Genomic DNA, 461,373 nt, shown 5'->3' with positions numbered 1-461,373 from the left:
TATCCGCGACATGATCGAAGGCGCGGGTTACCCGCGTGCAAGCATCGTTGGCCGCGTCGCCGAGGGTGCGCCAGGTGTTGTCGTGGCTTGAGCCCGTGGTGGCGGAAGAGCATGGGAGTCGAACCCACCCGAAACAGTCTGGCTGCCTCACCCGGATTTGAAGTCCGGACGCCCCACCGGGGACGATGCTCTTCCAGGGAAACGTGCTAACCCGACGGTGATGCGTACAGGTCGAGGTAGTCGGTGCGCATACTGCGCAGCGTGCCGCGGTTGAGCATAACACCCTGCCTGTCGAAGAATTCGAGGATCTGGATCGCCACCTTGCGCCCGTTATCGAGCCGGTCGCGAAACTGCGCGGCGGTGAAGCGGCCGTCGGGCGCCTGCGCCGCGATATCCGCTGCGATCTGCACCATCTCGTTCACCGCGTCGCGCAGGAAGAAGTGGTCGTGGGCGACTTCATCCGCGAGGCCACGTCGCGCGGCGGACTTCAGCCACTGCCGAGTCTCCTTTTCGGGCTGGCCTAGCTGCTGTGCGATGTCGCGTACCCGAGGCGGACGGAAGCGTTCGTCGCCAGCGAGTAGTGGCTTGATGCGTTGCCATGCGGCCTCTTCCTGGGGGCTCACCTTCGCTACGTGCTCTTTCAGGCGAACAAACGAGCCGTCACGCACGATGCGTGCGCTGACATCGGCGCGCATGAGTGCTTGCGCAAAAGCTGCCGCGGGCAGGCGCGGCTGGACCGCTCGCCGCAGTGTTTCGCGCGGCATGCCGTGCAGGTCGGGGTGCTCCGCATGGAAGGTGGCAAGGCGCTCGGCCATGGCCTCGATGCCACGCTGCCACTGTGTGGCGTTGAGGGCGATTAGCGTGCCGCCCGCGTCGAAGATGACAGGTGCCAGTGCTTCGACCACTCGTCCCAGGGCGATGTCGGCGAGTACGCGGTCACGCGCGAAACCTGCGACGTCGCGGGCATAAGGCGGGGTTTCGAGCAGGCGGGCGAGGCTCGTCTGTGCTGATCGTTCGGACCACGCGGCGCGCTCAGCTTCTCGTGCTGGGGTGCGCCGCTGCCTGGCCGGCGCCCTGAGGTCGAGGAAGCTTCCTCCGCCCATGGTTCGCTGTGCGGTCGTATCGCGTAGCACGAACCGATCCAGTGACGCCGCTGCGATCGGTCGGTCGAGGACCAGCTGGACGTGCGCCGTCCCGCCGGGATGCAGCGAATCACCTTCCAGTAGCACGACGCGGACACCGACGTCGGCCGCCGCATGGTGCAGGCGAGCAGGAAACCACGAGCGGATGGCGCGTGGTTCACTGGGCAAGAGCCGCAGTTGCGCGTCGATGCGGTCCGTGGGCGCGTGCAGGAAGGGGTCGACGACCATGTCGCCGCGGTGGATCGCCTCCTTGCTTATGCCGGCCCCGGCGAGGTTTAGCGCGACGCGTTCGCCCGCGCAGCCGTCGCTGGCTTCCTGGTTTTGCGCATGCACCGAGCGCACGCGTGCGGTCAAACCGCGCGGGCTGATGACCACGGTGTCTTTCACCTGCACCGCGCCGGATAGCACGGTGCCCGTCACCACGACGCCGACGCCGGGCAGGGTAAAGACGCGGTCGACGGCAAGCCGGAAGCGCGCATCGTCGGGGTGGGGAAGCCGATCCCACGCTTCGGCGGCGAGCCGCGCGCGCAGGGAGTCGATACCCTCACCCGTAATGGTCGACACGGGGATGATCTCCACACCTTCGAGCGAGGTGTTGCTCAGCGCGGTGCGTATTTCTCCTTCCACCTCGGCACGCCGCGCCGTGCTGGCGATATCCGCCTTGGTGAGTGCGACGACGCCGCGCCGTATGCCGAGCAGGTCGAGGATGGCAATGTGCTCCGTCGTTTGCGGCATGACCCCGTCATCGGCGGCGACGACGAGCAGCGCCATGTCGATCCCGCTTGCGCCGGCGACCATCGTGCGGATGAATTTCTCGTGGCCCGGTACGTCAATGAAGCCGAGCGTGGGCCCGTCCGGCAGCGGCAGATAGGCGAAGCCGAGGTCGATGGTGATCCCGCGGGCCTTCTCTTCCTTCAGCCGATCACCCGCGACGCCGGTCAGGGCATGGACCAGTGAGGTCTTGCCGTGGTCGATGTGTCCGGCCGTGCCGACGATCATGCGTGTGCGGAGAGGTTTGCTACGAACAGTGCTTCATCCGCCTCGTCGAGGCAGCGGAGATCGAGTTGCAGTGCACCCTCGGTGATGCGCCCGATCACCGGCCGCGGCAGCGCTCGCCACGCAGTGGCCAGGTCGTCCAGTGCGCGCTGGCTGCCCGTGGAGCGGATGAGCAGGCAGGCACTCGGCAGCGTATCGAGCGGGAGAGCGCCCGAACCGACCTGGCTTGCGCATTCGCCGGTGTCGACGCGGAACGCGTCGCCAAGCCGCAGCGCGACATCATCGCGAAGGCGTGCCGCCTGCGCCGCGATGGCGTCGCGTGACCTGGCAAGGTAACGCAGCGTCGGCAAACGCGCGGCCAACCGGTCCGGGTCGCGATAGAGCTGCAGGGTGGCCTCGATGGCGGCAAGGCGGATCTTGTCGACACGCAACGCGCGTTTGAGTGGGTTGCGGTTGATTGCGGCGATCAGCTCGCGGCTCCCGACGATGAAGCCCGCCTGCGGGCCGCCCAGGAGTTTGTCGCCTGAGAACGTCACCAGGTGCGCACCCTCCGTTACGGCCTCGCGCACGGTGGCTTCGCGGGCGAGTCCGTATGCGCTGAGATCGACGAGGCTGCCGGAGCCCAGGTCGTTGAGCAGGGGGATGCCTGCCGCGCTGGCGAGCGTCGCGAGATCACGTGCACCCACCTCCGCGGTGAAGCCCTGGATCCGGTAGTTCGACGTATGCACCTTGAGGATGAGGCCGGTCCGTTCGTCGATGGCCTTCTGGTAATCGGCCGCGTGGGTTCGGTTGGTCGTGCCCACCTCCACCATGTGGGCACCGGCGCGGGTCATGATGTCGGGCATGCGGAACGCGCCGCCGATCTCGATCAGTTCGCCCCGCGAGACGATGGCGCCGCGGCCCAGGGCAAAGGTGTTCAGGCAAAGCAGTACGGCAGCCGCGTTGTTGTTCACGACCGTGGCGTCTTCGGCGCCGGTGAGTTCGCAGAGCAACGCGCGAAGATGATCGTCGCGCTCGCCACGGCCGCCGTCGTCGAGATCGAACTCCAGCGCGACGGGGTGGCGCATGGCCTCCGTGGCCGCCGCGACCGCGGCTTCTGCGAGCAGCGCGCGGCCGAGGTTGGTGTGCAGGACGGTCCCGGTGAGGTTGAACACCGGGCGCAAGGCAGGCTGGTGTGTTTCGAGCAGTCGCTGCGCCGTGCGGAGCACGCTCGCCGCATCGGTGGCGCTGGCGGTTCCGGCACGCAGCGCATCACGTGCCTGATCAAGGGCCTCGCGAATGGCCTGGGTGGTGGCGATACGGCCGTGGGCTTCCAGCAGGGGCGCGGCATCGGCCAGGCCCAGCACGGTGGCGACGGCAGGCAGGTGGCGCAGGGCGCCGAGGTCGGATCCAGCGATATCCATGCGGCCGAGCGTAGCCCCAACTGGCAGCGCCGATCTAGTCGATATCGGCGGTATCGCCCACCAGCAGGAAGGGATTGGGGGCATGCCTGGCGAAGCCGGCTTCCGCGACGAGCAGGTCGAGGCCCAGGGAGGCGAGATCGTCCGCTACCGGGTCGACCTGCATGTCCGTCACCTGGTACAGCAGCTTGCTGTAGGTATGGCATTCGCCGCAGGTCTCGGCCTTGACCAGCCCCTTGTCACCATCGATCGCCTGTACCTGAAGCTTGCGGGTGCCACCGCAGGTGATGCACGAGGCGCGCACATGATTCCACGCCGTCGAGCAGAGCGAGCAGACCAGGAAACGCGTACCGGGGGTGATACCGCTGGCCGTGATCAGCCCGGCCACGCTCGGCGAACCGCAGCACGGGCACAGGGCGCGCTCCTCCAGCAGGCGCAGATCGGCGGCGACAAGACGGGATGCGCTCACCGTGAAGTACACCTGCAACGCCGCGGCGATATAGACCGCGGCCGCCGTATCGGCCGCGGCCAGCGCGCCGCGGAGGAACTGGTCGGCCAGCCGCTCGAGGCCTGGGTCATCCATCTCGCGCAACTGTTCGATCGCCGCCATGGCGGGCGGAGGAAGGTCGCTGGACTCGATCTCCGCCATGAGCAGGCGCAGGCCTTCGTGCCACGCGGGCGCTCGCGGGTGGCCATCGGCTGCCAGCGGCGGCAGGCGCGCCTCGACGGCGCGCGCAACGATCTCGGCGCCCGGCGTTCCGGAGGGTGCCAGGGTGGTGGCGACCGCGTGCTGGGCGCGGGAAATAGCCGCGAGGAAGCGCAGCCACGCTTCCAGCGGATGCCCGTCGGTTAGTTTCTCCATCCGCGCGGCCGTGGCGGCGAAGCGCCGCATGCGGTCGGGCAGGAGGATGGGGTCGGGCGCCTTGACGCCCGCATGCGAGGGCCCACTCCATTTGGCGTCGGGCGGTAGTCCGGCTTGCTTCACGAATGTTTCCCGGGGGCATCGCCACGGCGGCGGTAGCCGATGAGATGGTGGAACCACTTGCGGTGATGGTGCCATGCCCAGCCAGGCGTGACATAGCCCTGGGTCATGCTGCGCACCGAGCCGCTGATCCAGATGGCCGCGTACACATGAACCACGAACACCAGCACGGCAGCGAAGGCGCACAGGCTATGGACCAGGATGGCGACGCGTTGCACTTCGATCGGTGTGGATTTGCCGAAGTACACCTCCCATACCAGCATGCCGCTGAAGAACAGCACGGGGATCAGGAAGGTCATCGACCAGAACACCAGCTTCTGGCCCGAGTTGTTGCGGCCGATCGGAGGGACGTGTTCATCGTCGTTCATCGCCACGTGCACGATGGCTTTCGACCATGCCACGTCATCGCGGTTGGGCAGGTTCTCCCGCCAGAACTGGATGATCATGCCGATCCAGCTGACCACGAGGCAAACCCCGAACCATGGGTGTGCCGCACGGGCCCACTGGCCACCGCCAAACAGCCCGGAGAGCCAGAACAGAATCGGGTGGAACATGGAAAGGCCGGACAACAGCAGCAGGATGAAAAGGCCCGCGTTGATCCAGTGGTTGATGCGGTTGAAGGTGGAGTAGCGCGTGATCGCATTCGCGGGGCGGGTCATGGCACCTGCTCCTCTTCGGTCTCACGGATCTCACGTTCGGCTTCGGCCTCATCCTCAGCCGTGGTCTCGTTCGGGCCGATGGTGATCCAGTGGAAGAACGCGCCAATCGCCGCGAAAGCGACCGCCGCGACCGCGAGCGGCTTGTACAGCCCCTTCCACGCCTGGACCAGGTAACTGATGTGCGGCTTGTCGGGCAGGCCGGAGTAAAGCGACGGCTTATCCGCATGGTGCAGCACGTACATCACGTGGGTGCCACCGACTTCGGGCGGGTCGTACAACCCGGCGTTCGCGAAGCCACGCTCCTTCAGGTCGACGATGCGGTCGGCGGCCTGGGCCTGCATGTCGGTTTTTGCGCCGAACATGATGGCCCCGGTGGGACAGGCTTTCACGCAGGCGGGTTCAAGGCCGACCGTGACGCGATCCGAGCACAGCGTGCACTTGTACGATTTGTGGTCGGTCTTGCTGATGCGTGGGATGTTGAAGGGGCAACCCTTCACGCAGTAGCCGCAGCCGATGCACTTGTCGCTGATGAAATCGACGATGCCGTTGGCGTACTGCACGATCGCACCGGGAGCCGGGCAGGCCTTCAGGCAACCCGGATCCTCACAGTGCATGCAGCCATCCTTGCGGATGAGCCACTCCAGGTTGCCCTGTTCGTTCTCGTACTCGTTGAACTTCATCAGCGTCCATACGCTGGGCCCCAGGTCGTTGGGGTTCTCGTAGGAGCCTTCGAAGAAGCCGATTTCCGGGCGCAGGTTGTTCCATTCCATGCACGCCGACTGGCAGGCCTTGCAGCCGATGCAGCGGCTCACATCGATCAGCTTGGCCACCTGGTCTTCGTGGTTGCGTGCGGCCGGCGGCGTCATGGTGGACGCAGAGCGACGGACGTAGTCTTGTGCTTGCAGATCGGACATGTCGTTCGCCTCAGGCCGCGGGTGCCGACGTCGTTTCGACGTTGACCAGGAACGCCTTGAACTCAGGCGTCTGCGTGTTCGCATCACCGACCGATGGCGTCAGCGTGTTGGCGCCGTAACCCTTGCGCGCCTGGCCGGTAAAGCCCCAATGGATCGGGCACCCGATGACGTGGGTCGGCTTGCCATCGACCATGAGCGGTTTGATGCGCTTGGTGACATACGCCTTGCACACGACTTCGCCGCGCTTGGACGAGACCTTGACCCAGCCGCCCTGGGCGATCCCTTTCTCCTTGGCCAGTGCTTCGCCGATCTCGACGAATTCCTCGGGCTGGAGGATCGCGTTGATCAGGGCGTGCTTGGTCCAGAAGTGGAAGTGCTCGGTGAGGCGGTAGGTGGTGGCGACATAAGGGAAATCGCCGGGCTTTCCGAAGTTGGCGCGGTCGTGGTCGAACACGCGAGCCACCGGATTCGCTCGCACCTTCGGGTGCAGCACGTTTTCCACCGGCGATTCCATCGGCTCGTAGTGTTCGGGGAAGGGCCCTTCGGCCATCAGGTTGCGTGCGAACAGACGAGCCTGTCCTTCGGCGGTCATGATGAACGGGCCATCGTTGGCCGAGGGCTTTTGCGTCACGACGTAGTCGGGTACATCGATGCCCACCCATTTGCTGCCATTCCACTCGACGACCGGCTTCTCCGGGTTCCACGCCTTGCCGTCGGGATCGGCGCTGGCGCGGTTGTAAAGGATGCGCCGGTTAGCCGGCCATGCCCACGCCCAGTTCGGCGCGATGCCTTGCTCACGCGGGTCGGTGGCATCGCGACGAGCCATCTGGTTGCCCTTTTCGGTGAAGCAGCCGGCGAAGATCCAGCAACCGGACGCGGTGCTGCCATCGTCGTGAAGCTGGCCGAAGCCATCGAGCAGGGTGCCCGCCTTGGAGGTGATGTTGGTGACCGGATCGGTGACGTCGCTCAGGAACTTGCCATTCATCTCCTTGGCCAGCTCTTCCGGATCCGGCTCCCACGGATCGAGGTATTTCCAGGTCATGTTCATGAGCGCGTCCGGGAAGGCGCCGCCTTCCTTCTTGTAGAGCGCGCGCAAACGCTGGAACAGGCCCGACATGATCCACAGGTCGGACTTGGCGATGCCCGGCGGATCGGCCGCCTTCCAGTGCCATTGTAGCCAGCGAGCCGAGTTGACCAGCGAGCCGTTTTCCTCGGCAAAGCAGGTGACCGGCAGCTGGAACACCTCGGTCTGGATCTCTTTGGATTTGGCTGGGTTCTGCGGGCCGAAATCCTGCCAGAAGCGCGAAGTTTCGGTGTCCAGCGGGTCCATCGTGACCAGGAACTTGAGCTTGCTTAGGCCCGCGCGGATCTTGCCGCGGTCCGGGAACGCCTGCAGGGGGTTGAAGCCCTGGCAGATGTAGCCGGTCATCTGCCCGTTGTTCATCATCTCGAACGCCTTGATGACGTCGTACAGGGGCAGGTCGAGCTTGGGCAACAGATCGTAAGCCCAGTTGTTTTCCGCAGTGGCCGCATCGCCGAACAGCGCCTTCATCAGGCTGACCGTCATCTTGCGGGTGTTCTGGTAATAACTGGTCTGGCCCGGACGCAGCGGTTTGAATTGCCGCGTCTTCATGTATTCGTCGAAGCTGGTTTCCTTGTCGGTCGGCAGGTTGAGGTAGCCCGGCATCTGGTTCGACAGCAGGCCGACGTCGGTAAGGCCCTGGATGTTCGAATGCCCACGCAGCGCGTTCATGCCGCCGCCGGCTACGCCGATGTTGCCCAGCAATAGCTGCACCATGGCCATGGCACGGATGTTCTGCGCGCCCACGGTGTGCTGGGTCCAGCCGAGCGCGAACAGGCTGGTCATGGCCTTGTCGGGCGCGGACGTGGCGGCGATCAGCTCGCAGATGTGCAGGAACTTGTCCTGCGGCGTGCCGCAGATGCGCGAGACCATCTCGGGCGTGTAGCGGGAAACGTGCTGTTTCAGCAGGTTGATGACGCAACGTGGATCCTGCCAGGTGTCGTCGGCCTTCGCGAAGCCATCCTCGCCGATCTCGTAGTCCCAGCTGGCCTTGTCATAGCTGTGCGTCTGGTCGTTGAATCCGCTGAACAGGCCATCGGCAAAGGTGAACTCGTCCTTCACCAGCAGGCTGGCGTTGGTGTAGTTCCTGACGTACGAGTGCTGGATCTTGTCGTTCGTGAGCAGGTAATGCATCAGCCCGCTGAGGAACGCGATATCGGTGCCCGGACGGATGGGCGCGTAGTAGTCGGCAACGGAAGCCGTGCGCGTAAAGCGCGGGTCGACGACGATGAGCTTCGCACCGTTTTCGATCTTGGCTTCAATCACCCATTTGAAACCACACGGATGCGCCTCGGCGGCATTGCCACCCATGACGATCACGACGTTGGCGTTCTTGATGTCCTGCCAGGTGTTCGTCATCGCACCGCGACCGAATGATGGGGCCAGACTGGCCACCGTCGGTCCGTGTCAGACGCGCGCCTGGTTGTCGAACACCACCATGCCGAGCGAGCGGGCTACCTTCCACGTGAGGTAGGCGGTTTCACTGGAAGCAGCCGAGGCGGCGAGCATGCCCGTGCTGGTCCAGCGGTTCACCGTGGTGCCGGCCGCGTTGGCCGCGATGAAGTGTTTGTCGCGGTCGTCCTTCATCAACCGCGCGATGCGGTCGAGCGCGAAATCCCAGGAGACTTCCTTGAATTCCGTACCGCCGGGCTCTCGGTAACGAGGCGCCTTGAGCCGGGTGGGGGCATGGACGATATCGAGCAGGGCCGAGCCCTTTGGGCACAGGGTGCCGCGGTTCACCGGATGGTCCGGATCGCCCTCGATATGGATGATGTTCGATTTGGCGTTCTTCGCCTTGTCGCCCATGCTGTAGATGAGGATGCCGCACGCCACCGAACAATACGTGCAGGTGTTACGCGTTTCGGTGGCGTGGGTGAGTTTGAAGGGGCGGACGGCGGCGGCTTGTGCCACCCCCGATGCCCCGAAACCGATCATGCCGAGGCTGGACGCGGCCAACCCCATGCCTGTCAGCTTGATGAACTCGCGGCGGGTAAGTGCCATCGCAAGAACTCCGTTGGAAACCTGGCTGGACTACCGCTCCCCGATGAGGGTGGCGGGCACTGGCTTGTGTTCCTTCAGGGATGGCGCGGGGGCGCCGCCCATCCTCGGTTGAAGTTACCACGATCCTACCGGGGCCGTTTGGGGCTTTCGTGCACAAAACGCGCCTGCTGTAGTGGTAATTATTCGTTAAGGCTGGCTTTGGCTCGCTGCTCAGCTGTGAAGGATGCCGAAGGTGCCGGCTACAAGACCGACAAGCAGAGCGGAGCCCATGAAGAACGCAAAAAGCCAGTTGGGCATGTCGCGGTGGGGTGCAGAAGGATGGGTGTGGGGTGCTTGCATGGAGCCTCCTAGTAGAGCCAGCCGAAATGGACGCCTGAGTAGCAGAAAGCGCTCATCGCCGCGAAAGCGGAAGAGCACAGGAGCAATTTGTAATGGGTAAGCACGGCTCGTGTCTTGAGACGAACGGACAACATGTCGGTTGGGAATATCAAACCGCATAGTGGAACGATCGCGTTCAAGACCAGCATGAGCGCAGCGAGAGATGTCGCGAAGCCTGAGCTCTCGTGGTTAAACCGTTGTAGCGCCTCATCTCTCTCGTAAAGGGCCGCGGCTGCGAACAGCAGCGCGGCCCAGGAAAGCTGGCCATCCTTGATGAGTCGCATCGGCGATAGATCCCGCTTGTGTCTGGCATCGGCCAGCCCATGGACAAGACTGACCAGCACCAACGGCGCAGCCAGTGGCAGTGCGATATTTCCGAGAATCCAACCTAGTCCGCCATCCGCCACGTACGACTCTCCACACCATCAGCACGCGTCGATGGTGGCAGGTCGGTGTGCTTCATAAAGGCTTGGGACGCGAAGAGCGCCTAAGTCCTACACGTCTTGTTGGGCTCGCCCTAGCCGGCGAAACAAGGGGCGAGCCTTGTTCCCGATGGGACGCTAGACCGTCACCACGACCCGGCCGATGTGCTCGTTTTTCTCGAGGTACCGGTGCGCTTCGACGATGTCGGCGAAAGCAAAGCTCTTTGCGATGCGCGGTTTCAGCGCCCCGCTGGCCAGGCCCTCGCTGATGAAACGCACGGCCGCGGCTTGGCGCACGGGGTCGGTCGTGGTGCCGAACAGGTTGTAGCCACGGATTACCGGCTCGCGCGGAATCACATCGAGCAGCGGCAAGGGCGTGACACCTTCGGCAAGCGCGCCGTAGACGAACACCGTGCCGCCGTGCGCCATGGCGGCCAGCAAGGTCGGGAACTGGGCGCCACCGACGGCTTCGAAGGCGAAGTCGGCGCCCTTGCCCTGGGTGAGTCGCATGACCTCGGCAACGAGATCCTGCTCGGCCGTGGCGATCACGTGCCGGGCGCCCGCGGCGAGCAGGGCATCGCGTTTGCCGCTGGTACGGGTGAGCGCGATTGGCACGCCGCCGAGCATGTTCACCATCTCGATGGCGCCGAGGCCCACGGAGCTGGATGCCGCGGAAACCAGGACCACTTCGCCGGGCTGCAGGCGCTGGCGTTCCGCGAAGGCACCGAACGGCGTGATGTACGGATTCCAGATGGCGGTGGCTTCTTCGAAGGTCAGGCCCTCCGGGATGGCGACCACCGCATGCGCGGGTGCAAGCACGAGCTCGCCGTACATGCCGTAGTCGTTGAGTGAGAACGCGGGGACGGTGCTGACCCGGTCGCCCACGCGGACGTGACTGACATGGGCACCGACCGCCTCGACGATGCCGGCGCTCTCGTAGCCGAGTCGGGCAGGGAAGCGCACCGGTTCCACGTAAGCGTCGCTGCGCCACATGGATTCCGCGCGGTTAAGGCCGATCGCCTTGACCTGGATGCGGACTTCGCCCGGGCCGGGTGCCGGCACGGCGATATCGCGGAACTGCAACACCTCAGGCCCACCGGCCTGTTCGAACAAAACGACAACGGACATGGAAAGCGCTCTCCGGGTTGGCCGCGAACGGCGGCGATGCCAAAGAGGTGTGCGCAGGACGGGCAAAGAAAAGCGCACTGGTGGTCCGAACTGTGTGGAACGCGGCGACGGTTCTGAACCGCGCTCGCTGACGCCATCCCATGCGCGACACCGGGCTTCCGGATAACCCAAGGTTCCCTGCCATGACGACCCACGACCACACGACACTCTTTTCACCCACCCGGCTCGGCGCGCTGCAACTCGCCCACCGCGTGGTCCATGCGCCCACGACCCGCCTTCGCGCTGACGCGGATCATTCGCCGAGCGCGATGATGGTGGATTACTACGCCCAGCGTGCATCGCAGGGTGGCCTGATCATCACCGAATCCAGCCACCCGTCGTACGACAGCCGCGGCTACGAAGGCGCACCGGGTATTTACACCGAGGCGCACGTGCAAGGCTGGCGCAAGGTCGCCGACGCTGTGCATGCGCGGGGTGGCTCGCTGGTGATGCAGGTGGGGCACGACGGCCGCCAGTCGCATGCCGACCTTGCCGATGGCAACCCGCCGGTGGCGCCTTCGGTGGTGCCGTTCGAAGGGCAGGCACTGACCAGGCAGGGCTGGGTGCCGGTGTCGCCGCACCGTGCCTTGCGTACGGAAGAAATCCCGCTGCTGGTCGAATCCTTCCGCCGTGCGGCGCTGCGGGCGCGCGAGGCCGGGATCGACGGCCTGGAACTGCATGCCGCCAACGGGTACCTCGTGGATGAGTTCCTGCAGGACGGCACCAACCGGCGCACCGATGCCTATGGCGGCTCACTCGAGAACCGCGTGCGCCTGCCGCTTGCCCTGGTCGAGGCTTTCGCCTCCGTGTTCGGTGCCGATCGCGTCGGTGTGCGCGTTTCGCCGAGCGGTACGTGGGGTGCGATTTCCGACAGCGACCCGCAGGCCACGTTCGGTTACTTCGCTGAGCGTCTGAACGCCTATGGGTTGGCCTACCTGCACGTGATCGAGCCGCGCGTCAGTGGCGTCGAAGACATCGCGCCGGGACAGGCGCCGGTGGCGGCCTCGTTCCTGCGGCGAGCATTCAACGGCCCGATTATCGCGGCCGGTGGCTTCGACCGCACCGGGGCCGAGGCCATCGTGCGCAAGGGTGACGCCGACGCGGTCGCGTTCGGCCGCTACTTCACGTCCAACCCCGACCTGCCTGAGCGGCTACGCCACGACTACCCGCTGACACCGTATGTGCGCGACGCCTTCTGGGGCGGCAACGAACGTCACTACACCGATTTCCCCGCCTACGCGGCGGCCTGATTCCCTCCCTGACTCATCACGACATAGGTCCACTTCATGAACAACGTACTCTTCAAACCCGTCCGTCTTGGCCCTTACACCCTCGAACACCGCATCGCCATGGCGCCACTCACGCGTATGCGCTCGGAGCAGCCTGGCAGCCAGCCCGGTGAGCTCATGGCCACGTACTACGACCAGCGCGCATCGCAAGGCGGCTTTATCGTCTCCGAGGCGACTGTCGTCGCGCCCACTGGAGACGGTTACCTCGGCAGCCCGGGTATCTATGCCGACGCCCAGATACCCGGCTGGAAGCGCGTGGTCGATGCCGTGCACGCGAAGGGCGGGGTGATCTTCCTCCAGCTCTACCACGCGGGCCGGCAGTCCCACGTGGACATGCAGCCGGATGGTTCACTGCCCGTGGCGCCGTCGGTCGTCGACGGCTACGAGGGAGTGGCCTATACGAAGAACGGCTGGGTACCTGCCTCGCCGCATCGCGCACTGGCCGAGGCGGAAGTCGTCGGCATGGTGGAGCAGTTCCGCCTGGCGGCCGAACGCGGCAAGCAGGCCGGATTCGATGGCGTGGAGATCCACGGGGCCAATGGGTACCTGATCGACCAGTTCCTGCAGGATGGTTCCAACCAGCGCAGCGACCGCTACGGCGGCTCGATCGAAAACCGCGCGCGCTTCCTGCTCGAGATCACCCGCGCCGCGATATCGGTGTGGGGCAAAGAGCGCGTGGGCGTGCGGCTCGGTCCCAGCGGCAGCTTTGGTGGCATGCATGATTCCGATCCGGAAGCGCTGTTTACCTACGTCGCCGCCGAGCTGGACGCGCTGGGCATTGCTTATCTCCACCTGATCGAACCGCGTGTGCTCGGTAACGCGGAGGATGCGTCGAAGGATCAGAACCCGCTCGCCGCTCGCATGCTGCGCAAGGTATTCCATGGCACCCTGGTGGCGGCTGGCGGCTTCAAGCCGGAAACGGCGGCGAGCCTGGTGGAAGAGGGCACGGCGGATCTGGTCGCATTCGGCCGCTATTTCATCTCCAACCCCGACCTGCCTGCGCGCATCGCGCAGGGCTGGCCGCTGGCCGACTACGATCGCGATACGTTCTACGGTGGCACGGCGGTAGGCTATACCGACTACCCTGCATATGCCGCCGCCACGGCCTGACAAGGCGCATGACCATGGACAGCCTCAGTTCCTTCACCACCTTCGTCCACGCGGCGGAAACGCGCAGTTTCACCGACGCGGGCCGGCGGATGGGGCTGTCCGCCTCTGCCGTGGGAAAGACCATTGTCCGGCTCGAGGCGCACCTTGGCGTGCGCCTGTTCCACCGTACGACGCGCAGCGTATCGCTCACGCCCGAGGGCGAGCGCCTGCTGGAGAGCTGCCGCCGGATCCTCGCCGAGGTGGATGCGGTAGAGAGTGAGCTGGCGGGCCAGCATGCCGCGCCGAAAGGCAAGCTGCGGGTCACGCTACCGCAACTGGGCAGGTTGTTCGCACCGGCGATGGCAAGCTTCCTCCAGCGCTATCCCGACATCGAACTGGATCTCGACTTCAGCGACCGCCTGGTCGATATCGTCGACGAAGGATTCGACCTAGCGGTACGCACCGGTGAAGGGGTGGATTCGCGGTTGATGTCGAAGCGGATTGGCGTGTACCACCTGGTGCTTGTGGCGTCGCCGGCGTATCTCGCGCGCGCTGGTACGCCCATCGTTCCGGCGGACCTGCGAGCCCATGCCTTGCTTCACCACCGGTACCCTACGACGGGCAAGCTCGAGCCGTGGCCTATCCGCCGGGCGACAGGAGAGCAGGAGCTGGCGCTCCCGGTCGCAGCGGCAGCGAGCACCCTGGCCCCCTTGCTGGAGATGGCCGAAGCCGACGCGGGGATCACCTGCCTCCCGGACTTTATCGTGCAGCACAGCGTGCGTGACCACCGGCTCGTGCGCGTCCTGGACGAGCACATCGAGCATGCGAACGTTTTCCGTGCCGTCTGGCCGTCCAGCCGGCACATGCCGCCCCGGCTGCGTGCCTTCATCGATCACCTGGCCGCGTCGCTGTTCCCCGTTTCGGCGGGCAGCTAAGCATCCCCCTATCCAACGGCCCCTCGGGCCGCATACCATCGGGCGGACCGGTATCCGGCCAAGGGGGCCGCACCCGGCAAGGGGAGCCAGCATGGATCGTTGCCACGGCGCCGGAAGGCGCGTCAGGGATACCGCGTGCGCCGTGTGCGCCAGGTGCTTCGCATGAGCCGCCACGCGAAACGCGTGAGCGAGCGTTGGACCGACGCCCTCAGTCGTGTCGGCTGGGATGATTTCGAAAGACGGGTGGGGGCGTACTACGCCAGCCAGGGCTACCGGGTGGAACACACCGGCACAGGGCGCGGTACCGGCCAGACCGATGGCGGCATCGACCTCAAGCTCTACAAGGACGACGCGTTCCTCGTCGTGCAGTGCAAACACTGGAATGTCCTGCAGGTGCCGCACAATCCGGTGCACGAGCTGATCGGGGTCATGCATACCGCCGGTGCGACGGGGGCCATCCTCGTTACCTCCGGTGAGTTCACCCGGGCGGCGATCGAATCCGCATCACGATTTCCGGGCATCACGCTGATCGATGGTGCGAGCGTCCGTTTGATGATCGGCCCCATCGATGAGGTTGCCCTGCAGACCACCGGCCTGGTGACCGTGCCTCTTTCCGCGGGAGGCCTGCCGCCCATGCCTGCGCGCGCCAGCGGTGTGAAGCGAAAGGATGCGGCGATGTTCGCCGCGGCCATCGCCGCGACGGTTGCCAGCCTTTTTATTTATCAATACCTGATTCGCAAGGCGACCCTGGCGCCGCACGCCGCCCCGTCCCATGCCACAACGGCCGCCGAATCGCGGCCTTTCGCGCACTATGCAACGAGAGAGGCTGCCACGCCGCAAGCGGCGACCGTGCCTGGTAGTCGTGCGGTCACGCAGGACCACCTCCCCCGGACACCGGAGGAGATCAAGGCGTGGGAGCGGCAGAACGCCGAGGCGATGAAGATCCTGGAGAAGACCACGCCGGCACTGCAATCGCCTTAACTGAAAAGCGCTTCCCGTAGTACGGGCCTGCCGGGAAGCATGATGAAGTAAGCAACCAGAGGGGTAGGGGAAGTGAAAGTACGTTTTGTCTTCGCAGGCCTGTTGGCCGTCGCAGCGTCGGTGGCCCATGCGCAGGGTACGGCCGGCAGCATCTTTGGGCACGGGCCGGCCGGCGCGTCTGTCACCGCCACGAGCAGCACCGGCTCGCAGCGTCACGCCGAGATCAATGGCAGGGGCCGTTACACCCTGACGCCGTTGCCGATGGGCGAGTACACCGTCGTGCTTGAGCGGGAGGGGCAGACGCTCGATACGCGCAAGAACATCAAGATCACCGTCGGGCGTGGTGCGCAGGTGGATTTTGCTTGCCCTGAGGATAAGTGCGAGGCGGGCGGCTAATGCCGATCGCGAGCAAGCTCGCTCCTACAACAGCGCATAGGCTCTTGTAGGAGCGAGCTTGCTCGCGATGCACTTGCCTCAGTTACCGCATACCACCCGAAGCGAGAATCAGCTCACCCGTCACCCAGCCCGCATCATCCGACGCGAGGAAGGTCACGATCGGCGCGATATCGCCGACCTGGCCGATGCGGCCGAGCGGGGTCTGGCCTTCAGCCCAGCCCTGGAAGTCGGAGCCGATGAAGCCGGCGGTGTGGGTGCCTTCGGTCTCGACCATGCCGGGGTTAACCGAGTTCACGCGGATGCCGCGCGGGCCAAGCTCGCGCGAGAACACGCCGGTGATCGCGTCGAGCGCACCCTTGGTGCCGGTGTAGATCGCGCTTTCAGCCGGCAGCAGGCGGGTAACCGCCGAACCGATATTGATGATGCTGCCACCCTTGCCGAGATGCGGCGAGGCGGCGCGCGTCACCAGCAGCGGGCCGAGCACATTGGTGTCGAACATGCGGCGGTACACTGCCTCGGTGTTGTTCTCGACCGGTGCGAACTCGTAGACGCCCGAGTTGTTCACCACGATATCCAGGCGGCCAAAGTTCTCGATCGCGGCAGAGACCAGCTTGCCGGCATCGGCTTCCTTGCTCACATCGGCGCCCACGGCCACGGCCTTGCCGCCGGCCGCCTTGATCTCGGCGACGACCTTCTCTGCGCCTTCCTTGCTGGACGCATAGTTCACGACGACGCTGGCGCCTTCCGCTGCCAGCGACTTCGCGATACCCGCGCCAATACCCTTCGATGCGCCGGTAACGATGGCGACCTTGTCTTTCAGCTTGCTCATGGCGTTTCCCTTGATGGTACGGCCGGCTCGACATGAGCCGCCTGCCGCTATCTCTGGGGCCGGCCACGAGGCGCTGTGATACCTCGCGCGGAAAATCAGCTTTGACTGATCGTCACGGATGAGCACTTTCAAGCACTCATAGGTAGCTTCGGGTTCAAGAATTCCTTATGCGGTGTGCCACCCGGACTTACCGCTATGTAGAAACGGTGGCGCGGGGAAAGCGAGACGGCCGTCACGCTTCGCATGGTGCTCCGGCGGGCACGATGAACCTGCCTGGCGTCCCCCCGGAATCCCCCATCGCCAGGCCTGGCGCCGTCCGGTCCATCAGCCGGAACGGCGCTTTTTTTCGCCCGGATGAAACTATTTTTTTGCCTGCCCCCTTGATTCCTGTCCGGGCGCTCATAAACGTACGAGCATAATTCAACTACTGAAGGGTGCTCCCGTGTCCGCTGTCATCGATTCGCCCGCCGTTCCGGCCCGGCGTGCCAAACCGCTCAAACTCGCCGCCGGCGTGGTCGTCCTTGCCGGGGTGCTGGCCTATGGCGCGCACTGGTGGACCACGGGCCGCTTTATCCAGGACACCGACGATGCCTACGTGGGTGGCGATGTCACGGTGATCGGCTCCAAGGTGGCGGGGTATATCCAGACCGTCGCGGTGACCGACAACCAGGCGGTGCACAAGGGCGACCTGCTGGTGCGGATCGATGACCGCGACTACCGCGCTGCCGCCGCCAAGGCAGATGCGGCCGTGGCCGCGCAGGAGGCGGCGTTGCGCAACCTCGATGCGGTAGCGGCCCTGCAGCAAAGCGTGATCCACCAGGCTGAGGCCGCCAAGGCGGCGGCAGATGCGGAGGTCAACCGGGCCCACCTCGACGATGCCCGTTACGGCGATCTCGTCAGCCGGGCTGCCGTGTCCGTGGAAGCGGCTCAGCGTGCGCGTGCCGCGGCGCAGACCGCGACCGCCGATGGTCAGAAGGCTGGCGCCGCGGTCGAAGCCGCGCGCCGCCAGCTCGATGTGATCGACACCCAGAAGCGCCAGGCCGAAGCGGCTCTGGCTCAGGCACGCGCCCAGGCGGATAGCGCCCGGCTCGACCTCTCCTACACCGAAGTCCGGGCGCCCGTGGATGGCACGATCGGTAATCGCCGTGCGCGGGTCGGTGCCTTCGTTTCCGCCGGTAGCCCCATGCTGGCGGTGGTGCCTGCGCATGGCTTGTGGGTGGACGCCAACTTCAAGGAAGACCAGCTTGCCGGGATGAAGGTGGGGCAGGCCGTCGAGGTGCGCGCGGATATCCTGCCCGGCCAGCCGTTCCATGGGCACATCGCATCGCTCGCCCCGGCGACGGGCGCGCAGTTCAGCGTGCTGCCGCCTGAAAACGCCACGGGCAACTTCACCAAGATCGTGCAGCGCGTGCCCGTGCGCGTCACGCTGGATGGCAAGGATGGCGATCTTGGCGTGCTGCGTCCGGGCCTCTCGGTCACCGCCACGATTGATACCAAAGCGCCATGAGCCCCGTTGCCCACCTTACCCCGGGCCAGAAGATCTTTGCCTTCGCCAGCATGTGCGTGGGCATGTTCATCGCGCTGCTCGATATCCAGATCGTCTCGGCATCGCTGCGCGATATTGGCGGCGGCCTGTCGGCGGGTGCCGACGATACGGCCTGGGTGCAGACCAGCTACCTGATCGCCGAGATCGTCGTGATCCCGCTATCGGGCTGGCTCTCGCGCGTGTTCTCGACGCGCTGGCTGTTCGCGGTATCTGCCGCCGGGTTCACGCTCACCAGCCTGTTGTGCGGCATCGCCTGGGATATCCAGAGCATGATCGTGTTCCGCGCCGCGCAGGGCTTCATCGGCGGCTCCATGATCCCGATGGTGTTCACCACGGCGTTCGTCTTCTTCGAAGGGAAGCAGCGCGTCATCGCGGCGGCCACGATCGGCGCGCTCGCGTCGCTGGCGCCGACCCTCGGGCCGACGCTTGGCGGGTGGATCACCGATAACTATTCATGGCACTGGCTGTTCTTCATCAACCTGGTGCCGGGCATCTTCGTGACCGTGGCTGTGCCTGCACTGGTCAAGATCGATGAGCCCGATCTGGGGCTGCTGAAGCTGGGTGACTGGGCCGGCATCGTGCTGATCGCCGTGTTCCTGGGTTGCCTGGAGTACACGCTCGAAGAGGGGCCGCGCTGGAACTGGATGGAAGACAGTGTCATCCGGACCACGGCGTGGACCACGATGATCGCCGGCGTGTTGTTCATCTGGCGGGAGCTCACCGCCGAGCACCCGGTGGTGGACCTGCGCGCGCTGAAGGACCGCAACTTCGCGCTCGGCTCGTTCTTCTCCTTCGTTACCGGTATCGGCCTGTTCGCGACGATTTACCTGACGCCGCTTTTCCTGGGGCGCGTGGAAGGCTATAGCGCTTTCCAGATTGGCAAGGCGGTGTTCTCCACCGGCGTGTTCCAGATCCTGACGATCCCGGTCTACACCTTCCTGGCCAATCGCGTGGACCTGCGCTGGCTGATGATGGTGGGCATGGCGCTATTCGCCATCTCCATGTTCGAGTTCACCCCGATCACGCACGACTGGAGCGGCACGGAGCTGTTGTTGCCGCAGGCCCTGCGCGGCGCCGCGCAGCAGCTCGCAGTCCCGCCGGTGGTGACGCTGACCCTGGGCGGTTTGCCGCCGGCGCGCCTTCGCCATGCCTCGGGCTTGTTCAACACCATGCGCAACCTGGGTGGCGCGATCGGTATTGCTGCGTGCGCCACGATCCTCAACGACCGCACCAACCTGCATTTCCAGCGCCTGGCCGAGCACCTGACTCCCGCGAACGAAGCCATGAACAGCCTGTTGTCGGGCATGGACGGCGCGGCACAGGCCTCGGGCGCGGCGTTGCGCCAGCTATGGCAACTCACCTATCGCGAAGCCCAGACCATGACTTACAGCGATGCCTTCTTTTCCATCATGTTGTGCTTTGTGCTCGCCACCGCCATGGTGCCGTTGATGCGCAAGGTACAGCCCCCGAAAGGTCCTTCCGCCGATGCGCATTAAACTGCTCCCCCTGATGTTCACCACGCTACTTGCCGGCTGCACGGTGGGCCCCGATTACGTGAAGCCCAGCCTGCCGGCGGCATCGACATGGCACCAGCAGGACGCGCTGGATCACCGCGTGGCCGAAGCGCCCGCGCCGGGCCTGGAAGCCTGGTGGCATGGCTTTGACGACCCGGAGCTCAGCACCATCATCGGCCGGGTGCTCGAACAGAACCTTGACCTCGCCGCGTCGGCCGCGCGCGTGCAGCAGGCGAGTGCCGCTGCCCAGCATGCCCATGCTGATCGTCTTCCGGAGGGTAGCCTCGATGCGAATGCGGCCCGGCTGCGCCAGTCGGAACGCAGCCCGCTTGGCAAGCTCGCCAGCGCGACGCCGAACTACGACCGTAACCAGACCTATGAAGATGCTGGCGTCGGCGCGAGCTGGGAGCTCGATCTTGCCGGCGGCCTGCGTCGCGGTGACGAGGCTGCCAATGCGGCATGGCAGGCGGCGGAGGCCACGCACGCGGGCGTGCGGATCACCCTGGCCGCCGAGGCGGCGGATGCCTATTTCCGTGTGCGCGGCGCGCAGGCCCGTATCGCGATTGCCAATGAGCAGATCCAGAACGAGCAGGGTCTGGTCGATCTGGTACGCCTTCGCTTCCTGCATGGCCTTGGGACCGAGCGGGAAGTCGCCCAGTCAGAAGCGCTGCTCCTGCAGGCGCAGGGGACGGTGCCACCGCTACAGGCCGAGCTGGATACCCAGCTCAACCGCCTCGATGTCCTGATGGGCGCGGCGCCCGGCACCTACGCGCGAGAGATCGCCTCGGCGCCGGCAGGCTTCCATATCCCGAGCGTGGCTGGCGCGGGTGGCCCCGCGTCACTCCTGCGCCGCCGCCCTGACGTGATCGCTGCCGAACGCACGCTGGCGGCGAGCAACGCGCGCATCGGCGTGGCGCTGGCGCAGTACTATCCGCAGGTCTCGTTGTCCGGGCTGCTCGGCTTCGCCTCGCTCGATAGCGGCAAGCTGTTCACCGGTTCGGCGTTGCAGTCGCAAGGGGCGCTGGGCCTGCACTGGCGTCTTTTCGACTTCGGCCGCGTCGATGCCGAGGTAAAGCAGGCGCGCGGAGCGAATGCCGAGGCGCTGGCGACGTATCGTGGCTCGATGCTGAAGGCGACCGAGGACGTAGAGAATGCGATCGTGGCGCTCACCCAGCTCGAGGCGCAGCATGCGGTGCTTGAGAACGAAGTGGCCGCGCACACGCGCGCACGTGACGCGGCACAGGATGCTTACAAGGGCGGTGCCGTAAGCTTGCTGGAAGTGCTGGACGAAGACCGCCAGCTACTGGCCTCGCGTGACCTGCTGGCGCGCGTACGCGCTGACGATGCGCGTGCTGCGGTCAGTGCGTTCCGGGCGCTCGGTGGCGGTTGGGATGTGCCAGCCGACAAGGTGGCGGATGTATCGAGGTGAATCATGCGGTATGCGAAAGACCACAAAGAAAAGACCCGCCAGCGCATCATCGAGGTCGCGGCGCAGAATTTCCGCGAGCGCGGGTTTGAAGGCGAGGGCATCGCCTCGGTGATGCAGGGCGCCGGCTTGACCAACGGCGCCTTCTTCAACCACTTCAGTTCCAAGGAAGACCTGGCGCGCGAGGTCGTGGCGTATGCCATGGCCGAGCGCCTGGATTTCCTCAACGAGCGTATCGCCACGGGTGGAAGCACGCAGGCGTACATCGAGTCGTACCTCTCGACCCGCCATCGCGACAATCCCCAGGCGGGTTGCCCCATCGCGACGCTGGTGGCGGATGTGGCCCGGCGCTCCGAGCCGGTCAGGGAGGCGTTCGCCGAAGGCATGGACCGCCTGGTCAGCCGCCTTGCCGAGCAATGGCCGGGGCTGCCCGCGAGCGAGGCGCGGGGTAAGGCGATCGCGCTCTACGCCCTGATCAACGGTGCGCTGCAAATGGCCCGTGCGACCAAGGACAACGCGATGTCCGAAGAAATCCTTGCCTCCGGCAAACAAGCCGCACTATCGCTTTTGTAGGACCTCAAAGCACAGCCACCTTATTCTTCCCACTAGCCTTGGCCTCATAAAGCGCATCATCCGCCCGGCGGACCAGCGCGATCGCATCCACGCCGTGCTGCGGCGCGGTCGAGATGCCGATACTCACCGTCACGTGCAGCGGCAGGCCATTCCAGAAGAACGGCTGGCTGGCCGCGTCCACGAAGTCTTCGGCGCGCACCATCGCCTCGCGCAGCGAGATGGGCGGCGCGAGAAGGGCGACGAACTCATCGCCACCGAGCCGGCACACCGTGTCGGCCTTGCGCGTCCGGCGTATCAGCCGCTCGGCGAACTGGCGGAGCAGTTCGTCACCGGCGGCATGGCCATGGATGTCGTTAACTGCCTTGAACCCATCCAGATCCATGTAAAGGACGGCGAGGCTGTCGCCGGCCTTGAGGTGGGCGAGGGCAGCCTTCAGGCGCTCTTCGAATACCATGCGGTTGGGCAGGCCGGTCAGCGTGTCTGACTCGGCGAGATGGCGCATGCGGTCGGCGACAGCGCGGGCGACGGACACATCGCGCAAGACCAGCACGCCGCCGACGACGTGCCCGTCGCGATCGCGGATTGGCGCGGCGACGTCTTCGATATCCAGGCGCGTACCGTCCGCCAGCAGGAGCTGGCGTGGCTGCAGCATATCGACGGTGCGCTCTTCGGTGATCGCCCGCATCAGCGAGCTCTCGCTGGGCTGGTCGTGGCGGTCACGCAACTGCACTACCGACTCGATAGCCATCCCGCGGGCGCGCATGGCCGGCCGGAGCAGCAGGGACTCCGCACGCTGGTTGAGGAAGGTAATGGTGCCGGTGGTATCGGTGGTGAGCACCGCATCGCCAATCGAATCCAGGGTGACCTGGGCCAGTTCCTTCGCGGCGAACAGGCTCTCTTCCAGCCTTTTGCGTTCGCTGACGTCGGTGACCATCACATAGAAACCACGGAACACCCCGCCATCGTCGAACTCGGGCGTGTACGTCACGTCGCCCGTGAAGTACTTGCCATGCAGCTTCATCTGGTCCATCTCGAAGCGCACCGTCTGGCCGTTGCGTACGCGTGCGAGCCGCGGCACAAGACGCTGGTAGTTCGCCTCGCCAACGAACTCGCGCAGGGTCTGGCCGACGCGCGGCGCCGCTTCGCCGAACCACTGGCGGTAGGTGTCGTTCGCGAAGCGGTAGGTCTCCGTATCGTCAAGGCGGCCGATCAGGGCGGGAATGGAATCCGTCAGGCGGCGCAGGCGCTTGCGCGACTGGTCGAGCTCCTCCTGCAGCATGCGGGCGCCAGTGATGTCCTGCAGCACGGCGACGAAGCCGTTGGTGGCGCCCGCCGCCTTGACCGGCGTCGCGTGGGCATGCGCCCAGATGGTGAGGCCATCCGTGCCGCGGAAGCGAAAGACCTGCTCGAAGCGCTCGCCGGTGGTGACGAGCCGGCGCCAGGCGTCGATGACGCGCTCCTGGTCGGTGTCTTCAATGTTCTCGCGCATGAAGCGGGCGACGTCTGGACCGGTCCGGGCGCCGACCCACGCGTTTGCCTGGGCGTTCTGCCATTGCGGTACGCCCATGGCGTCGACGTGGAAGACGGCCAGCGGTGCGGCATCAGTGAAGGCCTGGAGTTCGCCGCGCCCGCGCTCCGTGGCGTCGAGGGCATCGCGCCAGCCGTCCAGCAGGCTGCGCACCATGCGCCGGGAGCGACGGAAGGTGACGACGGACCAGGCGACCAGGGCAATGAGGATAGCGCCGGCGATCGAAAGGACCAGGCCCTGCCGGAATTGCCCGCGCTGAAGGCGCGAGCGCTCGTACATGGCCAGCGCCTGCACGTCGCGGGCCACCGCGTCGTTGCGCGACTGGTAGTCGGCACCCATCAGCTCTTCGATGCGCCGCGCCCGCTCGTTGGCGGCCGAGCGGGCCAGCAATGGGGCGGCGGTGTCCACACGCTCCTGCAGGCTGCGTTGCAGGGTAGTCACCAGCGTGCGTTCATGGGCGTCGGTGCCGAGGCTGTCCTGCAGCGTGGCGACATGCTCATGAGCAGCGGCGATCGCCTGGTGCCAGCCCGCGGCCGCATTGGGGTCGTCGCGTAGCACCCACGCGCCGACGGCCACGCGCATGTCATGGACATCCTGGGCGATGGACTGGGTCGCGATCAGCACCTCGTAGCGCTTGCCGACCACGCGCTGGGTCGCCAGCAGGCCCAGGCCGGTGCCCACGCCCGCGAGCGTCAGGAGGACCACCAGGGCCACGCTGGCCTTGCTACTGCGATCGACGAGACGGGTGAGCCGTGCGTGGCGCTCGTGGGGCATGGACGTGCTGGTGGCCGTGTTGGGGCGAATCTAGCAAACCCCGAAGGGCTGTGCTTCGCTTTTTTGGCGGATATGTGACACGACGCCCGGTGACGGTTCAGCGCCGTGCCTTCGCGCCGGGGTCAGGACGCAATTCGACCCACGTGGGCGCGTGGTCGCTGGCTTTGGGCAGGTCGCGAACCCAGCGGTCCACGCCCGCGTTCTTCAGCCGTCTTGCCAGATCCGCGGACAGCAACAGGTGGTCGATGCGCAGGCCGCGGTTGCGCGGCCAGTGCTGGCGGAAGTAGTCCCAGAACGTATACATGTGGGCGTCCGGGTGCATGGCCCGCAGCGCATCCGTCCAACCCTGGGCAAGGAGCCGGGCATAGGCATCGCGGGATTCTGGCTGCAGGAGGGCGTCGCGCCGCCAGTTTTTTGGGTCGTAGATATCGTGGTCGGTGGGGACGACGTTGTAGTCGCCGGCCAGGACTATCGGGTAGCCCGTTTCGAACAGGGGTTTCGCATACGCAATAAGCCGTTCAAACCACGCGAGCTTGTAGTCGAACTTGGGTCCCGGGCGCGGGTTGCCGTTGGGCAGGTAGATGCAGCCTACGAGGACGCCGTGCGCCAGCGCTTCGATGTAGCGGCTATGCACGTCGCGGTCATCGCCCGGCAGGCTGCGCCGGCTTTCGATCGGGTCTTCCCCGCGGGAAAGGATGGCGACGCCATTCCAGGAGGCTTGCCCGGACCATACGGCTCCGTATCCGGCGTCGTGGATCGCTTGCAGGGGAAAAGCGCGATCCTGGGCCTTGAGTTCCTGCAGGCAGGCGACATCCGGTTGCTCACGCTCGAGCCACTCCAGCAGGTGCGGCAAGCGGGCGGTGATCCCGTTGACGTTGAAGGTGGCGATCTTCATGCCTGTACTCTCTGGCCGCGCATGTCGATGGCCGGTGAGGATGGATGAATCCATGCCGAATGACGGCGAGGCGGGGATGTAACGAAATGGACGGGAAAGCGTTGGCTGGTTTTATTCTCACTCCATGCCTTCCCAGATCCCTATGCGCCTCTCGCCCGTCCTGTCCCTCCTCACCATGGCCGCCGCCCTGACGGTTTCCGCTTGCGCCCCGCAGCCGAAGCTCGCGCGCAACGAAACCCTGGTGGTCGTGGACCACGAGCCCCCGCAGCACCCGACCGAAGATGAGCCCGCAGAGCGAGTCGGTTGGGTCTGGGCTCGCGGCTACTGGAAATGGGACGGGCATGACTACGAGCCGGTGCGCGGCCATTGGGAGCGTGTCCGTGAGGGCTATCACTACGTCCACCCGTTCTGGGAGAACCGCAAGGGGCGCTGGGTATTCCACGCCGGCCTCTGGGTGAAGGACTGATCGCCGTGATGACCGCATAACGGCATTTGCCAAGACGCCCCCCGGCGGCCTCAAGATAGTGGGCGCTTTCTGCCCCCATGAGGCCTGCCATGCTGCTTCGCCGCTCGATTCCCGCATCGTTCTTTGGCATGGTCCTGGGCCTCGTCGGCCTGGGCGGCAACTGGCGTAACGCCGCTCGCCTGTGGGGCGTGCCGCCCGCGATCGGTGAGACGATCATGGCCGTGGCGTTCGTGGTGTGGGCTGTGTTGATCCTGAGCTACGCCGTGAAGTGGCTAGGCCATCGCGATGCGGCGCTCGAGGAGGCGAAGCATCCGGTGCAGTGCTGCTTCATCGGGTTGGTGCCTTCCACCACGGCATTGATGGGTGTCGTCCTGGCGCCCCACGCGCATGCACTCGCTGTGGTCGCACTCATCGTGGGCGGCGCGGGCCATGTGCTTTTCAGCATCTGGCGCGTCGGTGACATGCTGCAGGGTGGCCGCGAAGTGACCACGGTGACTCCGGTGATCTATCTGCCATCGGTCGCGGGTAATTTCATAACAGCCATTACCGCGGGTACGCTTGGCTACCCGTCGTGGGGCGTGTTGTTCTTCGGCGCCGGCGTATTCGCGTGGCTCGCGCTCGAATCGGTCATCGTGAACCGCCTGTTCCATGCACAAGCGTTGCCGGTGGCGTTGCGGCCCACGCTCGGTATCCAGCTTGCGCCGCCCGTTGTCGCGGTGGCGGCGTGGCTTGCCAACACGGAAGGTGCGCCGGAATTACTGGTGCAGGCGGCGTGGGGTTACGGCCTCGTGCAGTTGTTCCTGATGATTCGCTTATTGCCGTGGATCATGCAGCAGCCGTTCGCACCGAGCTACTGGGCGTTTACGTTCGGCCTTACCGCCTTATCCGGGACGGCGATCGGCATGACTTCGCGCGGCGTTACCGGCGCCATCGCGGAGCTTGCGCCAGTGTTGTTCGTTATCACGAACGTCGCCCTCGCGATCATCATTATCGGCACTGTCATACGGGCGGCGCAGGATAAGTTGCTACCGCCCGCCGTGGTCGCGCAGAGCGCGCCAGTGCAGGCTACCAAATGACAGAAATGCGCATATCGCGAATATGCCGAACGGATTAAAGACATGCTCCGATATGCCGCTACGCTGACTCCGGCATCGCCCATATCCCCCAGATGCCGGCTTTATGCGCCGCGCCGAATGCGAGTTCGCCGCGGCGTTTTTTTTCGCTGCGCGCTAGCGTCTGCAAGCGTGCTTCTTTTCGGTACGCAGGTGCGCGCCGAGGGCGGCAGCTATAACGTCGACGACGCGTCCGTCGCAGGCGATGGCAAGTGCCAGCTGGAGTCCTGGCTGCGCGAGTGGTCGCACGGGAGCAACGGTCTCTATACGGTGCCCGCCTGTGGTGTCGGCCCCGTCGAGTTCGGTGTCACGCTCAATACGGGACACGGCATCTACGGTCCGGGTGTGAATCCCGCGATCAAATGGCAATTGCGTAACGGTGACGACAAAGGCGTGGGCGTCGCCGTGGCGACGGCAGCGACCTGGCTGCATGGTCGCCGGGATGACGTGCAGGCGTATGTCGCGACGACCTTCGGCCTCGACGATGCGCGCCGGTTTATGGTTGCGCTGAACGCTGGCGCGGATCGTGTGCGCGGCGAATCCACGCACAGCCTGCTGGGCTTCGGGCTCGACTTCGCGTTGACCACCCGCTGGACGCTGCTTGTCGAACGCATGTGGACGCGCAAGACGATCACCGACCAGGGCGGTGTGCGCCTGGCCTTCGGCGAGTCGAGTCTTGATCTTGTCGCGGGCAGTGAGCGAAGCCGGCATCCATCGCATTGGATCAACCTCGGGTGGAACGCAGCGTTCTGATCCGGCGTGCCATTGCTGCGCCGCAGCGGAAAAATCGATCTAAATCCGCTTGTTGACGGGGATTTTAGGGTGCGTTATATCTCTCTCCAGCCGGCGCGTTACCGATAACGTGCCGTGCTTTCCGCGATGCATGCATGGGGCATGCAGGCGGTGCACCTCGCGATCGGCAACGGGACATCATGCGTCACCGCACTCCCAATCCAGCGAATCCGGGTTGCGCCTTAGCGGAGCCGTCGTTCCCGTTCGTGCAGGCCGACGGCCAGCCGATCCTCTCCCGCGCCAAGCTCAGCGCCCTGCGTTCGCGGGGCAAGTCGCTTGCCGGCTATTCGCCGCCGCGCCACACCCGCTGATCCGTTCGCCTGATCGGCCCATCCTTTTGCCATAGGGCTTCGCAGCCCTCGTAGGAGCGTGCTTGCACGCGATCCATGCCTTGCGGCGAATCCATCGCGCGCAAGCGCACTCCTACAGGTTCTCGAAAGGTCGCTGGTCAGCATGTTCCGCATCGCGTGGCGGAGGGCTACGTGTTGTCTGCTAACGACACTTTCGGGGTGGGGTGACCTGTGCGTACCAATCATGTTCTGACGAAGAAAACGCTTGTTCTTGCCGTGTGTACGGCGTTCGGCCTGATGGGGTCGAACGCCTTTGCACAGCAGGCGCCGGCGCCGGCCGATCCACCGGCCAAGAGCGAGAAGGACAAGGCGGAGAAAGACAAGGCCGTGCAGATGAAGGCGCTGAGCGTCGTGGCCAATCGCTATGAAGCCACGAGCATCCGCATGGACTCGGTGAACACCGTGGACGTGCTGTCCGCCAAGGATCTGCAGAATACCGCCGTGCATAACGTGGCCGAGGCGCTCGGCCTGATGTCCGGCGTGAACGTCACCACGACCGGTACCGGCTACTTCGGCGGCATCGACGGCGCGGCGCGCGGCGAGGGCATGTTCGCCTCAGTCCGTGGCCTGCCGTCGGAGTACAACGTGAACCTGGTGAACGGCAGCAACGTCGCCCAGGGCATGCCGTACAGCCGCAGTGTGCAGCTCAGCCTGCTGCCGCCTTCGGGTTTGCAGACCATCGTGCTCAACAAGACTTCCACGGCGGACATGGATGGCGACGCCATCGGCGGCACCATCGATTTCCGCACACCCAGTGCCTTCGATTTCAAGAAGGATTTCAGCGGAAGCGTGACGGCCAGCGGCCGCGTGGAAAGCCGCGCCCGCGATTACGGCGGCAGTGGCCTCGGTAGTGGCCTGGCCGGTGAACTGCAGAAGAAATTCGGTGAAGAGAAACAGTTCGGCTTCTATATCAGCGGTTACTACGACTACCGCAACATCGCCAATAGCGAGATCGGCGCGGCGGAAAGCGCCTCGAACGACGGCTCATGGGCGTTCCTGCACGCGAATGCCGATGGTAGCAGCGCCGCTGGTTACGATCCGCAGCACAACCTCACCAGCATCGGCACCAACGTTGGCATCGCCTCGGGCTTCGAGCGCCGCTACGGCGGCAACATGTCGTTCGACTGGAACGTGGATCCGACCCTGCATGCTTACGCCAAGGCATCGTACGCCTATGCGCTGACTGAGCAGAACACCACGTATAACCAGCTGTTGCCCCAGGATGTCACCTACGTACCGAGCGCCACGCCCGGTGTGTACACGCCGAATATCGGCCGCATCGCCAACCGCTTCTGGTTCGAAACCAACCCCGAGCGCGCTGACCTGGCCACGATCCAGCTGGGTGCAGACAAGACGGCTGGCGGCTGGACGATTTCGCCCAATGTTTTCTGGAGCATCGGCCGCAACGACCGCCCGGAACACGTGGAAATCGATGGCCGCGAGGACAAGTATTCGCAGGATAACTTCGCCTACAACCAGAGCTCGCTCCTGAGCTACGGCGGCAGCCACTTCCCGTATCCGGTGCTTACCCCGGCGCTGCTGAACTCGGTTAACAACATCCAGAACATGTACGCCAATGATTATGGCGAGGTCACCAAGATCCGCTCCGGGCAGAAGCGCGGTGGCGCCAAGCTCGACCTGCGCTATGACTTCGAAGACGGCCCGGTGCAGAACGTGAAGTTCGGCGTGAAGTACAGCGACAGCTCGCGCGAATTCACCAATCGTGACTGGTCCACGGCGGGCATCAACGATGGCACCACGACGCTCGGTGATCTCGGCATCTTCAAGGGCGATTACAGCCAGATCTTCCCGGGCAAGTACCCGTGGGTGACACCTGACGTGAGCCGCGCTGCGGTGGCGGCGCTCATCGCCGGCCACGTGCAGCCGTCCGATCTGGATACGTGTAGCCAGCTCGATTACAACAACTTCAACTGCGACACGATGCGCGGCACCGAAGCGGTATCCGCCGCTTATGCCATGGCCACGATCCAGGAAGGCCCGCTGGAGATCATCCCCGGTGTGCGCTTTGAGCACACCTCCATCCACAACACCTTCTGGACCACGCCGCAGGATCCGGACGGCAACGAGCTGCCGGGTTACTTCTCGAACAACCACACCGTCTATAACGAGCCGCTGGGTAGCCTGTTCATCAACTATCGCCCCGGTGGCAATGTCGTATTCCGCGGCTCGATCTGGCAGAGCTATACCCGCCCGGCGTTCGTGCAGTTGGGTGGCGGCGAGCAGATCAGCGTTTCGAACGGCGTCACCACGATCACCCGTGGCAACCCGAACCTCGATCCGATCAAGGCCACCAACGTGGACCTCGGCGCGGAGTGGACCACCGACCAGGGCGGCTTCTTCTCGCTCACCAGTTACTACAAGAAACTGAAGGATTACATCTACGACAGCGGTGGTGGCCAGGCGAACCCGAACACCTCGGGTGTGGGCACGGTGTTGACCAAGACCCCGACGAACGGCGGCGATGGCAGCGTCTACGGTATCGAGGCGACGGTGCGGCAGAAGTTCGAGAACCTTCCGGGTGCGTGGAACGGCCTCGGTTTCAGCGTCAACGCCACCAAACAGAACTCGCGGGTGGACCTGGGCCGCGACGGCTTCGAGAACGAGCGCCTGCAGCAGGCGCCGCGGACGATGGCCAACGCCGAGCTGTTCTACGAAAAGTACGGCTTCTCGCTCAACCTCAGCTACCACTACACCGGCTCGTACATCTCCACCTACGACTTCCTGAACCAGGGGGCGCCGTGGGATGACCTGTGGCTGCGGCCGATCCGTCGCGTGGACCTGCATGCCGGTTACCAGATGGATAACGGCCTGCAGTTCGATCTACAGATCAGCAACCTGACCAAGCAGTACCAGTACTGGTCGCACATCGGCCGGTATAGCCTGGTGAACTCGGACATCGTCGATGCCGGGCGCACCGCGCTGGTCACCGTGAAGTACTCGTTCTAACCATGCGGCGCCGGGACTTCCTCGCCGTCTCGCTGCTCGCGCCCCTGGCGATATCCGGGGGCGCGTGGGCCGGTCCGCTCGTGGAAGCGGTACCGGATGGCAGGCCGCACCGTCTCGCCTTCGGCCCGCGCCGTTTCGAGCTGGACGGCAAGCCGTTCCAGATCCGCAGCGGCGAGATGCACCCGGCGCGCATTCCCAGGGAGTACTGGCAGCACCGTATCCGCATGGCGAGGGCGATGGGCCTGAACACCATCGCCATCTATGTGATGTGGAACCACCAGGAGCGCGAGCCCGGCGTGTTCGACTGGCGCACGGGTAACCGGGACATCGCTGCCTTTGTCCGGTTGTGCCAGGCGGAGGGGTTGTGGGTTTACCTGCGGCCCGGTCCGTACGTCTGTGCGGAATGGACCAATGGCGGTATTCCGGCCTATCTGCTGCGTGACCCGGACACGCACTTGCGGACGAAGGACGACCCGGTGTTCATGGCCGCGACACTGCGCTACATCGGCCAGCTCGCTGCGCAGGTGAAGCCGTTGATGGCCGTCAACGGTGGTCCGATCCTGATGGTCCAGGTCGAAAACGAGTACTCGATGTTCGGCGATGACGTGGACTACCTCCGCGCGCTCGCCGATATGTGGCGAGTGCACGGTGTGGCGGGCCCGTTCTCGATCTCCGAGGGCTGGAAAGACCTGGTGCGCCGCAAGGCGTACCTGCCGGGTGCGGCGCTGGGCCTGGATGGCCCCGAGGTCGCGGAATTGAACCGCGGGCATGAGTTCGCTGGCGAGGCGCCCGTGTGGGTCGGTGAGGGGTATCCGGGCTGGCTGACACACTGGGGTGAGATGACGTTCGCAAGCAAGGATTTCGTAGCGCCGCTGCGCGACATCATGCGTGCCGGCTATTCGTTCAACCTGTACGTCGTGCACGGCGGCACCAACTTCGGCCTTACGGCTGGCGCGAATGCGGAAGACGATGGCTCACAGTTCCAGCCGGATATCACCAGTTACGACTACGCGGCGCCGATCGACGAGCGAGGGCGGCCCTCACCGTCCTATGCGGCGATCCGCGCCGTGATCTCTCGCGAGGCGGGCGTGACGCCGCCTCCCATGCCAGCGCCGATAGATGCTGGCCGGTTCGCCACGTTCACCCCGGTCGCCATCGCTTCGCTCTGGGATGCCCTCGGTACCGCTCGGCACCTGCAGCAGCCTGGGCCGAACGAAGTGCTGTTCGGTCAGGACCAGGGCCTCGTCGTCTATCGAAAGCGCGTGGATAGCGAAGGCACGCTGTCGCTGGAGGGTGTGCGTGACTACGCCGTGGTCTACGCCGATGGCCATGAAGTGGGCCATGTTTCGCGGCTGGTACACCCGTCGTTGTCGTCAAAGCCTGAGGTGGCCATTCCGGCAGGCGGCGTGGTCGATGTGCTGGTGGATACCTTTGGCCATATTAACTTTGGCCCGCGGCTGGGGGACCACAAGGGGCTCGTTGGCCCCGTGATGTTCAACGGCGCACCGGTAGACGAGGTGGAGGCCTGGCCGTTGCCGCTCGATGGCGGGTGGCCGGATCACCTGTTGCCGCTGCGGGAGCCACCGACGCGTGGCGGCGTGTTCTTCGAAGGCATGCTCCATCTCGACACGCCAGGCGATGTCTATCTCGACATGTCCGCGTGGAACAAGGGCTATCTTTGGGTCAACGGGCATTGCCTTGGCCGGTACTGGCATATCGGGCCGCAGGAGCGTTTGTATTGCCCGGGCGTATGGTTGAAGCCGGGCGCGAACGTGGTGCGCGTGCTCGACCTGCACCGCACCAGCGGTGCACCCATCACTTGTGCGGAGCGGATGCATGACGGCATGGCGTGAGGGCACGACCCGCGTGGCAACGAATACCGCGCCACCGCGCGCGATCGGTTTCTGGGGCGGTCTCTCGGCCAATGTGCTGAACATGATCGGGATCGGGCCGTTCGTGACCATCCCCCTGGCTCTGTCAGCGCTGGCGGGGCCTGCGGTGTTGCTGGGCTGGATCGCCGGCGCGCTGCTCTGCCTGTGCGACGGCCTGGTCTGGGCGGAACTCGGCTCGACCATTCCGGAATCGGGTGGCCCCTACCATTACCTGCGCGAAGCCTATGGGCGTGAACGGGCAGGGCGGCTGTTCGGATTTCTCTACCTGTGGCAGACGTTGCTTACCGCACCGCTATCGATCGGTTCGGCTGCCGTGGGTTTCGCGCAATACGCAGGCTATCTCGTGCCGGCGCTCGGTGACGGTGGGCGCGTGCTCGTTGCTGCGCTGTTGTGCCTGCTGAACACGGCGATCCTCTATCGCAAGGTGGGCGACATCCAGAAGCTGTCGCTGGTGGTGACGGTTGCCGTCGTGGCGGCGGCGGTGTGGATCGTCTTCACCGGCATCAGCCACTTCGACATGGCGACGGCACGGCACTTCCTCGACGCGCCGATGGCCTCGGGGAAGGGTTTCTGGCTGGGCCTGGGCGCTGTCTCGCTGATCGCGGTGTACGACTACGGCGGCTACAACAACGTGTGCATGCTGGGCGGCGAGGTGAAGCAGCCGCGGCGCACGATCCCGATGGCGGTACTTATCTCGATCCCCGTGGTCGCGGTGCTCTACCTTGGCCTCAACGTCAGCATCCTCGGCGTCTTGCCGTGGGAAACGGCCGCGAAATCCACTGCCGTGGTCGCGGACATGATGCAGGCCGTGCATGGTGCGTGGGGCGGTACGGTCGCCGTGGTGCTGATCCTGGTTGCCAGTTGGGGATCGGCCCTCGTGGTCTTGCTCGGCTATTCGCGCGTGCCGTACGCGGCGGCGTCGGAAGGGCAGTTCTTCAAGCCGTTCGCGCGGCTGCACCCACGCGATGGATTCCCGACCGTGTCGCTGCTGTTCGTCGGTGTCACCTCCGCGCTCGCCTGCTTCCTCTCGCTGGAAAAGCTGATCAGCATGCTGATGGTGGTGCAGATCCTGTTCCAGTACATCGCGCAGTGTTTTGCTGTTGTGGCCTTGCGCCGCCGTGGCCGCACGGCCGACGTGTTCCGTATGCCGCTTTACCCGTTGCCGATCGCGATCAGCGTGGCCGGCTGGCTGTACCTCGTCGCCACCAGTGGCGTTTCCACCATGCTCACCGCCGTCACCGCGATCACGGTGGGTGGCATCCTTTTCCTTTGGCAAGCCCGGAGAACCCGTACGTGGCCGTTCCCCACCTGAAGCCCTGGGATGTCGTGGTCGTCGGAGAAATCTTCGCCGACCACGTCTTCACCGGCTTTCCCCATTGGCCCCGGCCAGGCGAAGAAGTGATCGCCGAAGGCTACGTGCGCGAGCTCGGCGGCGGCAGCGTGAATACCGCCTGTGGCCTGTCGCGGCTAGGCCGTCGCGTGCGCCTCGTTGGCCTGATCGGCGATGCCGACTTTGACTGGTTTGAGCAGCGCCTTGGCGAGTTTGGCGTCGGCATGGGGGGTATCCGCCTGGAGCACGATGGCACCGGCATCACGGTGAGCGTGTCGATGCGCGATGACCGCACGTTCTTCACCTACCCGGGCGCCAATCGCGGGCTGCCCGAGCTGCTTACCGTGCCTGCCGTGGTCTCCGACCTGGCGGCCGCGCGGCATGTGCATTTCGCCATGCCGCTGTCGCGCGACCTGGCGATGAGCCTCCTGCCAGCGTTGCGTGCCGCGGGCTGTACCACATCGCTCGACGTGGGCCACACGCCCACCTGGCTCACCGACGCGGCAAACATCGCGACCTGCCGCGAGGTGGATCTGTTCCTGCCGAACACCGCCGAAGCTGAACTTGCCTGTGGTGATGCGTCCGCTGAAGCGTACGTGGCGTGGGCGGCGTGCCATGGCCTTTCGCGCGCCGTGCTGAAGCGTGGCGCACAAGGTGCGCTGGCGGCGTCGGGCGGCGTGCTCAGCAGCGTGTCGCCGCCGGTGGTCGAGGCCATCGACACGACGGGCGCTGGCGATGCTTTCAATGCCGGGCTGATTGATGCCTGGCTCGATGACGAACCCCTGGGCCCCGCGCTCGAGCGCGCCTGCATCTGCGGTGCGCTGTGCAGCACGGCCCCCGGCGCCCTCGCGGCGCTTCCTGATTCCCCCCACTTGAGGACCCTTCGTGAACGGACGTACCGATCGTAAGATCGCGCTGGTAGGTGGAGGCGGCGTGCGCTCGCCTCTGGTCGTGTTTGGCGTGAACGAGGCCGCCGAGGCACTCGGTGCCGCTGAAATGGTGTTGTATGACCCGGATCCCGCGCGCCTGCGTGTGATGGTGGACCTGGGCAATGCGATCGTGAAGCGCTCGGGTGGGCATCTTCGCCTGCGTGGCGCCAGTTCCATCGAGGACACCATCGAGGGCGCCGACTTCGTCCTCAACAGCATTCGCATTGGCGGCATCACCGGCCGCGCGGCGGATGAGCGCGTGGCGATCGAGCATGGGTATCCCGGGCAGGAAACGACAGGCCCCGCGGGCATCGCGATGGGCTTGCGGACCATTCCGTTCGCCATCGAGCAGGCTCGCCTCGTCGAACGCCTGGCGCCCGAGGCGTGGCTGGTGAATTTCACCAACCCGGCGGGCCTCATCACCCAGGCCGTGAACGACCACAGCAAGGCGCGCATCGTCGGTATCTGCGATACGCCCACGGAGCTGTTCCACAACATCGCCCGTGCGCTGGGTGAGCCGTTTGAAGACGTGGAATGCGACTACGTCGGCCTGAACCACCTGGGCTGGGTCCGTGGCGTGCGTGTGCGTGGCGAGGAAAAGATCGACACGCTGATCGAGAACGATGAGTTGTTGCGCAGCCTCTACCTCGCGCCGCTCTTCGATACGGCCATGATCCGCACGCTACGGCTCATCCCCACCGAATACCTGTTCTTCTACTACGAGCGGCAGCGCGCGCTTTCGAACCAGCGCCGCCAGGGCGGCAGCCGTGGCGCGGAGATCGCGAAGCTCAACGATGAGTTGTTCGCGACGCTGAGCGCGCGACTGGCCGCCGGGCAGGGTGACGAGGCGGTCGACATTTACGCCGCCTACCTCAACCAGCGTTCCGGCTCGTACATGAAGCTCGAGGCCGAAGGTGGTTCAGCGTTTGACGCCGGCGTGAGCCTCGACATCGATCCGTTCCGCGTGGCCACCGGTTACCACCGCATTGCCATCGATGTGATGAGCGCGCTGACCGGGGCGAAGCCCGCACCGATCGTCGTGAATACGCGTAACCGCGGCGCGGTGCCGGACCTGCCCGAAGCCGACGTGGTGGAGACGCTGTGCGATATCTCGCTCGACCGGATCGAGCCGCGGAAGCTGGCCGCCTTGCCTGATGCGGTAGCCGGTCTGGTGCGGTCGGTGAAGGCCTACGAGCGGGCGGCGATCGCCTCGGTACTGGATGATTCACGGCTTGGTGCGCGCAAGGCCATGCTGATCCACCCGGCGATCGGCGAGTGGTCGCCGACGGCGAACCTGCTGGAGGCGCTGATGGGCTACCCCAGCGACGACGGCGACTGCCTCTGCCACCGATAAGCCCAACTGTAGGAGCGCGCTTGCGCGCGATGTGCTTGCCTCAGCGTTGCCGCCTGCCGGCGGATCGCGCGCAAGCGCGCTCCTACAAGAGCATTTACATGCTTGTGGCGGTGAGTTTGCCGATCTCGGCAAACCACTTCGTTGCTTCGTCCATGCTCGCCGGGGAATCGGCGAGGAAGACGACGACGATGCGCTTCTGGCCGTTCGGCGCCGTGATGATGCCCATATCGTTCAGCGCGGCGCGGCGGCCATTTTCGGCGCCGCTGGTGCCGGTCTTGTCGGCCAGCTGGTAACCGGCGGGCAGGCCAGCGCGTACCCGGTTGGGGATCACCTGTGCGGTCATCAGGCCGAGTAGCTTCTGGGTGGAGGCGGGCGACAGCAGCTCACCAGCCTGCAGTTTGCGCAGGAAGCTGGCGGCGCCATCGAGCGTGCTGCTATCCACCTGGCTGGCGAGCACGGCGGCGCTGCCCTTGGCCTCGAACATCCGGCTCAGCTCGCCTTCGCCCATGTCGATGCGCATGCCGTGGACGCCCTTGCTTTCGAGGAAGCGCGTGGCCGTGGCGCCGCCGCCGAGCACGCGGAGCAGGGCGTCGACGGCGGTGTTGTCGCTCTGGGTGACCGAGGCGTGCAACAACTCGTCGATGGTGACGTCGCGCGCGCCCTTCTTGACCGCTTCGCCCAGCGACGGCACCGCGGAACCACCGACCACATCCGCTGGTGTGAGGTGCACCTTGCGATCGAGGCTCAACGTACCGGCATCCACCTGGCTGAGGACGGCGGCGGCGATCGGTGCCTTGAACGCACTCATCAGCAGGTAGTGGCGGTCAGGGTTGACGCTGACCGACTCGCCGCTGGCGGGGTCCATGACCAGGATGCCGAGCGTGCCTGGGCGCGCCTTGTCGGCGATTTTTTGCAGGGACGCCTGAAGCGTTGCATCTGGTGGCGCCGCGAGCGCGGCCGAGGTCGCGAGGGCGAGGGCGGTGCCGCAGAGCAGCTGCTTCAGCATGGGGAGGTCCTGTTCAAGAGGTGCGGGCAAGGTAACGCCGGGTCTGGACGCCAGGCTGTCGCAAAACGGGCAATTCGCTGACAGGCGGGTCATCACATCCGTTTTACGGGGTAGTCGGCACCGTTTGAAGGTTATGCCCCGGCCATCCGCCGGGAGCGCGCCAGTTTTGCAGGGGTATCCGTTTGAACCAGAAGCAGTTAGCACGCGACCGGACGATCTGGGCCGCGGTGTTCGTCATCCTCGCCGCCACCCTCGGCATCGATGCGGTTACGCCGCTGGGCTACTCCGTCTGGGTGTTCTACTTCTTCGCCGTCGCGCTCACGGTCTTCCAGTCGCGCCGCGAGATCCCCTTCATCGTCGCCCTGGTGGCTACCGTCCTGGTGGCGATCGGCTACGAGCTCTCGCCGCCGTCGCTGGCCGAGGGGCATTCGGTCATTAACCGCTGCATGGGTGCGGGCTCGCTTTGGGTGATTGCGGCCGTGGTCGCCCAGACCCTGCGGGGGCGGATCGCCGCGGAGCGGACCCTTTGGCTGCAGGAAGGCCAGAATGCGGTGGCCCACGCCTTGCGCGGGGAGCAGAGCCCGGAAGAGATCGGCGTGCACGCCGTCCGTGCGCTGTGCCGCCGCCTTGAGGCACAGGTGGGCGCGCTCTACCGCGCCGATGGGCGCCAGCTGATCCTGTGCGATGGCGTTGGGTTGCCGCCCGAGCATCCGGCGGTGCTGCCGCGGGTCGGCGGCCTGCTCGGTGATGCCCTGGCCGAGGGGGAGCCGCGCCTCTTCAACGCGCTGGCGGATACGCACCTGGCCGTGGCCACGACGCTTGGGCAGACCGCGCCGACGGAGGTGTTCCTGATGCCGGTCACGGCCGACGGGTATCCCGTGGGCGTCATTGAAATCGGGCGCGTCGGTGGCCGCGACCTGCACGGCGCCGACCTTGATCTCCTGCGCCGTTGCGCCGAGAGCATTGGTGTCGCGCTGCGCACCTCGGCCATGCGCCAACGCCAGAACGAGCTCCTCGAAGAGACCCAGCGCCAGAGCGAAGAGCTGCAGACCCAGCAGGAAGAGCTGCGCGTCGCGAACGAAGAGCTGGAAGAACAGAGCCGCAGCCTGCAGCAATCGCACGCCTCGCTGGAGGCGCAACAGGCCGAGCTCGAACAGACCAACGTGCAGCTCGAAGAGCGCACCCATGAACTGGAGCGGCAGCGGCAGACACTGGTGATGGCGCAGGCCGACCTGGCGCGCAACGCTCGCTCGCTGGAGGCCACCAGCCGGTACAAGTCGGAATTCCTGGCGAACATGTCGCACGAGTTGCGTACCCCGCTGAACAGCTCGCTGATCCTCGCCAAGCTGCTGATGGACAATAAGGACGGAACGCTCACCGATGAGCAGGTGCGTTACGCGGGTGCCATCCATGCCTCGAACAACGACCTGTTGACCCTGATCAACGACATCCTTGACCTGTCCCGCATCGAAGCCGGCCATGTGGAGATCGCTGCCGAGCCGTTGGCGGTCGATGCCGTGCTGGAGCGCGTGCGCGAAACCTTCGAACCACTGACCGGCGAGAAGGGCCTTGGGCTGCGCATCGAGCTGGCGCCGGGCGCGCCAACCCGGCTGATCGGCGATGAGCAGCGCCTTCGACAGGTCGTGAAGAACCTGGTCGCCAACGCGGTGAAGTTCACCGAGGCGGGCGAGGTCGCGTTGCGTGTCGAGGCTGCGCCGGGTGAGCGGATTCGCTTCACGGTGTCCGATACCGGTATCGGCATCGATCCGGCCCAGCTCGGCGTGATCTTCGAAGCCTTCCGCCAGGCCGACGGCAGTACCAGCCGCAAGTTCGGCGGCTCTGGCCTGGGCCTGTCCATTTCGCGCGATCTCGCGCAGCGCATGGGCGGCGACATCAGTGTTGCGAGTGCTCTGGGGCAGGGCAGTACCTTTACGCTCGAGCTGCCCATCGACGGCTCGGCGTATATCAACAGCGCGCCTGCGGCAGCACCGCCGACTTCACATCCCGCAGCGGCCTACGCGCCCAAGGTCTACGCACCTCGCCCCGTGGCGCAGCCGCCCGCACCCATGCAGGCCGTGTCAGTCATCCCCACGGTGGCCGATGACCGGGCCTCGCCGCAGCGTCCGGGACGCCTGATCCTGGTGGTGGAAGACGATCCCGTCTTCGCCCGCGCGCTCGTGGAACTTGCCCACGAACTGGATTTCGATTGCGTCGTGGCCGGCACCGCCGATGAGGCGCTTGCCCTGGCGGCGTCGCATGGACCGAGCGGCGTGCTGCTCGATATCGGTTTGCCCGACGTGTCCGGCCTCAGCGTGCTCGAACGCCTGAAACGCGATCCCTCGACGCGGCATATCCCCGTGCACGTGGTCTCGGCGACGGAGCAGGCGCATCTCGCCATGGAACTCGGTGCCGTCGGTCACCTGATGAAGCCTGCGACGCGCGAGCGCCTGGTCGATGCGATCGCGCAGCTCGAAGACCGCTACGCCCGCACCATGCGTCACCTGCTGATTGTCGAGGACGACGCCGATCTACGTAACAACCTGACCCTGTTGCTCGCGCGCGAGCAACTCGAGATCGTAGCGGTGGGCAGTATCCGCGAGGCCCTCGAGCGGCTGCAGACGGCGACGTTCGATTGCCTGGTAATGGACCTGGTGCTGCCGGACGGCAGTGGCTACGACCTGCTCGAGCACATGGCGGCGAGCGAAGCGTTCGCCTTCCCGCCGGTCATCGTCTACACCGGCCGCTCGCTCACCCGCGAGGAAGAGCAGCGCCTGCGTCGCTATTCGCGCAGCATCATTATCAAGGGCGCGCGTTCGCCGGAGCGCCTGCTTGATGAAGTGACCCTGTTCCTGCACAGCGTGGAGGCCTCGCTACCCACCGACCAACAGCGCTTGCTGCGCGAGGCACGGAAGCGCGACGCCATGCTGGACGGGCGTACCGTGCTGCTGGCCGAAGACGACGTCCGCAACATCTTCGCCCTCACCAGCGTGCTGGAGCCGCTGGGCGTGCGCCTGGAAATCGCCCGCAATGGCCGCGAGGCCGTGGAACGGCTGGCCCACGCCGACGTGGACCTGGTGCTCATGGACATCATGATGCCGGAGATGGATGGCCTGGAAGCCATGCGCCGCATCCGCGCGGATAGCCGCTTCGCGGAACTGCCGATCATCGCGCTGACCGCTAAGGCCATGTCGGATGATCGCGAACGTTGCCTGGCGGCCGGTGCCAACGATTACATCGCCAAGCCCATCGATATCGACAAGCTCGTATCGCTGTGCCGCGTGTGGTGCTCGAGGCACTGATGTCGGCCGAAACCGAACTGTTCGACCTGGAGCTCAAGGTACTGCTTGAAGCGGTATACCTGCGCTACCACTACGACTTTCGCCACTACGCGGTGAGCTCATTGCGCCGGCGCATGCGCCATGCGATGGGCCGCTACGGCATGGAGCGGCTGAGTGACCTGCAGCACCGCGTGATCCACGATCCGGCGTTCTTTGCCGAAGCCATGCAGTACTTCACGGTGCAGGTCTCGGAGATGTTCCGCGACCCGGGCTATTTCGCGGCGTTGCGCGAACATGCGATCCCTGTCCTGAAGACGTACCCGAGCATCAAGGTGTGGATCGCCGGGTGCAGCACGGGTGAAGAAGTGTGGTCCATGGCGATCCTGCTGGAGGAGGAAGGCCTGCTCGATCGCGCGGTGATCTACGCGACCGATATCAACCCGGCCGCGCTCGAGGCGGCGGAGAGCGGTGTGTTCCCGCTCGATCGCATGGCCTTGTTCAGCCGGAACTACCAGGCAGCCGGTGGCCGCCGGTCGCTCTCGGAGTACTTCACCACCGGTTATGGCGGTGCCGTCTTCGATCGCCGGCTGAAGAAGCAGGTGGTGTTTGCCGACCACAGCCTGGCCACCGACGCGGTGTTCTCCGAAGTGCACCTCGTCTCGTGCCGCAACGTGCTCATCTATTTCAATCGCGAGCTTCAGGACCGGGCGGTTGGCCTGTTCCATGACTCGCTCGTGCGCCGGGGTTTCCTTGGGCTGGGTGCGAAGGAGTCCCTGCAGTTCGGCGCGCATGCGGCGGATTTCGAGGCGTGCGCACCGCATGAGCGCCTGTACCGGAGGACAGCGTCGTGACCCTGCCTTTCCCGCAGGCGGTGGTGATTGGTGCGTCGGCAGGCGGCGTGCAAGCCCTGCGCGATGTGCTGGGTTGCTTCCCTGCGACGTTCCCGGCACCCGTCCTGGTCGTGCAACACATTCCGCGTGACCGACCCAGCGGCATCCCGGCACTGCTTGATGGATCGTGCGCATTGCCTGTGGCCGAGGCCCAGGACAAGGAGCCGCTCTGCGGCGGCGTGGTGTTGTTCGCGCCGCCGGATTACCACCTGTTGGTCGAAGACCGGACCACGGTATCGCTCTCCCGCGATGAGCCCGTGTTGTATTCCCGCCCGGCCATCGATCCGTTGTTCGAATCGGCCGCGGAAGTGTTCGGCGAAGGCCTGCTCGCCATCCTGCTCACGGGTGCGAGCAGTGATGGCAGTGCTGGCGTGGCTGCCGTGCGTCGCGAAGGCGGCATCGTGTGGATCCAGGATCCCGACGAAGCCGTTGCCCCTATCATGCCCGCCTCGGCCATCGCCCACGCGGGCGCCGATGCCATTGTTACCCTCGGCGACCTGTGCCGCCGGCTTGGAACCCTAGCCCCATGACCCTGTCGATGACCTTGCTCGACGAACCGGCCGCCACGCGCGAGCTGGCCAACGTCCTTATCGTGGATGACGTGCCGCAGAACCTCGTGGCCATGGAGGCACTGCTCGCGCGCGACGATATCCGCATCCTGAAGGCGGCCTCGGGGCCTGAAGCCCTTGAGCTGCTCCTGGTCCACGATGTGGCGCTCGCGCTGCTCGATGTCCAGATGCCGGATATGGATGGCTTCGTGCTGGCGGAGCTGATGCGTGGCTCGCAGCGCACGCGTGATGTACCCATCATCTTCCTCACGGCCTCGCCCAATGACCCGGCACGATCGTTCAAGGGCTATGAAACCGGCGCGGTGGATTTCCTGCACAAGCCGATCGACCCCCGGATCATCCTCGGCAAGGTCGATGTGTTCGTGCAGCTGTACCAGCAGCGACAGCAGCTGAAGGCGCAGAACGCACGCCTTGAGCGCGCGTTGCAGCTCAACGAGGCGATGATCGCGGTGCTTACGCATGATCTGCGCACGCCGCTTTCGGCCATTACCCTGTGCGCCGACCGGATCATGGTGGAAGTGGGCGATGGCCCGCTCGCCCGCACCGCGCACCATGTGGAAACGAGCGCGCGGCGCATGGCGCGGATGATCGACCAGCTGCTCGACTTCTCGCGGATCCGCTCCGGCGTGGTCCGCCTCGAGCTGGCGAACCATGACCTGGGGGCGCTTGCGGAGACCGTGGCGGAAGAGACGCGCCAGGCCAACCCGACCCGCGCGATCGAAGTCACCACGCGCGGCGATACCCTGGGCTATTTCGACTCCACACGCATGGCGCAGGTGCTGTCGAACCTGCTGGGTAACGCGGTGCAGTACGCGTTGGGCAGTACGCCGATCGTGCTGAGCGTGGACGGCAGCGATACCGCGACCGTGCAGCTGAGCGTCCGCAATGCCGGCGTGCTGCCGGCGAACCTCGTGCAGCGGATCTTCGAGCCGTTCAAGGGCAGTTTCCACCAGAGCCGTGGCCTGGGCCTGGGTTTGTACATCGTCGACCAGTTCGTGCGTGCGCACGGTGGCTCGGTGGTGGCGCAGAACGTCGAAGAGGGCGTGGAGTTCAAGGTGACCGTGCCGCGCCACGCGGTGCGCTGATCGCTCAGCGCAGGAAGCCGCGGGTCAGGGCGATCGATAGCGCGTGTGCGCGGTTGGTCGCGTGTAGCTTACCCATCGCGTTGGAAAGGTATTCCTTCACGGTATCGGCGGACAGGCCGAGCCGCTGGGCGATCTGCTTGTTCTCCAGGCCGTCGGCGACGCCGCGTAGCACGTCGATCTCGCGCTCGCTCAGCACGGACCCACCGTGGTGTTCGGCGAGTTGCTGGGCCACCTCGGGGGAGACCCGGCGCTGCCCAGCGGCGACCGCGCGGACGGTCGACACGAGGTCGTCGACGAGCGAGGTCTTGAGCAGGTAGCCCAGCGCACCGGCATCCAGCGCGCGCCGCGCGGCAGCATCGCCGGGGTAGGTCGTGAGGACGAGCACCCGTGCCTCCGGGTCGATCGCGCGGACCGCCGCGGTGACGCGGTCTCCATCCATGTCCGGCAGCATCAGGTCGGTCACGACCAGGTCGGGCCGGTGCTGGCGGAAGGCTTCGACTGCCTCGTGGCCGGTGCCTGCTTCGGCGACCACCTGCAGGCCGGCCTCGCTCGCGAGCATGGCGACGACACCGGCGCGGAACAGGGGGTGGTCGTCGACGACCAGGAGGCGGAGCGGTGGGGCGTTCATCGGCGGTCGGGCAGGGACTTGGCGTTGTCGATTCCTATCGCGGTTTGAAGAGGGCGGCGCGGATAGGCTAGATGGGATTGTTGCGCAGCGTCAAAATGGTACCTCGTTTGTAGCCAGTCATCCTTTCAGCCAGTGACCCCCATGGCAGGTTTATCCCGGGCCTTGCTGGCTCTGCTGTTGTTGTTCGTTGTGGTGCACCCGGGCTGGGCTGCGCCAGGCGAGGTCACGCCGATCACCCGCTGGCAGCACACGGTGTTCACCGCGAAGGATGGGGCGCCCGCGGAGATCCGCGCGATGGCGCAGGATCGCGATGGCTTTCTCTGGCTCGGCGGCGTCACCGGCCTCTATCGCTTTGATGGCGTCAGCTTCGATGGCAGCCTCTCGGGCAAACTGCCCCATCGCGAGATCATGACGATGGTCGGGACGCCGGATGGCTCCCTCTGGATCGGCGACCGGCGTGGCTACGTGACCCGGATCAAGGACGGCGCGATCACCAGTTACGACGTCGAGCCTGCGCGCGCCACGGTGATGTACCTGACCCAGCTCGACGATGGGTCACTGTGGGCGGTGAGTACGCGAGGGGCTTACCAGTTCGAGGATGGACGCTGGCAGCGGCTTGCACTCGGTGCGCCGCCCAACCAGCGGTTCATCCAGGGGGTTCGCGGCAAGGATGGCGCGTTATGGATCATCGGTCGTGACGCGGCGTGGCGCGTTGCGCCGTCGACGCATGTCGTGACGGCTGCCACGATCGACGAAGCCTATGACGGACGACTCGGCCGCCTGCATTCGCAGTGGCGCGATCCCGAAAGCATCATGTCCGATACGCACGTCGACAGCGAGGGCGCGCTATGGGTTGGCACGTCTGTCGGGTTACAGCGCGCGTCATGGCCCGTCCCGGGCGGCAAACCCGTAGTGGAGAACTACGGCATGCGCGATGGGCTGGGCGGAGCGCAAGCGGTCTCGGTGTTCCCGGATCGCGAAGGCAATATGTGGGTTGCCACCACGTCGAGTGTCGATCAGTTCCGCCTGGGCACGTTCCGCCGCGTGGCGATGCCGGGCGAAACGGTCTTTCCAGCCATTGCCGTGGATGGCAAGGGCGTCCTCTGGGAAGGCCGCATGGACGGCACGGTGGCATCGCATGGCGTCACGCTGAAAACGTGGCCCGTCGATCTGATCCATGTCACGTCGGCGGCGACGGCGCTGGATGGTTCGATCCTGATGGGCGGGCAGGATGGCATCGTCCATCTGGATGGTGAGCGTGCGGTGTCGGTGCCGATCCATCCGGAAGGTCGCACCGGGATGCTTCGCTACCTGGGCGTGGCCCAGGCGCGGGATGGGTCGATCTGGGGACTCTCGGATTCGGCGTTCCGCTACGCCGATGGCGAGACACGCCAGTTCGCCGCGGCGGCAGGCTTGCCCGATCGGCCGGATTACGCGTTGTCGATCGCACGGCGTACCGATCATGGCCTCTGGATCGGCTACAGCGGCAACAAGCTCGCATGGCTCGAAGATGATGGCAGCGACGTGCACGTACTGGATGCGCGCGACGGGATTGCCGTCGGCCAGGTGTTCGCATTGTGGCCGCATGCCGGCGGCACCTGGATCGCAGGGCAGGAAGGCGTCCAGTTCGTCATGCCGGGGCGCCCTGTACAGACGCTCCGCGTGCGCGGCGACGAGCCGCTGCGCGATGCCACGGGCATTGTGGAGCAGGGCGATGGCTCGCTGTGGGTCAAGACGGTTCGTGGCCTCTATCGGGTGGCGCCCGATGCACTGGTGGCCTGGCGAAAGGCACCGGCGACGCGGGTGGCCTTCGAGCGTTTCGATGAGCGCGACGGCTTGCCAGGCATCAGCGACGAGCGTCCGGCCCCTTCGATCGTGCCGGGGGCGGGGAGCACCCTGTGGATCGCTGGCGATACCGGCCTGGCCTCCGTGGATACGGCGAGACTCGTGCGCAACCGCATCGCGCCGGTCGCCGTGGTGTCGAAAATCAACGGTGAGGCGCCTGGTGCGTCAGAGGTGCTTCCGGCAGGCACGCGGCGGCTGGATATCGAATACTCGGCACCGGTGCTGGGCGTTCCCGGCCGGGCGCAATTCATGCATCGGCTCGATGGCGTCGATACCGAATGGCAGGATGCCGGTAACGTCCGCCACGTGACCTATACGAACCTGGGTCCTGGCGAGTACCGCTTCTTCGTCAAGGCAGCGAACGAGGATGGGGTGTGGTCGGCCACGGCGGCATCACAGGTGATCCGGATCACGCCGTATGCGTGGCAGACCACCTGGTTCCACGGCCTCGTGGTACTGGCTGTTCTCGGACTCCTGTACCTCGCTTACCTGTGGCGGTTGCGCAGCCTTGGCATCCTCATCTGCGCGCGCCTGCTTGAGCGTGAGCGGATTGCCCGCGAATTGCACGACACGTTGCTACAAAGCCTGCAAGGCGTCTTGCTGCGGGTGAAGGTGGCGGCCGATGCGGTGGATGATGCCGACGCGCGTGCCAAACTGGAAAACGCGATGCGTGCGACGCAGGACGCCCTGGTGGAAGGGCGGCGCAAGATCGTCGGGCTGCGGGGCGCGCGCGGCGATGCGAGCACCTTGCCGGAGCGCCTCAAGGCGTGGGTCGCACATATCGATGGTGCGGACGGCGTTCGTGTCGATGTTGACGTAAGTGGCATGGCACGTTCGCTGAACCCCGCAGCCGATGATGATATCGAAGCCATCGTGTTCGAGCTGGTCGGCAATGCCGTGCGCCACGCCGAAGCGACGACGGTGAGCGTGCAGATGCACTTCGGGCGCCGCTGGTTCGAAGTGGTGGTGCGCGATGATGGCAAGGGCATCGATGCGCCGCGCGAGGCCGCGAGCCGGCCCTCGTTCGGCCTGGTGGGCATGCGCGAGCGCGCCGAGAAACTCGCCAGCCGGCTGCGCATCCGCCCACTCTCGCCGCGTGGGACGCAGGCGGTGTTGCGGGTTCCCGGCCCCGTCGCTTACTGGTTGCCTGAGCGCACGGTGGCGCGGCTGCGTGCGAGGCCATGGTTTCGCTAATCCGGTGCCGCGTGTGCAAGCCGCCGCACGCTCCGATCCCCACTATGCTTACCTGATTCCAGCGGAACGTTTCCATGACTACGCGTACCGGCCCCGCCAGCGGGCTCACTCGCGCCACGCTGTTCGCGATGGCGCTTGCCACCGGCCTTGCCGTGGCCAATATCTATTACAACCAGCCCATGCTCGGGGTGATGTCGGCGTCGCTGGGTGATCCGCGGGTGGCTGGCTGGATTCCGACCCTGACCCAGCTGGGTTACGCGGCCGGCCTGCTGTTCCTGTTGCCCCTCGGCGACATGCTGGAACGGCGCCGGCTCATCGTCGTGCAGTTCGTGCTGCTGGCCGTGGCGCTGGTGCTGACGGCGCTTGCTCCGGGACTGGGTGTGCTGGCCGTCGCATCGGTACTGGTTGGCGCGGGCGCGACCGTGGCGCAGCAGATCGTCCCGTTCGCCGCGATCCTGGCCGAACCGGCACGTCGTGGCGCCGCGATCGGTACGGTGATGAGCGGCTTGTTTACCGGCATCCTGTTGAGCCGCACGCTCGCGGGCATCGTTTCGAGCGTGGCTGGCTGGCGTGCCATGTTCTGGCTATCCGTTCCCGTGGCCCTGTTGGGCGCGTGGCTGATGGCGCGGCGCTTGCCCGAGCACCATCCGGCACACCCGCTGCGGTACGGGCAGGTGCTCGCCTCGCTCATCCATCTGTGGCGTGATGAGCCGGTGCTGCGCAAGGCCGCCTTCACGCAGGCCTTGCTGTTCGCGTCGTTCTCCGCCTTCTGGACGACGCTGGCCATGCGCCTTGCCGAGCCGCCGCTCAACCTGGGTGCGGCGTCGGCCGGCTTGTTCGGTATCGTCGGTGCCGTGGGCGTGGCGATGGCACCGATCGCCGGTCGCGTCGCCGATCGACGTGGCCCGGCACCGGTAATCGCATTGGGTGCGGCCGCGGCCCTGGCTTCGTGGTTGCTGTTTGGTCTGGTGCCGGGGCTGGTCGGCCTGATCCTTGGCGTGATCGTGCTCGACTTCGGTGTGCAGATCGCGCTCGTTTCGAACCAGCACCTGATCTACGGCCTGCATCCTGAGTACAAGAGCCGGCTCAACACCTTGTTCATGACCACCATGTTCGTGGGTGGCGCGCTCGGCTCGCTGCTGGGGGCGACGGCCTGGCATCACGCGGGGTGGTTCGGCGTATGCGTGTTGGGTGGCGTGTTGCCGGTCGGCGCCTTGCTTCTGAGCCTGCTGGGGAAGCGGGCAGGCAAGGGCGCGACGGTGTCATCGGAAGCCTAGTTTTCGCAGCATCCCCCCATCTAGGGGGTCACGTGGGGGAAGGGCGTCTATAGCATCCGGTACGTCTTCAGGCAGTGTAGAAGGCCCCACCGATGCAAGCAGAAACGACCGCGCCCGCGTTACGGGCCGATGCGGGGCGTGGCTCCGTCGGCCTCGTGCAGGCCTTGCTCTCGCAAGCCCTGCGCCAGCTGGACGACCTGAAAGGCGTCGATCGCGCCGCGTGCGCACGCTACATCGCCGAGGCGTTGCGCATCCACCGCGATGGCGCCCCTACGCCAGCGCGCGAGACGAGTGGTCTTGCCGCGTGGCAGGTACGCGTCGTTAACGACGTGGCACTCGCTCATCTCGACGCGCCGCTCGCGATCGTCGACCTCGCCGCAGCGTGCCGCCTTTCGCGCGGGTACTTCACCCGGGCGTTCAAAGTCACCTTTGGCGAAAGCCCGCACCGCTGGCGGCACCACCGCCGGCTTGAGCACGCGTGCCACCGCTTAAGCCATTCTGATGAAGCGATCGCCGATATCGCCATGGCCTGCGGTTTCAACGACCAGGCTCATTTCACCCGCGCGTTCAAGCGCGCGTATGACACCACGCCCCACGCGTGGCGCGTGAATCAGTTGATCTGAAGCGGTTGGCGCATAGGGCGCGGACAAAAGTTCAAGGCACGCTGAGCCGCTTTGCCTATCGTGGCTCCATCGCAACGCACGTCCCGCGACCCCACCCCAGAGGCTTTATTTCATGTCGTTTACCGAACTGCTCACGCCGGCGAGCTGCGCGCTCACGCTTATCGATTTCCAGCCCGCGATGTTCCAGGGCGTGCAGAGCCATGACCGTAAGAGCATCGTCGATAACGTTCAGATCCTTGCGCGTGCCGCGAAGCTCTTCAACGTGCCGACTGTTCTGACCACGGTGGCGAAGGACAGCTTCTCCGGCCCGTTCATGCCGGAAGTGACCGAGGGTATCTTCCCCGGCCAGCCGCTGATCGATCGCACGTCGATCAACTCGTGGCTCAATGAAGACTTCCGCAAGGCCATCGCAGCCACCGGTCGCAAGCGCATCGTGATCGCGGGCCTGTGGACCGGCGCCTGCGTGAACTTCCCGACGCTCGACCTGCTGCGCGAAGGCTACGAGGTGCTGGTGGTGACCGACGCGTGCGGCGACACCAGCGTGGAAGCGCATGAGCGCGCGGTGCAGCGCATGGTCCAGGCGGGCGCGGTGCCGATCACCTCGCTGCAGTTCGTGTTCGAGCTGCAGCAGGACTGGGCGCGCTCGGGTACCTACGAGGGGGTGATGGATATCCTGCGCGACCTCACGCCGTACGGCATCCAGGTGCGCTTCTCCAAGTGGGCGCTCGGCGAACATGCGTCTGAAGCGGGTTAAGGCCATGGCGCCGTACATCGTTTCGCTGGTGTTCGGGCTGGGCGTAGGCGTGGCGTACGGCATGTTTGGCGTGCGCTCGCCGGCGCCGCCGATGATCGCGCTGATCGGCCTGCTCGGCATGCTGGCCGGTGAAGCCGCGGTGGCCTGGGTCAAGGGCCACCCGGATGCGTGGGCCAGCCTGTGGCACGCGAAGAGCTTCGCGATCACCGAGCGCGACACCAAACCGTCAAACGACGACCCCGCCTGACTTTCGCTGGAACCCTGCCCATGGCGCATGCACCCGCCCCGGACCTCATCCTGCACCGAGGCCTGTTCACCACGCTCGACCGCCGCCGCCCGACGGTGAGTGCGGTCGCCATCCGTGAAGGCCGTTTCGTTGTGTTGGGAGACGACCGCGAGATCCTCGCGCTCGCCGGGCCGGCGACGCGCGTCATCGACGTGGGTGGTCGGCGCGTGTTGCCGGGTTTGATCGACAACCACCTGCACCTGATCCGTGGTGGCCTGAACTACAACATGGAACTGCGTTGGGATGGCGTGCCCAGCCTGGCGGACGCCATGCGCATGCTGCGCCGGCAGGTGGAGATCACGCCGCCGCCGCAGTGGGTGCGCGTGGTCGGTGGGTTTACCGAACACCAGTTCGCCGAGAAGCGCCTGCCGACGATCGAAGAGCTCAACGCGGCCGCGCCGGATACGCCGGTGTTTATCCTGCACCTGTACGATCGCGCCTTGTTGAACGGCGCGGCCATGCGCGTGTGCGGGTACACGCGGGATACGCCGAACCCGCCGGGCGGCGAGATCCTGCGCGATGCGAGTGGCAACCCCACCGGCATGCTCCTGGCCAAGCCCAACGCCACGATTCTCTATGCCACGCTCGCCAAGGGCCCGACGCTGCCGTTCGAGTACCAGGTGAACTCAACCCGGCACTTCATGCGCGAGCTCAACCGGCTTGGCGTCACCGGATGCATTGATGCCGGCGGCGGGTCGCAGAACTGGCCGGATGACTATGCGGTGGTGCGCCAGCTGGCCGAGGATAACCAGCTCACGCTGCGTATCGCGTACAACCTGTTCACCCAGAAGCCGAAGAAGGAAAAGGACGATTTCGTGGCCTGGACCCGCTCGGTGACGTACCAGCAGGGTGATGACTATTTCCGCCACAACGGCGCCGGTGAGATGCTGGTGTTCTCCGCGGCTGATTTCGAGGACTTCCGTCAGCCGCGCCCGGACGTGGGGCCCGAGATGGAAGGTGATCTGGAAGAAGTGGTACGCGTGCTCGCGCGCAACCGCTGGCCGTGGCGCATGCATGCCACCTACGACGAAACCATCAGCCGCGCGCTGGATGTCTTCGAGAAGGTGAACCAGGACATCCCGCTCGAGGGCATCCACTGGTTCTTCGACCATGCGGAAACGGTCTCCGACCGATCCATCGAGCGCATCGCGGCACTGGGCGGCGGTATCGCCGTGCAGCACCGCATGGCGTACCAGGGCGAGTATTTCGTGGAGCGCTACGGCATCGGTGCCGCGGCCGCCACGCCGCCTGTGCGCAAGATCATGGAAGCGGGCGTCAAGGTGTCGGCGGGTACCGATGCAACGCGCGTGGCTTCCTATAACCCCTGGGTATCGCTGTCGTGGCTGACGAACGGACGCACGGTGGGCGGTTTGCGGCTTTACCCGGAACGTAACTGCCTCGACCGCGAAGAGGCGCTGCGGATGTGGACCGAAAACGTCACCTGGTTCTCGAACGAGGAAGGCAAGAAGGGGCGCATCGCCGAAGGCCAGCTCGCTGACCTCGTGATCCCGGATCGCGATTACTTCGCTTGCGCGGGTGACGAGATCGCACATACGACCTCGCTGCTCACCATGGTCGGTGGCCGGGTGGTATACGCGAGCGGGCCGTTCTCAGCGCACGACGAAGGTGGCGTGCCGCCCGCGATGCCGGATTGGTCGCCCGTGCGTGATTACGGCGGTTACGCCGCGTGGGCTGCGCACAAGCAGCGCGAAGATGCCGCGGCGCGCGTCGGCCAGCCGGCGTGCGGCTGCGCAAGCGCGTGCACGGTGCACGGCCACGATCACGCCCGTTCGCACGCGGCCAACGTGCCCGTCGGTGACTTCAAGAGTTTCTGGGGCGCGCTGGGTTGCGCGTGCTGGGCCGTATGAGCGCTGCCGCGTCCCGTGGGATCGGTTGGGTGCCGTGGCTCGGCCTGCTCGCGCTGTGCTCGGCTTACCTGCAAGGCCCGTTCTGCAAGCTGCTCAACTGGCAGAGCGCCCTGGGCGAGATGCGCCACTTCGACCTTTCGCCGCCGGGCTTCTTTGCCGTCGCGGTGATCGTCCTCGAGCTCACCTGTTCAGCGGCGATCCTCAGTGGCCGCTTCCGCTGGCTGGGTGCCTTTGCCCTCGCGGCGTTCACCTTCGTCGCCAGCTTCCTGGCGAACGCGTGGTGGATGGCACCGGCAGGACCGGCGCAGGATATGTTGATGAACGGCTTCTTCGAGCACCTGGGGCTCGCGGGCGCGTTCGTGTACGTGGGATGGCTTGACCTGAGGGGGCCTGCGCATGGCGGCTGAAAGCGGAAGCCTGGGCGATAGCCTGCGGCCGTTGAAACACGCGACGTTCGCAGTGTTGTGGGTGGCGACCGTGCTGGGTAATACCGGCACGTTCATGCGCGACATCGCCAGTTCGTGGATGGTGACGGAGCTGGGCGGTGGTCCTGCGGCGGTCTCGATGATCCAGGCGGCGGGTGCGTTGCCGATCTTCCTGCTCGCCATTCCGGCCGGCGTGCTCTCCGACATCCTGGATCGCCGTCGCTTCCTGCTGGCGGTGCAGGTGTTCCTGGCATTGGTGAGCGCGACGCTGGCTTTCCTTGCTGCCACCCACGCGCTGAGCATTCCGGCGCTGATCGCACTGACCTTCGCCGGTGGCATCGGCGCGGCGTTGATCGGCCCCACGTGGCAATCGATCGTACCCGAACTGGTCGAACGCACGGAGCTGAAGGATGCCGTCGCGCTGAACTCGCTTGGCGTGAATATCTCGCGCGCCATCGGCCCTGCGGCGGGTGGCCTCATTCTCGCCGGCCTCGGCGCGGCGGTCACGTATAGCACCGATGTGTGCAGCTACTTTCTCGTCATCGCGGCGCTGGTCTGGTGGAAGCGCAAGGGCGGCGGCGAAACGGCGTTGCCGGAGAACTTCCTGGGCGCGTTCCGTGCGGGCCTGCGGTATACGCGGGCGAGCAGCGAACTTCACGTCGTGTTGCTGCGTGCGGCAGTCTTTTTCGCCTTCGCCAGTGCGGTATGGGCGTTGCTGCCCCTGGTCGCACGCGGCACGTTGCAGGGCGGGGCAGGGTTCTACGGCGTGCTGATGGGTGCCGTGGGCGCGGGCGCGATCGCCGGTGCACTGGTGCTACCGCGCCTGCGTGCGCGTTGTGGCGCCGATGCGCTGCTGCTCGGCGCGTCGCTGCTCTCGGCACTGGTCATGGTCGTGTTGGCCCTCGTCCCGGTGAAGCTGGTGGCCTTCGTCGCGCTGCTGGTGCTGGGCGGCGCCTGGATCATGTCGTTGACCACGTTCAACGGCGTCGCCCAGGGCATCCTGCCGAACTGGGTGCGAGGCCGTGCGTTGGCGGTGTACCTCACCGTGTTCAATGGGGCGATGGCCGCCGGCAGCATCGGCTGGGGTGCGCTGGCCGAAGCTACGGGCGTGAAGATCGCGCTGCTCGCGAGCGCCATAGGCCTCGTGATCGCAGCCCTGGTGATGCATCGCGTGCGCCTGCCCAAGGCCGAGGCCGACCTTACCTCGGCGCACCAGTGGGCCGAGCCGCTCACGGTGGAGCCGGTGGCGAACGATCGTGGCCCCGTGCTGATCCTCGTCGAATACGACGTGGCACGCGAGGCGCAGCCCGCGTTCCTTGCGGTGCTGGAACGTTTCTCCATGGAACGCCGGCGCGATGGTGCCTACGCGTGGGGCGTCACGCAGGATTCCGCCAACCCTGAGCACGTGGTGGAATGGTTCATGGTGGAATCGTGGGCGGAACACCTGCGCCAGCACGAGCGTCTCTCGCATGCCGGCGCGGACCTGCAAAGCGAAGCCACGTCGTTCCACCGCGGCGATGCACCGCCGCGGGTGACTCATCTTATTGGCCTCCCTTCTTCCTGATCCCACGGACCTTTCCATGCACAAGCAGATCTTCTTCGCTTCCCTCGTGCTGGCTTTCGCGCCAGCCGCCTTCGCGGCCACGCAGGATTTCTCGGTCGGCCCGCAGTACGACACCACCCACGTCTACGTGGCGCCGCAGGACGTCGATGCCTTCGTGACCAGCTTCGCCACCACGTTCGGCGGCCAGTCGACCAAGCAGGTGGTCGTCACCGTGACGCCGACGCCGTCGAGCACCTCGTCGCAGCTGGTGCAGACGCCGGCCGGCACGATCTCGGTGTTCGGCTTCCGCACGCCCGTGCCGTACCCGTTTGGCCTGGAGCGCACGGGTTACCTCGTGACCGACCTGGACAACGCGGTGAAGGCTGCCAATGCGGCAGGTGCTGCGACCCAGGTGGCGCCGTTCAACGATCCGATCGGCCGTGATGCCGTTGTCACGTGGCCTGGCGGCGTGAACATGCAGCTGTACTGGCACACGAAGAAGCCGGACTACAAGCCGCTCGAGTATGTGCCGGAGAACCGCATCTACCTGCCGGCGCAGAGTGCCGATGCCTTCGTGAAAGCGTGGGTGAGCTTTGCCCACGGCAAGGTGGTGTCCGATGACCGCGCGGCGCCGGGTGTGGAAATCGGCCGGAAGGACGGCACGTACCGGCGCATCCGGATCACCTCGGGTTATGGCAACGCCACGGTGCTCGTCACCGATGGCCACCTGGATTGGCCGTACGGCACCGAGCTGACCGGCTATGCCGTGGGTGACCTCGATGCCACGCTGGGTCGGGCACGCAGCACCGGCGCCAAGGTGGTGGTGGATGCGCACGCCGAGGGCGAGCGCCGTTCGGCCGTGGTGCAGTTCCCCGGCGGCTACGTGGCGGAAGTCCACAGCGCGGCGAAATGAGTCGCCGCCGTGTGGCGTTCGCGCTGAGCCTGGCCCTCGCGGCACCTGTCATCGCGCAGGATGTCGCGGAGGAGAAGGCTTCCACCAATGAAGGTGTGCAGAAGACGCCAGGTCGCCCCGTCGTGTTGCCGAACCGCTGGCAGGAGGACTGGGGCGTGCTGGCGAACGGCGCGGTCCCGCGTAAGGCGGGTGATGCGCTGAAGTACCTGCCGATAGGGCCCGGCGGGGACCACTACCTCACCTTTGGCGCCACGCTACGCGACCGCGTGGAAAGCAATAACGCCTCCGCGTTCGGCATCGGCCGTAGCGACGATACCTACCTGCTGCAGCGCCTGCAGGTCCATGCGGGGTTGCGCCTGGGCGAGCCCTGGCTTGCCTTCGTGCAGCTCGAGGACGCGCGGCCTTTTGCGAAATCCAGCTGGGGCCCGACCGACCGCAACCATGCGGACGTACGCCTGGCGTTTCTTGCCTGGCAAGGCGAGGCCTGGGGCGGCACGGTGAAAGTGCGTGCGGGCCGCCAGGATTTCGCGCTCGATCTCCAGCGCTTTGTGTCGTTGCGCGATGGGCCCAACGTGCGCCAGTCGTTCGATGCGCTTTGGGCGAACTTCGAGCGTGGGCCGTGGCGCATCATCGGCTTCGTCAGCCACCCCGTGCAGTACCGGGATGATCGCGCCTTCGACGACATCTCGAACGCGAGCGAGCGCTTCCACATGCTTCGTGTCGAGCGCCACGTGCTGGGCATCAACGAACTCTCTTACTACCACGCGTGGTACGACAGTGATGGCGCCAGCTTCCTCGATGCGCGCGGCAACGAGCGGCGCCGCGTCGATGATGTGCGCTTCGCAGGCGCGAAGGATTCATTGGACTGGGATCTGGAGGCCATGCGCCAGGGCGGCCGCGTAGGCGAAGACAGTATCCACGCGTGGGCGGCGGGCACGCGTGTGGGCTGGACCCTGCAGGGCGTGGGTTGGACGCCGCGGCTTGGCCTGCAGGCTGATACCGCGTCGGGCGATCACCGCGCGGGTGATGGCCGCCTGGGCACGTTCAATCCGTTGTTCCCGAACGGGTACTACTTTTCCCTGGCGGGCTATACGGGCTACAGCAACCTGGTGCACATCAAGCCGAGCGTGACGCTGAAGCCGTCGCCCTCGGTGACCCTGCTGGGCGCGGTCGGCCTGCAATGGCGGCGCACCACCAGCGATGCCATCTACGTGCAACCGGTGAATGCGCTACCCGGTACGGCAGGCACCGGCGGCAAGTGGACCGGCATGTACGGCCAGCTCCGGCTGGACTGGAAGTGGCGGCCGGGGATCGCCTTCGCGATCGAGGCCGATCACTACAAGGTTGGCCGCACGATCCGTGACGCCGGCGGCAGCGATGGCAACTACGGCAGCGTCCAGGTGACGTTGGCCTGGTGACCCCTGGGGTCAGGCTTGTACCGGCATGCCCTGGATCAGGCGTTTGGCGAGGCGGGGCTGGCGGAACTGGTCGATCCACCAGGCGAGGGCGCGGCCTTCGCTATCGCCGCGCCATGCGACGTACAAGGTGTTCGGTTCGCGCGGGTCGGCCATGCGCTTTTCGACCAGCTCGCCGCTGTCGAGCAGGGCCTTCGCTCGCGCCTTGGGTACCCAGCCTACGCCGAGCCCTTCGCGCTGAGCGAGGATCTTCGCGCGCATGGACGGTACGGCTAGCGTCGGCTGGCCGCCAACGGTGCCGTAACCCCGCGATGCGCCGCGGGACGAATCCGCCACGACGATGGCGCGATGCTTCGTCACCGTGTCGGCCTCCAGCGGCTCTTTGGCCTTGGCCAGCGGGTGGCGGGGCGAGACGGCGAAGACCCACTCCATCACGCCCAGTTCGTGCCAGCGCAGCTTGGGGATCGCCGGCGGCTCGTTGGTGGCGCCGACGACGAGGTTGGCCCGCCCATCGCGCAAGGCCTCCCAGGTGCCGCCAAGCACTTCATGGGTCAGGCGCAGGCGTACGCCGGAATCGAGGGCATCGAAGGCCTTGATCGACGGGAAGAGCAGCTCCGGCTCGAGCAGCTCGTCGGTGACGATCCAGAGGCGGTCTTCCCAGCCTCCCGCGACCTGCTTCACCCGTTGGGTGAGGCGCGAGACATCCTGCATGAGCCGCGCGGCTTCGTCGGCCAGCAGCTGGCCGGCTGGCGTGAGTTGCAGACGGTAACGCCGCCGGTCGAAGAGCAGGGCATCGAAGCGGTCTTCGAGCTGCCGGGCGGCATGCGAGAGTGTGGACGGGGCCTTGCCCAGCCGGGCAGCCGCGCGGGAGAGGCTACCGGTTTCACGGATCGCCTCGAGGAGCGCCAGTTCGTCTTCCGACAACATGTTCGACCCCATCGAACGTTTGCGACGGCGAGATGGTACGCCAATCCGCGGCGTGGCGAGCAATCTATCGTCCATCCCAACCCAACCGGAGCCACACCATGAACCGTTTCACTGGCAAGAACGTCCTCGTCACCGGCGGCACCAGCGGCATCGGTCTCGCCGTCGCCCAGGCTTATGCGGCGGAAGGCGCGCGGGTCGTCGTGACCGGTCGCGATGCCAAGGCGCTTGCCGAGGTGACGCCGACGCTTGGCGCAGGCGCGGTGGCGCTTAAGAATGATGCCTCGCAGATCGGTGATGCGAAGGCCCTGGCCACGGCACTGGCGGAGCGGGGCATCAAGCTCGATGCCGTCTTCATCAACGCGGGCGTGGCGAAGTTCGCAGCGTTCGACCAGGTGGATGAATCGCTGTGGGACCTGACCTTCAACACCAACGTCAAGGGCGCCTACTTCCAGCTCCAGGCCCTGCTGCCGTACCTCAACAAGGGTGCATCCATCGTCCTCAACGGTTCGATCAACGCGCACATCGGCATGCCCAATTCATCCGTCTATGCGGCCAGCAAGGCGGCGCTGATCACCCTGGCCCGCACGCTCTCGGCCGAGCTTCTTCCCAACGGCGTGCGCGTGAACGTGGTGAGCCCCGGCCCGGTGCAGACCCCGCTCTACGGCAAGCTCGGCATGGACGCGGCACAGCTTGAAGCCACCGCGGCGCAGATCCAGGCCCAGGTGCCGCTCGGCCGTTTCGGCCGCCCGGACGAGGTCGCCGCCACCGTGCTACACCTTTCTTCGCCGGAATCGGGCTTTATCGTGGGTACCGAGATCGTGATCGACGGCGGCATGAGCCAGCTCTGAAGCCGGTCCGCAGCCGCCTGGTTAACTGGCGGCTGAGCGTGGTGAGCCCGGGCTACCCGGGCTTCACCTGCTGGTGACGCCTCTTCCAAGCACGATCACGGCGTACCCACGGAGTGCCATGTCATGTCCGATCGTCCTTGCCAGCGCTGTGCCCTCGCACCGGGATTCACCGTGTGCCGTCGTTGCCTGGTGGCGGTGTTGAAAGGCGACACCTCGCCGGCGGCGCGGTGGGTTGCTTTTGCATGGGCCGTCGCGATGGCCTTCGCATCCGCAGGCCTGATGGTGTTGCTTGAGGCGCACGGGTTGCTTGCGTGGACGCTGGCGGTGGCGGCGATCGGCGGTGGTGCCTTGCTTGGCGCTGTGCTCACCGAGCAGCGCGGTATCCATCCGCTTGCACCGATGGAGATCATCGAGCCACATAACGACGAACAGCGCGACGCTACGTAGTTATACGTAAGACAGTTCTAACCGCCTTCCTTAACCTCGGCGCCGCACCCCGAGCCAGCACCCTGGCTTTCACGCCAGCGGTACTGCGCCATGGACACCATCCAATTGAATCGACGCGCGAACCTTCGCACGGTGCTCGACGAGCTAGCCAACGAAGGCATCACCGGTGCGGTGACGCGTGCGTCCATCCTTGGGGTGGATGATCGCGAGTTGCTCGCGATGCTGCGCGGGAAATACATCAGCAACGAATCCGCGCGTGAGATCGAGTGGGCGATGCAGCGCCGCGAAGGGTGGATGGACGAAGACCACCGCCGCGAATCCCTGGATACCTGAAGGATGCCGGCTAGGCCGGCATCCTTGGTATCGGCCGCTTAGTGGCCCAGGTTGGAAAGGAACCGCTTCGTGTACTGCAGCTGCGTCGTCGAGGGCAACGAGTTGCAGATCGGCGATGCCGTGCCCTGCGAGCAGGGGGTATCGCGATCCAGTGACCAGAAGTGCACGCCGGCCAGCTTGTTGGTCGCCGCATAGTTGGTCACGGTATCGATATCCGCCGTGGTGAATACCTCGCTGGACACATCGTTGACACCGATCATCGGCGTGATTTCGATCTGGCTGAGCGGAATGCCATAGGTGTGCTGGAGGTTGGTTACCGCCTGCACGGCCGACTGGCCCATGTCACATGCGCCATTCTTCACCACGCATACGCCGGCACCGGCGGCGCCGTAATCCATGGTCATCAGGTTGATCGTGTAGTTCTTCAACTGCGAGGCCTTCACGGCCTTCACCACGGCATCGCCGGTGCTGTTGAGGCCACCGAAGCTGCCATCGGAAGCGGCGAGCGTCGCCAGGGTGAACGAGAAGCGCAGGTTCGGGTAGATGCTCTGCGCATACACGGCCTGGCTCACCAGCGAGCTGAGCTGCTGCGGTGTCTGGCCGCTCTCGATATCGAAATCGATGCCGACGAGGTGCGAGCTGTTGTAGCGGCTGATGAACTGCGCCATGCCGGTCGCACTGCCGCAGGTGAAGACACCGGCCTGGCCGCCGGTGGAGACGACGTAGTTCACGCCGGCCGCGTTGAGTCGCGAAATATTCGCATCGGCGAAGGCCTGCGCCGGTACGCCACCCCAGTTTTCCGTGCCGCATTCGCCACTGGCGAAAGCCAGCGTGATCGCACCGAGATTCGGTACCTGGGTCGACACAAGGCTGCCGGAACCCACCACAGGGAGTCGCGTGCCGGTGACGGCCGTCGACATGATGTTCGTGTTCCAGTCGAGATTGATCGTGACGTCCTTGTACGGGCTGAAGAACAGATCGCCCGCGCCCGGCGGCGGGTTGCTCGGCGGGGGATCCGACGGCGGCGGGTCGGAGGGCGGTGTGCTGCCGCCATCGCACGCACCCTGCGAGGTCCAGGGCTGGCCGGAGCCGGCAGCACCGCTGTTGGTGGCGGGGTCGTTGCCCTGGGTCCACCAGTTAGCGACGTAGTTGACGCCATTTTCGCTGGCGACATTGCCGCCCGTGTACACCGCGCTCGCGCTCCACGCGGCGGCGCACGCCGTGGCCGCATGCGCAGCCTTCATGGGGACGAAAGAGGATAGGGCGAGGGCGATGGCGACGCCGAGCGTGCCAGTACAGCTTCCAAGCGCAAGACGAGACCGAACACCTGCATTCACGTGCATAGCGACTCTCCGTTCGAGTGGTGTTGCCGGATGATTTGGTTTTCCCCCTGTCGCCGGCGCCTGCCTTTGTCTGCCCCCGTGGCGTTGGCGCACGGTGTTCGCGGACGGCCCGACTTGTCCGGTTTAGTCCCGGATGACAACGTTGTCTATTCGGGAATTCGCGAAATGTGACGGGGTGCGCGAAGCATCCGACGAGCGGTTTTGTCGCGGTGCGACAGTATTTGCGCGGAGTAAGCGTTTACCTGCGCTGGCAGGTTAGCGGTGGCGGCGTGGTGCGTCGCGCCAGACCGGATGGCTTGGGAATGACAACGTAATCACCTGTAGGAGCGCGCTTGCGCGCGATGGGGCTGGCCGCAAGCACCCATCGCGCGCAAGCGCGCTCCTACAACGGGCCGGAAATGTTTAGCCGAGGTCTTTGATGCGGATGCTGCGGAACCAGATCTGGATGGGCGGCTTGCCCTTGTCTTCGCCACCCTGCAGCGAAATATGGCCGCGGGTGAACTTAGCGAAGTCCGGCATCTTCGCGAACTTGGTCTTTGCCACGAGCGCCTTCCACTCCGGCGTCCACAACTGCGTATCGACCGTCTTGTGGCCGTTCTGGAAGAACTGCATGTGGCCGTGGTCGACGATGATCTCGATCTGGTTCCACTGGCCGTTCTCGTGGACGTTTTCGATATCCGAGGAGATCAGGTCGAACAGGTCGCCCGAGCGCTCGTAGAGGGTGTAGCTATCGGGCTTGGTGCAGACCAGGTCGGCAATCTGCATCTCGGGGCCAGTCTCCCAGGTGTACTTGTACTTGGGTGCCTCGCTCACGTTGAACATGATCCCGGCATCGGCGCACGCGGTCATCTTCCACTCGAGCTTGAGGTCGAAGTTTTCGTACTCGGCGTCCGTGACCAGGTCGGCGAAATCGGCGTCGGGCGCCTTCAGGTCGCGATCGAGGTGAATAGCGCCGTCGGCGACGCTCCAGTCCTTGCCCGTGCCTTTTTGCTGGAACGAGTGCCAGCCGTGGAAACTCTTGCCATCGAACAGCAGCTTGAAGCCCTGGCCGCGTTCGGCATCGCTCAGGGTGTTGGGCGAATCGGCCGCGTGGACGGGCAGGGCGACGAGGCAAGCGAGTGCGAGGGCTTTCAGGGCAACACGAAGCATGGGGACGACTCCGGCACGGGAAACACCCGAGCATACAGACGTCCAGCCGGCCGTACCCGTGCCCGAAGACCTAGGCGCCGGCGTCATGCTGGCCGAGCGGGCCGGCTTATAGCTTTCGATATTTCTTGAGCTCGGTGGCGATCTGGGCCACGAGGGGCGCGGTGATCGCCGGCTTGCGCAAGAGATGCAGCTGGGCACGGAGCGCGCGCAGATCCTGCTTCGCACCCAGGGCATCGGAAAGTTTCGACATGGCCTGCGTGGCGGCTTTGTCGTGCTTTGCGCGATGGTGGGCGGTCTTGTGCGTGGCGCGCAGCACGCGCTTCCAGTACTGCAGTTGCATGCGTAACCGTCGTGCGCGGCGGCGCCAGCAGTGAAGGTTGGCGGGCGTGGCCGCCTTGCGCACGCGCTTTTCCGCCGTGACGACGCGGCGCTGCTGTTTATCGAGCGCAGCTTCGATCACCCCGCGTTTCAACGCGCGCCACGGTAGCCGTTCAATCAGGTCGCCGAGGTCGCGCACCGCGCGGCGGCGTTTCAGGAATCGGGGATCCTTGTGCAGCGCCTCGACCAGCCGGCCATCACGCCGGTGCTCAAGGGTGGTGATCGCATCGCCCCAGGCGGCCGACGGCCGTGGCCCCGCAAGGTGGTGGGCCAGCGTGGCGGCGACATGCGCGTCGCGTAGCGGCGACAGTCCCGTGGCCAGCTTGCCGATGCGAGCCTCGATCTCAGCCAGGGAGCCGCCGAAGGTATCGGCGCCCAGGCGGAGCAGGCTCTTTAGCCGGCGCAAGCCCTTGCGCGCCGCATGGATGCCGGCGTGCCGGTCCTTCGTATTGGCCAGTGCGCGCGCGATGCCCCGGCATTCGCGCGAGGCGAACAGGGCCAGGGCCATAGGGATGGTGGGTGTCGTCTTTGGCGGCATCGGCATGTGTATAGCATGTGACGGCCGGAATGGCCGTATTCGGCGATCCTGACACCAGACGGTCATACGGCCTTGCTAGTTGTGGGCGGGTCATGACCGGAGGCACGCGATGAACAGCACCGTCCTGAGCTCCCAGCCCGTCAGCTCCCCGCAAACCCGCCTGATCAGCCTCCTGGGGTTCGGCGGCCTGCTCCTTGCCGCCCTGATCTACGTAGGCTCCCAACTGGGCCACGACCTGACGGTCGCGCCGGCCAGCCCCACCTTCGAATATGTATTGCTGGGCATCGCCTTGCTGATCGCCCTCGGTTTCGAGTTCGTCAACGGGTTCCACGACACGGCCAACGCCGTGGCGACGGTGATCTATACGCGTTCACTGCCAGCTACGTTCGCGGTGGTGTGGTCCGGAAGCTGGAACTTCATCGGTGTGCTGATCTCGAGCGGCGCGGTGGCCTACGCCGTGCTCCAGTTGCTGCCGATCGGTCTGGTGCTGAACGTAGGCAACGGGACCGGCTTCGCCATGGTGTTTTCGCTGCTTCTGGCCGCGATCATCTGGAACCTCGGCACGTGGTGGCTCGGCCTGCCGTCCTCCAGTTCGCACACACTGATCGGTTCGATCATCGGCGTGGGCGTCATGAACCAGATGATGAATGCCGGTGATGCCAACGCTGCGGTGGACTGGAGCCAGGCGCTCAGCGTCGGCAAGTCGCTGCTGTTCTCGCCGCTGATCGGGTTCGCGCTGGCGTACCTCTTGCTGCTCGCGCTGAAGACCTTCGTCAAGGTGCCCGAGCTTTACGACGAGCCGCATGGCGACAAGCCGCCGCCGTTCTGGGTGCGCTGCCTGCTGATCCTCACCTGCACCGGCGTGTCCTTCGCCCACGGTTCCAACGACGGGCAGAAGGGCATGGGCCTGATCATGCTGATCCTGATCGGCACGGTGCCGAGTGCCTACGCCCTGAACAAGGCGGTGACCACCAGCGAGACGCAGACCTTCGTGTCCGTGGCCCATCACGCCAGCGAGACCCTGGCGCGCTACGCCACCGGGGTGACGGTGGTCGACGATGCGCGCCACGAGATCGAAACCTATATCCAGACCCGCCATGCCACGCCGATGACGTTCGCTGCGCTTAACCAGCTCACGACCACGGTGGCCAACCAGGTGGCGCAGCGCCCCTCGCTGGCGGATCTGCCGCAGCACGAGGTGAACAACGTCCGTAACAACATGTACCTGAGCTCGGAGGCGCTGCGCCTGATGGCGAAGGACCAGCAGCCGAAGTTCGCGCCGGAAGACCAGGCGGTGCTCGACAACTATCACGGCTTGCTGGACAAGGCGACGAAGTTCATCCCCACCTGGGTGAAGGTCGCCGTCGCGATCGCCCTGGGCCTGGGTACAATGGTGGGCTGGCGGCGGATCGTACGCACCGTCGGTGAGCGTATCGGCAAGCAACACCTTACCTATGCGCAGGGTGCGTCGGCCGAGGTCGTCGCCATGCTCACCATTGGCGCGGCGGATCGCTTCGGCCTGCCGGTGAGCACGACGCATGTGCTGTCGTCCGGCGTCGCCGGCACGATGACGGCCAGCGGATCGGGCCTGCAATGGGGCACGGTGCGCAACATGTTGTTGGCCTGGGTGCTGACGTTGCCGGTATCGATCGCGCTGGCCGCCGTGCTGTTCTGGCTATTGCGCCACGTGTTTTAGCGGGAGCCGGGGCGCGGGCGCCAGAAGCGCTCGCGCTGGTGTTCCTCGTGGAAGTGCGTATCCAGCGGCCGCACGAGGTCGCTTCGCGAGACGATGCCCACCAGTTTGCGTGAGCGCGGCCCATCCACCACCGGCATGCGTTCGAGCTGGTGGACCGCCATGCGGGCGGCGACCTGCTGGCAGGTGTCCGTGCCAAGGGCGACCTCCACTGTCTCGCCAACCATCGCTTCGCCGACGGTGCGCAGGCGGCCGGCATCCATCCAGCGTTGCAGCGAGGCGCGATCGACCATGCCTGTGACACTGCCTTCCGATACCACGGGGAAGGCCCGGTGTGTCTGGCCCGCGCCAAAGAAGGCGTCGAGCACGGTGACCAAGGGCGTCGATGCATCGACGGCTTGCACCTGGGCCGTCATCACTTCGCGCACCGCGTGCCGCTCCAGCGGATCCACGCCGTACTCGCGGAAGATGTGATATCCGCGGCGGGCGATCTTCTCCGTCATGATCGAGCGCCGCATGGTGACGGTGACGAAGGCATGCGCGGTCAGCGTCGCGGCGAGCAGCGGGAGCATGGCGTGGCTGTCGTGGGTGAGCTCGAAGCCGAAGACGATGGCCGTCAGCGGTGCGCCCAGCGTGCCACCCAGGGTGGCCGTCATGCACACGAGCGGCCATAGCATGGGATCCGCGCCAGGCAGGATCCGGCTCAGCACGACGCCCAGGCCCGCACCCAGCATCAGCAACGGGGCGAGCACGCCGCCCGAGGTGCCGGAACCCAGCGCCACGACCCACATGATGGCCTTGACCACCAGCAGCCCCACGGCCACCTGCATCAGGACATTCTGGTGCAGCAGGTCGTCGATGACGTCATAGCCAACGCCCAGTGCGCGCGGCTCGATATATCCGCCAACGCCGATAACGATGCCTGCCAGCGCGGGCCACCACATCCAGTGCAGCGGCAGCTTGGCGAACAGGTCTTCGACCTTGTACAGCGCCATCGAGAGGGCCGAAGCCAACATCCCGGAGAGCAGGCCAGCGACCACGCACGAGAACAGCGCGACCATCTGCGGCTGCCCGGTTTCCAGCGGGAAAATCGCGCCCGTGCCGAACCACACGGCGCGGCCGAAGCCGGCCACGGCGCAGGCGACGGCGACCGGGATGAAGCTGCGCGGGCGCCATTCGAACAGCAGCAGTTCGACGGCCAGGAGCACGGCGGCGAGTGGCGTGCCGAACACGGCGGTCATGCCGGCGGTGGCACCGGCGACGAGAAGGGTTTTCCGCTCCGCAGCGGTCAGGCTGAGGGTCTGCGCGAGCAGGGAGCCGAGGGCGCCGCCCGTCATGATGATCGGGCCTTCCGCGCCGAACGGGCCACCGCTGCCGATCGCGATGCCCGAAGCCAGGGGCTTCAGCACGGCCACCTTCGGCGACATGCGGCTCTTGCCGAACAGGATGGCCTCGATCGCTTCCGGGATGCCGTGGCCGCGGATCTTCTCCGTGCCAAACCGCGCGATCAACCCGATCACCAGGCCGCCCACGATGGGTACGGCGATCACCCACAGGCCCAGGGTGTTCGTCGCGGGCGAACGATCCGCGAACGAAAACTGGCCGAAGAAAAACAGGTTGGTGAACAGGTGGATCAGGTGGATGAGAACAAACGCGGCCAGCGTCGAGAGGATGCCGACAGGCACCGCGAGGCCAGCCATGAGCGGCATGCGCGGGTTCGCGAAGAAGTCGCGGCGGGAGGTGTCGTGGCTCATGTGTCGTCGTGGGGGAGGTTAGGGATAACGAAGGTGCCCTGCAGCGATCGCAGTTCGGCACGGTGCATGGCGGCCAGCTTGATCAGCATGGCCTCGCCTTCGCCGGTGAGGCGTACCTCAACGACGCGGCGGTCTTCGGCTGAGGGTGAGCGCGCGACGAGGCCAAGTTCTTCGCAGCGCGTGACCAGGGCGACAACGCCGTGGTGCTGCGCCTGCAAGCGCTCGGCAAGTTCCCCTACAGAAGCCCATTCGCGGCCGGGGTAGCCTTTGATGTGCAGCAGCAGGAGGTATTGCAGCGGGGTCAGCCCCGCATCTTTCGCCGCATTTTCCGAGAACCGCTCGAAGCGGCGAATCTGGTGGCGAAAGTCCGAGAGTTGCTCGAAGTCGGCCTTCGTCAGGCCGGAGGGTTTCCGTGGTGGTGTCATGCACGAGTGAGGTATCGGGTGGATCAGATAAATATATCACAACATGATGTATGTGGCTTTGACGCTGTGCTGGAAGCGGCTAGACTTGTACAGCAAATTGCACAAGTCGAGGCCGATATGCGCGCTATCAACTATTCCGAGGTCCGGAACAACCTCGCGACCGTCCTTGATACGGTTGTGGACGATGCCGAAGTGGCGGTGATCACGCGCCGCGGCGACGCCGACGGCAGCCGGGCGGTCTACCTCGTTCCTGCGCGGCTGTGGGAAAGCATGGAGGAAACCGCCTACCTTCTCTCCGGCGCGAACCGCGGCCACATCCTCGAAAGCCTGCGCCAGGCGCGGGCGGGCGAAGTGTTCGAGCGGCCGTTGATTGAAGACGAGTGAGCCCGCATGGCACGGAAGCTCACATTTACGTCAAAAGGCTGGGCCGACTACGCGTCCTGGGCAGACGATCGCAAGATGCTCGCCCGCGTGAACCTGCTAATCAGGGAGTGCCTGCGCACGCCCACTGAGGGCCTGGCCAAACCAAAGCCGATGCGCGGCGATCTTGCCGGCGCCTGGTCGCGGCGCATCGATGAGAGGCACCGCCTGGTCTATCTGTTCACCGACCACGAACTCGAAGTGATCGCGTGCCGCCTGCATACGACGGAGTAGCGGTCTTCGCTACTCCGGGCGAACGAAGAACAGCAGGTCGTTCTCGACCGTGGTGCTGTAGCGATCGAGCGGCAGGTCGTTCGGCATCACGTCGAACGGATCTTCGATCTGGTCGCCGAGCGCATCCAGGCCGAAGAACGTGTACGCCAGGATCGCCACGACCACCGGCGTGAACCAGCCCATGACGCCCACGAGGCAGAACGGCAGGAAGAAGCAGTAGACGTGTACCGAGCGGTGCAGCAACAGGATGTACGAGAACGGGATGGGCGTGCCGCTGATCCGTTCGCAACCGGCGAGGACATGCGAAAGCTGGCTGAGCTTCAGGTCGATCTGCGCAAGAAGGATAGGGTCCGTGCGTTCGGTGCGTGCGGCGTCAGCCAGGTCGATGCCAAGCCGGTGCACGAGGTAGGCGGGCCGGTTTGGCGCCGCCAGGGTTTCTTCGGCGAGGCGCGGCGATAGCCAGCGGCTGACATCCGCGGTGGGGTCGGTGCCGCGCAGGTGGTGGCGCAAGGCGTGGGCAAACGCGATCAGCATGCCCATGAGCGTGGCGCGCTCGGTCGCGTCGGCGCCAGGCAGGAAGGCGCGCACCTGGCGCGCGATATCGCGTGCGATGGTGATCAGCTCGCCCCAGAGTACCCGCGCCTCCCACCAGCGCTGGTAGGCCACCTGGTTACGGAAGCCAAGGAAGATCGCGAGGGTGAGGCCAAGCAGCGTTAGCGGCGTCGCGTTCAGCCCGGTACCGAACCAGCCGTAGCGCAGGTCGAGCACGGCCACGATGAGCGAAAGGAATACGGTGTAAAGCACCCGCCGCCAGATGACCGGCATGATGGTGCCGCGGTAAGCGAACAGGAGGGAACGAAGGCCTGGGGTGCGGGTGTTCGATGACATGACCGCTATCGTACGCCTTCAGGCTTCCGGCTCGTCGGCCTTCTTCCGGCGTCGTTTTGGCGCAGGCTGCGCCAGCAGTGCCTGCAGATACGCCACGCCTTCTTCCTCAGGGAACCAGGCCACCACGTCGGCGACGGTCAGCTGGTACTGAAGGCGCAGGGCTTCGAAAGCGGTACGGGCCTCGGCGAGGGGATCGACACGCACGGTTTTCGGCCGGCCGGGCTTGCGCTTCTCAGCGGCGGGTGGCGGCGCGACATCCTTGCGATCGGCTTGCTGGCGTTCGAGAGCGGCGAGTTCGTCCTGGAACTGTCTGAAATCGTATTTACCGGACGAATTCATGCACTTCAGTCTGTTACGGCGTGGGGCTCCATTGTGGCATGGCCGGATGTCGGAAATTTGAGAATCCAGGACATCGTGGGGAGCTCAGCGTCTCAACTGACGATTCACGCGGCCCGGAATGTCGCTACCAGCACGTCGCGATGCGAGGCCTTCGCCGGATCGAGTGGTGACACGGGCGTGACGCCGTGGAACACCCTCGGATCGTGGATGAGTGCCGTATCCAGCGGCCGGGTAAGCGTGAACTCACCCAGCGACCTGCCATCCGGTGAGTGGATGGTGGTGGTGCCGCTGGCGATGTTCTCCCGGTCGATGAGCAGCACCATCACGTAATCCACGCCGTCGCGATGGCTGCCTTCGGGCGTCGGCTCACCGGCGGCCCCCGCCGTGGCTTCAATGCGGAACTGGTGGGTTTCGATGTGCCAGTGCGCGACCTCTGGGGAAAGACCGCCAAAGAAGTCGCGGCAGAAGTCCAGGATGGCCAGCATGCTCGGCCCGGTGGCGATCTCGGGCAGCACCGGCTCGAACCAGCGTTCGATGTCGCCTTGCAAGGTGTTGTACGCCAGCGTCTGGTAGTGCGCCTGGTGCGTGCGGACCTCAATCGGCCCGAAGCGCTCCGCGGCGTACGTGGCGTGGCGGCGCCGACGGAAGCGGCCGGTGGCGGCCAGGTAGGTGTCGGGCTCGAGCGCGTTCCAGCTCGCGGTGAAGGCATCCCAGTCGGCCAGCCGTGAGGTATGGCTAACCAGGTCTCGCATGGTGTCGCCGTGCACGAAGGCGAAGCCCTCGTCCCGCACCTGGTCGTGGAGGGTGATTTCGGTCGCTTCGAGGGGGGCGTTCATTGGCGAAGTATACGCCCGGCCGTGGGGACCGGGCTGCGACAAAACGCAACAAGCGCATGCCTACAGGGGTTTCATGACCTGCGGCTTATCCAGTGCCGCCAGCAAGGGCGCGTCGCGGCCATAGATATCGTTCTTGAAGCCGAGGCGGCCTTCGTCGTCGATATCGACGGTCCAGTAGGCCAGCAGGATCGGGACGGACGTTGGCAGGGTGACGTTCTGTGTCTTGCCGGTGGCGATACGGGCGTCGATGGCGTCGCGGTTCCATTTTTCGTCGTCGTTGAACAGCAGTTGCACCAGGTCGAGCGGGTGCTCCACCCGGATGCAGCCCGAGCTGGTATCGCGCTTGGCCTTCGAAAACAGCTCCTGGTGCGGTGTGTCGTGCAGATAGACAGCAAACGAGTTGGGGAAACGAATCACCACCTGGCCGAGCGAATTGCCCGCACCGGCATCCTGGCGCAAGGTAATGCCGCGCGGGTTCGACCAGTTCACGCCTGTCGCCGGGATGGTGTTGCCGGCGCTATCGAGCACGCGGATCCGGTTATTGGCGAGGTAGGCAGGATTGGCCCGGATCTTCGGCAGCACGTCGTTCTTCAGGATGGTGGGTGGGATCGTCCAGGTGGGATTGAAGGTGATGTAGGTGATATCCGAGCGGAAGATCGGCGTGCTGCGGTAGGGCTTGCCCACCTGGACACGGGATTTCCAAACCGGGTTGCCGTCGCGGTAATAGGCGACCTTGAATCCGGCCACGTCCACGACCACGAAGGTGCCGGGCAGGGCGTGCAGAAGCCAGCGTGCCCGCTCCAGGTTCGCGCGGACCTGGCCGATGCGTTGGGCCACGGGCACGTTCAACGCTGCGAGCGTATCGGTGCCTACCGCGCCGTCCACGTCGAGGTAGTGATCCTGTTGGAAGCGTTTCACCGCTTCGGTGACCGCGGTGTCGTAGTGCTGGCCGTGGTTGAGGGCCGCGTCCAGGTAGCCACCTGCGACCAGGCGGGCGCGCAGTGCGGTGACGCGCGGATCCTGCATGCCGGGCTTGAGCGACGGGCCATCCGGCACGCCGGGCCATTCCCCGTTCGACGCGGTGGCGCGCAGTTGCGCAAGACCGTCGCGCAGCTTGCCGTAGAGCGGATTCTGCGGGCGTGCCTGGGCAAAGGCCTGGCCCACCGAGTGCTGATCGATCGAGGTCTCGAGCATGGCCAGGCCCTGCTGCGGATCGATGGCCAGGGGGTCGATGTTCCATACCGGGTCGAGCCGGGTGGGGTCGACCTTGCCTCGTGCGAGCTGGACCAGGGCCGTCATGTAGGCCCGGGTCGCCATGAGGTCAAAATCGGCATGTTGCTCCGGGGTGGCATCCTTGAACCCGGGCGCCTGCCAGATGTTGCGCAGGGCATCCAGCCCGTAATCCTGCGGCAACAGGCCGTCGGCCTCGACCGAGCCCAGCCCGGTGAACAATTGATCGACGTTATCGGCCTCAGCCCACGCGGGCGAGAAATGGCGTTGGGTATAGAAGTCGGAGAGCGCCTGGCCAATGGCAGCCTCGCGCCGTGTGAGTGGCCCGCCCTGGATGGGCGCCATGGCCGCGATACGTGCGTAGATGGCCTGGGCGGCCGGGTCGTCCGGCGGCGGGGGCTGCGGCGCGATGACGCCCGTCGATGATCCGGGAGCTGGCGCCACGATCGGTGGCGGGCTGGCGGCTGATGCGGCCGCCGGCGGGCTCTGGGCGTTGCCGCACAAGGGCAGGGCCAGGGCCAGGAGAGCCAGGGAGGAGACCCTGCGGAGCCGCATTTCCATAGTCATTATCTATAGCTTCCTGTTTTTAGTGCGGTGATTCCTTCACCCTTTCACATATATGAAGGGCAAAGATGTGACGGCGTTGTGGTGAATAAATGATCACCACGTTAGGATCGGCCGATCTGTAGTCCCTCGGCTGGCCTGATGATCCGATCGATCCGTACGCTCATGGCGTCCGCACCGCTTCTCGGTGTAGTCGCTTTCCTACCGCTCCAGGCACATGCCGCTGATTCGCTCGGCGCCGCCCTCGCCAAACTGGCACCCTCCGCTGATCCCAAGGTGATTGGACTTGCCGTCCAGGCCTCTGAGTGCGCGGAAAGCCAGGGCGGCACGCCCTCGAACCGCCTCGCGGTCATCGATTACTCGAAGCCTTCGTCGCAGCCCCGGCTCTGGGTGTTCGATACGGTGAACCGGAAGCTGCTTTTCCAGGAGCTGGTGGCGCACGGCAAGAACAGCGGCGATGCCGATAGCACGAAGTTCTCCAATGCGCCGAATAGCCTGGCCTCGAGCATCGGGTTGTTCCGCACCTCCGATACCTACATCGGCAAGAACGGCTACTCGCTGCGCATGACCGGCCTGGAGCCGGGCGTGAACAACAATGCGCTGGCGCGGGCGATCGTGATCCACGGCGCCGCTTACGTGAACGAAGCGATGGCCCACGCGGCGGGTCGCATCGGGCGTAGCTGGGGTTGCCCGGCCGTGAGCACGGCGGTGGCGCACAAGCTGATCGACGCGCTCAAGGGTGGCCAGATGGTGTTCTCGTACTACCCGGACAAGAAGTGGCTGGGCTCGTCGAACTACCTCAAGTGCAGCAGCAACCAGCTTGCGCGGGCCGAGGCCGTGGCCGCCGTGCAGGCGGGGACCTGATCAGCACGCGCTCTCTCGGTTAGAATCCCGGTGACCTTACCGTGGAATCCAGCATGAAACACGTTCTTGCGATCGCCGGCTGCATCCTCCTGGCCGGCTGCGCCACCAGCGGCATGAAAGACACCCTGCCCAAGCTCAGCAGCAAGACGGGCAAGAGCGTGCCGGCCTACGTCCAGTGCGTCGTGCCGAAGTGGCAGGCCCTGGCGAAGGATGCGAAGGGCGACGCGAAGGACGACAAGGGCGTGGTCACGGCCAGCGACGACGGCAAGCACGAGCGCCTCGAAGTCACCGCTAACGGTGCGGGCGCGCAGGTCGTGATGTACGAAATCCAGAAGTACAAGAAGGGTGCCGAGTACGACGGCCACTTCCGCGAAGAAGCGATTTCCTGCCTGTAATGTAATGCGGGAGCGGCTGGCGTTCGCCACGGCCACCGATTCTGTAGGAGCGCGCTTGCGCGCGATGGATCTTGCCGCAAGCCCCATCGCGCGCAAGCGCGCTCCTACAAGAGATCCAGCGTTTGATCCGGCAACGGCTCGACCAGGCTTGGGTCGTCGTTTTTCGGCGAGCCTACGGCCTTGGGTACCGGGTAATACACCAGCTCGGGTTCGTTCGCGGCATCGAGCAGCGGTAGCGCCACATCGCCTGGCGCGAACAGCCAGTCTTCCCATGCCTCCGGCGCCAGGATCACTGGCTGGCGATCGTGGATGTCGCTGCCCACCTTGCCGGGCTCGCCCGTGATGATGGTGTAGCTGCGCATCGGCTCGCCGTCTTCGCCGCGCCACACTTCCCATAACCCCGCGAAGAGTAGCAGCCCGCCGTCGGCCGGGCGGATGAAGTACGGCTGCTTGTTGCCTTTTTCCCCCTGCCATTCGAAGTAGCCCGAAGCGGGCACGAGGCAACGGCGCTTTTTCACGGCGGCGCGAAACGCCGGCTTTTCCGCCAGGCCCTCGCGACGGGCGTTGATCAACCGGGTGCCGATCGATGTGTCTTTGGCCCACGAGGGCACGAGGCCCCAGCGACACAGGCCCACGTCGGCGTGCTGGTCGTCGCGCGCGGTGATCACCAGGGCGCGCTGCGTCGGCGCAATATTGAAGCGATCCTCACGCTGGTTGATCTCACTCGACAGGTCGAGTTCCATGCGTTCGAGCACGTCGCGGGCTTCCCGCGAGAGGCTGGCCGGGCCGTAGGTGGCATAGCGTCCGCACATGCATCCAGCATACCCCGGCCCCTTGCCACGGGGTGCACGCGAGCCGCACACTCGCCGCGTCCTTGGGGGAGGAATGCATGGCCCGATTGCTGATGATCGGCTTACGCCTGGAGGCGGGGTCCGATGACGCCGAGCTGGTGAGGCTCGTGCGCGAAGCGCTGCACGTCGCGCGGCGCCGTGGCTATCTGAGTGCGTTGCCGCCGCGCCTGGCACGGACCGAGGCGGGCACGTTGTTGCTGCTCGCCGAGCTGGTTTCCGTGCGCACCGTCGATGCCATCGATGAAGATCCCGACCTGCAGGATCTGGTGATGCAGATCTCGGCCATTTCCGAGTCGTTCCCTTTGAACTCTCTGGTCGAATTCAACGCGAACCGCGTGACGTTCGAGACCCTGGACGACTAAGGCCCCTGGCGCGGCGGCTGCGGATGCCGTGGCCGAAGCTGGCGGGCATCGTCGATCGCGCTTAGCAGCTGGCCGCGGTCAAAGGGCTTTTCGAGGAACACCGCGCTGAGCGGGAAAGGCTCCAGGTCCTCGGGGAGACGGCTTGAGACGACAACGATGGCCGTCTTGGGCCGCTCGCGCAGCACGGCCTGGAGCAAGGCGGTGCCTCGCCGCTCGCCCGGCGTATCCGCGTGGATCACCAGTAACGAGAGTTCGGGCATGTTCTGGTAGGCCCGTTTGGCGTCGCGGTAGGTCACGGTGGCGCGCGCGGCATAGCCCGCGTCATCCAGGACCATGGCGACGGTTTCGGCCACCATGCTGGCGCGGTCGAAAACGAGGGCGTCGGGGCGGTTGCTCATAGGGTGCAGTCTAGTCCCGGCGGGGCTTGGTAGGGCAAGTTATTCGGCGGCCTTTTCCGGCGGCCAGCTGGCGTTGATCGCCTTGACCTGGGCCATCATGGCGCGGACTTCCTCGTCCCGGTCAGCGATCCGTTTCTCTTCCGCCGTGCGCTGTGCCGCGTAGTCATGGTTGGTGCCCTCGACGGCGTCGTTGACGAGGCGGCAGGTTTCCTCGAGGTGGGCGGCACGGGTGTGGAAACCCAGGCGGTCGGCCAGGATCTCCATGCGCAGCCCTGGGTGGCTCTGTTCAAGTGCCCGGGCCCTGACGACGAAGAATTGTTGCCACTCGCGCTCCGGGGCTCCGCTGAGAATAGCCTCAACCCTCGGAATGTCGGGTCGGTCGAACTGGCCAATGTCGTCGACGGCTTCGAACGATTCGATCTCGATCCAGTCGCGGCTGGCCATGGCGGGGCTTCCTAGGGGGTGGTTGGGGGCGGCATTGTTCGGTCCGCCGCGTGCAGGCGGCGTCACGGCACTTCACTCGCGATGCACATCTGCGAAAGAATGCTCGGCAGGTCCCCCAAGGAGTTCCATGCCATGCGTTACCTCGCCATTGCCGGCCTCGTCCTGCTTACCGGCTGCGCCACCCAGAATGAGCGCCACGTCGGTATCCACGATGTGCTGTCCAGCACCACCTTTGCTTACCAGGATCCCTCCGATGGTGATGCCACCCTGACCCTGGTGCGCGACCAGGGACTGTGGGGCGCCGGCTGCTCGACAGCGGTCTATGTCGATGACAAGGCGGTCGCCGATATGGAAATCGGCCAGCAGCTCGTGCTGCACGTGCCGTCGGGTGCCCGCAAGCTCAGCATCCTGCCGCACGGCGCCTGCAGCAGCGATCGTATCGATGCCGATGCCACCGTGGGGCAGGGCGAAGCGAAGAGCTTCTCCATTCCGGCCAGCGGCGAAGGCCTGGCTGCCGCTACGCCCGCTGCACCCAAGGCCTGAGCTGTCACATAGTGCTTGTCATGGGCGGCGCGATGGCGCAAGAATCCCCTATCGCATCGCATCGCATCGCGTCGCCCCACGGGAGTTCCGTCACATGCACCGGCGCATCGTTGGCCAGTATTGCGTCGAGGTACGCACCCTTCGCAATGCCACGGGGCTGTGGAAGTCGGCCTATATCGTCGAGCTGGCGCATGCCGGCCCGCGTGATTTCGTCATGATCACCCTTCTGGAAGAGTTCCTTGACGAGCGCGCCGCCGTCGATGCGGCCATGGAAAAGGGCTGCAAGCACGCCGGTTGGCTCGCCAGTGCCCGTAATGCCTATTCGGGCTGACGTGACCCCCGCGCCGACCTGCCCGTAACGCGCCCGCGACGAATCCAACCCTACGGTCGCCCCATGGAGGGCAATGGGTCCTCCCATGGCCGGAGTGCCCCTGGTGCGGATCATCCTTTACCTGCCGTATAACGCCGCACCCCGCGGGCAATGGATCGTGCGCCGCAATGCCGACCTCGCCGGGCAGTTCGCGACCCGCGAGGATGCGTTCCGGCATGCCCGTCAGCTCCTGGCTGCGATCCGGGCTCAACCGGGTCATCACGCCGACCTCAAGATCGAGGATGAGAATGGCAACTGGCGCTACAGTGAGACACTGAACGAGGCCGTGACGGGCGCCTGAGGCGGCTGTCGCAGGATCTGAGACCGGGCCGCGGGATAAACGGGCACCGTTCCCGTGCCCGACCCGCCATGGCCGCCTACCTCCAAGCCAAACGTACCGACGAGGCCGATGCGGTCCTCGCCAACCTTCATGACGGGCGCACGCTCGCCCACCGCTTGTCGGCCAAGTACGCCGACCGGGTTGCCACGGCCTTCACGGTGTTCGGTAAGGAGGGCCAGTTTGTGCCGCTTCCGGCCGATCTGCCGCCAGCGCTGGCCTCGGCCTTGTCCTCGCGTGGCATTGAGCGGCTGTACTCCCATCAGCAGGCCGCGTGGGACGGTGCCCGTTCGGGGCGGCACGTGCTGGTCGCCACGCCCACTGCCTCCGGCAAGACCCTTTGCTACACGCTACCGGTGGTGTCGTCCGTCCTGGAGGCCGGCGCCAAGGCGCTCTACCTGTTCCCGACCAAGGCGCTGGCGCAGGACCAGGTAGCGGAGCTGCTCGAGCTCAACCGCGCGGGCGACCTGGGCGTCAAGGCGTTCACCTTCGATGGCGATACGCCGGGCGATGCCCGCCAGGCTATTCGCCTGCATGGCGATGTCGTGGTCAGCAACCCCGACATGCTGCACCAGGCCATCCTGCCGCATCACACCAAGTGGGCCCAGTTCTTCGAGAACCTGCGCTACGTCGTGATCGATGAGATCCACACCTACCGTGGCGTGTTCGGTTCGCATCTGGCCAACGTGCTGCGCCGGCTGAAGCGGATCTGCGCGTTCTACGGCGTGAAGCCGCAGTTCGTGCTGTGCTCGGCCACCATCGGTAACGCGACGGAACATGCCGAGGCCTTGATCGAGGATGAAGTGCTGACCGTAGCGGAGAGCGGCGCGCCGAGCGGTGACAAGCACGTGCTGCTATGGAATCCGCCGGTGGTGAATCCTGACCTGGGCCTGCGCGCTTCGGCGCGCTCACAAACCAACCTGATCGCTCGCGTGGCGATCAAGGCGAAGATGAAAACCCTGGTATTCGCGCAATCGCGGCTCATGGTCGAAGTGCTCACGAAGTACCTGAAGGATGTGTTCGATCACGATACGCGCAAGGCGCCGCGCATCCGTGCTTACCGCGGCGGTTACCTGCCTACCGAGCGTCGCGAGGTGGAGCGTGAGATGCGCGCGGGGAATGTGGATGGGATCGTTTCGACGTCGGCGCTCGAACTGGGCGTGGATATCGGCAGCCTGGATGCCGTGGTGTTGAACGGCTACCCGGGCTCCATCGCCGCGACGTGGCAGCGTTTTGGCCGCGCCGGGCGTCGTCAACAGCCGTCACTCGGCGTGCTCGTCGCCACCAGCGCGCCACTGGACCAGTACCTGATGCGTCACCCGGCCTTCCTTACCGAAGCAAGCCCTGAGCACGCGAGGATCCAGCCGGACCAGCCATTGATCCTGCTCGACCACATTCGCTGCGCCGCTTTCGAGCTGCCATTCGTCGGTGCCGATCCGTTCGGGCCGAACGATGCCGAGCCGTATCTCCAGGTGCTGCAGGAAGCGGAGGTGCTGCACCGTGAAGGCGATCGCTGGGAATGGATCGCCGATAGCTACCCCGCGAACGCCGTGAGCCTTCGTTCCGTGGCCGATGGCAACTTCGTCGTCGTGGACCGGACCGAGGGGCGCCAGACGATCATCGCCGAGGTGGACTATTCCGCGGCGGCACTGACCTTGTATGAAGGCGCCATCCATATGATCCAGAGCGTGCCGTACCAGGTCGAACGGCTCGACTGGGAAGGACGCAAGGCGTACTGCACGCGCACGCATGTCGATTACTACACGGATGCCATCGATTACACCAAGCTCAAGGAGCTCGAATGTTTCGATGGAGCGAATGCGGGGCAGGGCACGTCGCGGCATGGCGAGGTGCACGTCGTGCGGCGCGTGTCCGGGTACAAGAAAATCCGTTACTACACACACGAAAACATTGGTTATGGGCCGGTGAACCTGCCTGACCAGGAGCTGCATTCCACGGCTGTATGGTGGCAGTTGCCGCAAGGCCTGCTCGATGAGGTGTTCCGGTCGCGGCAGCACGCGCTCGATGGCTTCCTGGGCGCGGCTTACGCGCTGCACACCGCAGCGATCGTGGCGGTGATGGCCGAGCCGCGCGATCTGCAGAAGGCGGTGGGTTCGGGCGATGGCGGCTGGTCCGCGCAGGTCGATGCGGGTGGCCGGGGCCAGATCCGCGCGCCCGATGGATCACTGGCGCTGCCGGATGCGTTCGAGCGCTTCCTGCCCACGGTGTATCTCTACGACAACTTCCCGGGTGGTGTGGGTCTGAGCGAGCCGCTGTTCCGGCGCGCGCCGGAACTGGTGAAACATGCGCTCGCAACCGTGCAAGGGTGCGAATGCAAGGCCGGCTGCCCCGCGTGTGTCGGCCCGGTGCTCGCAGCCGACGAGCATCGCGACCAGACCCCCAAGGCGCTCGCCGCCCAGGTACTGACGCTGCTCGGCGCGGCGCCGTGAGCGACCTCGCCAGCAAACTGGCCCGGCTACGCCAGCAAGCCGGTGGCGCCACGCCCTCCGAACGCTCGTCACCCGCCCCTGTAGGAGCGCGCTTGCGCGCGATCCCCGGTGGCGATACCACTGCAATTCCCGCACCGCCTCGCGAGCACCCATCGCGCGCAAGCGCGCTCCTGCAGGGCTCGGTGGATCTGGCGGCGTTGCGGCGGATGGCGGGCGTGCGCGATCGCCTTGGTCTCGTGCGTCCGGTAGCGTCGCGCCCCGTGACGCGCGAAGTGCCAGGCGATGAAATCGCACCGGGGCTGCGTTATCTCGAGTACCACACGGACTGGCCGCAACCGCCCGACGAATTCGATCTGCGCTTCGCGCGCCTTACCAGCGCGCGCCGTGAACACCTGTTGCACTTCGATACGGAAACCACGGGCCTGGCCGGCGGCACCGGTACCCGCGCCTTCATGATCGGCGCCGCGGACTGGTTCGCTGGCCGCCTTCGCGTACGCCAGCTCTACATGACCAGCATGGCCGCCGAGACCGCGATGCTCAGCGAGTTCGCGCGCTGGATCCATGCCGAGACGGTGCTCGTGAGCTACAACGGCAAGTCCTACGACGCACCGCTGCTCTCCACACGTTACCGCCTGGCACGTTTGCCGAATCCGCTGATTGGGCTCACCCACGTCGATCTCCTGCATCCCATGCGCCGCCGTTACCGGCAGGTGTGGGAGAACTGCAAGATGCAGACGGCCGAACGCAAGCTGTTGCGAATCGTCCGAGAGGATGACTTGCCGGGCTCGGAAGCGCCGCGCGCATGGCTTACCTATCTGCGCGGTGGTTCATCCACGGATCTCGTTCGCGTGGCTGAACACAACCTGCAGGACGTGCGCAGCCTGACCGGTCTGCTGGTGGAGGCACATGGCTGGGCCGCGCTGGACGCGCAAGCGCTTTCGCTGGCTGGTGACGAAAAATAGACGCTGGGCCGCGCAGGCTGCGGGGTGCCTTCAAGGCCAGGAGACAAGGTCATGAACGAACCGACCAAACCGTGCGATCACGCAGGGTGTGGCTGCAAGGTTCCGATTTCACGCGACTACTGCAGCGAGGCCTGCCGCATGGCGGCGGAAGAACAGAATGTGGGCGGCACCTGCGAGTGCGGCCACGCCGCGTGCCAGCAGCGGCATTGAAGTGCGGAGGTGGATCGTATGATGACGAACGACGGCAAACAGGAGACACCGGGTTACAAAGAAGATAACCCGAAGCCACACAGCGGCAAGGCACGCATCCCGGGTGAGGGCCACCCGAAGGAACACCAGAACATGCCGAAGGAAAAGCCGGGCAAGCAGGGCAGCTAGCATCGAATGTAGGAGCGCACTTGCGCGCGATAAGTGGTGAGGGAACCCCTATCGCGCGCAAGCGCGCTCCTACAAGTGCCTGGGCGGTTCGTGTCGCGCGGGGCAGCCCACCGACAGACGCCTCGGCGATTTACGCCGCGCGGAGTAGCCCGCCGATGCCGGCAACGGCCGTCTCGACCGCCTGGGCCTTGTGCTCGTCGCCCATGGCGACGCCTTCGGCGCGGACGAACTCGATATCGGTCACGCCGAGGAAGCCCAGCACCGCACGCAGGTACGGCTCCTGGAAGTCCATGCCAGCCGCGGGGCCGGCGCTGTAGATGCCGCCACGGGACGAGGCGACGATCACGCGCTTGCCGCCTGCGAGGCCTTCGGGGCCGTTCGCGGTGTAGTGGAAGGTCTTGCCGGCCACGGCGATGCGGTCGATCCAGGCCTTCAGCGAGCTGGTGATGCTGAAGTTGTACATCGGGGCGCCGATGACCACGACGTCAGCCGCCAGGAACTCTTCCAGCACCTTCGCCGCTTCGGCGGCATTCGGGTCGTTCTCACCGGCCGGCAGGCCCCAGTGGGCGAGCGGGGCGGCGTGGAGGTCACGGTAGGTGACTTCGGTGCCCGGGTGGTGGTTCACGAACTCCGAAACGATGGCCTGGGTCAGGCCGCGGGAGACAGAGTGGGCGCCCAGGGCGCTGGCATCGATGTGCAGGAGTTTCATGGGAGAGTCCTCGGTTCGTCGGTCCCGCCGGCAGCGGGAATGGACAAAAGGTACGCTTCGGACAATCAATTGATTAGTCGGCTTGGGGTAGACTGATTGTTCTGAATGGGAAACGACCGAGGAACGCCCTGATGGAAGGCGCCCTGCAAGACCTGAACGACCTCTATTTCTTCGCCTCCGTGGTCGAAAACGGCGGCTTCTCGGCAGCTGGCCGCGCCCTTGGCATCCCCAAGTCCCGGCTTTCCAAGCGTATCGCGCAGCTGGAAGACCGCCTGGGCGTGCGCCTGCTCCAGCGGACCACCCGCCGTTTTGTGGTCACCGAGATCGGCGAGCGCTTCTATCAGCACTGTCGCGCCGTCCTCGAAGAAGCCAAGGCCGCGCAGGACGCCGTGGACGAACTGCGCACGGAGCCGCGCGGCATTGTCCGGATCAGTTGCCCCATTTCCATCGCCCAGAACATCCTGGGGCCGATGCTCCCGGCGTTCATGCTCGAGCATCCCAAGGTGCAGGTGCGCCTGACCGCCACCAATCGCCGCGTCGACCTGATTGGCGAGGGCTATGACGTCGCCGTCCGCGTCCGCGAGAAGCTGGATACGGATGCGACCCTGGTCCTGCGCAGCATCGGCTACGCGCGTAGCCTGCTCGTGGCGAGCCCGAAGTTCCTGGATAGCTACGGCCGCCCCAAGAACCTCGATGAGCTGGCTCAACTCCCGGCGCTCAGCATGTATGAGCACGAGGGTGCCCAGGTGTGGGAGCTGGTCGATGCCAGCGGCAAGAAGGCCGCCGTTGAGGTGAAGCCGCGTCTCGTCAGTGGCGATTTCACCGTGCTGATCTCGGCGGCCGTGCAGTGCTGCGGCGTGGCGCTGCTGCCGGAAGATTACTGTGCGCCCATGCTGGCCAACGGCCACCTCGAGTGGGTGCTGCCGGAATACACAACGGCCCAGGGCACGCTGCATTTCGTGTACCCGAGCCGTCGTGGCCTGTTGCCGGCGGTGCGCAGCTTCGTGGATTTCCTGGCTGAGCGCCTGCCCAAGGCGCAGGCCGAGTTCCACAAGGATTGCCAGAAGGTGGCGGCGGCCGAGGGGGTGGAAGGCTCCCTCGTCATGCGCCGCATGCTAGGATCGGAAAATGCGGCCGCGTTTGGCCGTCCAAACGAATAAGGGCGTTCGATGCAGATCGAAACCAAGCTTCCGAAGGTCGGTACCACGATCTTCAGCGTCATGAGCCAGCTTGCGCTGGAGCACAAGGCCGTGAACCTCGGCCAGGGCTTCCCGGACTTCGAGCCGCCGGAACCGCTGCGCGAGGCCATCACGCGCGCCATGGCCGAAGGCAAGAACCAGTACGCACCCGGCGTGGGCATCGCCAAGCTTCGCGAGCAGATCGCGCTGAAGACCGAGCGCCTGTATGGCCACCGTGTCAGCCCCGATACCGAAGTGACGGTGACCTCCGGTGCCACCGAGGCGCTGTTCTCGGCGATCGCCGCGGTGGTCCGCGCGGGCGATGAAGTGATCGTGTTCGACCCGTGCTACGACAGCTACGAACCGGCCATCGAGCTGCAGGGCGCCACCGCCGTGCACATCCCGCTCGAGGTGCCGTCGTTCGGCATCAACTGGCAGCGCGTGCGCGAGGCGATCACGTCGAAGACCCGCATGATCCTGATCAACTCGCCGCACAATCCTTCGGGTGCCGTGCTCTCGCGGGCCGACCTGGACGAACTCGCGGCGATCATCCGCAACACGCCCATCGTGGTGCTTTCCGATGAGGTGTACGAGCATATCGTGTTCGACGGCGCGGACCACCAGAGCGTGCTGCGCCACGAAGAGCTCGCCGCGCGCAGCATCGTCGTGTCGTCGTTCGGCAAGACGTACCACTGCACTGGCTGGAAGGTCGGTTACGCCGTGGCACCCAAGGCGCTGACGGCCGAGTTCCGCAAGGTGCACCAGTACCTCACGTTCTGCACGTTCAACCCGGCGCAGTGGGCCTTCGCGGAGTTCCTTGAATCGAGCCCTGAGCATTACCTCGAACTGCCGGCGTTCTACCAGGCCAAGCGCGACCGCTTCCGCGAACTCCTGGCACCGTCGCGGCTGAAGCTGCTCGATGTGCCGGGTGGTTATTTCCAGTTGGTCGACTACAGCGCCATCCGCGATGTGGATGACATCAACTTCAGCGAATGGCTGGTGCGCGAGGGTGGCGTCGCGGCGATCCCGCTCAGCCCGTTCTACGAGACGGCGCCGGATACGCGCCTGGTCCGCCTGTGCTTCGCCAAGAACGATGCCACGATGGAAGCCGCCGCGGAGCTCCTGTGCAAACTCTGACCGTCTCCCTCGTCCAGGGCGCCACGCGCTGGCACGATGCGCCGGCGAACCGTGAGTATTACGGCCACCTCGTGCGCACGGCGCCGGCCAGCGATCTGTTCGTACTGCCGGAGACGTTCCTCTCCGGCTTCACCAACGACACGCTCGCCAATGCCGAGACGATGGATGGCGAGAGCGTGGCGTGGCTACGCGCGCTGGCGATCGAGGTTAATGCCACGATCACAGGCAGCCTGGTGATCCGCGAGGGCGAGACGGTCTACAATCGCCTGATGTGGGTATCGCCGAACGGCGAGCTGGTGACGTACGACAAGCGCCACCTGTTCCGTATGGCGGGTGAGCACACCCGTTATGGCGGCGGCAACGAGCGGCTGGTCGTTGAACTGAAGGGTTGGCGGATCCTGCCGCAGGTCTGCTACGACCTGCGTTTCCCGGTGTGGCTGCGTAATGGCCGTAACGAATCCGCCGCCGGCGGCATGGATTACGACCTGGCGTTGTTCGTGGCGAACTGGCCGTCGCCGCGACGCGGGCCGTGGCGCACGTTGTTGCGTGCGCGTGCCATCGAGAACCTGGCATACGTGATCGGCGTGAACCGCGTCGGCGTGGATGGCAATAACCACCCGTACAGCGGCGATAGCGCCGTGATCGATCCGGTCGGCGAGCCGCTGGTCGAGCTGGGCCCCGTGGAGCAGGTGGTCACGCTGAAGATCGACCCCGCGCCGCTGCTCGCCCACCGCGAACGCTTCCCGGCGTGGATGGATGCGGACAGCTTCACCCTCCACGACGCCTGACTGTAGGAGCGCGCTTGCGCGCGATCAGCCGAAAGAGCGGTGACGCGGTAATACCCGTGCCGTGATGCCAGCGCCTATCGCGCGCAAGCGCGCTCTTACAAGAGCTTTTAGCTCTTTGGGGCGGGTTTGAAGGGGGTGCCGGGGGCGATTTTCGCGGTCTTCTGCCAGGCCTTCAGCTTGTCTGCGATACCGGCGCCGACGTCGATTTGCGGTTCGGACGGCGTGACTGAGTCCTTTTTCTCCCACCCTGCGATTTCCACCTTTGCCTTGTCGAAGGCTTCGATGAAATCCGGCGTGGCGTTCAGCGCGTCGGCGAGCCAGGCGTGGCCGAAATAGGTGATATCCGAATCGGTGCCGCAGCCGAACGACGTGCGATCGGTGCGTGCCGAGGCCATCACGAGCGTACCGTCGCCGCGTAGTTTCGGCAGGTAGCCGCCGGAATAGCAGGCGTTAACGACGACCACCTTCCAGCGGAACGCATGCTTGGCCAGAATCTGGGCCAGGCCATCGGGGTCCAGCTGGTCGAGCGGAATCGGGTCCATGTCGACCAGCAGGCTGTGGTCGCTACCGCCGTGCGTGGCGATGTACACGAAGAGGATGTCCTCTTTCGGGTTCATCACCTTAGCCATGCCATCAACCGCGCTTTCGAGGTTGCTCCAGCTGGCCAACGGGCGGGTCGCCAGCGTGGCGGGGTTGTTCTCGAGCACCAGCGTGTGGTTCGGGCTGCCGAAGCGCGTGGCCATCAGCGTGTCGAGGTATTCGGCTTCGTTACGGAAGACGTCCTCGGAGCCGTCGGCACCGAAGGCCACGGCATAGACGTTCGCCTTTCCCGGGGTGCGTTTGGCGAGCTTGCCGAGGGCCGTACGCATGGCCTCCGGCTGGGCGCTGAAGACCTGTTCGGGCGAGGGCGCGCTCTCCGGCCAGTCGCTCGCGTCCAGTTGCAGGCCCTGGTCGGCGTCGGCATCCGTGTCGGCATCGGCCGTGGTGGATGCAGCCGCCGGTGCCGACGCGGCTGCCGCAGGGGGCGTGCCGGCCTTGCCTACGGCGGTGCTGGTTGCAGCGGTGCTGGCCACGGCGGGTGCCGGGGCAGGTGGCGCCACGCCGGTGACGACGGGTGTGGGGCCGAAGTTGAGGATGGCGGCCGTCAGCGCTGCGCCGGCAATGAAGCCGGCGAGCGTGTAGATCGCCGTGCGGCGCTGGGGATCAAGGCTGGATGGCATTGAAATCCGCCACGGCCGGGTGGCCGGCATCGGTCATGGGCAGCGGCGGGCGAACGAGATGGGTGGTGTGCATGCCGGCGTCGCGCGCGGCATCCAGCTCTTCGCGGATATCCGAGAGGAACAGCACCTGTGACGGCGCCAGGCCGATGGCCTCGGCGATGCGGCGGTAGGATTCGACCTCGCGCTTGTGGCCCGTCTGGGTATCGAAATAGCCCGAGAACAGCGGCGTCAGGTCGCCGCTTTCGCTGAAGCCGAACATGAGCTTCTGCGCCGGCACCGAGCCGGAGGAGTACACGTAGAGCTTGAGCCCCTGGTCGTGCCAGGCCTTCAGGCGGCCGGCCACTTCGGGGTACATGTGCGAGACATAGGCCTGCGCCTCGTAGCCTTCGCGCCAGATCATGCCCTGCAGGGCCTTGAGCGGCGTGGCCTTGCGGTCTTCGTCGATCCAGCGGATCAGCAGGTCGATGATCTCGGTGCGCGAGGCCTCGACGATACCCGCTTCCTTCGCGGCCTCGTGCAGCCAGTGCTGCACCTCGGGCTCGTCGGCATGGGTCTCCACGAACGCGGGCAGGTGCTGCCGGGCGTAGGGGAAGAGCACATCCTTCACGAAATCAATCGAGCTGGTGGTGCCCTCGATGTCGGTGAGGACGGCGCGGATATCGGACATGGGGGCATTGCCTGCGGATCGGGGAGATCCGCAGGATAGCCGAGCCCGCGCGGCTTTACGACGCGAGGGCGGCCGACGGGTGCGGGTCCATGCGCGGGAAACGCTCCGCGATGTCCTCGCCGGTGAAGCTGGCGACCCAGCCTTCCACGTTGGTAAACAGGCGGATAGCCACGAAGTACGGCGAAACGCTCATGTCGAACCAGTGGCGGGTGCCATCGGGCACGCCGATAAGGTCGCCCTTTTCGCATAGCACTTCGTACACCTTGCCATCCTTGTGCAGGGTGAACTGGCCGGCGCCGGCGACGAAGAAGCGCACCTCGTCCTCGCTATGCGTGTGCTCGTTCAGGAACTTCGAGCGAAACGCGGCGCGGTCGGGGTGGTCGGGCTTCAGGCTGATGACGTCCACGGCCTGGTAGCCATTTTCCTTCATCAGGCGATCGATATCGCTCTTGTAAGCCGCGATGACCTCATCCTGGCTCGCGCCGGGCTGGATCGGCTGGTTGGCCTCCCACTGCTCGAAGCGGACGCCGATGGCGTTCAGCTCCGCGGCGATCGCGGGATGGTCGGTCAGGACCTTGAGTGGGGAGTGGTCGGTTTCGTCGTAGATGCGCAGACGGCTCATGGGGAAAGCCTCCGAAGGTCGAGTTCGCAGCCCAGCAGGAATTCCAGTGCCTCGAGATGGCGGCGGGTTTCCGCCATGTCGCGGCCCCAGGTGTAGATGCCGTGGCCATTGATCAGGTAAGCATGCAGCGGCTTGCCGCTATCGATCCAGGCATCGACCTGGGCTTCCAGCTCCGGCATGTGCTGCGTGTTGGGAAAGACGGGAATATCGAGCACGCTTTCATGCGTTGTGTAGCCGGTGATGGCCTTTTGCAACTCCCACCCCTCGAGGCGGATGCGGCCTTCCGCGGCGAACAGGCGCGAGGCCACGCTCTGCGTGCGCGAATGGGTGTGCAGCACCACATTGGCTTCCGGGTAGCGCTTGTACACCTGGGTGTGCAGCCCGGTTTCGGCCGAAGGGCGCGAATCGCTGCCCACGGCCTTGCCGTCCATGTCGATGACCATGATGTCATCCCGCCCCAGCCGGCCCTTGTCGCGGCCCGAGATGGTGATGGCCGCCAGGTCGTTGTCCAGGCGCATGGAGAAGTTGCTGCTGGTTGCGGGCGTCCAGCCGAAGGCCGCGAGTTCGCGGGCCGCGTCGGCAATGGCATCGGCGCGCGAGGCGAGCAGGGCCGGGTCGAGATGGTCGAGGGTCTTGGTCATGGGTTTGGACGTCTAAATCAGGTGGCGACTATAGCATGCGGGTCTTTACAGCCCGGATCGCAGGCGCCGGGCGAAAATGCGAACCATTCCAGTTTCCGCTTTTGCGTAGGATGCAAGGCATCTTCCGCAAGAGGCTGTTCCATGGCGCAGAACGACAACACCAACATCGAGGGCCGCCGCCGTTTCCTCAAGGCTGCCGCCGGCTCCGTCGCCGCCGCGACCGTGCTGGGCACGTTGCCCCGCCTGGGCCAGGCCCAGGACCTGCCGCACCTCGCACCCTCGGACCCGACCGCATCGGCGCTGAAGTACGTGGAAGATGGCAGCAAGGCCGTGGGCAAGAAGACGGCGAGCGACGCCTGTTTCAACTGCAACTTCTACCAGGGCAAGGCCGGCGCCGCGTGGGGCCCGTGCCAGCTGTTCCCGGGTAAGGCCGTGGCCGCGAAGGGCTGGTGCGTCTCGCATGCGGTCATGATCTGATCCGCGAATGCCCCAGGCATCAGGGCAGGGGCAGCGCATCTGGATAAGAAATACCCGGATAAAACCAGTCAGGTATTTATCCCGGGCAAAAGAAAGGCCAGCCGGAAGGCTGGCCTTTTTTCATGCGTGGCGACCAAGTGATCGCGCAAAATGCAGCCCAAGCGCGCCAGGCCGAGGAGCTGACCCGCCTGACGCGCTGGGCGGCAATCCGGGGCCCACTGCCAAGTGATTTACCCACGGAACCGGGATCATACTCCCCTCCGGGCGCGACCGGCCAATGGCAGTTAAATGACAAGCATTTTTTTGCAGATTCCGTCGCAAAACAACGATTTAACGACAATTGTTAAAGCGTTGTTGCAGGAGCGCGCTCGCGCGCGACAAGCCTCAATTCCGACGACGATTCTGGCTGTGCCGATAGCTGTAAGCGAAGTAGACGATGATGCCAAGCGCCGTCCACACACCGAGCAACACCCAGTTGCGCAAGCCAAGCGAATACAACAAACCGATGCAGCTCAACACGCCGAGCGTGCATGTCACCGGCGCGAACGGCACGCGGAACGTACGCGGCGCGTCGGCAGCGGTGCGTCGCAGGATCAGCACGCCGATGCACACCGCGCAGAACGCGACGAGCGTGCCCATCGAGGTGAGATCGCCGAGCAGGTTCAGCGGGAACACCGCAGCGAGCGCAGCGATGCCGACGCCGGTGATGACGGTGTTGAGATGCGGCGTGCGGTACTTCGGATGGATAGTCGTGAACACTTTCGGCAGCAAGCCGTCGCGGCCCATGATCATGAAGATGCGCGGCTGCGCGATGATCATCACGAGGACGACTGACGACAGGCCAATGAGTGCGCCGACTTCCACCAGGCCGCGCAGCCAGTTGAGTTCCGGATGCTGGCGAATCGCGGTGACGACCGGCTCGGCGGTACCCAGCTGATCGAACGGGACAAGACCGGTCAGCACGGCGGCCATGGCGATGTAGAGCACGGTGCAGATGCCGAGCGACGCAAGGGTGCCGATCGGCATGTCGCGCTGCGGGTTCTTCGATTCCTGCGCCGCCGTGGAGGTGGCTTCAAAGCCGATGTAGGCGAAGAAGACCAGTGAGGCGCCGCGTAGCACGCCGGACCAGCCGTACTTGTCGCCGCCCTGGTTGGCGGGGATGAACGGATGCCAGTTGGCGGTATCGATATGGCTCGCACCGACGATGATCACCACGACGATCAGCGCAACCTTGAGCAGCACCATGGCCATGTTCAGGCCGGTGGATTCCTTGATGCCCACGTAGCACAGCCAGGTGAGCGCCAGGGTGATTCCGACGGCGGGCAGGTTGAACAGCGCGCCCGTCGCGACAAGGTGGCCATCGACGAAATCAAGCGGTGCATTGGTGAGCGCCGGCGGGATGTGGATGCCGACATGGTCGAGCAGGCTGACGAAGTAGCCCGTCCAGCTCACGGCGACGGCGGATGCCGAGACGCCGTATTCGAGAATGAGGTTCCAGCCGATGAACCAGGCGGCGCCTTCGCCGAGCGTGGCATAGGCATAGGAGTACGCGCTGCCCGACACCGGGACCAGCGAGGCGAACTCGGCGTAGCACAGCGCAGTGAACACGCTGCAGATGGCCGCCAGGATGAACGACAGGATGATGGCGGGGCCGGCATGTTCTGCCGCCGCCACGCCGGTGATGACGAAGATGCCGCCGCCGATCACTGCGCCGATGCCGAGTGCCGTCAGGCCCCACGGTCCCAGCGTTCGGCGCAGGGCCGGGCCATGGGCGTCGTCGGCTTCGGGTGCGGGGGCTTTCGTGGCGAGTAACTGCTTGAGCATGGAGGGCTCGGACTCAATGTGACGGGAATGAGGATAGCGGTAAAACAGGGAAGGCCGGCGATGGATCGCCGGCCTTCCCGGATGCGCGTTACCTGATCAGGGGTTCGACTTGCGCAGCTTGCTGTGCGCGTAGCCGTAACCGAAGTAGATCAGCTGGCCGATGATGATCCAGCCGACCATCAGGCGCCAATGCTCTTCGAACGCCTGCCAGAACAGGTAGATGCATGCGATGGCGCCGAGGATCGAGATCGGCCACACCATCGGCACGCGGAAGCTGCGCTTCAGGTCCGGGCGGGTGTAGCGCAGGATCAGGATGCCGATGCACACGGTGGCAAAGGCCAGCAGGGTGCCCATCGAGACGAGCTCGCCCAGCACGCTCACCGGGAACAGGCCGGCCATGGCGGCGGCAGCGACGCCGACGATGATGGTGCCGACGTGCGGCGTGCGGAACTTCGGATGCAGCTTGGCCATGGTCGGCGGGAGCAGGCCGTCGCGCGCCATCGAGAAGAAGATGCGCGGCAGGCCCATCAGCATGACCAGGATCACCGAGGACAGGCCGGTGATGGCACCGAAGACCACGATCGCCTTCAGCCACGAGAGCTGCGGGTACAGGCCCAGTGCGGTGGCAACCGGCTCCGGCGTGTTCAGGATGCGGAACGGAGCGATGCCGGTGAGCACCAGGGCCACGGCGATGTAGAGAATCGTGCAGACCGCCAGCGAGCCGAGGATGCCGATGGGCATGTCGCGCTGCGGATTCTTCGCTTCGCCGGCCGCCGTGGAAACCGCATCGAAGCCGACGTACGAGAAGAACACGATCGTCGCGGCGCGGAAGATACCGCTCCAGCCGAACACGCCTTCGCCTTCGTTCGGCGGGATGAACGGGTGCCAGTTGGCCGGGTTGATCATGCGGATGGCGAACGCCAGGAACAGCAGGATCACGGTGACCTTGATCGCCACGATGATCGAGTTCACGAACGCCGACTGGGTGATGCCGACGTAGCACAGGCCCGACAGCGCGGCGATGATGATGACCGCCGGCAGGTTGATCAGGGCGCCCGTGGCCTGGATGTGGCCTTCGACGAACTGGAACGGGGCCGACGAGAGCGCGGCGGGCAGGGTGATATCGCTGCCAACGAGGCCACCGATGAGGCCAAGTAGTTCGTTGAAGTAACCGGACCAGCCCGCGGCGACGGTCGCGGCGGCGAACAGGTACTCGAGGACGAGGTTCCAGCCGACGAACCAGGCGACGTATTCGCCGAGCGTGGCGTAGGAATAGGAGTAGGCGCTACCCGAGACCGGAAGCATCGCCGCGAATTCGGCGTAGCAAAGGCCCGCGAGTGCGCACGCAAAGCCGGCGATCAGGAAGCTGATGACCAGGGCGGGGCCCGCGTGCATCGCGGCGGCCTGGCCGGTGATGACGAAAATACCGGCACCGATCACGGCGCCAATGCCGAGGAGGATCAGGTGTTTGGCGGTCAGGACGCGCTTGAGGCCTGCATCGCCATGCGCGCCAGTATCGATGTGTTCACCAGCATCGACGTGCGGCGCGGCCTCAATGGGATGCGTCGCAAAAAGGTTTTTCAACATATGTCTCCCCTACTGCCGGAAGTGCTCTTTATTATTGGGACCGCCGTGGCAGCCAGGATCGAATGCCGCTCCCCGGTGAGTCGGCACGGCACCATAGCCCAGCGGGGCACGGCCGTACAAGCTGCATTGCGAGGCCTGCCAAGGCCTTGCACGGAGGGATGCGGATGTCACCATGACTAACGGCGGTTGTGATGGTGCGATGGCGGTGCGTCAGAGCACCATGTTCAACGCGGCCTGCGGTGCCACGTAGCTCGGCGTGTTGCGCCCGGCGACGCTGAACTGCACGCCTGCGATAAGGCCCAGATTGGCGTTGAAGTGGTATTCCACGGCGGGCGCAAGGCTCAGGTCGTGGCTGGGGCCGTGCTTCCATGCGGGGCGCGCCGCGTCTTTCATGCGCAACGTGCCGCTCCGGTTGAATACCAGTTCGTTCACCAGCACCCAGCGCGGATCGAGGGCGTACTCCGTGGCCAACGAAGCGTTCCATGCCTGGCCGTGGCGCACCTGGCCGCGAAAGCCGTGTTCGGTACCGTACACGCTGGTGTCGTGGATGCGGATGCTGCGCGGGTTGGGGCTCCACGCCATTTGGCCCCGCCAGCGCACGGCCTGGCCATCGGGCAACCACTGCAGCTTCTGCAGGCCGTAGGACAGCGTGGTGCGCGCACTGCCGTTGCCCATGCCGTTGAGCGGGTTGGCGCCCAGATGGTGATAGGCACCCGTCGGCAGGCGCTGTGCTACCGCGATGGACGAGACCCAGCCAGTGCCGTCCTCACCGGGCCCCGTCAGCCGCTGCTGCAGGCGCACGGCGGCATCGCCCATGCGAAGGCCGTCGGAATGAGCGCGGTGGGTCGAGGTGCGGGCCGCAGCGAGGGTGAGCTGGATGGCTGTCGTCTCGCCCAGGCCGTAGATCACGGGGAGCGCCATCTGCCACTGGCGGCTGTGGTGGCGCAGCGTGTGCCGGGTGCCGCCGTTGCCGTACGTCCCACGGACATTGGTGTAAACGAGATACGGCTCGATGTTGAGTACGCCCACGGGCAGTGCGTTGACCGCGGGCGTCACCAGTGGCCCTGTGAAGTTGACCGGTGCGCGTGAGCCCTCGCTCGCCAGGGCAGCGGCAGGGACGAGGGCGAGCAGGGGGATGGTGCGGAAAACTCGAATTGACATGCGCGGCTCCATGCATGAGGGCAGCCGTAGGGCTGCGGTGACATCGGTGCGCTCCATGCGCACACCTTCATGCTAGAGAGCGGCGCTAGCCGCAGGTATCGGATTTGTCCGAAAATGGCGTGCGAATTTGCCTACAGATCTGCTCGGACTTTTCTGATGAACCCTGCCTACCGCCCGCTTGCCGCCGCCTTTGATGAGTACGCGGCGCGCTATCCCGATGAAGCCGATGCGGCGCATTTCCGCGCCTGGCTCGCCGATGAGGCCATGCCCTTTCACCGCGAGACCCTGGCTGGGCATTTCACAGGGTCGGCGTGGCTGGTGAGCGCGGATGGCCAACGCGTGTTGCTGATGCACCACCGTAAGCTGCAGCGCTGGTTGCAGCCGGGTGGGCACGCCGATGGCGAGGCGGACCTTGCGAACGTGGCGCTGCGTGAGGCCGAGGAGGAGACGGGTCTCACGGATCTGGCGGTGCAGCCGCAGCTCTTCGATATCGACCGGCACAGCATCCCCGCGCGTGGACAGGAACCGGAACACTGGCATTACGATGCGCGTTACGTGGTGCAGACGCGCGGCTCCGAGGTTTTCGCGGCGAACGAGGAATCGCTGGGCCTGGCATGGCGCGAGATCGCCGCCATCGCCGAGGACGAAGCCGCAGACATTTCCCTCCGCCGCATGGCGCAGAAATGGCTGGCGAGAACCGCAGACCTGTAGGAGCGTTACGGCTGGTTGTAGCGGGCCGGGGCCGGGTGCAGGGTGCCGCAGTTTGGGCAGGTGCGAGCCTGCTCGTCGCGGTAAAACGTATCGAACACCGGCGGGAAATCCTTCTCGATACTCTGCAGTGTGAAGTAGTGCTCGTAGAGCTTCGTGTTACAGCGCTCGCAGAACCACAGGAGGCCATCCTGCTCGCCGTTGAGGCGCCGGCGCTCGATCACCAGGCCTACTGAGTCCGGCATGCGCTGCGGCGAGTGGGGCACCTTCGGCGGCAGGTAAAACACCTGGCCGGCGCGGATCGGGATGTCCTTCGCGACGCCCTCGTCCTGGACCTTCAGGACCATCTCGCCCTCGAGCTGGTAGAAGAACTCCGGGCCTTCGTCGTAGTGGTAATCGGTGCGGGCATTGGGTCCGCCGACGATCATGACGATGAAATCGCCATCGACGATGCACTTGTTGCCCACCGGGGGCTTGAGCAGGTCGCGGTGTTCGTCGATCCAGCGTTGCAGGTCGATCGGAGGCGTAAGGCTCATGCTCGGGGCTTCGTGGATGGGTCCGCGGATGATACTCCCGCCTGGGGACTTCCCGTCGGGTGCGGCGTGTCGTACAACGGCGGTCCGTTCCGTAAGGATTCCCCTACATGGCGTCGTGGTATCACGCCCGGCAAGCCGCGCCAACGCCGCGTTCCGCGCCCCAGGGCAAGCGGGAGGCGGCGGTGGTCATCGTCGGCGGCGGTTTCGCGGGGCTGAACACCGCGCTGGGGCTCGCCGCGCGTGGCGTACGCGACATCGTGCTGATCGAGGCGCAGACCATTGGCTTCGGTGCGTCGGGGCGCAATGGTGGCTTTGTCTTCGCGGGGTACTCGCTCGGCGAGCGTGCGCTGCTGGACCGGCTGGGTGATGTCCATGCGCGCGACCTCTACGCGCGCACGGTCGCCGCCGTTAATTTGATCCGACAGAGGATTGTCACGCTCGACATCGCGTGTGACATGGTCGATGCGGGCGTCGTCTGGGCCAACTGGTTTCGCGACGCGCGTATCCTGCGCAGCCGCCAGGCCTTGCTCGCGGAGCAGTATGGCTCGGACTGGCAGTGGATCCCGGCCGACGCCATGCACGAGTTCGTGCACAGCCGCCGGTACCACGATGGCCTGTATGAGCGGAATGCGCTGCACATCGATCCGCTGGCCTATGCCCGTGGCCTCGCCGTGGCCGCCGAAGCCGCTGGAGTCACCGTTCACGAAGGCTCTCGCGTACGCATGCTCGAACGGCGCGGGCCGCGCTGGGTGTTGCGCGTGGGTGATGCCGAGATCGAAGCGCCAAACGTCGTGCTGGCCTGTGGTGGCTATCTCGCAGGGCTCGACCGGGCCATCGATCGTGCGGTGCTGCCCATAGCTACGTACGTGATGGTGACGGAGCCGCTGGGTCCCCGGCTGGCCGAGTGCCTGCGAACCCAGGCCGCCATCTACGACACGCGTTTCGCATTCGATTACTACCGGCCGCTGCAGGATACGCGCCTGCTGTGGGGTGGCCGGATCTCGGTGCGCGATCGACACCCGCGCGCGGTACAGAAGCTGCTGACGCGCGATCTGGAGCGCGTCTTTCCCTCGCTGAAGGGAGTGAAGGTCGAGCACGCGTGGTCGGGGCTGATGAGCTACGCCCGGCATGAGATGCCCCAGGTGGGCACGCATGGCAATGGCCTCTGGTATGCCCAGGCGTTCGGCGGACACGGCCTCGCGCCCACCTGCGCGGCGGGTGAGACACTGGCCGATGCGATTGCTTCGGGGGAAAAATCAGTGCCTGCCTACGCGGATTTCGGTCTTGAACCCGTGCACCGGCCCTTTGGTTACCTGGCGGCGCAGGGTACCTATTGGAAACTGGAGCTGGCGGACTGGTTCAAATCGCGTCTGGAAGGCTGAGTAGCGCGGCTTTTGTGGGTGCGTGCTTGCGCGCTACATTTTTCGACTCAACGCCTTAGATCCTGTTGCTTTCCTGCGAAAGATGTCGCCCACAGGGTGGGCTCCTACGGGGGGTGGGGTTTGTCTAGCCAGACGGCGATGCCTTGGGCGTTGAGCTTGATGTCGATGCGGAGCAGGCGGGTGATTTCTTCGGTGGTTAACGTGACGCCGTGTTTCTTTGCCCGGCCTACGTACAGGTCGGTGAAGTCGGCGGCGATGCGCGCTTCCCGGTCCGGATCGCCTGCGTGGCGTTTCGCGATGGCGACCATCGCTTCGATCTGTTCGTGCAGGTCGGCCGCCAGGCGTTTCACCTGCTCAACGCGCCCATAGTGGGTGAGGTACATCGCTTCAGGCTCGTAACGCAGCATGCGTTCGAGCGAGGCGTGGGCCTCATCCGGGTCGAACTGCACCGGTGACGTCGTCGGGATGATGAAGGGGCCGTTGGCGGTATCGAACTCGCGATACGACAAGCCGAAGATATCGCCGGTGAAGAACGCATTCGCGCGCTCGTCGTGGATGGCGATGTGGTGTTTCGCGTGGCCTGGCGTATCGAGGCAAAGCAGGGCGCGGCCTGCCAGGTCCACCACGAATCCATCGCTGGCCTCGATGACCCGATCTTTCGGTACCCGCGCGATGGTGCCGTAGTCGCGCCGCACCGCTTCTTCGCCGTACACGCCCGTGGCGCCGGCGATCAGCATGCCAGGGTCGATCATGTGCCGCGCACCGCGTGGGTGCACCGCAAGCATGGCGTTGGGCAGGTGCTTCATGAGTTCGCCCGCGCCGCCGGCGTGGTCGAGGTGCACATGGGTGAGGATCACCCAGTCGATATCGCCGGGCCGCAGGTCGGCGGCCGTGATGGCATCGAGCAGTCGCGGCAACGAGTGCGTGGTGCCGCTATCGATAAAGGCGCCGCGGCCGCGCTCCACCACGAGGTAGGCAGCGTCGAACGAGGGGCGGCCGAAGCCGGTGTCGATGGTGTGGATGCCGTGCATCCGGTAAGCCTAAACCTACCGGGGCCGGCAATGCATCCGTAGGAGCCCACCCTGTGGGCGACGCCGTTCGCGATGGAGCAACAGGGCTTGCTGCCTCGGGGCGAAAGATGTCGCGCACAGGGTGCGCTCCTACCACGGCCGTGTGTTACAGGGCTTCGAAGATACCTGCGGCGCCCATGCCGGTGCCGATGCACATGGTGACCATGCCGTACTTCTGCTTGCGGCGGCGGAGGCCGTGGATCAGCGTGGCGGCGCGGACGGCACCCGTGGCGCCCAGCGGGTGGCCGAGGGCGATGGCGCCGCCCAGCGGGTTCACCTTCGAGGGATCCAGGCCGAGGTCACGGATAACCGCAAGGGCCTGGGCCGCGAACGCTTCGTTGAGCTCGATCCAGTCCAGCTGGTCCTGGGTGATGCCGGTCTGCTTCAGCGCCTTCGGGATCGCTTCCTTCGGGCCGATGCCCATGATGTCCGGAGCGACACCGGCCACCGAGAAGCCCACGAAGCGAGCCAGCGGGGTCAGGCCGTAATCCTTGATCGCCTTTTCCGAAGCGAGCAGCAGGGCGCCAGCGCCGTCGGACATCTGCGAGGAGTTGCCTGCGGTAACCGAGCCACCGAACTGGCCGTTACGGAACACCGGGCGCAGCTTGCCGAGCACCTCGAGCGACGTATCGGCGCGCGGGCCTTCGTCGATCGAGATGATCCGGCGGTCTTCCTTCACCGTGCGGTTCTTCAGATCCGGGTAGCGGTCATCGAGCTGGAACGGGGTGATCTCGTCCTTGAACTCGCCGTTCTGGATGGCGGCCAGGGCCTTCTGGTGCGAAGCGAGGGCAAACGCGTCCTGGTCCTCGCGGCTGACCTTCCAGCGCTCGGCCACCTTCTCGGCGGTGATGCCCATGCCGAACGCGATCGCGCGGTTTTCGTCGTTCTCGAAGATCGCCGGGTTCATCGCGACCTTATGGCCCATCATCGGCACCATGCTCATCGATTCGGTACCACCGGCCAGCATCAGGTCGGCTTCGCCCAGGCGGATGCGGTCGGCGGCCATGGCGATGGCCTGCACGCCCGACGAGCAGAAACGGTTGATGGTGACACCCGGCACCTGCTCGGGCAGGCCAGCCAGCAGCACGCCGATGCGTGCCACGTTCATGCCTTGCTCGGCTTCCGGCATGGCGCAGCCGATGATCGCGTCGGCGATCAGGGCCGGGTCGATACCCGGTGCCTGCTCCATCACGCCACGGATGACGTGGGCGAGCAGGTCGTCGGGACGGGTGTTGCGGAACACGCCGCGCGGCGCCTTGCCTACCGGGGTGCGGGTGGCGGCGACGATGTAAGCGTCTTGCACTTGCTTGCTCATGGAATGCATTCCTCAGTTACGCAGCGGCTTGCCCGTCGTCATCGTGTGGGCGATGCGGGCCTGGGTCTTTTCGGTCTGGGCCAGCTCGACGAAGTGCTTGCGCTCGAGGGCGAGCAGCCACTCTTCATCCACGGCCGCGCCGCGCTCGATCGGGCCGCCCGAGAGCGTGTCCGCGATGCGGCTGGCGATGTTGATGTCGTGCGGCGAGGCGAAGTAACCCTCGGCGAGGTTCGCCAGCGAGGCCTTGAAGGTGGCCGTGCTGGTATCGCCCGCCGCCGGGATGGCGCGTGCCGGCATCGGCGGGCGGTAACCCGATTCAGCCATGGCCAGGGCCTGGGCCTTTGCGACGTGCAGCAGTTCGTAGGCGTTGAAGACGACGATATCGTCCTTGCGCAGCAGGCCGAGGGTCTTGGCCTCGAGCGCGCTGGTGGAAACCTTCGCCATCGCCACGGTCTCGAACACCTTCTTCAGGTACTCGAACGGATCTTCCGGGTTGTGCTGCGCGGCGCGCACGGCCAGTTCCTTCAGGCCGCCACCGGCCGGGAGCAGGCCCACGCCGGCTTCGACGAGGCCGATGTAGCTTTCCAGCGCCGCGACGGTGCGGGCCGAATGCATCTGGAATTCGCAGCCACCGCCCAGGGCGAGGCCACGCACGGCAGCGACGACCGGGACCAGCGAATACTTGATCGCCATGCTGGTGGCCTGGAAGTTCGCGACCATGGCCTCGAACTCTGCCAGCTTGCCGGCCTGAAGCAGGCCGAGCGCACCCTTGAGATCGGCGCCGGCCGAGAACGGTTCGCTCGGCTGCCACAACACGACGCCGCGGAACTGCTGCTCCGCGAGGCCAATCGCATGCTGGATACCATTGAGCACGTGGTCGTTGACCGTATTCATCTTGGTCTTGAACGAGATCACGCCGATGCCGTCGCCCTGGGTCCACAGGCGCACGCCATCGTTCTCCCACACCGTGGTGCCCTGGTCGAACTTCTCTCCCAGGATCGGATCCGGGAAGGCCTGGCGGGCGTAAACCGGGTGGGTGGAGCGGGGCTTGTCGGCGTTGGCGCTGGCCGAGTACGAGCCAGCCTTGCCGTGCACGCCGGCGCGGCCGTCGGTCACCCATGCCGGCAGCGGGGCGCTGCTCATGGTCTTGCCGGCGGCGATGTCTTCAGCGATCCAGCCGGCGACCTGCTGCCAGCCGGCGGCCTGCCACAGCTCGAACGGGCCGAGCTTCCAGCCGTAACCCCAGCGGATGGCGAAATCGACATCGCGGGCGGTCTCGGCGATATCCGCCAGGTGGAAGGCGGTGTAATGGAAGAGATCGCGGAACACGGCCCACAGGAACTGTGCCTGCGGGTCCGATGACGCACGCAGCTTGCCGAACTTTTCAGCCGGATCCTTGATGGCGAGGATCGCGGCGACCTCGTCGGAGGGCTTGCCTTCGGACGGACGGTAGTCCTGCTTCTGCAGGTCGAGGACCACGATGTCCTTGCCGGCCTTGCGGTAGAAGCCCGCGCCGGTCTTCTGGCCCAGCGCGCCCTTGTCGATCAGGCCCTTGAGCCATACCGGCGGCTGGAAGTACTTGTGCCACGGGTCATCCGGCAGGGTGTCGCCCATGGTCTTCACCACGTGGGCAAGCGTATCCAGGCCTACCACGTCGGCCGTGCGGAAGGTGGCGCTCTTCGGACGGCCGATCGCCGGGCCGGTCAGTGCATCGACCGTGTCGAAGCCGAGGCCGAACTGCTCGGTGTGGAACATGGTCGACAGCATCGAGAACACGCCGATACGGTTGCCGATGAAGTTCGGGGTGTCCTTCGCGTACACGACGCCCTTGCCAAGCGTCGTGGTCAGGAAGGCTTCGAGGCCTTCGAGCACGGTGGCGTCGGTGAGCTTCGTCGGGATCAGCTCGACGAGGTGCATGTAGCGCGGCGGATTGAAGAAGTGCACGCCGGTGAAGCGGTGGCGTAGCTGTTCCGGCAGTGCCTCGGCCAGGCCATTGATCGACAGGCCCGAGGTGTTGCTCGCCAGTACGGCCGTCGCCGACACGTGCGGGGCGATCTTCGTGTAGAGGTCGAGCTTCCAGTCCATCCGCTCGGCGATGGCCTCGATCACCAGGTCCACGTCGGCCAGCTGGCCCAGGTCATCCTCGTAGTTGGCGGGGATGATGGCGGCGCCCAGGCTCTTCTCGGCCAGCGGAGCCGGCGAGAGCTTGGCCAGGTTGGCGATGGCCTTGAGTGCGATGCCGCTCTTCGGACCTTCCTTGGCGGGCAGGTCGAACAGGACGGTTTCCACGTTGGCGTTCGTCAGGTGCGCGGCAATCTGCGCGCCCATGACGCCGGCGCCGAGTACCGCGGCCTTGCGAATGCGTAGCGGTGTTGCGGTCATGGTGATCTCCAGGGTGCAAAAGGTCGTCACGGTCAGCGGGGGCTGGCCGGGGCGTTCGAAACGGATGGGTTGCGCATGCCGGCCGCGGCGAAGCGGATGAGGTGTTCGGCGGCGGTTTCGCGATGGTCGCGCTCGGCGACGTCGCTCTTGCGCTGGATGATGCCGAAGTCGGCCATCGCGTAAGTCAGGGCGCCGGTGACGATGTCCAGGCGCCAGTAGATGTCTTCCTTGGCCAGGCCGGGGAGCAGGCGGGCGAACTCGCTGGCGAACTGGCGCAGGATGTGGCCGTAGTTCTCGGACAGGAACCGGCGCAGGGTTTCATTGTGTTCGGCGTAGGCGCGGGCCAGGACGCGGACGAAGGCGGCGCCACCGCCATCGGTGCGGGACAGGTCCAGTGCCGGGCGGATGTAGGCGTCGAGGACATCCTCAAGGGAGGTCTCGTCCTTGCCGGCGAGGCGGTGCAGGGCGGCCAGGCGGCGGGTGTTCAGCTCATCCAGGCGGCGCCGGAACACCTCTTCGATCAGCTTGTCCTTGGAGCCGAAGTGGTAGTTCACGGCGGCCAGGTTCACCCGCGCGGCGGCGGTGACCTGGCGGAGCGAGGCACCGGCGAAACCGTGGGTGGCGAAGAGGGCCTCGGCGGCGCCCAGGATCCGTTCCTTCGTACTGCGCTCGCGTGAGGCGTAGGGGGCAGGGGTCATGGCAGGCCGCTCCGGCTGGGTCAGTTTGAATCAAACGATCGTTTGAGAATACGCCTGCACCAATTTGGTGGTCAATGTGCGCTGCACAACCCTGCAATTGACTTTCGAATGAGCTAGAATCCGTCAAGAATTCGTGAGCTAAGTCAGTCATTCCTGACGGCTTTAGCCCCAAACTTTCACCAGGCGCCCTCGGGGGGGTCTGGCATGCTTTGTTTCTTCCCTACCTTTCCCGGAGTATTCGTATGGCGCTGGAGCGCACCCTTTCGATCATCAAGCCCGACGCCGTCAAGAAGAACGTCATCGGTGAAATCCTGGCCCGTTTTGAAAAGGCTGGCCTCAAGATCGTCGCCGCCAAGATGAAGCAGCTGACCCGCGAAGAGGCCGAAGGCTTCTACGCTGTCCATAAGGAGCGTCCGTTCTTCGGCGCCCTGGTCGAGTTCATGATCTCCGGCCCGGTGATGATCCAGGCGCTGGAAGGCGAAGGCGCGGTCCTCAAGAACCGTGACCTCATGGGCGCCACCAACCCGAAGGAAGCGGCTGCCGGCACCATCCGCGCCGACTTCGCCGACTCGATCGACGCCAATGCCGTGCACGGCTCGGATTCGCTCGAGAACGCCGCCAACGAGATTAAGTACTTCTTCAACGACGCGGACGTCGTTTCGCACTGAGAACTGCCGTGAATACGCCTGCTGACAAGGTCAACCTGCTCGACTTCGACCGCCAGGGCCTGCGCGATTTCTTCGCCAGCATTGGTGAGAAGCCGTATCGCGCGGACCAGGTCATGAAGTGGATCTACCACCGCCTCGAAAATAACTTCGAGGCGATGACCGATGTCGGCAAGGCGCTTCGCGAAAAGCTCAATGCCACGTGCTATATCGGGCCGCCGTCGACCGTATTCGAAAAGGGTGCGATCGACGGTACCCATAAGTGGCTGCTCGGCATGGATGGCGGTAATGCCATCGAAACCGTGTATATCCCGGAACCCACCCGCGGCACGCTCTGCGTGTCCTCGCAGGTGGGTTGCGCCCTGAACTGCCAGTTCTGCTCCACGGCGACCCAGGGCTTCTCGCGCAACCTCTCAACGGCCGAAATCATCGGCCAGATGTGGGTCGCGGCCAAATTCCTGGGCAACGTCACGCACCAGCAGCGCCGCATCACCAACGTGGTGATGATGGGCATGGGCGAGCCGCTGCTCAATTTCGATAACGTGGTGAAAGCCATGAGCCTGATGCGCGACGACCTGGGTTTCGGCCTGGCGAGCAAGCGCGTCACCCTGTCGACCGCGGGCCTGGTGCCCATGATCGACAAGCTCTCTGCCGAGAGCGACGTCTCGCTGGCGGTGTCGCTGCATGCCGCCAACGACGAACTGCGTACCGAGCTGGTCCCGCTGAACAAGCGCTACAACCTGGCCGAGCTGGCCGGGGCATGCGAGCGCTACATCCGCCGGGCGCCGCGCACGACCATCACGTTCGAGTACACGCTCATGAAGGGCGTGAACGACCGCCCCGAGCACGCCCGCCAGCTCATCAAGTTCATGCGCCGCCTGCCGGGTAACAACAAGGTCAACCTGATCCCGTTCAATCCGTTCCCGGGCACGCGTTTCGAGCGCTCGGAGCCGGAAGAAATCCGCGCGTTCCAGACGCAGCTGTTGAACGCCGGGGTGCTTACCATGCTCCGCCGTACGCGCGGCGATGATATCGACGCCGCCTGCGGCCAGCTCAAGGGGCAGGTGGTCGATCGCACGCGCCGTCAGGCGGAGTTCCGCAAGAAACTCGACGAAGGGGTTGTTAATGCGGCTTGAGCGGTGGGGGATGCTGGTGGCGCTCGCCATGGCGTGCGCCGGGTGCGTGACGACGGGTGGGGACGGCCCGGGGGCCAACCTGAAGCAGAGCACCAAGTCGGATGAGCGCCGGCATGGCGCCGAGGTCCATACGGATCTCGGTACCAAGTACATGCAGCAGGGCAACCTCGAGGGTGCCATGGATAAGCTCAACAAGGCGGTGGCGTTCGATCCCACCTACGCCCCGGCACATACCGTGCTGGGCGTGCTGTATGAGCGCATCAACGATCCTGCCAATGCTGAGCTCCAGTACCGCAAGGCCGTCGAGCTCGACCCGAAGAAGGGTGACGCCAACAACAATCTGGCCGTGTTCCTGTGCAAGCAGGGCCGTTCGGCCGATGCCAGGCCTTATTTTGATCGCGCGCTGGCCGATCCGTTCTACGCCACGCCGGATCTTGCGCTCTCGAACGCGGGCACCTGCGCCCTGAAGGCCCATGATTACGACGGTGCCGAGGCGTATTTCCGCAAAGCGCTCGATCGTAACGCTCAAAGCGCGGACGCCCTGTATCAGATGGCGAACGTGTTGTACCTTAAGAACGATGCATTTCGGGCCCGTGCTTTTCTCCAGCGTTTTGAAGCGCTCGGCGTGGCCAGTCCGGATGCATTGAAGCTCGGGCACGATATCGAGCTCCGTCTGGGCAACGGGGAGGTTGCCCAGGACTATGCCAAACGCCTGCGTGAAAAGTTCCCGGATTCGGAACCCGCGCACGCTCTCGAAGCCACTGCACGTCAATGACCACTGCATCGTCTAATTCCAACGGTCGGGACGGAAGCGAACAGGATCTGTTCGCCGGCATCGAGCCCTTTGTAAACAGGGAGGACGCCATGGACCCGCAGAATGATTCCCAGGCCACCGACGGTGGCCGCGTCCTGATCGACCACGCGCACGAGGGGCACTTCGGCGCCCGTCTGCGTGCGGCGCGCGAGGCACGTGGTTACACGGCCGAAGCCTGTGGCCAGGCCCTGCGCCTGCCGGTTCGCCTTGTCCGCCAGCTTGAGGCGGGCGAGTACGGCGGCATCGATTACCAGGTGTACCTGGCGGGCTATCTCACCAAGTACGGTCGCTACGTGGGTGTTGACGAGGAGGCCATCCAGGCCGAGCTCGCGCGCCTTACCCCGCGCCAGCCCGATCTGGTCGTGACCGGGGGCGTGTCGCATTCGCGCTATCTGCTCGAGCGCTATGTAACGGCCGCGACCTACGTGGTGCTGACCGCGATCATCGTGGTGCCCATGGTGTGGCTGGGCGTGCGTGGCACGCTCGACCGTGACATGCCGCGCCTGGCGCCGCTGGATGCCGCCCCGGTGGCTCAGCAGGATGCCCCTGCGGCTGCGTCGTCCACGGCCTCGGCCAGCGTGGCGTCCGCCGCGCAGCCGGCGGCCACCACGCCCGCCGAGACGCATCCCGAAGATCAGCAGCCCGTCCTGGCCAGCATGGCCATGTTCCCGCCGCTGGATCACGCCGCGTCGAAGACCCCGCTGGTGACGAACGTGGCCGCTCCCGTGGCTGGCGTCACCGGCCAGGGTGGCCACGACCTTACGCTGAACCTCCCGGCCGCCAGCTGGGTGGAAGTGACGGACGCAGCGGGCCAGCGCCTGGAATACGGCATCCTGCCGGCGGGCACGCAGAAGTCGTACCACAGCGATTCCGCGCTCGATGTCCGCATCGGCAACGCCAACGGGGCCCAGGCTTCCGTGGACGGCCAGCCGGTGCAGATCGAAACCTTCCGCCGCGCCAACGTCGCCCGCTTCCGCGTCGACGTGCGTGATGGCAAGGCCTCGCCGGTCGCCTACTGATTGACCCGGCGCCGCCTTGCGGCGCTTTTCGGGTATCCTTGCCTATTGATCCGCGCCGCCGTCCCCGGACGGCCGGCTCGGGCCCGTTTCTTCCAAGGTTTGCTGCGCCCGGTGCGCAGTGGGTGATTGCATGGCATTCGACGTTTACGACGATTACGAACAGGGCGAACGCGTCCAGCAGTGGCTTCGCAAGAATGGCGTCAGCATCGCCGTCGGCATCGCCCTCGGCCTGGTCCTTATCTTTGGCTGGCAGCAGTGGAAATCGCACCGTGCCGGTCACGAGCTGTCCGCCGCCAATGAATTCGGCGCGCTGCAGACGGCCGCAGCCACCAACAAGACCACTGAAATCGACGTCCGCACCGAGACCCTGATGAAGGAATACTCGGATACGGCCTGGGCTGTATTCGCCGCCAGCGAGCGCGCGCAGCGCAACGTGTTGGCCGGCCAGTTCGACAAGGCGGCTGGCGACCTCGACTGGGCCCAGGCCCATGCGAAGGACGACACGCTCAAGGCCCTGGTGGGCCTGCGCGTCGCGCAGATGAAATACGCCCAGGGCAAGGCCCAGGATGCGCTGACGGCGCTCGATGCCCTCCAGGGTAAGGGCTTTTCCGCGTCGGCTCAGGAACTCCGCGGCGACGTGCTGGTCAAGCTGGGACGCCAGGACGACGCTCGCAAGGCCTACGAGGCGGCGATCGCCGCCATGGGCGACAGCGCACCGCAACGCGGTGTGGTTCAAACCAAACTCGATGATCTGGCTGTGGCCGGGAAGCAGGGTGCATGAAACGTTTCTGGGCAATCGCGTTGACCTCCTCACTGGCCGCCGTGGCCGGCTGCCATTCGTTCAAGAAGGAAAACGTCGAACCGCCGACTCCGCTCGACAAGAAGTTCGAGCCTTCGATCAAGGTTGAGCGTCTTTGGAAGAACAGCGTCGGTGACGGCGCAGCCGAATCCGGCATCCGCATGCGTCCCGCCGTGGTCGATGGCGTGGTCTACGCCGCCAGCACCGACGGCAAGATGGCCGCGTTCGATGCCAATACCGGCAAGACCCTGTGGTCCAAGAGCATCCGCCAGCACGGTTGGTTCGGCTGGGGCGACGACAAGCGCGAGGATTCGCGTTTCTCGGGTGGCCCGGGTGTCGCTGGCGACCTGGCTGCCGTCGGCACGCTTGATGGCCACGTGTATGCGATGAATTCGAAGGACGGCGAGCGCCGCTGGGCGGCCGAAGTGTCGTCGGAAGTGGTCACCGCCCCCGTCGTCACCCCCGACCTTGTCGTGGTCCGCTGCAATGATGGCCGTGTTTATGGCCTCGATGCGAAGACCGGCGAGCGCCGCTGGGTGTATGACCAGTCGCAGGTGCCGCTGCTCAGCCTGCGCGGCAACGGCCGCCTGCTGGTCGCCAACGGCGTGGTGTTCCTCGGCAGCGATGCCGGTAAGCTCGTGGCCATCCGTCTCGATAACGGCGAGAAGCTCTGGGAGCAGACCCTCGCCAGCGGTGAAGGCCGCACCGAGATCGATCGCCTGAACGATGCCGATGGCGCCATCACCCTTGATGGCACCACCCTGTACGGCGGCGCGTACCACGGCGATATCGCTGCGTTCGATGGCCCCAGCGGACGCCCGCTGTGGAACCACAAGTTCTCGACGTTTACCTCGCTGGATGCGCACGACAACTCGCTCTATGGCGTCGACGACACCTCGCAGGTGTTCGCTTTCGACAAGAGCACTGGCGCCAACATCTGGAAGCAGGCTGCGCTGAAGTGGCGCTGGGTCTCGGCCCCGGCCGCCCAGGGCAACTACGTCGTGGTCGGCGATCTCGATGGCCACATCCATTGGCTGAACGGCGCAGACGGCAAGATCGTCGGTCGTGAGCGCCTGTCGAAGAAGGCTATCCGCTCGCAGCCCGTCGTTTCCGGCGATATCGTGTATGTCGAAGATGTGGTTGGCCACATCGGCGCGTACCGAGTCGCTCATTGATTCACTGAAGGACCTTAGCTCTTCCCATGTTGCCCGTCATCGCCCTGGTCGGCCGCCCCAACGTCGGTAAGTCGACCCTATTCAATGCGCTGACGCGTAGCAGGGATGCTCTTGTCGCTGATATGCCCGGTGTTACCCGTGATCGCCACTATGGCATCAGCCATCTTGGCGATCGCCCGTTCGTGGTGGTCGACACGGGCGGTCTCTCCGGCAGCGACGAAGGTATCGAAGGCCTGACCGCGCAGCAGGTCCGTCTCGCTATCGCCGAGGCGAACCTGCTCGTCTTCGTGGTGGATGCCCGTGATGGCATCCTGCCGCTCGACGCGTCCATCCTGGGCGAGCTCCGCCGCAGCGGCAAGCCGGTCATCGTCGTGGTTAACAAGACCGACGGTACCGACGAGCCTACGGTCATGGCCGAGTTCGCCTCGTTCGGTGTCGCCGAAACGTTGCCGATGTCGGCGGCGCACAATCGCGGCGTCGATCGCCTCGTCACGCACGCCATGCCGTACCTGCCGCTTGATGAAGACGACGGTGCGGAAGCGCGCATGTCGCTGGAAGAGCAGGGCATTCGCGTCGCCATCGTCGGCCGCCCGAACGCAGGCAAATCTACCCTGATCAATCGTCTGCTGGGTGAGGAGCGCCTCATCGTCTCCGACCTGGCAGGCACCACGCGCGATCCCATTCGCGTGCCGCTCGAGCGTGACGGAAAGCGCTTCACGCTGATCGATACCGCTGGCGTCCGCCGCAAGGCACGCGTGGAAGAGGCGCTGGAGAAGTTCAGCGTCATCAAGACCCTGCAGTCCATTTCGGCGGCGCAGGTCACGCTTATCGTTATCGATGCGCGCGAGAACCTGGCTGACCAGGATCTCACGCTCATCGGCCATGTGATCGAAGAGGGCCGCGCGCTTGTCGTGGCGGTCAACAAGTGGGATGGCCTTGATGCCTACCAGCGCGACCAGACGGTCAAGGCGCTCGAGCGCCGCCTGCAGTTCGCCAGCTGGGCCAAGATCGTCTTCATCTCGGCGCTGCACGGCTCGGGCATGCGCGAGCTCATGCGCTCGGTAGTGCGTGCTCATGCGGCGGCGACCAAGGTGCTCACCGCGAGCGACCTCACTCGTGCACTCGAGAAGGCGTACGAGTCGTACCAGCCGCCGCTGGTTCGTGGCCATGCGCCCAAGCTGCGCTATGCGCATCCGGGCGGCAACAATCCGCCGACGATCGTCATCCACGGCAGCCGTACCAAGCACATCGCGCCGGCCTACCGCCGTTACCTCGAGAATTTCTTCCGGACGCGCTACAAGCTGGAAGGCACGCCGATCCGCATCGATTTCCGCGACGGTGAAAACCCGTTTGCCGGCAAGAAGAACGTGCTGACGGCAAGCCAGGCGCGTAGCCGCCAGCGCATGATCCGCAACGCGAAGCGGCGCGAAAAGTAAGCGCGCCGCACCTTCCGAGGTGCTGCATGACTGAAGGCCTTGACCGCGAGCGCTGGTTGAACGACCTGCGTTCGCGCATTCCTGAGACGGTGGCGACCGACGCCCTGGCTCGCCAACTCGGCGGGGCGTTGCTGATCGATGTGCGCGAAGAGAACGAGCGTGCCACCGGCACGCCGGCCGGTGCTGTCGGGCTTTCCCGCGGCTTCCTTGAACTCCGTATCGAGCAGGTCGAGCCCGACCATGAGCGTGAGTTGCTGCTGATCTGTGGCAGCGGTCAGCGTTCGCTGTTGGCGGGCGAAGCCCTGCAGCGCATGGGCTATCGGCGCGTACATTCCGTGGCCGGCGGCATGGCTGCATGGAAGGCCGCGGGTTTGCCGGTGAGTGCGGGTGCGCTCGATGCCGATGCCGCGGAACGCTACAGCCGGCAGATCCTGCTGCCCCAGGTGGGCGAAGCCGGGCAGGCCAGGCTGGCCGCCGCGCGGGTGGTCGTGATTGGCGCAGGCGGACTGGGTGCGCCGGCTTTGCTCTATCTCGCTGCGGCGGGTGTTGGCCAGATCACGATCATCGACGATGACCGCGTGGAGCGCTCGAACCTGCATCGCCAGGTCGTGCATGCCGACGCGCGGGTAGGGATGGGCAAGGCTGAATCGGCGCGGATGACGTTGCTGGCCCTCAACCCGCGCGTCTCGGTCATGGTGGTGGCCGAGCGGCTCCGGGCCGAAAACGTCGAGGCGCTGATCCGTGATCACGACGTCGTGGTCGATGGCGCCGATAATTTCGCCACGCGCTATTTGCTCGCCGCCGCAACGCGACGCCTTGGCCAGCCCATGGTGTACGCCGCCATCGAGCGCTTCACGGGCCAGGCCAGCGTCTTCGATCCCCGGCGCGAGGATTCCCCGTGCTATCGCTGCCTGTTCCCAGAGCCGCCGTCGGCCGCGGATGCGCCGAACTGTGCGGAAGCGGGTGTGCTTGGCGTGCTTCCGGGCACGCTTGGCCTCGTTCAGGCCACTGAAGCAATCAAGCTCGTGCTCGGCATCGGCCAGCCCCTCGTTGGCCGTCTGCTCACGTACGACGCGTTGGCCATGCGCTTCCGTGAACTGACCCTGCGCCGGGATCCCGCATGTCCAGGCTGCGGCCCCGATGCAACCTTCACCGGCTACACCGACCTCGAGCACATGTGCGCGACCGCACTGTAGGAGCCCACCCTGTGGGCGACATCTTTTCGCGACAACGCCACAGGGCCTGCGGCGTTGTCGCGAACGGCGTCGCCCACAGGGTGGGCTCCTACAGCTGCGGGGTCACCGAGTACATCGCGGCGTCGACTGATATATCGTTAATTACCAGTCTGTTGCGTAACATTCCTTCGAAATTACCACCGATCCGTTCAGCGGCTCTGCGACTCGGTACGTTGTCGTGTGCGGCCACGATTTCCACCCGGCTGACGCCCACCACCTCGAAGGCCCAGAGCAGGGCAAGATGTGCCGCCCGGGTAACGATGCCACGGCCCTGCGCTGACTCGCGCACCCAGTAGCCGAGGTTCGCAAAGCGGTGCTCGCGGTTGCGCTGGTTGATGCCCATGCCGCCCAGGAAGGCATCGGTCTGCGCATCGACGATCACCATCTCGAAGCCATCGCCTAGCAGCCATGCCTGTTTGCACAGGCGGATCCAATCCTGTGCCGTGGCGGTGTCGTAGTCTGCGCGCGCCCAACTGAGCCACGGGCCGGCGGTGGCAATCGATTCGCGGACCGCTTCGGCCAGGCCTTCGGCATCGCCGTCGCGGTAGGCACGCAAACGCACGACGCCATCGGTCAGGTCACGCGGGTAGGGCACGGTATCCATGGTCATTGCCCATTAAATCACGGATAATGCACCGCTTTTCGCAGGCGAACTTTCCATGACGGCACGCATCCTCGACGGCAAGCGCATCGCCCACGAACTGCTCGAGCATATCGGGCTGCGCGTCGCCAAGCGTGTCGCCGAGGGCCGGCGCAAGCCGGGCCTTGCCGTGGTGCTGGTCGGCACCGATCCCGCGTCCGCGGTCTATGTGAAGAACAAACGTCGCGCCTGTCAGCAGGTGGGTTTCGAGTCGTTCGCCTACGACCTGCCGGCGGAAACCTCGCAGGACGAGCTCTTCGCCCTGATCGACAAGCTCAATGCCGACCCGTCCGTACACGGCATCCTGGTGCAGTCGCCGCTGCCTCACCACATCGACGAAGACGCCCTCGTTGATCGCATCGATGCCCGCAAGGACGTCGATGGCTTCCAGGCGGTGAACGTCGGCCGCCTCGCGCTGCGCCGTTTCGGCCTGCGCCCGTGCACGCCCAAGGGCGTGATGACCCTGCTTGGCCATACCGACCGCCCGGTACGCGGCCGTCATGCCGTCATCGTCGGCGTGTCCAACCATGTCGGCCGCCCGCTTGCGCTTGAGATGCTAATTGCCGGTTGTACAGTGACTTCCTGCCATAAGTTCACGCAGGATCTCGAAGGCTTCGTCCGCCAGGCCGACATCCTCGTGGTCGCCGCCGGCAAGCCGGGCTTGGTCAAGGGCGAATGGGTCAAGGAAGGCGCCGTGGTCGTGGACGTCGGCATCAACCGCCTGGAAGACGGCCGCCTGGTCGGTGACGTGGAATTCGCCCCGGCCGCCGAGCGCGCTTCGTGGATCACCCCGGTGCCGGGTGGCGTGGGCCCCATGACCGTTGCGACCCTGATGGAAAACACCCTGGAAGCCGCGGAAGCGCTCGACGCGTAAAGCTGTCGCACCCACTGTCGCAATGTTGCAACGCAGGGTATAATGGCGTGATTTACTCGCGGGACTAATGCTATGCGCATCCTTGCCGAGGCACTCACTTACGACGACGTGTTTCTGGTTCCCGGCCACTCCACGGTTCTGCCGCGTGATGTGGATACCTCAACGCGGTTCACCCGCGGCCTCCGCCTGAATATTCCGATCGTGTCCGCTGCCATGGACACCGTCACCGAGGCGCGACTGGCGATCACCATGGCCCAGAACGGCGGCATGGGGATCATCCACAAGAACATGACGTTCGATCAGCAGGCCGCGCAGGTCCGCCTGGTCAAGAAGTTCGAAGCGGGCGTCATCCGCAGCCCGATCACCGTGCGCCCCGATACCTCCATCGGTGAAGTCATCGCACTGACCCGCGCACACAACATCTCCGGTGTCCCCGTCGTCGACGGCGAGCGCCTGGTCGGCATCGTGACCGGCCGCGACATGCGCTTCGAGCGCAAGCACGACGACCCGGTCCGCAACATCATGACGCGCGAAGAGCGCCTCATCACGGTGAAGGAAGGCGCGTCGCACGACGAAGTCCTCGAACTCCTCCACCGCAACCGCATCGAAAAGGTCCTGGTCGTCAACGACGACTTCCAGCTCCGTGGCCTTATCACGGTGAAGGACATCCAGAAGGCCCGCGACAATCCCAACGCCGCCAAGGACTCGCACGAGCGCCTGGTCGTTGGCGCCGCGGTGGGTGTGGGCGGCGATACCGAACAGCGCGTGGAGGCCCTCGTGGCCGCCGGCGTCGATGTCATCGTGGTCGATACCGCACATGGCCACTCGCAGGGCGTGATCGATCGCGCCGGCTGGGTGAAGAAGCGCTACCCGCAGGTGCAGGTCATCGCCGGCAACATCGTCACCGGTGAAGCCGCGCGCGCACTGCTCGATGCCGGCGTCGACGCCGTCAAGGTCGGCGTGGGCCCGGGCTCGATCTGCACCACCCGCATCGTCACCGGTATCGGTGTGCCGCAGATCACGTCGATCGACCTGGTCGCCACGGCGCTGAAGGGCGAGATCCCGCTCATCGCCGACGGCGGCATCCGTTACTCGGGCGATATCCCGAAGGCGCTGGCCGCCGGCGCATCCTCGGTGATGCTTGGCTCCATGTTCGCGGGCACCGAGGAATCCCCGGGCGAGGTCGAACTCTTCCAGGGTCGCTCCTATAAGAGCTACCGCGGCATGGGCTCCATCGGCGCCATGCAGCTGGGCTCGAAGGACCGTTACTTCCAGGATGAAGCCGACGCCGACAAGCTCGTGCCGGAAGGCATCGAGGGTCGCGTGCCGTACCGTGGCTCGATCCGAAACATCATCCACCAGATGATGGGCGGCCTGCGTGCGTCCATGGGCTACATGGGCACGGCCAACATCGAAGAGATCCACGAGAAGGCGCAGTTCGTGAAGGTGACCGGTGCCGGCGTGCGCGAGGCGCACCCGCACGATATCCAGATCACGAAGGAAGCACCGAACTACCGCGTCCTGGATTGATGCCCCGGGGCATCCGAGCCAGGTAACACAGGACGCCCGCGACACGTGGGCGTTCTGCTTTTCGCACACCGTATTTTTTACTGCAGGCCGCCACGATGACCGATATCCATAGCGACAAGATCCTCATCCTCGACTTTGGCTCGCAGTACACGCAGCTGATCGCCCGCCGCATCCGTGAGATCGGCGTCTATTGCGAAGTGTGGGCCTGGGACCACGCGCCGGAAGATATCCGCGGCTTCAACCCGCGTGGCGTCATCCTTTCGGGTGGCCCGGAATCGGTCACCGAGGCGGATTCCCCGCGCGCTCCGGACGTGGTGTTTAACCTCGGCGTGCCGGTACTCGGCATCTGCTACGGCATGCAGACCATGAGCGAACAGCTCGGCGGCAAGGTCGAAGCCGGCCACCACCGCGAGTTCGGCCCGGCGACGGTCACCTTTGCTTCGTGCGGCCTGTTCGATGGCGTGATGGACGACGGCGAAGCCCTGGGCGTCTGGATGTCCCACGGCGACCGCGTGACGAAGCTGCCGGAAGGCTTCCGCTCGACCGCGTCGACCTCCAGTCTGCCGCTGGCCGCCATGGCCGATGACGAGCGCCGCTTCTACGGCCTGCAGTTCCACCCGGAAGTGACCCACACCAAGAAGGGCATGGAGCTGCTCCGTCGCTTCGTGGTCGACCTCTGCGGTTCGGCCACCCTGTGGGATGCCGCGCACATCATCGAAGACGCCGTCGCCCGCGTCCGCGAGCAGGTGGGGTCCGACCGCGTGCTGCTCGGCCTGAGCGGTGGCGTCGATTCCTCCGTGGTTGCTGCGTTGCTGGAGAAGGCCATTGGCCACCAGCTCACCTGCGTCTTCGTCGATACCGGTCTGCTGCGCTTCCAGGAAGGCGACCAGGTCATGGCCACCATGGCCGAGCACATGGGCGTGCACGTCATCCGCGTGGATGCGAAGCAGCGCTTTTTCGACGCCCTGGCTGGCGTGGAAGACCCGGAAGCCAAGCGCAAGGTCATTGGCCGCCTGTTCGTCGAGGTGTTCGATGAGGAATCCGCCAAGCTCGAGGGCGTGAAGTGGCTCGCCCAGGGCACGATCTACCCGGACGTCATCGAATCCGCCGGCAGCAAGACGGGCAAGGCCCACGTCATCAAGAGCCACCACAACGTCGGCGGCCTGCCGGAGCACATGAAGCTCAAGCTGGTCGAGCCGCTCCGCGAGCTGTTCAAGGACGAAGTCCGCCGCATCGGCGTTGAACTCGGCCTGCCGCGTGAGATGGTCTACCGCCACCCGTTCCCGGGCCCGGGCCTCGGCGTGCGCGTGCTGGGCGAAGTGAAGCCGGAATACGTCGACCTGCTGCAGCGTGCGGATGCGATCTTCATCGAAGAGCTGCGCGCGCACGACCTGTACGACCGGGTGAGCCAGGCCTTTGCCGTGTTCCTGCCGGTCCGTTCGGTGGGCGTCGTTGGCGACGGCCGTGCGTATGAGTGGGTGATCGCGCTGCGTGCCGTGGAGACGATCGACTTCATGACGGCGCACTGGGCGCACCTGCCGTACGACTTCCTTGATAAGTGTTCTACGCGAATTATCAATGAGTTGCGTGGTATTTCTCGTGTGGTTTATGACATTTCGGGGAAGCCGCCGGCTACGATTGAGTGGGAGTGATCGTCTCCTTGTTGGTTTAATTTTTTCGAAAAAAGGTCACTTTGAGTGACCTTTTTTTCTTTTTGGTAAACCAATCCTCTTGCGTTGGTTTAAAAAAACCGTATTTTGGTCACTGTGAGTGACTCAAAAGCCAAAAAAATAAACTCGCTGATTAGCGAGTTCGGCGACACCCAGCTCGTCTCCACGCGCTGGCTGAGGGCGCACGGCTATGCCAGCAATCTGGTGGTGCGCTATGTCGCTAGCGGCTGGCTCGTTCCGGTGGCGCGTGGCGTTTACCTACGCACTGGCGGCCGGTTGACCTGGGAGGGAGCAGTTCGAAGTCTTCAGGCTGACGAAGGCCGCCCTCTGCATGTTGGCGGGCGTTTCGCGCTAAGCCTGCAGGGGCACGAACACTACCTGCGGCTCGGCGATCCCGGCACGGTCACGTTGTATGGGCCGAGCCGACCGCCGGCGTGGCTCGAAAAGCTTCCCCTCGAAGAGCGTTTTGCATTTCTTGGCACCGGCTCGTTTGATTCGGCCTTCCTGCACTTTTCAGCGGATACCTCGGACGTCGCGCTCGCTGCGCAGGGGTTGCTCCGGCGTCGGCCTGCAGATGAGGGCGGCGGCCTGGTGTGCTCGACCGTCGAGCGCGCCATGCTTGAACTATGCGATGGCGTATCCGAGCCGACGCTGGTCTACGAAGTCGACGCACTCATGCAGTCGATGACAACCCTGAGCCCGCAGCGACTCGCGCAGCAACTGCGACACTGCCGAAGCATCAAGGCCAAGCGCTTGTTCCTCGCGCTCGCGCAACGCCACCAACACGCGTGGCTTCCGCATGTCCCGCTCGACGGTGTGGACCTAGGCAGCGGTAAGCGCGCCCTGGTGCCAGGCGGTCGGCTTGACCCGACGTATCAAATCACTTTACCAACGGATCTGGATGAGCATTTGGCTTGACGAAAGAGGGCGGCGATACGCTGATCGCGTGCGTTTGCTGGTTGAGATCCTCCCCGAGCTGGCTCGCGAACCGCAATTTGCGCTGAAGGGCGGAACAGCGATCAACCTCTTTGAGCACGATCTGCCACGGCTGTCGGTAGACATCGATCTGGCCTGGCTGCCTATCCATGACTTCGCCGAAGATGCGCGGCTCATAACGGAGGCCCTTGGTCGGCTGGCGGATGCGCTTCGGGCTCGCCCGCTCCAGCTTCATGTACAGGCGTCGGGTCCTGCTGGTGGCGTCATTAATCGCCTCGTGGTTAAGCGAGGAAATGCGCGCGTACAGATCGAGACTACGCCGGTGATGCGCGGAACTGTGCATCCGGTACGCACCATGGTCGTGCGCCCGAGCGTCGAAGCGGCGTTTGGCTTCGCGTCCGTGAAGGTCGTGAGCTTTGCCGATCTCTACGCGGGGAAGCTTTCCGCTGCACTTTCCCGGCAGCACCCCCGGGACTTGTTCGATGTCGGCCTGCTTCTACAGGACGACCGGACGGGGCAGGAGCTATGGCGAACCTTCCTCGTCTACCTGACATGCAGCCCGAAACCCGCCTGGGAGATGCTGGCACCGCGCGTTCCTGCGGATTTTTCTGCGACATTCGACGCGCATTTTAAGGGGATGACTGCAGAGCCGGTCGAAGCGGAGGGCCTCCTCGCCGTTCGCGAGCGACTCCTTGAGCGGGTTGCCAGCTGGCTGGACGAGCCATCCAAGGCATTCCTTAGATCTGTCGAGGACGAGGCGCCGAACTTCGGCCTGATTGGGCTAGCTGACGCTGCTGGCTTACCGGCTGTAAAGCATAAGCTGCGGAACCTGGCGCAGCGCACAGCGGCGAAGCGCGCAGCTGATAGAGTGCTGCTGGAAGAAGCCCTCGATGGAATAGTCGAAGTGGTGTGAGTTTTGAAAAATCGCATTAGTCGTAGTGGGGCTACGACTAAATGAATTTTTTCAAATGGGAGCGGAGTCGTACGTCGGTCGTTTGGGCGAAGGTAGCCCAGCGAGCATCCCATCAGCGGCCTCCTGGAACCGCTCCACCAGAAAATCCAGCAGCACCCGCACCCTTGGCGACATGTATCGGTTCGGGTGGAACACGGCATAGATTCCGGGCTCGCCCTCAATGAGGTCGGGCAGCACGACCTGCAGTGAGCCATTCCGAAGGTCCGCCGCGACGTCCCATATGGTCTTCCGCGCGACGCCGCGGCCGGCCAGCGCCCATGCGCGAGCCAGCGCGCCGTCATTGGTCTCCCATGCATTTTCCATGGCCACGGTGTGGTTCACGCGCCGCCCTGAGGCGGCGAAGTGGAACGTATTGAGCGGGCCATCAGCTGTAACGAGAACGACGAACTGGTGGTTGGCGAGATCGGGGATGGTCTCTGGCATGCCATGCTCCGCGAGATAGCCCGGTGATGCACATAGCACCCGCCAGTTCGGCGCAAGCCGTCGTGCGACCAGGGACTCGTTATCTGGCTTGCCAAAACGAATCGCGAAGTCAGCATCGTCATTCAGCAGATCCGACAGCGAATCGCTAAGGGTCAGGGCGATTTTCAATGCCGGGTGCGTGCGCGTGAACTCCTCAATCCAATCGTTCAGCAGGTGGCGCCCAAAGTCGGCGGACGCTGAGATGCGGACCTTGCCCTGCACCTCGCCCTGATTGGCGTGAAGGGCGTCTCCGGCGTCGTCGATCGCCTGTAGTGCGATGCCGCAGTGGTGTTGATAGATCCGGCCTTCCTCGGTCAGGCGCAGTTGTCGCGTGCTGCGGTCGAAGAGCTTGGCGCCCAGCGCCGCTTCGAGCTTGGTGAGCCGGGCGCTTGCGGCGGCGGGTGAGAAGCCAAGCTTGCGGCCGGCTGCGGTGAGGCTGCCCAGGGAGGCGGCCTCCACGAACAAGCGCATATCACCCAGGCGGTCAGTAGCCATTCTTCATGTGGATTTGATGGTGAGTTAATCGATAGCTTAATTATCAAATCCAACCGCAACAACCAAACTGCCGCCTTGCACCCCTCGGAGATATGCGATGCACAAGGCGACTGGTACGCGCGAAAGACTACCCATGGCTGGGCTATGGGCATTGACCACGGCAAGCTTTATCGCCACGGCCAATGAAACGGTTCCCGCCGGATTGCTCCCGGAAATCGCCCATGGCTTCCACGTCAGCGAGGCCTGGGCGGGCCAACTGGTGACCGCCTGTGCGCTTGGCTCTGGCATCGCTGCGATCCCGCTCACCGCCGCTACCCGTGCCTGGCCAAGGCGGCGGGTGCTCTTGGCTGTTCTGGCCGCCTTTTTCGTCTGCAACGCGATCACCGCCGTCGCATCGAGCTACCCCTTGGCGTTGGCGGCACGACTCACGGCCGGTCTCGCGACGGGCCTTGCCTGGAGCTTGCTGGCGACGTACGCACGCCGAATGGTTCCACCTGCGATGCAGGGCCGAGCGTTGGCGGTAGCGATGCTGGGCATTCCGCTCGCTCTATCGATCGGTGTGCCGCTAGGTGCTTGGCTCGGCGGCATGATCGGTTGGCGCAGCGTTTTCGGGGTCATGTCGGGCATGACGCTTATCCTTATCGCGTGGGTCGCTCGAGCCGTCCCTGACTTTCCGGGCCAGGCGGCGCATCGGGCCATGCCGTTCAAAGGCGTCATCACCACACGGGGAGTTAGGCCCGTGCTGGCCGTGGTGATGACCTGGATCCTTCCGCATTACGTGCTTTACACCTATATCGCACCGTTTCTTGCGTCGATCGGCGCTGACCCGTATCTCGGCGTGGTGCTGCTTACATTTGGTGTTTCGTCCATGGCGGGCCTGTGGTTGGTCGGCGCGCTCGTTGACCGTTGGTTGCGCGCGCTTACCCTCGGTGCACTGGCATTGTTTGCCTTGGTGGCCGTGGCCTTCGGCTCGGGCATGGCGTCCGTGGGGTTTATCGTTGGCGGCGTCGCGCTATGGGGGCTCAGCTTCGGTGGCGCCCCAACACTGCTGCAAACAGCGTTGGCTGACGCCGCAGGCGAAGGCGCTGAGGTCGCTCAATCGTTGCTGGTGACTGTCTTCAATTTATCGTTTGCGGGTAGTGGCGTGCTTGGTGGTGTTTTGCTTCAGTGGATGGGTGCGCGTGCGCTTCCGTGGATGGTCGCCATGGTGGTGCTCATTGCCCTTGCGACCGCGTGGCGTGCCAAGGGTCACGGCTTCGGCGCCGGCGTTCGCATGCCGCTGGCCGCTACGCGGGCTCAGGCTCCCGATGCGCCAGATTCCCCAGCATCAGAATCCGAGCTGCACCTGCCCATTCCATAGCGCGCGCGGTTGGCGCTATATATGCCTGCCATGACCAGCAACCCCATCATCCTGTTCGACGCCGAGTGCGTCCTGTGCTCGGCGAACGCCCAGTTCGTGCTGAGGCACGACAAGACGGGCCAGTTCCGGCTGGCTTCGATGCAGGGTGATTTCGGCGCGGAGCTTTGCCGGGCGCAGGGGCTGGATCCCGAGAATCCCAGCACGATCCTGTTGGTCGACGGCGACAGGGTGCGTCGCGATAGCGATGCCGTGCTCGGTATTTACGAGACCCTGGGCTTCCCGTGGCGCCTGGCAGGCGTGTTTCGTCTCGTGCCGCGGTTCTTGCGCGATCCGGTGTACCAGTGGGTCGCGCGGCACCGATACAAGCTCTTCGGCCGCCGCGATACGTGTTGGATGCCGTCGGCGGAATATCGAGACAGGCTGCTCTGAGGTTCTTACACCGTTATTCCGCGAGTTCGAGCTCCGGTACGTCGTCGGCACGCATGCGAATCCGGTAAGCCCGCGGTGATTCGCCTACGGCTCGTTTGAACGCCGTACTGAACGCGCTCTCGGACGCATAGCCCAACTCCTCGGCCAGCGTAGCCACCGCCGTCTTGCCTTCGCGCAGGGCGCGGGTGGCGAGGTGCATGCGCCATGCGCTCAGATAGGCCAGCGGCGTGCTCCCAGCTACGTCGCGAAACCGGTTCGCGAACGTCGTGCGCGACATGGCGCAGGCCTGTGCCAGCTCTTCCAGGCTCCACGCACGGGATGGCTCCCCGTGTATCAGCCGCATGGCCGGTGCGATGCGCGGGTCGCCCAGGGCACGCAGCCAGCCGGCCGGCATGGGGCCCGAGGTCTGCAGGTGCGCGCGGAGGATCTGGATAAACAGGAGCTGCGCGAGCTGGGCGGAGGCCAGCTGCGTTCCGGGTTGATCGGTGCGTCGCTCCGCCACCAGTTCGGCGAGCAACCAGCGAAATGACGTGGCCTGCGGTGAATCGGCGCCGACGTGGATCCACGCCGGCAGCACGTCGGCGAGCAGGCGGCCGCTAGCTGGGTCGAGGAGTACATGGCCGCCGATATGGGCGAAGTCGCTGCCATCGCCGAGCGTAACGACGGATTTGCCCGAGCCCGAGAACACCGCCATTGCGTCCTGCGGCGGCACGCTGAGGTCGCTGGCCAGGACGAGCCGGCGCTTTGCCGTGATCAGGCCCACGTCGCCCGTGCCGAACCAAATCGGTTCCGGTTCGCCCTCGATCGTGACCCAGCAGCCGCCCTTCACCACCGCGAAGAACTTGATGCTTGAAGGGGCCGGGAAGGCGATGGCCCACGGGCCGCTCGCGCTGAAGCCGCCCGTGACGAGGGATTCCGCCTGGGTGAACCGGAGGATGTCGGAGAAGGGATCTGCGCTCATGGCCGTACTCGCGAGCAAGTAATACGCACTATATCGCATTCTCCGTACGCGCCCGGGCCCCTAAGCTTTCGGTATTCAGCGACTACCGGAGCAACCCCATGAACCACGAACTCGTCCTTGTCACCGGTGGCACCGGTTTCATCGCCCAGCACTGCATCATCGCGCTGCTTGAACGGGGCTACCGTGTGCGCACCACCGTGCGCTCGCTCGGCCGTGAAGCGGAAGTGCGCGAACAGCTGCGCAACGCGGGTGTCGACGCGGGCGACCGCCTGGCCTTCGTGCGTGCCGACCTCAGCGAGGACGCGGGTTGGGCCGAAGCGGCCGAAGGTTGCACCTACGTCATGCACGGCGCATCGCCGACGCCCTCCGGCGACCAGGTCCGCGAAGAAGACTGGATCCGTCCGGCGGTGGACGGCAACCTGCGGGTGCTCAAGGCGGCGCGGGACGCTGGCGTGAAGCGCGTGGTGCTTACCTCGGCGATCGGCGCGATCTGCGCGGGACATAAGCCGGGCTATCCGCGTCCGTTTAAGGAAACCGACTGGAGCGATCTCGAAGGCCAGATCGCGCCGTATCAGAAGTCGAAGACGCTCGCCGAGCGAGCGGCGTGGGATTTCGTCCGGCGCGAAGGGAAGGGCCTCGAATTGTCATCGGTGAACCCCACGGCGGTGATGGGCCCGGCATTGGGGGCGGATTACTCGCACTCTGTGCGGCTGGTGAAGAACCTGCTGGAAGGCAACCAGAAGGGCTGCCCGAAGATCAGTTCCGGCTTCGTCGATGTCCGCGACGTGGCCGACCTGCACCTGCGCGCCATGCTCGATCCGAAAGCAAACGGCGAACGTTTCATCGCCACCGCGGGAGAGAGCATGACGATGGCCGAGGTAGCCCGCGTGCTGCGCGAGCGCATGGGGTCGTCGGCGGCGAACGTGCCAACGCGCGTGCTGCCAAACTGGGTGATCCGCCTTGCCGCCCGCAAGAACCCGGCGCTGCGCCCGGTGGTGGCGCTGCTCGGTGTGGACCTGAGTGCCACCGGCGCCAAAGCCCAACGGGTGTTGGGGTGGAAGCCTCGCTCACCCGAAGACGCCATCGTGGCAAGCGCCGAAAGCCTGATCCGCCTGGGCCTGGTCACCCCACTGTAGGAGCGTGCTTGCACGCGATGTGCTTGCCTCAGACTGGCCGCCTGCCGGCGGATCGCGCGCAAGCGCGCTCCTACAAGGGCGAGGAGTTGACGGGCGATGGGGGATTGGCAACAGTGCGCGGGACTTCATAGCGCGAGTGGCCAGGGATGGGCGAGACGAAGGTACTGATTCTCGGCGGGTACGGCGTGTTCGGCGGCCGGCTCGCGGAGTTGCTGGCGGATCTTCCTCAGCTTGAACTGATCATCAGCGGGCGTGATCTGGCAAGGGCGCAAGCGTTCTGTGCCGCTTACAAGGGCCCCGCGCGGGCTCGTCCTTTGAAGCTCGATCGTCTGGATATCGCCGAGGTGCTTCGTTCGGACCGACCGGACCTGGTCGTCGATGCGTCCGGGCCGTTCCAGGAATACGGCGACAACCCCTACATCGTTATCGAAGCCTGCATCGCTGCCGGCGTGGACTATCTCGACTTCGCCGACGCCGCGGATTTCGTCTTCGGTGTCGCGGCGCTCGATGTGCAGGCTAAAGCGGCAGGCGTGTTCGCGCTCTCGGGTGTGAGCAGCTTCCCGGTGCTCACGGCCGCCGTGGTGCGCGAACTCGCCAGCGACATGGATATCGTTTCGGTAGAGGGCGGCATCGCGCCATCTCCGTACGCCGGTATCGGCCTCAACGTGATGCGCGCGGTGGTCGGCTATGCCGGGGCGCCGGTGAAGCTCTGGCGGAACGGTGAGCCGGGGCAGGGCCTTGGGCTTGCGGAGAGCCTGCGCTTCACTGTGGCCGTGCCCGGGAAGCTTCCACTGAGGAACATCCACTTCTCGCTGGTAGACGTGCCCGACCTGCAGGTGATCCCACCTGAGCACCCCACGTTGCGCGATATCTGGATGGGTGCGGGGCCCGTGCCGGAAATCCTGCACCGCGTCCTCAACCTGCTGGCGAAGGCGCGGGCGCATTTCGAGTGGCCATCACTGGCCCCGTGGTCGCCGCTGTTCTATTGGGTGCTAAACCGCATGCGTTTCGGCGAACACCGCGGCGGCATGTTCGTGCGGGCACGGGGCACAAAGGTCGGGAAGCCCGTGGAACGCAGCTGGCACCTGTTGGCGGAAGGCGATGATGGCCCGTACATCCCCTCGATGGCGGTCGAAGCCATCGTGCGGAAGCTGCTGAATGGCATTCGCCCCGCAACGGGGGCACGCCCGGCCACGCGCGCATTGGAGCTCGCCGATTACGACGAGCTGTTCGAGGGCCGCTCGATCCATACGGGGTTCCGCGATGAGCCGTCCGAGGCGGGCGCGCCCCTGTACAAGCGGATTCTGGGTTCGGCGTTTGATGCATTGCCGGCCCGTCTGCGTGAGCTGCATGGCACCTCTGCCGCGCGGAAATGGGAGGACCACGCAGAAGTCCGTCACGGCAACGGCCTGCTCGCGCGAATCATCCGGGCCATCGTCGGGTTCCCGAAGGCCGGAACAGGCGTGCCGCTCACGGTGAACTTCGCCCCCGAAGATAACGGCGAGCGCTGGACACGCACCTTCGATGGCAAGGACTTCTCCTCGCATCAGTCGGAAGGCTCCGGTCGGGACACGCATCTGCTTGTCGAGCGCTTCGGCCCTGCATCGTTCGCCCTTGCGCTGGTGGTCGAAGGTGAGCGACTCCTGCTCACTCCGCGGCGCTGGTCGCTGCTGGGCATCCCCATGCCGGGCTTCCTGCTCCCCAAGGGCATCAGCTTCGAGCATGAGGAAGCCGGGCGTTTCTGCTTCGATGTCGAAATTTCCGCACCGCTGGTCGGCCGGATCGTGGCCTACAAAGGCTCCCTCAACCCCGTTTAGGCGCCATGGGTTACCCTGCGACCTCCTGACGATGACTGGAGGTGCGTGATGGCCGACCTGATCCTCAGTACGTTCGACTGGGTGCCGGAGGCACCACGCGGTTATGTCCGCGACCTGCGAGTCCGTTGGGCGCTGGAAGAAGCCGGGCTGCCCTACGAGGTCCGCGGCGTCTCGTTCAAGGATCGCGACGCCGCGCACTTTGCCCACCAGCCGTTCGGCCAGGTGCCGTGGATCACCGATGGCGATATCTCCATATTCGAAAGCGGCGCGATCCTGTTGCACATCGCTGGCCGCAGTACTGCCTTGATGCCGGACGATCCGCGGGGTCGTTCCGAAGTGACCGAATGGGTATTCGCCGCGCTGAATTCCGTGGAGATGGCCAGCGTGCCATGGTCGATCATGGTGTTCTCTGAAGAGAATCGCGAGTCGTCGGCTTGGCAGAAGCTCGATGGTTTCCTGCGTCTTCGCCTCGGGCATATGGAAAACGTGCTCGGCAAACGCGAATGGCTGGCTGGCAACTTCTCCGTCGCGGACATCCTCATGTCCGACGTGCTGCGCCTTGTCGATCGCTTCGATGGGCTTGCGGATTTCCCTGCGTGCAAGGACTACGTCACACGTGCGACGGCGAGGCCGGCTTTCGAGAAGGCGCGCGCGGACCAGGTCGCGCACTTTGAGGCGGCCGATGCGCCAAGGGCAAAACGCTAACGATGGAGCAGGTGCGGAATAGAAACGTCCGCCTAGATTAGTTGCTAGAGCCGTCTTCAGAATCACTGCAAGCGGCCGATAGGGGGGGTCAACCTCAATCTAATGGCACGGAGTAGCTATGAACCCGGATCTAGAGATTGCACAGCTTACCCTTTATTTGGGAAAGCCTGGTGCTGACTTTGATTCAGTCTTGGACAAGGATTCGCCCATTGCAAACAGGGATGAACTTCACGATGTTTCATTCACTGTTGGTGACGCTAGTTGCAGGCTCTACTACTTTGAATCATCGAGTCGCAAGTCCAATCCTCCTTGGTTGGATTTTCTGAACTCGCAACTCGGTGCGGATGAAAGAATTGCCTTTTCAGCTGGCTCACGTTCGCCGAACGGTCTTCTCCTGATTGATATTGATGGACGTGTAATGATCGCGACATTCGGGCGAAGCTCCACGGTGCATCTAGACCGCGCGGCGCTTGAGCCGGACTTCGGAATCAAGGTTGCAATGAATATGTGCGGGAATGAGAAGATTCGCCAGACGCGCACACAGAGCAACTCGATCACTCCAACGCATATCGATCGGCAGGTTGCTCGTCCATCTGACACGTTCGTCTTTGGCTTAAGCGAAGCAGAGGACCTGAGGTATATCTCGGCGCACCTAAAGGACGAGAAGGAGGTCACCCTTCAAGGACGTGACAGTTTGACGATCAAGATGATCGGCGAACACAGGCTTTCTTGGGATGATCTTTTAACCCGCTGCACGGAATTTGTCTCACAGTTCGGCTCAGAGGATTACATCGCTAACTTTCCGAACTTTCGCAACTTTCAACCCGTCACCGCCGAGGAGGAGAGTGCCCTTAATGAACTCTTGATCGACTGCTTAAAGAGCGGTGAGCACGAGTTCATGGACTTGTGTATTCCTGAGTTCGTCGCTGATGATGAGTATGCTTTTTCGTTCACGGCAAAGAAGGTGCGAGAGAATGAAATTTTCTCTTACCTAGATCCATCATTGCTTCAGTCGCTAGTCGACCGAGTGGATGATCTGTCCGTCGACTATCTGAAAAGGCATAAAATTTTCGCCTACTCATACGCCGATGACAGAATTCTTGAGGATCGTCACTGGTCGATATACTCGTGCATGGTTTTTGAGGCGACGCTGCCTTCGAGTGATGGCCAGGATGACGCATGCATTCTCAGTGCAGGAAGATGGCAGAAGGTCGATCGAGGATTCCATGCTGACATCTTGAAGTTCATTGGTGAACGTCTCGTAGTTGAGCCCGCTGAGTCACGATTCTGCGGGATAGCGATCGGTTCGGTAGATGGCCTTCGAAGCGAGGAATTCATCTTCAATGCTCGTGTCGTTGAATTAAGTCCGACGAGCATACTTTTTGATCGAGCAAAGCTTCGCATCGGTACTGGGACCAAGAATAAGGAATTCTGCGACGTTCTCGACCTGATAGAGCGTTCGGACGAATCGGGGGGAATCAGTTCTAGGGTGAGGATTATTAACTCAAAGCAGTATAAAGATGCCTCATCGACAAACTATCTGTTCTCCCAGGCCAAGTTCTACTGTGAGGCCTTTTTGACTGATGACGTGTTCCTTGGTGAAATCCGCGAACATGTCAGAAATAGCGATTCACCATGGAAGAATCGATACTTGGACTACATCAAGGAAGACGCTTCGCTCAACAATGGAAATGACTATACGTTGTGTCTGTGGCTTCTTTACGACCAGGAAAAAGCCGCGCCTCGGAAGGAGGATATGCCACTGTTGGCGCAGTACGAGCTTAAACTCATGCACGACCACCTTCAGCGAGTAATGAAGTTGAGGGACATCGTCCTACGATTTGTACCTGTCGGTTTAGCGCACGGTTCAAAAATAAAGAGAGGCGTACTTCCCGCGGCTTAAGTCGAGACTGTCGCTCACTGCGGAGTGTTGCGATCCATTACAAGCAGTGTGGATGTTGCAGACGCATACAGTCTCCCTCCACCGTCGCTCAATGATGCTTCGGCGAATGCCACGCGCCGGCCTATCGTCAACACGCGCCCCTCGGCTCGCATCACGCCGGTTTCTGCGGTAATGGCCTTGTGATACGCCGTCTTCAACTCGAGCGTCGTATACGCCTGGGTGGGCGAGAGCTTGGAGTGCACCGCGCATCCACATGCGGAGTCGAGAAGGGTGGCAGCGAATCCGCCGTGCACCATGCCGATGGGGTTGTAGACCTTCAGCGAGGGCCTGCCCTCGAAGATGGCGATGCCGTCGTCGACCTCGACCAGGGTGATGTCCATGGTGTCGCCGATAGGCGGGCGGCCCCCCATGGTGATGAGCATGCGCAACTGTTCGAGGCCGGTGAGACCGGGTGGAAGCTGGCCGACGATATCCATGGAAGGGTTCCGGTTCTTTAACTTACAACCATACTATGAAGATTGGCCTGCCTTGGGCAACCGGTCATGGAGTGCACGTGCCTTGGTTGGCCGGGCTTGCCGCGAGCACCTATCGCGCGCAAGCGCGCTCCTACAAGGGTGGTTGCGTCGACTATACGAAACATATATGGTTCGTATATGGGTATCGTAAACATCGATGATGAAACGCACGACCAGATCCGCCGCGCCTGTTCGGTGACGGGGCGGTCGATCAATGCGCAGGCGAATTTCTGGATCCGTATCGGGATGCTCTGTGAGCTCAACCCGTCGCTGAGTTTCCAGGAGCTCGTGGCGCAGGAGCTGCGAGAAGCCGGGGTGGAGCCCCTGGCTTTGCGTGCGGCGCGCTAGTGGTCAAGCAGCCGGAAGAACTCGTTGCGATGGCAGAGGCCGGGCGCTTGCTCGCCTCGGTCTTTCATCACCTCAACGGCCTGGATCTCGAGGGCCGTAGCACGCTGGCCATCAACGACCTCGTTGAGCGGATGATCGTCGACGATCTCAAGTCGCGGCCGGCAAGCAAGGGACAGTACGGTTTCGAATTCGTATTGAATGCCTCGATCGATAACGTCGTGTGCCATGGCGTGCCCTCGGCGAGCGATGTGCTGCGCAGCGGCCAGATCGTCAACCTCGACATCACGCTTGAAAAGAACGGCTATATCGCCGATTCAAGTACGACGTACCTGGTTGGCGACGTGCCATACCCGGCACGACGCCTGGTCAAGGCCACCTACGAAGCCATGTGGAAAGGCATCGCCGTCGTGAAGCCGGGCGCACGCCTCGGCGATATTGGCCACGCCATCGCCCGTCACGCGCAAACGCATGGCTACAGCGTGGTGAAGGAATACTGCGGCCACGGCATCGGCCGGGAGATGCATGAAGATCCGCAGATCCTGCATTACGGGCGGCCGGGCACCGGCATGGTGTTGCGCGAAGGGATGGTCTTCACCATCGAACCCATGCTCAACCAGGGCCGCGCGGCGATCGTGAACCAGGAAGGCGAATGGCCGGTCTACACGCGGGATGGACGCCTCTCGGCGCAGTTTGAACACACGGTCGCCGTCACGGCGACGGGCGCACGCGTCCTCACGCTGCGCCCCGGTGAAATCCCGTTATCTCCTATGACCTGACCCAAGAGGCATCCATGACGAGCGAGCCAAACGACACGCCTTCCATCCTGATCATTGGCGCTTCGCGTGGGCTTGGCCAAGCCATGGCCGAGGGTTTCCTGAAGGAGGGCTGGTCTGTCACGGGCACGGTGCGTGGCAGCAAGCGCACGCCATTGCACGAACTAGCCGCGGAACACGGTTCCCGCCTGGCGATTGAATCGATCGACATTACCGACCCCAAGGACACCGAGGCGCTTCGTTCGCGCCTCGCGGGCAAGCACTTCGACATCCTGTTCATCAACGCAGGCACCACGAACGAAGACCCGAACCAGACGATTGCCGAAGTCACCACCGATGAGTTCCTGCACGTGATGGTGACCAACGCGCTGAGCCCGATGCGTGTCGTCGAAGGCCTTGAAAGCCTCGTGGCCGATAAGGGATTGATCGGCGTGATGTCGTCGGGGCAGGGCAGCATCACCAACAACGAACGTGGTGGCCGCGAGGTGTATCGCGGCTCCAAGGCGGCCCTGAATCAGTTCATGCGCAGCTACGCTGTTCGGCAGGCCGCCACGGGCCGTGCATTGCTCCTGCTTGCGCCGGGCTGGATCCGGACCGAGCTGGGCGGCGACGACGCGCCGTACACCGTCGAGGAAAGCATTCCACTGATCCTCGATGTCATCCTGAGCAAACAAGGCCGCCCGGGCCTCGAGTACCTGGACCGCGACGGCAAGACCGTTCCCTGGTAAGTCCTCCGACACTCCGTTGCTCCCTCCCTGAGCGGGCCGCGCCTATAGGCAATCAGTCATGGCGACAGAGGCTGGCCGTGCGTGCACATACTTTCACTTTGCAACCGTGAGAGGTGCTCCATGAAAATCCTGCAGGCCCTGTCCCTTACCTTTGCCCTCGCTGCTTTGAGCACGGGCGTTTCCGCGGCATCCACGACGGGCACGATCCGCGGAGAGACCCGTCCCAACGAGCAGATCGTGGTCGTCAACGAAGCGTCCGGCGCCATCGTCGGGGTGATGAGCGACGCGAAAGGCCACTTCGAAGCGACCGACCTTCCGGCGGGCCAGTACCACGTGGCTCGCGCCAGCGCGCCTTCCAAGGCGGCTGGCGCGCCGGTGCTCGCGGGGCGCGTAACGGACGTGGTGCTCCCGCCGGCCAACTGATCAGCCAAGGCGCATCGAAAGCTCGACATCCTCGGAAAACGGGACCGACAGGTAGCCGCTGCTGGTCGAACGCACGCGGGCCATGTATTCGGGGCTGTAGTCCGCGTTATCGGCGATCACCAGCGCGCCGGGGCGCAGGCGCGGCTCCAGTAGGGCGAGGATCTCCGGGTAGAGCGCCTTGGCGCCGTCGAGCAGCACGAGGTCGATTGTGTCCGGCAGGTTCACGGCCAGGGTCTTCAGTGCATCGCCTTCGCGGATATCGACCAGGTCGATGACACCGCCCGCCGTCAGGTGATCACGCGCACGCGCCACCTTGCCCGGTTCAAACTCGCTGGTGATGAGCTGGCCGCCGCCGTTATCGCGCAATGCCGCTGCGAGATGCAGGGTGGAAATGCCGAATGAGGTGCCGAACTCGACGATGGTGCGGGCGCGGGTACTGCGCGCCAGCATGTACAGCAGCGCACCGGTTTCGCGGGATACCGGCAAGGGGATGTCCTTCAGGGCGCCGTAGAAATCGAGGTAATCGGTCTTGCTCTGCATCAGGCGGCCGCGCTCCGCATCCGACATGTTCCTGAGGGTCGGGTTGTCGGTCCAGGAAACCTGGTCGGCTTCGCGAAACAGGCGATCGACGACGCCAGCGAGCGGGGCGGTGGTGAGGGTGGTCATGGGTGTCTCCGGTTGCAGTCAGTGGGCTTGGGATTAGAATGTGACGAATCCGTCAGGTTTTCTATTCGCATTCCCGAGGCGTCATGGCCAGCCAGAAAAAACCATCGATTTCCTCGCGAAAGAGCCCAAAACAGGCGCGTTCGAACGAGCTCGTCGCAGCCATCCTCGAGGCCGCAGCTCAGGTTTTGGCGAAGGAGGGTGTCGCGCGATTCACTACGGCCAGGGTGGCCGAGCGGGCCGGGGTCAGTGTCGGCTCGATCTATCAGTACTTCCCGAACAAGGCGGCGATCCTGTTCCGCCTGCAAAGCGACGAGTGGCGGGAGACCACCGACATGTTGATCGCGACGCTGGTTGGCGACGATCAGCCGCCGCTGGAGCGCTTGCGCCGGCTCGTCGTTGCGTTCATTCAATCGGAGTGCGATGAGGCGGATATGCGGGTGGCGCTGGATGACGCGGCGCCCTTGTACCGCGATGCACCCGAGGCCCGCGAGGCAAAGGCTGCGGGCGAGCGGGCGTTCCATGCCTTCATGGCCGAGGTGTTGCCGAAGGCAAGCGAAGAGGCTCGGGCCACGGCGGTGTCGCTGATCCTTTCGACGATGAGTGCGGTAGGCAAGGATTTTTCGTCGTCGCCGCGAACCCGCGATGAGGTCGAAGCTTTCAGTGCGGCGATGGCCGATATGTTCTGCGCGTATCTCCGCGATATCGAAACGCGCTCCCTGTAGGAGCGCGCTTCTACAGGGGCGCGGCTAAACGGGAGGCGTCGGTGGCGGGCGGTGCACCGAACATGCGCTTGTAGTCGCGGGTGAACTGGGATTGGCTGTCGTAGCCAACGGCCGCCGCCACGGCGCCGGCTGAGCGGGGTTCGGCTAGCAGCAGCTTGCGCGCTTCCTGCAGGCGGAGTCGCATGCGGTACTGCACGGGCGTCATCAACGTGATCGCCTTGAAATGCCGGTGGAACGAGGTAACGCTCATGCCGGCCACCTCGGCTAGCGAGTCGATCGACATCGGCGCCGCATAGTTCGCCTTGATCCATTGGGTAACACGACCCACCTGGGCGATGTGCGAGCTGTTCTGCGCAAGCTGGCGAAGCGGTTCGCCCAGGCCGCTGCGGAACAGGCGGTAGTAGATCTCCTGCACGATCAGCGGTGCAACGAAAGGAATGTCATCGGGACGGTCGAGCAGATCGAGCAGGCGTGCGAACGGTTCGAGCAGTTCGAGCGTCATCGCGGCGGTCGCTGCACCGGCCGGTGCGCCCGAGGGTGCCTCCTTGAGCGGGAGTCGTGCCATGGCTTCGGCCAGCGCCACGCGATCGATATCGAGTGAGAAGGCGAGGTGCGAGCGGCCCTCCGCATCAAGGAAGACCTGGGCACAGACGGGCAAGTCCACCGTGACGAGCAGGAAAGTGGATGTGTCGGCGAGGAACGGTGCGTCGCCGGCGGCAATGGTCTTGCTGCCGCGCAGGATCACCACCATGCGTGGCCGGTAGAACACATGGGAAGGGTGCGCGGCCTGGTTCACCCGATAGAGGGTGAGGCCGGGCAGGGCCGTCTCCTGACGCGGGTGAGCGGCGTGGCGTTCCACGGCTTCGCACATGTGTTCAAGCAGGGTTTCCATGTCCCCATTATGCACCCGGCAATCACAGCACCTGAACGGGTTGGCGGGCAGTTTGGCAGGATCGTGCAAAACACCGGCAGCTTTGGGGTAGTTCCTTATCCCCCCAGGGACGATCCTTTCAGGGTGCCGGCGCCCCCGCTGGCCCCTGCCTCCCCCGTCAAAGGAATCCCCATGTCCGATTCAAAGATCTGGTTCATCACCGGTTGCTCCACCGGCTTCGGCCGTGAGCTTGCCGAGCAGGTGCTCGCCCGCGGCGAGCGCGTGGTGCTTACCGCCCGCAAGCCGGAGCAGGTGCAGGATATCGCCGACAAGTATCCGGAAACCGCGCTTGCCGTGGCCCTCGATGTCACCAGTGAGCAGGCCATCCGCAAGGCCGTTGCCGACGCCGAGGCGCGGTTCGGCCGCGTCGATGTGCTCGTGAACAATGCCGGCTACGGTTACTTTTCCGCCGTCGAAGAAGGCGAGGACGAAGAGATTCGCCGTCAGTTCGAGACCAACGTATTTGGCCTTATCTCCCTGACCCGCCACGTGCTGCCGGGCATGCGCCAGCGCCGCAGCGGCCACATCGTCAACGTGTCGTCCATCGGTGGCCTTGTGGCTTTCCCAGCGACCGGCTACTACCACGCGACGAAGTGGGCGGTGGAAGGCTTCTCGGAATCGCTGTCGAAGGAAGTGGGCCCGCTGGGCATCAAGGTGGTCATCGTGGAGCCGGGCCGCTTCCGTACCGACTGGGCCGGCCGTTCGGTCATCGAGTCGAAGACGGTGATCGCCGACTACGACGCGACCGCCGGCGAACGCCGCCGCCAGGCTAAGTCGTACACCGGCACGCAGCCGGGTGATCCGGCCCGTGGCGCCGCGGCGATCATCCAGGCCGTGGACGCGGAAAACCCGCCGCTCCGCCTGCCGCTAGGCTCGGATGCGTACAAATTCCTGAGCGACCGTCTCGAAGAGTTGCGTACCAACTTTGAAGCGGTGAAGGATATTTCGACGAGCACCGACTTCCCGAGCTAACGGCAAGGGGACGAACGCTCTTGTAGGAGCGCGCTTGCGCGCGATAGCCGAACGCCGAAGAGCAACAGGGCCTGTTGCGGTGAGGCGAAAGATGTCGCGCGCAAGCGCGCTCCTACAACATGTCTTAGCGCTTGCCGATGCTTGAGGAGACTTCCCACAGGTCGACACCGCCGTCGCGGGCGTGCTGGTCGATTTCGGCGAGCTCTTGCGCGCTGAAATCCATGTGCTTAACCGCGTCCAGCGAATCATCCAGCTGTTCGACCGTGCGGGCGCCGATGAGCGACGAGGTGACGCGCGGGTCGCGCAAGGTCCATGCGATCGCCATCTGGGCCAGCGTCTGGCCGCGCTTCTCCGCCATGCCGTTGAGCGCGCGGATGTGCTTCAGGTTTTCGTCGCTCAGCATGCCCTTGTTCATCGAATCCTCGCGGGTCACGCGGGCATCGGCCGGGATGCCGTTGAGGTATTTGCTGGTCAGCATGCCCTGGGCGAGTGGCGAGAAGGCGATGCAGCCGGTCCCGAGCTCACCCAGCGTATCGAGCAGGCCGTGCTCGATCGTGCGGTTGAGCATCGAGTAGTTCGGCTGGTGGATGAAGAGCGGCACGTTCTCCGCCGCAAGGATGCGTGCGGCTTCCCGCGTCAGCTCGGGCGAATACGACGAGATACCGACGTACAAGGCCTTGCCCTGGCGGTGCAGATGCACCAGAGCATTCATGGTCTCGTCGAGCGGCGTATCCGGATCGACGCGGTGCGAGTAGAAAATATCGACGTAATCCAGGCCCATGCGCTTCAGGCTTTGCTCGCAGCTCGCGATCAGGTGCTTGCGCGTGCCGGTGGGGCCACCATACGGGCCCGGCCACATGTCCCAGCCCGCCTTGCTCGAAATGACCAGCTCGTCACGGTGCGTTGCGAAATCGGCAGCGAACCAGCGGCCGAAATTTTCCTCCGCCGACCCGTAGGGCGGGCCGTAATTGTTCGCAAGATCGAAATGCGTGACCCCGCGGTCGAAGGCACGGCGCAGGATCGCGCGGCCTGTTTCGAAACGGTCGACCCCGCCGAAGTTCTGCCACAAGCCCAGCGACACCGCTGGCAACACCATGCCGCTGCGGCCAACGCGGCGGTACGGCATGCGGCCGTCATAGCGGGAAGGGTCGGCTACATAAGTCATGCGGGAATTCCTTGCGTGGGGACGTGAGGGGTGAGTGCCATCGCCGATGGTAGCGGGTTGTCCGTGTGCTCGGCGAACGCCTACTCGCATTCCAGTGGAAGAGGACGCAACTCGGCGGCCGATACGGATGGGACGGACTCCGTGTGCGACCTATGCTTCCAGGGGAGGTGAGTTGTCACTTGACAACTCATCCACTTTTCCTAAGACTGGAGCACGCCCGATGCCTAGGAGCAGGCACCCCAAGCCCGATATCGAGGCCGCGCTACGGCACGCCGAGGCTCACGGGTGGCGCATTGAACAAGGCGGCAGCCACGCGTGGGGCAAGATGTTGTGTCCCTACGACTCGCGCGATTGCCGCTGCGGTGTGTATTGCATCACCAGTATCTGGAGTACGCCGGCTAACCCCGGCAACTTCGCAAAGCGACTGCGGCGAGCGGTCGATGGCTGTGCCAGCTATCGGACGCTGGGCCCGAACGAAGAGGTCATCGAATGAGAGAGTACACGTTCACGCTCGTCTATCAGCTTGACGACGCGGACAACCGCCACGACGAGATCATCGAGCGGTTTGGCGAGGCGGGTCTTACCGATTTCATGATCGGCGTGGGTCGGCCAGGTTACCTGGGCCTTGAGCTGGAGCGTGCGGGCCGTTCGGCAGAAGCGGTGCTTCGTGCGGCCATGGCCGATGTCAACGCGATCATCCCGCAGGCGACGCTGGTGGAGGCGGGCCCCGATTTCGCTGGGCTCACGGACATCGCTGAGCGTGTCGGCGTGACCCGGCAGAACATGCGCAAGTTGATGCTTGGCGGCGCGGGTTTCCCGGTGCCGGTGCATGGTGGCAGTACCTCCATCTGGCATGCGGCCGAGGTGCTTGGGTGGCTTCGTGAAAGTGCGGGTTACGCCATCGATGAGGCTGATATTTCCACGGCCCGGGCGGCATGGCGCGTGAACGCGGCGCTAGAGCAGGAGCGGATGAAGCGGGCAGGGTACGCAGTGCATACCATCGTTTAAGGGGGCTTGCGCCGGGAGTCCGCAGGCCCAACCCTTCAGGCAACTCCTTTCCTGCAGGGATATCCCATGGCGAACCCCGTCCTTTTCTCGCCGGCGCGCGTGCGCGGCCATGAGCTGGCCAATCGGATCATCATCGCGCCGATGTGCCAGTACTCGGCTGTCGATGGGCAGATGAACGACTGGCACCTGATCCATCTTGGCCAGCTCGCGCTCTCCGGTGCGGCGCTGCTCACCATCGAAGCAACGGGCGTGGTGCCGGAGGGTCGGATCACCTGGGCTGACGTCGGCCTGTATGACGATGCGACGGAAGCCGCCATGCGGCGGACGCTTGAAGGCATTCGCCGCTGGTCGGATATCCCGGTCGTGGTGCAGCTTGGCCATGCCGGCCGCAAGGCTTCCACGGAGACGCCGTGGGCAGGCGGTGCTCAGATCGCGCCCGGCACGGAGCGCGGCTGGCAGACCGTCGCGCCCTCGGCCATCCCGTTCCAGGACGGCCAGGTGCCGCCGCTCGCACTGGATCACCAGGGCATGCAGCGGATCAAGGCCGCCTTCGTCGAGGCCGCGGGCCGCGCGGTGCGTGCTGGCGTCGATGGCGTGCAGTTGCATGGCGCCCACGGCTACTTGTTGCACCAGTTCCTCTCGCCGCTGTCGAACCAGCGCAGCGACGAGTACGGTGGTTCACTCGAAAACCGCATGCGTTTCCCGCTCGAGGTTTTCGACGCGGTTCGTGCCGCGCTGCCGGCGGACAAGCTCCTGACCATGCGCGTTTCCGCAACGGACTGGGTCGATGGCGGTTGGGATCTCGAGCAGACCATCGCGTTTGCGAAGGCGCTCGAGGCGCATGGCTGCGATGCCATCCATGTCTCGACGGGCGGCCTCCATGCGGCTCAGAAGATCCCCGTCGGTCCCGGCTACCAGGTGCCGTTCGCGAGCGCCGTGAAGAAGGCGGTGAAGATGCCCGTGGTCGCCGTTGGCCTGATTACCGAGCCCGACCACGCCGAAGCGATCGTGGCGAACGGCGATGCCGACATGGTCGCCCTGGCACGCACGATCCTCTACGACCCGCGCTGGCCGTGGCATGCCGCCGCCCATCTCGGCGGGCAGGTGAGGGCGCCCAAGCAGTACCTGCGTTCGCAGCCCTCGCGCCACCGGCATCTGTTCCATACCGAGACCGCCATGCGGCCCGAGGCAGGCTGGGTGAAATCCGCCGACGGCCACTACAGCTAACCGATGCTGATGCTGTTGTAGGAGCGCGCTTGCGCGCGATCACGGCTTGCCGCGAGCACCCATCGCGCGCAAGCGCGCTCCTACAGGGTTAGGCGTGCATACCTTGGTAGGATGGTGGACGTCTGTACCATTTGGTACAGTGCAATCTCCCCGGTACAGGAGATTGCGTCATGGCCGCACCCGTTCCTCCGTTCACCCACGAAACCGCCGTCCAGAAGGTTCGCCTCGCCGAAGATGGCTGGAACAGCCGCGATCCTGAGCGGGTATCGCTCGTCTACACCCCAGATAGCGAATGGCGGAACCGCGCCGAGTTCGTGCATGGCCGCGAGCAGATCGTCCAGTTCCTCACCCGCAAGTGGGCGAAGGAGCTCGACTACCGCCTGATCAAGGAGCTGTGGGCGTTCACGGGTGATCGCATCGGCGTACGGTTCGCCTATGAATGGCACGACGACAGCAATAACTGGTACCGCTCCTACGGCAATGAAAACTGGGAGTTTGGCGAGGATGGCCTCATGCATCATCGTTATGCGTGTATCAATGACATGCCGATGAAGGCATCCGACCGGAAGTTCTTCTGGCCACTCGGCCGCCGCCCGGATGACCATCCCAGCCTCTCCGACCTGGGCCTCTGATGCCGCGCGTCGTCTACGAACGCACCGATGTGGTTCCCATGCTCGCGGAAGCCTTCCGCGAGCTGGGTTATGACGGGGCCTCCATGGCCCGGATCACGGAGAAGACCGGCCTGGGTAAGGGCAGCCTTTACCATTTCTTCCCCGGTGGGAAGGAAGACATGGCGGCCGCGGTACTGGCCGACGTCGACGACTGGTTCGAATCCGAGGTGTTTACACCGCTGGCCACGCTTGCGCCCGCCGAGGGCATTCCGGCCATGTGGCGCGCCGTGGACACGTACTTTCATAGCGGCGCGCGCGTATGCCTGATCGGCGCGTTTGCGCTCGACGAAACCCGTGACCGCTTCGCCAGCGCCATCGGCGCGTACTTCCATCGCTGGATCGACGTGTTGGCCATGGCACTCACGCGTGCAGGTGATGCAGCACCCAGGCAGTCCGCGCTGGAGATCGTCGGTGGCATCCAGGGCGCATTGGTGCTTGCCCGGGCCCTAAACAATCCGGGCGTCTTCGGTGAAACTACGGCCCGACTCCGCCGACTGGGTAGCACCGCACCGTGACCAAGCCAAAGATCCGTTGCAGCTGGGCAGGCAGTGACCCGCTGTATGCCGATTACCACGACACGGAGTGGGGCGTGCCGCTGCGCGATAGCCGCATGCTGTGGGAACAGCTCATGCTCGAAGGCTTCCAGGCCGGGCTGTCCTGGATCACCATCCTGCGTAAGCGCGAAAACTTCCGCAAAGCGTTCAAGCATTTCGACCCCGCGAAGGTGGCGCGTTTCACCGAGAAGGATATCGAGCGCCTGCTCGGCGACGAAGGCATCATCCGCTCGCGCGCCAAGATCGAAGCGACGATCCAGGGGGCGAAAATCTATCTCGACATGCAGGCGAAGGGCGAAGAATTCGCCGACTACTGCTGGTCATTCACCCAGGGCAAGGTGCTTCGGGGCGATGGCAAGACGGTGCATGCACAGACGCCGCTATCCACCACCATCTCGAAAGATATGAAGAAGCGCGGCTTCAAATTCGTCGGCCCCACGATCGTCTATGCCTGGATGCAGGCCGTGGGCATCGTGGATGACCATGCCCAGGCCTGCTTCCGCTTCAACGCGCGCTAGTACGAGCCCGGCGGCGCTTTTTCGCCCCACCAGCCTTCCTCGGGCCGATGATGGGCCTTGAGGCCGCCGTAGAAGGTGAGGGCACGCAAGGCCCACTGCCGTGACACGCCGAGCAGGTAACCCAGTGGCGCTTTCAACCGGTCGCGCACGTAGTGCCGGCCAGGTGGCGCCGGGTGCAACCCAAGGTATTTGCGCGCCACCCGGTTGAACTGGTGCACGCGCGCGTTGCGCACGGTATGGCTCGTATAGAACGTGACGCCGATCGAGATCGACACCGCGTCGTCGCCGTGCACCCAGCTATTGTCGGTGCGCGTCATGTGCGGTGCCGTTGTCGGGAAGTAGACGCCATCGCCCGGGCCGCTATCGAACTCGTGGCTGGTGCTGCGGGAGGCGTCGTTCAGGCGCACGTCGCGGAGCGTGTGGCTCACGATGAAGTCTTCGACATGTGCCGCGCTTACCGCCTGGCGATCCGCGGGGTCCCACACGCTCAGGGTCTTCCGGCCATGCAGCTGCATCCAGAAGTTATTCTCGCGATCGATATGGAACGGCGTGACGGAAGGTGGCGCCGAGATGAAGATGAAGCCGGTCACGTTGAAGATGCCGGGCTGCTCTTTCTCGATCAGCGGGCGCAGGCCATCGATGATCTCGTCGAGCAACGCGCGATAGCGCGGTACGGCTTCCACGTTGTACAGCGCGATCCATGAACCGGTCTCGTGGATATGCTCGAATACCTGATCGATATCGCGCCCATCCACCGGCCGTGGCTCGTGCCGGAACGCGGAATCCTGCTGCAGGCCGGGCCGTACGAAACGGCACTGCTCCTTCGGCATCAGCTCGCGTGCGAGATTGGCCAACTCGGGCAGCTGAAAGAGCGGATGCCGGTGGAAGGTATGTCGCAGCCGGGTAATCCGGTGCGTGGAGAACCCCGCCGGATCCAGGGGCCAGACAATATGCGGTTCATCGATCGCGCGCTGATCCATGGTGACGCTCCCCTCGAAACATGACCCCTGCCAGCGAGGAAAAGCGTCGTACTAACCTGCGGGCCGTGCCACCGGACAGACGGCCTAACCGCAATTACCTAATGTGGGATCTCGTTTGCGCGCGATGGGGCTGCCGCAGGCACCTATCGCGCGCAAGCGCGCTCGTACAGGTCAGGCCAGTCGCGAAGCGGCAACCGGCTTGTTGCGGAACGCCACGCCGAGGCGGTTGAAGGCACTCATCAGCGCGATGGCCACCGAGAGGTCAGAGAGTTCTTTCTCGCTGAATACAGCGATGGCGGCGGCGTAGTCCTCATCGGGGACGCCCGTCTCGGCGACATTCGCGACGGACTCGGCCCAGGCGAGGGCGGCTTGCTCGCGGGCGGTGAAGACATCGCCGGCTTCACGCCATGCCGAGGTCAGGATGAGTTTCTCGAACGGCACACCGTGCTTGTGCAGGTCCTGCGAGTGCATGTCGATGCAGTACGCACAGTGGTTGATCTGGGAAACACGCAGGTAGACGAGGTCCACCAGGTTCTTGTCGAGGCCGCTCTGGGCCAGGTAGCCATGGGTGGTGAGGAAGCCCTTGATGGCGTCCGGGGCGGCTTGCATGTAGTTGAGGCGCTGGCTCATGGCGATGACTCCGGGGTGAGAACAGGGTGGGGTGGATGGACATAGCCTGCGCCGCGCTTGGGTCATGCCATAGAGCCAAGAACGGGCTCCGGCGATGTACCATGCCGCCATGAACGGCACCTTCGGCATCCATATCGATCGTGGCGCGCGGCAAGCGCTCTCGGCCCAGATTGCTGACGGCATCCGCGAGGCCATTCGCGATGGCCGGCTCGCCCCGGGCGCGCGGCTGCCCTCATGGAACGATCTCGCCGCCCAGCTTGGCGTCGCGCGGGGCACCGTCCGAACGGCCTATGAGGAACTGGCGGACGGACAGTTCGTTATCCCGTCAGGCGCGGCGGGCACGCGGGTCGCCCGGCGCCTGCCCTTGGGGCGTCCGGAACCGGAGCCGGCACGTACGCGTGCCCCATTTGGTGGCTTCCCGAAGGGCGCCACGGCCGCGTTGCCATTTCAGGTCGGTGTGCCAGCGGCAGACCTGTTCCCGGCTGCGCTGTGGACGCGGCTGCTCGGGCAGGCGGCGCGCGATACCGCCGCGGCGCCGGCCGATTACCCGGATCCTCGGGGCGAGCCGGCCCTCCGCGCAGCCATCGCCGGCTACCTCGCCATGGCGCGTGGCTTCGCCTGCCACCCATCGCAGGTCTTCGTGACGCATGGCTATGCCGGCGCGCTGAGCACCATCCTCCGCGTCTTGCCCGTGCAAGGCGCCGATGCGTGGTTCGAGGAGCCGGGTTACCCCTTTGCGCGCACCGCGCTGGGTTGGGCCGGCGTCAGGCCCGTGCCGGTCCCGGTGGATGCGGACGGGCTGGATGTGCAAGCGGCCCGCCTGCGGGCCCCGCACGCGGCCATTGCCCTGGTGACGCCGGGGCAACAGGCACCGCTCGGCGCCACGATGTCGCTGGAGCGCCGCGTTGCGTTGATCGAATGGGCACACGCCGGCGAGCGCTGGATCATCGAAGACGATTACCTGGGTGAGTTGCAACTCACCCGGCGCGCGGCACCTGCACTGGCGTCGATGGATCCCCACCGGGTGATCCACATCGGCACGTTCAGCAAGACCATCGCACCCGGCCTGCGCATGGGCTATCTCGTGGTACCGGAGGTGCTCGTACCCGCCGTACAGGAGGTCACCGGCACGCTTGAGCCCGCGCCACCTCCTGTCATCCAGCAGGCCGTCACCGGCTTCATCCAGCAGGGGCATTACCTGCGCCACCTGCGGCGTATGAAACGGGCCTACGCGAGTCGACGTGATGCGGTGAGCTTGGCGCTGGACGATGCTGGTCTGGCCTGGGAGAACGGCGGTCTGTCGCTACGGATTGCTCTGCCGGACGGCGCGAACGACGCCGCGCTTGCGCGTGCGGCGCACGCGGCGGAACTCGCGCCCGTGCCGCTGTCGCCGTGGTACGCCGGCGCGTCGGCGCGTTCCGGCCTCTTGCTCGGGGTGACCAACGTCCCTGAGCAACAGGCGCGCGCGCTGGTTGAGCGATTGGCGGCCGTGCTCCGCGGCGCGACCGGTTAGAATGCACGGCTTGCCGTGGAGCCCCTAGTGAACACCCCGTCCCCGCCCGAAACCCCCATGCCGTTCAGCGAGGATGATCGCGCGTGGATGGCGCGCGCGCTCGAGCTGGCGGCGCACGCCCGCGACGCGGAAGGCGAAGTGCCTGTTGGCGCGGTGCTGGTAGCGGATGGCAAGGCGGTCGGCCTTGGCTGGAACCGCAACATCACGCTCAACGATCCCACCGCGCATGCGGAGATCCAGGCGTTGCGCGCGGCGGGCGAAGCCCTGGGGAACTATCGCTTTCCCGGCGCCACGCTCTACGTCACGCTGGAGCCCTGCGCCATGTGCGCGATGGCGATGGTCCATGCCCGGATCGGCAGGGTGGTTTACGGCGCGACAGATCCCAAGACCGGCGCCGCGGGCAGCGTGTTCGATACGCTTATTTCCGATCGCCACAATCACAAGGTGACGGTGGCCGGGGGTCTTGAAGCGGATGTGGCGGGCGATATGCTTCGCCAGTTCTTCCGCGCGCGGCGCTAGGCGAACGGCCGCAGCGCGTCTGCGACGGCGGCGCTCACATTGAGCGTCAGCAGCGCATCGGCGCGTGTCACCCCAAGATTCACCGAAGCGATGGGCAGGCCCTTGCGCGACGCTTCGACGACGAACCGATAGCCCGAGTACACCATGAGCGAGGAGCCGACGACGAGCATGGCATCGGCGCGGCCCAGATGGGCCCATGCCGTGTCGACGCGCGCTCGCGGCACGTTCTCGCCGAAGAACACGACGTCCGGCTTCAGGATGCCGCCACAAACGGTGCAGGGCGGTACGCTGAATCGGGAGAAGTCCACGCCATCCAGATCGGCATCGCCATCGGGTGCGATCGTGGCGCTGAGGTCGAGCCACGCAGGGTTCGCTTCTTCGAGGCGGCGCTGCATGGTGTCGCGGCGGGTGATGTCGCCACATTGCATGCAGCGGACACGATCCATGCGACCGTGCAGGTCGACGACGTTGATGCTGCCCGCGGCCTCGTGGAGACCGTCGACGTTTTGTGTGAGCAGGAGCTCAATGCGCCCTTGCTTCTCAAGGTTTGCCAGCGCGTGATGCGCGATATTGGGCTGCACCGCGCCGAAATGACGCCAGCCGATCATGCCGCGCGCCCAGTAACGGGCCCGCGCGGGTTCGCCGCTCATAAATAACTGCAGCGTCATGGGCGGGCTGCGTTTCCACTCACCCTGGCCGTCGCGGTAATCCGGGATGCCGGAATCGGTGCTGATGCCGGCGCCGGTCAGCACAAAGAGGCGAGGGTGGGCGTCTACGAAGTTTCGCAGTGCATTGAGACCTGCGGTGCTGTCCGAGGCGGCGTTCATCCGGCGCATCATATCAGCGGATCGTGCAGGCGACCCTCGCGCAGCCAGGCCAGCGCACGGGTCGCGTCCACGGCGAAACGGCGCACGGCAAGCGCCATATCGTCGACGGAGCGGATCACCATATCCTGCTCCAGGCGCAGGCCCATCGCCGCGAGGCCGGTCGCCTCGGCCATGCCGAGCGCGCCGGAGACGCGGTGCAGCCACTGGCGTACCGCAGCGGCATCGGCCTGGGCGAGTGCGCGCTCGAGGTGCCCCACGTCGGCGGCGAGCGCATTTCCCAGCGCATCGATGACCTCATGCAGCGCCTCGTCGCTACCCAGGGTGGCGCGTAGGGCGACCACGTCGACGTGGGGTGGTGCCGGCGGCACGATAAAGCCCAGCTCGAGGCTCAGATGGCACGCATCGCCGAGCTCCTCATGCAGGGTGCCGCCCACGGCCTGTGCTTTTCGGCGCAAGTCGGATATGCCGAAAGCATCGGTCGCGGCCGCTGGGGGCGCCGCGAGATCCACGGAGAAGTGCGCCGTCTGCCGCCCGGGTTCGTCGTGTACGACGTCGACGAACAGCGTGACGCGATGGCCGTGTGGGTTTTCGATCGCGAGCGCGATGAGTTGCTGGAGTAACTCCGCCAAGGCACGGAACGGCCCCACGAGATCGGTGGCCAGGGCGGGATCGATATCGAGCGCGAGCTGCACGCCACGGCGGCGCGCCTGGCTAAGGTATCGGCGACCAAGGCGCTCAAGGAGATCGGGCAGGCTGGTAGCGTGCATGACGCGCGCCGCTCGCGCGGCACGTTTATCGCAGATGCGATCGTACGCGTTGCGCAACCACGCAGGTGGCATCCCCAGGCGTGATGTGCTCAACTCGTCGCCCCGCGGCGCAAAGGCATGGCGACACGGGTCAATGGAACGTGCCGCACTGAAGGATCATTCATGGCCTACCGGGTCATTGTTGCTGACGACCATCCGGTCGTCCTGAAAGGCATCGGCCTTGCGCTGGCTCGTGATGGCGTGGCGCGTGTCGTGGGTGAGGCGGGCTCGCCCGAGGCCTTGCGCGCATCGCTTGCGTCGACGGCGTGCGACGCGCTGATCACTGATTTCAGCATGCCCGGCACCGATCACGATGGCCTCGCCATGCTGGCGGCCGTGCGTGCAAGCCACCCCGCGGTCCCGGTCATGGTCATCACCACCATCGCCAACCCGGCACTTTACCGCGAGATCCTTTCGCTGGGCGTGCTCGGCCTCATTGGCAAATCGGGCGATGCGCGGGATATCGCCGACGCCTTGCGTGAAATCATGGCTGGCCATGTCTACCTGGGCGCCTCCGTGCAGGCGGTGTTGGGCGTGGAACAGGGTGCGCCGGTCGACCGCTCGGGCACGCTGGCGGATCTTTCGCCGCGCGAGCTGGAGATCCTGCGCCTGTTCGCCACGGGGAATAGCGTGACGGATATCGCCCGTGCCACGGGGCGCGGCCTTTCCACGGTCAGCCAGCAAAAGTCGAACGCCATGCGGAAACTCCGCCTGGTCAGCGACACCGAGGTTTTCGAGTACATCGAGCGGTTGCGCCTATAACTGCTGAACAGACGCTGCCACGATAGCCAGCGGAAGCCTCCGGGGACATAGAAGAATTCTCAAAACTACGCGATGCTTGTCCGCTGGCGGGCACGGCAGCGTGCACGCGCGTTTGACAACCACGGGCACCCACCGTGCCTACAATGCCCGACCCGGGCGCCACAGGGCGCTCGTTGCAAGGAGATTCATAGGTGACTGCCAAGATCAGCCCCCTTGCGGGAAAGCCCGCCACCGACGGCACCCTCGTCGACCTGTCGAAGCTCCTGGCCGCTTACTCGGATCTGAAACCTGATCCCTCCGTGCCGGAGCAGCGGGTGGTGTTTGGCACCTCCGGCCATCGCGGCTCCTCGTTCGATCGATCGTTCAATGAAGCGCACGTGCTCGCCGTCGTCCAGGCCATCTGCGAATACCGCAGGAAGGCCGGGGTCGATGGCCCGGTGTACGTGGGTATCGATACGCACGCGCTGTCCCAGCCGGCGTTCGAAAGCACGCTCGAGGTCCTGGCGGCCAATGGCGTGGAAACCATGATTTCGGCCGGTGGCGAATACACGCCGACGCCTGGCGTCTCCCATGCGATCCTGGTGCACAACCGCGGGCTCGAGCGCGGCAAAGCCGACGGCATCGTCATCACGCCCTCGCACAATCCGCCGGACAACGGCGGCATCAAGTACAACCCGTCGCATGGTGGCCCGGCGGATACCGATGCCACGAAATGGATCGCCGACCGCGCGAACGCGCTGATCGAAGGCGGTCTGCGCGACGTGAAGCGCCTCCCGTACGCGCAGGCGCTCAAGGCATCCACGACCCACGCATTTGATTTCCTCCAGCGCTATGTCGGCGATCTCGGTGATGCGCTGGACCTTGAGATTATTCGCGCGAACGGCGTGAAAATGGGCGTGGATCCGCTGGGTGGCGCGGGCGTGCACTACTGGAGCGCCATCGCCGAGCGCTACGGCCTGAACCTCACGGTGGTGAGTGAGGAGGTCGACAAAACGTTCGCCTTCATGTCGCTGGATTGGGATGGCAAGGTGCGGATGGACCCCTCGTCGTCGTACGCGATGCAGCGGCTCATCCACCTGAAGGATAAGTTCGACGTGGCCTTCGCCTGCGACACCGATCACGATCGCCATGGTGTGGTGGCGCCGAGCGTCGGCCTGATGCCGGCCAATCATTACCTCGCCGCCGCGGCGTGGTACCTGTTCCAGAACCGTCCCGGCTGGCGGGCAGACGCCGCCGTCGGCAAGACGGCGGTTAGCACGGGCTTGCTCGATCGCGTGGCCGCGCATCTCAAGCGCCCGCTGCTGGAAGTGCCGGTGGGCTTCAAGTATTTCGTGCCGGGCTTGTTCGATGGCAGCGTGGGTTTCGGTTGCGAGGAGAGCGCAGGCGCTTCGTTCCTCGCGAAAGACGCTTCGGCCTGGTCGACCGACAAGGACGGCATCCTGGCCGCGCTGCTCGCCGGCGAAATGACCGCGCGCCTGGGGCGCGACCCGGGCGAGATTTATGGAGACATCACCCGCCAGCTGGGTGATCCGGCCAACGCGCGCATCGATGCCCCGGCGACGCACGCCCAGAAGCAGAAGCTGTCGAAGCTGGATCCGGCGCAGGTCACCTCGACCACGCTCGCCGGCGATCCGATCACCCAGGTGATCAACCAGGCCGATGGCCAGCCCATTGGCGGCATCAAGGTGATCTCGGCACAAGGTTGGTTCGCGGCACGCCCGTCGGGCACCGAAGACATCTACAAGGTCTACGGCGAGAGCTTCCGCGGCAAGGATCATCTCGCCCGCGTGCTCGAAGAGGCGCAGGCCATGGTCGACAAGGCGCTGGGCTAAGCCATGGCGCATGAGCCGATCCGGGTGTTGGTGGGGTCACGCAATCCCATCAAGGTGGCGGCGGTGCAGCGCGCGCTCGCGCCGCTCTTTCCCGGCCGCCTGGTCACCTGCGAGGGCATGCACGCGCCCTCGGGTGTGTCCGATCAGCCGATGACGGCCGCCGAGACCCGCGAGGGGGCACTCAACCGCATGAACTATTGCCGCCAGCATGGCGAGGCGACGTTCTACGTGGCGCTCGAGGGCGGGGTGGATGTCACCGAGGATGGCCCTGGCACCTTCGGTGTGGTCGCCATCGCACGTGGCGAGATGGTCTCGGTGGGGCGGAGCGCCTGGTTGCCATTGCCGCCGGCAGTGTTCGAGGCGCTGCTCGACGGTGAGGAATTGGGCGATGTCATGGATCGATTGTTCGGCACGGTGAACATCAAACAGCAAGGTGGCGCGATAGGCCTGGTCACGAACGGCCATGTGACACGCGAAGATGCTTATGCCCAGGCCATGGCGCTGGCGATGGCGCCTTTCCTGCATCCTGAGCTCTACAGCCTTGGGTCGCCAGCGCCCTAAGGCTTCCCGCGAAGTGGTGTGGCAAAGGTGTTGTGCGCCCGAGGCAACGATTTAGATCGATCCAGCCCCTTGAATCCGGGCCAACACCCCTTATCCAGCAATGCGTCGACGACGGCAAAGCCGCCGCCATCCTTTGCTTCGGATACCAGGCCATGACCTCTTCAAGCCAGCTCGAACCCGTTCCGTCTTTCGATTACGTGATCTTCGGCGCCACCGGCGACCTCACCATGCGCAAGCTGTTGCCCGCGCTGTACCGTCGTTTTGCCGAAGGCCAGGTGCCGACGGATGCCCGGATCATCGGTACGGCGCGTTCGCCGCTGGATGATGAGGCGTACCGCGAACGGGCGCTGAAGGCGCTTCGCGAGTTCATCCGTGGCGAAGAGTTCGTCGAGGCGACGGTTCAGCGTTTCCTTCGCCTGGTGCATTACGTGAGCCTCAATGGCGCCGAAGCCGGCGGCAACTGGGCGGGTCTGTCGGAGAAACTGGCCAACGACGATGCTGGCCGTGCTCGGGTCTTCTACCTCGCAACCGCGCCTGACCTGTACGGCGATATCGCGAAGAACATCGACGAGAAGGGCCTGCGCACCGCGCAGTCGCGCATCGTCCTCGAGAAGCCGATCGGTACCGACCTGGAGACCGCTCGCAAGGTGAACGAGGGCGTGGGTCGCCACTTCCCCGAAAACAGCATCTATCGCATCGACCATTACCTCGGTAAGGAAGCGGTGCAGAACATCATCGCGCTGCGCTTCGCTAACCCGATGCTCGAGCGCATGTGGGATAGCGAATCCATCGAATACGTTCAGATCACCGCTGCGGAGACGGTGGGCCTGGAAGGTCGCGGCGGCTACTACGATGGATCGGGCGCGCTTCGCGACATGATCCAGAACCACCTGCTGCAGGTGCTGACCGTGGTCGCGATGGAGCGCCCGTCGTCGCTGGATGCCGATGCGCTGCGCGATGAGAAGGTGCGCGTGCTGACCTCGCTGAAGCCGCTCGACCCGAACAATCTCGCCGCCAACGTGGCACGCGGTCAGTATGTGCGTGGCACCACGGGTGGCCAGCCCGTGCCGGCCTACCGTGAAGAGCTGCCGGATGCGAATCCGAGTAATACCGAGACCTTCGTCGCGCTCAAGGCCGAAATCGATACGCCGCGCTGGCAGGGCGTGCCGTTCTACCTGCGCTCGGGCAAGCGCATGCCGGAGAAGCTGACCGAGGTGGTCATCCAGTTCCGCGGCGGCGAGCCCGGCCTGTTTGGTGAAGCCCGTCCGGGCAGCCGCCTGGTCATTCGCGTGCAGCCGAACGAGAGCGTGATCCTGCCGCTGTTCGTGAAGCAGCCGGGTAACTCGTTTGGCCTTGATGAGGTCGATGCCCTGTCGAAGCTGGGCGAGCCGGGCCGCGTGGTGTTCCGCGATTCGTACGAGGGCCTGATGCTCGATGCGGTCAAGGGCAGCCCGGCGCTGTTCGTTCGCAAGGACGAGACCGAGGCCGCCTGGCAGTGGGTGACGCCCATCCTTGAAGGCTGGAGCACGGCGGCGGCAGGCCCGGATTCCTATGAAGCGGGCACCTGGGGGCCAGAATCGGCTCGCGCACTGCTGGCCCAGGCGGGCCACCAGTGGGTGGAGGAGCAGGCCGCCTGAGGCCTGCGTTCACCCTCCCGGGGCATTGCATCCACGCCGCTCGCCCGCATTATGTGGGGAGCGGCGAAGCGGGCGACCGCGGCGCCGATCATCCCCAGGAGGCTCCCATGTCCGACTACCGCAAGACCCCCGAGGCCCTCGCCCGGCTCAGCCCGGAGCAGTTCCGGGTTACCCAGCAGAGTGGTACCGAACGCCCGTTCCACAATGCGTTCCACGAGAGCAAGGAACCGGGCATCTATGTCGACATCGTTTCGGGCGAGCCGCTGTTTTCATCGCTCGACAAGTTCGATAGTGGCTGTGGCTGGCCCAGCTTCACGCAGCCGCTGGAAGACGAGCACGTCGTCGAGAACCGCGATACCACGCACGGCATGATCCGCACCGAGGTGCGTTCGACCCACGGCGATAGCCACCTGGGCCACGTGTTCCCGGATGGCCCGCGTGATCGTGGCGGTTTGCGCTACTGCATCAACTCGGCGTCGCTGCGGTTCATCCCGGTGGCCGACCTCGAGAAGGAGGGCTACGGCCAGTACGCCGGGCTTTTCACGTCCACCCAGGGAGGTGCAGCATGACTTCGAAAGCCATCCTGGCCGGCGGTTGCTTCTGGGGCATGCAGGATCTGATCCGTAAGCAGCCAGGCATCATCAGCACGCGCGTCGGTTACTCCGGTGGCGATGTGCCGAATGCCACCTACCGCAACCACGGCACGCACGCCGAAGCGATCGAGATCGAGTTCGATCCGGCGAAGATCAGTTACCGCAAGATCCTTGAGTTCTTCTTCCAGATCCACGACCCGACCACGGTGAACCGCCAGGGCAACGACCTCGGCACGAGCTACCGTTCGGCGATTTTCTACCTGGATGACGAGCAGAAGGCGATCGCGGAAGACACGATTGCCGATGTGAATGCCTCGGGCCTGTGGCCGGGCAAGGCGGTCACGGAGCTTTCGCCGGCGGGCCCGTTCTGGGAAGCCGAGCCGGAACACCAGGATTACCTGGAGAAGTATCCGAACGGCTACACCTGCCACTTCATCCGCCCGGACTGGGTCCTGCCGAAGCGCGCCGCCTGATCCGCCTGCGTTGATCCGCGGATAAACCGGCTCTTGTAGGAGCGCGCTTGCGCGCGATAGGGGTTGCGACAAGCACCCATCGCGCGCAAGCGCGCTCCTGCAGGTTGGGTCACGAAATCGTTAGCAGTTCCGGCATGCGGTCGATCACGGCCTTCGCGCCCGCGGTATGGATGTCGAGCGACTTCGGGTAACCGTAGCTCACCAGCACATAGTCGACGCCAGCATCCCTCGCGGCGAGCATGTCGCTTTCCGAATCGCCCACCATCAGCGTCTTTGCCAGCGGCACGCCGGCCGCGTCGGCCAGATGCTTCAGCGGCATGCCGCTGGGCTTGCGCTGGGGCAGGGTATTGCCGCCGACAATGCCGTCGATGAACGGCATCATCCCGCGCACCTCGAGCAGGGGGCGCACGAATTCCTCGTTCTTGTTGGTGCAAACCGCCAGCTTCACGCCCTGCGCATGCAGGGCGGCGAGCGTGTCGACGACGCCGTCGTAGGCGATGGCATCGAGCGCCGTCTCGGCGTAATGCACCAGGAAACCCGGCATGACGTCATCGATGTCGGCATCACTGCCGGCATCATGGAACGCGTAGGTGATGAGCTGGCGGGAGCCTTCGCCGATCCAGCCGGTGATCTGCTTGACGTCGTACTGCGGCAGCCGCCAGTCGCTGAGCGTGCGGTTCACCGATTCAGCGATGTCGGCGGCGCTATCGACCAGCGTGCCGTCCAGATCGAAGATGACGAGGGAGTAGGGGAAGGCCAAGGTGCCGCTCCGCAATCAAAACGCCGATTCTACGCCTTTGCCGGGCCCAGGCCGTGGCCAAGCAACGCCGCGGCGTGCTTGCGGATGCTGTCCCGATCCACGTCCTTGCGGATGGGATCGTCCTTCCATTTACGCCGCGCGGCCATGAACAGCATGGTGAGCGACATGATCGATGGCATGACCAGTGCCGGGTCGAGATCGGGGTTGAGCAGGCCTTCGGCTTGCCATTGCAGGATGCGCTCGTGGAAGGCTTCCTGCTTCTTGTAGTCGATCTTGTGCCGGGCGTGCTTGCGGAAGGTATCGCCCTCGGTCAGCAGGTCGCCAAAAAAGACGGGCGCGATCCATTCATGCTCGTCGGCGACTTCCACAAAGCGCTCGGCCACCTTGATGAAGGCCGCGACCGGGTCGCCTTTGTATTCCTGGAAGATGGCCTCGACCCGTCCGCGCATGGGCGCGATGTGCGCCTCGTGCACTTCATCGAAGAGCTGCTCGCGGGTCTTGAAGTAGTAGTGGACGGCGGCCGGCGTCATGTCCGCGGCACGGGCGATCGCGGCCAGGGTCGTCCCGGCATAGCCCTGGCGGGCATACAGGGCCAGGGCGATGTCGATGATGCGGCTGCGCTGGTCGGCGCTGTCCGGCTGCGCGTGCGGGCGGCCAGGCGGGCGGCCTCGGCGCGGCTTCTTCAGGGTGGAGGTGTCCGGGTCAGTCATCGGAGATGAATAGCACGTGCGAGGGGAGTTGCCTTGCGGTTCGTTGCCGCATATATTAACTGACGACTTAATTAATTTGCAGGCCTCCTCGCCCGTGAACGCCGTTCATCGCCCCGAACCCGCCGAAACGCCGGCGGGCGTCGTCGAGCCCAGCCTTGCGCCGATCCCGGCGCAGGTCTCGCTACGCCTGCTGTTTCCTGCCTTGATGCTGGTCATGCTTCTGGCTGCCCTCGATCAGACCATCGTCTCCACCGCGCTACCCACCATCGTGGGTGACCTCGGTGGCCTCAGTCAGTTGTCCTGGGTGGTCACCGCCTATCTACTGACTTCCACGGTCGTTGTGCCGCTGTATGGCAAGTTCGGCGACCTCTACGGGCGCAAGATCGTCCTGCAGGTTGCCATCGTCATCTTCCTGATCGGCTCGGTGCTTTGCGGCCTGGCCCAGGACATGACCATGCTGATCGTGATGCGCGCCCTCCAGGGGCTCGGCGGTGGCGGACTCCTGGTCATCACGATGGCGGCCATTGGCGACGTGGTGCCGCCCGCGGATCGTGGTCGTTACCAGGGCTTGTTCGGCGGCGTGTTCGGGCTGGCCACGGTCATCGGGCCCTTGCTGGGTGGCTTCATGGTGGACCACCTGTCCTGGCGCTGGATCTTCTACGTCAACCTGCCGCTGGGCATCCTCTGCCTCCTGGTGATTGGTGTCGTGTTCCACCCGCATGCGCGGCACGTGAAGCACGAAATCGACTGGTTTGGCGCCTTGTTCCTGGCGGCAGCGCTTAGCTGCATCATCCTGTTCACCACGGAGGGCGGCACGCAGATGCCCTGGGATTCCGTGGCGTTGTGGTCGATCCTGGTCATGGGCCTGGTCTCGGTAGGTGGCTTCATCTACGAAGAGATGCATGCCAGCGAGCCGATCATTCCGCTGCATCTGTTCCGGCATCGCACGTTTGTCCTGTGCAGCCTCATTGGTTTCCTGGTGGGCACCGCGCTGTTTGGGTCGACGACCTATCTGCCGCTCTACCTGCAGACGGTGAAGGGGGTGTCGCCCACGGGCGCGGGCCTCCAGCTCCTGCCGCTGATGGGCGGCGTCCTGGTGAGCTCGATCGTGGCGGGTCGCGTCATCAGCCGCATCGGCCGTTACCGCGTGTTTCCGATCGTCGGCACCTTCCTGGGCGCCGTCGCTCTCATGCTGCTCGGTAGCGTGGGCGAGGATGATCCGCTCTATCTCATCTACGGCTTTGCCGGCCTGCTGGGCCTCGGCATCGGCATGGTGATGCAGGTGTTGATCCTTGCCGCGCAAAACAGCGTCGACATGAAGCTCATGGGTGTCGCCACCTCGGGCGTCACGATGTTCCGCTCGATCGGCGGCTCAGTGGGCGTATCGGTATTTGGCGCGCTGTTCACCCATGGCCTGCAGACACGGATGGCGGCCGATATTCCAGCCGCCTCCATGGGGCCGCGCACCTTCGCGCCGGACATGGTGGCGAAGATGCCTGCGGACCTCCACGCAAAGTTCCTGCATGCGTTCGGGGCATCGCTTCACGTGGTCTACCACGTGGGCGCCGTCGTGCTCGTCGTAGGGTTCATCCTGGCGTGCTTCCTGCGCGACGTGCCGTTGCGCGGAGCGGGAAAGAAGCCTGCCTAGTGACTTGAATTATTCGTTACCGTAACGAATAATAGGGCCATGAAGAAGAACATCAACGCGACTCGTGATCCGAACACGTCGGATATGTTTCCGAGTGCGAAGCGTGGCCGCGGCCGCCCTCGCAAGCCGGATGCGCTCACGAACGCGCAGCGCCAGGCGCGCTATCGCAAGCGGCGCAAGGCGATGGGCTTCGACAGCCGCGGCGTGAACGTCGCGGCCGTGCAGCTTCTCGCCAGCACGTTTCGTGATCTCATCGAGGCCGATGCACGGGCAGGGCAGTTGCTCGATGCCATGAAGAACGCCAGCCACGATGACGCGGCCGCCATGGCCCAGCAGCTACGCACCCTGGTCGAAAAAGCGACGCATCGCTTTGTCTGACCGCCGGCAGTGAATCGCGGGGGCGGGATCGTACACGACCCGCCGCGTAAACACCAAGCGCGCTCCTACCGTCGGGTAGCGTAGACGCCGTCGAGCGTGGGCTTTGCCGCGAAGCCGGCCTTCTCAAGACGCACAGTCACCTCGGCAGGCATATCGCGCCCCGTGGTGAGCTTGTTCGGGCTGCCGGTGTAATGGAACAGGCGGCCACCACGTCGAATGACGCGAGCCAGTTCGTGGTAGAACGCCTGCGAGTAGAGCTCACCCGCGATAGCGAAGCGCGGCGGGTCGTGCAGGATGGCGTCAACGGAGGCGTCCGCGATCGCGGTGATGGCTTCCGACACATCACCCTGCGTGAGTTGCAGGCGCCCGCCAGCAGCGGGAGCGTCGGGATCGGGCGACCAGGGGTTGATGGTGCGCAGCCAAAGCACGTCGGGGTTCTTCTCGAACGACTGGATGCGGCTCACGCCAGCCTCCAGGCAGCACGCCGCGAAATACCCCAGGCCGCCGCACGTATCCAGTACGACCTTGCCGCGCGGTTCTACAAGCGCAACCTTGCGGCGGGCATCGTCGAGCGGAGATTCCTTCGAGGTGGGCAGCATCTTGATGCCATCGATCTCGAACGTCGGCGCGCCCCATTCGGTGGGTACGAGCTTGATCAATGATCCCGAAAACCGCGATACGGGTTCGAACGATTCGCCGTCCCACGCGTAAATCGTGCGTGCTTTGATCTTGCCGGGATAAGGGTAGGCCTGGTCCTGCCAGGTCCAGGCCTCATCGCTCAGCGTCGCTTCGCCCTCACTGCAGCCAAGGTCCAGCGAGCCACGCCAGGTCGCGGCGCCGCCCTTGCGCGCGATGAGCAGCGCATGGGCGGAGGGTTCGGTAAGGAGCGGGCCGGTGTAATGCGCCAAGGCAGGAGCCAATCAGGGACTAGTAGCTACCCATGATAACTGCCTGCCGACTTGCGGGCGATCAGGCGCCCGGGTGCTGGGGGTGGGACTGGCCGTGGAACACCGCTTCGATGTTGTGGCCATCCGGATCGAGGATAAAGCCACCGTAGTAGCCCTCGTGGTAATGCGAGCGCGGGCCGGGCGGCCCGTTATCACGGCCACCCGCGGCGAGCGCGGCCTCGTGGAAGGCATGCACGAGCTGGCGGGAAGTGACCCGGAAGGCGACATGCACGGGCGGCCGGTTCGGCTCGCCCTTGTAGATCCAGAAATCCGCCTTGCCGCCCTCGCCGAATCCGGCGACATCCGTGCGCCCCGTGACCGAGGCCGGAAAAATCGCGAGGAGCTCGTAGCCGATCTGGCCAAGCACCTCCTGGTAGAACGCCTTGCTGCGCTCGAAGTCGCTGACGGTGACTCCAGTGTGGTCGATCATCGGGGCTCTCCGGCGCAAGGGGGAAGGCCCGGACTGTAGCGCAAACTCAGAGCGTGCAGGCATCCGTCGTATTGAGCTTCGTGCCGGCCGAGGCGCCAAACGCGCTGATGCCAATGCGTGACCCGGGCACCTTCGCGGTGTTCTGGCCAGGCAACGCGGTCCCCGTCGTCACGGCGCACAGAACGAAGGCCATCGGCTGGGTGGCGTTCGTGCGGGTGGACACCGGCTCGAGCTGGCCCTGCTGGCCAAACGTCACAACGCCCGTATCCAGCGCGCGGGCGGAAACGAGCGTGAGTGCAGCCCCGGCGCGGAGGATGAGCATGCCCTTGCTGGCGGTACTCGAGTACACGTCGGAAGCGGCGGTAGTCGCCACCGGGTGCGAGTACACCAGCCAGCCCGTCTCATACGTCTTGGTGCCGGAGCAGGTGGCGCCATCGGTACTCGCGCACAGCGAAACATACGTGGCCCGGAGTACCGCTTCGGCTCGGGCATAGTCGATGGCCGCCTGCAGGTTATCCGTCGCGCTGCGCAGCCGGTGCTTCTGGATCGTGGTGCGGAAGGAGGGTATCGCGATCGCGGCAAGGATGGTGGCGATCAGGATCGCCACCATCAGTTCGACGATGGAAAAGCCACGCGTCCTCACCAGCATGCCCCGTTGGTGGTCGCGCTACCGGACTGGCCCTTGACGCCGGTATTGGTCAGCGTGAGCGACTGGCACGCGTCTTTCTGCTGAGCGCCACCAGAGGTGGGTGCTGCCGTTGCCGTGAACCCCTGTGCTGCAAAGGTATTGACGGTCAGGGGCGTGACCGTGGCCTGGTAGTAGCCGCTGTCGGAGGTCGCCGTCGTCGTGGTCGAGAACCCTATGGTTTGCAGGTCCGCGTACTTGTTTTGCTGGGCGTAGTAACGCTCTTCCGCATTGCCGATCGCCATCAGGAGCTTCTGCCCATCGGCACGCCGGGCCCTGAACGCATAACGGTTGTACGCCGGGAAGGCGATCGCCGCGAGGATCGCGATGACCGTGACGACGATCATGAGCTCAAGCAGGGTGAAGCCGCGCATGCGCTGACGGAGGTCGGTCATGTCAGTTCTCGCTATTGAGGACGCGCCATCCGCGGCGGCGTGCCGTGGGGATCGCGGTGCTGGTGGTGTTGCCGCCCACGGCCGTGGTCGAGCTCGGGTTGTAGGCCTTGCCGCCGGAGAGGCTGGCCACGGTGCTGAGCGAGCCCGACGTGGCGGCGCCCGTCACGCGAGCGCCGGCCAGCGTGTAGCCCGTGCCGAGATTGAATGACGTGGTGCCGATGGAGACACCGTACGCGGCGCCACCCGTCGTGGCATCCAGGGCAAGCACCGAGCCCGAGCTGGAGGTGGTGCAGGGATCATTTGCCGTTGGGATCAATGTACTGAACGTCACGGTGCTGGAACTGGCATCGAGTGCCGGCGTCACCACGACGCGTTCGCCATTGGGGTTGTTGAGATTCAGGTACCAGCCCGATTTCGTGGTCGGCACGGCGTTGCTCGTGACGCCGATGGCACCTGTGGTCGAATCATACGAGAGCGTCTGGGCGACCAGGTTGCCAACGACAATCGGTGTGGCGACATTGGCGCCCGGGTCGCGCACGCCATAAATCGCCTGGGTCGTCGTATCGGAGGTATCGGCGGTGCTCAGGAAGCGGCCCGTGCCAAGCACCACCATGAAGTAGGCGGAGTTCGGATCGGCCACCAGGCGCGGCGCGGTCGTGATCGACTGCGCATTCACCGTGGCCGGCTTGAACAGCAGGCTTACGCCCTGCGACTGCGTGGCGCTGCTGAGCGATGCGTTTGACAGGTCGAAGCGCCACATGTTGCCGTTGATATCGCCGGCAAAGGCGACATCGGCGACCTGGTCACCGTTGTAATCGCCCAGGGTCGGCGTGAACAAGCCATTGCTGGTCGTTGCGCCCGTGCCCGTTGGCGTACGGATTTCCTTGAGCAGGGTGCCCGTCTGCGCATCCAGCACGAACAGCGAGCTGAATGTGTTGCTTGCGGCGGTGACCGTGCTGCCATCCGGGATGTAGCCGCCCGGGACCAGCACGACCCAGCGGCCGATCGAGCCGTCGGCATTGGTCCAGGCCACGCGTGCGATCGCCGGGGTGCCAAACGTGTAGCCAAGGTTCGCGGGTGTGCCCGCGGTCGAGACGCTGTCGCTGTTGAACTCCCACAGCACTTTCTGCGCTGCGGTGGCTGACGTGGCCGCTGTGGCGCCCGTCGATGCCAGTGGATCGGTGATATCAATACCGAAGACGCCGCGGCCGCCGTAGCGCAACGAGCCCACTAGCAGGGTGTGCCAACTGCCAGCGGTACTGCTCGATGCCGGGTTGAAGAACACATCGCCGGTGACGGGGCTGCCATCCACCGTTGGCGTGAACGTGAAGTTCTTCAGCTTGCTCTGAGCCGGCAGGTTGGAATACACGGACGCAGGGACGTAAGCCCACACTTCGTTGCCTGCGGTGCTGGTGCTGCTCGCGTCGAACGCATGGAGCATACCGTCGTTAGCGCCGACATAGACCATGGGCGTACGCGAGGATTTGTTGCTGAGGAACGTGGCGTAACTCGAAGTGGCGTCGAGAGCTACGGACTTCGCTTCCGGCGAGCCGGTCGGGAAGCTGTCGGTGTAGTTGCCGGTGGGGGCGCCGACATAGGCAGGCTGGGAGCCGAAGATGGCGCCCAGGATCGAGCCGCGCGTGCGGAAGGTCGTGCCTTCCAGGGTGCGCACACCGGTCAGCCATGCCACGCGCTGGGTCCCGAGGTTGTCCGTGGCTGCGGTAGAGCCCGTGCCGTCGGAGGAATTCAGGATAGCCTTCTCGCTGGTGCTGAGGTTGTCGTAGGTGAAGGCAACGCCCTTGCCGGTGCCAGGGCCTGTGCTGGTCGCGATGGCGCGTGGCGCGTTGGAAAGGTTGCGCCCATCAAGGGTGGTCTTGGTGGACCATATGTCGGCGCTGCTGACCACGCCCGCCAGGCTCACGCTACGCGCTTCGAGCGTACCGCCCCACGTCGTCGTGTCGTAGCTGGCGTAGTAGGCGACAGCGTTTGCCGTGAGCACGTTGGTGCTCAGGCTAAGCGTGAGCGACGTCGAGTTGCTCGCGATCACGGACGCAAGAATGCTGCTGAGGCTGTTGACGAGCGAGGTGGGGTCAGCCGCGCTGAAGTAGCCGCCGCGGCTGTTGACCGCCGCATGCCAGGTGTCGTCGATGTTCTGCGCGCCACCGGCCTGCAGCGGGGTCGGCCAGGTCTTCGTGCCCTTGCGCAGCGCAAGGTAGTCGCCGCTGTACGCCAGCGTGCCCGAAATGCCCATGGTCACCATGTACTGGGACATGTGCTGCCACGTCGCCGGATCGTTCGCCGGGTTGAAATAGACCTCGGAGGTCGCACCGGGCTTGCTGGTGTCGACCGTAGTGGCCTTGGCGGTGACGCCGGTCGTGACATCGGGCCAGTACGCCGGCACGTTGTTGGTGAGGTCGGGCCTCAGGTCAGTCGCCCAGTAATTGAACGCGACATCGGCGAGCGACGGGTTGGTCGTGCCGTCCTGGTTCCAGTAGATCGCCGCGTTCGAGACGCTCTTGGAATACGCCGTCCCGTCGGGCAGCGTCACCGAGCTGATGTCCGGTGTCGCGACGTCCTTCGGTGCGTCGCCGTTCCAGTAGCCGTCGGTCACGAGCATGTGGAAATTCTTGCGGCAGGCCAGTTCGCCCGACGAGATCGTGCTGCCGTTCCAGTAAGGGTCCTGGCCGGCGGGCGAGGTGCTGAGCGTGCGCTTGTAGAATTCGCCCGCTGCGATCGTGGCGACGCGGGTCGGCGTGCCGCCGCTGGCGGGGACGCCATAAAGCCAGTTCATGAACTGGCTTCGCCAGCAGGTGTCGGCGGTACTGGCGGCTGTGCAACTGGCGCTGTTGGCGAGTTCGAGAATCTGACTGGTTGAGCTCAGTGCGCCATAGGCGGCGCCGGTGTACGAGCCGGAGCCCGTGTAGTAGGCGCTGCTCGCCGACTGCGACTGCAGGGTCTGCCAGCTGACGCGCACGGCATTATCGGCGATAGCGCTGAATACCCGGCCGATCGCGGCGCGCGCATTGAGGTTGCGGGTGCGGTAGTAGCTGTACCAGATGGCGAAGTTCGCCTGGACGGCCGCCGATTCATTGGCGACCAGGTGGTACGTGCAGGTAGTGTCGTCCGTCGCCGAGGTGCATACGTAGTAGAACGCACCCGTATCGTACGTCGTCGTGGTCTTGCCACCGCTCTTGGTGGTGGTGGAGCCGCGCACCGCGGTCGGGATCTCCAGCGCGTCACACGTGACGCCGCCGCGGCTGCTGAGGTACCAGCCAGCCTCATTCGCATCGCGCGGGCAGGGCGAGTTGCCTGCCAGCGTATTCGTCAGGAAGTTCGTGCTGAACGAGGTGCCGAGATTGATCAACACCGGCGCGAGATACTTGCCACTGCTCGGCGACCAGCACTTCTTTGTCAGGGTGTTGGCGCAGTACCCATCGCGCCACGCCGAGGCGAAGGTCGGCGTGCCCAGCGGCTGCCCTAGTGCATCCGGCGGGATGACGTAAGTCACCGTTGGGTCGAAATAGATGGGGTTGCCCTTCGCCGAGTAGTAGTACTTGTTGCTGTAATTGGCGTCCAGCGCATCCGGGATCGAGGTCGAGTTCATCGAGCCCGAATCGTCGAAGGTCACCACGATGTTCGGTGCCACTTTCGAGGTGACGCCCGGTGGCGTCGCACTCAGGGTCACCGTGCCGGCTTGAGCAGCTGAGCCCACAAGCACTGTGGCCAGGAAGGCGAGGGCAGCGCGCCAGGGGAAGGAGAGGCGTGACATGGAAAATCCTTCAGCTCAGCGTGCAGGTGAACAGGTTGGGCGTCACGAACGTGGATTCGACGACGCGAATCGTGTTCGGGCTGCCACCCACGGCGCGTGCCGTGATCCGGTAGAGATAGAAGCGGGCCGTCGTGCTGCCGCCGGATCCGGCTTCCGCCTGAGCGCCGGTGGTGCTGGGCGGTGCGCGATCCTGGCCGAGGTATTCCACGATGTACCAGGGATTGGCGGCGAGCGTGGCGCTGGTCATCGTGGTGTCGGTGGTCGTGGCCGAGTAGTCAAGCGACACGGCGGAACCCTTGTATTCGGTGGCGCCCGCCGTGACCCAGGTCGAGGCATTGCGGAACGTGGTCACCTTGCTGCTCACGGTGCCCGGGTTGCTCGAGTTGTAGCAGCCCAGGCTGGCATCGCCTGTAAAGATGCGCCATTCGACACCGCGCAAGGCGTTTTCAGCCGACCACTCGGCCTGCTGTGCGTTCCGCAGGGCGCCGGCCAGCCGTTCCTGGATAAGTGACCGGCTCGAGCTGGTGATGGCGACGATCGTCAACAGCAGCAGGAAGATCAGTGCAATGATGAGGACAGCCCCGCGTTCGCGTTTCATGGGTTGTAGTTCCTCACGGAGACCAGTGTGGTGAATTCGCGGCGGAGCATGTGGTTGTCGAAGCCCTGCTGGCTTGGCTTCACGACGCGGCTGGTGTTGTCGGGCGAGGCCAGTCCGGTCACGGCGGTATCGCCGTAGTACTGGTACTGCATGTCGCCGGCGTTCAGCGCATAGAGCGGCTTCTGCCCGTCCATAAGAAGATGCACCTCGATGCTCTGCACCGAGCGCCACATGCAGCCGGGATCCGAGCCGAGCGCATTCGGGTTCGATGAAGCGCAGGATGTCGCGCTGTCGATGTCCGCTGCCGTGCGGAAACTGGTGTTGCCCGCGGCATCCATCACGCCATAAAGGAAGTCGAGTCGCTCGACACCACGTACGACCTCCGCGCTGACACCGTTCTGCCGGCGCATCAGTGCACCGGTCTTGTTGCCGTTGTTGTCGTCGACGACCTGCAGGTAATACGTCACCGTCTGGTAGTCGCGATTGAAATCGAACAGGCGCGGCGAGACGCCCGTCGGCTGGGAGACGTTGGTGTAATTGGAGTTCGGCGTGATCGCCGCGCCTGCGACCTTGGCGCTGAAGACCTGGGAGGCGTTGCAGTCAGCCAGCATCATCAGGTCGCCTGTCTTGATGTCGGTGAGCGGTGGCTCGCCGGTCTGGGGCGCGATGGTGAAGCTGGACACCAGCTGCGAAGCGACCGTCATGTAGCTGGTCGTGCCATTCAATGTCCACCCGCGTGATCCATCGAGGTAGCGCAGGGTCAATACATCGCTACCCAGGACGCGGTTGCCGGTCGTCGTGCCCTGCTGGGGGATGACGCCCGTGCTGGTCGTGGGGCCTGCCGGATCCACGGGTGTGCAGGCGGTTGTCGTGCAATCGTAGCCACGCATGGCGTACCACGACGGCAGCACAAACGAGGCAGTGGGTGCGGCGGGATAGGTGTTCGTACCGCTCGTGGCGCCCCATGAAGTGGTGACATCCTGAAAGGCGGACTGCAGGGTGGCACCCGATACGATCACCTTGGGAGCGCGCAGGTAACGGTCGAGCGTCATCGAGCCGTTGGACATGGCTGCCGACTGGCCGCCCATGTTCGAGCAATACTGCGCGTTAGCCATGCGCAGATCGTTTGCAAGGGCGGTAATCGCGAAGCGGCCACCTTCCTGGAGTCGCGCGAGTTGCGCCTGCACCAGGCTGCTACTCGAGGTGGTATTGAAAATATTGACGATGCCCAGTGCGACGAGGAGCCCGAGCGCGAGCGCGACCATAAGCTCAATAAGTGAGAAGCCGTGAGCTAGCCGGCGGTGCGGGGAGGGGCATCCAATCATGGCTGGAAATTCCAAGCATACGTACGCGTGACCACGGTGCCGCCGCCACTGGTGGTGGCCGCGGCCGTCTTGTTATCCGTGGCGGCGCGCTCGATCCAGCTGATCTTCATGACGCAGTTGCCGCCGTAGGGTGGCCGCATTTGCAACTGCGTTGCATCAGCGGTCGCTCCCTTCGTGCAAGCGATCGATGCGCTGGGTGTGGGGAGGAAGGTCTTGAGCTGTGAACTCCATTGCGCCTGATCGCGCTTGGCCAGCTGCGCCGGCGTACACGCGGCAGCCTTCGTGCAGTCCTGCGTTACCGTGAGCGGGTACGACGTCGAGTCGTAAGCACCCGTCCATACCCCTAGCGGGTTGGCGCGCATGCGATCGGCCATGCCCATCGCAACAAATTCCGCCTGCGTTCGCAGGTAACCCACCTGATTGGATCGGAATGACACGATAAGCAGGCCCGCGAGCCCTACGATGCCAACGCCGAACACTAATACGGCGATGAGCACTTCGATCAGGGAGGCGCCCCTGGCTCGCCTCGGTGATGACATACGATCCCTTGCTTTGTGGAACACGCTGATACGCGCATGCATTGTGTTTGCGTGCGCAAGAAAATAACTACCTTCTGCGACACTTTGCCGCCCGCAAACGCATGAATTATTTTTTAGCTTGTTCATGGCGCCCCCGATCGATATCCAGGCGGCGAACGCATCGTATCGATCGACTTGATGCATCATCCTGCACGAACTCCACGCGAATGCTGCAAATCCGGCATTGCGTGCGCCACGTGCTCAAGGTATCGCGCCGAACGTGATCGATGCATCACTAATGTGATTTCCGCCGACATCACATAATGTTGATGGAACGATTACATTCCGCGCGCGTTGACGCGGACGAAATCGATTGTTGTTGCGACAAGCAGGAAGAACTAGCGATGCGTGAGAAATTTCTTATTCGAGCCGGCGTGCCAGGCGATCACGATGCGCTGCTCGCGCTGTGGCTTCGCAGTGTTCGCGCGACACATACCTTTCTTACGGCAGCGGATATCGAAGCGCTGATTCCTGCGGTGCGCGATGGCGCGCTCGTGGCGCTCGAGTTGTCAGTGCTCGTGGCCGGCGACGGTGCGCTGGCTGGCTTCATGGGGCTGGACGGCGCGAAAGTCGAAGCGATCTTCATCGACCCGGCGCATGCGGGAAAGGGCGGTGGCACGGCGCTTATCGCGCATGCCCGCCAGGTGAAGGGGGCGCTGGCCGTAGACGTCAACGAACAAAACCCCGACGCGCTGGCGTTCTACCTGGCGCGTGGGTTTGTCGTGGTGGGGCGGTCGGAGACCGATGGCGAGGGCAGGCCGTTCCCGCTGCTGCACCTCGCGGAACCCACCCCATAGGGGCGGATTCCTGCGTTGCTGGCCTTACTCCAGGCCAGCCCAGCGATGCTTCTCGGCCATGGCAAGGGCAAGCTTGGGGCTGCGGCGAGCGGTGCGCTCGGCCTTCTCGCGCTCGGCGCGGATCACCGGCCATGCCTGGAGGTAGGCATCGAGCACGGCCGCGTCCGTGACGTAACGCTTCAGCGTCTCGGGGTTGGCCGAGCGCAGGGCGACGGCGCCGTTATAGCCACCAAACCCCTGGGTCGCGCAGATGGCACCGCCATCGGCATTGCCCTCAAGCGGCTCGGCCTGCAGGTGGAAGTAGCCAGCCACTTCGGCCAGGTCCGGGTCGACGCGGCGCAGGGTGGGCACGCCCGGTGCCTTGCGGCCCAGCACGTACTGCAGCGCCTGCGACATGGCCTTCAGGCCCGTCTCGCCCATGGTGTGGCCGTCGCCAACCGCCTTCGGCGTGCCCACGAACAGCTTGGGCAGGTCACCTTCGCGACCCTGCCGCGCCGCGGCGCCGCGAAGGCCGGCCAGGGCCGTACCGAGGTCGGTTTTGGAGTTGGTGCGCGTGCCGGTCGCATGGGCTGCGAGGTATTCGAAATCGTCCACGGTGTAGCCGTGGGCCTGGTAGGCCATGTCCAGCGCCTGGACCAGGGCGTTCTCGCCACCAAAGCCGACGCCGGCAAAGTGTGCCTTGCCGCCTGCTTCGCCGCTGGTACCCCAGCCCACGATGATCGAGGTGATATCGAGCTGGTTGCGCAGGGCGAAATCCAGCGTCGTCACGAGGAGGCCGGAGCCGCCATGACCAACGACCGTGCCATCGGCATCGATATCAAACGGGGCCAGCGAATCGTGCACGCTGCGCTCCGAGCCATCACCGTGCGCGGCATTCTTCGCGGCCAGCTTTTCGCCGGTCATCAGGGCGCCGCCGCCAAAGGCTTCGAGGATGCCGTAACGCGGCTGCAGGGCGGCATCGGCGGCCGTGAGCAGGACCAGTTGCGGCTTGTTATAGCCCGGGTAATCGAACAGCAGCTGGGGCGCGATATCGGCGAGGGCGATCAGGCTGGAGGCGCAGGCGCCCACGGCGGTGGCCGGAGCCTGCGGTACGCGCATGAAACCCACGTCATCCGACTTGAGCGCTTCGCGCAGGTCGGGATTCTTCAGGACGCGGCTGATGCTGAACGACGGCGACAGCATGGTCGACACCAGGGCCGGGCCATGCGAACCCAGCGAATGGGCGAGCCGGACGGCGAACGTGTCCTTGGGGAACCCGCCTTCGGGCAGCGGCGCATCCGGGCGCAGCCACTGGCCCAGGCCTTCGTTGCCGCCAAACGCGGTGGCAGCGGCGACGCGGAACGCGAACGGCTCCGGCACGATTTCCGAAAGCGGGCGGGGCAGGCCGGCCAGGGCGCCAAGTGCGCCATAGGCGAACAACTGTGCCTGCAGCGAGGGGCTCAGGAGCGGATCGTTCTGGAACAGGCCATGCATTTCCTTGAGGCCAGAGGCGCGGATGTCCTCGTAACGCAGGCCGGCGAGGCGGCGCAGGCCCACCGTTTCCAGGTCGTGCGGCAGCGGGGCGGCGATATCGGTGACCACGCGCGGCGCCAGTTCACGGACACCCGGTACGTGGCGGATGCCCATGTTGGCGCGCAGGCTAGCACCGTGAAGGCGCTTCAGCTCCTCGAGCGACACCGGCTCGCCAGCGTGGTCGCCCTCGGCCCAGCGCATGCCGTCGGCCGCATTGTCCGCCTCAGGATCAAGCTCCACCAGGCCAGCATCGAACGCGGCCAGCGCCAGGAATTCCTCGGACTGGGCCACCAGCGCCTGGTAAGTCTCGGTCGAGCCCACCGCCGACATAGTGCAGGCGGTACCCACCGTAACAAGGACCTGGTCGCTTCTGAGGGAGCTTTTGGACATGGGGCGTAATAATCCGGACAGATCAAACGTGAATTATAGGCGGAGAGACTGCCTTAAGTGCGCTCTAAGGGGGCTGTGGGCCGAGCGTGCTATCCGATGTTAGGGCCGGCAAGCCCTTAGGGAAGGGGTTGCGGGTATCTTTGTCGCTCCTTCCTAGCGATGGCCGGTGGGCCGGGTGAGCCATGTTCAAAGCGGGCATATTCTTCTCGGTCGCCGCGGCGGCCATGGCCATGGGCACTGGCGCGGCGGCGGCTGCACCCCCGGGGCCGCCGGACCTGCTGGTGACGCAGAGCAGCTCGGACGTTCCCAGTACGGAAGCCCGCGCACGCGCCGCCCTAAGCGCACTTGGCGTGCCGGTCTTTGCGACCTTCGATCATGCCGCCAATGCAAAAGAGGCCGGGCTGTCATTGCGGCCGACGGTCGTACTCGTGTTTGGCAACCCCAAGGTCGGCACGAAGCTGATGCTGGACCAGCAGGCGATGGCCCTGGACCTGCCGCTACGACTGGCGATCTGGCAGGACGAGGCAGGTGCCACCTGGATCGGCTACCACGACCTGAAGCCGTTGGCCGCCGGGTACGGGATCAAGGACGCGGAAACGGTGACCAAACTGGCGGGCTTCATGAGTCAGTTGGCGAAGCAGGCGGCGGGCGCTAGTGCAAATTGACCTGGCGCATAAAAACTGCGGGCCAGTTCTCATAAACGTAGTAACAACCGAATTTGCGCCTTATAGGTCCTAGGTAATTCTACGGAGTTGTTTAACATCCCCGTCACGCTGGCGTGAAGACGCGATCTTCGGCCAGCGCGTTGGCGTGCGACAGGGGCAGGCGCGAAACCTTTTTATTTCGCAAGCGTTTGAATCGATTTAAATACCCGATCAACCGCTCCGTTCTTCCCCGGCCGCGTTCCGGTTCGGCGCCTTGCGCGTCACTCGTCATGGTTATCCGGCTGCCCGATTGAGGGCGGCACGGTGCTGCCTGCGCAAACGGCGCGCTTCGGCGCGGCGACAGGGGACATCTTATGAATCGTGTATTCCGCATCGTGTGGTCGACGGCGGTGGGTGCGTGGGTGGTGGCATCGGAACTGGCCGGCAAGCATGGCAAGGGCCGTGGCCGGGCGATCGCTATCGACGAGCGGCCGGGTGCCCAGCGCGGGCCCGCCCTGTTGGCGCTTTCGCTAGGCATCCTTGGCGCACTCAGCGCGCTCTACACGCCAGGCGCCGCGGCAGCCGATCGCTACTGGGACGTCAACGGGGGTTCGAACGGGAGCGGCGGCACAGGCACGTGGGACACGAGCACCGCGCTGTTCAACAGCGCGAGCGACGGCGTGGCCGGCCCCTTCGTCAAATGGAACAACGCGGCGCTCGACAACGCGATCTTCGCCGGCACGGCCGGTACGGTTACCCTGGGCGCTCCCGTAACCGCCAGTCAGCTGACGTTTTCTATCTCCGGATACACGCTCACTGGCGGGACGCTCACGCTGGCCGGCGCCACGCCGACGATCAACCTGGGCGGCAACGCGACGATCGATTCGGTGATCGCCGGAAACGCAGGGCTGGCCAAGACGGGTGGCGGTTCTCTCACGCTCAGCGGTGCAAATACGTTCACGGGTGGCATCAGCGTTGCTTCTGCCGGGCTCATTGTGGCCAACGACGCCGCGCTTGGTAATGCTAGCAACGGGATCACCCTGGCTAGCGGCTCAAGTTTCAACGCCAGGGCGGCTATTGCTTCCTCGCGCGTGGTCACTACCACGGGCACCGGCGATGTCGGCCTGGCCGGCGCTGTTGGCGCTGCACGTATTACGGGTACGGCCCGCATCCTGTCGTACAGTGGCGTACTCCTGAGTAACAACGCGAGCGACTACACCGGTGCCACGGCCTTCATCGGTGGCGGTGGCGCCTATGGCTTCACCTCGATTGCAAACCTCGGCGTCGCCAGTGCGCTGGGCGCACCGACCGATGCCGCTACCGGCAAGATCATCGTCCAGGCGGGTGGCGGCCTGGGTGGCGCCCTTACCTATAGCGGTACGGGGAGCACCTCGAACCGCGACTGGGAATTCCAGAGCACATCGAGCGGCAGCACCTCGCTGTGGAACAACGGCACCGGAACGCTCCACCTGACGGGCAATATCGCCGCTACCAACCCGTGGCTCAGCATGGCTTTCCAGGCCGGCTCGGCGGATATCGACCTTAGCGGTGTGCTCAGCAGCTCCGCCGATCGCACGTTTGCCTACGGTGGCACCGCAGGACGCAAGATCACGTTGAGCGGTTTGAACACGTACACCGGCTCATCGCAGATCTCGAACATCACGGTCGAGGCGAACGTTCTCGCGGATATTGGCACGGCAAGCTCGTTTGGCACGGGCACGGCATCGACCGCCGTCATGGCCCTGACCGGTGGCACGCTCAGCTACGTGGGCGGCGCTGCGAGCAGCAATCGCACCTGGACCATCGACAACGCCAGCGCGGTGAATAACAACAGCAGCTCGGGTGGCCTGACGCTTACGGGCAACGCAACGTTCACTGCTGGCGGAACGGACACCCTCACGCTCGGCGGCTCCTACACGGGCAGCAACGCCTGGACGGGCGTCATCGGTGGCGCGGGCAACGTAACGATGAACGGCTCGGGTAGCTGGTTGCTCGGCGGCGCGAACACCTATACCGGCAAGACAACGGTCACGAGCGGTACGCTGGTCGCCGGGAGCGACCAGGCGTTTGCGCGTACGAGCGGACTCCAGGTCGATGGCGGCACGCTGGATCTCAACAACCTTTCCATGACGATGGCCTCCCTGTCGGGTGCGGGTGGCACGGTGGCCCTTGGCAGCGGGACGCTCACGCTCAAGGCGACGACGGGCACTGCCGCCTACAACGGCTCGATCACGGGGACGGGTGGCCTGACCAAGCTCGGTGCGAGCACCGCGACGCTGAGCGGGTCCAGCACGTACACGGGCGCGACCAACATCGGCGGCGGCACGCTCACGCTGGACTTCACTGGCACGGGTGCGCCGGCGAGCAACATTCTCAGCGCAGCTTCCGCGCTCAGCCTCAACGGCGGCACGCTGGCGGTGAAGGGACGTGCCGGTGCGAACAGCCAGGCGTTCAACGGGCTTGGGATCACCGCCGGCAGCAACCGGCTGAGCGCCACGGCTGCCAGCGGTGGCACGCTGGATGTATCCGTAGGCGCGATCAACCGCACCGGCGGCCTGGTCGATTTCGGCTTTAACACGGGCGCCACCATCCACACGACGCATGCCGATGGTGTACTGGGCGGCTGGGCCACCGTGAACGGCAGCGACTACGCGCAGGTCTCGGGCGGTGTGATCGGTGCGTTCACCAACTACGCGAACAAGGATGACGCCCGGACCTGGGTCGACGGCGACATCGTGAGCGATGAGGGTGGTAACGCGAACACCCCTTACACCAATGGCACCGTGGGCAATGTCGCGCTCGGCGGCCTGAAATACACCGCCGCGTCGAACTCCACGGTGACCGTGGCCGCAGGCAGCACACTGGGCGTCGATGGCACGATCATCGTCGGCCCCAGCGCTGTCAACGCGGCCCAGAAGATCCAGGGCGGCTCCATGACGGGTGGCGCGGGCGGCAGCCCGCTCGGTGTCCTGCAGAACAGCAACGGCTCGTTCACCATCGCGTCGGCTATCGTCGACAACGGTGGAGCGACCTCGTTTGCCGCCGGCGGTACGGGTACCGGCTCCATCGTACTGACGGGCGCCAATACCTACACCGGTGGGACGACGGTCAGCGGCGGTACGCTCAACTTCAGCAGCGTCGCCGACGGTGGTGCGGCGAGTGCGCTAGGCGCGTCGTCCGCCGACGCGGCTAACCTCGTGCTGGAGAACGGCACGCTGCGGTACTCCGGCGTCACGGCCAGCTCCGATCGCGGCTTTACCCTGGTGAACGGTGGTCCCTCGCGCACGATCCAGGTCGATGGCACGACGGATCTCACGTTCGGCGGCCTGGTCACCAGCCCGGATGATGCGGGTTTCACGAAGACCGGCACCGGTACGCTCACGCTATCGAACGCAGGCAATGACTTCACGGGACCGCTGGTCGTCAACGCGGGCCTGGTTTCAACGGGCGCCCTTGCCGATGGCGGGCAAACGAGCGGCATCGGTGCCGGCACCAGTGACGCGACGAGCCTGTTGCTGCAGAACGGCGGCGGGTTGCAGTACACGGGCACCACGACGTCGACGGATCGCGGGTTCACGCTCGCGGGAGGTGCCGGCGTGGTCGACGTCGCAGACGCGGCGACGACCCTTACCGATAGCGGCGTCATCGTCGGTACCGGGCGCCTTACCAAGGAGGGCGACGGCGTCCTCGTCCTTTCAGGGGCGAACACGTATACCGGCGGCAACACCGTGGATGCGGGCACGCTCCGCGCCGGCGCGAGCCAGGCGTTCGGTGGCAACGCGGCCGGTACGGGTGCAGGGGCGATGACGGTCAACGCGGGCGCCACGCTTGACCTGGCCAACTTCACTACCTGGGTCGGCGGCCTGAATGGCGCGGGCAATGTCGTGCTTGGTTCCGGCACGCTGCAGGTGAATGGCAACGGTACGTTCTCCGGTGCCATCAGCGGCACGGGCGGCATCCTCGTCTCCGGCCGTACCCAGGTGATGAACGGGTGCGGGAACACGTACACGGGCCCGACTGTGGTCGTAAGTGGCGCCATCAGCACCGATTGCCTGGCTAATGGCGGCCAGGCGAGTGGCGTCGGTGCTTCGGGGAGCGCATCGTCCAACCTGCAATTGCAGACATCCACACTGGTCTACACCGGTGGTGACGTCGATATCGACCGTGGCGTACAAATTACGGGCGTCGGCGCGTTCACGATCAGCAACGCGGCAACCACGCTGGGCATCCTGGGACAGATCACCGGCGCAGGCTCGGTGACCAAGCAGGGGCCGGGCACGCTGGTGCTCTCGGGCGCCAACAACTACACCGGCGGCAACTACGTGCGCGCAGGCACGCTGCGCGCCAATATCACGAACGCGCTGGGAGCCGGCCTGCTTCGCTTTGATGACGTTGCCGGTGCGCAGTTCGATGCGAACGGTTTCAACACCGCCGTCGCCTACCTCCTCGGCGGCGGCACCACGGGTGGCAACATCGACCTGGGCGGTGCCACGCTCACCGTGAATGGCGCATCGTCGACGGGCGTCAGCGCCTATGCGGGCGCGATCAGCGGCAATGGCAACCTGGTGAAGAACACGGGAAGCGTGCAGTACCTGGCCGGCGTCGCGAGTACCTACGTGGGTACCACGACCATCAACGCCGGAACGCTTTCGGTGCAGTCGCTCGCCAACGGTGGCGCCGCGAGTTCGCTGGGCGCTTCCAGCAACGATGCGGCGAACCTTGTGCTGAATGGCGGTACGCTGCAATACCTCGGCGCCGGAGACAGCACCGATCGCCTGTTCTCGCTGGGTCCATCGGCCACCAGTGCGCTCGGTGCCGAAGGCACCGGGGCCATCCAGTTCACCAACACCGGCGCGGTCGCCTACACCAGTGCGAATACGGCGCAGACCGTGACGCTTACGGGCGCAAGCGCGGCGAACAACAGCCTGGCAGCGCTCCTCGCAGATAACGGCACCGGCAAGACATCGCTACGCAAGACGGGTACCGGTACCTGGATCCTGCGCAATCCGGCGAGCACCTACACCGGCGTCACCACCATCGTGGGCGGCGTCCTCGGCGTCGATAAACTTTCGAATGGCGGACAGGCGAGCAGCATCGGCTCCTCCTCGAACGCGGCAAGCAACCTGGTGATCGGCACCGGTGCCACGCTGCGCTACACCGGCACCGGCGACACCACGGATCGCCTGTTCACGCTGTCGACCGGCTCGAGCGTCATTGAGTCGTCGGGCACTGGCGCCATCGTGTTCTCGAACACGGGATCCGCAGCCTATGCAAGCAACGGCAACCGCACCCTCGGCCTCGGCGGCAACAACACCGGGGACAACACGATGGGCGGCTCCATCATCAACGGACCGGGTGGCATCACCACCCTGGCGAAGAACGATGCGGGTACCTGGTTGCTCACGGGTAACAACACCTATACCGGTAACACCGTCATCAATGGCGGCATCCTTCAGCTCGGCAACGGCGGCACCACCGGCAGCATCGCGAGCCCCAGCGTGATCGTTGCCGCCGGCACGCTGGCATTCAACCGTTCGGATGCCATGACCCTCGACGGGACGATTTCCGGCGCAGGCAATGTTGAACAGAAGGGCAGTGGCACGACGGTGCTCACGGCAGCCGAAACCTACACCGGCGGCACGACGATCACGGCCGGTACCCTGCAACTTGGCAACGGAGGTGCCAGCGGTTCGATCGTTGGCAACGTGACCGACAACGGCACGCTCGCCTTCAACCGCTCGGATGCCTACGGGTTCACAGGCCTCGTGTCGGGCACCGGTGGCGTGGCCCAGCGCGGCGCAGGCATCACCCGCCTGACCGCGGCGAACAGCTACAAGGGCAGCACGAGCGTCGAGTCGGGCACGCTGCTCATCGATGGCAACCAGGCCGCCGCGACAGGCGCGACGACGGTGCAGGGCACGGCAACGTTGGGCGGCACGGGCGTGATCGGCGGTGACGTGACGGTCGCCAACGGCGGCAGCCTGGCGCCGGGTGAAACCGGCGCGGCAGGCACGCTCACCATCAACGGCGATCTCTCGCTGGCCGCAGGCGCAGCGCTCAACTACCAGTTTGGCCAGGCCGACGTGGTCGGTGGCTCGCTCAACGACCTTACGGTCGTGCACGGCAACCTGAACCTCGACGGCACGCTCAACGTATCCGCCACGCCGGGCGGCAGCTTCGGCCCGGGCCTCTACCGGATCATCAGCTACGACGGCACGCTCAACGACCAGGGCCTTGCGCTCGGTAGCACGCCATCGGGCAGTTTCCAGGTGCAGACCTCGGTGGCCCATCAGGTGAACCTGCTGAATGGCTCCGGCCTCACGCTGAACTTCTGGGACGGCCCCGGCGGCCACGCCAACAACACGATCGATGGCGGCACCGGCACCTGGCAGAACAGCGCGGGTAACGACAACTGGGCCAACCAGACCGGCCAGTACAACGCGCCATACACCGATGGCGAGTTCGCTATCTTCATGGGCACGCCCGGTACAGTCACCGTCGATGACTCGCTGGGCAACATCACCAGCGCGGGCATGCAGTTCGCGGTGAACGGCTATCGCATCACAGGGGATGCGGTGACCCTGGCCGGTGGCCCGTCGATCTTCCGCGTCGGCGATGGCACGTCGGCGGGGGCTGGCATGACGGCCACGATCGATGCGTCGCTCGTGGGGACCGGGGGGCTGGAGAAGGAGGATCTCGGCACGCTGGTGCTATCGGGTGCCAACACGTACACCGGCGGCACCGCGGTCAACGCCGGTACGCTCCAGGTGAGCAGCGACGCCAACCTCGGCGATGCCGCAGGCGACCTTGCGATCGATAACGCCACGCTGCGCAACACGGCAGCCATGTCGTCCGCGCGCACGGTGACGATCAACCAGGGAGGCGCGACGCTCGATTCGCAGGCCGACCTGTCGCTGACGGGCAACGTTGGCGGCGCTGGCGGCCTTGTCAAAACCGGCGGCGGCACGCTGACGCTCACGGGCAGCAACAGCTACGCAGGGGGCACCCGCGTCGACGCGGGGACGCTCGCCGTGGGCGCCGATGCCAACCTCGGCAACGTGGCGGGAGGCCTGTTGCTGGATGGAGGCACCCTGCAAAATACCGCTGGCTTCGATTCTGCGCGTTCGGTGACGCTAGGCGCCGCGGGTGGCACGTTCCTGACCGACGGCGTCCTGACGCTCACCGGCGCACTGAGTGGCAGTGGCGGACTGGTGAAGTCGGGGAACAGCAACCTGATCCTGGCCGCGGACGACACCTATACCGGCGGCACCACCATCACGTCGGGGCTTCTCCAGCTTGGCAATGGCGGCACGACGGGCTCGGTGCTTGGCAACGTGGCCAACAACGGTACCCTCGTCACGAACCGTAGCGACACGCTCACCCTGGCGGGCACTATCACCGGTACGGGCGCGTTCGAACAGCAAGGCTCGGGCACGACGATCCTTTCCGGCGCCAACAGCTATACCGGCCCGACCACGGTGCGTGCCGGCGCGCTTTACATCAATGGTGATCAGTCCGCAGCCACGGGCACGACGTCGGTCAATGCCGGCGGCACGCTGGGTGGCAAGGGTGTGATCGGCGGCGATGTCGCGGTGGCCGACGGCGGCACGTTGAACGCGGGTGATGTCGGCAGCGCACCGGGCACGCTCAGCATCCGCGGCGACCTCGCGCTGAGCACGGCAGCGAACCTCAATGTCGACCTGGGCCAGGCGAATGTCGTCGGCGGTCCGTTGAACGACCTCACGAAGGTCGCGGGTGATCTCACGCTCGGCGGCCAGTTGAATGTGTCGGTCTCGTCGGGCGGTACGTTCGATCCCGGCATCTATCGCATCATCAGCTACGGTGGCGGTCTCACGGACAACGGCCTCACGATCGGGTCCGTGCCTTCGCCGGATTATCTGCTGCAGACCTCGATCGACCATCAGGTGAACCTGATCAACACGACCGGCGTCGACGTCAATTTCTGGGACGGAAACGGCGGCCGCAGCGACGGCCAGGTGCAGGGCGGCGACGGCGTATGGCAGAACAACGCCGGCAACGACAACTGGACGCCCGCGGATGGTTCGTTCAACGGGCCGTTCCGGGATAACAACTTCGCGATCTTCGCGGCGAACGGCGGCACGGTCACGGCCGATGCCAGCCTGGGGGCGATCAACGCGGCAGGCATGCAGTTCGCCGTCGATGGGTATCGTGTCGAAGGCGACAGCATCGCGCTGACGGGTAGTGATCCGGTCATCCGTGTTGGCGACGGCACGACGGACGGCTCGGGCATGACGGCTACCATCGCGTCGGTCCTGACCGGCAGCGCCGGGATGACCAAGTCCGACCTGGGCACCCTGGTGCTGGCGGGCGATAACACGTACACCGGCGATACGACCATCCGCGATGGCGTGCTGCAGCTCGGTGAAGGCGGCACCACGGGGTCGATCCTCGGTAACGTGGTCAATAACGGAACGCTGGCGTTCGATCGCGCCGACGCGGCCGTGTTTGCCGGCAGCATCACGGGCACCGGTGGCGTCAGCCAGCGCGGCACAGGCACGTTCGTGCTCACGGCGGGCAACAGCTATGCCGGAACAACGGACGTGCTTGCCGGGACGTTGCTGGTCAATGGTGATCAGTCGCTGGCCACGGGCGCCACGAGCGTCGCGGCCGGCGCGACGCTGGGTGGCAGCGGCACGCTCGGTGGCGATGTCGCCGTGGCCGATGGCGGCATCTTGAGCCCCGGGGGATCCGCGGGCACGGCAGGCACGCTGACGATCAACGGTAACCTTGCGCTCTCAGGCAACGCGGTGCTCGATTACCAGCTGGGCCAGGCAGGCACGCCGGGCGGCCCGCTGAACGACCTCGCCGTGGTGCACGGCGATCTCACCCTGGATGGCACGCTGAATGTCGCGACCACGGCCGGTGGCGCGTTCGGCGCGGGGGTGTACCGCCTGATCTCGTACGATGGTGCGCTTACCGACAACGGCCTGCAGCTCGGCACGCTGCCGGCGGCCGACAACTTCGTGCAGACCTCGATTGACCACCAGGTGAATCTGGTCAACACGAACGGCCTCACCCTGAACTTCTGGGATGGCCCGGGGCACGCCAACGACGGCGCGATCACCGGCGGAAGCGGCACGTGGCGGCTTGCTGATAACGACCGCTGGACCGAAGCCGATGGCGCGATCAATGCCCCGTATTCGGAGGGCGCGTTCGCGATCTTCGGCGGCACGGCAGGCACCGTCGACGTTGATAACACCACCGGCGCGGTCAGTGCCTCGGGCATGCAATTCCTGACGGACGGCTACACCGTGTCGGGCGCCGATATCACGCTTACCGGCGGCGCAGCGGCCATTCGTGTCGGCGATGGATCCTCGGCCGGCGCCGCGATCACCGCGACGATCGATGCGCCGCTGATCGGTGCGGCCATGCTCGTCAAGGACGACCTCGGCACGCTCGTGCTGGGTGGCGACAACAGCTATACCGGTAGCACCGACATCCACGCGGGTACCTTGCAGGTGTCGCGTGATGCCAACCTGGGTTATGTGCGCGGTGCCGTATCGATCGACGATGCCACGCTGCATACGACCGGGTCCTTCGCCAGCCAGCGCGCGTTCGGCCTTGGCGGTGACGCCACCATCACCGCGGATGCGGGCACCACGCTCACGCTGGCCGGCGACATCGGCGGCACCGGCAGCCTGACCAAGAACGGCGCGGGCACCCTGGCCCTGGGCGGCAAGGGTACGTATGCCGGTGGCACCACCGTGAGCGAGGGCACGCTGGCCGCGACCGCGACGGACGCGTTCAATGCGAACTCGGCCTTCCATGTCGGGGCAGCCGGCACGCTCGACCTGGGCGGGTTCTCGCAGCATCTCGTTTCGCTGGCCAATGCCGGTACGGTCCACCTCGGAACTGCGCCAGGCACGACGCTCAACGTCGCGGGTGATTACACGGGGCAGGGCGGTACGCTGGGTTTCAGTGCGGCGCTTGGCGGGGATGCATCCGTGACCGATCGCCTGGTCGTCGCCGGCGCGACGTCCGGCAACACGACCGTACAGGTCACCAACGTCGGTGGCGCCGGTGCCCAGACCAACGAGGGCATCAAGCTGATCGACGTGCAGGGGGCCTCGAACGGCACGTTCGCCCTGAAGGGGGATTACGTGTTCCAGGGCGATCAGGCCGTGGTTGCCGGCGCGTACGCGTACCGTCTGTACAAGGGCAGCACCACCTCGGCCGACGGTGACTGGTATCTGCGCTCCGCATTGCTCGATGGCACGGCGGGTGATCCTTCGCCGCTTTACCAGCCGGGCGTGCCGGTCTACGAGGCGTACGCGGGCATGCTCCAGCAGGCCAACGCACTGGATACGCTGTTCCAGCGTACGGGCAACCGTCAGTGGGCGGACGACCAGGTGCGCGATGGCATGCAGCCCGGCGAAGGTATGTGGGTGCGCGTGCAGGGCAGCGACCAGACGTTCAAGCCCGAATCCAGCAGTAGTGGCACGAACTACGATCTGTCAGGGTCACGCTCCGAAGTGGGTGCCGATGCGGTGCTGGCTCAGGGTGGTGACGGCACCCTGGTGGGTGGGGTCTCGCTGCAGTACGGCCACCAGAGCACCAGCGTCCGCTCCGCCTATGGCGATGGCAGCATCAACACGCGCAGCTATGGCGTGGGTGCCGCATTGACCTGGTACGGCGACGACGGTTTCTACGTAGACGCCCAGGCGCACTGGCTGCGTTTCGACTCGGACCTGCATTCGAACCAGCTCGCTCGTGTCCTTACCGATGGCAACAAAGCGAACGGCTATGCCTTCGGCGTGGAAGCCGGCAAGCGCTTCTGGCTCTCGGATGCCTGGACGCTCACGCCACAGGCCCAGGTGAGCTACGGCCGTACCGCTTTCGATGGCTTCAACGATGCCTTCGATAGCCGGGTTTCGCAGGCGGATGGCAAGGCAGGCGTGGCGCGTGGTGGCACCACCGTGGATTACCTGCGGAGCCACCAGGGCGCCGCGGGTACGGTGACCACCCATCTGTATGCCGTCGCCAACGTCTACAACCACTTCACCGACGAAGCTCGTGCCAACGTGGCCGGAACCGGTTTCGGTACGCGGAACGGCCGCTGGTGGGCCGGCGCGGGTGTCGGCGGTGCGCTCGACTGGGCGAATGGCCGTTACTCGGTCTACGGCGAGGTGCAGGGCCAGCGTGGCCTTTCCGACGGCGGCGATTCACATGGGGTCAGTGCGACATTGGGCTTCCGCATGCACTGGTGATAAAGGTTCTGGCTGGTATGCCGAAAATGGGTGGTCGTACGCCGCAACATGAAGTTACTTTCATGTTGCGGTGCATCGATAGCCGCCCGGGGCCGTAACGCGTACATTGTTGCGACCCGTTGTAACCCGGCGTGAGTCCCACCACCGGGTTGTTCCTGCATACCAGCCAAGCCTTCAGGGGGCCTAGCCACATGTCCGACAAGGACCTTCCTTCCGACGCGCTGCACTCGCGTCGCCGTATTCTTTTGGGCTTGTCCCTGGCACCGATCGCCGCCGCCATCCCCGCGATGCACGCGGTACAGGCCGCCGAAAAGGCGGGTGTGCCTGCCGCCGGCAAGCCATTCGCCGGCGCATGGGACCCCAAGGCGTACACGCCGACCTTTTTCAAGGACACCGAATGGGCGTTCGTCCAGGCAGCCTGCGATCGCCTGATTCCCTCTGACGATACCGGGCCGGGCGCGGTGGAATCGGGCGTGCCCGAGTTCCTCGACCGTCACATGCAGACGCCGTACGCCGCGGGCGATATCTGGTACATGCAGGGCCCCTTCCTCGAAGCACCGGCCGAGTTCGGCTACCAGGGCAAGCTTGCGCTGCGCGACATCCTGCGCGTGGGCATCAGCGCCATGGATGCGCACTGCAAGAAAGCCTTCAACGGCAAGGCGTTCGCCCAGCTCGAGGCGGCCCAGCAGGAAGACCTGCTGACCCAGGCCGAAGGCGGCAAGCTCAAGCTCGAGGGCATCTCCTCGAAACTCTTCTTCACCAACTTCCTCACGGAAGTGAAAAACGGCTACTTCGCCGACCCGAAGTACGGCGGCAATCGCGACATGGGGGCCTGGAAGATGATTGGCTACCCCGGCATGCGTGCCGACTACATGGACTGGATCACGGTGCGCGACAAGGCGTATCCGCTGGGTCCGGTGGATCTTTCGGGTAAGCGGGGTTAATGGCATGGCAAATGTGAAACCGAAAGTCGACGCGGTCATCGTCGGCATGGGCTGGACGGGTGCGATCCTGGCCAAGGAACTCACCGACGCAGGCCTGAACGTGGTGGCGCTGGAGCGTGGCGCAGATCGTGATACGCAGCCTGATTTCGCCTACCCGAAGGCCATCGACGAGCTGGAGGGTTCGGTGCATCGCCGCTTCCTTCAGGGTCTGAACCAGGAAACCGTCACCATCCGCCATACCTCGGCCGATACGGCCGTGCCGTACCGCCAGATCGGCTCGTTCAAACCAGGCACGGGCGTGGGCGGCGCAGGCACGCATTGGTCGGGCTGCCATTTCCGCCCGCTGCCGGAGGACATGAACTTCCGCAGCAACGTGGAGCAGCGCTTCGGCAAGAAGTTCATCGCGGACGACATGACGATCGAGGATTTCCCGATCTCGTACGACGACCTCGAGCCGCACCTGGACATGTTCGAGCGCGTCTGCGGTACCGCCGGCCGCGCAGGCAAGATCAATGGCGTGATCCAGCCCGGCGGCAACCCGTTCGAAGGTTCGCGCACGCGCGATTACCCGCTGGGCCCGAACCCCGAGTATCTCGGTGCGGAGATGTTCCACAAGGGCGCGAAGGAAATGGGCTGGCACTCCTATCCCATCCCGACCTCGAACGCCTCGGGTCCGTACACCAACCCGTATGGTTGCCAGATGGGTCCGTGCAACGCCTGCGGCTTCTGCAGCGATTACGGCTGCATCAACTATTCGAAAGCCAGCCCCAACGCCTGCATCCTGCCGGTGCTGCGTCAGCGCGGTAATTTCGAGCTGCGCGCCAACTCCCAGGTCCTCAAGGTGAACCTGGACAGCACGAAGAAGAAGGCCACGGGCGTCACCTACCTCGATGCCCAGGGCCGTGAAGTGGAACAGCCTGCGGATCTGGTCCTGCTGTGCGCCTTCCAGCTGTACAACGTGCACCTCATGCTCGTCTCGGGCATCGGCACGCCGTACGACCCGGTGAGCAACACCGGCACCATCGGCCGCAACTACTCGTACCAGAACCTCAACCGCGTGGTGCTGTTCTACGACAAGGACGTGCAGGCCAACCAGTTCATTGGTATTGGCGGCGCCGGCGCCACCATGGATGACCTCAACGGCAACCAGCTGGACAACGGCAAGCTGGGCTTCGTCGGTGGCGGCCTGGTCTGGGCACGCCAGCCGGGTGCAGGCCCGGTGCGCGGCATCAACGTGCCGGCCGGCACGCCCAACTGGGGTTCGAAGTGGAAGCAGGCGGTCGCGGATAATTTCCGCCACTCGTTCTACTTCGAAGTGCAGGGCGCGTGCATGTCGTACCGCCAGAACTACCTGAGCCTCGATCCGACGTATAAGGACGCCTTCGGCCGTCCGCTGCTGCGCATGACCTTCGATTGGCAGCAGAATGAGATCAAGGCCTCGCAGTTCTTCGTGGACCAGGCACTGAAGATGGGCCGCACGCTCAATCCCCTTTCCATCCTGGGTGATGCGAAGAAGGACGGCGAGCACTACAACATCACCAAGTACCAGAGCACGCACACCTGCGGCGGCGCGACGATGGGCAGCAATCCGGCCACATCGGCCCTGAATCGCTACCTGCAATCGTGGGATGTGTCGAACGTGTTCGCGATCGGTGCCAATGCGTTCCCGCAGAATAACGGCTACAACCCGACCGGCCTGGTCGGTGGCCTGGCGTACTGGGCAGCGACGGCCATTCGGGAGAAGTACCTGAAGAACCCCGGCCCGATGGTCCAGGCGTAAGGGGAGCGCATCGACATGAAGAAGCTTCTCCTCACCCTGATCAGCGTGGGTATCGTCGTGCTGGCCGCGGCGCTGGCGTTCGCGTACTGGCCCACCCACACCCGTGCTATCGACGCCGGCCCCGCGGCCGATGCGGCGCTGGTGGAAAAGGGTCGCTACCTCGCCTATGCAGGCGATTGCACGGCCTGCCACACCAAGCCAGGCGGTGCCGCATTCGCCGGCGGCCTGCCGATCGCCTCGCCCCTGGGCACGATCTACAGCAGCAACATCACGCCGGATGCCGAGCACGGTATCGGCCACTACACGCTCGACCAGTTCGACCGTGCCGTGCGCCACGGTATCGCCGCGAATGGCTCGTCGCTCTATCCGGCGATGCCGTTCCCGTCGTATGCCCGGATGACCGATGACGATGTGCGCGCCCTGTACGCGTACTTCCTGCACGGCGATATCAAGCCTTCGGCCGAGCCCAATCGCGCCACCGATATCCCGTGGCCGCTCTCCATGCGCTGGCCGCTCGCGATCTGGCGCAAGCTGTTCGCCCCGGTGCCCGATGCGGTAGCGTTCGACGACAAGCGCTACACCGATCCGAAGATCGCGCGCGGTGCCTACCTGGTGCAGGGCCTCGGCCACTGCGGCAGCTGCCATACGCCGCGTGGCGTGGCGCTGCAGGAGAAGGCGCTCGATGAGCAGGCTCCGGGCTATCTTGCCGGTGGCCAGGTCATCGATGGCTGGTTCGCGGTGAACCTGCGTGGCAACACGGCCGATGGCCTCGGCCGCTGGAGCGAGCAAGATATCGTCGATACGCTGAAGACCGCGCGCAACGCGCACAGCGCCATCGTGGGCCAGCCCATGGCCGACGTGGCCGTGCACAGCACGCAGCACCTCAGCGATGACGACCTGCATGCGATCGCGGCGTACGTGAAGTCGCTGCCTGCCACCGCGAACGATCCGTCGTCGTACACGGCTGATGATCACACTGCCAAAGCTCTCCAGGCGGGTATCAACGATAGCCGCGGCGCCGAGATCTACGTCGACAACTGCGCCGCCTGCCATCGTACCGATGCCAACGGCTACACCCGCGTGTTCCCGGCTATCGCCGGCAACCCGACGGTGCTCGCCGACGACCCGACGACGCTCGTACGCCTGATCCTGGGCGGCAGCCATCTGCCTTCGACCCAGGCCGCGCCGTCACCGCTGGGCATGCCCGCCTTCGGCGACCGCCTGAGTGACGATGAAGTCGCGAAGTTGGCCACGTTCGTCCGCGGCAACTTCGGTAACCACGCCGGTGCCGTCGATGCATCGGCCGTGAGCAAGGTCCGCGCAACCCTGCCGAAGGAATAACCCTGTAGGAGCGCGCTTGCGCGCGATCGCGAGCAAGCGCGCTCCTACCTAGGTCGTTCGGCGTATGGGTGCTGTAACACATGCGGGCGTATAACCGATCCTCTTGACCTGCCCGACAAGGGCATGGAGGAGAGGATCATGACCTTGCTCCTGGCGAAAGGCGCGACAGGCGCCGACGTGGCGTTGCTACGCAAGAAGCTGGCGGCCGTGCTCGGCGACGCCGCTGCGGCGTTTCCCGGGCTCGCGGCCGGCACAACGTTCGATCAGCTCACGGATTCCGCCGTTCGGCAGTGGCAGTCGGGCGTAGGGCTGGTCGCCGATGGCATCGTCGGCCCGTACTGCCAGAGTGTTCTCGGGATGATCGGGCTACGGCCCACGGCGGTGCCGCTTACGCTGGACGCCGTGAAGCGGCTGTTCCCGGTGACCAAGGTCTCGAACATCGCGCGTTACCTCTGCTATGTCGCCGCGGCGTTGAACGTTGAGGGGCTGACGGATCGCCCCATGATCTGCGCGGCGCTGGGCACGATCCGCGCGGAAACCGAGGGATTTGTGCCCATCCCGGAATTCCCCTCGCACTTCAACACCACGCCGGGCATGCCGCCGTTCAGTGCTTATGACGGCCGGAAGGACCTGGGTAATACGCAGCCGGGCGACGGGGCGTTGTATCGGGGCAGGGGCTTCGTACAACTCACTGGCCGTGCCAACTACCACGCGTACGCCGCAAAGATCGGGCTCGATATCGAAGCCATGCCGGATCTTGCGTGTGCACCTGAGGTCGCCGCCGTGCTGCTGGCGGTCTTCCTGGGCGATGTCGCCGTGAAGATTCGCGCGCGCCTGGCGGCGAACGACTTCGCGGGAGCGCGCAAGCTGGTCAATGGGGGCACCAACGGCCTGGACCGCTTCCGTAGCGTCTTTGCTTTGGCGAAAGACGTATGGCCTGAAACCGCCACCGTGGGCGCCGGGGCACGCAAGCGGGGCGCTGCGAAGGCCGCCGTTGCCGAGGCGACGCCCGCGCGCACGCTCAATGCGAGCAAGGATCCCGTCGACCTGCGCGATCGCCTCTTCGCTCCGCGAGTGAGCAGTCTGCCCGATTGCACACCCAGCGACGACGAGGTGGTCGAGCTGCTGCCCGTCTATTCCAAAGCCAGCCTGATCCTCGATCAGGGGGCGGAGGGCGCGTGCACGGGTTTCGGCCTGGCATGTGTCATCAACTACCTGCGTTGGCGCAAGGCCGATACGCCGCTGAAGCTCGAATCGGTCAGCCCGCGCATGCTGTACAACTTCGCGCGGCGGTATGACGAGTACGCAGGCGAAAACTACGCTGGATCCAGCTGCCGCGGCGCTATCAAGGGCTGGTTCTACAACGGGGTGTGCCTGGAAAGCGATTGGCCTTACCACGCTGACGATACCCAGCCGCCGGCCTTTGGCTACGCCGATCGCGCTACCGCGAACACGCTCGGCGTCTACTACCGCATCGATGTCAAGACGATCACGGATCTGCAGGCGGCGATCCTTGAGGTGGGCGCCATCTACGTCTCGGCGAACACGCACGACGGCTGGCAGACGCTGCCCACGGTAAGGAAGAAAATCACGGGTCACGAAAGCTTGCCGGTGATCGCGTTCGATGGTTCGCCGGCCCGCGAAGGTGGGCACGCCTTTGCGCTCGTCGGCTTCAACACCCAGGGCTTCGTGGTGCAGAACTCGTGGGGGAAGACGTGGGGTGCAGGTGGGTTTGCTGTGCTTACCTACGCGGACTGGCTCGCGAACGCCATGGATGCCTGGGTCGTGGCCATGGGCGTGCGTGGTCTGGTCTTCGGGCAGCGCGCTGCTGGCACGGCCGCCGATACCAGGCGGGCGGGGCAGGCCGGCGATCTCACCTGGAGCGAAGCGGATGCCTACGAACACAGCGTCGTGCTCGGCAATGACGGCCGCGTCGACCGTTACCTGACGCAGGATGAGCTGACCCGTAGCCTGCTTTACCAGGCCAGCACCTTGCCCGACCAGTGGTTTCGCCAGCAACCAGCGTCATCGCCGCGGCGCCTGGTGCTTTACGTGCACGGTGGACTGAACAACGTGGACGACGCGATCAAGCGCGTTCGTGTCATGGGTCGTTACTTCACGGGCAACGGCTGCTATCCGCTCTTCATCGTTTGGAAGACCGGGTTCCTGGAATCCATCGAAGACATCATCCAGGATAAATTCCATCCCGCTTCCTCACGCGCCGGCGGGATCCGCGAAGCGATCACCGATGCGACCGATGCACTCATCGAAACCACGATCGCGCGCCCGCTCGCCCGGCCCATCTGGAGCCAGATGAAGCAGAACGCCCAGGGCGCGATCGACCCCACCCGAGGCGCCGATCTTCTCGTGACGGCATTGCAAAACCTCGCCGCCAGCTCAGGCGACAAACTCGAAATCCACCTGATCGGGCATTCGGCCGGCTCCATCTTCCTGGGCTGGCTGGTCGACCTGATGACGGCGCGCGGCCTCGATGCGTCGGTGAAATCGCTGCACTTCTACGCACCGGCATGCACGGTGCAGTTCGCCAACCAGCATTACGCGCCGCATGCGAACCTCATGGGCTGCATGTACCTCGATATCCTTTCGGACGAAGACGAACGCAACGACAACGTCGGCGCGGTCTACCGGAAGTCGCTGCTCTACATGGTCTCGGACGCACTGGAGCAGGATGTGCGCACGCCGATCCTTGGTCTGGCCAACGTGATGGATCCGAATTACAAGGGCTGGGATGGCTCATCCACCACGGGCGAAGCGCTGGGTAACTGGCGCCAGGCCGCAAAGGACAGCCATCTTTCCGAACGCACCGAGCTGACGACCACCAGCACGGTCAACACCAGCCCAACCACCACCATCCCCGCAAGCCACGGCAGTTTCGACAACAACATCGCCATCGTGGGGCGGACCATCCAGCGCATAACAGGCGCAAAACTCACCCTCCCGGTCACCGACCTCCGCGGCTTCTAACCCCCGCCATCACCCAATCCGCTCCCTCGTCTAACCGCTGCCATCACCCCATCTGCGCCTTCGTCTAATCCCTTCCATCACCCAATTTGCGCCTTCGTCCATTCCCCGCCGTTGTAGGAGCCCACCCTGCGGGCGACGCCGTTCGCGCCGACGCCACAGGCCCTGTGGCTCTTTCGCGAAAGATGTCGCCCACAGGGTGGGCTCCTACATGGGCCCGCGAATGAGGGCCGCCGCCTCACCGCGCAAGCACCACCAAAGCCAGGGCCCAGCCCACCCCCAGCCACGCCAGATACACCGCCGGCGAGCACGTGAACACCACCGCCTGCCACCCATGCGCAGCCGCCAGATAAGCCATCGGCCCACCGACCGCACCCAGCGCAGCAGCTAACCACGGCCGCCCACGCACGACCCGCAGCGAGCGATCGATCGTCGTGGCGAAGCACGCCCATAGGGCCAGGATCCAGAGTGGCGCCCCTCCGGCAGGTAGCGCCGGGGATGGCGATGCGTAGTGCCACCAGCCGAGCAACGCGGGCACGCCGTCGACCACCGTGCCGAGCACGAGTGCCGCAAGGACCCGGCGGGTTTCTTCGGCAGGTTTCGGCCCCGTGGCGACCTGCCAGGCGACGAAGACGACCGCGGCGGCGATAGCGCCGCCAGGCACGCCCCGCGACGCGCAGATCACCAGCGCAAACCACAGCGCCTGGTACAAAATCAGGTTGATCCAGCGCATCGCCACGAGTTGCCCACGAAAGCGGTCCTATCAGCATGTACGAAGACGGGCGCCGCGGGGATGCAAACGCGGCTAGACTGCGGATCAGGCACAAGGGCACGCAGGTTTCGCGGCGCTTATGCCGCACGGCTGCGCTGATCGATGCCATCCCAAGGGTGATCCACGACATGTCCGAGCTTTTCACCGCCATGGTTCCGCGCCTGGAGACGGCGCGCCTTACCCTGCGCGAGTACCGCCGGGAGGACTTCGAGGCCTTCGTGGCGCACCTCACCGATCCCGCAAGCACCGTGCACCTGAGCACGTCCGACCGCTCAACCGCGTGGCGCACGTTCAATTCCCACGCCGGCATGTGGGCGCTATATGGCGCGGGCTGGTGGATGATGGAGCGGCGCGACACGGGGCAGGCCGTAGGCTGCATCGGCGCGTTCTATCGAGAGGGCGCCGGGGGCCTGGAAATCGGCTGGAATACCTGGCGCGAGCATTGGGGGCAGGGGTTCGCTGGCGAAGCCGCCGAGGCCGTCGTGGTCTACGCCTTCGAGGTAAGGCAGGAGCCGCGGGTCCATGCGCTGATCTCGGAAGGAAATACGTCGTCTATCCGCGTGGCGGAACGCGCAGGCCTGTCGTTCGAGACCGAAACCGATCTCAACGGTAAGCCCGTCGGCATGTACACGCTCACGCGTCCATAAGGGGAACCCCATGAAACGTTCAATGTTGTCGCTGTGCCTTTCGGCAAGCCTGGTGTTTGGCGCCGCCCTTTCTCCGACGATCGCGCAAGCTGCCGCGCCAGAGGCAAGCACCAAGGCCTCCATGGCCACCATGCAGATCCCCAGCCACGGCGCGCAGCTCAACGGCCTGGTTTACGTGGCCGAGGGTACGGGCCCGCATCCGGTGGTGATCCTTCTGCACGGATTCCCCGGCAACGAGCGCAACCTCGACCTCGCCCAGGACATGCGCCGGGCAGGGTGGGACGTGATGTATTTCAACTACCGGGGTTCCTGGGGCACGCCGGGCAACTTCTCGTTCGCGAACAGCATTGAGGACGTGTCATCCGCGATGGCTTACCTGCGTAAGCCCGAAAACGCAGCGAAGCTGCGCGCCGATCCGTCAAAGATCGTCCTTATCGGTCACAGCATGGGTGGCTTCATGGCCACGCAGGGTGCAGCTGCGGACCCGGCGATCAAGGGCATCGCCATGATTTCCGGCGCCGACATGGCTGGCATGTTCCAGGACGTGCGGGCGAAGGAAGCCACGCAGGCGGCCGCTGTGAAGAAAATGGGCGCAGGTCTCGCGGAAGAAGGCCTTGCTCCACTACATGGCGTCACGCCCGATGGCCTGGCGAAGGAGCTGGCGGATCACGCCGCTACGTGGGTTTTTCCGTCAACCGTAGATCGCCTGAAGACCCGCCCCGTCTTCGTCATCACCTCCGATGACGGCCTGGCGGCGCACGATGACGCGTTTGCCGAGGCGCTTCGCAAGGCGGGCGACACGCAGGTCACCAGCCTGCACCTGCCGACCGATCATTCTTACTCCGACCAGCGTACGGAGCTCTCGAAGGCGCTGCTCTCGTGGCTTGCCACGTTCAAGTAGCACCTGTCCCGCCAGCGGGCGGTGTTTGTGTACTGCGCGCGAGGCGCACACCGCTCACCGCCACCAGGCCGGCCACGATGAAAACCATGCCGAGCCACTCGCTGCCTGTGGGTGCTTCATGCAGCACCACCCAGGCCATGAGCACGCTGATGACCGGCACCGCGAGCGACGAGACCGAAGCCACGGCCGTCGGCAGCTTGCGCACCACGAGCAGCCACAGCGTCCACGCCAGGCTCGTCGCAAGAATCACGGAATAGGCGAGCCCTGCGATGAAGGCGGGGCTCCAGTCGATCGCCCGCTGCGGCACCACGAAGGCGACGATCGCCAGGCCGGCCGCGCCGAATGCCATCTGCCAGGCCGTAAACGTGAGCGGATCGGGGTTGTAGCGCTGGAACGTGCGCTTGCTCGTTACGGTGCCAAGGGCCCAGCACATGCCGCCTACCAGGGCGAAGATCGTGCTGACCGGATTGCCAAGGCCGTTCCACGGGGCGATCACGCAAGTGAGCCCGATAGCCGCCAGGCCCAGGCCGATCCAGTGCCGCCGCGCCGGCCGCTCGCCCAGCAGCCACCAGGCGAGCAGCACCGCCCAGAACGGCATCGCATAGGCGAGCAGCACGACATGGCCGGTACCGCCGGAGGTCAGTGCGAACTGGCCCAGGCCCTGGAAGGCAGCGGTCTGCGCAAGGCCGGTGACGATCGTGCCACCGAGCGGGGGTGGCGCGAGCGGTCGCCGCATGACCACCAGCACCGCGAAGAGCAGCGCCGCGCCGATGCTGTAGCGCAGGGCGGAGAAATCGAATGGCCCGGCGTATTTCAGCACCAGCTTCATCACGATCCAGCTAAACGCCCAGATCACGACAGTAGCGCCCAGGGCCGTTACTGCGCCCGCGCTGGCCTTTCCGTCTTGCATGCCTAATGACCCACAGATCCAAACGGACATAGTGGCCTATTATCGAAAGGTTGCGCACCTTTCCGGAACTACAGGAGATCGTCTTGTCCCTATCCCGCCTGGTCCATGGCCTGCTCGCCGCATCGTGTCTTGCCGCGCCGCTCACCGTTGCCGCACAGGCCGCCCCGGCGGACTGGCACGACACGCTGACCTTCGCCGACCGCCACGCCGCCATGGCCACCCAGCCGGACGGCAGCTTCCATCTGGAGTTCGATGGGGGCGAGAAGACGATTGCGCCGCAGGCCTGGAAAACCGACACCGCCAGCCCGTTGTTCAACGGCCTGTTTGCATTGGCCCAGGACGAAGCGAAGGTGGATTCCGTCGAGGCGGTTCGCGAAGGGCGCTTCAATCATGGCGCGGCCATCGGCTGTTCCTGCTTCGCCACGGGTAAGAAGTGGTCGTACGTGTGGACGCGCGATCTGTCCTATGCCCTGGATCTCGGCCTGTGGCGATTCGATCCGCAGCGCTCGCGCAACTCGCTAGCCTTCAAGCAATCGGCCACGCGTGGCAGCGTGAAGCCTGGCGAGTTCGTCATGCAGGATACGGGCTCGGGCGGCAGCTGGCCGGTGAGTACCGATCGCATGGTGTGGTTCATCGGTGCCAGCCGCCTGCTCGACGACAAGGCATTCAACGAGACTTTCGGCCAGACCCTGGTGGACACCCTCGCGCAGGAGCGCCTTTACACCTACGACGCAGACGTAGGCCTCTACCGTGGCGAGACCTCGTTCCTCGACTGGCGTGACCAGACGTATCCGGCGTGGGCCGCAAAGGACGTCACCTTCATCGCGCAGTCGTTTGCGCTGTCGACCAACGTGCTCCATTACGAAGCGTTGCGCATGGCAGCCAGCCGCGCCCAGGGCGCCGACAAGGCGACTTACGCGGCCCAGGCCGAGGCCCTGAAGGCAGCGATCAACAAGCACTTCTGGCGTGAGGACCGCGGCCTCTATATGAGCTATATCGGCGGCGATATCACGCCGATGCCGTTCGACACTTACGACCTGCTCGGCGAATCGCTGGCCATCACCAGTGGCATCGCCACCCCCGGACGCGCCCGGCGCATCATTGCGGGCTATCCAGGCTGGCCCACCGGTACGCCGGTGATCTGGCCCGAACGCCACGACGAAGCGATCTACCACAATCGCGCCATCTGGCCGTTCGTGAGTGGGTACGCGCTGCGCGCCGCACGCACGGTCAATGACCCCGTGCATATCGAACACCAGCTCCGCTCCATCATCCGTGGTGCCGCGCTCAGCGGCTCGAACATGGAGAACTTCGAGATGCTCTCGCAGACCATCCATGTCGAGGACGGCAAGCACAGCGGCCCGGTGATCAACTCGCCGAACCAGCTTTGGTCCGTGGGCGGTTACCTCGGCATGGTCGTGGAGGGCGTCTTCGGCCTCGAAAACAACGGCGAGATCGAGCCCAAGCTGCCCACCACGCTGGTACCGATGTTGTTCGGCGACAAGCCGTCGATCAGCCTGAATCTCGGCGGACGCAAGATTGTCATGCAGCGGCCAGCGTCGCTCGATGGCAACCTTCTGGTCGCGGCGAAGCATACGGTGAAAGGCGACACCACCACGGTCACGTTGAAGGCCATCAAGGTGGCCGATATCCCGCTGAAGGAAGGCGCTCCTGTCTACGCGCCGGTAACACCGACGCTGACGATCCATGCGTCGGGCAAGGGCCATGTCGTTACCTCGTCGGCCCCCGGGGCGCTTTACGTCAACGGTGTCCGCCAGCTTTATCCGGCAGGCGCGCCGCCGCTCCAACTCGCCGACCGGCAAGACCAGCAGTGTGTCAGCGCAACGGCTATCGCCGATGGGATCGAATCCATGCCGACGCGCGAGCAGTGCGTCGGCATGGCAAAACGCATCGCGGGTACCGGTCCGTGGACGTTCGCCGCGCCACGCACGGGCACGTACGATCTCGCCACGTGGTACGCGAACAAGCACGGCGACACCGATGGTGGCATCACCGCATCGGTGCAGTTTGCCGACGTAACTTGCGGTGAGCGCGCCGTGCAATCTGGCGTGCTGGTGATGGCGCACAGCGAAGGCGTACAGCGCTCGACCTTAGCCCGGTTCACGGCAAAAGCCGGGGAAACCTGCACGATCGCCCTTCGCCGTGGCTTCAATATGAGCGACCTGGCGAAGTTTTCCTCCTATACGGAGGGTGCGGGTGGCGAGTCGGGCCCGGTCAACGAGGCGGATATCCAGGCGCTGGAAATTCGCTCGATTAGCACTAACTAGCGCAGAAAAATTGATCTGGATCGTTATTACGTTCGATAGCTTCGAATCCTAGGGATAGCCCCCCGCAATCTGGGGGGTTTCCCCGATGGAGAGCGAGACGCATCCGCATAATCTGGCACCGCAGCTCAGTCCGAGTTGTATGACAAATTGGAGAACGCGCATGCCTCGTTTCATCGTCGAACAAGCGTTTTTTAGCGACATGGATCTCCCGACTCATGAGAAGGGAGACCATCTCTTCCGGAAAATCATCAGTAATAACGCGGAAAAAGGCGTTACATGGGTAAAGTCATACGTTGGCCGTGACCGCACACGCGCCTTCTTTGTCTACGATGCGCCTGGCCCTGATGAGATCCTGCAGGCCGGCGAATGCAACCGGCTACCGATCGATGACATCACCGAGGTATCTGTACTGGATCCGTACTTTTACCTAGGGATCGGCGAATCAGGGCGTAAAACTGTACCGCCCTCGCATCTGCGTACGCCCTGGCTTCCGTTCAGCTACCTGATCGCCTAAGGCAAATAGCTGCAACTGCGGCACGTCGCCACACTCGCTTGGAACCTGCCCGGTGCGAAAATAGGGCAGGTTCCGGAGAGCCGACACGTTGGAACTCATCGAACGCGATCACGCCCTGCAATGCCTACATGATGCGGTTGGACGTGCCGAGCAGGGCGCGGGATTAACTGTGCTGGTCAGCGGCGAAGCGGGCATCGGCAAGACGGCGCTCGTCCGCCAGCTCGTGCGCGATCGCAGCGCCGATGGCGATCGCGTGCTCTGGGGTAGTTGCGAAGCCCTGTTTTCGCCAAGGCCCCTCGGCCCTATTTACGATATGGCCACCGCGTTCGATGCGGAGGTACAAGGCATGCTCGGTGCCGATGGGCACCGGGCACGCTTGTTTCATGCCGTACTCGAGGATCTGCAGAAATCGCCGCGCATGACGCTGCTTATCCTCGAGGACCTGCACTGGGCGGATACCGCGACGCTCGACCTTGTGAAGTACCTCGCGCGGCGCATCCAGCCCCTGCGCGCACTCATTCTCCTGACGTATCGCGACGACGAGCTGGGCGATCGCCACCCCTTGCAAACGGTCTTCGGCGACTTGCCGGCCGATGCGGTAATCCGCGTGCCGCTGCTCCCGCTCACCGAGGAGGGCACCGAGAGCATGGCGCGTCAACTCGGCGCCGATGCACACGGCATTTTCGCGACGACGCGAGGCAACCCGTTCTTTCTCGCCGAAGTGCTGCGCACTGACGGCGTACCCGCCACGGTGCGTGATGCCGTGCTTGCGCGTGCAGCCCGTCAGTCGCCATCGGTGCGCGCGCTGCTCGACCTGGTAGCGATCGTGCCGTCACGCATCGACATCGCGACGGTGGATGCCGTACTGGCCCCTTCGGCCGATGATATCGCCGCCGCACTGGCTTCAGGCCTGCTCACCTTCGAAGATGGCTGGTACGCCTATCGCCACGAGCTGGCCCGCATCGCCATGGAAGAAGCGCTCGCCACGCCTCGCGCGACCAGCCTGCACGCGCGCGTCCTTGCGCGCCTCGAGGCACTGGCGGATACGGAGCCGGTACCGGTCGCGAGACTCGTGCACCATGCTGCCGGCGCGGCCGACGCCGCAGGCGTCCTGAAATACGCGCCCATGGCTGCCGCGGAGGCGATCTCCCACGGATCGCATAGCGAAGCGGCAAAGCTATACGGCGTCGCCTTGATGTACGCGGCACGACTCCCGCTGCGAGAGCAGGCCGAATTGCTTGGGCGGCGCTCCTATCAGTGCTACCTCACCGACCAGGCCGAGGAAGCCACGATCGCGAGCCTGCGGGCGCTGGCGATCTGGCGCGAGTTAGGCGAACCCACGCAGGAGGGCCGCACCTTGCGCTGGCTATCGCGGCTGCACTGGTTCGTCGGCCGTAACAGCGAAGCGGAAGCGTACGCCGACGCCGCTGTGGCGTTACTGGAGCAACTCGATGAAAACAGCGAATTTGCCTGGGCCCTGAGCAATCGATCGCAGCTTTACATGCATGCCGGACGTACGGGCGAAGCCGTGGCATGGGGCACCCGCGCCCTCGAGCTCGCCAAGCGGCTGAAAGACGACGAGGTGATTAGCCATGCCCTCAATAACGTGGGCACGGCCATGCTGGCCCATGGCGACGTCGAGGGCAGGGAGCTGCTTGAGCGAAGCCTGGCCATCGCGCTCGACGACGACTTCGGCGAGCACGTCGCACGGGCCTATTCGAACCTGATCAGCACGGCGATCGCTGGCCGGCATTACGCCGAGGCGGCGCGGAAGATCGAGGAATCCGGTGACTACTTCGCGGATCATGACCTGCACGCCTGGGCGAATTTCGTCTCGGCATGGAAGGCGCGCCTCGCCTTCGAACTGGGCCGCTGGGACGATGCCGTGCAGATCGCCAGCCAGCTGATCTACCGGGACGCGGCGGCGCCGGTATCGCGCATCCCCGCGATGGCGGTGCTAGCGCGTATCCGTCTTCGCCGCGGCGACGAGGGCGCGATCGAACTGCTTGATGAAGCCACCGAGCTGGCCAGCAATACGGGCGAGATCCAGCGCCTGGCGCCGGTGGCGATCGCACGCGCCGAGGCAGCCTGGCTGCGCGGCGAAACGCATCTGGCCGATACCTGGGTGCGTTACGCCTACGATATGGCAGGCGAACTGGGAGACCGCCGTGAGCACGGCGAACTGGGTTTCTGGTGCTGGAAACTCGGCGAAGGGAAGGGCGGTTACGAAGATCCTGCCAATCCATACACGATGCAGCGGCGCGGCGACTGGCGTTCGGCGGCGGCGACATGGGCGCGGCTGGGCAATCCTTTCATGCACGCCATGGCGCTCTGGGATGGCGATGAAGCGAGCAAGCTCGAGGCCCTGGCGATCTTCGAAGCCCTGGGCGCAAGCGCCATCGTCAATCTATGTCGTGGCGAACTGCGCCAGGCCGGCGTGCGCGGTATCACCCGCGGCCCCAGGGCGACCACCGCGGCCAATCCGGCCGGACTCACCACCCGCGAGCGTCACGTGATGGGTTTGTTGGGCAAGGGCCTGTCCAACGCGGAGATCGCGCAGCGCATCGTGCGTTCGGAGAAAACCGTTGAGCACCATATCTCCGCCATCCTGCGCAAATTGGGGGTTGGTTCGCGCGGAGAGGCGGTGGCGGCCGCCTGGCGGCTGGGGTTGATGGACGAAAACTGAGGGGTGTGCGCGCGCAATCCGGGGGAACCTCCCGATGCCGCGCGGCATGGGCGTTCGTAGGCTGGTGTTGCAGCTCGGTCTCGCGACCTGCCTACCCACAAGGAGACTCCCCATGCCCCGTTACATCGTCGAACGCGCCTTCCCAGAAGGATTGGACTTGCCCATCAATGAAGCGGGCGACCGCCTCTGCCGAACGATCGTCAATACCAACGCCGAAGAGGGCGTGACCTGGGTGCATTCCTACGTGAGCCGTGATCGCAGCCTGTCGTTCTGCGTTTACGACGCGCCCAGTCCTGAAGCGATTCGCGAAGTGGGGCGGCGCAACCAGCTACCCGTAGGCAGCATCACCGAGGTCTCGGTACTCGATCCCTATTTCTATATGGGGGTGTCGCAGTCGGGAAAGGAATCGTCCGCTCGCGTGCGTCTTCGCGCACCGTGGCTACCTTTCAGCTACCTGGCGGCGACCACGGCGCTGAACATACTCAAGCACCTTGCCATGCGCCTTCGTGGCGTCGCCGGCGCAGAGCCGGCTGAGAACGTGCACTTTCCCTCGAAGTACGGTCCGGTGTGAGCCGTACCCGAAGGAACCGGCCTTCCTGCGTGGGGACGCAGGAAGGCCGGGACTTGCGATGATGCTTAGAACTTGTACGACAGCATCAGGCGGTTGCTCGACCACGGCATGTTGCCCGGGTTGAGGTTGTTCTTGCCGCCTACCGGGTGCTCCCAGCGGTCACGCAGCTGGAGGCCCTTCACCCAACGATCCATCTTCAGGATGATGTCGGTGTACAGCTCGTGGTCGACGCCACGCAGTACCGTGTCGTAACGCGCGTACGACGCCACCAGCTGCAGCTGGTCCTGGAACAGGTTGTAGGCGGCGCGAGCCTTCCACGCATGGCCCGGGCCCTGCTCAACCAGGCCACGCAGCATGGACGAGGTGAACAGCGGATCGGACGAGTAGTTGGCGCTGTACGGCGAGATGATCGAGCCCAGGCCCACGGCGGAACGATCGCTGTTGAGCTTGTTGTACGAGAAGTCGAACTTCGCATGGCCGACGTTCACGCCGGTATCGATACCCCAGGCGCGGGAATCCACGCGCTGGCCGGCAACGCCGAGCACCTTCGTGCGGGTGTCCACCAGGACGTTCTCGGCACCGCTGGTCTGGCGGACGATCTGCGCGCTGAAGAACGGCGTCACCGCGCCCATCTTCGGCGCAGTGTACGTGCCTTCCACGTAACCCGTCTGCGCGAAGTGCTCGAAGTTGTAGTACCAGGCCTGCGCCTTGATCGGGCCGGTCGCATAGGTGCTGCCGATCGCCGTGGTGCCGTTCTGCTCATGCGGGTTGCCGGTGAGCGAGCCGTTATTTCCGTACATGGTGTCGCCGTGGTACGTCGACGGGTAGTACAGGTTGTCGTCGTTGTAACCATCCGACGTACGACTCTTCCAGCGAAGCACGCGGATCACGTAGACGTCCCAGCCCTTGGCCGGGCGGAAATCGAGCAGGCCCGCCTGGTACGACGCCGGAATGGCGCGCGTATCCGACTGGCCCATCCACGGCGTATTGAGGTACTGGTCGCCGACGCGCACCGTCATGAACGGATTGGCGTACTGGACATAGGCCTGGGTAAAGCCATCGATGACGTTGTTCGGGCCCATGAGCGATGCATCGATACGGGCGGTATCGCGCTGCTGGGTGCCGAAGGAATGAGCCGAGAAACCGGTGGCGACGGCGCTGAAGCCATTGACCACGCCGCTCTTGACGGTCAGGAAGCCGGCCAGCGAATTAGCGAACTGATCCTTCGTTGCCTGATTATCGTAATTACGATCAAAACGATAGAGACGAATTTCGCCGTCAATCGAACCATCCCGGAAAAAATCTTCAGCGTGAAGGCCGGCGCTGGAGCACGCCAAGGCCAGGATGCTGAAACGCACCAACTTAGACATTTCGATTGAATCCCTGACTTGAAAGGTGAAGCTTTTAATCTGCTTAGACAGCTATCGGCCGCCAAGCCGGGGACTTTAATCAAATTGTTACATCTGGTGGTCTTTTATTGCCGAATAACTGCTTTGCGTCACGCTTCTGGCCAACGCGCGTCGCGTGGATGCGCCGGCTCAGGTCTTGGGCTGAACCGTGCCGGGCGGCACGCGCTTGAACACGCGCCAGATGGTGACCGGCTCCGAACGCTGTTTCATCGCGATATCCGTGCGGATGGAGAGTTGGTGCCCGTCCGCGGATAGGGAATAGCGCTGGGTCACTTGCATGCGGCCCTTCGCGCCGCCGGATTCGGTCACGAATTCGCTTTCATACCAGCCAGTTGCGGGCTGGTGATTATCTTCCGAGCCGGGTGATACGAGAGGAATATCGCGGCTCGCACCATCGCTCGTGACATGCAGCGTCGTTGCATCCTGGGCAAGGGTCAGGCTGGTGGGCCACGGCATCATCCGCGAGAAGCCGCCGGGGCCACCCGCCGCACCGGCCGCGCTACCGGCGCCACCATGCTGGCCACCGCCCATACCGCCGCCGTGGCCGCCGAAACCGCCACCGCCACCGCCCATGCCACCCATGCCGCCGCCGTGGCCGCCATGACCCCGGCCGCCGCCCATCTGGCCGCCGCCTCCCGAGGACGCCATCTTGGTCGCCGGATCCTCACTCTGTGAAGGATCCAGCTGCCATTGCCCGCTCAGGTCCACGGGCGACAGGGGCGCCGCCTTCAAAGGCAGCAATCGATTCGACGCACAACCGCCAAGCAGTACGGTAGCAACGACGAGGGTAGGGAAGGCGAGGCGAATCGAACGAAACGACATGGGCACATCTCGAAAGAAGGAAAGCCCCCCTCGTAACGCATGCCACCCCACCCGGTGCACAACGCCCATGCAGGAGCGCGCTTGCGCGCGATCCACTCCACCTATCCTCGGTTACGGCTACTGCAAAAACTACGTCGCATACGTCGCAACGCCATTCCCGAACGACCAGTTCTCCTTAGCCGTCTCCACCAGGTTAATCAGCACGTCCTCGGGCCGCACCCCTGGGTTCGCCACCAGCTTGTCCACCACGGCCCGATAAAACGCCTTCTTCTGCTCAACGCCCCGCGTGTTGTTCGCCGTGATCTGCACAATCACCAGATCATCCGAGCGCTGGATATCCAGATACGACGGGTGATAGTCGAACTCCTCGGCTTCGTACTGGCTAACCAGCATGAAACGATCGTTCTCGGGCACCTGGAAGTTCTCGCGCATGGCGGCATAAATACCGTCCTTCAGCGCAGCGATATATTCAGCGGACTTGCCGCGGCGAATGTCGATGCGAACCAGTGGCATGGGGGTGTCCTCGGTCAGGTAATCAGGAAAGCTTCGGTTGTGACATATGGCCGACCGTATACGCATCGGCACGCGGGGTGTCATGGGCGGCAGAGGCGTCACGCCAGAGGGCGAAACGCATCAGTGTCCACGTCGTTGGATCGAACGCGGAGACGGCAGCTTCCGCCCCCTGGTCGAGTGCGGCACGCACGAGCTTCTGTTCGCGCCGGCGCGTCTCGTCCATGGAGGCTTGCGGCGATATCGCAGCGGTATCGTGCGTGGCGTACGTCGCCGCGGAGAGATCGGTGGAGAACTCCGCATCCCACACGGCCCAGGTGCGCACCACAGGGCGCCCGAACGAGGCGACCACCGCGGCAAACCCCGGGCCACTCAGGAACTCACTGAGCCCCCGGGGGTCCCGCCAGACGTAGAACGGCGCGTACACGTTCTGGCTGCCTGTGCGAGACGCATCGACGCGCCCATGCAGGTACGCCTTGAACGCAAGGCCCTCGAGGTTATCGGTGAGGTGGCCGCGCTCGGCGATACGCTGCCGGATGATCGCCATGTCGTAATCAGCGGGTAGGGGGATGCGGTATTGCATGGCGATCATGGTGCGCGGCTCCGGAGAAGATGGCTTGACGGAACCAGCCTACGCCCCGATGATCGTTCTGAAAATTGGAAAGTTTAGAACTTATCATCCCGAAATCCAGGAATGTCGCCATGAGCCGGCTTACTTTCGACCTCGACGTCATCCGCAGCTTCGTCACCGGCGTGGAGCTAGGTAGCTTCAGCAAGGCGGCGGAGCGGCTGGGACGCTCCACCTCCGCGATCAGCGCCCAGCTCAAGAAGCTCGAGGATCAGGTGGATGCGCCGCTGCTGCGAAAGGCCGGCCGTGGCCTGGCGCTCACGGAAACGGGCGAGGTCATGCTCGCTTACGGGCGCCGCCTGCTCGATCTGAACGACGAAGCGGCCAGTGCCATGCAGGGCACGGAACTGGCGGGTAGCGTCCGCCTCGGGCTTCAGGAGGATTTCGGCGAAAGCGTTTTGCCCGAGGTGCTGGGTCTGTTCCGGCGCGCGCATCCGCGGCTGCATATCGAGGTGCAGTTGGCGCGCAACACGGCACTGCTGGATGGCGTGCGGTCGGGGCGGCTGGACATGGCGCTCGCCTGGCAGACGGATGCGAGTTCGATCCATGCCGAGCACATCACGACGCTGGCCATGCGCTGGATTGCCGCCGAGGGAGCGAACGCGCCTGACTCGAATGAGCCGATGCCACTCGTGGTGCTCGATGCCCCGTGCCTGATGCGCGCCGCGGCGATCGATGCGCTGGACTACGCGCATCGGCCATGGCGTATCGCATTCACGAGCCCGAGCCTTGCAGGCACATGGGCTGCGGTGCGAACCGGTTGGGGGCTCAGTGTGCGCACCGAACTCGGCTTGCCGCCCGGCGTGCAGGTGCTCGACGCCGAGCAACACTCGCTACCACCGTTGCCTGCACTAGGGCTTGCCCTGTATTCGAGCCACGCGACGAAGAGTGTCGCTGGCGAGCGCCTGGCCACGATGATCAAGGAGCGTTTGCATGATGCGCTCGGCGCCATGGCCGGTCGTAAAAACTGACGCACGGATGGTTGCACCTGCAACCCGGGTATCGCGATACACGTCACAGCAATGATGTGCCTTCGTGGCCAGCATGGCAGCGGCAACGCCGCTTAGATGTCCATCCCACACCCCACGGAGAGATGCATCATGCTGAGTTCGTTTCGCTTTCGTCGTGCACGGATCATGATCGGAATGGCCATCGCGGCCACAGGCATGATGGCCTCCCTGCCATCGTTCGCGGCATCCACCGGCTATGTAGGCATTTTCGGTGGCGGGCCCATCTACAAGAACGCCAGCCGTACTGTCAGCGAGCTCGGATCGTCCGGTTTCAATGAAGTCATTGTGTGGAGTGTCGAGGTGGCCGCCAATGGCGACCTGAACTTCAATGGCGAGTTCCCGCTCGTTTCCAACGGCGCGTATGTCGGCGCGCAAACCTACCCCGATTTCGCGAATACACTCGCCAGCCTCAAGTCGGCCGGGGTGAAACGCATTACCTTCAGCATTGGCTCGTCCAACGTTGGCGATTTCCAGCACATCAAGGCGCTGGTCAACAGCACGGGTACCGGCGGTGGCGTGAGTTCTTCCAGCACGCTGTATAAGAACTTCCAGGCGCTCAAGGCGGCCATTCCGTCCATCGACGCGATCGATCTCGATGACGAAAATAGCTATGACGTCGCGTCGACGGTGAGTTTCTCCGTGATGCTCGGCAAGCTCGGCTTCCACGTGATGCCTGATCCGTACACCAATAGCTCGTACTGGACGACCGTTGTTTCGCAGGTTAACCAGCAACGGCCGGGCACCATCGATGGCGTGCACCTGCAGACGTACTCCGGCGGCTCCGGTAACAACCCATGCTCGGGCTGGGACTTTGGCGGGATTCCGGTCTATCCGGGCGTCGCCGATACCGCCGTTGCGGGTGGTGTCTCCGTGCCTTCGGCACAAAGCACCGTTGCGAGTTGGGAAGGGCAGTGCGGTATCACCGGTGCCTTCCTGTGGCTCTACGACGATGTCGCCGGCAAAACCTATAACGGCGGCACCCTCTCCGCAGGCTACGCCGGCGCACTCAATACCGGCCTGACGCCCAGCGACTGAGTATCCCCGCTGCTGTAGGAGCGCGCTTGCGCGCGATAGGGGCTTGCCGCGAGCACCCATCGCGCGCAAGCGCGCTCCTACAAGAGCATTCGTTGCCCGCCGCGCATCTCGCCTCGAAAGGTTGGCGAAAGCCTCGCGAAAGATTGCCGCCACGCCGCCGCACAGGAACGCTGAAACCGTGCTGCAACGCAACTTGCATCGGTTTAATTTCGGCTTATAAGGCTATTCGACATATATGAACTTGAAATTCGTATATGCACTGCTTCGCGGTCAGGCCGCGCGGGGCGGCAGGGGGAAGTGAGCAGGCTCGGCAACACTCACCAGTTCGATAGCTCCCGCGGGGGGAGACTCAATGAAAAGCATTTGTTTGCGGCGAGCGATGATCGCCAGTTCGGTTGCGCTCGCGCTTTGGGCGCCGCATGTTCTTGCGCAATCCGCCACGCCAGCGGGCGGCAAACCATCTGACGCGCCTGACAAGGCCGTCGAACTCAAAGCGGTCACCGTCACCGGCTCCATGATTCCGCGCGTCGAGGTTGAGGGGCCTGCGCCGGTTATCAGTATTTCGGGCGAGGACATCAAGAAACAGGGCTATACCACGCTGTGGGAGTTCCTTGATTCACTGCCGCAGGTCGGCCAACAGATTTCGGATTCCGCCTCGTGGGGCTCGAGCTCGGTCAACGCGCGCTCGGTGAACCTGCGCGGCCTCGGCCCCGGCTTTAGCCTTCTGATGATCGATGGTCACCGTATCGTCGATTACCCGCAGCCGCTGAACAAGCAAAGCAACTTCCAGAACTACAACAACCTGCCCACCGGCATGATCGACCATGTCGAGATCCTCGCCTCCGGCGCCTCATCCATTTATGGATCGGATGCCGTCGCAGGCGTGGTGAACGTGATCCTGAAGAAAAACTACCAGGGCGACGACCTGCAGGTGACCGGTGGCGGTGCCACGCGCGGCGGCCGCGCCTACGGCGACATCAACCTGTTTGGCGGCCGCTCGGGCAGCAACTGGCACGTGCTCTACAACCTGGAAAAATCCAATCGCACGGCGTTATGGGGCATGGATCGGCCGTACCAGGATTCCGTCTCCGATGCCGGCTATGGTGCCTGGGGCCCGGCCGCCCGCATGTTTGGGTATCAATACGATGCGGCCGGCGCCGTGGCGCTTTCCGCAATGGACGGCAATGGCCAATACATCACGCCGCCCTCTGGCACCTGCGGCAAGTTCACCAACTCGCAGTTGAGCCAGTCGCATACCGTGACCACGAATGGCACGCAAATCTCAGGCGTTACGAATAACGGTTATTACTGCTCACAACCGGCGCTGTTCCAGAACTGGGTACTGACGCCCGGAAGCCGTAGCAACAACGGCTACGTGTCGGGCGAATATGACTTCAGCAACGGGTTGCAGCTTTATGGTTCGGCTGCGCTGTACAAGACCGTGGGCATCTCCAACACGCAGCTCAATGTGTTCGGCACCGGCAAGTTTTACGACGAGAGCACGGGGCAGGTGATCAACCAGGCCATCCGCCAGCTGACCGCGCAGGAAATCGGTACCTCGGCCAATACGCATGACCGCGAGCAGAACTGGAACCTGCAAACCGGCCTGCGTGGCACCGTCTTCGACGGCCGCTTCAACTGGGACCTGAACCTCAATAGCCAGAAATACATCGTGCGCGAGGATTTCACCGGCTACAACGCGCAGGCCATGAACAACTTCTTCCTCGGCCAACAGCACGGCACCACGGCCGACGGCCTACCCATTTACGCCATGAACTGGCAGCAGTGGTGGAATCCGATTACGCCACAGCAGTACAGCCAGTTTGCGGTGAACGGCGAAAATACCTCTTCCTCCTGGCTCAACCAGGCACAGCTTCGCGTCAATGGCGATCTGTTCAAATTCCCCTGGGTGGATGAATCGGTAGGCTGGGCGGCCGTACTGGAAGCGGCGCACAACGGCTTCAAGCTTTCGCCCGATGTGCGCGGCGCGGATCCGGCCACCTTCCAGAATCCGTTTGGCGCGTACCTCACGGGTGGCGGCACTCGCCAGCGCTATTCGCTGGGCACCGAGTTCCGCGTGCCGGTGCTCGATACGGTGACCTGGACGATCTCCGGCCGCCTCGATAAATACAACGACGCCAGCAGTGCGGATATCGCCCGCACCTGGGGCTCGGGTATCGAATGGCGGCCGTACGACGGCCTGCTCCTGCGCGGCAGCTACGGCACCAACTTCAAGGCGCCGGACATGCAGGCCATCTACCTGACGGGGTCGACCTCGCCGGTGGGTGATTACATCGACCCCCTGCAATGCATCAACGCCATCAAGGGCGGCCAGAACAACAACACCTGGTGTAACCAGGTGCAGCGCCCCACCTCGCAGTACTACACGCTTTACACCAACGGTAGCCGCCTGCTGTTGCCGCAGACCGGCCACTCGTGGACCTACGGCTTCGTGTGGCAGATCCCGGGCGTGCAGGGCCTCTCTGTGTCGGCCGATTACTGGCACATGGGCGTGGATAACGCGATCCAGTATCTCGACCAGGGCACGGTGCTGAACGACGAAGCAGGCTGCCTCACAGGCTTCAAACCCAACGGCACGTCCGGGCTTTCGCCCTACACGGCGCATGTGGCGGGATCGGCGTATTGCCAGATGGTCACGCAGATGGTGAAGCGCGACGCCACGGGGCAGATCATTTCCGTGCAGTCGGGACCGATCAACGAAGCGTCGCTTTACGTCGGCGGCATCGATGCCTCGCTGGACTACAAGTTCCACACGGATAACTGGGGCGATTTCCGCGCCGGTATCAACTACACCGACAACCTCTCGTACAAGCAGCGCGTACTGGCATCCGACCAGCTGCAGAACACGCGTTACCAGAACGTCGCCAGCCGCGTGACCTGGATCGGCGACTGGACCAAGGGCATCTGGAACGTCTCGATCTCGGGCGTGCGCGAGGGAAGCATGCGTGCCCCGAACTACGACGGCTGCAACGTGCTGCCCAACGGCATCCAGCCCGGCATGGTCACGGTACCGAACGGTGGAGAGACGATCGCCACCGGCATCTGCCAGGTCACGCAGGATGGCCAGCAGGTCACGGTGGCCGATACGACCTACAAGGGCAGGACGCCGGTGTGGATTACATGGAATGGCTCGATCGGCGTGCAGATCAATCCGGAGACGCATCTGAAGTTCACCGTGTCGAACATCTTCAACAAGGTCGGCGCCATTCCGTATTACGCCGGCGGGTTTGAATTCGTCACGACCGGTCAGACCGCGGATGAGTACAACGGACGCGAGATGTTCCTGACGTTCGATTACAAGCTGGACTGACCGGCCCCGTCCGTGCAGGAAAGGGCTGGCCCCGGGCATCACCGGGGCCAGCCCCGTAGCCGCGAACCTATGCGGCATTGCATATAGCGCCCCTTCCAGCGTTGCGGCACTATGCCCGCACCAAGGGGAGGGGATACATGGAAGCATCGCAAGGTGTAGGCGTGGCCGGTCGCGTGACCGCCAGCGCAGGTTTCCGGCTGGGCGCTCTGACGCTCGCCGTCACTATGGCACTCGGCCTTTCGGCCTGCGGAGGCGGTGGGGGTGGAGGAAACGTCAAGCCCACACAGCCCTCATCGCCCCCTCCCTCGACAGGCGGCACCACGCCGGCGGGGCGCGAGATCGACGTGGCCGCCAATAGCGCCCAGGTCCGTGCGGACGTTCTCGGCGGCACCGATGGCCTGATCAAGGGCGGCACGGGTGTACTGACCCTTTCGGGCACGAATACCTACACCGGTACCACCCAGGTGCAGGCCGGCAGCCTCTATATCGACGGCGACCAGACCGCGGCCACCGGTGCGACGAGCGTGGCCTCTGGCGCAACGCTCGGTGGCAAGGGCATCGTGGGCGGCGCGGTCAGCGTTGCCGATGGCGGCACCCTTGCGCCAGGCAGTTACGGCACGGCCGGCACGCTCGCGATCAACGGAGACCTCAGCCTGGCTTCCGGCGCCACGGTGGCCTACGACGTGGGCGACAGCGTCTGGATCAAGGGCAACCTCACCCTGGACGGCTCGCTCACACTCAACGCTACGTCCAGTGGGCTGCTTGGGCCCGGCGTGACCCGTCTTTTCAATATCGGCGGGAATCTGGTCGATAACGGGCTCACCACGCCCAGCGGCGTGCTCGTGCAGACCGCGATCTCGCACCAGGTCAACCTCGTGAATACACAGGGTATGGCGGTCAGCTTCTGGGATGGCGATGCCGGTCCGAAGAACGACCACGCGATCCAGGGTGGCAACGGGACATGGCAGGGTGGCGCCGCAGGGGCGAACACCAACTGGACCGATGCCAATGGCGCGGCCAATGCGGCCTTCACCAGCGGCGCGTTCGCGGTGTTCCAGGGGGCGCCCGGCACGGTCACGGTGGATGCCAGCAAGGGCGATGTTCATGTCGGCGGCATGCAGTTCGCTGCCAATGGCTATGTTGTCCAGGGTGACGCACTGCATCTCGATGGCAGTGCGAGCGATCCGACGCATTCGGTCATCCGCGTTGGCGATGGCAGCGCGGATGGGGCGGGTTATACGGCCACGATCGATAGCACGCTCACGGGGAATGCGGGTCTCGTCAAGAGCGACGCGGGTACGCTGATCCTTGGAAGCGATAACACCTACGCCGGCGGCACCCTCATTATTGGGGGCACCTTGCAGCTCGGCCATGGCGGGACCACCGGGTCGATCGTGGGCAACGTGATCGACGACGCCATCCTTGCCTTCAACCGCAGCGATGTCGTGACGTTTGGCGGAGCCATCAGCGGTACCGGCGCCTTAACCCAGGCCGGAGAAGGCACGCTCATCCTGGCCGGAAACAACACCTACACCGGTGGCACGACGATCAGCGATGGCACCCTGCAGGTTGGCAATGGCGGCACGAGCGGCTGGATCACCGGCAACATCGTCAATAACCAATACCTGACCTTCAATCGTAGCGACGATGTCGTCTTCGGCGGCACGGTGACCGGCACCGGCGCGCTGACCAAGGATGGCGCCGGAAAGCTCACGCTGACCGGGAGCTTCAGCGAAACCGGCAGCATCACCTACCTTTCGCCGACAACCATCACCGCCGGCACCTTGCAGGTGGGTAACGGCGGCACCACGGGCTCAATCGCGGGCGACATCGAAAACAACGGCGCACTGATCTTCGACCGCAGCGACACGTACCTTTCCACTAGCAACATCCACGGAACGGGCACCGTCACCCAGGCTGGCACCGGCACACTGATCCTGGCCAACTACGTCGGATCCTCGAACTTCTTCATCAACCAGGGCACGGTGCAGGTAGGCAATGGTGCAACGACGGCCGCGATTCTTGGCGATATTGTCAACAATGGCACCTTGATCCTCAACACGGGCCCCGTGGGCACCTATACCGGTACTGCCGGTGTCATTAGCGGCAGTGGCAAGCTGATCAAAACCAATACAGGCGAGTACAGTCTTGACGGCAACAACACCTATACCGGCGGGACGCTGATCAGTGCAGGCACCCTCACGCTTGGCACGGGTGTCAATTCGAATGGCTGGATAGTCGGCGACGTTACTGACAACGGCACGCTCAATTTTCAGCGTAGCGATAATGTGACCTTCACCAACCAGGTCACCGGTAGCGGCGTTGTAGCTCAATCGGGCCGGGGGACGCTGACGTTAACCGGGGACTTTCGGAATACCGGTGGCGTCGAGATCACCACCGGCACGCTGCAAATCGGCGATGGCGGAACGACGGGCTCCCTGGTCGGGAACGTCGTCAATAACGGAACGCTGATCTTCAACCGAAGTGATGATCAGACCTTCGCTAGCAACATCTCTGGCAGCGGCGGGTTTATAAAGCTCGGCAGCAATACGTTGACATACACGGGTTCCAGCACGGCCAGCGGCGGCGGCGCTTTTTATGCTGCGACCTCCGTTACGGATGGCACATTGCGGCTGGCGAGTGGCGCGTCGCTCGGCTTCAGGACGTTAGTCGGTGGTAACCTCGCGCATGCCACGCTGCAGATCGATCGCGGCGCGACCGCTGCCTATATCCTCCTGAACGACGGTGCCACGCTGGATAACGCGGGGCTCGTGCACTTCAACGACCCTTTCAATGCGTTGAGTGGTGGCGCGGCCACGGTGATCAACCACGATGGCGGCATCATTGAGACGGTGCCCGTATTCGGTTACGTCGGCGCCGCGCTCGGCCTGGGCGCCAACAGCACGCTGACCAACACGTCGGGCGCCATCATCCGCGGCGCGGTCGGCGTCGATTCGGGCGGCATCGTCAACAATGACGGCGCCACGATTTCGGGCGTAACTGATGATGGCGTCACTGGCACATTCACCGTTCTCAACAATACCCATGGCGGCATGATCACGTCGGGGTCCGATAATCCGCCGTACAACTTCGCCGTGAGCAATGGCGTGTTTTCGACCGGTGAAAACGTCACGATCAACAACCTGTCCGCCAGCTCCATCATTGGCAAGGGCAAGGGTGTCACGCTGGAAAACGCAGGCACGCTGAATAACGATGGCGGGAGCATCATTTCGGCCGTGACGGGCGTATCGACATACAATTTGTTCGACGCACACGCAGTCTCTACGATCAACAACACGAACGGCGCGAAGATCACCGGATCGAAGACCGGTATCTATCTTACATTCGGCGGCGTGGTCAACAACGGTGCAGGCTCGACGATCGAAACCACGGCTGCGTCGACCGGCGATTGTTCGGTTTCGTTCGCCTGCGCCATTTACGTGCCGGTTTATCCCGGAGTTGGCAGCTGGGGATCCGACGGTAAGTTCACCCTCACTAATGCCGGCACCATCCTCGGCGACGTGCAGATGGACCCGGGCCTCGTCAACGACATTACGCTGGTATCCGGCGGCTCCATCCATGGTGCGCTGAAGATCGGAACTAACGCGCAGTCGTCGCTCACGCTCGATGGCGGCGTGGGTACAACGCAGTCGTATTCCGGCGCTGTGACTGGGGCGACCACCTTCGCCGGCCATCTGGTCAAGAATGGTGGCGGCACATGGATCCTGGACAACAACCCGCTGGGGAATGTCCTTAACACGACGATCAACGCGGGTTCGCTGCGCGCGACGCAGGCCTTGCCAGGGAACGTGACCACGAATGCTGGCGGCACCCTTGATGGCGTCCCCGGGGTCAATGGCAGCCTGACCAACGGCGGCAAGGTCGCGGTACACGGCGGTACGACCACCGTGGGCGGCAATTTCACGCAGACAGCTGGCGGCACGCTGGCGGTGAGTCTCGGCAGCGCGCTCTCGGTAGCCGGCACGGCGAACCTCGCAGGCACGCTAGAAGTTACTGGCGCGGATACGGGCTATACCAGCGACACGCATACCACCGTCCTGACGGCTGCAGGTGGGGTCACCGGCGCCTTCCTACCGTTGGTCGTGGATAGCGGCGTGGTGTTTACATCCCATACGATTCACCAGGACGCCAATAACGTGTGGCTCGATACGACGGGCCTGAATATCACCGCAGCCATGCAAAGTCGCGGCGCTGTGATGACCCGCGCCTCAATGGCTAGTGCCGAGCGCGTGCAGAGCGCCTTTACGCAACTGGATAGCAAGATCGCGACCGGCACGGTTTCCGAGGTGCCGACGGCGTACGTGCAGGCCGCGGGGCAGTTCCAGCAGGCGCCGACCGTCGAGGCTGCGCAGACCTCGCTGCAGAGCCTGTCCGGCCAGCTGCACGCGGCCAGCGCCGCGATGACGTTCGAAGCCATCGATGCCTCCAGCCGCGCATTGTCCGATCACTTCGATGATCTGCTCAGCAAGAAGTCCAGCGTCGGCATGTGGACGAGCAACCTAAGCATGGGCGGTGGCATGGGCCGTACCGGTTACGATGCCGTCGGCTTCCAGCTGAATGGCTGGATGGTCGGTAGCGACCAGCAGATTGGCAGTTCCGGCGTGGCGGGCTTTGCGTTCGGCCAAAGCCAGGGTCAACAGCAGCTCGACCAGAGCTCGGACCACAACCGCAGCCGCAACACCGAGGGCATGATTTACGCCGGTGCGTTCAACGGCAACTGGTACACGCAGGGGCGCGTGGGCTTTGGTCACTTCCAGCAGGATGTGAATCGCCAGTTGTTCCTCGGTGTGAGCGCCCAGGGTGTCGGCACCGAGTACGGCGGCGATTACAGCGTCGCGTACGGCGAGACCGGCCTGAACCTGGATTGGGCCGGCACGCGCATCATCCCGTTCGTCAACGCGGAGTACGCCAATATCCGTCGCGACGGCTTCGCGGAGCAGGGGGCCGGTGGGTTCGGCCTGCAGGCCAACGCGCAAACGCTGGATCGGTGGCAGGCCGGTGCTGGCTTGCGTGCCAGCCGGCATTGGGACTTCGGCGGCGGCCGCGCACTGGATTTCCGGGTGAGCGCGCAATTCGAACGCACGCTGGCGTCGCGTGGCGATGTCTTCGAGGCGAGCTTCGTCGGCCTTCAGCAGTGGCAGCCGCTGGTCGGCGTTGGCCTGTCGCGCTATAGCGGCGTGCTGAACGTAGGGCTGAAGGCCAATCTGTCGGCACGGACATCGCTGGACTTTGGGTACGACTACCAGTCTGGGCAGCGCGATCAGGCGAAGATGGTGTCCGCACGGTGGGTCACGACTTTCTGACGTGACGGCCGCGCGCTGCACGCCGACGTGAGCCGTGCGGGTGATATCCCGCACGGCTCACGTCGAATCACTTCGGCGTGAGGTGATACAGGCCACCGGGCATGGCGTCTTCCACCATCCACAGCGAGCCATCCGGAGCCTCTTCGACATCGCGGATGCGCTTGCCGAGATTCCAGCGCTGGACCGCCGTGGCGCCGCCCTTGTGGTCGAAGGTCACACGGGTGATGCCCATGCTCACCAAGCCGCTAAGCAGCGCGCTGCCATTCCACTTGTTGAACAGGTGGCCCTTGTAGAACATGAGGTTGCCTGGGGCGATCACCGGCACCCAATAGATCACCGGCTTGGCGAGATCCGGACGGGTCTCGGGCTTGGGAATCGGGACGTTGTCGTAGTTCTCGCCATACGAGACGAGCGGCCAGCCGTAGTTCTTGCCGCGCTGGATCAGGTTCAGTTCGTCGCCGCCCTGCGGGCCGTGTTCGAGTTCCCACAGGCGGCCATCCGGCGCGAATGCGAGGCCGTACGGCGTGCGGTGGCCTGTCGTCCAGGTTTCCGACGGCGTGAGGTTGGGGCCGGGGAACGTGTACGTGCTGACCACTGGCGCTGTCTTCGCCGCTTCGGTGTTGGCAGCCGGATCGATCAGCGGAATGCTGCGCGCACCTTCCTTGCCGGCCCACGGATTACCCGGCGCGGGCTTGCCATCCAGCGTCAGGCGGAGAATCTTGCCTTCCGGCTGGTCCGGATCCTGCGCGGGCGTAAAGCGCTGGCGGTCACCCACGGTCAGGAAGAGGTATTTACCATCGGGCGAGAAGGCGATCTGCGCGCCGGCCTGTCCACCCTTGCCGGTAGGCAACTGGCGCCACAACACCTCGAAACCTTCCAGCTTCGCCTCTTTGCCATCGAGCACGAGCTTTCCGCGGCCCATGGCGAGACCGCCGCCGTAGTCGCCCGGCGCCACATAGGTCAGGTAAATGTTGTGATCCGTCGCGTAATGGGGCGACAGGAACACACCCAGCATGCCGTTCTGGCCCTGGAAATAGCTGGCCGGCACGCCCTGGACTTCGGTCTTCTCACCCTGCGGCGTCACCAGCTGGAGGCGGCCGACCTTCTCGGTCACCAGCATGCGGCTGTCGGGCAGGAACGCGATGCGCCAGGGCAGGTCGAAGGTAGCCACTTTCGTGACGTTGAAAGGAATATCGGGGTCCGGTTTCTGGTCGCCCGCATTGGTTTGCGCGTGGGCGACGCTTGTCAGCAGAGCAGCAAGTGCAACTCCGATGGCCAGCTTCTTCATGGGACAGTTCCTTGTGGCTGAGTTAGCCCGTTCATCTTAGTGCCCGGACTGACGATTCAGTGTGATGGTTTCTTTAGATACGTAACCGGCTTCGGCCCGGCATGGGGATTCGGCACATAAAGGCTGCAAAGCGCCGCAACGAGCAGGCTGGCCCCACCCAATCCCAATGCCCAGATAGGCTGGCCGTTAAAGCACAGCCGCAACAACGGGCCGAGAACGCTGGCCGCCAGCACCTGCGGAATGACGATGAAGAAGTTGAAGATACCCATGTAGACGCCCATCTTCGCCGTGGGCACATGGTCGGATAGCAGTGCATAGGGCAGCGACAGGATCGACGCCCATGCGAAGCCGACGCCCAGCATCGAAGCAAGCAACCAGTGCGGGTCACGGATATAGAGGAACGACAGCAGCCCCGCGCCACCAAGGCACAGGTTTATGACATGGCTGATGCGCAGGCCCCACCGGCGGACCATGCATGGGATGACCACGGCGGCCAGGGCACCAAATCCGTTGTAGGCAGCGAACAGTACGCCGACCCAGTTGGCGCCCTCGTTATAGGCGGGGGAGCTGGTGTCGCTGGTGGCGTACAGCGTTTGCGTTACGCCAGCGGTGGTGTAGATCCACATCGCAAACAGGGCGAACCACGAAAACAGCTGCACGCCGGCGAGCCGCCGCATGGAACGGGGCATGCCGTAAAGGTCGCCCATGATGTCGCGTAGCATGCCGCGGCTCCGCGTGTGTGCGAGCCAGGTGAGCAGGAGACCAAACAACACCAGCCCGCCGGCCAACAGGTAAACCTCCCGCTCAAGTGCGAAATACCTTATGGCCAGCAGAACGACAATACCGGCCAGTAGCAGCCATAGGCCGGGTCGGCCGGCGAGCGATACATCTACCGACGTCTCGGCGGGCACGTTGTCGGTGAACGAGCGTAGCTGCGCCGGGGTGTATTCCCGCGTCGAAAGGATGGTCCAGGCCACGGCACCCAACAGCACAGCCCCACCGACGTAGAACGCGTACTTCACCGTATCGGGAATGCCGCCGCCCATCGCTACGTTGCTGACGCCGAATTGCGCCAGGACCCACGGCAGCATGGACGCGACCACCGCCCCCGCGCCGATAAAGAAGCTCTGCATCGCAAAACCGGCGGGGCGCTGCCGCGTCGGCAGCTGATCACCCACCAGGGCGCGGAAGGGTTCCATCGACACATTGATCGAGGCATCCAGGATCCAGAGCAGGCCAGCAGCCATCCACAGTACCGGAGTGTTCGGCATCCAAAGCAGCGCGAGCGAGGCAAACACGGCCCCCGCAAGGAAGTAAGGCCGGCGCCGGCCCAGGCGATTCCAGGTGCGATCGGAGTAATGCCCCACGATCGGCTGCACGATTAGCCCGGTGAGCGGCGCAGCGATCCAGAGGGCCGGAATGTCGTTCAGGTCCGCCCCGAGGGTCTGGAATATCCGGCTGACATTCGCGTTTTGCAGGGCGAGACCGAATTGAAGGCCCACGAAACCGAAGCACATGTTCCATATCTGCCAGAACGACAGCGCGGGTTTCTCTGTCATTGGCAACTGGTTATCCGGGTCATGGGCGCCCCCTCCAGCGACAGTTATCGCATGGCCCAGCGCTTATCGCATGCTGCGCTCGCAGCATGCGCGCGCGTTTTTTATCTGGACGCGGGGGCATTTGGCAAGCGTCATCGCCACGCGGTTGGTAGCCTTCGACCATCCTTGTAAACACGAGGGCTCTGGCCGCATAGTGAATTGAAGGTACGAAGACAGCGGAGATTCCATGCGGGTACGCCTCGAAGATGTGGCGCGAGCGGCGGGCGTATCGCCAAAGACGGTATCGCGCGTGCTCAATGACGAGGCCAACGTGACCGACGCCACGCGCGAGCGCGTGCGTGCCGCCATGGAGGCAATGGACTATCGCCCGAACCCCTCGGCGCGCAGCCTGGCCGGGAACCGCTCGTTTCTGGTCGCCATGCTGTACGACAACAACGACAACCCGTCTTCGACCTACCTGGCCGAGATCCAGGACGGAGTGCTCGAGGCCTGCGACGCCCACCGCTACAGCATGATGGTGCGGCCGCTACGCATGCGCGATAGCGATTTCATTCGCCGCTTCGATACGCTCATTTCCGATCACCATCCCGACGGTGTCGTGCTGACGCCGCCTATCACGGACTACGCGCCGCTGTTGAAGCGCCTGCGCGAACTCAACGTGCCTTACGCCAGCGTATCGCCGCTAAAGCGCGGCAAAACCCTTGGCGTGACGATGGACGAGCAGCGGGCGGCGCGCGCGGTGGTCGAGCATCTGCTCGAGCTCGGCCATCGGCGGATCGCCCATGTCATCGGCATCGCGGATCATGGCGCGAGCCGCTGGCGACTGGCCGGCTATCGCGATGCGATGGCCGCGGCGGGGATCGCCGAGGATCCGGCGCTGGTGGTGCAGGGCGCCTTCACCTTCGGCTCGGGCGTCGAAGCGGCGCGGCAGCTCTTCTCCCTTACCGAGCGGCCGACCGCCGTGTTCGCCGCGAATGACGACATGGCCACCGGCGTCATGTGGGCAGCGGGCGAGTACGGCCTGAAGGTGCCGCACGATCTGTCGGTCTGTGGCTTCGACGACACGCCGCTCTCCCGCCAGTTGTGGCCTGCGCTTACCACCATCCAGCAGCCCAGCCGCGAGATGGGCAAGATCGCCGCCGAACAATTGCTCAGCGAGTTGCGCGGGCAGGGTAGCGGCCAGCTCGTGCAGATTCCTTTCTCCCTGCAGGTTCGCGGGTCCACCGCAGCCGCTCCCTGACGCCTGCGCGGCACCCCGGAACGGGGCGAAGCTCATGTTGCATAGCAAATTGACAGCGCTGTCATTCCTGTCACGATGCGATCCGGAAGCGCGCCGCCGGCGTGCTCGCAGGGAGCTTTGCCGTGCCATTGCCGCTGTCATCGAGCCTGTTTCCGCGACGCCTTTCCCTAACGCTTTCCCTGGCCAGCGCCTTGCTCGTGGCCGCTCCGGCGATGGCGGTCGACAGCGCCGACGTGCATCCCGGGCAATGGCCAAAGGCCCGCTCGCCGCTCCCGGCTGACCCCGCGCTCGAGGCGCGCGTCAAGGCGTTGCTGGCGAAGATGTCCGTCGAGGACAAGGTCGGCCAGATGATCCAGGCCGACATCAAGTACGTGACGCCCGACGATGTGCGCGAATACCGCCCGGGCTCCGTCCTCGCCGGCGGCAACTCGAAGCCACCGGGGCAGCTGTACCCCGTGGCGACCCAGTGGCAAGCCTTGTCAGATGCGTTCTACCGCGCCTCCATGGATACCTCGAAGGGGCGGCTGGCCATCCCGGTGCTGTTCGGCATCGACGCCGTGCATGGTCACAACAATCTCGTGGGGAGCACGCTGTTCCCGCAAAACTCAGGACTGGGCGCCACGCGCGATCCGGCCTTGATCCACGACATCGGCGAAGCCACCGCGCAGGAGCTGCGAGCCAGCGGCATCAGCTGGACGTTCGCACCCACGCTCACGGTGCCGCAGGATCTGCGCTGGGGCCGCTCCTACGAGGGCTATTCGCAGAACCCGGCACTGGTGGCGCAGTACGCGGCCGCGGTGATCAGCGGACTGGAAGGCAAGCCGGGCACGCCGACGTTCCTCGACGCAGGGCATGTCATCGCTACCGCCAAACACTTCCTTGGCGATGGCGGCACCTTCGGCGGCAAGGACCAGGGCGACGCACGCATCAGCGAAGCCACGCTGCGTGATATCCACGGCGCGGGCTATCCGCCGGCGATCAACGCGGGCGTGCAGGTGGTGATGGTCTCGTTCTCCAGCTGGAACGGCGTGAAGATGGCCGGCAACAGGGGCCTGATCACGGGCGTGCTGAAGGAGCGCATGGGCTTCGATGGCATCGTGCTCGGCGACTGGAATGCGCACGGCCAGGTGCCTGGCTGCACCAACGAAGATTGTGCCGCGGCCTATAACGCCGGCATCGACATGCTGGAGGCGCCTGATTCGTGGAAGGGGCTGTACACGAACACGCTCGCCGAGGTGAAGGCCGGCAAGATCCCGATGAGCCGCGTGGACGACGCGGTAATGCGCATCCTGCGGGTGAAAATGCGCCTGGGCACGTTCGAAGCCGGCCTGCCGTCGGCGAATGCGCTCGCTGTCAAATCCGCGGACGTGGTCGGCAGCCCCGCGCACCGCGCCCTCGCACGCCGGGCGGTGCGCGAATCGCTCGTGCTGCTGAAGAACAGCCACGGCACGCTGCCGATCGACCCGCGCAAACACATCCTGGTCGCGGGCGACGGCGCCGACAACATCTCCAAGCAGAACGGCGGCTGGACGCTCACCTGGCAAGGCACGGGCCTCACCAATGCGAACTTCCCGGGCGCCACCTCGATCTGGGCGGGCCTGCGCAAGCAGGTGGAAGCGGCGGGTGGTAGCGCCGAGCTATCGGTCGAGGGTGATTACAAGCAGAAACCCGACGCTGCCATCGTGGTGTTTGGTGAAGACCCGTACGCCGAATTCCAGGGCGACCTGCCGAACCTGGCGTACCGTCCAGGCAACGATCGCGACCTCGAGCTGATCCGCAAGCTGCACGAGCAGGGCGTACCGGTGACCGCGGTGTTCCTGACGGGGCGACCGCTATGGATGAACCGCGAGATCAACGCCGCGGATGCGTTCGTCGTGGCGTGGCTTCCGGGTAGCGAAGGGGAGGGCGTTGCCGATGTGCTGCTGCGCAAACCCGACGGGCAGGTCGCGCACGACTTCCACGGCAAGCTCGCCTACGCGTGGCCACGCAATGCGATACAGGTGCCTGCCGCGCCAGGCCCTCAAGGTCCGCAATTCCCGTTTGGCTTCGGCCTGACTTACGCCGACCGGGGCGCCGCGGGCCGCTTGCCGGAAGATCCCGGTGTCGCGCTGAGCAGTGCGCAGGCCGGCGTTTACTTCACCCGCGGCAAGCCCGCACAGGATTTCGTCGTGCGCCTGACGGGCGCGAACGGTGAAGCGACGAAGGCCACCGCCGCACCGGCCGCTACGGCGGACGGGAGCCTGAGCATGAGTGCGCTCGACTACAAGGCGCAGGAAGACGCGCGCGGTTTCGCCTGGTCGGGCCCCTCGGCGGCCAGGGCCGCCCGGATCGAACTGGTGGCACCGGCACCGCTCGATGTGGACAGGGAAACCAACGGCGATGTGATGCTGGTAGCGACCTTGAAGGTGGATGCTGCCGCCGCGGGAGACGCCTCGACGATCGGCGTCGGTTGTGGCGACGGCTGCAGCGCGCAGGTGTCCATCGGCACTGAGCTCTCCACGCTACCGCGTGGGCAATGGGTGCGCCTGGGCGTGCCGCTGAAGTGCTTCCGCGACGGCGGTGCGAACATGAGCACGCTGGATCGTCCCTTCGAGTGGTCCAGTAAGGCGGGCACGCGGATTGCGATCACCGACGTGTCGCTCAGCACCGTCGCCGACCTGACCGTGAGCTGCCTGAAACAGGCGGCCAAGCCATGAAACCAGCGAGCCGACGGCCACCGCCGTGTCTCGTGTTGCCATGCGTCAAGCATTGCCCGGAATTGCGTTCTATTATCCAGAAATGACAGCGCTGTCATCCGGGTGTTGAGTTGTACCAATGGGGAGTTGGAACACCAAACGTTGATGGGGAGAGGAAGATGAAGCTGCGTCACAAGATGCTGTATGTCGCCATGTCACTCGCGTTTGCACCAGGCACGCTGCTTGCGGCCGAACAGGATGCCAGCGCACAGGATGCGACCGCACAGAGCCATCCGTCGAAGAACCCGGCGGCCACCGAAAAGAAGATCCAGAACCTGGATGCGGTCTCGGTCACCGCCACCAAACGCGAAACGCCGCTGCAGAAAACGCCCGTCGCTGTCACGGCGATCACCGCGGATACGCTCGACAAAGAGCGGATCATGACGGTGCAGGACCTGACCAAGCTGGTCCCTGGCCTGCAAGGCACCTCGCAGGGCGACCACGGCGTGGTGACGCTCACCATGCGCGGCATCGGCAACGACAGCGCGAAGACCGAATACGCCGACCCGGAAGTCGCCACCTTCGTGGACGGCGTGTACGCGCCGCGCGCCGAGGCGGCGTCGGGCCTGCTGCTCGACATGGATGGCGTCGAAACCCTGCGCGGTCCGCAGGGCACGTTGTGGGGGCGTAACTCCACCGCCGGTGCCATCAGCTTCCAGACCGCCAAGCCGGAAATCGGCGCGGGCTTCTACGGCAACGCCCAGGTGGAAGCGGGTAACTACAACCAGACGGGTGCCCGCGCCGCGTTCAACCTGCCCATCAGCGATACGTTCGCGATGCGCGTCGCCGTGGTGCATCAGCAGCACGACGGTTACGTCGATTACCAGAACCCGTCGACCGAGCTGCCCACCGTCGCGCAGCAACAGCAGGCGTACCTCGCATCGCCCATCTCCGGTGGTTCGCTGGCCAACTTCAAGCCGATCGACCCCAGCCAGTACGTGCAGGGCGGCGACAAGTACAGCGCGCAGGATCAGTCCGCCGCGCGCGTCAGCGCCCTGTGGCAGCCCAGCGACACGTTCAAGTGGAACCTCTCGTACGAGTACTTCCGCGACCGCGGCACGCCCAGCCTCAGCCTGATGCAACAGCCGCGCGAAGGGCAGGATTTCTGGTCCGCGCTGATCGATACCGCGCCGTACCTGCATCGCACGTCCAATACGGTGCGCAGCCGCATGGACTGGAACATCAGCGACAGCATGCAGCTCAGCTACATCGCCGGCTATAACCACTATTCCGGCCAGAGCGACTTCGACCAGGACGTCGGTGTGAGCGTGCCTACCAGCTTCACGACCAATGGCGTCTACCAGGACGACCGCACCAACAGTTCCACCTACAAGAACTGGAGCCAGGAAATAAACCTTCGCTCCACCGGTCCACAGACCGTGGACTGGATCGTGGGTGCGTACTACGGCTACGAAGACAACAGCATCCGCTTCGACATCCCCATCATGAACGGTACCCGCTACGGCACCGTGAACTGGCAGGGCTCCTTCATCCAGCCGAAGGAAACGGTGGAGTCGTACGCGCTGTTCGGCCAGGCCACCTGGCATCTGAGCGACCATTGGCGCCTCACGGGCGGCGCGCGCTGGTCGCACGATGACAAGGAGAACAAGGGCGGCATCAACTGGGGTTGGGCTTACGACCCGACCGTGCCGCAGGTGCCGATCTCCCCGGGCGTGTATCCCGATCCGTCGAATGGCTTCTCCATCTCGCAGCGGAACAGCGCCAAGTACAGCAAGGGCAAGCCGACCTGGCTCGTGCGCCTGGACACCGACGTGAGCGATAACGGGCTGCTCTACGCCAGCGTTTCCACTGGCTACAAGTCGGGCGGCACGCAGGATGCCGGCACGCTGTACAAGCCCGAGACGCTGACCAACTATGAAATCGGCAGCAAGTTCACCTTCCTCGATGGCCACATGACGTGGAACTCGGCCATCTACTACGAGAACTTCAAGAACTTCCAGCTTTCCGCGCCCATCGTCTACCCGGACGGCAACCACGGCCTGGGCTTCTCGAACGTGGGCGGCAGCACGAAGGTTTACGGTATCGAGTCGGAGCTGGCGTACCAGCAGACCAATGACCGCTTCAACCTGATCTTTTCGGCCATTCCGAAGAAGGAGCTTGGCAAGCTGGTGTATGCCGGCTCGAACGACTACCAGGGGCTGCCGGCATGCCCGCCTGAGTCGAACCTTGCGAACTGCATGGATGTCACCGGTAACGACCTGCCGCATGCGCCAAACGTGTCGCTCACTGGCATCTATGAGCATGACTTCCATCTTTCCAATGGTGGTCGCCTCACGCCGCGCGTGAGCGTGCAGTACCAGAGCGCGCAGTGGTTGAGCTATTTCAACCTCGGTGATGGTGACAAGCAGAAGGCGTATACGCGTGGCGACCTCTCGCTGCGCTATAGCGAGCCGGGCGACAAGTGGTGGGTCAATGGGTACGTGCAGAACGTGTCCAACGGAAAGATCCGCACCAGCGCCGGGCGCTTCCTGATGTCGGACGGCTCGCTTGAGTACGTGTCGCAGTACCTGGCGCCGCGCACCTACGGCGTGCAGCTGGGCGTCTGGTTCTGATGTGATCCATGGCGGTCTGCGTGAGACGCGGGCCGCCTGACCTTTGCCGTTCTTCGGCGGCGCCCCGGCAGGCGCCGCCATCCCTCCCGTGAATGGCGTCCTTGCCGGGCTTGCGTGCGGCAGCCCGGCGATTTTTTCCGTAGCACTCCGGCCGAGGCACCCCATGGCGCGTTTGAAGAAAGTCTTGATCGTGGGCGGCGGTACCGCTGGCTGGCTCACTGCGTGCTATCTGGCCAAGGCCGTCAACGCCGTCGATCCGCGGAGCGTGCAGGTGCACCTGGTGGAGTCGGCGGACATTGCCACGATCGGAGTGGGGGAGGCTACGTTTCCTTCGATCAGGGGCACGCTATCGGCGATCGGCCTCGATGAACGCCGGTTCCTGATCGGCGCCCACGCGACCTATAAGCAGGGCATTCATTATCGCCACTGGGTCCGGCCGCCGGGCACGCCTGGGGCGGATCATTATTTCCATCCCTTCAACGCGCCCAGCCAGCGGCCGGGTGGTCCCGAATTGCTGCCTTACTGGTTGCTCGGTGCCGCACCCGAGGGCGTCTCGTTCGCGGATGCCGTCTCCATGCAAAGCACGGTGGTCGACCATGCCCGTGCACCCAAGCGGGCACGGGACGGCGACTACCAGGGGCCGATGAATCACGCCTACCACTTCGATGCGGCCTGCTTTGCGCGGGTGCTCTCCGAGCATGCCCAGGAGACGCTCGGCGTCGTTCGGCACGTAGCGACCGTGGAGCGGACCGAGCTGGACGAGCAGGGTGCGATCGCGCGGGTGGTTACGAAGGAGGAGGGCGAGCTCACCGCCGACCTTTATATCGACTGCACGGGTCTGCGCGCCGCGCTCATTGGCGGAGCGATGCACTCACCGTTCCACAGCCGGGCGGACGTGCTGTTCGTCGACCGCGCCGTGGCCTTGCAGGTGCCATACGACCGCCCCGATGCGCCAATTCCTTCGTACACCATCTCTAGCGCGCAGGAGGCTGGCTGGATCTGGGATATCGGCCTGCAGACGCGGCGTGGTACCGGCTACGTGTATTCGTCGCGGCACACCACCGACGAGCGCGCCGAGGAAGTGCTGCGAAGCTACGTGGGCGCGGCGGGCGATGGCCTGAAGCCGGTCAAGGTCAAGTTCGAGGCCGGCTATCGGCCCGAGCCGTGGCGGAAGAACTGCGTGGCCGTGGGGCTTTCAGGCGGCATGGTCGAGCCGCTGGAGTCGACCGGTATCGCACTGATCGAGCTGGCGTCGTACCTCATCACCCATTTACTGCCGGGCGACACAGGCGACATGGAAAGCGCCGCAAGGCATTTCAACGAGATGATGACCGCGAGATACGACCGGATCATCGACTTCATCAAGATGCACTACTGCCTGAGCCAGCGAAGCGATTCGGCATTCTGGGTGGATAACCGTGACGTAACGAGTATTCCGGCAACGCTGCAGGAGAAGCTGGCGAAGTGGAAGCTCCGGCCGCCGCATCGGCTGGATTTCGTGGCGGACTTCGAGATGTTTTTGACTTCGAGCTGGCAGTACATCCTGTATGGGATGGAGTTCGAGACGGACCTCGAGCCCATGCGCAGCGCGTATCCCCACATGGAAGCCGCGCGGCGGGAGTTCGCGATGATCAGGCGGGCGGCCGCCGGGGCGCTGGGGGACCTTCCGGGGCACCGGGAGCTTGTCGAGCAGATGTGTGGCGAGACGGCGCTCGAGAAGTCCGCCTGAGAAAGCGGCATAGACCCTTCGACCAATCGCGCACCGGGCGGGGCGGCGCCAAAATAGGCCGCCTTCCACCTGAGTGCGATCCATGCGCACCGTATTGATGTGCCACGCCGAAGATGCGTTCGACCGCCAGGGCCTTGCGGCCTGGCTGGCGTCGTTTTCGGACCTGGCTGGCCTGATCCTTATTGAGGAGACCGGCGAGCAGAAGCGCGCGCGGGTTCGCCGTGAACTCAAGCGCGTGGGGCCGCTGCGCTTCCTCGATGTGCTGGCGATGCGGTTTTACTACCGCTTCCGGCTCGCAGCCGCCGACCGCGCCTGGATGGATGAGAGCCTGGCGGGGCTTCGCGCCCGCTTCGGCGACGTGGCTGGGGTGCCCGAGCTTCGCGTTTCCAACGGCAACGCCCCGGAAGTAGCCACGTTCCTGGCCAGCTGCAACGCCGACCTGATGATCGCCCGCAGCAAGCAGCTCCTGTCGAAGCGGATCTTCCGTATTCCCCGGCATGGCTGCCTGGTCATGCACCCCGGCATTTGCCCCGAATACCGAAATGCCCACGGCTGCTTCTGGGCCCTGGCCGAGCGCGACCTCGACCGCGTGGGATTGACCCTGCTGCGCATCGATGCCGGCGTGGACACCGGGCCGGTCTATGGCTATTTCACCTATGCCTTCGACGAGGCCAGCGAGTCCCATGTCCGGGTGCAGTACCGCGTGGTTCTCGAGAATCTGGACGCCCTCGCTCAGCGCATGCGGGACATCGTGGACGGGGTGGCACGGCCGCTCGACGTCGCGGGCCGCCAGAGCGGCGTGTGGGGCCAGCCCTGGCTCAGCCGCTACCTGCGCTGGAAACGGGCGGCGCTCGATAAACGTCCCGCTGAGGTGGCCGCCGAATGAGCCTTGCCACGCTCATGTACCACGATGTCGTGGCCGCCGGTCAGTGGGACGACAGTGGCTTCCCGGGTAGCGCGGCAGCCCACTACAAGCTCGATACCGCGAATTTCCTCGCCCATCTGGACGGCCTGTGCGCCGGTAACGTTCTGTTCGCCGACCCGGATGCTGTGGCTGGCGGGCGATACGAGGGTTGCCTGCTGACGTACGACGACGGTGGTGCGAGCGCCTTGTCTGCTGGCGAAGCCATGCGCCAGCGTGGCGTTCGCGGCTGCTTCTTCATTACCACTGCCCGCATCGATACACCCGGATTCGTCAGCGCACAGGACTTGCGCGCCCTGCGCCGGGACGGCCACCTGATCGGCAGCCACTCGCATACGCATCCGTCGAACATCTCCCAACTCGATGCGAGCGCGTTGCACGAGGAGTGGCGGCGAAGCGTGGATACCCTTGAGCAGGTGCTCGGTGAAAAGGTCCACACCGCGTCTGTGCCGGGCGGCTTCATGTCGACGGCCGTGTTGCGCGCCGCGGAGGCCGCCGGCATACGCACCTTGTTCACTTCGGAACCGACCACGCGCGCATGGCATAGCGACCGCTGTGCGGTGCTGGGCCGTTACGCGTTGCTGCGGGAGTCATCGCCGGCGATGGCGGTCGCACTGGCCAGCGGGCAGGGCGGGGCACGGCTGAAACAGTGGGCCGCCTGGAACGTCAAGAAGCCGCTTAAGCGCTGGGCCGGGCCGGCTTATCGCTTTGCCCGCGCGCGGTTGTTACACGAGCGCCTGCCAGCGCCGTGAACTTCGGTCGCGACCCGCCTGAGGCAGGTCGCGACCGGGTGACTCACTTCGCGCCGATACGGTTGGCCATGCGGGCCACCCAGCGGTACATGAAGAGCACGATCAGCGCGAACACGATGCCGCCGAGCCACTGCGCCTTCTCGCCGAAGTCTTCGCCGACCAGTGCCAGAGGTGCCTGCAGGTTGCTGAAACCCAGCTTGTCGGCGAACGCCACGATCGCGGCAATCAGCACACCGATGATGCTCTCGCCCACGATCAGTCCCGATGCCAGCAGCACGCCCAGCTGCTTGGTGCTTTCCGGGCGAGCCGAGCGATCGGCGCGACGATCGAAGTACCAGCCGACCACCGAGCCCACCACGACCATCAACGTGCTCACGGTCGGCAGGTAAATGCCCAGGCCGACAGCCAGCGGCGGCATGCGCGCATGCTTGGTCGTACGCGCCAGGATCTCGTCGATGGCGATGATGACGATGCCGATCCCGACGCCGATTTCGATCAGGCTCCAGTCGATATTGCCGGTGATCACGCCCTGGGCCAGTGCGGAGATCAGGCCAGCCTGCGGCGCCGGCAGCGCATGCGCACCCGCGCCCGCCACACCGACGAAACCGTAGGCCTTGTTGATCAGGTCCAGCACCGGCGGGATGACCGCCGCACCTGCGACCACACCCACCACCAGCGCGACCTGCTGACGCCACGGCGTGGCATCCACCAGCTGGCCGGTCTTCAGATCCTGCAGGTTGTTGTTGGCGATCGCGGCCACGGTGAACACCACGGAGGTGATGAACAGCGCGAACGCCACCAGCGCCTTGCCTTCCTCGGCGCTGACATACGGCTTCACGAAGGCCACCAGCAGCAACGCGGCGGCAATCACCACGAGAATGCCCACGCCCGAAAGCGGGCTGTTCGACGAGCCGATCAGGCCCGCCATGTAGCCGCACACCGTCGAAACGAAGAAGCCCATCAGCACCACGAACGCAACGCCGCCGATGGCCAGCACGCCCACATGGGCACCCAGGCCGGCCGAATTGCCGAAGTAGCCAAGCAGCCACGCGATCGGAACAAAACAGGCAAGGGTGACGAGACCGACGATACCGATCGGGATGTCACGCTCGGTGCGCGGCAGCGTGTGGGCTTCACCCGCCTTGCGCACCTTGGCGGCCGCCATAGCCGAGGTGAGACCGGTGATCACCGGCTTCACCAGCTTGGCGAGGGTCCAGATCGCCGACACGCCGATCGCGCCGGCACCGACGAAGCGCACCTTATGGCTCCAGGTGGCGTTGGCCAGGTCGGAGACCGGCTGCGACAGATCGCCGAGCAGGGAGAAGTGCGGCACGCCCCAGCCCCAGCCGATGATCGCGCCGATGAGCATCGCGATACCCACCGAGATGCCGACCAGGTGGCCGATGGCGAACAAGGCGAAGGAAAGGCTGAAGTCGAAGCCGCTGACCGCGCCCTTGTCGTTGACGCGGAAGTAGCGCACGAAGTCGCTGGCGAACACCTGCGTCGCGACGATCACGGCAAACACGGCCGAGACGATCGAGCCCCACAGCACGGCCAGCAGGCCGGCACGGCTTTCCTGCTCGCTGCTGGCATCGGCCTCGTCGCCACTACCCACCTTCAGCACTTCAGCGCAGGCGAGGCCTTCGGGATAGGGCAGGTCGGAGTTGGTGACCAGCGCGCGGCGCAGGGGGATGGAATACATCACGCCCAGGATGCCGCCCAGCGCGCATACGGCGAAAGAGGTCCAGAACGGGAAGTCCGCCCACCAGCCGATCATGATCATGCCGGGCAGGACGAAGATGATGGAAGACAGGGTGCCCGCCGCCGAAGCGATGGTCTGCACCACGTTGTTTTCCTGGATGGTGGAATCCTTGAATCCGCGCAGCAGGGCCATGGAAATGACGGCTGCGGGGATCGAGGTGGCGAAGGTCAGGCCGGCCTTCAGGCCGAAGAACACGTTGGCGGCGGTGAACACCACGGTGATGATCACGCCCAGGATCAGACCGCGGACGGTCAGCTCCTTGCGGTTTTCGGTCTGTGGTCCGGTCATGTAGGGGTTCCCTGGTGTGCGCCCCGCTTCGAATGGCGGGCTAGAGCCGTAGGGTTGCCGGATTCGGCCGGAATCGCAACGGGTTGACAGGGGAGGGGCCTTCGGACGGCAGGGCGGGCGCCCGCTTGCCGCTGGGGCGGGGCCAGCGGTGCACCTATCCGGAAGCGGGCTCTTCCCGGCCGCGGGAAACTCGTGCATCTTCGCGCTGTAGCGGACGGCCGGCCTTTAGCCGCCGCCCGCCGTCCGGACTAGCCGAGCACTTCATCAGGAGCAGGACCTCATGACGAAAACACTCCGTAAGGCCCTGTTCGTTGCGACCAGTCTTTTCCTGTCCAGTGCGGCTTGCAGTAGCGAGCTGCCCGGCAAGTGGATCCTGACCGTCGAGAACCCTGACCACGTCGTCGTTACGACACTCAAGGTCGAGTTTACGGACAAGCAGGCAAGATCCTGCATGAGTGGCGAGTGGAAGGTCGTCAAGGTCGTCTCGGTGAAGACGCAGGACAAGGCCTTCTTCCCAAGCTCAGATCACCTTTCCTATAGCATCGAAGACAACCAGCTAACGATTGGCCGAAACGAGTTGTGCGATGCATACCTCTGGTTGCGCGGTCCGCTGGGGGATTCTTCGGTCAAGGGCGACTATTACACCTTCGGGCTGGGGTCCGGCTCAAAACTCGGGTACTTCGATTTGAGTAAAACGAAGTGAAGCGCACATAAGGGACGACGAGATGCGAATTCCAGGGCTAGGCGAAGTAACGAAGGACGACGGTGTCGGTGGCTACGTTAGCGACGAACTGCCCGTCAAAGTCTTCCGAGGGGAAGCATGCCGACTCATCCTTGAGGAATACGACGACGCTGACAAGGATGCCTTCCATGAAGCGGTAGACAACCTATTGCGCGCTGACGAAAGCGTCTTATTGGCCGCTTCTTCGGCGGTTTTCATGTACTACGAACAGATTAGGCAGTACCTCTCGCCGAGCGAAATGGCGCTGCTGGATATCCGCGTTCCGGATGACGTGTGGAACTATGTCCAGTTCGGCAAGGACATCTACATCATCCGAAGGAGTCGTGGCGACCATCGCGTGTATGCATCGATCGAGTGCGAATGCGCCTGGGAGGTCGAGCACGGTCTTCAAATTGTTCTTAGAGATGGGCGCTCGATAACGAAGGTCGGGCCATTTGACGGGCACCTCACGTACTCTGACGCGTTCGGTCGAAGTGATATGGAAGACGTTATCTACCCCGCGTGGTAGCTCGCGGTAACGTTCGACGCCTTCGAACGTCTGCATCCGGGGCGACAAACGTCCAGGGGCTCACTCACACGTAATCTCATCCCGCGGACGCCATCCCGGCGCCCCACTGACAGGAGATGCTTCGATGGTACGTTTGCTCGCTCCGCGATCCATGGCCCGACTGCTTGCCGCCGCCGTTTTGTTTGCCGGCGCTAGCGCACCCGCCCTGGCCGATGTGACCCCGCTGCCCGCTTCGTTCCATACCGAAGATATTGCTTCCAACGGCGCCACCATCCACGTGCGCGTCGGCGGCCACGGGCCGGGCGTGGTCCTGCTGCACGGATTCGGCGATACGGGCGACATGTGGGCACCCCTCGCCATCGATCTGGCCAAGGACCACACCGTGGTCATCCCCGACCTGCGCGGCATGGGTCTCTCGTCCCACCCCGATGGCGGGTACGACAAGAAGAACCAGGCAGCCGACGTACGTGGCGTGCTGACCAAACTGGGCGTCGATAATGCCGTGGTGGTTGGCCATGACATCGGCACCATGGTGGCCTACGCCTACGCGGCGCGGTACCCCGACAAGACGACGAAGCTGGTGGTGATGGACGCCCCGGTGCCGGGCATCCCGCCGTGGAACGACATCGTCCGTTCGCCGTTGCTGTGGCATTTCGACTTCGGCGGCCCGGATATGGAACGCCTGGTGGCCGGGCGTGAGCGCATTTACCTGGATCGGTTCTGGAACGAGTTCGCCGGCACGCCCTCGAAGGTCGATGAGGGTACCCGCCAGCATTACGCTGCCCTTTATGCCCGCCCGGGTGCCATGCACTCGGCTTTCGCGCAGTTCCGCGCCATCCGTACGGATGCCGTTGATAACGCGGACGCCGGCTCGCACAAGCTGACGATGCCGGTGCTTGCGATTGGCGGCGGGAAATCGTTCGGGGAAAACGAGGCGATCGTCATGCGCAATGCCGCGGATCATGTGACTGGCCTGGTGGTTCCGGAGTCCGGGCACTGGCTGATGGAAGAGGCGCCGGCTGTGACCATTCACGCTATTCGCGAGTTTATCGAGGGTAAGCCTGTAACCGGAGCCCTCGCGAACTGATCCAACGGAGTAAGCTCGTCAGCTATAAGGAGCCCCATGAAAACGATGTCCGTTCTTTTCTGCGCGGCCAGCGCAGTGGCGATGGTCGCCAGCGTGTCGGCTGAAACACCGGCCGTTCCGACCACCCAGGCCGTCAAGCAAACGCTCGACGCTAGCGCCGCCGCCTGGTCTTCGGGTGATCTGAAGACCTTCATGGGCTGCTACGAGAACTCGCCCAACACACGTTTCGTGGGGGCGAACGGCATCGTCGTGGGCTACGACGCGATCGAGACCATGTATGCGGCGACCTATAAGAAGCCGGGTGCCAGCCTTGGGAAGCTGACGCTGGATGTGGTCGACGTGAAAGACCTCGGCTCGCAATACGCGTTCGTGATTGCCCGTTTCCACCTCAAGCCCGATACCGGTGCCGAGGTCACGGGTCTCTCGACGCTGCTATTCCATAAGGTCGGCGGCCGCTGGTTGATCAATAGCGACCACAGCTCCTGATCTTTTGACCCCTGCCGCGGGGCAGGGGTGCCATAAGTCATGCCAACGCTCCGCCGGCCCGGCGCATCCATTATGGATCGTCGAGCCGGGGGAGCTGTTGAAGTGCTTACCTATAATGGACAGGTGGCCCTGCACAACATCAGGCGGAGCAAGGTCCTTTCCTCGCTCATGGTGTTGGCCATATCGATAGGTATTGGCGCGAGCATGACCACGCTCGCGGTGATGCGGCTGCTTTCAGCCGATCCGCTGCCGGGGCGAAGCCAGCATATTTTCTATCCGCAGGTCGACGTGAATCCGGATTCGAAGGGCAGGGAGCCTCTCGATGTGATGGATTACAAGACGGCTTTCGATCTTTGGTCGGCTAAGCGGGCATCACAACAGGCCCTGGTGGCCAGTTATCACGCGAAGCTTCGTGCGCCGGAATCGACGCTGCCGCCGATGATGGTCTCAGTGACCTCGACCACGGCGGATTTCTTCGCGATGTTCGCGGTGCCGTTCCAGTACGGGAGAGCCTGGAGCGCCGATGATGACGCTGCACGAGCGCGTGGCATCGTTATTTCCTCGGAGCTTAACCGGAAGATCTTTGGCGGGGCGAATAGCGTGGGGCGCAGCCTGCGTATCGGTGATGCTGACCTGCGCATCGTGGGCGTATTGGCGCCCTGGCGGCCGTCGCCGCTTTACTACAAGGTGCGCGGTGGCCGATTCTCGAGCGGTGACACGGCTTATCTTTATTCGAAGGTCGACGACGTCTTTATGCCGTTTTCTTCGAGCCTCGATGTGAGCAAGGGGAGCTTTGAGCCGTTCACTTGCTGGGGGACCATTGCCACGCCTGGTGACCTTGTTGCATCACCGTGTGCGTGGCTCGCGCTGTGGGTGCGGCTGGATGACCAGGCAGCAGTCGATCGTTATCGCGCCTTCCTGCAGGGATATGCCGACCAGCAACGCCTCGCGGGTCGGATCAAGTTCTCCGATAACGTCCGCCTGCGCAACCTCGTCGAATGGCTCGATTTCAACCAGGTCGTCCCAAGCGATGTGAAGCTTCAGACCTTGCTTGCCTTTGCCTTCCTGCTGATCTGCATCTCGAACGTCGTCGGCCTTTTGCTCGCGAAATTCATGCGCTACGGCGCGGAAATCGGCCTTCGCCGCGCGCTCGGCGCCACCCGGCGCGACATCCTCATGCAATGCCTTTCGGAGGCCGCGACCATCGGCGCGCTAGGCGGTGGGGGAGGGTTGGTGTTGACCTTGTGCGGACTGGCTTTGGTGCGCAGGCAGCAGGTGGAATACGCCGACCTAGCCCACCTCGATGTGACGACACTGCTTATCACCATGGGTCTTTCCGTAGCGGCCAGCTTGTTGGCCGGCGTGATACCCGCCGTGCGGGCCAGCCTGACCCCGACCGCACTCCAGCTGAAGCTGATCTAGGGATCTTGCCATGCAGGTACGCCTCGTTCTTGTCGCGCTACGAAAGCACCGGCTTTCCGCGTTTCTCCTGGCGATGCAGGTTTGCCTGTCGTGCGCCGTGTTCTGTAATGCCTCGTTGTTGATTGCCCAGCGCTACAAGGCGATGCACCTGAATTCAGGCATCGATGAGTCGTCGCTTGCGGTGGTCAAGTTGTCGGGGATTGATCCGGATCGCGTGGCTGACGTTAATGCGCGGGCGCTCGATGCCATTCGGCGGGTGCCCGGTGTAACGGCCGCCAGCGTGGTCTCCGAGGTTCCCTTTGGCGACTCACCGGCCCGCGGCGGCGTCACCCTGGATGCGGAGCATCATCAGTCCGCCGGCGTTATCGACTTTTACATGGGGGATCGGCAGGCCATTGGGTCGCTCGGCCTGCATTTGGTTGCCGGTAGCTTGCCTGGGCCTGACGATTACGCGCCGATTACCGACTTTGTCCCGTCGAACCCGCCCGTGCTGATCACCCGAGTGCTCGCCGAGCATTTCTGGCCGGGAGAAAATCCGCTCGGGAAGCGATTCTGGGGGATGGAAACGTCATTCACCGTCGTGGGCGTCATCGACCACCTGTCGGTCGCCACGCCCGGAGGCGGCGAGGCCAAGGATCCGGACTGGTCGGTGTTCGTCCCGACCCAGCCCGGGCCAAAGCTCTTGGGCACGTATCTCTTGAAAGCCGATCCGGCGAGGCTAGGGCAGGTGGCGGCCGAAGCGGTTCGAGCGGCCCAGGCCGCCATCCCTGACGCCGTCGTCGATGTGGACCGGAGCGCCACGCTGCCCGAGCTTCGCCACCGGTACTTCGAAAGCACCCGCGTCATGATCGGGCTGCTGTTCGCCGTCATCGTGACGTTGCTAGGAACCACGGCCCTGGGCATCGTCGGGCTAGCCAGCTTCTGGGTCGCCCAGCGCAAGCGCCATGTGGGGACCCGGCGGGCGCTCGGGGCCACCAGCCGGGACATCTTCCGGTATTTCCAGATCGAGAATGCGCTGATCGTCGGGGGTGGCGTTCTGGCGGGACTGGTGCTGGCCTATGTCGTTAACCAGCAATTGATGCAGCGGTATGAGATTCCGCGCTTGCCGGTGAGGTACGTCGGCCTGGCGGCGGTGTCGCTACTGGTATTGGGCCAGCTGGCGGTGTTCGTGCCGGCCCGGCGTGCCGCGGCTATCAGCCCGATGGAGGCCGTGAGGCAGGGCTGAGAGATACCGGGTCAGGTCATGCCAAGCTTGTTGCAGACGTAGAACGTGACCCACAACAAGCCCGCGAGCAGCGGCAAGAAGATCGCCGCCCACAGGCCGGCCATGCGCATCACCGCGCGCCGCTCAACCTGCCGGCCCAGCTTTCCCTGGTCGTAATGCCACTTGATGGCCAGGAACATGCCGATGCCGAACACGATGACTTTAAAGGTAATAAAGAGTACAGGGACCCAATCCATCTACTTTTCCAGGCGTTTACGTGGCACGTCGCTCTGGAGCAAATGCTAGCTAGAAACAAGGTCCATACAATCGGGGCAAATTGTCTCAGTGGGCTAGCTCTCTCGATATTGCTCCGAGCTACCGCCTCACAACCATGGCACGGTCACATCCGCATCCTTCCAGCGCATACCATGCAGAAAGGAATCGCGCTCATGTGGATGAGTAAGTGGAATACCAATAACATGCGTCATCAAGAGCTGATCTAGATCGCGCCGATCGCTCCCCGCAATGCCGTCGGTCATAGCGGCGATTTGCGCAAGAACGGCTTCGTCAAACGCATGCGCTTTGCGCTCCGGTGAATACAGGCGAGCGCCAAGATTCCATGCGCCCAACTCGACGATCAGGCCCACAAGGTCCTTACGCATGACGGAAGCCAAAAATTTCCGCTTCTTCGCCGCGTCAGCAAAGTGCGTACGACGGAAAACCGTATTGTATTCCGGCTGGAAATAGTGGATCAGTGCAGCTTCGGCCAAGCTGATTCGCTCGCGACGGCCAATGGTTGCTTGCCGCACGCGCGCAACATGCGTGCGCTCCTCCTCCGCACTCGCCGTGGGCGGCAGATTTAGGTCGCCACCAGTGTTAAACATCATCCGCGCGTGCTCGAAACGATAAAACAGGAGCAATACCTCCCACTCGGGGTGCCACGTGTGGAAATCCGCCAGGATGCGCTGCAGGGTACTGTGCTTCAACAGGCGATCCATGGCTAACCGCTCGTGGTGCCGGCCGACACCTTGGCCGACGTAAAGTACCTGAAGGTCCCGTTCGGTTTGCAAAAGCTCCGCCTGTCCCTGGGACACCAAAACATGGGCCGCAATAAACAGATGGCCACGCTCGTACTGGATACATACCCGTGTTCCATTGGGAGCGACCGCAATGCCGTCGCTCAACGGTTCGCCACGGCACACGTCCGGCTCCAGCACATACTGGAAGGGGACCGATGCCCAGCCTTCCTCACGCATTACGTGAAAGTGACCTGTAAGAAGTCGTCCTTGTAGCTGTATCGAACGGGCGTCGACCACAATCCGCGGTCGACTTACGATCAGATAGATATTGGTGCCAACAAAGGCGTCACGCAGATTTGCGTCCCGGGCTGCGTCGTAGAGGTCGGCCGGGGTCATTACGGCTGGGCCGCTTGAGTACAGGTGCAAACTAGCTTCGAGGTTAAAGCGACGCTTGGTCAAGGGGTGCTGCTCCTAACCGCATATATAGGTCATCGGTATCGGCAGGCATGCGCCATAGCTTAGGTCGACCGGTCACAGGGTCGATGCGCACGTCGCCTGGCGCCCTGGGCTAACAGGGCTTGCCGACAGATTTGCCGAAAGTAATAGCGCCATTCCGTAAGAACTTGTGGCACTCTCAGCCAGCATTGCGCCTGGAAGGAAGGATCGGGCGCTGGACAGTGATGTCGGGCCAGGGGGAATACATGAGCGCATCGTACGGTGTCCGCAGGCGTGAGCTTGCGTTGGCTATTTGCGTGGGTCTAACCGTTGGCCTTTCAGGCTGCGGTGGTGGAGGAGGAGGGGGTGGCGGCACCAAGTCGTCGTCCTCCGGCACAACGGTCCAGCCATCGACGCCGCCAGTCATCTCCATTCCGACCAATGCGCAGCTTTCGGCTACCGGAGTCATGGCCGCCCATGCGGCGGGCGCCACCGGCAAGGGAGTCGTGATCGGCATCGCGGATACGGGCGTGGACGCCACCAACCCCGCGTTGTCGGGCAAGGTCGCGGCCTTTGCCGATGGCTCGGCCCAGGTACTGAACGGCGCCGAGGATGTCGTCGGCCGCGGTACCGCGTTGGCGGCACTGGCGGCAGGTCGTTCCGTTGGGCAGTTCGGCGGCGGCGTGGCCCCGGATGCCACGATCGCATCGGTGCGCATCCTGCCGGATACCACACCGAAGGATGAAACCTACCCCACGAAGAACGCCGCGGCACGACCGACCCCCATGGCCCCCAGCGCATTTGCCACCGCGAATGACCTCCTGGCCGCCCACGCCAGGATCATCGTCTGGGGTGCGACGGACTCCATGATCGACCCGCAGACCTACTCATTCGAGGCTTACCAGAAGGCCTTCCAGGGCGGCGCGCGGGACGCGGTGCTCTTCGTCATGGGCGCCGGCAGCAATACCATGTCCACGGCCAGCTCGCTGGCCAACTTGCCTTTCACCCCTACCAATTCAAACTTGCAGGACCGTTGGCTCGTCGTCGCCGCACTCGACGGCCCCAACAACGACCAACTGGCGGCGTACGCGAATAAATGCATCGACTATTTCTGCATTTCCGCACCCGGTCACGTGCAGACGCTCGCGAAGGGATCCACGGCGGCCGCACCCGTCTACGAGGACCATGTGGGAACGTCGTACGCCGCCGCGCAGGTGGCGGGTGCTGCCGCCATCCTGTCGTCCGTCTACCCAACCCTTGGCCCGAATGCGCTGCGTAACATGCTTGTCAGTACGACAGACAACCTCGGGCCGGGTGTTCCCGGGCGCCTGAATGTCGGCAGGGCACTGGGCGGCCCCCAGCACCTGGGCGGTGACGTCTCAGTCGCTGGTACGCAGATCACGTTCACGAACGACTTTCTGGATGGATGGCTCGTTGCCAAGGGCCCCGGGACGCTCACCATGGCGGGGAAGTCGAAAGGTTCCATGAGCGCGCAGAGCGGCGCCCACGTCGAGCTCATGCAGGGGTCAGGCCCGCTCTATGTCGACGAGGGATCCAGTGTCACGCTGCACGGTGATGTCGAGGGTGGCGCCCATCCAGTCGGTACCCTGAACCAGGTGACGGGTGTCTCGGGAACGCTCGACCTGACGCCGAACACCGCAGGCACGCACATACGCGATGGCAACCTGGTATTCGACCTGCGTGACGTATCGACGCTTGAGCTGCTGATCGGCTCACCCATCACCGTCGACGGTTCCGCCACGGTGCACGGCACAATCTCGTTCAAGGGAGCTGTGCCGGGTTATATCAACACGAGCCACCAGACTGTGATTTCCGCGGCGTCGGTCACGGGCACGTTCGCTACCACGAAGCTCGCCGGCGGGATGTTCCTCGACACCTCGCTGCAGTACTCCGACAAGGAAGTGTGGATCGACACGACGCGCCTCAGCGTTCAGGCTGTCGCCGCGGCGACACCGCAAATCGCGCGGTCCGCTGCCGCACTAAATGCGGCCAGCCGGGTCGACGCTGCGATGGATAGCCTCGCTGCCAGCGGCGCGACAACGCCGGCCGTGGGGACGCTGCTTGCCGCCGGCAACCTTCAGCAAGCGAGCAACGAAGGAGCGGCACGCCGTTCGCTGGCATCGCTTTCCGGCCAGCTCTACGCCGCGGGAACGGCGGTCACGCTGGCGAACATCGACGCAGGCAACCAGGCCCTGGCACGCCATATCGCCGACGACGGCCATGTCGGCTCGTGGGTCACCACCCTGGGCGCACAGGATTCCATGGCGCGAAGCGGCTTCGATGGCGTGTCCGCGCAGATGAGCGGGAACATGGTGGGCCACGACCTTGCCTTGGGTAACCAGGGCTTCGCTGGTGTGGCCTTCGCACGCATGGCCAGCAATGCGCGACTGTCGGCCAACTTTGATAACCAGCGCAGCCGTTCCTCGGAAAGCATGTTTTACGCCGGCATTCGCAGCAGCGGGTGGTACGGTGTCGGTCGTGTTGCGCTGGGTAATTTCCGTGGCGACGTGCGACGCCTGTTGCGTTTCGGCGACACCGCGAGCTTCGCCGGAGGCGATGCCGATGGCCATTACCTCGCTGGATACGGCGAACTCGGCCTGCGCACGCATGCCGGCGCATTCGACGTGACGCCATTCGTGAGCATGCAGTACGCACGCATCCACCGCGATGGCTTCCAGGAGGCGGACGCCACGGGATTCGGGCTGGCAACGCGAGGGCAGGGCATGTCGCGCTGGCAAGGCGGCCTGGGCATGCGTGCCGGCTCCACGTGGGGCCTCGCGGGTGGCACCTTGCACGTCGACGGGACGCTGGCGTGGCAACAGGCGTTTGCCACGCGTGGCGAAGGACTATCTGCGCGTTACGCCGCGTTTTCGACGTGGGCGCCGGTGGAGGGCATTGGGCTTTCGCAGAGGGCGGCTACGGTGGGCATGAATGCGATGTTTGAGATTGGTGATCGGACGCAGTTGGCGTTGGGCGTGGATCAGCGTCTTGCCAGTCGTGATCGGTCGCGGTCGGCTACGGGTAGTTTTAGGTGGGCTTGGTAGGGTGGTCGGGGCGCCATACCCGGACGCGGCGGCATACTCGTTGCGATCTTTCTATATGCGGATGTCGATCGACTGGCGCCGAAACCGCGCACTCAAGTCCGTGTAGGAACGGCCGATACTCTGCTATTCCCCATCGCAAAGGCAACCCTCGTTGCGCATCGACGCGTTTCGACCCCTCTTTCGAGATGGTGCGTGGCACCCACCAACTCATGCGCTGCTTGAGCTGAAGGGGTCATCCCCACCGGGAGCGTCGACCTGGATTGCGCTCGAGCGACACCAGCACACGCGCTACGCCCCGGACCGGACTACCGTGGCAGACGCGGAGATTCGTTTGTCGTTCGAACGCTGCGACGCTGCGCGTCCGCGTCACGGCTCGGTTGATGGCGCCGACTTCTGCGGGTTCTATAATGCTCAAGAACAACGCATATCGCTCACCGGACGGCGCCTAGAATCCGGTGCAGTCTATCTGCCCGAAGACCTGCGCGGCCTCCATCTAGGCACCTTTGCCATGGGTGAGATCGTGCGGTGGGCCAAGCAGTGGCCCGATGCCGTCGTCGAGCCCATCATTCTCTCGGACGGCGACGCCTATCCCGAGAATCAGGAGCGACGCAATCGCTTCTACGAGCAGTTCGGTCTTCGTTTCGACTATGAGGGGACGCTTCGCGAAGCGGGCCGGTCCAAGTCGATTCGCGCGGGTGACCTAATCGACAGCGAAGCGTGGTTGGGCTTAGTCGTCGAACATCTCTTTCTGGATGCGATTGCCGACCAAATGAGACGGGCCGGCGACGCGGAGCGAAATCTGCGCGTCCGAGATGTCGCCGTGAAGGACCTAGCACAGCGTTTGCTATGGGCGGACGATCATCCAGTTCAGTCCTGCCTTCGACGACTTTGGGTCCGCCACCCCTACGCTCCTTTCGTGGGCGTTATTTTGATGCTCGTCGGCTGGGCCATCCGGCGTTCGCTGTGACGGGATCAAGGCAAAGCACTCGGGTATCGCATGTCAGAGGCCAAAGTATTTGACGCAATCGGGAGTCGGGGTTACTCAGACCTCGACCGTCGCCCCAAGCCTCGTGAGATCAGTTAATGCTCACGCCGCGAACCGAGCAGCCTCCTTAGCATCGCTTCCGGCCAAGGACCTTGGCAAGCTGAGGAAATGGGAAGATCTATCCAGGTGAAGAAATGAATGCAAGTGATGAGCTTAACGTCCGGCACTATGCGCATACGAATGATGTCCATCGTCGCTGCCTGTTCACAGGGGTCCACGTTCCCGGAACAAAGCGAGGCGAACACGTCATACCTCGCTGGCTGGTGAAAGACTACGCCCTCCATAATTCTGACGTGCAAGTCGGCGAGCCTGAAGCGCTTGCAAGAATTCATGAGTTCACGGCTCCAGCAGATGCTGAAGCAAATGGCGCTTTCGGGAAACTGGAGCAGCGGATTAAGGAAAACAGAGCAGACGTTTCAGATGACGAGCTTTACCTTTGGCTCTTGAAGTTGTCGAGCGGCATGCTTTGGAATCATCGACGACTAGCGGGAAACCCGCTGCATCCCAGTGCTCCTGATCAGTTCGATGTACGTTTAGAAGGGATAGTGAGCAACGAATTCCGGGACGCCTACGCAAGCTGGAAGAATGGCACTTTCTCCCGGAAAGGCAGCTTTGCCAAGCTTCCTAGTCGCATTGACCGCGTGATGATATTGCATATATTCGGCGCCACCATCCTCGATATCGGGCATGATACAAAAGAAGGACTTTTCCCGTACGCACTAATGGCAATAGGCAGGCCCGGCTATCCACTGTGGGTGGCCAGTTTTTTTGACGACGAGCGAAAGTGGGAAGATCAAACCGTTCATTGCAAATGGGCGAACAGTCAGGCGGCAACAACGTCTGAGCCGCTCTTTATACGGGCGTCTCTCGCGTCTGCGCTCTACACAATGGAGCTGGAGCCCATGATGCACACCGAAGAGCAGGCACAGCGGGTCCTTGATAGCGTCGCTTATGCGGCAGGGGTTCGCTTTTTCACGGACGACGAGGGCGTGAAAACGTTCGGACCGCGCTAGCTCGGAGGCTCTAATTCAAAGAATGACTATAGCGTCCTGCGGCAATAGCGAGGCGCGGCCTCAGCGCAGCATGCTGCGGCGCGCTTGCACGTTCGGAGCGGCGGAAGCGCTCGATCTGGAGCGGTCATACGAGGGAGCGCTGAAACGCGGAGCAGGCGATCTTTCCGCAAACCTCGATGACGACCCAAACGCTTTGGACGCCTGGCTTCGAGAGGCGAACCAAGTGCGGACAAACGCGCTCAAGTCGAAAGTCGATGATTTCTCAGCGTACATAATATGACATAATATACATTATGCGCAGATATGGATGCCGGCGCGTGGGGGCTACCCCATCCACCCCGGAGCCTTCAAGAACGGCACCAGCACAGCCAAGAAAGCCTCCAGATGATCTCCATGCAAATGATGCCCCTCGCCAAGCAGCTCGACCCTCGCGTTGGGTATGGCCGATGCAACCAAGGCCGCCCGATCAGAAATCGGTCCATCCGTCGCATTGCACATCACGAGCGTCGGTACCCCGATCCTGGGAAGCGATGCCCACCATTGCGGAGCCGGCGCCCCGAGCTCCGCAACGACGAGCTTGGAGACTCTCGGGTCGAACGCCCTGAAAAAGATGATCCGCGCCAGTCGCCGCCATCCCAACAACCGAATGGCGCGCCAAAGATTGACTTGCTGATGATCGGCGGTCATGGCGCGAGCTTCGACCGGCGTCTTGGGCGGCACGGGGACGGCTTCAAGAATCAGTGCTCGGACCCGCGAACCAGGCATTGCCGCGATTCGGGTGGCCAACTGAGCCCCCAGCGAATGCCCAACAAGACTGACAGAACCAAGGCCGAGCTGCTTCATGGCCGCCGAAATATCGCCAGCTAGACTGTCCAGCGAATAGTCATTCGAGCGTGCGCTAGCTCCGTGACCCGGGAGGTCAAACGCGACAACGCGGAAACCGTGTTCCGAAAGGTGTAAACCCACGTCACGCCAGGTAGCGGATTGGCTTGCAAGTGCATGTAGAAGGACCACCGCAGGACCTTCGGCGGGGCCGATAACTTTATAGGCGATGTGCCGGCCGTCGATATCGACCCTTCCTGAGGTCAAGACGTTTTCGTCCATGAACTCACTCCCCTCCCCTTGATTGATGGCCACGGCGTTGACCTACAGCATAATGGGCCCACCCACGACAGCAACCCGAAGCGAGCCTGCATGGACACAAGGGCACAAAACCCGGAGATCCGGCGCTACATACGACGAGTCGACACGCTACGCATTGCCGCAACGCTATGGTGCTTGATTGCTGTCCTTGGCCAGTTCGTGTTCGCGGCCTATATCGTCGCCACCTACGGCGCCGCATCGATTCACGGAGACCCTACCGCCTGGAATCGCGTCTGGCCCTCGGGCTACGTCCAGGGCGAACGCCTCGGCAACCTCGCCGTTGCAGTCCACGTGCTCCTCGCCGCTTTCGTTATCGCCTCCGGCTCGCTACAGATTCTGCCTTCGCTGCGACGGAACTACCCTCGCTTCCATCGATGGAATGGGCGGGCTTATCTGGCATCGTTGCTCACGGTGAGCATTGCAGGGCTATGGATGCTGGCCTTCGATCGGGGATTTGTCGGTGCATCGCAGAACGGTAACGTGGCGATTAACGGAGTGCTTCTGATCCTGTGTTGTGCTTTCGCCTGGGCGGCCGCAAGGAGGCGGGACTTATCAGCGCACCGGAGGTGGGCACTTCGGGTATTCGCACTCGCTGCAGGCGTCTGGGTTTTCCGTATCGGACTGGCCGGATGGATTGCGATACGTGGAGGCCTCGTCGGATTCGATCCCGCCACGATGCAAGGACCGGCGCTCGCGGCCCTATCGATCTGCGAATGGGTCGCGCCTCTGCTGCTTCTGGAGTTATACCTCCGCGCAGAACAATCTCGCCGTCCATTCGTGCGTCTGACCGTGGCTGTCACGCTCGTGATCACAGCTGCGGCGACCGGATACGGAGCCTACTGTGCCAGTGTTGGCATGTGGATCCCCGCGATGATCAGGCACTGAGAAGCCCCTTCCCTCCTCGATGATTGACACCAAGGATGACAAATGAACCCAATCCTGGCCAGCGCCGCGCTCGCCATCGCTGCGGTGTTACCTGCGGGCCATCCCGCCACTGGCCAACTGCCGGAGAAACCCGTCGTCCTTCAGTTCGGGCCCGGAATAAATCACGTCAAGCTAGATGGCCAGCCTTACACGCTGGTATCGGCATGGCGCGATAACGGGAACGCTCATGGCTACAACGTCGTCAACGTATATACGGACGGCCCAGTCAACCACGGCGCCACCACCCTCGCCGCGGTACCAGCCTTTGTCCGGGACCCCACCGATCCAAAGAAGAAACAACCCGAAGAGCTGGGGCTGACGACCTCCGGGGGCGCAGATTGCACGTTGCATACCTTCCGCATCTTCTATAGCAACGACACCAAGGGCACCCAATTGGTCATCGCCGACCGTGAGTTCGGCAAATCCTTTGCTGACACAGAAGAGGTGCACTTCACGTTCTATCGGCTGGTGGACCACTCCGACGATGGCGCCGGGGATGCGCCGCATTCGTTCGACTTCGACCGCGTAGTCGAGGCCAAGGCACGCTACTGCGACGTTGACGAGGCGCTGCAAAAGGAACTTGGCATGCCGCCAGTCGTCGGCGCGAGCCTTCCCTGGGCCGGCGAATAACGTACGGCATAGGCCGACCGATGGATGCCGCCGTCACGCGGGCAGTCGTACGCTGCAGCCATGGAAATCGTCGACGAAGAAATCCAGCTTGCCCGCGCCCAGATGGCGATGGATGCGATGGCCATCGGCCATGCGCTTCTCGAAGGCGATGCCGAAGAGGCGCGCTTCCGCACCCATCTGGTCCACGGGATGGCCTCGCGCCAGGGCTTCGTCCAGATAGCGGCGGCGGCCAATGGCGTCATGCGCCTGCTGGCCCGGTCAGAAACCACCGTCGTACCGGGTATCGGGCGAGCATTGCTTGCTTTGCTCGGGGCCATCGATCGGGTCTAACAGCCCTGCTCCACCGAAAGCGGCCGTCTGGCGATGCTGTACCAGCCATCGCCAGACGCGTCGGTCATCCTTGCGCAGCCAGCCCCTTCCCTTCCGGCATCCCCGCGTCCACCCGCTCAGCCAGCAACGAACTAGCCAGCTGAATCAGCGACCCCAAGCCATTCGCACCGGTCTCACCGCCACCCAGCGAGATCTTCGGCACGATGGCGATCTGCCCATCGCGGATCGCTTCGGCAAACTGGGCACCCAGCGTGTTGATCAACTGCAGGCGCGCGCCCTCCCCCGTCAGCGCCTGCGACTTCGCCTGGATGGCTTCGGCCTCGGCCTTACCCACGGCAGCAATGGCAGAGGCGCGACCGTCGCCCTCGGCGGTGAGGCGGCGGCGCTCGGCATCGGCGTCGATACCAATAACGTTCGCACGCTTGGTCGCCTCCACCACGTTGGCGTCACCCACGTTCTTCTTGATCTCGATATGGATCATGGAATTGGTCAGTTCAGCCTGAATATCCGTCTTGGCGCGGGCTTCGCGTAGCGAGCGCTCCTTGGCGGCCGATTGTTCCTGCAACTCGAACGTAGCCACCTGCTCGATCGCGACCTGGCGATCCCTGAGCTGGTTCAGGATCGCATCGATGCGCGCGCCCGACGCATTCCCGGTGCTGCCGTGGGGCGTACCAATCAGCACCTCCTGAAGCTCCAGGTTGTAAGCCGCGAAACGCCCCATCATTTCCACGCCCGCGACCTGCTGGATCTCGGCACGGTTCTGGATCAGCTCAATCAGCGTCTTGGTCTGACCGATGTTCTTGAAATAGGCACTGACCATCGGATCGAGCGTCTGGTCGACCAGGCGTTTGATGTCACCAAAACGCTGCACCACCAGCGGCGCCTTGCGGTAATCGATGTGCACGACCACGGAAAGCGGCAACAGCGGCTCGAAGGCATCCTTGGTAATCAGCGACACTTCGGAAAGGTTCTCATCGAACTTATGCATGTTGGTCACTTCCGGCGTCCACTTCAGGATGAAGTTGGTCGTCGGAACGAGCTGGATCTTGCCGGCGTATGTGTTGAAGGCATACTTGCCAGGAAGCAAAGGCTCCTTCCACACGCCACGGCACGAACTGTCCACCAGCTCACCGTGGGAATAGCCCTCGCCGGAGCGGTCCGTGCCAATGGTGCCGATGTACGAAACGACCACGCCCACGAATCCCACGGGCACAACGGTCTTCGCAATGTAATCCACCGTCGCGAACAGGCGGTTGATGTAGTACGTACCCTCGACCAATACCTGATGCTGGCGGCCGCGGTTACCGCCAGCGCGCAGGAACGCGTCGATATTCTGGAAGTTGTTGTGGAAGGTCGGCTTGTCGGTCGCATCCTGGCCTACGCGCGGCGCGACGATTTCATCGGGCGGAAGCACCGGGCCATCATGCACCGTCACCACACCCAGCATGTCATTGGTGGTGTCATCCGCCTGCGCCGAGGCATTCTCGCGACGGCCACCAATGATCACCGGCTGGAAGCCGCCGCGTTCATTCAGCACGCTACCCATGTGGTCGATGGTTCCGCGCTCTTCTTCAGAGAGCAGCAGGCCATGCACACGCGACGCCGTAATGATGGCGAACTGAGCCACGTTGATCGCGTACGTACCTTCACGAAGTACCGTGCGCTGCGGCCCCTTCTGGCCACCGTTGCGCAGGAAGGCGTCGACATCTTCGATGCCCGTCTGCACGGTACGGCCGAGTGCCTGCCCTTCCTCGAGATCATGCCCGTCGCGGGCGAAGACGTAGCCGATTTCACCCTGCGGAATGGTGACCAGGTCCACCTTGTGCACGCGCCACTGGAACGGCGCAAAGTAATGCAGGCCGCCGCGGAGAACGGTGGGTTGATAGCCCACTTCGCCATTAAGCGCGATAAGGCCACGAGTTACAGACGGTGCGCCCCACAGCCGCTCGACGACACCGACGCGGTCATTGGGGATATAGACGATGACATGGGAAAGAACGACGAGCACGATCAGTACGACAACGACGACTGCCGAAGCAATAAGCCAGGTCATGGCTGAATGTCCTTGTGAGTTAAGTAGACCCGGCACGACACCGGGGAAGTACGGCGAACGCATAGACAGGGCGCAAGAGCCCGTTCCGCCCCGTTAAGGGCAGATGAAATTCGATGAGTCACGGCCTGACCGCCCGCTGCTTACGCAGTGGCATCGTCATGAAAAGAAGGGGCCCGGGGCTCTGTGCCATCCGGTCGCGGTGCGCGTAGGCGCGCTGCGAACCGGCACTCTTTACTTCGTGGGCGGCATGGCTGGTTTATCCCGGAAACGCGGTTGCGCGTTCAACGTGGTGCGCAACATACGCCGACGTGCGGTGATACACAATCACAACCCGTCTGGCGTGCCATGCCCGAGATAGGCCTTTTTGGCTAAGTGTTTTCCTATGGACGCCGTCGACCCGCTCGCGTAACGCTTGGTACTCATATCAAGCAGCCGGATGCACTGGGAGCGCGCTCATGGGAATTCTGCAGATAGGTGACACGGGCGCCGCAGTGCGCATGCTGCAAAGGCAGCTCACCGGCAAAGGCTACCGGTGCGATGCGAATGGGATTTTCGATGCACTCACCGTGCGTGCCGTGAAAGCCTTCCAGTCGCAAAACCTGGATCAGCATGGTCAGCCACTCGTTGTCGACGGTGCGGTTGGTCCGCTCACCCAATGGAGTCTCAATCACCGAAAGCCATGGATTGAAACGACGAGTGCCGTCGACTACACCGTGATGCCTAAGTCAGGTGGGACCAAGCTAGGCCGTGCCGCGCTCAGCGCCGCCATCGGTGAAATCGAGGCAGGTGCCGGCGAAGTGGGCGGGGACAACAAGGGCCCCTTCGTGGCGAAGTATTTCGCGCCCGCGCGCCTCGGTACGGGTGACCCGTGGTGTGCTGCTTTTCTGAGCTGGTGCTTCTACAGCGCCTGTAATGAAAAACTCGATGCCATGCCGTTTCCTTACACGGTTGGCGCACGAGGGGTCTTGGCGCAACTCAAGAAACGGGGTTTCGCCAAAGGCCCCGGCGAGAATTACGTGCCGGTGCCCGGGGATATTGTCGTCTGGTGGCGTGTCAGCCTTGCCGGATGGCAGGGCCACACAGGCCTCGTGCATTCCGTCAAGGACGGCATGCTCTACACCATTGAAGGCAATCGAAGCCCGAAGGTACAGGGCTTCTCCTATGTGCTCAGCCGCATGGAGAAACTACTCGGCTTTGGGCACATACCCTAGATGTCGAAGGCGGCATCTATCATGCGCTGCAGATTCATTCCCGGGCGCAGATTGCCCGGGTAAGCACCTCCGACAACACCGTCGAATCATCCGGATTGGCATCGACCAGCGGGATCGCCCAGGCGGCTCCCGAGCGTTCGAAGTGCCGTTTCCACTCCGGCCACGCCAGTAGCTCGGCCAGATCCAGCTCTCTCGAGCCTCCCATTTCACCATGGCCACCGCCGATGGATTCGCCTACGGAGAACAGGCGGCGACTAAACGGGAAGATGCAAACCTCGTACACGTGATGGGTGGGATGTGTATCGGTGGGCGCCTGATTCTTGTAGCTCAGGCGAAGCACCTGCCGTTCAAGGCGATCCGCCCCCAGCGGCACCGATTTCTGATGGAGATAGGCCGCCGTGACGTCACCGATCCCCGGCCATGTCACCGAACTTGCGTCGTAGAAGAAGTGCTTCAGTCGGTTCGGGTAAGCCAACGCAGGCCAGCCCATCTCCTCCCTGGCAACGGAGGCATCAAACAGACGGTGCTCTCCCCCATCAAACTCGATAACAAGCTGCCAGGACTCGTTGGGTACCACGCGCTTCAGTTGCCGCACTCATCACCCCCAGTCTTCCTGATGAAGCGCTCGATAGCGCCAGAGGCATATAGTGCCTTCGTCATCGAAACGCCGATACGGGCATGTCGATCCACGCGCCCCTCAATCGACGTTCCCATATGGCGATACCCGCCACTCCGGAGGCACGACGATGCAAACCGCCCAGCCCAAGACTTTCCCAGCCCGCACCCTAAGCTTCGCCGCGTGCCTCCTGATCGCCACGGCCAGCTTCACAGGCCAGGCGCAGGAAGCCACCCACATGGCCCCGGTTGACGCCTACCTGATGGACCGTACCGCCGAGATCAACTTGGCCAGGAGCGCCGCGCCACCCTCGATCGCCAAAGATGCCACCGTCCTGGTGCTGACCCGCAAGGGCTATGAAACGGCGGTAAAGGGCACCAACGGCTTCGTCTGCTACGTGGGCCGCGGCTTCGGGGGCGCGCCTGACTGGCCGGAACGCTGGGACCCGAAGATCAAGGCCGCCGCGTGCGACAACCCCTCAGCCGCCCCTACGATGACGGCACTCCTCAAGCTGCGCACGGCCATGACCCTCGCCGGGAAGACGGATGCCGAGGTCATGGACCGCATCAAGACGGCCCTACGGACCAGGGAGATCCCACCGCTGGCGGCCGGCGCGATCTGCTACATGATGTCGAAGAACGCCTATCTTTCGGCCCAGGGCGACCACAACATGGCCCACCTCATGTTCTACGTCCCGGAGAAGGACGGCACGACCTGGGGCGCGAACCTGCCCGGTTCGCCGGTGATCGGCGGCAATTACTGGTACCTGATGCCAGGACACGAGGCAGAGGCTGCCGCGCTACCGCCCATTTCAGTCTTCCTTGTTGCGACGAGCACGTTCTCAGACGGAAGCCCGGTGTCGCCCCACGCCATGTGACCCGACGTCACCTTTCGACACTGTGCCGCGGGCGACACGTGCGCCCGCCGGTCACATAGCGGAACAGATCTCGATCACGAACCCGTTCAGGTCGCGCAGGTGCCCGACCTTCTGCCCCCAGGGCTTTTCTTCGACCGGACGCACGAGTGCCGCCCCATGCTTCACCGCGTGCTCAAAAGCCAACTCGGGATCGTCTGCAACGAAGCAGATCTCAACAGGCGGTGCCGGCTGTGCAGCATTCGGCGGCGTCACCTGCAAGCCATTAGCCTCGGCCATCGACAGGTGCGCGAAGGCGAGAACCGTGCCGCCGGTCTCCATCTCGGCGTACATCCCGCTTTCGTGGATGAAGCGACGCGTAAGACCGATGGCCTGCTCATAGAATCCCACCGTGGCAGCCACGTCGGGCACGTAGAGAATCGTATAACCAAAGCGCATCAGAACATCTCCAGGAAGGGTCGGCGGAGCATAGGCATGGTGGGAGCGCGGCGATTGAATTAATCGGCCAAGGGCAGCGTCACCAGCGTGGCCGGGGGTCGGTCACCGGGAGTGAATCCCCCGTGGCGCCTGAACTCTCGCGTCATATGTGCCTGATCGCTATACCCACCTTCAATGGCAATCTCCGCCAGACTCCCCTGGCTGCCGGAGTCCAGAAGGCGCATCGTACGTTGGAAGCGCATGACAGACGCGAACTGCTTTGGCGTCAGTCCGATCGCGTCGTGCATTTGTCTGCGTAAGGTACGTTCAGGCACGCGAAGCTCTTGGGCAAGCAGGGCGACTGAGGTACGGCCGCCGCTGCTGTGGATCCGATCGATGGCCGTGAGAGCTGCCGGAGCCATGCGTATGTGCCGGGATGCGACGACGAGCGCCAGCTTGCGCATGGCTGTTCGCGCCACCGTCATCTGGCTGGCGTCCAGAACCGCAGCCACCTGATCGGGCAGCACCGCACGTGCCTCCTGTCCATGCAACGCATCGTCCGCCAGGCGCGTGGGCGGCACACCGAGACACGCCCCATAGCCAGGCTTGAATCGGATACCCATAAAGACCTGCGCTTCCCGGACCGGAACAGTCGTCGGCACGCTCGACGCCCCGATGATCATCACGGTGGGCTGTGTCAGGCATCCGTCCGGGCTGACCTGAAAACGAACGATCAGGTCCATTCGACCGTCCGGGAGGACCACATAATCGCCGTCCACGGACACTGTCGTTTCCCAACAGGCCTCGACGCGAGGCGGCGCATCCACTTGCTCGGAATAGAAAAAGGCTGGTGTCATACCGAAGGCGCTGTTACTTGCCGGACATCACACTGTCAATCCACTGGGAATAGTGTGAAACGCGAACGGCATTCACGACGACGCCGTAGAGGCCCTCGACGAACGGCTTCTTCGGCGTCCATTCCTTCCAGAACGGATGGTCCTTGGGATATCGGCTCCACGAAGCTAGCCCGACAAGCTGCCTCGCGCTCCCCGTCCCCACGAGCAGTGGGCCACCACTATCGCCGCTCCCGGTGATGCCCTCGAGCGGAAGGGCCGCCGGCGGCGGATCGAAGCGATAAGAGACGTACCGGTCATCGGCGCCAACGATCACATTGAACGCATGCCGCAAAACGGTGCGGTGCGCGCTACCTGGATCCTTTCCCATGGCGCCATTGCCGCTAGCGCCCTTCCCCATCAGCTCCACCGTCATGCCAACCTCCTCATGCCCGCGATAAAGCGGCACGGGAGCGACATCGGTAACCGGTGACACGAGCTCAATCAGGGCGATGTCATTGGACGCGGCAAGGAAATCATAGATTTTGGATAGATCACCCGAGGCCAACGCCTCCGTGGCGATCTCGTTCGGTAGCTTCTTGTACCCGGGATAGATAACGACACGTGCAATCCGCCGCGCCACGCCACCGATGACCACGTCAGAATCCATGCCCGGCATCTGCATAGGCGCCGCGTGTGCGGCGGTGACGACCCAGCGAGGGGCAATGAGCACGCCATGCCCCTCGTCGGGCAAATCGGCCAGGGCGGGAAGTTCCGATGCCGAGGCTCGATATTTCGCTTCATCAACGTCTGCCCGGGTGATGACGGCGCCCGCAGCGCTTGAAACCACCCAAAGGCAAACAGCGAGAGTCCACTTCATTCCATCATCCTTGTAGTCCTAAGTTCTATTTCGCGGGCTTCTTGAACCGAAGCATGAAGCGATCCGTCTTGCCCTTCACCGCCGGGTCAAACACCTTCAACGAATGATCGTCCGCGGCATTGGCCAGCACCGATGACTCGCCATCCAGCACGAACCCGGCCTTCTCGACTTCGGCCTTGACCGTCGCCGGATCGATCCGGTGCAGGTCTTCCGTGTTCTTCAGCCCCTGCCCCTTTGCCGCGGCGTGGTCGACGATCACGTAGTAGCCACCTGGCTTCACCAGCTTGAAGATCGCCTGGTTGAAGCCATCGACGCTCGCGCCCTTCATGAAGCTATCGTGCATGTCGTGATAGTTCTCGAACGTCCAGACGACGTCGAACTTATTGAACATATCGGGCGGCGGCTGCTGAGCGAGCGGATCCGAAATCTCCTGCACGTTCCCGTAAGCGGGCTCCGCACCGATGGCCTTGGCGAGCGCCACCGGGTCGCTCTTGGCGTCGGCGATCTCTGCAGGAACATAGGCATAGACCTTGCCCTTGGCACCGACGACCGGCGAGAACAGACGGCTCCAGTAGCCGTGGCCGGGCCACACGTCCATCACGGTGTCGCCGGCCTTCACCTTCGAGAAAGCCACCAGGTCCGCGGGGCGCCTGACCGCATCCTGCTCCGTGTCACTTGCCGGCCGGTGCGTGTCTGCCACGGCGGCCGCGATGGTCGCCTTGGACGGCGGCGGTGCGGCGGATACAGCCGCCGAGGAAAGAACGGCCGCGGCAATGGCCACGGCAAGAAGAGTGGACTTCATGGTTCGCCTTCCCTCGGGCACGCAGCCCTGTGTTGTGCGGAAGCCAGAGCCTAATGCCACGCTGCGACGACCGCCATATCCCGGTCGCCACTGCCCGGACGCGTGCCGGCAAGCTGGCTCAGCGGCCATGAGATTTTTGCCCTGCTCAAGAAATCGCTCAAGACGGAAAAATCTTCGCCGATAGAGCAACTTCCCGCCTACCGTCGCGCACCGCACCCCATGACCCCCTTCCGTTCCACCCAGTCCCGCGCCATTGCCTTCCTGGCGGCTTATTTCATCCTGCTGGTCGCGCTCACCCTGGTAATGATCCACGTGTTCATTACCCCGGAACTGCGCAAATCCGAGGCGGCGCTGGTCAGCCGTAATGTCAACGAGATCGGCGTGGTCATCACGACCAAGCTCCACCAGGTCGAAGCCCAGCAGCGCAGCATCACGCAAACCGTGCCGCTGATGGACAGCGCCGCGATCGACCGCCTCCAGCCGGGCCTGGTCGACCAGTACGGCGATCCCGACGTCTTCGGTGGCGGCATCTGGCCCCTGCCCTTCAAGCGCGACCCGGCCAAGGAGCGCGACAGCACCTTCTACGCCCGCGATGCCTCCAACCACCTCCAGGTGAACACCCACTGGAACGAGCCCACGGCACTCAAGTACTGGGAACAGAGCTGGTACAAGAACGGCCTGGATGCACCCAAGGGCCATTGCCTGTGGGCGAATGCGTATAAGGACGACGCGAGCGCCCAGCCGCGCACCAACTGCGCGATGGCGATCTACAAGGGCAATGACGTCTTCGGCGTCGCCACGATCGACGTGACGCTGGGCTTCTTCAATCACCTCGTCGCCGACATGGAGAAGCGGGTCAACGGCCAGATCCTGATCGTTGAAGCCAATGGCACCATCGTCAGCAACAGCACTTACATCAAGGACGATATCGTCCTGAAGAAGCTCTCGGACGTTGCCGCTTCGTCGCCCATGGTGGCGGAAGTGGCGCGCGCGATGCCGAACCTGAAGAATGCGCCGCTTGAAGCGGACTACGACGACAACGGCGCCCACACGCTCTTCGTGCAGCCGATCACCGGCACGCCCTGGTACATCGCGACGAGCCTGCCCACCGCACTTATTACCCAGCAGAGCTCGCAGATCCTGACGCGCCTGGCCGAAGTGCAGCTGCCGCTCGCGCTGTTGCTGGTCGTGGCGCTGATCATCGGCATCCGCCTGCTGATGAAGCAGCTCGGCGTCCTGCGCGACAACATTGATACGTTGAATTCGGGCGATGCCGACCTGACCCGCCGCCTCCCGGACGGCAGCGGCAGCGAATACAACGCCGTGGTAGCGAGCTTCAACGGTTTCGTCGAGCGCCTGCAGGGCATGATGCGCCAGATCAACCACAGCACGACGGCCATCGCCTCCGCGGCGACGCAGATCGCCAGCGGCAACATGGACCTCTCGCAGCGCACCGAAGAACAGGCCAGCTCGCTGGAAGAAACCGCCGCGTCGATGGAAGAGCTGACCGCCACCGTGCGCCAGAACGCCGACAACGCGAAGCAAGCCAATACGCTCGCCCGCGATGCCGCCAGCGCCGCGCAGCGCGGCGGTGAAGTGGTCGGCCAGGTGGTCGTCACCATGGACGCCATCAGCGCTTCCTCCTCCCGCATCAACGAGATCGTCAGCGTCATCGACGGCATCGCGTTCCAGACGAACCTGCTCGCATTGAACGCTTCAGTGGAAGCCGCGCGCGCTGGCGAACAGGGTCGCGGCTTCGCGGTCGTCGCGGGCGAAGTCCGCAATCTTGCACAGAGCTCGGCCACCGCGGCCCGCGATATCAAGCAGCTGATCGCCGGAGCAAGCGAAGACGTCGCGCGTGGCGCCGAGCTGGTGAGCCATGCCGGCACGACCATTCGCGACCTCACCGCCCACGTCGGCCACGTCGCCACGTACATGGACGAGATCATGGCCGCCAGCCAGGAACAGAGCCAGGGTATCGACCAGGTCAGCCGCACGGTCACCCAGCTCGACGACATGACCCAGCAGAATGCCGCGCTTGTGGAAGAAGCGGCGGCGGCTGCGAAGGCCATGGAAGACCAGACGCATGCGCTGAAGGCAGTGGTCGGGGCTTTCAGGCTCTAAGCCCAAAACGCGTTATTCCGCGACAAGCTTATCCATCACCAGGTGACGCCAGAATTCCGCCAATAGCCAACGCCCCGCAGGCCCTGGCGGCCTGTGGCGCGCGTGCGCCGCATAGATCGCCAGGCCTTCGGGCGGCGTAGGATCTTCGGCGAGTTCAAGGTATTGCAGCTGACCGGCGGCGATAGGTGCTTCAACGAGATGCTCGGGCATGCGACACCAGCCGAAGCCGGCCAGGAGGAAATCCATGCGTCGGCCCAGATCGACGAAGCGCCATAGCCGCGAGCTCGAAAGGCCATAGTTGCCACGCTCCGTGTCCACGGGATCCGAAAGCACGAGTTGCACATGCGGCTCGAGATCACCGCGCGTGGCGGGACGGCCGAGCGACGCCAGCGGATGGTGTGGCGCGACGACGGGGCGCATGCGCACGCGCATCATCGCGCGTGCCGTGACGTCCTCAGGCACCTCGGGCAGGAGCAGGCAGATGCCGATGGCGGCGGTTCCATCACGCAACCGTCGGAGCGACCCACCGAGCCCTTCGGTCGAGAACGTGACTGGCAGGTTCGGGTAAGCCACCGCCAACCCGCGCAGGCTCTCCATCAACGGTGCGGTCGGCACGAGCGGATCGATGGCGATCACCAGCTCGGGTTCAACGCCCGTGCGGGCGCGCGCCGCCGCGGCCTCAAATCGTTCGGCGCTTTCCAGCACCGTGCGCGCCTGGGCCACCAGCGCACGGCCGGTTTCGGTCAACACCGGCCGGTGCCCTGCCCGGTCGAACAGTGAGACGCCCTGGAGCGACTCGAGCGTCGCGATGGCCTGGCTGATCGCCGATTGCACGCGGCCCAGCTTGCGCCCTGCCGCGGAAAAACTGCCGGTGTCGACGATCGTCACCAGGATCGTCAGCTGGTCGAGCGTCAGGCTACCGATCACACCGATCCCATCCATCAACTATTTCGATGGAAAATATCACTATTTAATCGCTTCTGCCGCTGGATGCGCTTGGCTACCGTGGGCTTCCCGCACACACCACGAGGTACGCCATGTCCCACCTGCTCGTCATTGAAACCAGTGCTCGCGGCGAGCGCTCCGTCTCGCGCCAGATGACCCGCCGGTTCGTGGACCGCTGGCGGAAGGCCGACCCGAGCGGCACCATCGTCACGCGCGATCTGCCGACCACAGGCCTCACCTTCATCACGGCGGAGTGGCTCCAGGCCTACTTCACACCGCCTCACCTGCAGACCGCCGAGACCCAGCGTGCCCTTGGCCTCTCCGACACGCTGATCGCCGAACTCCTCGCGGCCGATCACCTCGTCATCGCCACGCCGGTCTACAACTACAACGTGCCGTCGTCACTGAAGGCATGGGTCGACCACATCGTCCGCAAGGGCAAGACGCTGGGCTTCGATGGCAAAGGCCTGGTAACCGGCAAGCGCGCGACGCTGCTCATCGCTTCGGGCGGCGTCTACACCGAAGGCTCGCCTATCCGTGATTTCGATATCGCCACGCGGTACCTGAAGGTGATCCTCGGCGTAATCGGGATTACCGACGTCAGCGTGGTGGCAGGCGGCGGGGCCAAGGCAGTGGATCTCGGCGAAACCACGATGGAGGCGTTCGTCGATAACCTCGACGAACGCATCGAGGCAGCGTGCGCCTAACGCTCGCTTAAAGCCCGTCGAACACCAGCTCGCGCTCAGGCCAGCGCAGCGCACCAAGGCGGGTCTGGAACGGCCCGCCCTTCAACCGCTCCTGGAAGCGGCGACCGACGGAGTAATCGATGCAGTAGACGTTCTGCCGGGCACCTAGCGGCTCATCGAAGGGCGCGCCGTCGAACAGGTCCGGGCCGGCTTTGCCAAAGGCCGCACGATCCACGGGTACGGGCCAGCGCCAGTAATGGCCCATCACCACCGGGACATCGCTTTCGTATTCGTTCCACCACGCGACGCGCTCGACCATCCGCCATTTGCCGCTCGCGTAGAACGGCGCGGCGGTCGCGCGCTCCACGCCCGAGGTGACCACACGTAGTGGATTCGCCATCTGCCTGGCCTGATCGAGCGTGGCGATGTTAGGCAACATGGGAATCCGCGCGGACGCCTCGTGCAACAGCGCGCCGAACTCGGCCTGCTCGGTCTCCGCCGCGGCGAATATGCCCTCGGCATGCAGGCGATCGTGCAGCTCTTCTTCCCAGCGTTCAAAGCTGATCGAGGTGTCGCCATCGGCCTCGGTACGCACCAGGCCGATCACATCCTCCTGCCAGCACGCATGCACTACGCGAAGGCCCGGGCCTTCCAGCGCGACTGGCAGCGAGCTAAAGAAATCGAGGATCGGCGAGCGCATGTCGGCGGGGACGGTTGCACAGTTGAGGAACTTACCTTCTTCCTTGTCGTGGTCGTGCTCGAAGAACCAGCCGTTACCCTCCCTGCGCTCGCCGCGCAGGATGTTCAGCTCGTGATTGCCCAGCACGCATTGCGCTTGCCCTGCCTCTACCAGACCGGCGACAAACGCGACGACCGCGGGGCTATCCGGCCCGCGATCGCAGAGATCGCCCACGAAGACCAACCGGCGCCCGTCGGGATGATGTCCCGATTCGCTATAACCGAGGCGCTCCACCAGGTCACGCAAGGCATCGATTTCGCCGTGAATATCGCCAATGAGGTCGATCGGCCCATCCATGAGCGGTGCGATCAATGCCATGGGTTACCCGTGAGGTTTGAGGAGACCATGGATCATAACGCGGGACGGCGCCTCAGTCGGTCACACCCACGATCACCGACGACGCATCGAAGATCGCCAGCACGGCCGTGCCTTCGGCCAACCCGAGCGCATCCACGCTCTCTTTCGTGACGATCGCGGTGATGGAGCCGCCACCGTCCAGCGCCACGCTGATTTCGGAATTCACCGCACCGAGCTGAATCCCCGAGACCTTCCCGGCCAGCTGATTGGGTGCCGACAGGCGCCCTTCCCCCGGCAGACCGAGGATGATCCAGCTCGCCTTGATCAGGGCCACGACCGGTCGGCCGGGGGCGAGGGCCAGTTGTTCCGTACTTTCACGAGTAACGGTAGCCACCACGCGGGCGCCGCCGGTGGTCGTGATAGCGATGCTGTCGTTGACGACGCCTTGCTCGACGCGATCGACGGTCCCGGCCAACTGGTTTCTTGCGCTGGTTCGCATGGTCAGGCGCCTCAGGAGATGGATGTCATAGGCCACGTCCTCACCGAACGAGGCCAGCTGCTCAACGAACTGCCGATGGGCGGATTCGATACTGCGGAAGGAGGCGATCAGACGCTCGGCCCGGGGCGTGAGCGACGCCCCGCCGCCCCCTTTGCCCCCGGTCGAACGCAGCACCAGCGGCTCGCCCGCCAGGTTGTTCATCGCCTCGATCGCGTCCCAGGCACCCTTGTAGCTCATGCCAGCCGCCTTGGCCGCAGCGGTGATCGAGCCGGTCTGGCCCACCTGAACCAGCAGGGCCACGCGGTCGGCGCCACCCCAACGCCGGTCGCCTTCGGCGAGCCATAGAGAGCCTTCGAACTGGAGCATCGGGTCGTCCATGGGAAGGATGCCGGCAGTGTAACCCTCTCCCCCGCGGCGCCGCAGGCCCCGGCCAGCCGCAAGCGTTTGCGGAAGGGGCTGATCCATGCAAGTCTCCCGCAATATAGTTCGATATATAGCGGTCAGGGGATCGTCGTTCCGAGCACATTGCCTTGGGGGAGAACTGTATGCGTCGTACGCCTTTGGTCGCCGGCATCGTGCTGTGCCTGGCCGCTTTTACTGCCGCCGCGCAGGACGCGCCGCCCAAGGACAAGGATAAGGACAAGGACACCCCGACCACCCTCGACAACATCACCGTCACCGCCCGCCAGCGCGAGGAGAACCTGCAGAAGGTGCCCATCGCCGTGTCGGTCGTGGAAGGCGAATGGCTCGATCGCTCGTATACGGTGAACACCCAGCAGCTCAGCCAGCTCGTGCCAGCGCTGTATTACAACTCGGCCAATCCGCGTAATACCGCGTACACCATTCGCGGACTGGGTTCGAACACGCTCTCAGTAAGTGCGGCGAACGATGGCATCGAACCGGGCGTGGGCTTCTATGTCGATGGCGTTTACCACGGCCGCCCGGCAACTGCCGCGTTCGACTTCACCGACATCGACCGGATCGAAGTACTGCGCGGGCCACAGGGCACCCTGTTCGGGAAGAACACGACGGCCGGCGCGATCAGCATCACCAGCCGCGAGCCGACGTTCGTACCCGAAGGGAACGGCGAGATCTCTTACGGCGAGAATGGCTATCTCCAGGCGAAGGGCAGCGTCTCTGGCCCGCTTAGCCAGACCGTGGCAGGCCGTCTCTCGGCTCAGTACACCGAGCGGGATGGCGTGCTGCACAACGTCGCCACCGGTAAGGACGAAAACTCGATCAAGAACTACGCGCTGCGCGGGCAGCTGCTGTTCAAGCCCGACGACAGCCTGAACGTACGACTGATCGGCGACCTCTCCAGCCTGGATTCCGATTGCTGCACGCAGAACTACCTGCGGGTGGGCAAGAGTCTTCGCGGTGCCGCGCGCCAATTCCCGGGCCTCTCGGCCAACCTCGCCGCCCACGGCTTCCCGGCCTATACGCCACCCAGCCGCGACGTCTACGACCGGCTGACTGATATCGATGCGCCGCTGCACATCGATACGCAGGACGGCGGTGTATCGCTCAATGCCGACTGGAACGTGGGCCCGGTGACGCTGACATCGATTTCAGCGTGGCGCTATTGGAAATGGGATGTCGCCAACGATCGTGACTACATTGGCGTACCCATCCAGACCGTGCAGCGAATCCCCTCGCGCCAGGATCAGTACAGCCAGGAGTTCCGGGTGGCCTCGAATGGCGATGGACCCTTTAGCTACGTGGGCGGCCTCTACTTCTTCACGCAGGAGATCAATGGCCATCCGATCAGCGTGTACGGCCCCGCCGCCACTTACTGGCTGGTGAGCACCACGAGCTTCCCGGGCATGCCCGACAATCTGGCCGACGGCTATGGCCAGTACGGCGACTCCCATTTCAAGATGAAGAGCTACGCGGCCTTTGGCGAAGTGAACTACAAGTTCACCGACCGCCTGACGGGAACCGTCGGCCTTCGCTACACCTACGAAGACAAGAACGGCGCGTACTCAACGACGGTTTCCGGGGGCTTGCCCACCACGCCAGGCTCTGTCCAGGACAACGCGAAGCTCTCGCTCTTCCGACCGCAGAGCTATACGGCGTCGGACAACGGCGGCAACCCGTCGGGCCGTGCCAACCTCGCGTACCAGTTCACCGATCGGATGATGGGCTACGTCGGCTACGCCTATGGCTACAAGTCGGGCGGCCTCAACATGTCCGGCCTGCCGCTGGATGCCTCCAACAATCCGGCCATCGCCACGGCCGTGATCAAGGACGAAACGAACGCCACGTGGGAAGCTGGCTTCAAGTCGTCGTGGTGGGAAGGTCGTTCCACCCTGAACCTTGCGGCGTATCACACGACGGTCAAGAACTACCAGGCGAATGTCACCTCGAGCATCGAGACCGCAGCGCTGCGCACGTATCCGTCGAATATCCCCGAGGTGAAGGTGAAGGGTGTCGAGGGTGACTTCGCCGCCTTGCTGTTCAAGGGCTTTACCCTGCGCGCGTCGTTTGCCTATGCCGATGGCAAGTACAGCGATTACCCGAAGGGCCCCTGCCCGCTCGAATGGCAGAACCCGAACGCCGCGGGCGGGTGCCAACCCTTGAACCCGCCGGCCAGCCTGGCCATCAAGACCTCGAACCCGCGGGGCAACCCCGACACCCCCGGTGCCTACGTGTTAACGGGCTTGCCGCTGGCCGGCCTGTCGAAATGGGTAGGCTCCATCGGCGCGGATTACGAGATGCCGATCTATACCGGTGCGCTGCTGTTCCACGTCGACGTGAACGCACGCAGCGACTACAACAGCGACACGACCAACTCGATCTACACGCGGATCGCGGGTTATGCACTGACCAATGCGAGCATTGGCTACCGGTTCAACGACAACTGGGAAGTCGACGTCTTCGCCAGGAACCTGTTCAACCGCGACTACATCACGGCGCTCACGATCCAGACGGGTAATTCCGGGCTGATCCTGGGCCAGCCGAGTGATCCCCGCCTCGTCGGTGTCACCTTGCGGGCTAGCTTCTAAGCCAGCGTTACGGGAGCCGTGCGCGGCTCCCGTAACGTCGTGGTGTCAGAAGGCCCAGTTCACACTCAAACGACCCGCCTGATCCTTCGCCGCACTGGCGAACTGGCCTTGCCACGAGGCCTCGATGGTCACCGCGGCCGTCGGCATATAGCGCAGCCCGAACGTACCCACGCCAGCGTTCTTCGCGATCGGCGTGCCCATCACGTCGAACGCATCGCCGCCGGTGACAAATCGCTGCTTGCTCGTCGTATCCGTATCGCCGGACGCATGCTGCCAGGCGAGACTGCCGAAGATGCTGAAACGATCGTCGTCGCCGAACGATGTCTGGCCACGCAGGCCAAGACTGCCGTAGATCAGATTGCTCTTTTCACCACTGACCTTCAACGCGGCGTCTGTACCGTGCTCGGTCAGCGCATCGGTGCGAAGCTGCTGTGCCGCCACATTCACAAATGGCGAGAGTGCCGCGCGGTCCCAGCGGATGTCGTAGGCGCCTTCGACGAAGCCCTGCATCGAATGCGCTGTCAGGCTGCCGCTCTGTCGACCGGCCAGCCCTTCCAGATCGACGGTACGGTGGGTATCGATGCCGTAACGGGAATACAGGGCACCCGCTTGAATCACCACGTTGCCGACGTGGCCACCGCCATACAGCGCCGCGGTGAGCGAGTCGCCGTTGGTTGAGCCGTTCTTCGCATTGGCCGAGATGTGGCCGGCCCCCAATGCGAAACCGATACGCGACTGCGTGGTCAGGCCGGTATCCGCGCCGACGAACAGGCCGCTACCGTTGCTATCCAGCTTCAGGGCATTGCCGTCGCCATCGTGGTGGCCGCTATGGCCCCACGCCGACGTCCAGGTCGCCGTGTGATCTTCGGTTTCGTCGGCGAACTGGGTCAGCAGGTGCTGGTTGATCGCGTCGCGCTTATAGCGATCGTCGTCGGCGATCGCGCCACGCAGGTTCGCATGGATCTCGCCGGAAAGCTGATCGTAGGCCGCACGGGCCGCAGGCGCATCCAGCTTCACCACGGTATCGAAGACCGGATGATCTTCACCCTGCGACTCGATCGCCGCCGCCGTCGCGCGCTGGTTGCGCGTGCTGCCGACGTCCACGAACTGGACGTCGTTGCGAACCAGTGTGAGGTTCACTGCATTGGCGGTATAGGCCAGCTCCGGGGTGAGGAAGGCGAGGTTGCTCGTGACGCCAGCGAACGTGCCGCTCACGCCGCCCTTGGCGTCGAGGATCGTGTACGTACTCGAATGGCTCCACGGACCCACCGCGCTGCCCAGGCTCACGACCGAGCCGCCTTGCAGGGTCGCCTTCCCACCGACCTCCAGCTGATCGCTGTGGCCCGTACTATCGAGGTCGAGTGTGTACTGCGTGCCCGCGGCGACGCTCAGGTCACCCGTGACACTTAGCGTGCCGATGGTGCCCGCCCCGGCCGGCGACACCGTGGCGCCGCTCTGGAGGGTGACGTTGCCGGCGTGGCCCGTGCCCGCGAACGTGCTGCCAGTGCCAAATACCGCGGTACCGCCCAGTGCCCCGTCCACCTGCAACGTACCGCCGCCCACGGTCGTGGTACCCGTGAATGACGCGCTGTCGCCGGTGAACTGCAGCGTACCTTCGCCCAGTTTGGTCAGTGTGCCCGCGCCCGTCAGGACACCGGTAAAGGCCGACGCATCCGATCGATTGAACACGAGGTCACTGTTGTTCACGACATTGCCCGCGAGTGAACCGCTGGTGCCGCCGTTGCCAATCTGCAGCGTGCCGCCGTCGATGCTCGTCGTGTCCACGGCGCTGTCACCCGTAAGCACCAGCGTGCCCGCACCTGCTTTGTGCAGGGTGCTGCCCTGCCCGCTCACGCCGCCACTGAAGGTTGCGTCGTTGCCGTTCGTGTCAAGCGTCGCGTCGCCCTGGACCGCGATGGCATTCGCCAGGTCGAGCCCGCTGGCTGCGAGCGACACGTGACCGCCATTGGCCAGGGTCAGTGCGCCGGTACCGATCGCCCCGTTTGCGCCGATCTGCAGATTCCCCGGCACCATCGTTCCGCCGGCATAGTCGTTAGCACGGTTGAGCAGAACCGTGCCCGTACCTTGCACGGTCAACGCACCCGATCCCGTGATGTCGCCCTGCCAGTTGAACGTGTTCCCTGCATCGTCGATTTCCAGCGCGCCACCGGTGCCCAGCGTGAGGGTGCGGTTCGTCGAGGCGTACGTGGTGCCTGTGATCGAGAGTGCGCCGCCCTGCAACGTCACGCCGTTAGCCAAGAGGCCAAGGTTCAGATCCGACGAGACCTGCAGCTTGCCACCGGAGATCACCGTCTCGCCCGAGTAGAAGTTGGCGCCTGCGAGCACGAGCGTCCCCGCGTCCGCCTTCTCAAGACCCTGGGTGCCGTCAAGTGCATTGAACAAGACGGCAACCGTGGACGCCCCGCCTGCGGTGCCGTCACCGACACGAATGACGGGCATCGTGCCGTCATTGGTTGTGAGCACCAGAGAATCGCCGGTCAGCGCGTAGCCATCCGACAGGAATTGCATGCCGGTCGCCGCCACGAAGCCATCGGTGTTATCGACGGCGACCGAGCCTGATGCACCCCCGAAAACAGCGAAGCCCGGCTGCGGCGTCATCGGACTGTTGAGCAGCGAGCCCTCTGCGTTCGTCCAGTTCGCCGAGGTCGTGGACCAGGTGCCACTACCGCCGCCCATCTGTGCCGCCGAAGCCATGCCGTTCGCATTCCAGAAGGTCAGCGTCAAACTGGCGTTGTCGATCAGGTTCACCTGGCGATCGCCGGTCAATATCTGCAGGGCGAGTGAACGACCCTGCGGTGCAGCGCCAAGGAGCAGCGCTCCGTTGGCCAGGCTGAGGTTGCCCGACTAGCTGAAGAGGTTATAGACGCCGTTACCCATGCCTCCGGCGTTGATCACGTTGAGTGTCGCGCCGTTCAACGCCACATCCCCATCGACGACGACCCGATCGCCCTGGCCACCCGAGCCAAGCTCAGCGTTCAAGGTGCTGCCTTGCGCGAGCGTGAGATTGCCGTCGATCGTCAGGGTACCAATCGAATTGCCCGGCGAAAGCGTGCCACCGGCGAGTACGTTCACATCGGTATGGATCGTGCCGTGGCCACCCAGCGCGCCACCGTTCCCGACGGTGACACCCGCAACACCACCCGTGGAGGTTCCGCCGAGGATCGCTGAACTGTTGGCCGCGCCGCCCACGATCAGGCTACCCGCCGTCACCGTGGTTAGTCCGCTGAATTGACTGCTATCGCCTTCCAGCACGAGCTTGCCCGCGCCTTTCTTGACAAGCGCACCCGATCCGCTGAGATCGTAGGCGTAGGTGATGTCGTCGGCGTGGTTGAACGAAAGCGTGCCCGCGTTGGCCACGTTGCCGGCGATTGATCCAGTGGTTCCGCCATCGCCGACGGCGAGGCCAGTAGCTGCGTTAAGCGATATCGTGCCGGCCGAAAGCGCGCCGGTAACCACGGACGTTCCAGGCAATAAGACCGCCAGCGACTGCGCATTGACCGACCCCGTGAAGCTGACCGGCACGCTGCTCGCGAGCGAAATGCTTTGCCCCGTCAGGTTGCCGACTGCCTCGATCGCATTGCCGACGCTATCGAGTGTGATGTTTCCGAGAGCGCTTCCCGCCAGGGAACGCGTTGCAAGGCTACCCGCGACCTGCGAGATGGAAGCGCCACTCAAAGCTAGCGTGCCGCTGGCGTCCACGTCACCACTTAGCACGAGAGCACTGCTATTGCTGTGGAAAGACGCATCGCCAGTGGCATGGATCGTGTCGAGCAGCAATGCGCCATCCGTCACGATGCTGATATTCCTGCCAGACGCGTCGACCTGTCCACCAAAAATGTTGTCGGTGTTGGTCAGTGTGATGTCGCTGCCAACCGCATCGAAACGACTAGTGCCGGCAAGCACGACCGGGCCGGTCGAAGAGATGTTGCCGCCGGCTGTGACATCCAGGTCATTCGAGCTCGCGATGCCGCCGAACGTGATATTCGAGCCACTGTTGAAAGACGTGGCCTCGTTAAGAATGAGCTGGCCGGTGTAAAACTGCTCGCCCGTGGTCCGCACCGTACCGGCCGTAAACGTCGCCCCCGGATGCGAGAATATGAGATCGCCGTCGAGGTTGACGTTGCCCAGGGTCAGCGTGCCTGAACCACTACTGCGAAGATGGCCAACACCGCTGATGTCACCTGTGTTGATCGAGCTCGTATTTGTGGTGGTGCCGAACGTGACGCTCGCGTCGTTGCCGTCCAGCTTCACGCCATCCAGGGACACGGCGGCATCCGTCGAGACACTGCCGGTCGCGCCGCTACCGAACTCCACCGCGCCTTGCACCGTGGAGCCCGCGAGCAGTGTGAGCGCATTGTTCGTACCGTTGAACACGACCGCCGACGCATGATGGCCGTCCGCGGTAGCGCCGCCGGCCAGGGTCCCCTCGTTAACGATCGTTGCTGCGGACTGGCTGACGACCGCCGAACCCGAAGCACCGTTTCCCGTGGCTGCGCCCCCGCGGATCACACCGGTGTTGGTGAGGGTCAAGCCCGTCCCGAGCGCACGGATCCCTGCGCCGGACTCGCCCGCGCTTCCACCGGCAACGCCACCGCTACCACCCGCTCCCCCGGCACCGCCCATGACGGAGCCCGCGTTGGTGATGTGCGCACCGTCGCCCATGACTAGGATGCCGTCACCGCCGCCGCCACCCCCACCTCCCGTGGAGACGCCGGATACCGCGCCATCGCCACCGGCGCCGCCGGCACCACCCGTGATCGACTGAGCCGCCGTCAACGTCAGGTCGAACCCCGATCCCACCGCCGACACGAGGCCGGCGCCACCACCACCGCCGCCACCCGCACCATCAAGTAAATATTGCGCGCCACCTGCTCCGCCCGCGCCGCCCGTGATTGACGTGCCGGTGAAGGTGTACGTCGCGGCCGCTGTGTAGACGCCGGCGCCACCGCCGCCACCGCCACTAGGCGCGAGGCCACTGCCTTGCGAGCCATCGCCGCCGGGCCCGCCGACTATCGCCGCACCGGCGCCCCCCACCGAGCCACCCGTCCCACCGAGGGTTGTCATCCCTTCGTCGGATGCGGTACCCGTTGCACCGGCACCGCCCACTCCCAACACCGCGGAAGCGCCGCCTGCCGTGGCGTACTCCTCGGTAGTACCCTGCGGCGCCCCGCCGCCCATGCCGTTACCGGCGCCGCCCCCGCTGCCCGGAAGTACGGAGCCGCCGCCGGAACCGCCTGCCGAGGCGTCCTGCGCGAATACAGGCATGGCCACCACACACAGGCCAGCGGCCAACAAGGCCGACCACAGCCGGCTGCAGCGCGGCGGCGCGATCGCACCGCTGGCCGGCTCCGAGCCGCTACTCGACGCCAGTTCCGACACTACCTGCACGACGCGCAGGGCCTTGTTCCATACGAGACGGTATGTGCGATTCATTCGGTTTTTTCCCCTGAGATACGGTGGCTCTATGTCTCAGTGCGCAAACCGAACGGATATCCAGTCACGCGCGCCACGCCTTGCTTCAGAAGAACGTGACGCAGCCCGCACGCCCTGCGAAGAAATTACTTGCCGAAATCAAGTAATGTGCACCATTTGGCCGTCTATACCTCTATCGCAAAAATTCGTATAGACATCACATGTCCACTGCGTTACATCTTACGCACGCCCATTTAGATCGAGATAAATGGGCCGTTGCGTGACGGGGCCTGGGTTAAGGGGCGGGATCGTTCGAACAAAACATGGACACGACTTGCAGTGCCCAACCGGGTGCCGCGAGGCGACCTAGTGCTGCCGTCTTCCTGGGGTTTGGCTTATGGGGAAGGCATGAAGAACCAGTTTGGTTGTCGCACGTTCTGTCGCAAGTCCACCTTGACCATGGCCGTCCTGGCTGGCCTGGCCACCACTTCAACCGCTTTCGCGCAGTCCACCACCGGCAACATCAGCGGTAGCGTGCCTGCCGGGTCGAACCAGACCATCGTCGTCGAAGGCTCCACCGGCGTCCGCCGCGAGGTCCAGCCGGATGCCAAGGGCCGCTATTCGGCCACCAATCTTCCACTCGGCAGCTACAAGGTCTCGCTGCTGCGTGATGGCGCTACGGTCGAAACGCGCGAGAACGTCGGCCTGCGCGTGGGCCAGAGCACCGATGTGAGCTTTGCCTCGGCCAGCGCTACCGATGCCACGTCCCTTAGCGGCGTGACCGTCTCCGGCACGGTGCTGCCGAACATCGACGTAACCACCGTGGACTCGCGTACGGTCATCACCGCGGAACAGCTGGCCAAGCTACCGATGGGCCGCAATGCCGAAGCCGTGGCCAAGCTGGCCCCGGGCGTCGTTGCCAACAGCGGCGGCTTCACCAGCGGCACAGGCCGTTCGACGGTGAGCTTCAGTGGCTCATCGGTCACGGAAAACGCCTATTACATCAACGGCTTCAACACGACCGATCCGCTCAATGGCATGGGTGGCCTGCAGTTGCCCTACGGCGCCATCGACCAGCAGGAAGTGTATACGGGCGGCTATAGCGCCCAGTACGGCCGCTCCGACGGCGGCGTGATCAGCCAGGTCGGCAAGCGCGGCACCAATGAATGGAAGTTCGGCGCCCAGCTGCTCTGGGAGCCAGCCTTCGCCCGCGCCAAATACCAGGACCTGCATTACACGAGCACACCCGCGACCCAGGTCGCCGGCAACCTCTACTGGCCCAAGAGCGAGAACACGCGCAGCACGACCACGGTCAGCGCCTACGCGGGCGGCCCGCTGATCAAGGACAAGCTGTTCCTGTTCGTGGCCGGCGAGTTCGAGCGCAACGAGCAGCACAACGTCAACGCCGTGGATAACACCAGCACCCCGGCCTCGACCAACCGGTTCAACGCACCGCGCTGGTACGGCAAGCTCGACTGGAACATCACCGACAACAACATCCTCGAAGTTACCGGTGCCTCGGATAAGCGCGAAGGCAGCGGCACGCGTTACTACTACGACTTCAATGATCGCAAGCGCCTTGGCACGATCGGCCCCGTCGACGACACCAAGACCGGCGGCGATCTGCATGTGTTCAAGTACACCGGCTACATCACCGACTCCCTGACCATTTCGGCCCTGTGGGGCGAGATGAAGACCTCGGATTACGACTCGCCGGGCGCTTACGACCCCAACCTCACCCGCGTTGCCAATGTCACCAGCCAGAATCCGGCGCTCAATGGTGGCACGCCGATCGGCAACACCCAGGTCACCAGCCTCGCGGACGCAGATCGCGGCAATAAGCAGCGCAATTTCCGCCTCGATATCAGCTACCAGATCGGCGACCACACGATCCTGGCCGGTATCGACAACATGAAATCGCAGGCGAACGATATTGGCACGCGCGATCCCGGCCCGGGCTACGTGTGGAACTACGGCCATACGATCAACCCGAACGCCCCGATCTCGACCGCCGCCGGCGACCAGTTCGTTCCCGCCCCGGCCCTCTACCCGAACGGCGCGGACGGCTACTACGTGAGCCAGAACGTCAGTAACAACCTCGTCACCGTGCGCTCCGACCAGCGCGCCCAGTACCTCGAGGACAAATGGCAGGTTACCGACCGCGTGTTGTTCTCGCTGGGTATTCGCAACGATCAGTTCACCGACTACAACCCGTTCGGCCAGGCCTTCATCACCCAGACCAAACCGCAGTGGGCACCGCGTATCGGCGCCTCGTGGGATGTGCTCGGTGATGGCAGTTTCAAGGTGTTCGGCAACGCGGGGCGCTACTACCTTGGCCTGCCGCTCAACCCGGCGACCGGCGCGGCCTCGGGTTATGTCTCCACGCAGACGTACTACACGTACGGCGGCATCGATGCCAACGGCGTGCCCACCGGCCTCACCCAGATCAGCGGCGCGGTGTCGGCGAATAACTCTTACGGCGTACCGCCCGATCCACGCACTGTCACCGCCCGCAACCTGGAGGCCGAGCACCAGGACGAATTCATCCTTGGCTTCGACAAAACCCTCGGTGAGAACTGGGTGTACGGAGCCAAGCTGACCCGGCGCCTGCTGCGCACCGCGATCGATGACTACTGCGAAATCGATCGCGTCACCGACAAGGCGGCAGCGCTCGGCTTCACGCCTGATCCAAGCAAGACCAACAGCTGCTACCTGATCAATGCCGGCCAGTCGAACACGTTCACGCTGCTTGATGCCCAGGGCAACCAGCTGCTCGTGCCGCTAAGCCGCGAAGAAATGGGCTTCCAGGCCCTGAAGCGCAAGTACTACGGCCTCGAGTTGTTCATGGAGCACTCGTTCGACGGTACGTGGTACGGCAAGTTCGATTACGTGTTCTCGCGCTCGTACGGCAACACCGAAGGCCAGGTGCGCTCCGATCTTCGCCAGGGCGGCGCGTCCGCCAGCGAAGACTGGGATAACGCGGCTATCATGGTGAACACCAACGGTGTGCAGAACAACGACCACACCCACGTGTTCAAGGCGTACGGTTACTGGCAGGTCGCGCCGGAATGGCAGGTCTCAGGCAACCTCAACGTCGCCTCCGGCGGCCCGGAGCTCTGCCTTGGCTATTACGGCCCGGATCACTCCAACCCCACGGGCTACGGCAACGCGTATCACTGGTGCGACGGCGAACCCTCGCCGCCGGGTAGCCATGGCCGCCTGCCGTGGACGTTCACCCTGGACCTTGGCGTGACCTGGCGTCCGGGCTTTGCGAACGACAAGCTGGCCTTCGCGGCGAACGTCTTCAATGTGTTGAACCAGCAGCGCGCGATCTTCCGCAATCCGAACAAGGAAGGCGATTCGCCGTACACCCCGAACCCGCAGTACCGGATCCCGCTGTATGAAACCGATCCGCGTTACGCGCGCCTTTCGGTCACTTACGACTTCTAAGACTGACACCACCGCATAAAAGCGACACCGCTCCCCGTGTGACACTTGCGCCTCATTCCGCCGCCGAGACTCCCCGGTCAGTGTGCGGAATGTTGGCGCATTTTTTTGGCGGAGTTAGCGAGCGCGGTTTCGCGTGGTTTCACGCACGACGAGGCGGCACGGTACGGTGGTGCGCGTGTCGGCGGGCGCGTCGGCCAGAAGATCCACGCAGCCGCGCGCGAGTGCGTCCATGTCCTGGTGGAACGTCGTCAGCTCGTACCCGCGCCAACCCGCCATGGGGATATCGTCGAAACCGACGATCTGGACATCACCCGGCACATCGAGACCGAACTCCTTGCGCAACGCATCCATCACGCCGATGGCGACCAGGTCGTTCACGCAGAAGATGCCATCGGGGCGCGAACGACCCGAGAAGCATTCGACGGCCGCCGCATAGCCTTCTTCATAGGTGAAGCCCGCCAGCGCGCGCTGCGGCTCCGGCATGCCGCGATCCGAAAGACGCTTGAGGAAGCCACGTTCGCGTTCGGCCTGGGCCTGGCTGTCACGTCCCGCGAAATAGGCGATATCACGGCAGCCCGCGTCCACGAGCACATCGGCCGCGGCACCACCGGCGGCGCGGTTGTCGGTCGATACGGTCCGCATGCCGCCGACACGCTTCGAGTTGACCGCCACGATCGGAATACCTGCGCTTTCCAGCTTCTTCGCGACGCGCGTCGAGTGGATGGCCATCGCGCTGATCACGCCGTCGATCCGGTAGCGAGAGAGTTCGCCGACGATGTCGTTGAGGTTATCGTCGCTCGCGGTGTCCACCAGCATGATCTCAAGCCGGCGTTCGCGCAGTGCAGCCGTCACGCAGCGGAGGAATTCGGTGAAGAACGGGTTGTAGAAACCACCCACCACCACTGCGATGATCCCCGAGCGCCCGGTCTGCAGGATGGCCGGCAAGGCGTTCGGCCGGTAGTTCAACGCCTCGGCCGCCTTCATGACGCGATCACGCACCGCCGGGGACACTGCGGCACCGGCGCTGAAGACGCGGGACACGGTCGACTGGGATACCCCGGCGAGACGTGCCACCTCGGTGGATGACGGCTGGGCGCGTGCTGCGCCGGGCGGATTGGAAAGGGCTCGTGACATCCGCCGAGCGTAGCATTTCCTTGCCTCACCTCAGTTTCGGGCGTATCGTTGCATAGCTATGCAGGCGCGACATCATGCCACGGCATGCCTGCTCGCTCACTCGAGTCCATAGGGAATGGACCCTTCTATCCACCGAAAGGCGTGGACGACGCCAGACGGCGTTCTTTCCTCTGAGAGAATCGAAATGAATTCACCTGAAAGTGCCCTCGCACGCTGGGGCAGGTGGCTGCTTGCGCTCGTTTTAGGGCTTTTTGGCCTCTTCATGGTCATTGGCGGCGCGAAACTGATCAGCCTCGGCGGCAACTGGTACTACGCCATTGCCGGCCTGCTTAGCCTGGCGAGTGCCATCACCCTCGCCCGTCGCCGCCCCAGCGCCACGCTCTGGTTCGGCGTCCTCTTCGTCCTCACCCTGCTTTGGACCATCTGGGAAGCCGGTGCGGACTACTGGGGCTGGGTGCCGCGCTTCGCGCTCACCCTCATCTTCGCGATCCTGTTCTCGCTGCTGCTGCCTAACCTGCACCAGCACCTCAAGCGCAGCGTCGCGCGCCTGACCACGGCCGTGCTGCTGCTGGCCTTCGTCATTGCGGGTGGCCTCGCTTTCGTGCCGCACCATGTCACCGCGGCGAGCAACGTCCCGGCGGCTGGCGACAACCCGTTCACGGCCGACACCGGCCCGAGCACGGAGAGCGGCATCCCCTCCACCGACTGGCCCGCGTATGGCGGCAACCAGGCGGCGCAGCGTTATTCGTCGGCCACGCAGATCACCCCGGCCAACGTGAAGGACCTGCAGGTCGCCTGGACCGCCAAGGTCGGCGATGTGCCCACCGATACGCGCTGGGGCGTGCAGAACACCCCGCTGAAGATCGGCAACATGGTCTACGTGTGCGGCTACCTCAACAAGGTGGAGGCGCTCGATGCCGCTACCGGCGAGAAGAAGTGGGAGTTCGACCCGGGCATCACGCCGAAGTCGGTGCCGTATACGCCTTCGTGCCGTTCGATGAGCTTCTACCAGGATCCGGCCAGCACCACGGCCACGGCCAACACGGGCACGCCCGATGCAGCTGCACCGGCTCCTGCCACGGGCGCCATGTGCGACAGCCGCATCATCCTCGGCACGCTCGACGCCCGCGTCATCGAACTCGATGCGAAGACGGGTGCGCGCTGCACGGACTTCGGCACCAATGGTGAAGTCAGCCTCACCACCGACATGGGCAAGGTCTACCACGGCTACGTGGCGATCACCTCGCCGCCTGTCGTGATTCGCGACACGATTGTCGTGGGTCACACCACCGTCGATGGCCAGCGCGCCTTCGGTCCCGCCGGCGTCACCAAGGCGTACAACGTCAAGACCGGTGAGCTGAAGTGGGCTTGGGATGCGGCCGATCCGACCCATCCGGAACCGCGCCAGGGCGATGACCTCTACAAGCGTGGCTCGCCGGATGTGTGGACCTCGTTCACCGGCGATAACAAGCTGGGCCTGGTGTTCCTACCGGTCGCGAATGCCTCGGGCGATTACTACTCGAGCAGCCGCACGGCCGACGAGAACAAGTACTCGCCGTCGCTGACCGCGATCGATGTCGAGACCGGCCTGCCGCGCTGGTCGTTCCAGAACACGCACGACGACGTGTGGGATTACGATCCGGGCTCCCCGCCCACCCTGCTCGACTACCCGCAGGCGGATGGCACCAAGGTGCCGGCGATCATCTTCCCGACGAAGAACGGCGAGTTCTACGTGCTCAACCGCGAGACCGGCAAATCGCTGTTCGGCGTGGAAGAGCGCCCGGTGCCGCAGGGTGGCTTTGAACCGGCTGCGCGCAGCAAGACCCAGCCGTTCTCGAAGTTCAACTCGGTCGCTCAGCCGGATCTGAAGCCGGAAAACATGTGGGGCCTGAGCCCGCTGGATCAGCTCGTTTGCCGCATCCAGTTTGCGGAAGCCGACTACCGCGGCAAGTTCACGCCGCCCGACGTCAAGAAGCCGATCATCGACTACCCGGGCTACAACGGTGGCGTCGACTGGGGTGGTGTGTCGTTCGATCCGGCTCGCGGCCTGATCATCTCCAACTACAACGACATGCCGAACTACACGACGCTGGTACCGCGCGCGGAGGCCGACAAGCTCGGCTGGAAGGCACGCGACATCCTCAACGACCCGGTGCAGGAAGCGCGTGCCGAAGGCGCGGGCGATCCGCAGGAAGGCATCCCGGTCGCGGTGAACGTCAATGCCGGCTGGCAGCTTCCTGCCACGGGCATGCTCTGCAAGGAGCCGCCGTACGGTGGTATCCGCGCCATCGATATCCGTGACGGTCGCACCGTGTGGGATCGCCCGTTCGGCACCGCTCGCGAGAACGGCCCGTTCGGCCTGCCCACCGGCCTGCCGATCCAGATCGGTACGCCGAACAACGGTGGCTCGGTCATCACCAAGTCGGGCCTGGTCTTCATCGCCGCGGCGACGGATAACCTGATCCGCGCGATCGACATCACCACCGGCGAGACCATCTGGTCGGCCCCGCTGCCGGCCGGCGCCCAGGCGATGCCGATGGTGTACGAGCAGGACGGCCGCGAGTTCGTGGTGATCACCGCCACCGGTCACCACTTCATGCATACGCCGAAGGGTAACTACGTGGTCGCTTACGCGCTGCCGAAGCACTAAGCAGGGCCACTGAAGCACCCCAGGAGGTGGGCTTGATGCCCATCGCCTGGGGTGTTTTTTTATTCGCAATATTTTGCTGTAACCGAATGCCCGCGCGCTACGAATGGAAAGGCAGAACGTCGCTGTCCTTTCCCACGGACCCATGAGGCCCTCGTATGAAGCGCGCACACCTGCCCCACCTCGCCGTTGCTGTTTCGCTCGCCCTCTCCGCCACGGGCGCCCTTGCCGCTGAAACACCGGCACATTTCCCCCTGCTTGGCCCGCACGTCTACGTCATGTCCAATGCGGCCGATGGCAACGCCATTGCCGACCTGCAACGCGATCTGTTCGGCAAGCTCGTGAATACGGGCGTCACCGCCACGGGTGGCCTGGGTGTCGGCGTCGGTACCACCGCGCCGCCGCCGGATCCGCTCGGCTCGCAGAACTCGCTCCAGTTGAGCGAAGACGGACGCTGGCTGTTCGCCGTGAATGCGGGCAGCAACGATATCTCGGTGCTTGATGTGCGCCACCGCCGTCCGTCCGTCGTCGGCGTGTTCCCTTCAGGCGGCACCTACCCGGTGAGCCTCGCGCAGGCCGGCCATTCGCTTTACGTGCTCAACAGCGCAGGTGCTGGCTCGATCAGCACCTTCCGTATCACCGATGGCGGCTACCTCGTGGCGACGGTCGATGGCACGCGAAGCATCGGTACGCAGGTGCCGCTGCAGGGTAACCAGCCCAACGTGGGCAACACGGCCTCGCAGATCGAGGTGGATCCGTCGGGCCAGTGGCTGGTCGTCACCATCAAGCACGCCGGCGGCCAGGGCAGCATTGAAACCTTCCGCATCGGCCGTGATGGCACGCTCGCCGCTACGCCCACAACCACACCTTCGAGTGACCCGGCGCCGTTCGGCTTCGGCTTCGACCGGCTCGGCCATGTACTGGTGAGCGAAGCCGGCGCGAATGCCGTGTCGTCCTACGCGATCGGCCGCAACGGCACCCTGGCTACGCTGGATGCCTCCGTGCCCGATGGCCAGGCCGCATCGTGCTGGCTCGCGACGCGCGGCCAGTTCGCCTACGTGGCGAACGCGGGCAGCAGCACCATCAGCGGTTATGTCGCGGATGCGCGCGGCCAGCTTCGCCTCACCCACAAGGATGGCGTGGCTGCGGCGTTGGGTGCCGGCCGCGCGCCGACCGACCTGAAGGTGAGTGGCGATGGCGCCACGCTGGTCGTCAACGAAACTGGTGCCGGTGCCGTCGCGTCGTTCTTCATCCTGCCCAACGGCGACCTGGTCAAGCTCGGCGAAACGCCGGTGTTTGCACCGCTGTCGGGCACGCAGGGCCTCGCTGTACAGTAAAGACCGTGGCCGGATCGGGCCCGTCGCGGCCCGATCCGCGCCGGACGCACACACCCATGCGACGTTAAGGCACCCACCATGCGAACCCTCACCCTCCTCCTAGGCAGCATGCTGATGACCACCACCCTGCACGCCGAGTCCTTGCCCTCTACCAACGCGACGACCACCTACCACCACGCCACGGTGGATGGCGTGGGCGTGTTCTACCGCGAGGCGGGCCCAAAGGACGCGCCGACCATCGTGCTGCTGCACGGATTTCCGTCTTCGTCACGGGAATTCGATAGCCTGATGCCACTGCTGGCCGGCAGGTACCATCTGATCGCACCGGATTTTCCCGGCTTCGGGCAGAGTGATGCGCCCGAGCCGGCGAAGTACACGTACACGTTCGATCACCTGGCGCAGACCACGAACGGCCTGCTCGAGCAGTTGGGGCTGAAGCAATACACGTTGTATCTGCATGACTACGGCGGCCCGGTGGGCTTTCGCATCATGCTGGCCCACCCGGAGCGGGTGCAGGCCTTGATCGTCTCCAACGCCAACGCCTACCAGGAAGGCCTGGGCAAGAAGTGGACGCTGATCGCCGAATACTGGAAGGACCCGAAGGCGCACCCCGAGGTCTTCGAGAACTTCGTCTCGCTCGCTGCCACCGAGGCACGCCACACGCTGGGAACCTCACATCCCGAACGCTACAACCCCGACACCTGGACGGATGAGTTTGCGCACCTGTCGCGCCCCGGCCAGCGCGAGATCCAGTCGGCGCTGCTCTATGACTACCGCACGAATGTCGCCGCGTACCCCGCATGGCAGGCATGGTTGCGTGAACATCGCCCGCCCACGCTCGTGCTGTGGGGCAAGAACGATCCGTCATTCATTGGAGCTGGCGGCGAAGCCTTTCGACGTGACGTGCCTGACGCTGAAGTACACCTGCTCGAGGCGGGGCATTTTCCGTGGGATGAACAGGTGGATGCGATTGCAGCGCAGATTCTGGATTTCATGGGACGGCTTCCAGCCAAACGAAAACCGTGATTCATAGGGATACTGTTCTTCCCACTGATTCGCGTATCTAATGGCGCGAATCAGTGGAAAGGACGACGATGAATCGCAGGTTCTTGCTTGTTGCCGCGTCTCTGGCATTCACACCCATCGGTGCGTTTGCTGACGACGGCACGCCCGCCTTGGCTCGCCAGAACACCCTCGTTGAGGCCCACGTGGACAAGGAAGGCCACGTTACCCGCGAACAGCTCATCACGTCATCCGGTTCACCGGACGCTGACGCCCGTGCGCTAGCCGCCGTACAGAAGTGGCAGTTCAAGCCCGCCCTGGTGAAGGGCAAGCCGGTCGAAGTGAACGTTCGGGTGCCGGTGGTCGTGGAATCCAAAACATCGGCTGCCGCCGCGAGCACCCATAGCTAGCGGAAGTGATGGATAAAGCCCACCTGGAACCCACCAGGCAGCAGGCTAAGTACGAACGGCGACTCACTACGCCGTGAACTCCAGATGCCGATACCAACACCTAGTGCCGCACCGGCCAGCACATCCGTTTGCCAGTGGCCCTGCACTTTGACGCGGGCCACTGCGTCGTAGGCGGGAAGCAAGGCCAGTGCGTAGACCGCCGGATAGTCCTTGCCGTAATTCACGATAAAGGGCGTCACAGCGGCTGAGACGAGGGTGACCTCGCCACTAGGGAAGCTGTGGTTGCCCGCCCCTTTGAACCAGCGGTCCGGATCGTCCGTCTTTGACGGGCGCTCTCTGCGAAAGACGTATTTCATGGCCGTCGCAGCGACGCTGCTGACCACCGTGGAATCGACCGAGCGCCAGAAGGTGTCGCCAAGCTGGTCGTTGTCGCCGAAGGCCAGCGCACCACCAGCCACGGTGAGTATCGTGCCGTAGCGGACGATGTTCTGGTTGGAGATCTTCCAGATGCCGCTGTTTTGCTTGTGGACGCGGTGGTCGATGCCCAGGGGGCCGCCGCCGGCATGGGCGGATAACGGAAGAAACATCAGGCACGCCAGCCCGACACCGGCGATCAGGGTACGCATAAGCCCTCCCCCTGCCGGCGGAGCGAAGCCGGCAGTTTGCCCTGCCATTAAACGGTGGCCAGCTTAGTCCAAGCTGATAAACGGGAACTCCAGGCCCGTCATGTGATCCATATCCCAGACCGAAGGATATTCAGGCAGGGATGGGGGAATGGCCAAACAAGCCAAAGCGCTATCAATCCGCCGGATTGTCGCCCTGGTGGTCGCGCTCTTCGTGCACTTTGCTGGCCTGGCGGTGCTGCTTCGGCCGGCCATGTACAGGGCCGTGTCCACGCGGGAGGCTGATGTCGCCACGGGTGCCCTACAGGTGCAGCTTTTAGCCCGGCAGGTGCCCAAAGCGCCACCCGCCCGCGTGCCGACACCACCCTCCATCCCCATCACCCGCCCTACGCCAGTGAGACGGCACACCGCGGCAATTTCCGCGCCTGTCGCGCCGCTCGTGCAACAACCGTCTCCGCCCGAAGCGGCCACGCAAAGCCTCGCAACTCCAGAGCCATCGACAGCCCCCGCCATGGGTGACGGGGGCTTTCAACAACACCTCCAGGAAGCCCAGCATGCGCAGGCCATCCACGGCGTACCCGGATCGGATCAGCAGCTTGCGCCAGGTATCCGTTTGATCGACCCGCGCACCCAAGGGGTCGGCGCATTCATGCGCAATGCCCAGCGACTTTTCGGGGTCACGAGCAAGGCATGCCACGAGGTCGAGGTGTGGTCGAAGATGAGTGTCGAGGAGCTGGTTGCCCGGCACATCACACCTGCCGAAGTGAAAGCGGCTAATGAGAAGTACGAGTGCAACCGGCCCCTTGGCCTGAGCTTTTAGCCGCCCAACGCCGGATCCGACACCGACGCCCTACCGGTCTCCACATGCCCCGCGAACCGCCGTGAGAACAGCTCGTCGGTATCACAGGTGGCGGTCAGGTCGTACCAATGGTCGCAGCCGCCGATGTCGAAGTGGCTCTCGACACGCTGGCCGGGGAGCAGCCAGTAGCGGCGCGGCGGCTCGTGCAGGTAGTCGTTGGCCTGGACGGTGATGGCGCAGGGGCGACCGCCGCTGTTGCTGAGGACGAGGTGCAGGTCGGCCGGGCGGCGTCCGGCCTGGAGCGAGACCTCAGGCAACGCAAGGCGGTGACGGTCGGCGCCTGCATCTGGCTGCTTGCCACTGAACTGGCGCAGGAAGCCGTTGGGGCCGAGGACGGTGAGGTCGTAGGCATCGCCGCTGTTCGAGCTGGTCCAGTAGTCGGAAAGCGACTTGCCCGCTTCCACCGTATAGGTCCACGGGCCATCCGAGCGCAGCGTCGAAGTGACATGGAAGCAGGCGCCGATGCCGCCGTTGTTCTCGAAATCGAGCACGTAGCGGCCCTGGCCCTGGTCGATCTTGCCGCTGACCTCGAGCGCATAAGCGAGCGCACGTGCAGGCCGCTGGCCACGCTCCTGGCGCGGCAGGGTCTGGTTGGTCGGCGGTGTCGGGTGGAGGTCGCTGTGATCGCCGCGGTCCGGCTCGTAGCTGCCGGTCGACGGCAGGCTCGGCACGCGGCCGTCGTGGCCATCAAAATCGAAGGCGCGAGTCAGGTCGCCGCACACCGCGCGACGCCATGCGGAAATGTTCGGCTCATGCACGCCAAAGCGCTGTTCGAGGAAACGCAGGATCGAGGTGTGGTCGTAGGTCTCGGAGCAAACCCAGCCACCCTTGCTCCACGGCGAAACGACAAGCATCGGCACGCGCACGCCGAGACCATACACGCCCGCGTTGAAGCCATTGCCACCCGGATACACCTCGCCATCGATGCTGACGGTCGAAAGGCCGCGATCGCGCGTCGCCGGCGGATAGGCGGGCAGCAGGTGGTCGAAGAAGCCGTCGTTTTCATCGTAGGTGATGAACAACGCGGTCTTGCTCCACACTTCGGGATTCGAGGTAAGCGCATCGAGCACGCGGTCGACGTACCAGGCGCCGTAGTTCGCGGGCCAGCTCGGGTGTTCGGTATAGGCTTCCGGCGCCGCGATCCACGACACCTGCGGCAAGGTGCCGGCGGCGACATCCTTCTGCAGGATGTCGAACAGCGACTCCCCGTTCAACGTGTTCGTGCCAGTGCGAGCCTTGTCGTAAAGCGGGTTTCCCGGCTCGGCCGTGCGGTACTGGTTGAAGTACAGCAGCGAGTTATCGCCGTAGTTGCCGATGTACGGGTTCGAACCCCAACCCCAGCCGCCGTCGGCATCGAGACCGGTACCGATATCCTGGTAGATCTTCCAGGACACGCCGGCCGCTTCGAGGCGTTCCGGGTAGGTCGTCCAGCCGTAGCCGAGCTCGGCATTGGAGAGCACTGGGCCGCCGCCCTGGCCGTCGTTGCCGACGTAGCCGGTCCACATGTAGTAGCGGTTCGGGTCGGTCGACGAGAGGATCGAGCAGTGGTACGCGTCGCACACGGTGAACGCATCGGCGAGCGCGTAATGGAACGGGATGTCTTCGCGGGTGAGGTAGGCCATGGTGGTCGTGCCCTTCGAGGGCACCCACTGGTCGTACTTGCCAGCGTTAAAAGCCGCCTGCGTGTCGTTCCAGCCGTGCGGCAGGTCTTCAATGAACTGCAGGCCGAGGTTGTCCGCCTGCGGGCGGAACGGCAGCAGGTAATCATCACTGCCTGCGGTGACAGGCTGGTGCCACACCGAACGGCCAGAGGCGAGCGTCAGCGTGCGTGGATCGCCGAAGCCGCGTACACCGCGCATGCTGCCGAAGTAATGATCGAACGAGCGGTTTTCCTGCATCAGGATCACCACGTGCTCGATGTCTTTCAGCGTGCCTGTGCGCCGCGCCGCGGGAACCGCAAGCGCTTTCTGGATGGAGGGCGGCAACACCGACGCCGTAAGAGCGGCGCCCGCGGCGCCAAGGGAAAGCTTCAGGAAATGCCGCCGGTCCTCGGATGTCATGCGTGTCCCCGTGCGTTGCAGTCTCCCCCTGCCGCGGCGATTGTCATGGCGGGTTATGACAGTTTGTGCACGGAGGTGACTGGGGCCGGCTGCAAAGCGCTAAGGACGTCACACTTTCCGGCTGTTGTAGGAGCGCGCTTGCGCGCGATGGGTGCTCGCGGCGGACTCCATCGCGCGCAAGCGCGCTCCTACAAGGGCTGCTTTAGCTCCAGCGTATGCCGTCGAAGGCATCGGCCAGGAAATCGACCATGCGGCGGACTTTCACCGGCAGGTGCTTGCGCGAGGCGTAGACGGCGTGGATGCCGATGCTGCCGGCGTCGTGCGCGGGCAGCAGATGGATAAGGCGGCCTTCGCGCACGTCGTCGCCCACGATGAAATCGGGCTGCAACGTGATGCCCTGCCCAGCCAGCGCGGCGATGCGTGAGGTGTCGCCGTTGTTGCTGCGGATGAGGGGCTTGATTGCCACCCGCTCGATCTTGCCCTCGGTCGTGGTGAACTGCCATTCGTCGGGCCAGTAGCTGTAGGCCAGGAGCGCATGGCTCGCCAGGTCGGCGGGTACGAGCGGCGTGCCACGCGTCGCGAGGTAGGCCGGGGACGCGCAGAGCAACATCCGCGTCATGCCGAGCTGCCGGCTGACCAGCGTGGAGTTCGGCAGGCGCGAGATGCGCACGGCGAGGTCGAAGCCCTCTTCCACCAGATCCACCACGCGATCGGACAAGGTGATGTCGAGCGCGATCTGCGCGTGCTCGGCGGTGAACTTCGCCCAGAGCGGCGCCAGGTGCAGCACGCCAAAGCTGAGCGGCGCGGTGATCCGCAACAGGCCCGTCGGCTCGGTGCTGCGAGCGGTGAGCTCCGCTTCCGCCTCGGCGATGCCCGCCAGCAGATCGCGGGCGCGGCCGTAGAAGGTACGGCCCTCATCGGTGAGGGAAAGGCGGCGGGTAGTCCGGTGCAACAGACGGACACCGAGGCGGCGCTCCAGGTCGGCGACGTGGCGGGAAATGGCGGCCTTGGTCACCCCGGTGGCATCGGCGGCGCCGATGAAGCTCCCGGCGTCGACGACGGCCACGAAGCTGGTCATTTCCTGGACTTTGTCCATCGGGGAGCCCCCTTTGATCTTGATCGGCGTCAGTGTCTCATATTGCGAAACACTGGGTTTCTTTGGGGCGCGTTTATTCCTTTTGGCGGGGCTAATACCTTGGGGGCATCGCGCGAAAGCGCGCTCCTACAGGAGCTTCGTTATGTCTTCTCGTACGCCTGTTCTGTTTATTTCCCATGGGGCGCCTACGTTTGCGCTGGAGCCTGGGGTGCTTGGCCCGAACCTCCAGCGGATCGGCGAGCGCCTGGACGGTATTCGTGCCGTGCTGGTGGTGTCGCCGCATTGGCAGGCACCGGGGCTGCGGGTGATGACCGGCGAACGGCCGGCGACCTGGCACGACTTCGGTGGCTTCCCGGAGCCGCTTTACCAGTTGCAGTACCCGGCGGCGGGTGCGCCTGAGGTGGCTCGTGAAACGGCCGAGCTGTTGCGCGAGGCGGGGCTGAACGTCATCGAGGACGCGGCTCGCCCTTATGACCACGGGGCCTGGGTGCCGCTGCGTTTCCTCTTCCCCGACGCGGATGTGCCAGTGTTCCAGCTGGCGATGCCTGCGCATCTGGATACGCGCGGTGCGCTGGCATTAGGCCGCGCGTTGCGGCCTCTGCGCGAGCGTGGCGTGCTGGTCGTCGGTTCGGGCAGCCTCACGCATAACCTGTATGAGATCAGCCGTACCAACGATAGCGTGCCTTACGCCACGGCCTTTGCCGAATGGGCCACGAAGAGCGTGCTGGCACGCGATGAAGAGGCACTGGTCGATTACCGTCGCGTGGCACCGTCCGCAGAACGTGCTCACCCGACGGAGGAACATTACCTACCGCTGCTGGTTGCGATGGGTGCGAGCCAGGAGGACGATGCACCGGTGCTCGTACCCGGCGGCATGACTTACGGTGTGCTGTCGATGGATTCGTACGCTTGGGGGGTTGCATGAGCGGTTTCGACGCGCTGGTCGAGGGACACTACCCACTTGCCTTGCGTCTCCACGCTCCCGAGGGCGCGCGAAGGTTGCTCGTGTTGCTGCATGGCGTCGGCGGCCATGAGGGCAACCTCACCGCGCTCGCATCACAGGCGCCTGCGGATACCGCTGTCGCGCTCGTGCGCGGTCCGCTGACCATCGGGCCCGGGCAGTTCGCATGGTTCCGCGTGGCGTTTACCGCGCAGGGGCCGAGCATCGTGCCGGAAGAAGCCGAGCGTTCCCGGCGGCTGCTCATCCACACGCTGGGCCAGCTGCGCGCCGAACTGCAGCTGGGCGCTGAAGCCGTCACCATCGCCGGCTTCAGCCAAGGCGGCATCTTGAGTGCGAGCGTCGCCCTGACCGATCCGTCGGCCGCAACGGCATTCGCGATCCTGTCGGGGCGAATCCTGCCGGAGATTGGTCCGTACATCGCGCCGAACGACGCGTTGCGAAGCACGCGTGCCTTCGTCGGGCACGGGCGCTTCGACCAGAAGCTGCCGGTAGCGTGGGCGGAACGTTCGCGCGAGCTGCTCGAACGACTCGACGTCGCGCATGAGGTGAACCTCTACGCCACCGAGCATGTGCTTTGCCCGGAGATGGCGAACGACTTCCACCGCTGGCATGCGCAGGGTGTCGGCGCCTCGCGTGCTGAGACCCTGCGTGACTAAGCCCTATCGCCACGGCCGCTCAGGCCGTGACGGGCCACTAACGCTCGTCAGGGCGTCGCCGAACTCACACGCCACACCGTATTGCCCACGTCGTCGGCGATGAGCAACGCACCGTCCTTGTCGAACACCACGCCTACCGGGGCGCCGTAGAGTTGCTTCTCATCCTTCGAGTAGAAACCGCTCACGAGCGTCTCGGGCTTGCCTACCGGCTTGCCATCCTGGAACGCGACGAACACCACCGCGTAGCCGCTCAGCGGCGATCGATCCCAGCTGCCGTGCTCGCTGACGAAGGCGCCGGTCTGGTACTTCGCCGGTAGCGCATTCTTCTGCGATAGCAGGAGGCCCAGCGCAGCGACGTGCGAACCCAGCGCGTAGTCGGGCTTGATCGCCTTTTGCACCATGTCCGGCCGCTGCGGCATGACCCGGGTGTCGACGTTCTGGCCGTAGTAGCTGTAGGGCCAGCCGTAGAAGGCACCTTCGGTCACCGAGGTCATGTAATCGGGCACGAGGTCGGCGCCGATTTCGTCGCGCTCATTCGCGATGGCCCACAGCTTGTTCGTGGTCGGATCCCATTGCAGGCCCGTGGGATTACGAATGCCCGAGGCGTAGATCCGGCTGCTGCGGCTGGCGACATCCACCTCGAGCACATTGGCGCGGCGGTACTCCACCTCCATGCCGTTCTCGGTGATGTTGCTGTTGGAGCCGACGCCGACATAGAGCTTGGTGCCCTCGGGATTGGCCTGAAGCGCCTTGGTCCAGTGGTGGTTCACGGTCGACGGCAGGTCGGTGAACTCGACGCCGGGCGTTTTGATCTCCGTCTCGCCTTCCGTGTAGGGGAAGCTCAGGATTTCGCCGGTGTTCGCCACGTAAAGGGTGTTGCCGATCAGTTGCACGCCGAACGGCGAATGCAGGTGCTCAATAAAGGTGTGCTTTTCCCACTCGCCGTTGCCGGTCTTACGCAGCAACGTGATCTGGTTGCCGCCCTTCGCCCCCTTACCGGACTTGTTCTTGACCATGCCGGCGATCAGCTGCTTCGGCGTAGTCACGGCTTCTTCGCCCGGGCCGTTGGATTCCACCACCAGCACGTCGCCATTGGGCAGCGTCAGCAACTGGCGCGGGTGCTTGAGGTCGCTGGCGATCTTTTCGATCTTCAGCCCCGGCGCAACCGTGGGTGCGGCGCCCTGCGCCCAACCCGCGAATTCAGGCACCTGCATCGGCGGGACAAGGAAGTTCTTCGCCTTGGGCATGGACGGGTCGCTACCGGACTGGTCGGCGGCGCTCTGCGTGCCGCTTTCACTGCAAGCGCCCAGCAGGGCCACGCACGCCAGCGTCAGTGCGCTGCGATAGATCGGCTTAGCCATGGAGGCTCTCCCGGCGGGCCGTGTAACGCACGGCGATGAGGACGTGGCCGATGGCGATCAGCACGACGGTGATCACGGACAGCCATACACCGGCCGGCATGATCGCGTAGGCATCGCGGCTATGGACGAAGGCATTGAGGATGGCGGCGACGATCGCGACGAAGTTCAGCCAGAAGTCGACGTGGTCGGCCCCGGTGCTGATCCGGCGGGAGGTGATCCACACCTGGGTGAGGTTCACGAGCCGCGGGATGATGGCGATGACCAGCCCGAAGGCGATCAGCCATGCGGCGCCCTTCGCCCAGAGAATGGTGCCGGTCCTGGCGTAGATCACGTCGAAGACCAACGCGGCGACGAAGAAGCCAAACGGGATGGGGTTCAGCAGGCCGTAGACGGCATTGGCCACGGCGGAACGGCCGGGTACAGGCGGGTAGCTCATGGGTTAGGCCCCTTGGGTGGTACGCGGATGGTAGTCCCCGCCCGCGTAGAGGACTTGTATGGAAGCCACGCCCAAGCCCTTGTAGGAGCACGCGCGCACCGGCAAGCGCCGGGGTCGTGTAGGCTTGGCGGCTAATTCTTCTTCAGCAGTAGCCCATGGCACTCAAATCCACGGTCTTCAAGGCCGACCTGCAGGTTAGCGACATGGACCGGCATTACTACCAGGGCCACGCCCTGACCATCGCCCAGCACCCGTCGGAGACCGACGAGCGAATGATGGTGCGTGTGCTGGCCTTCGCCCTGAATGCCGATGAGTCACTGGCGTTCGGCAAGGGGCTCAGCTCGGACGACGAGCCGGACCTCTGGCGCAAGGAACTCACCGGCGAGGTGGACCTGTGGATCGACCTGGGCCAGCCGGACGAGCAGCGTATCCGCCGGGCCGCTGGCCGGGCGAACCGCGTCATCATCTATACCTACAGCGGCCGTAGCGCCGAGGTGTGGTGGAAGAAGACCGCCGCGGCCGTTGCAAGGACGAAGAACGTCACGGTCGTCGACGTCGCCCCGGCCACGGTCGAAGCGCTGGCCGCTCTTACCGAGCGCACCATGCAACTGCAGTTCATGGTCCAGGACGGGCACGCCCAGGTCATTAGCGGCGAGACGGTTATTCCTATCGAGCTGACGACGCTGTCGTAAGCGCAGGCTTCAGAGGGAACCGCTTAGGTCGAGCCTACGCGGTTCAGGGCGTGGGAGCCGGTGATGATCATGCGCAGCATCTGGGAGATCTGTTCGATCAGCTCCGGGTCGCGCTCGGGGGGCTGGTCTATCGCGATGGCGCCCATCGCGAATACGAGGCGGGTGATGGCGCGTGCGACGAGCGCGGGCTCGTACAGGGTCGCGCCGCTGGCCGCCGCGAGGCGAATCAGGTCTACCCGCAGCTCATCTTCGAAATAGGTGAGCTCGCGCTCCACGGCGTGCTTGAACGCATCCGACCCGACGGCCCCTTCGCGCAGCAGCACGTGGAGCAGCTTGTCGTCCGCACGCAGCTGTTCCATGAAGGTCTCGACCGACACCCGGATGACGCTGCGTTCGGTTGAGGTCGCGCGCTCGCGGGCCTGGCCGATGATGGTGCGCAGGGAGCTGCCAGCGAGGTCGATCAGGGCGATCGACAGCTCGTTCATATCCCGGAACTGGCGGTAGAAGCTGTTCGGGGCAATGCCGGCCTCACGGGCCACTTCGCGCAGGCTTACCGTCGACAGGCTGCGGTGCGGCCCGATGATCTTCAGGGTCGCGGCCAGCAGGTCGTCGCGCGAGATCGCGGCCTTGCGGGCGATCGGCGCGTCGGGGGTCGTGGTGAGGAGGCTGGATGGCATCGGGTGGCCCGGCTGGCTGGGGGTGAATCATACCTCGCTCAAGAAATATACATGTGTACACACACTCGTATATCCATTCGTATAGTATGGGGCCATGAACGCACTCGCTGCTCCCTCACCCCGCTGGCCCCTGCGCCTTGCCCGACGCGCGGTTTCCCCGGCCCTTTTCGACTTCTGGGCCACCCGGGTCAACCCGCTCTGGACCCTGGAACAGCCCTTGGCGCGCCTCGTCTCACGGTCCGCTGAGAGCCGGGACGCTGTGACCCTGGTGTTTCGTCCGAACCGCCACTGGGCCGGGCTCCGGGCTGGCCAGCACGTGAGCCTCGGCGTGACGATCGGCGGGCGACGCCTGGTGCGCAGCTACAGCCCGACGCCGCTGGCGGATGGCACCCTGGCGATTACCGTGAAGGCGATCACCGGCGGCCTTGTCAGCACCTATCTGGCGAACGAAGCGGCTATCGGCGAAGTTGTGAGCCTCGACAAGGCTTTCGGCGACATGACCGTCACCTCGGCCAGCGAGAATCTCCTTCTCCTCGCCGCCGGCAGCGGCATCACCCCGATGCGCGCCTTGCTGCGCGACCTCGCCGAGCGCGGCATGCCGGTCGATGTCGATCTCTTCTACTGGGCTCGCCAGCAGGACGAGCTCTGCTTCGTCGATGAACTGAAGGCCCTCGCCGCGGCCCACCCGCGCCTGCGCGTGCATTTCCACCTGACCCGCGAAGCAGCCCAGCCCGGCGTGCGCGTCGACGCCGTGTCCTTCGACGCAGTCAGCGCGCTCGCCGAACGCCGCGTGCTTGCCTGCGGTCCCGGCGGCTTCGTGGAGGCTGCACGTGTCCGCCTGGCGGACACCGTCGCGCGTTTCGACGCGGAAGCCTTCAGCCTTCCGGCGATCACCGGCGACGATAATGCCGGCGAAGTCGAAGTACACCTGGCCCGCAGCGGCCGCACCCTGACCCTGCCGCGCAGCAAGTCGCTGCTTGAAGGTCTGGAAGCCCAGGGCGTACGCCCCGCGCATGGCTGCCGCATGGGCATCTGCAACAGCTGCGCGTGCGAACGCCAGTCCGGCAGCACTCGCCACATTCTTACCGGTGACCGCAGCAGCGAGCCGTCGACACAGGTTCGCCTGTGCATCAGCGCGCCGCGCACCGACCTGATCCTGGATCTTTGAGGCCCCGCATGAGCCGTACCCGCAATCGCACCCTCTCCGCTGCCGAACTCGAAAGCTTCGGTAACGAACTCGATGCCATCCGCGCACGCGTCCAGGCGAGCATCGGCCCGCGTGATGCGCGCTATATCCGCCGCGTCGTCGCTGGCGTGCGCTGGACTGGTGTCGCCGGCCGCGCGCTGCTGTTCCTCGGCGCGTTCGTGCACACCGTGCTGGTCCCGGCGTGGATCCTCGGCACGCTGCTGCTGGGGCTCTCCAAGATCCTCGAGAACATGGAGCTCGGCCATAACGTGATCCATGGCCAGTACGACTGGATGAACGACCCCAAGCTCAACGGCAAGACCTATGAGTGGGACATCGTCGCGACCAGCGAGAATTGGCGGAAGACGCATAACCACCAGCATCACACGTACACCAACGTGCGCGGCATGGACGATGACATCGGTTACGGCCTGCTGCGCATTTTCCCGGAACAGCGCTGGCGCCCGTTCTACCTGATGCAGCCGGTGATCGCCGTGGTATTCGCACTGCTGTTCCAGTGGGGCGTGGCGATCCAGCACCTGCGCATTGGCCGCTGGTTCGCCGGCAAGATGAAGCCCGGCGAGCTGCGCACGGCGTTCCGTCCGGTCGGCCGCAAGATGGGCAAGCAGCTGCTGAAGGATTACATCGTGTTCCCGCTGCTCGCCGGCCCGTTCTTCCTGCCGGTGTTGCTGGGCAATATGGTCGCGAACGGCATCCGCAACGTGTGGACCTACGTGATCATCTTCTGCGGCCACTTCACCGCCGATGCGGAAGTGTTCCCGAAGGAAGTGCTGCGCAACGAAACCCGCGGCCACTGGTATCTTCGCCAGCTTCGCGGCTCGTCGAACATCCGCGGCGGCATGATCATCGACGTGCTGTCGGGCAACCTCAGCCACCAGATCGAACACCACTTCTACCCGGACCTGCCGGCGAACCGCTACGCGGAGATCGCCGTGGAAGTGAAGGAAATCTGCGTGCGCTACGGCCAGCATTACAACACCGGCACCCTGCCCCGCCAGTTCGGCCAGGTGGCATGGCGCATCCTTCGCCACGCGCTGCCGAGCCGGCCGCGCGCGGTGCGGGTGCGCGAAGAAGCGCCCGCGACGTAACGAAATAACCCGATGTTGTAGGAGCGCGCTTGCGCGCGATGGGGTCTGCCGCGAGCACCCATCGCGCGCAAGCGCGCTCCTACATGTGCATTGGCACGAATTGGGTCAATGTTTGCTTAGATCGTTTCATCCCCTGACTGGCGTCAAGATCGCAACAGTGGGGTGCCGGATAATTCCTGTGCGTCACTCACACACAGGGGATTTTCATGCGTAACGCTCTACTCAAGTCGGGTCTGGTTGCTGCCACGCTTCTCGCTGCCGGTGGCGCGGCCTCGGCAGGCACGGCAACCTCCAACCTGGACGTGTCGGCCACGGTCGCCGCCAGCTGCACCATCGATGCGACTGGCGGCCTGGCGTTTGGCACCTATGATCCGGTCGTCACGAACAAGGCCACGGCACTCGACGGCCAGGGCACCATCAATACGGTCTGCACGAACGGCGCCACGGCGGTTGTCACGCTCGACGAAGGCAGCCATGCCGACGATGCGTCCACCCCCGCGGCCCCGGTGCGCCGCATGCTCGCGGGTACGAACCAGTTCCTCTCCTACAACCTTTACACGGATAACGCCCACGGCACCGTGTGGAACGGCACCACAGGCCAGGACGTGACCGGCTCGGGCGATAACGTCGCCACGACGGTGTACGGCAGCATCCCTGCCGGCCAGAACGCATCGGCCAACACGTACAACGATACGGTCAAAGCCACGATCACGTTCTAAGTGATGGTACCGCTGTCGCGTTGGGCAGGCCGCATCGCGGCGCTGCTGTGGTTCCTTGGGGGTGCCGCTCATGCCGGCTCCCTCGAGGTGACACCCGTCCGCATCGATCTTTCCACGGCGCAGCGCGTCGTGGCCGTGACCGTGCGCAATGCGGGTGACCGGCCTTCCGTCATCCAGTTGCAGCCACAAACCTGGTCGCAACGCGATAACGCAGATTTGCTGGCCACTACGAACGACCTTCTTGCGACGCCACCGATTTTTACGCTCGCGCCTGGCGCCGAGCAGATCGTGCGCGTGGGATTACGCACACCGTCCATCGCCCGTGCCGAACAGACGTACAGGCTGATCTTTGAGGAAGTGCCGCCACCGCCCGACCCGGGCAGCAAAGGGTTGCGGATGGCACTTCGGATCAGCGTCCCCGTCTTCGTGGCCTCCACGACACCTGCCCGCGGAGAGCTCACATGGTCGGCCTCGCGCGTGAACGGCAAGCTGGCGATTACCGCCGCGAACGCGGGTACAGCGCACCTGCGCCTCACGGGTCTCACGTTCACCGCCGCCGATGCCAACGCGCCTGCGCGCTTCGGCGACGCGGCGACCTACCTGCTTCCCCAGTCGCAGCACACCTGGCTGATCGGTGCCGCCGTGCCTCCGGGTGCTCATCTGCACGTGGCTGGCCATGACGATGCACAGGCCATCCACGCTGATCTCGCGACGCCGTAAGCCGCCGCTGCTCTCGCTTGTGGCGCTACTGGCCTCCGCGATGCACACCGGCTCTGCCGCGGCACAGACAGCAACGCCATCGACGGAAGCCTGGCTGGATGTTCGCGTGAATGGCGCACCTGTCGGCACGGCGCTGGTCCGTCGCATCGGCGGCCAACGTGTGTGGGTGAGCCACGCAGACACCGTGGCATGGCGTCTTGCACTTCCCGCCGAGCCCACGCAGATGTTCGATGGGCAGCCGTACGACGCCCTCGACCAGGTGCCAACGCTGGTGTATCGCGTTGACGAGGCGCGGCAGATCCTGTGGATCGACGTCCCTCCCGCTCTGTTCGACACCACGCGGCTGGACGGTAGCAATCATCGCCGGATCACGCCCTCGCCCTCGGCGTTTGGCGCCTACCTGAACTATGACGCGTCCCTGTCGCGCACGCAGGGCAGCAGCACCTCCAGCAACGCCCTGCTCGAACTTGGTGGGTTCGGGCCGCGCGGCAGCCTGACGAACAGCGTGCTCGTCGGCCAGCCGGCGGCCGGAGGCACACAGACGTTGCGCCTGGAAAGCACGTGGACCAGCGACCAGCCAGCGCGCACCGCGAGCCTGCGTATCGGCGACGCGATCAGCGGTGCCAGCGACTGGGCGCGCTCGGTGCGCTTCGGCGGCGTCCAGTGGGCAACCGATTTCTCCACGCAACCAGGCCTCATCACGTATCCGTTGCCCAGCCTGGCCGGCACCGCGGCCACGCCGTCCACGGTCGACCTGTACGTCAACAACGCATTGCGCCTGCAGCGCGACGTGCCGGCTGGCCCCTTCGACATCCGCGACCTCCCCGTCGTGACCGGCCAGGGCAACCTGCAGCTGGTCGTACGCGACCTCCTTGGGCAGGAGCAGGTGATCACGCAGCCGTTCAATACGGGCAGCGGGCTGCTGGCTGACGGGCTTCGCAGCTATTCGTACGAAGTGGGCTTCAAACGCCGCAACTACGGGCTGGTCAGCAACGACTACGGCAAGCCTCTCTTCTCGGGTACCGAACGGCGCGGCCTGAGCGATAGCTTTACCGGCGAATTGCATGCCGAAGGCATGCCCGGACAGTACGCCTTGGGCGCGAGCGGCACATGGCTGCTCTCGACGCTGGGTATCGCGCACGTTGCCGTCGCGGGTAGCCACAGTGATGTCGGCGCAGGCGCGACGATCAGCGCGGGGTTCGAACACCAGGGCACGCTTTTCAGCTACGGCGTCAACGGCCAATGGCGGACGAACCATTTCCTGCAACTCGGCTACGACGCCAACGACCCGCCGCCCAAGCGTACGGAGACGGCATACATGGCCGTGGGCATGCGACGCGCCGGCTCGATCACCATGAACTACACGCGTGAAGACCTCGCCGACCAGCCTTCGGTGCGGCTTGCGGGCGCGACGTACAACCTGCCCCTCGGCCGCGCGGGCTACCTCAGCGCCTCCGCCATGCGCTTCCTGCGCGGCGGCAACGGCACGGTGTTCAGCCTTAACTACACGCTCATCCTGGGCCCACGCGATGCCGTCAACAGCAGCGGGCACAGCCAGGCCGGCACGAGCGGCGGTGCGCTTGGCTACCGCCACAGCCTGCCCGTGGACAACGGCGTGGGCTACGGCGTGCAGGCGGGTCTTTCGCCGGACGATGCAAGCCGCGCCGATGTCGAGCTGCAAAACGATAGCGGCCTCTATTCACTCGAAACGGCGCGCGTGGGCGGGGTCGATGCGCTCCGGGCCACCGCCCGCGGCAGCCTCGTCCTGCTAGGTGGCCGCGTGTATGCGAGCCGCTACCTCGACGAAGGCTTCGCCGCGGTGTCCGTACCCGGCTTCTCAAACGTGCGGATCTACGCCGACAACCAACCCATCGCGACCACCGATGCCAACGGTTACGCGCTGGTTCCGCGCCTGCGCCCCTATCAGGACAACCCGATCCGTATCGAACAAGCGGATCTGCCGATGGATGTAAGGATCGATACCCTGCAGCTCGACGCCATCCCGTCGCGGAACAGCGGCGTGACACTGACCTTCCCCGTGACCCGCGTGCGTAGCGCGCTGCTGACGCTCGTCTTCGCCGATGGCCGCGCCGTACCCGCCGGTGCCGAGGTGGCGCTCGCAGGCCGCGACGACCGCTTCCCTGTCGGCGAGCGTGGCGAGGCGTACCTCACCGAGGTCGAGAACCAGAACCTGCTCCACGTGTACTACGGAAACAGCACATGCACCGTGGCATTCGCGCCACCACCCGGTTCGGACCCGCTGCCACGCATCGGTCCGCTCATCTGCCAGCCGCAGGCATCGCGATGAGCACGCACCGCGGGCGGCACGTGCGACGCGCCGCGATGGCCCTGTGTTGTGCGCTCGTCCCGCGACTGGCGCTTGCCACGTGCGGCGTGGAAGCGGGAGCGCTTGCCCTCGGAGCCTACGATTTCAGGAGCGACACCGCCCTCAGCAGCGCCGGGCGCATCGTGGTCACCTGCGATACGGCCGCGGACTATCGCGTCACCCTGAGCCCGGGCGCCGGACAGTACACCCAACGCTTGCTCACCAACGCCGGCCACACGCTCGCCTATAACCTGTACGTCGACGTAAACCACACGATGGTCTGGGGCGATGGCACGGGAGCGACTGTCACGGCCAGTGGGCACATGGATGGCACGACGACATCCAGCGACCTCGTGATCTATGGCCTGATCCCTGCCCGGCAAAACCCATGGCCCGGAACGTATTCCGACGCGATCGTGGTGACGCTCACCTTCTGACCCCACACCAATATGACTTTACATGCTGCACATAAACGGCAACTATTGGTTGTTCGATCGATTTAGATAGGACATACGCCATCGTATCTTGCGCTTCCTTGCAACGTTTCGGCTCAAGCCGCAAACACTTTGTTCCAAGGTGTGACCCCCTTCACGGATGAACGCATGCGCTGGCTTACCATCCGGCCCGCTGCGATAACCCGGCAGGAGTCAAGAATGCAAGCAGACGTGGATCCCGAGTCCGGGGAACGCCAGGCGTCAACCGAAGATGGCTGGCTCATCGCGGATATCCTCCGTGACCTTGAGGCCGGACGCCTGCTCCTCGCATTCCAGCCGGTGCGCATCTTCAACGGTGTCGGCGGCTGCTTCGATGTGTACAGCGAAGCGTTGCTTCGCCGCGCACCGGGGGAAGACGGCCAGAGCGAGAGTGCCGAGGCCGCGATCCTGGCCCTCGAACGCATGGGCATGTGTAACCGCCTTGACCGGGCCGTCGTGTGGACGGTGGTCGGCCTGCTCGAAGCGCACCCCGATATCCGCCTCGCCTGCAATATCTCCGCGCACTCGTTGCGTGACGAACCGTGGTGGCGGCCGCTCATCCATTACCTCGGTTGCGACAGCACGGTGGCGCGCCGGCTCATCATCGAAGTGACCGAGACCAGCCCCGGCGTCGACCACAACGCGGCGCTGGTGCTACTGACCAGCCTGCGCGAACGCGGTGTACGCATCGCGGTGGATGATTTCGGCATGGGGCACGGCACGCTCGAGTTCCTCGCCAGCGTGCGCGCCGATATCGTCAAGGTCGATCGCGCTATCCTGCGCCGCACCCGCGACGTGCGCTTTTCGCCGGATGTGCTGCGTAACCTCGTCCGCGTCTGCGCGGACTACGCCCGCTGCGTCGTCGTGGAGGGTGTGGAATCCCCCGGCGAAATGCGCGCGGCCATCTATTCCGGTGCCGACGGCGTGCAGGGCTACCATATCGAACGCCCTACGCTCAGGCCCTCCTGGCTCACATCCGACGACTATGCGTGGGTCAACCCGCGCCTCGCTAGCCACGTGCGGTAAACGCCTCACTCATCCGCACCCCCAGCCCCCGAGGCCTCATGCCCCACCGCAAAAGCAGCGGCAATCTCCCGGCTCGCCACGTAGCCATCCTGTGCTTCCCACCGGTCGATCTGCTCGACGTCGCCGGTCCAGCGGAAGCATTCAACCTTGCAAATGTACTTAGCGCACCGGTACAGCCTTATAAGGTGCAGGTGATCAACGCAGGGACCGGCCTCTCGATCGATACCGAGGCGGGCTTCGCCATCCATGGCCATGCGGCGCTGGATAGCGAGCGCGATGTCGTGTGGCCGATCGATACCCTGGTGATCACCGCCGGCCTGTCAGGCATCGATCGCTATCCCGAGCGCGCCATCGATTGGGTGCGGCGCAATCAGAACCGGATGCGCCGGATCTGCTCGGTAAGCGTCGGCGCGTTCCCCCTGGCCCGTACCGGCCTGCTGGATGGCCGCCGTGTCACCACGCACTGGCGGCTCGCCGATGCGTTGCAGCTGAAACATCCCGCGTCCGCGGTGGATGCGACGCGCGTGTGGGTGCGCGACGGCAAGTTCTACACGGCCGCTGGCATCAGCACCGGCATCGACCTGGCACTGGGCCTGATCGCGGAAGACCTTGGTGATCGTTTCGCGCACGAGATTTCCGAAGAACTGGTGCTCTATACACGCCGTGGCAATGTCCAACCGCAGGCACCGCCGCCGGCCACGTCGCCCGATGCAGGCCATCGCAGCCTGCGCGACCTGCGCGCGTGGATCCTGGCCAACCTCGACCGTCCGATCGATATCGAAACCATGGCACGCCAGGTGGCGATGAGCCGGAGCACGTTGATCCGGCACGTGCGGCGGGCGTTTGGTACCACGCCTGCTCGCTACGTCGAGCGGCTGCGTATCGATATGGCGCGGCACTACCTCGAGGAGACCCAGCTTCCGCTTGCCGCGATCGCGAACAAGTGCGGCTTCACGCACTTGAACACGTTCCGTCGTGCGTTCCGCATGCACGCCTTCGAGCCGCCGGCCGAATACCGCAAACGCCGGGCCAAGCGAAACCTGGATGGCTGAATCTGCTGTTGTAGGAGCGCGCTTGGGCGCGACATCTTTCGCCTCAACGCTGCAGGGCTTGTGGGGCTTTCGCGAACGGCGTCGCCCACAGGGTGGGCTCCTACTGGGCCTGTGGCGCTTTCGCGAACGGCGTCGCCCACAGGGTGGGCTCCTACTGGGCCTGTGGGGCTTTCGCGAAGGGCGTCGCCCACAGGGTGGGCTCCTACAGCCGGCTGTTGTAGGAGCGCGCTTGGGCGCGACATCTTTCGCCTCAACGCTGCGGGGCTTGTGGGGCTTTCGCGAAGGGCGTCGCCCACAGGGTGGGCTCCTACAGGGGTTTCGCTGCTCTGTTGTTATAACGGGGTTGGTTGGGCGGGTTCGGTTGGGGTGACCGGGACGGTCAGGCTGATTTGCGGTAGCGCGGATTCGCGGACGAGTTCGCCCAGGATCATCCGTGACGCGGCTTCTTCGCCATCCGCCGGGTAGAAGATGCCGTTCGCGCCGCTCGGGCAGTTGGTGAGTTCACCCACCAGCACCTGCTCGCCATTGGAATACAGATCGACACGGATCAGCGAAAACCCGCGGCTGAGCGTCGCAGCGGCATCGAGCATCTCGGCGAGGTTCGCCGGCCGCTCCACATCCACCGTGCCACGTTCGTACACCAACCCAAAATGCAACGGGCGCCAGTCGAGATCAAAGAAACGCCTTGAATGACGGACGTGCCGGTTCGCATCGACCTGGATGAGCTTCGGTTCGCCGTTAAAGCAGAACACCTTGTAGTCGATCAGATCGACGGCATTGAAGATGATCGGCTCAACGATCACCTTCGCCTGCAGGTAACGGTAATTCGGCTCGCGCGATTGCCGGTAATAGTTCAGCTGGAACCAACGGCGGATGCGCTCGAGATCGATGGCTTCACCGTCGCGACGGATGATCACCTCGCCACTCGCATGGGTGGGCTTGATGACGCACGCCGCCGGGAAAGCCTCGTCCGCCACCTCGCGCACATGGCGAAGGATGCGCGTGGTAGGCACGTTGAAGGTGTCGCCCAGGGTGTCGCGCACGTAGACCTTCAACAGCTCCTTGTCGGTGACGAACACGCGCAGCGGATCCTGCAGTTCGCCGGAGGCTTTCATTCGGTAGATAAGGTCGTTGACCAGCTGGCTCTCGCGGCGCGGGAGGCGTCTGTGCTGGCGGAGGAAACTGGCGAAATGAATGGTCGCGTCAATCAGCGACCAGGTGGGCAACCGCTGGACCAAAGCTCGCTTCGTGAACTTCGCCGACATCCCTGCACCCTCCGTGTTCAACGCTGCCACGCGGGCGTGTCGCCTAACAGATCTATCCAGCGCCGCACCCCCACGTTTTCGGCAACCTTATCCGAATTCGGCAGGAAACGTGATGAATCTCCCACTCACGATGCTGAACAGTCGAGGGTCCGGCTGTGACGCAATTCCGTGCGAATAAAGTCCTTGCGCGTGCAAAGACAAGGGCCTGGCGGACAAACCGCCAGGCCCTTATGCCTTCACATTCCTAAACACGCGGTAGGAGCCCACCCTGTGGGCGACATCTTTCGCCTCACCGCTACAGGCCCTGTGGCGTTATCGCGAACGGCGTCGCCCACAGGGTGGGCTCCTACGTCAGCTTTCGGCGGCCATGGCGCGTAGCTGGCGTTCGAACTCCTCGGGCGGCTGGCCGCCGGAGATGAGCCACTTGTCGTTGACGATGACGGCCGGCACGCCGGTGATGCCACGGCTCTGCCACAGGTGTTCGTCGGCGCGCACTTCCTGCGTGTACCGATCGGATTCGAGGACGGCGCGGGCTTCGACCGGATCGAGGCCTGCCTTCTCCGCAGCGGCCACGAGCGCATCGTGATCACCCGGGTCCGTCTGGTTGGTGAAGTTCACCACGAACAGCTGGTGCTTCAGGGCCTGCTGCTTGCCGGTGCCCGCGGCCCACGCCATGAGGCGATGCGCATCGAACGTGTTGTAGATGCGGCTCGCATCCGAGGTGTTCATGGTGAAGCCCACGGACGCCGCGCGGGCCTTGATGCGCTCGCGATTGGTCTGCGCCTCTTCCGCCCCGATGCCGTACTTCTTGACGATGTGTTCGACCATGTTCTCGCCGCCCTTCACCATGTTCGGGTTCAACTCGAACGGGTGGAAGGTGATCTCCGGATCGACCACGTCTTTCAGGTTCTCCAGCGCGCGCTCAAGGCCGCCCAGGCCAATCACGCACCACGGGCAGGCGACGTCGGAGACGAAATCGATCTTCAGTTTCTTGGACATAAGAAGGGGCCTGGACGATATGCAGTCAATGATAGGCCCCATATGTGGGCATCATTTGAAGATTGCCAGTACCAGTTCCACCGCGATCAGCAGCACGATCGTGATCTCGAGGATGCCCGCCCGGCTGACCGACGCCTCGTCGTACAAGGCGGCATAGGTATCGCGCACGATCTCCAGCTTGCGATCCACGGCAGCCCCCAGGGCCGGCACGCCAAACAGCTCCAGCGTGGCCGTATACACCTGGGCCAGATACGGGTGCCCCATGGCTTCCAGTGCGTTCTCGACCTTCTCCGTCAGCTCGGTGACCTCGGCCCAGACGGTGTACAGGCGGCGGGCCAGCCGTGACAGTTCCGCCGGGGCGAAGAAGGCCGAGACGGTTCGGGTGCGATCGACCAGGTCGTACATGCGCGGCAGTTCGTCATCGAGCAGGTTGCCGTAGTAGCGCAGCTCCAGCAGCTGCGCGTTCGCCACCTCGAGCACGGCGGCAATGCCGGCATCGCCACCCGGCTGGTAAAGCAGGGCGCGATCGCGGGTGACCACCACGCAATCCTCGGCCAGGTAAGCGAACCGGTGGCGTAGCAGGACCTCACGCGCTTCGACCGACAGCGGACGCGGATCCCCGGCAAGCAGCGGCGAAAGATCGACCATGCGATGGAGGACATCCGGCAGCGGCTCGGCGAAAGCATCAATCTCGATGAGGTGGTAATCCTCCTGGATCACCGCTTCGTTCGGCCGCTCCAGTGCAGGGGCGAAGCGTGCCTTCACCTCGGCCAGCAGCGGCATCCAGGGCGCCGATGCCTTATCGAAGCCCAGCGCCTCTTCCACGTGCCGGGCCATGTCCACGAAGTGCAGCCACGCCTTGTCTTCTGCCACACAAGTGATGGCGAGCGCGATGGCACCGAAGTCATAAACGTGGACCGCGACCTCGCCCTGCACGGGCCCGCCAGGCAGCGGTATCTCGACCGTGCCGTAGCGCAACCGCAGCGGCGGCACATCGAAGGTCAGCGACGCGACCGGCTCATCGGCCAGGGGTGTATCAGCGCAGCAGGCGCGGGCTTTGCCCAGATCGATGGCATAAGCCACATCGAACAAGCCAAGGGCCGTGAGGCGGGCACGCCTCACGGCCGGTGGAGCCATTTCCGTAGCGGTAGACAAAAGTCAGGTCCGTGGCGGTGGTGGCGACCAGTCTAGTGGCCGCCACCACCTTTCTTTGTGACGCTGACCCGCCGGGTATCAGATCTGCGCCTGGCCACCGTCGACGAAGAGCTCGATGCCGGTGATGTAGCTGGCATCGTCCGAGGCCAGGAACGACACGGCCTTGGCGATTTCATCAGGCTCGCCGGTACGGCCGAGCGGCGTTACCGTGGCCACGTAAGCGGCGTAATCGGCGATCTGCTGTTCGCTCATACCCAGCTCGGTCGAGTAGCCCGGGGTCACGATGGTGCCCGGGGCCACCACGTTGACGCGGATACCACGACCCTTCAGGTCGCTGGCCCAGGTGCGGGCAAATGAGCGCAATGCAGCCTTGGTGGCGGCATAGACGCCGAAGGCCGGGGCGCCCTTGATCGAGACCATCGAACCGTTGAGGACGATGGCGCTGCCCTCACCCATCAGCTCCAGCGCCTTCTGCACGGTGAAGAGCGTGCCCTTCACGTTGATGCCGAAGTACTTGTCGAAGTGGGCCTCGGTGATCTGGCCGAGCGGAACGAACTCACCGCCGCCAGCGTTGGCGAACAGGATATCGAGCTTGCCACTGCGCTCGCGGATGGTGGCGAAGATGCGGTCGAGGTCGGCGGCGACCGAGATATCGCCCTGGATGGCGATGGCACCGGCCTTGGCGGCAGCGGCATCCAATTCAGCCTGACGGCGGCCGGTGATGTACACCGTGGCGCCTTCGCGGACCAGGCGCTCGGCCGTGGCCAGGCCAAGGCCGGAGCTGCCACCGGTGACCAGGGCGATCTTGCCGGCATGGCGGGTGGTGTGGATGTTGCTGTTGGCGAGCGTGTTCATGAGCTTAGGCTCCGAAGACCGCGGCGCGGTCGATGGGTAATAGTCTGGTTATTTCTTCTGGATGGATAAATAATCCGGATGCGATTTCACTATTTCCAAGGGGAAATAATCTTGGACCATCTGCTTGCCATGCGCGTGTTCGGCCGGGTCGTCGAGACAGGTGGTTTCGCCAAGGCAGCCGATGGGCTGCGGCTACCGAAATCGACGGTGACCAAGCTGGTCCAGGGGCTGGAGGCCCAACTAGGCGTTCGCTTGTTCGAGCGAACCACCCGGCGGGTCACCGTGACGGCGGAAGGTGCGGCGTACTACGAGCGCACCCGGCACTGGCTGGCCGAACTGGATGATTTCGAAACCACGCTGGCGGGCGGGCGCAGCAGCCCCGTGGGTACATTGCGGATCGACACGGGTGGCTCGGTGGCCGCCGGCCTCATCCTTCCGGAGCTGCCTTCATTCCGCGAACGCTACCCGGGGATCCAGTTGCAGGTTGGCGTCTCCGACCGCACGCTCGATCTCATCGGCGAGGGCATCGATTGCGCCATCCGCAGCACCGGCGATAACCCTAACCTGGTGACACGGCATATCGCGGACTTCCCATGGTCAACGTGTGCTTCGCCGGCCTACCTTGAGCGGCGCGGCGTACCTCAGCACCCCGACGATCTGGTGCGCGACCGCCACGACGTCATCGGTTACTTCTCCGCACGCACCGGGCGGCGTCTCGCACTTCAATTCAGCGACCGGCCACGCGAGATCGGCGATGAACTCATCGCGCCGGTCGAAGTGAACGAAAGCAACGCGCACACCGCCGCCGCGGTCGCCGGCCTTGGCATCGCCCAGACATTCACCTTCGCCGCCGCACCGCACATCGCCCGCGGCGAACTGGTGCCTCTCCTCACGGACTGGCAACCCGCACCGCTCGCCGTCTATCTCGTCTACCCCAGCGAACGCCGCCACAACGCGCGCCTCCGCGCCTTCGTGGAATGGATTACCGAAACCCTCCCCCGCCGCGTGGCGCAAACCGCCACCCTGTAGGAGCGCGCTTGCGCGCGACATCTTTCGCCTCACCGCCGCACGCCCTGCTGCTTTCCCGCGAAAGATGTCACGCCCAAGCGCGCTCCTACAAGAGCCTTGAGCGTGTTGACACCTTCGGGTCGGTGCCGCATGGTCCAACGATCCGCCCGTGGTCCGCGGGCCAGCTAGGGAAAGTCCATGCTCAGGATGCTTGCTCTTCTCTCGTGTGCCGCGTGTGTATCGGTTGCCGCCGCAGCAACCACGCCGTCCCCGATCATCGGCAAGTGGGCCGTGGATACGTCGCGTATGAACATGCCGCCGGAGGCCCGACCGAAAAGCGTGTACGTCACATTCGCGGAAGCCGGGACGGATAAGCTCACAATGAGCGTCGACATCGTCTATGCCGATGGGAAGCAGATACACACCAAGGGCACCAACCCGCTCGACGGCACCTCCGTGCCCGTCGTCGGAAGCCCTGAAGCCGATGCCGCCGCCATGGCGCACCCGCAGGCCAACGTGATCGTGGTCGCGCTCGGCATGGGCGGCATGCCCGCGTCGACGCGCATCTACAGCGCCGCGCCGGATGGCAAAACCATGAACGAAACCGTGTCGTTCGTCGACGACAAAGGCAAGCCCGGCACGCGGATGCATTACTTCACGCGGGTGAACTAGCCCCGCGCGGCACCACCCCAAGCGACATCGCACCTAAACGACATCACGATCAAACGACACAGCAATGGAACGACACCGCGACTGAACAACGTTGCGACTGAACGACCCTGCGACTGAACGCCCCTGCGATTGAACACCCCTGCGATTGAACGACGATGCGATTGAACGACGATGCGATTGAACGACGATGCTCTTGTAGGAGCGCGCTTGGGCGCGACATCTTTCGCGGGAAAGCAACAGGGCCTGCTGCGTTGAGGCGAAAGATGTCGCGCCCGAGCGCGCTCCTACAGGGGTTTTGCGTTCTTTCAGACCGCGATGAACGATGCGCTAGCCTCTACTTCAAACCGTCGTAGACAATGCGGGTGAAGAAATCCGGATCGATCACGAAGTGACCATACTTGTCGTCCCACTTCGCCGTAGGCTTGGCGGCGACCACTTCATCCCGTGATTTGCCCTGCTTCTTCAGCGCAGCCACGTTGTCACGCACCCCAGCGAGCATGTCGCGAAAGTCGCGAAGCTGCTGCTTGGTCCCCACCGGGCCGTGGCCTGGCACGAGCACCACATCGTCCTTCAACTGACCAAGGATCATGTCATCGACCTTGATCATCCCGTCAATGCCGCCACCGTTCTCGTTATCGATGAACGGGTAGACGCCGTTCCAGAACAAGTCACCCAGGGAAGCCACATTCGCCTCCTTGAACACGACGTACAGGTCCGTATCGGTATGCGAGGGATCCGCCAGCTTCACCTCCACGGTCTGGCCGTCGAAGTGATAGGTCTTGTCCGCTTTCACCACCTCGCTGGGAATACCGGCAGCCGCGAGTGGCTTGAAGGTGAAGTCCCAGTCGTCCACCCGCGTGGTGGTCGATACCCGCTTCACCGTCCCCGCCGTGGCAATGATCGTGGCGCCATCCTCGTGTACCCACGGATTGCCGTCGGTGTGGTCCCAGTGATAGTGCGTGTTGATCAGGTACTTGATCGGCCCCTTGCCCAGCGCATTGACCGCGGCCTCCACGCGCGGGCGAGACACCGCAATACCCGCATCGACCATGAGCTTGCCCTGCTTACCCGTCAGCACCGTGATGTTGCCGCCGGAGCCGGAAAGCATGCTGAGCGAACCACGCAGCGGCGTGGTTTCGATGGGTGCGGTCGCGGCCGCGGCGTTGATCTTGATGACGGGGCTGGTGGGTTTGGCAGCATCCTGCGCCCAGGCGGCGCAGGTCATGGTTGTCGCGACAGCCAGTAAAGCGAACGAGGCACGTTTCATAGCGATCCCTCCCATGGTGCCGCCGGGCGGCGGCAGGCTTGGGAAGCATTCGAGCGGCGGACGCCCCCGTCTTGGCAATTCCACCAAACCCCTTGTAGGAGCGCGCTTGCGCGCGACATCTTTCGCCTCACCGCCGCAGGCCCTGTTGCTTTCCCGCGAAAGATGTCGCGCCCAAGCGCGCTCCTACAGAGAGACGAGCTTTAGGAAGGCTTCGTGTTGGTAGCGGCTCATGCGGAGCTTTTGGCCGGTGTCCATGGTGAGGACGTGGTGGCCGTTGAACCAGGGGTGCACGGCTTGTACGCGGCGGACGTTGACGATGGCCGAGCGGTGCACGCGCGCGAAGACCCGCGGGTCCAGGCGCTCGGCGAGGCTGGACATCGTTTCGCGCATTTCGTGGACACGGTCGGCCAGGTGGATCAGTACCGTATTTCTACTGGCCTTGATCCAGACGATGTCGCTGACGTCGACGAAGGTGATCTGCTCGCTGTCGCGGATGGGGATTCGTTCGATGTATTGGTCGCGGCGACGCAGCGCGTCCAGAGCCTGCAGGAGTCGCGCGGAGGCTTCACCTCGCACTGCCGGCCGCCCCACTCTTCCCTTCGCACGCTCCAGTGCCAGCATGAAGCGGTCGCGGCCAAACGGCTTCACGAGGTAATCCACGGCATGGGCTTCGAACGCCTTCACGGCGTATTCCTCATACGCCGTGACAAACACCGTGGCAGGCATCCTTTCTGCCCCGACCGCACGCACGACATCCAAACCGCTCATCGCCGGCATCTGGATATCGAGGAACACCAGGTCCGGCGAGCCGGCACGCAAGGCGGCCACCGCCGACGCACCATCACCGCACTCGGTTAACTGCGCCACATCAGGATCGTCCCCGAGTAGCCGCGTCACCGCCTGGCGCGCGATCGGCTCGTCGTCGACCACGAGCACGGAGAGCTTCATGCCTCGACCACCTCAGGCTCGTCCTCATCGACAAGCTGGTACGGCACGCGAATCCGGCAGGCCACGCCGCGCGGCCACAGCATGTGCAGTTCTACCTGACCTGCGGGCCCGTATAGCTCGCTCAGGCGCAAGCGCGTATTTGACAGGCCAATGCCATGGCCCTCCGCCGCGGAACCATCGGGCTCCAGCGTGCTATTGCGGTTGCGTACCTCGATCACCAGGCTATCGCCATCGCGCCGGCTTTCGATTTCCACGCAATCGTCACCCACGCGCTCGCCAATCCCGTGACGGATAGCGTTCTCCACGATCGGCTGCATGATCAGGCTCGGTACCGCGCAAGCCAGCGTATCCGGTGCGATGTAGATACGCGTCTCCAGCCTATCCTTGAACCGCGTGCGCTGGATGCCAAGGTACAGATCGAGCAGCACCAGCTCCTGCCGCAGGGTGATCTCCTGACCCTGGCACTCCTCCAGGAAGGCACGCAGCAAGTCACTCAAGCGTAGCAACATGGCCTCCGCCGACAACACATCCTCGTGTAGCAACGTGGCAATGGCATGCATGGTGTTAAACAGGAAATGCGGCTGTAGCTGCGTGCGCAGCACCTGCAGACGCGACTGGGCCAGCTCGGACGCAAGACGCGACGCTTCCAGCTCGCGGCGTGCCTTTTCCTCGCGGAACTGCATGGCCTGCTGGATCGCAAACAGCGCCCAACAGGTGAGCAGCCCCGTGGCCGCGTGCTGGCCAACGTACTGACGCCATTGCTCGGCGAAACTGGATGACTCGGTAAACGTGGAGACGGACGCGCCGATCAACAGAGCGAGCCCGGTCATCCCCACACTGCCCAGGAACGGAATCCACAGCTCGCTGAACTTAAGTGGCAGGCGGATCGGGTAATGCTCACCCAGCCGAAACACCAGCGGTGCGAGCGCCGGCCATGTGTACCACTCGATCACCGACCAGCGCACGTAGTCGCTGACATCCCAGGTTTGGCCCATCAGGCTATCGCGCATGTAGCCCTGCCACGCGAAGACCAGCGCCACTACACCCCACATGCCGAGGTAGCGAGCCAGGCCGATTTCGGTGTTACCCAGGCGGACTTTCATCGGAGCCCCAAAGCCTAAGATGTCGCTCCATCTTAGGCACCGCCACAAGCGGGTGGGAAGCGAAATACGGCCGTGCTGCCATTGGTCATGCCTGTTCGACGATTCGTCCCACATCGGTTTTCGATCGGCGCGGATCCGGTGCCAGATGGCCACGCCGGAGGACGTGCCCTGCCGGCGAAACCCACCCGCCGCCGGAGCCACGCCATGACACGGAACCTTGCCTGCCTCGCCATCTCTTTGGCCACCCTCACCGCCACGGCCTGCGCCTCGCCGCAACCGCGGGCAGGCAACGCCGAATGGAAGACGCCCGCCCCGTTCACGCTCGTCAATGCCACCGCCGCCAGCGTGACCACGCTGGCCCTTGCCCCTGGCGGCACCGCTGATTTCGCGACGGTCGATCTCGGCGGCGCCGTGCAAGGCGGCCTCACGTCCGCCACGTTCCGGCCCGCGGCCGGTCCCTGCGTACGGGACATGCAGGTGACCTTCGCCGACCAGCGCAGCACCGTGCTCACCGGCATTGATGTCTGTCGCACCCATGGCCTGCGTCTCGACCACCTGAAGGGTGGGATGAACGGGTGAATCAGGTTGCTGCGAAAGCCGATGTAACGTGATCCATAAAGGCCTGCACCTTCGCCGAGTGCCTGCGCTCCTGCGGGCTCACCAGATGGATGGGCGAAAGGATCGACCAATCCGGCAGGAGCTTCACCACGTCGCCGCGCGCGATCTCCTCTTCGAACAACCAGGTGGGCGTGTAGCACACGCCCATGCCACCGAGGATGGCGGCGCGAACCACTTCACTGCTATCCGTTTGCAGCGTGCCCGACACGGGCACCTTGTGCTCGGTACCCACCGGTTCATTCGCGCCCACGCCCGCCACGAAGTGCCAGCTACGCCGCATGCCGGTACCGGTGTAAACAATGCAGTTGTGCTCCGCGAGATCGAGCGGATGTGCCGGAGGCTTCATGCCTTTCGGCAGACCACGCAGGTAGCGCCGATGCGCGAGCACCTCGCGCACGGAATGGCCAACCCGGCGTGCGACGAAGCTGCTATCCGGCAGCTCGCCAATACGCACGGCCACATCGATGCCGCGCTCGACCAGGTCGATGAAGCCATCGCTCAGGCGCATGTCGATCTGCACATCGGGATTTGCCGCCAGAAAGCTCTGCACGACAGGCATCAACCTCAGCCGGCCAAAGCCCACCGACGCCGCAACGCGTAGCGTGCCCTTCAACGCCTGCCTCCCCGTACCCAGGACGGCTTCCGCCTCGGCAATCTCGGCCACCAGGCGGCGCGCCGTTTCGAAGTAGCGAGCGCCTTCGTCGGTGAGGGCAAGGGAGCGCGTCGTGCGCGCGAGCAGCTTCGCGCCGAGCTCCCGCTCAAGTGCGGCCACCTGCTTGCTTATCGCGCTCTGGGTACTGCCCTGCTCCTTGGCCACGGCGGAAAAACTGCCGGCTTCCACGACGCGTACGAAGGTGTGCATGGCTTGCAGCTTGTCCACGGGGCGCCCCATTTCATTCCTATCAGGACTCAATCATATGCCATCCAGCTTTCTAGTTGCGCTTATCGGAATGGATCAAAGTTCACCCATCGACTCGCACACCACCACCGGAGCACAGCCATGAACACCCCCGCCATCCTGATTACCGGCGCCCTCACCGGCATCGGCCGCGCCACCGCCCTCGCCTTCGCCGCCGATGGCGCCCGCCTGGTCGTGAGCGGCCGCCGCGACGAGGCCGGCCACGCCCTCGCCGCCGAATTGCGCGGCCTCGGCGTGGAAGCGGAATTCATCCGCGCCGACGTCCGCCACGAGGCCGATGTCCGCGCCCTGGTTGAACAGACCGTCGCCCGCTTTGGCCGCCTCGATGCCGCCATCAACAACGCTGGCACCGAAGGCCAGCTTGGCCCGGTCGCCGAACAGACCGTCGACAACTACGAGGCCACGTTCGCCACCAACGTGCTCGGCACCTTGCTATCAATGAAGCACGAAATGCGTGCCATGCAGGCACAGGGCCACGGCGCCATCGTGAATGTGTCGTCGATCGCGGGCCATGTCGGTATCGCTGGGGCCTCGGTGTACGTCGCCAGCAAGCATGCCGTGGAAGGCATGACTAGGGCCGTGGCACTCGAGGGCGCTCCCGCAGGCATCCGCGTCAACGCCGTCGCACCGGGTCCTGTCGCCACCGACATGCTCGATCGTTTCGTCGGCAATGACGAAGCCGCAAAACAAGGCTTCCTCAGCACCATCCCGGCACGCCGCGCCGCCTCGGTCGATGAAATCGCCCAGACGATCGTATTCCTCGCCGGCGACAAGGCCCGCTATCTCACCGGCCAGATCGTCGCTGTCGATGGCGGCTATTCCGCGCAGTAATCCTCCCCCCAACCTCCACCTGGAGAACCACCATGTCACGCCTCAACGTCCCCACCCGCGACGACGTTTCCCCCGCCAACCAGGCCCACTTCGACACCCTCACCAAGGGCCTCGGCATGGTGCCGAACCTTTACGCCACCCTGGCGCATTCGGAGAACGCACTGGGCAACTACCTGGCCCTGCAGAACGCCAAAAGCAGCATCACCGGCAAGGCACGCGAAGTCGTGAACCTCGTTGTCAGCCAGGTGAACGACTGTGAGTACTGCCTGGCAGCCCACACCCTGATCGGCAAGATGAACGGCTTCAGCGAAGCCCAGGTACTGGAAGTGCGTAGCGGCACCGCAAGCTTCGATCCGAAGCTGGACGCGCTGGCACGGCTGACCAAGGCCATCGCGGTGCAGCGCGGCAAGGTGGAGAGTGCCCTTGTCGATGCTTTCTTCGCCGCGGGATGGACGGCTGAGAACCTCGTCGACACCATCGTGACCATCGGTGACAAGACCATCACCAACTACCTGCACGCGGTGACGGGTGTGGCCGTGGACTTTCCGGCGGCCCCGAAGCTGGCCGCCTGATGCCGGAATAAGTGCCACGCACGAAGGTGCCCGCCGGCAAGCCGGCGGGCACTTTCGTTCTCAGGGAAAACAGCACCAAGACGCGGCAGTCACGGAGGCACATCGTGGTGGCTTGCGTCCCTGGAGCCCTCCCATGAATACCACCCACGCCGCCGAGCCCTTCCCGATCCCACTAACGTTCGAGATCGTGGTCATCCCCGTCGCCGACCCCGACCGCGCCAAAGCGTTCTACACCCAGCTCGGCTGGCGTCTCGACGCGGATTTCGCCAACGAGAAAGGCTTTCGGGTCATCCAGTTCACACCGCCGCAATCACATTGCTCGGTGCAGTTCGGCGACAAGATGAGCGAAGCAGCACCGGGGTCTGTGCGCGGGTTGCATCTGGTCGCGAGCGACGTGGTAGCGGTGCGCGACGAACTACGCAAGCGCGGCATCGAAACCAGCGACGTGTTCCACGATGCGGATGGGCTATTCCACCACGGCGGCAACCACAACCGCGTCAACGGACCGAACCCCGACCGAAAGAGCTACGCCTCGTTCCTGTCGTTCAACGATCCGGATGGCAACGAGTGGGTCGTGCAGGAAATCTCCACCCGCCTCCCCGGCCGGCTGTGGGAATAACGCCGTTGTAGGAGCGCGCTTGCGCGCAATCAGGCGCTACGGCGCGCTTTCCTCGCGCGCGATCACGCGAACTTTTTTGTCAGCGACCCGCTCGGGATCAAGGCACCTAGATTTCGATCTTAGTCTCTAGAAACTCCAAGTACTTGGGATCATCTTCCATGAAGATATCAAGCCCCGCCCCCATATAGGCCCTAGCCAACTCATCAGCCGCACGACCCAAGTCTCCGAGCTCAAACGCGGACTGACCTATTCTCAAATGGACATAGGGATTTCCAAGGCCACCCGCGCATTGAACGGCGTTGATGTATGACCTAAACGCTCGCTCAAAGTTTTCGGATCGAAAGTCCAGATCACCGAGAGCAACATAAATCCACGTTGCGGCTTCCCACTGCTTGTGATCAGCGGGCAATAATTGAAGTGCCTCCTGATACTTCCCGCGCGCAACTTCCAGCTCTCCCCGAGCCATGAATTCATCGCCACCCTTACAGAGTGAGGTAATGGCCTCATATATCTCACTTGGTAACTGCTGCGACATTCGCCTCTCTCCTTGTAGTTCCGTCAAGCCGAAGCATCGTGTTTCCTTTTACCAGTCACGTCTCGCAGCGTGTTCGCACCCGCCTTTTAACGCCCTGTCGCTCCGGATATACCCCCCGAGGTCGCCGGGACTGATAATTACAACCCTGTAGGAGCGCGCTTGCGCGCGATCGCGCGCAAGCGCGCTCCTACAGGGTGGCGAGGGTCATCCGCAGGGCTTTCTTCGCTCGACGGTCATGCTGCCATAAGTAGATGGCAGGCGTGCTAAGCAAAGTCAGCAACTGCGAGACCAGCAACCCACCCAGGATGGCGATACCCAGCGGCACACGCATTTCGGACCCCACCCCGAAGCCAATGGCCAACGGCAGAGCCGCACCCATCGCAGCCAGCGTGGTCATGGTGATCGGCCGAAAGCGCACCAGAGCAGCCTCAGTGATGGCTTCCACAGGCGACATGCCCCGCTCCCGCTCGGCTACGAGGGCGAAGTCGACCATCATGATGGCGTTCTTCTTCACGATACCGATGAGCATCAGCACCGCGATCACCGACATCAGGGTGAGCGGTGTCTGGGTGACGAACATGGCCAGATAGGCACCCATGCCGGCTGCGGGGAGCGTGGAAAGGATCGTCAAGGGGTGGATGAGGCTTTCGTAGAGCACGCCGAGCAGCACGTACATGATGGCAATGACCGATGCCAGCATGACCAACGCACCCGTCACCGCCTCGATCAGCTTCTGGTTAGAGCCCGTCTCCTCCTTCTGCACGCCGGGCGGTAACCGCGTGTGATCGATCAGGCTGTCGACGATCCGCATGCCCTGCACCTGATTCACGTCTGGCGCAAGGTTGTAGCTGATCGACGAGGATTCCAGCTGGTTGTGGTGGCTGATGCCCGTGGGTGTAATGGAACGGGCAATCCGTGCGATCGCCGACAAAGGAACCATGCTTCCAGCGCTGCTTCGCACGTAAGTGTTGAGAAGGCTACCGGGCTGTAAGGAATGCGCACCTGACGCCGTCAAGATCACCCGATACTGGCTGATCTCCGAGAAGATCGTCGATACAGGGCGCTGGCCGAAGGCGTTGTACAAGGCATCATCCACGGCGGCCATACTCACGCCAAGGCGTGCAGCCGAATCGCGATCGACGGTCAGCGCCTGCTCGTTGCCGATCGTATCGAAGCTGGTGCTGACATCACGCAACTGCGGCATGGCGCGAAGCTGCTTTGCCACCGCAAGCGTCGTGTCCTGCAGGCTGATGCCCGACGTGCTCGTCAGCTGCACCTGGTACTGCGGCCCGCCCGACCGTGTGTCGCCCCCACCGCCGAAGAACTGGATCGGTGTCATCACCACGGTGACGTCCGGGAAGGCCTTGGTCTTCTCCGAGAGGCGGCTGATCACGTCCTTCACGTTAGCCGTCCGCTCGCCGGGTGGCTTCATGCCGACGTACATGCTGGCCGAATTGCCCACGGCGCCACCGCCGTTGCCGCCGAGAATGGCCGTCACGTCGGCCACCGCGGGATCGGCCTGGACGAGGCCGGCGACGTAACGGGTGCGCTCCGCGAGGCGCTCGGGCGAAACATTCGCCTCGGAGGTCAGGCCCACCTGGAACATGCCCAGGTCCTCGTCGGGCATGATCGCACCTCCCGCCGTGGCGGCCACTGCAACGGCCAGACCGCCGGTCAGTATGAGCAGCAATGCGGGCTGCCAGCGCATGAGCCGGCGGTGCCGCATCGACCAGTGCAGCATGCGTTCGTAGCGGCGAAGGACGGCATTATCCCAGCGCGCCAGTGCTGCCCCCACCCGCGATACATCGCCCTCGGGATGGTGCACGAGGTAACGGCCGCACAAAGCCGGCGTAATGGTCAGCGAAACGATGGCGCTGACGACGATCGCTGCAACCAGGGTCACCGAGAACTCGTGCACCAGCGACACGAACATGTTGTTGCCAAACACCATGGGCGCGAACACGGCGATCAGCGACAGCGTGATCGAAACGACGGTGAAGCCGATTTCCCGCGTACCGAGCAGCGCTGCCTCGAGTGGTGGCATGCCGAGTTCCATGTGCCGCACGATGTTCTCGATCACCACGATCGCATCGTCCACCACGAAGCCAATGGCCAGCACCAACGCGACCAGCGAGAGCGTGTTCAACGAATAGCCCAGCAGCCACATGACCCCGAAGGCCCCGGCGAGCGACAAGGGCACACTGACCATGGCAATCAGCGTTGGTCCCAGGCGACGAAGGAATAACAACATCACACCTGCCACCATCAGCACGCTGATGCCGAGGGCAATCTCCACTTCGTGAAGCGCGGTCTTCGTCGTCTGGGTCAGGTCGAAGATGGGCGTGACCTGCGTATCGGCGGGAAACAGGGCGCGAAGTGCGGGAATCCTCGCCTTGATGGCGTCGACCGTGGCGACGGCATTCGCCTCTGGCCGCTTGCTCACCTGCAGCACGACGCTGCGCTGGCCGTTCAACCACGCGGCCTGGTATTCGTCTTCCTGTCCGCTGGTGATCGCCGCGATGTCGCTTAACCGCACCGGCGTGCCATTGCGCGAGGCCACGACCAGTCGCGCGAAATCAGCCGGCGAGGTCAGCGCATCGTTCGCCAGCAGCATCATTTGACTATGCCCGGCCTGCAGGCTACCCAGCGCCGAGGTGACATTGGCCGCGATCAGCGCATTGCTCACATCGCCCGAGGTCATGCCCTTGGCGGCGAGCGCCAGGCTATCCAGCTCGACGCGCACCGCATGCGCTGAACCGCCCGATACCTGCACGTTCGCAACGCCATCGACGCGAGAGATTTCCGGCTTGGCCAGTGAATCGGCCAGGTCGTAGAGCCGATCCGGCGGCAGGCTTGGTGAACTCAGTGCCACCAAAACCACCGGCATCTGCGAGGTGTCGAACTTGAAGTACTGCGGCGGCGAAGGCAAGCCGGGAGGCAGATCTGTCGCGGCGGCGTTGATCGCTGCCTGCACATCACGCGCGGCTGCATCGGTATTCGTGCCGAATTCGAATAGCAGCTGGACCTGGGCCGAGCCCTCGCTAGCCGTACCGGAGAGCTGCGTGACGCCAGGAATGCGGCCGAGATGCCGCTCCAGCGGCGCCATAACAGTATTCGCCATGGTGTCTGCATTCGCACCAGGCAGCGACGTGGTGACGAAGACCGCAGGAATAGCCATGGTAGGCAACGCCGCCACGCCCAATAGCCGATACGCCCAGAGTCCCGCGATAAGCAGGCCAATGCCCAGCAATGACGCGCCCGCCGGGCGCCGGATCAATGGAGCAAAAACATTCATGCGCTTCCCTGGCACCCCTACCTGCGAGTCGGCCCCGACCATATAGCGGCTAGCGCGAGGGCAAACGTGCCATTGGTTGGCCTGAGCCGCTGGACGATCGGGACAAGCTTGTCGCTAACGGTCTCGCGTTTGGCTAGGAAGCGCGCCCTCCGGGTGAAGGAGCCGATCAGGCCAGGTCAATCACGAACTGGCAAGTTAAGCGATTCGCTCCCACAGACCGCGACCTTCTCGCTCCGGCTCGACTAGCGTCCATACTGAAGCGCAAGCCATGCATTCGAAGTAACCATCGGCTCCTAACTGAGGATGCCGTGGCCTAAACCAATCGGGCCGTCCAATCCGACGCATCTCCCCGCAAGCGAGCGCAGCGTCAACGCGTTTTTCGCATTCCTGCTGTTCGATCCTCGAATCAAATACACCCTGCGAGCAAATAGTATCGCAATGCGAACAGCCGGGAAGAATCACGGAAACGCTCGCCATCACCTCGCCCATATCACCGCGGACGAGTCGCAGATAGGCGCCCCTGCTCACTTGGTTCGACAGCGCATCCTTGTGAGAAAGAACCCATTGTTTAAACTCATCAATCGCCAACGCATGCGACCTGAGATCTTTCAGCGCGGCCTCAAAGTCGCCTGACAATCTATCCATTGAGCATTAACCCTCGCGAACCTTGCAATTCCTGCCCCCTTTTACCCCTGCCCGCTCCATGCCTGTTGTTCCGTCAGAAGCTTACAGGCCTTCGTCTGATGTAACGAGGGGACGGGCGCGAGCTAAAAGACGACAAGCCGTCCCTCCGGGAAGGCCCCCTCCCACCCACAGGGGAAATGCCCGCCAGCGTACCAATACGCCTGGCTTGCATAGAACCCAGGCGGAAAAACATCGGCAAATTCCGACTCCATCCCGAGATGCAGGATGTCCCATTGAACGCTGCCTACAAACGTGTGCGGAAGGTTATGCGCCGCGACAATCGACTCTGTTTTCCGAGTGACCAACGGGACTGATACGGCCTTGACCATTCGAACGACCTTATTCCACTCATTGAAGCGATCCCGGTCGCGCTCCACTAGTCGTTCACGGTACTGATTAGCCGCCTCCTCGCAAAGGTCCCTCCAGTACGGTGACTCACTCGCTGCGAGCGCTTCATCCCAACTCGATGCAAACGACACTCGCCCTGAGTCACGAATACCAACGCAAGAGAACCAATCCTTACTGGCGAGCTCTTCGAAGGTTTCGACGGTCCGTTGATGCATGATCAGTTGTCACCCGATTGATTGAATCGCCCAATGGGATTCGCGGAACAGTCCCGCCTTACTAGACGTCATTTGCCAACGTCAACACCATCCCGTCCGACACTATGAGCGCTTCGACTCTTCAAACGCTCGCAGCAATCCGAGGTCATTGAATACCTTAACCCCATTACGCATCAAGTAGCCCAAAGCCTCCTTCGCGACCTGCTCATCGTCCTCCATGAGGTTCCACAATCCACCGTGACTATCGATGAACTTTATCAAGGCTCGCTCACCGCGGGAGTTTTGTTCATCTATAAGAAACCTAGATCTCTACTAGCCAGACTTCGTGAGAAGTCAGCACATTGGCGTTTAACTCAATCGACGAGCTTGTCCAAAGATCCCTATTTTCGGTGCCATTACTGACCTCACCATCAATCCCTATTCTTTCGGTTACTGCACCATCAATCACCACTTCGCACATGGCGGCCTTGATGACTTTAGGTTGGGCATCTAGTGGACCAGCGAGAATGGTCTTGTCGCCGACTTTGAACAGCCGCTCAACTTTCATCCTGAATTTCATCGTCACAACCCCATTTCCTTAAGCGTTTGAAGCCGCCGCACGTCTTCGGGACTCAAGCCAAGCATATCGCGCGCAAGCGTGCTCCTACACGAGCTGAGGGCCGTCATCGTGGCGTTGCGGAACCCGGGTCACGCCAGATGAGGGTGTTGGCGCAGGTGTTCAGCTAGCAGGTCGATGAAGCGGCGGACTTTGGTGGAGCCGTACTTGCTTTCACGGTGGACGACGTGCACCGGCCAGGGGGCTTCTTCGTAGTCGGCCAGGATGATCTTGAGCTTGCCGGAGGCGAGCTCCTCGCCTACCTGGTACGACAGCAGCCGGGTGACGCCCAGCCCGGCGACGGCCGCGGCGATCGCCGCATCATTACCCGTCACCGTCAGCCGTGGCTTCGTTCGCACCAGCGTCGGGTCTTCGGCACTGCCGAACTTCCAATCGACTCGCGGCGACAAGCCGCTGGTCGCGATGATGGTATGGCGCAGCAGATCCGCCGGGTGTTCGGGCACACCATGCGTTTCCAGATACGCCGGCGAAGCCACCATCAACCGCCTCACCTGCCCCACCTTCAATGCCTTCAGGCTGGAATCCGGCAGGTGGCCGATGCGTACGGCGACGTCGATACCCTCTTCCACCATGTTGACCACGCGGTCGAGGAAGTACGCGGAGACATCCACCTCCGGGTAGTCCTGCAGGTAACGCACGACGCAGGGCATGACAAAGGTACGGCCAAACATCACCGAGGCGGTGATCGAGAGGTTGCCCTTGGGCGCCGCGTTGACGCCAGCGGCGGCCTCGTTCGCTTCGGTGATGCTGGCGAGGATGTTGCGCGTGTCGTCGAGGTAGCGCTGTCCGGCCTCGGTCAGCCGCACGCTGCGTGTCGTCCGGGCCAGCAGCTTCACCCCAAGCTCGTCTTCGAGCGCCGCGATGGCGCGGGTCACCGCAGCCGGTGAAAGATCGATCCGGCGCGAGGCCGCAGCGAAGCTCTCCTCCTCGCCGACGGCCACGAAGACTTTCATCAGGTGCAACTGATCCATGGCGGTGCGTCCGGCGGCCTAAGGGCCCTGGGGCCATCATTACGCCACGCGCAACAATCAATTGCGAGCCGTCTCGTTCCCGACTCAGGGCCGTTTTCGAAGAATGGACCCATCGAAACGAGGACGCCCCCATGTCACGCAACCACCACTTCCACGAAGGCGAACGCGCGGTCCAGCGCCGCGCTGGCGAGGCGGCGACTGCCGCCCGCAACGTCGCCATGGTGAGCGATAGCGTCATCGGCGGTGCCCGCCCGTTCGTAGCCAGCCAGTTCATGGTGGCCACCGGCAGCATCGACGCCACCGGGGCGGTATGGGCTTCGCTGCTCTTCGGCAAGCCGGGCTTCGCGCATACCGAAGACGGGTCGCAGATCTCGCTGGACGTCCCCATGGCCTACCGCGAGGCCCACGAACCCCTGTGGACCAATCTCGCCGCCAATAAGGACCTCGGCCTGCTCTTCATTGAACTGGGCACCCGCCGCCGCTACCGGGTGAACGGGACGCTGACCGGTAAGGACGACAAGCACCTCGAAGTGAGCGTCCGCGAGGCGTACCCCAATTGCCCGAAATACATCCAGCGCCGCCAGCTTCGTACGCTGGAAGAACGCCGCACTGCCACGCAGACCGCCAGCGGCTCGGCATTACGCGGCAGCGTGTCGGCACTGGTCACCCAGGCTGACACGCTGTTTCTCGCCAGCCGCCACGCCGAAGCTGGCGCGGATGTCTCACACCGTGGCGGCGACGAAGGCTTCGTGCAACTGATCGACGAACGCACGCTGCGCATTCCCGACTATCCCGGCAACAGCATGTTCAATACCTGGGGAAATTTGCAGGTGGATGCTCACGCAGGCATCTGCATCCCCGACTTCACCCACGGCCGCCTGCTCCAGCTCACCGGCACCGTCTCACTCGAATGGGACCAGCCCGATCCCTCCGATGAAACCGGCGGCACCGGTCGCTACCTGCAGTTTCACGTCGACCGCTGGTTGCTCCACGACGCCATCCCGCGCGCCGCGTGGACGTACATCGACGCCTCACCGTTCAACCCGCCCGTACCGCCTCGCGAATCCTGATCGCCACCCCGGCACACCACGCACCCTGGAGATACCTCATGAACACCCAAGCCAAGCCCCCGGTCGTCTTCTATCGCAACGAAAAAATCGACGGCCTCAACATCGCCTACCGCGAAGCCGGCCCCGCCGATGCACCCGTCGTGCTGCTGCTCCACGGTTTCCCCACCTCGTCACACATGTTCCGCAACCTCATCCCGTACCTCGCCACGCGTTACCGCGTGATCGCTCCGGACTACCCCGGCTACGGCGAAAGCGACGCGCCGGATGTGAAGGACTACCACTACAGCTTCGAAGGCTTCGGCAACATCGTCCGCACGCTGCTCGAACGGCTGAAGGTGCAGAAGTACGCGATGTATGTGATGGACTACGGCGCACCGGTCGGCTGGCAACTGTTCCTGAAGAACCCGGAGAAGCTCACCGCGCTGATCATCCAGAACGGTAACGCCTACGACGAAGGCCTGAAGGCGTTCTGGGATCCGATCAAGGTGTACTGGGCCGATGGCGCCGCGAAGAGCCGCGATGCGCTGCGCTGGCTGGTGAAGCTCGACACCACGATCTTCCAGTACACGGATGGCGTGGACGACAAGACCCGCATCTCCCCGGACAACTGGGTGCACGACCAGCGCCTGCTCGATCGCCCCGGTAACGAGGATGTGCAGATGGACGTGATGTACGACTACCGCAAGAACGTCCCGCTCTATCCCGAAGTGCAGCGCCTGTTCCGTGAACACCAGCCGCCAACCCTGATCACCTGGGGCGAGCGCGACACGATCTTCCCGGCCGACGGCGCCCACCCGTACAAGCGCGACCTGAAGGACCTCGAGTTCCACCTGTTCCCGACCGGGCACTTCGCACTGGAAGACAAGGGCGACGAAATCATGCCGCTGATCGGCGACTTCCTGGACCGCAAGCTGGGCAAGAAGGCCTGAACCACCGCCTTGTAGGAGCCCACCCTGTGGGCGACAGCCTTTCGCCAAAATGCCACAGGACCTGATGCGCTGTCGCGAAAGATGTCGCCCACAGGGTGGGCTCCTACGGGAGGTGGCTGGATAGGCTGGTGATTGGCTGGATTTGATACTTCGCATTCGATCCAGCCAACCCGCCGAGGCCGTGAAATGGTGTCCACCAACCCACCCAAAGGACGCCCTCATGACCACGACCATCGCAGGCATCGTCGTTCCGGATAGCGCGCTCGCCCGGGAGATCACCCAGCTCGTGCGCGATACCGAGAGCGATCTGCTCTACCACCACTCCCGCCGCGTGTTCTTCTTCGGCGCGCTCACCGGCAAGGCCAAGGGCCTGACCTTCGACCCCGAGCTGCTCTATGCCGGTGCGATGTTCCACGACATGGGCCTGGTGCCCGAGCATTCGAGCAAGACCGAGCGCTTCGAAGTCGATGGTGCCAACGTCGCGCGCGACTTCCTGCTCGCCCGCGGCATCAGCCCGGAACAGGTCGATACCGTGTGGGCTTCGATCGCCCTGCACACCACGCCGGGTATCCCGCAGCACATGAAGCCCGAGATCGCCCTGGTGACCGCGGGCGTAGAGATGGATGTGCTCGGCCTCGGCTTCGAGAACGTGCACACGCATGATCGCGAGAGCGTCGCCGAAGCCCACCCGCGCGGCCCGGCGTTCAAGCACGGCATCATCGATGCGTTCTACAACGGCGTGCGCAACAAACCCGAGACCACCTTCGGCAACGTCAAGGCCGATGTCATGGCGCACAAGGAACCTCACTTCCATCGCGGCGACTTCGTCCACTGCATCCTGGGTAACGGCTGGCCGACCTGAGGGATCGCGAAAGCGAAAACGCGACCCATAGGTACAAGCTATCGGATCGAAAAGAACTTTGAATTTCACATCCCGCGTGAAGCTCCCTAACGTGATGCCACCCGGGCCAACCCTCAACCGTTCCCAAGGATCACCGATGAGCAAGCTCACCACCGTCTTCGGCGCACCCGTCGCCGACGACGACAACACCATGACCGCCGGCCCGCGTGGGCCGGCTCTTCTCCAGGATGTCTGGTTCCTGGAAAAGCTGGCCCATTTCGATCGCGAAGTGATCCCCGAGCGCCGCATGCATGCCAAGGGCGCCGGCGCGTTCGGCACCTTCACGGTGACCCACGACATCACGAAGTACACCCGTGCGAAGATCTTCTCGGAAGTAGGCAAGAAGACCGAGATGGTCGCGCGCTTCTCCAGCGTGGCCGGCGAACGCGGTGCGGCCGATGCCGAGCGCGATATCCGCGGCTTCGCGCTGAAGTTTTATACCGAGGAAGGCAACTGGGACCTCGTGGGCAACAATACGCCGGTGTTCTTCATCCGCGATCCGCTAAAGTTCCCGGACCTGAACCACGCGATCAAGCGCGATCCGCGCACGGGCCTGCGCTCGGCGGATAGCAACTGGGATTACTGGACCAACCTGCCGGAAGCCCTGCACCAGGTCACGATCGTGATGAGCGAGCGCGGCATCCCCCGCTCGTTCCGCCACATGCATGGCTTTGGCTCGCATACCTATAGCTTCATCAATGCGCAGAACGAGCGTTTCTGGGTGAAGTTCACTTTCAAGACCCAGCAGGGCATCCAGAACCTGACCGACGCGGAAGCCGGTGCCACCATCGGCGGCGATCGCGAGAGCCACCAGCGCGATCTGTTCAACGCGATCGAGGGCGGTGAGTTCCCGCGCTGGACGCTCTACGTGCAGATCATGCCGGAAGCCGAAGCCAGCAAGACCCCGTACAACCCGTTCGACCTGACCAAGGTGTGGCCGCACGCCGACTACCCGCTGATCGAAGTGGGCGTGATGGAGCTGAACCGGAACCCGGAGAACTTCTTCCAGGATATCGAGCAGGCTGCGTTCTCGCCCGCCGTGATCGTGCCGGGCATTGGCTTCTCGCCCGACAAGATGCTCCAGGGCCGCCTGTTCTCGTATGGCGATACCCAGCGCTACCGCCTGGGCGTGAACTACGCGCAGATCCCGGTGAATGCGCCGAAGTGCCCGGTGCACAGCTACCACCGTGATGGCGCGATGCGTATGGATGCCGCGAAGAGCGATGCCACCAGCTACGCCCCGAACAGCCGTGGTGCCCTGCAGCCGCAGCCGGATTTCAGCGAGCCGCCGCTCTCCGTGGATGGCGCCGCCGCGCGCTGGAACCACCGCGAGGACACGGATTACTTCTCGCAGCCGCGGAAACTGTTCGAGAACATGTCGGCCGCACAGCGGCAGGTGTTGTTCGAGAACACGGCGCGGGCGATCAAGGGCGCATCGGAGCCGGTAGTGCAGCGGCATATCGCCAACTGCACGGCGTGCCATGCCGAGTATGGCGCGGGCGTGGCAGAGGCCATCAAGCGGCTAGGCTAGCCTTTTGTAGGAGCCCACCCTGTGGGCGACGCCTTTCGTACAGCCGCCACAGGGCCTGCAGGGCTTTCGCGAAAGATGTCGCCCACAGGGTGGGCTCCTACACAAGAGCTGCCTGGCCCTTGTAGGAGCCCACCCTGTGGGCGACGCCGTTCGTACAGACGCCACAGGCCCTGCGAGCCTTTCGCGAAAGATGTCGCCCACAGAGTGGGCTCCTACCGGGGGCCTTCCGGGAATTGGCGTCGGAATTCGAGGGCGGGAAGGCCGCCCCAGCCCCAGTTCTCGAGCGGTACTTCCTGGATCACGACGAAGGTGGAGACCAGCGGCTTGTTGAGCACGCGCAGCAGCAGCTCGCTTGCGCCCTTGATCAGCTCGGCCTTTTCTTCATCGGTAACGTGCTTGCGCCCGGGGCCGGAGCCTTCGCGCGTGATCTGGATGGTGACGATCGGCATGACCTGGGTACTCCTCAGGGGGTTCAGTGCCCGGCGCTCTGCCCGCCGTCGACGTGCAGGATTTCGCCGGTGACGAAGGTCGCGTTTTCCAGGTACATCACGGCATCGACGATGTCCTTGATCTCGCCCATGCGGTGTACCGGGTGCAGTGCCGCGAGCACGCCCCATTCGCTGCGTTCGTGCATCGGCGTCTGGATCACGCCAGGGGAAACCGCATTGGCGCGAATCCCACGCGTGGCGTATTCGATCGCCAGTGACTTGGTGGCGGAGGTGACGCCGCCCTTGGTGAGCGACGTCAGCACCGACGGAATCCCGGCCACCGGATGCTCCACCAGCGTCGTGGTGATGCTGACGATGTGCCCACTTTCCTGGGCAAGCATCTGCCGCACGGCCGCCTGCGTGACGTAGAAAAATCCGTGAAGATTGACGGTCAGCACATTGGCGTAATCGAGTGCGGTGTATTCGACGAACGGCTTGGGCACGAATACGCCCGCATTGTTCACCAGCGTATCGACGCGCCCGAAACGCTCCACGGCCTCGCGGATGACCCGCTCCGCCACTTCGGGGTCGCCGATATTGCCTGGCACCGCATGGATATCCGGGTGATCGGACGGCGGTATGGCGCGGGAGTTCGCGACAATACGAAACCCACGTTCAAGGAAGGCGGAGACGAGCCCGGCGCCGATCCCCTGCGAGGCACCGGTGATCACGGCGACTTTCACGACGGCACTCATGCGCAGGCCTCCGGGCAGTTGTAAAAAACGCGCACGCACCCGCCGCTCGCCCCTGTAGGGCCGCGTGCGCAAACATTATTGGTTCGGACCCTCCGATTTCGCGCCCGCCGGGGCGCGCGTGTCTTGCAGCGGCGCGCCCTGGCGCCTGACGGAAGAGCCGGCCGCTCTACTGCCCGGAGGCCTTCTCTGCCGCCATCCGCCGCAGCAGCGCGACAAACTTTGCCTGCAACGGCGTAGGCAGCCATTCGCTTCGCCGGGTCATCGCGATACGCCGCCAGAAATCCTTGCCCGGGGTACCCAGCTCAACGAGATGGCCCGCACGGCTTTCCAGCAGGAACTGATCGCGCGACATCAGGGTGAGCCAGTCCCCCGCGAGCATCATGCCGCGCATGATCAGCACCGAGGCGCACTGCAGTCGGATAGGCGGCGGCTCCACGCCACGCACATGGAACATGCGCTCCCAGTTCAGCCGCAACGGTACGCCACGGGCAGGCACCACCCACGGATAGCGAAGCAACGCGGCCGTGGTGAGGCGGCCGCCACGCAACGGATGCCCCGCCCGCCCCACGATGACCAGTTCGTCGTCGAACAAGCCTTCCTGCAGCACATCGCGCGCAGGCACGGTCTGCCGTTCCGAGCCAATGAGCAAATCCATATCGCCCTGGCGCAGGCGCGCAAGCAGCTCGAGATAGGGCCCTTCAATGACCTCCACCATCGCCGCGGGATACTCGCTCGCGAACGCAGAAAGCACGCGCGGCAGGAAGTGCGCACGCGCGACGGGCAGCACGCCGATACGGATGAAGCCGCTCCCCGCGTCACCACCACTGGCGATCTCCTCGATGGCTGCGCCCAGCTCGGCCAGCATCAGGCGCACGAAGTGCACTAGCCTCGTCGCCGCATCGGTTGGCCGGATCGAACGGCCCACGCGGACCAGCAATGGCACCTCCAACGCTTCCTGCAGTTCACGCATCGCGCGATGCAGGGCGGGCTCGGAGACGCCCACGTCCTCGGCGGCCGCTGCATAACTGCTATTACCCACCACGGCGACGAGCGCGCGCAGCTGCGCCATGGAGACGCGCCGCTCCACATGCGCGAGCGCCTGGCCACGCACGGCGCGCCGCAAGCGCCTTACACCACGCACGAGCAAACGCAAGGCGGTATCCACCCGGCGCACGAACCCGCGGCCGCTCTCCGTCAGCTCCACCCCCGCCGCGTGCCGCTCGAACAAGCGCGCATCCAGCACCCGCTCCAGCTTGGCCACCGCGTGCACGAGCGCCGGCTGCGAGAGATTCACCGCCGCAGCCGCGCCACTCATCGACCCGATCCGTGCCACCGCGAGCAGCGCATCAAGATGACGCAGGTTCAGGGAAAACACGCGCTGATCCATATCATTAACCTTTTTCGATACCCGGATCGTAATTCGAATTAGCCGTGAAGCCCATGGCAGAGCATATTCCACCGCGTCCAGCGAGGTTGCCGTTTTTGCAGTGCAACAAAATTCGATAGCGAATGCGAATGGCCCCCGCTCCACTCCCTGGCATGAGGTTCCCGTGATCCTGTTCGACACCCACACCCACGTGATTTCGCCCGATGCGGCGACCTACCCCACCGGCCCGATCGGCGGGAAGCAGTCCGAATGGTCGCGTGAGCGGCCGGTCGATGCGGACGGCTTGCTGCGCGCCATGGATGCCGCCGGCATCGAACAAGCCGTGGTGGTGCAGGCATCGACGGTCTACGGCCACGACAACCGCTACGTCGCCGACACCGTCCGCACCCATCGCGATCGATTCGTCGGTGTGTACTCGATCGATGCGATGGCAGCGGATGCCGTGGAGCGTATCGACCACTGGCAGGCCCAGGGCTTGTATGGCTTTCGGCTGTTCACCACCGGCAGCACCATGCCGGGCCAGGCTGCATGGCTGGGCCATCCCGATTCCTATCCAGCCTGGGAACATGCCGAGAAGCACGGGATTCCGGTGTGTCTGCAGATGACGATGGACGGCCTGCCCGTGCTGCGCGACCTGCTCACCCGCTTCCCGAAGGTGCGCGTCCTGCTCGACCATTGCGCGCGCCCCGAACTCGATGATGGTGCGCCCTATACGGCCGCCCAGGCTTTGTTCGACATGGCCACCTTCCCGGGCGTGTACCTCAAGCTAACGAACCGGACGCTCGAGGCCGCGGCAAAGGGCCAGTCCACGCCCACGGCGTTCCTTGATGCACTGCTCACCCACTACGGCGCGGAACGGATCGCCTGGGGCTCAAACTTCCCCGCGGCCGCCGGCACACTGGCCAGCCTCGCGGCACAGGCTCGCACGGTGCTTGGCGATCTGCCGCCCGCGGCACAGGCGGCGATCGGCCATCGCACGGCGATATCGCTCTATCCCTTCGCCCGCGCCGGAGCCGCCGCATGAGCACGGCAACGCTCCGCACCGTGCTGAAAACGTACCCGCACACGCAGGCGCTGAAGCGCGGCGCGTTGACGGACCGCGACGTCACGCTCGATTTCGTGGATGTCTCGCCGGTGCACAAGGCCTTCGCGCCGATGGTGCGGGAGACGGCCTACGACTTGTGCGAACTGGCCATCGTCACCGCATTGCAGGCTATCGCGTACGGTGCGCCCATCGTCCTGCTACCCGCCGTCGTGGCCTCACGCTTCCAGCGTGGCTGCATCGTGGGCTGGACCGACCGCGGCATCCTCGATCCAGCGAGCCTTGCCGGCAAGCGCGTCGCGGTGCGCGCTTATACGCAGACCACCGGCATGTGGGTACGTGCACACCTCGCCGAGGATGCAGGACTGGACCTGCGGCAGGTCGAGTGGATCACCCAGGATCCGGCGCACGTCGCCGAGTTCCAGGATCCACCGTATGTCTCGCACGCCCCCAAGGACCAGAGCCTCGCCGAGATGCTCCAGCGCGGCGAGGTGGATGCTGCCATCTTCGGCAACGACCTGCCCACGGAACCGGGCTTCGCGCCGCTGATCCCGGATGCCGACGCACGCGACCATGCATGGTGGCGCAAGCACGGCTTCATGCCGATCAACCACATGGTCGCGGCGAGCCGCGCGGCCTGTGATGCGCATCCGGAGGCCATGCGTGCCGCCTACCGCCTGTTGAAGGAAGCGGCAGCCCCGCTAGCCGCCCATGACGGGCAGCCGGTACCGTACCGCTTCGGCTTCACGGCCCTGCGTGATCCGGTGGCGTACACCATCGAAGCGTGCCTGCGTCAGGATCTGCTGCCGCGCGCACTCACTGTCGATGAGGTGTTCGCTCCCGCCATGGAGCTTCTCGGCCATGACGGCGCTTGATCTCCCCGCCACGGAATCCCGGATGACTGCTAAACCCGCTCTACGAACGCCCGTGCGCAAGCGTTTCTACGAAGACCTCACCTTCCAGGTGCTGGCCGGCATGGCGCTTGGCGTGCTGGTCGGCGCGCTCGCGCCGAACGTGGGCACGCAGCTGAAGCCCCTCGGCGACGTGTTCATCCGCCTCATCCAGATGGTGGTGGGCCTGATCATCTTCTGCACGGTGACCCACGGCATCGCCAGCGTGCGCGACCTGGGCAAGGTCGGCCGGATCGCGGTGAAGGCGATCGTCTACTTCGAGATCGTCACCAGCTTCGCCCTCGTGATTGGCCTCGTCACGATCAACCTGCTGAAGCCTGGCGTGGGCATGCACATCGACCCCGCCGCGCTGCACACGCCTTCGGACGCGGTGCACCCCGCTGCGCACATGAACTTCGGCGAGTTCCTGCTCAACCTGGTGCCGAAGTCCGCCGTGGACGCGTTCGCCCAGGGCGACATCCTTCAGATCCTCGTGTTCTCGGTGCTGTTCGCCTGCGGCCTGGCCTCGCTGGGCGAACGTGCGAAGCCCGTGCTGGAGGTGGTGCATCTCGTATCGCAAGCGTTGTTCTGGGTGATCCGCGTCGCGATGAAGATCGCGCCCATCGCCGCGTTCGGCGCCATCGCGTTCACGGTAGCGAAGTTCGGCCTCGAAACGCTGGTGCCGCTGGCCGCGCTGGTGGGCGAGTTCTTCCTCACCTGCGTGATCTTCATCGTGGTGGTGCTGTGGCCCATCGCGCGCTGGTCGGGCTTCAACCTGTGGAAGCTGATGCGCTACGTGCGCGAGGAACTGGTCCTCGTGATCGGCACCAGCTCCTCGGAGAGCGTATTCCCCCAGCTCACTGCCAAACTCACGAAGCTCGGCGTGCAGGAATCCGTGGTGGGCCTGGTGTTGCCCACGGCGTATAGCTTCAACCACGACGGCACATGCCTGTACTTCGCCGCAGTGAGCGTGTTCCTGGCGCAAGCCACGGGCACGGCACTGGGTTGGGAACAACAGCTGGGGCTGCTCCTGGTGCTGCTAGTGACATCCAAGGGCGGTGCCGGCGTGGCAGGCTCGGCTATCGCGGTACTCGCCATGACCCTGGCCGCCACCAAGACCATCCCGGTAGGCAGCATTGCCCTGATCCTCGGTGTGCACCGGATCCTGTCCTCCGCCTTCGTCTTCACCAACATCGCAGGCAACTGTGTCGCCACGCTCGTCGTGGGCAAGTGGGAAAACGCCGTCGACACCGAGCGCCTCGAAGAAGAACTCACCCAGGGCTACCGCCCGGCCTGAACCACCATCTACGTCTGCCCGGGGAGGGACGACCCATGATGTTTCAACGCATAGCCTTCGGCTGGAAAGCCGCGGGATTGGGGGCGCTTTGCTGTCTGGCGACCGCCAACGCCTACGCAGCACAGGACGATGCAACGATCGCGAGCAGCGATGCGCCGCAGAATGCCCTGCAGCAACTGGCCGCGAAAGGCGTGTTCATCCGCGCCAACCTGCTCGACCAGTACGCGACGAACCCGCGTGGCGGCGTCCACCAGGGCAGGACCAACGTCGGCCAGTTCAATATCGGTGCGGACCTCGATCTCCAAAAGCTGCTCGGCTTTGACGGCAGCAGCTTCCACTTCACCGTGTATCGCGATTACGGTAACGGCCTGCAACACGATGTAAGCGGCACGTTCTCCAAGCAGCAATACGTCTACAAGAACGAATACCCACGCTGGCACCTTGGCCTGTTCGCGTGGGAGCAGAAGTTCCTCGATAACAGGCTCGATGTCATCTTTGGCCGGTTGGGCACCACGGCCTATTACACCCACCTGGCGATCAACTGCCAGTTCCAGGCCGGCACCACCTGTGGCGTGCCGCGCATCATCAATTCCGAGGCCGGATACAGCCTGCTGCCGTCCGCGACGTGGGCTATGAACGTGAACTACAAGCTCACGCCGCACTCGTATATCGAAGGCGGCGTGTACGAAGTAAACCCGACCACGCAGCCAAGCAACGGCCTGGATTTCTCCATCGCCAACTCCACCGGCGTGACCTTCCCGGTGGAGTGGAGCTGGTCGAAAATGGATCCCGTGAAGGATCCTTACGGCTTCGAGATCAAAGCCGGCGGCTACGTGACCACCGCGCCGCTAAGCGATCCGTACTACAACACCCAGGGCCGCTCACGGGGTCTTTACGGCGGGACCGCCCGCGAGGCCGACTCGCACCGCGCAGGCATCTACGCCATGGCCGATCACATCGTGTGGCGGCCCAGTCCCGGCTCATCGCGCAACCTGAACCTGTTCCTTGGCGTGGTGCACCAGCTGGAAACCGATGAAATCATGCGCCGGCAGATCTACACTGGTTTCGTCTTCACCGGGCCGTTTGCCCAGCGACCCGTCGATACCGTCGGCCTCTCGATCTCGTACTTCCGCATGACCGATGCCGAGCAGGCGTATCTGGACGATGCGCGTAAAAAGGCGGGCGGCACGGGCAAGAGCCACGCGAACCAGCTTGCCTTTGAGCTCAACTACGGGTGGAAGCCGACGCCGGGCATCGTCCTGATGCCGAACATCCAGTACATCATCCACCCGGACAACTCGGCCATACCCGCGACGAAAACCGTCCCCAAGAACCTGGTGGTTTATGGGTTGAGCATGACGGTGAACATCTCGCGCCTGTTCGGCCTGCGCGCACCGGCAGTGGCTGAGTAATGGATTACCCGGCCGGGCATTCGTCGCGACTGTTGTCCGCGATCCCCGCGATCAGCCACTTGCCATCCTGCTTCACCAGATGCACGAGATCCGTGCCGCAGTGGATCACCTTGCCGTTGAGCCGGAAGTCGTAGCGGGCCCAGATGATCGCGAGGTTGTCGTCCACGCGCACGAGCGGCTCGTAGATGCGCTCCTCGATGCTGTCCTTACCCGGCTTGATGTGATCGATGAAGCCGGAGAGCGTATTGCGAATCACCTTGTCCTTGCGCAGCAGGGCCACGCTGCCTTCGGGTTGCACGGTGGCGCGCATCGCCGCCTGATCGTATTTGGCCATGCCGTCGAGAAAGGCCTGGAACGGCGCGAGCACGGCCTGCTCATCGGCCTTCGAGGTGCCGTTCCCGGCGGCGGCTAGCGCCAGGGACGGCGCTGCGGCGAGCAGGCAAACGGCGGCGGCAAGATCGCGAATACGCATGGTGAATCCCCTTCCCCGGTGGTTGTGCCGCTGATCCTAGCTTTGGGCCAGCACGTTCCGCCTGTGTCTTTTGGGATGCCTGTCGCAAGTTTTTGCGCACCCAAACAACGTAAACCTGAACGTTTCGCACAAATCTGCTGCGTTGCCAGATGACAGCTTTATGGCGCGCAGCCATCCTCGCGGCCGCGATCGCTGGGGGCGCTCGCTATACCTAAAAACGAGCGTCCGGGAGACGCGGGGGAACTCAATGAATTATCGCTATTCCATGCGAGGGCCACTGACGCCCGCGCTTCGCGCACGTCCTCTGGCCGCGGCCTGCGCCATGGTTTTCCTTGTCGTCTCGGGCACCGCCTGGGCGCAGGATTCCACCGCACAAAACCCCCAGCCAACGCCTGCCGCGCCACAAGCAAATTCGGCAAAAGATCAAAAAGCTGCGAAGACGCCCAAGCCGACGAACAGTGACGGGGTTAGCAATCTCGATGCGGTGGTGGTGACCGGTATCCAGGCCTCCATTCAGAACTCGCTGCAGGCCAAGCAGAAGTCGAACAACATCATCGAAGCCATCTCGGCCGAAGACATCGGCAAGCTGCCCGATAGCAGCATCGCCGAGAGCCTGGCCCGCGTGCCTGGCCTGGCCACCCAGCGCGTGGATGGCCGCGCCAACCAGATCTCGATCCGCGGCACCGACCCGGGTTTTGTCGGCACCACGCTGAATGGCCGCGAGCAGGCCACGATCGGCGAGAACCGTGGCGTGGATTTCGATCAGTACCCGTCCGAGCTGATCAGCGGCGTGGCCGTCTACAAGACTCCGGATGCCGGCCTGATTGGCCAGGGTCTCTCCGGCACGGTGGACCTGCATACGATCCGCCCGCTCGACCTGCCCAAGCGCACCATGGCAGTGAACCTGCGTGGCGAGACCACGGATAACGGCAACCTCAACCATGGCAGCGGCGTGGGCGATACCGGCCACCGTGCCAGCTTCTCCTACATCGACCAGTTCTTCGACCACACCCTGGGCCTGGCCGTCGGCCTCGCGCAGCTCGATTCGCCCATCCAGGAGAAGCAGTACCAGGCCTGGTGGTGGAGCCTGAACAACGGCTCGGAGGGTGCGGACCAGCGCTGGGGCGCGCCGCATACGCCGGGCATGCCGGATAACGTGCTGTCACAGGAAGGCGGCCAGCTGCGCGCCAAATCCGAGAACCAGCTGCGCAACGGCATCATGACCGTGCTGGAGTGGGCGCCGGACGACCATTACCACTCCACCCTCGACCTGTATTACTCCACGTTCGATCAGAAGACTTACCTCAACGGCATGCAGTGGTCGAGCAGCCCGTACGACAATGTTTCGTATTCCAACGTGGGCACGGTGCCCACGATGCCGTACCCGCTGGTGACCACCGGCCACATCGATGGCCTGCATACGGTGCTGCAGAACGAACAGACCAAGGAGAAGGACAACCTGTTCTCCGCGGGCTGGAATAACCAGTACGACTTCGGCAACGGCTGGATGATCAACGCCGATGCGTCGTACTCGATGGCCAAGCGCCGCCTGCACGATGCCTACCTGTTCGCGGGCTTGCCTGGCCAGGCGACGAGTTCAACCGATTTCGCCACGCCGGTGCATGAGCACTTCCCGGACTTCACCCCCGGGACGAATTTCGCCGACCCGTCGCAGATCCAGTTCACCGACCCGAACAATTACGGTTATGACGGCCGTGCCGAGTACGACAAGCAGAAGGACACGATCCGTGCGTTCCGCTTGGAAGTCAGCCACCCCGTCGGATGGATCTTCAGCGACTTCACGCTCGGCGCGAACTATTCGGATCGTCGCAAGACCAAATCCGCCGATGTGTTCTTCGCCTGGCTCAACGGTAATGGCTCCGAAACCGGGACGTACCTGCCGGGCTACGGTTTGCCGGTCGATCCTTCGTTCCTCAGCGGCGTGACCGACCTGAGCTATGGCGGTGTTCCGGCGATCCTGAATTACGACGTCATGGATGCGCTGGGCAGCCAGTACTACCTCACCCAGCGTAATGGGCAGAGCGACTGGAGCCGCAACTACACCGTGCGCGAGAAGGTGCCGGTGGCTTACCTGAAGTTCAATATCGACACCAGCGCTGGCGGCATTCCCATCGGCGGCAACATGGGTGTGCAGGTGGTGCGCACCGACCAGTCGTCGACGGCGTTGCAGACGAATGGCGATACGCTGGTCGGCCGCATTTCCGATGGCACGAAGTACACCAAGGTGCTGCCGAGCCTGAACGTGTGGGCCGAGATCACCGACAAGCAGTACCTGCGTTTTGGCATGGCCAAGAGCATGGCGCGTGGCCGTATCGACGATGAAAAGGTCGCGACCTCGGCCGGCGTCGGGCAGATCACCGATGGCCCGGCGGCCGAGCAAAACCTGTGGTCCGGCAGTGGCGGCAACCCGAAGCTGAAGCCGTATGTCGCCGTGGGCGTGGACCTTAGCTGGGAGAAGTACTTCGGCAAGTCGAGCTATGTGGCCGCCGCGGTGTTCGGCAAGAACCTGCTGAACTACATCTACAACGAGACCGTGCTGGATTACGACTTCTCGAAGTACGTGAACGACAATCCCACGCTCACGCCGTCCAGCAACTTCGGTTCGTTCACCACGCCGCAAAACGGCTCGGGTGGCCGGATCAAGGGCCTGGAGCTGCAGGGCGGTCTCGAAGGCGGATTGGTCGCGCCGTGGCTGGAAGGCTTCGGTGTGCAGGGCAACTTCTCGCTGACCAACAGCACCCTGCCGGTGAGCGCTGTGTCGACCATTCCTGGCAGCCCGAGCACCCTGCCCGGCCTGTCGCGCAAGGTCGCCAACCTGGCGGTCTATTACGAAAACCACGGCTGGTCGTTCCGCGTCGCCGAGCGTTACCGCTCGTCGTACACCGGCGAGGCCGTCGCGCTATTCGATCAGCTGGGTTACCAGACCGTGCTGGCCGACAAGCAGACGGATATGCAGGTGGGTTACGAGTTCCAGGAAGGCACGTACAGCGGCCTGAGCGTGCTGCTGCAGGTGAACAACCTGACCGACTCGCCGATGAAGACCCAGCAGACGTCGGCGCTGCCGAACAACGTCAAGCTCCAGCGCCCGCTCGAGTTCGATACGTACGGCCGCACCATCATGTTCGGCATCAATTACAAGATGTAACGGCCGTTGTTGTAGGAGCGCGCTTGCGCGCGATCGAGCTTGCCGCAAGCCCCATCGCGCGCAAGCGCGCTCCTGCAACAGCATCGCGAGATCGGCGAAGGCATCCTGCGGCCGGCGAAGGTGCCGAACGATCTGTGAATACGTACGAGATCGGTTAGAGCAGCGTGAGGCCCGGCCGGGCGCTCAGAGCCACGGCGCATCGGGGGCCGGCTGGCCCAGTGAGGTTTCGGCTTTGGGTGCGCAAGCCCAGCAGGGTATGTCCACCTGGCAGCCGACTTCTTCGTCCACGTAGGTGACGATGCCGGTGCCGTTGCAGATGGGGCATGGGGTGTCGGGGCGGTCCATACAAACCTTATACACCGCGCGGCCTTTGTAGGAGCGCGCTTGCGCGCGACATCTTTCGCCTTAACGCAGCAGGGCCTTTGAGTCTTTCGCGAAAGGCGTCGCCCACAGGGTGGGCTCCTACGGCGTCTGCCGTGGGCCTGTGGCTCTTTCGCGAAGGGCGTCGCCCACAGGGTGGGCTCCTACGGCATCGGTCGCGCGGGAGACGCCTGCAAGAGTGTGGTCGGCGCGGGGTTAGTCTACGTCGCGGCGGAAGCGGGCTGGGGTGGTGCCCATGATGCGGAGGAAGGTTTTGCCGAAGGCGGATTCGGAGCGGTAGCCGACGCGGTCGGCGACGGCGGCGGCGGTGAGTTCACCGCGGCGCAGCAGCTCGGCGGCCAGGTGCATGCGGATGAGGGTGAGCACTTCGTGCGGCGATTGCTTGCCCTTCGCCTCGAAGTGCCGTGCGAAGGTGGCACGCGACATCGCTGCCTGGGCGGCCAGGGATTCCACGGTCCATTCGTGCGCCGGGTCGCGCAGCATCGCCAGCAGGGCGCGGCCCAGCCGCGGGTCGGCCAGCAAGGTCAGCAGCGAGGGTGGCATGGTGCCGCGCTCCAGTTGTGCGCGCAGGGCAAACACCAGCAAGGCCTGGCTAAGCGCCGTGACCACCGCGAGCGCGCCCGGAGCAAGCTTGCCCACTTCCACGCGAAAGACATTCACGATGGCCTCGAGCGTGGCGATCCCGTGGGAACCCAACAGCGAGGCGTGCAAGGTATCCGGCAGGCTGGCGAACAACAGCGGGCCGGCATCGGGCGCATGCACGAAGCGGCCGCAGAGCAGATCCAGCGCCTCGCCCTCGCCTTCGCTGCGTTTGATCGCCAGCGGCCCGCTGGTGTCGATCGTGATGGGGGCCTCGCTCAACCCACCGTGGGTATCGCGGACCCGGTGGCTGGTGCCGTGCGGCAGCACGACCAGGTCGCCCGCACGCAGATCCAGCGTACGGCGGCCCGGCAATTCCATGACCCCTTCGCCGGCCAGCACCAGATGGAACGGCGCTTCGCCCGGGCCCGCATCCTCGTGGTCCAGGCTGAACCCACCCGCGAGTTGGCAACGCAGGTCGAGGGCGCCGCGTACGCGGGCGAGCTCCAGTATCCGGGTGAGTGCGTCCATGGGGTCGGTCTGGCGCCTGAGGAAAGGCGAGTATCAGGGCACCCGGCCACGTGGACAAGACGAAGCGCTGTAGGAGCCCACCGTGTGGGCTCCCACGCGAGCGGGACTTACAGGCGGTAGCCGAAGCTCAGGCCGTAGACCCAGGGATCCACGTGGGCCGTGCCGACGCGGGCGCCGTTCACCTTCACCTTCGTGTCGATATCCATGTAGCGCGCGTCGACGGTGAACAGCCAACGGTCGTTCAGGCGGATATCCACGCCGGCGTGGCCAGCGGCGCCCCAACTGTTCTGCATCGACACGTGGGTGCCGTCGAGTGCGTTGCGGCCCTTCTTGTCGAAGAACAGCGTGTAGTTAATGCCCGCACCGACGAACGGCGAGATCGCCTGGCCTTCCATGAAGTGGTAGAGCACACCGATCGTCGGGGGTAGCTGCTTCACGCTGACGGCCTGGGTGCCATTGAGGCGCACGTCGTGCTTGAACGGGAGGGCGGCCAGTACCTCGGCCGACCAACCGGGCGCGAAGCGGTACTCGACGCTGAAGGTCGGACGGGTGCTCTTGCTGATGCTGGCGTTCATGCCGGCGAGCTGGCCGGTATCCGATTTCGGATCGACGACGTGGGCGCCGACATGCAGGGTCCAGTTGGCATCCGTATCCGCGGCCTGGGCCGCGATCGGCGCGGCGAGCAACAGGGCGACGGCGAGGGTCTTGAGCTGAAGCACGGGGTGACTCCTTGTGGGCTAAGTGCCGACCGTCGGGGCCGGCAAGCAGAAGGTTAGAAACCCCCTGCCCCCACATTCCTGACCTGCGTCAGTTCCTTTTGCGGTCGCTCGTAGCGTCGGTGGCACACAATGCATCAAGAAGATCACGCCGGTGGATGCGCAGGTGGCGTCCACTGGCCGAGAGCACACCATGCTCTTCCATGCGCCCCAACGCCCGGCTGACGGTTTCCACCGCGAGGCCCAGATAGCAGGCGATGTCGCTGCGGCCCATCGGCAGGCGCACGCAGTCGGTCGGGCGCGACAACCTGTCGTAGCGTTCAAGCAGCCCGCGCAGGAACAAGGCGACACGTTCGAGGGCCTGCTGGCGGCCCATGGCGAGCACGTGACGCTGCGCATCGGCGACCTCGCGGCCGAGTTCGCGCATCATCTTCCGCTGCAAGCCGGGCAATTGCTGGAACAGGTCTTCGAGCCGCGCGAACGGCACTTCGCACACCGTGGTGCGCTCAAGCGCGGTGGCATCAGTGCGGTGAGTGTCGTCGAGCAAGGCATCGATGCCGAGGATCTCGCCCGGAAGGCGGAAGCCCAGCACCTGCTGGCTGCCATCCGCATCACCGAGGGCGACACGGACAGCGCCCGAGCGCACGACGTAGAGGGCGTTGAACGGCTGTCCTTGCCGGTAGACGGAATCGCCGCGCTGGTAGGTGCTGCGCGAGCGGGTCAGGCGATCGAGACGGGCCAGCCCGCCCTCGTCGACGCCTTCAGGAAGGCAAATGGCATGCAGGCCGCAATCCGCGCAGCCAAGACGTGCCGCCTGGGTGGCCGGCTGGGTCATGAGAGTCCCTCTCCGAATCAATAAATGCGACAGGCAGGACCCTAGCAGGGCCGCCGCCGGGGGCCAGTGGCCGGTCAGCAAGGTGCGACGTCCTGTCCTCTTTTTGATCCGAAATGGTCGGGTGAGACGATTTCGCCAAAACACGCGCCATTTGAGCATTTGGCCGCGCAGGGGGTGGTGACAAACTATCTCTCACGACGGCGCACCCCGTGCCGCCATTGATGGAGTCACGAACATGCTTGACTGGGTTGCCTACAAGAAAGAACTCATGGGCCGTATTGGCGAGATCGGCAAACTGAGCCCGGATACGGTGAAGGGTTACCAGACGCTCTCGAATGCGAATGCCGGCAAGGAAGGTTCGCTCGGTGCGAAGACGCGTGAGCTGATCTCGCTCGCCGTCGCGGTCACGAGCCGTTGCGATGGCTGTATCACGGTGCATACCGATGCCGCGCTGAAGGCCGGTGCCACGCGCGAAGAAATCAGTGAGGCGCTGGGCGTAGCGATCGCGCTGAATGCCGGTGCGGCGCTGGTGTATTCCGCCCGCGTGATGGACGCCGTCGAGGCGTACAGCCACAAGTAACGCCCCCTGTAGGAGCGCGCTTGCGCGCGATGGGTCTTGCCGCAAGCACCCATCGCGCGCAAGCGCGCTCCTACAAGAGCGTTGGCGTTACATGCGAGTTGGGACGGTGATGCCCAGCAGGATGAGTGCGCGCTGCAGGACGGCTAGCGTGAGCTGGCAGATGCCGAGCCGGTGTGCGCGTACCGCATCGTCTTCCTCGCGCAGGATCGGGCAGCGGTCGTAGAACTTGCTGAAGCGCTGGGCGATGTCGTATGCCCACGCGGCGAGCACACCGGGTTGCAGCAGGTGTGCGGCTTCACTGACCTTGTCGCCGAACGCGAGGCACGCGAGCACCAGCTCGCGTTCCACCGGTTGCGTCGCGTGCGGGATGCCCACCTGTTGTTCCGCGGGCTGTGCACCCGCTTTTTCAAGGATGGAACGCATCCGCACCACCGCGTACTGCAGGTACGGCCCGGTTTTCCCTTCGAACGCGACCAGCCGTTCGGCGTCGAATACGTAGCCCGATAGCCGGTCACCCGAGAGGTCCGCGAACTTCACCGCCGCGATGCCGATCATGGCCGCGAGCCCTGCCCGCTCATCCACGGCGACACGCTCGGAACTTTCCACGCGCTCACCCGCACGCTCCACCGCTTCGTCGAGCAGATCCCGCAGCCGCGCCACGCCGCCCTGGCGTGTCTTGAACGGCTTACCGTCCTTACCGTTCACCGTACCGAAGCCGGCGTGCACGAGGTCAACGCCGTCGGCGATGCCTGCCCGGCGTGCGGCGCGAAACACCTGCTGGAAATGCAGTGCCTGGCGCTGATCGACGACATAGATAACCTTCGCGAGGCCAGGCATCTGCGCGCGAGCCTGTAACGTCGCCAGATCCGTCGTCGCATAAAGCGCGGCACCGTCGCTTTTGGCGAGTAGCAGGGGCGGCATCTCGGTGGCATCGCCTGGCAAGGCCACATCGATAACCAGCGCGCCGTCGCTATCGCGCGCGACGCCGCGCGCCCGCAGATTCTCGACCAGCGGTGCGATCGCATCGCGCACATCGCTCTCGCCATCCAGCGCGTCGAAATGCACATCGAGCAAGGCGAAATCCTGCACCTGCGCATCAACGCTCAACTGGCGCAGCGTGTGCCAGAGGGCGAGCAAACCGGGATCACCCGCTTGCAGTGCCGCCGTATCGGCGCGCGCTTCAGCCATGCGCGCCGGATCCTCCCGGCTCGCCGCGGCAGCTTCGGGATAGAGGCGCTCCAGTTCATCGAGCGTTACCGGCGGCTCGGACGGATAAGGGCCCGCACCGGTGAAGTACGGCAGCGACGGCGACGTGCGGCGGATCGCGGAGCTCAGCATGCCCATCTGCAGGCCCCAGTCACCCAGGTGTGCGTCGCCATGCGTCCGCCAGCCCAGTGCCCCGTGGATGCGGCGCAGGCTTTCGCCGAGCACGAGCGAACGGAGATGACCCACGTGCAGGGGCTTGGCGACATTGGGGCCGCCAAAATCGAGCACGACGAGCTGGCCCTCGCCCTCGTTGCGAACCCCTAGCGCCGGGTCGACGAGCGTCGTGGCCGCCACCCCCGCGAGGAACCCATCGGCGAGCCGCAGGTTCACAAAGCCCGGGCCAGCCACCTCCACAGCGGCAAAGCGCGCATCCCCACGAAGGGCCGCGGCGATCTCATCGGCGATGGCCCGCGGCGGCCGCCGGACGACCCGCGCCGCGGCGAGCGCGGCATGGCACTGGAAATCGCCCAGCTCGGGGCGGGACGAGGGTTCGGCGTGGGCGAGTTCAGGGGGCAGCGCAAGCAGGTGGAATGCCGAGGCCAGGGCCTCGTCCACCCGCGCTGAAAGCGACAGGGACATGCGATCTCCAGGGACAAAACGAAGGCGGCGGCGCAGGGCGCCGGGGCTCAAAAACTCAGGTTCGTCGTCGGAGGAGGTGTGGCATGGTGTCACGGATGTACAGGAAAAGCCTGAACTTCGCAAGCAAGTGACCTATTTCCTTTTATGCTCCCGATCAGTTCTTTAGCTCATCAGGAAACCTTACATGACATCAACCAGACATCGCGTCGTGATCGTCGGCGGCGGCGCTGCCGGCGTCGAGCTCGCCACCCGTCTCGGTCGGCAGGCCACGAACGAGGTCGTCCTGGTCGACCGCGACCCCACGCACTTCTGGAAGCCGCGGCTACACGAACTGGCCGCCGGCCTGCTGGGCGACGGCGAAGAGGCCGTGCCCTTCCTCGCCCACGGCACCACCCACGGCTACCGCTACGAGCCGGGTGCGATCCGCCATGTGGATGCGGAAGCCAAGCAGATCGACCTGGCCGAGGTGCACCTGCCCGGCACCGATGAGCTGATCCTCCCGGCCCGCAAGCTGGGCTACGACACGCTGGTGCTCGCGTTCGGCACGCGTGTGAACGACTTCGGCACCCCGGGCGTGCTCGAGTATTGCGACATGCTCGATAGCCCCACCCAGGCCGTGCAGCTGCGCCGACGCATCCTCGCACTGGCCCTGCGCACCGCGGGCGACCCGAGCGTCAAGATCCGCATCGGCATCGTGGGCGCAGGCGCCACCGGCGTGGAGCTGGCGGCCGAGCTGCATCACGCCTTCAACGATATGCATCGCTATGGCGGTCTCTCGCCGGCGACGAAGCTTGAAATCACGCTGATGGACATGGCCCCGCGCGTGCTTCCTGCCGTGGATCCGCGCACCTCCGCCTGGGCGCAGCGCATCCTGGAACGCATGGGCGTGCATGTTCGCGTGGGTGTGGGCGTGAAGTCCGTGCAGCAGGGCTCGTTCACGCTGAGCGACGACTCGCACCTGCCCTGCGATATCCAGGTGTGGGCGGCCGGTGTGATCGGCCATGATTTCGTCACGGCGCTGGGGCCGTTTGAGCTCTCGCGCGACCGTCGTATCGTGGTCGATTCGCACCTGGCCGCGAAGGGCGTCAAGGACATTTACGCCATTGGCGATTGTGCCTACGCGGCCTTCAGCCCCGAGGGCACCGTGGTGCCGCCGACGGCGCAGGCCGCGCACCAGCAGGCGAACTGGCTGGCGAAGGCGCTGCCGCGCTTGCTCGAAGGTCGCAGCGCGGAACCTTTCCGTTACCACGCCAAGGGCACGCTGGTGTCGCTTGGCGTACGCCAGGGTGCAGGCGAAGTGCCTTCCGTGCCGAAGGGCCGCTCGATCCCGATGCGCGGCTGGCTGGCGAAGATGCTTTACGTCTCGCTGGAGCAGATGCACCGCGTGACCTTGCACGGCTACGGCCGCGCCACGGCGCTGTGGATTGCCGATCGCCTGCGGCGCACCACCTACCCGCCCGTCAAACTGCACTAACCAAGACCCACCACGAACCAAAACCCCTTGTAGGAGCGCGCTTGCGCGCGATTCACGGGTGCCGCAAGCACCCATCGCGCGCAAGCGCGCTCCTACAGGGGTGACGGCGCCGCGAGGCGCCGGCGTCATGACGTGGGGCGCCATCGGGCGCCGGCGTCGTGGTGCGCTTCGGGTTATTTCACTGCGTGTTCCAGGGCGTCGTAGTCTTCCTGCGAGAGCTGCAGGGAGGCGCCCTTGATGTTTTCTTCCAGATGCTCCGGGTCACCGGTGCCTGGGATCGGCAGCATCACCTTCGAGCGTTTCAGCAGCCATGCGAGGGCCACCTGGCCGTTGCTGGCGCCGAGCTTGCCGGCGATCTTCGACAGTACCGAACCTTCTTTCGCCAGTTCGCCCGCGGCGAGCGGGAACCAGGGGATGAAGCCGATATCGTGCTTCTCGCAGTAGTCGAGCACAGCCTCGCTCTGGCGGTTACCCAGGTTGTAGAGGTTCTGCACCGTGGTGACCTTGAAGTACTTCTGCGCCGCTTCGATCTGCGCGACGCTGACTTCAGACAGACCGGCGTGGCGGATCAGCCCTTCCTTCTGCATCTGCTTGATCACGTCGAACTGTTCGTCCGCGGGCACCTTTTCGTCGACGCGGTGAAGCTGCCACAGATCGATGCGCTCGACGCCGAGGCGGCGCAGGCTCATCAGGACGCACTGGCGCAGGTATTCCGGACGGCCCACCGGGGCCCAGATATCCGGCCCGTGGCGGGTCAGGCCACCCTTGGTGGCGATGACCATACCCTTGTAGGGATGCAGGACTTCGCGAATGAGATCTTCGCTTACATATGGGCCGTAACTATCGGCCGTATCGATGAAATTAACCCCAAGCTCAGGTAATTTCTTAAGTGTGGCCTTGGCCTTGACCGGGTCGGCGGGATCGCCCCAGATGCCCTTGCCCGTAATGCGCATGGCGCCGAAACCGAGGCGATGCACCTCGAGGTCACCGCCGATCTTGAAGCTGCCACTTGACGCTGCATTCACGCTTGCCATCGATGGACTCCGTTGGTGTGGGAGGAAGACAACTCCATCGACATTGGTACGCAAAGTCTTGTTTAAACCCCTCGAGTGAACTGTAGGAGCGAGCTTGCTCGCGATGGGGGGTGTCGCAAGCCCTATCGCGCGCAAGCGCGCTCCTACAGGGGCCTTAGAAGGTGATGCGGATGCCTGCGTTGCCGGACCAGCCTTTCAGGCCGTAGCTACCTACGTAGTGGCGCCAGGTGCCTTCGCCGTAGAGCTGCACGTGGTCGGTGAGCTGGCTGGTGACGCCCGCGGCCACGCGGTAGGAGTTGCCAGTGCTGCCGGTCTGGAACGTATCACCCGCGTTCCACGCCTCGCTGGAGGCCTGCAACGTGGGATTTCCGTTACTGGTGTGGATAAAGTCCAGGCGGCCATACGGCGCGAACAGCGGGTTGGCGGTGCGGCCCACCTGGATACCCAGGCGCGAGGTGGCCTGCACGCTATTACCAAGACGGATATCCAGCCCATCCTTGTCGCGGAAATCACGGAAGTTCAGCTGCTGCACGCGGAACTGGAACTGCGGCTCCACGGTCCAGTCGCCACCGAGCGGCAGCGGCTTGCCCACTTCCACCGACATGGTCCAGCCCTGCGCATGCACCTTGCCCACCTCGTCGCCACGCAGGTCCGTGCTGACATCGCCGTGATAGCGGGTGACACCGATGATGCCGTCGACCCACAGGCCGCTGCCGTGCTCGTAGGTGACCCAGGCGGCGCCACCGTTGGCGTAGTACTTCGCATAGCTGTTGCCATCAGCGGCACTCGGCGTAACCCGGGTGGTGCCGTGGTCGAGCGCCCAGCCGGCACGAATCGAGCCGTGGTCGGTATCGACGGCCACGATGCCCGCGCCAACCTGCAGCGCGTTGATCTGCTGGTCGAAATCGTAGCCGTAGCGCTGGAACGAAAGATTGCGCGTGTAGTTCAGCTGGCTACCCACGACACGGGCGAACACCTCACCGCCCACATCGGCGCCGTAGGCGCTATCGCGAATTTCGCCCATCCGCTGGTGCAGGCCATCATTCAGTGCGCTGCCGTAGTTCTGCAGGGCCATCGGCGCGAGCATGTACGCCGGAAGCTGCGGCACCACCGCGGCGCGATCGACAGGCGGCCGCTCCGGGTCTTCCGGGGTCACCGGCGGCGCGCAGTCGTCACTGCAATCGGTGACGTAACGGTTGCCAAGGCGGTAATCCCACTGGAAGCCACTACCCGCACCGAGCTGGCTCTGCGCGGCATCGACCTCACCCGGGCCGAACGCGTGCAAGGTGTACTGGTACGGCCCCGCGGCCACATAGCTACCCGCCAGCGCAAAGGCATCCGCGCGCGAGTTGCCGGCCACCTGGATCAGCGAAATGCCCTCGTTGTTGTCGACGACGCCATTCCTGTTCAGATCGGTGAGCGCGCCATCACCCGTCGAGGTGACGGAGACCAGCGTCGTGCCGGTCGTCGTCACGTTGCCGTGCACGAGGAGACGATCCGTTGCCTGGGCGGCGATGGCGCCACCCTCGTTCATCCGCGTATTGAAGGTGATGTTGCCACCCTGCCCCGACAGATCGCCCGCCACGTTCACCGTGGTAAAACCGGCCGCCGGAGCGAAGGCCAGCGCACCGTCCAGGCGCAGCCCACCGATCGACGACGCACCGGTGGTTTCCCAACGCGCGGTGGCGTCAATGCCTGTATCGATGCCAGCTCCGTTGACGGCACCGCGCAGTGATGCCTTGTCGCCCAGGGTGAGATTCGCCGTGGCATTGCCTGCACCAACAATATCGCCCACCACGCTGCTCGTGGCGATATCGATATCGGCATGCATGCGGTTCTGGACCTGGATGGCGACGCCGTTACCCCCGACCAGCTGTCCGCCGTTCACGACCGAGACGGTGCCATTGGCCCACGCGGGCAGCCCGTACTGCACCAGCACCGCAGCACCGGTACCGCCCTGGACGATGGAACCATCCACGATGAGGTGGCGGCCGGGGTCGTCCACATCCCCGCCGCGCGCGTCGCCGAGGAGCACCGCGCCATTCACCACGCCGGAGACGTGGGTGCCGCCGGTCAGTTCCGCCGTGCCCGTGTTGACCAGCAGGCCACGGCTGTTCGCGCCGGTGCCGGCAATGCTGGCGCCCACGGCGGTAAGGTAGCCACCGTTGCTGACGATCGCGCCCTGGTACCCGCCGGAAACCGCGGTGCCATTGAGCGTCGCCGTCGCGGCCTGGTCACTACCCTCCGAGCCACCGATACCGATAATCGCGAGGCCTGTGCCGTTCTCCGACCGAATCACACCGCCCTGCAGGGTGGCGCTCGACCCATTGGCCACCGACAGCGCCATATCGCTCGTTCCCGCGCCCGAGGAGGCGATGGTGGCGTTGGTCGCCGTCAGGGTCGATGTCGTCAGCGCGATGTTCAACGTCGATGCGCCGGGCATCAGGGTCAGGCTGCCACCACCGCGCGCGACCCACGCTTCGACAGGGTCGCCCTGCACGACGGTGTAATTCTGACCTGGCTGCAGCGTTCTGGCGGCGACCGCCGATGCCTGGAAGACGAGAGCCACCGCAATGGCCTGGCATAAGCGAGCGCGACGAACGCGGGCGGGACGGGAAGCGTGCATGACGGGGTTTCCTTGGACAATGGGCACGCGCGCCCTCCAGGAAAGCCCTGCGGATTGGCGGCGGTGCGATGGGGATACCGGTTATTCCAGCAGCCCACGCCCACCGCCACCATTGGGCGTTGTCCTAAAAGTGGGAGCGCGTTTTAGCCGCGACATACGTGTCGCCCAGTGAAGCAGCCCGTGCCAGGGTGTCCGGCCCATGGAGGGGCAACGGCCTTGCCGTTAGATCGCGAATTAATCCTCGTCTTGTGAAACGGCCGTGAAACCCACGCCCGCCAGCGCCTCGCGCAAGGCCTTCGCGTGCCTGTCCAGGTTCAACGGATCGCCTGCCAACGCCCCCGTGACCGCACTGATCGGCGCCTCGAGTTGCGTCAGCCGCAGCACCAGTGCGGCGCCATGCACGCGATGCAAGGATTGCCGGGCCGCGGTGACATCGCCGCGGCCCGCAGCCGCCAGGGCGGCATCCAGGTCGCGCGCGCCTTCTGCACGGAATAGCGAGAACACGTCGTCCTCGTGCGCGGGCGGGGAGAGTGCCTCCCGAAGGCGATCAAGCGAAAGTGGCTTGCCCATGACGATATCGATGCCACTCTCGTTGCAGCGCTGGATGTGCTCCTCTCCCTGGGTCGCCGAAATGGCGATAAAGGGCGTGCGCGAGCTATCGGTGCGCCGTTCGCGCGCGCGAAGCTCCGCCGCGATGTCGTAACCCTGCATATCAGGGAGTTCGCAATCGAGCAGCACCGCCGCGAACTTGCCCGGCTCGAAGGCATCGATCGCCGCCTGCCCGTGATCGGCAGCCATCGTCTCGAAACCCAGGAAGCGGAGCTGGGCAGCGATAATCTGTCGATTGGCCGGATGGTCCTCGACCAGCAACACCACCCCACCGTGGCTGGCCGCACTATCGGCGGCCGCGGGCTCGACCACCGGGACCGAGGGAACCAGGCTGGTCGGCAATTCCACGCGCACCGACGTACCCACGCCTTCCTCACTGCTCAGGACCAACCGGCCACCGAGGTGGTTCACGATCTCCCGGCAGATACCCAGCCCAAGCCCGGTGCCACCCAAACGTCGTGAGCGCCGGCCATGCGCCTGGACGAACGGACGAAACAGGCCGCGCCGCCGCTCCACGGAGATCCCCGCGCCGGTGTCGAACACCTCGAAGACAAGACGGCGCGGCGCATCGCCATCCACCACCTGCCACAGCGCGATACCCACGTGGCCACGGTCGGTAAACTTCACCGCATTGGAAAGCAGGTTCTCGAGCACCTGGCGCAGGCGCGTCTCATCGAGCAACAGCCACGGCAACGCACCCATCGGGAGATCCAGGCGCACGGCCAATCCCTTTTGTTCGATGGCCGCCGCATGCCCCTGCAGCACTTCCCGGGCCACGGCCAGGGCATCGCATGCGGCGAGATCAGGCGTGAAACCTTCGGCCTCGGTACGCGTGTAATCCAGGGCGCTGCGTAGCATCCCCTGCAGATTGCGCGCACTGGATTGCGCAATGGCCATCAGGTCACGCTGCGCCCCATCCATCGGCGCACGCGCCATCAGTTCAATGGACGACGTCACCGCATTCACGGCATTACGCACTTCGTGGCTCATGACCGCGAGCAGCAACGTCTTCTGTTGCTCGCCCCGCCGCGAGGCGAGCTGCGCACGACGCATCTGCCACAGCGCAAATACGAGTGCCATGGCCAGAGCCACGCCAAGCGCGATCTCCACGCGGTAGACCGACGCGATGTGCGCCACGGTGGGCGCACGCAGGTAAGCGGTCTCAAGCCAGCGCTCGATCACGGCCTCGTTCTCACCCACGCTGATGCGGCCGAGGCTCTCGTCGATCAACGTGAGTAGCTGCGGCGCATCCTTGTGCACGGCAAGCCGCACGCTCACGGGCATCTCGGGAATATCACCCGCGATACGCAAACTCAGCCCATAGTCGCGGCGGACAATGGGGTGATAAGTCACATCGATGCCCAGCCCCGCATCGGCGATGCCGCTTTCCACGGCGGCGAGGACCTGATGCACATCGGCCAGCGGGAGCCGGTGGATCGAAGGGTGTGAGCGACGCAGCCAGCTGTCGTACTCGCCGCCCCCCTTGTAGGCGATGGTGCGCCCGTCCAGGTCGGCCAGCGTGACGCGAGCGGGCCCTACGGTGCGAGTGATCAGCAAGGTGTGGCCTACGTAAAACGGCCGCGACCACAACGCGTCGCTGCCGAGATCCGCGACCAGCCGGTCCGTAAGCGACGGCAAGAGGTCGATGCGCCCCGCCTTGAACGCCGCGACGGATTCCTCCCATGAGCTGGTGTGCACCACGACGAAGCGCAGGCCCGTCTTGGCCTGCGCCAAGGCGAGATACTGGGTAACCAGGGGATTGGACGCCTGGCCGCCGATGCGGCCGCCCTGCTGATCATCGATGGCAATGCGTACGACCGGGTGCGCCGCTGCCCACTCGCTGGGCGTGGGCGGCGTGTCCACGGCGAAAGCCAGCGGGGCCAGGCACGCGAGGATGGCGCCCGCAAACCATCGCATCACTCCGCACCGCCCTCCAGCGCCCGAACGTGATCGCGCATGGCGTAAAGCTGGTTGTCGCTCCCGATGCCAAGCTTGCGGAAGGCTGATGATTTCTGGGCGCTGATCGTCTTCAGGCTGCGCCCGAATTTTTCGGCGATCTGCGTGACGGTCATGCCTTCGAGCAAGTGATGGATCACATCGGTCTCCTTGGGAGAGAGCTTGGGATCCGTCCCGTATTCCAGTACGCGCTCCAGCGCGGGTGGTACGTATACGCGGCCGGTCATGGCCGCATCGATCGCACGGATCACATCATCGGGGTCCTGGCTTTTACCGACGAACCCATGCGCGCCTGCGGCAAGGAGCCGGCGAACGAGCGGGCCATCGTCAAAGGCCGAGACCACGACCACCTTCATGCGCGGGAACGCCGCGCGTAACGAGCGCACGAGGGTCACGCCATCCGGGTCATCCGCCGCGAGCGAATAATCGATAAGAGCCACATCGACAGGCATGGACGCGAGCAGCGCACGGAAATGCTGGCTGTTCGGAGAACTGCCCGCGATGGTGAGCGACGGATAGGCCTTGAGGTGCGCGACCAGCCCTTTAAGGACGAGCGCATGGTCGTCCAGCAAGGCCACGCGTACCGACCCGATGTAAGTGCGCGCGGACATCAGTGGACCCAAAGCCTGTTTCTAGCCATATGCCTGACCACCGATGGGGACTGGCTGGCGGAACCATATCGCGCACCCTGACGCTTGTAAACGCCATTTCCACGCCTCCGGGGAGCGCGTTCGGCTCTCGGTTCAGCCCGCGCGGCATCGGCCATAAGTAAGAGCACGTAAGCGGTACAGAAGAAGCCCCGGTCTCATTGCTACGCTTTTGGCCGCCCGGGTTTCCGGGTTTCTCATAGCCAGGCCAGGGGTGGGTGCGGGGATGGATACAGAAAGCCGTACAGCAGGCGATGCCGTCGTCGACGCACAGGACGCCAGCGCGCGCCCTTACGCCGCACCTGCCGCGTTCATCGCCCGCGCGCTCGACACGCTGCGGTTGGGAATCGTTGGCCTGGGCTACGTCGGCCTGCCACTGGCCGTTGAATTCGGCAAGAAATACGCAACCCTCGGATTCGACATAAATTCACGACGCATATCGGAGTTGCGCACCGGCCTCGACGTCACCCTGGAAGTGGATTCCGCCGAGCTCGGCGAAGCCCAGCGCCTGCGCTTTTCCTCGGCCATGCATGATCTCGCCGAATGCGACACCTTCATCGTCACGGTGCCCACGCCGATCGATGAGGCCCGCCGCCCCGACCTCACGCCACTCATCCGCGCGAGCGAGACGCTGGGCAAAGTTCTCAAACGCGGCGACGTCGTGATTTATGAATCGACCGTTTATCCGGGCTGCACCGAAGAAGTTTGCGTGCCCATTCTCGAGCGTGAATCGGGACTCGTTTTCAACCAGGATTTTTTTGCGGGCTACTCGCCGGAGCGGATTAATCCCGGTGACAAGACGCATCGCGTTACGGGAATTCTCAAAGTTACCTCGGGCTCGACCCCCGAAGTCGCCGAATTCGTGGATGCGCTGTACCGGTCGGTGATCACCGCCGGCACCCACCGGGCGAGTTCGCTGAAAGTGGCGGAAGCGGCGAAAGTTATCGAGAACACGCAGCGCGACCTCAACATCGCCCTGGTGAACGACCTCGCCATCCTCTTCAACAAGCTGGGTATCGACACTCTGGAAGTGCTCGAGGCGGCCGGCACCAAATGGAACTTCCTGCCGTTCCGGCCTGGCCTGGTTGGCGGCCACTGCATCAGCGTCGATCCGTATTACCTGACCCACAAAGCCCAGCAGGTGGGCCACCACCCCGACGTGATCCTGGCCGGCCGCCGCACCAATGACGGCATGGGCCCGTATATCGCGAGCGAGCTGGTCCGGCTCATGGTGCGCAAGGGGATCAACCCGGTTTGCGCGCGCGTGCTCATGCTGGGCCTCGCCTTCAAGGAAAACTGCCCCGACCTGCGCAACACCCGTGTCGTGGATATCGTGGCCGCCCTGCATGCCTATGGCGTCACCGTGGATGTGCACGACCCGTGGGTGCGCGCCGAAGAGGCCATCCATGAATACGGCATCGCCCCCGTCGAGGCACCCCGCCAGGGCACCTACGACGCGGTCGTCGTCGCCGTCGGCCACCGTGAATTCGCCGCCATGGGCGCAGAAGGCATCCGCGCCTTCGGTAAACCGGCGTCGGTGGTCTACGACGTGAAGTACGTCCTCCCCCGCGACGCGGTGGACGGCAGGCTCTGATCCCGCACCGCACATGAGAGGGCGCGGATAAGCGCTCCGACACCAAAAACAAGAATGCACTCGGAACGCTCTTAGCTGGGAGTACTGCCGTGATCCTCGATTACCTTGACGGGTCGGTCCCTACCGACCATCAGGCCGACCTGTGCGTGATTGGCGCCGGGCCGGCCGGCATCGCTATCGCCCGCGCCTTCCTGGGCACCCAGGTGCGCGTGCTGCTGGTGGAAAGTGGCGGCCTGGCCGGTGAAGACCGCAGCCAGGCGCTCTATGAAGGCACCGCCGTGGGTGGCGCGCCGTTCGACATGGCGCATTCGCGCATGCGCGTGTTTGGTGGCAGTTGCACCCTATGGGGTGGTGGCTGCATTCCCTTCGCGGATACCGACCTGGAACCACGTGAGTGGGTCCCTGAAAGCGGCTGGCCGCTGCGCTATGCCGATCTGGCACCGTGGTATACGAAGGCACGCGACTTCTGCCAGATCGACCCCACGCATACGTTCGGCCCAGGGCAATTCGACGGCCCGACACAACGCCAGCCGCTGGATCTCGATCCCGAGGCGCTGGCAAACCTCCTGTTCGCGCGCAGCCCCATCCTTTTCGGCGAAGCCTACCGGGACGAGATGCGCACCGCGCCCAATATCACCGTGCTCCTGCACGCGAACCTGATGGAACTCGAGGCCAACGCCTCGGCCACCGCGGTGGTTCGCGCGCGGATCGGCTCGCTGAGCGGCCGCCGTGGCCACATCAACGCGCGCCACTTCGTGCTCGCGGCGGGTGGCATCGAGAATGCCCGCCTCCTGCTGCTGTCCGATAGCGTCGCGCCCTGCGGCCTCGGCAACGATCGTGATCTCGTCGGCCGCTATTTCATGGACCATCCGCGCGGGACGATCGGCAGCGTGCACTCGCGCTCACCCGACACGCTCACGCGCCCGTACGAGCGCACCATCGGCAAGGTACGCCTGCCGGTCGCTGCCGAGATCGGCCTGGCCTCCGACGCCCAGCGCCGTCACCGCATCCTGAATGGCCGCGTCCACCCGTTCGCCGTGGAAGGCGAGCTGCCCAAAGGCATCCGCGCCCTGCGCAATGTCCGTGCGGCGCTGCGTCCGCCGAGCCGTGATGAAGCCACGGTGCTCGAGGCCCGTCTTTCGGCGGCCATGAGCAATGGCCCGACCGCCACCGCCGTCGCCGTCCCGCCCAATCTCGCCATGAGCGCCGTCAGCCTCGGGCTGCATATCGGCGACGTGATCCGTGCCGCCGCGCAGAAAGTGGCCGACAAGCCCACCGTGCGCAGTGAACGCGTCGAGCTGGTCGGCTTCTTCGAGCAAGCCCCCAACCGCGATTCACGCATCACGCTCGGCAACACCCGCGACGCGCTCGGCCTGCGCCGGGTGAACGTGGACTGGCGCCTCACCGAACTCGACCGCTACACGTACCGCACGCTCACAACCCTGGCCGGCAAGCCGCTCGCCGATGCCTGCGGAGGGACGTTCGAAGTCGCGCCGTGGGCCAACGACGCGACGGCGGCACCGGAAGTCTTCGGCACGGCCCACCACATGGGCACCACGCGCATGTCGACCGACGCCAACTCGGGCGTGGTAGATACGGACGGCAAGGTGCATGGCGTGCACAACCTCCACGTCGCCGGCAGCTCGGTATTCCCCACCAGCGGCTGGGCGTTTCCCACGTTCACCCTGGTGGCACTCAGCCTCCGCCTGGCCGATCACCTTCGCGTGCTGCTCGCGGCGTGCGAGGGTAGCGGGCTCACCTGATGGACGGACGGATGAGCCGCGACCGCAAGCAGGTGTTTGTCGAAGAGGTCGGCGAGCTCATCCGCGCGAGTGGCTTCGGCGCAGCCCGTGCGCATGAAGCCAGCGTGCTCGTCTTCGATACGAAGGCGTTCGCCAGCCAGGTGGCCGCGGCGGGCGAACTGCTCGACCGGACGGAACGCACGCGGGCCGCCCGCTTCCGCTACCAGAGCGACCGTGCCACCTACACGCTCGCCCACGCCGTATGGCGCATCGCCATCGGCCAATGCATCGATGCCGCACCCGAGGACGTACCACTCGCGGCCACGGCCGAAGGCAAACCCCACCTGCCCGGCGTCGCCTTTTCCACCAGCCTCAGCCATAGCGGCAGCATGGTGGCGCTTTCGGTCTCGACGGCCGCGACCATCGGCGTCGATATCGAAGTGGTGCCGGCGAAGATCGACCTGGATGCGCTGGTGCCCATGTTCTGCACCCGCCGCGAAGCGATGGACGTGCACGGCCTGCGCCCCGCATGTCGCGCACGCCGGCTGATGGAACTGTGGACGCGCAAGGAAGCCTTGCTGAAAGCCTTTGGCGTGGGCTTCCGTACCGATCCCGCGACGACACCCGCACCGCCGAGCGAGCTGCAGATGCCGCCGCCCGATGCGTTTTTCGCGCCGCCGTGCCACACCCGCAACCTCGGCGACGCCGACCAATGGATCGCCGCCGTGGCAACGCCAGCGGCCGTGCGCGAGGCCCGTGTGCATCTGTTGTGATACAGCAGTGTTACAACCATTCGGCCTAGCCATCGCGCAAACCGTAAGTGCAATCGACACACCCCGCCCCCACGCCTAGCCTTCATCGCATCAGCACGCAAACATTGCGTGGGCCACAGGGGTGTACTGATGTTCCGTCTCTTCCGGCAGCCGATCGTTCGCTGGCTAACGCTCCTCGGCGTCGTGGAGCTATTGCTCCTCGCGCTCTCGCTTAACCTCGCCACGTGGATCCGCTTCGCGCCTTCGCCGGAAGACCTGCAGGCGTCGAATCAAACGGTGATCGCACGCGCGGTGATGTTCGCCGTGGTGATCTTCCTCGGCATGGCAGCGCTCGGCGAGTACCGCGGCAACCTGCGCATGAGCTGGCGCGGCCAACTGGCCCGGCATGCGATCGCCTTCATCCTTGGCGGCCTTGCACTGATCGTTGGTTACTACGTGATCCCGCAGGCCTACGTCGGCCGCGGCGTGCTCGGCATGGGCCTCGTCTTCGGCTTCCTCACGACCGCCGGCTTCCGCGGCCTGTTCATGCGCCTGGTGGAGATGGATGCGCTGAAGCGCCGCGTCCTGATCCTTGGCGCGGGCGAACGTGCTGCACAGATTCATAACCGCATGCGCCGCCGTTCCGATCGCCGCGGCTTCTTCCTGGTCGGCTATGTGCCCGGCCCGAGCGATACCCCGCAGGTCCCCGAGCCGCTGCTCATGGCGCGCGATATCCCGCTGGCCGATCTGGCACGGCGCGAGCGCATCAGCGAGATCGTCGTCGGCGTGGACGACCGGCGCGGTTCGCTCCCCATGGACGACCTGCTCGCCTGCCGCCAGCTCGGCGTGCAGATCACGGACCTCACCACCTTTGTGGAACGCGAGGCCGGCCGCGTGCAGCTCACCATGCTCGACCCGTCGTGGCTGGTGTTCTCCGGTGGCTTCAATGCCACGCCGTTCGCGCTGTTCGCCAAGCGCGCCTTCGATATCCTCGCCTCGCTCGCCATCGCCCTGCTCTGCTGGCCGCTGATGCTGTGCGTGGCCCTGTGCATCCGGCTCGAATCCGGCCGCGGCCAGCCCATCTTCTACCGGCAGGAGCGAGTGGGCGAGCAAGGCCGCACCTTCTGGCTCTACAAGTTCCGCAGCATGCGCACCGATGCCGAAATGGACGGCGTGGCACGCTGGGCCAAGGCCAACGACGACCGCGTGACCCGCGTAGGCAAGATCTGCCGCAAGCTGCGCTTCGATGAGCTGCCGCAGCTGTGGAACGTGGTGCGCGGCGATATGAGCATCGTCGGCCCGCGCCCGGAACGACCGCAGTTCGTGTCGGATCTGGAAGGCAAGATCCGCTATTACAACCTGCGCCATAGCATCAAACCCGGCCTGGCCGGCTGGGCGCAGCTTTGCTATTCGTACGGCGCGTCGGAAGAAGACGCCGCCGAGAAGCTCAAGTACGACCTGTTCTACGTGAAGAACCACAGCCTGTTCCTCGACCTGGTGATCCTGATCGAGACGGTGGAAGTGGTGATCTTCGGCCGTGGCGCGCGCTAATCAACGCGGCGCGTGCGCGGAGCGGACATGCAGGGTCCGCAGTGGCGAGCTGTACCAGTCGACGACGGAGCCACCCTCGAACCGTACCCACGAGGGGCCGTACTCCCAGCGATCCGCGCTACGCAACGTCGGCTCGCCCTCGAGGGCCGTGACCTCGTCATCCTTCATGCCGATAGTCAGCGATGCCGTGCTGACCACGGGTGCCGCCTCGGCCGTCACCGCCGGCACGCCCTCGGCGACGGGGTCCACCCGATCCGGATCCGGCACAAAATCCCAAACCAACACCCCCGCCACCACCAACACGCCAACCCACGCAAACCGTGTAGGAGCGCGCTTGCGCGCGATAGGTGCGGCGATATCGTCAGGTACAGCGGCAGGCGCCGGGTCATTCACCGCTGCGCTATCACGGACGGTGTCGGGATCGCGCGCAAGCGCGCTCCTACAGGGGGGCGTTGTGGTGGCGGGGGCGGCGCCGGGGAGGCGGCCGTGCCTTCGGTGGAAATCCATGGCTGCGGAGTATTGGGCCATCAGCCGTTGCAGGCGCCGGGCGGCGAGCGCATCGGCACGCTCGCCGCGCGAGCGGCGGTCGGGGTGCCATTGGGAGACGTGGCGGCGGTATGCCTGCTTGAAATCAGCCAACGAGCAATCGGGCTGCAGGCGCAGCTTGCCGTACAGGTCGAGGAAGTCGGTTTCGTCCGCCACGAGCGCTATCCCCAGGGGTGGCGCGCGTATCGTTGGCCCAGCGCGCCGCAATGTGCAGCGTGGCGCAGGCTGGGCCGCGTGACAAGTACAACCTTTGGAGGATTTGCATGCGCTTGCTGTTACTTACCGCGCTGTTCGCCACCGCCGGCCTGAGCGGACCCGTGGCTGCCGCCGATGAACCGGGCCCGTCGCTCGGCGCCCACGTTTTCCTCGGCCAGGGCGAAGGCCTGGGCACGGATCCCGCGGTGACGCCCGCCATGGATACCGCCTCCAATGGCAGCGTGCTCATCGCCTTCAACGCCGGCTATGCCAGCAACGATGGTGGCCCGAAGGACACCTATGGCAACCGCTGGAAGTCACTGGGTCACGGATTGACCTACGCCAACTACGGCGACCGCTTCGGCGTGACCGCGTACGTCGCGCTTGCCGCCAAAGGCGGCCCGGGGCACCGCCTTTCCATCGCCAAGCCCGGCGAACCGAAGGGGGAGCTTTCCCTACCCTTTGTCGAGGTGCGCAACGCCACGCGCGTACAGGCCTTCGCACAAAACTACGCCGACGCCTCGCTGGTGGTCGCCAGCAAGGAGATCACCGTGGATGGCCCCGCAACGCTGCTCGCCTTCTGGTGGGGCGATGGCGGCGTCAAGCGGATGACCGCCGTGCCCGGCGACGGATTCACGCTCATCGATAGCTTCGTGGAGCTGCCAGACGAGAGTGGTGTGCAAGGTGCGGTCGCCTGGCGCCAGGTCGACAAGGCCGGCACGTACCAGGTGCACTGGACTGCGGCTCCCGTTCAGGGAGCGGCACTGTGGATCATCGCGATCCGGTAGCCCGTTTTGTTCGATATCGGACACGTTGTCCGGAACCGGACGACGTGAATCGAGGCGCCATGCGGGTTGCGCGAGGCTAGTGAAAAACGGCACGAAAATGGTGTCCGATTCCGGACGTCGGCGCCTACAACGAACGTGATATTTGCTTTTTATTTCATACGCTTATAGTGGTCCAACGATATCTCCCCGGGCCACGGCGGCATGGCGAATGGATCGCCACGGCATGGAATAGCCAGGCATGGATGCCACGGCAACGGAACTGGGTAGGGATCACAGCTGGACGCATACGTCACGGCGGTCCCGGGCGGGTATCGGCCCTCACAATCCGCAAGGAGCACATCGATGAAACGGATGACCAAGCGCGCCCTGCGCCGCGCCGCTGCACGCGTCGTTTCCCGCACACACTTCCGCGCCTGGCTTACGCCGGGCTCGCGGCGTAAGCGCATCACGCCCTTCTCGCCCGAGGCCGACATTCCGTTTGCCGCGCACGTCCTTCCGCCCAACCTCGCGCGCCCCATCACCGATCTGCCTGACGACGAAGTCGAAGACGGGCTAATCACCCTCAGCGGCTATAACAATGGCTTTACGGTCCGTCTTGGTGCGCTCGATGATCTGATGCCAGACGGATATATGGACTCCGACACCTTCGAACTGACGATTTTCGCCGAGGTGTACACGCTTCGCTTAGGCGACGATCCACCCGACATCATTGAATTTGAGGTTCCCGCCAAATTCTTTGGTCCTGTCGAGTTCGACCATAATTCGTTCGACATGACCTGGCTCGTTAAATATGGTGGATCGTCTGCCAGCGGCCTGCCCGCAAAACTGACCATCGACACGATTCGCCCAAGCCCCGGCGGCGCGTTCCTGGCCGCACTGATCTTCGACGACGACATCATCAAGAACGGTATTACGTCGAAGACGTTTGCTGGCGCCGACTATATTGAAGCCACGCTCCCCGGTTACACCGGCGAGAAGGCGGCGGACTGGATCCGGCCCTATGTCAACAAGGTCATGGACACCGATCCAACCCACTTCGCGGTCGTTCCGTATGGGAACTCATCAGAAGTAATCACGCTTCGCTTCTATCGCGGCTTCATTGAAGCACAGGGCGATGGGGAGTGGGATTTCCAGTGCGACGTGATGCCCCGCGAAGAAAACCCATCGCCGCTGTCCCGGTCTATGCTCATCCGAGTCAGTCTCGAGGATGCCATCGACGATCTGGATGAACCGGCTGTCCCGGCCTATGACGATGATCCCGTCGGCAGCCAGATCATCGACGAGGCTGACGCCCGCGCACTGGTCGTCGTGCAGATCCCATCCCATCCGGACATCACCGACCGGGACTCGATCGAGATCCTGTTTGGCGACGACACCGTCACAGACCATGTGCGTGTTGAGAACCCCGACCTAATTGAGATCAGCGTTGAATACGCTGCCGTACTCGCTGCGTGGCTCGTCGGGAACGAAGACGCCGACGACGTGACGGTAGCGGTCGATGTCGCCTACAACGTTATTAGCGAGGAAGGCAACGTCCGCGGTAAATCCGCCCCGCATCGGGTGGAGATCAATTTGCATGTCGCTGGCGGCATTATCGATCCCGACCCAGGCACCGAGCCCAACGAAAACCTCATTGAGCTGGAGACGCGTTCCGCTAGCGATATGCCTAACCGGATCCCGATCAGCGACCGCGAGGAAGATGCCACGGCAAAAGTCCCGAAACTATCGCGCATGGACGACGGATCCGATGGCTTCAGGCCGGCGTTCAAAGCTGGGGACGTCATCAAGATCATCGCCCGCGCGGGTGTCGACCCGGAAGATTTCGTGCTGGCGACGTACCCCGTAGTTGAAGCGGACCTGACACCGCCCGACGGTGAGCTCGACATCGTGCTTCCGTGGGCGGAACTGGAAAAGCTACCTGGCGGCACCATCCCCTTCGCCTACTGGATCGATACGGCCCTGGCCGGGGGCGGGACGAACACCAATAAATCGCCGCCTACGAACGTCATCATCGAAGATGCAAGCGCCCTGCCGGGTGGTGGCACGTTGCCCGCCGTGATCATGCCGGAACGCGGCGATCGATCGTCCGGCCCCGACGTTGTCCCCCTGGGCCACATCGTCAACGGCGTGGCCATCGGCTTCCCTGTTGACATCGAAAACTTCGACCCCGACACCGACACGATCACCCTGTCCATTCCGATGTACGCCGCTGGACACAAGGGCGGCGAAGCGCCTGTCGCTGGATACGGCGACGTGGTCGGCCAGAACCAGTTCGTGCTCACTCCGCCGCATGTCGTTCGCGAAGCGGAGTCGGGCGAGGTGGCTGAACCGGTGTCGGGAGAGCCCGAATATGCAACGCGCCCGCCCATCACGGCACGCCACATCCTGTTCCGCCTGACGCCCGACCGGCTGCCCGAACTGCACGGCACCACCTTCTACCATAGCCACGTGGTCTGGACGATCGAGAACAGCGTGGGCAAAGGCACTTCGCCCACCGACGTCGTAGACGCCATGAAGGTGACGTTTGAAACGCGAGGCACTGTAACGCCACCGGCTGCGAGCACAGGGAGTCACCTTGAAACCACGGCAGCCGCCGAGGGTCGCGGTGAGGCCGATCCGCACCACGACCTTGCATGGATCCTGCGGCGACTGAGGAAAATGTTGAGTTAGTCGCAAGGAACGCACCGCTAGGCCAGCGTCCCGAACCAGGCGCTGGCTCGCCGAAACCATACGGAAACGTGCCGCACAAGGAGTGCCACATGGCAACGATCGCCCCCATGGTCATCTACGCACCGAAGATCAACGGCCGCGAGCCCGGCCGCCTGAGCCTGGCTGATCTGCTCAGTGGACCGGGCAAGGACGTCTACTTCACCTGCGCCTCCTCGGTCATTGGCGAGCCAGCTAAGGTCATGCTATTTCTCACCCGCAAGGGCGAGATGCTCGATCCAGGCAAGCCGCTGGCGCAGCTTCAGGTCACGGGCGAGATCGATTTCATAACCTTTGTCGTGAAGGGAGACGTGATCGCCGGATCGCCCGTCGGCAATGGTTTTACCGGCGATGGCGTCTTCGATGCCATGGTCAGGGTCGACTTCGGCGGCAGCTCCCTGGATTCTCCGCCCACCGAGGTCACCGTCAAATGCAGCCTGCCTGGCGGTATCGCCAAGGATGATGGCTCGACCGCATGGATCAACGAGAACCTCGCCGCACCGCGGGTCATGCCGAATCCGGTACCTGATGGGCACAACGCACCGGTGGTTCTCGAGCTCGACCCTTACGATGTCTGCGAAGCCGGCGACGTCGTGCTGTTTGAATGGGGTGGCGAAAAGGTGAGCTTCACCGTCACCGATCCAAAGCGTGGCGTAACCGCCGAGGTGCCGTGGGATGCGGTGGTGAGGGTGGGCGGTGGCAGCGTGCCCCTGACCTGGTCAGTGAGCGATGTGGTGGGCAACTGGTCGCGACACGCGCCGTCGATTCGTGTCGATGTGGAAGTCGACGATGGCACGCTGCGCGCGCCAGTGCTGTACTACGACCTTGCCACGGTAGTGATCGATCCGCTCGACCTCACCAAGCTGGGCGAGCGCGCCTTCCTGATGCACCTTGCCGGCAGTGCCGGCGTGAGTCCCGGCGATGAGGTCAGGGCATACTGGAAAGCAACCCTGACCGACGGCACGTCGCGTGATCATCAGCTCGAACCGGTCACCTGGGTCGATCCGTTCGAGCCACTCAATCTCGAGGTGCCATACGCCTACGCCAGGGAAGCCGCCGGGGGTACCGTCGCAGTGTGGTACACACTGAATGGCAACGCCAAGCTGTCCAGGACACAGCGCTACCGGGTAACCGATCTCCCCGAAGCGAAGTTGTCACCACCGCTCGTCCCGGGTCGCAACGGCAATGAGCTCGACCCCTTTACCCAGGGCAATTTCATCAAGGTCACGGCGCCGTACAACGAGCTGTACATGCTGTCCGGAGCCACCGTGACCATGACCATCATTGGCCGCGCGCCCGACGTCGACACAGCCCGCACCTCCGATGCGATCCGCGCCACCGACCGTTACTGGAGCGACGACTACCCGCTCACGTCCAGTGACCTGGGCAAGCCAGTGGTCTTCGATTGCCCGGCGACCGAGCTGCAAGCCGTCGAAAATGGCACCGCTGACTTCTACTACGAGATCACGCCACCGCCCGCCCTCGCCGCATCGTGGCCGGGCGGCATCCATGCTGCGACCAAGGTCTCGGAAACACTCACCCTCCAGATTCGCCGCGCGGGCGCACCAAGCAAGTACGGCGCCCCCACCGATCCCAACGTGCGCGATGGCATGCTCGATCCCAATCTGCCGAGCACCACCGTCACCATCCCCCTGCCCACCAACGGCGGCCCGGCCGCCGGCACTGACGTAACGCTCAACTGGGTCGGCACACCGCCGTACTCCTCCAGCGGCAAGGTGCCCAGCACAGCACCTCTCACCTTCCGTGTCGGCGCCGATTACATCGGCGGCAGTCGCGGAACCACGGTCAACGCCACATACCACGACGCTGCCGGCCGCCTGTCCGAGACGCTCAGCTTCCGCGTCGGCCCTGCCGACCTCGCGCCGCCGACCGTGGACGAGGCCACCAATGACACGCTCATCCCGTTCGCCGCGCCCAACGGGGCGACCGTGCGCGTGCCGGAAACCCTTGGCCCAGGCGCCGAGATTATCGTGCACTTCGACACGTGGAGCAGCGACCCCATCCGCTGGTACCCCGGACTCAAGGTCACCGTGCCGCCAGCCGAAATCGCCAGCCGCCTCGGCGAACGCATCGACGTCAGCTATACCGTCGACGGCGCGCCTTCGCCGGCGCTCTCGCTCCGCATCCAGGCGATTGCGGACGGTGACCTACGATTGCCCAAGCCGGTCATCCCGTTGGCGATCGGTGGCGTGATCGACCTGGAAGCCAACACCGGCGAGGTCCTCATCACGGTCGAGCCGTGGCCGCTGATTGCGGAAGGGCAACGGGTCTGGCTGGAGGTTCAGGCCTCTGATGTCGCCGAGCCGCTTGTGTTGTGGGAACGGTCTGCCGTCACCGCATCTGAAGTTACCAGGGGTCTCAGCAAGGCCATCACCCGCGGATGGCTCGACGCACGCCCTGACGGCGCGACGATTACGCCGAGGCTGTGGGTCACGTTTGACACGGCCACGGATAAGACGAAGGCCGTCATGTTCCCTGGGACGAGTTACATCGTGAAGAACGCTTCCGATGACGTGACTGAGGATTTCGAGACCGTCGGCTACGTTCGCTTTGACCCAGAGGTGCCTAAACCTATCGGGAAGCTAATAGTGACCGGAAAGAACGGCGGTTACGGGATGACCGAGAACGCAGAAGTCTTACACAAACCCCCGTTTATCGAAGACCGGTTCATTTACCTATGGAAAGGGGATCTGCTTATCGAACTGCCTGGCGTGTTCCGATCCGTTCGCTTCGGAGCCTACTCCTTTGGTAACGCATATGCCTTTACGTTCTTGGACGAAATGTCCCAACCAATCGGCACCGCGGCTCTTGTCAGATCCCCGGAATGGGTCACATTCAGTTCGAGTGGCAAGCCCATCAAGTTCATCATGGTCACCGCGACCACGAACGCAGACGGTCTATGTCTCGATAACTTTACGCTGTCGCAACAGGACCTCTTGTCGCGCTGAAAGCAGTCCGAAGATCAACGAGAACAATGAGGATTCGACAACCTGCCCGGTAACAGCGCACCGGGCACGACAAGGAAAGGATTCCACCATGACCACACAACACCGCTCCCCTATCGCACACCTCCCCGCCCGGCACCTGCCAGCGCCACCAGCGTCTGCACATGCATTCGCGCGCCCACAGGCAACACTCGGCAGCACGAAGATCAACGGGCAAGATGTCGGTTTGCTCGGCTTTAACGACCTTCTCGATACGCCAAATCGACGCGTCATTGTCACCTGCGCGTCGAGCATCATCGTTCCGCCGGCGAACATAGAGCTGTGCTGGGGTGTCGATGGTACGGGGCAGCCCAGGATCATCGCCTCCGAGCCGCTCATCGATGAGACCGAGTGGCTTTCCTTCGACCTGCCCGGCGCCATGATCGCTGGCATGGAAAATCCCGTCGACGGCAGCTTCGCCGGTGAAGGCATCCATGACGTTTTCGTCCGCATCAACTACGGCTCGAGCAAGGACGACTCGCCGCATACCACGGCTACCGTCAAATGCCGGCCGCCCGGTGGGCTGGATCCGATCAACGACGGCCGCGATCGCAACGAGAACCTCCCGCGCGCAACCGTCTTCCCCGCGACGATTCCCGATGACGACGGGATCGATGTCACGGTCACCGTCAATGACTACGAAGTGCGTTTCGACGGCGATGTGCTGATCGTGTCCTGGGGCGGCGTCTACCTTCCGGCCGTGCCCAGTGGGCCTGGCGGTCCTATCACGGTGCGTGTGCCGCGGGAGACGATCGGGCGCGTTGGCGGCGGCCAGGTGCCGGTGACTTACTGCATCTACGACATCGCCAACAACTGGTCCAAGTGGGCGCTGGATACCCTGACGGAGGTCGAGATCGATCCCGGCACGCTGCTGCGCCCTTCCCTCTACTACGTCAGCGGCAACGCCGTGCCCGATGACCGGATCGACCTGGCCATCGTCGGCAGCGATCCGCTGTTGGTGCGCATTCCGATCAGGGAAATCGACGAAGGCGATACCATCGTCGCGTGGTGGAAAGTCATCCTGCCTTCGGGCGACGGGCCACTCGAGCAGTCCGATGAGATGACGTACAACGACCCCGAGAGCCAGTTCTACCTCGAAGCCGTCCTCAGTAACGCCACGGCGCTCGAAGCGGCCGGGGCCAAGGTCAGTGTCTGGTACGTCGTGACGAACCGCGGTTTGACCTCGAAGAACCACCGCTACGAGGTCAGCCAGCGACCCGCCATGAACCTGCCTGCGCCAGTCGTCCCTTCGGCTGTCGGCGATAACCTCGATCCCTTTGCCGCGGCGCGCTCCGTGGAGGTGCTCGTCCCGTTCAACGAGGAGACACGGCCCTATCTTGTCCAGGGCGCCTCGGTGAAGCTCACCATCGTTGGCAAGGCCGGGGACACGACACGCTTCTGGACCGAGGACTTCACGCTGGGCTCGGCCGATGTCGGCCACGACCTGTCGTTCTATTGCCCGGTCGATGAACTACGTGCTGTCGAAAGCGGCACCGCAGCCTTCAGCTACGAGATCAGCCTGCGCGCTCCCACAAGCGATGGGTCGCGCGGCTATCTGCTGGCCACATCACGCGTGTCGGATACGCTCACCCTCAACATTCGGAGGGCCGGCGCGCTGCCAAACTACCCGGCACCCCTCGTGCCCGATGTCGTCGACGGCGAACTCGACCCCGACCTCGACACGACCCGTGTGCTGATTCCGCTAGCTGCCCAGGGCGGCCCGGTGACGGGCACGGACGTTACAATGTTCTGGCGGGGCAACGCGACCGATACCAACAGCGGCACCGTGGGCACGGGCCAGCTGGCGTTTCGCATCAATCGCAGCGTCATCGAGCGTGATGAGAACAGCTACGTCACCGTCGAGTACACCGCCGGTGGCCGGCCATCCGACACCACGCGGTTCTGGGTGGGGCGTGCGGCCATCAACTTGCCCGCCCCCACCGTGGACGAGGCAGCGGGCGAAGAGCTCGACCCGTTTGCCGCCCCCACTGGCGCCACTGTGCGGGTGCCTGCTGAACTGACCGCGGACGACACGGTGGTCGTGCACTTCGGCACCTGGACCAGCCCGCCCACCCAGTGGGTACCCAACCTCACGGTGACGGTGCCGCCGACGGAGATTGCCAGCCGCCTCGGCCAACGTGTCGAGGTGAGCTATAGCGTCGGCGACAACACCTCGCCGTCGTTGCCGCTACATATCACGGCGATAAGGGATGGGGACGCCAGGCTGCCCAAGCCAATAATCCCGTTGGCTAGCGGTGGGGTGCTCGATCTCAAAGCGAATCCCGGAGAAATTCTTACCACGACCGTACCGTGGCCAGTCATCGCGCAAGGACAAAACGTATGGCTCGAGATCCACGCGTCTGACACCGCTACGCCACTCGTGCTGTCGACGGCCTCAGGCGTCACCGCGTCAGAAGTCACCAAAGGCCTAAGCAAGGCCATCACCCGTAGCTGGCTTGACGCACGCCCCGATGGGGCGATGATTACGCCGATGCTTTGGGTGACCTTCGACAAGTCCACAGATAAATCGCACGCCGTGCTCTTCCCGCAGACCACTTACACCGTGTCGCATGTGGCAGACTTCAGGATCGATCCCAGCGAGATGGCTCTAACCAAGGGCTCCAGCGCCACCCGTAAGCCTACCGGCGGACGCACGCCGTACACCTACCGCTCCAGCAAGGCCGCCGTCGCCACGGTGGACAGCAACGGCAAGGTCACGGCGATCAAAGCCGACTCGGCTGTCATCACGGTGAGCGATTCGTCCGATCCAGCGAAAACGGGCACCTATCCGGTCGTCGTGTCCGAAGCGTTCTACATCGACCCCTTGACGATGACCCTCCAGGTAGGCGGCAGCGAGATACGGAAACCCAGTGGTGGTCGCCCACCGTACGCGTTTGTAGCGAGTCCTGGCGCGATCGTTACGGTTGACGCGACGGGAAAGGTCACCGGAAAAAATCCTGGAACCACCATTGTCACGGCGTCCGACTCCAGTGTCCCAGCTGCAAGAAAGACCTACACCGTGATCGTTGAAGACCCAAACGTTGCGGATCTTGATGATTTACGCTTGGGAAAACTCCCCCCCGGGAAGACCCTGACAACGTCTAACGGTCTACTGTCAATTACTACGATATCTTCCGCAGTCGGAACCGCAGGTATCGCGATGGTGGGAGAGAACTTCGCGCCGCAGTTAACGGGTCGACACTTTTTCGTGCCGCCTGGGGCGATCGCACGAGTGGACTTCAAACGCCCCGTGAAGGAAGTTCGCTTCGGCTCGAGCGCGACCTCCACGCAGGATAAGTCTCTGAGCTACACATTCCGCAATACCGCAGGTGTGGTGGTGAAGACTATGTACCCTCTCGCGACTAAGGAGTGGATCACCTATCGGATCGCAAGTGGCTTCATCGGCTCAATTACGATCTCCAGTTCCTCGCCGCACTATGGACTCGGGGTTGACAACTTCAGCATCAAAGCCGAATGAAAGAACACGATGCACCCGATCACATCGAAGCGTCATGAGCGACAGATCGCAGGTCAGGTCTTAACATAATCACCTCGAAAAGCCCCGCCACCACTGGCGGGGCTTTTCTTGCGAATGGACCGCGCCATCGGCCAAACGCCCACCCCCGGCTAGCGCGCTGGTTGTATAGGCCCGCCTTCACTCGAAGTCTATAAATGATCCCATGAGCGCCGGTGCTTCCAGCCCGGCGCCAGGCCAAGGGGGATCACATGAAGGCGGATGGGATGATGCAGGGCGTGAAGGCTCAGGGGGTTCCGGAAGGCGTGCTGGCCTTTGTGGCCGGTGCTGTTTTCGCCCCCCTGGCCATTCGGCCTATGCCGCCCTGCCGCCCGGTCGTTAGCACGGGGCACGGCGATGAATGACGGGTTTCTCCTTGATAGCGCGCGGGATGCCACGGTGCAGGGGCGCTTTGCGCTCATGGTGGCCGAGTATCCGGAGCGGGTCGCGATTGCTTCGGATGATCTGACGCTGACGTATGCCGAGCTTGATGCGCGTAGTGATGCGGTTGCCGATGGGCTGGTCGCGGCTGGGGTGGAACCGGGTTCGTATGTTGCGCTGCTGATGGAACGTTCGGCGCTGGCACTTGTGGCCGTGTTTGGTGTGTTGAAGGCGGGTGCGGCTTATTTGCCGATTGATGGGAGCTGGCCGAAGGAGCGCGTGGGGTTTGCGTTGCGGGATGCGGATGTGGCTGCTGTGGTGGCGGATGAGCCTGGCGCCGTTGGGGAGGTTGAGGTTCCGGTGTTTGGGATGGGGGAGTTTTCGGCCGAGCCGGGCTCCCATCGCGCGCAAGCGCGCTCCTACAACGGCGCCGCCGACGATCTTGCTTATGCGATGTATACCTCGGGGTCTACGGGGACGCCCAAGGGCGTGGAGATTCGGCATAAGTCGATTCTTCGCCTGGTGCTGAAGTCGGATTACATCGATTTTGATGCGCCTAAGGTTTTGCATGCGGCGCCGCTGGGGTTTGATGCGTCGACGCTGGAGATTTTTGGGCCGCTGTTGAATGGCGGTACCTGCGTGGTTTACCAGGAGCGCGTGCCGACCGGTTGCGGGATTGCCCGTACGGTGGAGAAACATGGCGCCGAGGTCGCGTGGCTGACGGCTGCGCTGTTCAATGCCATCGTCGATGATGACGCGACGAAGCTGGCGGGTCTGCGTTGCATCCTGACCGGTGGTGAGGCGCTTTCCGTACCGCACGTGCGCAAGGCGCTCGCGGCGTTGCCGGCCACCACCCTGATGAACGGCTATGGCCCCACCGAGTGCACGACGTTCACCACCACGTACACGATTCCGCATGAGCTTCCCGCTGATACCGGCTCTATTCCCATTGGCATGCCCATCGGTGAGACCTCCCTGCATGTGTGGGACGAGAACCGCCAGCCTGTCGCTGAAGGTGAGATCGGCGAACTTTATATCGGTGGTACGGGCGTGGCTCGTGGTTACCTCAACCGCCCGGAGCTGACGGCGGAGCGGTTTGTCGCTTCCGAGCACGGCACGTTGTATCGCACGGGTGATCTCGTGCGTTTTCTTCCGGATGGGAATCTCGCCTTTATCGGCCGCGTGGATGGGCAGGTGAAGATTCGTGGGTATCGGATTGAGACGGGTGAGGTTGAGTTTGCGTTGCGGGCGCTTCCGGGGGTTGCTGCTGCTGCGGTGATTGCGCGGGAGGATGTGCCTGGGGATAAGCGGTTGGTGGCTTATTACGTGCCGGTTGACGGTGCGGGGGATCGCGCGCAAGCGCGCTCCTACAGGGATGCGTTGGCCTCCGCGCTGCCTGAGTACATGGTGCCTACCGCCTGGCTGCGGATGGAGGCGTTGCCCATCAATGCGAATGGCAAGCTGGATCGCAAGGCGTTGCCTGCGCCGGACCGTGCCCGGCCGGAGCTGGCGGCGCCGTATGTGGCACCGCGGGGTGCCACCGAGCTTGCCCTTTGCACCGTCTTCGCGGAAACCCTCGGCGTGGAACGCGTCGGCCGCGAAGACAACTTCTTTGACCTGGGCGGTAACTCGTTGCTGGCGACGCGTGCGATGGCGCGCATCCATGCCGAGCTCTCCGCCACCCCTACCCTTGTCGGCTTCTTCGCGGACCCGACCCCGGCCGCGATCGCGGCCACGGTTGAAGGGCGCGCTACCCGGCAGGCGTTGGCGGGACGCCTGGCGAGTGGCGCGCCGGCGGGCGGGGAACCGGTGGCGATCATCGCCATGGCCGGCCGCTTCCCGGGTGCGCCGGATGTGGAAGCGTTCTGGGACAACCTGTGCGAAGGCCGTGAATCGATTCGGTTCTTCACGCCGGAAGAACTCGACCCCGCGGTACCGGCCAGCGACCGCGATGACCCGGGCTATGTCTTCGCCCGCGGCATCGTCGATAACGCCGGTGATTTCGATGCGCCGTTCTTCGGGATGTCGCCGCGCGAGGCCGAACTGACCGATCCGCAGCAGCGCCTGTTCATGGAGCTGTGCTGGGAATGCATGGAGCGCGCCGGTTACGTGCCTGATGGCCAGGACGTGCCGGTGGGCGTGTTCGGTGGCATGCACAACGCCACCTACTACCAGAAGCACATCAGCGGCCGCCCGGACCTGATTGAAAAGCTCGGTGCCTTCCAGGTGATGCTGGGCAACGAGAAGGATTACGTCGCCACCCGCGTGGCGCACAAGCTCAACCTCACCGGCCCGGCGATCAGCGTGAACACCGCCTGCTCGACCTCGCTGGTGGCGATCGCCCAGGCATTCGACGCGCTGCGCGCTGGCCGTTGCAACATGGCGCTGGCCGGCGGTGCGTCCATCGCCTGTCCGCCCAATAGCGGCTACATCGCGCAGGAAGGCTCGATGCTGTCGCCGGATGGCCATACCCGCACGTTCGACGTGAACGCGCAGGGCACGGTGTTCAGCGACGGCGCGGCCGTGGTGTTGCTCAAGCGCCTCTCCGATGCGTTGCGCGACGGCGATCCGATCTACGCGACGATCCGCGGTGCCGCGATCAACAACGATGGCGCCGTGAAGGCCAGCTTCACCGCACCGAACGCCGCCGGCCAGGCCGCGGTGATCACCATGGCACTGGATAACGCCGGTGTCGAAGCGCGCGATATCTCGTATATCGAAGCCCACGGCACCGCGACGCCGCTTGGCGATCCCATCGAAATCGAAGGCCTCACCCAGGCGTTCCGCCAGACCACGAACGACAACGGCTTCTGCGCCATCGGCTCGCTGAAGAGCAACGTGGGCCACCTGGTCATGGCGGCCGGTGCGGCGGGCGTGATCAAGACCGCACTGGCCATGGCCGAGCGCCGCTTGCCGCCCTCCCTGCACTTCACCGCACCGAACCCGCGCCTGAACCTCGCCGCGTCGCCCTTCGTGGTCAACGACACGCTGCGGCCGTGGCAGAGCGCCGGCCCGTTGCTGGCGGGTGTGAGCTCGTTTGGCGTGGGCGGCACCAATGCGCACGTGATCCTCGAGGAAGCCCCGGCACGCACGCCCTCGGACGCCGCGACGGGCCCGCAGCTGCTGACCCTTTCCGCACGCACGCCGGCCGCCCTCGCTGCTGCTGCCGCGCGTCTGGCCGACCACCTCACTACGCACCCGGACGGCAACCTCGCCGATACCGCGTTCACCCTGGCGCGTGGCCGCAAGGCCTTCGGCCAGCGCACGCATGTCGTCGCGGTGTCCGCCGCCGATGCCGAAGCGCGCCTGCGCGATATCGCCGCCGCTGCCATCTGCCACACATCGAGCAACCCGGCACCGGGCGTGGTCTTCCTCTTCCCGGGACAGGGCTCGCAGTACGCCGGCATGGGCCGCGAACTGCATGCCACCGAACCCGTGTTCCGCGCGGCGATCGACGAGGTGGCCTGCGCGCTGCGTGATGAACTCGGCTTCGACCTGCGTGAACGGATGTTCGATGACGACGCCGAAGCGCTCAAGGCGACCGCCCTCACCCAGCCTGCGACCTTCGCACTGGAATACGCGCTCGCCCGCCTGTGGATGAGCCTGGGCGTGCAGCCGGTGGCGATGATCGGCCATAGCGTCGGCGAATTCACTGCGGCGGTCCTGGCCGGTGTGATGTCGCTGGCGGATGCCGCCCGCCTTGTCGCACGCCGCGGCCGCCTGATGCAGGCGCTGCCGTCCGGCGCCATGCTTTCCGTTCGCCTGGGCGCCGCCGAACTGCGGGCGCGGCTCCCGGGTGCTTTGTCTCTCGCGGCCGAGAACGCTCCGAACGCCACGGTGGCCTCGGGCACGCACGCTGATGTCGATGCGTTCCGGGCGGTACTGGAAGCCGATGGCGTCGCCTGCCGGCTCCTGCATACCTCACACGCGTTCCATTCGGCGATGATGGATCCGGCTCTGGACGCGTTCCGCGCCGAGGTCGGCGCCATCGCGCTCCATGCACCGCGGCTGCCGATCATTTCTACCGCGACCGGCACACCGCTGACCGACGCCGAGGCCCTCTCGGCCGACTACTGGACCCGCCACCTGCGCGACACCGTGCGCTTCTCCCCCGCGCTGCTGCATGCGCTGGATGAGGCCACGCATGCCTTCGTCGAAGTGGGTCCGCGCAGCAGCCTCACCCAGTTGGGTCGGCAGCATGCGCAGGCGCGCGGCCGGACGTTCATCGCCTCGCTGGGTGATAACGCGGGCGAAGAGCGTGCTGCGCTGCTGAATGCCGCCGGTGCGCTATGGGCCGCGGGTGTTGGCGTGCAGGTCGATGCTTTTGATCACCGCGCCAACCGCCGCCGTGTCCGCCTGCCGACGTATCCGTTTGAACGGAAGCGGCATTGGGTGGAAGCCCGGCCTGCGGCTTCGGTCACGGCGATTGCTGCCGGGCTGCCTCTTTCGCAGCCGGCCGCCGGTGAAACCGGCGGATCGCGTGCGAAGCACGCTCCTACAGGGGGGGATAGCAGCCTTGTGGGGAGTGCGTATGCCGATACCTATGCCACACAGAGCGCGCGGCTCGATGCGCGCGAACGCGATTACGTTGAACCCTTGTCTACCTTGCTTCAGGCCCTGGAGGCCATGCCGATGCCCGCCGCTTCCGCCCGTCCGCAGCGTCTCGTGAGTGAACTGGTCGCCCTGTTCGAAGATGTATCGGGCACCGAACTCGACAACATCGACCCGGGTGCCAACTTCGTGGAACTGGGCCTGGATTCGCTTTCGCTGACCCAGGTGGCATTGCAGCTGCAGAAAACCTACGCGCTGAAGATCACCTTCCGCGAGTTGATGGATGGTTGCTCCTCGTTCGAGCGCCTCGCGGCGCATATCGATCGTCTCCTGCCGGCGGACACCACGCCGGCGGCACCCGTGGCCACGCCGGCGCCTGTCGCCGCGCCGGCCATGGCGGCGGCACCGGTGGCGCCTATCGCCGCCGGTGGTGGGTTGATCCAGGATGTGATCGCGCAGCAGATGCAGATCATGCGGGACCAGCTGGCGTTGCTGTCGGGCGCCGCCGCCCCGGCAGTGATCTCCACCCCCACACCGACAGCACCCGTAGGAGCCCACCCTGTGGGCGACGCCCTTCGCCCCAGCCCCACACAAAACGCACAAACCCCCACCGACGCCGAAGAAGCCGCCCTAACCCACACCACCTACGACGTCAAAAAAGCCTTCGGCGCCATCGCCCGCATCCACTCCGGCGGCACCGACCTCAGCAATCGCCAGCGCGCCCGCCTGGATGCCTTCATGCGCCGCTACATCGAGCGCACCAAGGCTTCGAAGGCCTACACCACCGAACACCGCGCCCACCTGGCCGACCCGCGCGTGGTCAACGGTTTCCGCCCGTTGCTCAAGGAAATCATCTACCAGATCGTGGTGGAACGCTCGAAGGGCCCGAAGGTATGGGACCTGGACGGCAACGAATATGTCGATGCGCTCAACGGCTTCGGCATGAACCTCTTCGGCTGGCAGCCGGACTTCGTGCTCGATGCAGTGCGCGACCAGCTCGACGCCGGCTACGAGATCGGCCCGCAGCACCCGCTCGCCGGCACGGTGGCGAAGCAGGTCTGCGACCTCACCGGCTTCGACCGCGCCGCCCTGTGCAACACCGGCTCCGAAGCGGTGATGGGCTGCGTACGTGTCGCACGCACCGTCACCGGCCGCGACACCCTGGTGATCTTCACCGGCTCGTACCACGGTATCTTCGACGAAGTGATCGTGCGCGGCACCAAGAAGCTGAAGTCGGTGCCGGCTGCACCGGGCATCCTGCGCAACACCTCCGAACACGTGCTGGTGCTGGATTACGGCACGCCCGAATCGCTGCAGATCATCCGCGAGCGCGCGCACGAGATCGCTGCGGTGCTGGTCGAGCCGGTGCAGAGTCGCCGCCCTGATTTCCAGCCGATCGAATTCCTGCAGGAACTGCGCGCCATTACCGAAGAAGCCGGTTCGCTGCTGATCTTCGACGAAGTGGTCACCGGTTTCCGCTCCCACCCGCGCGGCGCACAGCATGTGCTGGGCATCGATGCGGACATGGCCTCGTACGGCAAGGTCGTCGGCGGAGGCTTCCCGATCGGCGTCATCGCTGGCAAACGGCGCTTCATGGATGCGCTGGATGGCGGCGACTGGCGCTTCGGGGATGCCTCGGTGCCGACGGTCGGCGTCACCTACTTCGCCGGCACCTTCGTGCGCCACCCGCTGGCCCTGGCCGCGGCGCATGCGGTGCTCACTCACCTCACGAACCACGGTGCCGACCTGCAGGCCACGCTCAACGCCAAGGTCACCGCCATGGCCGAAGAGCTCAACGCCTTCTGCGCCAGCGTAGGCGCGCCGGTGAAGATCGTTCACTTCGCCTCGGTGTGGAAGACCACGTTCACCGAAGACCATCCGTTGCAGGACCTGTTGTTCGCGATGATGCGCAGCCGCGGCATCCACATCCTGGACAACTTCCCCTGCTTCTTCACCACCGCGCATCGCGAGGAAGACTTCGCAGCCATCGCGAGCGCGTTCCGCGAATCCATCCTTGAAATGCAGGAAGCGGAATTCCTGCCGCGCCACCGCGACACGGCCACGCTCGACCCGAACCAGCCGCCCGTACCCGGGGCACGGCTGGGCAAGGATCCGGATGGCCAGCCCGCGTGGTTCGTTCCCAACCCGGATGCGCCGGGCAAGTACCTGAGGGTTACCGCATGACGCCCAATGAGCTGGCCGCCGCCACAGCGGTCGACTATGACCCGTTCGCCGGTGCGCCCGTCGCGCACCTCGTGCCGACAACGGAACCGCAACGCGAGGTGTGGCTGGCATCCCGGCTGGAGCCGGAAGCCTCGCTGGCATACAACGAGGCGATTGCGCTCAGCCTGAAAGGCTTGCTCGACGTACCGGCCCTGGAGGGTGCGCTGCAGGCGATCGTGGATCGCCATGAAGCGCTGCGCTCCACCTTCAGCGGCGACGGCGAAAGCCTGTTCGTCGCCGAACACGTGAACGTGCCCATCGCCTTCCACGACCTGGGCCTGCTGGCCCCGTTCGAGAGCGATAGCCGGCTGATGGCGGCGTACTCACGCATCGTCACCACGCCGTTCGATCTGGAGCACGGCCCCCTGCTCCGCGCCGAGCTCTTCCGGCTCGGCCCGGATCGCCACATCCTGACCATCGCCGCCCACCACATCGTGTGCGACGGCTGGTCGTTCGGCGTGATCGTCCGCGATCTCGCCATGCTTTACGCGCAGCGCACCGGCCAGGGCCCCGGCCCGGCCGCCGCGCACGCGTTCTCGAACTTCGCGTTGGCCGAGGCCACGCACGCTGGTACGGGAACGGCACGGGAAGACGAACAGTACTGGCTGGCCCGCTTTGCCGGCACGGCTCCAGCACTGGACCTCCCCACCGACCGCTCGCGTCCGCGCCGCCGTACGTTCACCTCACGGCGCGAAGACCGCACGCTGGATAGCGCCGAGGTCGCTGCGATCAAGCGCCTCGGCGCCTCCCACGGTGCAAGCCTGTATGCCACCCTGCTCACCGGTTTCGCCCTGCTGCTGCGCCGCGTGGCGGGCCAGGACGATGTGGTGATCGGCATCCCCACCGCCGGCCAGGCCGCCGAAGGCCTGGATACGCTGGTGGGCCACGCCGTGAACGTGCTGCCGCTGCGTGCGCGCATCGACGATGCCGCCAGCTTCGGCAGCACGCTGGGGGCCGTGCGCAACGACCTGCTCGATGCGTTCGAACACCAGCGCTATACCCTCGGCAGCCTGCTGCCCAGGCTCTCCATGCCGCGCGATCCCTCGCGCCTGCCGCTGGTGAGCGTGCTGTTCAACCTGGACGCGGTGCTCGACGAGAGCACCGTGACGTTCCCGGGCCTGCGTTTCAGCGTGGATGCGATCCCGCGCGAGTACGAGAACTTCGAACTGTTCATCAACGCCGTGCAGGTCGATGGTGCGCTGCGCCTGGAGTGCCAGTACAACGCCGATCTGTTCGAGGGTGCCACGGTGCAGGGCTGGCTCGATGCCTACGCCACCCTTCTGCGCGAAGCCGCACGTGAACCCGCTGAGGCGGTGGCAAAGCTGCCGCTGGTCTCCGATGCCGTTTACCGCGAACTGGCCGCACTGCAACCGGCGCCGACGCCCTTCCCGGAGTTGCGTCTCGCCCACGAGTTCTTTGAGCAGCAGGTAGACCGCGCGCCCGAGCGCGCCGCCGTGCGTTACGGCGCCCGCTCCTTGACCTACGCCGCGCTCGAATCGCGCGCCAACCGCATCGGCAACAGCCTGCGCGAGCGTGGCATCGGCCACGGCGCGCTGGTGGGCATCTCGCTCGCCCGCGGGCTCGACATGGTCGCCGCCGTGCTTGGCGTGATGAAGTCCGGCGCTGGTTATGTGCCGCTGGATCCGGCCTTCCCCTCCGACCGCCTGGCCTTCATGGCCGAAGACGCGGCGCTCGCCGCGTTGGTGGTGGATGACGACGCACCCCTCTCCTTCGCCTTCGACGCCAGCCGGGTGCTCGCGTTGAACAGCGATGAAGTGAAGCACGCCTCGATCGACCGCCCGGAGCGCAACCGCAAGGCTGCGACGCCGGATTCCGTCGCGTATGTGATCTTCACCTCCGGCTCCACGGGTCGCCCGAAGGGCGTGCGCGTGCCGCACCGCGCCGCCGGTAATTTCCTCACCAGCATGCAGCGCGTGCCGGGCATCGCCCCGGACGACCGCCTGGTGGCGGTCACGACGCTGTCGTTCGATATCGCCTTCATGGAGCTCATGCTGCCGCTCACCAGCGGCGCCGAGATCGTGGTGGCAGGTCGCGACGATGTACGCGACGGTGCCCAGCTCCGCCGCCTGATCGAAGAGTGCGACGCCACGATGATGCAGGCCACCCCGGCCGGCTGGCGCCTGCTGGTCGATGCCGGCTGGCACGGCCGCCCGGCGTTCCGCGCGGTGTCCGGTGGCGAGCCGCTGCCGGTGGACCTGGCCGAGGCGCTGCTCGATCGCTGCGGCGAGGTGTGGAATGGCTACGGCCCGACCGAAACGACGGTGTATTCGACCTACTGGCGGGTTTCCGATCCGCGCGAAGGCATCTACATCGGCCGCCCCATCGCGAACACCACCGTGCATATCCTCGATGAGCAGGGCAACCACTGCCCGCTCGGCGTACCGGGTGAAATCCATATCGGCGGCGCGGGCGTCACGCTCGGCTACCTCGAGCGCCCGGACCTGACGGCCGAGCGTTTCCTGGCCGATCCGTGGTCGGAGACGCCGGACTCGCGCATGTACAAGACCGGCGACCGTGGCCGTTGGCTGGCCAACGGCATGCTGGAACATCTCGGCCGCCTGGATTTCCAGGTGAAGGTGCGCGGTTACCGCATCGAACCGGGCGAGATCGAATGCGTCCTCACCGATACACCGGAAGTCGCCCGCGCCGTGGTGATCGCGCGCGAAGACCGCCCGGGCGACGTGCGCCTGGTGGCCTACGTGGTCGGCCGCGATGGCGCGCACCTGGATGAAGACCTGCTGCGCGGGCGCCTGCGTGCGCGGCTGCCGGACTACATGGTGCCGCAGCACATCATGCTGCTCGACGCGATTCCGCTGCTGCCCAACGGCAAGACCGACCGCAAGGCGTTGCCGGCGCCGATGGCGCATTCGCTGGCCGAAACCGGTGAGCGCATCGCCCCGCGCAACGAGGACGAGCGCCGCGTCGCTGCCGCCATGGAGGCCGTGCTCTGCCTGCCCGACCTCGACGTGCGCGACGACTTCTTCGCCCTCGGCGGCCACTCGCTCCTGGCCGCGCAGCTCACCGCGCGGCTGAACCGCGAGTTCGGCATCACCCTTTCCTTCCGCACGCTGTTCGATGCCCCGACGATCGAGCAGCTGGCCGGGGCGATTGGCTCACAGGTCGCCAGCGGCAACACGCCGGCCGCCGCGCCTATCGTGCACCGCAACGACACCGAGCAGGATCACGCGCCGCTCTCGCTGATGCAGCGTCGCCTGTGGGCCCTGGAGCGGATGCACCCGGGCCGGGTCACCTACAACGCGCCGTCCGCGCACCGCCTGCGTGGGCGCATGGATGAGCATGCCTTCGACATGGCCTTCCAGGCGCTGATCCAGCGTCAGCCGAGCATGCGCACCGCGATCCGCGACATGGGTGCGGACGTGATGCAGGTCGTGCAGGCGCAGCTCACCTACCCGCTATTCCCGGCGGAAGACCTCAGTCACCTGCCGCCGGAGGAGCGCGACGAGCGCCTGATGGCGCGCCTGCGCGAACTGACCGATACGCCGTTTGATCTTGGCTCCGCGCCGCTGTTCAGCGCACGCATGTTCAAGCTGGCCGATGACGAACACGCGATGTTCTTCATGCCGCACCACATCATCTGGGACGGCTGGTCGTTCGATATCTTCTACAACGAGCTCTCGGCGCTGTACCGGGCATTCGCTGCGGGCCAGCCCTCGCCGCTTGCGGCCTTGCCGGTGACCTACGGCGATTTCGCCGAATGGCACGCGCACTGGCTCGAATCGCCCGCGTTCCAGACCCAGCTTTCGTTCTGGCGCGACCGCCTCGCCCAGGTGGGCGACGTGCGTGCGCTGCCCACCGATTACCCGCGCCGCCCCGGTATGTCGGGCGTGGGCAAGACCGAGTGGATCCACGTATCGCGCGAGCACACCGATGCGATGCACGACGTGGCTCGCCAGGCCGATGCCACGCTCAACATGACCCTGCTGGCCCTGTACTTCGCGATGCTCTCCAGCTCGGCGGGCCAGCGCGATCTCGTGGTTGGCACGCCGGTGCGAGCACGCAACCAGACCGAAGTCGAATCGGTCATGGGCTACTTCAACAACCTGCTACCGCTGCACGTGCACGTGGATCCGGGCCTGTCGTTCCTGGAGTTCGTGCGCCATGTGAAGCGCACCGCCATCGATGCGTTCGGCTCGCCGGATGTGCCGCTGGAATACCTGCAGCGCGAGCTGAAGGTGGGCCACGGCGCCGGCGCCACGCTGTACCAGGCCCTGTTCTCGTTCCAGGATGCCCGCCAGCGTGCGGTCGATTGGGGCGGCCTGGACCACGAGCAGATCCTGCTGTTCCAGAGTGGCGCGACCGAAGATCTCGGCATGTGGTTCCTGGAAGGCAAGCGCGGCATGGTCGGTGGCGTCACCTACAACGCCGACCTCCTGCAGGCCGGCACGGCGCGGCTCATGCGCGAGCGCTACCTCGACATGATGCACATGGTGTCGCTGAACCCCTCGATCGCCGTGGGCCAGCTCACCGCGGCCAGCACGCCGGAACGCGAGCGCATGCGTACCTGGAACGCGGGCTGCGGCGGCTCGCCGTTGCCGGCCGATCTGTTCGCCATGGTGGATGCCCAGGCGGCACGCACGCCGGACAGCACCGCCGTGCGCCACGGCCTGCGCCGTCACACCTACGCCCAGCTGATCGGCGAAGCCACGCGCATGGCGACCCTGCTGCGCGACCGCGGCGCGGTGAACGGCTCCGTGGTCGGCCTGTGCGTGGAGCCGGGCTTTGAGCGGCTGGCCGGCGCGCTGGCCATTGGCCTGACCGGTGGCACTGCTCTCCTGCTCGACCGCGCCGACCCGACCGCCCGCCTGCGCGATATCGTCACCGACGGCCGCATGACCGTGCTGCTCGGCGATGCCGCGCTGGAAACCACGCTCGACTGGCCGCGCGCCTGCGCGCTGTGGCTGGACGCCGACCATGCCGAACTGGAAGGCACCGTCGGTGACCTCAGCACCTTCGACACGCGCACCTGCGCCGAATCCGCGGCACTCGCGTTCCATGTGCCAGGCCCGGACGGGCGCGCGCACGGCGCATCGCTCTCGCATGCGGCCATCGCCGGCATGGTCCACGGCCTGGCCGAGGCCCTCGCCATCGATGCGGGCCAGTGCATCAGCGGCGACGCCATGCCCGCCGACCCGATGTCGGTGATTGAACCGCTGCTCGCGCTGTGCTGTGGCGCCGCCTGGGAGGTGCAGGAACCGCACGGCCTCGCCAACGGCGAACTCGCCGACCTCGATTGCTTCATCGCCTCACCCGAAACCTGGAACGCGCTGTTCGAACAGGGCTGGGCCGGCGATGGCCAGCTCCGCGCCGCCATGCTGGGCGGCACGCCCACCCAGGAAACCGCCACCCGCATCGCCGATGCCACCGCGGGCCTGTGGACGCTATTCGGCGATGCCATGACCGCACCGGTCGCGACCTGCGGCCGCGTCGAGCGTGCCGCGGATGCCCTACACGCCGGCCGGCCGATCGGCAGCAATGAACTGTGGATCCTCGACAGCGATGGCGAGCCCTGCCCGATCGGTGCCACTGGCGACATCGCTATCGCCGGCCATGCCCTGTCACATCGCTTCGGCACCCGCGCTACCGCCGAACATGCCGCGAACGACGAACCGATCCTGCGCACCGGCTACCGCGGCCGCTGGCTGGCCGACGGCCAGGTGCAGGTGCTGGACCGCGATGACCGCCGCATCCGCCGCCAGGGCCTCGATGTCGAGCCCGCCGCGGTAGAAGCGGTGTTGCGCGCGCAGACGGGCATCGTCCGCGCACTCGCCGTGCCACGGACCAACCGTGCCGGCGAGCAGCGCATCGATGCTTACGCGGTGGGTGCACCGGGCTTCCAGCCCGATCCGGAAAGCCTGCGCGCCGCGCTAGCTGCATGGCTGCCCGCATGGTCCATGCCCGCCCATCTGGTGCTGCTGGATGCCATGCCGCTCTTGCCCACCGGTGAGCCGGATGTCGATGCGCTGCCGCTGCCCGAAGAACGTGCGGTCTCCGACGAAGCCGACGCCTTCAGCATCGAGCCCACCACGGAGAGCGAGCGCCTGCTGGCCAGCGTGTGGCACGAGCTGCTCGGCATGAGCCGGATCCGTACCAGCGACAACTTCTTCGACGTGGGCGGCCATTCGCTGCTGGCGGTGGACATGGCGCAGCGCGTGCAGAAGCTGACCGGTATCCAGATGAACCTGCTGGATATCGCCAACGGCACGCTCGGCACCCTGGCCGCCGACCTGGCGCTGGCGACACCCGCGGCACCACCACCTGCCAAACGGAACGGCTTCCTCGGGAAGCTGTTCGGCCGCGGCTGAGCACGACGTCGACAAAGGGGGAGACGTCATGACACACATCGTCTGGTTGGCCTGCTGGGGCTCGGCGCTGCTACTCGCCCACGTGTTCGTGGGCTACCCGCTGCTGATCTGGCTGTGGGCGCGCCTGCGGCCGCGGCCGGTGGCCCGCAAGGCGTGGCTACCGACGGTGAGCATCGTGGTGGCCGTGCACGACGGCGAGCGCCACATCCGTACCAAGCTCGCCAACCTGCAGGGCCTCGATTACCCGGCCGAGCTCATCGATATCGTGATCGCCTGCGATGGCTGCCACGACAACACGGTGACCGTCGCCCGGCGTAGCACCGACCCTCGGCTGACCGTGCTCGATTTCCCGAACCGCCGCGGCAAGGCCGCCTGCGTCAACGACGCCGTCGCGCTCACCCGCGGCGAAGTGCTGCTGATGACGGATGTCCGCCAGCGGCTTTCACCTGCGGCCCTGAAGGAGCTGGTGGCCAACCTGGCCGATCCTGCCGTGGGCGCGGTGAGCGGCGAACTGCACATGGAAAACATTCGCACGGGGTTCGCCCAGGGCGTGGATTTCTACTGGCGCTACGAGAAGATGATCCGCCACGCGGAGAGCACCGCAGGCTCGATGATCGGCGTGACCGGCGCGATCTACGCGATGCGCCGCTCGCTGTTCACGCCGATGCCGCTCGGCACCGTGCTGGATGATGTCATGGTGCCCATGCGCGTCGCCGCGCAGGGCAAGCGCGTGGTGTTCGAGCCGCGCGCTATGGCGTGGGACCAGCCCTCGCAGGAACCTGAAACCGAGCGCCGCCGCAAGATCCGCACGCTCGCCGGCAATTACCAGCTTTTGCAGCTAGCCCCCTGGCTGCTTTCGCCCATCCGCAATCCGCTGTGGTTCTGTTTCATGAGCCACAAAGTGCTGCGTCTACTCGCACCCTGGCTGATCGTGGCGCTGTTCCTTAGCACGGGCTTTTTGTTCAACCGTCACCCGATGTATGCCCTGGCCTTCTGTGGCCTGGGCGCGGGTGCGTTGTTGGTGGGCCTGGCCCGCCTGCGTCCCGGTGTCGGCAGCTGGCTGCCGGCGCGGATCGCCGTAGCGTTCTTCTACCTCAACCTTTTCGCGGCGCAGGCCCTGCTTGCTTTCGCCCGTAACCGCAGGCTGCACCTATGGTGATCGATATGAACCAACGTGGCGCTCCCGGCATTCGTGGCCGGCTTGGTGAGTTGTGTTATTCCAGCGGCTTGCTGCACTCGCTGCAACGCGTGCGCTCGTGGTTGCAGCGCGATCTGCGCATCCTTGCCTATCACCGCGTCATGCCGGTGCCGGACCCGGAAACCTATCCGTTCGACATGGAGCTGATCAGCACGCCGCCGGACGAATTCCGCGAGCAGATGCGGCGCCTGAAGAAGTATTTCCGGCCCATGCGCCTGACCGATATCGTGGCCGCGCTGGACGCCGGTGAAGCACTGCCGCCGGATACGGTAGCCGTGACCTTCGACGACGGCTACGACGATAACTACCGCATCGCGGCGCCGATCCTCGATGAAGTGGGCGTGCCCGCCACGTTCTTCGTTTCCACCGGCCATATCGATACCGGCACGCCGTATCTGTACGACTGGCTGGTCCATATGATCCTGATGACGCGCGCGCCGCGCCTGGTGCTGCCCGAGCTGGGCATCGACATCGCGCTGCCTGCCGAGCGCTCGCTGCGCCGGCGTATCGCAGGCAACGTGCTGCTGCGCATGAAATGGCTCGACGCGCACGGCCAGAGCGCCATGACCGAGCGGCTGGAGCAGGAGTGGAACATGCCTTCCGCAGGCGCCCGCCCGGTCGATTGCCGGCCGATGACGTGGGACCAGGCACGTGAGATGGAAGCGGCAGGCCTGGAGTTCGGCTCGCATGGCGTGCACCACCGCATGCTGGCCCGCCTGCCGGTGGAGGAAATGGAAGCCGAGATCCTGGAATCCAAGCGCACGCTCGATCGCGAACTGCGCAACCCGGCGATCCTCATGTCGTACCCCGTGGGCGGCGACCGCGCTTACAACGAAGCGGTGATCGCCGCGACGCGCAAGGCGGGCTTCCAGCTGGCCTGCAGCTATGTCTGCGGGACCAATCCCGAGCCGTCCGAGAACCGCTATTCGCTGTACCGCCTGCCGGTGGAAGCGAACATGGGCCCGGGCTGGTTCGCGGCGATGCTGGCCCTTCCCCAGCTGATGAGCTACCCCACCGCGGCCCATGAGACCCAGGGACCGCAGGAGCAGGCATGTTCCCCCTGATCCTCCTGTATGTCGTGCTCACCATCATCCGCCCGCAGGATTACATCCCCGGGCTGGATCTGGTGCCGATCCTGCCGGCGGTGCTCGGCCTCGCTTTCCTGGCCTGGCTGACCTCGCGCGAAAAAACCTTCGAAGCCCCGCAATTCATCATCCTGCCCTGCTTCCTGCTGATCCTGATGGTGTCGCAGGTAAGCAACGGCTGGACCGGCGGCGCCATTGATGAGCTGTCTCATTTCGGGCCAGTGGTCATCGCCTTTTTCATCGTGGGTGCGTGCTGCACCACCCAGCGGCGCGTACGCGTGGCGATGGGCGTGTTCGTGGCCTGCGCCGCCGTGCTCGCCCTCCACGGCGTGGAGCAGGCGCGCACGGGCATGGGCTGGACGGGCATCCCGATTGGCGAGGGCAACCGCATCCAGTACGTGGGCATCTTCAACGACCCCAACGACCTGGGCCTGCTCTTCGCGGCCACCCTGCCCATGGCGGTGTTCCTGGGTCGCCGTGGCGCACCGGGGCGCTGGCTGTGGCTGGCCTGCGCCGTGCTGTTGCTCTACGGCACCTACCTGACGAACTCGCGCGGCGCGATGCTGGCCGTGCTGGTCGTGGCGGGCTGCTATATCTGGTACCGCAAGGGGATCATGGTGGCGGGCACCCTGGGCGTGATCGGCCTGGCGGCGCTGAAGGTGCTTTCCTCGCGCATGGACGAGCTGGATGCGGGTGAAGAATCCGCCGCCGGCCGCGTGGATGCCTGGTACGCGGGCCTGGAGATGTTCCGCGACAGCCCCCTGCTGGGCGTCGGCCCGGGTAATTTCACCGAGTACAACGAGCTCACCGCGCATAACTCCTTCGTGCTGGTGCTCGCCGAGACCGGTTTCCTGGGCTTTATCCTCTGGCTTGCCTTTGTAGGCTATGGCTTCTGGATGATGTTGACGATCGTCCGCCATCCGCATACTGCCGGCAACGAACCGGGGCGTGAGGCGGAATGGGCAATGGAAAGGCAGCTGGCCCTCACGTTGTTGCTCTCGCTGTGCGGCCTGTTTGCCGCCGCGTTCTTCCTGAGCCGCAGCTACATGGTGGTGCTGTACCTGATCGCCGCCGTGGTCGCCGGCCATTATGTGGGCGCCCGTCGCCGCTGGCCCGAGCTGCCCGCATTCCGCTTCTCCCGCGATGGCTGGCGTTGGGTGCCGGCCGCCTTCTGTGGTGTCGCCGGCCTGTTCGTGCTGGTGGCCGTGCTGCTGCGAACCCAATGAGCCTCTACGAGCCCCTGCTCCGCCACGTGCTGTGGCCCGCGTATGAAGGCGGCCTGCGCCGCCGCGAAACGCCGCGGCACCTGCGTTCGTATGCCGAGACGCAGTGGCTCTCCGCCGACGCGCTGCGCGAGTTGCAGTTCCGCCGGTTGAAGAAGCTGCTGGCCTGGTGCCAGCGCGAGGTGCCGTTCTATCGGGACCGGTGGGCGCAGATGGGGTTGTCTGTGGAAGATATCCGCACGCCTGCGGATGTTGCCTTGCTGCCGGTGTTGACGAAGGCGGATATCCGTTCCGCGGGTGATGCGCTGAAGGCGGCTTCGCTGAAGGACACGCTTGCCTATAAAGCCACCGGCGGCTCCACGGGTGAGCCGTTGCGCTTTGGCTATACCCGCGAGAGCAATGACCGTCGTGTAGCCGTGATGTGGCGTGGATACGGCTGGGCCGGTTCGCGCATGGGCCGACGGACGCTGTTCCTGTGGGGTGGCGCGGTGGGTTCGCCTACGGCGGCGCATCAGTTCAAGGACAAGGTGTACAACGCGGTGTTCGCGCGCAAGGTGCTTAACAGCTTTGCGATGACCGAGGCCAATCTTTCTTCGTATGCGGACGCCGTCGAGGCCTACCGGCCCGAGGTGATCGTGTCGTATGTGGGGCCGTTGGTGCGGCTCGCGCAGTTTCTTGTTGATACGGGCCGGCATCTCTCGCATCGCCCGGTCAGCATCATCGGCGCGGCTGAGGCCTTGCATCCGTTCCAGCGTGAGCTGATCGAACGTGCTTTTGGCGCTCCGGTGTACAACACCTATGGCTGCCGCGAGTTCATGCTCATCGCTTCGGAATGCGAGCATCGCGACGGGCTGCATGTGAATGCCGACCACCTCATGGTGGAGACGCTTTCTGCGGATGGCCAGCCTTGCACGCACGGTAGTGGCGAAGTCGCCATCACCGATCTTTTCAACTACGGCATGCCGTTCATCCGTTACGTCAACGGCGATATGGCCACGCCCTTCCATGGGCTGTGCGCGTGCGGCCGTGGGTTGCCGCTGCTGGCCAGCGTCGATGGCCGGAAGCTGGATGCGATACGCACGCCGGCGGGCCATGTGCTGCCGGGCGAGTTCTTCCCGCACATGCTGAAGGATGTGCCGGGGCTCACGCGCTTCCAGCTCGTGCAGCGCACGATCGATCGCCTCGACCTGTCCATCGTGCGTGGCGAAGCCTTCAACGACGCGTCGCTCGCGTACATCCAGCGCGAAGTGGCGAAGGTGCTGGGCGACAGTGCGCAGCTGCACTGCCATTTCGTCGACGACATCCCGCTTACCCGTAGCGGCAAGCTGCGTGTCACCGTCTCGGAGCTCGATTCGTGAACATTACCCACGTTGTCGAAAACCTGAACCGCGGTGGCCTGGAGCGCATGGTCATCGACCTTGTCACCCAGCAGCACCGCGAAGGCCACAAGGTGCAGGTGGTGTGCCTGTTCGAGCGCGGCGCCATGGCGACCGAGCTGGAGATCAAGGGCATCCCGGTGCGTGCCTGCGAGAAACGCACTGGCTTCGATCTGCGGGCCATCGGCCTGGCTCGGCAGTTCATCGACAGCCACCATACCGAGGTGCTGCATACGCATAATGCGGTGGCGCACTACCAGGCCGTGCTCGCCACGGTCGGCATGGGCATCCGCCAGGTGATCAACACACGCCACGGCATGGGCGCTACGCGCAAGCCGGGGCGACGCGAGTGGCTGTTCCGCAGGGCCATGGCGGCGACGGATTCCGTGGTGGCGGTATGCGAAGCGGCGCGCCGTGACGCGGTGAATCGCGGCATGTTCCCCGCGCGTAAATGTTGCGTGGTGCCGAATGGCATCCGACTCGATGGGTTCGACGTGGCTAACGACGCCATGCACGAACGCCTCGCGCGCCTGCTCAACGTGCCGGCGCGCACCCGGATCATCGGTACGGTTGGCCGGCTTAACTGGGCCAAGGACCAGGCCAGCCTGATTCGCGCGTTCCGGGCCGTGCGCCACCAGCGGCGCGATACCGTGCTGGTGCTGATCGGCGATGGCGAGCTGCGCGAGACCTTGCGCGCCTGCGCCTACGATGAAGGTATCGCGGGATGCGTGCACTTCCTTGGTGACCGCGATGATGTCCATGAATTGCTGCAGGGCCTCGACTTGTTCGCCTTGTCCTCGGTGACCGAAGGCTATTCGATGGCGCTGCTGGAGGCGTGCGCGGCTGGCCTGCCGATCGTGGCGACGGATGTGGGCGGGAATGCCGAGATCGTGCGGGACCGCGCCACCGGCCGGCTGGTACCTTCCTGCGATGCCCCGGCCCTGGCGGATGCCATGCTGGAGCTTCTGCAAACGACGCAGCAGGCCTCGGCGCTCGGCCGTGCCGCACGCTCGTGGGTAGAACAGAACGGTTCGCTGCAGGCCATGGCGGCCCGTTATACGCGGCTGTACCTCGGCAACATGGAGGCGCTGCCGTGAAAATCCTGGTGCTCACCAACCTGTTTCCCACGCCGTGGGATCCACGCCGGGGCACCTTCAACCGGCAGCAGTTCGAGCGGTTGGGCGAGCGGCATGAAGTGGATGTACTGACCGCCGTGGATTTCCGCGAGCGCATGGCCGGGGCTCAGGGACAGGTTCACGTGCCGCATGTGCAGCGCGATCACTTCACTTTTTATCACCCGCCGGGTATCGGCCGGTTCCTCAACGCCCTGTGCTACGTCGCCTGCGTGATGTGGCAGCGCGGGCGCGAGCTGCGCCGTGCACGATACGACGTGATCCTGGCCAGCTGGGCTTACCCGGATGCCGCAGCCGCCGCGTGGATCTCGCAGCTGCTGGGCGTGCCTTACGTGGTGAAGGTGCATGGCAGCGACCTAAATGTCCAAGCGGCCTCGCGGCTGCGCCGGCCGCAGATCCGCCATGCGCTGCGTGGCGCGGGGGCGGTGCTGGCGGTGAGTAAGGCTTTGGCGACCAAGGCTGTTGAGATTGGCGCACGGCCAGAGACCGTCGAGACGATTTACAACGGCGTCGATGGGCGGATGTTCCGTCGCGGCGACCGCCAGGCGGCACGCGAACGCCTGGGCCTGCCACCGCACGAGCCCGTGGTGCTGTACGCCGGGAACCTTAAAGTGAGTAAGGGTTGCGCCGACCTCATCGATGCGTTCCCCATGCTGGCGCGGACGCGTCGTGACGCGCGCTTGTACTTCGTGGGTGACGGTCCGGATGCGTCCGCCCTGGAGAGCCGCGCTGCCTCGCTGTGCTGCGGGGCTTCGGTACATTTCATGGGCTCCGTCGCCCATGGCGCCCTGGCAGACTGGTTCCGCGCGGCCGACCTGCTATGCCTGCCTAGCCATAACGAGGGCGTGCCGAACGTGGTGCTTGAGGCCATGGCCTGCGGCACGCCGGTGGTCGCCACTTCCGTGGGCGGCATTCCTGAAGTGGTGCCGTCGTTCGCCGGGATGCTTGTGCCGGCGCACCACCCTGATCTTCTCGCTAAAGCGCTGGCCGAGATGCTTGGCCGCCCGGTCGATGCCGAGGCCATTGCCGCACATGCGGGCACGTTCCGCTGGGATGACAACATCGACCGGCTCGAGCGCATGCTCGAGCGCGTCGCCGCCGGCGCGCCGGCTCACGTGAGTATGAATGCATGATCCGCCGACCCAAGAAACACGAACTCCTGAGCCTCTTCCCCGAACACCTGCTGATGACGCGGGCCAAGCGGGACCCGGTGTGCTACCTCAGTTTCGACGATGGCCCGGAGCCCGGGCACACGCCGAAGCTGCTGGATGTGCTCGCGCGGCACGGGGTGAAGGCGAGTTTCTTTCTCGTCGGCGAGAAGATCGAGCAGTACCCGGAGATCGTGCAGCGGATCGTCGGCGAAGGCCACATGATCGGCAACCACTCCTACAGCCACTGGTCGTTCCGGAACATGAACCTGCGCAAGCAGCTGGACGAGGTGTACCGCACCGACGCCCTGCTCCGCCTGTTCGATGACCGGCCGCACCACCGGATGCGGCCGCCGCATGGCTATATCGGAGCCCAGCTGTTGATGCATTTCGCGCGGCGGCGGCGCAGCTTCGTGTACTGGTCGTATGACAGCCTGGATTATCAGGACAAACCGATCGATTGGTTGATCGACCGCCTGCGTAACGATCCGCCCGCAGCGGGCGATATCGTGCTGATGCACGACGACAGCGACAAGGCGGCCGATGCCCTGGATACCTTGCTACCGGAGTGGCTCGCCAAGGGCATGCGCTTCGAAGCCCTGCCGGGAAGCCACGCGTGAACATCCTCTACCACCACCGCACCCGGGGGCGCCATGTCGAGGGCGTGCATATCCGTGGGATCGTGAATGCGCTGCGGGAGTTGGGGCATTCGGTGACGGTGATGTCGTTTCCTGGGGCGGATCCGGAGCGGGAGCATGAGGGTGCTGTGGCCGGCGTTCGGGTCGCGACAGCCTCGGGCGCTCCGTCCGGACGTGGCGGGCTCGCGAGCCTGGTGACGAAGCTGCCGGGCATTGTCTTCGAGATGTTCGAGCTGATCTATAACGCTGTGACCTTCGTGCGGATGCGGCGGGCGTGGCGTAGCGAGCCACCGCGGCTGATCTATGAGCGGTATTCGCTGTTCCTGTTCGCCACGATCTGGATGGCCCGCCGGCGCGGTATTCCCGTGGTGCTGGAGATCAACGACTCCGCCCTGGTGCAACGCGTGCGGCCGCTCACCCTGCGTCGGCTGGCACGGCACGTGGAGCGCTGGTGCTTTCGGCACGCCACGGGACTGGTGTTCATCTCGACCTATTTTCGTGACAAGGCGGTGGAAGCCTATGGCGAAATCGCGCCATCGGTGATTTCGCCCAATGCCGTCGACCTGCCGAGCTTCGATCCGTCGAAGTTCGATCGCGATGCGTTGCGCGCCGCCCGGGGGCTCACCGGGCTCGCCGTGTGCGGGCATATCGGGGTGTTCGCGGAATGGCATGGCGTGGATGCCTTCGTGGAAGCGATCGCCAATCGGCTGTCGCAAGCGCCAGGCCTGGCGCTGGTCTTTGTCGGCGACGGCAAGACGCTGCCCGCCGTGCGCGAATTGGTCGCCGCTCGCGGACTCAGCGATCGCGTGCTCCTGCCGGGGCGCGTGCCGCACAGCGAGATCGCCAGCTGGATCGCCTGCATGGATTACGCCGTCCTGCCCAACTCCAACCACTACGGCTCGCCGATGAAGCTGTTTGAGCTGATGGGGATGGGCGTCGCCGTGGTCGCACCTGATTACGCCCCGGTCGCCGAGGTCATCGCCGACGGCCACACCGGCTGGCTGTTCCCGCGCGGCGACGCTACCGCCTGCGTGGAGCGCGTACTCGCCCTGGCCAGCGAAGCCGAAGAGCGCCGCCGGGTCGGCCTGGCCGCACGGGAATACATCGCCAGCGAGCGCCAATGGCGCAACAACGCGGAGCAGCTGCTCACGCTGGTGCCGACGGGAGCTACCGCATGATGCTCGCCCTTCTTGTCGCCCTGGGGGCTGTCGCGCTGTTCGCTGCGGCCGTGACCGTCGCCATTCGTGCTCGAAACATGCAGTACTGGCTATGGGGCTACCTGACCCGGCGCAAGCCGCCGAAGGTCGAGGGCACCCGCCACGTGCTGTTCTGCTTTGTCGACCACTTCGAACCCAACTGGGGCCGCGTGGACATGGACCGGCAGCGCTACCGCGTCGACCGCTGGTGCAAGGAATACCGCGAGATGGCCAGCCGCCACCGCGACGCCGATGGCAAGCCACCCCAGCACGGCTTCTTCTATCCGGAAGAAGAGTACGTCGAGGAGCACCTGGACAAGATCGCGAGCCTCTGTGCCGACGGATACGGCGAGATCGAAATCCACCTGCACCACGACGACGATACGCCTGAGAACTTCGTTACCACTATCGATCGGTTTAACCGCTTGCTTCACGAGCGTCATGGCGCGCTCCCGCGCGACCCCGTCACAGGGCAGTTGAAGTTCGCGTTCATCCATGGGAACTGGTGCCTCGCCAACAGCCGGCCCGATGGCCGTTGGTGCGGCATCAACGAAGAGCTAGGCCTATTACGCAAGCTAGGCTGCTATGCGGACTTCACCCTACCCTCCGCCCCCAGCGACACCCAGACGCGCCTGTCCAATGCGATCTATTACGCCGAGGACAGCCACGGCAAGCCGAAGGGCCACGACACCGGCGTGCCGATGCGCGTGGGCGGCAAGCCGAGCGGCGATCTCCTCATCATCCAGGGCGTCCTCGGCCTCAACTGGAAGAACCGGCGCTTCGGCATCATCCCGCGGATCGAGAACTCCGATATCCGTAAAGCCTGCCCACCGACGCGCGACCGCGTGGACCAGTGGATCGACACGGGCATCCACGTCGAGGGGCGTCCGGAATGGATCTTCGTCAAGATCCATACCCACGGCACCCAGGAACGCGACATGGACACCCTGCTGGGTGCCCCGATCGATGCCATGCACACGTACCTCGAAGACCGCTACAACGACGGCGAGAAGTACGCGTTGCACTACGTGACGGCCCGGGAGATGTACAACATCGCCAAGGCCGCCGAAGCCGGTATGCGCGGAAACCCTAACATCTACCGCGACTTCGAACTTGCGCCGCCGGGGCATGCACCCGTCACGCAAGTGGCTCCGGCGGCCGAGGCACTTTAGCCGCCGGCGGTCAGCCCGCTGAGATCAAAGGTCACGACCGCGACCTCCGACGGGATGAGAACGCCGCCCGTCTCGATGTCATAAGCGGCCTCGAGCGAGAACGTTCCCGTACCCTGCACCTCGAGAATCCTCAAGACGTCATCGCAGGGCACCAGGAGCGTTGCTGCGCGGACACCGCTCCCGTCAGGCCGACCGACCTTCAGCGGCTCGAACCAGCCATCACCGATGCGCAGGTGAACGCGATCCGAGGGGCGGAACTCAGGGATAGCCAGCGGGATATCTACCGCCAGCGCCGGGACGATATCGACCTCGCGCACCACGCCATCACTGCTGCAGCTGATCTGCGGTGCCGAGAGACGCTCCTGCATATCGTGCAATCGGACCATCAGGGTCGTCGTCGGAGAGCGCTCCGTCACATCGCCCTTGGCATTGACGATCTCGTAGCTGAACTCCAGACGCCCGTTCATGCCGAACTGCTCAAGCACCTCGCGGCTGTAGCGAAACGTCAGCGGGCCGGTTGCATTGCACACACAGATGGTACCCACGACCGCCGTGCGGTAAGCGCTCCGATGGTGGATGATCGCCGTCACGGTATCGCCCTCCCGCAGCCCCTGGTAGTCCGGAATCACACCGACCAGCTCCTGCTGGGGCATGGACAATAGCGCCGCGAGCGACAACCCCTCGCGCTGAAGCTTGGCAGGGAACACGATCGCGTTCAGCTCGCGCCGCGCACCTGCCCTATATAACGCCAACATACGCACCGCCTTGCCGCGCAGGCCACGAGCCGCACCGACGGCCAGAAGCTCCGGGTCAAGCTCGGCCATCAGATCGTTGGCCTCTCGAGTAACACGTCGACGAATCATTGGACTCTCCTTACGTTGCTGTCGCGTTGATGGAGGTCGCTACGTTAGTCGTCGAGCTCGAGGCGAGGTATCGGTATCGCCCTCGCGTTTGGGGGCGTTTTTCGGGTCACTTTTGTAGGCGTTGGCTGGGGCTGTGTGGGTGGTGCCCGCGAGGGCTGAGCTGGTCCATATCAAAGCCGCTGCCAGCCACACCACACGTCAGATCCACATGGATTTGTAAGGCATTGCCTACGCGAGCGATCGCCCAAGACACCACAGCGATTGAAGCCAGCGCCGCTTCTGACTGGCCGATGTGACACTCAAACTATCGGCTCCTCAACGCACCAAGGAGATCGCATGCGCAACAAGCCACGTCACCACCGCGGCACGCCCGGGCACGGCCAGCCATCTCAGCGAGCCCGCTCAGTCCGCAACGAACCGACGTTCGACCACTTGCTGCCAGTTGTGCCCGCCGCCTACTCCGATGGACTTCTTCCCATCGCAGCACTGTCCCCAGCCCTTCTCATTCACGCGCCGGTTGTGGATGTCCAGGGGTTCTTGACTATCGCTGGCGATGTGTTCGAGGCATATATCGATGACCAGCCGGTACTCCACTCTCGACGTGAATACGCGGACGGCGATGGTCCGTATATGAAGCTCGAGATAGCTGCATCGGAAGTAGAAGCTCTCCAAGACGGAAAGCACGCTCTCTCTTATCGCGTGCACCCTATCGGGTTTGTACGATCCATAAACTGCGGGACGACAGTCATACGCCTCGACCGCAAGCCCGCCGGGGGCCGCTGTCTCCCCCGAATCATCTTTGCGGAGAATATCGAGCGTTCCGGGCTGTCCGCCAACGCACTAAAAGATCTTCAAGACGAGACGCTGGCCGGCATCATTCCTGACTATGCCGACATCGATCCACGTGACACCCTCCACCTATTCATGAGGCCACGCGAGACCTACATCGAGATTCCCTCGGGCTACGTTAGTGCGTATACAGATGGGGAACCAATGATGGCGTCGTTTGATATTGCCAAGCTTCGGACGATGGATGGTCAAGTAGACTTTTACTATAGAGTGATCGATGCCGCCGGCCTCACGAGCCAGGCGTCATATCCCACGCCAATCCACATATCGCTCCACAAGAGCGCGTGACGGACCTAGCGATGAGCAAGGTCGACCCCGAAGGCACGCGCAGTCCATCGGACCCGGCGGCGGGAAGGTTCCCGCCGCCGGGTCTACCTCAGAACGTCACACGCATGCCGACGTTGCCCGACCATCCCTGAAATCCGCCCGATCCGACGAAATGCCGATAGGCCCCTTCGCCAAATGCTTGGACACGCGGCGTAATCTGAGCGGTCAAACCACTCGCCAGAGAGTACTCCGAACCGCCGCGGCCCATCTCGAAGCGCGCGGCAACCTGCCCTCCGTCTACACCCGCCCGGAGGGCACCGCCCCCAGAGGTCCTACGCACATCCAGCCGTACGAAAGGAATGTAGACGCGCCCGTGATGAAATACAGAGACACCCGCGGCCGTCGTCACAAAACGTCTGTTTCCGAAACGCACACGCAAACCACCCTCTTCGCGAAGAGACTTGATCGCAACAGATTGGGTCGACAGCAGAGCGTGCGGTTCGACTGTCCACAGCCCTCCCACCTGGAATGGCAACCCGCTACCCATTGAAACGCCAGTCGAGGTAGCGCGAATCCTGCCGACGCCAGGGCCCGAAAGCGTGGTGTCCGTCCAGCCGCTCATCCGCTGGCGGCTCACGACCCAGTCCGCCCAGAAGCCGTCGCCGCTACGCCATGTGACCCACGCCGACGAGCCATTGGCCTTGAGTCTCGTCACACTCTCACCATCGACGGCACGCGGCACGATCGAGGAACGCCCCCGATCCACTGCCCAGCCAGCTCGAAGCGATCCGTTGTCACCATCAAGGCCGACGAGCGAGCCACCCAACTGCCACGCCTCCATGCTCTCATCGAAGTCGTATCCATAGTTCTTGAATGCCACGCCACTGCTATAGCGCTGATTTTTCGACGAGTACCTGGCGAACATTTCGGCACCAACCGACCCTTCGAATGCGTGATCACGCAGCTCACCAAGTCGTTCATGCAAACTGGTGGTGATGCCGTCCGCATAGGCGAATACCGCCGCGGGCGCTGAGATGTATGACGCAATCTGAGGGGCCACTGCCGGGCGCTCGGCACTGCCACCGCCCGACCCCACTTCTCGGGACACCAGGCGGTAGTCCCACTTGATGGCACTGTCCTCTAGCGAGTTTTGCGTCTGGTCAACCTCATCGGGTCCGAATGATTTGAGCTCATATTGGTATGCACCAAGCGTCAGGTACTTCCCGGTCAACTGGAATGCACCGTGGGCAGAAGAACCGCCGACTTGGACGAGTGACGCGCCCTCATTGCTATCGGCCACATGATTGCCGTTCGAATCGGTTGGGATCGGGTTACCCGACAGCGCCACTTCGATCAGGACGGGATTGGACGTATTGACGTCGCCGCGAACAAGGATCTGGTCGCCTCGATCCCGTGCACCGCCAAGAGCAGCAGTTTCGACACGAAGATCGAACCGGCCACCTTCACCTACTACATCGTGCGAGATCATCAGGCGTCTACCAGCGGTGGCTCCGGGGTCGAATCCTACATAACCGCCTGACACGCCAAGGGCTCGAATAGAACTGTCGCCAGTGAGGCTCCACTTAGCAGCATCCCCGACGGTCACCGCTGCGTCCCCATTGACGTTACCAGTGAGCGACGCGCGTTGACTGAGCCCTATTTCAGCGGTAGCCCCGTCGTCAATGATCACATCACCCATCACCCGCGATGAGTCGACCTGAAGGCTCAGACTCGCTCCGGAAGCCACTGCAGCGGCGACGCCTATACCAGACGTCAAGGTGGATCCAGAGTGCAGCCATACAAAGGAACTTGAATCTGTGCCCTTGGTCTTTCCCATCTGGATTCCCGGGCCATTAACGCCAACCACCGAGGAACCATCTACGATCAACTTAGTAGCGCCACCATCCGGAACTCTCGGCTGCGAGCCGATATATACGCCAGACGCATCCCCGCGAACTTCACTTCGGTCGGTCACCGTTGCCGAGCCAGAAGCCAGGACAATGCCCATCCCGCCGCGCTCGCTCGATTCAATCAACGACGACGATGCCAGAACCGAGCTATTCGCATCGATAGAAAGGCCCGCGACGCCGCCTCGCACGACACTCCCACTGATTCGCGCCAACGACGACAGATCCGATGACAGATCCGTACGTCGGCCTTCGAGACGAATCCCAACACTACCTGGCGATTCGATCCGCGAGTCTTCGATGTCGATAACACCTTGACGTGAAGAGATTCCCCAGACCTCTGACTTAACGAATGCAGAGCGAGCCGTGAGCGAGCCGCCATCGACCGATACATAGTCGCTACGCGCTCCGTTCGTAAGGAACAACCTCGCTCGATCATTTACGACCCACGGCTCCGGCGGGCCGGCACCCCCCTCTACGACCGCCACCTCGTCTTCTGCAAGGCTACGCGCAACGCTTACATCCACCGCTCCGAATCCGCCCGCTATCGCGACAACGCCAGCAAGGCGATGCCCCAAACGACTCATATCCATCAGTTCTCCAAGAGATTCGCACTATCGTCCGTGCGCCACGCACAAGTGCCACGCACCAAGCCATTAGACGCCCAAGAGTGAGCCACCTGCGTAGGCGATGACCAACGTCGCGTGTAGGCGTGGGACGACGACAATGTAGTCCACCTCGGCTGTAAGAATGACCTCACAACAAATGAGGCTTCGCCTACATTTCAAGTCGTACCACGTGGACCAAGCGCGGCCGAAAGCCCTGACATACGCGAGGAAGGCGGGCTCATAAAGTTGCATCTCCACACGAGAGAGGTAACACACATGCCCAACCCGACAAACCAGCGCGAACGCTCAGCGACGAACATGGCCGATGCGGATAGCAACGCGAGCGTCATGCTCCGCGAAATCCGTGTTGAAGACACGATCATTGACTACCTCAGGCCCACGATCCCTGCCGCCCTTCCGGATGGACGCGTTCCACTAAGCTCCCTTGATCCACACCTCATCGTACGAGCTCCTATCGTCGACACTCCCGGATACATTACCGAAGTCGGCGACCTGTTCCAGGCTGTCTTGAACGATGTCCGCCTCGACGAAACGACCGTTACGTACAAGAACGAAGAAGAGGCGTTCGTCGAACTGAAGATCCCGAAGGCGACGCTCGATTCCATCGAAGATGGAATCCATGCGCTTGCCTTCCGCACGGTCCCGCGACCGTTCGGCGATGTCGTTCTCTCAGGCAGGACAAGACTCGTCCTTGACCGCGTTCCGCCTGGCGGACGTTATCTTCCGCGCATCGTGTTTCACGAGTCGCTGGAAATCGATGGTCTTGCACTGACGACCTTGCTGTCCCTTCCTGACGCGACGCTCGTCGGCATCATTCCTGACTATGCGGACGTGGACCCCCTCGATACGATCCATGTATTCATTCAACGCCGCGGCACCGACCTCGCAATCCCCGCAGGTACCGTGGCTGCCGCAACCGATGGCCGACCGATGACCGTAGGCTTGAGTCGAGCCATCCTGGAAAAGATCGATTCGCCGGGGCGCGTCGACTTTTTCTATCGCGTCGTCGACGCCCTTGGATCAACGAGCGATTTCTCAACGGCAACCGCCCTCAACATCTCCATCCTTAGCAGCCCTGAAATCCTCCCGGCTCCTGAAGTGGTAGCCGCAGAGGACGGGCTCATTACAGACGCCTACGCCAGACCCGAACTCGTTGTGCGGATCCCCCAACTCGAACCTTCGGCTCGTGAGGGAGACACGATTCAGCTCTTCATCGGCCAGAAGGTCTTCGCGCCTATCAACATCTACGCCTCGGATATAGGCGACGGTCCGCTAAAGACCGTTTCCGTGGATTACACAACGACGAGAGGTCTGGCCGAAGCTGCGGCATCCGTGACTTTTCAAGAGGAGATCCGCTACGTCCATCGACGCGAGAACGTCCCGAGTAAATCTGACTCGGGGACTTATGCGTTCGATCTGACCTTGCCCGGTGGCTGGGACCCGCTTCCCGAAACGGACGCCAACGAGGCACTAGCCAAGCCCGTGTTGCGAGGCGCCACGGGTCTTCTTGACAACGTCATCGGTTTCGATGACTCCACGCTTCCGGCGACTGTGTACATCGGCGAGCCGAGCTCAGACTCCCGAGCCAGTCACACTATCATCGCGGGCGACAAAATCACGGTGAAGCTCGACGACAACGCTGTCGGACCGACGCACGTAGTACACGATGGTTCATACCCGATCGCCGTCGCCATCTCGGCGGCTGACCTAAATGCCAACGCTGGCGTGAAGCAGCTTAGCTACGATGTGGAGCGCGAACTGCAGACGAAGCCACACGTTGCCGTTGCCCGCTCCGTAACTCAAACCGTACGCATTGACTCCGCTGAGAATCTCCCCGGATCGGGTAAGCCACTCCAAGCGGCCGTCTTCCTAAAGGCACGCATCCGAGAAAGCACTAACGGAACCTACGGTCTCTATGCCCAGGACTTTACCGACGGGATCACCCAGCTCCGAGTCTTTGGCTACACAAACATGAAGCCGGGCGATCGGGTCAGTGTCATGTACGAGGGTTTCGATCGATTTGATGATGGCGAACGGGTCCCTGGTGCTGACGGAGAGCTCTCTCACGTTGTGACTGACCGAGACGTCGTCCCCAAGACAACCCCAGATCCCGAAACTGGTCAGGTCGTCTACTTCGACGTTGACTTTCCTATCGAACCGGCAAAGGCGGTAGCGCATGGTCGAATTGAGTACACGCACAAAGCGACTAACGAAACCGGGACTGGCGCGTCTCCGCGCACCGGGGTGGGCATCCGCGTCCGGTTCTTGACTAAAAACATCTAATTTACAAGGAAGAAGTAAATGAACATTACGAATAACACGCGCGACTTTGTATTAACGCCCCCAATGATTCGAGAGGCCGACGACGGGGGCCTTGGCTACTCGGACATCATTGAAAATCCGTGGGGTCACTTAAATGCACAGATCGTCGATTGGGGGCGATTGGTTAGCGGTGATGTGATCGATGTCCTCTGGGGGCCAAATTTGCACCCCATTGCACGCCACGTCTATCGAAACGAAGACGATCAAGCACCGATCATCAAGATCGATGTGACCATGATCCGGCAGTTCGGCGAAGGGTCCATGCAATGCGCCGCCCGGCTGACGGACGTGGACACTGGCAACATCAAGCAATCGGAACCCACCACCGTACGCGTCAAGTACGCAATTCCCGGTGGATTGGATCCTGACCCCAATACGCCGTATCTGAACGAACTTCTCGACAAGCCCGCCATCGAACCGCTACCCATGCCCGACGATTTCAACGGCGTTGTCGTTGTCGTCCCTCCGTACCTGAATATGGCCGCTGGCGACTCGCTGACCGTTAGCTGGCATGGCTTGGCGGTTTCGCGCCCCTCGCTAGCCGAGAGCGAAGTCGGTCACCCAGTGCGTATCGCTATCGATCGCGATACGGTTCTGAGCGCTTCGGGCCAAGCGGCAATCGTGCGATATCAGGTGTATGACGTGGTGGGCAACTGGTCTCGCTGGTCCGTCCACGTTGAGGTCGAGGTGCCCTCAGATGATAGCTCCGCCCCGACTGCCCCTTGGGTCGTCGGCACGGTGAACGATCTCGGGGCCACGATCGATGCGTCGGCGATCGGCAGCAACGACCTCGTCGTTCGTGTCGAGAACAATCCGGCACCGGTAGGTTCGATGGTCGCCGCCGTGTGGGATGGCGTAACCGCAACGGGGAAAGCCCTCACCTACCGCTCTCCCGACCAGAAAGTACATCGTCCGGGTCAGGTTCTGGACTTCAGCATTCCCAATCGACAAGTCACTGAGCTTGCCGGAGGCGAAGGCGCTGCGAGCTACGTATTCACGTCGAACGGGGTGGCAACTCACTCCCGCCGTCGACGCCTGGCTGTTCTTGGAAAACCTCAGGAGCTGCAAGCGCCGACCGTCCGCGAGGCGAAAGGCCTGATTATTGCCCCGAGCGACCTCAGCACCGTCGTGCACGTGGAAGTCGCAGGCTGGCCAGGCCTCCGTGATGACGACCGCTGCTACCTCGAATGGGTAGGCCAACGCAAAGACGGTCAGCCGACCTTCTTCAACGCGGCTCTGACAGGAGCGAATGTCGGCCCGGACAACCGGCTGGTATTCGAGGTGCCCGCCGAGGAAGTCGTCCGCCTTGCCGGCGGCAAGCTCCGCGTCCGTTACAGCGTGGCAGTGCACACCCAGGTGCGCTCTGAACATGGGCTGCGTAGCGAGCCGCTGGTGCATATCTCCTCGCCATGGCTTGAGTTGGCCGTCGAAGCCCAGGTCGCACCTTTGAGTATCGACTCAAGCCCCGCCGCACTCGCCAGCCTCATCGTGCGTCTCGAGAAGCGCGTAACTGTCCCGCCGGCGGGCGCTTTTGTGGCGCGCGTGGCATCCGGTGGCGTTCCTCCGTATCGTTACAGCGCTTCCAGCGGCGCCGTCGAGGTTGACGCGGCCACTGGACGGGTTGTCTCACTACGCAATGGCAATGCCATCGTGACGGCGACCGATGCCAAGGGGGCCACCGTGTCTTATCCGGTGAAGGTTAGTAACGTCCTGCATCTCACCGACCTGGTGGTTCAGACGACTTACGCCTTGGGCAATGGGCAAGCAAGGAAACGCGGCGGCCGCCAACCGTCGCTGGCCGAGTGGGACGCCATGCGCGCAGCGTATGGCGGCGCACCGGACGTGCGAGCCGATGCTGCCTGGAGCAGCCACCAGATCGACAAGTTCGACAACTACGTTGTCTACCCGAACACCGGCGCCCGCGAGGCCCGTAAGGCCTTTGGCCTCGGCAATCCGCTGGGCGTGGCGTGGGTGTGGTGCGTCACCGCACCGACCGTCTGACCCTTCGAATGGCGCGTGCCGCCGCCCCGGCGGCACGCGCTTTACCTGGACCCATGACTTGGGAGATTCATGCCATGAACGGCTTTACCAAACATCGCAAGCGCCGCCCGCACCGTCGACGGACGATCGCCGAGCTGCAGGTGCTCTGCAGCCACCGCATCGATGACGACGACCCCTTTGCGTCCGCCAACCTGGAAACCGCCGTGCTGCGGTCATTCGTTGGCGGCGGCCGGGCAAGGGCAGAAATTCTCATTCCACCGTACGAACCCATGATGGTCGGCGATCGCGTGACGGTTGCCTGGGAGAAACGGCTCATCGCCCTGCCGCCGGTGACCGAGGAACAACTTGGCATGCCGCTGGGCGTGACGATCAAGCAGGCCATGCGCGACCTCTCGGCCACCCGCGATGTGCGCATCACCTGGCAGGTACTTCACCCGGACGGCTCCTGGTCTCGCTGGGCGCCGGCCAGTTATGCGCCCTTGCGCTGCTCCGGCTCCTACGCTCCGACACCCTGGCTCGAATGCACGGACGGTGACCTCGGGCGCGTCTTCGAGGTGTCGCGCCTTTCCCGCAACGATCCCATCGTTCGTGTAGAGGGCCATGTCGCGTCGATGGGCGACCGCGTCATCCTTCGCTGCGACACCATCATGGCGACGGGGCGGACGGAAAGCTGGGAGTCGAACCAGGTACGCGTGGGTCGTGACGGCCAGACGCTGGACTTTCACCTCCCCTACGATCTCTTCCGCCGCGCCATCGGCGGTTGCTGCGTGCTTCACTACACCATCAGTGCGCCGCGTATCGCACCGCGCGATTCCGTGCGGCGGCGCGTCGATGTCACGGGCGCACCGGTGCGCTTCATCGCCCCGGTCATCCAGCAGCTGGACGGTGCGGTCCTCGACCCCCAGCATGCGGCGGGTGGCGCGTCGGTCGACGTACCGCTGTGGCCGGGTGCCGCCGCGGATGATGAGTGCGTACTGATCTGGGAAGGCACCGGCCCCGACGGCACCGTGGCGACCTACACGGAAACGGCGACTGGTCGCGAGGCCATCGAGCGCGAGTGCCTGACGTTCCCCGTGCCCGCCGACGAGGTCCGGCGGCTCGACGGCGGCTCGCTACGCGTGGCGTACCGCGTGACCGTCCGTGCGGATGTCGAAAACGAAAAGAACGTCCAGCGAGAGGTGCTGCACACGCTCGAATCGGAGTGGCTTTCGCTACGCGTACAAACCACCAAATCCCCGTCCATGGTCGTTACCGATGACCTGAACGGCCTGACCTACCGCCGCATCGATACGCTGCGCCGCGCGTACCTGACGTTTACACCGACGCTGGGCCAGTGGGCCATCCGCGGCGGGCGGGACGGCATCCCGCCGTTCCACGATGGCACCTTCCTCAGCTGCGCCGATGAGAAGGCGGCCTTGCGCATCGTCTTCTCCCAATCCTGCACGTCGGTGCGGTTCGGCTACGGCGCCAACGGTCCCGGCGGCAATGGCTCGATCGTCTGCGTCGATATCTACGGCCGGCACGGTGACATGATCGGCGAAGCGGTTTACACCGTGCCGGTGACCGGCCTCCCGGGCCTTTGGATCCAGCTGCATGCGAAGGACTACGGCGAACGGATCGGCTCGATCGTGGTACGCAAGGATACGGAAGGCATGTTCCGCAAGGTCACCGCGCAGATCGATAACTTCACCCTGGGCTGGTGATGCCGTGGCTCAACCGCGTTTCCGCGCGCGCATATCCTCGCGAACGCGGTGCAGGCCACGGTAGATCCAGCGTACGGGCGCATACATCCGGAACCCCGCGGTGGCGCGCGTGGCACGCACGATGTAGAGCGAACCGCAGGGCTCGCAATGCGTCGCGAGCAGCCGTTTGTACTGGTTATCGCCGTAACCGAAACTCACCTGCTCACCCGGGAAGCGATCGAGCAACGCCTTGATCGCCTGGAACACGGCGACGGAGCCGATGCCCACCTTCGAAACTTCCTCGTCGTAGCCGAGGTCGTCAACGAGGTAGGTACCTGCCACCCGGTAACCATGGACGTACGCCAGCGGCTTGCCGTCACGCACCACGACATGCCCAATGATGAGACCCGACGCAGCGAGCCGCTGGAACAGGGCCACGCGCAGCGGGTCGTCCCATTGCGTCGGCAAGTCGTCGTGATGCCAGGTGCGCGCGTAGACCTCATGCATCAGCCGGCAATACTCGGGCATGGCCTCGGGCGTATCGAAGGTATGGAGCGCCGCGTCGCCACCCAGCTTGCGATAGGCGCGGCCCACCCGCTGGGTGAGATCGGTGCGGCGCTTCTTGTCCATCTGCGCGAGCCAGGCGTCGGACGACGGCTGGTCGCGGATGGTCCATTGCACTTGCTCGAGCAGATTGGCGGGGATGACACGCATATCGCCACCGTGCCCCAGCGATACGGCGAACGGATTCGGTAGCACGCTCTCCTGGATGCGCAATACGCGAATATTCGCGTCGCCGTGCAACTGACGAACGATTGCAATGCTCACCGTAGCCTGATCCTCGGCCGCACAGACGACGCCCGCACCCAGCATCCGCAGCGCTTCGCCGCGATACAGACTGACCCGTCGGCCGGCCAGGTCGAGCCGCGCGATATGCCGGATGGCGAGCAGCGGTGCGTAGCCGACCATGCGACCCGCGCCGTCCCGAACGACGACGACGTGCGGTGCCGTCCCGTCCGTGCGGCTTTCCACTTCGTAGGCGATCCAGTCCGGGTGCTGCACGATGCCGTCACAGCCACCCGGCTGCTCGGCAAGGGCGGCCATTTCATCGCGCGCTGCACGCAGCGCGTCCAGAGTATGCAGGATCGAGCAGAGGTAGTTCATGGGGTGGCCTTCGCCGCCGCGGGCGGCACCATGGCGAGTACACGGGAGAAGACGCGTCCTGGTGGCCCGAGCCGGCGGCTTATACCTGCCATCAGCTGGAGGTCATCGCTGGACCAGTAGCGCACCCAGGCGCTGCCGGGGACATAGATCGCCATGAAGGCCGCGGCGCCCACGAGGAAGCCGAGCCGGGACGGCGTCGCTTCCGTAGCCACCCAGGCTGCACCCGTGGCCACCAGGCCCACGACGAACAAGCGCACCATCGCCGCCAGTGGCAGGCCGCCGTGCGTGGCCTTGCGGAGGTAATGCACCGCCAGAATCATCTCCACGACACGGGTAGTGGCGTACGTACCCACGGCGCCTACGAGCCCAAAGGGCGGGATGAGCACCCCACCCACGATGGCATTGGCAGCAAGCGCCACGACGGCGATCCGCACACGGTCGTCCTGCCGATCCACGACGGTCTGGAAGGCAGCAATACCGTTACCGATGAGCAACAAACCACCCAGCACGAGGGTCGCCTCGATCGCCGGGATGGCATCCAGGTACCGCGTGCCATACATGAGGCGCACGATCTCCGGGGTCGTGACCACGCCGAGTCCGGCGATGCAGATGCCCACCGCCCAGTAGAAGCGCGTGGCCTCCGACAGGAAGCGCGCCGCTTTCGCCGTACCGCTTTCGCCGAAGGTCTTGGCCATGTAGGGCAGCAGCGTTGAGGTAAGCCCGACGGAGAACAGCTGCACGGCACCACGCGTGAGCGTGCCTGCGATGGCGAAGTACCCCACCGCGACGGAACCGGTGAACGTGTTGAGCAGGAACACTTCGATGGTACCGGTGCGGAACGAACCCATGAGCACCAGCATGGCGGTGAGCTTGAGGTGGCGATTGACCCGCACCGTCATCGCCTCGGGCACCTCACCTGGCGCATACGGACGGCATAGCCGCCGGTACATGATCCGGTTGATCAGGTTCAGCACCAGGCAGGCAATCGTGAACAACGCAACGAACGAGAGCAGCCCAGCGTGGGTGAACATGGCACCCAGCACGAGCAACATGCCGAGGACACCGCCCACGACGGTCGCGACGGCTTCGGGCTCGAACCGCTCCTGCCCCTTGCCGATCGCCACGAGCATGGCGTAATTCGCCTTGGCCACGACGGCCACCACGACAAGCAGCATGATCGGCAACAACGACTGGTCCCACTCCGCAGGGCGGAAGACCAGCGCGACGATCGCGAACAGGCCGATCACCACGAGCGAGCTCCATCCCTGGATCCGCGAGAATCGTGCCGCCAGGCTCGAGGCCAGTTGCGGGTCGCCCATGCCATCGGCTTCGGCGATGAATTTGGTCGACGAGGTCGTGAGCGCGTGATTGGAGCAGACGATCAGCCAGCCGCAGAGCCACACCGTGAAGGCGTAACGGCCGAAATCGGCCGGGCCCAGCGAACGGGCGATCCATACGCTCATCAGCAGGCCGAGGGCGTATTCGATGTAGGTCGACACCGTCACGATGCCGACGCTGCGCAGGACGTCGAGGCGGCGGGTCATGGCGCGGCTCCGGCGCCCGCGGGCTGGGCCATCATCCATTGGGCGACGCCTGCGCCGCGGTTGTTCCAGTTGAAGCGGCGGATGGTGTCTGCGATGGCGGCGCACGCAGGGGCGTAGGAATCGGCAATGGCGGCGAAGCGCTTCTTCAGGGCGGCGGCTTGTGCCGGATCCTTCGTGAAGTAATACGCGGCCGCGACCGGCAGCCCCAACTCCACGGTATGGCCGTCGCTATACCAACCCTCACTCTCCTGGATCTTCATGATCGCGGCGACCGGCGCCTGCGAGGACGACCAGTACCAGGCGATCTGCCCGCCCGGGCCGGAACAATCGTTGCGCCAGTTATGCGGTGACACCAGGTACTTCGGATCGATCCAGCCATACCGTTCCAGGTACCGGCCGAAATCCACGATCATCGGCGGGATCCGCGCATCCTTCGTCACCAGCCACGCATGCCACAGGCCATCGATGATGTTTTCGCTCATCCACGGCGAGGCGCCGCGCACGTCATCGGCGCCGTGCGGGTCGTTCTCATGCACGTTCCAGCTATTGCGCCAGGATCCGTCATCACCGAGCCCATCGGGGTTATGGCGCTGGTGCGCTTCCAGCCAGCCCACCCGTTCGTCGATGCGCGCGCGATCGCGCTTGTCGCCCGTCAGTTCGTAGGCAGCCACCGTTTCAATCAGACCGAGCCCGGCAAGACGTTCGGTGAAGTAATCCTTCGGCCCGTCGTAAGGCCCTGGCGCATTATTCCAGCCACCGCTGGCCCAAAGATCAGCCATCTTCGTGACCAACGCAGCGTCGTGCATGCTGTCATCGCCCGTCAGGCCAACCGCCAGCAGGATCGGCTCGATGTAGACGTACTTCACATCGCAGGGCTTGCCGTCCGGCAGCCAGCCGCCGCCGCAAGAGGGGCTCGCCGCGAACCCGTCGCGCTTGATGCCCGCCATGTACCAGCGGTAGCTCTCTTCCGCGGCCTGCAGGTAATCCGCGCGGCCGGTGCGCACATAAGCCTTGAACAGTGTCGAAGGCCGATCGAACAGCCACGCCGTCGTATCCTTCACTGGCATGGTGCGCGCCCACTCGAACTGGGCATCCACGTAACCCGCATACGCCTCGCCTTTCGCGGCCACGCTTTGCGGGCCCGCGATGAGCGAGGCGGCGAGCCATGCCGGCGTGAGCGTGGCCACGGCGGCCGGCGAACCCTTCACCAGCCCGTCGGCATACGGCCAGCCCGGCGCCGACTTCTGGCGGGGTTCGCCCAGGGCGAAGTAATACGTACCTTGCGCACCACGGAACTGTGCGCGTACCGCGCGGATACTGCCGTCTCGAAAATGCCAGGTGAGCATGGGCTTGATGTCGGCAGCCACTTCATCGCCATGCGCATCAAGAATGCGGACATCGTGCGCGTCACGCAGCGCGCCTGGGGCGAAGGGAATGCCGACCGACACGGGCAACGCATCGCCCTGCCCGGCGACGCGCTTGACCTCAATCTTCTGCGCCGCCGGTGGCAACGCAGACGCATCCGCCACGTCAGGACCGCACAGCGAAGCCAGGGCTAGCAGGCAGGCTAGCAGGAAGAGGAAGTGACGTGTCATGGCACCCGCAGGAGACGGCGAAGAAGACGCCCGCGCGCCCGAACGCGCCCAGACGGAAGCGCTCGAAACACGCACGCGAGCCATGGAGCGGGTCATGCGACCGACGCGATTGGGCTGGCTTCGGCAAGCTGGTACTCCCAGCTCAACGCGGTGCGCACGATGAAATCGAGGTCGTCGTAACGCGGCTCCCAGCCCAGCACGGCGCGGAGCTTGTCGCTGCAGGCAATGAGGTGCGGGATATCCCCGGGACGGCGCGGCAACTCCACGACATTCAGTGCGTGCCCACTGGCGCGCGCCACGGCATCCACCACTTCGCGGACACTGTAGCCATGGCCGTAACCACAATTCAGCGTTAACGACCCACCCTCAGCGCGCAGGTGATCCAGGGCTCGCAGGTGAGCGGCGGCCAGGTCATCCACATGGATGTAATCACGCACGCCCGTGCCATCCGGTGTGTCGTAGTCGGTGCCGTAGATGTAGAGGCAATCACGCTTGCCCACCGCGTGCTCGCACGCCACCTTGATCAGCAGCGTGGCATGCGGCGTGGAATGGCCGATGCGGCCCTCCGGATCGCACCCGGCCACGTTGAAGTAGCGCAGGATCACGTGGCGCATCGCCCCGGTAGCCGACCAGTCGCGCAGCATCGTCTCGGACATGAGCTTCGAGGTGCCGTACGGGTTGATCGGCTGGGTGGCGGTATTTTCGTCCGCCACGCCGTCGGCCGTCGTGCCGTACACGGCGGCCGTCGAGGAAAAGATGAACTTGTCGACACCCGCCGCCGCGCAGCAGGCCAACAGGTTGCGGGTATTGCAGGTGTTATTTCCGTAGTACTTCAGTGGATCGCTGACCGACTCGGGCACGACCGTATGCGCGGCAAAGTGCAGCACCGCATCAACGCGGTAGGTCTCGAGCGTGCGCGCCACCAGATCGCAATCACCCACGTTGCCTTCCACCAGCGCTGCGCCGCGGACGGCCTCGCGGAATCCCGTGGAAAGGTTGTCGATCACGACCACCCGCTCGCCGCGGGCCACCAGTTGCTGCACGGTGTGGCTGCCGATATAGCCGGCGCCGCCCGTGACCAGGACCGTACTCATGCGTGCCTCCCCGCGGCCGGCGGGAAGTTCCGCGCCAGCCAGCCGCCAATGCCGTCGACGAGCCGCGCACGGTCGCCGCTAAGGATGTAGGTGTGGTCGGTTTCCGCGCGGTAACTGGTGGTGATGGCCGGATGATCCATGACCTTGCCAAAGCACTCGCGGAACTGTCGTGCGTGGTTGAAGCAGTAGCTGATGCCGCCGGAATAGACGAGGTAAAGCTTCATGCCGCGCCCCACCATGCCGGTGAAGTCGGCGATCACCTCTTCGCGTGGCGCCGGCGCCACGGAGAACACCGGTTCCGACGCCGGCTTCTCCGTGGCACCGCCGCTGGCACGCTGGCGCAGGAAGCGCGCCCAGCGTGCCGCGTCGAACATGCGTGGCAGGTAGTGGCGCAGCTTGTAGCCCAGCGTCTGGTAGGCGTAGCCATCGAGGAAGACCGCACCGGACACGCGCGGGTCGCTCGCCGCGACGGTGTGCGCGTTCTGCGCGCCCGAGCACAGGCCGACCAGGACGAAACGTTCGCAACCAGCGCGCTCCGCCAGCAGCTTCATCGCATCATCCACATCGGCGCAGACTTGCTGGGTGCGCGTGAGGCCGCCCCCGCTCGCACCGCTGTCGCCTAGGGTCGACAGATCGAAACGCAGTGTCGGGTAGCCCGCCGCGTTTAGTTGGCGGGTAAGGTCCACGTGCAGGCGGAACGGGCCAATGCGGTGGACGAGGCCGGCATTCAGCACGATCACACCGGTCTCGCCCAGCGAACCCTCGGGTACGCCGGCGATGCCGACCAGGTGCCGCGCACGGCCAAAACGGAATGCTTCCTCGCGCATCACGCATCCTCCGTCAGGCGGCCGGTCACGGCCTGGATGAGCGGGTGCGAGAGAATCGCCGACTCAAGGCGGCGCAGGTCACCCCAGGGTGTGGGCGGCGAAATCGATGCCACCTTGCCGCGGCGTGACACCAGATGCTCCCAGCGTGGCGTGGCATCCGGCGGCAGCGAATCGAGCACCAGGGTCGGCACGTTGGCCGGCGCCACGTGCAACCCCTGGATCTGCTTGCGCAGGCCATCGCCGATATCGAAGCCAAGCCACTGCTCGGCCACGTCCGCATGGCTGCGCGGCTGGTTGAAGCGGTCGGCATCCTCGCGCAACGCGCCCTGCATGGCGTCGAGTGCCGCCACGTAGTCGTCCCCGTCGATCACCGGATCCCAGGCGATGACCTCGCTAAAGCGCGCCCGGTCGGCGGCGCCCAGCGCGATGCTTCCACCCAGGCGGGCGCCGAACGCGACGACGCGATCCACGCCAGCCCGCGAGCGCAGCTCGCCCGCGGCCGTCACGGCATCGCCGATGCAGCGCTGCCAATCGACCTCGGTGCTGCCGCCGGCTGAATCGCCGGTCCCGTGGTAATCGAAGCGCAGCACCGCCACGCCCTGCGCGGCGAGTTGTTGCGCGAGCTGGCGGTACAACCGGTGTGTACGGATAAGCTCCTGCCCCAGCGGTGGGCACATGAGCACCGCGCGCCGCGGCGTCGAAGCCGGCGCGTGGTACATGCCGAACAACCCGCTATCGGCACCGAAGAAGAACGGCAGTTCCGGGTCCGTGCGCATGCTTACCTCCGGTACACCACGCCAATGAAAAATTCCGTCTCGCGGTAGCTCTGGCCCACCGCATCGCTGGTGCGACGTTCGCGCGCCACGGCGGCGTGCCAGCTCCAGTGGCGGTTCCACTGCTGGCCCAGGTCCAGGCCAAGGCGCACCGTGTTATCGCGACGGTCGATCGTGTCGTAGGTGAGCCTGTCGCCCGTCGCAAAGCCCGACAGCGTCATCGTGGGCGTCACGCGGTAACCCACGCCCACGCTGATGCCCTTGCCGGTCTGGTTGAAGGTGTCGTCGTCGATGTAGCGCAGCTTGTTCCACGCGGGCGAGACGGTGATCGTCAGTCGCTCGCTCTTCCAGTTCCACGTGGCCTCGAAGCGCTTTTCCTTGTAGACCTGCGAGCCGATCACCGCGCTGCCCACGCCAATGCCCGAGAGGCTGCCGCGGCCGAGGCCGCCGGTATTCGCGAACGGATCCAGCGCTTCCGCACGGCTGGCATTGTCGGAGGCGCCCAGGCCATACACCGTAGGCGCGGTGAGGATGTCGGTGGCGGCGTCGGCGTACTGGTACGCACCCGAAACGGTCAGCGAGTTGCGCAGCGTCGGCTGCCAGCCCAACTGCAGGCGCAGCAGCGGTGAATTGCGATCACTGCCTTCCTTGAAGCTCAGCCGCGTGCCACCGAGCATGATGTCCGCATCGAAATGCGCCAGCTGGCTCGTATAGCGCAGGTACGCTTCCTCGCGCTTGTAGTCGGCACTGTTTGGCTGGTTCTGGAAGTTCACATCCTGGTATTCCAGGTTGCCCGAGAGCGTATCCGTCGGCGTCAGGTCACGGAACAGACGGAACGCCGCCATGCCACGGTTCGAATTGAAGTCGTCGACCTTCGAGGCGTAGCTATTGATGTAGCGCAGCTCCACCTGCCCGCGCGTCGAATCACCGAAGCGCATGTGCAGCGTCGGGCCAGCCGCAATCACATTGGTCTGCTGCTGGTTACCCGGGGAGTTCGAGGAGAGCTGGTCCACGGGCTGCACGCCCGCGTAGTCTTCCACGGCGAAATCCAGACGGTCGGGCATGATCGTCCAGTTACCCTGCCCCGCCAGCTGCGTCTGGGTCTGTGAATCGAAGTGGTTTTCGAGGTATTTGCGGTACTCGAGCGTACCGGCCACGTTGGCCTGGAACGTGGAGCCCATCTGGGTGAACTGGAATGTCGCGCCCGGCGTCAGCACGTTCTCGCTCACCGGGTTATCCGATGAAAGCGTGATGTTGTTGCTGTGCTCCAGGCCGGCATAGAGCGTGTAGTCCAGCGTTCCCGCCTGGCTTACCGCCGGCGCCGCGCACACCAGGCCCAACAACACCGCATGGGTGAGCCTCTTCACTGCCGGCATGTTCCCTCCCCTGGAGCCGAGGCTCACGGTGACTCGTTGAACACCACGCCCGCGAGCTTGGCGGGATCGAAATTGGCAACGGCCTGGTTGATGGCCGCCGGCGTATCGCGGCCGTAACCGGCCACCAGCACGACGAAATCCGCGAGATCGGAAAGAATGCGTGCGTCCGGCGCGCCCTTTACCGGCGGGCCGTCGAGGAACAGGTAGCGGTCCGGATAGCGGCAGCGCAACGAATCGAGCACCGCACGCATGCGGAACGACGAGAAGTATTCGCTGCTGTTCTCGCGCGCTTTGCCGGCGGGAATCATGCGCAAGCGCGGCACGCCGGTCGGGTACATGATGGAAGCGATACCGCGCGACGGGTGCTCGAGGAAATCGACCAGGCCACCCGTCGACGGTTCGACGCTGAGCGCCTTGTGCTGGTTCGGATAGCGCAGGTTGCAGTCGATGAGCAGGCTGGTCTTCGACTCATCGAAGGCGAAGGCCGTGGCGAGGTTGCGCGAGACGAAGCTGCCGCCCGAGCGCGGGCTCACCGAGCAGACCAGGGTGATGAAGTTGTTATCCCCGCCCATCTCGAGCAAGCGCGTACGGATACCGCGGAATGCATCCGATTGCTGGCGAACCGATTCCTCGCGGTGGATCAGGCGTTTCCGCTCGCAATCCACCGGACTCAGCGATCCACTGTCCTCGCGCATCCGCGCGATCGAATGGCTGGGGTGGACGTGGCTCTCGTCGTGGGCGGTGGCGACGACGTCGCCGAGTTCGATGTTGTTCACGGCCATCTCGAATGTCCTTTAGCCCTTCAGGCGGAACCAGATCACGAGGAGGTACACCATGCCTACGCCCAGCACGATCATCGCCAGCATCATGTTGTGCAGGTGGCTGCGGCGGCGGTCGCGCGGTGTCGGGTAGAACGGCACGGTGGCCAGCACCGCGAAGCCCGTGGCGCGCTCCAGCTGCGCGATGGAACGCACGCGGGGATCGAAGCGGACGACGGCGAACAGCAGGCCCAGCGGCACCGCGAAGGCGAGCGCCAGGCCGGCGAGGCCAAAGTGCATGAAGCGCAGACCCGACGGCACCAGCGGTAGCACGGCGGGGTTCTGCACCAGGAAGGTCAGGCCGCGCTGCTCGGCGTCGAGGTTCATCGACACGCGGGCGTTCTCGCGGCGCTTCAGGAGATCCTGGTACACGTCGCGGTTCACGGTGTAATCGCGCGTGAGCTCGGCTACCACGTTCTCGGAGTTGGCGATGCGCTTGCTGCGCTCAAGCTCGGCCTGGAGCATCGACTCGCTGGCACCCACGCGTGCCGCGCTCGCGGCGGCGTCAGCGCGGGTCTGCGCCAGCTGGATGCGCATCTGCTGGTACACCGGGTTCATCGCCACGGTGTGGTCCACCGGCGCGGCGCCACCGGCGGCGCGCGTGGCATCGGCCGATGCCATCTGCCGGCGCACGTCTTCGATCTGGTGGCGCAGGCGGATCACATCCGGGTAGTCATCGGTGTAGTTCAGCAGCAGCTTGTCGAGCTGGCCCTGCAGGTCGGCAAGCTGGGTCTGGTAGACCCCGCCCACGGTCTGCACGGCATTCACTTCGGATTCGCCGCTGATCTGCGAATTGAGCGCGGAGGCCTGCGAGACCTTCTGCATGTAGTCCATGCGGTTGCTTTCAATCTGCGTACGCAGCTGGCTGATCCGCGAATTGGTGTCGGTCTCGCTACCGGGACGCGCATCGGCGTTCGCGTCGCGATAGGCCTTCAGCTTGTCCTCGGCATCGGTCAGCTTGGTGCGGTACGCCTCCACCTGGCTGTTGATGAACTCGTACGCGTCACGGCTTTCCTGCTGCTTCGACGCCAGGCTCTCGCTGATGAACAGCTGGCCGAACGCACGGGTCACTTCGAAGGCGCGGTGCGGGTCGGAGTCGAAATAGCTGATCGTGATCAGGTTATCGCGCGTGTTGACGATCTTCGTCCGCGCCTTGATGCCTTCGATGAGCTTGTCGCGCTCAATCGGCGTGGGATTCGTCGCGGCCCAGCCACCGGTCTTCAGCACCTTGTCGAGCACGCTCTGGCTGAAGATCACATCACGCGCGATGCCTGCGCGGTTCTTGGTACCGGTCGCCGAGGCGGCGCCTTCCATCAACGGGGTGATGATGCTGGAATCCTGTGCCAGGATCGTCACCGAGGCTTCGTATTTTTTCGGCCACATCATGCCGGCCACGAGCGCGATCAGCGCGATCACGGCGAACACCATGCCCATGCTCAGGCGGCGCCGGCGAGCTTCACCCACCAGGGCGGGCAGCATGCCCGTGAAAGGAACCAGTTCCCCACTCATCGATTTACCCTCTTGCCCCCGGCATGGCCGGGCGGTCGGTCAGAATGCACGCTGCGGAACGGTGATCACGTCGCCCGGCTGCACCGGGTAGTTGTTCGCGATATCGCCCTGCTGCAGGATCTTTTCGAGCCGCACCGAATACGCCTGCGACGTGCCTTCGCCTGTATGGCGATAGAGCTCCGTGCGATCGGGTGCCGCGAATTCCGTGGTGCCACCCGCGGCCAGCACCGCGTCGAGCACGGTCATGCCCTGGCGGTACGGGATCGAGATCGGGCTTCGCACCGCACCGGTGACGCGTACGCGTGACAGGTACTCATGGCTGCGTAGCGCGGTAAGGATCACCGCCACCTGCGGATCACGGATGTACTGCGCGAGTTTTTGCTGGATCTCGGCACCGACCTGGTCGGTGGTGCGTCCGCCCGCGGGGATATCACCCACCAGCGGTACGGTGATCTTTCCATCCGGGCGCACCGGCACGCTCACGCTGAGATCAGGGTTGTGCCATACGGTGATCTGCAGCTGGTCGTCGACACCGATCAGGTAGGCCTCGACGACAGGCGCCGTGGCATCGGCTTTCGGCGGCGGGAGCGTGCTGCCGCCGGTGGCGCAAGCTGCCAGTTGCATGGCGGCGATGATGATGGCGACGCGATTCCAACGCTTCATGATGACGACCCGCCCCTGTGTGTTCACTCGGCCGGTATCGTCATTTCAATGGCGTGCCGCGTCCATTCCAACAGCCCGCCTATGCCGTTTGACCGACGGTGCGAGCGCGCGGTTTGCGCGATCATGGCCTTCCCGCGCAACGTTCGATCCGGACCGGGTGGCCTTGCTGGAATTCATCGTCACGCTCCTGCTGCACCCTGCCGTGCAGGCGCTGTTGCTTGGCTTGTTCGCCGTCGCGTGCGTGTGGCGCCGCAAGCCGCGCGCGGGCCTCGCCGCCGGCATCCTCGCCGTGGCGTGGATCTGGGTGGCGTCCACGCCCGCGCTTGCCCTGCGCCTTCGCGAGGGCCTGGTATCGACCACACCGGCGGCGGTGGCCCACGCGGACGCCATCGTCGTGCTCGGCGGCGGCATCATCCCCAAAGGCCCCTGGCAGGACAGCGGCTCACGCGCCGGCACCGGTCTCACCCTGTGGCAGGAAGGCTATGCGCCGTTGATGCTGGTCTCGGGCAGTGACCAGGCGCATAAGCTCGCGAGGGGCTACCAGCGGCTAGGCGTCCCCGCCAGCGACCTGCGGGTGGATGACACCAGCACGAATACCCACGAGAACGCGCGCAACACCGCCGCCCTGCTGCGGGCCGGCGGCCTTGGCGACGTGCTGCTGGTGACCTCGCCGATCCACATGCGACGCGCCGCGGCCGCCTTCCGGCACGAGGGCATCGACGTCGCACCCACGCCGGCCGATGACGACGACCAGGCAGCGCTGGCCGCCTCGGCCGGCTGGCTACCCCGGCGCTCGGCACTCACCCTGACGGCGCGCTGCCTGCGCGAGTACGTGGCGCTATGGGTCTACAGCCGGCGCGGCTGGATCTGAACGGCCTAGAGCGCGGCGACGGCGCCGAACTCCTTGTAGACCACCTGGTCCCAGACGGCATCCACATCGCCGTCGGCAAGCATGTCGCAGGCGCTGCGCCCGGCGAAGGCGCGTTGCGGCATCACCAGCCAGCGCGCGGCACGCTGGCGGTCACCGATACAACACAGCATCAGCTGGGCGAGCGGCGGGTGGCTGGTTTCGAGGGTATCGAGGGCCCGGCCGATCGCCGCTTCGCGGGCATCGTGCAGGCGGGTCAGTTCACTGGATAAGGCAGCAAACGTCGGGGATGGCTGGGGCTGGGCGTTTGGCATCGCGGGAGGCTCCCGTCAGGCGCGTTAGGCAGAACCTAGCGCCACCCGCCGCCGCCACGCTTGTAGCGGCTTGATCCGTCTTCCCGCGGGTTGCTACGGATCGCCGGTCTCGATCTGCAAGGTGGTCTTGCTGTCGCGGCGGATCAGCCCAGGCCCGAACTGGGTGACTTTCCCGTCCTGTAGCACAACGGTGTAGTCCTTATGGGAGAAGGAGAACCGGCCCGGCCGGCGAGACAGCCAGCTCATCACCTCGTAGCCGATGATCGAACGATCGGAATCGGGCGGCCCCAGGCGCTCGAGGACGTCTTCACGCGGCGTACCGACCTCCAGCCGGGAGATCTTCGAGGCCATGCCCTGGCAACCGGCAAGGCCGATGGCGATGGCGGTCACGGCGATCAGACGTTTCATCGGCACCCCGGTGTCGAAAGGCATGCCCCGGATGGTAACCCACCCTCGCAAAACGATGCGAGCCGGGTAGCATGGGGTTTGGGCGGTACGAAGGGGAGGCACCATGGCGTTGTTCGAAAGCATGATCCTGCTGTCGCTCCTGGCGGTCGTGCTGCTGCGCCTGTCGCGGCGCCTCGCGTTGCCCTACCCCACGATCCTGGCCGGGGCCGGCACGGCCGTCGCGGCGCTGCCGTGGGCGCCGCATATCTCGATGGATCCCAAGCTGGCCCTCGTGCTGTTCATCGCCCCCGTCCTGATGGACGCGGGTTTCGACATGCCGCCACGCACCCTGCGCCGGTTCTGGCTGCCCACCATTTCCCTGGCCGTGGTCGCGGTGATTTTCACCACCGCCGCGGTCGCCTGGCTGGGCGTGGCGTGGGCCGGCATGCCGGTCGCGGTAGCCGTGGCCATGGGTGCCATCGTGGCGCCGCCGGATGCCGGTGCCGCCACCGCGATGCTTTCGCGCCTGAACCTTCCACGGCGCACGGTGCAGGTGCTTACCGCAGAGAGCCTGCTCAACGATGCCTCAGCGCTGCTGATCTTTGGCGTCGCGGTGCGCACGGCCATGTCGGCGGATGGACTGAGCCATACCGTCCCGCTGCTCTTCCTGGCCGTGCCCGGTGGCTTGCTGCTCGGCTGGATCTTCGGCCGGCTGTTCATCCACCTGGCCCGCGAGACGCGCGGCACCCTCAGCGCGACGCTCTCGCAGTTCGCGGCGGTGTTCGGCGTATGGCTGGTGGCCGAGTACCTGCATGTCTCGGCGATCCTGTGCGTCGTCGCCTTCGCCATGACCATCGCCCACGTGATGCCTGGCGAGACGCCACCACGCGATCGCGTGCATGCCTATTCGGTGTGGGCCGCCGTCGTCTTTATTTCCAACGTGATGGCGTTCCTGCTGGTGGGCCTGCAATCGCGCAACATCATCGCGCGGCTGCAGGGCCCACAGCTGGCGCATGCGCTGTGGTTCGCCGGTGCCGTGCTCGGTGTGTGCATCGTGGTGCGCTTCGCCTGGGTCATGATCTACAACGTGTTGCTACGCCGGTTTCGCAAGAACCAGCCCAATCCCACGCCACAACAAGGTCTCGTCGTCGCGTGGTGTGGCATGCGTGGGCTGGTGACATTGGCTACTGCGCTGGGCTTGCCCGACAGTTTCCCGCAGCGCGATCTCATCGTACTCACCGCATTTGCGGTGACCGTGGGCACCCTTGTGTTCCAGGGCACGACCCTGGCCTGGCTCGTGCGTTACCTGGACTTCGATCGCGACGCTACCTTGCGCAACGATGCTTCGAAAGCGCGACTGGTGTTGCTCGATGCCGCGGAAGCCACGCTGGATGGCGAAACGGATGAAGCAGCCCGGCGTATCCGCGAGCATTACGCCGATGCACGCCACGAAGCTGAAGCTGGCCGCGATCCGGTCACGGGTACGCGCATGTCGGAGCTCAAGCGCAAAGGTTTGCAGGCGAAACGCATGCGCCTGTTGGAGATGCGCCACAAGGGCGAGATCGAAGACGACCTGTTCCACCTGCTCGAAAACGAGCTCGACTGGAGCGAGCTGGCGGTCACCAGCCCCGACGATCGCGAGATCGTGGAAGGCTGATCGCGCGCAAGCGCGCTCCTACAAAGGCCCCGCACGCCCCCGCTCTTGTAGGAGCGCGCTTGCGCGCGATGGGTTCTCGCCGGTCCCTGCCCTAATGCACCGTCGAAGGCACCGCTGGCGCCTGCCCCACAGGCTTCCCATGCGGATCCAGGGTATGCCCCTCGGCATCGGTGTCATGGTTCGCCGCGTGGCGTACCTGGGGTGTCACGCCAGTAGCCGGCTGCACCGGGGCCAAACCTCGCTCGCTAGCACCCGCGTTGGAAGCAGGCTGCAGCGGCGCGGAAGCGGGGTTCGTCTGCGGGGGCACCATCGCCGGGTTGGCCGGCATCCCGGACGACGACGGCTTCGCAAGCTGCGGCGAGCCCGGATTCGACGCCTGTGTGCTCACCGGCCGCACCGGGGGCGTGGGACCAGCCTTAGGCATGGCCGTTTGGGCGAAGACGGCGGGCGTTACGGCGAGGAAAGTGAGCGTAAGCAAGGAGCGCATGGCGGTATCACCAGGCAGCGCGCCCAGGGGCGCGAGGGTTCTTACGCTAACGCCGCTCATGTGAACGGCCCGCCTCCCTGCTAGGCTCGGGCCTTCCCATTCCGGAGACAACCGATGCTGCTTGCCCTGATGTTCGCTTTCGCCGGTGCCGACGGTTTCGATGCGCGTGTGCAGGCCGCGAAGGCACTGGAAGCGAAGGCCGAGGGTAAGGCGTGGCAGGAGCAGCTTTGGGATCGCATCGGCAACCCGGCCACGGATGCGCTGAAGGGCTGTATCGCCAGCAACGCGCCGGCCGATAAGCGGGCGTTCACGCTCGTGGCAGGGGTGGATGCGAAAGGTCAATCAAGCAACGTAGCCGTGCAGCCCGCGACGCCCGTGGCCACGTGTTTCGCCGGCCAGTTTGCGAACTGGACGCTGCCCGCACCACCAAGAAGCCCGAACCCCTACCCCATGGAAATCGACATCTCCATGACCGATTGACCCAAAACGCCCCCTATCGACATCGTCGTGACCGATTGACCCAAAACGCCGCTGTAGGAGCCCACCCTGTGGGCGACATCTTTCGCCAAAAGCCATCAAGTCCTGCGGCGGTAAGGCGAAAGATGTCGCCCACAAGGTGGGCTCCTACAACGGCATCATGTTGATGCGCGTAGAGGGGTAATTAACGGCATCATGTTGATGCGCGCGGAGGGGTGATTAACGGCCTCATGTTGAGGCGTTCGGCGGGGCGGTTAACGGCATCATGTAGATGCGCGCGACGGGGTTAGTTGAGCTTTTCGGGATCCGGGCCCATGCGGTTGCCGTTGTCGAGGTTCGCGATCGCGGCCATGTCTTCGCTGCTCAACTCGAAATCGAATACGTCGATATTCGAGCGGATACGCTCCGGCGTGGCGGACTTCGGGATCACCATGTAGCCGAGCTGCACATGCCAGCGCAACACCACCTGCGCAGGCGATTTGCCGTGCTTCTTGCCAAGCTGCACGAGCGTGTCGTTCTTCAGGAGGTCACCACCCTGGCCCAACGGGCTCCAGGCTTCCGTGATCACCTGGTGCTGGCGATTCGCGGCGACCACGTCGTTCTGCGCGAAGTCCGGATGCACTTCGATCTGGTTCACCACCGGCGCTACGCCGGTTTCCTTGATGATTCGTTCCAGATGCGCCGGCTGGAAATTGCTGACGCCGATGGAACGGATGCGGCCTTCCTCGCGCAGGCGAATGAATGCCTTCCACGTATCCACGTAGCGGTCGTGCTTCGGCGTGGGCCAGTGGATCAGGTACATGTCGAGGTAATCGGTGCCCAGCTTCTTCATGCTGGCATCGAACGCACGCAAGGTGGAGTCGAAGCCCTGCTCCGCGTTCCACAACTTGGTGGTCAGGAAGATATCGCTACGCGCAATGCCGGACTTCGCAAGCGCATCGCCCACGCCGGCTTCGTTCTTGTAGATCGCCGCGGTGTCGATGGAACGGTAACCCGCCTTCAGCGCTTCCTGGACGGCGCGCGAGGTTTCATCGTCGGGAATCTGGAAGACGCCAAAGCCGAGCTGCGGGGCCTTGCGGCCATCGTTCAGGCTTAACAACGGGACGGAGTTCGCCATGCCATGTCTCCTTGGGGAGTGAGGGAAACCATCCACCATGGTGATGGATGGCCCCGCATGCAAGGCGTGATGGCTTAATCGTGGCGCGCGGAATAATGCGTTTCGACGTAGTTATCGAGGATGGCGACGAACTCGTTGGCGATGTTCTCGCCGCGCAGCGTCGTGGCCTTTTCGCCATCGATGAACACCGGTGCCGACGGCGCCTCGCCGTTGCCCGGCAGCGAAATACCGATATTCGCGTGCTTGGACTCACCCGGGCCATTCACGATGCAACCCATGACCGCCAGCGTGAGGTTCTCCACGCCATCGTATTTCACGCGCCATTCCGGCATGCGCTCGCGAACGTGGCCCTGCACGGTCTTCGCCAGCTCCTGGAAGAACTCGCTCGTCGTACGGCCGCAACCCGGGCATGCCGTTACCAGTGGCGTGAACGCACGCAGGCCCATCGTCTGCAGCAGTTCCTGCGCCACGATGACCTCAGCCGTACGCGACTGCCCCGGCTCCGGGGTGAGCGAAATACGGATGGTGTCGCCGATGCCTTCCTGCAGCAGCACGGACAGCGCCGCGGCCGAAGCCGTGATGCCCTTCGACCCCATGCCGGCTTCGGTGAGGCCCAGATGGAGCGCGTAATCACCACGACGGGCCAGATCGCGATACACCGCGATCAATTCCTGTACGCCGGAGACCTTGCAGGACAGGATGATCCGGTCACGCGCCAGGCCAAGATCCTCGGCGCGGGCGGCGGAATCGAGTGCCGAGCGAATGAGGGCCTCGCGGGCCACGTGGCCGGCATCCCACGGATCGGCGCGGCGGCCGTTCTCGTCCATGAGCGCGGCGACCATGGACTGATCGAGCGAGCCCCAGTTGGCGCCGATGCGCACGGGCTTGTTGTAGCGGATGGCCATCTCGATGATCGAGGCGAACTGGGCATCCTTCTTCTTGCCGAAGCCGACATTGCCGGGGTTGATCCGGTACTTGGCCAGGGCCTCGGCGCAGGCCGGCTCGCCTTCCAGCAGCTGGTGGCCGTTGTAGTGGAAATCGCCGATGAGCGGCACCGAGACGCCCATCATCTCCAGGCGCTCGCGGATGCGCGGCACGGCGGCCGCGGCGGCCGGCGTGTTCACCGTGATGCGGACCATTTCCGACCCGGCGCGGGCCAGTTCGGCGATCTGCTTGGCCGTGGATACCGGGTCTTCGGTATCCGTATTGGTCATGGACTGCACCACGATGGGCGCGCCCCCACCCACCTGCACCTTGTCGATGTGGACCCCGGTGCTGGGGCGGCGGGCTTCGGCTTCCGCGGGACGCGGGCGGGTCAGGTCGTCGGTCATAGCGGGTCATTTTAGCGCAAGCCCATGACAGCCGCCCTAACTGGATCTCACGTGGCGGTCTCACGCGGATTCCATGCCGGACATCGATAAACTCCGCCCATGAACCTCCACCGCCCGCCCACCTTCAGCACCCGCCAGTTCGCCGAACAGGCCCTCAGCCGCAGCGCCGGAGCGCCCCTGATCGGCGGGAACGCCATCGATCTGCTGATCGACGCCCAGGCCCACTACGACGCCTGGCTCAAGGCCATCGCGGGGGCGAAGCGGCATGTCTTCCTCGAGAACTACATCATCCGCAACGACCGGATCGGCCAGGCCTTCCGCGAGGCCCTGGTGGAACGGGCCCGCGCGGGCGTATTCGTGGCGGTCATCGCTGACTGGGCCGGCTGCCTGGGCCAATCGCGCTCCAGCTTCTGGAACCCGCTGCGCGAGGCCGGCGGTGAAGTGCGTATCTACAACCCGCCCCGCTTCGGCAGTTCGTTCGGCTGGATCAGCCGCGATCATCGCAAGGTGCTGGTGGTGGATGGCGAGATCGGGTTCCTGTCCGGGGTGTGCATCAGCGAGAAGTGGCTGGGCGATCCGGCGCGCGACGTACCGCCCTGGCGCGATACCGGCGTGATGCTGCGTGGCCCGGCCGTGGCGGAGATCGAGCAGGCCTTCGCCGATAGCTGGCGCGATGCGGGGCCGGCGGGCTTGCCGGAGGACCCGCGCGTGGCGCGGCATGAACCGGTCGCACCGGCCGGCGACGTGAACCTGCGCCTCATCGCCACCCAGCCCAGCACCGCAGGCATGTACCGCCTGGACCAGATGGTCGCCGCCATGGCGACGAAGACGCTATGGCTCACCGATGCCTATTTCGTCGGCGTGGCGCCGTACGTGCAGGCGCTATCCGCCGCCGCGCGCGATGGCGTGGACGTGCGCCTGCTCGTGCCGGGCACCAGCGATATCCCCATGGTCGCCAGCATGTCGCGCTCAGGCTATCGGCCTTTGTTGAAAGCCGGCATCCGCGTGTTTGAATGGAACGGCTCCATGCTGCATGCGAAAACCGCCGTTGCCGATGGGCGCTGGGCGCGCGTCGGTTCCTCGAACCTTAATATCGCAAGCTGGCTGAGCAACCGGGAAATCGATGTCGCCATTGAAGACGCGGGCTTTGCCGGGCTGCTGGCTGCCCAGTACGAGGCGGATCTGGAAAACGCGACGGAAATCCGCCTGCGCAGCGGACGCCGCGGACGCGGCAATGAACGCCTGCGCAGTAGCGGCCCGCGCCAACCGCGGCCACGGCATGGTGGCGGCAGTTCCAGCCGCGCGGCCGCAGGCGCATTGCGCATCGCCAACACCGTTGGCGCTGCGATAACCCACCACCGGGTGCTGGGCGATACCGAGTCCGGGCCCGTACTGGCCGGCGCACTCACGGCCATCGCACTGACCGTGGTGGCGGTGCTGTGGCCGGCCATCATCGCGTGGCCTCTTGCACTGATTGGCGCATGGTTCGCCGCCAATCTGACAATCAACTGGTTCGCCCTACGCAGGCGGCGCCGGCGCCTCGACGACGATACCCCTGCCTGAGCCGGGCAGCCGGGACTGCGAATCCGGGCGCGTGGCGGTTACCATGGCGAGCTGGGGCCGGCGCGCGCCCCATGTGCCTGTGCTCAGCATCCGAGAATTCCATGCCCGAACCGATCACCCATGTAACGCCAGACCGCATGCCGGCCCAGCCCTCATGCTCGCCAAGCGGTAGCCTGGCGTGAGTACGGGGCACCTGACGCCGGCGATCGCGGTGGTGATCCCGTGCTTCAACGAAGCCGTGGCCATCGGTACTGTCATCGATGACTTTCGCCGCCACCTTCCCGGCGCACGGATCGTGGTGTTCGACAACAACTCCACGGATGGAACCGCGGACGTCGCACGGAAGCATGGCGCGGAGGTGCGTACCGAGCGCATGCAAGGCAAGGGCAACGTGGTGCGTAGCATGTTTGCCAAGGTCGACGCCGATGTTTACATCATGGTCGACGGCGACGCCACGTACGATGCTTCCGCCGCGCCCACGCTTGTCGCGCGGTTGCTGGAGGAAGACCTTGCCCTGGTGGTCGGTTCCCGCGCAACCGAGGAGGATGCGGCGTACCGTTCCGGGCACAAGTTCGGCAACTGGGCGCTGACCAGCCTCACCAGCTGGATCTTCGGGCAGTCGTTCAACGACATGCTGTCGGGCTACCGCGTCATGTCCCGAGCCTTCGTCAAATCATTCCCGGCGCACGCCCAGGGCTTCGATACCGAGGTCGAACTGGCTGTGCATGCCCTCGAACTTCGTCTCGGCACCGCCGAGGTGCCCACGGCGTATTTCGCGCGCCCGGAAGGATCGCACAGCAAACTCAGCACGTATCGGGACGGCTGGCGAATCCTCAAGACCATTATCCGCATGGCGAAGAACGGCAAGCCGCTGGCCTTCTTCTCCGTCGCGTGCGCCATGTGCGTCGCACTCGCCATCGGCCTGGCCATACCGCTGATGCAGACCTACGTGGCGACGGGCCTCGTGCCACGATTCCCGACGGCCATCCTCAGTGCCTCGCTCGCCTTGCTGGGCAGCATCTTCCTCGTCTGCGGCCTCGTTCTCGACACGGTTTCACTCGGACGTCGGGAGCAGAAATATGCTGCGTACCTCCTTCATAGCCCACGCCGCATCGCCGGGCACGCCAGCGAGTGACGATGACCTTCTCCGAACGCGTACTGCGCCACCGCCTCCTGCTTCCGGCCCTCCTGCTCCTCGGCGCGGCGATTGCCGTATCGCGCGGCCAGGATGCCGCGTGGGATCTCAAGAATTACCACCTGTACAACGCGTGGGCCTTTTTCCACGGCCGGCTCGGCATCGACCTGGCCCCGGCTAGCCTGCAAAGCTACTTCAACCCACTCCTGGACCTACCTTACTTCTGGCTGGGCACGGGCCCCCTTTCCACCTCGCCACGCGTGCTGGCCGCGCTTCAGGGGCTGTGGTACGGAGGCGCGGTGTTCCTGCTTTGCCTGATCGTCCGGCGTTTCGCCGGGCAGGAAGGCCGTGCACCGGCATGGACAGATCTCGCCGCGATCTTCATCGGCGCCACGGGCACCATGACCCTCACCCAGGCAGGAATGTCGACGAACGAGCTCCCGCTGGCCGTCCTCGTCATGGCTGGCTACCTGGTGGCCATGCCCCTGGCGGCCCAGCGGGAGGGAACACTACTCGGACGCGCGGCCCTGGCGGGGCTGCTCTGTGGCCTCGCCGCCGGCCTCAAGCCAACCGCCATCGTCTATGCGCCTGCGCTGGGGTTTGCCGTGTGGGCGGCACGCGGGTTCAGGTTGGCGGGCCTGACCGAGGCCGTCACACTGGGAGTTGCCGCCCTCTTCGGCTTTTTTGCCGCTTACGGCAGTTGGGGTTACAGCCTTTGGCACCTTACGGGCAACCCCATTTTTCCGATGTTCAACCAGGTTTTCCATTCGCCGTGGATGCCGGATGCGGGCGGCACGGACCGGCAGTTCATGCCGAAGTCCGTCCTCCAGACGCTGTTCTATCCGTTCTGGTGGCTCAGGAAGAACGACACCCAAGGTGGCAACACCTTTGCCGACGCACGTTATGCGCTCGCCATGCTGGCTCTACTCGGCGCTGGCGCGATTGCACTGGCGCGACGCCGGCCAGGTGCCGCCAGCAACCCCGTCCGGCGCATGCTGTTTACCTTCGTCTGCGCCGCGTACGTGCTGTGGCTAGCGCTCTACTCGATCCTGCGCTACGCCGTGCCCATCGAGATGCTCACCGGCCTGACCGTCCTGGCCGCCGCATCGCTCGTTGCCGAAGCGCTCGACCGGCCACGCAGCCGCCTTACGGCCGCCGTGATCGGAGCCACCCTGCTCATCACGCTCGCCACCACCCGCTACACCGACTGGGGTCATGCCCCCTTCGCCAAAACGCCGTTCGCCGTCGAAGCAGCGGCGGTTACCCCGGGTAGCCTGGTCGTGGTCCTCTCCGCGCCCAACGCTTACGTTATTCCGTTCGTCCCGAACGCCGAAGAAGCGACCTTCGTGAGCCTCACCTGGCTCAATGTCTTAAGCCAGCACCATGAGTTCGATCAACGGGTACGCGCAGCGATCGAGGGACACGAGGGGCCGATCTACGCCATCCTGCGCGATACAGCCGCTGCCGACGGTTCGCTTGGGCAACTCACGGATATCCTTCCCGGCGCCCGCATGGATAGCTGTTCCCCGATACGTAGCGGGCTCGAACTGACGCCCCGCAGACGCGACCTCGCCGAAGGCCTGCGGCTCTGCAAGGTGGTGGCCGCAAGGAGCAAGCCATGAGCGTCCTCGTCATCGGCGCATCCAGCCAGATCGGCCGGTTCCTCCTCCCTCGGCTGGAGGCCGCCGGCCATACATGGCTAGGCCTGAGCCGCACCCCGCCGCCGGACGACGCGCGATGGCTGAGCGGACGGGTCCCCGACATGATGCCGCCGTTACCCCCCGTCAAAGCGATCCTCTCCACCGGGCCGCTGGACCTGCTCGCGCAATGGCTCAGCCATACCCGCCTGGAAGGCACCCCGCACATCATCGCAACATCGTCGATGAGCGCCGAATCCAAGCGCGATTCCGATGTACCTTACGAACGCGAACTGGCGGCGCGGCTGCGGAATGCGGAAACCGCGCTCAGCGCCACCTGCGCATCGCGCGGCATGCCCTGGACGTTGTTCCGGCCCACGCTCGTTTATGGTGCGGGCATGGACCGCAGCATCACGCCGATCGTCCATGCGGCCATCCGCCGCCATATTTTCCCGTTGCCGGCCGGCCGCGGGCTGCGGCAACCCGTGCACGCCGACGATATCGCGGCCGCATTCGTCGCAGCGCTGGCCATGCCACAGGCACGAGGCAAGACCTTCGACATGGGCGGCGGCGAGCGCCTCACCGCGGCAGCCATGTTTCGCCGCGCGCGGCGCAGCGCAGGGGTCCTGACCATCCCCGCACCCGTGCCGCGGTTCGTGCTTGAACTCGCGAGTGCGCTGCGCCCGCAGTTGCGCGGCGCACTGCGCCGCCTCGACGAAGACCTCACCGCGGACAACACCGCGCTGGAGGCACTACTGGGCATCCAGGCGCGGCCTTTTCGACCCGAGCCCGCCACGTGGCGCCCACTGGGCGACGTTAACGCCTCGTCTTGAAAGTCAACGGCTGCGCGTCGTTATGCGCTACCGGCGCCGGACCGCAGGTGCCACAGCTGCCGCAGCCATCGCCGCAGCTGCCCGTGGCGCTGGCCGGCTGCACTTTCTTGCCGATCGCACGTATCACGCCGGAGCGGCCTTCATGGTTCAGGCTGGCGGAGACGCCGGCCAACACCCGCGTCGACGTCTTCGGCAGCAGCTTGCGGAACGCGACATACAGGCTGGCCAGCACGACCACGCCGATGATGACGCCCTGGACCAGCTGGAACGTGCTCACGAAAGCGCCCTCGCGATCTGGTAGGTAGCGAGCGAAGCGAGGTACGCCAGGCCGAACAGATAGCCCGCGGCGATCGCCACGTTGCGCCAGGAATTGGTTTCGCGGCGGATCACCGCCAGGGTCGACATGCACTGCGGCGCGAACACGTACCACGCGAGCAGCGACAGCGCCGTGGCCAGCGACCACGAATGCGCGATCACCGGCCCGAGCTGGGTAGCCACGGCATCGTCAGTGCCCGACATCGCGTACACCGTGCCCAGCGCGGCCACCGCGACTTCACGCGCGGCCAGGCCCGGCACCAGCGCGATGCAGATCTGCCAGTTGAAGCCGATCGGCGCGAACACGTACTGCAGGCCACGGCCGAGCATGCCCGCCAGGCTGTAATCGATCGCCGGACCCGTCGCGCCTTCCGGTGCACCGGGGAAACTCGAAAGGAACCACAGCAGCACGGTCAGCGCGGTGATGATGCCGCCCACACGCTTCAGGAAGATCAGCGCGCGCTCCCACAGGCCCAGCGCTACATCGCGCACGTTCGGCAGGCGGTACGAGGGCAGCTCCATGATCAGCGCATGCTCGCTGCGATCCTTGCGGAAGCGCTTCATCACGAACGCCACGCCCAGCGCGCTGAAGATGCCTGCGAAATACAGCACGAACAGCACGATGCCCTGCAGGTTGAACAGGCCAATGCTGCGATTCGGGATAAACGCGGCGATGAGCAGCGTATACACCGGCAGACGCGCCGAGCAGGTCATCAGCGGCGCCACCAGAATCGTGGTGAGACGGTCGCGCGGGTCGTTGATGCTGCGCGTCGCCATGATCCCGGGAATCGCGCAGGCAAAGCTCGACAGCAACGGGATGAAGGCACGGCCGGTCAGGCCCACCTTGAACATCATGCGATCGAGCAGGAAGGCCGCGCGCGGCAGGTAGCCGGATTCTTCGAGGATCAGGATGAAGAGGAACAGGATCAGGATCTGCGGCAGGAACACCAGCACCGCGCCCAGGCCAGCGAACACGCCATCGTTGAGCAGGCTGTGCAGCGCGCTATCGCCCGGCAGGAAGCTGGTGGCCCACGCACCCAGTGCGGTGATGCCATCGGTGATCGCGTCCATCACCGGCTGCGCCCAGGAGAACACCGCCTGGAAGATGAAGAACATCAGCACCGCCAGGATGGCGAGGCCGAAAACCGGGTGCAGTGCCCAGCGGTCGATCGCATCGTCGATCGCCGCGGTGTTGCGCGTACTGGTGACGGCATCGGCCAGGATCGCGCGAACTTCGGCATGCAGGCCATCGACCGTGGCCTCGTCGATCGGCGACGGCACGATTTCCGGCACCGCCGCATCCAAGCGGTCCACGAGCGCCTTCGCGCCACCGCGCTGGACGGCGATCGTTTCCACCACCGGCACGCCAAGGCGCTGGGAAAGCTTCTGCACATCGATGACGATGCCGCGCTTGCGCGCCGCGTCCATCATGTTCAACGCGAGCACCACCGGGCGGCCGAGGCGGCGCACTTCGAGCACGAAGCGAAGGTGGAGACGCAGATTGGTGGCGTCGGCGACGCAGACGATCAGGTCAGGTGCTGCTTCGCCCGGATAGCGGCCCTGGCAGACATCGCGGGTAATCGCCTCGTCCGGGCTGGTGGCGTCGAAACTGTAGGCACCCGGCAAGTCCAGTATTTGCAGCGTGCGACCGGAGGGCGCGGTGAAGCGGCCTTCCTTGCGCTCCACGGTGACACCGGCGTAGTTCGCCACTTTCTGGCGGCCGCCGGTCAGCTGGTTGAACAGCGCCGTCTTGCCGCAGTTGGGGTTGCCGACCAGGGCTACGCGCATCGTTGCTGCACTCATGCCGCACCATCCACAAGGACATCCACGCGCGCCGCTTCCGTCTTGCGCAACGCGAACCGCGTGGAGCCGATCTGGATGAGCAAGGGGTCGCCGCCGAGGGGCCCGCGGGCTATCAGGCGCACCGGCTCGCCGGCCACGAAGCCCAGGTCGCGCAGGCGTTGCGCGATGGGATCGGCGGGATGGGCATCGGTGACGGACTGGACCACGGCTTGGGCACCTTTCGGCGCGTCGGACAGGCGCACTGGGGAATTTCTCAAATAAGAACGCGTCGCATTGTATTCCTTTTACCTGATCCCCTGCATCTCACGTAGGGTTTCGACTGATCAGGCTCGGGGCCCACGCCTACAGACCGGCCGTTTATGATTCGCATTACATCTTTCGGAGATCCTTCATGCCGGCTGTTGAACTGACCCGCCACGGAACCGTCGCCCACCTGCTCATGAACCGGCCGGAGGTGCATAACGCCTTCGACGACGCGCTGATCGCCGACCTCACCGCGGCGATCGACGCCGTGGACGCCGATCCCGCCGTGCGCGCCGTGGTGCTCACGGGCGCGGGCGCAAGTTTTTCCGCGGGCGCCGACCTGAACTGGATGCGCGGCATGGCCTCGGCCTCCGAGGCCGATAACCGGGCCGATTCGGAACGCCTGGCCCGGCTGATGCGCCGCCTGCAGTTCCTTTCCAAGCCCACGGTGGCCCGCGTGAATGGCGCCGCCTTCGGCGGCGGCGTCGGTCTCGTGGCCTGTTGCGACATCGCGATCGCATCGGACGGGGCGAAGTTCGCGCTCTCCGAGGTGAAGCTGGGCCTGGTCCCCGCCGTGATCTCGCCGTACGTCATTGCGGCCATCGGCCTGCGCCATGCGCGCCGCCTGTTTGTCACCGGCGAGATCTTCGGTGCTGCGGCCGCTCGCGACATGGGCCTCGTGCACGACACCGTGCCCGCCGAGGAACTCGATGCGGCCGTCGAGCGCGTGCTCGGCCTGCTCACCAAGGGTGGCCCCGTCGCGCAACGCGAAGCCAAACAGCTCGCCCTCGGCATGGGCGGCATGACTGAAACCGACATGGAGCGGGTGGATGCGCAAAACGCCGCGCTGATCGCCCGCCTCCGCGTCTCCTCCGAAGGCCAGGACGGCCTCTCGGCATTCCTCAACAAGGACCAGCCTTCATGGACGAAGTAAGCCAAAGCCACCCCACACCCTTTCGCGAGGCCCTCGCCACGCGACTCCTCGGCCTCCGTAGGAGCCCACCCTGTGGGCGACATCTTTCGCGACAACCTCCCAAAGGCCTGCCGCACGCCCCCAGCCTTTCGCGAACGGCGTCGCCCACAGGGTGGGCTCCTACGGTGGTCGGTCTCGTGCTTTTGGGGTTTGCTGGCGCGGGACATGCGTCTGCGTTGGGCCAGGCGATCGACGCCCACATCGACGCCCCGCGCTTCGCCGCGGCTTCCTGGGGCATCAGCGTGGTGTCGCTGGATGACGGGCGCGTGGTGTACGGCCACGACGACGGCAAGCTGATGCTTCCGGCGTCCACCGCCAAGCTCTACACCGCGGCCTTTGCGCTTGATCGTCTCGGCGCCGAGTACCGCACGCATACCGACGTGCTGGCAGCGGGCGAGATCCGCCGCGGCCGCCTGCGTGGCGATCTCGTTCTTCGCGGACGAGGCGATCCGACCCTTACGGGCGATGCCTGGGCCGACCAGCTTGCCCAGCAGGTAGCCGCCGCAGGGGTGACCCGGATCGACGGCGCCGTGGTCGGCGACGACACCGCGTTCGCCGGCCCGCCTATCGGCAGCGGCTGGGAGGCCTCCGACCTGCAGGAGTATTACGGCGCGACCGCCAGCGGGCTCACCGTGGATGAAAACACCCTCGTCGCTGACGTCCGCGACAACGCGGTCACCGTCACGCCGACGGATGCGGCGCTCACCCTGGCCGAACAGCCGTCGGACACCCCGGCGTTCTATCGACCGCCCGGCAGCTCGACCTTGCATGTCCTTGGCGCGCAGCCGCGCAAGAGCCGGCTTTCCCTGCCCGACCCAGCCCTCATCGCCGCCCGCCGCCTTACATCGGCGCTGGAAAAGCGGGGCGTCACGGTGAAAAAAGACGCCCGCAGCGTCCACTGGCCGATCCCCGCCCCGACGGGCACGCCCGTCGCCACGCTGGCCTCGCCCGCGCTAAGCGAGATCCTGTCTGCTGGACTCAAGCGCTCACAGAACATGTACCTGCAAAGCGTGTTCTTGCTGACGGGCGCGGAAGCGAGCGACCAGACGGCCCCGCTCACCGAGGACCGTGCAGCCGCCGGACTCAAAGCATGGCTCGGCGGCCACGGCATTGGCCCCTCGGCGACCACACTGGAAGAAGGCACCGGCTTGTCCCGGCATGACCTCACCACCGCGGGCTCGCTCACCCACCTGCTGGCCACGGTCGATTCCCCGGCATTCCGCGCGCTTCTTCCCGTGGCAGGTACCGATGGCACCCTGGCCCGCCGCATGAAGGGCACGGCCGCCGAGGGCAATGTGCAGGCGAAGACGGGCAGCATGAGCTACGTCAACGCGCTCGCCGGATACGTCACGACGAAGAGCGGCCAGCGCCTGGCGTTCTCCGTGATCCTCAACAACTACAAACCCACGCAAGGCGCTGCGACTGTCTCGTCGGAAGTGGACGCCATCGCGGTCATGCTCGCCGAAACCCCCGAGCACCTCTAACCACGAACCGCGGCACCGAACGCGGTCAGCCCGGTGTCGCACCGCGCCACCGAACACCAACCACACACCGTAGGAGCCCACCCTGTGGGCGACATCTTTCGCGACAAAGCTCATGTAGCCCTCTCGCGAACGGCGTCGCCCACAAGGTGGGCTCCTACAAGAGCGGCGCTCGCACCGCAGCGCCTAACGCCATCCACGCGCGGTAGGAGCCCACCCTGTGGGCGACATCTTTCGCGACAAAGCTCGTGTGGCCCTCTCGCGAACGGCGTCGCCCACAGGGTGGGCTCCTACAAGAGCGGTGGTCGTACCGGAGCCCAGCGTCGTAGCGTGGCGCCGGGCGCGATCAGCCCAGCAGTGCGGGCAGGTCTTTGCCGATCTTTTCGGGCGTGTCGGTCGGGGCGAAGCGCTCCACCACCTCGCCCTCGCGGCTCACCAGGAACTTGGTGAAGTTCCACTTGATGCCTTCGGTGCCGAGGAAGCCCTTCTTCGTGGCCTTCAGCCACTTGTAGAGGGGGTGGGCCTTGTCGCCGTTCACGTCGATCTTGGCGAACATCGGGAACGAGACGTCGTAGGTGAGCGAGCAGAAATTGCGGATCTCCGCCTCGTCGCCCGGCTCCTGGTGGCCGAACTGGTCGCAGGGGAAACCCAGCACATCGAAGCCCTGCGGGCCGTATTCCTTCTGCAGCTCCTCGAGGCCCTTGTACTGCGGCGTGAAGCCGCACTTCGAGGCGACGTTCACCACCAGCAACACCTTGCCCTTCCACTCGGCGAGCGAGCGCTCGTTACCGTCGATATCGCGAGCTGAGAAATCGTAGATGCCGGTCATGGTGCTCCTTCGTGGTCGGGTCGAAAGCCCACAGTCTACGCCGCCTTGGCCCTTCGGCTACCATGGATGCCTTTCCATCCAGGCCTGCCCACGCCCGTGATCCGATTCGAAGCCGCCGCCAAGTCGTACCTGGTCAACGGAGCGCTTGTCCCTGCCCTGCAGCCCGTAGATCTTGCCATCGAAAAAGGCGAGGTGTTCGGCATTATCGGCCACTCCGGCGCGGGCAAATCCACCCTGCTGCGCATGATCAACCTGCTGGAGCGGCCCACCGCCGGCAAGGTGCTGGTCGACGGCCGCGACGTCACCCACGCCGATGGCGCCGAGCTGCGCCGCCTGCGCGCGGGCATCGGCATGATCTTCCAGCACTTCAACCTGCTGAGTTCGCGAACGGTCGCCGAAAACGTGGCCTTCCCGTTGCGCCTGCAGGGCCAGGCCAGCGAGGCCGACATCGCCGCGCGCGTTGCCGAATTACTGGCCCTGGTCGGCCTCGAAGCCCACGCCAGCAAGTACCCCGCCCAGCTCTCCGGTGGCCAGAAGCAGCGCGTTGGCATCGCCCGCGCCCTGGCCAGCAAGCCGTCCATCCTGCTCTGCGACGAGGCCACCAGCGCCCTCGATCCGCAGACCACCGCAGCCGTGCTCGAACTGCTGGCCGACATCAACCGCCGGCTCGGCCTCACCATCGTGCTAATCACCCACGAGATGGATGTGATCCGCCGCGTCTGCGACCGCGTGGCCGTGCTCGATGCGGGGCATGTCGTTGAACTGGGCACCGTGGCCGATGTGTTCCTGCACCCGCAGCACCCGACCACGCGCCGTTTCGTCGCCGAAGCCGATCACCGCGAAGGGCGCGGCCCCGAGTATGCCGGCGTGCCAGGCAAGCTCTTCCGCCTGTCGTTCCGGGGCGAAACCACTTATTCGCCGCTGCTTTCGCGCGTGGTGCGCGACACGGGCGTGGAATACAACCTGCTCTCCGGCCGCGTGGATCGCATCAAGGATGAACCCTACGGCCAGCTCACCCTGGCCATGCACGGCGACCGCCTCGACGAGGCACTCGCTCAGCTCCGCTCCGCGGGCGTCGATATCGAAGAGGTGGCCCCGTGAGCCCGCTCCATAGCCTGTTTCCCAATATTGACTGGGCCGAGATCCTCCAGGCCTGCTTCGATACGCTGCTGATGCTCGGCGGCTCGTTGCTTTTCACCCTGGTGATCGGCCTGCCGCTGGGCGTATGGCTGTTCCTCAGCGCGCGCGGCCAGCTGCACGCCAAGCCGAAGCTTTACGGCGTGCTTTCGCTGGTGGTGAACGTGCTGCGCTCGATTCCCTTCATCATCCTCATGATCCTGCTGATCCCGGTGACCAAGGCGATCACGGGCGTGAGCATCGGCATCCGCGGCGCCATCGTGCCGCTGGTGATCGGCGCAGCGCCGTTCTTCGCGCGCCTGGTGGAAACCGCACTGCGCGAAGTGGACCGCGGCGTGATCGAAGCGAGCCAGGCCATGGGCGCCACCACGCCGCAGATCGTCACGCGCGTGCTCCTGCCGGAAGCACGGCCCGGCCTCGTGGCCGCCACGACGGTCACGGCCGTGGCGCTGGTCGGATACACGGCCATGGGCGGCATCGTCGGTGCCGGCGGCCTCGGCGCACTGGCGTACCAGTACGGTTATAACGGCTACAAGCCCGATTACATGCTGGTCACCGTCGCATTGCTCGTGGTGCTGGTACAGCTCCTGCAAATGCTCGGCGACTGGCTCGTGGCGCGGTATAGCCGTAAATAAGGCTCGTCGATCACTCCCAGAGTGGTCCGCTGCATCTCGCCTTTTGATCGGCTCATTCGCTGGCGCGAATGCGTGTGTTGAGCGGCTCGCGCCGCCTTAGGCTGGATGTCTGTCTGGGGCCGGGGACGGTCAGGGCCTTGCCGCCGCCAGTCGCGGACCTTCGGACCGGGCCGTAGCGCCCGTGTCGCGAAACGCGTTGTGCAAGGCGGCCCTCCGCTCATGTCGGCGGCAAGGCCCTGACCGCCCCCGAATCCACACGTTTCGTTGCGTGGCGCACAAGCCACCAAGCCGAAGCCGAAGCCGACGCTCCAGTAACTGCGCGCGCCGGCCAATCGCGCGCAAGCGCGCTCCTACAGGAGTGCCGCTTAATCGCGCGGACTCTCCTGCGGCCAACCTCGTCGTTGGGGGCGCGGGTGGGCAAGCCCTGGGGGCCGACATGAGCGGAGGGCCGCCAAGCGCAACGGTTGTCGCGAGATAGGTGCTACGGCCCGGTCCGAAGGTCCGCGACTGGCGGCCCCCAGGGCTTGCCCACCCGTGGCTTCCTCAGCACATCAAGGACGAGGCGGCGACCGCCGCTAAACACACGCATTCGCGACAGCGAATGAACCGCGCATCACGCGCGGCGAGGTCGCCAGCCTCCCGGGAACGTGTGCAGAGCCGTTGATGAGGTGGCGGGGCGCTTTTGCATCCGGCGGTATGGACGTCTATGCTGTCGCACCGCAACATCCTGCCTGGACGCCCCCATGAAGAAATACCTGCTCCCCCTGGCCACCGCCTTCGCCGTGCTTCTGGCGGGCTGTTCCCATGGTGAATCGGGCGGCGCCGCGGATGCCAGCAAGCCGCTCACCATCGCCGCCACCCCGGTGCCGCACGCGGAAATCCTCAAGGAAATCAAACCCCTGCTCGCCAAGCAGGGCGTGGACATCGAGATCAAGGTGTTCACCGACTACGTGCAGCCGAACATGCAGGTAGCCCAGAAGCAGCTGGACGTGAACTTCTTCCAGACCGAGCCTTACCTCGACGCCTTCAACAAGGAGCGCGGCACGAACCTGGTCAAGGTCGTGGGCGTGCATATCGAGCCGTTCGGTGCGTATTCGCGCAAGTTCAAGTCGATCGACCAGCTGCCCGATGGCGCTGATGTCGTGATCCCGAACGATCCGAGCAACAACAGCCGCGCCCTGCTCCTGCTGGCCAAGCACAACCTCATCACCCTGAAGAACCCGGGTGACAAGCTGGCCACGCTGAAAGATGTCGACCAGAATCCCAAGCACCTCAAGTTCCGCGAACTCGAAGCCGCCATGCTGCCGCGCGTGCTCGACGAGGTGGACCTGGCCCTGATCAACACCAACTACGCGCTCGCCGCCGGCCTCAACCCGGTGAAGGATGCGCTGCTGATCGAGGACAAGGATTCGCCGTACGTGAATTTCCTGGTCTCGCGCCCGGATAACAAGGACGACCCGCGCGTGCAGAAGCTCGCCGCCGCGCTCACCTCGCCCGAGGTGAAGGCCTTCATCGAGAAGACCTATAACGGCGCCGTCCTCCCGGCGTTCTAAAACACCGCTCTTGCAGGAGCGCGCTTGCGCGCGATCGGGCCTCAGCGCAAGCACCCATCGCGAGCAAGCTCGCTCCTACACGGTTCCCGTCAGGCCGCTGGCAGATCGAATACCTTGCGCAGGTAGGCCACGTAGTCCACGTCATCGCACATGCTCTTGCCGGGGGAATCGGAGAGCTTGGCGACCGGCTGGCCGTTGCAGCGGGTCATCTTGATCACGATGCTGATCGGATCGGGGCCGGTGTCGTTGGTGAGGTTCGTGCCCACGCCGAACGAGACGATGCAACGCCCTTCGAAGTGGCGGTACAGCTCCATCACCTTCGGGATATCCAGGCTGTCACTGAAGACCAGGGTCTTCGTGCGCGGGTCGACACGGTTCTGCTCGTAGTGCGCGAGGATGCGATCGCCCCACGCGAAGGGATCGCCCGAATCGTGCCGTGCGCCATCGAACAGCTTGCAGAAGTACATATCGAAATCGCGCAGGAAGGCATCGAGCCCGTAGACATCCGAAAGCGCGATGCCCAGGTCGCCACGGTACTCGCGCGCCCACGCTTCAAGCGCCGCCACCTGCGAATCGCGCAGGCGCGGGCCGAGTGACTGGAAGGCCTGCAGGTACTCGTGCGCCATGCTGCCGATGGGGGTCATGCCCTGCTGCATCGCGAACAGCACGTTGCTCGTACCGGCCAGCTGCTTGCCCCAGCCATCGCGCATGATGCCGAGCGCCTCTTCGTGCCATGCACCGGAGAAGCGGCGGCGCGTGCCGTAGTCGGCCAGGCGCACTTTGTCGAATCCCGGCGTATCGCGGAGCAGCGCGATCTTCGCACGCAGGCGCTCGCGGCCTTCGCTCAGATCGTGATTCGGGTACGCGTAACGGAAATGCAGTTCGTTGATGATCGCGAGCAGCGGCACCTCGAACAGGATGGTGTGCAGCCAAGGGCCGCGGATCACCAGTTCGATCTCGCCATTGCCCTTCGGCGAGGGCGCGATGTGCACATACTTCGCATTGAGCTGGAACAGCCCCAGGAAATCGACAAAGTCGCTATCGATGAAACGCATGGCGCGCAGGTAGGCCAGCTCGTCCTCGCTGAAACGCAGTGAGCACAGGTGCGCGAGCTCTTCCTTGATGGCCGGGATGATCGGGACGAGGTCCACGCCCGGCGTCCGGCAACGGAACCGGTACTCGACCTCGGCCGCCGGGTACTGGTGCAGCACCACCTGCATCATCGTGAACTTGTAGAGATCGGTATCGAGCAGCGAACGGATGATCATGCGCTCGCTCCGGTCAGTGCAATCTGGTTTTCGACGGCCGCCATGAAGGCATCGGTACCCGGCCAGGGCGAAATGCGCCCCAGCTTCTTGCCGCGATGGAAGAGGAAGAAGGCCGGGATGCCGTGCAGACCGAAACGCGTCGCCATCTTCGGATCGTCGTAGACGTTGTCGTGCAGCCAGCGCACATCCGGCCGCTGGAAGCGATCGGGCGTCAGCAGCATCTGGCGCTTGGCAATATCACAGTTGGGGCAGTCGCGGCCCCACAGGAACAGGATGGCAATGCGGTTGTCGTCGGCCGCGAGGTCGGCATCCAGCTCGCCACTGGTGATCTTCGGCATGGGGAAGTGCGCGAAGAACTCGGGTACGGTGCTATCGGACATGGTGGATCCGTGATCGGTTCGAACTCCCCGCATGGGGGCGATGGGGCCATAATTCGAGGGTAGCGTGGCCAGATGCCCCGCCCAAGGATATCCCGTGCGCTTCCTGCTAGCCCTCCTCCTCGCCGGCTGCGCCGGCCTGGCCCAGGCCGCCAGCCTTTCGATCGACACCGGCCATGGCGCCTCGGCCCTCAGCACACAGCAGCTGCTGGCGCGCCCCGATGCGCGCACGATCGACGTGCCTGGCGATGTCTCGTACCACAAGACGATGCGCTACAAGGTGGTGCCGCTGAAGGCGCTGCTCGCCGGGGTGCCGGCCGGTGCGCACCTGCAGTTCACGGCGCTGGATGGGTTCGCGGCGGAGATCCCCGCGGCGACGATCCTGGACGGGCATGGCGCCGAGGCATGGCTGGCCGTGGAAGACACGCCCTGGCCCGCGCTGGGTGATGGCAAGCCCTCGGCAGGGCCGTTCTACCTCGTATGGCTGCACCCGGAGGCGGGCAAGGTCGGGCCGGAGCAATGGCCGTACCAGATCGCATCGATCCGCGTGCTCGCAGACCCTGCTGCGCGCTTCCCACTGATGCGCCCGGCACCAGGGCTGGCGAAAGACAGCCCGATCATGCGCGGCTTCGAGGTTTTCCAGCGCAACTGCATCACCTGCCACACGCTCAACGGCCAGGGCGATGCGAAGCTCGGGCCCGACCTGAACATCCCGCACAGCCCCACCGAATACCTGCGCGAAGGCATGCTGCGCGTGCTCGTGCGCAACCCGCAGGACCTGCGCCACTGGCCCCAGGCAAAGATGCCCGGCTTCAGCCCGCAGGTGCTATCGGATGCGGACCTCGACAACCTCGAGACCTACCTGAAACACATGGCGACCCGCAAAGCCCACTGACCCACGCGCGATGGGGTGCTCACCGCAAACCCCGTACTCCTGCATCGCGAGCAAGCTCGCTCCTACAACAGCCGGGGCACGCGCCCCGGGGCACGCGGTTACATGGGTTGGGGCGATTCGACGGTCAGCTCGCTGGATGCGCGGTTGTAGACCTCGAGATCGAGCAGCCCGCGCTCGCGAGCGACCAGCACCGGCACCACCATCTGACCCGTCACATTGGTCATCGTGCGCATCATGTCGAGGATGCGGTCGATCGCGACGAGATAGCCGATACCCTCCAGCGGTAAGCCGGCGGAGCTCAGCACCAGCGTCACCATGACCGTGGCCGTACCGGGAACGCCGGCCGTGCCAAAGGAGCCCAGCACCGAGGCCAGCAGGATGATGATGTACTGCGTTGGCTGCAGGTCGAGGTGGAAATACTGGGCGATGAAAACCGCTGAAATCGCCGGGTAAATGGCGCCACAGCCATCCATCTTGATACTGGCGCCCAGCGGCACGGCGAACGCGGCGTACTCTTCCTTCACACCCATGTTGCGAATGACGCTGCGCAGCGCGATCGGCATGGCCGCGAAGCTCGACGACGACGTGAAGGCCACCTGCATCGCCGGGAAGGCGGCGCGGAAGAATTTCAGCGGGCTAAGTCCGTGCGCAAGCAACAAGCCGCCGTACACGACGACGATCTGCAGCACGCAAGCCAGGTAGAGCGCACCGACGAACGTGGCCAGCGGCAGCAGCTTTTCGAAACCGTAGGCACCAACGAGTGCAGCAATCAGGCCGAACGTACCGAACGGGGTCACTTCGAGTACGAATCGGGTGACCTGGATCATCGCGTCGTTAGCCTCACCCGCCAGGGCACGCAACCGGGCCGACTTCTCACCGATCTTCACGAAGGCCAGGCCCAACAGGCCGGCAAAGAAAATGACCTGGAGGATCTTGCCCTCGGTCAGCGCCCGGAACGGGTTGGCGGGAACCACATCAAGCAGCCCCTTGATGGGCTCAGGCAAGACCTTGGGGTGCCAGCCCGTCGGCGCCGCGAGTCCCTCGACACCCAGTCCAGGCTGCGTCACCAGCGCCACGCCGAGACCTACCACCACCGCGAGCGTGGCCGTCGCGGCGAACCAGAGGAACGTGCGGGAGCCCAGCGCGGCCACGTCCTTCACGCCATGCAGGCTTGAGACGCTATGCAGTACCGCGAAGAACACCAGCGGCACGGCGATCATCTTGATCAGGGTGACGTAGAGCTCGCCCAGCGGGCCAAACCAGGTGGCCGCATCCGGGCCGAAGGCCCAGCCAGCCAGGGCGCCGAGCACGAAGCCGGCGGCGACACGCCTCCAGAATCGGATGCGGAACCACGAAGAAACAAGGGACATGACGGGGGGCCAAAGTGAAGCCAATGCCCGACCATACACCTGCGATTGGCCGTCTGGACGGCCAGATGCGAACACAGCGTTTCCCGTGGTGAACGCCAGATGTTGCAGAACGCCGCCTATTGGGTGTAGGAACGCGCTTGCGCACGATGGGGGCTTGTCGCAAGAGCCATCGCGCGCAAGCACGCTCCTACAGGGGCTTGTCAGCGACTTGCAAGGCCTGGAGCTGCTGGGTGCGCTCGGTCGGCGGTAGCGCGGCAAGCGTTTTGACGCGAGCGAAGAACGCCGGCCACTCGCGGCCGGATTGCTCGAACACCGCTGCGAATGCGGCGGTCCACTGGTCGTAGAGACCGAATGGCACGAGGCGGGCGTTACTCATCGGCTGGGCCATCCAGCGGTCGTAGCGGTGATCGCCGCCGGCTTCATTCTCGCGCCACGCGAGGTAGTCGCCGCGAAACACTTCAAAGGCCTCCGCCTTCCCTACCCGCTTCGCGTCATCACTCATTGGCAAGGCGTACATCGCCTTCAGGTTTTCGCGCAGCTTCAACACCTGCTGGGTAAATGAGCGTGCGAGTGCGTCTCCTTTCGGATCAGGCGCGGAAAGGCCCTTCGCTGCATGCCACTCGCGCACTCCTTCCTGCTCAACGAAGTTCGCGTAAGACTCGTTGAACGAGGAATCATTCTTCACGTAAATCTTCTGGTGCGCGAGCTCATGGAAGATGGTGCCGACCAGGTCGTCGTCATCCCAGCCCATCATGCTGCTGAGCAAGGGATCAGCGAACCAGCCGAGCGTGGAATACGCAGGTACATCGCCAATGCTCACATCACGGCCGAGTTCACGCTGCCGTGCCGCTTCGCGATCGGCGAAATCACGACGGAAATAGCCGCGGTACGAAACGCAGCCTGCAAAGGGAAAGCAATGCACGATGGGATCGACCGATAGCTCGGGCGTTGCGAACACGTTCCATGCCACCCATGGCCGATCCAGCGCGACGTAATAGGTGTAGCTGCGGTTGGCAGGCAGATCGAGATGCGCGCTGGCAAACTGCCGCGCCTCGCGGGCGGTTTCAAGGCGCTTGCGTACCTTGCCCGGCGTTTTAGGGTCTGCGATGACTTTATCGATGGGTTTGCGCGCGGCGAGCAGCGCCATCTGCCCATGCGTGACGTGGGCGTAGTAACCCGCGGTGCGGCAGCCGGCGAGCAAGGCAAGCATGGCGATCAGGATAAGGCGCATCAGGCCATTGTGCCTGAAGGCTGCCCTGGAGCGCGCTTGCGCGCGATGGGGCTTGCGTCGAGCACCCATCGCGCGCGAGCGCGCTCCTACACGAGCTGCCTTAGTTGCCGGTAGTCATCGATTTCAGCACGCCGTCGCGGCGGATCAGGCCGTGCATCAGCGCGGCCCCCATGTGCGCGAGGAACGTGAGGAAGAACAACCACGCCAGGTAACGATGGGCCTCACGCAACCATGCGAACAGCGCGGGATCCTGCGGCAGGATCGGCGGGAGCACGAAGCCACCCCCCATCGTCACCGGATACTTGCCCGCCGAAAGCATGCCCCAGCCGATCAACGGCATGACGATCATCAAGCCGTAGAGCACGTAGTGCGAACCCTTCGCGGCAAGCTTCTGCCACAACGGCAGGTCAGCCGGCAGCGGCGGCGGCCGGTGCACCAGGCGGAAGCCCAGGCGGATGAGCGCAAGCACGAAGATGATCATGCCCAGCGGCTTGTGGATCGCGAGCAGCGTGGCGTGCTTTTCCGCAAGCGTGCTCACCATGCCCGCGCCGATAAACAGCATGGCGAGGATCATGATCGCCATCAGCCAGTGCAGCACTCGAGCGAAGGGGTGGAACGTATCGTAGCGGCTCATCACTGCGCCTCCTTCGGCCGTTCGGTGCCCGGCAGGTGCCCTTCCTCGCTGGTACGGCGCAGGTAGGATTCGGCATAGGCAGCCGAGCGTGCCACGATGATCGGATCACCCGAGATTTCCATGCCATGCGGCAGGATCGCGGGGTCGTAGTTCACGTCACGGCACGGGCCATCAGCTTGCGGCTGCCAGCTGTCGATCACGATGGTGCCGGCGTCGACCACCTTGCGATCATCCGGCCACGCCTTCGCGGCCTCGTCGACTGGATCGCCATCGTTGGCGAACACGAACTGGAGATGCCAGCGTGCGGGCCCCTGGGCGAGGCGCTTCTGCAGGTCGGCGGCCAGGTAGTCGGTATCACCCGCGGCCGGGCCACCATCGCCCGTGGAAGGCGTTTCCGGCACGACCTGCCAGCGCACGGCATGCCGCTGCCCGGCGTTGTCGCGCAGGTAGAACGCATTGAGGCTCTTATAGGTCTCATCCACGTAGCTGGCCGGTGGCTTGGCCTGGGAAATCCAGGCCAGGAACGGGCCCGTCTCGGGATGCGTGCTGAAGAACGCCTTGGCCTTCTCCGGGTTCGGCTTGTGCGTCGCCGGATCGGGCGCGGTGGCCACGTTGAGGTCGTAGAAATCCTTCGGCGTGGATACCGGGAACACCGGCATGGCATTCATGCCGGTCCGCCACTGCTCGCCGTCGGCCATATCGAAGCGGAGGGCGAAGCTACGGATCGGCGCCGAGCTATCCGGGGCCTGGGGGTTGCCGCCAGGGATCGCGAAGCGACCCACCACCGGGGTGCTGACGCCCTGGGCAAACAGCTTCGCCTCCGAAAACGCCGCCAGTTGGCCACTGGCCTCGAAGCGGCCGCCCACGCAGATGCCCTTGGCATGGTTGCGCCGGTAGCCCGGATGAAGGCCCGAATTGGCCTGGAGCACATTGACGATTTTCTTCGGGCTAAGCCGGTCCGGGGTCAGCCAGCCGCCGGCATACCCGAAGGCTGCCGCGGCACCGACAACGGCCAGGCCGATCACGCCCCAGCGCCAGGCCAGGCCTGACGGGGGTCGCGGGTTCCTGGGGTCCTGCATGGTGGTTCTCCTCTCCCCGAGGTACGGGGCTTCAAAAGGTGGGACGCACGTCAGCGACTTTTATTCCCGCTGAACGGAATATCGCGTCACGACGGTCGTCTACCCCATGTCCCGCGACCGGCAAGAGGCCCGGCATGCTCGATCCGCACACCGACGACGCCCTGCGCACCCTGCTGCCGCGCCTGCGGCGGTTTGCGCTGTGGCTCGCCCGCGATGCGCATGCAGCGGATGACCTGGTCCAGTCGACGATGGAACGGGCGCTGGCCAAGTGGACGTCCCGCCGTGATGACGAGAGTCTGCGGGCATGGCTGTTTGCGATCTTGTACCGGTTGTTTCTGGACGGGAAACGCCGGGCCCGCCGTTACGCGCTGTTGCTCAATGCACTGGGCCGGGACGATGAGCCCACCTGGCCATCAGCGGAGCGAGTGGCCGAAGCCCACTCGACTCTGGCGGCCTTCGCCTCGCTACCCGTCGAGCAGCGAAGCCTGCTGCTCTGGGTCACCGTCGAGGGGCTCAGTTACCAGGAGGTGGCGGGGATCCTGGGCGTGCCGATCGGCACTGTGATGTCCCGTCTTTCAAGGGCCCGGCGCGCGTTACGTGCGCTGGGCGATGGCTCCACCGAAACCCCTGCCCTGCGGCTGCTGAAATGAATACCACCCCGCCCAGCGAACACGATATCCATGCCTACGTGGACGGCCACCTCGATGAGCCGCGGCGCAGCCACGTGGAACGTTACCTGGCCCGCGATGCCGATCACGCGGACGAAGTGCAGGCCTGGCGCCAGAGCGCCCAGCAGCTCCGCGCCTTGCTGGCAGGCGACCTCGCGCCGGTGCCTGAGATGGATCCCGCACTGGTGCGGACGCGCATGCACGAACGCCGCGTGCGGCGCATGGCGATGGCGGCGGGCTTCGTGCTGTGTCTCGGGCTGGGCGCCCTGGGCGGCTGGGCCGCGCGCGGCATGGGCACGGGTGGCGTCCAACCGATGGCCGACGCCATGCAGGCCTACCGCCTGCTCGTCGTCGACCATGGCCTGGGCCTGGATATCACCACGCCGAACGAGAACGACCTGCGTGCCTGGCTAAGCGGGCGCGTGGGTGCCGACGTGCGCCTGCCCGACCTCGCGGACGCCGGCTTCCGCCCCATGGGTGGCCGCCTGTTCGCGACCGACCAGGGCCCGGCGGCCATGGTCCTCTACGACGACGGCAACGGGCATACAGTGAGCTTCTACGTCCGCCCGCCGGGCGCGGCCCGGCACATGCTGTCACGCGGTGAGCGCGAGGATGGCGGCCTGCTGGCGAACTACTGGTCCGAGGGCAAGCATAACTTCGCGGTGGTGGCGCTAGCCGATGCCGCCGGCCGCAGCGCCGCCCAGAAAATCATCAGCAAATCCATCTAACTTCGTAGGAGCCCACCCTGTGGGCGACATCTTTCGCGAAGGCACCGCAAGCCCTGTGGCGGCGGTACGAAAGGCGTCGCCCACAGGGTGGGCTCCTACGGCGTTCGGCTTAGCGCTCGTGGAGTTCGCCGTTGTGCAGTTCCAGGGTGCGGTCCATGCGCTTGGCCAGGCGCGGGTCGTGGGTGACCAGGACGAAGCTCGTGCCGATTTCGCGGTTGAGCTCCACCATCAGGTCGTACACGGCCGCGGCGTTGGTTTCGTCGAGGTTGCCCGTGGGCTCATCGCCCAGCACGCAGGCCGGGCGCGTCACGAGAGCACGCGCGACGGCGCAACGCTGGCGTTCACCACCCGACATCTCGGCCGGGCGGTGGCGCAAACGGGCACCCAGACCGACGCGCTCGAGCAGCGCCGTGGCTTCCTTCTGCGCCTGCGCAATCGCCACGCCGCGGATCAGCAGCGGCATCGCCACGTTCTCGAGCGCGGTGAATTCCGGCAGCAGGTGATGGAACTGGTAGATGAAGCCCAGCGAGCGGTTGCGCTCGCGGCCGCGCTCGGCATCCGAGAGTTCGGACAGCACGCGGCCGTTGACCTCGACCTTGCCGGCCGAAAGCGTATCCAGGCCGCCGATAATGTGCAGCAAGGTGGACTTGCCGGAGCCGGAAGCGCCCACGATCGACAGCGTCTGCGCGCGGCGCAGTTCGAAGTTCACATTCGAGAGCACGCCGGTACGCAGGTCGCCCTCTTCGTAGACCTTGGCGACGCCGGTGGCGCGCAGGACGATATCGGACGGATTATTCATAACGGAGCGCCTGGGCGGGCTGCACGCGCGAGGCGCGCCACGCCGGGTACAAGGTAGCCAGCAGCGAGAAGAGGAAGGTCACCACGACCACGGAGCCCACGTCGGACCACAACAGCTGGCTCGGCACTTCGCTGATGTAATACACATCCGGTGCCAGGAAGGTATGGCCGGTGACGTGCTCGATGAACTTCACGATGGCCGGCAGGTTGTACGAAAGCAGCGCGCCGAGCGTGACGCCCACGCTGATGCCCACGACGCCAACGAGCAAGCCCTGCACCATGAACATGGCCATGATGCTGCGCGGCGTGGAGCCGAGTGTGCGCAGGATCGCGATATCGGCCTGCTTGTCGGTCACCAGCATCATCAGCATCGAAATGAGGTTGATGACGGCGACCAGGATGATCAGGGAGAGGATGACGAACATCACTGTCTTCTCCATGTCGATCGCATGGAAGAAGTTCGCGTGGGTATCCATCCACGTCTGCACGCGGTACGACTGGCCAAGCTTGTTGACCAGGTCCTGCGCGACCGGCCACGCCTCGCGCATGTCGTCCAGCTTCAGGCGGATGCCGGTGGGGCCTTCCTGCCCGTTCAGGCGCTCGGCATCGGGCATGCTGACCAGGGCGAGGTTGGAGTCGTACTCCTGCATGCCCAGCTCGAAGATGCCGCTGACGGTGAAGTTGCGCAGCTTCGGCACGGCACCCATCGGGGTGGCCGTGAACTGCGGCACCACCACCGTGACCTTGTCACCCGTGTTCACACCGAGCTCCAGGGCCAGCTCGCGGCCGAGGATGATGTTCCAGCTGTGATCGGTCAGGTCCGGCATCTTGCCTTCGACCATGTGCCGGTCGAGGTCGGAGACCTTCGGTTCCAGCGAGGGCACGACGCCACGGATGATCGCGCCACTGGAGTGGCGGGCCTGCAGGAAGGCCTGGATCTCGACGTAGGGCGCGGCGCCTTCGACGTGCTTCGTGGTCTTGGCCACGTCCACGGCGTGCTGCCAGTCGCGCACGGTTTCGTCGATGCCGGACACCGTGACGTGCGCCACCGCGCCGAGGATGCGTGAGCGCAGCTCGCTATCAAAGCCGTTCATCACCGACATCACCGTGATCAGCGCCGTGACGCTGATGGCGATGCACACGATGGAGACCGTGGAGATGAACGAGATGAACTGGTTGCGCCGCTTGGCCCGCGTGTAACGCAGGCCGATGAAGAGCTCGAGGGGTCTGAACATACCTGTGGAAAAGCACCTTGAAGGGGGGAGCCGCCACGAAATGCGCGCACCGCGCGGCAGATTGCCCGATGCGGCCGCCCCCGGCAAGCATGCCCCTCGTAGGAGCCCACCCTGTGGGCGACATCTTTCGCGAAAACGCCACAGACCCTGTGGCGGCTGTACGAAAGGCGTCGCCCACAGGGTGGGCTCCTACGAGGGGGCCTGGCTTCCCAGGCGGATGCGCAGGATGCGCAGCACCTCGGCGTCCATGTTATCCGGGCCCAGGACCAGGCTGGCGCGGGCGCCGTGCCAGAAAAGCCGCAAACAGACCCATTCACCGACCACGCGGGCGTCCCGGGGTTCCGCGGCGTGGACCACGCCGTGCCGGTCGACCACCGTCCAGCCGCCCTTGGCATGCCACTGGGCGGCCGCCAGCGGCGGGCGGCGCTGGCGGACCACCTGCCACGCCCCCACGGCCAGCGCGGCCGCCGACAGGCACGCACGGGCCGCCAGCGGCAGGCTGGTGGGCCACGGCGCCAGGGCGCCGGCAAGCACGATGCAGGAAAGGAACGAGGTCAGCGCGGCCGAGGGGCGCGCGTCAAAGGTGATGCCTTGCGCGGATGTCATCGATGATCGCCTGCCAGTCGTGGCGGGGAGCGTGGGCATGGCCCATCACCCAATCCCAGAGATCGGGATCCTGCACGTCCAGCAATTCATCGAATGCCATCCTGGCGGCCTCGTCCGCGTCAGCGAAACGCTCGTCGAGCCACCAGCCAAACAGCTGGTCGAGCTCACGGGTTCCGCGGCGGGTACGCCAGCGCAGGCGCTTGAGGCGGGCTTCTTCCACGACGAGGGCCTATAGCATCGTAGGAGCCCACCCTGTGGGCGACATCTTTCGCGGAAGAGCCACAGGGCCTGTGGCGGTTGTACGAAAGGCGTCGCCCACAGGGTGGGCTCCTACAGGGGGTCGCCACCGGGCGACGCCGGTGGCGACGACGATGCAGGAGCCGGGCTTTTAGGCCGAGCGGCGCTGCACGATCAGCTTCTTGATTTCCGCAATCGCCTTGGCCGGGTTCAGACCCTTCGGGCAGGTGCGGGCGCAGTTCATGATGGTGTGGCAGCGGTACAGCTTGAACGGATCTTCGAGATCGTCCAGGCGGTTGCCGGTGTCTTCATCACGGCTGTCCACGATCCAGCGGTAAGCCTGCAGGAGGATGGCGGGACCGAGGTAACGGTCGCCATTCCACCAGTAGCTCGGGCACGACGTGGAGCAGCAGGCGCACAGGATGCACTCGTAGAGACCATCGAGCTTCTTGCGGTCTTCCGGCGACTGCAGGCGCTCCTTGTCGGCCGGGGCCGGGCTCTGCGTGCGCATCCACGGCTTGATCGACGCGAACTGCGCGTAGAAGTGCGTGAGATCGGGCACCAGATCCTTCACCACCGGCATATGCGGCAGCGGATAGATGTTGATGGTGCCGTTGCTGCCGCATTCCTCGATGGAACGCGTGCACGCCAGGGTGTTGGTGCCCTGGATGTTCATCGCGCACGAACCGCAGATACCCTCGCGGCACGAACGGCGCAGCGACAGCGTCGAGTCGATCTCGTTCTTGATCTTCAGGAGGGCGTCCAGGACCATCGGACCGCACGTATCGAGGTCGACCTCGTACGTGTCGGTGCGCGGGTTCTGACCGTCATCCGGCGTCCAGCGGTAGATCTTGAAGGTGCGCGTATTCTTCGCGCCCTTCGCCGGGAAATGCTTACCGGCCGTAATAGTGGAATTCTTGGGTAGCGTGAACTCTGCCACGATTGCCTCTCCGGTCCGGTATTAGTAAACGCGCTTTTTCGGCGGCACGACTTCGACTTCGTCCGTCAGGGTGTACATGTGCACCGGACGGAAATCGAACTTCGAACGACCTTCCTCGTCGATCCACACCAGCGTGTGCTTCTGCCAGTCGTGGTCGTCGCGGTCCGGGAAATCTTCGCGGGCATGCGCGCCGCGGCTCTCGGGGCGCTGGTTGGCCGAATGCATGGTGGCAACGGCCTGGGCCAGCAGGTTCGAAAGCTCCAGGGTTTCGATCAGGTCGGAGTTCCAGACCAGCGAACGGTCGGTGACCTTCACGTCCTTGAACTTCTCGAACACCTCGGAAATCTTGGTCGAACCTTCCTGCAGGGTCTCGCCAGTGCGGAACACCGCGGCGTCGTTCTGCATGGTCTTCTGCATTTCGGCGCGGATGGCGGCCGTCGGCGTGTTGCCGCTGGCGTAACGCAGCGCGTCGAAGCGACCCAGGGCCTGGTCCAGCGCATTCGCCGGCAGGTCCGGATGGGAGGTACCCGGCTTCACGAGCTCGGCGCAACGGTTCGCGACCGCGCGGCCGAAGACGACGAGATCGAGCAGCGAGTTGGAGCCCAGGCGGTTGGCACCGTGCACCGACACGCAGGCCGCTTCGCCGATGGCGAACAGGCCCGGCACCACGGCATCCGGATCGTCACCGAGCTTGGTGACCACTTCGCCGTGGTAGTTGGTCGGGATGCCGCCCATGTTGTAGTGGACGGTCGGGAGCACCGGGATCGGCTCCTTGGTGACGTCGACGCCAGCGAAGATGCGCGCGGATTCAGCGATACCCGGGAGACGCTCGCCGATGACCTCGGGGCCGAGGTGCATCAGGTTCAGGTGGATGTGGTCCTTGTTCGGGCCCACACCGCGACCTTCGCGGATTTCGATGGTCATGGCGCGGCTGACGACGTCGCGCGAGGCCAGATCCTTCGCGTTCGGCGCGTAGCGCTCCATGAAGCGCTCGCCCTCGGAGTTGGTGAGGTAACCACCTTCGCCGCGGACGCCTTCGGTGATGAGGCAACCCGCACCGTAGATACCGGTCGGGTGGAACTGCACGAACTCCATGTCCTGCAGCGGCAGGCCGGCGCGCAGCACCATGCCGCCGCCATCACCCGTACAGGTGTGGGCCGACGTGGCGCTGAAGTACGCGCGGCCGTAGCCGCCCGTCGCCATGACCACGGCGTGGCCGCGGAACAGGTGGAGGGTGCCTTCGTTCATGTCGAGCGCGAGCACACCGCGGCAGACGCCATCCTTATCGAAGATGAGGTCGATCGCGAAGTATTCGATGAAGAACGTGGCGTCGTGGGCCAGCGCCTGCTGGTACAGCGTGTGCAGGATCGCGTGGCCGGTACGGTCAGCCGCGGCGCAGGTGCGCTGCGCGGTGCCCTTGCCGTAGTGCGTGGTCATGCCGCCGAACGGGCGCTGGTAGATCTTGCCTTCTTCCGTACGCGAGAACGGCACGCCGTAGTGCTCGAGCTCGATGATGGCCGGAATCGCTTCGCGGCACATGTACTCGATGGCGTCCTGGTCACCGAGCCAGTCGGAGCCCTTGATCGTGTCGTAGAAGTGGAAGCGCCAGTCGTCTTCACCCATGTTGCCCAGCGCGGCGGAAATACCGCCCTGCGCGGCCACGGTGTGCGAACGGGTCGGGAACACCTTGGTGATGCACGCGGCCTTGAGGCCCTTTTCGGCCAGGCCGAAGGTAGCGCGCAGGCCTGCGCCACCGGCGCCGACCACGATCACGTCGTACTTATGTTGTTGAACCTTGTAGGCTTCCATGGATCAGCTTCCGAGCGCGATACGCAGCACCGCCAGCACGCCCGAGAGCGCGGCGAGTACGGCGATGAACTTGATAAGGACCAGCGAAGCCACTTCGAGCCAGCGGGTATGGACGTAGTCTTCGATGACCACCTGCAGGCCGAGCACGGCATGCCAGAACATCGCGATGATGAAGGCGATGGTCAGCACGGCGTTCCAGGGCTTCGCGAGCGTGGCGCGCGCCGTGGCGTAGTCGGCGTGCAGCAGGCCGAGCAGCGTGCAGAGGAACCACACGGTGAGGAAGACCAGGGCGAGCGCGGTGACGCGCTGGGTCATCCAGTGGGCCACGCCTTCCTTCGCGGAACCAAGGCCGCGGGCGCGGGCGAGCGGGTTGCGCAGATCCTTGCTCATGCCTGGCCCCCGGCGAGCACGTAGGCCCAGGTGACGATGGTGAGCAAGATGGCCACGATGATCGAGGTCCAGCTGGAGCGGACGAACGAGGCGATGGCGTAGCCCTTGCCCGTGTCCTGGACCAGGTGGCGGATGCCGTTGGCCAGGTGGTAGAAGAACGCCAGGGTCCAGCCGATCAGCACCAGCATGCCCAGGGCGCTGCCGGCACAGGCCGTGAACGAAGCGTAGGCTTCGGGGCCGGCTGCGAGGGACGCGAGGCCACAGGTGATAAGGAGGCTACCGACGGCAAGGATGATGCCGGAGGCGCGATGCAGGATGGAGGTCACCATCTGCACTTGCCATTTGTAGACCTGGAGGTGGGGTGAGAGCGGTCGTCCCGTTTGTGCCATGGCGGCTATCCTGGATTGGAATCGCTGATGCCCAACGTGCCCTCGCTCGCCTTCCGGTCAGAAGTCGATGCAGCGTCCGTTCTTTTCCCAATCGCCGTAGCGGGTGGGATCCAATGGCGCTTTCTCGACCCCTGGCACACCGTTCGTGGGGACGACCGGCGGTACGAGCGGTTTCGCCGGGGCGGAATCGTTCGACGTTTCGGGCGCTGAGGGATGGTCGGACATGGTTATAAAACTCTAAAAGCGTAATACCTGTGCCTGTTCAGCACAACCTTGACTAACCTGCCAAGGCTTGGTTTGGCCTTGGCCTGACCGTATATCTTACTCCTCCCCACCCATTCCCGCGCCCCCATGCCGAGCCGTACCACTCGCCCCATCACCCTCGCCGGCCCCGATGCCGCCGCCTTCGCCAACGCCCAGCTGAGCAGCGATGTCCTGAACCTTGGAACGGGCCGCTGGCAGTGGAGTGGCTGGCTCGACCCCAAAGGCCGTGTCCGCGCCCTGCTCCAGGTGGCCCGTGTCGCTGATGATCGTTTCATCATCGTCCCGCGCGGTGGCGACAGCGACGTGCTCGCAAACGATCTCAAACGTTTTGTGTTTCGCTCGAAGGTGAGCATCACCATCGGTGATGCATGTTTCGTTGCCGATGGTGATGCACACGACGACATGCATGCGTACGAAGACGAACACGGCGCACTTGTATTCGGCGAAGGCGATGCATCTATACATATAGGTATGCGCGACGATGGCGATGCATGGATCGCACGTCATGTTGAAAAAGGATTCGCGTGGCTGCCCGATGAAGCACTCGATGCATTGCTTCCACCTGCGCTCTCGATGGAACGCATGCTCGCCGTGTCTTTCAACAAAGGTTGCTTTCCGGGCCAGGAAATCGCGGCACGCCTGCACTTTCTCGGCGGGCACAAGCGCCACCTGCGCACGGTGCGGCCGGATGTCGCACTCACGCCAGGACAATCGCTGCGCATTGACGGACGTGAAGCAGGCATAACGTTGATGCACAACGGATTGAACGCATCTCCTATATCGCTTGTCGTATTGGATGACAGCGTTGCGCAGGCGGAAACTATTGAAATCGAAGGTGCACGCCTACACATCATCTCGACATTTGCTGCGTGACGTTACGCACAGTTTCGTAAAAACTAGTTTGTGAACAGCGTGAGCCTAAGCTGAACCGTGCCGCATCTGCACTTGCGAAAAACGTGATGCGCCACTAGGCTCCGCCGATCCCATTACGTGGTCATGGTGTATCGCCATGGTTACACCCGCGACGATCCGTCGATGATGACGGTTCTGGCGCGACCCGGCGGAAGCCGGTGGATATTGAACTGCGCGCACCTTCTTAGAGCGCGCTGTAGCTGACGGAGCCGCCGCCATCGCGATGCCGCTCCCTTTCAGCGAATCCCCTACCGGCAGGCTCCGGACAGCCTGCCAGTAAAGTCACAGTGTGTGACGCCCGAAGCATTCGCGCCCAACCGCTATACCCAGCGGATGCACTCGGTTGATCCAGGTAGTAACGGCCTGCCCGCCCGTCTACCGCCCGTACGTCCCCCATGGCTCTTCCAAGAGATGCCGCAAGTGACGGAAAAGCTCGTTGGAGGCAGATACACATGAAACTTTCCGCTTTGCTCTGGATGGCGTCCGTCCTCCCGAGCCACCTTGCCGACCAGACGTGCCTGGCGACAACGGTGTACCTCGAGGCACGTAGCGAACCGACCATCGGGCAGTACGCCGTGGCCGAAGTCGCCCTCCGCCGGCGTGATCGCGGCATGGGTGGCAAGAACGTGTGCGATGTCGTCTCGGCGCCGCGCCAGTTCGCTATCACCACTACACCGAAGGATTTTGAAGTCACCGATCTCGTTTCGTGGACCAAGGCCTGGAAGATCGCTGGCGACTCGCTCAACAACTGGAGCCTGCCGAAAAGCGAACGCCTGGTTTACGTGCCACAGGCAGATCACTTCGCTACCGTTGCTGTCGCACCTTCGTGGTCCGCCAGCCGCATCGTTCGCAAGATCGGCGACCACGCTTTTTACGCCGTGAACTAACGACGCATTGCCACATGCCATAGAGCATGCGGGGAAAAGGAATCGGGGCGGGCAGCTTGCGATTCCCGGGAAAAGGGGCCCTCGGACGAGGGTCTTTTTTTTGGCCAAAAAAAACCGCCCTTGGGCGGTTTTTTTCGTTTCCTCGTAGGAGCCCACCCTGTGGGCGACATCTTTCGCCTCACGGCAACAGGGCCTGTAGCGTTTTCGCGAAAGGCGTCGCCCACAGGGTGGGCTCCTACGAATAGCCGTTTAGATGGCTATAGGCGATAGACGTGATCGCCGCGGATCTGCACGTAATCGCCGCGACGCAGCTGCGGATCATCCGCCTGCGTGACGACGGCCGAGCGACCATCATCAAGACGGATCCGTACCTGCCACGCAGCATCCTGACCGTTGCGCTTGCCGACCTGGTTACCGACCACACCGCCGACGACAGCGCCGCCAACCGTTGCAGCCGAGCGACCATCACCCTTACCGATCGTATTGCCCAACAGGCCACCCGCGACGGCACCGATCACGGCGCCGAGCGGTGACGATTGCCTGTCGGTGTAGATCTGCTGCACATCGTCGACCACGCCGCACTGCTGGCAACGGCGGGGGCCACGATCTTCATAAACCACGCGATCCTCGCGAACCACCCGGCGCGGCGGCTCGTAACACGCTGTCAAAGACAGCGGCACGATGGCAGCGGCGACGAGGCCAATCTTGCGGACGATGCTATGCATGGGGAAACGCCCTCGCGATGGACCGATGGAATTACTGACGTGCGTCGGAGACGACCGAGACGCCTTCCTGCACTTCAACGCGATCGCCCGGGTCGTGATCCATACGAATCGAGCGGGTCACGCCGTTGTATTCGTAGCGCACGTCATAGGCGACGATCTTGTCACCACTCTTGCCCGGCACGGTGTCGCACTTGCGCACGGTGCTGGTGACGGTATTGGTCTCCTGGCGGCGTTCCTGGATCTCATGGCCCGCATAACCACCGCCGACGGCACCGGCGACGGTCGCGAGCGTGCGGCCCTTGCCGCCGCCGATCTGGTTGCCCAGCAGGCCGCCAGCCACGGCACCAATGGCCGTACCGGCGATCTGGTGCTGGTCCTTCACCGGCGCGCGGCGGGTTACCACCTCGTCGTGGCATTCCTTCTGGGCGGACGTGGCAGCCTCGCGGACCGGGTCCACGCTGACCACGCGGGCGTACTTAGGACCCGCCGGTTCCGGCGCGGGCGCCGGCGCCGAGGCGGGTGCCGGGCCATTGGCCACATCGGCATTCGCATCGCGGTTGCAGGCAGAAAGGCTCAGCACCATGGCCGCACCCAAACCAACGCTCAGGACGGAAATCTTCAACCTGCTCATAACCCTACTCTCCACTGGATAGTGCGGCGTTCGTACGGGGCAACAACGCCCCGAAAGTTCGTAAGAACGCCTCGAAGACATTTGACAATCGTTAAACTGAACGACGCCTTAGACTGACCTCACCAAGCCAAACGGCAGCAAACCGCATGCATGACCTGATCGATACGCACGCCCATCTCGACGACAGCTCGTTCGACGCCGACCGCGGCGCCATGTTCGAGCGTGCCGCGCAGGCAGGCGTGCGGCGCTGGATCGTACCGGCGATCGATCGTGGAAACTGGGAGGCCATCGAGCGTTTGTGTGCGTCGCGTGAAGGGGTTTATCCCGCATATGGGCTGCACCCGATGTTCCTTCCCAGCCATCGCGACGAGCACCTCGATGAGCTGCCTGCATGGCTGGAACAGAAGCGGCCCGTGGCCGTCGGCGAGATCGGGCTCGATTTTTACGTGGAAGGCCTGGACCTTGACCGCCAGCGAGCGATCTTCGAACGCCAGCTGCACATCGCGAAGGAACACGATCTGCCCGTGATCGTGCACGCCCGCCGCGCCTTCGAGGAAACCATCCACACCCTTCGGCGCATCGGCGGCCTGCGCGGCGTCGTGCACAGCTTCTCCGGCAGCGAGGAACAGGCCCGCCAGCTGTTCGACCTGGGCTTCCACCTGGGCATCGGCGGCCCGGTGACGTACGACCGGGCCCACCGCATCCAGCGCGTGGTGGCAGCCATGCCGCTCGAGTACCTCCTGCTCGAAACCGACGCCCCGGACCAGCCCTGCATGCACCACCGCGGCGAACGCAACGAGCCGGCCTACATGGTCGACGTCCTCGACACCATCGCCCACGTGCGCGACACCGCCCCCGCCCAGATCGCCAGCGCCACCACCCTCAACGCCGAAAAACTCTTCACCCTCCCGTAGGAGCCCACCCTGTGGGCGACGCCGTTCGCCGTTACGCCACAGGGCCTGTGGCGGTGGGGCGAAACATGTCGCCCACAGGGTGGGCTCCTACCTGTGGCGGTGGGGCGAAAGATGTCGCCCACAGGGTGGGCTCCTACCTGTGGCGGTGAGGCGAAAGATGTCGCCCACAGGGTGGGCTCCTACTTGCGGGGTGTGTGGGTCCTTGTTAGCCTAATAGTTCATCAGCGAACTATTCCTTAGCGAAATGTCCAGCCTTAAACCTTGCGTCGACGCCCTCTATGGCGGGGTCGAGCGCGTCGCGGAGATCATCCCGGGCTTGCCGAAGTGCGAGGTGCTGCTGATCCGGCTCCTGCTGCTCACCGGCGAGGCGCTGCAGCGCGATGTGGAAAGCAAGCTGAAGCCGTTCGATATGAACGACAGCGATTTCCGCACCCTGATGATGCTGTACTCCTCGGCCGAAGGCAGTTCCACGCCGAGCGAGCTCTGCACGCTGGCGGAGCAGAAGCCCACGAACATGACCCGCATCACCAACCTGCTGGCCAAGCGAGGGCTCATCACGCGAACCCACGCCACGCACGATCGCCGCCAGATCGTGCTGAAGATCACCGCCGAGGGCCAGCATTTCGTCCGCCAGATGCTGCCGCCGATGTTCCCAGAACTCACGGCCAAGTTTTCCTGCTTCACCGCCTCCGAGCGCCAGACCTTCGAGCACCTGCTGAAGAAGCTCGCCCTGCACCTCGATCCCACGGATGCCCCCGCATGATCCGCGCCCCCTTCCGCCCTGCCCTGATGGCCGCGGCCCTCACGGCTCTCCTGGCCGGCTGCCACATACCGGCGAAGATCGACCACCCGGCGCTGCGCGATGACGTGCCGCTGGCCGGCCTCGATGCCGGCACCCGCGCGGGCTGGCCCGCCGCGCAGTGGTGGCGTGCCTACAACGACCCGCAGCTCGACCAGTTGATGGAACTGGCCCTGCGTGGCTCGCCCGACCTGGCCCAGGCCAAGACCCGTGTCGACAGCGCGCAGCAGAACATCCGCGTCGCCGCCGCCCAGGCAGGCCTGCGCGTGGACGGCAGTGCCCAGGTGGCCCGCCAGCGCATGAGTGAGCACGGCCTGATCCCGGCGCAGTTCCTCGGCTTCACCTGGTACAACCAGGCCGACATCGGCGTGCAGGTGAGCTACGACTTCGATTGGTGGGGCAAGAAACGCTTCGCCATCGAATCGGCCATCGACAGCGCACGCGCGGCCGAGGCAGAACGCTCCGCCGCCTCGCTGTCGATCCAGTCCACCGTGGCTGATACGTACTTCGGCTGGCTGACCGACGAAGCGCGCGTGTCGCTCGCGGACCAGTTGATCGCCGCCCGCCAGCGCACGCTGCGCATCGCCGAACTACGCGTGAAGCAAGGCGTGGATGTGCCCGATACCGTGCAGCAGGCACGCGGCGATCTCTCGGCCGCGCAGCAACAGAAGACCGCGCTGGAAGGCTCGGCGGCCATCCGCAAGGCCGCGCTGGCCGCACTGGTTGGCGTTTCGCCCAACGCGCTGCCGCCGCTGGCTCCGCGCGCCCTGCCGGACGTCGCCCCTGGCCTGCCCGACAACATCGGCACCGACCTGATGGCGCGCCGCCCCGATATCGCTGCGAGCCGCTGGCAGGTCGAATCCGCGTTGCGCCAGACCGATGCGGCGCGTGCCCAGTTCTTCCCGGATGTGAGCATCAGTGGCATGGCCGGCCTGTCCAGCATCGACCTGGACAAGGTGTTCAACGCCGACAGCCGCGTGTTCTCGCTGACCCCCGCCCTGCACCTGCCGATCTTCGAAGGCGGCGCACTGGAAGCGAACCACGGCGTGACGCAGGCGCAGCTCGGTGCCGCGGTGGCCCAGTACAACGCCACCGTTGCCTCGGCCGCACGCGACGTCTCAACCCAGGCCCTCGGCGCCCAGCAGCTTGCCGCGCGCCGCACGCAACAGACCGATGCCGTCAACGCGGCGACCACGCTGCTTGCCAGCGCGAAGGCCCGTGCCGCCCGCGGCGTTCGCGACGATCGCGAATCGCTCGCCACCCAGGCCGCCGTGCTCCAGCAGCAGGACATGGCGACCGACCTGCACGGCCAGGCGCTTTCCACCGATGTGAGCCTGATCAAGGCCCTCGGCGGCGGTTACCGCGCTGAATCCCCCACTTCCCCTTCCACGCCCAGCACCGACGGAACCCAGAGCCCATGAGCGCCAACCCGAACGAAACGACGCCGCCGGCCGAGAGCGGTAACGCGCCGAAGGACAAGCGCAAGCGTGGCCGCGCGCTGCTGATTGCGCTGGTGGTCTTCGTGCTTGCGGCAGCGATCTGGCTGCTGCTGTGGCTGTTTGTCTTCTCCACCCGGGAAACCACCGATGACGCCTATGTCGGCGGCAACCAGGTGGGCATCTCGGCGCAGGTGCCAGGCATCGTCACCGGCGTGTTCGCTGACGATACCCAGCGCGTCAACGCCGGCCAGGTGCTGGTGAAACTGGACCCGACCGACGCGGACATCGCGCTGCGCAAGGCCAGCACGGCGCTCGCCCAGGCCGTGCGCCAGGTCCGCCAGCAGACCCAGTCGGCTGCCAGTGCCGATGCCTCGCTCGGCGCCCGCCGGCAGGATCTGAAGCGCGCGCAGGACGACCTGAAGCGCCGCCTGCCGCTGCTCGCTGAAAAGGCCGTGGCGCCGGAAGAAGTGCAGCACGCCCGTGACGCCGTCGAAACCGCGCAGTCCGCGCTCGATTCCGCGCAGCGCCAGGCCGATGCGGCCCGCGCGCTCGTCGATGGCGCCGATGTCGAAACCAACCCCGCCGTACAGCAGGCCCGCGCGAACTTCCGCCAGGCCTGGGTCGCTTCGCAGCGCAACGCCATCGTCGCGCCGATCGATGGCTACGTCGCCCAGCGCAGCGTGCAGGTGGGCAACAGCGTGCAGCCCGGCCAGCAGCTGATGACCGTCGTCCCGCTGCACGATCTGTGGGTCGAGGCCAACTTCAAGGAAAGCCAGCTGCGCCATGTGCGCATCGGCCAGCCGGCGAAGATCGAAGCCGACATCTACGGTGGCGGCGTGGAATACCACGGCCACGTGATCGGCCTGGGCGCCGGCACCGGCAGCGCGTTCTCGCTGCTGCCCGCGCAGAACGCCACCGGCAACTGGATCAAGGTGGTGCAGCGCGTACCGGTGCGCATCGCGCTCGATGCGAAGGACCTCGACAAGAACCCGCTGCGCATCGGTCTCTCGACCGCCGTCACGGTGAACATCACCGACGACAAGGGTGACGTGCTGGCGAAGTCCCCGTCGACCACGCCCGTGGCGCAGACCACCGTGTATGACGATGTCGCTGCCAAGGCCGATGCCGCCGCCGACACCATCGTGCAGCAGAACCTCGGAGCAAGCGTGCCTTGAGCGACGCCACCGCCACCCCGGCTGCCGCGCCCGCTCCCGCGGGCCCGGCGCCGCTGCACGGCCTGCCACTGGTCCTGCTGACCATCGCTGTCGCGTTCTCCACCTTCATGGAGATCCTCGACATGACGATCGTGAACGTGGCGGTGCCGCATATCGCGGGCAGCCTCGGCGTCAGCTCCAACGAAGGCACCTGGGCCATCAGCTCGTACGCCCTGGCCAGCGCTGTGATGCAGCCGCTCACCGGCTGGATCGCGAAACGCTTCGGCGAGGTCAAGACGTTCTGCTTCTCGGTCGCGCTGTTCGTCGCGTTCTCCATGCTGTGTGGCCTGGCCACGAGCATGCCGATGCTAGTGCTGTTCCGCCTGTTGCAGGGTGCCGGCTCGGGCCCGATGGTGGCGCTGTCGCTCTCGCTGTTGCTCGCGAGTTATCCGAAGGAAAAACAGGGCATCGCGCTGGCCATGTGGGCGATGACCGTGGTGGTGGCGCCGATTTTCGGGCCCATCCTCGGTGGCTACCTCACGGACAACTTCTCGTGGCCGTGGATCTTCTACATCAACGTACCGGTCGGCGCGCTGGCAGGCGTGATCACATGGTCGATCCTGCGCACGCGTGAAACGAAGATCGTGCGCGCACCCATCGATTCGGTCGGCCTGTTCCTGCTCGTGCTGGGCGTGGGCTGCCTGCAGTTCATGCTGGATAACGGCAACGACCACGACTGGTTCGCCTCGCCGCTGATCCTCACGCTCGGCCTCGTCGCGCTGGTGGCGCTCACCTTCCTGATCATCTGGGAACTCACGGCCAAGCACCCCGTCGTGGATCTTTCGCTGTTCGCACGGCGCAACTTCACCGTGGGTGTCACCGCGCTCTCGCTCGGCATGCTCGGCTTCTTCGGCATCACCGTGGTGTTCCCGCTGTGGCTGCAGACGACGCTCGGCTACACGGCCACGTGGGCCGGCCTGGCCACGGCACCGGTGGGCATCCTCGCGTTCCTGATGTCGCCGATCATCGGCAAGAACATCCAGCGCCTCGAACTGCGCGCCGTGGTGACCTTCGCGTTCATCGTGTTCGCGTTCACGGCGTTCTGGTTCTCCACCTTCAACAGCGGCGCGTCATTCGCCACGCTGGTGTTGCCGCGCTTCGTCATGGGCATCGGCATCGCGTGCTTCTTCATCCCGCTGAACCAGATCTTCCTGTCCGGGTTGCGCCCCGACCAGATCGCCGGTGCGTCGGGCCTGGCCAATTTCTGCCGCACGCTGGCCTCGAGTATCTCCACCGCGATCACCGTGACCCTGTGGCAGCACCGCGGCGAGGCGCACCACGCGTCGCTCACCGAATACGTCAATCCGGCATCGCCCGCCGCCATGGCCTACGTGGACAAGCTGCAGGCGATGAACCTGCACGGCCAGGCCCAGCTCACGGTGCTCGACCAGGTGGTGAACCGGGAGGCCCTTACGTTGGCCGTGAATGACGTTTTCTGGCTATGTGGGATCCTTTTCCTGGCCCTGATTCCGATCCTGTGGCTGGCCAAGCCGCCTTTCGGCAATGCTGGCGGCACACCGGGTCATTAAATCCAAGTTACGTAAATCGATCCAAATTCACATAGCATGACTGAAAACGTTTACACGCCGTGAAACCAACTGGTGCGGCGCAATACCTCGTGGTAGCGTTCGCCGCATGGCACAAACCCTTCGCATCATCAAAAAGTATCCGAATCGTCGTTTGTACGACACGGAAATTTCGAGCTACATCACGCTGGAAGAAGTCCGCCAGCTGGTTCTCGACGGGGAGCATTTCGAGGTCCGCGACGCCAAGTCGGGCGAGGACCTCACGCGCTCCGTGCTGCTGCAGATCATCGCGGAGCACGAGGAGCACGGCCAGCCGATGCTGTCCTCTCAGCTCCTGTCGCACATCATCCGTTTCTACGGCGATTCGCTGCAGGGCTTCATGGGCCCGTATCTGGAGCGCAGCCTGCAGGTCTTCCTCGACCAGCAGCAGCAGTTCCGCAACCAGCTCAACACGATGATGGGCCAGACCCCCTGGTCCATGCTCAACGAGATGACCGAGCGCAACCTCGACGTCTGGAAGTCGATGCAGCGCGGGTTCCTCGATGCGGCCACCGCCAAGCCGGCGGCTGCCACCCACGTGCCGCCGCGCGGCGGCAAGAAAGCCAGCTGATAGCCTGCGCCGCCCAGGGCTTGCCCTTGGCGGCGTTGCGGCGCACGATGCGCTGCCCCGCAATATCGCCCAGGCAGGCTCATGCCCCGTAACGACATCGCCGTGGTCGGCGCCGGACTGGTCGGCGCCCTGGTCGCCACCCTGCTGACCCAGCGCGGCTTCCGCGTCACCGTTTACGAAAAGCGCCCCGATCCCCGTAAAGCGGGCTTCTCCGGCGGCCGCTCCATCAACCTCGCCATGGCCGAACGCGGCCTCCATGCCCTGCGCGCTACCGGCCTGGCCGATAAGGTGCTGGAACAGGCCGTGATGATGCGCGGCCGGATGGTCCACGACCCGGCTGGCCACAGCGGCCTGCAGCGCTATGGCGTCGATGATTCCGAAGTGATCTGGTCGGTCTCGCGCGGCGGGCTCAACAGCCTGATGCTCGATGCCGCCGAGGCGGCGGGCGCCACCATCCACTTCGACCAGGGCCTGGCCTCGGCCGACCTGGAAAACGGCACGCTCACCCTGCAAGCCGTCGATGGCAGCACCCGCACGGTACAGGCCCCCGTCGTGATCGGCGCCGATGGCGCGGGTTCGGCGCTGCGCGCTGCCATGCATGAGCACGCCCCGCTAGGCGAACGCGTCGAGGAACTGGGCCACGGCTACAAGGAACTCGAGATCCCGCCAGGCAGCGACCCCGCCTCGCTGTTCGCCATCGAACCCAACGCCCTGCATATCTGGCCGCGCGGCCACTACATGTGCATCGCGCTGCCCAACCGCGAAGGCAGCTTCACCGTCACGCTGTTCCTGCCGAACGATGGCGAGCATCCGAGCTTCCGCACGATTGCGGGCTCCGGCGCCGCCGAGGCGTTCTTCCGCACGGAATTCCCGGACGCACTGGATCTGATGCCGGAGTTCACGAAGGATTGGGATGAGCACCCCGTGGGCTCGCTGGCCACGCTGTACCTCGACCGCTGGCATATCGGCGGCCGCGCACTGCTGATCGGCGATGCCGCGCACGCGATCGTGCCGTTCCACGGCCAGGGCATGAACTGCGGGTTCGAGGATGCCGCGGAACTGGCGCGCCTGTTCGAAGCCAGCCCCGATGATCCGGCGGGCGTGTTCGCCGCGTTCGAGGCAAGCCGCAAGCCGAATGCCGATGCCATCGCGCGCATGGCGCTGGAGAACTACGTGGAGATGCGCGACAAGGTCGCCGATCCGCACTTCCTGCGCATGCGCGAACTGGGTGGCCTGCTGGCCCAGCGCTGCCCCACGCACTACCTGCCGCGCTACCGCATGGTGACTTTCACCCACCTGCCCTACGCCTACGCCCTCGAGCGTGGCCGCGCGCAGGACACGCTGGTGGAGCAACTCCTGCATGGCCACGCCGATGTCGCCTCCGTGGACCTCGATGCCGCGGTACGTACGCTCGAAGCGACCCTGCCGCCGCTGCCCCCGCAAGCCTTCGAACGCGGCTAGCGTTACAGCGGGCGTTTCGTCGCGCTCCATGGACTTCGTTCGCCGCTCCCGCAACAATCCCCCGATGCCCGCCGCCGCCCCACTCCTCGAAGCCCGCGCCCTGTGCTTCCTACGCCAGGATGAGCCGGTGTTCGGGCCGGTGGATTTCGCCTTGCATGGCGGGGAAATCGCCCTGGTCGAAGGCGATAACGGCAGCGGCAAGACCACCCTGATGCGCGTACTCACCGGCATGCTGCATGCCGGCGAGGGCGAGGTGCTGCTCGACGGCGCCACGTTCTCGCTGGATACGATGGCCGGCGCCGTCGTCTTCCTCGGCCACCACCTCGGCCTGAAGTTCGACCTGTCTCCGCGCGAAAACCTCGCCGTGGCCGCAGGACTTTACGGAGTGCGCGCGGGCGCCACGCTCGATGCAACGCTCCGCGACGTCGGCCTGGCCGGCTTCGAGGACGAACCGGTGCGCCGGCTCTCCGCCGGCCAGAAGAAACGCGCGGCACTGGCGCGCCTGCTCTTGCTGCCGGCGCGCGTCTGGCTGCTCGACGAGCCCTACGCCAACCTCGACCGCGATGGCATCGCCCTGGTGAACCGCCTGCTCCGCGAGCACGCCGCACGCGGCGGCGCGGCCCTGGTGACCAGCCACGGCGCCGTCACCTTCGCGGGCGACGAACCCCGCCGCATACGGCTCCACGCGTGACGCCCGGTAGCACGCCCGCCGCCTGCGCCGCCCTGCTGCGCCGCGACCTCACCCTCGCCTGGCGCCGCCGCGGCGATATCGCGTTGCCGGTGCTGTATGCGGTGATCGTCGTCACGCTGTTCCCGTTCGCGCTCGGCCCCGAGCCGGCCCTGCTCGCCCGTATCGCGGGCGGCGTGGTCTTCGTCACCGTGCTGCTGGCCATGCTGCTTTCGCTCGACGGGCTGTTCCGCCCCGATATCGATGATGGCTCGATGGAACAGCTGATGCTCGCGCCCCAGCCGCTGGCCCTGCTGGTGGCCATGAAGATCCTGGCCCATTGGGTGACCACGGCCCTGCCGCTGATCGTCATCACCCCGGTGCTGGCCAGCATGCTGCACCTCCCGCCGGCGGCGATGCCCGCGCTGGTGCTCGCGCTGGCCCTGGCCACGCCCCTGCTCAGCCTGCTCGGCGCGGTACTGGTGGCACTGACGGCCGGGGCAAAACGCTCTGGTATGCTTCTGGCGCTCATGTTGCTGCCGTTGTGCGTGCCCGTGGTGATCTTCGCCGCCGGGGCCGTGGCCGCCGCGCAGGATGGCCTGCCCTGGAGCGCGCCCATCGCATGGCTTGGCGCGGGCCTGGCGCTCGCCATCGTGCTCGCGCCGCTGGCCTGTGCCGCGGCGCTGCGCATCGCGATGGATTCATGAGCACACGCAACCGCGGCGGGTCCATGGGGGACTCACCGCGATGCACGAACCGTTGATGAGGACGAATGGCTAACTGGGTTCCCCTCTGGCTGCACCGCCTGGGATCACCGCCGATTTTCTACCGCTTCGCGGGGGCTGTTTACCCGTGGGCGCTCGGCCTCGCCCTTATCCTCGCCGGCGTCGCGCTGTACGGCGGCCTGTTCGTCGCGCCTGCGGATTACCAGCAAGGCGATGCCTACCGGATCATCTTCATCCACGTGCCCAGCGCGTGGATGAGCCTGTTCATCTACGGGGTGATGGCTCTGGCCGCCTTCATCGGCCTGGTCTGGCGGATCAAGCTCGCCGAGACCGTCGCCATGGAATCCGCACCGATCGGCGCCGCGTTCACCGCGATCACGCTCGCCACCGGCTCGCTGTGGGGCAAGCCCATGTGGGGCACGTGGTGGACGTGGGATGCCCGGCTCACCTCCGAGCTGGTGCTGCTCTTCATCTATCTCGGCATCATCGGCCTTTACCACGCGTTCGAAGACCGCCGCCAGGGCGCGCGCGCCGCGGCGTTCCTCGTGCTGATCGGCGCGGTGAACGTGCCGATCGTGCATTTCTCGGTGAACTGGTGGAACACGCTGCACCAGGGCTCCACCATCCGCCTGCTCGGCCCGTCGCACATCGTGGCCAGCATGCTGTGGCCGCTGCTCACCATGATGGCCGCGACCAAGTGCTACTACATCGCCAGCCTTTTCGCGCGCGTGCGCGCCGACCTGATCGCTTCCGAAGGCGGCAAGGCCTGGGTGCGCGAGATCGCGCTTGGCAGCGCGAAGGAAGGCAAGGCATGAGCAGCTTCTTCGCGATGGGCGGCTACGGCACCTATATCTGGACCGCTTTCGCGGTCTTCTTCATCGTCCTATTGATCGACACGCTGGCACCGCTCGCCAGGCGCCGCCGTAACCTGCGCGATTTACGCGCACGCATCGCGCGCCAGGAGAACCGCCGCCGGCCGGGAACCCCAGCAAGCAATGAATCCAACGCGTAAACGCCGCCTCGCGGTCGTCATCTCCGTGCTTGTCGCCGCCGCCGTCGCGGTGGGCCTTACCGTGTTCGCGCTGCAGCGGAACATGAGCTACCTGTTCACCCCCAGCCAGGTGCAGGAAGGCCAGGCCCAGCAATACCCCACGTTCCGTCTGGGCGGCATGGTCAAGGCCGGCTCGATCCAGCGCGCGAAGGATAGCCTCAAGGTGAGCTTCATCGTCGTGGACGACGCGGGCGCCATGCCCGTGGAATACACGGGCATCCTGCCCGACCTGTTCCGCGACAACCAATCGGTGATCACCACCGGGCGCATGGCGGACGGCCGTTTCATCGCCAGCGAAGTGCTGGCCAAGCACGATGAAAACTACATGCCGAAGGAACTGAAGGACGCCATGGCCAAGGCGCACCAGCACCGCAACATCGACGACACCGCCATGAAGGATGCGCCGAAGTGATCCCCGAGCTTGGCCAGTTCGCGCTGATCCTTGCCCTGCTGCTGGCCCTGGTGCAGGGCGTGCTGCCAATCATCGGCGCATGGCGCGGCAATGCGGCGCTCATCGCGCTGGCGCGGCCCGCCGCGGCCGGCCAGGCAGTGTTCGTGTTCGCCGCCATGGGCATCCTGATCCACGCCTTCCTGGCCTTCGATTTCTCGGTGGCCTACGTCGCCGACAACTCGAACCTCGCGCTGCCCTGGTATTACCGCATCACCGCGGTGTGGGGTGCGCACGAAGGCTCGATGCTGCTGTGGGTCTTCATCCTCAACGTATGGACGGTGGCGCTCGCCGCGTTCAGCCGCCACCTGCCGCCGCCGTTCGTCGCGCGCGTGCTCGGCGTGATGGGCCTGATCGGCGTCGGCTTCCTCGCCTTTATCCTCTTCACCTCCAACCCGTTCCTGCGCGAACTGCCGATGCCCGGCGATGGCGGCGACCTGAACCCGGTGCTGCAGGATCCCGGCATGACCTTCCACCCGCCCGTGCTGTACATGGGCTACGTGGGCTTCTCCGTGGCGTTCGCCTTCTCTATCGCGGCGCTGCTCGGCGGCGAGCTGGAACAGGCCTGGGTGCGCTGGGCGCGCCCGTGGACGAACGTGTCGTGGGCGTTCCTCACCATGGGCATCGTCGCCGGCAGTTGGTGGGCGTATGCCGAACTGGGTTGGGGCGGCTGGTGGTTCTGGGATCCGGTGGAAAACGCGTCGTTCATGCCGTGGCTCGTCGGCGTGGCGCTTATCCATGCGCAGGCCGTGACCGAGAAGCGCGGTTCGCTGCCGGCGTGGACCGTGCTGCTCTCGCTGTTCGCGTTCTCGCTCTCGCTGCTGGGCACCTTCCTCGTACGCTCGGGTGTACTGACCTCGGTGCACGCGTTCGCCTCCGATCCGCGCCGCGGCCTGTACATCCTCGGCTTCCTCATCGTGGTGATCGGCGGCTCGCTGCTGCTCTACGCGATCCGCGCACCGAAGGTGGCCACCGGCAAACCGTTCGCCGCGCTCTCGCGCGAGACCGGCATCATGATCGCCAACCTGCTGTTCACCACCGCCGCGGCGATGGTGTTGCTGGGCACGCTGTTCCCGCTGATCGGCGATGCGCTGAACCTCGGCCGCGTCTCCGTGGGGCCGCCGTATTTCGGTTTCCTGTTCGTGCTGCTGATGGCGCCCGCCGTGCTGCTGCTGCCGTTCGGGCCGTACCTGCGCTGGGGCCGCGCCGAAGGGCGCCAGCTCACCAGCGTGGCGCTGCGCGCGGCCATTGCGGCAGTCATCTGCACCGGCGCTGCCGTGTTCTTCGTGGACGGCAAGCTGCGCGCCATCGCGGGCGTCGCGGGTGCCACCTGGGTCGCGGCCGGCACCCTCGCCTACGTGGTGAAGCGCTGGCGTGAGATGCCGTTCGGGCGGCGTTTCCCGGCCGAGATGGCCGGCATGCTGGTAGCGCACTTCGGCGTCGCGATCTTCCTGATCGGCGTACTGCTCTCCGAGTCGCTCAGCACCGAGCGCGACGTGCGCATGGCGCCGGGCCAGGTCGAGACCGTGGGTGCCTACCAGTTCCGCTTCGACGGCGTACGCGAGACCACGGGCCCGAACTGGCGCGCCGATGAAGGCGTGGTCACGATTCTTCACGACGGCCAGCCGATGGCCACCATGCACCCGCAGAAGCGCACGTATTCGCGCGGCCAGGTGCAGACCGAATCGGCGATCGATCCAGGCTTGTTCCGCGATATCTACGTGGCGCTCGGCGAGCCGATGGATGGCGGCAACGTCGAAGGCGCGTGGGCGCTGCGCCTGTACCACAAGCCGTTCGTGCGCTGGATCTGGCTGGGCGGTCTCTTCATGATGGTCGGCGGGTTCCTCGCGGCCGGCGAGCGACGCTTCCGCGCGAAGAAGGCGGTCGCCACGGCGGCATCGCCTGCGACGGAGCAGCCCGCATGAGCCGTTTTCTTCCGCTCATCGGTTTCGTCGTGCTGGTCAGCCTGTTCGGCTTCGGTATCTGGTGGAACACCCAGCACGACCAGCACGAGATCGTCTCGCCGCTCATCAACAAGCCGGCGCCCGCGTTCTCGCTGCCGGTGCTGGGCGAGCCAACGCAAACCGTCGACAAGCAGTCGCTGCTCGGCAAGCCCTACCTGCTCAATGTGTTCGGCAGCTGGTGCATCGAATGCGTGCACGAGCATCCGGTGCTTTCCACCGACGTGAAGGCCCTGGGCCTCCCGCTGGTTGGCATGAACTACAAGGACGACCCGAAGGACGCCACCGCCTGGCTGGCCGAGCACGGCAACCCGTTCAACGTGATCATGGTGGATCGCGACGGTCGCGCCGGTATCGATTTCGGCGTGTACGGCGCACCGGAAACCTTCCTGATCGATGGCAAGGGCGTCATCCGCTACAAGCACGTCGGCCCGATCACGCCTGACGTCGTGGTGAAGGAAATCCAGCCGGCACTCGCCGCGCTCGCGAAGGAAGGTGGCTAATGCGCCAGCTTGGCCTCCTCGCCCTGCTCTGTCTCTTGCCGCTGCTGGCGATCGCCCAGGCGATCCAGCCGCTGCCGTTCCGCGATCGCGCGGAAGAAGTGCGCTTCCAGAGGCTCAGCGCCGAACTGCGCTGCCCCATGTGCCAGAACGAAACGCTGGCGGATTCGAACGCACCGATCGCCCACGACCTGCGCCGGCAGATCTTCGAGATGATGCAGGCCGGCAAGAGCGACGCCGAGATCAAGGCGTATCTCGTCGATCGCTATTCGGATTTCGTGCTGTACAAGCCACCGGTGGAACCGAAGACGTGGCTGCTCTGGTTCGGCCCCCTGGCCGTGCTGGTGATCGGCGGCATCGTCGTCGCCGTGCAGGTGCGCCGCCGCAGCCGCCAGGCACCCGCCAACCTCGCGGGGCCCGCTAACGATGCCGAGGACGATTGGTGACCATCGCGTTTTACGTTATCGCTGCGGCCATGCTGGCCGTGGCGCTCGCCCTGCTGTTGATTCCGCTGGTGCACCATGGGCGGCGCCAGGGGCGCTCGAAGGCGATGTTCGGCGTCGCCGTCGTGCTTGCCATCGTGCTGCCGCTGGCCAGTGTCGGCCTGTATGCGCTGGTCGGCACGCCCGCCACGCTCGGCGGCGTGGAGCCGCCGAAGGAAATGACCGTCGGCCAGGCCATCGATGCGCTCACGGCCCGCCTGAAGGCCAACCCGGGCGATGTGGAAGGCTGGCTGCTGCTCGGCCAGACCTACACGATGGTGAAGCAGCCGGCCCCGGCGCGCGATGCTTACGACGGTGCGCTGAAAGCCGATCCGAAGAACGTGGCCGCGATGGTGGGCTGGGCGGAAGCCGATTCGCTGGTGCGCACCGATCACCGGATCGAAGGCCGTGGCCTCGCGCTGCTCGAGCAGGCGGTCGCCGCCCAGCCCGATAGCCAGAAGGCCCTGTGGCTGCTGGGTATCGCCCAGTTCCAGCAGGAGCGCTACACGGATGCCGCGGCCACCTGGCGCAAGCTGCAGCCCCTACTGGATCCGGATTCCAACGTCGCGCACGCCGTCGCGGAACAGATCACACTGGCCGAGAAGCGCGCGGCCGGCACGGCGCCGTAAAAGTCGAAACCCCGATTCAAGGAGCAGTGCATGGGCGACGCCCGCCGATACCATGACCTGGCCTCGCCGTTCCGCATGAAGCGTGGCGGCGAGCTGCACGGCGCCCGCGTGGCGTACGAAACCTGGGGCACGCTGGACGCCGAACGCGCCAACGCCATCCTCATCCTGACCGGCCTGTCGCCGAGCGCGCATGCCGCCGCCAATGCCGAAGACCCGACGCCGGGCTGGTGGGAAGACATGATCGGCCCCGGCCGCGCATTCGACACCGACCGCTATTTCGTGATCTGCGTGAATTCGCTCGGTAGCGACAAGGGTTCGACGAGCCCGGCCTCGGTCGACCCTGCCACGGGCGAACCGTACCGGCTGACCTTCCCCGAGCTCTCGCTGGAAGACGTGGCCAACGCGGCGTTCGAAGCCGTGCATGACGGCCTCGGCATCGCACAGCTCGCCTGCCTGGTCGGCTGCTCCATGGGCGGCATGAGCGCGCTGGCGTACATGGTGCTGCACCCGGGCTCGGCACGGACGCATATCAGCGTCGATACCGCACCGCAGGCGCAGCCGTTCGCGATCGCCATCCGCTCGTTGCAGCGCGAAGCCATCCGCCTCGATCCGAACTGGCGCGAAGGCTTTTATGGCGGCGATGTGTGGCCCGACCATGGGATGAGTATCGCCCGCAAGCTCGGCGTCATCACCTACCGCTCGGCGATGGAGTGGAACGGCCGCTTCGCACGCATCCGCCTCGATGCGGATGAGCGAGAGGCCAACGAGCCCTTCGGCTTCGAGTTCCAGGTGGAGTCGTACCTGGAAGCCCATGCCCGCCGCTTCAACCGGCAGTTCGATCCCAACGCGTACCTCTACCTGTCACGCGCCAGCGACTGGTTCGATATCGGCGAGCACGGCGAGGGCAACGTGATGCGCGGGCTTGCCCGTATCCACGTGGAGCGGGCGCTGGTGATCGGCGTGAGCACCGACATCCTGTTCCCGCTGGAGCAGCAGGAGACGATCGCGAAGGGCCTGGAGGCGACGGGCGCGGCCGTCGAATTCGTCGCGCTGGATTCGCCGCAGGGGCACGATGCGTTCCTGGTGGATATCGAGAATTACAGCCGGGCGATTGGGGGGTTCCTTCGCTCGCTTTGACGGGGTCGCGCGCAAGTGCGCTCCTACAAGGGCATCCTGCCGCACCGTACGGACGTGGACGGCAGCCTCGGGGGCGCCCTGCTATCATGGGCACAGCGCTTCGTCCCCACGTCCCAGCAAGAGGTTCCACCCATGATCACGGTCGAATTCCCGGGCAGCCGCAAACTCATCGCGGCCATCGACAACGCTGTCGGCCAGGCGACGACGCCAGCGATCACGGACACCCTGCGTAAGTCGCTTTGCCAGCTCATCCGCTCGCAGGAAGTGATCCTGCCGGCCAGCGTCAACGAGGCCTTCCAGGACCATTACGGCCGCCGCGAGCTCTACCGCAGCGAAGAACACGGCTACAGCGTGGTCGCCATGACCTGGGGCCCCGGCCAGGGCACCAAGATCCACGACCACAGCGGCATGTGGTGCGTCGAAGGCGTGTGGAACGGCGCGCTGGAAATCGTCCAGTACGAGCTGATCGAACACGACGCCACCCGCTACCACTTCCGCCCCGTCGGCTCGATCGAAGCCGGCCCGGGCTCGGCAGGCAGCCTCATCCCGCCGCACGAGTACCACACCATTCGCAACCCCAGCGACGATGCCGTCGCGGTCAGCCTGCACATCTATTCGGGCCAGATGACCCAGTGCGCCGTGTTCAATCCGCAGGGCGATGACTGGTATTTGCGCGATGATCGTCAGCTAGGCCTCGACCAGGTGCATTGATTCCCGCATAATCGCCAGCCCCATGCCGAAATGGCGGAACCGGTAGACGCGGCGGACTCAAAATCCGTTTGTAGAGATACAGTGTGGGTTCGAGTCCCACTTTCGGCACCAGGATCCAAAGGCCTCCCATCGGGAGGCCTTTTTTTTATGTTTTTCACCGAAGCAATGGTGAATTTGCCGTTTCCACCATTTTTTGTCTAAAGCGGTCCATGGGGCGGCCGATATGTGATGTACATCACATTCCATGGCAGGGTCAGACCGATGTTAGGTCGTTGGGTGAGGCAGCAGCAGGCGATGCGCGGCAAGTTGGCCGCCCTGGACAGGGTCCAGGCGATTATTGAATTTACCCCGGACGGAAACGTCGTCCACGCGAACTCCCTCTTCCTCCAGACCATGGGCTACCAGCTCCACGAGATCGTGGGCAAGCACCATCGGCAGTTCGTGGATCCGGCTGAGGCAGGCTCCGTGGGCTACGACGAGTTCTGGGCACGCCTGCGCCAGGGCCAGGCCGACACGGGCCTTTACCGCCGCCTGCACAAGCATGGCGGCGATGTGTGGCTGCAATCCTCGTACAACCCGATCTTCGACGCCTTCGGCCGCGTCACGGGCGTGGTGAAGTACGCCACCGACGTCACGGCCCGCCGCCGCAGCGAGGCCGACATGGATGGCCGGCTGCAGGCGATCGACCGCGCGCAGGCCACCATCGAATTCGCGCTGGACGGCACGATCCTCGACGCGAACGCCAACTTCCTCGCTGCGATGGACTACACGCTCGAGGAAATCCAGGGCCGCCACCACCGCATGTTCGTCGATCCGACCGAGGCCGCATCGGACGCCTATGCGACGTTCTGGGCGGGCCTGCGCGAGGGTCGCCACGACGGCGGCCTCTACCGCCGCTTTGGCCGCGGCGGCCGCATCGTCTGGATCCAGGCGACCTACAACCCCATTCTCGATGCCCAGGGCCGGCCGGTGCGCGTGATCAAGTACGCGACCGATATCACCGCGCAAACCATGGCCGCGCAGACGCTCCAGCGCGAGGTGGTCTCGCTATCCCACGCCGTCCTCGATAACGCGCAGAAGGCTGGCCGTGCCGAGGAACTCGTCGATGGCGCACGCGTGGCCGCGCAACGCGGAGGCGGTGTCGTCGCCGACGTGGTCCGCACCATGGGCGCCATCCAGGACAGCACCCGCTCAGTCGAGGACATCCTCGAGATGATCGACACGATCGCGTTCCAGACCAACCTGCTCTCGCTCAACGCGGCGATCGAAGCCGCGCACGCCGGCGAGAGCGGCAAGGGCTTCGCCGTTGTCGCCGATGAGGTGCGCCAGCTGGCCATGCGCAGCGGCCACGCCTCGAAGCAGATCCACGCGCTGATCGGTAACGCCCGCCACCGCGTCGACGAGGGCGCGGAACTCGTCGGTTCCGCCGGCCAGGTCATGCAGGAAATCCTCGGCGCCGTCGACCATGTGACCGAAGTGACCGGCGCCATCGGCGAAAGCGCCCAGGTACAAGCCACCGGCATCGAGCGCGTCAATGCCGCGGTCACCCAGCTCGAAAGCGTCTACGGCCGCCTCTAAGAGCGGTCCGTACCATCAAGCCAGATACCCGCCATCGATGGTCAGGCTGGCTCCGCTGATGAAGCGCGCATCGGGGCCGGCCAGCCAGGCCACCAAAGCCCCGATTTCATCGGGCTTGCCCAAGCGCCCCAATGCCATCAACGATTTCAGCATGTCGTGATAATCCGATGGGTTCATGTCTGTTTCGGTCGGGCCGGGCTGCACGTTGTTCACCGTGATTCCCCGCGCACCGAGGTCCCGCGCGAAACCTCGGGTCATCGCCTGAACCGCACCCTTTGAGGCGCTATACACGGCCCCGCCTGGGAACGCCGTGCGGTCAGCGACGATACTACCGACGTTGATGATGCTGGCCCCCTCGCCCATGTGGCGTTGCGCCGCCTGTACGCCGGCGTAGACCGCGCGAACGTTCACAGCGAAGGTGCGATCGAAAGCGTCGATCCCCAACGTCTCCACGCTACCGCGCTCCAGTACGCCGGCACTGTTCACAAGGATGTCGAGTCGGCCCGCGCCAGCCGCGGCGGCATCGATAGCGGCAGTAAGCGCCGCAGCGTCCGCACTGTCGACCTTCAGGGCTCGAGCCCTACCGCCCTTTGTCGTTACTTCGGCGACCAGGGCGTCAGCCGCGGCCTCCGAGCTCGCATACGTGAATATGACTTCGGCGCCCTCGCTGGCCAGCCGACGCACGATGGCTGCACCGATGCCGCGGGATCCACCGGTTACAAACGCGATCCTGCCGTTTAACGTGTTCTGGTTCATAGCTCACCAAGTTCTGGATTGATTGGTCAATTAACGGCCCCGAAAAAAGGCGACCAAACAGGCCGCCTTGACGTTCGACACGAAGCTTAGCTAGTTATGGATTGATTAATCAACTATGCGAAGGTGTTAGCGCACACATAGCCACAGCAATGATCTGGCGAAGCACGTCACGCGGCGCCCCGCCCCGGGCCGCGATCTTCAGCCCGGAGAGCGTCGCCAGGAGGAAATGCGCACCCGCTTGCGGATCAAGGCCCGATGCAATCTCTCCGCGCGCGATCCCGTCGCGGAGCCTGCTTTCGAACGCGAGTATCGTCCGCTCACTTACAGCGCGGGTAACTGCGTTTACGTCGCCAGCACTTGTGCCGAATTCGGCGACGGCATGAATGCCGAGGCACGCCATCCCCCCCGGCGTGGACGCGGATTCAGCGAACGTGCGCAGCGCGTGCTCAATGCCCTCGCGAACGTCCCCATGCGCGAGCATGGCCGCCAGCGTTGCGCCAACACTCTCTTCGGAATAGGTGCGCAATGCCTCCAGGTACAACGCCCGCTTGTCTCCAAACGTATCGTAGAGGCTCTGTCGCCCGATCTTCATAGCATCCAGCAACATCGGCGTCGAGGTACCCTCGAAGCCATGCTGGGCGAAAGTCTCAATAGCCCGCTGCAGGGCCGTATCCCGGTCGAACTCGCGTGGACGTGCCATGGCGTAATTATGGATTGAAAGATCCAGTATATGCCGAACGCGAACAGACGTGGCAACTGAAGCTGCAGGCCTACAGGAGAAGGCGGTCTCGACCGATGCCCCGGGAAAACGCATCCACGTAACTTGCTTTGGTATCACCTTTTGGTACCATTCAATGCAAGCACGCCATCGCCGCACGCTCGAGCTCATCGCCGTCCACCCGGCCTCCGGCAACGTCCGCTGGACCGATGTCGAAGCGCTATTCCGCCACCTCGGCGGAAAGATTCGCGAGGCGGAGGGTTCGCGAATTGCCGTCGTTCTCTTCGGCGAGGTCAGGGTGTTCCACCGGCCCCACCCTCGCCCCGATACCGACAAAGGCGCGGTGGCCAGCGTACGAAAATGGCTCAAAAGCAATGGAGTGATCGCATGAACAACATCATGGTCATCGACGGGTACCGCGCGGTCGTCCAGTACGATCCGGAAATCGACATGTTCCGCGGCGAGTTCCTCGAATTGAACGGCGGCGCCGATTTCTACGCCGCGGATGTCGCCGGCCTTCGCAAGGAGGGCCTTGTTTCGCTTCGTGTCTTCCTTGAAGCCTGCCGCGAGGCCGGCATATCGCCCGTCCGCGTTTTCTCGGGCAAATTCCAGGCACGCGTATCGGCTGAACTGCACCTGCGCTCCAGCGAAGCCGCGGCCGCGCGCGGCATCAGCCTCAACCAGTTTGTTCAGGGTGCGATGGAGCGCGAATTGCTCGCTGTCTGATCTCAGCGAGCGGCGGCTTGCGCCGGGTACTCCGTGGTCGTTTCGAACTCGGCGTAGGGCTGGGAAGCCTCTCGCAGATTGCCCAGCGGCAGGCGCTCGGCTACGCCCATCAGGCGGGCGCGGAGCGCGGCCACCTCGCGGATTTTTTCGGAGGCAGCGAACGAGTACTCGTTCGTCATCTCGAAGGCCGCGACCACGTTGCCCTCTTCGCTGCGCATGATCCACGGCCGCCGGGCGGTGATGAGCCCCGCGCGCTGCATGGCTTCATAGATCTCCAGAAGGATGGAGATCACGAGATCGGTACGGCCAGGGAACGGGCGGTAGCCCACGATGATCGATGTCGCCACGGCGCGTTACCTCCGTCAGCCCAATGCAACCATGACAAGCATCCGCACGACGCCCCGCCGTCGTCAAGCGAGCCACGCTGTCAATTCGGCAAGACCTCGCGGCAGCTAGAGCTCGCGCGCCACGCGGAAACCCACCCTGGCGCTACGGACATCGGCGGCAGCGCCCTGGCGGTATGCGGAGCGAACCATATCCGGCGCGCTACCCCACGAACCACCACGCACCACGCGGCGGCTGCAGCCGGGGTTCACCCAGGCTTCGCCCGTACGCGGCGCACGGATGTAGTTATCGTGCCAGCAATCGGCGACCCACTCGGACACATTGCCGCCCATGTCGTACAGGCCAAACGGATTCGGCGTGAAACTCATGACCGGTGCCGGGCCCCAGTAGCCATCCTTGTAAGCGCTGAACGCATTGCTCCAGCGGCGCCCGGAGCCCGACCGGTCGTTGCTGCCGGTCAGGTTCTCCACGTGTGACGCGGGCGTGCCGTCGCCCCACCAATAGCGTGATGTCGTGCCTGCGCGTAGCGCGTATTCGAACTCGGCCTCGCTCGGCAGGCGGTACTTCTTGCCAGTGCGCTGCGACAGCCAGTCGGCATACGCCTTGGCATCGTTCCAGGAAATGTTGATGACCGGCAGGCGATCCTGACCCGGCTTGCCCGCGTAATCATCTTCCCAGGTGGCGCTGGAATCGTCGCGCAAGCCGCCGCTCTGTTCGTCGTACACGCTGCTGCCACCGAGCGATTGCGACTGCGGCACGTAACCGCTGGCCCGCACGAAATCGCGGAACTGGCCGATCGTGATAGCGCTACGCGCAAGTGCAACGCCCTTGCCCATGTCGACTTCATGCGCCGGCGCCTCATTGGCATCATGGCCCGACTCACCATCGGGCGAGCCCATCATGAACTTGCCGGTGGGCACGACCACCATGGAGGGCGCCTGCCCGGTGCTATCGACAAACCGATCGGCGAACACCTGCCCGGGCTTGTAACTGGCGTAGAGCTTCGCGTTGGTCACTCGCTCATTGAAATCGTCGATGCCGGCCAGATCCGGACTCACCTGCTGTGCCTTCGCTGCCAGCTGCTGGGCGAGCTCGACGTTGCCACCATCGAGCGCCGAGCGCGCCTGTGCCAGCATGGCGGCGCCGCTCTGCCGGCGCATGCCCTCGATGCGCCCACGGGTATCCTGCAGCGCCTGCGAGCCGGGCTCGATGGCCGCCGCCTCGGCCAGGGCGTTATCCGCGGCGGCGAAATCGCTCTGCGCCACCGCCGCGAGGGCCTTGTCCAGCACCACGTGCTGCACCTGGCTCACACCCTGGATGGCTACGGCATTCTGCGGATCGAGCTGGAGCACCTGGCGATAGGTATCGAGTGCGCTATCGCCACGCGGTTCGTTAGCCTTGCCAGCCTGGAGCTGCGTGGCGGCCGTGGTCAGCAACGGGCGCACCTTGTCCAGTACGGCCAGCTGCTGCACCAGCGGCTGGGCATCCTTCGCGCTGTTCGGCAATGCTTTCAACGCCGTGAGCGCGTCACGCGCGGCATCCGCATCGCCCAGCGCAATATCCTGTTCGATTTCCGCAGCGAGCCGCGCACGGATTTCATCCATGCCGGACAACCCGCGCTGGCTGTCGGCCTTCTGCTTCAGGGCGGCCTCGTAAAGGGCTGCGGCGCTGTCCTTGCCACCCACGAGACGATCGGCGGCAAGCGCCTTGTCGGCCTTGTCCAGCAACGCGGTAAGTTCCGGTGAATCCGGCGAGGCCTGCGGTGGCAACTGCACTTCGTTGGTTTTCTCGCGGCGCCGCGCCGCGATGACGGCGGCTGGCGCCAGCACCAGCGGCGGCCCGGCATCGACCTCGGACGCAACGGCCTGCGGCGCGGCCTGCGGACGCTGGTCGAAACCCATGGTGCCTGGCTGGGCGCGTGACGGCATGCGCGCCGAGACCTGGCCCGGCTCCACATGCAGCAACTGCGGAAAGAAGTGGTAAAACAGCGCGAAACCAAGCACAGCCACGCCCATGGCGCCGCCAATGGCGCGCTGTCGGCGGACGGTCTCGGTGTTCGGCATGGTGGGCTGTTCCGCGTAGGCCTGCTATCGTGCGGTGCCACCTTAGGGAATCGTGCGCTGCAGGGCAACACGCATGCACGGCCCCGTTTATCTACAAGGACGCACCATGTCATCGAGCGAACTCGCTCCCGCCGCCCCATGGATCGAACGCCGCGACGACCTGGCCGCCTGGCTGGCGCCGGTCAAGGCGGGCGATATCGTCGGTCTCGATACCGAGTTCATGCGGCGGAACACCTTCTATCCGCAGCTCGCACTGCTGCAGCTTGCGCACGAAGGCCGCTACGCCCTCATCGATCCGCTGGCTGTCCCGCTGGGTGAAGCCCTGCGCCCCGTGTTCGCTGAACAACCCGTCGTTACCGTGATGCACAGCGCCGGTGAGGACCTGGAGGCCATGGCGCCGTTCCTGCCCGATGGCCCGCACACCTTGTTCGATACGCAGATCGCCGCGGCGTTCGTAGGCATGGGCCTGGGCATCAGCTACCGCGCGCTGGTCGCCGACCTGGTCGGCGCCGAGCTCGACAAAGGCGAAACGCGCAGCGACTGGCTACAGCGCCCGCTCACTGAATCGCAAAAACTGTACGCGACGCTGGACGTGGTTCACCTACATCCGGTCCATGCCATCCTCACCGAGCGCCTGGAAGAACGCGGGCGCAGCGCATGGCATGCCGAGGACTGCGCCCGGATGAAGCGCCGCGCCAGCCAGCGTGAAGGTGACCCGCAGCCGCAGCGTGGTTTCAAGCCGGCCGCGGACTGGCCGCGCGAGCGCCAGGCCCTGCTCCGCCGCATTCTTCGCTGGCGTGAACTGACGGCGCGCGCCCTCGACAAGCCGCGCTCATGGCTGCTCGAAGACGCCCACGCACTCGATCTGGCCGGGAGCCTGCCCAAGGATCTTGCAAAGCTTGAGGAAGTGACGCGCGGCACGCGTGCCCTGCGCTCACAGCAGCGCGAGGAGCTGTTCGCGCTCCTGCACCGCCCCATCGACACTGACGAGGTCGCAGCGACGGCCGCCATCGTCGGCCACCCCGCCGGCGAGGCCAAACGTGCCATCAACGAGATGCGCAGCGCCGTCGATACGCTGGCCAGCCACCTCGACATCCCTCCCGGCCTGCTCTGCTCGCGCAAGACCATGGAGGAGTACGTGATGACCGGCGGCGAATGGCCCGAAGCCCTGGAAGGCTGGCGCAAAGCCGTGCTGCACGACCGCCTGGCGGCGCTGTTACCGGGGTAATTCCCGGGGGCTTGGCGGTCCCATACGGGCCTGCTAACATTTATGCCTCATGTGGGGCCATAGCTCAGCTGGGAGAGCGCGTCGTTCGCAATGACGAGGTCGGGAGTTCGATCCTCCCTGGCTCCACCACTATTTAGTAAAGAGAAGCCCCGGATGCGTTCCGGGGCTTTTTTGTTTCTGACGCTGCTGCTCAGCCCATCCAGGGCCGCTGGCCACCAAAGAGCAGCGCCTTGGCGAAGCTCCGCCAGCTGACCGGTGCGCGGTCCCCGAGCATTGAACTACCCGCCGCGAGCGCTTCCGCGCGCAACACGACCGGCACCCCATCGAGCAAGGCCTCCGCGGAGGCTCCCTTCCCGCCACGCACGGCCGCCAGGAACTGTTCGACCTTCACGACCGCGCCCGGGCTGTCGTATGTCGCATCGATATGCGACAGCACCTCGGCCACGGACGGATCATGGGGATCCGCTCCTGCAGCCAGGGCGACCCACACCGTCTGCTCGTTCATGCCCTCATTCAACGGCAGCTTCGCCGCGCGCGTGCGCAACGCGGCCGAGGCGCCGCGCGAAGCCGCCGCGAGGCGTACGACATGCGCTTCGATGTCTGAGCCCTGGGCCGCTTCCACGGCAGCATCGAGGCGCCCCTGGTTGAGGTAGGTCAACGCCCGGTAAGGTCCATCGACGTCACCGGTTCCCTCTTCGAGATCGATAACCGTACGCAGCCACGGCGAGAGGCTCATGAAGCGAGTGCGCTCGTTCCACGCCTTCGCCGGCGCGACGAAACGCTCGAGCCGATAGACATCGCCCGCGATACCCCGCGCCAGCGCGGGACTCTTGCTCAGCGCAAGCTCATAGCGCTTGACCGCCTCGTCGTAATGGCCGTGGTCCGCAGCCACCGCGGCAGCCGCATTCGCGAACCACGCCGACCCGGGATGCTGCTGGAAACCATCGACAAACGCCTGATCCCGCGCCTGGCCCGACGGCAGGCAACGCACGACCAGGTACGCGAGATCATCCGCATGGGGCGATGCCGCGGCCAGGGCACGATCCCGTGCACAGGCCTCATCGTGCGCCGTGCCCTTCGTGGCGTTCTGCTCCACCCGCAGCGCCATGATGTCGTGGGGGAACTGAGCCAGGCGTGCGGCGAAGGCCGCGTCATAACCCGGCAGGCCGGACGCTGCTGCCAGCCAGTCCGGCAGGAAGCGTGAATCCGGGGCGTCGAAACGCACGTGGGCCAGGATCATGGCCGTACGTGCTTCCACGTTCTTCACCGCTTCGAGGTACGCACCAGGCTCCACCCCTTCGATCGGGCCGAGCACCGAGCGCGTGCCCCCGCCGCTCTTGGTGTCGATCTTTTCCGGCGGCGGCACGAACACGAAATCCGCATAGGCCGTTTGCCAGCGATCGGGCCCGACGAGATGGGGCGGCGATGGCGTCGCGTTGCCATAGGCGGCGGTCCACGACTTCAATGGCTCCGCGGCGGCCACGGTATAGACCAGCTGCGTGGCGGCGCTATCGACCGGCATCGTAAAGCTTTCGATGGCCTGGCCGTCCTCGGCGTGGGTACTGACGGCGAGAGAGTGCCCGGTTCGGACGTGCAGCAAGGCGTTAGCATTCGGCGCGAGCGTTACATGCTGGTCGCCCACGGTGGCCACGACCGTGCGATCCAGGCCGTTGTATACCCACAGGTCGGCGCGATCCACCAGGTAGCCGAACGCGACGACGAAACCGACGACCGCCACGGCGGCGACCGTGCGCGCGAGCCCCGGCACGAACCCGCTACCCGAGAGAAAGCGCTCCCAAAGGCCCTGCTTGATCCGGCGCCGGCCACGCTCGGCCCCCGCCAGCAACGTGTCGTACCCGACGGGAACGAAGGGGACCGACGCGGGTGCATCGGGCGGAGCCACACCTTGCGTAGCGGCCGCGATCACCCCTTCTACCCGGAGCAATTCGTCCAGCGCCGCCGAGCGCAAGGCACTCAGGGCGTTGGTGGTCCGGCGAACCCACCCCTCGAAGAGGCGCAGCCATTCATTGATGTTGGTGCGGTTGGGCGCATTGAGCTCCAGGTTCCCAAGCACCGCGGCCCAGGTCGGCCAGTTAAGTTCCGTGAGAATGACCGGGCCCGGGTCGATCTGATGCGCCAGCCTGTAAGGCTGGGATAGCGCCCGGTAAACGTCCGCTGCCGCAGCGATGATCCGTCGCGCACCGCGCTCATCGATCACCCCACGCACGGTGGAGACTTGCCACGCCGCGGCAAGGCCTGCGTTCGCGTCCTTGAGGTTCGCCTCGGCGTGCTCCGCGTAGTGCAGGACGCCAATCACACCGACCATGTAGGTGCGCCACGCTGGCGATATCTTCGCCGCTGCCGCGAGATGCAGGCTGCGCACGCGTTTCAACGCGACCTGGAGCGAGGCACGCACGGCTGCACGCTCGGTATCGACCAGGGCGATCGCATCGGGCAGCTGGCTGCGCCGGAGTATCCTGCCGCGGTGCCGGATGATGCCGTCGGGTGCCTCGTAAACACGATCGCGCAGCGAGCACAGCAAGGCATCTTCGCGCTCGAGTGAACGCAACCGCTCCAGATCCTCCGCGAGGCTTGCCGGGTACAGCTCATCGACGACCAGTGGGCGAGTGATCGCCGTCTCTTCGAACAGATGCTCAACCTCGGCCGCGTTTCGCATCGGCGCATACCCGAGGTACACACCGCGGTACTGCGCCTTCAGGTGCTCGCGGTCGAAGTACGCCTCAAGGTGCGCAAGCGTCTCCTGAAGCGCCACCGGTGCGGTTTCGGTTTCGCCGACCAGCTCGCGCGTCATACGCTCGCGCAGGCCCTCTGCATCGTGGAAAGCCAGCCATGCACTGCGCTCGTCCGCGGGGGCGAACAGGTAATGACGCTTGGCGTTCGCCTCGCGCTCGTGGTTCATCGGGTGCGTGGACCACATGCGCGGCGGCTGGGCGAGCTCGCCCTTGAACACGCGGAACGCCGCGCCATCGCTGGCGGGCACCAGCGGGCGCGCGCCGTAGTCCACGTCATTGTAAATCCGCGCGAGGCGCCCGATCAGGGCCTCCTGGACGGCAAACAGATCGCGCGGCGGGTGCTTCGCTGCCAGCTCGTTGCGCATGAACGAGAGGCTGCGCTCCCACGCATCCTCGGCCGCCTCGAGGCGATGCAGCGCAAGGATCAGCGCATCGCTACCGGTGAGCGACACCGCGACGAGATCCGCCTGCATTTCCATCTCACGCGAGAGCATGCGCTGCGCGACGACCACCAGGCGGAACACGACATCGACAAGCGCGCGCAGGGCCCACACCACGATGCCCAGCAACCAGCCCACCCAGGCGATGCGGATATCCAGGCGCGACAGGCGGCGCAGGAAGCCGTCGAGCGCATCGCGCTTCACCACGATGTGGCTGGCGATCTGTTGGGCGGTGTAAACCCAGCGGCCCACGGCCATGGAACGCTGGGCAAAGTGGCCAAATTCGTGCGCCAGCACGGCCTTGAACTCACCCAGGTTGAGCATGTTCACCAACGCCAGGCCGATCTCTAGGTTCTTGCGCGAAGGGAACAGCAGGTTGAGCAACGAGAGGTCATAGAACACCCCCGCGTTGACCCGGCCGGAAACGAACACCCGATGCGGACGTGGCGCGCCAGCCTCATCGGCAAGGCGATCGAGGAAGGCGAACAACCGTGGCTCCTGGGCCCGTGTGAGCTCCATGCCGGCGTTATCCGCGCGCCGCTTGCGAAAGAACAGGCCCTTCAGGAGAAAAGCGGCCAGGAACAGGCTGCCGATACCGGTCAGGAAAGCCAGGAACCCACCGTTCACGACCTTCATGAGCTGGCTGATGCCTATCCAGGCGAACCAGCCGGTCAACGCCAGGTACAGCGCGATGAACAACATGAGGCTTATCACGGCGATCCATGCATGCCGCCGATACGCCGCACCCGGGCGCGCAAACGCCGCGGGAACCCCGGAAGGCCCAACCGGATAAATCGTTTCCATCCCCAAAACCCCTGATTCCATGGGCAGCCCCGCCGTTGCGGCGGGCCGCGCGTCAATCCCGATGCCATCTTGCCCCGTGCCGATGGCATCGGTAGTGTGCTTCGCAAGGAATTGGGGCGTCAATCCAGTCGTGACAGCCGCACCACCAGGGGGGAGCCATCGATGTCCTGGGACATACCGTTCGCCATCAAGGTGTTCACGGCGATGTTCGCAATCATGAATCCGATCGCGAACGTGCCCGTGTTCCTTTCCCTCACCGACGGCATCTCGGACCGGGACCGCCTGCGGGTGGCGTGGGCCGTCTTCATCGCCGTCACCATTGGCTGCGTCGTCTCCGCCGCGGCCGGTGCCGCGATCCTCTCCGTGTTCGGCGTCAGCGTGAACGATTTCCGCATTGCCGGCGGAATCATGGTGTTGCTGATCGCCCTCTCGATGCTGCACGGCACGCCTAGCAGCCAGCACAACCCGACGCTCACCGAGGCCGAAGCCCTGGCGGCCGCCGAGGATGTGGTGATCTACCCGCTTGCCATACCCCTGTTGCTCGGCCCCGGCGCGATCGCCACGCTGATCGTGCTGGGCCAGACCGCGCGTAACGCCCACACGGAAGCATCGATGGCGCTGGGCCTGGGCACCTTCCTGATCGCCCTCGCGGTGTCGCTGATGGGCGCGCCGTACATCGCACGCTACGTGTCGGCCAAGGCTATCGGCATCGGCCGCCGCCTGATGGGCATGATCCTGGCCGCGATCGCCGTGCAGATGATGATCTCGGGCTTGCGCAACGCCTTTCCGAGCCTCGGCTGAACCTGAACGGATTCGGCCGTTTCTCCACAAAAAATCGACATAAACGCCCAAAAAATGCCGGATACGCGTAATTCGCCACCCAGATGGGCAGGCGGATGACACCCATCCACATAAGAAGAAAGGGCTCGACCATGACGACTGGCAGCATCGGCATGGAGCACATGGGATGACGCCGGATGCATCGTTGATGCATTCGCTCCTCCAGTACGCGTTCTACTACCCCTGGGTGATGTCACTGCTCTGGATGAGCGGTGGGCTGATCTATTACCTGCGGGCCGAACGGCACATGGCGGATCGCGAATCGCCACCTCCGCTCGCGGAATACCCCTTCGTCAGCCTCGTGGTGCCGTGCTTCAACGAGGGCGATACCGTGCGCGACACGATCGCCCACCTGGCGGCACAGCGCTGGCCCGAGTTCGAGATCATCGCGGTCAACGATGGCTCGAGCGACGCGACGGGGGCGATCCTCGATGAGCTGATGGGCGAGTACCCACGCCTGCGCGTGATGCACATGGCCTCGAACCACGGCAAGGCGATGGCCCTTCGCGCGGCGGCACTTGCGGCGCACGGTGAGTACCTGGTGTGCGTAGACGGCGATGCCATCCTCGACGACTACGCCACTCACTGGATCGTCGCCCGGCTTCAGCGCAACGTGCGCGTGGGCGCCGTTACCGGCAACCCACGCATCCGTAACCGCTCCACCCTGCTGGGCAAGCTGCAGGTCGGCGAGTTCTCGTCGATCATCGGCCTGATCAAACGGGCGCAAAGTGTTTACGGCCGGATCTTCACGGTATCGGGCGTCATCGCGGCGTTCCGGAAGAGCGCACTGCACGATGTCGGGTACTGGAACACCGACATGGTCACGGAAGATATCGACGTGAGCTGGCGGTTGCAGATGCGCCATTGGGAGGTCCAGTACGAACCGAACGCGCTTTGCTGGATCCTGATGCCGGAAACGCTGCGCGGCCTGTGGAAGCAGCGCCTGCGCTGGGCCCAGGGCGGCTCCGAGGTACTCATCCGTTACCTGCCCGCGCTCCTGAGCTGGCGGCAGCGGCGCATGTGGCCACTGGCTATCGAATACCTGCTCAGTGTCGGCTGGTCGTACGTCATGGGCTTCATCATCGTGCTGTGGGCGATGGGCAAGGTCGTGCCCGTTCCCGCGCCGTTCCACGTCGCCTCGTTGATCCCGCAGTGGCATGGCGTGGTACTCGGTGTCACCTGCCTTGCCCAGTTCATGCTCAGCCTGATGGTCGACCGACGCTACGAAGCCCGGATCGGCCGCCATTACTACTGGATGATCTGGTACCCGCTGGCGTACTGGATGCTCAACACCGCCACGTCCATCGTCGGCCTGCCCCGCGCCTTCTTCCGCCGCCACGGCGGCCGGGCCACGTGGGTCAGCCCTGACCGGGGAATCCAATGAAAGCCGATACCATCATGATCGATCGCCCGGAGAAGCAATCGCTGCCGCGGCGCATCGCCTACGCGTTGCTCACCATCGTGGCATGGCTGCTATGGGGGTTCCTGTGGCTACCCGCGCTACACGCGGCAGCGAACCGGCTGGGCCTGCCGCCTTCGTGGGAGCGCTGGATCCCGAACGAGGTGCTCGGCAGCGCCCGCGAACTGACCGACATCATGTGGCTGGCACCGCTTAGCCTGCTGGTGTTCGCCGCATGGTCGCTGTACGACAGCCGCCAGCGCAGGAAGACGCGGCAGCGCCGGAGCAAGGCGAGCCCCGTGCCGATTCCCGCCGCGGCCGAGTTGCTGGGCACCACCGTGCACGAAGCCATCCTCGTACAGGAAAGCCGCCGCGCCGTGATCGATGTCAATGAGGACGACCACATCAGCGTGCCGGAGGCGGACGCCGCACCTGGCAACGTGGTGGATTTCCCCGAGAAACGGCAGAGCCACGGTTGAGCTCAGGCA

394 protein-coding genes, 3 tRNA genes and 2 pseudogenes (1 of these 399 running past the window's edge) are annotated in these 461,373 nt (G+C 64.8%); 237 read left to right on the top strand and 162 right to left on the bottom strand.

What is annotated here, in order from left to right:
- Window positions 1-91: the 3' end of a selenide, water dikinase SelD gene (gene selD, locus L2Y96_RS11545; RefSeq protein WP_247325678.1), read on the top strand. Its footprint begins 950 nt before the window's first position; only the last 91 of its 1,041 coding nucleotides appear in the window; its start codon lies beyond the left edge, outside the window; its stop codon occupies window positions 89-91.
- Window positions 92-99: 8 nt separating this feature from the next.
- On the opposite strand, the gene L2Y96_RS11540 is transcribed toward selD, so the two are convergent.
- From L2Y96_RS11540 to L2Y96_RS11500, 9 genes are all read right to left on the bottom strand, one after another.
- A tRNA-Sec gene (locus L2Y96_RS11540) sits at window positions 100-195 on the bottom strand.
- An 11-nt stretch (window positions 196-206) separates the two neighbouring features.
- Window positions 207-2,141 carry a selenocysteine-specific translation elongation factor gene (selB, locus tag L2Y96_RS11535; RefSeq protein ID WP_247325676.1) on the bottom strand — a complete coding sequence of 645 codons (1,935 nt, stop codon included), beginning with the start codon at window positions 2,139-2,141 and terminating at the stop codon, window positions 207-209.
- Window positions 2,138-3,541 (bottom strand): L-seryl-tRNA(Sec) selenium transferase, encoded by a 1,404-nt coding sequence (selA, locus tag L2Y96_RS11530; protein WP_247325674.1) that lies wholly within the window; start codon window positions 3,539-3,541, stop codon window positions 2,138-2,140. Before selA ends, selB begins: the two co-directional genes overlap by 4 nt.
- A gap of 34 nt (window positions 3,542-3,575) precedes the next feature.
- Window positions 3,576-4,523 carry a formate dehydrogenase accessory protein FdhE gene (gene fdhE, locus L2Y96_RS11525; protein WP_247325672.1) on the bottom strand — a complete coding sequence of 316 codons (948 nt, stop codon included), beginning with the start codon at window positions 4,521-4,523 and terminating at the stop codon, window positions 3,576-3,578.
- Complete coding sequence (locus L2Y96_RS11520; protein ID WP_247325671.1) at window positions 4,520-5,179, bottom strand: formate dehydrogenase subunit gamma; 660 nt, start codon at window positions 5,177-5,179, stop codon at window positions 4,520-4,522. The genes fdhE and L2Y96_RS11520 overlap by 4 nt, the downstream gene beginning before the upstream one ends.
- Complete coding sequence (fdxH, locus tag L2Y96_RS11515; protein WP_247325669.1) at window positions 5,176-6,093, bottom strand: formate dehydrogenase subunit beta; 918 nt, start codon at window positions 6,091-6,093, stop codon at window positions 5,176-5,178. The genes L2Y96_RS11520 and fdxH overlap by 4 nt, the downstream gene beginning before the upstream one ends.
- Before the next feature lie 10 nt (window positions 6,094-6,103).
- On the bottom strand, window positions 6,104-8,980 hold the full coding sequence (fdnG, locus tag L2Y96_RS11510) for a formate dehydrogenase-N subunit alpha (protein WP_247337017.1): 2,877 nt from the start codon (window positions 8,978-8,980) through the stop codon (window positions 6,104-6,106).
- 542 nt (window positions 8,981-9,522) lie between these two features.
- On the bottom strand, window positions 9,523-9,960 hold the full coding sequence (locus tag L2Y96_RS11505; RefSeq protein WP_247325667.1) for a hypothetical protein: 438 nt from the start codon (window positions 9,958-9,960) through the stop codon (window positions 9,523-9,525).
- A gap of 153 nt (window positions 9,961-10,113) precedes the next feature.
- Window positions 10,114-11,103: a zinc-dependent alcohol dehydrogenase family protein gene (locus tag L2Y96_RS11500; protein WP_247325664.1), complete on the bottom strand. Its 990-nt coding sequence runs from the start codon at window positions 11,101-11,103 to the stop codon at window positions 10,114-10,116.
- A 182-nt stretch (window positions 11,104-11,285) separates the two neighbouring features.
- Here L2Y96_RS11500 and L2Y96_RS11495 point away from each other — a divergent pair, with 182 nt between their 5' ends.
- The 5 genes from L2Y96_RS11495 to L2Y96_RS11475 all read left to right on the top strand — a co-directional run bounded on the left by L2Y96_RS11495 (window position 11,286) and on the right by L2Y96_RS11475 (window position 15,832).
- Complete coding sequence (locus tag L2Y96_RS11495; RefSeq protein ID WP_247325661.1) at window positions 11,286-12,392, top strand: alkene reductase; 1,107 nt, start codon at window positions 11,286-11,288, stop codon at window positions 12,390-12,392.
- 36 nt (window positions 12,393-12,428) lie between these two features.
- Window positions 12,429-13,541: an alkene reductase gene (locus L2Y96_RS11490; RefSeq protein ID WP_247325659.1), complete on the top strand. Its 1,113-nt coding sequence runs from the start codon at window positions 12,429-12,431 to the stop codon at window positions 13,539-13,541.
- 14 nt (window positions 13,542-13,555) lie between these two features.
- Window positions 13,556-14,455, top strand: coding sequence for a LysR family transcriptional regulator (locus L2Y96_RS11485; RefSeq protein WP_247325656.1), 900 nt, complete (start codon window positions 13,556-13,558; stop codon window positions 14,453-14,455).
- Between the two features lie 162 nt (window positions 14,456-14,617).
- Window positions 14,618-15,436, top strand: coding sequence for a restriction endonuclease (locus L2Y96_RS11480; protein WP_247325655.1), 819 nt, complete (start codon window positions 14,618-14,620; stop codon window positions 15,434-15,436).
- A 72-nt stretch (window positions 15,437-15,508) separates the two neighbouring features.
- Window positions 15,509-15,832: a carboxypeptidase-like regulatory domain-containing protein gene (locus L2Y96_RS11475; RefSeq protein WP_247325653.1), complete on the top strand. Its 324-nt coding sequence runs from the start codon at window positions 15,509-15,511 to the stop codon at window positions 15,830-15,832.
- Between the two features lie 82 nt (window positions 15,833-15,914).
- On the opposite strand, the gene L2Y96_RS11470 is transcribed toward L2Y96_RS11475, so the two are convergent.
- Entirely contained in the window at window positions 15,915-16,661 is a 747-nt protein-coding gene (locus L2Y96_RS11470; RefSeq protein ID WP_247325651.1) for a glucose 1-dehydrogenase, read from the bottom strand.
- A gap of 442 nt (window positions 16,662-17,103) precedes the next feature.
- Here L2Y96_RS11470 and L2Y96_RS11465 point away from each other — a divergent pair, with 442 nt between their 5' ends.
- Genes L2Y96_RS11465 through L2Y96_RS11450 form a run of 4 tightly spaced genes read left to right on the top strand, consistent with a single transcriptional unit; the run spans window position 17,104 to window position 21,720 of the window.
- Window positions 17,104-18,168 (top strand): HlyD family secretion protein, encoded by a 1,065-nt coding sequence (locus tag L2Y96_RS11465; protein WP_247325649.1) that lies wholly within the window; start codon window positions 17,104-17,106, stop codon window positions 18,166-18,168.
- Window positions 18,165-19,703 (top strand): DHA2 family efflux MFS transporter permease subunit, encoded by a 1,539-nt coding sequence (locus L2Y96_RS11460; protein WP_247325647.1) that lies wholly within the window; start codon window positions 18,165-18,167, stop codon window positions 19,701-19,703. The genes L2Y96_RS11465 and L2Y96_RS11460 overlap by 4 nt, the downstream gene beginning before the upstream one ends.
- Entirely contained in the window at window positions 19,693-21,150 is a 1,458-nt protein-coding gene (locus L2Y96_RS11455) for an efflux transporter outer membrane subunit (RefSeq protein ID WP_247325645.1), read from the top strand. The genes L2Y96_RS11460 and L2Y96_RS11455 overlap by 11 nt, the downstream gene beginning before the upstream one ends.
- A 3-nt stretch (window positions 21,151-21,153) precedes the next feature.
- Window positions 21,154-21,720, top strand: a complete 567-nt coding sequence (locus L2Y96_RS11450; protein ID WP_247325643.1) for a TetR/AcrR family transcriptional regulator — start codon at window positions 21,154-21,156, stop codon at window positions 21,718-21,720.
- Window positions 21,721-21,724: 4 nt separating this feature from the next.
- On the opposite strand, the gene L2Y96_RS11445 is transcribed toward L2Y96_RS11450, so the two are convergent.
- The gene (locus L2Y96_RS11445) at window positions 21,725-24,022 is read right to left on the bottom strand and encodes a sensor domain-containing protein (RefSeq protein WP_247325641.1); all 2,298 of its coding nucleotides are present in this window, start codon (window positions 24,020-24,022) and stop codon (window positions 21,725-21,727) included.
- A 106-nt stretch (window positions 24,023-24,128) separates the two neighbouring features.
- Window positions 24,129-24,971, bottom strand: a pseudogene (xth, locus tag L2Y96_RS11440) (exodeoxyribonuclease III); the annotation flags it as partial.
- A gap of 70 nt (window positions 24,972-25,041) precedes the next feature.
- On the opposite strand from xth, the gene L2Y96_RS11435 reads away from it, so the two are divergent.
- The 9 genes from L2Y96_RS11435 to L2Y96_RS11395 all read left to right on the top strand — a co-directional run bounded on the left by L2Y96_RS11435 (window position 25,042) and on the right by L2Y96_RS11395 (window position 36,109).
- On the top strand, window positions 25,042-25,383 hold the full coding sequence (locus L2Y96_RS11435; protein ID WP_247325640.1) for a YXWGXW repeat-containing protein: 342 nt from the start codon (window positions 25,042-25,044) through the stop codon (window positions 25,381-25,383).
- 89 nt (window positions 25,384-25,472) lie between these two features.
- Entirely contained in the window at window positions 25,473-26,459 is a 987-nt protein-coding gene (gene tehA, locus L2Y96_RS11430; RefSeq protein WP_247325638.1) for a dicarboxylate transporter/tellurite-resistance protein TehA, read from the top strand.
- 168 nt (window positions 26,460-26,627) lie between these two features.
- Window positions 26,628-27,248, top strand: coding sequence for a hypothetical protein (locus L2Y96_RS11425; protein WP_247325637.1), 621 nt, complete (start codon window positions 26,628-26,630; stop codon window positions 27,246-27,248).
- A 179-nt stretch (window positions 27,249-27,427) separates the two neighbouring features.
- Entirely contained in the window at window positions 27,428-27,598 is a 171-nt protein-coding gene (locus L2Y96_RS11420) for a hypothetical protein (protein WP_247325636.1), read from the top strand.
- Window positions 27,599-27,874: 276 nt separating this feature from the next.
- Window positions 27,875-30,604 (top strand): TonB-dependent receptor, encoded by a 2,730-nt coding sequence (locus L2Y96_RS11415; protein ID WP_247325635.1) that lies wholly within the window; start codon window positions 27,875-27,877, stop codon window positions 30,602-30,604.
- 2 nt (window positions 30,605-30,606) lie between these two features.
- On the top strand, window positions 30,607-32,457 hold the full coding sequence (locus tag L2Y96_RS11410; RefSeq protein WP_247325634.1) for a beta-galactosidase: 1,851 nt from the start codon (window positions 30,607-30,609) through the stop codon (window positions 32,455-32,457).
- Window positions 32,441-33,808 carry an APC family permease gene (locus L2Y96_RS11405; RefSeq protein WP_247325633.1) on the top strand — a complete coding sequence of 456 codons (1,368 nt, stop codon included), beginning with the start codon at window positions 32,441-32,443 and terminating at the stop codon, window positions 33,806-33,808. The genes L2Y96_RS11410 and L2Y96_RS11405 overlap by 17 nt, the downstream gene beginning before the upstream one ends.
- Complete coding sequence (locus L2Y96_RS11400) at window positions 33,790-34,734, top strand: carbohydrate kinase family protein (RefSeq protein WP_247325632.1); 945 nt, start codon at window positions 33,790-33,792, stop codon at window positions 34,732-34,734. The genes L2Y96_RS11405 and L2Y96_RS11400 overlap by 19 nt, the downstream gene beginning before the upstream one ends.
- Complete coding sequence (locus L2Y96_RS11395) at window positions 34,712-36,109, top strand: family 4 glycosyl hydrolase (protein WP_247325631.1); 1,398 nt, start codon at window positions 34,712-34,714, stop codon at window positions 36,107-36,109. Before L2Y96_RS11400 ends, L2Y96_RS11395 begins: the two co-directional genes overlap by 23 nt.
- A 94-nt stretch (window positions 36,110-36,203) precedes the next feature.
- Here the strand turns inward: L2Y96_RS11395 and bla are convergent, their stop codons facing one another.
- The gene (bla, locus tag L2Y96_RS11390; protein WP_247325630.1) at window positions 36,204-37,115 is read right to left on the bottom strand and encodes a class A beta-lactamase; all 912 of its coding nucleotides are present in this window, start codon (window positions 37,113-37,115) and stop codon (window positions 36,204-36,206) included.
- Between the two features lie 182 nt (window positions 37,116-37,297).
- On the opposite strand from bla, the gene L2Y96_RS11385 reads away from it, so the two are divergent.
- Genes L2Y96_RS11385 through L2Y96_RS11370 form a run of 4 tightly spaced genes read left to right on the top strand, consistent with a single transcriptional unit; the run spans window position 37,298 to window position 42,937 of the window.
- Window positions 37,298-40,414, top strand: coding sequence for a response regulator (locus L2Y96_RS11385; RefSeq protein WP_247325628.1), 3,117 nt, complete (start codon window positions 37,298-37,300; stop codon window positions 40,412-40,414).
- Window positions 40,387-41,244, top strand: a complete 858-nt coding sequence (locus L2Y96_RS11380; RefSeq protein WP_247325626.1) for a CheR family methyltransferase — start codon at window positions 40,387-40,389, stop codon at window positions 41,242-41,244. Before L2Y96_RS11385 ends, L2Y96_RS11380 begins: the two co-directional genes overlap by 28 nt.
- Window positions 41,241-41,813 (top strand): chemotaxis protein CheB, encoded by a 573-nt coding sequence (locus tag L2Y96_RS11375; protein ID WP_247325623.1) that lies wholly within the window; start codon window positions 41,241-41,243, stop codon window positions 41,811-41,813. Before L2Y96_RS11380 ends, L2Y96_RS11375 begins: the two co-directional genes overlap by 4 nt.
- Window positions 41,810-42,937 (top strand): hybrid sensor histidine kinase/response regulator, encoded by a 1,128-nt coding sequence (locus L2Y96_RS11370; RefSeq protein ID WP_247325622.1) that lies wholly within the window; start codon window positions 41,810-41,812, stop codon window positions 42,935-42,937. The genes L2Y96_RS11375 and L2Y96_RS11370 overlap by 4 nt, the downstream gene beginning before the upstream one ends.
- 4 nt (window positions 42,938-42,941) lie before the next feature.
- Here the strand turns inward: L2Y96_RS11370 and L2Y96_RS11365 are convergent, their stop codons facing one another.
- Entirely contained in the window at window positions 42,942-43,565 is a 624-nt protein-coding gene (locus L2Y96_RS11365; protein ID WP_247325620.1) for a response regulator transcription factor, read from the bottom strand.
- Between the two features lie 141 nt (window positions 43,566-43,706).
- Here L2Y96_RS11365 and L2Y96_RS11360 point away from each other — a divergent pair, with 141 nt between their 5' ends.
- The 10 genes from L2Y96_RS11360 to L2Y96_RS11315 all read left to right on the top strand — a co-directional run bounded on the left by L2Y96_RS11360 (window position 43,707) and on the right by L2Y96_RS11315 (window position 55,711).
- Window positions 43,707-46,604, top strand: coding sequence for a sensor histidine kinase (locus tag L2Y96_RS11360; RefSeq protein WP_247325618.1), 2,898 nt, complete (start codon window positions 43,707-43,709; stop codon window positions 46,602-46,604).
- Window positions 46,605-46,678: 74 nt separating this feature from the next.
- Window positions 46,679-47,881 (top strand): MFS transporter, encoded by a 1,203-nt coding sequence (locus tag L2Y96_RS11355; protein WP_247325617.1) that lies wholly within the window; start codon window positions 46,679-46,681, stop codon window positions 47,879-47,881.
- Between the two features lie 92 nt (window positions 47,882-47,973).
- Complete coding sequence (locus L2Y96_RS11350) at window positions 47,974-48,504, top strand: helix-turn-helix transcriptional regulator (protein WP_247325615.1); 531 nt, start codon at window positions 47,974-47,976, stop codon at window positions 48,502-48,504.
- Window positions 48,505-48,616: 112 nt separating this feature from the next.
- A complete protein-coding gene (locus L2Y96_RS11345; protein WP_247325614.1) occupies window positions 48,617-49,258 on the top strand; it encodes a hydrolase in 642 nt (213 codons plus the stop codon).
- A gap of 4 nt (window positions 49,259-49,262) precedes the next feature.
- Window positions 49,263-49,505 (top strand): DUF1427 family protein, encoded by a 243-nt coding sequence (locus tag L2Y96_RS11340; protein ID WP_247325613.1) that lies wholly within the window; start codon window positions 49,263-49,265, stop codon window positions 49,503-49,505.
- Between the two features lie 20 nt (window positions 49,506-49,525).
- Window positions 49,526-51,412, top strand: coding sequence for an amidohydrolase (locus L2Y96_RS11335; protein WP_247325612.1), 1,887 nt, complete (start codon window positions 49,526-49,528; stop codon window positions 51,410-51,412).
- Window positions 51,409-51,819, top strand: a complete 411-nt coding sequence (locus L2Y96_RS11330) for a DoxX family protein (protein WP_247325611.1) — start codon at window positions 51,409-51,411, stop codon at window positions 51,817-51,819. Before L2Y96_RS11335 ends, L2Y96_RS11330 begins: the two co-directional genes overlap by 4 nt.
- A complete protein-coding gene (locus L2Y96_RS11325; protein ID WP_247325610.1) occupies window positions 51,809-53,401 on the top strand; it encodes an MFS transporter in 1,593 nt (530 codons plus the stop codon). Before L2Y96_RS11330 ends, L2Y96_RS11325 begins: the two co-directional genes overlap by 11 nt.
- A 16-nt stretch (window positions 53,402-53,417) precedes the next feature.
- Window positions 53,418-54,293, top strand: a complete 876-nt coding sequence (locus tag L2Y96_RS11320) for a glyoxalase (RefSeq protein ID WP_247325609.1) — start codon at window positions 53,418-53,420, stop codon at window positions 54,291-54,293.
- Window positions 54,290-55,711 (top strand): alginate export family protein, encoded by a 1,422-nt coding sequence (locus L2Y96_RS11315; protein WP_247325608.1) that lies wholly within the window; start codon window positions 54,290-54,292, stop codon window positions 55,709-55,711. Before L2Y96_RS11320 ends, L2Y96_RS11315 begins: the two co-directional genes overlap by 4 nt.
- Before the next feature lie 9 nt (window positions 55,712-55,720).
- On the opposite strand, the gene L2Y96_RS11310 is transcribed toward L2Y96_RS11315, so the two are convergent.
- On the bottom strand, window positions 55,721-56,635 hold the full coding sequence (locus L2Y96_RS11310) for a LysR family transcriptional regulator (protein ID WP_247325607.1): 915 nt from the start codon (window positions 56,633-56,635) through the stop codon (window positions 55,721-55,723).
- A gap of 98 nt (window positions 56,636-56,733) precedes the next feature.
- Between L2Y96_RS11310 and L2Y96_RS11305 the strand changes: the two genes are divergently transcribed.
- The 3 genes from L2Y96_RS11305 (at window position 56,734) to L2Y96_RS11295 (ending at window position 58,263) form a co-directional block, all read left to right on the top strand.
- Entirely contained in the window at window positions 56,734-57,483 is a 750-nt protein-coding gene (locus L2Y96_RS11305; RefSeq protein WP_247325605.1) for an SDR family oxidoreductase, read from the top strand.
- Window positions 57,484-57,606: 123 nt separating this feature from the next.
- The gene (locus tag L2Y96_RS11300) at window positions 57,607-57,930 is read left to right on the top strand and encodes a hypothetical protein (RefSeq protein WP_247325603.1); all 324 of its coding nucleotides are present in this window, start codon (window positions 57,607-57,609) and stop codon (window positions 57,928-57,930) included.
- 90 nt (window positions 57,931-58,020) lie between these two features.
- Complete coding sequence (locus L2Y96_RS11295) at window positions 58,021-58,263, top strand: hypothetical protein (RefSeq protein WP_247325600.1); 243 nt, start codon at window positions 58,021-58,023, stop codon at window positions 58,261-58,263.
- A gap of 38 nt (window positions 58,264-58,301) precedes the next feature.
- On the opposite strand, the gene L2Y96_RS11290 is transcribed toward L2Y96_RS11295, so the two are convergent.
- The 3 genes from L2Y96_RS11290 to L2Y96_RS11280 all read right to left on the bottom strand — a co-directional run bounded on the left by L2Y96_RS11290 (window position 58,302) and on the right by L2Y96_RS11280 (window position 61,677).
- Window positions 58,302-59,507: a carbohydrate-binding protein gene (locus L2Y96_RS11290; RefSeq protein WP_247325598.1), complete on the bottom strand. Its 1,206-nt coding sequence runs from the start codon at window positions 59,505-59,507 to the stop codon at window positions 58,302-58,304.
- Between the two features lie 501 nt (window positions 59,508-60,008).
- Window positions 60,009-60,755, bottom strand: coding sequence for a 3-keto-disaccharide hydrolase (locus tag L2Y96_RS11285; RefSeq protein WP_247325595.1), 747 nt, complete (start codon window positions 60,753-60,755; stop codon window positions 60,009-60,011).
- A gap of 106 nt (window positions 60,756-60,861) precedes the next feature.
- Window positions 60,862-61,677 (bottom strand): CHAD domain-containing protein, encoded by an 816-nt coding sequence (locus L2Y96_RS11280; protein WP_247325592.1) that lies wholly within the window; start codon window positions 61,675-61,677, stop codon window positions 60,862-60,864.
- Between the two features lie 103 nt (window positions 61,678-61,780).
- Here L2Y96_RS11280 and L2Y96_RS11275 point away from each other — a divergent pair, with 103 nt between their 5' ends.
- Window positions 61,781-63,367: an inorganic phosphate transporter gene (locus L2Y96_RS11275; RefSeq protein ID WP_247325590.1), complete on the top strand. Its 1,587-nt coding sequence runs from the start codon at window positions 61,781-61,783 to the stop codon at window positions 63,365-63,367.
- On the opposite strand, the gene L2Y96_RS11270 is transcribed toward L2Y96_RS11275, so the two are convergent.
- Window positions 63,364-65,118, bottom strand: a complete 1,755-nt coding sequence (locus tag L2Y96_RS11270) for a chloride channel protein (RefSeq protein ID WP_247325587.1) — start codon at window positions 65,116-65,118, stop codon at window positions 63,364-63,366. The genes L2Y96_RS11275 and L2Y96_RS11270 overlap by 4 nt on opposite strands.
- Window positions 65,115-65,543 carry a MarR family winged helix-turn-helix transcriptional regulator gene (locus tag L2Y96_RS11265; RefSeq protein ID WP_247325585.1) on the bottom strand — a complete coding sequence of 143 codons (429 nt, stop codon included), beginning with the start codon at window positions 65,541-65,543 and terminating at the stop codon, window positions 65,115-65,117. The genes L2Y96_RS11270 and L2Y96_RS11265 overlap by 4 nt, the downstream gene beginning before the upstream one ends.
- Before the next feature lie 117 nt (window positions 65,544-65,660).
- On the opposite strand from L2Y96_RS11265, the gene L2Y96_RS11260 reads away from it, so the two are divergent.
- Together L2Y96_RS11260 and L2Y96_RS11255 are read left to right on the top strand one after the other, a co-directional pair.
- The gene (locus tag L2Y96_RS11260; protein WP_247325583.1) at window positions 65,661-65,927 is read left to right on the top strand and encodes a type II toxin-antitoxin system Phd/YefM family antitoxin; all 267 of its coding nucleotides are present in this window, start codon (window positions 65,661-65,663) and stop codon (window positions 65,925-65,927) included.
- A 6-nt stretch (window positions 65,928-65,933) separates the two neighbouring features.
- Window positions 65,934-66,197, top strand: coding sequence for a Txe/YoeB family addiction module toxin (locus L2Y96_RS11255; RefSeq protein ID WP_247325582.1), 264 nt, complete (start codon window positions 65,934-65,936; stop codon window positions 66,195-66,197).
- Between the two features lie 9 nt (window positions 66,198-66,206).
- Here the strand turns inward: L2Y96_RS11255 and L2Y96_RS11250 are convergent, their stop codons facing one another.
- The 4 genes from L2Y96_RS11250 to L2Y96_RS11235 form a co-directional block, all read right to left on the bottom strand.
- Window positions 66,207-67,085, bottom strand: a complete 879-nt coding sequence (locus tag L2Y96_RS11250) for a bestrophin family protein (RefSeq protein ID WP_247325581.1) — start codon at window positions 67,083-67,085, stop codon at window positions 66,207-66,209.
- A gap of 18 nt (window positions 67,086-67,103) precedes the next feature.
- Window positions 67,104-67,424 (bottom strand): 2-hydroxyacyl-CoA dehydratase, encoded by a 321-nt coding sequence (locus tag L2Y96_RS11245; RefSeq protein WP_247325580.1) that lies wholly within the window; start codon window positions 67,422-67,424, stop codon window positions 67,104-67,106.
- 104 nt (window positions 67,425-67,528) lie between these two features.
- On the bottom strand, window positions 67,529-68,260 hold the full coding sequence (locus tag L2Y96_RS11240; protein WP_247325579.1) for a 2OG-Fe dioxygenase family protein: 732 nt from the start codon (window positions 68,258-68,260) through the stop codon (window positions 67,529-67,531).
- Between the two features lie 60 nt (window positions 68,261-68,320).
- Entirely contained in the window at window positions 68,321-70,057 is a 1,737-nt protein-coding gene (locus tag L2Y96_RS11235) for a L,D-transpeptidase family protein (RefSeq protein WP_247325578.1), read from the bottom strand.
- 162 nt (window positions 70,058-70,219) lie between these two features.
- Here L2Y96_RS11235 and L2Y96_RS11230 point away from each other — a divergent pair, with 162 nt between their 5' ends.
- Entirely contained in the window at window positions 70,220-70,918 is a 699-nt protein-coding gene (locus tag L2Y96_RS11230; protein WP_425492623.1) for a murein L,D-transpeptidase catalytic domain family protein, read from the top strand.
- 53 nt (window positions 70,919-70,971) lie between these two features.
- A complete protein-coding gene (locus tag L2Y96_RS11225; protein WP_247325576.1) occupies window positions 70,972-71,313 on the top strand; it encodes a hypothetical protein in 342 nt (113 codons plus the stop codon).
- A gap of 104 nt (window positions 71,314-71,417) precedes the next feature.
- On the opposite strand, the gene L2Y96_RS11220 is transcribed toward L2Y96_RS11225, so the two are convergent.
- On the bottom strand, window positions 71,418-72,125 hold the full coding sequence (locus L2Y96_RS11220; RefSeq protein WP_247325574.1) for an SOS response-associated peptidase: 708 nt from the start codon (window positions 72,123-72,125) through the stop codon (window positions 71,418-71,420).
- 77 nt (window positions 72,126-72,202) lie between these two features.
- Between L2Y96_RS11220 and L2Y96_RS11215 the strand changes: the two genes are divergently transcribed.
- Window positions 72,203-72,526: a hypothetical protein gene (locus L2Y96_RS11215; RefSeq protein WP_247325571.1), complete on the top strand. Its 324-nt coding sequence runs from the start codon at window positions 72,203-72,205 to the stop codon at window positions 72,524-72,526.
- Here L2Y96_RS11215 and L2Y96_RS11210 read toward each other — a convergent pair.
- Together L2Y96_RS11210 and L2Y96_RS11205 are read right to left on the bottom strand one after the other, a co-directional pair.
- A complete protein-coding gene (locus L2Y96_RS11210) occupies window positions 72,523-72,924 on the bottom strand; it encodes a response regulator (protein ID WP_247325569.1) in 402 nt (133 codons plus the stop codon). The two genes, L2Y96_RS11215 and L2Y96_RS11210, sit on opposite strands and share 4 nt — an antisense overlap.
- Before the next feature lie 39 nt (window positions 72,925-72,963).
- Window positions 72,964-73,368 carry a hypothetical protein gene (locus tag L2Y96_RS11205; protein ID WP_247325567.1) on the bottom strand — a complete coding sequence of 135 codons (405 nt, stop codon included), beginning with the start codon at window positions 73,366-73,368 and terminating at the stop codon, window positions 72,964-72,966.
- Window positions 73,369-73,500: 132 nt separating this feature from the next.
- Here L2Y96_RS11205 and L2Y96_RS11200 point away from each other — a divergent pair, with 132 nt between their 5' ends.
- The 7 genes from L2Y96_RS11200 to L2Y96_RS11170 all read left to right on the top strand — a co-directional run bounded on the left by L2Y96_RS11200 (window position 73,501) and on the right by L2Y96_RS11170 (window position 78,408).
- Window positions 73,501-73,911 (top strand): hypothetical protein, encoded by a 411-nt coding sequence (locus L2Y96_RS11200; protein ID WP_247325566.1) that lies wholly within the window; start codon window positions 73,501-73,503, stop codon window positions 73,909-73,911.
- Window positions 73,912-74,005: 94 nt separating this feature from the next.
- Window positions 74,006-74,242 (top strand): hypothetical protein, encoded by a 237-nt coding sequence (locus L2Y96_RS11195; protein ID WP_247325565.1) that lies wholly within the window; start codon window positions 74,006-74,008, stop codon window positions 74,240-74,242.
- Window positions 74,243-74,327: 85 nt separating this feature from the next.
- On the top strand, window positions 74,328-74,582 hold the full coding sequence (locus tag L2Y96_RS11190; protein WP_247325564.1) for a DUF2188 domain-containing protein: 255 nt from the start codon (window positions 74,328-74,330) through the stop codon (window positions 74,580-74,582).
- A gap of 68 nt (window positions 74,583-74,650) precedes the next feature.
- Complete coding sequence (locus tag L2Y96_RS11185; RefSeq protein ID WP_247325563.1) at window positions 74,651-77,068, top strand: DEAD/DEAH box helicase; 2,418 nt, start codon at window positions 74,651-74,653, stop codon at window positions 77,066-77,068.
- Window positions 77,065-78,030 (top strand): ribonuclease H-like domain-containing protein, encoded by a 966-nt coding sequence (locus tag L2Y96_RS11180; protein WP_247325562.1) that lies wholly within the window; start codon window positions 77,065-77,067, stop codon window positions 78,028-78,030. The genes L2Y96_RS11185 and L2Y96_RS11180 overlap by 4 nt, the downstream gene beginning before the upstream one ends.
- A 51-nt stretch (window positions 78,031-78,081) precedes the next feature.
- A complete protein-coding gene (locus L2Y96_RS11175) occupies window positions 78,082-78,240 on the top strand; it encodes a hypothetical protein (protein WP_247325560.1) in 159 nt (52 codons plus the stop codon).
- Window positions 78,241-78,258: 18 nt separating this feature from the next.
- Window positions 78,259-78,408, top strand: a complete 150-nt coding sequence (locus tag L2Y96_RS11170) for a hypothetical protein (protein WP_247325558.1) — start codon at window positions 78,259-78,261, stop codon at window positions 78,406-78,408.
- A 130-nt stretch (window positions 78,409-78,538) separates the two neighbouring features.
- On the opposite strand, the gene L2Y96_RS11165 is transcribed toward L2Y96_RS11170, so the two are convergent.
- Complete coding sequence (locus L2Y96_RS11165; protein ID WP_247325556.1) at window positions 78,539-79,117, bottom strand: FMN-dependent NADH-azoreductase; 579 nt, start codon at window positions 79,115-79,117, stop codon at window positions 78,539-78,541.
- 131 nt (window positions 79,118-79,248) lie between these two features.
- Here L2Y96_RS11165 and L2Y96_RS11160 point away from each other — a divergent pair, with 131 nt between their 5' ends.
- Genes L2Y96_RS11160 through L2Y96_RS11150 form a run of 3 tightly spaced genes read left to right on the top strand, consistent with a single transcriptional unit; the run spans window position 79,249 to window position 82,220 of the window.
- On the top strand, window positions 79,249-80,277 hold the full coding sequence (locus tag L2Y96_RS11160; protein ID WP_247325554.1) for a LysR substrate-binding domain-containing protein: 1,029 nt from the start codon (window positions 79,249-79,251) through the stop codon (window positions 80,275-80,277).
- A 9-nt stretch (window positions 80,278-80,286) separates the two neighbouring features.
- A complete protein-coding gene (locus tag L2Y96_RS11155; protein ID WP_247325552.1) occupies window positions 80,287-81,432 on the top strand; it encodes a pyridoxal phosphate-dependent aminotransferase in 1,146 nt (381 codons plus the stop codon).
- A complete protein-coding gene (locus tag L2Y96_RS11150; protein ID WP_247325550.1) occupies window positions 81,420-82,220 on the top strand; it encodes an amidohydrolase in 801 nt (266 codons plus the stop codon). The genes L2Y96_RS11155 and L2Y96_RS11150 overlap by 13 nt, the downstream gene beginning before the upstream one ends.
- Before the next feature lie 107 nt (window positions 82,221-82,327).
- Here the strand turns inward: L2Y96_RS11150 and L2Y96_RS11145 are convergent, their stop codons facing one another.
- The 4 genes from L2Y96_RS11145 to L2Y96_RS11130 are packed head-to-tail and all read right to left on the bottom strand — an operon-like array spanning window position 82,328 to window position 85,370.
- Window positions 82,328-83,440, bottom strand: coding sequence for a C13 family peptidase (locus tag L2Y96_RS11145; RefSeq protein ID WP_247325548.1), 1,113 nt, complete (start codon window positions 83,438-83,440; stop codon window positions 82,328-82,330).
- On the bottom strand, window positions 83,424-84,107 hold the full coding sequence (gene mtnC / locus L2Y96_RS11140) for an acireductone synthase (RefSeq protein WP_247325545.1): 684 nt from the start codon (window positions 84,105-84,107) through the stop codon (window positions 83,424-83,426). The genes L2Y96_RS11145 and mtnC overlap by 17 nt, the downstream gene beginning before the upstream one ends.
- A gap of 55 nt (window positions 84,108-84,162) precedes the next feature.
- Window positions 84,163-84,729, bottom strand: coding sequence for a 1,2-dihydroxy-3-keto-5-methylthiopentene dioxygenase (locus L2Y96_RS11135; protein ID WP_247325542.1), 567 nt, complete (start codon window positions 84,727-84,729; stop codon window positions 84,163-84,165).
- A complete protein-coding gene (locus tag L2Y96_RS11130) occupies window positions 84,726-85,370 on the bottom strand; it encodes a methylthioribulose 1-phosphate dehydratase (protein ID WP_247325541.1) in 645 nt (214 codons plus the stop codon). The genes L2Y96_RS11135 and L2Y96_RS11130 overlap by 4 nt, the downstream gene beginning before the upstream one ends.
- A 141-nt stretch (window positions 85,371-85,511) precedes the next feature.
- Here L2Y96_RS11130 and L2Y96_RS11125 point away from each other — a divergent pair, with 141 nt between their 5' ends.
- The gene (locus tag L2Y96_RS11125; RefSeq protein WP_247325538.1) at window positions 85,512-85,847 is read left to right on the top strand and encodes a high-potential iron-sulfur protein; all 336 of its coding nucleotides are present in this window, start codon (window positions 85,512-85,514) and stop codon (window positions 85,845-85,847) included.
- A gap of 384 nt (window positions 85,848-86,231) precedes the next feature.
- Here L2Y96_RS11125 and L2Y96_RS11120 read toward each other — a convergent pair whose 3' ends face one another.
- The 3 genes from L2Y96_RS11120 to L2Y96_RS11110 form a co-directional block, all read right to left on the bottom strand.
- Window positions 86,232-87,671, bottom strand: a complete 1,440-nt coding sequence (locus L2Y96_RS11120) for an amino acid permease (RefSeq protein WP_247325536.1) — start codon at window positions 87,669-87,671, stop codon at window positions 86,232-86,234.
- Window positions 87,672-87,767: 96 nt separating this feature from the next.
- Complete coding sequence (locus L2Y96_RS11115; protein ID WP_247325533.1) at window positions 87,768-89,258, bottom strand: amino acid permease; 1,491 nt, start codon at window positions 89,256-89,258, stop codon at window positions 87,768-87,770.
- Between the two features lie 210 nt (window positions 89,259-89,468).
- Complete coding sequence (locus L2Y96_RS11110) at window positions 89,469-90,419, bottom strand: transporter (RefSeq protein ID WP_247325530.1); 951 nt, start codon at window positions 90,417-90,419, stop codon at window positions 89,469-89,471.
- 156 nt (window positions 90,420-90,575) lie between these two features.
- Between L2Y96_RS11110 and L2Y96_RS11105 the strand changes: the two genes are divergently transcribed.
- A complete protein-coding gene (locus L2Y96_RS11105) occupies window positions 90,576-91,130 on the top strand; it encodes an NUDIX hydrolase (RefSeq protein ID WP_247325529.1) in 555 nt (184 codons plus the stop codon).
- A 5-nt stretch (window positions 91,131-91,135) separates the two neighbouring features.
- Here L2Y96_RS11105 and L2Y96_RS11100 read toward each other — a convergent pair whose 3' ends face one another.
- Window positions 91,136-91,663, bottom strand: coding sequence for a 3-hydroxyanthranilate 3,4-dioxygenase (locus tag L2Y96_RS11100; protein ID WP_247325527.1), 528 nt, complete (start codon window positions 91,661-91,663; stop codon window positions 91,136-91,138).
- 107 nt (window positions 91,664-91,770) lie between these two features.
- On the opposite strand from L2Y96_RS11100, the gene L2Y96_RS11095 reads away from it, so the two are divergent.
- Complete coding sequence (locus tag L2Y96_RS11095) at window positions 91,771-93,045, top strand: NAD(P)/FAD-dependent oxidoreductase (protein WP_247325525.1); 1,275 nt, start codon at window positions 91,771-91,773, stop codon at window positions 93,043-93,045.
- A 104-nt stretch (window positions 93,046-93,149) separates the two neighbouring features.
- Here the strand turns inward: L2Y96_RS11095 and L2Y96_RS11090 are convergent, their stop codons facing one another.
- From L2Y96_RS11090 to L2Y96_RS11075, 4 genes are all read right to left on the bottom strand, one after another.
- A complete protein-coding gene (locus L2Y96_RS11090) occupies window positions 93,150-94,076 on the bottom strand; it encodes an MBL fold metallo-hydrolase (protein ID WP_247325524.1) in 927 nt (308 codons plus the stop codon).
- A 145-nt stretch (window positions 94,077-94,221) separates the two neighbouring features.
- A complete protein-coding gene (locus L2Y96_RS11085) occupies window positions 94,222-95,430 on the bottom strand; it encodes an acetyl-CoA C-acyltransferase (protein WP_247325523.1) in 1,209 nt (402 codons plus the stop codon).
- 12 nt (window positions 95,431-95,442) lie between these two features.
- Window positions 95,443-97,812 (bottom strand): 3-hydroxyacyl-CoA dehydrogenase/enoyl-CoA hydratase family protein, encoded by a 2,370-nt coding sequence (locus tag L2Y96_RS11080; RefSeq protein ID WP_247336855.1) that lies wholly within the window; start codon window positions 97,810-97,812, stop codon window positions 95,443-95,445.
- A gap of 32 nt (window positions 97,813-97,844) precedes the next feature.
- Window positions 97,845-98,510, bottom strand: a complete 666-nt coding sequence (locus L2Y96_RS11075; protein ID WP_247336853.1) for a TetR/AcrR family transcriptional regulator — start codon at window positions 98,508-98,510, stop codon at window positions 97,845-97,847.
- 242 nt (window positions 98,511-98,752) lie between these two features.
- Here L2Y96_RS11075 and ndk point away from each other — a divergent pair, with 242 nt between their 5' ends.
- The 8 genes from ndk to moeB all read left to right on the top strand — a co-directional run bounded on the left by ndk (window position 98,753) and on the right by moeB (window position 106,750).
- A complete protein-coding gene (ndk, locus tag L2Y96_RS11070) occupies window positions 98,753-99,178 on the top strand; it encodes a nucleoside-diphosphate kinase (RefSeq protein WP_247336850.1) in 426 nt (141 codons plus the stop codon).
- 8 nt (window positions 99,179-99,186) lie between these two features.
- Complete coding sequence (gene rlmN, locus L2Y96_RS11065; RefSeq protein ID WP_247336847.1) at window positions 99,187-100,311, top strand: dual-specificity RNA methyltransferase RlmN; 1,125 nt, start codon at window positions 99,187-99,189, stop codon at window positions 100,309-100,311.
- A complete protein-coding gene (gene pilW / locus L2Y96_RS11060) occupies window positions 100,301-101,086 on the top strand; it encodes a type IV pilus biogenesis/stability protein PilW (RefSeq protein WP_247336844.1) in 786 nt (261 codons plus the stop codon). The genes rlmN and pilW overlap by 11 nt, the downstream gene beginning before the upstream one ends.
- An 89-nt stretch (window positions 101,087-101,175) precedes the next feature.
- Entirely contained in the window at window positions 101,176-102,144 is a 969-nt protein-coding gene (locus tag L2Y96_RS11055) for a helix-turn-helix domain-containing protein (protein WP_247336841.1), read from the top strand.
- A gap of 130 nt (window positions 102,145-102,274) precedes the next feature.
- A complete protein-coding gene (locus L2Y96_RS11050; protein WP_247336839.1) occupies window positions 102,275-102,925 on the top strand; it encodes a YfgM family protein in 651 nt (216 codons plus the stop codon).
- The gene (bamB, locus tag L2Y96_RS11045) at window positions 102,922-104,118 is read left to right on the top strand and encodes an outer membrane protein assembly factor BamB (RefSeq protein ID WP_247336836.1); all 1,197 of its coding nucleotides are present in this window, start codon (window positions 102,922-102,924) and stop codon (window positions 104,116-104,118) included. The genes L2Y96_RS11050 and bamB overlap by 4 nt, the downstream gene beginning before the upstream one ends.
- Window positions 104,119-104,144: 26 nt before the next feature.
- Window positions 104,145-105,554, top strand: coding sequence for a ribosome biogenesis GTPase Der (gene der / locus L2Y96_RS11040; RefSeq protein ID WP_247336833.1), 1,410 nt, complete (start codon window positions 104,145-104,147; stop codon window positions 105,552-105,554).
- A gap of 26 nt (window positions 105,555-105,580) precedes the next feature.
- Window positions 105,581-106,750 carry a molybdopterin-synthase adenylyltransferase MoeB gene (gene moeB / locus L2Y96_RS11035; protein WP_247336830.1) on the top strand — a complete coding sequence of 390 codons (1,170 nt, stop codon included), beginning with the start codon at window positions 105,581-105,583 and terminating at the stop codon, window positions 106,748-106,750.
- An 88-nt stretch (window positions 106,751-106,838) separates the two neighbouring features.
- On the opposite strand, the gene L2Y96_RS11030 is transcribed toward moeB, so the two are convergent.
- Window positions 106,839-107,393, bottom strand: a complete 555-nt coding sequence (locus L2Y96_RS11030) for a GNAT family N-acetyltransferase (RefSeq protein ID WP_247336828.1) — start codon at window positions 107,391-107,393, stop codon at window positions 106,839-106,841.
- Window positions 107,394-107,448: 55 nt separating this feature from the next.
- Between L2Y96_RS11030 and folD the strand changes: the two genes are divergently transcribed.
- The 5 genes from folD (at window position 107,449) to L2Y96_RS11005 (ending at window position 113,352) form a co-directional block, all read left to right on the top strand.
- Complete coding sequence (gene folD, locus L2Y96_RS11025) at window positions 107,449-108,303, top strand: bifunctional methylenetetrahydrofolate dehydrogenase/methenyltetrahydrofolate cyclohydrolase FolD (RefSeq protein ID WP_247336825.1); 855 nt, start codon at window positions 107,449-107,451, stop codon at window positions 108,301-108,303.
- A 72-nt stretch (window positions 108,304-108,375) separates the two neighbouring features.
- Window positions 108,376-109,833, top strand: coding sequence for an IMP dehydrogenase (gene guaB, locus L2Y96_RS11020; RefSeq protein ID WP_247336822.1), 1,458 nt, complete (start codon window positions 108,376-108,378; stop codon window positions 109,831-109,833).
- A gap of 95 nt (window positions 109,834-109,928) precedes the next feature.
- Window positions 109,929-111,485, top strand: a complete 1,557-nt coding sequence (gene guaA / locus L2Y96_RS11015; RefSeq protein WP_247336819.1) for a glutamine-hydrolyzing GMP synthase — start codon at window positions 109,929-109,931, stop codon at window positions 111,483-111,485.
- Window positions 111,486-111,632: 147 nt separating this feature from the next.
- A complete protein-coding gene (locus L2Y96_RS11010; protein WP_425492622.1) occupies window positions 111,633-112,421 on the top strand; it encodes a type IV toxin-antitoxin system AbiEi family antitoxin domain-containing protein in 789 nt (262 codons plus the stop codon).
- On the top strand, window positions 112,405-113,352 hold the full coding sequence (locus tag L2Y96_RS11005; protein WP_247336814.1) for a nucleotidyl transferase AbiEii/AbiGii toxin family protein: 948 nt from the start codon (window positions 112,405-112,407) through the stop codon (window positions 113,350-113,352). The genes L2Y96_RS11010 and L2Y96_RS11005 overlap by 17 nt, the downstream gene beginning before the upstream one ends.
- 51 nt (window positions 113,353-113,403) lie before the next feature.
- On the opposite strand, the gene L2Y96_RS11000 is transcribed toward L2Y96_RS11005, so the two are convergent.
- On the bottom strand, window positions 113,404-114,369 hold the full coding sequence (locus tag L2Y96_RS11000) for a LysR family transcriptional regulator (RefSeq protein ID WP_247336812.1): 966 nt from the start codon (window positions 114,367-114,369) through the stop codon (window positions 113,404-113,406).
- A gap of 97 nt (window positions 114,370-114,466) precedes the next feature.
- Between L2Y96_RS11000 and L2Y96_RS10995 the strand changes: the two genes are divergently transcribed.
- Window positions 114,467-115,729 carry an MFS transporter gene (locus tag L2Y96_RS10995; RefSeq protein ID WP_247336809.1) on the top strand — a complete coding sequence of 421 codons (1,263 nt, stop codon included), beginning with the start codon at window positions 114,467-114,469 and terminating at the stop codon, window positions 115,727-115,729.
- A gap of 30 nt (window positions 115,730-115,759) precedes the next feature.
- A complete protein-coding gene (locus L2Y96_RS10990; protein ID WP_247336807.1) occupies window positions 115,760-116,158 on the top strand; it encodes a thiol-disulfide oxidoreductase DCC family protein in 399 nt (132 codons plus the stop codon).
- Window positions 116,159-116,171: 13 nt separating this feature from the next.
- Here L2Y96_RS10990 and L2Y96_RS10985 read toward each other — a convergent pair whose 3' ends face one another.
- Window positions 116,172-117,119, bottom strand: a complete 948-nt coding sequence (locus tag L2Y96_RS10985) for an AraC family transcriptional regulator (protein ID WP_247336803.1) — start codon at window positions 117,117-117,119, stop codon at window positions 116,172-116,174.
- A 98-nt stretch (window positions 117,120-117,217) separates the two neighbouring features.
- Here L2Y96_RS10985 and L2Y96_RS10980 point away from each other — a divergent pair, with 98 nt between their 5' ends.
- From L2Y96_RS10980 to L2Y96_RS10965, 4 genes are all read left to right on the top strand, one after another.
- Complete coding sequence (locus tag L2Y96_RS10980; RefSeq protein ID WP_247336800.1) at window positions 117,218-118,255, top strand: SDR family oxidoreductase; 1,038 nt, start codon at window positions 117,218-117,220, stop codon at window positions 118,253-118,255.
- Between the two features lie 146 nt (window positions 118,256-118,401).
- Entirely contained in the window at window positions 118,402-120,072 is a 1,671-nt protein-coding gene (locus L2Y96_RS10975) for an SDR family oxidoreductase (protein ID WP_247336798.1), read from the top strand.
- 48 nt (window positions 120,073-120,120) lie between these two features.
- Window positions 120,121-120,777: a glutathione S-transferase family protein gene (locus tag L2Y96_RS10970; protein ID WP_247336795.1), complete on the top strand. Its 657-nt coding sequence runs from the start codon at window positions 120,121-120,123 to the stop codon at window positions 120,775-120,777.
- A 118-nt stretch (window positions 120,778-120,895) separates the two neighbouring features.
- Window positions 120,896-122,680, top strand: a complete 1,785-nt coding sequence (locus L2Y96_RS10965; RefSeq protein ID WP_247336792.1) for a DUF6119 family protein — start codon at window positions 120,896-120,898, stop codon at window positions 122,678-122,680.
- A gap of 14 nt (window positions 122,681-122,694) precedes the next feature.
- On the opposite strand, the gene L2Y96_RS10960 is transcribed toward L2Y96_RS10965, so the two are convergent.
- Window positions 122,695-123,156: a PaaI family thioesterase gene (locus L2Y96_RS10960; protein ID WP_247336790.1), complete on the bottom strand. Its 462-nt coding sequence runs from the start codon at window positions 123,154-123,156 to the stop codon at window positions 122,695-122,697.
- Window positions 123,157-123,333: 177 nt separating this feature from the next.
- On the opposite strand from L2Y96_RS10960, the gene L2Y96_RS10955 reads away from it, so the two are divergent.
- The 4 genes from L2Y96_RS10955 (at window position 123,334) to L2Y96_RS10940 (ending at window position 125,467) form a co-directional block, all read left to right on the top strand.
- Window positions 123,334-123,543 carry a ParD-like family protein gene (locus L2Y96_RS10955; RefSeq protein ID WP_247336788.1) on the top strand — a complete coding sequence of 70 codons (210 nt, stop codon included), beginning with the start codon at window positions 123,334-123,336 and terminating at the stop codon, window positions 123,541-123,543.
- Between the two features lie 29 nt (window positions 123,544-123,572).
- A complete protein-coding gene (gene map, locus L2Y96_RS10950; RefSeq protein ID WP_425492621.1) occupies window positions 123,573-124,319 on the top strand; it encodes a type I methionyl aminopeptidase in 747 nt (248 codons plus the stop codon).
- Window positions 124,320-124,333: 14 nt separating this feature from the next.
- On the top strand, window positions 124,334-125,044 hold the full coding sequence (locus L2Y96_RS10945) for an SDR family NAD(P)-dependent oxidoreductase (protein WP_247336784.1): 711 nt from the start codon (window positions 124,334-124,336) through the stop codon (window positions 125,042-125,044).
- Window positions 125,045-125,164: 120 nt separating this feature from the next.
- Entirely contained in the window at window positions 125,165-125,467 is a 303-nt protein-coding gene (locus L2Y96_RS10940) for a carboxypeptidase-like regulatory domain-containing protein (RefSeq protein WP_247336781.1), read from the top strand.
- Here the strand turns inward: L2Y96_RS10940 and L2Y96_RS10935 are convergent, their stop codons facing one another.
- Window positions 125,468-126,133, bottom strand: a complete 666-nt coding sequence (locus L2Y96_RS10935; RefSeq protein WP_247336779.1) for an O-methyltransferase — start codon at window positions 126,131-126,133, stop codon at window positions 125,468-125,470.
- An 83-nt stretch (window positions 126,134-126,216) separates the two neighbouring features.
- Here L2Y96_RS10935 and L2Y96_RS10930 point away from each other — a divergent pair, with 83 nt between their 5' ends.
- A complete protein-coding gene (locus L2Y96_RS10930; protein WP_247336777.1) occupies window positions 126,217-126,855 on the top strand; it encodes a TetR/AcrR family transcriptional regulator in 639 nt (212 codons plus the stop codon).
- A gap of 10 nt (window positions 126,856-126,865) precedes the next feature.
- Here L2Y96_RS10930 and L2Y96_RS10925 read toward each other — a convergent pair whose 3' ends face one another.
- The gene (locus L2Y96_RS10925) at window positions 126,866-127,747 is read right to left on the bottom strand and encodes an AraC family transcriptional regulator (RefSeq protein ID WP_247336774.1); all 882 of its coding nucleotides are present in this window, start codon (window positions 127,745-127,747) and stop codon (window positions 126,866-126,868) included.
- Window positions 127,748-127,918: 171 nt separating this feature from the next.
- On the opposite strand from L2Y96_RS10925, the gene L2Y96_RS10920 reads away from it, so the two are divergent.
- Window positions 127,919-128,758: an SDR family oxidoreductase gene (locus L2Y96_RS10920; protein ID WP_247336771.1), complete on the top strand. Its 840-nt coding sequence runs from the start codon at window positions 127,919-127,921 to the stop codon at window positions 128,756-128,758.
- Window positions 128,759-128,882: 124 nt separating this feature from the next.
- On the opposite strand, the gene mgrA is transcribed toward L2Y96_RS10920, so the two are convergent.
- The gene (mgrA, locus tag L2Y96_RS10915) at window positions 128,883-129,923 is read right to left on the bottom strand and encodes an L-glyceraldehyde 3-phosphate reductase (protein ID WP_247336768.1); all 1,041 of its coding nucleotides are present in this window, start codon (window positions 129,921-129,923) and stop codon (window positions 128,883-128,885) included.
- Between the two features lie 220 nt (window positions 129,924-130,143).
- On the opposite strand from mgrA, the gene L2Y96_RS10910 reads away from it, so the two are divergent.
- The 6 genes and pseudogenes from L2Y96_RS10910 to L2Y96_RS10885 all read left to right on the top strand — a co-directional run bounded on the left by L2Y96_RS10910 (window position 130,144) and on the right by L2Y96_RS10885 (window position 133,901).
- Window positions 130,144-130,416, top strand: a complete 273-nt coding sequence (locus L2Y96_RS10910; protein ID WP_247336765.1) for a hypothetical protein — start codon at window positions 130,144-130,146, stop codon at window positions 130,414-130,416.
- A complete protein-coding gene (locus L2Y96_RS10905) occupies window positions 130,413-130,931 on the top strand; it encodes a helix-turn-helix transcriptional regulator (RefSeq protein ID WP_247336763.1) in 519 nt (172 codons plus the stop codon). The genes L2Y96_RS10910 and L2Y96_RS10905 overlap by 4 nt, the downstream gene beginning before the upstream one ends.
- Window positions 130,932-130,997: 66 nt before the next feature.
- Window positions 130,998-132,098: pseudogene (locus L2Y96_RS10900) on the top strand (NADH:flavin oxidoreductase/NADH oxidase); the annotation flags it as partial.
- Between the two features lie 230 nt (window positions 132,099-132,328).
- Window positions 132,329-132,790 (top strand): nuclear transport factor 2 family protein, encoded by a 462-nt coding sequence (locus tag L2Y96_RS10895; protein ID WP_247336760.1) that lies wholly within the window; start codon window positions 132,329-132,331, stop codon window positions 132,788-132,790.
- The gene (locus L2Y96_RS10890) at window positions 132,790-133,344 is read left to right on the top strand and encodes a TetR/AcrR family transcriptional regulator (RefSeq protein WP_247336757.1); all 555 of its coding nucleotides are present in this window, start codon (window positions 132,790-132,792) and stop codon (window positions 133,342-133,344) included. Before L2Y96_RS10895 ends, L2Y96_RS10890 begins: the two co-directional genes overlap by 1 nt.
- On the top strand, window positions 133,341-133,901 hold the full coding sequence (locus L2Y96_RS10885) for a DNA-3-methyladenine glycosylase I (protein ID WP_247336755.1): 561 nt from the start codon (window positions 133,341-133,343) through the stop codon (window positions 133,899-133,901). The genes L2Y96_RS10890 and L2Y96_RS10885 overlap by 4 nt, the downstream gene beginning before the upstream one ends.
- Here the strand turns inward: L2Y96_RS10885 and L2Y96_RS10880 are convergent.
- Window positions 133,898-134,881, bottom strand: coding sequence for a JmjC domain-containing protein (locus L2Y96_RS10880; RefSeq protein WP_247336752.1), 984 nt, complete (start codon window positions 134,879-134,881; stop codon window positions 133,898-133,900). The genes L2Y96_RS10885 and L2Y96_RS10880 overlap by 4 nt on opposite strands.
- 171 nt (window positions 134,882-135,052) lie before the next feature.
- Window positions 135,053-135,511, bottom strand: coding sequence for a carboxymuconolactone decarboxylase family protein (locus L2Y96_RS10875; RefSeq protein ID WP_247336749.1), 459 nt, complete (start codon window positions 135,509-135,511; stop codon window positions 135,053-135,055).
- Between the two features lie 94 nt (window positions 135,512-135,605).
- Here L2Y96_RS10875 and pdxR point away from each other — a divergent pair, with 94 nt between their 5' ends.
- Both pdxR and tadA read left to right on the top strand, forming a co-directional pair.
- Window positions 135,606-137,024, top strand: a complete 1,419-nt coding sequence (pdxR, locus tag L2Y96_RS10870; protein WP_247336746.1) for a MocR-like pyridoxine biosynthesis transcription factor PdxR — start codon at window positions 135,606-135,608, stop codon at window positions 137,022-137,024.
- A 57-nt stretch (window positions 137,025-137,081) separates the two neighbouring features.
- A complete protein-coding gene (gene tadA, locus L2Y96_RS10865; RefSeq protein ID WP_425492620.1) occupies window positions 137,082-137,543 on the top strand; it encodes a tRNA adenosine(34) deaminase TadA in 462 nt (153 codons plus the stop codon).
- On the opposite strand, the gene L2Y96_RS10860 is transcribed toward tadA, so the two are convergent.
- Together L2Y96_RS10860 and L2Y96_RS10855 are read right to left on the bottom strand one after the other, a co-directional pair.
- Window positions 137,540-138,370 carry an NAD-dependent protein deacetylase gene (locus L2Y96_RS10860; protein WP_343218448.1) on the bottom strand — a complete coding sequence of 277 codons (831 nt, stop codon included), beginning with the start codon at window positions 138,368-138,370 and terminating at the stop codon, window positions 137,540-137,542. The genes tadA and L2Y96_RS10860 overlap by 4 nt on opposite strands.
- A gap of 8 nt (window positions 138,371-138,378) precedes the next feature.
- Window positions 138,379-139,137, bottom strand: coding sequence for an Hpt domain-containing protein (locus tag L2Y96_RS10855; RefSeq protein ID WP_247336743.1), 759 nt, complete (start codon window positions 139,135-139,137; stop codon window positions 138,379-138,381).
- Window positions 139,138-139,299: 162 nt separating this feature from the next.
- Between L2Y96_RS10855 and L2Y96_RS10850 the strand changes: the two genes are divergently transcribed.
- From L2Y96_RS10850 to msrA, 6 genes are all read left to right on the top strand, one after another.
- Entirely contained in the window at window positions 139,300-139,938 is a 639-nt protein-coding gene (locus L2Y96_RS10850; RefSeq protein WP_247336740.1) for a response regulator, read from the top strand.
- Between the two features lie 191 nt (window positions 139,939-140,129).
- Window positions 140,130-141,770, top strand: a complete 1,641-nt coding sequence (gene pgm / locus L2Y96_RS10845; protein WP_247336737.1) for a phosphoglucomutase (alpha-D-glucose-1,6-bisphosphate-dependent) — start codon at window positions 140,130-140,132, stop codon at window positions 141,768-141,770.
- Between the two features lie 3 nt (window positions 141,771-141,773).
- Window positions 141,774-142,331 carry an inosine/xanthosine triphosphatase gene (yjjX, locus tag L2Y96_RS10840; RefSeq protein WP_247336734.1) on the top strand — a complete coding sequence of 186 codons (558 nt, stop codon included), beginning with the start codon at window positions 141,774-141,776 and terminating at the stop codon, window positions 142,329-142,331.
- A gap of 152 nt (window positions 142,332-142,483) precedes the next feature.
- On the top strand, window positions 142,484-143,968 hold the full coding sequence (gene zwf / locus L2Y96_RS10835; RefSeq protein WP_247336732.1) for a glucose-6-phosphate dehydrogenase: 1,485 nt from the start codon (window positions 142,484-142,486) through the stop codon (window positions 143,966-143,968).
- A 107-nt stretch (window positions 143,969-144,075) separates the two neighbouring features.
- Window positions 144,076-144,537: a peptide-methionine (R)-S-oxide reductase MsrB gene (msrB, locus tag L2Y96_RS10830; protein ID WP_247336730.1), complete on the top strand. Its 462-nt coding sequence runs from the start codon at window positions 144,076-144,078 to the stop codon at window positions 144,535-144,537.
- On the top strand, window positions 144,534-145,034 hold the full coding sequence (gene msrA, locus L2Y96_RS10825) for a peptide-methionine (S)-S-oxide reductase MsrA (RefSeq protein WP_247336728.1): 501 nt from the start codon (window positions 144,534-144,536) through the stop codon (window positions 145,032-145,034). Before msrB ends, msrA begins: the two co-directional genes overlap by 4 nt.
- Before the next feature lie 109 nt (window positions 145,035-145,143).
- On the opposite strand, the gene L2Y96_RS10820 is transcribed toward msrA, so the two are convergent.
- Both L2Y96_RS10820 and L2Y96_RS10815 read right to left on the bottom strand, forming a co-directional pair.
- On the bottom strand, window positions 145,144-145,794 hold the full coding sequence (locus tag L2Y96_RS10820) for an HAD-IA family hydrolase (protein ID WP_247336726.1): 651 nt from the start codon (window positions 145,792-145,794) through the stop codon (window positions 145,144-145,146).
- A gap of 29 nt (window positions 145,795-145,823) precedes the next feature.
- Window positions 145,824-146,504, bottom strand: coding sequence for a TetR/AcrR family transcriptional regulator (locus L2Y96_RS10815; RefSeq protein WP_247336723.1), 681 nt, complete (start codon window positions 146,502-146,504; stop codon window positions 145,824-145,826).
- Window positions 146,505-146,598: 94 nt separating this feature from the next.
- Here L2Y96_RS10815 and L2Y96_RS10810 point away from each other — a divergent pair, with 94 nt between their 5' ends.
- Complete coding sequence (locus L2Y96_RS10810; protein ID WP_247336720.1) at window positions 146,599-148,152, top strand: MDR family MFS transporter; 1,554 nt, start codon at window positions 146,599-146,601, stop codon at window positions 148,150-148,152.
- Between the two features lie 39 nt (window positions 148,153-148,191).
- A complete protein-coding gene (locus L2Y96_RS10805; protein WP_247336717.1) occupies window positions 148,192-148,530 on the top strand; it encodes a hypothetical protein in 339 nt (112 codons plus the stop codon).
- A gap of 65 nt (window positions 148,531-148,595) precedes the next feature.
- Here the strand turns inward: L2Y96_RS10805 and L2Y96_RS10800 are convergent, their stop codons facing one another.
- The 8 genes from L2Y96_RS10800 to pilV form a co-directional block, all read right to left on the bottom strand.
- Window positions 148,596-149,438: a class I SAM-dependent methyltransferase gene (locus tag L2Y96_RS10800; RefSeq protein WP_247336715.1), complete on the bottom strand. Its 843-nt coding sequence runs from the start codon at window positions 149,436-149,438 to the stop codon at window positions 148,596-148,598.
- 61 nt (window positions 149,439-149,499) lie between these two features.
- Window positions 149,500-149,907: a VOC family protein gene (locus tag L2Y96_RS10795; protein ID WP_247336712.1), complete on the bottom strand. Its 408-nt coding sequence runs from the start codon at window positions 149,905-149,907 to the stop codon at window positions 149,500-149,502.
- Between the two features lie 46 nt (window positions 149,908-149,953).
- The gene (locus tag L2Y96_RS10790) at window positions 149,954-150,556 is read right to left on the bottom strand and encodes a GspH/FimT family pseudopilin (protein ID WP_247336710.1); all 603 of its coding nucleotides are present in this window, start codon (window positions 150,554-150,556) and stop codon (window positions 149,954-149,956) included.
- Window positions 150,547-150,987: a type IV pilin protein gene (locus L2Y96_RS10785; RefSeq protein ID WP_283248884.1), complete on the bottom strand. Its 441-nt coding sequence runs from the start codon at window positions 150,985-150,987 to the stop codon at window positions 150,547-150,549. The genes L2Y96_RS10790 and L2Y96_RS10785 overlap by 10 nt, the downstream gene beginning before the upstream one ends.
- A gap of 1 nt (window position 150,988) precedes the next feature.
- A complete protein-coding gene (locus L2Y96_RS10775) occupies window positions 150,989-154,756 on the bottom strand; it encodes a pilus assembly protein (RefSeq protein WP_247336707.1) in 3,768 nt (1,255 codons plus the stop codon).
- Window positions 154,757-154,766: 10 nt separating this feature from the next.
- On the bottom strand, window positions 154,767-155,354 hold the full coding sequence (locus tag L2Y96_RS10770; protein WP_247336704.1) for a pilus assembly PilX family protein: 588 nt from the start codon (window positions 155,352-155,354) through the stop codon (window positions 154,767-154,769).
- Window positions 155,351-156,679 carry a PilW family protein gene (locus L2Y96_RS10765; protein WP_247336702.1) on the bottom strand — a complete coding sequence of 443 codons (1,329 nt, stop codon included), beginning with the start codon at window positions 156,677-156,679 and terminating at the stop codon, window positions 155,351-155,353. The genes L2Y96_RS10770 and L2Y96_RS10765 overlap by 4 nt, the downstream gene beginning before the upstream one ends.
- Entirely contained in the window at window positions 156,676-157,404 is a 729-nt protein-coding gene (pilV, locus tag L2Y96_RS10760) for a type IV pilus modification protein PilV (RefSeq protein ID WP_247336699.1), read from the bottom strand. The genes L2Y96_RS10765 and pilV overlap by 4 nt, the downstream gene beginning before the upstream one ends.
- Window positions 157,405-157,601: 197 nt before the next feature.
- Here pilV and L2Y96_RS10755 point away from each other — a divergent pair, with 197 nt between their 5' ends.
- Window positions 157,602-158,054, top strand: coding sequence for a GNAT family N-acetyltransferase (locus tag L2Y96_RS10755; protein ID WP_247336696.1), 453 nt, complete (start codon window positions 157,602-157,604; stop codon window positions 158,052-158,054).
- 24 nt (window positions 158,055-158,078) lie between these two features.
- Here the strand turns inward: L2Y96_RS10755 and L2Y96_RS10750 are convergent, their stop codons facing one another.
- Complete coding sequence (locus L2Y96_RS10750) at window positions 158,079-159,956, bottom strand: beta-ketoacyl-[acyl-carrier-protein] synthase family protein (protein WP_247336694.1); 1,878 nt, start codon at window positions 159,954-159,956, stop codon at window positions 158,079-158,081.
- 182 nt (window positions 159,957-160,138) lie between these two features.
- On the opposite strand from L2Y96_RS10750, the gene L2Y96_RS10745 reads away from it, so the two are divergent.
- On the top strand, window positions 160,139-160,621 hold the full coding sequence (locus L2Y96_RS10745; protein WP_247336692.1) for a DUF302 domain-containing protein: 483 nt from the start codon (window positions 160,139-160,141) through the stop codon (window positions 160,619-160,621).
- A 103-nt stretch (window positions 160,622-160,724) separates the two neighbouring features.
- Here L2Y96_RS10745 and L2Y96_RS10740 read toward each other — a convergent pair whose 3' ends face one another.
- Window positions 160,725-160,892, bottom strand: coding sequence for a hypothetical protein (locus L2Y96_RS10740; RefSeq protein ID WP_247336690.1), 168 nt, complete (start codon window positions 160,890-160,892; stop codon window positions 160,725-160,727).
- 82 nt (window positions 160,893-160,974) lie between these two features.
- Between L2Y96_RS10740 and L2Y96_RS10735 the strand changes: the two genes are divergently transcribed.
- From L2Y96_RS10735 to L2Y96_RS10715, 5 genes are all read left to right on the top strand, one after another.
- Window positions 160,975-171,849 (top strand): autotransporter-associated beta strand repeat-containing protein, encoded by a 10,875-nt coding sequence (locus tag L2Y96_RS10735; protein ID WP_247336689.1) that lies wholly within the window; start codon window positions 160,975-160,977, stop codon window positions 171,847-171,849.
- 191 nt (window positions 171,850-172,040) lie between these two features.
- Window positions 172,041-172,793: a gluconate 2-dehydrogenase subunit 3 family protein gene (locus tag L2Y96_RS10730; protein WP_247336687.1), complete on the top strand. Its 753-nt coding sequence runs from the start codon at window positions 172,041-172,043 to the stop codon at window positions 172,791-172,793.
- Window positions 172,794-172,797: 4 nt separating this feature from the next.
- The gene (locus L2Y96_RS10725) at window positions 172,798-174,573 is read left to right on the top strand and encodes a GMC family oxidoreductase (protein WP_247336684.1); all 1,776 of its coding nucleotides are present in this window, start codon (window positions 172,798-172,800) and stop codon (window positions 174,571-174,573) included.
- A 15-nt stretch (window positions 174,574-174,588) separates the two neighbouring features.
- Window positions 174,589-175,914: a c-type cytochrome gene (locus tag L2Y96_RS10720; RefSeq protein ID WP_247336681.1), complete on the top strand. Its 1,326-nt coding sequence runs from the start codon at window positions 174,589-174,591 to the stop codon at window positions 175,912-175,914.
- A gap of 138 nt (window positions 175,915-176,052) precedes the next feature.
- Entirely contained in the window at window positions 176,053-178,899 is a 2,847-nt protein-coding gene (locus L2Y96_RS10715; protein ID WP_247336678.1) for a C1 family peptidase, read from the top strand.
- Between the two features lie 235 nt (window positions 178,900-179,134).
- Here L2Y96_RS10715 and L2Y96_RS10710 read toward each other — a convergent pair whose 3' ends face one another.
- Entirely contained in the window at window positions 179,135-179,629 is a 495-nt protein-coding gene (locus tag L2Y96_RS10710) for a DUF2878 domain-containing protein (RefSeq protein ID WP_247336675.1), read from the bottom strand.
- Window positions 179,630-179,796: 167 nt separating this feature from the next.
- Here L2Y96_RS10710 and L2Y96_RS10705 point away from each other — a divergent pair, with 167 nt between their 5' ends.
- Window positions 179,797-180,315: a GNAT family N-acetyltransferase gene (locus L2Y96_RS10705; RefSeq protein ID WP_247336672.1), complete on the top strand. Its 519-nt coding sequence runs from the start codon at window positions 179,797-179,799 to the stop codon at window positions 180,313-180,315.
- A gap of 10 nt (window positions 180,316-180,325) precedes the next feature.
- Window positions 180,326-181,216, top strand: a complete 891-nt coding sequence (locus L2Y96_RS10700) for an alpha/beta hydrolase family protein (RefSeq protein WP_247336670.1) — start codon at window positions 180,326-180,328, stop codon at window positions 181,214-181,216.
- On the opposite strand, the gene L2Y96_RS10695 is transcribed toward L2Y96_RS10700, so the two are convergent.
- Window positions 181,209-182,126 (bottom strand): DMT family transporter, encoded by a 918-nt coding sequence (locus tag L2Y96_RS10695; protein WP_247336667.1) that lies wholly within the window; start codon window positions 182,124-182,126, stop codon window positions 181,209-181,211. The two genes, L2Y96_RS10700 and L2Y96_RS10695, sit on opposite strands and share 8 nt — an antisense overlap.
- 83 nt (window positions 182,127-182,209) lie before the next feature.
- On the opposite strand from L2Y96_RS10695, the gene L2Y96_RS10690 reads away from it, so the two are divergent.
- From L2Y96_RS10690 to L2Y96_RS10675, 4 genes are all read left to right on the top strand, one after another.
- The gene (locus L2Y96_RS10690; RefSeq protein WP_247336664.1) at window positions 182,210-184,414 is read left to right on the top strand and encodes an alpha-L-rhamnosidase-related protein; all 2,205 of its coding nucleotides are present in this window, start codon (window positions 182,210-182,212) and stop codon (window positions 184,412-184,414) included.
- Window positions 184,415-184,574: 160 nt separating this feature from the next.
- Window positions 184,575-184,928 carry a nickel-binding protein gene (locus L2Y96_RS10685; protein ID WP_247336662.1) on the top strand — a complete coding sequence of 118 codons (354 nt, stop codon included), beginning with the start codon at window positions 184,575-184,577 and terminating at the stop codon, window positions 184,926-184,928.
- An 88-nt stretch (window positions 184,929-185,016) separates the two neighbouring features.
- Window positions 185,017-187,614 (top strand): ATP-binding protein, encoded by a 2,598-nt coding sequence (locus tag L2Y96_RS10680; protein WP_247336659.1) that lies wholly within the window; start codon window positions 185,017-185,019, stop codon window positions 187,612-187,614.
- A 112-nt stretch (window positions 187,615-187,726) separates the two neighbouring features.
- A complete protein-coding gene (locus L2Y96_RS10675) occupies window positions 187,727-188,185 on the top strand; it encodes a DUF4242 domain-containing protein (protein ID WP_247336657.1) in 459 nt (152 codons plus the stop codon).
- A gap of 65 nt (window positions 188,186-188,250) precedes the next feature.
- Here L2Y96_RS10675 and L2Y96_RS10670 read toward each other — a convergent pair whose 3' ends face one another.
- The 4 genes from L2Y96_RS10670 to L2Y96_RS10655 all read right to left on the bottom strand — a co-directional run bounded on the left by L2Y96_RS10670 (window position 188,251) and on the right by L2Y96_RS10655 (window position 191,518).
- Window positions 188,251-189,555: an OprD family outer membrane porin gene (locus tag L2Y96_RS10670; protein WP_247336654.1), complete on the bottom strand. Its 1,305-nt coding sequence runs from the start codon at window positions 189,553-189,555 to the stop codon at window positions 188,251-188,253.
- 168 nt (window positions 189,556-189,723) lie between these two features.
- Window positions 189,724-190,416, bottom strand: a complete 693-nt coding sequence (locus L2Y96_RS10665) for a hypothetical protein (RefSeq protein WP_247336651.1) — start codon at window positions 190,414-190,416, stop codon at window positions 189,724-189,726.
- Window positions 190,417-190,545: 129 nt separating this feature from the next.
- A complete protein-coding gene (locus L2Y96_RS10660) occupies window positions 190,546-190,929 on the bottom strand; it encodes a tautomerase family protein (RefSeq protein WP_247336650.1) in 384 nt (127 codons plus the stop codon).
- 22 nt (window positions 190,930-190,951) lie between these two features.
- Entirely contained in the window at window positions 190,952-191,518 is a 567-nt protein-coding gene (locus L2Y96_RS10655) for a DUF4865 family protein (protein ID WP_247336647.1), read from the bottom strand.
- Between the two features lie 110 nt (window positions 191,519-191,628).
- On the opposite strand from L2Y96_RS10655, the gene L2Y96_RS10650 reads away from it, so the two are divergent.
- From L2Y96_RS10650 to L2Y96_RS10635, 4 genes are all read left to right on the top strand, one after another.
- On the top strand, window positions 191,629-192,525 hold the full coding sequence (locus L2Y96_RS10650; protein ID WP_247336644.1) for a LysR substrate-binding domain-containing protein: 897 nt from the start codon (window positions 191,629-191,631) through the stop codon (window positions 192,523-192,525).
- A 129-nt stretch (window positions 192,526-192,654) separates the two neighbouring features.
- Window positions 192,655-193,599: a hypothetical protein gene (locus L2Y96_RS10645; RefSeq protein WP_247336641.1), complete on the top strand. Its 945-nt coding sequence runs from the start codon at window positions 192,655-192,657 to the stop codon at window positions 193,597-193,599.
- A 352-nt stretch (window positions 193,600-193,951) separates the two neighbouring features.
- The gene (locus L2Y96_RS10640) at window positions 193,952-196,930 is read left to right on the top strand and encodes a TonB-dependent receptor plug domain-containing protein (protein ID WP_247336638.1); all 2,979 of its coding nucleotides are present in this window, start codon (window positions 193,952-193,954) and stop codon (window positions 196,928-196,930) included.
- Between the two features lie 137 nt (window positions 196,931-197,067).
- On the top strand, window positions 197,068-202,254 hold the full coding sequence (locus L2Y96_RS10635) for an autotransporter domain-containing protein (RefSeq protein ID WP_247336635.1): 5,187 nt from the start codon (window positions 197,068-197,070) through the stop codon (window positions 202,252-202,254).
- Window positions 202,255-202,321: 67 nt separating this feature from the next.
- On the opposite strand, the gene L2Y96_RS10630 is transcribed toward L2Y96_RS10635, so the two are convergent.
- Both L2Y96_RS10630 and L2Y96_RS10625 read right to left on the bottom strand, forming a co-directional pair.
- Window positions 202,322-203,542: a PQQ-dependent sugar dehydrogenase gene (locus tag L2Y96_RS10630; protein WP_247336632.1), complete on the bottom strand. Its 1,221-nt coding sequence runs from the start codon at window positions 203,540-203,542 to the stop codon at window positions 202,322-202,324.
- A gap of 56 nt (window positions 203,543-203,598) precedes the next feature.
- Complete coding sequence (locus L2Y96_RS10625; protein WP_247336629.1) at window positions 203,599-205,101, bottom strand: MFS transporter; 1,503 nt, start codon at window positions 205,099-205,101, stop codon at window positions 203,599-203,601.
- Window positions 205,102-205,327: 226 nt separating this feature from the next.
- On the opposite strand from L2Y96_RS10625, the gene L2Y96_RS10620 reads away from it, so the two are divergent.
- The 6 genes from L2Y96_RS10620 to L2Y96_RS10595 all read left to right on the top strand — a co-directional run bounded on the left by L2Y96_RS10620 (window position 205,328) and on the right by L2Y96_RS10595 (window position 215,052).
- Window positions 205,328-206,341: a LacI family DNA-binding transcriptional regulator gene (locus L2Y96_RS10620; protein WP_247336627.1), complete on the top strand. Its 1,014-nt coding sequence runs from the start codon at window positions 205,328-205,330 to the stop codon at window positions 206,339-206,341.
- Window positions 206,342-206,553: 212 nt separating this feature from the next.
- Entirely contained in the window at window positions 206,554-209,037 is a 2,484-nt protein-coding gene (locus L2Y96_RS10615; RefSeq protein ID WP_247337009.1) for a glycoside hydrolase family 3 protein, read from the top strand.
- Between the two features lie 158 nt (window positions 209,038-209,195).
- Window positions 209,196-211,649: a TonB-dependent receptor gene (locus tag L2Y96_RS10610; protein ID WP_247336624.1), complete on the top strand. Its 2,454-nt coding sequence runs from the start codon at window positions 209,196-209,198 to the stop codon at window positions 211,647-211,649.
- Window positions 211,650-211,839: 190 nt separating this feature from the next.
- Window positions 211,840-213,378, top strand: a complete 1,539-nt coding sequence (locus L2Y96_RS10605) for a tryptophan halogenase family protein (protein ID WP_247336622.1) — start codon at window positions 211,840-211,842, stop codon at window positions 213,376-213,378.
- A gap of 82 nt (window positions 213,379-213,460) precedes the next feature.
- Window positions 213,461-214,264: a formyltransferase family protein gene (locus tag L2Y96_RS10600; RefSeq protein WP_247336619.1), complete on the top strand. Its 804-nt coding sequence runs from the start codon at window positions 213,461-213,463 to the stop codon at window positions 214,262-214,264.
- Entirely contained in the window at window positions 214,261-215,052 is a 792-nt protein-coding gene (locus tag L2Y96_RS10595) for a polysaccharide deacetylase family protein (protein WP_247336616.1), read from the top strand. The genes L2Y96_RS10600 and L2Y96_RS10595 overlap by 4 nt, the downstream gene beginning before the upstream one ends.
- Window positions 215,053-215,095: 43 nt before the next feature.
- Here the strand turns inward: L2Y96_RS10595 and L2Y96_RS10590 are convergent, their stop codons facing one another.
- The gene (locus tag L2Y96_RS10590) at window positions 215,096-217,102 is read right to left on the bottom strand and encodes an OPT family oligopeptide transporter (protein WP_247336615.1); all 2,007 of its coding nucleotides are present in this window, start codon (window positions 217,100-217,102) and stop codon (window positions 215,096-215,098) included.
- Between the two features lie 280 nt (window positions 217,103-217,382).
- Between L2Y96_RS10590 and L2Y96_RS10585 the strand changes: the two genes are divergently transcribed.
- The 6 genes from L2Y96_RS10585 (at window position 217,383) to L2Y96_RS10560 (ending at window position 222,572) form a co-directional block, all read left to right on the top strand.
- On the top strand, window positions 217,383-217,805 hold the full coding sequence (locus tag L2Y96_RS10585) for a hypothetical protein (RefSeq protein ID WP_247336613.1): 423 nt from the start codon (window positions 217,383-217,385) through the stop codon (window positions 217,803-217,805).
- A gap of 22 nt (window positions 217,806-217,827) precedes the next feature.
- Window positions 217,828-218,352 (top strand): DUF6985 domain-containing protein, encoded by a 525-nt coding sequence (locus L2Y96_RS10580; protein WP_247336610.1) that lies wholly within the window; start codon window positions 217,828-217,830, stop codon window positions 218,350-218,352.
- Between the two features lie 151 nt (window positions 218,353-218,503).
- A complete protein-coding gene (locus tag L2Y96_RS10575; RefSeq protein WP_247336608.1) occupies window positions 218,504-219,439 on the top strand; it encodes an alpha/beta fold hydrolase in 936 nt (311 codons plus the stop codon).
- A 36-nt stretch (window positions 219,440-219,475) separates the two neighbouring features.
- Window positions 219,476-219,925 carry a YybH family protein gene (locus tag L2Y96_RS10570; protein ID WP_247336606.1) on the top strand — a complete coding sequence of 150 codons (450 nt, stop codon included), beginning with the start codon at window positions 219,476-219,478 and terminating at the stop codon, window positions 219,923-219,925.
- A 204-nt stretch (window positions 219,926-220,129) separates the two neighbouring features.
- On the top strand, window positions 220,130-221,347 hold the full coding sequence (locus tag L2Y96_RS10565; RefSeq protein ID WP_425492608.1) for an ABC transporter permease: 1,218 nt from the start codon (window positions 220,130-220,132) through the stop codon (window positions 221,345-221,347).
- Window positions 221,348-221,357: 10 nt separating this feature from the next.
- Entirely contained in the window at window positions 221,358-222,572 is a 1,215-nt protein-coding gene (locus L2Y96_RS10560; RefSeq protein WP_247336603.1) for an ABC transporter permease, read from the top strand.
- A gap of 11 nt (window positions 222,573-222,583) precedes the next feature.
- Here the strand turns inward: L2Y96_RS10560 and L2Y96_RS10555 are convergent, their stop codons facing one another.
- Window positions 222,584-222,808, bottom strand: a complete 225-nt coding sequence (locus tag L2Y96_RS10555; protein WP_247336601.1) for a hypothetical protein — start codon at window positions 222,806-222,808, stop codon at window positions 222,584-222,586.
- A gap of 126 nt (window positions 222,809-222,934) precedes the next feature.
- A complete protein-coding gene (locus L2Y96_RS10550; protein WP_247336598.1) occupies window positions 222,935-224,029 on the bottom strand; it encodes a hypothetical protein in 1,095 nt (364 codons plus the stop codon).
- Between the two features lie 443 nt (window positions 224,030-224,472).
- Between L2Y96_RS10550 and L2Y96_RS10545 the strand changes: the two genes are divergently transcribed.
- The 3 genes from L2Y96_RS10545 (at window position 224,473) to L2Y96_RS10535 (ending at window position 229,128) form a co-directional block, all read left to right on the top strand.
- On the top strand, window positions 224,473-227,070 hold the full coding sequence (locus L2Y96_RS10545) for an autotransporter family protein (protein ID WP_247336595.1): 2,598 nt from the start codon (window positions 224,473-224,475) through the stop codon (window positions 227,068-227,070).
- Between the two features lie 331 nt (window positions 227,071-227,401).
- Window positions 227,402-228,037, top strand: coding sequence for a hypothetical protein (locus tag L2Y96_RS10540; protein ID WP_247336593.1), 636 nt, complete (start codon window positions 227,402-227,404; stop codon window positions 228,035-228,037).
- Window positions 228,038-228,249: 212 nt separating this feature from the next.
- Complete coding sequence (locus L2Y96_RS10535) at window positions 228,250-229,128, top strand: hypothetical protein (protein WP_247336590.1); 879 nt, start codon at window positions 228,250-228,252, stop codon at window positions 229,126-229,128.
- A gap of 324 nt (window positions 229,129-229,452) precedes the next feature.
- On the opposite strand, the gene L2Y96_RS10530 is transcribed toward L2Y96_RS10535, so the two are convergent.
- Entirely contained in the window at window positions 229,453-230,232 is a 780-nt protein-coding gene (locus tag L2Y96_RS10530) for an alpha/beta fold hydrolase (RefSeq protein ID WP_247336587.1), read from the bottom strand.
- Between the two features lie 90 nt (window positions 230,233-230,322).
- Here L2Y96_RS10530 and L2Y96_RS10525 point away from each other — a divergent pair, with 90 nt between their 5' ends.
- The 3 genes from L2Y96_RS10525 to L2Y96_RS10515 are packed head-to-tail and all read left to right on the top strand — an operon-like array spanning window position 230,323 to window position 232,155.
- A complete protein-coding gene (locus L2Y96_RS10525) occupies window positions 230,323-231,156 on the top strand; it encodes a DUF2306 domain-containing protein (RefSeq protein ID WP_247336585.1) in 834 nt (277 codons plus the stop codon).
- Window positions 231,157-231,198: 42 nt separating this feature from the next.
- Window positions 231,199-231,825 carry a hypothetical protein gene (locus L2Y96_RS10520; protein ID WP_247336583.1) on the top strand — a complete coding sequence of 209 codons (627 nt, stop codon included), beginning with the start codon at window positions 231,199-231,201 and terminating at the stop codon, window positions 231,823-231,825.
- Between the two features lie 60 nt (window positions 231,826-231,885).
- On the top strand, window positions 231,886-232,155 hold the full coding sequence (locus tag L2Y96_RS10515) for a hypothetical protein (RefSeq protein WP_247336581.1): 270 nt from the start codon (window positions 231,886-231,888) through the stop codon (window positions 232,153-232,155).
- A gap of 64 nt (window positions 232,156-232,219) precedes the next feature.
- On the opposite strand, the gene L2Y96_RS10510 is transcribed toward L2Y96_RS10515, so the two are convergent.
- Window positions 232,220-234,208, bottom strand: coding sequence for an SPFH domain-containing protein (locus L2Y96_RS10510; RefSeq protein WP_247336579.1), 1,989 nt, complete (start codon window positions 234,206-234,208; stop codon window positions 232,220-232,222).
- 455 nt (window positions 234,209-234,663) lie between these two features.
- Here L2Y96_RS10510 and L2Y96_RS10505 point away from each other — a divergent pair, with 455 nt between their 5' ends.
- Window positions 234,664-235,419 (top strand): CHAP domain-containing protein, encoded by a 756-nt coding sequence (locus L2Y96_RS10505; protein ID WP_247336576.1) that lies wholly within the window; start codon window positions 234,664-234,666, stop codon window positions 235,417-235,419.
- A 34-nt stretch (window positions 235,420-235,453) separates the two neighbouring features.
- On the opposite strand, the gene L2Y96_RS10500 is transcribed toward L2Y96_RS10505, so the two are convergent.
- The gene (locus L2Y96_RS10500; protein ID WP_247336573.1) at window positions 235,454-236,014 is read right to left on the bottom strand and encodes a hypothetical protein; all 561 of its coding nucleotides are present in this window, start codon (window positions 236,012-236,014) and stop codon (window positions 235,454-235,456) included.
- Between the two features lie 151 nt (window positions 236,015-236,165).
- On the opposite strand from L2Y96_RS10500, the gene L2Y96_RS10495 reads away from it, so the two are divergent.
- Window positions 236,166-236,912, top strand: coding sequence for a hypothetical protein (locus L2Y96_RS10495; protein WP_247336571.1), 747 nt, complete (start codon window positions 236,166-236,168; stop codon window positions 236,910-236,912).
- Between the two features lie 51 nt (window positions 236,913-236,963).
- On the opposite strand, the gene L2Y96_RS10490 is transcribed toward L2Y96_RS10495, so the two are convergent.
- Genes L2Y96_RS10490 through L2Y96_RS10475 form a run of 4 tightly spaced genes read right to left on the bottom strand, consistent with a single transcriptional unit; the run spans window position 236,964 to window position 239,841 of the window.
- Window positions 236,964-237,347 (bottom strand): VOC family protein, encoded by a 384-nt coding sequence (locus tag L2Y96_RS10490; protein WP_247336569.1) that lies wholly within the window; start codon window positions 237,345-237,347, stop codon window positions 236,964-236,966.
- Between the two features lie 59 nt (window positions 237,348-237,406).
- Window positions 237,407-238,183, bottom strand: coding sequence for a helix-turn-helix domain-containing protein (locus L2Y96_RS10485; RefSeq protein ID WP_343218447.1), 777 nt, complete (start codon window positions 238,181-238,183; stop codon window positions 237,407-237,409).
- A gap of 13 nt (window positions 238,184-238,196) precedes the next feature.
- Complete coding sequence (locus L2Y96_RS10480; protein ID WP_247336563.1) at window positions 238,197-239,039, bottom strand: S1 family peptidase; 843 nt, start codon at window positions 239,037-239,039, stop codon at window positions 238,197-238,199.
- Between the two features lie 25 nt (window positions 239,040-239,064).
- Window positions 239,065-239,841: a class I SAM-dependent methyltransferase gene (locus L2Y96_RS10475; protein WP_247336560.1), complete on the bottom strand. Its 777-nt coding sequence runs from the start codon at window positions 239,839-239,841 to the stop codon at window positions 239,065-239,067.
- A gap of 219 nt (window positions 239,842-240,060) precedes the next feature.
- Between L2Y96_RS10475 and L2Y96_RS22965 the strand changes: the two genes are divergently transcribed.
- On the top strand, window positions 240,061-241,965 hold the full coding sequence (locus tag L2Y96_RS22965; protein WP_283248882.1) for a methyl-accepting chemotaxis protein: 1,905 nt from the start codon (window positions 240,061-240,063) through the stop codon (window positions 241,963-241,965).
- 12 nt (window positions 241,966-241,977) lie between these two features.
- On the opposite strand, the gene L2Y96_RS10460 is transcribed toward L2Y96_RS22965, so the two are convergent.
- A complete protein-coding gene (locus tag L2Y96_RS10460; protein ID WP_247336557.1) occupies window positions 241,978-242,907 on the bottom strand; it encodes a LysR family transcriptional regulator in 930 nt (309 codons plus the stop codon).
- Window positions 242,908-243,002: 95 nt separating this feature from the next.
- Between L2Y96_RS10460 and L2Y96_RS10455 the strand changes: the two genes are divergently transcribed.
- Window positions 243,003-243,617, top strand: coding sequence for an FMN-dependent NADH-azoreductase (locus L2Y96_RS10455; RefSeq protein ID WP_247336554.1), 615 nt, complete (start codon window positions 243,003-243,005; stop codon window positions 243,615-243,617).
- A 7-nt stretch (window positions 243,618-243,624) separates the two neighbouring features.
- Here the strand turns inward: L2Y96_RS10455 and L2Y96_RS10450 are convergent, their stop codons facing one another.
- Together L2Y96_RS10450 and L2Y96_RS10445 are read right to left on the bottom strand one after the other, a co-directional pair.
- The gene (locus L2Y96_RS10450) at window positions 243,625-244,653 is read right to left on the bottom strand and encodes a metallophosphoesterase (RefSeq protein ID WP_247336551.1); all 1,029 of its coding nucleotides are present in this window, start codon (window positions 244,651-244,653) and stop codon (window positions 243,625-243,627) included.
- 52 nt (window positions 244,654-244,705) lie between these two features.
- Window positions 244,706-245,596 carry a TOBE domain-containing protein gene (locus L2Y96_RS10445; protein WP_247336548.1) on the bottom strand — a complete coding sequence of 297 codons (891 nt, stop codon included), beginning with the start codon at window positions 245,594-245,596 and terminating at the stop codon, window positions 244,706-244,708.
- A gap of 80 nt (window positions 245,597-245,676) precedes the next feature.
- Between L2Y96_RS10445 and L2Y96_RS10440 the strand changes: the two genes are divergently transcribed.
- The gene (locus L2Y96_RS10440) at window positions 245,677-248,136 is read left to right on the top strand and encodes a TonB-dependent receptor (RefSeq protein ID WP_247336545.1); all 2,460 of its coding nucleotides are present in this window, start codon (window positions 245,677-245,679) and stop codon (window positions 248,134-248,136) included.
- Window positions 248,137-248,181: 45 nt separating this feature from the next.
- Here L2Y96_RS10440 and L2Y96_RS10435 read toward each other — a convergent pair whose 3' ends face one another.
- Both L2Y96_RS10435 and L2Y96_RS10430 read right to left on the bottom strand, forming a co-directional pair.
- Window positions 248,182-250,905 carry an autotransporter outer membrane beta-barrel domain-containing protein gene (locus tag L2Y96_RS10435; RefSeq protein WP_247336542.1) on the bottom strand — a complete coding sequence of 908 codons (2,724 nt, stop codon included), beginning with the start codon at window positions 250,903-250,905 and terminating at the stop codon, window positions 248,182-248,184.
- Between the two features lie 96 nt (window positions 250,906-251,001).
- On the bottom strand, window positions 251,002-253,590 hold the full coding sequence (locus L2Y96_RS10430; protein ID WP_247336539.1) for an ESPR-type extended signal peptide-containing protein: 2,589 nt from the start codon (window positions 253,588-253,590) through the stop codon (window positions 251,002-251,004).
- A gap of 387 nt (window positions 253,591-253,977) precedes the next feature.
- On the opposite strand from L2Y96_RS10430, the gene L2Y96_RS10425 reads away from it, so the two are divergent.
- Complete coding sequence (locus L2Y96_RS10425; RefSeq protein WP_247336536.1) at window positions 253,978-257,019, top strand: TonB-dependent receptor; 3,042 nt, start codon at window positions 253,978-253,980, stop codon at window positions 257,017-257,019.
- A 114-nt stretch (window positions 257,020-257,133) separates the two neighbouring features.
- Here the strand turns inward: L2Y96_RS10425 and L2Y96_RS10420 are convergent, their stop codons facing one another.
- Window positions 257,134-258,153, bottom strand: coding sequence for a LacI family DNA-binding transcriptional regulator (locus L2Y96_RS10420; protein ID WP_247336533.1), 1,020 nt, complete (start codon window positions 258,151-258,153; stop codon window positions 257,134-257,136).
- Window positions 258,154-258,337: 184 nt separating this feature from the next.
- Between L2Y96_RS10420 and L2Y96_RS10415 the strand changes: the two genes are divergently transcribed.
- The 4 genes from L2Y96_RS10415 to L2Y96_RS10400 all read left to right on the top strand — a co-directional run bounded on the left by L2Y96_RS10415 (window position 258,338) and on the right by L2Y96_RS10400 (window position 263,549).
- Window positions 258,338-260,803: a membrane-bound PQQ-dependent dehydrogenase, glucose/quinate/shikimate family gene (locus L2Y96_RS10415; protein ID WP_247336531.1), complete on the top strand. Its 2,466-nt coding sequence runs from the start codon at window positions 258,338-258,340 to the stop codon at window positions 260,801-260,803.
- Between the two features lie 155 nt (window positions 260,804-260,958).
- Window positions 260,959-262,137 (top strand): lactonase family protein, encoded by a 1,179-nt coding sequence (locus L2Y96_RS10410; protein WP_247336528.1) that lies wholly within the window; start codon window positions 260,959-260,961, stop codon window positions 262,135-262,137.
- Window positions 262,138-262,215: 78 nt separating this feature from the next.
- Window positions 262,216-263,163, top strand: a complete 948-nt coding sequence (locus tag L2Y96_RS10405; protein ID WP_247336526.1) for an alpha/beta fold hydrolase — start codon at window positions 262,216-262,218, stop codon at window positions 263,161-263,163.
- 68 nt (window positions 263,164-263,231) lie between these two features.
- Window positions 263,232-263,549, top strand: coding sequence for an energy transducer TonB (locus L2Y96_RS10400; RefSeq protein WP_247336523.1), 318 nt, complete (start codon window positions 263,232-263,234; stop codon window positions 263,547-263,549).
- Here L2Y96_RS10400 and L2Y96_RS10395 read toward each other — a convergent pair.
- Window positions 263,546-264,175, bottom strand: a complete 630-nt coding sequence (locus L2Y96_RS10395) for a phosphatase PAP2 family protein (protein WP_247336520.1) — start codon at window positions 264,173-264,175, stop codon at window positions 263,546-263,548. The genes L2Y96_RS10400 and L2Y96_RS10395 overlap by 4 nt on opposite strands.
- Window positions 264,176-264,323: 148 nt before the next feature.
- Here L2Y96_RS10395 and L2Y96_RS10390 point away from each other — a divergent pair, with 148 nt between their 5' ends.
- Window positions 264,324-264,992 (top strand): hypothetical protein, encoded by a 669-nt coding sequence (locus L2Y96_RS10390; RefSeq protein WP_247336518.1) that lies wholly within the window; start codon window positions 264,324-264,326, stop codon window positions 264,990-264,992.
- Here the strand turns inward: L2Y96_RS10390 and L2Y96_RS10385 are convergent.
- Together L2Y96_RS10385 and L2Y96_RS10380 are read right to left on the bottom strand one after the other, a co-directional pair.
- On the bottom strand, window positions 264,989-267,091 hold the full coding sequence (locus L2Y96_RS10385; RefSeq protein WP_247336516.1) for a phosphocholine-specific phospholipase C: 2,103 nt from the start codon (window positions 267,089-267,091) through the stop codon (window positions 264,989-264,991). The two genes, L2Y96_RS10390 and L2Y96_RS10385, sit on opposite strands and share 4 nt — an antisense overlap.
- A 202-nt stretch (window positions 267,092-267,293) precedes the next feature.
- Window positions 267,294-268,187 carry a LysR family transcriptional regulator gene (locus tag L2Y96_RS10380; protein ID WP_247336513.1) on the bottom strand — a complete coding sequence of 298 codons (894 nt, stop codon included), beginning with the start codon at window positions 268,185-268,187 and terminating at the stop codon, window positions 267,294-267,296.
- Window positions 268,188-268,329: 142 nt separating this feature from the next.
- On the opposite strand from L2Y96_RS10380, the gene L2Y96_RS10375 reads away from it, so the two are divergent.
- Both L2Y96_RS10375 and L2Y96_RS10370 read left to right on the top strand, forming a co-directional pair.
- A complete protein-coding gene (locus L2Y96_RS10375) occupies window positions 268,330-269,112 on the top strand; it encodes a dioxygenase family protein (protein WP_247336511.1) in 783 nt (260 codons plus the stop codon).
- Window positions 269,109-269,804, top strand: coding sequence for an alpha/beta hydrolase (locus tag L2Y96_RS10370; protein WP_247336508.1), 696 nt, complete (start codon window positions 269,109-269,111; stop codon window positions 269,802-269,804). The genes L2Y96_RS10375 and L2Y96_RS10370 overlap by 4 nt, the downstream gene beginning before the upstream one ends.
- A 47-nt stretch (window positions 269,805-269,851) precedes the next feature.
- Here the strand turns inward: L2Y96_RS10370 and L2Y96_RS10365 are convergent, their stop codons facing one another.
- Both L2Y96_RS10365 and L2Y96_RS10360 read right to left on the bottom strand, forming a co-directional pair.
- Window positions 269,852-271,165, bottom strand: a complete 1,314-nt coding sequence (locus tag L2Y96_RS10365; protein WP_247336506.1) for a PQQ-dependent sugar dehydrogenase — start codon at window positions 271,163-271,165, stop codon at window positions 269,852-269,854.
- Complete coding sequence (locus L2Y96_RS10360; RefSeq protein WP_247336504.1) at window positions 271,158-271,601, bottom strand: DUF2231 domain-containing protein; 444 nt, start codon at window positions 271,599-271,601, stop codon at window positions 271,158-271,160. The genes L2Y96_RS10365 and L2Y96_RS10360 overlap by 8 nt, the downstream gene beginning before the upstream one ends.
- Before the next feature lie 155 nt (window positions 271,602-271,756).
- On the opposite strand from L2Y96_RS10360, the gene L2Y96_RS10355 reads away from it, so the two are divergent.
- A complete protein-coding gene (locus L2Y96_RS10355) occupies window positions 271,757-272,293 on the top strand; it encodes a YaeQ family protein (protein WP_247336501.1) in 537 nt (178 codons plus the stop codon).
- Between the two features lie 23 nt (window positions 272,294-272,316).
- Here L2Y96_RS10355 and fabR read toward each other — a convergent pair whose 3' ends face one another.
- Entirely contained in the window at window positions 272,317-272,970 is a 654-nt protein-coding gene (gene fabR / locus L2Y96_RS10350; RefSeq protein WP_247336499.1) for an HTH-type transcriptional repressor FabR, read from the bottom strand.
- Window positions 272,971-273,064: 94 nt separating this feature from the next.
- Here fabR and L2Y96_RS10345 point away from each other — a divergent pair, with 94 nt between their 5' ends.
- From L2Y96_RS10345 to L2Y96_RS10310, 8 genes are all read left to right on the top strand, one after another.
- Window positions 273,065-274,138, top strand: coding sequence for a ferredoxin reductase (locus L2Y96_RS10345; protein WP_247336497.1), 1,074 nt, complete (start codon window positions 273,065-273,067; stop codon window positions 274,136-274,138).
- A gap of 8 nt (window positions 274,139-274,146) precedes the next feature.
- Complete coding sequence (locus L2Y96_RS10340) at window positions 274,147-275,265, top strand: fatty acid desaturase family protein (RefSeq protein WP_247336494.1); 1,119 nt, start codon at window positions 274,147-274,149, stop codon at window positions 275,263-275,265.
- A 206-nt stretch (window positions 275,266-275,471) separates the two neighbouring features.
- Window positions 275,472-275,984: a Csu type fimbrial protein gene (locus L2Y96_RS10335; RefSeq protein WP_247336492.1), complete on the top strand. Its 513-nt coding sequence runs from the start codon at window positions 275,472-275,474 to the stop codon at window positions 275,982-275,984.
- A 3-nt stretch (window positions 275,985-275,987) separates the two neighbouring features.
- Window positions 275,988-276,704 carry a fimbrial biogenesis chaperone gene (locus L2Y96_RS10330; protein ID WP_247337001.1) on the top strand — a complete coding sequence of 239 codons (717 nt, stop codon included), beginning with the start codon at window positions 275,988-275,990 and terminating at the stop codon, window positions 276,702-276,704.
- Complete coding sequence (locus tag L2Y96_RS10325; protein WP_247336490.1) at window positions 276,661-279,012, top strand: fimbria/pilus outer membrane usher protein; 2,352 nt, start codon at window positions 276,661-276,663, stop codon at window positions 279,010-279,012. The genes L2Y96_RS10330 and L2Y96_RS10325 overlap by 44 nt, the downstream gene beginning before the upstream one ends.
- Complete coding sequence (locus L2Y96_RS10320) at window positions 279,009-279,467, top strand: Csu type fimbrial protein (RefSeq protein WP_247336488.1); 459 nt, start codon at window positions 279,009-279,011, stop codon at window positions 279,465-279,467. Before L2Y96_RS10325 ends, L2Y96_RS10320 begins: the two co-directional genes overlap by 4 nt.
- 336 nt (window positions 279,468-279,803) lie before the next feature.
- Window positions 279,804-280,529: an EAL domain-containing protein gene (locus tag L2Y96_RS10315; protein ID WP_425492606.1), complete on the top strand. Its 726-nt coding sequence runs from the start codon at window positions 279,804-279,806 to the stop codon at window positions 280,527-280,529.
- 38 nt (window positions 280,530-280,567) lie between these two features.
- Window positions 280,568-281,581 carry a GlxA family transcriptional regulator gene (locus L2Y96_RS10310; RefSeq protein WP_247336482.1) on the top strand — a complete coding sequence of 338 codons (1,014 nt, stop codon included), beginning with the start codon at window positions 280,568-280,570 and terminating at the stop codon, window positions 281,579-281,581.
- 332 nt (window positions 281,582-281,913) lie between these two features.
- Here L2Y96_RS10310 and L2Y96_RS10305 read toward each other — a convergent pair whose 3' ends face one another.
- The 4 genes from L2Y96_RS10305 to L2Y96_RS10290 all read right to left on the bottom strand — a co-directional run bounded on the left by L2Y96_RS10305 (window position 281,914) and on the right by L2Y96_RS10290 (window position 285,855).
- Window positions 281,914-282,846: an ATP-grasp fold amidoligase family protein gene (locus tag L2Y96_RS10305; RefSeq protein ID WP_247336481.1), complete on the bottom strand. Its 933-nt coding sequence runs from the start codon at window positions 282,844-282,846 to the stop codon at window positions 281,914-281,916.
- 351 nt (window positions 282,847-283,197) lie between these two features.
- Entirely contained in the window at window positions 283,198-283,845 is a 648-nt protein-coding gene (locus L2Y96_RS10300) for a DsbA family oxidoreductase (protein WP_247336478.1), read from the bottom strand.
- Window positions 283,846-283,896: 51 nt separating this feature from the next.
- Complete coding sequence (locus tag L2Y96_RS10295) at window positions 283,897-284,967, bottom strand: RMD1 family protein (protein WP_247336475.1); 1,071 nt, start codon at window positions 284,965-284,967, stop codon at window positions 283,897-283,899.
- A gap of 111 nt (window positions 284,968-285,078) precedes the next feature.
- Window positions 285,079-285,855, bottom strand: a complete 777-nt coding sequence (locus tag L2Y96_RS10290) for an SDR family NAD(P)-dependent oxidoreductase (protein ID WP_247336472.1) — start codon at window positions 285,853-285,855, stop codon at window positions 285,079-285,081.
- A 111-nt stretch (window positions 285,856-285,966) separates the two neighbouring features.
- On the opposite strand from L2Y96_RS10290, the gene L2Y96_RS10285 reads away from it, so the two are divergent.
- Window positions 285,967-286,884 (top strand): LysR family transcriptional regulator, encoded by a 918-nt coding sequence (locus tag L2Y96_RS10285; RefSeq protein WP_247336469.1) that lies wholly within the window; start codon window positions 285,967-285,969, stop codon window positions 286,882-286,884.
- A 177-nt stretch (window positions 286,885-287,061) separates the two neighbouring features.
- On the top strand, window positions 287,062-287,535 hold the full coding sequence (locus tag L2Y96_RS10280; protein ID WP_247336466.1) for a hypothetical protein: 474 nt from the start codon (window positions 287,062-287,064) through the stop codon (window positions 287,533-287,535).
- Window positions 287,536-287,869: 334 nt separating this feature from the next.
- Here the strand turns inward: L2Y96_RS10280 and L2Y96_RS10275 are convergent, their stop codons facing one another.
- The 3 genes from L2Y96_RS10275 to L2Y96_RS10265 form a co-directional block, all read right to left on the bottom strand.
- Entirely contained in the window at window positions 287,870-288,802 is a 933-nt protein-coding gene (locus tag L2Y96_RS10275; RefSeq protein ID WP_247336463.1) for an MBL fold metallo-hydrolase, read from the bottom strand.
- Between the two features lie 183 nt (window positions 288,803-288,985).
- Window positions 288,986-289,750, bottom strand: a complete 765-nt coding sequence (locus L2Y96_RS10270; RefSeq protein WP_247336461.1) for a LytR/AlgR family response regulator transcription factor — start codon at window positions 289,748-289,750, stop codon at window positions 288,986-288,988.
- Entirely contained in the window at window positions 289,747-290,853 is a 1,107-nt protein-coding gene (locus tag L2Y96_RS10265) for a sensor histidine kinase (RefSeq protein ID WP_247336458.1), read from the bottom strand. The genes L2Y96_RS10270 and L2Y96_RS10265 overlap by 4 nt, the downstream gene beginning before the upstream one ends.
- A 204-nt stretch (window positions 290,854-291,057) precedes the next feature.
- Between L2Y96_RS10265 and L2Y96_RS10260 the strand changes: the two genes are divergently transcribed.
- Window positions 291,058-291,432: a hypothetical protein gene (locus tag L2Y96_RS10260; RefSeq protein ID WP_247336455.1), complete on the top strand. Its 375-nt coding sequence runs from the start codon at window positions 291,058-291,060 to the stop codon at window positions 291,430-291,432.
- Between the two features lies 1 nt (window position 291,433).
- Here L2Y96_RS10260 and L2Y96_RS10255 read toward each other — a convergent pair whose 3' ends face one another.
- The gene (locus tag L2Y96_RS10255; RefSeq protein ID WP_247336452.1) at window positions 291,434-292,351 is read right to left on the bottom strand and encodes a LysR family transcriptional regulator; all 918 of its coding nucleotides are present in this window, start codon (window positions 292,349-292,351) and stop codon (window positions 291,434-291,436) included.
- A gap of 120 nt (window positions 292,352-292,471) precedes the next feature.
- On the opposite strand from L2Y96_RS10255, the gene L2Y96_RS10250 reads away from it, so the two are divergent.
- The 3 genes from L2Y96_RS10250 (at window position 292,472) to L2Y96_RS10240 (ending at window position 294,412) form a co-directional block, all read left to right on the top strand.
- A complete protein-coding gene (locus tag L2Y96_RS10250) occupies window positions 292,472-293,221 on the top strand; it encodes an SDR family NAD(P)-dependent oxidoreductase (RefSeq protein WP_247336451.1) in 750 nt (249 codons plus the stop codon).
- 32 nt (window positions 293,222-293,253) lie between these two features.
- Entirely contained in the window at window positions 293,254-293,793 is a 540-nt protein-coding gene (locus tag L2Y96_RS10245; protein WP_247336448.1) for a carboxymuconolactone decarboxylase family protein, read from the top strand.
- 133 nt (window positions 293,794-293,926) lie between these two features.
- Window positions 293,927-294,412 carry a VOC family protein gene (locus L2Y96_RS10240; protein WP_247336445.1) on the top strand — a complete coding sequence of 162 codons (486 nt, stop codon included), beginning with the start codon at window positions 293,927-293,929 and terminating at the stop codon, window positions 294,410-294,412.
- 106 nt (window positions 294,413-294,518) lie between these two features.
- Here L2Y96_RS10240 and L2Y96_RS10235 read toward each other — a convergent pair whose 3' ends face one another.
- The 4 genes from L2Y96_RS10235 to L2Y96_RS10220 all read right to left on the bottom strand — a co-directional run bounded on the left by L2Y96_RS10235 (window position 294,519) and on the right by L2Y96_RS10220 (window position 301,076).
- Window positions 294,519-294,947 (bottom strand): tetratricopeptide repeat protein, encoded by a 429-nt coding sequence (locus L2Y96_RS10235; protein WP_247336442.1) that lies wholly within the window; start codon window positions 294,945-294,947, stop codon window positions 294,519-294,521.
- Window positions 294,948-295,134: 187 nt separating this feature from the next.
- Complete coding sequence (locus L2Y96_RS10230) at window positions 295,135-298,242, bottom strand: efflux RND transporter permease subunit (protein ID WP_247336439.1); 3,108 nt, start codon at window positions 298,240-298,242, stop codon at window positions 295,135-295,137.
- A gap of 1,548 nt (window positions 298,243-299,790) precedes the next feature.
- Window positions 299,791-300,054, bottom strand: a complete 264-nt coding sequence (locus L2Y96_RS10225; protein ID WP_247336437.1) for a hypothetical protein — start codon at window positions 300,052-300,054, stop codon at window positions 299,791-299,793.
- Window positions 300,055-300,176: 122 nt separating this feature from the next.
- Window positions 300,177-301,076, bottom strand: a complete 900-nt coding sequence (locus tag L2Y96_RS10220; protein ID WP_247336435.1) for a LysR family transcriptional regulator — start codon at window positions 301,074-301,076, stop codon at window positions 300,177-300,179.
- 131 nt (window positions 301,077-301,207) lie between these two features.
- Between L2Y96_RS10220 and L2Y96_RS10215 the strand changes: the two genes are divergently transcribed.
- From L2Y96_RS10215 to L2Y96_RS10200, 4 genes are all read left to right on the top strand, one after another.
- Entirely contained in the window at window positions 301,208-302,146 is a 939-nt protein-coding gene (locus L2Y96_RS10215; RefSeq protein WP_247336432.1) for a pyridoxamine 5'-phosphate oxidase family protein, read from the top strand.
- A gap of 38 nt (window positions 302,147-302,184) precedes the next feature.
- Complete coding sequence (locus L2Y96_RS10210) at window positions 302,185-303,075, top strand: alpha/beta fold hydrolase (RefSeq protein ID WP_247336429.1); 891 nt, start codon at window positions 302,185-302,187, stop codon at window positions 303,073-303,075.
- Window positions 303,076-303,295: 220 nt separating this feature from the next.
- On the top strand, window positions 303,296-303,937 hold the full coding sequence (locus L2Y96_RS10205; protein ID WP_247336426.1) for an HD domain-containing protein: 642 nt from the start codon (window positions 303,296-303,298) through the stop codon (window positions 303,935-303,937).
- 94 nt (window positions 303,938-304,031) lie between these two features.
- Window positions 304,032-305,507: a catalase gene (locus tag L2Y96_RS10200; protein ID WP_283248885.1), complete on the top strand. Its 1,476-nt coding sequence runs from the start codon at window positions 304,032-304,034 to the stop codon at window positions 305,505-305,507.
- Window positions 305,508-305,719: 212 nt separating this feature from the next.
- On the opposite strand, the gene L2Y96_RS10195 is transcribed toward L2Y96_RS10200, so the two are convergent.
- The 3 genes from L2Y96_RS10195 to L2Y96_RS10185 form a co-directional block, all read right to left on the bottom strand.
- Window positions 305,720-305,956: a tautomerase family protein gene (locus tag L2Y96_RS10195; RefSeq protein WP_247336423.1), complete on the bottom strand. Its 237-nt coding sequence runs from the start codon at window positions 305,954-305,956 to the stop codon at window positions 305,720-305,722.
- Between the two features lie 23 nt (window positions 305,957-305,979).
- A complete protein-coding gene (locus L2Y96_RS10190; protein WP_247336420.1) occupies window positions 305,980-306,690 on the bottom strand; it encodes an SDR family NAD(P)-dependent oxidoreductase in 711 nt (236 codons plus the stop codon).
- Between the two features lie 166 nt (window positions 306,691-306,856).
- A complete protein-coding gene (locus tag L2Y96_RS10185) occupies window positions 306,857-308,065 on the bottom strand; it encodes a LysR family transcriptional regulator (protein WP_247336418.1) in 1,209 nt (402 codons plus the stop codon).
- Between the two features lie 175 nt (window positions 308,066-308,240).
- Here L2Y96_RS10185 and L2Y96_RS10180 point away from each other — a divergent pair, with 175 nt between their 5' ends.
- From L2Y96_RS10180 to L2Y96_RS10165, 4 genes are read left to right on the top strand one after another with little or no spacing between them, the layout of a single operon-like run.
- On the top strand, window positions 308,241-309,101 hold the full coding sequence (locus L2Y96_RS10180) for an amidohydrolase family protein (RefSeq protein ID WP_247336415.1): 861 nt from the start codon (window positions 308,241-308,243) through the stop codon (window positions 309,099-309,101).
- The gene (locus L2Y96_RS10175) at window positions 309,098-309,994 is read left to right on the top strand and encodes a substrate-binding domain-containing protein (RefSeq protein ID WP_247336412.1); all 897 of its coding nucleotides are present in this window, start codon (window positions 309,098-309,100) and stop codon (window positions 309,992-309,994) included. The genes L2Y96_RS10180 and L2Y96_RS10175 overlap by 4 nt, the downstream gene beginning before the upstream one ends.
- 22 nt (window positions 309,995-310,016) lie before the next feature.
- Window positions 310,017-311,306: a C4-dicarboxylate transporter DctA gene (gene dctA, locus L2Y96_RS10170; protein WP_247336409.1), complete on the top strand. Its 1,290-nt coding sequence runs from the start codon at window positions 310,017-310,019 to the stop codon at window positions 311,304-311,306.
- A 35-nt stretch (window positions 311,307-311,341) separates the two neighbouring features.
- Window positions 311,342-312,718 (top strand): carbohydrate porin, encoded by a 1,377-nt coding sequence (locus L2Y96_RS10165; RefSeq protein ID WP_247336407.1) that lies wholly within the window; start codon window positions 311,342-311,344, stop codon window positions 312,716-312,718.
- Between the two features lie 4 nt (window positions 312,719-312,722).
- On the opposite strand, the gene L2Y96_RS10160 is transcribed toward L2Y96_RS10165, so the two are convergent.
- A complete protein-coding gene (locus L2Y96_RS10160; protein WP_247336404.1) occupies window positions 312,723-313,190 on the bottom strand; it encodes a nuclear transport factor 2 family protein in 468 nt (155 codons plus the stop codon).
- Window positions 313,191-313,512: 322 nt separating this feature from the next.
- Here L2Y96_RS10160 and L2Y96_RS10155 point away from each other — a divergent pair, with 322 nt between their 5' ends.
- Complete coding sequence (locus L2Y96_RS10155; RefSeq protein WP_247336402.1) at window positions 313,513-316,356, top strand: TonB-dependent receptor; 2,844 nt, start codon at window positions 313,513-313,515, stop codon at window positions 316,354-316,356.
- Between the two features lie 183 nt (window positions 316,357-316,539).
- On the opposite strand, the gene L2Y96_RS10150 is transcribed toward L2Y96_RS10155, so the two are convergent.
- The 4 genes from L2Y96_RS10150 to L2Y96_RS10135 all read right to left on the bottom strand — a co-directional run bounded on the left by L2Y96_RS10150 (window position 316,540) and on the right by L2Y96_RS10135 (window position 319,398).
- Window positions 316,540-316,701, bottom strand: a complete 162-nt coding sequence (locus tag L2Y96_RS10150; protein ID WP_247336399.1) for a hypothetical protein — start codon at window positions 316,699-316,701, stop codon at window positions 316,540-316,542.
- 231 nt (window positions 316,702-316,932) lie between these two features.
- On the bottom strand, window positions 316,933-317,847 hold the full coding sequence (locus tag L2Y96_RS10145; protein WP_247336397.1) for a cupin domain-containing protein: 915 nt from the start codon (window positions 317,845-317,847) through the stop codon (window positions 316,933-316,935).
- Window positions 317,848-317,954: 107 nt separating this feature from the next.
- On the bottom strand, window positions 317,955-318,566 hold the full coding sequence (locus L2Y96_RS10140) for an OmpW/AlkL family protein (protein WP_247336395.1): 612 nt from the start codon (window positions 318,564-318,566) through the stop codon (window positions 317,955-317,957).
- A gap of 88 nt (window positions 318,567-318,654) precedes the next feature.
- On the bottom strand, window positions 318,655-319,398 hold the full coding sequence (locus L2Y96_RS10135) for a cyclic nucleotide-binding domain-containing protein (protein WP_247336392.1): 744 nt from the start codon (window positions 319,396-319,398) through the stop codon (window positions 318,655-318,657).
- A 235-nt stretch (window positions 319,399-319,633) separates the two neighbouring features.
- On the opposite strand from L2Y96_RS10135, the gene L2Y96_RS10130 reads away from it, so the two are divergent.
- Window positions 319,634-319,978, top strand: coding sequence for a carboxymuconolactone decarboxylase family protein (locus L2Y96_RS10130; RefSeq protein ID WP_247336390.1), 345 nt, complete (start codon window positions 319,634-319,636; stop codon window positions 319,976-319,978).
- 87 nt (window positions 319,979-320,065) lie between these two features.
- On the opposite strand, the gene argS is transcribed toward L2Y96_RS10130, so the two are convergent.
- On the bottom strand, window positions 320,066-321,823 hold the full coding sequence (gene argS, locus L2Y96_RS10125; RefSeq protein ID WP_247336387.1) for an arginine--tRNA ligase: 1,758 nt from the start codon (window positions 321,821-321,823) through the stop codon (window positions 320,066-320,068).
- Between the two features lie 184 nt (window positions 321,824-322,007).
- Between argS and L2Y96_RS10120 the strand changes: the two genes are divergently transcribed.
- Complete coding sequence (locus L2Y96_RS10120) at window positions 322,008-323,297, top strand: NAD(P)/FAD-dependent oxidoreductase (RefSeq protein ID WP_247336384.1); 1,290 nt, start codon at window positions 322,008-322,010, stop codon at window positions 323,295-323,297.
- 173 nt (window positions 323,298-323,470) lie between these two features.
- Here L2Y96_RS10120 and L2Y96_RS10115 read toward each other — a convergent pair whose 3' ends face one another.
- From L2Y96_RS10115 to L2Y96_RS10100, 4 genes are all read right to left on the bottom strand, one after another.
- Complete coding sequence (locus tag L2Y96_RS10115; RefSeq protein WP_247336382.1) at window positions 323,471-324,331, bottom strand: aldo/keto reductase; 861 nt, start codon at window positions 324,329-324,331, stop codon at window positions 323,471-323,473.
- A 154-nt stretch (window positions 324,332-324,485) separates the two neighbouring features.
- On the bottom strand, window positions 324,486-326,957 hold the full coding sequence (locus L2Y96_RS10110; RefSeq protein WP_247336379.1) for an autotransporter family protein: 2,472 nt from the start codon (window positions 326,955-326,957) through the stop codon (window positions 324,486-324,488).
- A 234-nt stretch (window positions 326,958-327,191) separates the two neighbouring features.
- Complete coding sequence (locus tag L2Y96_RS10105; RefSeq protein ID WP_247336999.1) at window positions 327,192-329,483, bottom strand: hybrid sensor histidine kinase/response regulator; 2,292 nt, start codon at window positions 329,481-329,483, stop codon at window positions 327,192-327,194.
- Complete coding sequence (locus tag L2Y96_RS10100; protein WP_247336377.1) at window positions 329,483-330,133, bottom strand: response regulator; 651 nt, start codon at window positions 330,131-330,133, stop codon at window positions 329,483-329,485. The genes L2Y96_RS10105 and L2Y96_RS10100 overlap by 1 nt, the downstream gene beginning before the upstream one ends.
- Before the next feature lie 262 nt (window positions 330,134-330,395).
- On the opposite strand from L2Y96_RS10100, the gene tviB reads away from it, so the two are divergent.
- The 4 genes from tviB (at window position 330,396) to L2Y96_RS10080 (ending at window position 335,808) form a co-directional block, all read left to right on the top strand.
- Window positions 330,396-331,763: a Vi polysaccharide biosynthesis UDP-N-acetylglucosamine C-6 dehydrogenase TviB gene (gene tviB, locus L2Y96_RS10095; protein ID WP_247336374.1), complete on the top strand. Its 1,368-nt coding sequence runs from the start codon at window positions 330,396-330,398 to the stop codon at window positions 331,761-331,763.
- Between the two features lie 89 nt (window positions 331,764-331,852).
- Complete coding sequence (locus L2Y96_RS10090) at window positions 331,853-333,526, top strand: GMC oxidoreductase (protein WP_247336371.1); 1,674 nt, start codon at window positions 331,853-331,855, stop codon at window positions 333,524-333,526.
- Window positions 333,527-333,537: 11 nt separating this feature from the next.
- Window positions 333,538-334,278, top strand: coding sequence for a 4'-phosphopantetheinyl transferase family protein (locus L2Y96_RS10085; RefSeq protein WP_247336368.1), 741 nt, complete (start codon window positions 333,538-333,540; stop codon window positions 334,276-334,278).
- 129 nt (window positions 334,279-334,407) lie between these two features.
- Complete coding sequence (locus L2Y96_RS10080) at window positions 334,408-335,808, top strand: TIGR03013 family XrtA/PEP-CTERM system glycosyltransferase (RefSeq protein ID WP_247336366.1); 1,401 nt, start codon at window positions 334,408-334,410, stop codon at window positions 335,806-335,808.
- Here the strand turns inward: L2Y96_RS10080 and L2Y96_RS10075 are convergent, their stop codons facing one another.
- Window positions 335,809-336,510, bottom strand: coding sequence for a J domain-containing protein (locus L2Y96_RS10075; RefSeq protein ID WP_247336363.1), 702 nt, complete (start codon window positions 336,508-336,510; stop codon window positions 335,809-335,811).
- A gap of 107 nt (window positions 336,511-336,617) precedes the next feature.
- Here L2Y96_RS10075 and L2Y96_RS10070 point away from each other — a divergent pair, with 107 nt between their 5' ends.
- From L2Y96_RS10070 to L2Y96_RS10000, 15 genes are all read left to right on the top strand, one after another.
- On the top strand, window positions 336,618-337,337 hold the full coding sequence (locus L2Y96_RS10070; protein WP_247336360.1) for a hypothetical protein: 720 nt from the start codon (window positions 336,618-336,620) through the stop codon (window positions 337,335-337,337).
- 342 nt (window positions 337,338-337,679) lie between these two features.
- Window positions 337,680-340,007 (top strand): hypothetical protein, encoded by a 2,328-nt coding sequence (locus L2Y96_RS10065; protein WP_247336358.1) that lies wholly within the window; start codon window positions 337,680-337,682, stop codon window positions 340,005-340,007.
- Between the two features lie 89 nt (window positions 340,008-340,096).
- Window positions 340,097-343,012: a hypothetical protein gene (locus L2Y96_RS10060; RefSeq protein WP_247336356.1), complete on the top strand. Its 2,916-nt coding sequence runs from the start codon at window positions 340,097-340,099 to the stop codon at window positions 343,010-343,012.
- Between the two features lie 88 nt (window positions 343,013-343,100).
- Window positions 343,101-346,526, top strand: a complete 3,426-nt coding sequence (locus L2Y96_RS10055; protein ID WP_247336354.1) for an Ig-like domain-containing protein — start codon at window positions 343,101-343,103, stop codon at window positions 346,524-346,526.
- Between the two features lie 393 nt (window positions 346,527-346,919).
- Window positions 346,920-353,678, top strand: coding sequence for a polyketide synthase (locus tag L2Y96_RS10050; RefSeq protein ID WP_247336351.1), 6,759 nt, complete (start codon window positions 346,920-346,922; stop codon window positions 353,676-353,678).
- Complete coding sequence (locus tag L2Y96_RS10045; protein ID WP_247336349.1) at window positions 353,675-360,061, top strand: non-ribosomal peptide synthetase; 6,387 nt, start codon at window positions 353,675-353,677, stop codon at window positions 360,059-360,061. The genes L2Y96_RS10050 and L2Y96_RS10045 overlap by 4 nt, the downstream gene beginning before the upstream one ends.
- 28 nt (window positions 360,062-360,089) lie before the next feature.
- Window positions 360,090-361,220, top strand: coding sequence for a glycosyltransferase family 2 protein (locus L2Y96_RS10040; protein ID WP_247336346.1), 1,131 nt, complete (start codon window positions 360,090-360,092; stop codon window positions 361,218-361,220).
- A gap of 5 nt (window positions 361,221-361,225) precedes the next feature.
- A complete protein-coding gene (locus L2Y96_RS10035) occupies window positions 361,226-362,323 on the top strand; it encodes a polysaccharide deacetylase family protein (protein WP_247336344.1) in 1,098 nt (365 codons plus the stop codon).
- Window positions 362,311-363,570 carry an O-antigen ligase family protein gene (locus tag L2Y96_RS10030; protein ID WP_247336342.1) on the top strand — a complete coding sequence of 420 codons (1,260 nt, stop codon included), beginning with the start codon at window positions 362,311-362,313 and terminating at the stop codon, window positions 363,568-363,570. The genes L2Y96_RS10035 and L2Y96_RS10030 overlap by 13 nt, the downstream gene beginning before the upstream one ends.
- On the top strand, window positions 363,567-364,925 hold the full coding sequence (locus L2Y96_RS10025) for a phenylacetate--CoA ligase family protein (protein ID WP_247336340.1): 1,359 nt from the start codon (window positions 363,567-363,569) through the stop codon (window positions 364,923-364,925). Before L2Y96_RS10030 ends, L2Y96_RS10025 begins: the two co-directional genes overlap by 4 nt.
- The gene (locus L2Y96_RS10020; RefSeq protein ID WP_247336337.1) at window positions 364,922-366,040 is read left to right on the top strand and encodes a glycosyltransferase; all 1,119 of its coding nucleotides are present in this window, start codon (window positions 364,922-364,924) and stop codon (window positions 366,038-366,040) included. Before L2Y96_RS10025 ends, L2Y96_RS10020 begins: the two co-directional genes overlap by 4 nt.
- Window positions 366,037-367,209 carry a glycosyltransferase family 4 protein gene (locus tag L2Y96_RS10015; RefSeq protein ID WP_247336334.1) on the top strand — a complete coding sequence of 391 codons (1,173 nt, stop codon included), beginning with the start codon at window positions 366,037-366,039 and terminating at the stop codon, window positions 367,207-367,209. Before L2Y96_RS10020 ends, L2Y96_RS10015 begins: the two co-directional genes overlap by 4 nt.
- A complete protein-coding gene (locus L2Y96_RS10010) occupies window positions 367,206-367,844 on the top strand; it encodes a polysaccharide deacetylase family protein (protein ID WP_247336331.1) in 639 nt (212 codons plus the stop codon). The genes L2Y96_RS10015 and L2Y96_RS10010 overlap by 4 nt, the downstream gene beginning before the upstream one ends.
- Window positions 367,841-369,040 carry a glycosyltransferase family 4 protein gene (locus L2Y96_RS10005; protein ID WP_247336329.1) on the top strand — a complete coding sequence of 400 codons (1,200 nt, stop codon included), beginning with the start codon at window positions 367,841-367,843 and terminating at the stop codon, window positions 369,038-369,040. The genes L2Y96_RS10010 and L2Y96_RS10005 overlap by 4 nt, the downstream gene beginning before the upstream one ends.
- Window positions 369,037-370,230, top strand: a complete 1,194-nt coding sequence (locus L2Y96_RS10000) for a hypothetical protein (protein WP_247336327.1) — start codon at window positions 369,037-369,039, stop codon at window positions 370,228-370,230. The genes L2Y96_RS10005 and L2Y96_RS10000 overlap by 4 nt, the downstream gene beginning before the upstream one ends.
- Here L2Y96_RS10000 and L2Y96_RS09995 read toward each other — a convergent pair.
- Entirely contained in the window at window positions 370,227-371,093 is an 867-nt protein-coding gene (locus L2Y96_RS09995; RefSeq protein ID WP_247336325.1) for a hypothetical protein, read from the bottom strand. The genes L2Y96_RS10000 and L2Y96_RS09995 overlap by 4 nt on opposite strands.
- Window positions 371,094-371,429: 336 nt before the next feature.
- Here L2Y96_RS09995 and L2Y96_RS09990 point away from each other — a divergent pair, with 336 nt between their 5' ends.
- Window positions 371,430-372,230 carry a hypothetical protein gene (locus L2Y96_RS09990; protein WP_247336322.1) on the top strand — a complete coding sequence of 267 codons (801 nt, stop codon included), beginning with the start codon at window positions 371,430-371,432 and terminating at the stop codon, window positions 372,228-372,230.
- 88 nt (window positions 372,231-372,318) lie between these two features.
- Here the strand turns inward: L2Y96_RS09990 and L2Y96_RS09985 are convergent, their stop codons facing one another.
- Window positions 372,319-374,709 carry an autotransporter outer membrane beta-barrel domain-containing protein gene (locus L2Y96_RS09985; protein WP_247336319.1) on the bottom strand — a complete coding sequence of 797 codons (2,391 nt, stop codon included), beginning with the start codon at window positions 374,707-374,709 and terminating at the stop codon, window positions 372,319-372,321.
- 291 nt (window positions 374,710-375,000) lie between these two features.
- On the opposite strand from L2Y96_RS09985, the gene L2Y96_RS09980 reads away from it, so the two are divergent.
- From L2Y96_RS09980 to L2Y96_RS09970, 3 genes are all read left to right on the top strand, one after another.
- Window positions 375,001-377,028 (top strand): hypothetical protein, encoded by a 2,028-nt coding sequence (locus L2Y96_RS09980; protein ID WP_247336316.1) that lies wholly within the window; start codon window positions 375,001-375,003, stop codon window positions 377,026-377,028.
- An 18-nt stretch (window positions 377,029-377,046) separates the two neighbouring features.
- Window positions 377,047-379,068 carry a hypothetical protein gene (locus L2Y96_RS09975; RefSeq protein ID WP_247336313.1) on the top strand — a complete coding sequence of 674 codons (2,022 nt, stop codon included), beginning with the start codon at window positions 377,047-377,049 and terminating at the stop codon, window positions 379,066-379,068.
- A gap of 74 nt (window positions 379,069-379,142) precedes the next feature.
- Entirely contained in the window at window positions 379,143-380,771 is a 1,629-nt protein-coding gene (locus L2Y96_RS09970; protein WP_247336311.1) for a hypothetical protein, read from the top strand.
- Between the two features lie 9 nt (window positions 380,772-380,780).
- On the opposite strand, the gene L2Y96_RS09965 is transcribed toward L2Y96_RS09970, so the two are convergent.
- The 10 genes from L2Y96_RS09965 to L2Y96_RS09920 form a co-directional block, all read right to left on the bottom strand.
- On the bottom strand, window positions 380,781-381,914 hold the full coding sequence (locus L2Y96_RS09965) for a GNAT family N-acetyltransferase (RefSeq protein ID WP_247336308.1): 1,134 nt from the start codon (window positions 381,912-381,914) through the stop codon (window positions 380,781-380,783).
- Window positions 381,911-383,458 (bottom strand): oligosaccharide flippase family protein, encoded by a 1,548-nt coding sequence (locus L2Y96_RS09960; RefSeq protein ID WP_247336305.1) that lies wholly within the window; start codon window positions 383,456-383,458, stop codon window positions 381,911-381,913. The genes L2Y96_RS09965 and L2Y96_RS09960 overlap by 4 nt, the downstream gene beginning before the upstream one ends.
- Window positions 383,455-385,053: a hypothetical protein gene (locus L2Y96_RS09955; RefSeq protein ID WP_247336302.1), complete on the bottom strand. Its 1,599-nt coding sequence runs from the start codon at window positions 385,051-385,053 to the stop codon at window positions 383,455-383,457. The genes L2Y96_RS09960 and L2Y96_RS09955 overlap by 4 nt, the downstream gene beginning before the upstream one ends.
- Before the next feature lie 92 nt (window positions 385,054-385,145).
- Window positions 385,146-386,147: a UDP-glucose 4-epimerase GalE gene (gene galE, locus L2Y96_RS09950; protein ID WP_247336299.1), complete on the bottom strand. Its 1,002-nt coding sequence runs from the start codon at window positions 386,145-386,147 to the stop codon at window positions 385,146-385,148.
- On the bottom strand, window positions 386,144-386,974 hold the full coding sequence (locus tag L2Y96_RS09945; protein ID WP_247336297.1) for an alpha/beta fold hydrolase: 831 nt from the start codon (window positions 386,972-386,974) through the stop codon (window positions 386,144-386,146). The genes galE and L2Y96_RS09945 overlap by 4 nt, the downstream gene beginning before the upstream one ends.
- Window positions 386,974-387,750 carry a serine aminopeptidase domain-containing protein gene (locus L2Y96_RS09940; RefSeq protein ID WP_247336295.1) on the bottom strand — a complete coding sequence of 259 codons (777 nt, stop codon included), beginning with the start codon at window positions 387,748-387,750 and terminating at the stop codon, window positions 386,974-386,976. The genes L2Y96_RS09945 and L2Y96_RS09940 overlap by 1 nt, the downstream gene beginning before the upstream one ends.
- Window positions 387,751-387,752: 2 nt before the next feature.
- Window positions 387,753-389,123, bottom strand: a complete 1,371-nt coding sequence (locus tag L2Y96_RS09935) for an outer membrane beta-barrel protein (protein WP_247336292.1) — start codon at window positions 389,121-389,123, stop codon at window positions 387,753-387,755.
- A 23-nt stretch (window positions 389,124-389,146) separates the two neighbouring features.
- Entirely contained in the window at window positions 389,147-389,905 is a 759-nt protein-coding gene (locus tag L2Y96_RS09930; RefSeq protein ID WP_247336289.1) for a P-loop NTPase family protein, read from the bottom strand.
- Between the two features lie 12 nt (window positions 389,906-389,917).
- On the bottom strand, window positions 389,918-391,450 hold the full coding sequence (locus L2Y96_RS09925; protein WP_247336286.1) for an XrtA system polysaccharide chain length determinant: 1,533 nt from the start codon (window positions 391,448-391,450) through the stop codon (window positions 389,918-389,920).
- Window positions 391,451-391,489: 39 nt separating this feature from the next.
- Window positions 391,490-392,113, bottom strand: a complete 624-nt coding sequence (locus L2Y96_RS09920; protein ID WP_247336283.1) for an XrtA/PEP-CTERM system exopolysaccharide export protein — start codon at window positions 392,111-392,113, stop codon at window positions 391,490-391,492.
- A 163-nt stretch (window positions 392,114-392,276) separates the two neighbouring features.
- On the opposite strand from L2Y96_RS09920, the gene L2Y96_RS09915 reads away from it, so the two are divergent.
- A complete protein-coding gene (locus L2Y96_RS09915) occupies window positions 392,277-392,984 on the top strand; it encodes a YdcF family protein (RefSeq protein WP_247336280.1) in 708 nt (235 codons plus the stop codon).
- Between the two features lie 5 nt (window positions 392,985-392,989).
- Here L2Y96_RS09915 and L2Y96_RS09910 read toward each other — a convergent pair whose 3' ends face one another.
- Both L2Y96_RS09910 and L2Y96_RS09905 read right to left on the bottom strand, forming a co-directional pair.
- Window positions 392,990-393,295, bottom strand: coding sequence for an antitoxin Xre/MbcA/ParS toxin-binding domain-containing protein (locus L2Y96_RS09910; protein ID WP_247336279.1), 306 nt, complete (start codon window positions 393,293-393,295; stop codon window positions 392,990-392,992).
- 93 nt (window positions 393,296-393,388) lie between these two features.
- The gene (locus L2Y96_RS09905; RefSeq protein WP_247336276.1) at window positions 393,389-393,703 is read right to left on the bottom strand and encodes a hypothetical protein; all 315 of its coding nucleotides are present in this window, start codon (window positions 393,701-393,703) and stop codon (window positions 393,389-393,391) included.
- A 103-nt stretch (window positions 393,704-393,806) separates the two neighbouring features.
- On the opposite strand from L2Y96_RS09905, the gene L2Y96_RS09900 reads away from it, so the two are divergent.
- Window positions 393,807-395,339, top strand: coding sequence for a cation:proton antiporter (locus L2Y96_RS09900; RefSeq protein ID WP_247336273.1), 1,533 nt, complete (start codon window positions 393,807-393,809; stop codon window positions 395,337-395,339).
- Between the two features lie 91 nt (window positions 395,340-395,430).
- On the opposite strand, the gene L2Y96_RS09895 is transcribed toward L2Y96_RS09900, so the two are convergent.
- Window positions 395,431-395,826, bottom strand: coding sequence for a hypothetical protein (locus tag L2Y96_RS09895; protein WP_247336270.1), 396 nt, complete (start codon window positions 395,824-395,826; stop codon window positions 395,431-395,433).
- 114 nt (window positions 395,827-395,940) lie between these two features.
- Between L2Y96_RS09895 and L2Y96_RS09890 the strand changes: the two genes are divergently transcribed.
- Window positions 395,941-396,306, top strand: coding sequence for a peptidase C13 (locus tag L2Y96_RS09890; RefSeq protein ID WP_247336267.1), 366 nt, complete (start codon window positions 395,941-395,943; stop codon window positions 396,304-396,306).
- Window positions 396,307-396,589: 283 nt separating this feature from the next.
- Here the strand turns inward: L2Y96_RS09890 and L2Y96_RS09885 are convergent, their stop codons facing one another.
- Window positions 396,590-397,420 (bottom strand): aldo/keto reductase, encoded by an 831-nt coding sequence (locus L2Y96_RS09885; protein ID WP_247336265.1) that lies wholly within the window; start codon window positions 397,418-397,420, stop codon window positions 396,590-396,592.
- A 74-nt stretch (window positions 397,421-397,494) separates the two neighbouring features.
- Window positions 397,495-398,751: a flavodoxin-dependent (E)-4-hydroxy-3-methylbut-2-enyl-diphosphate synthase gene (gene ispG, locus L2Y96_RS09880; RefSeq protein WP_247336262.1), complete on the bottom strand. Its 1,257-nt coding sequence runs from the start codon at window positions 398,749-398,751 to the stop codon at window positions 397,495-397,497.
- 99 nt (window positions 398,752-398,850) lie between these two features.
- On the opposite strand from ispG, the gene L2Y96_RS09875 reads away from it, so the two are divergent.
- From L2Y96_RS09875 to L2Y96_RS09860, 4 genes are all read left to right on the top strand, one after another.
- Window positions 398,851-400,314 (top strand): phospholipase D-like domain-containing protein, encoded by a 1,464-nt coding sequence (locus L2Y96_RS09875; RefSeq protein WP_247336259.1) that lies wholly within the window; start codon window positions 398,851-398,853, stop codon window positions 400,312-400,314.
- Window positions 400,315-400,492: 178 nt separating this feature from the next.
- Window positions 400,493-401,449, top strand: a complete 957-nt coding sequence (locus L2Y96_RS09870; RefSeq protein ID WP_247336257.1) for a glycosyltransferase family 2 protein — start codon at window positions 400,493-400,495, stop codon at window positions 401,447-401,449.
- Window positions 401,450-401,451: 2 nt separating this feature from the next.
- The gene (locus L2Y96_RS09865; RefSeq protein ID WP_247336254.1) at window positions 401,452-403,071 is read left to right on the top strand and encodes a hypothetical protein; all 1,620 of its coding nucleotides are present in this window, start codon (window positions 401,452-401,454) and stop codon (window positions 403,069-403,071) included.
- Window positions 403,068-403,919, top strand: a complete 852-nt coding sequence (locus tag L2Y96_RS09860; protein WP_247336251.1) for an SDR family oxidoreductase — start codon at window positions 403,068-403,070, stop codon at window positions 403,917-403,919. Before L2Y96_RS09865 ends, L2Y96_RS09860 begins: the two co-directional genes overlap by 4 nt.
- On the opposite strand, the gene L2Y96_RS09855 is transcribed toward L2Y96_RS09860, so the two are convergent.
- Genes L2Y96_RS09855 through L2Y96_RS09845 form a run of 3 tightly spaced genes read right to left on the bottom strand, consistent with a single transcriptional unit; the run spans window position 403,903 to window position 406,279 of the window.
- Window positions 403,903-404,196: a DUF6587 family protein gene (locus tag L2Y96_RS09855; RefSeq protein ID WP_247336249.1), complete on the bottom strand. Its 294-nt coding sequence runs from the start codon at window positions 404,194-404,196 to the stop codon at window positions 403,903-403,905. The two genes, L2Y96_RS09860 and L2Y96_RS09855, sit on opposite strands and share 17 nt — an antisense overlap.
- Entirely contained in the window at window positions 404,193-406,037 is a 1,845-nt protein-coding gene (gene feoB / locus L2Y96_RS09850) for a ferrous iron transporter B (RefSeq protein ID WP_247336246.1), read from the bottom strand. The genes L2Y96_RS09855 and feoB overlap by 4 nt, the downstream gene beginning before the upstream one ends.
- The gene (locus L2Y96_RS09845; RefSeq protein ID WP_247336243.1) at window positions 406,034-406,279 is read right to left on the bottom strand and encodes a FeoA family protein; all 246 of its coding nucleotides are present in this window, start codon (window positions 406,277-406,279) and stop codon (window positions 406,034-406,036) included. Before L2Y96_RS09845 ends, feoB begins: the two co-directional genes overlap by 4 nt.
- 149 nt (window positions 406,280-406,428) lie before the next feature.
- On the opposite strand from L2Y96_RS09845, the gene L2Y96_RS09840 reads away from it, so the two are divergent.
- Together L2Y96_RS09840 and dacB are read left to right on the top strand one after the other, a co-directional pair.
- On the top strand, window positions 406,429-407,214 hold the full coding sequence (locus L2Y96_RS09840; protein ID WP_247336240.1) for an enoyl-CoA hydratase-related protein: 786 nt from the start codon (window positions 406,429-406,431) through the stop codon (window positions 407,212-407,214).
- A 176-nt stretch (window positions 407,215-407,390) separates the two neighbouring features.
- Window positions 407,391-408,737 carry a D-alanyl-D-alanine carboxypeptidase/D-alanyl-D-alanine endopeptidase gene (gene dacB, locus L2Y96_RS09835; RefSeq protein ID WP_247336238.1) on the top strand — a complete coding sequence of 449 codons (1,347 nt, stop codon included), beginning with the start codon at window positions 407,391-407,393 and terminating at the stop codon, window positions 408,735-408,737.
- Window positions 408,738-409,080: 343 nt separating this feature from the next.
- On the opposite strand, the gene L2Y96_RS09830 is transcribed toward dacB, so the two are convergent.
- Window positions 409,081-409,563 (bottom strand): glutathione peroxidase, encoded by a 483-nt coding sequence (locus L2Y96_RS09830; protein WP_247336236.1) that lies wholly within the window; start codon window positions 409,561-409,563, stop codon window positions 409,081-409,083.
- A 96-nt stretch (window positions 409,564-409,659) separates the two neighbouring features.
- Between L2Y96_RS09830 and L2Y96_RS09825 the strand changes: the two genes are divergently transcribed.
- The 3 genes from L2Y96_RS09825 to L2Y96_RS09815 all read left to right on the top strand — a co-directional run bounded on the left by L2Y96_RS09825 (window position 409,660) and on the right by L2Y96_RS09815 (window position 412,888).
- Entirely contained in the window at window positions 409,660-410,664 is a 1,005-nt protein-coding gene (locus tag L2Y96_RS09825; RefSeq protein ID WP_247336234.1) for a methionine ABC transporter ATP-binding protein, read from the top strand.
- Window positions 410,661-411,335, top strand: coding sequence for a methionine ABC transporter permease (locus L2Y96_RS09820; RefSeq protein WP_247336233.1), 675 nt, complete (start codon window positions 410,661-410,663; stop codon window positions 411,333-411,335). The genes L2Y96_RS09825 and L2Y96_RS09820 overlap by 4 nt, the downstream gene beginning before the upstream one ends.
- 743 nt (window positions 411,336-412,078) lie before the next feature.
- Window positions 412,079-412,888: a MetQ/NlpA family ABC transporter substrate-binding protein gene (locus L2Y96_RS09815; RefSeq protein WP_247336231.1), complete on the top strand. Its 810-nt coding sequence runs from the start codon at window positions 412,079-412,081 to the stop codon at window positions 412,886-412,888.
- An 89-nt stretch (window positions 412,889-412,977) separates the two neighbouring features.
- Here the strand turns inward: L2Y96_RS09815 and pncB are convergent, their stop codons facing one another.
- Both pncB and L2Y96_RS09805 read right to left on the bottom strand, forming a co-directional pair.
- A complete protein-coding gene (gene pncB / locus L2Y96_RS09810) occupies window positions 412,978-414,156 on the bottom strand; it encodes a nicotinate phosphoribosyltransferase (RefSeq protein ID WP_247336229.1) in 1,179 nt (392 codons plus the stop codon).
- On the bottom strand, window positions 414,153-414,536 hold the full coding sequence (locus tag L2Y96_RS09805) for a thioredoxin family protein (protein WP_247336227.1): 384 nt from the start codon (window positions 414,534-414,536) through the stop codon (window positions 414,153-414,155). Before L2Y96_RS09805 ends, pncB begins: the two co-directional genes overlap by 4 nt.
- 94 nt (window positions 414,537-414,630) lie before the next feature.
- On the opposite strand from L2Y96_RS09805, the gene L2Y96_RS09800 reads away from it, so the two are divergent.
- Entirely contained in the window at window positions 414,631-415,428 is a 798-nt protein-coding gene (locus L2Y96_RS09800) for a cytochrome c (protein WP_247336225.1), read from the top strand.
- Between the two features lie 98 nt (window positions 415,429-415,526).
- Here the strand turns inward: L2Y96_RS09800 and L2Y96_RS09795 are convergent, their stop codons facing one another.
- From L2Y96_RS09795 to L2Y96_RS09780, 4 genes are all read right to left on the bottom strand, one after another.
- On the bottom strand, window positions 415,527-416,798 hold the full coding sequence (locus tag L2Y96_RS09795; protein WP_247336223.1) for a dicarboxylate/amino acid:cation symporter: 1,272 nt from the start codon (window positions 416,796-416,798) through the stop codon (window positions 415,527-415,529).
- A gap of 187 nt (window positions 416,799-416,985) precedes the next feature.
- Window positions 416,986-418,029 (bottom strand): aminopeptidase, encoded by a 1,044-nt coding sequence (locus L2Y96_RS09790; protein WP_247336221.1) that lies wholly within the window; start codon window positions 418,027-418,029, stop codon window positions 416,986-416,988.
- 100 nt (window positions 418,030-418,129) lie between these two features.
- Window positions 418,130-418,663 carry a cytochrome b gene (locus L2Y96_RS09785; RefSeq protein ID WP_247336218.1) on the bottom strand — a complete coding sequence of 178 codons (534 nt, stop codon included), beginning with the start codon at window positions 418,661-418,663 and terminating at the stop codon, window positions 418,130-418,132.
- Window positions 418,663-419,742, bottom strand: coding sequence for a catalase family peroxidase (locus L2Y96_RS09780; RefSeq protein ID WP_247336215.1), 1,080 nt, complete (start codon window positions 419,740-419,742; stop codon window positions 418,663-418,665). Before L2Y96_RS09780 ends, L2Y96_RS09785 begins: the two co-directional genes overlap by 1 nt.
- Before the next feature lie 134 nt (window positions 419,743-419,876).
- On the opposite strand from L2Y96_RS09780, the gene L2Y96_RS09775 reads away from it, so the two are divergent.
- Window positions 419,877-420,392, top strand: coding sequence for an RNA polymerase sigma factor (locus L2Y96_RS09775; protein WP_247336214.1), 516 nt, complete (start codon window positions 419,877-419,879; stop codon window positions 420,390-420,392).
- Entirely contained in the window at window positions 420,389-421,138 is a 750-nt protein-coding gene (locus L2Y96_RS09770; protein WP_247336213.1) for an anti-sigma factor family protein, read from the top strand. Before L2Y96_RS09775 ends, L2Y96_RS09770 begins: the two co-directional genes overlap by 4 nt.
- A gap of 109 nt (window positions 421,139-421,247) precedes the next feature.
- On the opposite strand, the gene lolD is transcribed toward L2Y96_RS09770, so the two are convergent.
- The 9 genes from lolD to L2Y96_RS09725 all read right to left on the bottom strand — a co-directional run bounded on the left by lolD (window position 421,248) and on the right by L2Y96_RS09725 (window position 427,767).
- A complete protein-coding gene (gene lolD, locus L2Y96_RS09765) occupies window positions 421,248-421,937 on the bottom strand; it encodes a lipoprotein-releasing ABC transporter ATP-binding protein LolD (RefSeq protein ID WP_247336210.1) in 690 nt (229 codons plus the stop codon).
- Window positions 421,930-423,171 carry a lipoprotein-releasing ABC transporter permease subunit gene (locus tag L2Y96_RS09760; protein WP_247336207.1) on the bottom strand — a complete coding sequence of 414 codons (1,242 nt, stop codon included), beginning with the start codon at window positions 423,169-423,171 and terminating at the stop codon, window positions 421,930-421,932. Before L2Y96_RS09760 ends, lolD begins: the two co-directional genes overlap by 8 nt.
- Window positions 423,172-423,360: 189 nt before the next feature.
- Window positions 423,361-423,777: a hypothetical protein gene (locus L2Y96_RS09755; protein ID WP_247336204.1), complete on the bottom strand. Its 417-nt coding sequence runs from the start codon at window positions 423,775-423,777 to the stop codon at window positions 423,361-423,363.
- Complete coding sequence (locus L2Y96_RS09750) at window positions 423,749-423,997, bottom strand: FAD assembly factor SdhE (RefSeq protein WP_247336201.1); 249 nt, start codon at window positions 423,995-423,997, stop codon at window positions 423,749-423,751. Before L2Y96_RS09750 ends, L2Y96_RS09755 begins: the two co-directional genes overlap by 29 nt.
- 168 nt (window positions 423,998-424,165) lie before the next feature.
- Window positions 424,166-424,954 carry a succinate dehydrogenase iron-sulfur subunit gene (locus tag L2Y96_RS09745; protein ID WP_247336199.1) on the bottom strand — a complete coding sequence of 263 codons (789 nt, stop codon included), beginning with the start codon at window positions 424,952-424,954 and terminating at the stop codon, window positions 424,166-424,168.
- A gap of 21 nt (window positions 424,955-424,975) precedes the next feature.
- Window positions 424,976-426,763: a succinate dehydrogenase flavoprotein subunit gene (gene sdhA / locus L2Y96_RS09740; protein ID WP_247336196.1), complete on the bottom strand. Its 1,788-nt coding sequence runs from the start codon at window positions 426,761-426,763 to the stop codon at window positions 424,976-424,978.
- Window positions 426,764-426,766: 3 nt separating this feature from the next.
- On the bottom strand, window positions 426,767-427,153 hold the full coding sequence (gene sdhD, locus L2Y96_RS09735) for a succinate dehydrogenase, hydrophobic membrane anchor protein (RefSeq protein WP_247336193.1): 387 nt from the start codon (window positions 427,151-427,153) through the stop codon (window positions 426,767-426,769).
- A complete protein-coding gene (gene sdhC / locus L2Y96_RS09730; RefSeq protein ID WP_247336191.1) occupies window positions 427,150-427,542 on the bottom strand; it encodes a succinate dehydrogenase, cytochrome b556 subunit in 393 nt (130 codons plus the stop codon). The genes sdhD and sdhC overlap by 4 nt, the downstream gene beginning before the upstream one ends.
- Window positions 427,543-427,599: 57 nt before the next feature.
- Window positions 427,600-427,767 (bottom strand): DUF1674 domain-containing protein, encoded by a 168-nt coding sequence (locus tag L2Y96_RS09725; RefSeq protein ID WP_247336188.1) that lies wholly within the window; start codon window positions 427,765-427,767, stop codon window positions 427,600-427,602.
- 126 nt (window positions 427,768-427,893) lie between these two features.
- Between L2Y96_RS09725 and ygfZ the strand changes: the two genes are divergently transcribed.
- The gene (gene ygfZ, locus L2Y96_RS09720; protein WP_247336185.1) at window positions 427,894-428,679 is read left to right on the top strand and encodes a CAF17-like 4Fe-4S cluster assembly/insertion protein YgfZ; all 786 of its coding nucleotides are present in this window, start codon (window positions 427,894-427,896) and stop codon (window positions 428,677-428,679) included.
- A 491-nt stretch (window positions 428,680-429,170) separates the two neighbouring features.
- A complete protein-coding gene (locus L2Y96_RS09715) occupies window positions 429,171-429,605 on the top strand; it encodes a cell wall hydrolase (RefSeq protein WP_247336183.1) in 435 nt (144 codons plus the stop codon).
- Between the two features lie 257 nt (window positions 429,606-429,862).
- On the opposite strand, the gene L2Y96_RS09710 is transcribed toward L2Y96_RS09715, so the two are convergent.
- On the bottom strand, window positions 429,863-430,330 hold the full coding sequence (locus tag L2Y96_RS09710; RefSeq protein ID WP_247336180.1) for an outer membrane lipoprotein: 468 nt from the start codon (window positions 430,328-430,330) through the stop codon (window positions 429,863-429,865).
- Between the two features lie 31 nt (window positions 430,331-430,361).
- The gene (locus L2Y96_RS09705; protein ID WP_247336177.1) at window positions 430,362-430,961 is read right to left on the bottom strand and encodes a glycine zipper 2TM domain-containing protein; all 600 of its coding nucleotides are present in this window, start codon (window positions 430,959-430,961) and stop codon (window positions 430,362-430,364) included.
- A 146-nt stretch (window positions 430,962-431,107) separates the two neighbouring features.
- Between L2Y96_RS09705 and L2Y96_RS09700 the strand changes: the two genes are divergently transcribed.
- The 20 genes from L2Y96_RS09700 to L2Y96_RS09605 all read left to right on the top strand — a co-directional run bounded on the left by L2Y96_RS09700 (window position 431,108) and on the right by L2Y96_RS09605 (window position 448,813).
- Window positions 431,108-431,875 carry a TatD family hydrolase gene (locus L2Y96_RS09700; protein ID WP_247336175.1) on the top strand — a complete coding sequence of 256 codons (768 nt, stop codon included), beginning with the start codon at window positions 431,108-431,110 and terminating at the stop codon, window positions 431,873-431,875.
- A gap of 244 nt (window positions 431,876-432,119) precedes the next feature.
- Window positions 432,120-432,638 carry a MarR family winged helix-turn-helix transcriptional regulator gene (locus tag L2Y96_RS09695; RefSeq protein WP_247336172.1) on the top strand — a complete coding sequence of 173 codons (519 nt, stop codon included), beginning with the start codon at window positions 432,120-432,122 and terminating at the stop codon, window positions 432,636-432,638.
- Complete coding sequence (locus L2Y96_RS09690) at window positions 432,635-434,095, top strand: efflux transporter outer membrane subunit (protein WP_247336169.1); 1,461 nt, start codon at window positions 432,635-432,637, stop codon at window positions 434,093-434,095. The genes L2Y96_RS09695 and L2Y96_RS09690 overlap by 4 nt, the downstream gene beginning before the upstream one ends.
- Complete coding sequence (locus L2Y96_RS09685; protein ID WP_247336166.1) at window positions 434,092-435,288, top strand: HlyD/EmrA/EmrK family protein; 1,197 nt, start codon at window positions 434,092-434,094, stop codon at window positions 435,286-435,288. The genes L2Y96_RS09690 and L2Y96_RS09685 overlap by 4 nt, the downstream gene beginning before the upstream one ends.
- A complete protein-coding gene (locus tag L2Y96_RS09680) occupies window positions 435,285-436,856 on the top strand; it encodes a DHA2 family efflux MFS transporter permease subunit (protein ID WP_247336163.1) in 1,572 nt (523 codons plus the stop codon). Before L2Y96_RS09685 ends, L2Y96_RS09680 begins: the two co-directional genes overlap by 4 nt.
- Window positions 436,857-436,962: 106 nt before the next feature.
- A complete protein-coding gene (phaR, locus tag L2Y96_RS09675; protein ID WP_045829959.1) occupies window positions 436,963-437,463 on the top strand; it encodes a polyhydroxyalkanoate synthesis repressor PhaR in 501 nt (166 codons plus the stop codon).
- 81 nt (window positions 437,464-437,544) lie between these two features.
- Complete coding sequence (locus L2Y96_RS09670) at window positions 437,545-438,924, top strand: FAD-dependent oxidoreductase (protein WP_247336160.1); 1,380 nt, start codon at window positions 437,545-437,547, stop codon at window positions 438,922-438,924.
- A gap of 64 nt (window positions 438,925-438,988) precedes the next feature.
- Window positions 438,989-439,615, top strand: a complete 627-nt coding sequence (gene ccmA, locus L2Y96_RS09665) for a heme ABC exporter ATP-binding protein CcmA (protein ID WP_247336158.1) — start codon at window positions 438,989-438,991, stop codon at window positions 439,613-439,615.
- Complete coding sequence (gene ccmB / locus L2Y96_RS09660) at window positions 439,612-440,298, top strand: heme exporter protein CcmB (protein ID WP_247336156.1); 687 nt, start codon at window positions 439,612-439,614, stop codon at window positions 440,296-440,298. The genes ccmA and ccmB overlap by 4 nt, the downstream gene beginning before the upstream one ends.
- A 65-nt stretch (window positions 440,299-440,363) precedes the next feature.
- On the top strand, window positions 440,364-441,131 hold the full coding sequence (locus L2Y96_RS09655; RefSeq protein WP_247336153.1) for a heme ABC transporter permease: 768 nt from the start codon (window positions 440,364-440,366) through the stop codon (window positions 441,129-441,131).
- A complete protein-coding gene (gene ccmD / locus L2Y96_RS09650) occupies window positions 441,128-441,328 on the top strand; it encodes a heme exporter protein CcmD (RefSeq protein ID WP_247336150.1) in 201 nt (66 codons plus the stop codon). The genes L2Y96_RS09655 and ccmD overlap by 4 nt, the downstream gene beginning before the upstream one ends.
- Window positions 441,312-441,779: a cytochrome c maturation protein CcmE gene (ccmE, locus tag L2Y96_RS09645; RefSeq protein ID WP_247336147.1), complete on the top strand. Its 468-nt coding sequence runs from the start codon at window positions 441,312-441,314 to the stop codon at window positions 441,777-441,779. The genes ccmD and ccmE overlap by 17 nt, the downstream gene beginning before the upstream one ends.
- The gene (locus L2Y96_RS09640) at window positions 441,776-443,740 is read left to right on the top strand and encodes a heme lyase CcmF/NrfE family subunit (protein WP_247336145.1); all 1,965 of its coding nucleotides are present in this window, start codon (window positions 441,776-441,778) and stop codon (window positions 443,738-443,740) included. The genes ccmE and L2Y96_RS09640 overlap by 4 nt, the downstream gene beginning before the upstream one ends.
- Complete coding sequence (locus L2Y96_RS09635) at window positions 443,737-444,279, top strand: DsbE family thiol:disulfide interchange protein (protein ID WP_247336142.1); 543 nt, start codon at window positions 443,737-443,739, stop codon at window positions 444,277-444,279. The genes L2Y96_RS09640 and L2Y96_RS09635 overlap by 4 nt, the downstream gene beginning before the upstream one ends.
- Window positions 444,279-444,722, top strand: a complete 444-nt coding sequence (locus L2Y96_RS09630; RefSeq protein WP_247336139.1) for a cytochrome c-type biogenesis protein — start codon at window positions 444,279-444,281, stop codon at window positions 444,720-444,722. Before L2Y96_RS09635 ends, L2Y96_RS09630 begins: the two co-directional genes overlap by 1 nt.
- Window positions 444,719-445,387 (top strand): tetratricopeptide repeat protein, encoded by a 669-nt coding sequence (locus tag L2Y96_RS09625; protein WP_247336136.1) that lies wholly within the window; start codon window positions 444,719-444,721, stop codon window positions 445,385-445,387. The genes L2Y96_RS09630 and L2Y96_RS09625 overlap by 4 nt, the downstream gene beginning before the upstream one ends.
- Window positions 445,388-445,417: 30 nt before the next feature.
- Window positions 445,418-446,524, top strand: coding sequence for a homoserine O-acetyltransferase MetX (metX, locus tag L2Y96_RS09620; protein WP_247336134.1), 1,107 nt, complete (start codon window positions 445,418-445,420; stop codon window positions 446,522-446,524).
- A 132-nt stretch (window positions 446,525-446,656) separates the two neighbouring features.
- Entirely contained in the window at window positions 446,657-447,235 is a 579-nt protein-coding gene (locus L2Y96_RS09615) for a cysteine dioxygenase family protein (RefSeq protein ID WP_247336132.1), read from the top strand.
- Window positions 447,236-447,259: 24 nt separating this feature from the next.
- Window positions 447,260-447,346, top strand: a tRNA-Leu gene (locus L2Y96_RS09610).
- A gap of 183 nt (window positions 447,347-447,529) precedes the next feature.
- Window positions 447,530-448,813, top strand: a complete 1,284-nt coding sequence (locus L2Y96_RS09605; protein ID WP_247336129.1) for a methyl-accepting chemotaxis protein — start codon at window positions 447,530-447,532, stop codon at window positions 448,811-448,813.
- A 15-nt stretch (window positions 448,814-448,828) separates the two neighbouring features.
- Here the strand turns inward: L2Y96_RS09605 and L2Y96_RS09600 are convergent, their stop codons facing one another.
- Entirely contained in the window at window positions 448,829-449,569 is a 741-nt protein-coding gene (locus L2Y96_RS09600) for an SDR family oxidoreductase (RefSeq protein WP_247336126.1), read from the bottom strand.
- A gap of 109 nt (window positions 449,570-449,678) precedes the next feature.
- Window positions 449,679-450,269: a TetR/AcrR family transcriptional regulator gene (locus L2Y96_RS09595; RefSeq protein ID WP_247336123.1), complete on the bottom strand. Its 591-nt coding sequence runs from the start codon at window positions 450,267-450,269 to the stop codon at window positions 449,679-449,681.
- A 49-nt stretch (window positions 450,270-450,318) separates the two neighbouring features.
- Between L2Y96_RS09595 and L2Y96_RS09590 the strand changes: the two genes are divergently transcribed.
- Entirely contained in the window at window positions 450,319-450,678 is a 360-nt protein-coding gene (locus tag L2Y96_RS09590) for a type II toxin-antitoxin system HicA family toxin (RefSeq protein ID WP_247336120.1), read from the top strand.
- A complete protein-coding gene (locus L2Y96_RS09585; protein WP_247336118.1) occupies window positions 450,675-451,013 on the top strand; it encodes a type II toxin-antitoxin system HicB family antitoxin in 339 nt (112 codons plus the stop codon). Before L2Y96_RS09590 ends, L2Y96_RS09585 begins: the two co-directional genes overlap by 4 nt.
- Window positions 451,014-451,015: 2 nt before the next feature.
- On the opposite strand, the gene L2Y96_RS09580 is transcribed toward L2Y96_RS09585, so the two are convergent.
- Together L2Y96_RS09580 and L2Y96_RS09575 are read right to left on the bottom strand one after the other, a co-directional pair.
- Entirely contained in the window at window positions 451,016-451,360 is a 345-nt protein-coding gene (locus tag L2Y96_RS09580) for a hypothetical protein (RefSeq protein ID WP_247336115.1), read from the bottom strand.
- A gap of 105 nt (window positions 451,361-451,465) precedes the next feature.
- Entirely contained in the window at window positions 451,466-453,421 is a 1,956-nt protein-coding gene (locus L2Y96_RS09575) for a formylglycine-generating enzyme family protein (RefSeq protein ID WP_247336112.1), read from the bottom strand.
- 106 nt (window positions 453,422-453,527) lie between these two features.
- Between L2Y96_RS09575 and rnd the strand changes: the two genes are divergently transcribed.
- The gene (rnd, locus tag L2Y96_RS09570) at window positions 453,528-454,649 is read left to right on the top strand and encodes a ribonuclease D (RefSeq protein ID WP_247336110.1); all 1,122 of its coding nucleotides are present in this window, start codon (window positions 453,528-453,530) and stop codon (window positions 454,647-454,649) included.
- A gap of 53 nt (window positions 454,650-454,702) precedes the next feature.
- A tRNA-Ala gene (locus L2Y96_RS09565) sits at window positions 454,703-454,778 on the top strand.
- Window positions 454,779-454,839: 61 nt separating this feature from the next.
- Here L2Y96_RS09565 and L2Y96_RS09560 read toward each other — a convergent pair.
- Window positions 454,840-458,646 (bottom strand): M48 family metallopeptidase, encoded by a 3,807-nt coding sequence (locus L2Y96_RS09560; RefSeq protein ID WP_247336107.1) that lies wholly within the window; start codon window positions 458,644-458,646, stop codon window positions 454,840-454,842.
- A 162-nt stretch (window positions 458,647-458,808) separates the two neighbouring features.
- On the opposite strand from L2Y96_RS09560, the gene L2Y96_RS09555 reads away from it, so the two are divergent.
- The 3 genes from L2Y96_RS09555 to pgaD all read left to right on the top strand — a co-directional run bounded on the left by L2Y96_RS09555 (window position 458,809) and on the right by pgaD (window position 461,364).
- Window positions 458,809-459,447: a MarC family protein gene (locus tag L2Y96_RS09555; RefSeq protein ID WP_247336105.1), complete on the top strand. Its 639-nt coding sequence runs from the start codon at window positions 458,809-458,811 to the stop codon at window positions 459,445-459,447.
- Window positions 459,448-459,634: 187 nt separating this feature from the next.
- Window positions 459,635-460,870, top strand: coding sequence for a poly-beta-1,6-N-acetyl-D-glucosamine synthase (pgaC, locus tag L2Y96_RS09550; RefSeq protein WP_247336103.1), 1,236 nt, complete (start codon window positions 459,635-459,637; stop codon window positions 460,868-460,870).
- Window positions 460,867-461,364 (top strand): poly-beta-1,6-N-acetyl-D-glucosamine biosynthesis protein PgaD, encoded by a 498-nt coding sequence (gene pgaD, locus L2Y96_RS09545; protein ID WP_247336100.1) that lies wholly within the window; start codon window positions 460,867-460,869, stop codon window positions 461,362-461,364. Before pgaC ends, pgaD begins: the two co-directional genes overlap by 4 nt.
- The last annotated feature ends 9 nt before the right edge of the window (window positions 461,365-461,373 follow it).

The sequence above is a fragment of the Luteibacter aegosomaticola genome, assembly GCF_023078475.1.
Classification (GTDB): Bacteria; Pseudomonadota; Gammaproteobacteria; order Xanthomonadales; family Rhodanobacteraceae; genus Luteibacter; species Luteibacter aegosomaticola.
Note: the sequence above shows the minus strand (reverse complement) of the source record. Positions and strands in the feature narration are given on the sequence as shown.

Excerpts from the sequence above, each read along its gene's own strand:
- selB (WP_247325676.1), bottom strand. The coding sequence starts at position 2,141 with ATGATCGTCGGCACGGCCGGACACATCGACCACGGCAAGACCTCACTG.
- selA (WP_247325674.1), bottom strand. The coding sequence starts at position 3,541 with ATGGATATCGCTGGATCCGACCTCGGCGCCCTGCGCCACCTGCCTGCC.
- L2Y96_RS11520 (WP_247325671.1), bottom strand. The coding sequence starts at position 5,179 with ATGACCCGCCCCGCGAATGCGATCACGCGCTACTCCACCTTCAACCGC.
- fdxH (WP_247325669.1), bottom strand. The coding sequence starts at position 6,093 with ATGTCCGATCTGCAAGCACAAGACTACGTCCGTCGCTCTGCGTCCACC.
- L2Y96_RS11500 (WP_247325664.1), bottom strand. The coding sequence starts at position 11,103 with ATGTCCGTTGTCGTTTTGTTCGAACAGGCCGGTGGGCCTGAGGTGTTG.
- L2Y96_RS11495 (WP_247325661.1), top strand. The coding sequence starts at position 11,286 with ATGACGACCCACGACCACACGACACTCTTTTCACCCACCCGGCTCGGC.
- L2Y96_RS11490 (WP_247325659.1), top strand. The coding sequence starts at position 12,429 with ATGAACAACGTACTCTTCAAACCCGTCCGTCTTGGCCCTTACACCCTC.
- L2Y96_RS11485 (WP_247325656.1), top strand. The coding sequence starts at position 13,556 with ATGGACAGCCTCAGTTCCTTCACCACCTTCGTCCACGCGGCGGAAACG.
- L2Y96_RS11480 (WP_247325655.1), top strand. The coding sequence starts at position 14,618 with ATGAGCCGCCACGCGAAACGCGTGAGCGAGCGTTGGACCGACGCCCTC.
- L2Y96_RS11470 (WP_247325651.1), bottom strand. The coding sequence starts at position 16,661 with ATGAGCAAGCTGAAAGACAAGGTCGCCATCGTTACCGGCGCATCGAAG.
- L2Y96_RS11460 (WP_247325647.1), top strand. The coding sequence starts at position 18,165 with ATGAGCCCCGTTGCCCACCTTACCCCGGGCCAGAAGATCTTTGCCTTC.
- L2Y96_RS11455 (WP_247325645.1), top strand. The coding sequence starts at position 19,693 with ATGCGCATTAAACTGCTCCCCCTGATGTTCACCACGCTACTTGCCGGC.
- L2Y96_RS11450 (WP_247325643.1), top strand. The coding sequence starts at position 21,154 with ATGCGGTATGCGAAAGACCACAAAGAAAAGACCCGCCAGCGCATCATC.
- L2Y96_RS11445 (WP_247325641.1), bottom strand. The coding sequence starts at position 24,022 with ATGCCCCACGAGCGCCACGCACGGCTCACCCGTCTCGTCGATCGCAGT.
- L2Y96_RS11435 (WP_247325640.1), top strand. The coding sequence starts at position 25,042 with ATGCCTTCCCAGATCCCTATGCGCCTCTCGCCCGTCCTGTCCCTCCTC.
- tehA (WP_247325638.1), top strand. The coding sequence starts at position 25,473 with ATGCTGCTTCGCCGCTCGATTCCCGCATCGTTCTTTGGCATGGTCCTG.
- L2Y96_RS11420 (WP_247325636.1), top strand. The coding sequence starts at position 27,428 with ATGCGTCACCGCACTCCCAATCCAGCGAATCCGGGTTGCGCCTTAGCG.
- L2Y96_RS11415 (WP_247325635.1), top strand. The coding sequence starts at position 27,875 with ATGGGGTCGAACGCCTTTGCACAGCAGGCGCCGGCGCCGGCCGATCCA.
- L2Y96_RS11410 (WP_247325634.1), top strand. The coding sequence starts at position 30,607 with ATGCGGCGCCGGGACTTCCTCGCCGTCTCGCTGCTCGCGCCCCTGGCG.
- L2Y96_RS11405 (WP_247325633.1), top strand. The coding sequence starts at position 32,441 with ATGACGGCATGGCGTGAGGGCACGACCCGCGTGGCAACGAATACCGCG.
- bla (WP_247325630.1), bottom strand. The coding sequence starts at position 37,115 with ATGCTGAAGCAGCTGCTCTGCGGCACCGCCCTCGCCCTCGCGACCTCG.
- L2Y96_RS11370 (WP_247325622.1), top strand. The coding sequence starts at position 41,810 with ATGACCCTGTCGATGACCTTGCTCGACGAACCGGCCGCCACGCGCGAG.
- L2Y96_RS11365 (WP_247325620.1), bottom strand. The coding sequence starts at position 43,565 with ATGAACGCCCCACCGCTCCGCCTCCTGGTCGTCGACGACCACCCCCTG.
- L2Y96_RS11360 (WP_247325618.1), top strand. The coding sequence starts at position 43,707 with ATGGCAGGTTTATCCCGGGCCTTGCTGGCTCTGCTGTTGTTGTTCGTT.
- L2Y96_RS11355 (WP_247325617.1), top strand. The coding sequence starts at position 46,679 with ATGACTACGCGTACCGGCCCCGCCAGCGGGCTCACTCGCGCCACGCTG.
- L2Y96_RS11350 (WP_247325615.1), top strand. The coding sequence starts at position 47,974 with ATGCAAGCAGAAACGACCGCGCCCGCGTTACGGGCCGATGCGGGGCGT.
- L2Y96_RS11345 (WP_247325614.1), top strand. The coding sequence starts at position 48,617 with ATGTCGTTTACCGAACTGCTCACGCCGGCGAGCTGCGCGCTCACGCTT.
- L2Y96_RS11340 (WP_247325613.1), top strand. The coding sequence starts at position 49,263 with ATGGCGCCGTACATCGTTTCGCTGGTGTTCGGGCTGGGCGTAGGCGTG.
- L2Y96_RS11335 (WP_247325612.1), top strand. The coding sequence starts at position 49,526 with ATGGCGCATGCACCCGCCCCGGACCTCATCCTGCACCGAGGCCTGTTC.
- L2Y96_RS11330 (WP_247325611.1), top strand. The coding sequence starts at position 51,409 with ATGAGCGCTGCCGCGTCCCGTGGGATCGGTTGGGTGCCGTGGCTCGGC.
- L2Y96_RS11325 (WP_247325610.1), top strand. The coding sequence starts at position 51,809 with ATGGCGGCTGAAAGCGGAAGCCTGGGCGATAGCCTGCGGCCGTTGAAA.
- L2Y96_RS11320 (WP_247325609.1), top strand. The coding sequence starts at position 53,418 with ATGCACAAGCAGATCTTCTTCGCTTCCCTCGTGCTGGCTTTCGCGCCA.
- L2Y96_RS11315 (WP_247325608.1), top strand. The coding sequence starts at position 54,290 with ATGAGTCGCCGCCGTGTGGCGTTCGCGCTGAGCCTGGCCCTCGCGGCA.
- L2Y96_RS11310 (WP_247325607.1), bottom strand. The coding sequence starts at position 56,635 with ATGTTGTCGGAAGACGAACTGGCGCTCCTCGAGGCGATCCGTGAAACC.
- L2Y96_RS11305 (WP_247325605.1), top strand. The coding sequence starts at position 56,734 with ATGAACCGTTTCACTGGCAAGAACGTCCTCGTCACCGGCGGCACCAGC.
- L2Y96_RS11300 (WP_247325603.1), top strand. The coding sequence starts at position 57,607 with ATGTCCGATCGTCCTTGCCAGCGCTGTGCCCTCGCACCGGGATTCACC.
- L2Y96_RS11295 (WP_247325600.1), top strand. The coding sequence starts at position 58,021 with ATGGACACCATCCAATTGAATCGACGCGCGAACCTTCGCACGGTGCTC.
- L2Y96_RS11290 (WP_247325598.1), bottom strand. The coding sequence starts at position 59,507 with ATGAAGGCTGCGCATGCGGCCACGGCGTGCGCCGCCGCGTGGAGCGCG.
- L2Y96_RS11285 (WP_247325595.1), bottom strand. The coding sequence starts at position 60,755 with ATGCTTCGTGTTGCCCTGAAAGCCCTCGCACTCGCTTGCCTCGTCGCC.
- L2Y96_RS11280 (WP_247325592.1), bottom strand. The coding sequence starts at position 61,677 with ATGCCGATGCCGCCAAAGACGACACCCACCATCCCTATGGCCCTGGCC.
- L2Y96_RS11275 (WP_247325590.1), top strand. The coding sequence starts at position 61,781 with ATGAACAGCACCGTCCTGAGCTCCCAGCCCGTCAGCTCCCCGCAAACC.
- L2Y96_RS11270 (WP_247325587.1), bottom strand. The coding sequence starts at position 65,118 with ATGAGCCACGACACCTCCCGCCGCGACTTCTTCGCGAACCCGCGCATG.
- L2Y96_RS11265 (WP_247325585.1), bottom strand. The coding sequence starts at position 65,543 with ATGACACCACCACGGAAACCCTCCGGCCTGACGAAGGCCGACTTCGAG.
- L2Y96_RS11260 (WP_247325583.1), top strand. The coding sequence starts at position 65,661 with ATGCGCGCTATCAACTATTCCGAGGTCCGGAACAACCTCGCGACCGTC.
- L2Y96_RS11255 (WP_247325582.1), top strand. The coding sequence starts at position 65,934 with ATGGCACGGAAGCTCACATTTACGTCAAAAGGCTGGGCCGACTACGCG.
- L2Y96_RS11250 (WP_247325581.1), bottom strand. The coding sequence starts at position 67,085 with ATGTCATCGAACACCCGCACCCCAGGCCTTCGTTCCCTCCTGTTCGCT.
- L2Y96_RS11245 (WP_247325580.1), bottom strand. The coding sequence starts at position 67,424 with ATGAATTCGTCCGGTAAATACGATTTCAGACAGTTCCAGGACGAACTC.
- L2Y96_RS11240 (WP_247325579.1), bottom strand. The coding sequence starts at position 68,260 with ATGAACGCCCCCCTCGAAGCGACCGAAATCACCCTCCACGACCAGGTG.
- L2Y96_RS11235 (WP_247325578.1), bottom strand. The coding sequence starts at position 70,057 with ATGACTATGGAAATGCGGCTCCGCAGGGTCTCCTCCCTGGCTCTCCTG.
- L2Y96_RS11230 (WP_425492623.1), top strand. The coding sequence starts at position 70,220 with ATGGCGTCCGCACCGCTTCTCGGTGTAGTCGCTTTCCTACCGCTCCAG.
- L2Y96_RS11225 (WP_247325576.1), top strand. The coding sequence starts at position 70,972 with ATGAAACACGTTCTTGCGATCGCCGGCTGCATCCTCCTGGCCGGCTGC.
- L2Y96_RS11220 (WP_247325574.1), bottom strand. The coding sequence starts at position 72,125 with ATGTGCGGACGCTATGCCACCTACGGCCCGGCCAGCCTCTCGCGGGAA.
- L2Y96_RS11215 (WP_247325571.1), top strand. The coding sequence starts at position 72,203 with ATGGCCCGATTGCTGATGATCGGCTTACGCCTGGAGGCGGGGTCCGAT.
- L2Y96_RS11210 (WP_247325569.1), bottom strand. The coding sequence starts at position 72,924 with ATGAGCAACCGCCCCGACGCCCTCGTTTTCGACCGCGCCAGCATGGTG.
- L2Y96_RS11205 (WP_247325567.1), bottom strand. The coding sequence starts at position 73,368 with ATGGCCAGCCGCGACTGGATCGAGATCGAATCGTTCGAAGCCGTCGAC.
- L2Y96_RS11200 (WP_247325566.1), top strand. The coding sequence starts at position 73,501 with ATGCGTTACCTCGCCATTGCCGGCCTCGTCCTGCTTACCGGCTGCGCC.
- L2Y96_RS11195 (WP_247325565.1), top strand. The coding sequence starts at position 74,006 with ATGCACCGGCGCATCGTTGGCCAGTATTGCGTCGAGGTACGCACCCTT.
- L2Y96_RS11190 (WP_247325564.1), top strand. The coding sequence starts at position 74,328 with ATGGCCGGAGTGCCCCTGGTGCGGATCATCCTTTACCTGCCGTATAAC.
- L2Y96_RS11185 (WP_247325563.1), top strand. The coding sequence starts at position 74,651 with ATGGCCGCCTACCTCCAAGCCAAACGTACCGACGAGGCCGATGCGGTC.
- L2Y96_RS11175 (WP_247325560.1), top strand. The coding sequence starts at position 78,082 with ATGAACGAACCGACCAAACCGTGCGATCACGCAGGGTGTGGCTGCAAG.
- L2Y96_RS11170 (WP_247325558.1), top strand. The coding sequence starts at position 78,259 with ATGATGACGAACGACGGCAAACAGGAGACACCGGGTTACAAAGAAGAT.
- L2Y96_RS11165 (WP_247325556.1), bottom strand. The coding sequence starts at position 79,117 with ATGAAACTCCTGCACATCGATGCCAGCGCCCTGGGCGCCCACTCTGTC.
- L2Y96_RS11160 (WP_247325554.1), top strand. The coding sequence starts at position 79,249 with ATGGAAGGCGCCCTGCAAGACCTGAACGACCTCTATTTCTTCGCCTCC.
- L2Y96_RS11155 (WP_247325552.1), top strand. The coding sequence starts at position 80,287 with ATGCAGATCGAAACCAAGCTTCCGAAGGTCGGTACCACGATCTTCAGC.
- L2Y96_RS11145 (WP_247325548.1), bottom strand. The coding sequence starts at position 83,440 with ATGCCATCCAGCCTTGATCCCCAGCGCCGCACGGCGATCTACACGCTC.
- mtnC (WP_247325545.1), bottom strand. The coding sequence starts at position 84,107 with ATGTCCGATATCCGCGCCGTCCTCACCGACATCGAGGGCACCACCAGC.
- L2Y96_RS11135 (WP_247325542.1), bottom strand. The coding sequence starts at position 84,729 with ATGAGCCGTCTGCGCATCTACGACGAAACCGACCACTCCCCACTCAAG.
- L2Y96_RS11130 (WP_247325541.1), bottom strand. The coding sequence starts at position 85,370 with ATGACCAAGACCCTCGACCATCTCGACCCGGCCCTGCTCGCCTCGCGC.
- L2Y96_RS11125 (WP_247325538.1), top strand. The coding sequence starts at position 85,512 with ATGGCGCAGAACGACAACACCAACATCGAGGGCCGCCGCCGTTTCCTC.
- L2Y96_RS11120 (WP_247325536.1), bottom strand. The coding sequence starts at position 87,671 with ATGCTCAAGCAGTTACTCGCCACGAAAGCCCCCGCACCCGAAGCCGAC.
- L2Y96_RS11115 (WP_247325533.1), bottom strand. The coding sequence starts at position 89,258 with ATGTTGAAAAACCTTTTTGCGACGCATCCCATTGAGGCCGCGCCGCAC.
- L2Y96_RS11110 (WP_247325530.1), bottom strand. The coding sequence starts at position 90,419 with ATGTCAATTCGAGTTTTCCGCACCATCCCCCTGCTCGCCCTCGTCCCT.
- L2Y96_RS11105 (WP_247325529.1), top strand. The coding sequence starts at position 90,576 with ATGAACCCTGCCTACCGCCCGCTTGCCGCCGCCTTTGATGAGTACGCG.
- L2Y96_RS11100 (WP_247325527.1), bottom strand. The coding sequence starts at position 91,663 with ATGAGCCTTACGCCTCCGATCGACCTGCAACGCTGGATCGACGAACAC.
- L2Y96_RS11095 (WP_247325525.1), top strand. The coding sequence starts at position 91,771 with ATGGCGTCGTGGTATCACGCCCGGCAAGCCGCGCCAACGCCGCGTTCC.
- L2Y96_RS11090 (WP_247325524.1), bottom strand. The coding sequence starts at position 94,076 with ATGCACGGCATCCACACCATCGACACCGGCTTCGGCCGCCCCTCGTTC.
- L2Y96_RS11085 (WP_247325523.1), bottom strand. The coding sequence starts at position 95,430 with ATGAGCAAGCAAGTGCAAGACGCTTACATCGTCGCCGCCACCCGCACC.
- L2Y96_RS11080 (WP_247336855.1), bottom strand. The coding sequence starts at position 97,812 with ATGACCGCAACACCGCTACGCATTCGCAAGGCCGCGGTACTCGGCGCC.
- L2Y96_RS11075 (WP_247336853.1), bottom strand. The coding sequence starts at position 98,510 with ATGACCCCTGCCCCCTACGCCTCACGCGAGCGCAGTACGAAGGAACGG.
- ndk (WP_247336850.1), top strand. The coding sequence starts at position 98,753 with ATGGCGCTGGAGCGCACCCTTTCGATCATCAAGCCCGACGCCGTCAAG.
- pilW (WP_247336844.1), top strand. The coding sequence starts at position 100,301 with ATGCGGCTTGAGCGGTGGGGGATGCTGGTGGCGCTCGCCATGGCGTGC.
- L2Y96_RS11055 (WP_247336841.1), top strand. The coding sequence starts at position 101,176 with ATGGACCCGCAGAATGATTCCCAGGCCACCGACGGTGGCCGCGTCCTG.
- L2Y96_RS11050 (WP_247336839.1), top strand. The coding sequence starts at position 102,275 with ATGGCATTCGACGTTTACGACGATTACGAACAGGGCGAACGCGTCCAG.
- bamB (WP_247336836.1), top strand. The coding sequence starts at position 102,922 with ATGAAACGTTTCTGGGCAATCGCGTTGACCTCCTCACTGGCCGCCGTG.
- der (WP_247336833.1), top strand. The coding sequence starts at position 104,145 with ATGTTGCCCGTCATCGCCCTGGTCGGCCGCCCCAACGTCGGTAAGTCG.
- moeB (WP_247336830.1), top strand. The coding sequence starts at position 105,581 with ATGACTGAAGGCCTTGACCGCGAGCGCTGGTTGAACGACCTGCGTTCG.
- L2Y96_RS11030 (WP_247336828.1), bottom strand. The coding sequence starts at position 107,393 with ATGGATACCGTGCCCTACCCGCGTGACCTGACCGATGGCGTCGTGCGT.
- folD (WP_247336825.1), top strand. The coding sequence starts at position 107,449 with ATGACGGCACGCATCCTCGACGGCAAGCGCATCGCCCACGAACTGCTC.
- guaB (WP_247336822.1), top strand. The coding sequence starts at position 108,376 with ATGCGCATCCTTGCCGAGGCACTCACTTACGACGACGTGTTTCTGGTT.
- guaA (WP_247336819.1), top strand. The coding sequence starts at position 109,929 with ATGACCGATATCCATAGCGACAAGATCCTCATCCTCGACTTTGGCTCG.
- L2Y96_RS11005 (WP_247336814.1), top strand. The coding sequence starts at position 112,405 with ATGAGCATTTGGCTTGACGAAAGAGGGCGGCGATACGCTGATCGCGTG.
- L2Y96_RS11000 (WP_247336812.1), bottom strand. The coding sequence starts at position 114,369 with ATGGCTACTGACCGCCTGGGTGATATGCGCTTGTTCGTGGAGGCCGCC.
- L2Y96_RS10995 (WP_247336809.1), top strand. The coding sequence starts at position 114,467 with ATGCACAAGGCGACTGGTACGCGCGAAAGACTACCCATGGCTGGGCTA.
- L2Y96_RS10990 (WP_247336807.1), top strand. The coding sequence starts at position 115,760 with ATGACCAGCAACCCCATCATCCTGTTCGACGCCGAGTGCGTCCTGTGC.
- L2Y96_RS10985 (WP_247336803.1), bottom strand. The coding sequence starts at position 117,119 with ATGAGCGCAGATCCCTTCTCCGACATCCTCCGGTTCACCCAGGCGGAA.
- L2Y96_RS10980 (WP_247336800.1), top strand. The coding sequence starts at position 117,218 with ATGAACCACGAACTCGTCCTTGTCACCGGTGGCACCGGTTTCATCGCC.
- L2Y96_RS10975 (WP_247336798.1), top strand. The coding sequence starts at position 118,402 with ATGGGCGAGACGAAGGTACTGATTCTCGGCGGGTACGGCGTGTTCGGC.
- L2Y96_RS10970 (WP_247336795.1), top strand. The coding sequence starts at position 120,121 with ATGGCCGACCTGATCCTCAGTACGTTCGACTGGGTGCCGGAGGCACCA.
- L2Y96_RS10965 (WP_247336792.1), top strand. The coding sequence starts at position 120,896 with ATGAACCCGGATCTAGAGATTGCACAGCTTACCCTTTATTTGGGAAAG.
- L2Y96_RS10960 (WP_247336790.1), bottom strand. The coding sequence starts at position 123,156 with ATGGATATCGTCGGCCAGCTTCCACCCGGTCTCACCGGCCTCGAACAG.
- L2Y96_RS10955 (WP_247336788.1), top strand. The coding sequence starts at position 123,334 with ATGGGTATCGTAAACATCGATGATGAAACGCACGACCAGATCCGCCGC.
- map (WP_425492621.1), top strand. The coding sequence starts at position 123,573 with ATGGCAGAGGCCGGGCGCTTGCTCGCCTCGGTCTTTCATCACCTCAAC.
- L2Y96_RS10945 (WP_247336784.1), top strand. The coding sequence starts at position 124,334 with ATGACGAGCGAGCCAAACGACACGCCTTCCATCCTGATCATTGGCGCT.
- L2Y96_RS10940 (WP_247336781.1), top strand. The coding sequence starts at position 125,165 with ATGAAAATCCTGCAGGCCCTGTCCCTTACCTTTGCCCTCGCTGCTTTG.
- L2Y96_RS10935 (WP_247336779.1), bottom strand. The coding sequence starts at position 126,133 with ATGACCACCCTCACCACCGCCCCGCTCGCTGGCGTCGTCGATCGCCTG.
- L2Y96_RS10930 (WP_247336777.1), top strand. The coding sequence starts at position 126,217 with ATGGCCAGCCAGAAAAAACCATCGATTTCCTCGCGAAAGAGCCCAAAA.
- L2Y96_RS10925 (WP_247336774.1), bottom strand. The coding sequence starts at position 127,747 with ATGGAAACCCTGCTTGAACACATGTGCGAAGCCGTGGAACGCCACGCC.
- L2Y96_RS10920 (WP_247336771.1), top strand. The coding sequence starts at position 127,919 with ATGTCCGATTCAAAGATCTGGTTCATCACCGGTTGCTCCACCGGCTTC.
- mgrA (WP_247336768.1), bottom strand. The coding sequence starts at position 129,923 with ATGACTTATGTAGCCGACCCTTCCCGCTATGACGGCCGCATGCCGTAC.
- L2Y96_RS10910 (WP_247336765.1), top strand. The coding sequence starts at position 130,144 with ATGCCTAGGAGCAGGCACCCCAAGCCCGATATCGAGGCCGCGCTACGG.
- L2Y96_RS10905 (WP_247336763.1), top strand. The coding sequence starts at position 130,413 with ATGAGAGAGTACACGTTCACGCTCGTCTATCAGCTTGACGACGCGGAC.
- L2Y96_RS10895 (WP_247336760.1), top strand. The coding sequence starts at position 132,329 with ATGGCCGCACCCGTTCCTCCGTTCACCCACGAAACCGCCGTCCAGAAG.
- L2Y96_RS10890 (WP_247336757.1), top strand. The coding sequence starts at position 132,790 with ATGCCGCGCGTCGTCTACGAACGCACCGATGTGGTTCCCATGCTCGCG.
- L2Y96_RS10880 (WP_247336752.1), bottom strand. The coding sequence starts at position 134,881 with ATGGATCAGCGCGCGATCGATGAACCGCATATTGTCTGGCCCCTGGAT.
- L2Y96_RS10875 (WP_247336749.1), bottom strand. The coding sequence starts at position 135,511 with ATGAGCCAGCGCCTCAACTACATGCAAGCCGCCCCGGACGCCATCAAG.
- pdxR (WP_247336746.1), top strand. The coding sequence starts at position 135,606 with ATGTACCATGCCGCCATGAACGGCACCTTCGGCATCCATATCGATCGT.
- tadA (WP_425492620.1), top strand. The coding sequence starts at position 137,082 with ATGCCGTTCAGCGAGGATGATCGCGCGTGGATGGCGCGCGCGCTCGAG.
- L2Y96_RS10860 (WP_343218448.1), bottom strand. The coding sequence starts at position 138,370 with ATGAACGCCGCCTCGGACAGCACCGCAGGTCTCAATGCACTGCGAAAC.
- L2Y96_RS10855 (WP_247336743.1), bottom strand. The coding sequence starts at position 139,137 with ATGCACGCTACCAGCCTGCCCGATCTCCTTGAGCGCCTTGGTCGCCGA.
- L2Y96_RS10850 (WP_247336740.1), top strand. The coding sequence starts at position 139,300 with ATGGCCTACCGGGTCATTGTTGCTGACGACCATCCGGTCGTCCTGAAA.
- yjjX (WP_247336734.1), top strand. The coding sequence starts at position 141,774 with ATGGCGCATGAGCCGATCCGGGTGTTGGTGGGGTCACGCAATCCCATC.
- zwf (WP_247336732.1), top strand. The coding sequence starts at position 142,484 with ATGACCTCTTCAAGCCAGCTCGAACCCGTTCCGTCTTTCGATTACGTG.
- msrB (WP_247336730.1), top strand. The coding sequence starts at position 144,076 with ATGTCCGACTACCGCAAGACCCCCGAGGCCCTCGCCCGGCTCAGCCCG.
- msrA (WP_247336728.1), top strand. The coding sequence starts at position 144,534 with ATGACTTCGAAAGCCATCCTGGCCGGCGGTTGCTTCTGGGGCATGCAG.
- L2Y96_RS10815 (WP_247336723.1), bottom strand. The coding sequence starts at position 146,504 with ATGACTGACCCGGACACCTCCACCCTGAAGAAGCCGCGCCGAGGCCGC.
- L2Y96_RS10805 (WP_247336717.1), top strand. The coding sequence starts at position 148,192 with ATGAAGAAGAACATCAACGCGACTCGTGATCCGAACACGTCGGATATG.
- L2Y96_RS10795 (WP_247336712.1), bottom strand. The coding sequence starts at position 149,907 with ATGATCGACCACACTGGAGTCACCGTCAGCGACTTCGAGCGCAGCAAG.
- L2Y96_RS10790 (WP_247336710.1), bottom strand. The coding sequence starts at position 150,556 with ATGCTGGTGAGGACGCGTGGCTTTTCCATCGTCGAACTGATGGTGGCG.
- L2Y96_RS10785 (WP_283248884.1), bottom strand. The coding sequence starts at position 150,987 with ATGACCGACCTCCGTCAGCGCATGCGCGGCTTCACCCTGCTTGAGCTC.
- L2Y96_RS10775 (WP_247336707.1), bottom strand. The coding sequence starts at position 154,756 with ATGTCACGCCTCTCCTTCCCCTGGCGCGCTGCCCTCGCCTTCCTGGCC.
- L2Y96_RS10770 (WP_247336704.1), bottom strand. The coding sequence starts at position 155,354 with ATGAAACGCGAACGCGGGGCTGTCCTCATCATTGCACTGATCTTCCTG.
- L2Y96_RS10765 (WP_247336702.1), bottom strand. The coding sequence starts at position 156,679 with ATGATTGGATGCCCCTCCCCGCACCGCCGGCTAGCTCACGGCTTCTCA.
- pilV (WP_247336699.1), bottom strand. The coding sequence starts at position 157,404 with ATGATGCATCAAGTCGATCGATACGATGCGTTCGCCGCCTGGATATCG.
- L2Y96_RS10755 (WP_247336696.1), top strand. The coding sequence starts at position 157,602 with ATGCGTGAGAAATTTCTTATTCGAGCCGGCGTGCCAGGCGATCACGAT.
- L2Y96_RS10750 (WP_247336694.1), bottom strand. The coding sequence starts at position 159,956 with ATGTCCAAAAGCTCCCTCAGAAGCGACCAGGTCCTTGTTACGGTGGGT.
- L2Y96_RS10745 (WP_247336692.1), top strand. The coding sequence starts at position 160,139 with ATGTTCAAAGCGGGCATATTCTTCTCGGTCGCCGCGGCGGCCATGGCC.
- L2Y96_RS10740 (WP_247336690.1), bottom strand. The coding sequence starts at position 160,892 with ATGACGAGTGACGCGCAAGGCGCCGAACCGGAACGCGGCCGGGGAAGA.
- L2Y96_RS10735 (WP_247336689.1), top strand. The coding sequence starts at position 160,975 with ATGAATCGTGTATTCCGCATCGTGTGGTCGACGGCGGTGGGTGCGTGG.
- L2Y96_RS10730 (WP_247336687.1), top strand. The coding sequence starts at position 172,041 with ATGTCCGACAAGGACCTTCCTTCCGACGCGCTGCACTCGCGTCGCCGT.
- L2Y96_RS10725 (WP_247336684.1), top strand. The coding sequence starts at position 172,798 with ATGGCAAATGTGAAACCGAAAGTCGACGCGGTCATCGTCGGCATGGGC.
- L2Y96_RS10720 (WP_247336681.1), top strand. The coding sequence starts at position 174,589 with ATGAAGAAGCTTCTCCTCACCCTGATCAGCGTGGGTATCGTCGTGCTG.
- L2Y96_RS10715 (WP_247336678.1), top strand. The coding sequence starts at position 176,053 with ATGACCTTGCTCCTGGCGAAAGGCGCGACAGGCGCCGACGTGGCGTTG.
- L2Y96_RS10710 (WP_247336675.1), bottom strand. The coding sequence starts at position 179,629 with ATGCGCTGGATCAACCTGATTTTGTACCAGGCGCTGTGGTTTGCGCTG.
- L2Y96_RS10705 (WP_247336672.1), top strand. The coding sequence starts at position 179,797 with ATGTCCGAGCTTTTCACCGCCATGGTTCCGCGCCTGGAGACGGCGCGC.
- L2Y96_RS10700 (WP_247336670.1), top strand. The coding sequence starts at position 180,326 with ATGAAACGTTCAATGTTGTCGCTGTGCCTTTCGGCAAGCCTGGTGTTT.
- L2Y96_RS10695 (WP_247336667.1), bottom strand. The coding sequence starts at position 182,126 with ATGCAAGACGGAAAGGCCAGCGCGGGCGCAGTAACGGCCCTGGGCGCT.
- L2Y96_RS10685 (WP_247336662.1), top strand. The coding sequence starts at position 184,575 with ATGCCTCGTTTCATCGTCGAACAAGCGTTTTTTAGCGACATGGATCTC.
- L2Y96_RS10675 (WP_247336657.1), top strand. The coding sequence starts at position 187,727 with ATGCCCCGTTACATCGTCGAACGCGCCTTCCCAGAAGGATTGGACTTG.
- L2Y96_RS10670 (WP_247336654.1), bottom strand. The coding sequence starts at position 189,555 with ATGTCTAAGTTGGTGCGTTTCAGCATCCTGGCCTTGGCGTGCTCCAGC.
- L2Y96_RS10665 (WP_247336651.1), bottom strand. The coding sequence starts at position 190,416 with ATGTCGTTTCGTTCGATTCGCCTCGCCTTCCCTACCCTCGTCGTTGCT.
- L2Y96_RS10660 (WP_247336650.1), bottom strand. The coding sequence starts at position 190,929 with ATGCCACTGGTTCGCATCGACATTCGCCGCGGCAAGTCCGCTGAATAT.
- L2Y96_RS10655 (WP_247336647.1), bottom strand. The coding sequence starts at position 191,518 with ATGATCGCCATGCAATACCGCATCCCCCTACCCGCTGATTACGACATG.
- L2Y96_RS10650 (WP_247336644.1), top strand. The coding sequence starts at position 191,629 with ATGAGCCGGCTTACTTTCGACCTCGACGTCATCCGCAGCTTCGTCACC.
- L2Y96_RS10645 (WP_247336641.1), top strand. The coding sequence starts at position 192,655 with ATGCTGAGTTCGTTTCGCTTTCGTCGTGCACGGATCATGATCGGAATG.
- L2Y96_RS10640 (WP_247336638.1), top strand. The coding sequence starts at position 193,952 with ATGAAAAGCATTTGTTTGCGGCGAGCGATGATCGCCAGTTCGGTTGCG.
- L2Y96_RS10635 (WP_247336635.1), top strand. The coding sequence starts at position 197,068 with ATGGAAGCATCGCAAGGTGTAGGCGTGGCCGGTCGCGTGACCGCCAGC.
- L2Y96_RS10630 (WP_247336632.1), bottom strand. The coding sequence starts at position 203,542 with ATGAAGAAGCTGGCCATCGGAGTTGCACTTGCTGCTCTGCTGACAAGC.
- L2Y96_RS10625 (WP_247336629.1), bottom strand. The coding sequence starts at position 205,101 with ATGACAGAGAAACCCGCGCTGTCGTTCTGGCAGATATGGAACATGTGC.
- L2Y96_RS10620 (WP_247336627.1), top strand. The coding sequence starts at position 205,328 with ATGCGGGTACGCCTCGAAGATGTGGCGCGAGCGGCGGGCGTATCGCCA.
- L2Y96_RS10615 (WP_247337009.1), top strand. The coding sequence starts at position 206,554 with ATGGCGGTCGACAGCGCCGACGTGCATCCCGGGCAATGGCCAAAGGCC.
- L2Y96_RS10610 (WP_247336624.1), top strand. The coding sequence starts at position 209,196 with ATGAAGCTGCGTCACAAGATGCTGTATGTCGCCATGTCACTCGCGTTT.
- L2Y96_RS10600 (WP_247336619.1), top strand. The coding sequence starts at position 213,461 with ATGCGCACCGTATTGATGTGCCACGCCGAAGATGCGTTCGACCGCCAG.
- L2Y96_RS10595 (WP_247336616.1), top strand. The coding sequence starts at position 214,261 with ATGAGCCTTGCCACGCTCATGTACCACGATGTCGTGGCCGCCGGTCAG.
- L2Y96_RS10590 (WP_247336615.1), bottom strand. The coding sequence starts at position 217,102 with ATGACCGGACCACAGACCGAAAACCGCAAGGAGCTGACCGTCCGCGGT.
- L2Y96_RS10585 (WP_247336613.1), top strand. The coding sequence starts at position 217,383 with ATGACGAAAACACTCCGTAAGGCCCTGTTCGTTGCGACCAGTCTTTTC.
- L2Y96_RS10580 (WP_247336610.1), top strand. The coding sequence starts at position 217,828 with ATGCGAATTCCAGGGCTAGGCGAAGTAACGAAGGACGACGGTGTCGGT.
- L2Y96_RS10575 (WP_247336608.1), top strand. The coding sequence starts at position 218,504 with ATGGCCCGACTGCTTGCCGCCGCCGTTTTGTTTGCCGGCGCTAGCGCA.
- L2Y96_RS10570 (WP_247336606.1), top strand. The coding sequence starts at position 219,476 with ATGAAAACGATGTCCGTTCTTTTCTGCGCGGCCAGCGCAGTGGCGATG.
- L2Y96_RS10565 (WP_425492608.1), top strand. The coding sequence starts at position 220,130 with ATGACCACGCTCGCGGTGATGCGGCTGCTTTCAGCCGATCCGCTGCCG.
- L2Y96_RS10560 (WP_247336603.1), top strand. The coding sequence starts at position 221,358 with ATGCAGGTACGCCTCGTTCTTGTCGCGCTACGAAAGCACCGGCTTTCC.
- L2Y96_RS10555 (WP_247336601.1), bottom strand. The coding sequence starts at position 222,808 with ATGGATTGGGTCCCTGTACTCTTTATTACCTTTAAAGTCATCGTGTTC.
- L2Y96_RS10545 (WP_247336595.1), top strand. The coding sequence starts at position 224,473 with ATGGCCGCCCATGCGGCGGGCGCCACCGGCAAGGGAGTCGTGATCGGC.
- L2Y96_RS10535 (WP_247336590.1), top strand. The coding sequence starts at position 228,250 with ATGAATGCAAGTGATGAGCTTAACGTCCGGCACTATGCGCATACGAAT.
- L2Y96_RS10530 (WP_247336587.1), bottom strand. The coding sequence starts at position 230,232 with ATGGACGAAAACGTCTTGACCTCAGGAAGGGTCGATATCGACGGCCGG.
- L2Y96_RS10525 (WP_247336585.1), top strand. The coding sequence starts at position 230,323 with ATGGACACAAGGGCACAAAACCCGGAGATCCGGCGCTACATACGACGA.
- L2Y96_RS10520 (WP_247336583.1), top strand. The coding sequence starts at position 231,199 with ATGAACCCAATCCTGGCCAGCGCCGCGCTCGCCATCGCTGCGGTGTTA.
- L2Y96_RS10515 (WP_247336581.1), top strand. The coding sequence starts at position 231,886 with ATGGAAATCGTCGACGAAGAAATCCAGCTTGCCCGCGCCCAGATGGCG.
- L2Y96_RS10510 (WP_247336579.1), bottom strand. The coding sequence starts at position 234,208 with ATGACCTGGCTTATTGCTTCGGCAGTCGTCGTTGTCGTACTGATCGTG.
- L2Y96_RS10505 (WP_247336576.1), top strand. The coding sequence starts at position 234,664 with ATGGGAATTCTGCAGATAGGTGACACGGGCGCCGCAGTGCGCATGCTG.
- L2Y96_RS10495 (WP_247336571.1), top strand. The coding sequence starts at position 236,166 with ATGCAAACCGCCCAGCCCAAGACTTTCCCAGCCCGCACCCTAAGCTTC.
- L2Y96_RS10490 (WP_247336569.1), bottom strand. The coding sequence starts at position 237,347 with ATGCGCTTTGGTTATACGATTCTCTACGTGCCCGACGTGGCTGCCACG.
- L2Y96_RS10485 (WP_343218447.1), bottom strand. The coding sequence starts at position 238,183 with ATGACACCAGCCTTTTTCTATTCCGAGCAAGTGGATGCGCCGCCTCGC.
- L2Y96_RS10480 (WP_247336563.1), bottom strand. The coding sequence starts at position 239,039 with ATGAAGTGGACTCTCGCTGTTTGCCTTTGGGTGGTTTCAAGCGCTGCG.
- L2Y96_RS10475 (WP_247336560.1), bottom strand. The coding sequence starts at position 239,841 with ATGAAGTCCACTCTTCTTGCCGTGGCCATTGCCGCGGCCGTTCTTTCC.
- L2Y96_RS22965 (WP_283248882.1), top strand. The coding sequence starts at position 240,061 with ATGACCCCCTTCCGTTCCACCCAGTCCCGCGCCATTGCCTTCCTGGCG.
- L2Y96_RS10460 (WP_247336557.1), bottom strand. The coding sequence starts at position 242,907 with ATGGATGGGATCGGTGTGATCGGTAGCCTGACGCTCGACCAGCTGACG.
- L2Y96_RS10455 (WP_247336554.1), top strand. The coding sequence starts at position 243,003 with ATGTCCCACCTGCTCGTCATTGAAACCAGTGCTCGCGGCGAGCGCTCC.
- L2Y96_RS10450 (WP_247336551.1), bottom strand. The coding sequence starts at position 244,653 with ATGGCATTGATCGCACCGCTCATGGATGGGCCGATCGACCTCATTGGC.
- L2Y96_RS10445 (WP_247336548.1), bottom strand. The coding sequence starts at position 245,596 with ATGGATCAGCCCCTTCCGCAAACGCTTGCGGCTGGCCGGGGCCTGCGG.
- L2Y96_RS10440 (WP_247336545.1), top strand. The coding sequence starts at position 245,677 with ATGCGTCGTACGCCTTTGGTCGCCGGCATCGTGCTGTGCCTGGCCGCT.
- L2Y96_RS10430 (WP_247336539.1), bottom strand. The coding sequence starts at position 253,590 with ATGAATCGCACATACCGTCTCGTATGGAACAAGGCCCTGCGCGTCGTG.
- L2Y96_RS10425 (WP_247336536.1), top strand. The coding sequence starts at position 253,978 with ATGAAGAACCAGTTTGGTTGTCGCACGTTCTGTCGCAAGTCCACCTTG.
- L2Y96_RS10420 (WP_247336533.1), bottom strand. The coding sequence starts at position 258,153 with ATGTCACGAGCCCTTTCCAATCCGCCCGGCGCAGCACGCGCCCAGCCG.
- L2Y96_RS10415 (WP_247336531.1), top strand. The coding sequence starts at position 258,338 with ATGAATTCACCTGAAAGTGCCCTCGCACGCTGGGGCAGGTGGCTGCTT.
- L2Y96_RS10410 (WP_247336528.1), top strand. The coding sequence starts at position 260,959 with ATGAAGCGCGCACACCTGCCCCACCTCGCCGTTGCTGTTTCGCTCGCC.
- L2Y96_RS10405 (WP_247336526.1), top strand. The coding sequence starts at position 262,216 with ATGCGAACCCTCACCCTCCTCCTAGGCAGCATGCTGATGACCACCACC.
- L2Y96_RS10400 (WP_247336523.1), top strand. The coding sequence starts at position 263,232 with ATGAATCGCAGGTTCTTGCTTGTTGCCGCGTCTCTGGCATTCACACCC.
- L2Y96_RS10395 (WP_247336520.1), bottom strand. The coding sequence starts at position 264,175 with ATGCGTACCCTGATCGCCGGTGTCGGGCTGGCGTGCCTGATGTTTCTT.
- L2Y96_RS10390 (WP_247336518.1), top strand. The coding sequence starts at position 264,324 with ATGGCCAAACAAGCCAAAGCGCTATCAATCCGCCGGATTGTCGCCCTG.
- L2Y96_RS10385 (WP_247336516.1), bottom strand. The coding sequence starts at position 267,091 with ATGACATCCGAGGACCGGCGGCATTTCCTGAAGCTTTCCCTTGGCGCC.
- L2Y96_RS10380 (WP_247336513.1), bottom strand. The coding sequence starts at position 268,187 with ATGGACAAAGTCCAGGAAATGACCAGCTTCGTGGCCGTCGTCGACGCC.
- L2Y96_RS10375 (WP_247336511.1), top strand. The coding sequence starts at position 268,330 with ATGTCTTCTCGTACGCCTGTTCTGTTTATTTCCCATGGGGCGCCTACG.
- L2Y96_RS10370 (WP_247336508.1), top strand. The coding sequence starts at position 269,109 with ATGAGCGGTTTCGACGCGCTGGTCGAGGGACACTACCCACTTGCCTTG.
- L2Y96_RS10365 (WP_247336506.1), bottom strand. The coding sequence starts at position 271,165 with ATGGCTAAGCCGATCTATCGCAGCGCACTGACGCTGGCGTGCGTGGCC.
- L2Y96_RS10360 (WP_247336504.1), bottom strand. The coding sequence starts at position 271,601 with ATGAGCTACCCGCCTGTACCCGGCCGTTCCGCCGTGGCCAATGCCGTC.
- L2Y96_RS10355 (WP_247336501.1), top strand. The coding sequence starts at position 271,757 with ATGGCACTCAAATCCACGGTCTTCAAGGCCGACCTGCAGGTTAGCGAC.
- fabR (WP_247336499.1), bottom strand. The coding sequence starts at position 272,970 with ATGCCATCCAGCCTCCTCACCACGACCCCCGACGCGCCGATCGCCCGC.
- L2Y96_RS10345 (WP_247336497.1), top strand. The coding sequence starts at position 273,065 with ATGAACGCACTCGCTGCTCCCTCACCCCGCTGGCCCCTGCGCCTTGCC.
- L2Y96_RS10340 (WP_247336494.1), top strand. The coding sequence starts at position 274,147 with ATGAGCCGTACCCGCAATCGCACCCTCTCCGCTGCCGAACTCGAAAGC.
- L2Y96_RS10335 (WP_247336492.1), top strand. The coding sequence starts at position 275,472 with ATGCGTAACGCTCTACTCAAGTCGGGTCTGGTTGCTGCCACGCTTCTC.
- L2Y96_RS10330 (WP_247337001.1), top strand. The coding sequence starts at position 275,988 with ATGGTACCGCTGTCGCGTTGGGCAGGCCGCATCGCGGCGCTGCTGTGG.
- L2Y96_RS10325 (WP_247336490.1), top strand. The coding sequence starts at position 276,661 with ATGACGATGCACAGGCCATCCACGCTGATCTCGCGACGCCGTAAGCCG.
- L2Y96_RS10320 (WP_247336488.1), top strand. The coding sequence starts at position 279,009 with ATGAGCACGCACCGCGGGCGGCACGTGCGACGCGCCGCGATGGCCCTG.
- L2Y96_RS10310 (WP_247336482.1), top strand. The coding sequence starts at position 280,568 with ATGCCCCACCGCAAAAGCAGCGGCAATCTCCCGGCTCGCCACGTAGCC.
- L2Y96_RS10305 (WP_247336481.1), bottom strand. The coding sequence starts at position 282,846 with ATGTCGGCGAAGTTCACGAAGCGAGCTTTGGTCCAGCGGTTGCCCACC.
- L2Y96_RS10300 (WP_247336478.1), bottom strand. The coding sequence starts at position 283,845 with ATGTCCAAGAAACTGAAGATCGATTTCGTCTCCGACGTCGCCTGCCCG.
- L2Y96_RS10290 (WP_247336472.1), bottom strand. The coding sequence starts at position 285,855 with ATGAACACGCTCGCCAACAGCAACATCCACACCACCCGCCATGCCGGC.
- L2Y96_RS10280 (WP_247336466.1), top strand. The coding sequence starts at position 287,062 with ATGCTCAGGATGCTTGCTCTTCTCTCGTGTGCCGCGTGTGTATCGGTT.
- L2Y96_RS10275 (WP_247336463.1), bottom strand. The coding sequence starts at position 288,802 with ATGAAACGTGCCTCGTTCGCTTTACTGGCTGTCGCGACAACCATGACC.
- L2Y96_RS10270 (WP_247336461.1), bottom strand. The coding sequence starts at position 289,750 with ATGAAGCTCTCCGTGCTCGTGGTCGACGACGAGCCGATCGCGCGCCAG.
- L2Y96_RS10265 (WP_247336458.1), bottom strand. The coding sequence starts at position 290,853 with ATGAAAGTCCGCCTGGGTAACACCGAAATCGGCCTGGCTCGCTACCTC.
- L2Y96_RS10260 (WP_247336455.1), top strand. The coding sequence starts at position 291,058 with ATGACACGGAACCTTGCCTGCCTCGCCATCTCTTTGGCCACCCTCACC.
- L2Y96_RS10250 (WP_247336451.1), top strand. The coding sequence starts at position 292,472 with ATGAACACCCCCGCCATCCTGATTACCGGCGCCCTCACCGGCATCGGC.
- L2Y96_RS10245 (WP_247336448.1), top strand. The coding sequence starts at position 293,254 with ATGTCACGCCTCAACGTCCCCACCCGCGACGACGTTTCCCCCGCCAAC.
- L2Y96_RS10240 (WP_247336445.1), top strand. The coding sequence starts at position 293,927 with ATGAATACCACCCACGCCGCCGAGCCCTTCCCGATCCCACTAACGTTC.
- L2Y96_RS10235 (WP_247336442.1), bottom strand. The coding sequence starts at position 294,947 with ATGTCGCAGCAGTTACCAAGTGAGATATATGAGGCCATTACCTCACTC.
- L2Y96_RS10230 (WP_247336439.1), bottom strand. The coding sequence starts at position 298,242 with ATGAATGTTTTTGCTCCATTGATCCGGCGCCCGGCGGGCGCGTCATTG.
- L2Y96_RS10220 (WP_247336435.1), bottom strand. The coding sequence starts at position 301,076 with ATGGATCAGTTGCACCTGATGAAAGTCTTCGTGGCCGTCGGCGAGGAG.
- L2Y96_RS10215 (WP_247336432.1), top strand. The coding sequence starts at position 301,208 with ATGTCACGCAACCACCACTTCCACGAAGGCGAACGCGCGGTCCAGCGC.
- L2Y96_RS10210 (WP_247336429.1), top strand. The coding sequence starts at position 302,185 with ATGAACACCCAAGCCAAGCCCCCGGTCGTCTTCTATCGCAACGAAAAA.
- L2Y96_RS10205 (WP_247336426.1), top strand. The coding sequence starts at position 303,296 with ATGACCACGACCATCGCAGGCATCGTCGTTCCGGATAGCGCGCTCGCC.
- L2Y96_RS10200 (WP_283248885.1), top strand. The coding sequence starts at position 304,032 with ATGCCACCCGGGCCAACCCTCAACCGTTCCCAAGGATCACCGATGAGC.
- L2Y96_RS10195 (WP_247336423.1), bottom strand. The coding sequence starts at position 305,956 with ATGCCGATCGTCACCATCCAGATCACGCGCGAAGGCTCCGGCCCCGGG.
- L2Y96_RS10190 (WP_247336420.1), bottom strand. The coding sequence starts at position 306,690 with ATGAGTGCCGTCGTGAAAGTCGCCGTGATCACCGGTGCCTCGCAGGGG.
- L2Y96_RS10175 (WP_247336412.1), top strand. The coding sequence starts at position 309,098 with ATGAGCACGGCAACGCTCCGCACCGTGCTGAAAACGTACCCGCACACG.
- dctA (WP_247336409.1), top strand. The coding sequence starts at position 310,017 with ATGACTGCTAAACCCGCTCTACGAACGCCCGTGCGCAAGCGTTTCTAC.
- L2Y96_RS10165 (WP_247336407.1), top strand. The coding sequence starts at position 311,342 with ATGATGTTTCAACGCATAGCCTTCGGCTGGAAAGCCGCGGGATTGGGG.
- L2Y96_RS10160 (WP_247336404.1), bottom strand. The coding sequence starts at position 313,190 with ATGCGTATTCGCGATCTTGCCGCCGCCGTTTGCCTGCTCGCCGCAGCG.
- L2Y96_RS10155 (WP_247336402.1), top strand. The coding sequence starts at position 313,513 with ATGGTTTTCCTTGTCGTCTCGGGCACCGCCTGGGCGCAGGATTCCACC.
- L2Y96_RS10150 (WP_247336399.1), bottom strand. The coding sequence starts at position 316,701 with ATGGACCGCCCCGACACCCCATGCCCCATCTGCAACGGCACCGGCATC.
- L2Y96_RS10145 (WP_247336397.1), bottom strand. The coding sequence starts at position 317,847 with ATGGACGCACTCACCCGGATACTGGAGCTCGCCCGCGTACGCGGCGCC.
- L2Y96_RS10135 (WP_247336392.1), bottom strand. The coding sequence starts at position 319,398 with ATGACCCAGCCGGCCACCCAGGCGGCACGTCTTGGCTGCGCGGATTGC.
- L2Y96_RS10130 (WP_247336390.1), top strand. The coding sequence starts at position 319,634 with ATGCTTGACTGGGTTGCCTACAAGAAAGAACTCATGGGCCGTATTGGC.
- argS (WP_247336387.1), bottom strand. The coding sequence starts at position 321,823 with ATGTCCCTGTCGCTTTCAGCGCGGGTGGACGAGGCCCTGGCCTCGGCA.
- L2Y96_RS10120 (WP_247336384.1), top strand. The coding sequence starts at position 322,008 with ATGACATCAACCAGACATCGCGTCGTGATCGTCGGCGGCGGCGCTGCC.
- L2Y96_RS10115 (WP_247336382.1), bottom strand. The coding sequence starts at position 324,331 with ATGGCAAGCGTGAATGCAGCGTCAAGTGGCAGCTTCAAGATCGGCGGT.
- L2Y96_RS10110 (WP_247336379.1), bottom strand. The coding sequence starts at position 326,957 with ATGCACGCTTCCCGTCCCGCCCGCGTTCGTCGCGCTCGCTTATGCCAG.
- L2Y96_RS10105 (WP_247336999.1), bottom strand. The coding sequence starts at position 329,483 with ATGCGATGGTTTGCGGGCGCCATCCTCGCGTGCCTGGCCCCGCTGGCT.
- L2Y96_RS10100 (WP_247336377.1), bottom strand. The coding sequence starts at position 330,133 with ATGTCCGCGCGCACTTACATCGGGTCGGTACGCGTGGCCTTGCTGGAC.
- tviB (WP_247336374.1), top strand. The coding sequence starts at position 330,396 with ATGGATACAGAAAGCCGTACAGCAGGCGATGCCGTCGTCGACGCACAG.
- L2Y96_RS10085 (WP_247336368.1), top strand. The coding sequence starts at position 333,538 with ATGAGCCGCGACCGCAAGCAGGTGTTTGTCGAAGAGGTCGGCGAGCTC.
- L2Y96_RS10080 (WP_247336366.1), top strand. The coding sequence starts at position 334,408 with ATGTTCCGTCTCTTCCGGCAGCCGATCGTTCGCTGGCTAACGCTCCTC.
- L2Y96_RS10070 (WP_247336360.1), top strand. The coding sequence starts at position 336,618 with ATGCGCTTGCTGTTACTTACCGCGCTGTTCGCCACCGCCGGCCTGAGC.
- L2Y96_RS10065 (WP_247336358.1), top strand. The coding sequence starts at position 337,680 with ATGAAACGGATGACCAAGCGCGCCCTGCGCCGCGCCGCTGCACGCGTC.
- L2Y96_RS10060 (WP_247336356.1), top strand. The coding sequence starts at position 340,097 with ATGGCAACGATCGCCCCCATGGTCATCTACGCACCGAAGATCAACGGC.
- L2Y96_RS10055 (WP_247336354.1), top strand. The coding sequence starts at position 343,101 with ATGACCACACAACACCGCTCCCCTATCGCACACCTCCCCGCCCGGCAC.
- L2Y96_RS10050 (WP_247336351.1), top strand. The coding sequence starts at position 346,920 with ATGAATGACGGGTTTCTCCTTGATAGCGCGCGGGATGCCACGGTGCAG.
- L2Y96_RS10045 (WP_247336349.1), top strand. The coding sequence starts at position 353,675 with ATGACGCCCAATGAGCTGGCCGCCGCCACAGCGGTCGACTATGACCCG.
- L2Y96_RS10040 (WP_247336346.1), top strand. The coding sequence starts at position 360,090 with ATGACACACATCGTCTGGTTGGCCTGCTGGGGCTCGGCGCTGCTACTC.
- L2Y96_RS10035 (WP_247336344.1), top strand. The coding sequence starts at position 361,226 with ATGAACCAACGTGGCGCTCCCGGCATTCGTGGCCGGCTTGGTGAGTTG.
- L2Y96_RS10030 (WP_247336342.1), top strand. The coding sequence starts at position 362,311 with ATGTTCCCCCTGATCCTCCTGTATGTCGTGCTCACCATCATCCGCCCG.
- L2Y96_RS10025 (WP_247336340.1), top strand. The coding sequence starts at position 363,567 with ATGAGCCTCTACGAGCCCCTGCTCCGCCACGTGCTGTGGCCCGCGTAT.
- L2Y96_RS10010 (WP_247336331.1), top strand. The coding sequence starts at position 367,206 with ATGATCCGCCGACCCAAGAAACACGAACTCCTGAGCCTCTTCCCCGAA.
- L2Y96_RS10000 (WP_247336327.1), top strand. The coding sequence starts at position 369,037 with ATGATGCTCGCCCTTCTTGTCGCCCTGGGGGCTGTCGCGCTGTTCGCT.
- L2Y96_RS09995 (WP_247336325.1), bottom strand. The coding sequence starts at position 371,093 with ATGATTCGTCGACGTGTTACTCGAGAGGCCAACGATCTGATGGCCGAG.
- L2Y96_RS09990 (WP_247336322.1), top strand. The coding sequence starts at position 371,430 with ATGCGCAACAAGCCACGTCACCACCGCGGCACGCCCGGGCACGGCCAG.
- L2Y96_RS09985 (WP_247336319.1), bottom strand. The coding sequence starts at position 374,709 with ATGGATATGAGTCGTTTGGGGCATCGCCTTGCTGGCGTTGTCGCGATA.
- L2Y96_RS09980 (WP_247336316.1), top strand. The coding sequence starts at position 375,001 with ATGCCCAACCCGACAAACCAGCGCGAACGCTCAGCGACGAACATGGCC.
- L2Y96_RS09975 (WP_247336313.1), top strand. The coding sequence starts at position 377,047 with ATGAACATTACGAATAACACGCGCGACTTTGTATTAACGCCCCCAATG.
- L2Y96_RS09970 (WP_247336311.1), top strand. The coding sequence starts at position 379,143 with ATGAACGGCTTTACCAAACATCGCAAGCGCCGCCCGCACCGTCGACGG.
- L2Y96_RS09965 (WP_247336308.1), bottom strand. The coding sequence starts at position 381,914 with ATGAACTACCTCTGCTCGATCCTGCATACTCTGGACGCGCTGCGTGCA.
- L2Y96_RS09960 (WP_247336305.1), bottom strand. The coding sequence starts at position 383,458 with ATGACCCGCCGCCTCGACGTCCTGCGCAGCGTCGGCATCGTGACGGTG.
- L2Y96_RS09955 (WP_247336302.1), bottom strand. The coding sequence starts at position 385,053 with ATGACACGTCACTTCCTCTTCCTGCTAGCCTGCCTGCTAGCCCTGGCT.
- galE (WP_247336299.1), bottom strand. The coding sequence starts at position 386,147 with ATGAGTACGGTCCTGGTCACGGGCGGCGCCGGCTATATCGGCAGCCAC.
- L2Y96_RS09945 (WP_247336297.1), bottom strand. The coding sequence starts at position 386,974 with ATGCGCGAGGAAGCATTCCGTTTTGGCCGTGCGCGGCACCTGGTCGGC.
- L2Y96_RS09940 (WP_247336295.1), bottom strand. The coding sequence starts at position 387,750 with ATGCGCACGGACCCGGAACTGCCGTTCTTCTTCGGTGCCGATAGCGGG.
- L2Y96_RS09935 (WP_247336292.1), bottom strand. The coding sequence starts at position 389,123 with ATGCCGGCAGTGAAGAGGCTCACCCATGCGGTGTTGTTGGGCCTGGTG.
- L2Y96_RS09930 (WP_247336289.1), bottom strand. The coding sequence starts at position 389,905 with ATGGCCGTGAACAACATCGAACTCGGCGACGTCGTCGCCACCGCCCAC.
- L2Y96_RS09925 (WP_247336286.1), bottom strand. The coding sequence starts at position 391,450 with ATGAGTGGGGAACTGGTTCCTTTCACGGGCATGCTGCCCGCCCTGGTG.
- L2Y96_RS09920 (WP_247336283.1), bottom strand. The coding sequence starts at position 392,113 with ATGAAGCGTTGGAATCGCGTCGCCATCATCATCGCCGCCATGCAACTG.
- L2Y96_RS09910 (WP_247336279.1), bottom strand. The coding sequence starts at position 393,295 with ATGCCAAACGCCCAGCCCCAGCCATCCCCGACGTTTGCTGCCTTATCC.
- L2Y96_RS09905 (WP_247336276.1), bottom strand. The coding sequence starts at position 393,703 with ATGAAACGTCTGATCGCCGTGACCGCCATCGCCATCGGCCTTGCCGGT.
- L2Y96_RS09900 (WP_247336273.1), top strand. The coding sequence starts at position 393,807 with ATGGCGTTGTTCGAAAGCATGATCCTGCTGTCGCTCCTGGCGGTCGTG.
- L2Y96_RS09895 (WP_247336270.1), bottom strand. The coding sequence starts at position 395,826 with ATGCGCTCCTTGCTTACGCTCACTTTCCTCGCCGTAACGCCCGCCGTC.
- L2Y96_RS09890 (WP_247336267.1), top strand. The coding sequence starts at position 395,941 with ATGCTGCTTGCCCTGATGTTCGCTTTCGCCGGTGCCGACGGTTTCGAT.
- L2Y96_RS09885 (WP_247336265.1), bottom strand. The coding sequence starts at position 397,420 with ATGGCGAACTCCGTCCCGTTGTTAAGCCTGAACGATGGCCGCAAGGCC.
- ispG (WP_247336262.1), bottom strand. The coding sequence starts at position 398,751 with ATGACCGACGACCTGACCCGCCCGCGTCCCGCGGAAGCCGAAGCCCGC.
- L2Y96_RS09875 (WP_247336259.1), top strand. The coding sequence starts at position 398,851 with ATGAACCTCCACCGCCCGCCCACCTTCAGCACCCGCCAGTTCGCCGAA.
- L2Y96_RS09865 (WP_247336254.1), top strand. The coding sequence starts at position 401,452 with ATGACCTTCTCCGAACGCGTACTGCGCCACCGCCTCCTGCTTCCGGCC.
- L2Y96_RS09860 (WP_247336251.1), top strand. The coding sequence starts at position 403,068 with ATGAGCGTCCTCGTCATCGGCGCATCCAGCCAGATCGGCCGGTTCCTC.
- feoB (WP_247336246.1), bottom strand. The coding sequence starts at position 406,037 with ATGAGTGCAGCAACGATGCGCGTAGCCCTGGTCGGCAACCCCAACTGC.
- L2Y96_RS09840 (WP_247336240.1), top strand. The coding sequence starts at position 406,429 with ATGCCGGCTGTTGAACTGACCCGCCACGGAACCGTCGCCCACCTGCTC.
- L2Y96_RS09830 (WP_247336236.1), bottom strand. The coding sequence starts at position 409,563 with ATGACCGGCATCTACGATTTCTCAGCTCGCGATATCGACGGTAACGAG.
- L2Y96_RS09815 (WP_247336231.1), top strand. The coding sequence starts at position 412,079 with ATGAAGAAATACCTGCTCCCCCTGGCCACCGCCTTCGCCGTGCTTCTG.
- pncB (WP_247336229.1), bottom strand. The coding sequence starts at position 414,156 with ATGATCATCCGTTCGCTGCTCGATACCGATCTCTACAAGTTCACGATG.
- L2Y96_RS09805 (WP_247336227.1), bottom strand. The coding sequence starts at position 414,536 with ATGTCCGATAGCACCGTACCCGAGTTCTTCGCGCACTTCCCCATGCCG.
- L2Y96_RS09795 (WP_247336223.1), bottom strand. The coding sequence starts at position 416,798 with ATGTCCCTTGTTTCTTCGTGGTTCCGCATCCGATTCTGGAGGCGTGTC.
- L2Y96_RS09790 (WP_247336221.1), bottom strand. The coding sequence starts at position 418,029 with ATGCGCCTTATCCTGATCGCCATGCTTGCCTTGCTCGCCGGCTGCCGC.
- L2Y96_RS09785 (WP_247336218.1), bottom strand. The coding sequence starts at position 418,663 with ATGAGCCGCTACGATACGTTCCACCCCTTCGCTCGAGTGCTGCACTGG.
- L2Y96_RS09780 (WP_247336215.1), bottom strand. The coding sequence starts at position 419,742 with ATGCAGGACCCCAGGAACCCGCGACCCCCGTCAGGCCTGGCCTGGCGC.
- L2Y96_RS09775 (WP_247336214.1), top strand. The coding sequence starts at position 419,877 with ATGCTCGATCCGCACACCGACGACGCCCTGCGCACCCTGCTGCCGCGC.
- L2Y96_RS09770 (WP_247336213.1), top strand. The coding sequence starts at position 420,389 with ATGAATACCACCCCGCCCAGCGAACACGATATCCATGCCTACGTGGAC.
- lolD (WP_247336210.1), bottom strand. The coding sequence starts at position 421,937 with ATGAATAATCCGTCCGATATCGTCCTGCGCGCCACCGGCGTCGCCAAG.
- L2Y96_RS09760 (WP_247336207.1), bottom strand. The coding sequence starts at position 423,171 with ATGTTCAGACCCCTCGAGCTCTTCATCGGCCTGCGTTACACGCGGGCC.
- L2Y96_RS09755 (WP_247336204.1), bottom strand. The coding sequence starts at position 423,777 with ATGACATCCGCGCAAGGCATCACCTTTGACGCGCGCCCCTCGGCCGCG.
- sdhA (WP_247336196.1), bottom strand. The coding sequence starts at position 426,763 with ATGGAAGCCTACAAGGTTCAACAACATAAGTACGACGTGATCGTGGTC.
- sdhD (WP_247336193.1), bottom strand. The coding sequence starts at position 427,153 with ATGAGCAAGGATCTGCGCAACCCGCTCGCCCGCGCCCGCGGCCTTGGT.
- sdhC (WP_247336191.1), bottom strand. The coding sequence starts at position 427,542 with ATGGCACAAACGGGACGACCGCTCTCACCCCACCTCCAGGTCTACAAA.
- L2Y96_RS09725 (WP_247336188.1), bottom strand. The coding sequence starts at position 427,767 with ATGTCCGACCATCCCTCAGCGCCCGAAACGTCGAACGATTCCGCCCCG.
- ygfZ (WP_247336185.1), top strand. The coding sequence starts at position 427,894 with ATGCCGAGCCGTACCACTCGCCCCATCACCCTCGCCGGCCCCGATGCC.
- L2Y96_RS09715 (WP_247336183.1), top strand. The coding sequence starts at position 429,171 with ATGAAACTTTCCGCTTTGCTCTGGATGGCGTCCGTCCTCCCGAGCCAC.
- L2Y96_RS09710 (WP_247336180.1), bottom strand. The coding sequence starts at position 430,330 with ATGCATAGCATCGTCCGCAAGATTGGCCTCGTCGCCGCTGCCATCGTG.
- L2Y96_RS09705 (WP_247336177.1), bottom strand. The coding sequence starts at position 430,961 with ATGAGCAGGTTGAAGATTTCCGTCCTGAGCGTTGGTTTGGGTGCGGCC.
- L2Y96_RS09700 (WP_247336175.1), top strand. The coding sequence starts at position 431,108 with ATGCATGACCTGATCGATACGCACGCCCATCTCGACGACAGCTCGTTC.
- L2Y96_RS09695 (WP_247336172.1), top strand. The coding sequence starts at position 432,120 with ATGTCCAGCCTTAAACCTTGCGTCGACGCCCTCTATGGCGGGGTCGAG.
- L2Y96_RS09690 (WP_247336169.1), top strand. The coding sequence starts at position 432,635 with ATGATCCGCGCCCCCTTCCGCCCTGCCCTGATGGCCGCGGCCCTCACG.
- L2Y96_RS09685 (WP_247336166.1), top strand. The coding sequence starts at position 434,092 with ATGAGCGCCAACCCGAACGAAACGACGCCGCCGGCCGAGAGCGGTAAC.
- phaR (WP_045829959.1), top strand. The coding sequence starts at position 436,963 with ATGGCACAAACCCTTCGCATCATCAAAAAGTATCCGAATCGTCGTTTG.
- L2Y96_RS09670 (WP_247336160.1), top strand. The coding sequence starts at position 437,545 with ATGCCCCGTAACGACATCGCCGTGGTCGGCGCCGGACTGGTCGGCGCC.
- ccmA (WP_247336158.1), top strand. The coding sequence starts at position 438,989 with ATGCCCGCCGCCGCCCCACTCCTCGAAGCCCGCGCCCTGTGCTTCCTA.
- L2Y96_RS09655 (WP_247336153.1), top strand. The coding sequence starts at position 440,364 with ATGGCTAACTGGGTTCCCCTCTGGCTGCACCGCCTGGGATCACCGCCG.
- ccmD (WP_247336150.1), top strand. The coding sequence starts at position 441,128 with ATGAGCAGCTTCTTCGCGATGGGCGGCTACGGCACCTATATCTGGACC.
- ccmE (WP_247336147.1), top strand. The coding sequence starts at position 441,312 with ATGAATCCAACGCGTAAACGCCGCCTCGCGGTCGTCATCTCCGTGCTT.
- L2Y96_RS09635 (WP_247336142.1), top strand. The coding sequence starts at position 443,737 with ATGAGCCGTTTTCTTCCGCTCATCGGTTTCGTCGTGCTGGTCAGCCTG.
- L2Y96_RS09630 (WP_247336139.1), top strand. The coding sequence starts at position 444,279 with ATGCGCCAGCTTGGCCTCCTCGCCCTGCTCTGTCTCTTGCCGCTGCTG.
- metX (WP_247336134.1), top strand. The coding sequence starts at position 445,418 with ATGGGCGACGCCCGCCGATACCATGACCTGGCCTCGCCGTTCCGCATG.
- L2Y96_RS09615 (WP_247336132.1), top strand. The coding sequence starts at position 446,657 with ATGATCACGGTCGAATTCCCGGGCAGCCGCAAACTCATCGCGGCCATC.
- L2Y96_RS09605 (WP_247336129.1), top strand. The coding sequence starts at position 447,530 with ATGCGCGGCAAGTTGGCCGCCCTGGACAGGGTCCAGGCGATTATTGAA.
- L2Y96_RS09600 (WP_247336126.1), bottom strand. The coding sequence starts at position 449,569 with ATGAACCAGAACACGTTAAACGGCAGGATCGCGTTTGTAACCGGTGGA.
- L2Y96_RS09595 (WP_247336123.1), bottom strand. The coding sequence starts at position 450,269 with ATGGCACGTCCACGCGAGTTCGACCGGGATACGGCCCTGCAGCGGGCT.
- L2Y96_RS09585 (WP_247336118.1), top strand. The coding sequence starts at position 450,675 with ATGAACAACATCATGGTCATCGACGGGTACCGCGCGGTCGTCCAGTAC.
- L2Y96_RS09575 (WP_247336112.1), bottom strand. The coding sequence starts at position 453,421 with ATGCCGAACACCGAGACCGTCCGCCGACAGCGCGCCATTGGCGGCGCC.
- rnd (WP_247336110.1), top strand. The coding sequence starts at position 453,528 with ATGTCATCGAGCGAACTCGCTCCCGCCGCCCCATGGATCGAACGCCGC.
- L2Y96_RS09560 (WP_247336107.1), bottom strand. The coding sequence starts at position 458,646 with ATGGAAACGATTTATCCGGTTGGGCCTTCCGGGGTTCCCGCGGCGTTT.
- L2Y96_RS09555 (WP_247336105.1), top strand. The coding sequence starts at position 458,809 with ATGTCCTGGGACATACCGTTCGCCATCAAGGTGTTCACGGCGATGTTC.
- pgaC (WP_247336103.1), top strand. The coding sequence starts at position 459,635 with ATGCATTCGCTCCTCCAGTACGCGTTCTACTACCCCTGGGTGATGTCA.
- pgaD (WP_247336100.1), top strand. The coding sequence starts at position 460,867 with ATGAAAGCCGATACCATCATGATCGATCGCCCGGAGAAGCAATCGCTG.